The organism is Capnocytophaga sp. oral taxon 864 (assembly GCF_002998835.1).
In the GTDB taxonomy this organism is placed as follows: domain Bacteria; phylum Bacteroidota; class Bacteroidia; order Flavobacteriales; family Flavobacteriaceae; genus Capnocytophaga; species Capnocytophaga ochracea.
In genome coordinates this window covers 173,015-612,500 of sequence record NZ_CP027232.1, presented here as the reverse complement: position 1 = coordinate 612,500, position 439,486 = coordinate 173,015, and the positions used below count along the sequence as shown (strand labels likewise).

Genomic DNA, 439,486 nt, shown 5'->3' with positions numbered 1-439,486 from the left:
AAGAGTTAAGAGATAAGAGATAAGAAAGTGTAATACTACTTATGTTTTATCAATTATCAATCTCTTAAGAAGTTGTTAGTTAAAAATATGTTTTTTATCCCTATATGTTAAAAATATAATTAGGAATAGGTATTTAAGTTAAGATACAAAAAGTAGTTTAAAAAAAGCTCTTATCTTTTACCTCTTACCTCTTACCTAAAACGATTTAAGGTGGTTATAGTCAAAGGTCTCACCTCTTACCATTCCGAACAGAGCAGTTAAACCTTTTAGCGCAGATGGTACTACACTTGTTGTGGGAGAGTATGTCGCCGCCTTCTTATAAAGAGCAATTCTTTATCAGAATTGCTCTTTTTTTGTTGTTTGAAGTTGTGGGACTGTTTGGAAGGGGGAAGGACGAGTTGGAGAAAGTAGGAGAATTAACAAGCTGTATATTGCAAAAAAGCTTAGCTTATATGAACCTTATATGAATTTTGAACAATTGTTATACAAAGAATATGTAAAAAGTTAAGAGTGAAAAGTTTTTGATTGAGTAGGGAAAGAAAGCTTGTGAGGTAGGTAATATACTTGAAAATCAGGGTCTATTCGAAGGAAGAGCGAAGCTAAGACGAAGGAAAGACGAACAATGAACGAAGGAAAGACGAACTTAAGACGAAGAATGAGTGAGTATTTAATAAAGATAAAATATACTAAAAAGATTCCTTTATTTTATATGTTATGTTTTTGTAATATATATACATTAGCTATTTTCAAATTAATAGTGAAAGAGGTGTGTAAGAAATAATCAAAAAAAACTTGTTTTGTATAAAATAATGTTTTATCTTTGCCATCGAATATAATATAAAACTGACTACTTCATTACATTATTATTAACTTTTAATTCGCTGACATATGAATATAATATTCAACTCAAAAGTATTAAAAAAACTGAATAAACTTTTCTTTAAAGTTTTGTTTGTATACTTGCTATTTTTATTTGGTATGAGTTATGCTCAACGAGAAGATTTTAAGACTTTGATAGAGAAGGCCACAAAGGGTGATATGGAAGCTCAAGTGCGTTTGGCAACTAATTATGAAAAAGGTATTGGAGTACCTCAGTCTTTTCCTAAAGCTGTTGCTTGGTATGAAAAAGCAGCAGAACAGGGTGATGTAAAATCACAGACGAAATTAGGACTTTGTTATTACTATCGGAAAGGAGTTGTACAGTCTTATGAAAAAGCAGCTTATTGGTTTCAAAAAGCAGCTGAACAGGGGTATGCTGAGGCTCAATCGAAATTAGGTGTGTGCTATCACAAAGGGCAAGGAGTAAAGCAATCGGATGAGCAAGCTGTATTGTGGTTTCAGAAAGCAGCTGATCAAGATTTTGCAGAGGCACAGAGTTTTTTAGGATATTGTTACTACAAAGGTTTAGGAGTGGCACAATCAGATAGTGATGCGGTACTTTGGTATGAGAAAGCTGCTAATCAAGGTGATGTTGAGGCACAACGCAATTTAGGTTCTTATTATTTCAAGGGGCAGGGAATACCTCAGTCGTATACTAAGGCTATCTTTTGGTTTGAAAAAGCAGCTAACCAAGGAGACAAGGAAGCTCAAACTATTTTAGGATTTTGCTATTATGCCGGTACTGGTGTGGATAAATCACAAAAAAGGGCTATTTACTGGTTTGAGAAGGGGTGTAGGAATAATAGTCCTAAAGCTTGTGAGTATTTAAATGCTATTCAGCAATAATAACTATAAAGTTAGGAATAAGAAAGATAAGGTAATTATAAAATTAGTGATATATGTTTAAGAATATCTTTCTTTTTGAAGGACGTATTAGGCGTACAGAGTTTGGACTATCTATTATTATAGGTTATTTTGCTCTTATATTTTTGGGTGTAATAGATGCCGTAGTAACTTTAGGAATAGTAATAAAGTTTTTATTCTTTACATTATTGTTTTGGTTTATTTTAACTCAATCAGTGAAACGTTCACACGACTTGGGGCAAAGCGGCTGGTATGTGCTTTTACCTTTCTATAATCCTTTCTTTTTACTTTTTTCAGAAGGTGTATTGGGAAAAAATGAATACGGAGAAGATCCTAAAAAGAGAGTAAATTTTTTCAATGCATCAACCTTTTCTTCATCTATTTTACAACCGCCTTTAGTTAGAGCATATCAACCCATAGCTGAACATACTTCTGAGGATAGCACTTCTCATAGGTATGATTTTGTAGTTACAAAAGATGATACTATTCTGAAGAAATGGCTTGATACTGAGGTAGAGTCTATCAATATGTCTGCTGACCCAATACTTAATAAAGTGAGTTCTATAGGAAGAGATGTATTTTATGGTTGCAATAAGCTCATTTATATTATTTTTCCAGAACATCTTAACTTTTTTATTAGTGATTTTGCTCTTGACGATTGTGAGCATTTGCGTTCAGTGACTTTTCCCAGTAAATGTTTACATATATTGGAAGTTATTTGGCATATAATGATGAGAAATTGAGAGCTATTTATGTGCCTATTGAATTTGTAGAAAAATATAGGATAGCTAGAGCTTGGAATAAATATGCAGATATTATTCAAGGACATTAATCAAACAACAATAAAGATTATGAAACGAGTTTTATTATATTTATGTATATTTTACTTTTGGGAAGTAGACGCACAAAAGACAAGAGAGATTTATAAGGACTTAGATTCATTATATTTGTTAATTCAAACAGAGTACGATTTAATTACCAAAGATTATGAAGAACACATTGCTGAGTTCGACTTCAATAGAGTGATGAGAATAAGAGAACAAATAGCTTATTATCTCTCTCATATTGATAAAAGGGCGGCAGATTTAAGTGGGATAAAATTATTGAGTGATTCATTGAAATCATATCCTGATACTCAAGAAATATTTTTAAGTATCCGCTCTCAAAAAGCAAAACAACATCAGTTAACTACTTTGAAGCAGGCTTTTGACGGATTACAATTTGAAAAGGTATTAAACTTAGTAGCAATATATAGTGAAAATGGTTATATACCTTCTTATGAATTGGCGTATTATAAGGTTATGTCAGAATATAGATTGTTTTTAAAATCTTCTAATAATAAACAAGAGAAAGAAGCACTAATACAACATTTAACTACTTATCAAAAGGAATATTTAGGTAAGAGTAAAATCTATGACAGAGTGATAGATGATACTATAAAAAATGTGAAAAGAAGAAGATAATCTTCTACTCTTAAATTTTACATTCCTAAATAACGAGTTACTTTGTTACTGCGACGAGTAAAGAATTTGATTTGTTTTATGTATGTAAGTTTAAAATTCGCAGTATTAATGCCCAGTAAATCAACATCTTTAAAGTACAAATTCTTGTTGTTGTAAAGAATTGAAAAGGCAAGTGACCAGTCTTTTTGTGTATAAGATAATGAAGTATTAAGCCTAAAGTTTACGTACTGATTAAACTTCATTTTGCTTAGTGGATTAACTTCACCTCCAAAATAGAATCCCATACCCGCTAAAGCTGTAAAGGTAAGGCGAGGCAATATTTCGATACCTCCCGAAACGCCTCCACTGAAGCCTCCTTGTATATGTCTAAAAGTATCCTCATCAAGTGAAATAGCAGGAATTGCTACTTTGTGATAATAGATTCCAGCTCCTGCGTACCAACTGAAAGTAGGTCGCAAAGGGTCTCCATCGGGGTTGAAAATATTCTTTACTGAAAAGTTTTTCAAGTTGAAGAAATATAACATTTCAGAACCTATTTGTTGTATACGAGTATCTGCCAATATCTGAATATTATTCTTGCCTTCTTCATAGTAAAAACCCTTATAACTTTGATAATAGAAATCAAGTAAAATCTTTTGACTTACAAATGAATGTAACTGAAAATCAAAATATCTTGTTTTCCCGTATTTACTCTCATTGCGCAAAGGGGCAACGCTCTGAGCATAATCAAGGTTAATATAAGTATTGTGGATACCAAATCCTAACCCAACCGTAAGTGGGTAGTTGGGCAATAACGACTTATTTTTCAAAGTAGGATTTAATGGTTCATCTTCTATATCTATTGATAGATAATTGATACTTAAAGAAGGTTTTATCCACATTTTATAGTAATGCTTCTTAGTGGAAGTGGTATCTTGTGCCCATAAAGTAGTGATTGATAAGAAAAATAATATTATGTATTTCATTTTGTTAGATATTAGATTTTAAGAATTAGGAATTAAATGTTTAGGTATTATTAGAAATACTTTGTCAAAGTCGTAAGACTTTGCAAAGTATATGCTGCATTTAGTATCCTAAAATCTTTAGCATTTCGTCAGCTTTTTGTTGTTCCATAAAGAGACGAGAGGTAAGGTTACCATTTTTATCTTTATCAATAAGTACAATTTTAGGTTGTGGAATCAAACAGTGTTGTAAGCCTCCTACTCCTCCAATACTATCCTGATAAGCCCCTGTGTTGAAGAAACCTATATACAGTGGCTTATTTTTGTTGTATTTTGGTAAATAGATAGCGTTCATATTCTGTTCGCTGTTGTAATAATCGTCACCATCACAAGTGAGTCCACCGAGCAATACGCGTTCGTATTCATCGTTCCAACGGTTAATAGGCAATAGTACAAAACGCTTGTTGATAGCCCAAGAGTCAGGTAAGGTAGTAATGAAAGAGGAGTTTATCATATCCCATTTTTCACGATCGTTTTGTTGCTTTTGATACATTATCTCATAAATAGCCCCCCCAGCTTCACCTACTGTAAAACTACCAAATTCAGTAAAGATATTCGGTACAGGCACTTTTTCTTGGTCACAAGTGATTTTTATCTGACGTATGATCTCGTCTACCATATAAGCATAATCGAATTCAAAAGCCAACGAGCTCTTGATAGGAAAACCACCGCCTATATTAAGGCTGTCGAGTTCAGGCGCAACCTTTTTGAGTTGGATATACACACGCAAACACTTGAGGAGCTCATTCCAATAGTAGGCATTGTCTTTAATCCCCGTATTGATAAAAAAGTGCAACATTTTGAGTTGTACTTTAGGGTTGTCCTTAATCTCACGGTTGTAGAAAGGAACAATGTTTTTATAACCAATTCCTAAACGACTGGTATAAAATTCTGAACGAGGGTCTTCTTCAGAAGCAATACGAATACCTATACTGTATGAACCTTTTATTTTTTCTTCAAATAAATTAATTTCCTCATAGTTATCAATGATAGGAATACAGTTGTGGTAGCCACGATTGATAAGGTCAGCTATGCCATCGATATAAGCATCGCGCTTGAAACCGTTGCATAGAATGTGAGTCTCTTTACTAATAAGTCCGTCATTGATAAGATTATTGATGATATTGATATCAAAAGCTGAAGAGGTTTCCATATGAATATCGTTCTTCAATGCTTCTACCATTACGTGTTTGAAATGCGAACTTTTAGTGCAATAACAATAGTTGTATGCTCCTTTGTACTTGTGCTTCTTGATAGCCTTTTCAAACCATCTTTTGGCGCGCTGAATATTCTCGGATATTTTCGGAAGATACATAAATTTAAGCGGTGCTCCATACTTGCGTACGAGCTCCATTAAATCGATATTGTGAAAGCGAAGTTCATCGCCATCTAAGGTAAATTCGTCTTGTGGGAAGTAATAGGTTTGGTCAATTAGGTCGATATATTTATTTTTCATTTGTACAGTGTAACTTAAATAATGAGTAATTTTTTAGTAAAAAAATATTCAGATAACATCTTGGCTATCTATCCATATTACCTAATTACACCTGATTCAAATACGAAGCGGTGAAAGGCTCTTTGCCTTAAACTTAATTTGCAAGGAATGAGTACGTGCAGAGTGAAAATAACTTAAAAATAAGATGTTCATTTTCAGCAACCAAAGGTTTTTAGTAATTAAATTATTTTATAGTTCAGTGATAGTGTATCATTACTTATCAGAATGCAAAAGTAATTATTATTTTTAAATTACAAATACATTCGATGGAAAAAAGTATTGCTATAACTTCTTCCTCAAAAACCAATTCCTATTTTTCTACCTTATGTTATATATTCTTCATTAGTATAAAAAACATATTTTGGCATAATTTGAGTTTCTATATAATTGATTTTATACTCCAAACTGTCTCAAGTGGTGGTCGAAGTGTTTCCATTGAAGAATACCCCATTCGTCAGGAGAGAGTTTCCCAAAAAAAGAATGTGGGTGAGTGCTACATTTTTCTTTTCCGTTGGTGTAGAAAAGGGTGATGAGCTCTTTAGTTTTTTGCTTTTCCTTGTCAAAATCATCAATAGAAATATTGGTAACAACATACATTTTATCGGTTGGAGCGTTTTTTGCCATTGGTTGGTCGTTTAGAAACTTTTTCTTCATCAATTTTCCTATGATTCTACCAATGAACATTCTCTTCGGAAAGTTCTTACCTAAGGGTGTTTCTATAGAGGCGTTCAAATGAGCTAACATCTGTACAATGTTCATTTTTCCCCATTGACGCTCAGCATCTACTTTTAAATTTTCTAAACGATGTAGTATTTCGTTTTTATCGACTTCGTTATATAAGTTTTTCATTACTGAAAGTTGTTTTAAAAAACTTTGCCAAAGATACGAATTGCCTATGCGACTCGTTCCTTTGGCAAAGTGTATAGTCTAATAATTTGTTATTTTACCAAATCTACTATCTCATTTACTATTTGCAATTCTTCATTAGTAGGGATGATAAGTATCTTCACGCGGCTATCAGCAGCTTGAATCTCTACGGGTTTAGTAGGATGATTGAGCTCTTCGTTTTTCTTCTCATCGAGCTTGATACCAAAGAAATCTAAGTGCTTACAAGCAAATGAACGTGTAAGAGCATCGTTTTCGCCCAAACCTGCGGTAAATACAATGCTATCCAAACCATTAAGTGCTGCTGTATAAGCTCCTATAAACTTCTGAATGCGGTAGCCGTACATCTCGTAGCAAAGGGCTGCGTTGGCATCACCTGAACGATATAGAGCTGCCACATCGCGAGCGTCAGAGTGTCCTGTGAGCCCAAGCATACCACTCTTCTTGTTAAAGAGTGTTTTCACTTCTTCATAACTCATACCCAGTTCTTGCCCCAAAAAGAAAACTACTGAGGCATCTATCTGCCCGGTGCGCGTTCCCATAATAAGTCCATCGAGTGGTGTAAGTCCCATTGAAGTGTCTACACATTGTCCTTTTTCGTTTACAGCAGCCATACTCGCCCCATTGCCCAAGTGAATGGTAATGTTCTTGATATGTTGATTATTAAGGTGTTTACGAGCCTGTGCATCTACATACTTATGACTAGTGCCGTGGAATCCATAAGCGCGCAATCCGTATTTTTCATAGTATTCATTAGGAATGGCATAGCGGAAGGCTTTAGCAGGCATTGTTTGGTGGAAAGCAGTGTCAAAAACGGCTACGTGAGTAGCTTTATTAAAGAGTTTTTGTGCTACGCGTATCCCTTCTAAATGTCCTGGGTTGTGCAAAGGTGATAGCGGAATGAGGCGTTTGATTTCGGCTACTACCTCATCAGTAATTACAGTAGGTTGTACAAACTTCTCACCTCCGTGTACTACGCGGTGTCCTACCCCTTTAATATCGCTAGGGTTGTGGATAACGCCCACTTCAGGGTCTGTGAGAAGTTCAGCTACCAAATTCATACCCACTTCGTGAGTAGGAATAGGTTGTTCTTTCTTCACTTCTATCTCTTTGCCGTTTTTTACAGCCACATATTTCACGTAGCTACCGTCAATATTGATGCGGTCTACAATTCCTTTTACTTTCGATTCTCCTGTTTTAGAGTCGATAAGCTGATATTTGAGAGATGAACTCCCTGAATTAATGATTAATATTTCCATTTTAGTCTTTTGTTATTAGTCGTTAGTTTTCCCCTTCTTTGGAGAGGGGGTAGGGAGGATACTAAAACTCTGATTGTATCGCAGTGATAAGTACAGTGTTGTAAATATCAGGGATAAGAGCCCCACGACTGAGGTCGTTTACGGGTTTCTTTAATCCTTGTAGCATAGGCCCTATGGCTAAACCTCCTGTTTCACGTTGCACCGCCTTATAGGTGTTGTTACCGGTGTTAAGGTCAGGGAAAATAAGCACATTGGCTTGTCCTGCCACAGGTGAATTTGGCATCTTTTGTTTCCCTACTTTTGGGTCTACCGCAGCGTCATATTGTATAGGCCCTTCTACGAGTAACTCTGGGCGACGCTCTTTTACAAGTGCTGTTGCTTCACGCACTTTGTCTACGTCGGCACCACTACCTGAGTCTCCAGAAGAGTAGGAGAGGAGTGCTACCTTAGGTTCAATACCAAAAGCAATAGCTGAATCGGCAGAGCTAATAGCTATATCGGCTAATTGTTCAGCAGTAGGGTTAGGCACTACGGCGCAGTCACCATATACTAGTACGCGGTCGTGCAAAAGCATAAAGAATACAGAGGAAACGGTGTTTACCCCTGGTTTGGTTTTTACAAATTGCAAAGACGGACGGATAGTGTGGGCAGTAGTATTTACAGCCCCTGATACCATACCATCAGCATCGCCTAAGAATACCATCATTGTACCGAAATAAGACGAATCGAGCATTAAGTCTTTGGCTTGCGAAAGCTCCAATCCTTTGCTCTTGCGCAATTCGTATAGTTTTTCAGCATAAGCTTCATATTTATCACTTTCAGCGGGATTGATAATACTGATACGTTCTTCATTCCATTTCAAGCCCAAAATGTTCTTAGCTCGTGTTTTAATCGCTTCGGGCTCTCCCAAGATAGTGAGGTAAACGAGTTCGTCCTCTGCCAATTGAGAAGCCGCAGTAAGAATACGGTCGTCAGTACCTTCTGGTAACACAATGCGTTTTTGTCCTGCACGTGCTTTTTGTACCATATTGTATTGAAACATACGAGGGGTAATAGTTTCCGATTTGAAAGAGGCTATACTGCTGTTGAGTTTCGCAGCATCTACATTTTCATCAAATAGTTGAAGAAGCATTTTTACCTTTTCAGTATTTTCAGGATAGATGCTTGATTTTGTATTCCCAATGATATTAGCAGTTTCAAAAGTATCTGTTTTAGCTATCATTATAGGAATGTTCTTTTGGATACCATCTAAAATCTTACTCATTGAAGGGTCAGGGGTTAAGTCGCCGTATAGTACTACCCCTTTGATATTAGAGAAATTAGAATAGTTAGCCATCAAAGAACCTGCTATGAGGTCAATACGGTCGGTAGGGAGTACAGCCAAAGTATCTTCGTTTAGTTTGGCTAAATAGTTAGAAAGTTGCATAGCTCCCACAATGGTACGTTTGGTGGTAACGTCTATATTGTCGCCTTTGTAAAGAAATTCAACGTTGAGTGCATTGGCTATCTCGCGGATAGTAGGGCGTGAAAGCTCTTCTTTACGCGGAATCAAAGTGAAGGTTATATCTTTAAAACGTTGTTCTAATTTGCTGAGCGTATCAGCAGTGGCATTAGTAGCCTTGTTTACAAATACGCTAAGTACGCGCAAATCTTTTTCCAAGAAGTTGTTAAGATCTGCCTGTACTTGGTTCACCAATTCATCTTCTGATGAAAAGTTGTCTTTAAGCACTATCAAAGCAGGAATGTTGAGACTTTGTGCTACCGAAGCGTTGAAGTTTGTGTCGAAATAGCTATCGTCTATAGTACTTGAACTATCCACTAAAACAAAGTCGAATTTGCTTTCTAAGGCTTTGTATTTTTTGATGATAGTGTCGTATACTTCTCCTATATTACCTTCGTTTTTAAGAGCGATAACCTCCTGACGTGTGTAAGCATAGGCTTCATCGTAATTCATATCGAGCTGAAAGTGCTCCAAGACGGTCTCGATGAAAGTGTCTTTTTTAGATTTACTTTCTACAATAGGTCTAAAATAACCTACCTTAGCAGTGTTGCGCATAATCATTTGCAACACACCCAAACTCACCACCGACTTACCGCTGTGTGCATTGGTAGCGATGATATAAACAGATTTATTCATTTTTTTATTTACTTTTTAGTGTTTATATATTAAGTTGCAAAGGTAACAATATAATTTAAGAAAGCAACATAAAAAAGATATTTTTATTTTTAATACCTCAATAATCAATATCTATTCTTCTTTATACTCCTTGCCGTTATATTTCAAGAATACAGTTTTAGTGCTTTTTTCCACTACTTTATCATCGCAATTTTTATCTGTAGCCTTTTTAATAAAAGTCTGTTTATCCTTAATGTTGAAATAGCCATTTGTTTTTTTACTATCCATTATAAACATAGAATTACTCTCATCTGACCAACTTCCTTCACAGTTATAGTTCCATTCCCCGTTATATGTACTTAATTGATATTGATGCAGTATTTTTTTAAGAGAAGTGTTTTCTGGTAAAAACAAACTAAATGTTTCTTCAGAATAAGGATTTACTTTGCTACCATTTTTATAGAAAGCCCGAATGCCAAAAGCACGTATTCCTTCGGTAAGTATAAACTTAGCCGTATCAATAGAAAGCTCTTGTAATTCAACAGCATCCGAATAATACTCATCAACTCCCTTATACGACTGTGTTATTCGTTGTTGTAAGAAGTCATACACCACCACATAAAGGTCAAATATTGCCTCGTTTTCATCGTTCCCTTTTCTTATAGGAAATACCATTACCAATTTATGAGTGTCGTAAGGCAATACCTTTTCGGTATACAAGTCTTTATCAATCTTGTTTTTAGGAATTCCCAAAGTCTTGATAACTTGATTGTAAGCTTGTGCGTTCTCTTGAGCTTTCACCACATAAGAGCAAAATAATAAAGTAAAGATAAAAAGTAGTCGTTTCATCGTTCTTATAAGAATATCAGTTGAAAGCACAAAGATAAGGAATTTTTTAATAATTAATCAAACAAGAAAGTTTCTGTACCTCACATCTCTTTATTTGGCTCCTTCTTGTCCGTGTATCTTAGCTCGTTACTCCTTTGTTTTTCTTTCGTTTTATTGCCCTCAAAATTACCTTTTTTCTTCACTCTTAACCTCTTATTATCAACTATTTACATACCCTTTCTATACCAATCGTCCAAGATTCGTATAAGCTTCCTATAAGCTCCCTATAAGCTAAGTATAAGATTTTTTCTTCCAAAAGAACATTTCCTTGTTATTTATAATTTCGTTTTCTTTTCTTATTTCTTATGCCTGATTTTGCCCTATACTATTAAGCTCGTTTTCATCATTATAATATTTTTGTGCGTGATAATTTGTCAGTAAATTTAAATGTATTATCTTTGCACCAACAATTTAGATTTTAAAGTAAAGAAATGAGTAAAGGACCTATTTCTCAATTTATCGAGAAAAACTTTTTACACTTTAATGCAGCAGCTTTAGTTGATGCTGCCAAAGGATATGAAACCCATATCACTGAAGGCGGAAAAATGCTCGTAGCACTTGCTGGAGCAATGAGTACGGCAGAATTAGGCATTTCGCTTGCCGAGATGATTCGCGCAGGAAAAATAGATATTATCTCTTGTACAGGGGCGAACCTCGAAGAAGATGTGATGAATCTTGTAGCGCACTCTCATTACAAGCGTGTTCCTCATTACCGCGACCTCACTCCTGAGCAAGAAAGAGAACTCCTCGACGGTCATTACAACCGTGTAACCGACACTTGTATTCCTGAGGAAGAAGCTTTCCGTCGTTTACAAAAACACTTAGAAGATGTATGGCACGCAGCCGAAAGTAAAGGTGAACGCTATTTCCCTCACGAATATCTATATCAAGTAGTGAAATCGGGGGTATTGGAGCAATATTATGAAATCGACCCTAAAAACTCTTGGATATTGGCAGCAGCCGAAAAGAACTTGCCTATCGTATGTCCAGGTTGGGAAGATTCAACCACTGGTAATATTTTTGCAGCCAATGTAATCAAAGGGAATTTAAAAGCCTCTACTGTGAAAACAGGTATCGAGTATATGATTTATCTCACCGAATGGTATCGTGCCAATTCAGCGGGTAAAGGCGTAGGTTTCTTCCAAATAGGAGGCGGTATTGCGGGTGATTTCCCTATCTGCGTGGTACCTATGATGTATCAAGATTTGGAATGGGAAGGCGTACCTTTCTGGTCGTATTTCTGTCAGATTTCCGATTCTACCACCAGCTACGGTTCTTATTCAGGAGCAGTGCCTAATGAGAAGATTACTTGGGGTAAATTAGATATTGACACCCCTAAATTTATAGTAGAATCCGATGCTACCATTGTAGCACCTCTTATTTTTGCTTATCTTTTAGGTAAGTAATTTCAACTAAAAGGTAAAAGGGAACAAGTATAGTGGCACTTGTTCCCTTTTACCTTTTACTCACATATCCAGTTGTGAGCCCTCGCTGGCTTTACCTTATTATCTTTTACCTTATATAGAACCCTTCTTTTCCTTGTTCTTTTCTTATAAAAATATAGCCTTGGGAGTAAACGTCTATATACACCGTAACCCTTTCATTAGCAGTAAGAGCTTGCCATAGAGAGGCTTTTTCTTTTTGGTAAATATTGTTGATGATAAGAATACTATCGTTGTGCATATAATTTAAATAAATACTTAAATCTTCTTTTGGGTAATTGATAAAAAGCAAGTCGTATGTAACAGAAGGTTGCAACTGAAGGCTAATGTTACAGGTTTCTTTTAAAGCAGTTATAGTATTTAGCATATCTTCATCAGTGAAAATGGTTTTTACCTCTAAATAACGAATAATCTTCAATAATAACACCAATTGTCTTTTGGATAGGGTAGGAGGAAAACCCCTGATTTCTTGACGATTTACTAATTGTTTATTGTACAAGCAACGAGTTACAAAGTTGTAGACAAAAGGTGAGTGCACCCCGTGCTCATTGGTAGATTTTAAAAGGAATTTTAAATAACTCTTAAATTGCATCTTTTCTTTTCTTCAAACAAACACGGCAAAGGTAGAGAAAATTAGTAAATTGGCAAATTTTATTTGTGGGTATAAAATATTATTTGTACATTTGCAGGCTATGAGAGAAATTCTTGTTAAATATTTACCTGATAACGCAGTAACACCTTGTTTCGAACTGATAAAAGTAAACAACATCTATTTGAGAATTGTAAACGAACGAAAAACAAGGCACGGCGACTATCGGCAACTTCCTAACGGGCAACATCTCATCACAATGAATGCTACTGCTAATAAGTATCGTTTCTTGATAACTTTTATTCACGAAGTGGCTCATCTGGTAGCTTTTGAACGCTTTGGACGGCTTATCAAACCTCACGGTAACGAATGGAAATACACTTTCCAACAACTGATGAAACCTTTTATCATTCCTGAGATATTTCCTCAGCAATTATTAGGGGTATTACAACGGCACTTTCTCAACCCTATGTCTACTAGTGATGTAGACCCCGCATTGACAATCGCCCTAAAACAGTTTGATATCAATGAAAATATGAGCTTTATTTATGAGATTCCTTTAGGTAGTACGTTTCGTATCAAAGACGGACGCGTATTTCGCAAAGGACAACGCCGTGTGAAATGTTATGATTGTGTGGAACTCGGCTCAGGCAAGAAGTATATCTTTCAACCTCACGCCGAAGTAGAGCTCATAAAGGCTTAAAAACTTGAATTAAAATATTACAAATATTATGGTGAACAATTATTATGCAGTGATTATGGCAGGAGGCATAGGTTCGCGCTTTTGGCCTGTAAGTACAACTGAATATCCTAAACAATTTCACGATATGCTCGGTACAGGGCAAACGCTTTTACAGCGCACTTATTCTCGCTTGCAGAAGTTTATTCCGCAAGAGAACATTCTTATTCTTACTAACGAACGTTACAAAGAGATTGTAGAGGAACAAATTCCTAATATATTGCCTAAAAACTTGGTATTAGAGCCCTGTATGCGCAATACAGCTCCGTGTATACTCTATGCCGCAATGAAAGTGAACAAACGCAACCCCAATGGCGTAATGATAGTAGCCCCCAGCGATGCGTGGATTGAAGATGAAAAAGCTTTTATGCACAATGTGATTACTTGTTTTAATGCTGCACAGAAAGCCGACAATATCCTCACTTTGGGTATAGTACCTACTTTCCCTAACACTGGTTATGGTTACATTCAGTATGACAAAGACGATAATACTAATATCAAAAAAGTAAATCAGTTCCGTGAAAAACCTGATTACGATACCGCCAAAGAGTTTTTAAAACAAGGTAATTTTTTGTGGAATGCAGGTATCTTTATATGGAGTACACAAACGGTACTTACTGCCTATAAAACCTATCAACCGGTGATGTATGAACTCTTTGAGAAAGGTAAAGCTACTTATAATACTGAAAACGAAGTCGATTTTATAGCCAAAGCCTATCCGAAAGCTGAAAATATATCGGTAGATTACGCTATTTTAGAGCCGTCTACTAACATTTATGTACTGCCCGCTAATTTCGATTGGAACGACTTAGGTTCTTGGGGCTCTCTACACGACAAGACCCCTAAGGATAGTGCCCAAAATGCCGTAATTAATGCAAGAGTATTACTCAAAGATGCCGAAAATAATATTATCCGCACCGAAGGTGATAAATGTGTGGTAATAGATGGGCTCAAGAACTACATAGTGGTAGATAGAGACGATGTATTGTTGATTTATCCCAAAGCAAAAGAGCAAAACATTAAAGAGATAGTAAACGAAGTAAAGAATAAATGGGGATTACATTAAAGAAGTTACTCACCGAGAAGGGATACACCTCTGTTCCTCTTGAATTTACGCTTACCAAACACTTTGTTCTACAAGCTAAAATCAATGGAGTAGAAGGACGTTTTATTTTGGATACGGGGGCTTCTAACACCTGTGTAGGAGTAGAGTGGATAACTTATTTTAATCTGCAAGCCGAAGCCTCCGAAATAAAAGCAGCAGGAGCAGGAGCAAGTGGTATGGAAACACAAGTTGCTGCAAAAAATCACTTAGAGATAGGAGGAATGAGTATGCACAAACTTCCTTTAGTGCTTTTTGATTTAACTCACGTAAACGAAGCATTAGCAGAGTTTCAAACACCTCCTGTTCACGGTATTATAGGAGCTGAAGTACTCCAAAAGAGAAAAGCTGTGATAGATTATGCAAAGAAAAGGTTGTATCTCTATTGGGCTCCTAAATAGCAAAATGTATTACCTCTTGTTGTAGGTTCATATTTTTTTCGTACATTTGCAAAAACATTTATACTTGATGAGTAAAAAGACACTTTATTTTGCCTTTGTGATAGGGCTATTTGCAATAGCTTGCAATGATGGTAATTTGGAAGTAGATACCATTTCATTTGAAAATTCTGATGTGCTATCTTGTACGACCAATGATACTACGGCTACTTTTTTATTCAAATATAGTCAAAAGCAAGCACTTATTCTTAATTTACCTGCTAATATTTTAGAAAATAAAGAAAAGACTGTTTCAGGCACTATACCCACTAATTTTAAACTTTATTACCGTACTTTCAGCGATGCGGTAACTACCAATTATTTTTGTAATGCTTATCCTCCTGCTACCCCCAATGTTACTTCGCAAATTGAAGCGACAGGAGGAACTGTTACAATTGTCTCACGTCCCATTTATAATGAAACAACAGGTGCTTTGTTGCGTTATGACCATCAAATAAGCATCACTGATTTGGTACTCGTAAATCAAGAAGGCAATAAAATAGTAGATTCTAATTTTGTTTTTGGGACTTATAAAACTAACAAACAGTAGAAATGAACCACTTTGTAGTATCAGCACGCAAATATCGCCCACAATCATTTCGTGATGTAGTAGGACAGCAAGCTATTACTAATACCCTACTCAATGCCATTGAAAATAATCACTTGGCACAGGCACTTCTCTTCACAGGTCCTCGTGGAGTAGGAAAAACTACTTGTGCCCGTATTTTAGCGAAAAAGATAAATGAACAAACTTCTGGGGTAGAAGATGAAAACGATTTTGCTTTTAACGTCTTTGAGTTAGATGCTGCCTCTAATAACAGTGTAGATGATATTCGCAAACTGATTGAACAAGTGCGTATTCCGCCTCAAGTAGGCAAATATAAAGTGTATATCATCGATGAGGTGCATATGCTGTCTACTGCGGCTTTTAATGCCTTTCTCAAAACATTAGAAGAACCTCCTAAACACGCTATCTTTATCTTAGCAACTACTGAAAAGCATAAGATTATTCCTACCATATTGTCACGTTGCCAGATATTTGATTTCAAGCGTATTACTATCAATGACATTCGAGAATACCTAAAATATATTGCAGAACAACAAGGGATTGAAGCAGAAGATGAAGCTTTGCAAATCATAGCACAAAAAGCCGATGGTGCGATGCGTGATGCCCTTTCTATCTTCGACCGTGTGGTGAGCTTTTCAGGAGAAAAAATAACACGACAAGCTACTTCCGAAATACTGAATGTGTTAGACTATGAGGTCTATTTTAAAGTAACTGATCTTATTTTAGACAATAAACTCCCTGAACTATTGATCGCATTTAATGATAGTATTGCACAAGGTTTTGACGGTAATCATTTTATTGCAGGCTTGGCAAGTCATTTTCGTGATTTAATGGTATGCAAGAATCCTACAACCATTTCCTTAATGGAAGTAGGGGAGGAGACCCAGAAGAAATATGCTGAGCAGAGCGTTCGTGCTACTGTACCTTTTTTAATGGAAGCTATTGCTATTGCCAATGACTGCGACCTAAAATATCGCACCAGCAAAAATCAGCGTTTGTTAGTGGAGGTTGCCCTAATGCAACTCGCCTCTCTGACCTATGAGGGGGATAAAAAAAAAATGATGGACGCTTCATAATTCCTGCTTATGTGTTTAATGGGCAAAGTCATACAACAGAAGTACAGCTCAACTCACAAACACCTATCGTTGTCCCTCCTATAAATTATGCAAATACTACGACAGCTACATTTAATCCTAATATACCTATTATTAGTAAAACGGAACGTACAGAGGCTGTTTCTAATTTTTCAATTAAAAGTGTACATCTAAAAACAGAACATCAAAGGAATTTCAAAGAGGTGGTAATAGATCCTAATACGCTACCTCGTGAGAGTTTTTCAGAAGAGACTTTTAATCAGTTTTGGGAACGTTATATAGATGAATTACTTGTTAAAGGTGAACGTATACAAGCTTCTATTCTTAAAATTGCAATATTAAGATTAGAAGGAACTACTATTCATTTGGAAGTATCAAGTAATACAGCTAAAAATGATATTGTTCAGATGGAGCATAAACTCTTAAATTATTTGCACAAATCTTTGCAGAATTATGATCTTACTATTGAGATAAGTGTAAATGAAGAAATAGCTAAAAGAATAGTAGTAACTCCCGAAGATAAATACGAGAAATTATTAGAAGAAAATCCTATCTTACAAGAGTTTAGAAGAGCTTTTGAACTAAATTTAAAAGGATAGAAAAACAGTATTTTTAAAACTCAGTGCTACATAATTTATAGTTAGTAGTGTTTTTTATTTTCTAATTCTTTTGTTTTTTTCAATATAATGCCTAATTTTGCCGAAAATAATCTTAATAAGATGTTTTGTCTATGGTTAGATAAGTATAGACAAGAGGTACATTAAACAGTTGAATATTAATAAAATTAATAAAATATGAAAGTACTTAATGAACGACAATCAAAGATTTTAGAGAGCTTAGAAACTAAAAAGTACGTCAGTGTAAATGAATTGAGTGATAAGCTTAAAGTTTCGGTAGTTACTATACGTAAAGACCTTAATCTCTTGGAACAGGAAGGCTATTTGCATCGTACTCACGGTGGAGCTAGTAAACAAATGCGTTATGTGTTTGAGCAAACAATAACTGAGAAAGAAACTCAAAACGTAGAAGAGAAAACGCGTATTATTACTAAAGCGTTGGACTTTATTAAAGAAAATGAGTTTATCATACTTTCATCAGGAACTACAGCTAATCTTTTAGCTCAAAAAATTTATGGCATACGCAACCTTACAGTACTCACTCCTTCCCTTAGAGTAGCTTTAGAGGTCTGCAAAAATCCTAGTGTAAATACCATTCACTTAGGAGGAGAAGTTCGTAAAAACTCTACCTCCACTATTGGCGTACTTGCTGAAGAAACTCTTAGTAACTTCTCTTGTACTACTTTATTCTTAGGAGTTGAGGGTATTGACCTTGATTATGGATTGAGTTCTACCAATGTAGGAGAAGCTCATCTAAATCGGAAGATGATGGAACGTGTAGACAAAACTATTGTTTTAGCCGACTCCTCTAAGATTCACAAACGAGGCTTTGGTTTTATCTGTTATGTAGAGAAAATAGATATGCTTATCACTGATGCAGGTGCTGACCCTGAGTTTGTAGAAGAACTTGAAAAACGCGGTGTAGAAGTAATTATTTGTTAATTATCAAAATGATTGACACATATAAGAATGATAACTATATATCACAATCCTAAATGCTCCAAATCACGTTGTGGTTTGGAGCTTTTAAAAGATTCGGGGAAAGAATATCAGATAGTAGATTATCTTAAAAAAGGTATTTCTAAAGAAGAACTAAAAAATCTCCTCACTAAGTTACAGATGTCTCCTATTGAATTAGTGCGTACTAAAGAAAATATTTGGAAAGAGCAGTTCAAAGGAAAAATGCTTACTGATGATGAGGTCATAGAGGCAATGATACAATATCCTCAGCTCATTGAGCGACCTATCGTAATAGTCGGTGACAAAGCTGTGATAGGGAGACCTACTGAAAGAATAAAAGAAATTATATAATTCGAAGTAAGATAATAATGTGGCTTACGCTATAGAAATCTTCTAAAAGGAGTTAGTAGGTTATTAGAAACTTTTCTAAAGAAAATAAGACGAAACATATTATAGTGTTTATATGTTTATCATTTCTGAATGTATGTAAGAATCTTCTACTTTATCAACAAGAATAGTGTACTTTTCAAATAGAGATGTTGTAAACTTTAAAAGTATTATACTTCTATCGAAGAGTTCTTTTATATCAAGAAGATTGATAGTTTCTTTATAATCAAAAGAATTGTTGTTATTTCTATCAACAGAGTATCTAAAACTATCTGAGCTTTTATCCAATGAATGAAAAATATTAGTTAGTTTTTCAACATCTTTACAATACATTTCAAAATCCTTTATATCTTCTTTATCAATTTCTATCCCATAATTTTCTTTGATTAATACCTCAAAAGCATTTGAGTAAGATTCTAAATACCCTCTAAAACTTAAATATGTTCCAATATAAGCATTGAATTGTGCTCGAGTTCGATTGTTATCTGGTATACTATTATTCATATTTTTGTTTTTAACAAGAAAAAGTACAATATTTTTCATTTACCGAAAAACACCTTACTTAATTTCTCTTTCTTCATTACTCTTACTCATCTCTATAAGATAGAACAAGTATAGGATAAGTGTATGATGATAAAACAATTGTCTGTTGAGCCTCCCAACTACTTACTCAAATACATCTTCCTCCTTGTATAAATCTCATAGAAAGCATCATCTTTAAGGCTATCTATAAACAGGATACTTTCGCCAGTAGATTTCATTTCAGGTCCTAGCTTCTTATCTACGTTCGGGAATTTGTTAAACGAGAACACGGGTTGCTTAATAGCAAAGCCCTCTAAGTGCGGATTGAAATGGAAATCAGTGAGCTTTTTCTCTCCAAGCATTACCTTGGTAGCATAGTTTACATACGGCTCTTGATAAGCTTTAGAGATAAACGGTACCGTACGTGAAGCTCGTGGGTTTGCCTCAATGATATACACTACATCGTCTTTTACGGCAAACTGCACATTGATAAGCCCTACCGTATTGAGTGCTAAGGCTATTTTATGAGTATGGTCTTTTATTTGTTGCAATACAAACTCACCCAAATTGAACGGTGGTAAGGTAGCGTTACTATCGCCTGAGTGAATACCACAAGGCTCTATATGCTCCATAATACCAATGATATACACATTCTCGCCATCGCATATCGCATCGGCTTCAGCTTCTATAGCACCATCAAGATAATGGTCGAGTAGGAGTTTGTTATTAGGTATCTTGCGCAAGAGGTCTACCACGTGGGCTTCCAATTCTTCTTTGTTAATCACAATCTTCATACCTTGCCCTCCTAATACATACGAAGGACGCACGAGTAGCGGGAAGTCCAATTCATCAGAGAGTTTTAGTGCCTCATCAGCCGTTTCGGCTACTCCAAAGCGTGGATAAGGAATATTATTCTCTTTCAGTAGAGTTGAAAAACTACCTCTATCTTCTGCCAAATCCAACGACTGGAAGCTAGTACCTATAATTTTGATGCCATATTTATCTAATTTCTCTGCCAACTTTAATGCTGTTTGTCCGCCGAGCTGTACGATGACCCCTTCGGGCTTTTCGTGCTGAATGATATCATAGATATATTCCCAGAACACAGGCTCAAAATAGAGTTTATTAGCCGTATCAAAGTCGGTGGAAACGGTCTCAGGGTTGCAGTTAATCATTATGGTTTCATAACCGCACTCTTCGGCAGCCAATACCCCGTGCACACAGCAGTAGTCGAACTCGATACCCTGTCCTATGCGATTAGGACCTGAACCGAGTACCACCACCTTTTTGCGGTCGGTTACTACGCTGTCGTTGGCTACGTATTCCTTGCCGTCAGCGGTGCGAATAGGTGCCTCGAAAGTAGAATAATAGTAAGGGGTTTGCGCCTTAAACTCAGCAGCACAAGTATCTACCAATTTAAACACGCGGCGTATGTTTAGTTCCTCGCGTTTCTTGTGCACCTCACTCTCCCAACAGCCCACCATATAAGCAATTTGTCGGTCGGCAAACCCTTTTTGTTTAGCTTCAAAAAGGAGTTCTTTAGGTAGCGTGTCTATTTTGTAGCGTGATATTTCTTTTTCGAGCGCACATAGTTCTTCGTATTGCTTGAGGAACCACATATCTATCTTGGTGATTTCGTGTATACGGCTCAGCGGAATACCCATCTGTACCGCATCGTATATCACGAATACCCTATCCCAGCTGGGATAGGTGAGTTTCTCAATAATCTGTTCGTAATTTTTATAGCCTTTGCCATCTGCCCCCAAACCATTGCGTTTGATTTCGAGTGATTGGGTAGCTTTTTGCAATGCCTCTTGAAAAGAACGCCCTATACCCATTACCTCACCTACTGACTTCATTTGCAAGCCTATAGTGCGGTCAGATCCTTCAAACTTATCGAAGTTCCAACGCGGTATTTTCACAATTACATAATCTAATGTAGGCTCAAAGAAAGCAGAAGTGGATTTGGTGATTTGGTTTTGTAATTCGTCTAAATGGTAGCCAATAGTGAGTTTAGTGGCTATCTTAGCAATAGGATAACCCGTAGCCTTAGAAGCCAAAGCCGAAGAACGTGATACACGTGGGTTGATTTCAATAGCAATGATATCCTCTTTTTCATCAGGCGACACCGCAAACTGCACGTTACAACCGCCGGCAAAATCGCCTATACTGTGCATCATCTTAATAGCCATATCGCGCATACGTTGGAAAATGCGGTCAGATAGAGTCATCGCAGGGGCTACCGTAATAGAATCCCCTGTGTGGATACCCATAGGATCCATATTTTCAATGGTACAGATAATTGCCACATTGTCGTTCTTATCGCGCAAGAGTTCGAGTTCGTATTCCTTCCAGCCTAAAAGTGCTTTATCAATAAGCACCTCGTGGATAGGCGAGGCTTCCAAACCGCGATTGAGGAGCATATCGAAATCCTCTTTTTTATAGACGATAGAAGCCCCTGTGCCGCCCAAAGTAAAGGACGGACGTATAACTAATGGAAAATCAAAACGTTGTGCAATTTCTTTTCCTTTGAGGAAAGAAGTAGCTGTTTCAGACGGTGCCATAGGGATACCGATTTCATCAAGCAATATGCGGAATTTCTCGCGGTCTTCAGTGATTTGTATCGCATCAATATCTACCCCGATGATTTCCACCCCAAAGTCTTTCCAGATACCTTTTTCGTCAGCCTCAATACAGAGGTTAAGCGCTGTTTGTCCGCCCATTGTAGGGAGTACGGCATTTATTTCGGGGTGTGCTTTTAGAATTTCCACTAATGATTTAGTGGTGAGAGGTTTTAGATAGACCACATCCGCCATAGAGGGGTCTGTCATAATGGTAGCAGGGTTAGAATTGATAAGGATGGTTTTAATACCGTCTTCGCGCAAAGAGCGCAATGATTGCGAGCCTGAGTAGTCAAACTCGCAGGCTTGTCCGATGATAATAGGTCCTGATCCTATGATCAGAACACAATGTAGGTCGTTTCTTTTTGGCATTTTATATAGATATTGCTGTGTTTTTAGTATTTACAGGTGTTGAATTTTGTTGTATGGTTGGTATTATTTCGGTCTTACGGATAATACTCTATTTCTCGTTTTTCTTCTATTTGGATATCATTTCCTTTAAAATTCTTGACTTTCCCAGACAATTCTTCTGCTATCAAGGCTTTTAGGATTAGATTCCCCATCTTATCATAAGTAAGCTGATAAACTTTTGTAGAAGAAGGTTTTGCACCAGTTTTATCCTCGTAATACTCTTCTTTTATTTGATGTGTAGTATTGTTGTAAATGTATTTCGTTCTCTCCCTAAAATTCCTCGACAGATACTTTTGTTCATCTACAAGCACACCGTTTTTATAGTTTTCTATCAACTCTATTTCCCCGTAAGAATCATATTGAGTATGTTTTATCAGTTGCCCATTAGTATCGTATTGATACACCTCCATATTGTCTTTCTCATTGTAATTCCCTCCAAAAGAGTCTTTTCTATTTTTCATATAGGCAAGGTCATATTTCTTTACCAAAAGCCTGCCTGCACTATCGTATTCGTAGAGTTCTTTATAGTTGATACCATCATAACTTCCTTTTGCTTTCCTCTCTTTAGAAAGTAAGTTTCCTTTGTTATCATACGTATATAGGTAAGTCTTACTCGCCTTGATACCACTTATATTTATAGTTACTGCCTCTTGCACCACATTATTAGGCAACTGAGTAAATACCGACAACGACTCATCGCTTTTTCTCTTTTTCAGTTTACCATCATTGGCATATTCAAACATAATTTCCTTTATCTTTTTCCCTTTATTATTGTAAGATTGGCAACTAACAAGTTGTCCTTTTTTATTGAAATAATACCTTGTTGAAAGTCCGTATTCATCATATTCAATAAGTTTTTTAACCTTTCCCTTGAGACCGTATTGGGAGAAGAAAGGCTTATATCCGCCCGATGTATGCTGCCCGTACACAGCAGTAAGAGATAAAAACATAAGTAATAAGAGTAGTTGCTTCATAACGATAAAAAAATAGCTACATCTTTCAAAAGAAAAATATAGCTACTATAATAATAAAGAATATTGTTGCCCTGCGTATCTCTTTCGAGTACTGCATATCAAAGCACTAAAGAGTGCTAACCGACTCATATTCTTAAAAGTGTTCATTTAACAATTAATAATTGAAAATTAAAAAGAGCGAAAAACGGGTCTCGAACCCGCGACCTCAACCTTGGGAAGGTTGCGCTCTACCAGCTGAGCTATTTTCGCTTATCTTGTTTTAGTAAATTTGCAACTGATTTGTTTTTCATTTACGGGGGCAAAGGTACAAATTATTTTAAGAAAAGCAAAAAATAGGTGAGAAGAGGATGACAAAGAGGAAGGCCTGCTTAAGGTATGATGGAATTGAAACCAGGTGAAGTTATTATGCTTCTCATATATTTCATTTGTTAGATGCAGAAAGAATTTAGTATAATAAAGTTATTTCTTTAAGAGAAAAAGTCTTTATAGTACCTTGTTCCGTTTCTACAATTAATTTTCCAGAAGGTTCCATACCTCTTATAATGCCTGAAAAGTTCTTTTCTTGGCAAGAACGGAAAACGGATACTCTATTTAGTTGGAATAGATATTTCTGGTAAATAGTATAAACGCTTTCGAAAGACTGTTGAGGAAGTGTGGAAAGGTTTGATTCTAATTCAGAAAGGATTAGTTTCATCACTTGTTCTATTTCAAAATCTTTACCAGTTAAATTTTTTAAAGAAGAGGCTTTAGGTAAGCCATCGAAATTTGTTTGGTTAAGATTGAGCCCAATACCGATTACACATTTCTCAATTTTAGTTTTTTGAATGGTATTTTCTATTAATATTCCGCCTATTTTGTAACGTTGAGAAAGGATATCATTAGGCCATTTAATATTTATATTAGGAATGTTTAATTTCTCTAATACTTTCATTATTGCAATAGGTACAAGCATATTGAGCAAAAAAGCATCTTTTAAATCTAAATGCTCAGGAAGAAATAAAACACTAAAGGTAAGATTCTGATAGGGTTCACTTGTCCATTTTGTTCCATATTGTCCTATACCTGCAGTTTGCTGAGGTGTCCAGACCACTAAAAAATTAGGAAGAGAATCCTGAATATGTATTAAATTTTTTAAGTACTGATTAGTAGAATCAATGCTTTTTAAGGTAATGATGTTCATAAAAAGTAAAAAATAGTTATAAAAATTTGGTAGTATAAAAAAATGTAGTACATTTGCACCCGCAAAGTCAAAATAAGGCATAACAAAATAGATGGCGAGGTAGCTCAGGTGGTTAGAGCGTTGGATTCATAACCCAAAGGTCACGGGTTCAAATCCCGTCTTCGCTACTAAGATTAAACAAAAGAAAATGAGTGGTTTATATTCATAAATCACTCGTTTTTTTATGTATGAATAATTTAGTGAAAATTAAGAAACGAAAATGCTCTGAAAAACAAAAGTCTCTACACTAAGCCCTGAATTTACAATGCTAATAATGATGTTACCACTCGATAGGGAGCGGGCTCAAAAATCGTGCCATTCAAGTAGTTACGAAAGAGTATGATGATTAACTTTCTTAATGATATTCTGCTTAATAGAACTTCCAATGGATTAGAAAGAAATAATACTACCTCAGTTTTTGGAAATGATACAAATTAGATTGCTGCTAACAGCGAATAAATTGGCTTGATAAATCTTAATAAAATAATATGAATACAAGAGTTGATAGAAATAAGCGATATGAGAATTTTATACTGTTTTTTGAGTTAGACGGGAATAGTGTTATGAAACTATCCTCTTCAGCTGCTATTGATGTTTGTAAAGAATGTACTCGTAGAGAGATGTATGTTTGGAGAATAGAAGGAGGCATTTGGCATAATCCTGGTTTTGAGGCTCGAATTGATTGTATTTGGGACAGCTGTTTTAACCCTAAAAGTAATTCCAATCCTTCCTTAGAATATAATAATAGATTAGCAGAAGAGTTTGTAAAAGAGGAAATGGATAGTTACGATGTTTTTATAGTAACTATTTATAAAGAAAATTTGTCCTAACACAAACTATTAGAATAAGATGAAAAAATATATATTTTTATACTTTTTTTGGCGAGTTAAAAATAATTCATTACCTTTGTGGCATAAATATGGCTATGTCTATAAGTAGTTTTTTGCTAAAAATAGAGGTAAAGACTTGTCTAAAGAAGCATAAAGTAGTTGTTTTCTTTTTTACTCTCCATCGGAACTGCTATAAAACAACTCCGATGGAGTTTTTTAGTAGTACGAACTTCTTTTTTAGCCCTTTGTAGGTGTTTTTTAGTCCTCCATAGGATAATTTTACACCAAATTATCACTTCAGAAGCCCTCCGTTGCAGTCCTGTAATGCTCCGTTGTGGTGCATTTGAAGTTCGGAAGGTAACCTTGACACTGAAACGACACTGGTGTATAACTACAAGCGGTATTATAGTCAGGAGAAGGAATTAAGTACAATAAAGGAGACTATTTTTATTTGGGTAATTTTCACAAAGACTATTATGAGGAGTTTAATAGTAGTAATAAATCAAAAGCAGTAATAAATCTTGATGGGGATTTAAGTGAAAAAAACAAAAAAGCAAAAAAATGGAACAGAATATCAAGGACAATAATCTGATTATAAAGAATAAAAATGATGATATAGAAGATACTTTTTGTTATAAATTGTTTGAAGAGCAGTATTTTGATACTGATAAATTAAAGGAACTTATCAATTATGCTTTATTCAATAAATTAGATGTCAAGGAAATTGAGATTTTAAAATGGATAATTAACTGTGTCGATAATTGCTTTATTTACCATAAAGACGTTGATGATTATTATCGTATAAAGAATTACTCAAAAGCAATTGAAAATGAATGGAACACGGATTGGAAGTTAAAATTAATAGATGTATTAGAAAAGAAATAATATCCTCTATTACTGCAGCTACGAATGGAACGACAACGGAAGTTTAAAGAGTGTAATCGCCCCGACGGCCAAAAAGATAGAGTTCAAATATAAAATATTTGTTTTCTTTTAGCCCTTCGTAGGTGTTTTTTAGTCCTCCATAGGATAATTTTACACCAAATTATCACTTCAGAAGCCCTCCGTTGCAGTCTTGTAGTGCTCCGTTGCAGTCTTGTAGTACTCTGTTGCGGTCTTGCAATGCTCCGTTGTGGTGTATTTGAGGTTCGGAGGAGTAAAATTGAAGTCCGAAGGAGTAAAATTGAGGTTCGGAGGAGTAAAATTGAGGTTCGGAGGAGTAAAATTGAAGTCCGGAGAAGCAAAATTGAAGTCTGGAGGGGTAGAATTGAAGTTCGGAGGGTAACCTTGATACTGAAGAGGAAATTAAAAGCGTTATTATTAGATAAATATGGATTAATAGCACTATTAAACAGCTAATCATTATAGCTAAAAAATGTATAAAGATATAATACTAAATAAAATAAAATTTATACAAATTATGTTGGAGAAATATTTTGATAAATTAAATAATAGACCTGTTCGACAACGGAGTTATCGAACGTTGACGAGTTTTAAATCGTGCAAATAGCACGATTTAGAACATCGCATTTCAAGGTAACCTGTTCTGAAACTGAAGTTTCAGAACAAGTTTAATGTATCAGAGAAAAATTAAGGAAAATTTTTATGAAATTTAAAGAGGCGGTACAAATACTTGGCTATAAACTGGAAGAAAAATATAGGACTTTAGGTTTTAAATATAAAAAGTCTGACAGAACATTGACAATGCACAGCAAAAAATTCACCTATATGATTGCCTTTTTTTCATTTAGTGGGAACACAAATGAAAAAATTGATGTAGATGTATGCTACATTATCAATCGTCGTCCCTATGATCCAAGCCCCGATGCCGATAGCCAAGTTTTATATCATTCATTATGGAACAAGGGAGTGTATCTTGATATAGCGAATGAAGAAAAAATAGATACTGCTTATACCATTATCTGTAAATGGATGGATAAAATATTGATCGCAAAGCTGGATGAGCTTTGCGCTGCCGAATAAACAACCTCGAGACAGGTAACGATTATAATACAGGTAGAAAACATCATAAAAACATTGAAAGGAGGCACTATGGATACAAGGTTAAATAAAAATAAAAAAGAACAAGTGCACGTAACAACATTTAGTAATTTAGGAAGAGGATAAATGGGAGTAGATAAATATATTGAGCTAATTACAAAGTTTACTGACAATACTATTGACGCAAAAGAATTTGAACAGTCTTTTCTTGAGATGTTTAAAACAGAACAAGAAAAAATATCAGAATACTTTTTATGAATTAAAAAAATTATTTGATATCCACCTACGAGCAAGAAAATTAAATTTTAAATGAAGGAAATAAACTATGGACGAGAGAGTACTAAGAAATGGGTGAAAAATAATCCTACTATTTTCGGAAAAATAGTAGCAGTTGTTATTTTTGTTTTCGGCGTTTGCCTCATTGTAGGCGCCGTGAGAGATTGGGATTGGCTGTATGCTGCCGATAAGCATTATCAAAACAATTGGGGAATGGGACAGATAAGTCGTTATTTAGGTCGTGGTAATGCTCGCATAATAGGCTTTATTGGCGGTATTTTCTTTACCGTTATCGGCGGTATTCTTATTTACGGTGCGTTTTTCAAATAAATTTATACCGAGCCGTGGTAAAAGAGACAGCGGAAGAAATATTGTCGAGTATCATTATTGTCATTCAGGATTTACTGCAAAGAAAGTTTGGGTTACAAGAGTGTATCAATAAGGGAATTATCAAAGGTGACCCCATAAAAGCAAAGGTAAAAATAATTAAAACACTTAATTTGGGATAAAAGTATTTAAAGCCGATATCAATTACTGTTTCTAATATTTTTTTAACATTTTATTTCTTCATTACAATTATCTTTCGTACTTTTACGCCCTAATTTAAACTAATTACTAATATTTGTATGGATAAAATGATGTTATATTTACCGTTAGCCCTTGCAATTTTTGGGCTTATCTTTATGATTACAAAAGCGCTGTGGGTGAACAAACAAACCACAGGCAACGACCGAATGCAAAGTATTTCTAAAAGCATCAAAGAGGGTGCTATGGCATTCCTCAATGCTGAGTACCGTATTTTGGCACTCTTTGTGATTATTGCTTCTATTGCTTTATTTATCGTTTCTCGTATGGTAGAAACTTCTCACTGGCTTATTGTAGTAGCTTTTGTGTGTGGAGCTTTCTTCTCTGCCTTAGCGGGAAATATAGGAATGCGTATTGCTACCAATGCTAACGTACGCACTACCGAAGCGGCTCGTACCAGCTTGCCAAAAGCTTTGAAAGTGTCGTTTGGAGGAGGTACTGTGATGGGATTAGGAGTGGCAGGTTTGGCAGTATTAGGCTTGAGTTTATTCTTCATCCTCTTTGTAAACACTTTTGTAGTAGGAGGCAAATCGTTTTATGACGAAATGACTCTCGTACTTGAAGCCTTAGCAGGTTTCTCACTCGGTGCTGAGTCTATTGCACTCTTTGCTCGTGTGGGTGGTGGTATTTACACCAAAGCTGCTGACGTAGGGGCTGACCTCGTAGGAAAAGTAGAAGCTGGTATCCCAGAAGATGACCCTCGTAACCCTGCTACTATTGCTGACAATGTAGGTGATAACGTAGGTGACGTAGCTGGTATGGGTGCTGACTTGTTTGGTTCGTATGTGGCTACTGTACTCGCTTCAATGGTATTGGGTAACTACGTGATTAAAGATATGGCAATCGCAAATGGTGGTACATTTACTGATGCCTTTGGTGGTTTAGGTCCTATCTTATTGCCGTTAGTAATTGCCGGTGTAGGTATCATTGCTTCTATCATCGGTACTTTCTGTGTAGGCATTAAAAACAACGACGCTAAAGAAAAACAGGTACAAAGTTCACTAAATACAGGTAACTATGTAGCTTTAGGTCTTACTTTAGTAGCTTGCTTCTTCCTTATTAAATATATGTTACCAGAAACTATCCAAATGAGTTTCTTTGGTGAAGGAATGAAAGAGATTGCAAGTATCAATGTATTTTATGCAACTATCGTAGGTTTGGCAGTAGGCTTGCTCATTTCAGCTATTACTGAACACTTTACCGCTTTGGGTAAAAAACCGGTATTGAATATCGTACGCAATTCATCTACTGGAGCTGCTACTAACATTATTGCAGGTTTGGCTACAGGTATGAAATCAACTTTTGGTTCTGTACTGCTTTTTGCCGTAGCTATCTGGGGTTCTTATGTCTTAGCAGGTTTCTATGGTGTGGCGATTGCAGCATCAGCAATGATGGCAACTACAGCTATGCAATTGGCTATTGATGCTTTTGGTCCTATTGCCGATAACGCTGGTGGTGTAGCTGAAATGAGTGAATTACCAAAAGAAGTGCGCCAACGTACTGATATTTTAGACTCTGTAGGGAATACTACTGCTGCGGTAGGTAAAGGATTTGCAATTGCTTCGGCAGCACTTACCGCTTTAGCATTATTTGCTGCATATGTTACCTTTACAGGTATTGATGGTATCAATATCTTCAAAGCCGATGTATTAGCTGCTTTATTTATTGGAGGTATGATTCCTGTAATTTTCTCAGCTTTAGCAATGCAATCAGTAGGAAAAGCTGCTATGGATATGGTGAATGAAGTACGTCGCCAATTCCGCGAAATCCCTGGTATTATGGAAGGTAAAGGTACTCCAGAGTACGGCAGATGTGTAGATATTTCTACCAAAGCTGCTTTGCGCGAAATGATGTTACCTGGTGCAATTACTATCATCACTCCTATTATTATCGGTTTTGTGATGGGTGCTGAAGCTCTTGGTGCTTATATGGCTGGTGTAGCTGTATCAGGAGTTGTATGGGCAATATTCCAAAACAACGCTGGTGGTGCTTGGGATAACGCTAAGAAATCATTTGAAGCAGGAGTTGAAATCAACGGACAAATGACTTACAAAGGTTCTGACGCTCACAAAGCAGCCGTTACTGGTGATACTGTGGGTGACCCATTTAAAGATACTTCAGGTCCTTCAATGAATATTCTTATCAAACTCACTTGCTTAGTAGGTTTGGTAATTGCTCCTATCTTGGGCGGACATACCGCTGATGCTACGGGAGCTCCTGTAGAAGCTCAAATCCGTCAAGGAGAAGGTGAGGGAGTGATGCCTATGGAAGAAGTAGTTGTTATTGAAGAAGGTAAGCTTAACGCCGATGGTGACTTTGAGTACAATGTAGGTGATTTATTCCAATTGAGCCTTTTTGACAATACAATGTTAGAAGTAGGAAAGAACTCATCTGAAGCACATCTTGTAAAATTGATAGAAGATAAAAACCTTACTACTCCAGAACAGTTCAAAGATAACTGGATTACTTTGGATAGAACTTACTTCAAAACAGGTAGCGATGAACTTACTGAAGGTTCAGAACAACAATTAAAGAACATTGTAGCTATTTTGAAAGCTTATCCTAAAGCTGCTATTCGTTTAGGTGGTTACACTGATAATACGGGTAGTGTCGAAGGTAATTTGAAACTTTCAGAAAGACGTGCTAATTCAGTGTTAAACAAATTGGTAGCATTGGGTGCTAACAAAGCACAATTGAGCGCTCAAGGTTATGGTGCAGAACACCCTCTTTGTCCTGCTAACGATACTCCTGAGTGCAAAGCTAAAAACAGACGTATCGACATACGTTTAACTGCTAAATAACAGTATTTTAGTTACTATATAACCTCAAAAGGGGTGTTTGAGGAAAACCGTTCCTCGAACACCCCTTTTATAATCACCTAAAAACTATGAAATTACCTTTATTTTCAGCAGCTATATTGCTCACTGCTTTTGTAGGCTGCAACGACTCAAAGACTTCAAAAATGACAGAGAATACAGATAACAATCCGCTATTGGTAGAAAGCATTTTACCTTATGGTGCTCCCGACTTCTCAAAAATTAAAGACGAGCATTACCGCCCCGCCCTGCTCAAAGGAATGGCTTTGCAAAACGAACGTATTGCCGCTATTGCTAATAGCAACGAAGCGCCTACTTTTGAGAATACGATTATCGCTTTAGAAAAAAGTGGGGTAGAGTTAGAGCGCGCTTCAGCGGTATTCAATGCCTTAACTGAGGCAAATACTAATGATACCTTAAAAGTATTGCAAAAAGAACTATCACCTAAGTTTGCTGAGCACGCCGATGGCATTCATCTGAACGAAAAACTCTTTGCACGCATCAAAGCCTTATACGATAAACGTGAGAGCTTGAAATTAGATGCTGAATCGCTTAAATTGTTAGAAAATTACTATGAAGATTTTGTAGTAGCAGGCGCTAACCTATCGGCTACAGATAAAGAAACCCTAAAGAAATATAACAGCGAGTTAGCTTCTTTAGAAACTGATTTTAACCAAACGCTTTTAGAAGGCTCGTTGGCAGCGGTTCAAACTATTAATGGTCAGAAAGTAGCGATTGTGAACACTACTCAGCAACCGCTCCTTAGTGAATTAGCCGACCGTAACGCTCGTAAACAATTGTTTGAGGCAAGCTGGAATCGCACCGATGGGGGAGCCCATAATACCAATGATATCCTAAAACGCATTGCCTTACTACGCGCTAAAAAAGCTGAACTCTTGGGCTTTAAAAACTATGCCGAATGGAGCTTGCAACGTACTATGGCTAAAACACCTGCCGCTATTGCTCAATTCTTTAAAGATTTAGTGCCTGCTTCAGTAGGTAAAGCCAAAACAGAAGCTAAAGAAATACAAGCACAAATCACTAAAACGGGAGGTAATTTTACTTTAGAACCTTACGATTGGAACTTTTATGCCGAACAAGTGCGCAAAGCTAAATACGACCTCGATGAGAACGAAATCAAACCTTATTTCGAACTGAAAAATGCTCTTGAAAATGGTGTATTCTATGCAGCTACCAAACTTTATGGCATTACCTTTAAAGAACGCAAAGATATACCCGTATATCACCCCGATGTATTGGTGTATGAGCTTTTTGAAGAAGATGGTACGCCATTAGGACTCTTCTATGGTGATTTCTTTGCTCGTGAGAGCAAACGCGGTGGTGCGTGGATGAGCAACTTTGTAAACCAATCGAAGTTATTAGGCACTAAACCTGTTATTTACAATGTGTGCAATTATGTGAAACCTGCCGAAGGTAAACCTGCTTTACTTACTTACGATGAACTTACTACGCTCTTCCACGAGTTTGGTCACGCATTGCACGGTTTCTTTGCTAACCAACAGTATGCAAGTTTATCAGGAACAGCAGTAGCACGCGATTTTGTAGAGTTTCCTTCGCAATTCAATGAGCATTGGGCTTTGTATCCTGAGGTACTTAAAAACTATGCAATACATTACGAGACTAAACAACCTATTCCACAAGCACTTATTGATAAGATAAAAAAAGCGAGTACCTTCAATGAGGGCTATGCCTTTACTGAAGTTTTGGCTGCTGCCAATTTAGACTTGCAATGGCATACTATTTCTTCGGATACTATCATCAATAATGTAAGTGATTTTGAGAAGAAAGCCCTTGAAAGAACAGGCTTATGGGTGAAAGAAGTACCTCCAAGATACCGTTCATCTTACTTTGCTCATATTTTTGGCGGAGGCTATGGAGCAGGCTATTACTCTTACCAATGGACAGAAATGCTTTGCCACGATGCCTACCAATGGTTTGAAGAAAACGGCGGACTCACACGTGCTAATGGACAACGTTTCAGAGATTTGATACTCTCCAAAGGCAATACAATGGACTACGAAAAGATGTATTTAGCCTTCAGAGGGAAAGCTCCTGCTATTGAACCACTACTCAAAGCACGTGGTTTGAAGTAATAAAAAAGCAGGTTATTGTAACCTGCTTTTTTGTTTTTTATAATATCTACTTTTATCCTCCAAACCAACCTTCACGGTCTAAACTGCGATATTGAATAGCTTCGCCTATATGATGAGGTTGTACTTCTTCTGACTTTTCTAAATCGGCTATTGTACGCGCTACTTTTAAAATACGGTCGTAGGCACGTGCAGAAAGGTTGAGACGCGTCATAGCATCTTTTAGTAGAGTTAAAGAATCTGTATTTACTTTACAGAATTTCTGAATTTGTTTAGTATTCATTTGAGCGTTATAGTGAATATGTTCATATTCTTTGAAACGTTCTGTTTGGATATTTCGAGCATCTATCACCCGTTTACGGATATCACGACTACTTTCACCTTTTCTATCATCTGAAAGTTTTTCAAAGGGTACAGGATTTACTTCTATATGAATATCTATTCTATCTAATAGAGGTCCTGAAATTTTACTTAAATAGCGTTGCATTTCAGCAGGTGTAGAAGTAACAGGAGCATCGGGGTCGTTAAAATACCCGCTTGGACTTGGATTCATACTTGCTACTAACATAAATGAAGCGGGGTAAGTAACTGAAAACTTTGCTCTAGAAATAGTAACTTCTCTATCTTCTAAAGGTTGTCGCATTACCTCGAGAACAGCTCTTTTGAACTCTGGTAACTCATCAAGAAAAAGTACTCCATTATGTGCGAGAGATATTTCACCTGGTTGAGGGTAAGTACCTCCTCCTACGAGAGCTACGTCAGAAATAGTGTGATGAGGACTACGGAAAGGACGATGGCTCATTAAGCCTGTGTCCCTAATACGTCCTACTACACTGTGTATTTTAGTAGTTTCAAGAGCTTCGTGAAGTGTCATCGGAGGAAGAATGCTGGGTAAACGCTTAGCGAGCATTGTTTTTCCTGAACCAGGAGGGCCTATTAAAATAACATTATGCCCACCAGCAGCAGCTATTTCCATACAACGTTTTACAGTTTCTTGACCTTTTACATCAGCAAAGTCAAATTCAGGAGATTCTAAATCTCTGTAAAACTCTTTGCGTGTATCTATTTCGATAGGTTGTAATTCTTTTTCTCCATTAAAAAAATCTATGACTTCTTTTATATTTTCTACACCATAAACGTCCAAATTATCTACTATAGCAGCTTCTCTAGCATTTTGCTTAGGAAGAATAAATCCTTTGAATCCTTCTTTGCGTGCTTGAATAGCAATAGGTAGCGCCCCTTTAATGGGTTGCAAACCGCCATCTAAGGACAGTTCGCCCATAATGATATATTTTTCTAATTCTTCACTTTGTATTTGCCCGTTAGCTGCTAAAATACCAATTGCAAAACTTAAATCATAGGCAGAACCTTCCTTACGCATATCAGCAGGAGCCATATTGATGGTTATCTTTTTACCTGGAATTTTATATCCATTGTTTTGCAGAGCAGCTGCTATACGATAATTACTTTCTTTAATAGCTATATCGGGTAATCCAACCAAATGATAGCCAATACCTTTATCGATATTTACTTCAATAGTAATTGTGCTGGCTTCTACGCCAAATACAGCACTTCCGTAAATCTTTACTAACATTTCTGTGGCTAATTTTTGCACAAAGGTAAAACATTCTTTGTAAATGAGCAATTTTATTTCAAAAAATAATCTGAAATATAGTTAACAAAAGTTCAAGATAAGAGAATATAGCTCTTGCACTACAGGAAGCCGTAGCACGGCAAGGAATTACAAGGTAGATTAGAACTTTTACCGAAGATAAGAAAACGAAATTATAAAAAACAAAGAAAGATGTTTTTTTGGTTGAGGGGATCTTATGGTTAGCTTATACAAAGCTTATAGGAACCTTGGACGAATCTTGGAAGATTGGTATATAAAGACTATGTAAGTGACTAAAAATGAATAGTTAAGAGTGAAGAATTAGGGGTGATTTTAGAGTAATAAAACGAAATAAAAACAAAGAAGAGATGAAGGAAGATTTCTTAGATGAAAATTGTAGCAACGCAAAGGAGATTGAAAAATAGTATTTTGTTGTTTCGAGCTGACGTTAAGTAAGTATATAAACAAAATAACGCAGGAGGTAAATCCTGCGTTATTCCGAACATAAATTTTAATACAAAATGAAACAAATTCTCGTGATCACGACAGGATTCGAACCTGTGACCGTCTGCTTAGAAGGCAGATGCTCTATCCAGCTGAGCTACGTGACCTCTATTCCAAAAAAAATATTTCAAAAATGCCACACAAAAGGAAACATTTATGAAATATCTTATTTTGTCGGGGCGGCAGGATTCGAACCTGCGACCTCCTGGTCCCAAACCAGGCGCGATGACCGGACTACGCTACGCCCCGAATTTATATCTAACAATTTGTATTAGATGCGGAGAGACTGGGACTCGAACCCAGGCGACGGTTACCCGCCGACAGATTAGCAATCTGCTCCGTTACCACTCCGGCACCTCTCCAATTTTGAAAGCTCCTTTGCTTTTGCGGTTGCAAATGTATAACAACTTTTTATTCTGCACAAATATTTTAGAAACTTTTTTGTACATTTTTTATCAATCTAATAATTATCAAATACTTAAAAATAGTAAAATCTTCTTTATATCCGTTCATCTAGGAGGAAAAACAATACCATAACCTGTACCGTTATTAAAAGTTGCTCCTGAGGGAAGTTCCATTGAGGTGTCTGTGGGAGACCAATCCCATAGTTTTGTTTCATCATCTGTAATGGTATTAGAAGTTTTATTATATTTCTTACCATTGAGAGGATAATAAAGCAGTAAATCATTTGTAGGTTTAAGAGTACTCCACAACTGTAATTGTATTTCTTTTTGGGTTAGGGCTCGTTTCCACAAACGCACCTCTCTGAGAAGCTCATTAGCTCCCGCAAACCATAAATCTTTTACATAAATTCTACTATTAGTATTTGCTGTTTTAGATCCTACTTCTTTTCCTTCAACATATACACGCACGGTATTGCCGTCACAGGTTACTGCAATAGGATACCATTTATCAGTTTGTGCCTTAAATACCTCAGTAGGTATTAATATTGAAATATCCGAAGCTTTTACGTCTAATTGATTGTTTGTAAAGCCTATCTCAACTTGATGAGTATTAGATGTCACTCCTACTATTGGGTTGCTTCCTATGAGATTTGAGCAATTAATTGTAGCTTCAAAAGTCCATTGAGGGAGCTCGTTATTAGATAGAGCTTCTCCCGTAGTAGCTTTTGTAGTTACCATACTCAATACCTTTGTTCTTGTTTCTTTATGGACTACTAAAAGCAAACGGTCTTGTCCTGCAATAGCTTCAATATTATTTCTACCTCTTATTTGTATGGGTAGCGCATACACTTCGTTGTTAGGAAACGTTAGTTCACTAATGGTAATATCAATAGGAGTTTCTGTTTCATAAGTATTGAAGATAGCATTTTCATCAATACTATATTTATCAGTAGGTAAGAGTTTGTAATCTGTACCATATTGTGCATTATAGTCAGTTAAGGTTTGAGCATCACCTGTGATAAGCTGAGCTGATACTATCCTACCTGCAGCTCTTATCAGTTTCACCTTTAAGTTTTGAATCTTGTTATCTTGGTATTCTTGTACGTACACTTCAACAACATTATTACCATCGAGAAATACTCCCTGATATACATTGGGAGCTTGAGGCGTTTTGTCGGTAGTTTCGTCTTGACAAGCTATTACACTTAGTAAGCCAAGTATTAAAAATATCTTTTTCATCTTTGTAGAATTTTAGAATTGCATTTTCACATTAAGTCCATAGCTTCTTATGGAAGGCAACATAAATTTGTCGTATCCACTGCCATAAGTACCTACAGAAGGTACTATTTCGGGGTCAAAAGGTGCTTTGTTATAGAGCATTAGCAGGTTATGACCTACTAATGACACACTGAGGTCTTTTAAGCCTTTTACAATGAATCCTTCTCTAAAATGATAGGTAAGAGCGACATCTTGTAAACGAATATTGGTAGCCGAATATTGATAATCAGAAGCCGTTCTATTAGCTATGAAAGTAGCATAGTTAGCTCGGTTATCGGCAGAGGCTTTAGACACCCCATAGCGATCGAAATAACGTTCTGTTTCTGAAAAAACTATTCCTCCCAAACGCGCTTTAAACAAGAAATTCAAATCGAAATTCTTATAGATCATCTTCCCTTGCCAGCCTAGTAGCCAATCGGGATTGGTAGAGCCTAATTTGTTGCCATTTGCATCGTATATATCACCTATTTCACCACCTTTACGTAAGGTATACATACCGTTGGCTATCTCGTTAGGTAAACTCACAATCTTGTTCTTATTAGTAGAAGCAACAAGCTGAGTTTCCCAATTTACCCCTTTAGAAGTATTAGGATAAGTATACCTTAAAGCAACTTCTACTCCTTGATTTTGCACTTCACCTGCTTGTTGCCATACAATAGGTACTAATTGATTATTAGTACGAGTATGATAGAAAGTAGCGTTAAAAGAAAGATTGTTAAACCATTGGGTATCTAAGCCTACTTCATAAGAAGTGGTACGCTCTAACTGTAAATCAGTAGGATAGTTAGGCAAACTATAAGTATTACCAATCCAAGCGCGAGACGTTTCAGCTACCCCTAAGCCCGCATAACTCATAGGAGCTGCTACTTGACTATAGCCTCCACGCAATTTTGCATAACTTAATATATCTTTATCTATACCTATAAATTGATGTAACAAAGCTGAAACACCTACTGATGGACTGAAGACCATATTTTTATTTGTAGAAGGATAATCGGACGGTTTATCAGCACGACCTGTGAGAGTGAGATAAATCTTAGATTGCCAACCTACTTCAGCCATTGCAAAGAAGGCCGTGTTACTCCGTTTTCCCCATAATGGGTGGGTTATAGCTGTAGGAGCTGTGATATTGCTTTGAGTAAAATTATTTACGTTATGCAGATTACCTTTGTAACCTTCTACTTGAGTATTGTACCCTTCATACGAAGCTCCTAAATGAGCATCTAAACTGAAGTCATTCGATAGATTTTTATTGTAATGTAAGAGTACATCGGCATATTGTTGTTTGAAAGTCTCTTTCCAATGAGCATAATAACCATTAATGCCTGCATAAGCAGGAAGCGTAGAAGCATAACGCTTATCGTCCATTGTAGAGGCTGTATTATCTATACGGAAGCGTGCTACTACGTCTAAATCTCCTATAATTTTATAGCTTACTTTACCTGAAAACATATAACGGTCTTTAGTAGTAGGACGTAAATTTCTGTACGCTATCCAATAAGGATTTTGGACATTTTCACCTAAGTTAGCCGGTGTATCGGGCGTACCTGAACCTGCAATCCAATATTGCTTAGCATAACCTGCGATAGCATCATAACGTTCAAAATAACGTTCTTGACCAAATTGTTCCCCTCTTGGGTATAAGTACAAGCCCACTATAGGATTGAAAGCGATACCAGAGGCTACCTGGTTGCGTTCATACTGACGGATATAATTCCCCGAAAGGTCTATTTGTAAAGCATCATTTAACAGAGAAGTAGTATTGTGCAAATAAGCATTATAACGGTTATATACGCTGTTGTGCACTATACCACCTGATTGTAAAGAAGCTAATGAAGTGTAGGTTTTATTTTTACCTCCTTTAAAATCTATACCTCCTGAAATGCTTACTGCATTCTGGTACACGTGTCCAGTTTTATAAAAATCATTTATATTAAAAGAAGTACCCTTAGGTAAAGCACGAGTGGACAGTGAAGTGTATTGTCCTAACTCATTGCCATATGTTTCTTGAAACTCAGGCTTTGTGAGTTTATTTACAAACTCTATTGAAGAAGAAAGGTTAATTTTAAATTGGTTACTTTCAGCTTTTTTAGTGCGAATGAGTACCACACCATTGGCAGCTGAAGCTCCATAGAGTGCCGTTGCTTGCGCTCCTTGTAATACAACTACTTCTTCAATATCCTCAGGATTGAGGTCAGAAATACCTTCGCTGGTATCTCTACCATCGCCTCCAATACCTCTTTCAGCTTGGTTAGCGATGGGCATTCCATCTATCACGTACAGTACATTATTATCACCAAAGAGTGAGCGAACTCCACGCATAGTAGCTTTTGTAGCCCCACCAATACCCGTAGCACTTCGCTGGATATGCAAACCTGCAACTCTACCATCAAGGCTATTCACAAAATTTGCTTGCTTGACTTGAGTGAGGTCCTTGTCTGAAACTTTTTGTTGTTGATAGGGTAAAACTTCCCCTTCTTGATAAATTCCTAGAGCAGTAGAATATTTTGGCTTACCTATTAGAATATGATCAATATGCTCTATTATTTGGGGTCTTAAGACTATCTTAAAGTTAATATTCTTATTTTTACCCTCTACTTTTCTTTGCTGGGGTTCATATCCTAAAAAACTAAACTCAAGTACATCACCTACTTTGGCTTTGAGTTCAAACTTACCATCAGTATTCGTTGAAACACCTTTAGTAGCTTTTGTTGAACGTGTGTTTTTAATAATTATTGCAACCGATGGCATAGGTTGATTGTTCTCATCGAGAACTTCCCCAGTAATGTTTTTCATCTGTGCTTGAACCACTCCTGCAAATAAGAATAGCAAGACTAACACAAGTTGTATTTTCTGTTTCATAGCGTTTACATATAAATATACCCCGCAAAGGTACAACTTTTATTCACTTATACAAAATTTTTACACATTTTTTTAAATATAAGTTCTATTACTAAATACGATTTTCAGAGATAGAATAAAGAAAGTAAGAGAGTAAGAAAACTAATCAGATACTCAGCAGTGAAACTCTTCTTGTTTTTAGCTACCTCTTCAGGAGTACCAAAGGCTATTACTTCGCCACCTGCCTTTCCTCCATCGTGCCCTATATCTATGATATAGTCTACTTTTCTGATAACATCGAGGTTGTGCTCTATCACTAAAACAGTATTGCCCTTATCTACCAAACGGTCGAGTACTTCGAGGAGTACCTTTACATCGTCAAAATGGAGTCCTGTGGTGGGTTCATCTAATATATAAAAAGTATTGCCCGTGTCTATTTTAGAAAGTTCTGTAGCTAACTTCACCCGTTGGGCTTCTCCTCCTGAAAGTGTAGTAGATTGTTGTCCTAAAGTGATGTAGCCTAAACCTACCTCTTCAATAGTTTTTAGTTTGCGGTATATTTTAGGGATAGGTTCAAAGAATTTTACTGCCTCACTTATAGTCATATCCAGCACATCGGCAATAGATTTCCCTTTGTATCGCACTTCAAGGGTCTCGCGGTTGAAGCGTTTTCCTTTACAAGTTTCGCAGGGCACATAGACATCGGGGAGGAAGTTCATTTCAATCACCTTTAAGCCTGAGCCTTCACAGGTTTCACATCTACCGCCTTTCACGTTGAAACTAAATCTACCTGGTTTATAGCCACGTATTTGCGCTTCGGGTACTTGGGTGAAAAGGTTGCGTATTTCACTGAAAACACCTGTGTAGGTAGCAGGATTTGAACGAGGTGTACGCCCAATAGGTGATTGATCGATATCGATTACCTTATCAATATGTTCTAAGCCCTCAATGCTTTTATAAGGCATCGGTTTTTTTACGCCATTAAAGAAGTGAGCGTTTAAGATAGGATACAGTGTCTCGTTAATAAGTGTTGATTTGCCACTTCCCGATACACCTGTTACCCCTATCATTACCCCTAAAGGGAATTTTACGGTTATGTTCTTCAAGTTGTTGCCCGTACAGCCTTTTAAGATAATTTCTTTGCCATTGCCTTTGCGCCTTTGGGTAGGTATTTCAATCTTCTTTCTCCCACTCATATAGTCGGCGGTGATGGTATTTGCTTTTAGCAACTCTTTAGGCGTTCCTTGAAAGATGATATCCCCTCCATTTACGCCCGCTTTAGGTCCTATATCCACTACATAATCGGCTTCTTGTATCATTTCTTCATCGTGTTCTACCACAATTACTGAGTTGCCAATATCTCTGAGCGATTTCAGCGAGTTGATAAGCCTTTTGTTATCTCGCTGATGCAAACCAATGCTAGGTTCATCAAGTATATAGAGTACCCCTGTGAGTTGAGAACCTATCTGCGTTGCCAGTCTGATACGCTGAGCTTCTCCTCCAGATAACGATTTAGAACTTCGGTTAAGGGCTAAATAAGTAAGCCCTACATCTATGAGGAATTGGAGTCGGGTGGTAATTTCTTTGATAATTTCTTCTGCTATTTTGCGCTGTTTGGTAGAGAGATGCTCAGGTAGAGATTTGAACCACGCCAATAAATCTGTAATATCTAAGGCAGATAGTTCAGCTATATTTTTATCAGCTATTTTAAAGTAAAGCGCCTCTTTGCGCAAGCGAGTGCCGTGACATTCCTCACAAGGAATAGTATCCATAAACTCTTCAGCCCAGCGCTTGATAGCTGCCATATCGGCATTTTCGTGCTGGCTTTTGATGAAGTTGATGATACCTTCGAAATCAATTTCAAAATTGCGCGTAATGCCTAATACATCCGATTTGATAGCGTATTTATCTTTACCACCATAGAGAATAATATCCATCGCTTCTTTAGGAAGTGCCTCAATAGGGTCGGAGAGTTTATGACCGAACTTTTGTACAATGAGCTCTAATTGTTTGAATATCCAAGTGTTCTTTTGCTCTCCTACTGCTGTAATCCCTCCGTTCTTGATAGAGATAGAAGGGTCGGGGATAATCTTGGAGAGGTTGATTTCTTGTACTTCACCCAACCCATTGCAGTGCGGACACATTCCTTTGGGAGAGTTAAACGAGAAAGTATTAGGTTCAGGAAGAGGATATGAAATGCCCGAAGAAGGACACATCAAGTGTCTGCTGAAATAGTGAGCTTTTTTTTGGTCGTGTTCTAAAACCATTAGCACATCGTCGCCGTAGTTCATTGCAATTTTGATACTTTCTTGTAGGCGTTTTTGGGTATCGTCAGTATCATCAATTAGCATACGGTCGATCACGATTTCAATATCGTGTGTTTTGTAACGGTCAAGCTTCATACCTTTTTCGATATCACGAATTTCGCCATCGGTACGTACCTTTACAAAGCCTTGTTTAGCAATCTGCTCAAAAAGCTCGCGGTAATGTCCTTTTCTCGATTGTACCACAGGAGCTAATAGGTTAATGCGTTTGCCTTTGTATTCCTTGGTAATGAGTTCCTGAATTTGGCTATCGGTATAACTTACCATCTTTTCGCCCGTTACGTAGCTATAAGCATCGGAAGCACGGGCAAATAGCAGGCGCAAGAAGTCGTAGATTTCGGTGATTGTACCCACTGTAGAGCGCGGTGATTTGGAGGTAGTTTTCTGTTCGATAGCGATTACAGGCGAGAGTCCGTCGATTTTATCTACATCGGGGCGCTCTAATCCCCCGAGAAATTGGCGAGCATAAGCCGAGAAAGTCTCGATATAACGGCGTTGTCCTTCGGCATAGATAGTATCGAATGCCAATGAGGACTTGCCACTACCAGAAAGCCCTGTGAAGACTACAAGCTTTTCGCGAGGTATGGAAAGGTCTATATTTTTGAGGTTATGCACCCTTGCGCCTTGAACTTCAAGTACATCAGTGGGAGCTACATTATTCGTTTTCTTTTTCATTTAGTGACTATTATAGAGGCTACCATAAGTAGCCTATGATTAAATAATTAGGTGATACTAATCTTTCTATGCATCTAATAACTGCATTACTTTTAAGGCTTGATACACAGTATTGATTCCTTCAAAAATAAGGAGCAAACGCAACCCGTTACGGGTTTCTTTCTCTTGCATACGACACTTGTTAGGGTAACGTTGTACAAAGAGTAGCACCTTTTGAAAACGCTCACTTTGGTAAAATGGACTGTTTTGGTCGGAGATAAAATAGCCTGTCATCTTACCGTTTTTCATCACGAGCTTTTCAATTCCCATACGAGTAGCTATCCATTTCACTCGCACGCTGTTGAGCAAGTCGATAGCTTGGGGAGGAAGTTTGCCAAAACGGTCGGTAAGATTGCGTTGGTACTGCTGTAAAGCTTCCTCATTGGGTAAATTACTCAGTTCGTTATAAAGATTGAGCCGTTCTGCCACTCTATTGACATAGGTATCAGGAAAAAGCAATTCAAAATCGGTGTCTATTTGAGTATCGGTGAGGTAAGTTTTATCTTCTTCGGCAGTGTGATATAGTTCTGAGAACTCATTTTCTTTGAGCTCTACTATAGCTTCTTGCAATATTTTCTGATAAGTTTCGAAGCCTAACTCATTGATAAATCCACTTTGTTCCCCGCCTAAGAGGTCTCCAGCTCCACGAATTTCTAAATCCTTCATAGCAATATTTAACCCGCTTCCTAAATCAGAGAACTGAGCTATAGCTTCAATACGCTTGCGGGCATCATCACTCATCGCTACCAACGGAGGGGTGATGAAGTAACAAAATGCTTTTTTATTACTTCTACCTACACGTCCACGCATTTGGTGTAAATCGGATAAGCCGAAATTATGTGCATTATTGATAAAGATGGTATTAGCATTGGGTACATCTAAACCATTTTCAATGATAGTAGTAGCTACTAATATATCGTAAGCACCATTCATAAAGGCTAACATTGTTTCTTCTAATTTTTTTCCGTCCATTTGTCCGTGACCAATGGCTATACGCGCATCGGGTAATAGGCGTTGAATCATACCTGCTACTTCCTGAATATTCTCTACACGGTTGTGCATAAAGAACACTTGTCCGCCTCGCTGAATTTCATAACGAATACCATCGCGTATTATCTCTTCGCTGAAAGGTACTACCTGAGAATCGATAGGGTAGCGGTTAGGGGGTGGTGTATTGATTACTGATAGGTCGCGGGCTGCCATTAAGCTGAATTGTAAGGTTCGGGGGATAGGTGTAGCAGTGAGGGTGAGCACATCGAGGTTTTCTTTGAGAGTTTTGAGCTTATCCTTCACGCCTACACCAAACTTTTGCTCTTCGTCTACTATCAGTAGACCTAAATCTTTATAAGCAACCTTTTCGCCTACTATCTGATGAGTTCCGATGATGATATCTAATTGACCATTTGCCAGTTCTTCTAAGATGATTTTCTTTTCCTTAGCTGTGCGGAATCGGTTGAGATAATCGATGCGTACAGGGAAGTCTTTCATACGCTGGCTAAAGGTTTGAAAGTGCTGAAAAGCGAGTACCGTAGTAGGTACCAATACCGCTACCTGCTTGCCGTTGTCTACCGCTTTGAAAGCAGCGCGAATAGCTACTTCGGTTTTTCCAAATCCAACATCGCCACAGACCAACCTGTCCATAGGTTTTGGGCTCTCCATATCAGCTTTTACATCGGCAGTAGCTTTGCTTTGGTCGGGTGTATCTTCATATAGGAAAGAGGCTTCTAGTTCGTTCTGCATATAGCTGTCGTGAGAGTATGCATACCCTTTAGATTCCTTGCGTTTAGCATACAACTGAATTAAGTTGAAGGCTATTTCCTTCACTCTTGTTTTTGTCTTCTGCTTGAGCGCCTTCCAGGCTCCAGAACCTAATTTGTATATCTTGGGTGGCTTGCCGTCCTTACCGTTGTATTTAGTGATTTTATGTAGGGCGTGAATGCTTACGAATAGGACATCGCGGTCGCCGTAAATCAGTTTGATTGCCTCTTGTTGCTTGCCTTCAACCTCTATCTTCTGTAATCCAGCAAACTTACCAATACCGTGGTCGATATGGGTTACATAGTCGCCTACTTCTAATTGCATTAACTCTTTGAGCGTAATTGCTTGCTTTTTAGCATATCCGTTCTTCAGCTGGAATTTGTAGTAACGCTCAAATATTTGATGGTCAGTAAAGACATTCAGCTTGTGCTCATTATCTATAAAGCCTGCGTGTAGAGAAATTAGTAGTGTTTGGTAATGCACTTTTTGTTCCATCTCCTCAAAGATGTCGTGGAAGCGTTTGGCTTGTTGCTCACTGCCACAGAGGATATAGTTTTGGTATCCCTCAGTGTGTTTATCGTTTAAATAACTGATAAGTAGCTCGAATTGCTTGTTGAATGAGGGCTGTGGTGTAGTGCGGAAAACAATCTCTTTTTCACCTTTGGAGAAAGATGAGGGAAGATTTATATTTATTTGCTGAAATCTCCCCATTTGGTTTAATAAATCTTCTGATTGACAATATAGCACATCGGGTGTACTGCGTTTTACTTCATTAGAGAGTTTTTCGTAAATGTCAGTAGCTTTAGTGAAGAGCTTGTCGATTTTTGCTCCAAAAGTAGATGTTTCCTTAGATATTAAAAGAGTCTGTTCGCTGATATACTCTAAAAATGATTGACGTACCTCATTACCTTCTTTGTTTTCGACGTTAGGGATAATGGTAATCTTAGAAAGCTGTGTTGTTGAGAGCTGTGTTTCGACATCGAAGGTGCGAATACTCTCTACTTCATTGCCAAAGAATTCAATGCGGTAAGGTTCGTTATTTGAGAAAGAAAAAACATCAACAATCCCCCCGCGTACTGAAAACTCGCCAGGTTCGGTTACAAAGTCAGTACGATTGAAATTATAGGAGAAAAGCACTTCGTTCAAGAGTTCAATGGTTAGTTGGTCTCCTTTGCTAATCTTTAAGGTATTTTGCTCTAATTGCTTACGAGTGATAACTTTCTCGAAGAGCGCTTCGGGGTAGGAGACTACTATCAGTGGTTGCCCACTATTGCTCAGCTGATTGAGTACTTCAGCACGTAGTAACACGTTGGCATTATCGGTATCTTCAATTTGATACGGGCGACGATAGCTATCAGGAAAGAAAAGTACTTGTTCGCCTACTAAGGTTTCTAAGTCATTTAACAAATAGGCACTTTCTTCTTTGTCGGGCAATAGCACCAATAGCGGACGTTTGGTATTAGTATAAACATTAGCTATGAGTAAGGACAGAGAAGCCCCTGCCAAACCATTGGCAACGATACTATGATGTGCTTTAATTTCAGTTAATAAACTTTTATAAGTACTATTTTCTGCGAATAATTGTAATAACTCTTTCACAAATAGGGATTATGATTACAAAGTGCAAAGGTACGCATAAATTAGGAATTAACAACTAATTCATTACAGTTGTTATAAGCTATTTTTTGCATATACAAAAGTTCTTCCAAAACCTTATTGATATCTTTTGCAGGGAAAGGCAATGCGATAAGGAGCTCATTGGGAGTTATAGGTTTGGACTTCAATAAATTCCAAACTGCTTCTTTAACCTCTTTTTTATCAACTTTTGGAGGAGGTAGTTTGGCAATACAATTTGAACATACTCCACAAGGCTTTTCGGATTTTTCACCGAAGTATTCTAAGAGCTGAATGTTGCGACAAATATCCTCATTTTGAAGATAGCGGAATACTGCTTCTTGCAAACTTAGCTTGGTGTGATTGTACTCTTTTAAGTTTTTAGAAATACTATTGATAGTGCGGTCATCATCACGAGGCACATTAAAGATAATTTGAATATCAGAAGCTTCGTTTTTTAAGATAGCCATTCCATCGTTGTGTAAATGTTCTAAATTCTTGATGATATCACGATAGTCGAGTTCTGTGAGTTCAGTGATTTTTTCCATCTCCAAAGTTATAGGCTGACTGTAGATAAGAGGGTAAGACCTTATGAGATAGATAACAAGATTTTTTAGATAACGATGCGTTTGTAAATAAGTAATAAGCTGAGGGGCAGGTGCTGTAATATGCAAAGTAACCTTTTTGTAAAATTGCTGGCTGAGCGAAATAATAGACATTCGGTCTAACACCTGCAAACCATTATAGGACTTTATGGGCGATAGCTGATAACGCTTCCAGAAGTCGGGGAAGAAGAAACTGAATACCCCTTCTTGTCCTTCACCTATTGCTATTTGAAAATAAGCATTAAGTTTCGCATAAAGTAGCTTGAGAAAAGGAATGTCTACCAAGTAATCTTTTAGCAGTTTATTAGCATTTTCAACGTCGATTTTACCATAGAATAGGATAGCTTCGGCTGGATTACCATCGCGACCTGCGCGTCCAGCCTCTTGAAAATAGTCCTCTAAGGTTTGAGGTATATCCCAATGAATTACGAAGCGCACATCAGGTTTGTCTATCCCCATTCCGAAAGCATTGGTAGCTGCCATTACACGCACATCGTTGAGCAACCACATACTGAGCTTTTTATTCTTTTCTTCGGCAGGAAGACCTCCGTGAAAATAGGCTGCTGAGATACCGTGATTCTGCAATAGTTCAGCCAATTGTATGCAACCATTTCTGCTACGCAAGTATACGATAGCACTCCCTTCGGTCTTTTTTAACAGTTGTAGTAACTTGTGCCATTTATCGGAAACCTTATACACTTTGTAAGCGATATTAGGGCGTGCTAAAGAAGTACTGATAATAGTAGCATTTTCTATACCTAAATGATGTAAGATATCTTGCTGTACTTGATGCGTTGCCGAAGCTGTGAGTGCCAATAATGAGACGTTAGGAAATTCTTCTTTCAGCCATTTACACTGTAAATAAGCAGGACGAAAATCTTTACCCCAATGTGATACACAATGTGCTTCGTCTATCACTATTAAGTTAATAGACATTGCTTTGAGATAAGAGCGCACCAATTCCTGTTGCAGACGTTCAGGGGACAGGTATAAGAATTTATATTGCCCATAGAGAGCATTGTTTAGCAAGCGTTCCAACTCAGAGTAGGGGAGACCTCCCGATAACGATAGTGCACGTATTTCTCTATTTTTAAGTGCCTCTACTTGGTCTGTCATTAGGGCTACTAAGGGAGAAACAACTATGCAGATGCCTTCTTTCATCATAGCAGGCACTTGAAAAGTAATAGACTTTCCTCCACCCGTAGGTAATAAGGCTAAGGTATCTTTTCCGGATAATACCGAGTTGATAACAGCTTCTTGAGAGTTGCGAAAACCGTCGTACCCCCAATACTTTTTGAGTATGTACAGAGGTTCATTCTCCATAAATACTACTGCTTATAACCTTTGTATGCTGGACGCACCAATTGAGGAAAATCAATAAACGGATTACGGTTACCTTGTGCCTTTTCAATCACATTGTTACGCTGACGTTCAAGGTCAGAAACGGGATCTTCGTCATTCCATTTTAGGAGCATTTCAACACCTCCGGTACTAATTTCATTATTTAAAGGTTCGTGATAGCGTAAGTTTAAATACAATACCATTCGCGCTACATCGCCTTTCCATTCATCACCAGGATACCACGTTTTATTACTAAGTTTAGCATTGCCCTTTCCTTCAGTAAATGGATAGTTTCCTCTGCGAGAATTGACACTCTTATCACATACTCTTAGGTGATGTAAGTCTCCTTTGGCATTATTTTCTATTTTAGACTGAGGGTAGATATGCTCTGTATTAAAAGTAGTGGGACTATATCCTTTATTACCTTCGTATTCCTTCCAGAAACGTTCTTCTCCTGTATAAACCAGTACAACATTTTGGGGATTTTTAAGGCTTGCATCGGCTTTATAAAGATATTTATGGCGCTCACCATAACCTAATTGATTTTTATGCTTACTAATAGTAAGAACTGCTAAATCATCATACAAAGCTGTCCCCGTTTTAGTGAAATCAAACCCTTTATAGTAAGTTTTTAACTCCTCGGGTACTGTAATCTTTACAGGAGGGATGGGCTCCTCAGTAGTGGGAGTAGTGGTGGTAGGAGGGTTAGGAGCAGGAGGTACAGCAGGGAGAGGTTGTGCTTGGTCATCATTCTTGCAAGCTAACAAGAGCATTACGAATAATAAAACATAAATTCTTTTCATATGTATTTAATTTTTAGTTATTTGTTTACACGAAAAAGCTAACTTTAGCATTAGTAGCGTTTTTCAATAGTACATTCTCATCTTGATGTGTAATATCAGTACAGAAAACAGACTGTTGCATTATACTTCTTTATTTCTTATTTTCATTAAATGATAGTGCAAAGGTACGAAGTAATTATTAAATAAGCAAATATTGATTAATGGTTAATGGTTAATGGTTAATGGTGAAATTAAGAAGGCTTATAGGATTAACGAACAATGAGTGGGTCTACAGTAGGTCTACAGTGGGTCTACAGTGGCTCTACAGTGGGTCTACAGTGGGTCTACAGTGGCTCTACAATGACTGAAAAGGGAATAAAAGACAGTGCAAGTTGCACGAACAGATAGGGAAAAGACGAATGAGAAGCCCCCGAACCCCCGAAGGGGGACAAGCCTTAAAGAGAAATAGGTAAAGGCTATCAGTCTGAAAAACAAGACTTATTCGAAGATAGAGGGAAGTTAAAGCAAGCTTAAGAAAAACAAAAGACGGTGTGAGTCGCACGAACAGATGAAGAATGAACGAAGAAAGAGCAATACTAAATCAAAGATAAGGTAAATCTAAGAGAGAGATAAAAAGAAGGTTATTAGTGGATTTCAACTTTTCCAAAGATTTGAAACTTTAGCAAAGTTTATACAAATGACAGTACGAGCCACACGGATAGATAGGGGAAAGACAAAGAAAAATTAAGAATAAGAGGGGGACAAAGTGGAAATGAAAGAAAAAAAGAACGCATTTTGCGAATTTAATTCTCAATGGTATGTTGTTAATTGTTAATTAATCATTATCTTTGCCCCCAAAATAAGTACGTATATACGATTTGTTATAAAACAGACTCTTTAGATAAAATACATTTTTCATATATGAAATACAAACGAATTTTACTAAAACTCAGCGGGGAAGCCCTTATGGGAAGTCGCCAGTACGGTATTGACCCCGCGCGTTTAAAAGAATACGCTGCCGAAATTAAGGAGGTAGTGAACCAAGGCGTGCAAGTGGCCATAGTAATTGGCGGGGGAAATATCTTCCGCGGGGTAGCTGGTGCCAGCAATGGTATGGATAGAGTGCAAGGCGACTATATGGGTATGCTAGCTACCGTTATCAACTCGCTTGCCCTACAAAGTGCCTTAGAAGACGAAGGACTTTTTAGCCGTTTGCAAACAGCTATCAAGATGGAAGCTATAGCTGAGCCTTTTATCAAACGGCGTGCAGTACGCCACTTAGAAAAAGGACGCGTAGTGATTTTTGGAGCGGGAACGGGTAATCCTTACTTTACGACCGATTCGGCAGCGGTACTTCGCGCTATCGAAATTAATGCTGATGTAATCCTTAAAGGTACTCGTGTAGATGGTATCTACAATGCCGACCCTGAAAAAGACCCTAATGCGGTGAAGTTCGACCATATCTCTTTTAATGAGTGTATTGATAAAAACCTTAAAGTGATGGATATGACGGCTTTTACCCTTAGCCAAGAAAACCATTTGCCTATCATCGTATTCGATATGAACAAAAAGGGCAACCTCGCTAAAGTAGTAGCAGGCGAAAACGTAGGAACGACGGTTAATGATTAATGGTTAATGATTAATGGTTATATTGCGATGCTTTTTTAACAATTGAAGACTAACAACTAACAAATAATTAAAAACAATATACAATGAACGAAGAAATTAATATTATCTTAGAAACTACAAGCGAAGCGATGCAAGAGGCATTGCAACACTTAGATAAGGCTTTAGCCAATATCCGCGCTGGCAAGGCGAGTCCGCAAATGGTAAGTAGTGTAATGGTGGACTACTACGGTGCGCAAACACCTCTTAGTCAGGTAGCCAATGTATCAGCTCCCGACTCGCGTACTATCTCTATTCAACCTTGGGAAAAGAAAATGATTCAGCCTATTGAGAAAGCTATCCAAATAGCTAATTTGGGCTTTAACCCAATGAACAATGGCGAAATGGTGATTATTACCGTACCACCACTTACCGAAGAACGCCGTAGAGAGCTCGTGAAACAAGCCAAAGGTGAAGGTGAAGACGCTAAAATAAGTGTGCGTAACGCCCGCCAAGACGCTAATAAAGAGATTAAAAAGGTAGAAGCTTCGGATGATGTGAAGAAAGAAGCTGAAGAACGTGTGCAAAAGCTCACCGACAAATACATCAAGAAAGTAGAAGAAGTATTAGCTGTAAAAGAAGCTGAGATCCTAAAAGTATGACAAACAACGAACAAGTAAAGGATTTAGTGAATCGCCTGGGTGCGTTAAGGAGGTATCTTTGACGTAGATGCCAAACGCATTGAAATAAGCAACGAAGAAGAAAAGACTTTTGCACCTGATTTTTGGGATAATGCCAAAGAAGCTGAGAAAGTGATGCGCGAGCTTCGCACTAAAAAGAAATGGGTGGAAGACTATGAGGAAGCCGAAAATCTTACCTCGGATATAGAAGTACTACTTGACTTTTTTAAAGAAGGCGAAGCTACGGCGGAGGATGTAGACCACCAATACACCCAAGCCTTACACGCTATTGAAGCATTGGAGTTCCGCAATATGCTTTCGGACGAGGGCGATACGATGAGTGCGGTATTGCAAATTACGGCAGGTGCAGGTGGTACTGAAAGCTGTGACTGGGCATCGATGCTACTACGTATGTACACGATGTGGTGCAATAACCAAAAATATAAGGTAAAAACACTCAACTTCCAAGAAGGCGATGTGGCAGGAGTAAAAACGGTTACTATAGAGATTGAAGGCGAATACGCTTTTGGTTACCTAAAAGGTGAAAATGGCGTACACCGCTTGGTACGCATCTCACCTTTTGATAGTAATGCTAAACGCCATACTTCTTTTGCCTCGGTATACGTGTACCCTTTGGTAGATGATACTATTGAAATAGACATTAATCCCGCTGATATTACCTTTGAGACGATGCGCTCCAGTGGTGCTGGCGGGCAGAATGTAAACAAAGTAGAGACAGCTGTGCGTTTGCGTCACCACCCTACGGGTATCATTATTGAGAATTCCGAAACCCGCAGTCAGTTGGATAATAAGAACAAGGCGTTGCAACTACTCAAATCGCAGTTGTATGAGATAGAGCTCAAAAAACGTCAAGCCAAGCGCGATGAGATAGAAGCAGGAAAGATGAAGATAGAATGGGGCTCACAAATACGCAACTATGTAATGCACCCCTACAAACTTGTGAAAGACGTACGCACCAATTACGAATCTACTGATGTAGATAGCGTAATGAACGGTGAATTAGATGAGTTTCTCAAAGCCTACCTAATGCTTATGGGTACGAGCCGTACGGGCGATTTGTAATGGTTAATAATTAATGGTTAGTGGTTAATACTTTTGGAATATGGGGGTAATGAATGATAATAAAATAGTAGTTTATCAGGTGCTTACAAGGCTTTTTGGCAATACTAATACCACTAATAAACCTTGGGGGACGATAGAAGAGAACGGTGTAGGTAAGTTTGCTGATTTTACTACAAAAGCTCTTGAAGAACTCAAAGCATTAGGTGTAACACATATTTGGTTTACGGGGGTGTTACACCACGCCCTTACTACCGACTATACGGCTTATGGTATCAGCAACGACTTTCCCGCAGTGGTAAAAGGTCGTGCGGGTTCGCCTTATGCTATTAAGGATTACTACACTGTAAACCCCGACCTTGCCGATGACCCTACACAACGCTTGGAGGAATGGGAAGCCCTTATCGCCCGTACCCACCAATGCGGATTGAAAGTAATAATGGACATAGTGCCTAACCACGTGGCGCGTCGGTATGAGAGTATAGCCAAGCCGGAAGGCACACGCGGTTTTGGCGAAGACGATGATACCACCGTACAATATGCGGTAAATAACAATTTCTATTACAATCCTAATGAAGCTTTTCAGTTGCCTGAGGGTATTTATGGTGAGTATCACGAGTTTCCTGCCAAATGGACGGGTAATGGCGCACGCGCTTCTAAACCCGACCGCAATGACTGGTATGAAACGGTAAAACTCAACTACGGGGTACGCCCCGACGGCACTAAGGATTTTGCTGAACTACCTGCAAGCTTTGAGAATGAAGATACTGAAGCGCATTACCACTTTTGGGCTGATAAAACAGTACCCGACACTTGGAGAAAATTTAAAGATATAGCCTTGTATTGGCTCGGGAAAGGAGTAGACGGCTTCCGTTATGATATGGCTGAAATGGTGCCGGTAGAGTTCTGGAGTTATCTCAATTCGGCTATCAAGCACCAAAATCCAAAGGCATTTTTATTGGCTGAAGTGTACAATCCTAATGAATATCGTCCTTATCTGCATTTAGGCAAGATGGACTATCTATACGACAAAGTGCAACTTTACGACACTTTGCGCAATATTGTGACTCACGGACACAGCACTGATGCTATTGTGGCTATACAAAGCAATCTTGCTGATATTGCACATCGTATGTTACACTTCTTGGAAAACCACGACGAACAGCGCATAGCCTCGCCTGAGTTTGCGGGATATGCTGAAAAAGCTAAACCAGCGATGACAGTCTCTACGTTTATTAACGAGTCGCCGGTGATGCTGTATTTTGGTCAAGAAGTAGGGGAGAAAGCAGCGGAAGTAGCAGGATTTGGTAGTCCGTCGCGTACGTCTATTTTTGATTATATAGGTGTTCCTGCACACCAACGCTGGGTGAATAATAAGCGCTTTGACGGCGGTCAGTTATCAGAGGCAGAACGTTCTTTACGCAATTTCTACCAGCGATTGCTCAACTTAAAAGTGAATGGGGCTTATATTGATTTGCACCAATACAATCGGCAGCATACTGAGTATTACAACGATAGGGTGTACAGTTTTGCAAGAGGCAATGAGGACGAACAGTGGGTGATTGTGAGCAACTTTAGTGAGCACGACTACTTTGGTTTTGACTTGCAGTTGCCAGCTTACTTGTTGGGTAGTTGGTTCTTAAACGATGGTACTTATACGCTTATCGATGCTCTTTACAATGAAAAACACACTACCTTACAGATTGCAAATGGCAAAGGAAGATTGCGAGTAGATATAGCGCCTTTGGAGTCTTTAATATTCAAAATTAGCAAATTAGTAGATTCGTAAATTATGAACATTCATTTTATAGTAGCTCCCAGTACGCATTTGCGTCCGTTAATGGCTGAGCTACACAAAAGACATCATATCACTACACTCCCCGAAGAGATGACGGCTACAATTGATTACGTGGTGGTAGACCCACATCTTTCTCATACACACCCAGACTTATTACAAGCGCAACACTTAGGACTTAATATTCTATCGCCTACCTCTTTTCTATACGAATACTTTAAACACAAAACTCGTGTAGTGATTACAGGTAACAAGGGAAGAAAAGAAGTATTGGCAAAGGTGCTTCACACTATGAGTTTTTGTAATCAACCAGTGAGCTACTACTTTGAAAGTCCTATCGAAGGGAAGCAAGTGCATTTTGCTGATACCGAATTTGTGCTTATAGAAAGCAATGAAGAGGAGGCTATGTTGCACCCCACAGTAGCTCTTATCAGTGATATAATAGAAGAAAATAAAGATATTTATAAACAATTTATAGAGGGGATAACCAAAGGAGGAATACTCATTTACAATGAAGAAGACCTGCTATTAAATGAGTTAGTAGGGAATAATGAGAGTCCTATTCGCAAGATGGAGTATGGTACCCCTGCGTTTGAAACTCATAATGGTGAGACTTACCTCATTACCCCCGAAGGCGAATTGCCCTTAGGTGAAACAAATGCTGAACAGTTGGGCTATATAGAAGCAGCCAAATGGGTATGCCAGAATATGGGCATAGACGAAGCCGACTTTTATGAGGCAATGGCAAGTATTTAATAAGATAATAATTAAAAATTTAGATATATGAAGTTTTATTTTTCACTCATAGTTTTAGCTTTAAGCTTTTTTACAGCTTGTAATTCGAGTAATCAAATAAGTAAAGATGAGGTATCTAACCTTATTGCTGATTATTTAGAAGAGAACCCTTTATATGAGACAGGGAAATTTAATACCAATAAGCAGAAGTTAGACAGTACTAAAGACAAAGATTTGTTAATTACTATACAGGAATTAGCAGATGAAGGGCTTATTGATATTAATAATGAGAAAAGTAGGAAGAGATGGTTTTCAAAAGATAGCGTATATATAATCTCTCCTACTCTTACTAAAGAAGCACTTCCTTACCTTGTGAAACAGAACAAGAACAGTGCTAATGTTAAAACAATCATTTATAAATTAAATGATAAAGGGATTACTATTGAAAAGAACTCAGAAAAGGTGGTTATTTGTAATGTAGTATTAGATAAAGAGAAAACACCTTTTTACAATTTTGGTAAAGACCCGTATCCTAATACAACCTTTATTACTCAGAAGTTTAAGTTGAAATACAATGAGAAAAATGGCTGGAAGATTATAAAGAAATAAACTTATGAAAAACGTAACTATACTTGGTCTGGCACAAGCATTATTAAGCCTTATATCTGGGGTTTTAATATCCAAAATGTCGTTTATAGGGAAAATAGGTATAAGTACAATGTACCGTGAGTATACCATTTTCAAAACTTGGTGGAAAACGGCTCTTTTATTATTGGTAATACAGTTAGTACTTATTGCTGTATTACAACTGTTTAAAGCAAAAGTAAGCGTATCGTTTAGTAGATTATTAGCCTTTTTACTTATTGTTTTAGGGGGAATAGGAGCTTACTTTACTTATATTGACTTCACAACTACTTCACATAAAATGATGAAGTTAAGCTTTCATTTAGGGTTTTATCTGTTTTGGGTAGGGTGGTTTATCACTTGTTTTTATTATTTGTTGTTCAAGAAGAAGAAAAAAGAGGATAATATTCAGCAAGATATCTTATTTGCCGATACAGAAGCGGGAAAAGATATTTCCTAAGACCTCATCATTGCTTACAGCTCCTGTAATAGTACCTAAATGATAAAGAGCTTCGCGGATATCGATAGCTAATAGGTCACCTGAAAGTTGTAATTGTAATCCTTGTTCTATTCTTTCAATACTTTGTAAGGTATTGTGTAGAGCTTCGTAGTGGCGAATATTAGTAATAATAGTTGCTTTACCTGTATTATTAAGACTTTGAGCATAGTGAGAGAGAAAATCTTTAAGGGCTAAAATATTGTTTCCTTCTTTAGCTGATATTCTCAGTAGTGTATCGGTATAACCTTTCAAAGATTGTAAAATCTCATTATCAAAAGGAGTTATATTACTTTCTGTAGATAAGTCAGTTTTGTTGTGTAATAGTACAAATTTAGTTCCTTCGCGGTAATTTTCTTTTACAAAAGAGATAATCTCTTGGGCAGAACTATCTTTTACATCGAATAAGTAGAGCACAATAGAGGCTTTTTCTATCTTTTCTTTAGCTTTTTGTACACCTATAGCTTCGATTTGGTCTTGAGTATCACGAATTCCTGCGGTATCAATAAAACGAAAAGCAATGCCTCCTATATGAAGCGTTTCTTCAATAGTATCGCGGGTAGTACCTGCAATATCCGATACAATAGCGCGTTCTTCGTTCAGAAGGGCATTTAATAAAGTAGATTTGCCTGCATTAGGCTTGCCTACAATAGCCACAGGAATACCATTTTTTAGTACATTACCTACGGAAAATGATTGTAAGAGAGATAAAACAGTGGTTTTAATAGTGCTTAAAAGCGCTTTAAACTGAGTTCTATCGGCGAACTCTACATCTTCTTCCGAAAAGTCTAATTCAAGTTCTATTAATGAGGTAAAGTTTAATAATTCTTGTCGTAATCCTTCTATCTCAGAAGTAAAACCACCTCGCATTTGCTGTAATGCTACCTGATGAGAAGCCTTACTATCGGAGGCAATCAAATCGGCAACGGCTTCCGCTTGATTGAGCGCTAATTTACCATTGAGAAAAGCACGTTTGGTAAACTCCCCAGCATCGGCTAAACGAGCTCCTTTTGCCAAGCACAGCTTGATAACTTCTTCTACGATATAATTACTTCCGTGACACGAAAACTCAACTACGGGCTCACCTGTATAAGATTTAGTTCCTTTGAAAATAGTAGCCAAACACTCGTCGATTACTTGGTCTTTACTTTCGAGAGTTCCTAAATGAACTGTATGTGACGGAGCTTCAAGTAAAGATTTTCCAGTATAAGGTTTGAATACCGAGTCGGCAATGGCTATGGCTTCTTTTCCCGATAGGCGAATTACAGCAATAGCACCGACCCCTGAAGCAGTTGCCAAAGCTACAATCGTATCATTTATATATAACGAATTATCTCTCTTCATTCTATGTTATTGAAAATTGGTGCAAATGTAGTGATTTTTTCATTACTATCAATCTACTAATTTTCAAAAACCTCAAAGCGATTATCTTCATAAAAGAAAATAATTCGTTTAATACGCTTATCAGTGGGTAATGGTAAAGCTTTTGTCTCTACTTGCTTTTCTTTTATTGCAGCAGAAGGTGGAGCAGGAGTAGGGGCTTGCATTTCTATTTCGGGAATATCACTGAAAAGGTCAGGTTGTTGCGTTTTTTTAGCACTGGCAAGCTCTTTATCTTCTTTACGAGGGAAACTTCCTTTTCCTTGTGTAATCCAATACATATCTACTTCAGGAAATTTTTCGATGAGCTTTAGGATAAAATCCAAGCTCGGTTTGTTGCGTTCTGATAAGAGATGAGAAACCCCTGAACGCTGAATCTCTAAGCTATCAGCAAAGGCTGCAGCATTTAAGCCGTAATAATCCATCACTTGTTGTAAGCGAATGGCAAAGTCTGATGTGTTTAACATTGTAACGTTTACTTATTTTTCTAAGAATGCACAAATGTAAATCAATATTTTGAGATATACAAGTATAAACAAAGATATTTTTCAGCATATTAAAGTATTTATTTACAATTACAATGTAAATTATTCGTTAATAGTATTATACAAAACTACTATAAAAATAATCTATAGGTATAATCATTATGAAAATGGTATTTCAGAATAGAAAGAAAAGCCTTTTTATAAAGCATAATAATCGTTGATTAGTATATTTAGTATTGTTTATAGTTTTACAATTGTAAATGCTAAGTGATACAAATGTAACGCTTAAATATAAGAAAACTTTTACTTTATTAGAGGTTGTACTTTAATGAATATTTATTACTTTTGCTTTTAAATATTAATATACAGATGAAAAAACAGCTTTCTGGGCGTTATATCACTTATCCGATGATAGCCCCACTTTTAAATAAATACCCTTTTGAGGAGGTAATATCCTTAGGTACTTCAGTTAAAGGGACACCTATTGACCTGTACAGAGTAGGAAAAGGTCGTAAAAAGATACTTATGTGGTCGCAAATGCACGGTAATGAATCAACTACTACCAAAGCGCTTTTTGATGTTTTAAACGAGCTTAAAACAGCTGATTTCTTATCGGAATTAAGTGTTTATTGCATTCCTATGCTTAATCCCGACGGTGCTGAGATGTTCACACGTGTAAATCACAACGGCGTAGACCTTAACCGTGATGCCGATGAACTTACACAACCTGAGAGTAAGTGTTTACGAAAAGCCTATGAACTTGTACAGCCCGATTATTGCTTTAATCTGCACGACCAACGCACTATTTTCAGTGTAGGACAGACACCTTTGCCAGCTACAGTTTCTTTCTTAGCACCTGCTTATAATGAAGAGCGCAGTATTAATGAAGTACGCCAGAAGGCAATGGAAGTGATTGTAGTAATGAATAACACTTTACAGCACCATATACCTAATCAGGTAGCGCGTTTTGACGATAGTTTTAATATCAATTGTACGGGAGATAAGTATACACAATTAGGTACGCCCACTATTCTTTTTGAAGCAGGGCACTTTTCTGATGATTACAATCGTGAACAAACGAGAGTATATATTGCTATGGCTATATTTAGAGCTCTACAATATATAGCCACTTGTGATGTTACAAATGTGAATTACAAGGATTACTTCAGTATACCTGAAAACGATAAATGTTTTTACGATATTATTTTAAGAGACGGCACTCACTGTGGTAATGATGTAGGTGTTCTTTATAAGGAAGTTTTGGAGAATGAACAAATCTCGTTTGTGCCTTATATTGCTGAGATAGGTGATTTATCTAAAAAATACGGACATAAAGAAGATGTTTTATCGAAGTTTATAAGTTCAGCTATTGATAAAGATTATATTAAAAATCACTTGGATTTATCGACATTGAAAATAGATTAATGGTGAATGGTTAATGATTAAAGGTTAATTAGATGGGGCTTATAAGAAACTTATAGGATAGACGAACAATGAGTGGGTCTACAGTGGGTCTACAGTGGGTCTACAACGAACAAAAGACGAACGATGAACGAAGGAACAACGAACCTAAGTAGAAGGAAAGTTGAAGCTAAGGCAGAGATAAAAAAAAGGTTATAGGTAGACTTCAACTTAAAAAGTACGTTGCAATTTGGAATATACAAAAAAACATTGTTACTTTGCGCTTTTAAAAAAAAGAACTCATAAACTTAATGTAGATGGCAAAATATAGATTAGATGAAATGGATCTTAAGATATTGGATATTCTTATAGAAGATGCACGAAAACCCTATATAGATGTTGCTAAGGCACTTGATATATCGTCGGGGACAGTGAATGTACGGATAAGAAAAATGGAAGAATTGGGGATTATAAAAAGTTCTGCCATTTCATTAGATTACGAGAGAATGGGATATACTTTTATTGCTTATGTGGGTATCTTTTTGGAGCGCAATCATCAAGCTGAGTATGTTTTGGAACAATTAGAGGCTATCCCGTTTGTAACAGAGGCACACATTACTTCGGGGAAATATAATCTGTTTTGTAAAATTAGGACAAAGGGGGTGAAACACGCTAAGGAAGTTATTTATATGATAGACGACATTCAAGGTGTGTCGCGCTCAGAGACAATGATATCGATGGAAGAGGCTTTTAACGATAAGAGTCGTTTGCTTCATAAGGCTTTCCGAGAATTAGATTTATATGATTTTTTAACTACTAAATAAGAACTTTTTAAAAGGGCTATCTGAATGAAAAATCGGGTAGCTCTTTTTGTTTATACAGAAAATTGAGTAATTTTGTTGCGCAAAAACTGAAATACTATGAATGAGAAAATACAAGCACTCATAAGCAATTACATTCGTTTCTTACAAGAAAAACCTTCTAATCCTGATGAAGTGTACAAATGGCAGGCAATAGAACATTTTGAGCAGCATTGGGATATTAATGCCCCTGATTTTTACGAAATGTTTAAAGAGGCTTTTCGGAAAAAGGATAATTTAGTAGATTACCGTCCTTTTGGTATATTGGAAGCGTTAGGAGAAAACTATGCAACGAAATTAAAGGAATTGTTGGGTATTGTTTATGGGGCTGATGATTTCTATACCAAATTGGGAAAATGCAGGACTTTCACTGAAAATGTTATTGATGACTTAAAAGAGAAAAGCAATATAAATTTTAGTACAAAAATTGATGAGCGTACTCTTTCTTTTTTACTGACGCTGAAATTCCCTAATGAGTATACTTTTTATAAAAGGGATATTTATACTAAGTTATGTGAGTATTTAGGAGAAGTTTCCCGAAAAGAGCGCAAATACGAGCATTTTATTGAGTTGCTTACCGAAATTACAACTTATTTTAACAATCCTGAGTTAAGACAACTCACGAGCAACTTTATTCCACAAGGTTTTGATGAACCTTTGCTATTGGCTCAGGATATTGTGTACCAGAATATGACAATTTCTTCAGAAAAAGCATTTAGAAACGTATTGGATAAGATTCCTAAGCATTGGGCTTCTGTTTTCTTTTACAAATTAGGAAATATTATAGAGGATTTAGCATTAGAAGATACCGAAAATCAAGTGTTCAGTGTTAGATTAGATGAAAAATCACTTCGTTATCACATAGGGAAGAGGATTTGTTTAAGTGTAAGTCCCAAAGAATTTCTTTTTATTACAGGAAGGGAAGTAGATATCCCAAAACTGAGAAGGGAAGAGTTTGAAAGACCTAACAATGCTTTTCTTTATTATCAGGGAACCCCACAACATATTGAAACATATTACCCTGATATCAAAAATGCTGTCAAAGAAGAGATAGCACTTGATAAGGAAACCTATCCTAAAAATTATGACAATAGTTATTTCAGGGAATATGTTTTTGAAAAGAGATACAAAGAAGAATTTGAAACAATAGAAAGTAATATGACAAATCAAGCGATTAAGCCTACGATTATTGACCTACTACGTTACAAGCACCAAATCATCTTACAAGGTCCTCCAGGTACAGGTAAAACCCGTGAAGCCAAGCGTATTGCCAAACAGCTATTAGGTTTGAATGACAATGATAGCTTAGAGGGTAATGAGCAGTTTAAACTGATTCAGTTTCACCCCAGTTACTCTTACGAAGATTTTGTAAGGGGTATTGTCGCCAAGCCTAATGAAGAGGGAGACGGGATTGTCTATACAGCTGAAAATAAAGTGTTAGCTAAGTTTGCAGAGAAAGCATTGGAAGTTTACAATACAGAAAGTATTGAAGAGGAGGAAGAAATAGTAGTAAACGAGGTCTATGATATTACAGAAGAATTTAAAAAATTTCTAAATAAAAAAAGAGAGAATAAAGAAGAGTTCTTTTTTGATCCTATAGAAAGAACAGTTGTGTTTGATAAAATAGAAAATGGTAGATTATTTTATAAAGCAAAGGGAAAAATAAGTAGTATATCAATTTTTGATTTTTCTCAAGAAAATCTAAATGATAATTTTAAAAGTTTTTATGAGAATATAAAACGTAACAAAGGTGGATATTGGGAAATAATGACTGATTATTTTATACAATGGGCTGATATTGTAAAAACTTATACATCTTGTAAGAGCATTGTAAAGAAAAAGAAAGGTACTAAACCCTTCGTCCTCATAATCGACGAAATCAACCGTGCGAACCTTTCAACAGTATTGGGAGAACTCATCTATGCCTTGGAATATCGCGGGGAATCCGTGGAGAGTATGTATGCCATCGATGATGACAATAGTTTCACACTACCACCTAACCTCTACATCATCGGTACAATGAATACGGCTGACCGCTCGGTAGGGCATATAGATTATGCCATTCGTCGGCGCTTTGCCTTTGTGAATGTGTTGCCTAAGGAGTTAGAAGGGAATTTTGATAAAAATTTGTTTAAAGCAGTAAGTAAGCTCTTTATTGAGAACTATGATGAATATATTAACAATACAGATACTGAATTAAAACGTGCCAAAACCTTATCACCTGAATTTAAACCAGAAGATGTGTGGCTTGGACAGTCGTATTTTATTCAGAAAAAATATAGCGATGGAAAAGATGTGCCTATGTCTATTCGTTGGGAATACGAAATCAAGCCCATTCTATTGGAATACATAAAAGATGGGATACTCATAGATAATATAAAGATTGAAGAACAAATGCAAGAAATTAAAACATTAGTCTATGAAAATAACCCTTCTTGAACATCAACCCTATAGCATTAAAAAAGAAGAGGGGAGCATTTACTTTGAAGCAATACCTAAGATTTGTCCGTATGTATTGAAGAAAGATAAATGGGGAAATCCTATATATCCTTTTGAAATTAGTCGTACAAATGAGGAAGAAGTGTGTTTGCAGGCAGGCTATTACGTGGGAGCTTTGTGGTTGGTAAAACATCACAAATTCGTATATATAGAGCCTAAAATGAACAAAAAACAGATTGTTGAAGGCTTTCCTACCCAAGAGGAAGAATGGGCAGAAATCGACTATCTAAAAATGCTTCTCAGCATTACGGCGCTCGACCCTAAACATACACAAAATCTTATCAAAATCTATTGGGAGGAACCGCTAATTGCCATCGAACAGCAAAAAGACACGCTCACGCCTTTCCTAATAGTACAATTCCTATTGCTACTGAAGCGTATTGTGCGCAAAGGACTTAAAAAATCGTACTACACGGTGGAGGAGAATCTTAATAACCGCATCAAAGGCAAGATACAGTTAGGTAAACACCTCAAACAAAATGTTTTTAAGAACAAACTCACAGCTCACGTATGTAGGTATCAAGAGTTTGGAATGGATAGCCTCGAAAATCGCTTTTTGAAGAAAGTTTTGCAGTTTATCATCAGCTTTAAGAATACACACTCTAATTACTTTGCAGGCAATGACGAGTCTATTCGAGAACTGATTACGTATTGTAGTCCGCATTTTGAGTTGATTTCAGAAGAACTTGACGTAGAAAACCTCAAAAAACTCACTACCAATCCTTTTTTTAAAGAATATGAGGAAGCTATTCGCATCGGGAAGCAGATTTTGAAGCGTTTTTCGTATAATATCACCGAAACAACCCAACAAAAAGTAGCTATTCCGCCTTTTTGGATAGATATGCCTAAACTTTTTGAGTTATATGTCTATAAAAAGCTACAAGAACAGTTCGGCAGTAGGGGAGAGGTACACTATCATTTTACGGGTGATTACACTGAGTTAGATTTCTTGCTCAACACTCCAGAATACCAAATGGTCATTGATGCCAAGTATAAACCTATTTATGAAGATAGTAGAGTGATAGACGACATCCGGCAAGTAAGTGGTTATGCGCGTTTGGAAAGGGTTTATAAAGCTCTAAAAATAGATGATGATAGGTTGATAGATTGCCTTATCGTCTATCCCTCATTTGAACAAAATACCGATTTAAACATCGCAAATAAAAAGGAGATACATCAGTACAGAAATATTTATAAATTAAGTGTTTCTGTTCCATTAATCATTAACAATTAATCATTTATCATTAAAAAATATGTCACAATTCTACAATAGTATCGCTGAGAAATACGATGCTATCTTTCCACTATCGCCTGCACATAAAGTCTTTTTCGATGCCGAAGTGCACGGCAAGACAGTTCTTGATGTAGGAGCGGGTACGGGCAACCTTACCGCCTATCTGCGCGCACAGGGCTATGATGTTACGGCTATCGACCTCAGTAAGGCACTTATTGCTCAGGCTACTGCCAAGGGTATTGAAGTGCAAGAGCTTAATATGCTTGCTATCGATACTTTACCTATGTTCGATACTATTATCAACATTGGGAACACGCTTCCACATTTGGATAATAAAGACGAAGTGCAAACTTTTCTTAAAAAGGCTTATAACCAACTCACGCAAGGAGGCAAACTTATCTTGCAAATGGTAAACTTTGAGAAGTATTTTGCCCAGAAAGAAGGTAATTTTCTCGGTAACCTACCTCTAATAGAGAACGAAAAAGTAAAGTTTGAGCGTTCTTATCACTTAAACCACGAAGGGAAGATAGTTTTTAAGACAGTTTTGGACGAAACTATCGCTAATGAAGAGCTTTTACAGCCTATTTTTTCCCAAGAACTCACCCAATGGCTCTCTCAAATAGGTTTTAAAGACCTTAAACTATACGGCAACTTCAAAAAAGAGTCTTTTAATCCTAAAACTTCAATGGCGCTTATTGTAATAGCTCAGAAATAACTTCTCTATACAATTGCTATTATTTTCATATCTCACAAATATTCCGTACTTTTGCACTTTAAAACAATACATTATGGCACGATTAGGAATATTATGTGCCTTAAACAAGTAACTCAACGTTATATTTATAGTAGATATTTAATTTAATCATTTATCATTAAACATTAATCATTAACAATGTTATCAGTATCCAATTTATCCGTACAATTCGGCAAGCGCGTCCTCTTCGATGAGGTAAACGTAACCTTTACACAAGGCAACTGCTACGGCATCATCGGTGCCAATGGAGCAGGCAAATCTACTTTCCTTAAAATTCTTTCAGGCAAGCAAGAACCTACTTCGGGGCGTGTGATCCTCGAACCGGGCAAGCGTATGTCGGTGCTCGAACAAGACCACTACGCTTACGACGACTATACTGTGCTCGACACCGTGATTATGGGTAATAAAGTCCTCTCCAAAGTCAAAAAAGAGATGGACGACCTCTATGCCGACTATTCCGATGAACACGCCGAACGCATCGGTGAGCTACAAATACAGTTCGATGAGATGAACGGCTGGAATGCCGAGAGTGATGCGGCTGCACTACTTTCCAATTTGGGCATTTCTGAGGATATGCACTATATCCTAATGTCCGAAATGGACGGCAAACTCAAAGTGCGGGTACTTCTTGCACAAGCACTCTTTGGCAACCCCGATGTACTCATAATGGACGAGCCTACGAACGACCTCGACTTCGAGACTATCAGCTGGTTGGAGAACTTTTTGGCAAACTATGACAATACGGTGATTGTAGTCTCTCACGACCGACACTTCCTCGATGCTGTTTGTACCCATATCTCCGATATTGACTTTGGGAAAATCAATCATTATTCGGGTAACTATACTTTCTGGTACGAAAGTAGTCAGTTGGCAGCCCGTCAGCGTGCGCAACAGAACAAAAAGGCGGAAGAGAAAGCCAAAGAATTGCAGGAATTTATTGCGCGCTTTAGTGCCAACGTGGCAAAATCGAAGCAGGCGACCTCTCGTAAGAAGATGTTGGAAAAACTCAATATCGAGGAAATCAAACCGTCTTCTCGTCGTTACCCTGCCATCATTTTCGAGCGTGACCGCGAGGCTGGCGACCAAATCCTACACGTGGAAAACCTCGCCGCGTCTATCGACGGACAGGTATTGTTCCAAAATGTGGATATCAATCTTGCCAAAGACGACAAAGTAGCCGTGATTTCTAAAGATTCGCGTGCCACCACTGCCTTTTATGAGATTCTCAACGGCAATCTCAAGCCCGATACGGGCACTTTTGCGTGGGGTATCACCACCTCGCAGTCCTATCTGCCGGTGGATAACTCCGATTTCTTCACTCAAGACCTTTCTTTGGTGGATTGGTTGCGCCAATGGGCAAAAACAGAGGAAGAGCGCGAGGAAGTATATGTGCGTGGGTTCTTGGGCAAGATGCTTTTCAGTGGCGAGGAAGCCCTCAAAAACTGTAAAGTGCTCTCAGGAGGCGAGAAAGTGCGCTGTATGCTCAGCCGTATGATGATGTTGCGCGCCAATGTGCTTATGCTCAACGAACCTACCAACCATTTGGATTTGGAGAGCATCACCGCCTTCAATAACTCGCTAAAAAACTTCAAAGGCACCGTGCTTTTCACCACCCACGACCACGAATTTTCGCAAACCGTTGCCAATCGTATCATTGAGCTTACCCCTAGTGGTATTATTGACCGCTATATGACCTTTGATGAGTATATGGACAACAAAAATATACAGGAACTCCGCGAAAAAATGTATAAACAATGATTAATTATTAATGATTAATGGTTAATCACAGCACTTTGGCAAAGGTATTTGCATAAAAAGGTGATTAGAATAAGCTTTGCCAGAGTTTTTTTTTGTAAAAATCTAAAAAAGTAAATAGTTTTGGTTAGATAAAAGAAGAAAAAAAGTATAATAATCAATAAAACCAAGTATAAGATGAATTTAAATCAGTGTGTCTCAATAACTAATTCGATAGAAGAATTATTATCTCTGGATATTGATAGAACAATAGCTAATTTCTACGAAAATGAGCAAAATATAAGTAAAAAACAGATTGATCAATTGAATATTGGAGATTTTATTTCTTTAACAAAAAGAGTTTTAAAGCAAATAAGTAAGGAGATTAACTCACCTGATGGATTTATTTTGCCATATAATTATAATGTACCTGATGTAGGACAATCTAATTTACATCAAGTTATAAATGATTTAAAATCATATATAGTCAATAATCAATTATCAAGTGCTGAAAAATTTTTATTTTGGCTTATTCAATATGCTTTACAAAACGGTTTTTATGATAAATCAAAATACAAATCTTACCCTCTTGAAGAAATAGATTTTTCAGAAAGAAATGATAAACTATCTCTATTAGAAACTAATTTGAATAACCTAAAAAAATATTATGATGAATTATTAGAAAATATTAAATCTACCACCGAGGAAATTAATAGTTATTATTCTCAAAAACAAACAGAATTAAGAGGAATAGAAGCTAATCTTACTAGCTCAAGAAATGATGCTAAAGAAATAGCAGATTTACTTAGTGATTCGAATGTAAATAAAGCCAAAATAGATAGTATATTAGAACAAGTTGAAAAGGAAAAAGAGAGAATAGAAAACCTTAACAAAGAATCAAAAACTACATTTACTGGTCTTAAAGATAGTTATACAGAATTATTAGAACAACTTGAAGAAAAAAATAAACTTTATAAGTCTCAAAATGATGAATTTGAAAGGCGTCTTTCTTTTGTAGTTAGTAAGGAAGAATATTTTAGGGAAAGAAATGAATATTTAGATGCTCTTATAGGAAGAGAGGTAGGTGCATCATTATTTGAAACATTCAAACAACGAAAAACAGAACTAAATCGACCTCTTAACTTTTGGAAATGGGCAGTAGCTATTATGGGGGGATTAACTTTTGGTGTTGTGTTAGCTATTTTTACTAATTTTTTTGGTTGCTTAGGTGAAATACCTAAAACATATTCTTGGGAAATAATAGTTGTAAATTTTATAAAAACTATTCCTTTCTTTTTCCTATTATATTATGTAATTGCTCAATATAATAAAGAAAGAAACTACCAAGAAGAGTATGCTTTCAAATCTGCTACTGCTTTAACAATAAAGGCTTATGCTGATATTTTAAAAACAGAACAGAATAAAGATCAATTAATTCTTCGATCAGTATATAATGTCTATAGAAATCCTATTTCAGGAAACAAAAATATGTCTCATAAAGATGTAAATGGTATAAATGATTTATTTGGAGATTTAGTTGATAAAGCTGCTGACACTTTCGTAAGGAAAAAATAGTGTCTTTATTTTAAATTATCTAACATCAATCCCAAACAATACAATATAAAGCACAAACAATAGAATATTAACTCCAAACATAGCAACATCAAGTACAAACAACCCAATATTAAGTCCAAACAATAGAAAATTAACTTCAAACATTACAATATTAAGTAGAAAAAATATAATTTTAATTGTTTAATATATAAAAATAGAATAAAAATGGCATTTTACAGAATTACAACCGAAAAATTCAAGAATTATTCCTTCATTTTTGAGGATATTTCCAAAAATGATGTTCTATATAACAATTAATCATATAAGAAAATGAAAATCATAGGAATCAGCGTGCGCACTACCAATCAGAACGGACAGGCGATCCAGGACATCGGAAACCTTTGGCAACGCTTTTTTAGCGAGCGACTTTTGGCAAAAATACCCAATAAGGTAAGCGATGCCATTTACAGCATCTACACCGATTACCAAAAGGACTATACCGAGCCTTACACTTGTATAATAGGAGTAGAAGTTACCACACTCAGCACGATTCCCGACGGTTTAGAAGGTAGGGAATTTCCTGAGCAAACCTTTCAAAAGTTTGTAGCCAAAGGTGCCATGCCTCAAGCAGTAGGGGCGATGTGGCAACATATCTGGGACAACGACACCACACTCAATCGCACTTATGTATATGACTATGAGCGCTACTCCGAGAAGTCTCAGCAAGGAGATGCCTCCGAAGTAGATATTTTTATAGGCGTAAAAGAGAACAAATAGCGAACTTAAAATAGAGGATTGCCAAAAAACCTCTTAACTAAAATGATGTTACCAGAAGAAGAAAACTACGCGGTTACCAAATTCGAATTGATGCTCAAAGAGAATAACATTCTCTTTTTCGACGTTGATGAATTTGAAGAAATCGTAGAATATTACTTAGAATACGGACGCATTAGCAAAGCGAAACGTGCCTTGGAAATCGGTTTGTCACAACACCCCGATGCTTCATCACTTAAATTGCTAAATGCAGAACAATTGGTGTTTGAAGACCGCTTAGAGGAGGCTTCGGAACTCCTCAATGAACTGTTGCTCATAGAACCTATGAATGCTGAAGTGCACGTGCAACAGGCTAATCTGTACTCTAAAATGAACAAACATCATCGCGCTATTGAATTGCTACAATACGCCATCACACTTACCGATGACGTTTCGAATATCTATGCCCTAATGGCAATGGAATACCTCTATACGGAGGATTATACCAATGCCAAAAAGTATTTTACCAAATGTTTGAAAGAAGACCCTCAGGATTATACCGCGTTCCAACAATTGGTGTTCTGCTATGAGGTGTTGGGAGAAGTGCAAGAGGCAACCGACTTTCTAAACACTTACTTAGACCAAAATCCTTATTGTGAAGTTGCTTGGTATTACCTCGGTAAGCTCTATCTATCCATTACCGACCATAAAAATGCCCTGCGTTGTTTTGATTTTGCTATCATCAGCGACGATACTTTCACGGGGGCTTATTTCGAGAAAGCTCGTGTGCTCGAAATGATGGAAGATTACGAAAAAGCTATCGAAAACTATAAGATTACTCTTACCTTAGACGACCCTTCCGCTTTAGCTTATCTGCACATTGGGCGTTGTTATGAGAAAATGCGTAACGATGCCAAGGCAGAAGAGTATTATTTCAGGGCTACACACGAAGACCCTCAGCTCGATAAGGCTTGGATTACCTTAGCCGACTTCCATTACTTGCGTCATAATCACGCTAAGGCTCTAAAATATATTAAAAAGGTACTTACTTTTGAATCTAATGAGCCTTATTATTGGCGCCGTTATGCCGAGCTGAATTATTATCACTTTCAGAACCTAAAAGAAGCAGAATACGGCTATCGGAAAGCGGTACAAAACGGCGATTATTCCTATACTACCCTCATCGAATGGATTGACCTACTGTTGCTCTCTCAAAAATACCGAGAAGCCTTATCTATCATTGCCGATATAGTGCAAATCTACCCGCACGAGCTAGAGAATTACTATCGTATTGCTTTGGCTTATTACGGATTAGACGATTTAGAGGAGGCTACTCATTATTACCACTTAGGCTTACAACACGCACCCGAGTGGCAGTCGTTTTTTGAACACAAATTCAACTTTAAAATACAATAGTTTATGGGGATAGTGCTCCGTCAATCGTTTAAGAATGTGTTGGCTACCTATTTAGGGTTTGCCATAGGGGCACAGAACACCCTTTTCTTGTTTACTTACTTCCTCTCCAAAGCTCAGTACGGATTAGTGAGTTATGTTACTTCCACTGCCACCATTCTGTCCCCTCTTATCGCCTTCGGGGTGAACAATACCTTGGTGCGTTATTATACCGCTTATCGAGATAAAAAAGAGCAAGCGCAATTCAACCTAATGCTTTGCTTTTTGCCTTTGCTCATCATTGTGCCTGCCACCTTTGTCGGGGTAATTGGGTACGAACAGATTGTGCAATGGCTTTCGACTAAAAACGAAGAAGTACGCGATTACGTTTTCCTCATCTTCCTCACTTCCGTAGCGATGGCTTACTTTGAAATTGCTTATGCGTGGACGCGTGTACAGCTAAAAACCGTTTTTGGCAATTTCCTAAAAGAGGTATTCCATAGGGTAGGGGTGATGCTCCTGCTATTAGCCATTTATTTGCAGCTCATCGACTTTCGCCAACTAATGTGGGGTGTATTTTGGGTGTATGCTTTACGAATGCTCCTAATGTTTATTTTCGCTTTCTATGTACGCCGACCGCAATTTGCTTGGGGGTTGCCTAAGAACAAGAAAGAAGTTTTTTTATATAGTCTTTTTGTGATTTTATCGGGGTCAGTAGCTTCCGTATTGATGGATATTGATAAGTTTATGCTAAATCAATACCTACCCATTGGCGAAATAGCGGTTTACAATGTAGCCATTTTTACAGCTACGGTGATTGCCATTCCGTATAGGAGTATGTACCAGATTGTGAGTCCGCTGACGGCACAATTTATGAATCAAAGCAAGCCAAAAGAGCTATCCGACCTGTATAAGCGCAGTACCGTGAATACTTACTTTGTGAGTATGGTGATTTGTGTGCTTATCATCGTCAACGCCCAGCAGTGTTATGCCCTCTTGCCCGATAAGGATTACAGCACAGGACTCACGGTGCTTGTCATAATATCAGTAGTAAAGCTATCGGACGCCTTAGTGGGCTTCAACAATGCGGTATTGCTCAATTCACCTTACTATCGTACTGTACTGTTTTTGGGTGTTTTTTTGGTCATAGGCACTGTTTTAATGAATATGTGGCTCATACCGCTTTACGGCATCAATGGGGCGGGATTAGCAACCCTAATCGCTTTTAGTTCATATAACCTACTCAAGTCAGTTTTTGTGTATCGCAAATACAACTTGCAGCCTTTTTATAAAGAAACGTTACAGACCACCCTCTTTGGTATCGTAGCCATAGGAGGTTTCTTCTTTTGGGACTTTCCGTTTCACCCTCTTGTAAATATCAGCTTAAAATCATTACTCGTATGGGGAGTCAGTGTATTTTTTCTTCTTAAATTGGGAATTTCGGAGGAGTTAATAAGGCTTATTCGCCGATTTAGTAATTAGTAAATTAGTCCTTGTATTTGCTTTTCGTATAGAGTAGAGCCACTGTAGAGCTACTGTAGACCCACTGTAGACCCACTGTAGGTTCGTTCTTCTTTCATTTATTATTCGGTGAAACTCTATGCTAAGTATGTTTGTATAATTGTTATGAATTTGTTCATCATAAAAGATAGCCCAAAATATCTTTGTATATGATACTTTTTTCTGTATCTTTGTCGTTGGATTTTAGTAACCATAAAATGTACTAAAAAAATAAATGTAATATGCATCCACGTATCAAAAACATTCTTGAAAATTACACTTATCCTATTATCAAATCTATTACTTACCCTAATGGTGATATGCTTGTTTTGGAGGGACAATGGATTAAAGAGAAGTATCACCTAAGAATTTTGTGTAAATCGTCCTTAGATAGTTATTTTAGGTATAATGAAGCTGATTATGTTTCTGATCTCTATCCGCAAATGGTAGCAGAAAATGCTCAATATAAAGTGTATGGAGGTGAATGTAGTTGGGAAGGAGATGGTTTTATTTACATTATCAATAAAGAAAATGGGGAACTTTTATGGTTTTTGTTTTTGGATAATAGCGAGTATTTTAAGGAAGCCTATTTTGAGGATACAAACCATATAATCGCTCGTTCTGAACTTGGCTTACGACTAAGAATTCCTATTAATGAACCTGAAAAACTAAGTGTAATAAAATGACTTTAGAAGAGATAAAAGCAATTGTCTATTACATTCAAGGCTTACAAGCCCTTTGGAAAGAAGGCTATAATGCTAAAAAAGTAGGGGATTATACTTCCAATTTTATATGCAAAGACTTCAGAGACTATAATACCACAAATGAGCTGTGGGAGGTTATCAATGAGTTACGGCTTATGGGAGAAGGAGAAGAATGGGAAAAAACTAAAGAAGAAGTAGAAGCTCTCATTCAAGAGAAATTAGGAATTAGTATTTGCGAACCTATCAGTATACTTTCTTACACAACTAACTTGTTTATAAAGCAACTTACCAACGATTTCTCAACCGATTCACTAGTTTTATCATTTATTGAACAGACAAAAGAGCTTATTACTTATCAAGAATATACTTTGGCATTGGAAAACTTACTGAAAAGCCTTTTGGAAAAATGTATTTTTATTCCAAGAGATACTTTAGCTATTTTGGATAACATAGAAGATACTCAAATTCAGCGATTACAACAAGCTTTATGGGGAATATAATCCATCAATAAAAAACTATCGTTTTTCTTTGGTGGATTATTCTTTTTTTGTACCTTTGTCATTCGTTTGTTAAATAGCAAATAACTTTTTAAACTTACCAAAATATTATGTCTAAAGAATTAGAAAATGTAATGACCAATCACTTTGAAAAAAAACACCTTATCGCTTTGATATGTATAGTGATTGTAACCGCTGTAGTGTGGAATTTGCCTACTGAGGTGTTTCATATTAGCGGACTAACGGTGGTACATCAGCGAATTATCGCTATTTTTGTATTTGCCACTCTTATGTGGATTAGTGAGGCTATCCCTTCGTGGGCTACTTCGCTGGGTATCATCACCCTAATGTGTTTAACGGTTTCTAACCACAGTCTGTTTTTCTTTAAAGGAGAAGAGAATGAGATTTTCGGAAAACTACTCAGCAGTAAAGAGATTATGGCTACCTTTGCCAACCCTGTGATTATACTCTTTTTAGGTGGTTTTTTCTTGGCTATTGCCGCTACCAAATCGGGGTTAGACGTCTTGCTTGCCAAAAATTTGATACGTCCGTTCGGAAATAAAAGCGAGAATGTGCTATTGGGTTTCTTGCTCATTACGGGTATTTTCTCAATGTTTGTAAGTAATACCGCTACGGCAGCTATGATGCTCACTTTCCTTACTCCTGTTTTTGCAGCATTGCCTGCAAGTGGTAAAGGACGTACCGCGCTCACAATGAGTATCCCGATTGCCGCTAACTTAGGCGGTATGGCTACCCCTATCGGCACACCTCCTAACGCTATTGCTCTGCAAGCTCTTAACGACCCTAAAGGACTGAATATGGGCGTTGATTTCGGTGAATGGATGTCGTTTATGTTCCCATTGGTACTTTTGTTGCTATTCATCTCGTGGCGACTCATACTGAAATTCTTCCCTTTTACTCAAAAAACAATTAACTTACATATTCTAGGAAAAGTACACCAAGGTTGGCGTATGTGGGTAGTTAGTGGCACTTTTATCATTACTATTCTTTTATGGCTACTCCCCAGTGAACTAACTGGTATTGATGCCAATACCGTTGCCTTAGTGCCTATGGGTATTTTTGCAGCAACAGGTGTGATTACTGCCAAAGACCTACAGTCCATCAATTGGAGCGTTATTTGGATGGTAGCGGGAGGATTCGCTTTAGGTTTAGGTATCAATGAATCGGGCTTAGCCAAACTTGCTATTGATACCATTCCATTTGGGTCGTGGTCGCCTATAATAGTATTGATTGCATCGGGACTTATTTGTTATCTTCTCAGCAACTTTATTTCCAATACTGCTGCGGCAGCCTTGTTAATTCCTATTTTGGTAACTATTTGTCAAGGAATGGGAGAAAACCTAAGTGCGATAGGTGGTACCTCTACAGTGCTTATTGGGATAGCTCTAGCAGCATCATCAGCGATGTGCTTACCTATTTCTACGCCTCCGAATGCCATTGCGTACTCTACAGGCTTAGTAAAACAAAACGATATGCTAAAAATGGGGCTTATCGTAGGGCTTATCAGTATGGTGATAGGATACCTTGTTTTGTATGTTGTAGGAGAGACACATCTCTTAGGATAATATGAAAAACATCATTATCTTACTTGTATATATGTTAGATAAAAAAATGAATTATGAATTACGACAATTTTTTTCTTCCTGCGGAAAATTTTGAAGAAAGTAAACAATTTTTTGCAGAAGTTTTAAATCTGAAAATCAAGTTTGATTTTTCAGAGATAGGAATGATAGCTTTCAATGTGGGAGATGAAGAACCTGCCATTATTTTGAAAGATAAGACGAAATTTCCCAATACCAAACCAACAATTTGGCTGGAAGTGAGCGACGTAAAGCAAATATATGATGAGTTGCAAGGAAAGGGTATATCATTTTTAAGTCCGCCGTTTCCTATCAGAACGGGTTGGGCGATTGAGTTTTTAGATCCATCGGGAAATGTATTAGGTTTTACGGATTACAAAACAGAAAAATAAAACCTCATTCAAGTATTTTTCTAGTTCGCAAAAGTAGAAAATATGAAGAACATCATCATAACAGGAACCAGCAGAGGTATAGGCTTTGCGCTAGTACAACAGTTGGCTGCGGAAGGGCATAACATTTTAGCCCTTTCGCGGCATACTGCTACTATAGAGGCACTCAATTTGCCTAATGTACATTGTTTCTCTTTTGATATTACAAAAACAGAAAGCCTACAAACGGTAGTCACTTATTTGCAACAATGGCAGCGCGTGGATATACTCATTCACAACGCAGGAAAACTCATCAATAAACCCTTTGAACAACTTACTGAAACTGACTTTTTAGAAGTGTACAAGGTAAATGTATTCGGAGTGGCACAACTCACTCAGAAAGTATTGCCTTTTATGAGGAATGGCTCGCACGTGGTAAGTATCAGCAGTATGGGAGGCATACAAGGAAGTTTGAAGTTTAGCGGTTTGGCAGCGTATAGTTCCTCTAAAGGTGCTCTTATTACCCTATCGGAGCTCTTAGCCGAAGAATACAAAGAGCGCGGTATCATCTTCAACACTTTAGCTTTAGGTGCGGTACAGACCGAAATGCTCACTGAAGCCTTCCCTGATTATAAAGCTAATATCACCCCAAAGCAAATGGCACGCTACATTGCCGATTTTGCCGTTAATGGTAGTAAGGTATTCAATGGAAAAGTAGTACAAGTAGCCAATACAACTCCATAAAACAATTAAAAACTAACGACTAATAAACTAAAATATGTACATCATTATTTTAACGTATCAAAAAGACCTTTCAGAGGTTGAAAAACATTTAGAAGCACATCGCGCTTATTTAGATAAGCATTATGCTTCAAGACATTTTATCGCTTCAGGAGCACAAGTACCTCGCATAGGTGGTATAATTTTGTGCAAGGCAGGTAGTAGGGGAGAGGTAGAAGCTGTTATTGCCCAAGACCCTTTTTATCAGCACCAAATAGCAACCTACCAGGTCATTGAGTTTACTCCTACCAAATTCTCTGAGGAGTTCAGTAAGGTACTCTCTTAAAACCACAATTAACAAGTGAAAATTATTTTTCTAACAGCCCTTACTTTCTCAATCTTAATACTCCTGCTTTATTACCTAATTCAGCAGTCTAAAAAGCCTTCGGGTTTTGTAGGTGTAATAATGATGAAACTTTTTAATCGTGTTTATATACCAATGGTACAATGGGCATTAGGATTTTATAAACCGTCAGAAGCTCCACGAAAAATATTAGATATAGGAGTAGGAAATGGCAAATCAACTGTCCTGCTCACTGAATATTTCCCTCATAGTGAAGTTTGGGGAATTGAAATATCCGAAATCGCTATTAAGGAAGCAAAGAAGCTTCATACAAGGGCTATCTTTCAGTTAGAGGACATTCAGCATAGCTCATTTGGCGATAAAACTTTTGATTTGATAACTGCTTTTCAAACACACTTCCATTGGCAAGAACTCAAAGAGGCTTTTTTGGAAGTCAAACGCATACTCTCAGACAAAGGTATTTTTCTCATTGCTTGTGAATATGCAAAGATTAGTTATTACCTTCCTAAGCTAAAAAGGACAGAAGATTTTAGTCAATTTTTAAACTCAGTAGGACTATCCTTAATACAAGAAGAAAGAATGCAAGGTTGGGTGCTTTATGAATTAATAGCTACTGAATATAAGTAACTTATAATAAAAATATAAACTTTTTATTTAATATGTATTTTATAAAGTATCTACTTACTATGTATATAAATGTGAAAATAATCTAATAATCAGTATATTAACCACTAATTTAAACAAAAGCAACAAGTATTTATTACGCTTACTAACGCTTTCGTTTTTGTTATGATACTTATACTTTAGCTTTAAAATGTTTTAATAAAATATTAATAACCAATATTTTAATATAATAATTATATATGAGTAAAAATATAGTCTCTACTACCAGAAGGAAACGCAAGACAAATCGCTCCAAAAAGGTAGGTTTGCCTGCCGGTAGTCTGGTGTATTTCGGTAATAAAGAGAAGCCTCTCAATATAGAAGTCTTTGCCTATAACGAGCATTCTTGTGAGGTAAAGAAAGTCTCTTCGGCTGAGGAAGCCCTTAAATTTATAATCGATAGCCATATCACGTGGGTGAATGTAAACGGCTTAAACAATATTGAGGAAGTAAAAAAGTTAGGTGCTTATACTCATTTAGATAACCTATTTTTGGAAGACGTACTCGATACCGAACACCGTCCGAAAGTAGAAATCCTCGATGAACATATTCTTGTGATCATTAAAATGCTGTACTACGGCAAAGATAAGCAACTCATTTCAGAGCACTTAGCATTATTATTGGGTAAAAACTACCTCATCACTTTTCAAGAAAGTGAAGACGAAGACGTGTTTGCCCCTGTGCGCAAGCGTTTACAAAACGCCGATAGCAGTCTGCGCAAACGCCCCGCTGACTATTTGCTATTCGGACTCTTAGATGCTATTGTAGACAACTATTTTGTGATTTTGGATAAAGTAAGCGATAAGATTGAGACCATTGAAGATGATATTATTATTCACCCTCGTGAAGATATGATTTCCGAAATCCAGTTGCTGAGAAAGAGTGCTATCTTTTTACAGAAATCAATTACGCCCTCGCGTGAGGTAGTAAACAAGATAGAGAAAACCCCTCATCATCTTATCGACACCGATACTAAGCATTATTTCCGTGACCTCCACGACCACACGGTGCAAATTGTCGAAACACTCAGCACTTACCGCGATATCCTTTGGGGACTTACAGATACTTATATGGGGGCAATGAGTAACAAGATGAACAACATTATGCGCTTGCTCACCCTTATTTCTACTATCTTTATTCCGCTCACTTTTATTGTGGGGGTATACGGTATGAATTTCAAGTATATGCCTGAATTAGAAGTATGGTGGGCATATCCGTTAGTATGGTTGGTGATGATAGGTATTTCAGTAACAATGATTTTCTACTTCAAACGCAAAAAATGGCTTTGACTTTCATAAAAATGCACTATCTTTGCGCACTATGAATTTGTTAGACGAGAATGTACAACGCTTTATCAGGGAATACGAGGGGACAACTACAACATTGCTCCTCAAGAAACCTGTGTTCAATGGTATTTCTAACAAAGAGTTAGCACAACAGATTGAAGGTAGGCGCACAGCAGCTAAAAAACTTCCTTTTTTGCTTACTACGGAAAGTATATTGTTCCCTCCAACACTTAATTTAGAGCAAACCTCCTCCGAGGCAACCGCTCAATACAAGGCTCAAGGCTTGCACGGAGAACGTTTTTTAGATCTTACTTGTGGGTTTGGTATTGATGCATTTTTTCTTTCAGAGAAGTTTAAAGAAGTTACGTTGGTAGAACAAAATAAGGAACTTCTCAGCAAAGTAGAACATAATTGGCAGGTTCTAGGACGCAAGGCCACATTTATAAATGGAAGCACAGAAGCTTTTTTGAAAGCTACAACAGCACATTACAACCTTATTTTTCTCGATCCTGCTCGTAGAGACGCTCTCAAACAAAAGAAGTTTCTCTTAGAAGACCTCTCACCTAATATCTTAGAGTTACAGTCTGTACTATTGCAAAAAGCAGATAAAGTGTTTACCAAACTATCACCTATGATAGATATTAGTTATCTGTTGCATACGCTACCCAAGATAACACATATTCATTTGGTAGCCTTACGCAATGAAGTAAAGGAGGTATTGGTAGTACAAGAACCTAAAAAAGAAACGCAAGTACAAATACATTGTGTGAATTTGGAGACTGAAGAGCCTATTTTGCAATTTGCAGAAGAAGTGTTGCATAGTTGTCAAGTGGTGTATAGTGCGCCTAAAAAGTACTTGTATATTCCTAATAGTGCTTTGTTGAAATCAGGAGCTTTTAATTATATAACGCAACGTTTTGAGGTAGAGAAGTTGGACGTAAATACTCATCTATACACTTCCGAGCAGCTAAAAAAGCCCTTTGCCGGACGTGTTTTGCAGGTAACTCCTATCAATCTTAAAGAGTTAAAAAAAGGTAGTAAATATTGTATTCTCTCTAAAAACTATCCGTTATCGGTAGCAGAAATTAAAAAGAAATACCGTATCGTGGAAGGTGGTAATGAATATCTTATCTTTACCCGTTCCGTTGAGGGGTTGGTCGTACTTTTAGGGAAGGTAATCGAGTGAGAAAGTTTTTTCTTTTGAGGTAAAAATGCTTAGTAAACGATAGTTGTACACTGGGAGTAATCAAGCGAATAGGTTTGCTATCCGTAGGATAAACTGACTTGTTATTAAAAATTCCCGATAAGGCTACAGTCCAATCATCTTTCAGATATACAAACGAAAAGCGCGTCACAGAAGTAGGATAAACCTTAATATTCAGCTGTTGCAGTATGTCCATTTGGTTACCAAAATTCAATCCACCAATAAACGCCCCTGTAAGTAACCAGTGTTTGCCAGCTACCCAGGAATAGCCATAGCCCACGTGAAAACCTATTTGGAAATTCTCAAAAGCCTCGCTACTCACATTCTCTGTTTTAGCATCAGGCTCTATGCGATGCCAATAGAAACCACTGCCAAAAAGCAAACTTCCTGCTGATTTCACTTGGAGTTCGCTTTGCTCAAAGGCTGCTCGCGCCGAGAACTTGTCTGCACGCCATACGTAAGTGCTTTCTACACCTATTTGCTGGGTAGAAAGGGTAGGGAAGAGGGTATAATTCCCTTTACCTCTATCGATATAAAATCCTGTATAGTCTTGATAATAAGCATCTATAAGTATGCGTTTACCGTATTTATGTGCTTGTATATCAATACTGCGAGTTTTTAGATTTGTTTCATTTTTTAGTCGGAATAAGTTCTGTGCATAAAGTACGTTAAGCCCTAATATCTTGCGCAAACCTATTCCAACTCCTAAACTAAATGGGTAGTTGGGTGAATAAGCCTCTTTCCCTTGCGTAAGTATGAGCATTTTGGTAGGAGTATATGCTCTGAGCCATATTTCTTGCGGATAAGGTTGAATGTAGGTAGTATCCCGCTCTTGTGCAAAGAACGAAAGGCAACCTCCCCACAAAAAAATCAATAATAAGGCTCGTAAATTCATTATAATATATAAAAACGGGTGCAAAAGTAATACATTTTTAGCAACTATGAAAATCATACTCAAATACTTTTCCTCACTTAGTGAGTTGCAACAACAACAATTTGCAGAGCTCAAACCGCTGTACGAAAAGTGGAATGCTCAAATAAACGTCATCTCGCGCAAAGATATAGACGATTTCTACGAGCGACACGTGTTGCATAGCTTGGCAATAGCTAAGCGCATTCAGTTCGTTGATGGCACGGTACTATTAGATGTCGGTACTGGTGGAGGCTTTCCTGGCATACCTTTGGCTATAATGTTTCCTAACTGTCAGTTTACATTGGTCGATTCTATCGGAAAGAAAATAAAAGTAGTACAAGAAGTAGTAAAAGCTTTAAGGCTCACCAATGTAACGGCTATGCAGATAAGAGCCGAAGAACTAAAAGATACTTACGACTTTGTAGTAAGTCGTGCCGTTACTCAAATGAAGGACTTTGTGCCTTGGGTAAAAGGAAAGTTCAAGAAGACTTCTAAAAACGACCTCCCTAATGGTATTCTTTACTTAAAAGGCGGTGACCTTACTGAGGAGTTAGCACCTTTCCCTAAGGCAGAACTGACTGATATCAGTAGTTATTACGATGAACCTTTCTTCGAGACTAAGAAAATAGTGTATTTAAAGGGGTAAAATATTAGACACAAAGCATAAAAAAGGCTGTCTAAAACGACAGCCTTTTTTATGCTTTAAATTTTCTTGAGTTGTTGTTGCATCATCTTTATTTGGTCGCTCATCAAGTTTTGCTTATCTAGCTTTTTAGCCTCAGTGAGGAGCTCCTGTGCTTCGCGTTTTTTCCGCTTTTGCATCATAATACCTGCCAAACTCAATTTTGCCATCGCTACGTCATAACTCATCGTAAGTCCCAATTGTAGAGCTTTACGAAAGTATTTTTCTGCTTGAGTAAGGTTCTTTTGCGAGTAAATAATACCGTACATATAGTTGTAATAGCCTTGTTGTTTGCGGAGTAAAGCTGTCTGAGGGTCTGCTATTTTACCGAGCCATTTTTCCATTCCTGCAAAGTCTTGCTTGCGCAAACGTAAGAATGTGAGAAGTATAAATTCGTTGCGAAAATAGAGTAAAATAGGAATAAGAGAAAGCAAAATAAGCGCTATACCATTTCCTATATTCCCCTGTGTGAACTGATATACCGCCCACGCTATGATAAGCACGGCTATAACTATCTTTAAATATTTGTTCTGTAAATATTTCATTTCTGTTTTTGTTTTAAAAGTTTGCAAAGGTAGTAATTCTTCTTGAATAATGCTAATATTTAATCCTTTTTTTCAACAAAGAGACTTTCGGGGTATTCTATATGAGTGAGATATAACCCACAAGCGGGAACCGATGCTCCTGCTTTACTGCGTTTCTTACTGATGATAATATCTTCAAAATCTGTAAGCGAAAGTTTCTGTAAGCCTACATCTATAAGTGTTCCTACAATCGCTCGTACCATATTGCGCAAGAAACGGTCGGCAGTAATAGTAAAAATAAGTTGGTTCTCCACCTTATCCCAATGCGCTTCGTATATTTTGCAATTATATGTCTTTACATCGGTATGTGTTTTAGAGAAGCACTGAAAATCAGTATAATCAAAAAGTATTTGAGCCGCTTCATTCATAAGCGCTACATTTAACGGAAGAGTAAATGCCATCGCATAATCGTAAGCAAAAGCATCTTTTTGAGTGCTAATATGGTACTGATAAGTGCGTTTCAAAGCGTCAAAACGGGCGTGGGCATTAGGCTGTACTTCATATATATGATGAACAGCTATATCTTTTGGAAGAAAAGCATTTAACTTGTGAACCAGAGTAGCGGGCAACGCTTCTGTCACATCAAAGTGAGCATACATCTGCGAAGCGTGCACACCACTATCAGTGCGACCTGCTCCCACAACTTCTATAGGCGTTCGCAAAAGAGTAGAAAGAGCCTTCTGTAAAACTTCTTGCACTGAAATAGCTTTGGGCTGGGATTGCCAACCGTAATAGTTTTTACCAAAGAAAGAAAGTTCTATAAAATAACGCATTTTTATCTTTATAAAAAGTAAAAGGTAACAGAGCATAACTCTGTTACCTTTTAACGAACATCTTATACTAAATTATTATTCACCCAATAGTTTTTTAACACGTTGGAAGTTAGCACTGTCGCTCAAAGCTCCATAAATGCTCTTTAGTTGTTCCAAGATATTTTTATCGTTGCCATTAGCTTTCACGTAGCTTTCTAATACTTCAGCAGCTTTTTTAAACAAAGCTTCTTTTTGGTCTCTAAGTTCATTGAATTTCTTAGTATCAGCAGCCGAATTGCCTAATGAATTCATTTGCTCAACCAAAGCATTACCTTCATTAATGTAAGTAGTCGAAAGGTTCAAAGTAGCATCAGCATATTTAGGCTTAATTTTAAGGGCTTGTTCAAAAGCTTTACGAGCCTCTATATTGTTACCTTGTTGCATATTGATAACCCCAATATTGTAGTGAAGGTCAGCATTATTAGGGTCAAGCTGTGCAGCTTCTTGCATTAGTTGTTTAAATTTTTCTTTATTGTCTAATTGCAAGTAAACATTCGCTTCAGCAAGAATGATGTTAGCATCTTTAGGATAAGCTTTTCTTGCTTCAGCAAAAGCTTTTAGCGCCTCATCAGTCTTGTTTTGCTCTACGTAAATAAAGGCAATATTTTTCACGATATCAGCACGTTTTGAAGGCGTTTTTTCATTTCTAGCTTTTTCGTGAGTACCTGCTTTTACCATCAAATCACGCTGGTTTTTATCAGGGAAAGTTTCCTCTTTTTTAGTTTGCTTATTAGTAGCCAAATAAAGTGTTTCAGCACCGTCATAACCTAAGTCTTTCAACTCTTTATAAAGTTTCACAGCGTTGTCATAATCTTTATTTTCAACCGATACTACTGCCGCATTGTACAAAAATACAGTATCACGCGGACTGAGGCGGTATACTTGTTCAAAAGCAACCGAAGCATTCTTGTAGTTTTTACGCTCGTAATTGTCTTGTGCTTGCTTAGCTGCAATATTAATAGCCTCATCAGCCAAAGTTTGCAACTGGTTTGTGTATTTGCCTTTACCTCCTTCTAATTGTCTTACTTTGGCAAAAGCTGAAGAAGCCGCTTGCAACGAAGGCAATACATTTTCATTTTTCTTGGCAGCCTCCACATTCACTTGTGCTTCCAAGAAATAGAACTGAGGTGCAAATTCAGTACCCTCAATAGAACCTTTAATGGAGCTTAATCCGCTTTTGGCAGTTGCTAAATCTCCTTTACGGATTTGTTTTTCAATCTCTTTGAGTTCTTTTTTTTGTCCGAATGCCACTGCCGAAATCAGTAAGGCAGCAGCCATTAATAATGGTTTTCTCATATTGTTTTGCAATTTTAACGCAGTTTTTTGTTTTATATACTAATTTGAAGTCGCAAATGTAGCACTTTATTTTTAAAGCACCAAATATTATCAACTTTTTATTTAGCAACAAAACTTGTGCCAACCGCATACTTCTGACAATTAGTCCGTTGAAGTTCCTCGAAAGTTATATCTCTCTATTTTCAATTCTCATAAACGTTCCTCAAAAGTTACTCACACTAAAAATTGCATTTTTTTCGCCAAAATCACGTTTTTATGATTTTTTTCTCAATAACGTAAATACCTCTTTCTACTAATTGAGATTCAACTTAGTAACCTCCTTCCTTCGTCTTAGGTTCGTCTTACCTTCGCTCTTCCTTCGGTTAAGATACATCTAAAAGGTAAGATAGGTATATTTTATATCTAACTGATATATAAACAATTATTATTTTTGATTCACTAAAAGATGAAAAAGAATTTTATTGTCTTATTTTAAAAAAATATGCTCTATTTTAGAAATTTTAGCATTTTTTTCTCAGCTTCTCCAAAGTCATATAGTGCTTGCATTAATCAACCTTCATTCTCTTTTAATTTTAAAACGAATTTATTTAATTTCTAGCACGTAGTCTCACTGTAAAAAGAATACTTTTCACCTATTGATATTAATGTGAGTCCTATATATTTACAATACTGATTATTAGTCTCCTTTGCGGTATACACTTTGCCAAAGTTTAAACTTTGGCAAAGTTGAAGTCTTAAAATAATCATTTCACAAGGCATATTCTTAATTCTCTTTTAATTTTAAAACGAATTTGTTTAATTTCTGGCACGTAGTCTCACTGTAAAAAGAATACTTTTCACCTATTATATTATTGTTTTTTATTAACAATAAAATTTATAAAGTATTACTATTGTATTTCCAATTATTATTTGTATCTTTGCCCTCAAATAAAATCTTATGAAGAAATTAACTTTAATCGCATTCCTTTTAATTGTCTTTTCTTGTAAGACAAACCCTTTTACAGGAAAGAGTACCCTTAACTTTATGCCTAATAGTCAGGTATTCCCGATGGCTTTTAGTGAGTATTCCACCTTTTTAAAATCTAATAAGGTAGTGAAAAATACAAACGATGCCGCTATGGTGAAACGCGTAGGCGAACGCATAGCCAAAGCTGCCAAACTATGGCTCGATACCAATGGTTATAAAGGCTATTTAGATGATTATCGTTGGGAATATAACTTGGTAGATAGTCCCGAGGTAAATGCTTGGTGTATGCCAGGGGGGAAGATTGTGGTTTATACGGGAATCTTACCTATTACACAATCCGAAACAGGTTTGGCAGTAGTAATGGGGCACGAGGTGGCTCACGCTTTAGCCGACCACGGGGCACAACGTATGAGTGCTGCCACCTTACAACAAATAGGTGCTATTGCAGGTTCAGTAGCCTTGCAAACTAGCAAATACGCTGCTTATACCGACCAGTTTATGCTCGCTTACGGCTTAGGGTCTAACTTAGGGGTAATGTTGCCCTTTAGTCGTTCCAACGAAACAGAAGCCGATGCCATAGGTATCCAGATTATGGCAATTGCTGGTTATGACCCAGCTGAGGCTCCTGAGCTATGGAAACGTATGAGTGCCAAGAATAATGGTAAATCTACACCTACTATTTTAAGCACCCACCCTTCTGATGCCTCTCGTATCAAAAACCTCACTGCCTTAGTACCCAAAGCACGTGCTGAAGCTGCTAAGTTTGGAGTCACCCATTTTCAATAGTTAAAAGATATGATAAGCATCGCTACAATTCCTCTTTTGAAAGAGTATAGGGGGAGTATAGGGGGAGGTTGTCAACATTTTAGTATTATTCACACCAATATAGGTAACAAATAAAACATTATAAAGATATGCAACAAGTTTACGATAAAATTAATGAAACGGCTCGCATCATACAGTCGTACATCACAGAGCACACTCCTGAATTTGCTATTATTTTAGGTTCTGGACTGAATAAGTTAGAAGATGAAGTAGAAGTAATTTCTGAGATTAAATACAACAATATCCCTAACTTCCCTAAATCTACTGTAGAAGGACACAAAGGTAAACTGATTTACGGCAAAATAGAAAACCGCTATGTGCTAATGATGGCAGGGCGTGTGCATTATTACGAAGGATATACAATGCAAGAAGTAACCTTCCCAATACGCGTTTTTGCACAATTAGGTATTAAACGTCTGATTGTTTCTAACGCTTCAGGAGGGGTAAACCCTAACTTCTCAATAGGTGATGTAATGGTTATTCGCGATCATATCAATTTATTTCCTGAGCACCCTTTACGCGGTAAGAACTTAGACCTATTTGGTGCACGCTTCCCCGATATGAGCAAGCCTTATAACCAAGCTATGATAACCGAGCTCGAAAAGATAGCTAAGAAACATAAAATCAAGCTCCAAAAAGGAGTGTATGTAGGTTTGCAAGGTCCTTCTTTTGAAACTCCAGCCGAATATGGTATGGTGCGCATTTTAGGAGGTGATGCCGTAGGTATGAGCACCGTACCCGAAGTAATTGTAGCACGTCATCAGAATATGGAAGTGTGTGCTCTTTCAGTCATCACCGACTTAGGTGGTCCCGACATCTCCCCCGATGTATCACACGAAGAAGTACTCAACGCCGCTAATATCGCAATGCCAAACGTGATATTATTGGTGAAGAATTTGATTAAAAGCTATCAATAGTTTTTAGTTGTGGTATAAACTTTGCCAAAGTTTCAATAGCTTGTTGTGCTACAACCTTTGGCAAAGTTAAATTACCAAATTATTCACTTTTCACTCCTTACTCTTCACTTTTTACTTTTATAAGCTTTAGCACCTTCTCAGGGCAACGCACCGGTCTGAAAGTCTTCGCATCTACAAACACCAATACAGTATTAGCCGTAGAGAGTAATTCTCCTTTTTCATTGAGAATTTCATAGTTAAACTCTATTTTTGTAGAGGGTAATTCTTTTAATTTGGTACGAATAGTAATGAGCTCGTCATACAAAGCAGGCTTTTTATACTGAATTTGCAGGGATACCACAGGCATCATTATTCCTTCTTCTTCCATCGCCTTATAGGTAAAGCCAATAGACCTTAGCCACTCCACTCTTCCCAATTCAAGATACTGAGGATAATTCCCATAGTACACTACCCCCATTTGGTCAGTTTCTGCATAGCGTGTACGCAATACATAATCAAAATATAATTCTTTCATATTTAGATAGATATAAATATTAACAAAACATTAACAGTGCTCCCATATAAAATAAAAGTACAAAAACAAATGTTAAATATTTTTTTTATTCAAAAATTATTCACAACTTTGCTCACTGAAAAAACAACAGTTTTATCACCGGCAAAATTAGTAAAAAAATCTAATAATCAAATTTTTAGCTAAAAAGTAGCACTAAAAAAGATGAAAGAAGCAGCTGAAAAAGTCTGGAGTAGGTGTCTTGAATTCATAAAAGACAATATCACTGAACAACCATTTAACACTTGGTTCGCTCCTATCGTACCTGTGGAATTAGAGGGCAATACCCTAAAAATCAAAGTGCCCAGTAAATTCTTTTGCGAGTGGTTAGAAGAAAATTATATTTCTCTTCTCAAATCAGCTATGACTTTTACCTTAGGTGTAAACTCTCGCCTCGTATATATTGTCGATACTCCTCTTACTAAAGAACAACTTCCTAGTACTAATCGGCCAGAATTAGCAAAACAGACTTTGACTTTAGCTACTGAAACCAAAGACCCTGGACTTAAAAATCCTTTCGTAATACCTGGTATTCGCGAAATAACTGTTGATCCTCAGCTGAACTTACATCAGAACTTCGACAACTTTGTGGAGGGGGCTTCCAATCGTTTAGCCCGCTCTGCAGGTATGGCAGTTGCCAACAAACCTGGGGGCACGGCTTTCAATCCGCTGTTTATCTTCGGAGGAGTAGGTTTAGGTAAAACCCACTTGGCACACGCAATAGGGGTAGATATCAAAGAAAAATACCCTAAAAAGAAGGTGCTATACGTTTCTGCCGAAAAGTTCACCCAACAGTTTATCAGTGCTTCCACAGCCAAAGACAAAGATAAGAATACACTTAACGACTTTATTCACTTCTATCAGCTCATCGATGTGCTGATAGTTGATGATATTCAGTTCCTATCGGGGAAGGTAAAAACCCAAGATGCTTTCTTTCACATCTTCAATCACCTGCACCAAAATGGCAAACAGGTAATCCTCACTTCCGATAAAGCACCAGTTGATTTATTCGATATCGAACAGCGCTTGCTCTCTCGTTTTAAATGGGGACTTTCAGCCGAACTGCAAACGCCCGACTATGAAACGCGCTATAAGATATTAGAAAATAAATTCTATAATGATGGTGCTGAAATAGGTGACGATATCATCGCTTATTTAGCTGAAAATATTCGTACCAATGTGCGCGAACTCGAAGGGGTGAGTAATTCACTGATTGCACAAGCAGCTTTCAACCGCAAAGAGTACTCTATAGAACTCGCACAAAGCATTATTGATAAATCGGTAAAGAATAACCGAAACGATTTGACGATTGACCATATTCAGCAAATCATTGCCGATTACTTTAGTTTAGATATAGAATCTTTGCATTCCAAAACCAGAAAGCGCAATGTGGTACAAGCGCGACAGTTGGCGATGTTTTTCTCGAAGAAATACACCAAAAATTCACTTTCTACTATTGGAAGCCAGATAGGACAACGCGACCACGCTACGGTGTTACACGCTTGTAAAACGGTGGAAAACCTAATAGAAACCGACCGTGCATTCAAGAAATATGTAAGTGATTTGGAAACTAAATTCTCTGACTGATGCAATCCTTATCTCAACTATTACCACAAGAAGAACGATTAGCGGTAAGCAATGAGCAAAAATCTTTGAAAATAGGGCTTCCAAAAGAGCACTCCTTTCAAGAGTATCGCATTTGCTTAACTCCTGATGAAGTAGCGGTATTAGTAGCTAACGGACATCAAATACTAATAGAGGCAGGGGCAGGGGAGGAGGCTCATTTTTCCGATACCGACTATAGTGAGGCAGGTGCCGAACTCGTATACGATACCCAAGAAGTATTCGCGTGCCCTATTGTGCTAAAAGTTCAACCGCCCACTACTGATGAACTCGCTTACTTTAATGCCCAATCCGTATTGTTGTCGGCTTTACAACTTAACACGCAAGATAAAGCTTACTTCGAGACGCTTGCACAAAAGCAAATCACTGCCTTAGCTTTTGAATATATAAAGGACGAAGCAGAAAATCACCCTATACAGCAGTCGGTTGATGAGCTCACAGGTATCGCAGCTGTGCTCACCGCCTCTGAACTACTTGCAAAAGAAAACCAACTCTTACTCGGCAATATCACCGGAATACCGCCTACTGAGGTAGTACTTTTGGGAGCAAATGAACTGACCAAAGCCGCTGCCAAAACTGTCTTAGGATTGGGTGCCAATGTAAAGATATTTGCTTCTTCTCTCAACGATTTGAGAAAACTGCGCACACATTTGCCCTCCTCAGTATATACCGCTACTTTGCAACCTCAGTTGCTCCGAGAAGCCTTAACACATTGCCACGTGCTTATAGGGGCTATGAGTGGAGAATGTCGCTCGCCCATAGTAGTAACCGAAGAGATGGTACAACAAATGAAGCGTGGTGCTGTGATAGTAGATGCTAGTATTGGCATAGGGGGCTGTATAGAAACCAGTAAGCTTACCACTTTAGAACAACTTACCTTTACAAAATACGAAGTAGTACATTGTGGAGTGCCTAATTTACCTTCCCGTTATGCTCATACAGCTTCAACTTTGCTCAGCAATACCCTATTACCTTACTTACTAAAAATAGGAGAGGAGGGAGGTGTAGAAAACCTATTACAAATAGACAAAGGTTTTAGAAATGGACTCTATTCTTATCACGGAATCCTTACTCATCACAACATCTCCGAGTGGTTCGGATTGCCTTACAAACCTTTACATTTATTGTTTTTATAGACACAGAATAAGTTTTCTTAATACTTTGATAATAAAATGTCCGAGAAGTTACCTCTATAACTTCTCGGACATTTTGCTATTGTATTGTTTCTAACTTCAATTTTCTGTTTTGTTAAGACCTTCTAATACTGAATCAAAGAACAACAACATTTCGCGAGCGTGGTATTTGCCGTATTTGTTGAAAGTTGCTTGTGTTTTAGTATCGGGTTTCCAATCGAAGAAAGCGTGATTGGCACCTCCTACTTGTATATACTCCACCCTCTGACCGGCTTTGGAAAGGGCTCGTTCGTAAGCTTTAACCTCTTCATCTTTTATAAGTCCATCTTCTGAACCTCTAAACAACAATTGGGGTACTGTTCTTTTAGAAGCCTCTGGAATACTGTTGATAGGTGCAATTTCATTTAAATAAGGATAGTTTTTAAAGCGATTGGTGAGCATTTCAGGGCGAAATACCCCATAGCTGGGTACAGCAGCTTTGATAGCTTTAGCCAACTCATTGCGCACTTGTGCCACAGTTTTCCCTTTAGGCATATAGGTAGGCATAAATTCGTAAACACCTTGCGTTTTACCAAAACCTCTATCGCCTATGCGTTCTACAAAATTCGCTGCTGAAGCCGATAAATGTCCTCCCGCACTATCGCCCGTAAGAAGTAATTTACTGCTATCGCCTCCGTATTTAGCAGCGTTTTCAGCAATGTGTAACAAAGCCCCATACACATCTTCTATAATTTGATGCAATTGAGTAGGAGTACTATCTCCGTCAAGTTTGTCTATCCAGCGATAATCAATGTTGAAAACCACATATCTGCCACTGTTTGCTAGTTCGCGTGCCAAACCTCTCATCACCGATTCGGTATTGGAGCTCCATCCACCTCCGTGAATAATTACGATACAAGGTAGGTTTTGCTTACCTTTAGGACTATATACATCGTATTTCAGCGGTTTTACTCCCGGTTTAGCATAAACAATATCTTGCACTACTTTCAGATTAGCTTCCGCTTTTCTAGGTATAAAACAAGCTCCTACATTCATATCTTTGTCTACTTTCACTTTGAACTCAGGTGTAGATTGTTCATAAAACATAGCTCCCCACTGTTCTGGTAAAGAGTAATAGCCACTATCAAAAATATAGCCAGTGGCAGGAGTTGCTTTGAGTGTAAGAACCGTGCCTGCTTTTACCATTCCGTCTTTAGGCAAAGTAGGACTAATAGTATACGAACCATTACGTGCCTCATCAGGCGTTACTTTGAATTTGTTTTGTGCTTGTAGCCCTACAACAAATAGGGTTATAGCACTGAATAGTATGCATTTTTTCATATATAGATAAATTAGTAATTTTACTTTTTATGACTTTTGTACTTAACGTTGCGAGCATCTTTGATTACACCTTTCCAATTGTCAGGTATTTGGGTAGACAACAAAGCTAAAGGTTCTACTTTATCTAAAATAATCTATAATAAGGCTTGTCCGGAAGTACCAAAGTTGGGCAAAAAACATCGACCTTGTATTAATGACTAAAATAATATTCTAATACTTTTAGCTTAAAAATATATTGATATTTAGCTTTAACAAAATCGTTTTGAGCATTCTCATACTGATATTTAGCTTGACTAAAATCAAAAGTATTCATTAAACCTACATTATGACGCTCTTGCGCATAACTAAACGCCTGTTGTTTTGCTTGTACCGTCTTTTCACTTGCTTCATATAGCTTTTTAGCATTCGAAGCATCGTTATAGGCTTGATAAATGTTCTTCTCAGAAGTAAGTTCTGCTTGTTCTTTAGCAAATTGACTTTTTAAAAAATTTAATCGCTGACGTTTTACAGTTCCTAAAGTTGAAAATCCGTTAAAAATAGGAATATTAAGCGATAACCCTGCATACATACCTTTATTCGCATCAAGCTGTTGCCAAAAATCTTGCGCTTGCTTCTTACTCCATCGTGAACTATAACCCCATTGAGCAGAAAGACGCGGTGAATAAGCCGATTGTGATAAGCGCAAATTATTTTGAGCTACTTGCATATTTGCTTCGGCTAATTTTACATCGCTCATTACTTCTTTGGCACGCTCATAAATCTCTTCAGGAGTTTTATTGAGAATATCAGCAGAAGGTTGCTCAAAAGCACTATCTGCAATATCAAAATCTCGATAGTTTTTTAACAAAAGTAATTGTGCCAAACCCATTTTGGCAATAAAGAGAGCGTTTTCGGTAGCTATTATTTGTTGTTCTTGTGTGAGCAGTTGTGCTTCGGCTTCATAAATATCTCCTTTGGGTAAAGAACCTGCACCAATAAGTTCACGGGTGCGCGTTAAACTTTCCTTTGAAATTTCTAACTGTGCTTTCAAATTCTTGATTTGTTCTTTATTGCTCAACACTTCAGCATAGGCATTGATAATCATCAGTACTATATCGTCTTTCATTTTATCTAACTGATATTGAGAAGCTATACGATTAAGTTCCGCCTGATGTAACTTGCGCCAATTTTGTAGTCCTGCAAAAAGAGTAAGGTCTACGCTTACTCCTCCTGATGCCGATTGAAAGAAAGCATTTTCAAACTGATTGGTTACAGGATTGATATTTTTTCCCTCATTTAAGTTATAAGATGCATTGCCATTCACCGAGGGCAAGAAACCTGCTTTGGCTTGCATTTTATCAATATCTGTGGCTTTTAAATCTATTTCCGATTGTTTAATAGATAGGTTATTTTCTTTGGCATACTGAATACAGTCGCTTAATGTCCACAGTTTTTGTGCTACTACTGAAAAAGGCAGTAAACAAAATAAAATAAATAACTTTTTCATCATTTTGTTCTATTCAATAAGTTGATTTTATGTATAGTTTCCGAATTATTATATATACAAAGTAATTCGTTCTTAACTATTTATCATTACAAAAAATACCTTGTTGGGACGCACTGCCTAACAAGGTATTTCTTTTTACCGTTTGTCCTCAATACCGAATTCTTTCCATTGTGTTTGAGGAATATCAATTTTTATGAGTTTTTTAATGAAAGATACTTTACTTTCTATTTCGGTAATAGTTTTACTAAGCTCTTGAGTCTTAGTTTTGAGGTCGGCTTTGAGCTTTTCTTGTTCGCTGTTGAGTGTTTCCATCTTCTTTCGGAGTTCTTCGAGCTTGGTAATGTCTTCGGCTTTCACACCCAAAGGCAATTTGTCATTACGACCTTTTAATCCGTCAATCATCACTTGCGATTCGACTAAATTGGTTGAATAAGTTTTCTTTGCCATAAGATTGTCAATTAAATTTTATGAAATAATTACTTGTTTTATTTGTTTCCCAGATAGGAAATCGTTTTACTAAGATAGTTTTTTCAGTTCCCAACATAGGAAATCATTTTCCCGAGATAGTTTTTTTGGTTTTCTATATGAAAAATCGTTTTATTAAGATATATTTTTTAATTCTCCATATAAAAAATTGTTTTCCTCAGATAGTTTTCTCTTCTTTTATATAAGAAGCAGAAAAAACGTATCTTCTGAGATTTCTTTGCAAAGATATGTATTATTTTTTAATAAACAAAGGAAAAAGATTATTTATCGCAGAAAATCTTTCATTAATAGAAAAAATGTGATTAATAAGAAAACTTTTTATATCAGTTGAGCCAACCGCTGAGTAAGGGCTTTTCGGCTGTATTGTTCTACTTTTTTGGGGTTAGTTTTAAGTGTTTTATGTTGGAATTGATGATAGAACTCTACTATTTTGGCTTTCATCTGAGAGGCATCGGTATATCCCACAAAAGTACCTGTTTGTGTTTCAGTGAGAATAGGTGTAACATCCCAGTTATGAGGTCCTATGGCGAGAATAGGTCGCCCCGAAATCATATATTCAAACAGTTTACCCGGAATAATACCTTGTGTTTCTTCGGAATCTATTTCGATGAGCAACAATACTTGCGATTGCTTTTGCAAACCAATAGCTTCTTGATGGTTAATATAACCTTTATTAATATAATAAGGTGTAAGTCCGTTATGGTGAATATCTTCTTCGATTTCTTCACTTACTTTGCCTGCAAAACAAAGTGTGAAATCTTCGGCAAAATGAGGTTCTTTGCGTATTAATTCGGCTAATATTTTCCACAGCATTTTGGGGTTTCTATCTGATAATAAGGAACCTATGTGCGAAATAAGGAATTTATTGGATAGGGGAGGGGTGGTTGTTTTTTCCTCATCATAACCATTGGTAATTACCTCAATAGGAGTATTGGTAAGCTGCCGAAAGTCTTTTTGCGTCTTGAAACTTGTTGTAATCACCAAGTCTGATTGTTGTAACACTTCTTTTTCCCAATAATGCTGACGTTTATCTGCCCATTTAGTAAGGCGTAAATCTTTGTAATAACCAATAGTTGTCCACGGGTCGCGGAAATCGCTAATCCATTTGAGGTGAGGAATTTGTTTCTTTAACTCATAACCTATAAGGTGTACGCTGTGAGGAGGCGAAGTGGTGATAATAGTTTCTATCTGGTTTTCTTTTATAAACTTATTCAGATACTTTACAGAAGGTTTTATCCAGAATTTACGAGCATCGGGAATGAAGCAATTACCACGTATCCAAAGTAATACTTTATCTAAAATAGAAACTTTTTTACGCGGAATGATACCTGAACTAATTTTTTGGGTTTTCTTTTTAGAGAATAACGAAGCCCAAGCATAAGGTTCCCATATAGGACGTTTAATAATTTGTATATCAGTAGGCAAATCGTTTCCTATTTCATTGTCGATGATAGGATAAGTTGGGTTTTCAGGAATATATACAATAGGTTCTATATTAAAATCTCGTAAATATTTTACGAATTTTAACCAACGCTGTACACCAGGTCCGCCAGCAGGCGCCCAATAATAAGTGATGATAAGTACCTTTCTCATATCTTTTTCCCTATCTTTTATTTGACATAATATACATTATAACCATTTTACAATAGGTGTTTTTTTTCTATGAAATAACACCGCTACCCACTAATTCATCTCCGCTGTACCAGGCAGCAAATTGTCCCTCAGTAATAGCACTTTGAGGTTCTGAAAAATGAATATACAAACCGTTTTCGACTTTATATAAAACCGCTTTCTGTAATGGCTGACGATAGCGTATACGTACCATAAACTCTTTCGATTCATATACTTTTAATGCCAAATCTTCTCGAATCCAATGTTCATCAGGGGCTGCGATAAACAAAGCACTGCGGAACAATCCGCGATGTGTGTGTCCTTGTCCTGTATAGATGATATTCTTCTCGATATCAGTTTCTATGATAAATAAAGGTTCTTTGGTTCCTCCTACATTTAAGCCTTTGCGTTGCCCTTTGGTAAAATAATGAGCCCCTTGATGGATACCTACTTTTTTACCGTCTTCTGGTTGATAAACAAAACGTTGTGACAAATATTTTAATTCGTCTTCATAAGTTTCAAAAAGGCGTAGCATATCAAAGTCAGTATATCCTTTCCAATCATTGGGGATTTCAATAATATCGCCTTGTTGGGGTTGTAGTTTTTGTTGTAGAAACTCAGGTAAACGCACTTTTCCTACAAAGCAAAGTCCCTGAGAATCTTTTTTATCAGCGGTTATCAAATCTTGAGCTTTGGCAATGGCTCTTACTTCTGATTTCTGTAATTCCCCGATAGGGAAAAGTGCTTTACTAAGTTGGTCCTGTGAAAGCTGACATAGGAAATATGATTGATCTTTATTTTCATCTTTCCCCGATAGTAACCGGTAGATTTTTTCACCGTTTATCTCTATTTCTTCTTTGCGACAATAGTGTCCCGTTGCTACGTAATCGGCACCTAAACTAAGGGCGAGCTTCATAAAGACATCAAACTTGATTTCTCGATTACACAACACATCGGGATTGGGCGTTCTGCCGTGTTCGTATTCATTGAACATATAATCGACAATACGGGCTTTGTAGGGTTCACTCATATCCACTGTTTGGAATGGAATACCGAGCTTTTCGGCTACTAAAAGTGCATCATTACTATCTTCTAACCAAGGACATTCATCTGAAATAGTAACCGAATCATCGTGCCAATTCTTCATAAAAAGGCCTATCACTTCATACCCTTGTTCTTTTAACAAATAGGCAGCTACGCTACTATCTACTCCCCCACTAAGTCCTACTACTACTCTTTTCATTTTATTCTCTTCTTATGTTCTTCTTCCTATAAAAATATAATACTGATAGCATTACCAATATCAAAAGCAATAATGGATACACAAATACTTTTACTTGCCAACTGCTGGCACTTTCGGCTACTTTTTCCTTATCTAAGAAAGCCAATTGTACTTTCTTATTCCGCAAACTCAAAAACTCAGTATCGTCTAAGAGGTAATTTAAAGCATTCTGCAAGAAAGCTTTATTGTCATAATATTTGCTTGTCCATTTATCAAAACCGAGTTCTAAGGGAATATTATTTTTGCTATCTATATCGTTTTTGATAATATCACCATCAGCCACTACAAGCATTTTAGTAGGTTTGCTTCTATCAGCTTTTTCTTTGAGGTTTATGGGACGAATACGGTCTTTATAAACTGAGTTAAACTCACCTTCCAAAAGCACTGCTAAGGGAATATTTCCGTGTTTGTAGGCTTCTTTATTCTGGTTATTGGGGTCGAAGCGCAAGTTGATTTCGCGTGGGGTGCCATCTGCTTTTGAGAAAGATGAACTGGCGAGAAGCACTGTTTTCTTCACTCCGTTTTTCAGCGTATCGATGCTATTGGCAAACTGAAACCTCACTGTATCTAAATGATTGTTGATAAGGTGATTATTACCTGAAATCACCAGCGGATTATATACCCAAGGAATAGGTATATAACGGGTTTGAGAGCCATCGCCTGTGGCTACTATGATTTCAGAAAAGTACAAATCGTTTACCAAAGTGTAATTGATACGGAAACCATATTGGAAAAACATATCGGTAAGGTTTAGATTGACGGGCATTGCCATTGTCATTCCGCCTGTTTTGTACATATCTTCTAAAGAAACCGCAACATTGTCAATCAGCCATAGAGCACGACCGCCATTCATTATATACTGGTCTACGACCTGCTTTTGAGCATCGGTGAAAGGCTCAGTAGGCTTAGGCACGAGCAGTAAATCGAATTTTTCGAGGTCGTGTAGAGTCTTCTCGGGGTTGGTAGCCACCGAATCGAGGGTGAAAGGTGCTATAAAGTAGTATTCGCGCGCTGTTTTAAGGAAGTCGGCCATATAGATATCTTTCAATGCACCATTACTTCTGAGCACTGCGATTTTCTTCTTTTTATCTAAGGCAAACTTATAAAGCGCATCGGTAAAATTGTATTCCAATTTCTGTACTGAATTCTGTACCTGCTCTTGGTCGGTAGAGCCGAGTTTGTTCACAAAGAGACGAACGCGCTCACTCTTCTTACCATCACTAATGACTGCCCAAGGGAAAATATACTCAATAGAAGATTTTCCTGCTTCATTTTGAGTGATTTGCAAGGGCTGATAGCCATTATTTATCAGTTCTTGAATCACACTTTCGGGGTGCTCCTCCCCTTCTAATGGGTTTACAAAATTGACGATAATGTTGTTATTGGCAGCAGCATACTCATCTAATAACTGAATTGTTTCAGTCTGTAATTTCTTAAATTCGGTAGGGATATTGCCTTTCAGTAATACATCAATCACAATAGGATTCTGTATTTTAGCAAGTGTTTTCTTGCTCACCTCAGAGAGCGTATAACGTTTGTCTTGGGTGAGGTCTATCCGCGTGTGCCATTGTTTGGCGATATAATTGATTGCAAGGAGGCACACTAAGGCTATAACTACCTTGCTAATAGAGTTTTGAAAGAGTTTTTTCATTGTTTGTAGGCTTTGAGTGATAAGGTAGTGAGATATATGAAGAATGAGATAACAGAGAGGAAATACACGATATTTCGGGTGTCGAGCACTCCCCTACTGATAGCATCGAAATGCGTTTGGAAGCCTACCCCACCAAAATCTTCGGGGGCTACAAAGGCAATAAGCTGGTCGATACCAAAGAAGAAAAAGAAGCACAGAAAGGCCGCTAACACAAAGGAAATGATTTGGTTACTACTTATAGACGACGCCCATAAGCCTACTGAGGCAAAGGTGGCTACCAGCAAAAACAAGGCAATATAAGAACCCACGGTGCCTGCTATATCTAAGTTGCCTACGGGGTTGCCGAATACCCATACCATATAGACGTACAGGGCTGATGGCAAAAGGATTACAAAGAGTAAGAAGAGAATACCCAAGTACTTGCCGAGCACCATTTGCAGGGTGCTGACCGGTTTGGTGAACAAAAGGGCTAACATACCGCTTTTTTTCTCTTCGGAGATGCTTCTCATCGTAAGGGCGGGTACTAAAAAGACAAAAAACCAAGACGAAAGCCTAAAAAAAGGCAACAAATCGGCGAAACCAGCATTGAAAATGTTGTAATCTGTTTTAAAGACCCATAGGAACAAGCCGTTAAGCACGATAAAGAGCCCAATGATAGTAAAACCAATGGGCGAAGTGAAGAAATAACGGATTTCTTTTTTGAATAGTGCGTACATTTTTATAGTTAAGAGTAAGAGTTTGAGATTTAAAAAGTCTTTAACAATAATCTTTATTCTTAATGATTTTTCAGCGTGCAAAAATACAAAAATAATATGATATTACCACTATAGGGGCTATAAAAGTTAGTAACAATTATCATATTTTCAAGAGTATTGGTTTCTTATTGTGAAAAATGTAATGCTTATTTTGTTTTCTTTTACCTTGCTTTCTTTCCTTTTCCACTTAATAAAATAATAAAAGTGAAAAGTTGAAAAAACATTGAAAAAAATACATTATAGCAGTTATCTTTTTCTACAAAACTATTATTTTATAGTTTTCTCAGTAACAGATATAGGTCATTGTCACGTTCTAAAAAAGGTTGTTATAATTAATTATTGTTTTATTAGTAATATTTTTTATTTTTGGAATCCCCCTCCCCTACCCTTTTTGGATATTGCATTATTTTCAATAAAAAAAACGATTTATTGCAAATCTTTCAAAGAAGTCAAAAACCAGTCTTAGAGTGCTGGCAAAAAAAGCGGTATTTTGTTAGGCTGTTTGGGGTTTTTGTGGTATATTTGCGCCTGATTTCAGAAAATGTAATAAATTGATGTAAAAATCATATTATATGAGTTCAAAGTTTTTTACTAATACAGGAGGAAATACCTTATTTAAGAAGTTTGAAGGGATTATTAAAGCAATGAAACCAGCAGCTTTTAAAGCTGTTTCAGCTTATTTTCGTTCTTCAGGCTACTTCAAAATGCGCGAAATGCTAAAAGAAGTAGAAGAAGTTAAGATATTAGTTGGTATCAATGTAGATACTCTTATAGCTGATGCTCAAAAAAGAGGAATTCTCTACTTTAAAAATTCGGACAAAACTAAACAAGAGTTTGAAAAGTGGTTTATCGAGGATGTAAAAGAAGCTCAATACTCTAAAGAAGTAGAAGAAAGTATTTTGCAGTTTATTCAAGATATTGTAGATAAGCGCATTGAAGTAAGGGTACACAATAGTCAATCTATTCACGCTAAATTCTATATTATTTTACCAAAAGAACATAGTGAATATACTGATGGTTGGGTAGTAATGGGCTCTTCTAACCTTACTGAGGCAGGTATTGGTAGTAAAAAAGCTCCTAACTATGAATTGAATATAGCTTTAAAGGATTTTGATGATGTAGAATTTGCAAAAAAAGAGTTTGATAAACTATGGGAAGACTCTGATGTATTACTTCCTGCTGATGTAGACGGACTAATTAAGAAAACTTATATTGGGCAAGCGTTTACTCCTTTTGAAATATTTATAAAACTACTTATAGAGTATTTTGGGAAAAATATAGATTACGACCCTAATACAGTGGGCGACTTACCCTCAACCTACAAAAAGTTAAGTTATCAAATAGATGCTGTAAACCAAGGATTTGAAATGCTACAAAAACACAATGGTTTTTTCTTAGCTGATGTAGTTGGGTTAGGGAAAACAGTTATAGCCTCGATGATAGCCAAACGTTTTTGTATAGCTAATGGTTTTGCACAAACTAAAATATTAGTAGTTACTCCTCCAGCAGTAGAAAAGAACTGGAAGCAAACTTTTAAACTTTTTAGGTTAGATAAGAATACTAAGTTTATTACCAATGGTAGTCTTAATAAAATAGTAGATGAAAAGGATTTGGATAACTATTGGGAAATAGATGAATATGATTTAATTTTAGTAGATGAAGCACATAAATATCGCAATCATAGATCGCAAGGTTTTGATTACTTACAACGAATTTGTAAAACCCCACGAAAAGCTGAAGGACTTATAGAGGGAGATAAGAAAAAAGTAATACTTATTTCAGCAACACCTCTTAATAACCGTCCAGAAGATCTTTATTATCAAGTACAACTATTCCAAGATATTCGTACAAGTACTTTGGAAAAAGTAAATAATTTGCAAAACTTCTTTGCTCCATTAATTCGTGAATACAAAGATATTATGAATACTACCACTCCTGATATGGGAAAAGTAAGGAATATCTATAAGCAAATTCGTGAAAAAGTAATTGCTGAGATTACAGTGCGCAGAACACGGAAAGACCTTAAGAAATATCCTAAATATTTAGATGATTTAAAAGATCAAGGTATTATTTTCCCTGAAATTGCACCTTTACAAACTGTCGAATACCAATTTAATATTCCTCTTGGTAGATTGTTTTATGATACAATATTTAACTTAACAGATGATAATAAAATAGGTTATTATCGTTATCAGGCTATTCGCTTTTTGAACAAAGAGATACAAGAAGAATACTATGAAAAAGCTGAATTAGTATCTCAATCGTTAGCGGGTATTATGAAAACTTTAATGGTGAAGCGTTTGGAAAGTAGTTTCGTAGCTTTTAAGAAAACATTAGAGAACTTATTAAAATCAACCCAGCGGATGATTGAAATGTTTGAAAATGACAGAGTTTATATTGCGCCTGACTTAAATATCAACACTTTATATGAAAAAGGTTTTTCGGAAGAGGAAATAGAAGAAATAATCCTTCAGAAAAATACAAAAAATGCAAGAAATAATATTTTTTCGACAGATGATTTTGATCCTGTACTCTTAGAAGGATTAAAAAAAGATGCAAATTCACTGAAAACGCTTTTTGAAAAATGGCAAAAGATAAAGAATGACCCTAAAATAGATAAGTTATTTAGCATTTTAAATAGTACTTTACTTGATAAAGAAAAGAATCCTTCACAACAGTTAATTATTTTTACTGAAAGTAATGATACAGCTGATTATTTAACAGAAAAACTTTCAACTAAAATATCTCCTAACAAAATATTGAAAGTTTCTTCAGAAAATAGAAGTAAAATATTTGATGATATTCAAGCTAACTTTGATGCTAACTATACAAAAGAGCGAAAAAATGATTTGCAAATACTCATTACTACCGATGTGCTTGCTGAGGGTATCAACTTGCATCGTGCCAATGTATTGTTAAATTATGATACCCCTTGGAATGCTACTAAGCTAATGCAACGACTTGGACGTATCAACCGAATAGGAAGTGAAGCAGGGATTGTGTATAACTTTATTTTTTACCCTTCAGCACAAGGTGATGAAGAAATAAAATTATACAAAAAAGCCTATATCAAACTGCAAGGTTTCCATTCTGCTTTTGGAGAAGATGCACAAGTATTCTCTAAAGAAGAATTAGTAGAACAATTTGAACTTTTCAAAGAAGGAGGTGAAGGAGAAGAAGACAAACGTTTGCACTATCTACGCTTTATCCGTGAATTTAAGGATAATAACCCTAAGGAATTTAAACGTATTTCTAACATTCCTTTCAAAGCTCGTACAGCTCGTAAAAACGAAAACACTTCATTTGATGATGTAAAAAATGGTTCTATCATTTTTATGAAATCACCTTATAAAAGTGAATTTTATAGAGTGAATGGAAAAGAAGAAATAGAAAGTATTGACTTTTTAGAAGCAGCCGAACGCTTTGAAGCTACTGTTTCGGAGAAAGGTTTTGAGGTGCCAGCATCTCATTATAAAGATGTAAATTTGGCACAAAGTAAGTTTGAAAATGATACCATACAAGCTAATATTGAAACTGTAACTCCGACTGATAAAGCAGATGGAAATACAATGCAAGCTAAAAAATTCTTACGTGATATAAAAGGGACTTTAAATAACGAAGAACTAAAAATAGCTTGCGATCAGCTTATCAAACTTATTGACAAAGGTACTTTTACAAATATACCTACTGATGTAAAGAAGATACGTCAGCAGTTAGATAAACAAAAAATAACATTTGGAAATGCACAACAACTTATTCTGAATTTAGCTAATAAATACGCAGTATCATCTTTTGATAGTATAAAAAATAATAAGGAAAAAGCATTGGATATATTACCCGAAATAGTAATCACTGAAACATTTATTAAATAGTATGAAAAATTTAAGACAAATACTCTCATCTCCTTATCATCAGGAAGATTGGATTAGCTTCTTGAAAGAGCTTTTTGCTCATAATTCAGGTACAGGAGTTATATTGCAAAAACCTCAAAGAATAGAGCTTCCTAAAAGTGAAAAAGTGAGAGAAGCTTATGAATTAGGAAGTTATGAAACTACCGAAGGGAGGCTTATTGGTATTTACCAAGTAAATATTAGTGAAGATATGTTGCTATATCGCAACAAAGTAGGTCTTCGCCAATTGATGAAGAATATCTACAAATATAATGTAGATGGCGTGTTGGTAGTTTTTGTACAAGAAAAGAAATGGCGATTGTCATATATTTCTGAAATCATAAAAGAAGTAGATGAGAAAGGTAAGATTATTAAGGAAATTACTAATGAAAAACGTTTCACCTACTTGTTAGGAGAAGGAGAAAAAATAAAAACAGCCACAGATAGACTTCAACTTTTAGTAGGAAAAGAGCTTTCGTTAGAAGATTTTAAAAATGCCTTTGCAGTAGAGGCACTTAATAATGATTTCTTTGATAGATATAAAGATATCTATGAGGATTTTGTACAACATATTACAGGAGTTCGCTACGAGAAAAAGGGAAATAAGTATATCGAAAATAAAAAACATCAACCACACCCTAATTTTGATGGTTATAAGGACTATAAAGATTATCCTATGCCACATCCTGATAGTGAAACTAAGCTATTTAAAAATAGAGAGTTTCAAAATCTTTTTAGAGGAAATGAAAAAGCAGTCCGTGATTTTGTAAAACGGATGATGGGGCGTATTGTCTTTTTGTACTTTATACAAAAGAAAGGCTGGTTAGCAGTACCTAAGGGTAAAAATTGGGGAGAAGGTAATTATAATTATTTATACCAATTGTATAAAGAAACACCTAGAGAAGACCAACCCTATTTTTATGAAAAATATTTAGTGCCATTATTTTTTGAATGTTTTACAGATAAAAAGTCAGAGAGTGAAATAAATGAGTTCCGTTTTCCTTATCTTAATGGTGGTCTATTTGATAAAACACAAGACCAGCATTTTGATAAGGTAAATTTACCTTACTCTATTTTTACTGAACTTTTTGATACTTTTAAGTCCTACAACTTCACTGTTTATGAAGATGCTCCTAATGAGCATACCGTAGCCGTAGACCCTGAAATGTTAGGACATATCTTTGAAAATCTTTTGGAAGACAATAAGGATAAAGGGGCTTTCTATACCCCTAAAGAAATTGTACATTATATGTGCAAAGAAAGCCTAAAAATTTCTTTACTTTCTAAAATAGTTCCAGATAATAATCAATCAGAAAAAGCAAAAGATGTTATTACAAAAATAATAGAGCATCAACCACTTAATGAAGATGAAAAAAGTTATGTAAAAGAAAAAGGGAATATTATTACTACCTCTTTAGAAAATGTAAAAATATGTGATCCTGCTATTGGGTCTGGAGCCTTCCCTATGGGACTTTTGCAAGAAATATACTATATCAAAATTACCTTGCAACAATTAGGAATAACAACAGAACAGACCGATGCTCAGATTAAAAAACATATCATTGAGCAAAATATCTATGGAGTTGATATTGATGCAGGTGCAGTAGACATAGCCCGCTTGCGATTTTGGTTAAGTTTAGTAGTAGATGAACAACTTCCACAGCCACTTCCAAACTTAGACTTTAAGATTATGCAAGGGAATAGCTTATTAGAAAGCTATCAGGGAGTAGATTTGAGCCATATAGGTGAGGACGATGAGGTACTTATGGATGAGCAAATGAGTTTTGACTTTGGAGATAGCTATAAAACAGCTAAACAACTTGCTGTTTTTAGCAAAATCAATAAAGAACAGATTCAGAAATTAATGAATGAGTATTTTGCTACCACAGAAAATAAAAAAGTAAAGCTAAAAGAAATAAATAATATTATTGAGGGAAAAATACATACCCAAATTTATTTGGAAAAAGAAAAAGTTTCTTCTCTGACTAAAGAATTCTTTAAAAAATTTGGTCTTAAATCTGAACAAGATTTAAAAGGAAAAATTGATTTAGGTAGTATATCTGAAAAAGGGAAAGAGTACAAAAAATATTTAGCAAATAAAAAACGCCTTGCAGAACTTGATATAATTGAGGGGGAATTACTAAGTTTTCAAACAAAGATAGAACGTCCTTATTTTCTTTGGCATTTATACTTTAAAGAAGTTTTTGACAAAGGAGGTTTCGATATTGTAATTGGAAATCCACCGTATGTTTCAACAAAAGGAATCTCTGAGGAAGATAAACCTCTATTAGAATATGAATTTAATTTTTCTGATGACTTGTATAATCATTTCTTTTTTAAAGGATATCAAATATTAAGTAATAAAGGAGTACTTTCTTTTATTACTTCTAAAACCTTTTGGACTACACAAACTAAAAGAAACTTACGAGATTTATTGCTTTCTCAGCGATTAGAATATATTTTTGATACTGGCAATCCGTTTGAGTCGGCTATGGTGGATACTTGTATTACCTCTTTTTCTAAAATAAAACCTGAAAATAATACGCTTTTGTTTTTAGATGGAAGTAAGGACTTGGAAAAGCCTTTGCGTTATGAAGTAACCCAAAATGTATTTATTGACACCCAAAACTCAGTGATATTCAAACCTACCGAATACAATATGAAAATTCATAGTTTATATGGTAAAAAAGTAAAGGAACTTTATGAGCGGTGGTGGGATAAAATATCTGCCAGTAAGAACATTACTAAGTACAGCAAAGAATTAGAGGCTTATAGACAAAGTTTGCAACCGGGTGATATTGCTCTGTTAGGTTGTTTGACTGAAGGAGGACAAGGATTGGCTACTGCTAATAATGGTAAATATATAGCAGTAAGAAAATCTACCAAATGGGCTAAAAATATATTAGAATCGCGTCCTAAAAAACTTTTAGAGGTAGTAAAACGGTATAAAACATCTGTTAAGGTTGCTAATGAGGAAGAAGCAAAAGACTATTTAGCTACTCTTTCAGAAGAACGGATAGCCACACTTTTTGATGAACTAAAAGAGACATTTGGTAGAGATATTTTTGGGCAAGGCTATATTTACCGACTTATAGAAGATGACGAAATGGCTGATGTAGAAACTCTTACCCAAGATGAAAAAGACAATGGTATAGAGCCTACTAAGAAGTTCTATGTACCTTATGATAAGGGTGATAAAGACGGAAATCGCTGGTATTTAGAAACACCTTTTGCCATAGCTTGGAGCAAAGAAAATGTCGGCTTTTTAAAATCCAACTCAGGTAAAAAAGGGGAAGGTATGCCTGTGGTCAGAAATCCTCAGTATTACTTTAAGGAGGGCTTTTGTTGGACTAATGTTCTAAATCCACAAGCAAGATTATTGAAAACAAATTAAAATTAAAATCTGTAAATGATGTAGGTTCAATGTCTTTAAGTTCTATTATTGACAAAATTCCAGATTTTTATTTTGTGATTCTTCTTAACTCAGATATACTATTTAATTATTACAGAGATTTTTAAATATTACTGTAAATATACAAATTAATGATATTAGACAATTGCCTATTATAATTCCCACACAAGAACAATTACAAATTTATAAGAAATTATTTGATGAAATAATTGTAGTCAAAAAACAAGAATTTAATAGTATAATTGATGATATCACCTTTGAAATAGAATAAAAAGAAAAGAATTTCAATTAAATAAATTAGTAAATGAGCTATATAGCATATAACTCATTTACCAAAATATCTATTTTTTGTTGAATAGTATCAAGTTCTATCTCATTTAAGCGATTTTTTTTTATTTGAACTGCTTGTTTAAAAAGTTTTTCAAATTTATCTAAGGTGTCTTTATTAGGTATAATAATAGGTAATTGTCGAGCATCATTGATTTGAAAAGTCTGAGTATTGTTAACGAACTCATCTACATAGAAGCTTATAAAATTGGAGTTTATTAAACATACAAAATAAAATGCAGGTATTCTATTAGCGAGAGAATATAAACTCATACTCTTTACATCATTAATAGTCTTTAATTTTATACGACATTTTAAAAACGTTGTATTAATATCGGAATAACAAAAGCCCTCTCTAAAATAGAACTGATACCCTTGATATCTTGCTTTTGGGTCAGTTTTAAGATATCCGACACTATAATTGGTACAATTTTATTATATTAAAAGAAAAACTAATTTTTATGGTGTACGGATATATTAGGGTCAGCACTGACCGACAGACAGTAGAAAACCAACGTTTTGAGATAAAAAACTTTTGTAAGAAAGAAGCTCTAAAAGTAGATACTTGGATAGAAGAAACTATTAGTGGCACTAAAGATGTAGATAAGCGAAAATTGGGGGCTTTACTTGCTAAAATGCAGAAAGGAGATATTCTTATTTGTTCAGAGCTCTCCCGTTTAGGACGTAATTTACTTATGATAATGGCAATCCTAAATGAATGTATGAAAAACGACATTCAAGTATGGACAATCAAAGATAATTACCGCTTAGGGAGTGACATTAGTAGTAAAGTATTAGCTTTTGCTTTTGGACTATCGGCTGAAATTGAGCGTAACCTTATCAGTCAGCGCACCAAAGAAGCCTTAGCTCGCAAAAAGGCTGAAGGGGTTTTTATTGGTCGCCCCAAAGGAAGTCTTTCAAAAAAAGTTAAGCTAACGGGAAACGAGGATAAAATACGAAAGTATATAAAAAAAGGATTATCTCAGCGTGAAATTAGCTTAAAACTAAAAGTTTCTAAGGGCACTGTAAATCGTTTTATCAAACGTGAAAAACTACATATTTACAAGAAAAGTTAGCTTTATCAAAGATTTTATTTTCAGTAAATTCACTGTCAGGTGAAATTTCGTGTAAATTCGTGTAATTCGTGGGAGATAAAAACTATATCTCCTCCCCATAGTTCCCAAACCTCCCATTATCGCCCGTGCGACTCGCACCTGCCTTATATTAAATTACAAGTTATCTCCTTTACAGATTGTCTCCCTTCAATAAAATTGGCGGGCAACACTTTTTTTATTAAAAATTTTTGTGGTTTAGAAAAATGTCGTATATTTGTAAACTGAATGTAATAACAGAAAAACTCAACACTAAAACAGAAGAATTTTTAATATGGAAATGACAAAAGATGATTTACACAATGCCCTGAAACACTACTTTGGGTTTGAAGCGTTTAAAGGGCATCAAGAAGAAATTATTACCAGCGTAATTAACAAAGAGAACACCTTTGTTATTATGCCTACAGGTGGTGGTAAATCATTGTGTTACCAATTACCTGCCTTAGTCTTGGAGGGAACTGCTATTGTTATCTCTCCGCTTATCGCTTTGATGAAAAACCAAGTAGATGCTATGCGTGGTATTTCGTCAACCGATAGTATTGCCCACGTGCTGAACTCTTCGCTTACTAAAAATGAAATTCGCGAGGTAATGGAAGACATCAGTGCAGGCAAGACTAAGTTGCTATACGTCGCCCCCGAGTCGCTTATCAAAGAGGAATATGCTAACTTTCTCAAAACAGTACCTATCTCCTTTGTAGCGGTAGATGAGGCGCACTGTATCTCGGAATGGGGACACGATTTCCGTCCTGAGTACCGCAATATTAGAACCATTATCGAGCGTTTGGGCAGTAATATACCTATTGTAGCGCTTACTGCTACGGCTACTCCTAAGGTACAAGAAGATATTTTGAAGAACTTAGGAATGCAGGAGGCTAACGTGTTTAAGTCGTCGTTCAACCGTCCAAACTTGTATTACGAGGTACGCCCTAAAACTAAAAATGTAGATGCCGATATCATTCGTTTTGTGAAACAGAACAGTAAAAAATCTGGGATTATATACTGTCTCAGCCGTAAAAAGGTGGAAGACCTCGCGCAAACCTTGCAAGTAAACGGCATTTCGGCAGTGCCTTATCACGCAGGATTAGATGCCAAAACACGCGCCAAACACCAAGATATGTTCTTGATGGAAGAAGTAGATGTGGTAGTTGCAACTATTGCTTTTGGTATGGGTATTGACAAACCCGATGTGCGCTTTGTAATTCACCACGATATTCCTAAAAGTATAGAGAGTTACTATCAAGAAACCGGACGTGCCGGTCGCGATGGTGGTGAAGGGCATTGCTTAGCTTTCTATTCTTATAAAGATGTAGAGAAGCTGGAAAAATTTATGATAGGCAAACCTATAGCTGAGCAAGAAATAGGACAAGCGCTCTTGCAAGATATTGTAGCCTATGCCGAAACGTCTAGTTCGCGCCGTAAATTTATCTTACATTACTTTGGTGAAGAGTTTGACGAGGTGAATGGCGAAGGTGCTAATATGGACGATAATGTGCGTTTTCCTAAAGAAAAGAAAGAAGCTAAAGACGATGTGGTGAAATTACTAAACGTAATTATTGCTACCAAACAGAAATTTAAAGCTAAAGAGATTGTAAATACGCTTATTGGAAAAGTAAGTGCTATCATCAAAGCACACCGTATTGACGAACAAGAGTTCTTTGGTATTGGGAAGGAAAAAGACGATGCTTACTGGATGGCCCTCCTCCGTCAGGTAATGGTAAACGGACTCATACGTAAAGATATAGAAACTTATGGGGTGATGTTTATCACCGACAAAGGAAAAGAGTTTTTAAAAGATGTACCTTCATTTATGATGACCGAAGACCACAGTTATGAAGAAGAACCCGAAGATATCAACAGTACTAATGCCGTAGCAGCCGACCCTGTACTTCTTGAAATGCTCAAAGATTTGCGTAAGAAAGTAGCCAAACAAAAAGGAGTACCTCCGTTTGTGGTATTCCAAGACCCTTCGCTAGAAGATATGGCTCTCAAATACCCTATTACTATTCAAGAGCTTACTAATGTACACGGTATAGGGGAAGGCAAGGCTAAGAAATATGGTAGTGAGTTTGTAAAGCTCATTGAGCGTTACGTAGAAGAGAATGATATTGTGCGCGCTGAGGATTTAATAGTAAAAACTACTGGGTCTAACTCAGCTTTGAAATTGTTTATTATTCAGAATATAGACCGCAAATTGCCTTTGCCTGACATCGCACAAGCTAAAGGATTGGAAATGGATGAGTTCCTCAAAGAAATGGAACAAATAGTATACAGTGGTACCAAGCTGAATATCGATTATTGGGTGAATGAAATCTTTGATGAAGAGCAACAAGAAGAACTTCACGAATACTTTATGGAAGCTGAAAGTGATAAAATATCGTTAGCTTCTAAAGAGTTTGCCGGTGATTACGAAGATGATGAACTAAGAATCTACCGATTGAAATTTATTAGTGAGGTAGCGAATTAATATGAGAAGTTTTACATTTAACCTATAATAAAATAAGTAAGTTAGATTAAATAAAGTGTCTGAGAGTTAGCTATAATTTCTCAGACACTTTTTTTAGTGAAAACGGTGTGAGCCACACGGGCAGGTGCGAGCCGCACAGGCAGATAAACAAAAGACGAACAAATGACGAACAAAAGACGAACAAATGACGAACAAAAGACGAACAAAAGACGAACAAATGACGGTGCGATCCGCACGGGCAGATAGAGAAATGACGAAGAAAATCTCCCCCTTACACATACCCAGCTTTCGCTGGCTTCCTCCAAAAGGAGAACTAAAGCGACGTAAAGACGAATAGATGACAAATAAAGAACGAATAAATGACAAATAAAGAACGAATAAATGACGGTGCGAGCAGCAGGGGCAAATAAAGAATGAACGAAGGATAAATGGAAATAAAGTAAAGATAAGATGATTTAGAGCATTATTATAAAACCTAAAAATCTTTTATTAGAGCTTGAAAATACAGGTAAATAAGGAGTATATAGAGTGTTATAAATACTCGTAAAAATAACTTCAAAAAACATTAAAAAATATTTTTCAGTATCAAAATTAATTTGTACATTTGCACCGGTTTTTGAAAGACCTCTCAAAAATTGAGGCAATTTTATATTGCTATTAGATAAAAAAGAATTGTTAAATTAATATCAAATTTAAGACATTATGAGTAAACCAAAAACACTTTCCGTTGATAAATACGGAATTAAGAACGCTAATGTTCGTTATCAGTTAACTGCTGACGAATTACACCAAGAAACTTTGGATAAAAAATTAGGCGTTGAAGCTTCTTCAGGAGCTATTGCTATCAACACAGGTAAATTTACAGGGCGTTCTCCTAAAGACCGTTTCATCGTAAAAGATGATATCACCAAAGATCGCGTATGGTGGGGAAGTATTAACATTCCTTTTGAACCTGCAAAATTTGACAAACTATATGAAAAAGTAGTAGCTTACTTATCTAACAAAGAAATCTACGTTCACGATGGTTATGTTTGTGCAGATCCTAAATACCGTACTAACATTCGTACCATTACTGAGCTTCCTTGGAGCAACCTTTTCGCTTACAATATGTTCTTGCGTATAGATGATAGCGAACTCCCTTCTTTCAAAGAAGATTGGTTAGTTGTAAACGCCCCTGGTTTTGAAGCTGACCCTGCTGTAGATGGTACTCGCCAAGCTAACTTCGCTATCTTGAACTTCACCAAAAAAATTGCTTTGATTGGTGGTACAGGTTATACCGGAGAAATTAAAAAAGGTATCTTCTCAGCTATGAACTTTGAATTGCCTGTGTTCCGCAACACTATGCCAATGCACTGTTCAGCTAACGTAGGTAAAGGTGGTGATACTGCTATCTTCTTCGGCTTATCAGGTACTGGTAAAACTACTCTTTCAGCTGACCCTAACCGTCATTTAATTGGTGACGACGAACACGGTTGGACTCCTGAAAATACTGTATTTAACTTTGAAGGTGGTTGCTATGCTAAAGTAGTAGACCTTACTGCTGAAAAAGAACCTGAAATCTTTGGAGCTATTAAGAAAGGTGCTATCCTTGAAAACGTAATTATGGACGATAAAGGTGTAGTTGATTTCTCTCGCACTGATATCACTGAAAACACTCGTGTTTCTTATCCTATTTACCACATCGCAAATATCCAGCCAGGTTCTATAGGACACAATCCTAAAAACATCTTCTTCCTTACTTTCGATGCTTATGGTGTATTGCCTCCAATCTCTAAATTGACTCCTGAACAAGCTGCTTATCAATTTGTATCTGGTTATACTTCAAAAGTAGCCGGTACTGAGGTAGGTATCACTACCCCTCAAAAAACTTTCTCTGCTTGTTTTGGTGCTGCCTTTATGCCACTTCACCCAGCTGAATACGGAAAACGTTTGGCTGAGAAAATCAAAGAAACTGGCGTAAACGTATGGTTGGTAAACACTGGTTACAACGGAAAAATGAAAAGATGTAGCTTAAAAGATACTCGTGCTCTTATCACCGCTGCCCTCAACGGCAAACTTAACAACGTTGAGTACAAAGAATTGCCTATCTTTGGCTTCAAAGTACCTCAATCTTGTGAAGGTGTATCAGACCAAAGCATCTTGAACCCAGAAAATACTTGGAGTGACAAAGCACAATTCAGTGCTAAACTCAAAGAATTGGCTGAATCATTTGTACAAAACTTCAAAGACAAAAAATTTGCTGAAGGTGCAAGTGCTGACGTCCTTGCTGGAGCTCCTAAATTGTAATTATTTAGATTACCATATTCAAAAGGCTGTTCATTTAAGAACAGCCTTTTATTTTTGTTTTTTACTAATATTATTACTATTTTTGCACCCCAAATAGAATTTAAAGATAAAAAATGCTTGACAAATTAAATATCGTAAAACAACGTTTCGACGAAGTTTCGGACTTAATCATTCAACCTGATATTATTGCAGACCAAAAGCGCTATATCCAGCTCAACAAGGAATATAAAGACCTTAAAGAACTGATGGATAAGCGCGATGAGTATATAAACGTAACTGGAAACTTACAAGAAGCTGAGGAAATTATTGCTGATGGCAGTGATGCCGAAATGGTGGAAATGGCAAAGTTACAATTAGAGGAAAGCAAAGAGCGTTTGCCTCAGTTAGAAGAAGAAATCAAGTATATGCTTATCCCCAAAGACCCCGAAGATGCTAAGAATGCTGTAATGGAAATTCGTGCAGGAACAGGTGGTGACGAGGCTTCAATCTTTGCAGGCGACCTATACCGTATGTACACCAAATACTGCCAAAGTAAAGGCTGGAGTACCTCAGTAATGGACTTTAATGAAGGAACTGCTGGCGGGTATAAAGAAATTATCTTTGAAGTAACGGGTGACAATGTATATGGTACCTTAAAATTTGAAGCAGGAGTACATCGTGTACAACGAGTGCCTCAAACAGAGACACAAGGGCGTGTACATACTTCGGCAGCAACTGTAATTGTATTGCCAGAAGCAGAAGAATTTGATGTGGAACTTGATATGGCTGATGTGAAAATCATTCGTACTACTTCTACGGGACCCGGAGGACAGTCGGTGAATACAACCTATTCGGCTATTCAGTTGCAACATATTCCTACAGGCATTGAGGTGCGTTGCCAAGATGAGAAATCGCAACACAAGAATCTTGAAAAGGCACTTAAAGTATTGCGTTCACGTTTGTACGAAATGGAGCTGGCAAAGAAGATGGAAGCTGATTCTGCTCGTAGAAAATCAATGGTTTCCAGCGGTGACCGCTCAGCTAAAATACGCACTTATAACTATCCGCAAGGGCGTGTAACCGACCACCGTATAGGTCTTACCCTTTATGATTTGCAAAATGTTATCAATGGTGATGTACAACGTCTTATTGATGAACTTCAATTGGCTGAAAATGCTGAGAAGCTAAAAGAAGGAGATGTTTTTTAAACTATTATTAAAAAAGAAAATAGCAATATTGTTATTGTAGCGATAGTAGCTGTTATATTCTTTTTGGCAATCCTATTTATTTGTGAGATGGCAAAGAAGTATTATGTAGTATGGGAGGGACACCAAACGGGGGTCTTTACCTCGTGGGCTGAATGTAAGAAGGCTGTTAATAATTTTCCGAACGCTAAATACAAAAGTTTCTCTACGGAAGAAATGGCACAAAAAGCCTATGCAGGGAATTATGAAACGTACAAAGGTAAAAAGATAGAAGAGTCTGCACTTTCATCAGAAGCATTAAAACTTATTGGGAAGCCTATTTTGCCTTCTATTGCGGTAGATGCTGCTTGTAGCGGTAACCCTGGTATAATGGAATATCGGGGGGTAGATACTGAAACACAAGCCGAGATTTTTAGGCTTTCACCTATGAAAGATGGCACCAATAACATAGGGGAGTTTTTGGCTATAGTACACGCTTTGGCTTTCTTAAAACAACGCAATCTTACAATGCCTATCTATTCGGATAGTGAAATAGCAATGCGCTGGGTACAACAAAAAGTATGTAAAACTAAGCTTGGAAAGACATCTGATAATGCAAAAATATTTGAACTAATAACTCGTGCTGAAAAATGGCTACAAGAAAATACTTATCCTAATCGTATTCTCAAATGGGAAACCAAAGCGTGGGGCGAAAATCCTGCGGACTTTGGTAGAAAAGACTCTTAACTTTTCTTCTTAAATCTAAAAAATAAATGACTGATATTACTCTATCTGTACAGCCTACTTCGAGTCCTGATATTATTAAATTGGAGGCGAATAAAGCCTTAGTAAAAGGTAGTTACGAGTATAAAAATATTGATGAAGCTAAAAACTCACCCTTAGCAAAAGAGCTGTTTTACCTTCCTTTTGTAAAGACAGTATATATATCGAGTAATTTTATTGCGTTGAAACGATTTCCAATTATAGAATGGAAAGACGTACAAGAAGAAGTGGCACAACAAGTATTGCTTTATTTACAGTCAGGGAGAGAAATTGTAAGCACTGAGGGTGAACAAAAGAAGGTTATTTCTATATATACTGAAACCACTCCTAACCCTTCGGTAATGAAGTTTGTAGCCAATAAACGTCTTGTTCCTACTATTATAGAATATAAGCATATAGGGGAGACTGATGAGGCTCCTATGGCTAAAGCTCTTTTCACTCAGTTTCCTTTTATTGAGGAGGTATTTTTTGATGATAACTATATTTCAGTTACTAAAAAAGATAACAAAGAATGGGCAATGGTTACTCCTAATATACGAGAATTCATTAAGAATTATCTTTCAGAAGGGCATACGCTTATTTCTTCTTCTGAAATTAAACGACATCAGCAAGCAACACAAGAACGACTACTCTCTATGGTTACTACTGATGAGGTATCAAAACAAATTGTAGCTATTATAGATGAGTTTGTAAAACCTGCTGTAGCCTCTGATGGAGGAAATATTCAGTTTATTTCGTACAATCCAGAAACGCATTACGTAGAGGTAATACTGCAAGGAGCTTGTAGTGGTTGCCCCTCCTCTACCTTAACCTTAAAAAAGGGAATTGAAGTCATCTTGAAAGATAAGCTACAAAACCCTTATATTAATGTAAACGCTCTTAACGGATAAGAACATTTTCTGAAATAAAATAACCACGCCTTGTAGAGCGTGGTTTAGTTAAACAATTCTTGAAATGTGTAGTGTTGCGGTTACACGAAATTCTTCTTATTTATTTTTCAATAAATCTCTAATCTCAGTAAGTAACTCTTCTTGAGTAGGACCAGCTGGTGCAGCGGGAGCCTCTTCTTCTTTTTTCTGTTTGTTTAGCTTGTTGATACCTTTTAGAAGTATAAACAATACAAGTGCAATACAGAAAAAGTTAATTACAGCGGCAAGAAACTTACCATAAGCTACTCCATTCCATACCAAACCTTCTAAGTGTTCAGCACCCGTAGCTTTCAAAGCAGGTGTTAATAACAAAGGAGTAATAACATCAGACACTAATGATGATACGATAGCACCAAAAGCAGCCCCAATGATAACCCCGATGGCTAAATCGACTACGTTACCTTTTACGGCAAATTCTTTAAATTCTTTTAAAAATCCCATAATGATTCATTTTAAGTTTATAAAAATAATTTGTTACTTAATTCGGGGCAAAAATAATACTTTTTTCGAAAATACAAAAAGAAAAGGGACGAATTTCACAACTGTCCCTTTTCATCACTAACTAAAAAACTCAATCACTATGATGGTTAAGTATAACTTTACACAGTCATACTAAATATTTTGGTATTAGGCATTTTGCGTTGTAAGTGCAAATCGAAAGCCATACAGATATTTCTAATAAAAGGTTTTCCCTCATCGGGGACTTCTATATGATTACCTGCTATATGCAGTAAACCATCGTTTTGCATCTCTTGGAGATGTGCTATTACTTCTGTTATTTCAGGAAACTGAAGAAATTCGTCGTTCCAAGAAGTAGTAAACTGACACATCAAGTTGAGAATATGACGCCTAATAATTAAATCTTCTTTATTGAGAATATGCCCTTTACACACGGGTATTTCATTCTTCTCAAGACGTGCATAATAAGCATCTAAATCTTTCTCGTTTTGAGCAAAACCGTACCAACTATCGCTGATAGAAGACATTCCTAAGCCTATCATCACTTGCGTTTTGGAAGCTGTATAGCCCATAAAGTTACGATGCAATTGATGATTTTTGAAAGCCTTATACATACTATCAGTAGGTAAAGCAAAGTGATCCATTCCTATTTCGGCATATCCTGCTTTCAATAAGTATTGTTTTCCTACTTCATACAGCTCTCGTTTTACTTCGCCTGTGGGCACATCTTCATCTTTAAAACCGCGTTGCCCACTGCCTTTTATCCAAGGTACGTGCGCATAGCTATAAAAAGCAATACGGTCGGGACGAAGAGTGTTACTCCTATCAATGGTGAAGAGTACATCGTCTAAAGTTTGAAACGGCAAACCAAAGACCAAATCGTGGCTTACAGAGGTATAGCCGATAGCTCTGGCTTGCTGGGTAACACGCTGTACATTCTCAAAAGGTTGAATGCGGTGAATGGCTTTTTGTACCTTAGGCGAATAATCTTGTACGCCATAACTCACGCGCCTAAAACCTAAGTCGTAAAGCGTTTGTAGGTGATTTTCAGTGGTATTATTAGGATGACCTTCAAAACTAAATTCGTGAGCATCAGCTTTATCAGCACGTTCAAAAATACCTTCTATCAAACGGCGCAACTGCAAAGGTTCAAAAAAGGTAGGTGTACCTCCCCCTAAGTGTATTTCCTTAATACGAGGGCGTTCTTCCAAAAAATCAGTGTATAACTGCCATTCTTTAAGTATTGCCTCTATATAAGGGGCTTCCATTTCGTGGCGCTTAGTAATGCGTTTATGACAACCACAGAAAGTACAAAGACTCTCACAGAAAGGCAAATGAATGTATAGGCTAATCCCTTCAGTACTATTGCTCTCAGCATAGGATTTTCGTAAGCTCTCCAACCATTTTTCAGTAGAAAAAGTACTACTATCCCAATAGGGAACAGTAGGATAGCTAGTATAGCGAGGTCCAGCTACATTGTATTTTTGAATGAGAGATATTGCCATTTTCTGTAAAAACGGGGCAAAGGTATAAAAAAAAGTGGAAAGTGAAAAGAGAAAAGAAAAAAATATAGATTCGCTAATACCGTAATGCCAATAATATCAAACTAATGACGAGGGACGAATGACGGGACAAGCTATACAGATAAATAATTATAAGACGAACAACAAGAGGTTCTACAGTTGCTCTACAGTTGCTCTACAGTGGCTCTACAGTGGCTCTACAGTGGCTCTACAGTGGCTCTACAGTGGCTCTACAGTGGCTCTACAGTGGCTCTACAACGAACAAAAGACGAACGATGAACGAACCTAAGGCAAAGGAAAGTTATTTGAATATTGAATATTAGACATCTATGTTTAGATTCGTTTGCAGAAAAAATAGCAAGACTCTTTTAATCTTGTACTTTTCTAATTTGACTGCAATATATTTAAAAGGTTTTCATTGAACCATTTATACCGATTGATAATCATAATATGAGTACCATTTTTTACTACAATAGCATTTTTTATGTACTGAATAGGAAAAACAGGATCTTTATCTCCGTGAATGTGAACTGTGTGGGGTAAAGGTTCTTTTTGTTGCCAATTCACTATGCGGTCTATTGACCAATCGAGATAGGCAGGGGAGCGCATTCCTATATATTTCTCATATAGAGCTATTCGTTTGGTCATCAGTTCAGAAAAAGAAAATCTTTTCCAAAACTCCAAATCGCTGATAGTACGAGTGGGCAATAACTTATGCAGGTTTGTATAACGTGCCAAGAGCATTTTTTTAGGCAGTTCGTACTGCGTTTTTACGCTGGAAATGAGGACTATTTTTCGATAATCGTTCAGTTGTTTAGCTATCTCTTGTACAATAATTCCTCCAAACGACACCCCTAAGAGCACAGGAGAAGGCTCGGTAATTGCTACTGCAATACGTCCTGCATAGTGTGCTAGACTTTCTTCTTTTTCGGGAGTAATCCAGTCGAGTAAGTGCACACGGAAATTGTTGGGGAATTGCAAACGCTCGAAAATCTTAGGGCTGGCAGCCATTCCAGGCATTAAATAAATAGAAAGATTATCTTTTATATTCATTTGATATTGCTTTTTTACGAAAAATAAGTAACTTTGCACCAAATTTTAAATGAGTAACAGGTTATAGGTAAAAAGTAAAAACTAACGATAGTTAGGTATGTGAATGAGGTATAATGCTCATTTCTTACTTCTTATCTCTTATCTAGACAGAAGCAAAAGTACAACATTTTTGTCAAATAACGAATATTACTAATTAAAAACATAGTACAATGGAAGTAATAGACAGCGAATTTTCACGTCAATACCAAGCCAAAATCAACGGTGAACTTGCCTTTGTAGAATACGCTATTCAGGAGCGTAAGATATTCTTTACCAAAACATTGCTACCTGAAACGACGGACGAAGCGCTCATTGATGAATTCTTTAAAGGGGTAATAGCCTTAGTAGCTGAGAAAAAATATAGAGTGGTGCCCGTTTGCCCTGTGGCTATTGCTTTTTTTAAGCGTAATAAGGAGTGTAAAGACATACTTCCTGCTGGTATCAGGATTTAATAGTTAATGATTAACGGTTAATTAAAAAACTTCGTTTTACATTGATTATATACAGTAAAGTATGCGAGGGCAGAGTATGTAAGGTATACGCTCTAACAAAAAGAGCAGGGCTCTCCCCTACTCTCTTAACTATGTAGATAAAAAAGAATTAATAATATATTATATGAAAGCCGTATTTTTAGACCGCAACACGCTCTCTGAGCGCATAGATGTGGATATCCCGAAAGGGATAGCCCAATGGGTAGCCTTCCAAAAAACAGCTCCCGATGAAATTGTTCAACGTCTCAAACCTGCTGATATAGCAATTGTGAACAAGGTGAAACTCGATGAGAGTATCCTTAGGCAGTTGCCTAACCTTAAGCTCATTCACCTTACTGCTACGGGTATGGATAATATTGATAAAGAGGCTGCGAAAGCCTTGGGTATAGAAGTGAAAAACGTAGCGGGTTACTCTACTGAAAGTGTAACTGAACACTTCTTCTTGTTGTTACTATCGGCTATGCGTGCCCTAAAAACCTATCACACAAGTGTAGAAGATGGTACTTGGGAAAAAGATGGTCGTTTTTGCCTTACTGAACCACCGGTGTTTGAATTGCATACCAAAACCTTAGGTATTATAGGGGTAGGCAACATAGGGAAAGCTATTAGTAAAGTAGCTGAAGCCTTTGGTATGAAAGTGCTATGGGCTGAACGCCAAGGTAAAGCGCCACGTAGTAAAGAATATACTGAATTCGATAAGGTATTGGCACAGAGTGATATCATCTCGCTTAACTGTCCGCTTACTCCTGAGACTAAGCATTTAGTAGATGAAGATTTCATCTCTAAATTGCGTAAAAAACCATTAATTATCAATATGGCTCGTGGGGCTATAGTAGACCCTCAGGCGGTATATGAAGCTATAGAAAGCAATCGTATAATGGGCTTTGCTACCGATGTGTTTGAAGAAGAACCGCCAATGGCTAATGACCCTCTACTAAAAATAGCCAACCACCCTCGTGTGATTTACACTCCTCACGTGGCTTGGGCGAGCGAATACGCACAAGATAAGTTGTGGCGTATCTTGAAACGCCAAGTAGAAGATTTTATCGTAAAATATAAAACAGAGCATAAGGAAAATGAAAAAGCATAATTTTAGCGCAGGCCCCTCTATCTTAGCACCTGAGGTATTCCAAAAAGCCTCTAAAGCCTTATTAGATTTTGAGGGGACTGGCTTATCGGTAATAGAAATATCACACCGCAGTCCAGAGTTTGTACGCGTGATAGAACGCGCTCGTGCATTGGCATTGGAAATCGCTGGATTGGACGATTCGTACACTACACTCTTCTTGCAAGGAGGAGCTAGTATGCAATTCCTGATGGTGCCTTACAACCTCCTCGAAACCAAAGCTGCTTATATAGATACAGGTACTTGGGCTAACAAAGCACAAAAGGAAGCTGCTCTCTTTGGCAATACCGAAGTGATAGCCTCTTCTAAAGCCGATGGGTATAAGTATATTCCAAAAAATGTGACTGTCCCTACTGATATCGATTATCTGCACATCACTACCAATAATACGATTTACGGTACCGAGTACCACAGTTTACCTCAAACGAGCGTCCCTTTGGTAGCCGATATGAGTTCTGATATTTTCTCACGTCCGTTAGATTACAAGCAGTTTAGTTTGATTTATGCGGGTTCACAGAAGAATTTAGGAGCTTCAGGCTCTACCTTAGTGATTGTGAAAAAGGATTTATTGGGCAAGGTAAGTCGGAAACTGCCTTCGATGATGGACTATCAGTTGCATATTAAAAACGATAGTATGTTCAACACGCCTTCTACTTTTGCAGTATATGTAAACCTTTTAGTACTCGAATGGATACAAGCACAAGGTGGATTGCAAGCTTTAGGCAAACGCAACCGAGCTAAAGCCGATTTGCTTTACGGAGAAATCGACCGCAATCCGTTAGTAGTAGGGTATGCTAATAAAGAAGACCGCTCCCTAATGAATGTAGTGTTCAACCTCACCGATGAAAGCACCAAAGAACGCTTTGACGCTTTGTGTAAAGAAGCCAATATCAGTGGAATAAAAGGACACCGCAGTGTGGGAGGTTATCGTGCTTCTATCTACAACGCTTTGCCTTTAGAAAGTGTACAAGTATTAGTAGATGTACTTAAAGAATTTGAACGCACCGCGTAAAGAAGAATAATATGGAAAACAAAATAAGTCCGATACAAATATCGGACTTATTTTATATTATACAATATGTTATTTAATCTCTAAGACTTTATAATCAAATGTATTAAGCTTCGCAACTACTACAGTTTACAAAATTCATCATCATTTCTTTTGCTACTGATTGACTGCGCTGATAGTACAAACTTTTAACTCCTAATTTCCAAGCCTCAATAAGCACTTTATTCACATCGCGAATAGGCATTGCTGAAGGAATATTTAAGTTCAAACTCTGCGTTTGATCAATGTATGCTTGACGCTGTGCCGCTTGTGATATAATTTCCATCGGTGAAATCTCTTTAAAAGTTTTAAACACATTCTTCTCTAATTGAGATAACTCTTGCAAGTGTTGTACAGAGCCATTATTCAAACGAATAGAACGCCATACCTCTTCATTATTAAGACCTTTTTCCTCCAAAAGTTGGGTGAGATACTTATTTTTGCGCATAAAGTTCCCTTTAGAAAGCCCTACTTTATAGTAATTGCTCGAATAAGGCTCGATACCTGGTGATACCTGTCCTAAAATAGCCGAGCTGGAAGTGGTAGGAGCGATTGCCATAGTGGTAGTATTTCGTCTACCATATCCTTTTAAAATTTCTGGTTCTCCATAAATATGAGCTAACTCTTTAGTTGCCTTATCAGCTTCTTCACGAATGTATCTAAAAGCGCGGGCATTGAACTGAGTCGCCTCAAAGCTCTCAAAAGGTATCATATTACGTTGTAAGTAAGAATGATATCCTAACACACCCAAACCTAAAGCACGGTGACGAATAGCAAAATTGCGAGCTGCCTGTAAATAGTAATTACCTTTTGTTTTTTCTATAAACTCTGAAAGTACCGCATCTAAAAAGAATACCGCTAACTTTACTGCTTTGGTATCTTTCCACTCATCAAAGAGCTCTAAGTTCATAGAAGAAAGACAGCAAATAAACGATTCATCTTCACTAGAAGGTAACATAATCTCACTGCACAAGTTACTTGAACGGATGAGCATATCCTTATCTTTATACACTTGAGGACGATTACGATTGGCATTATCCGTAAAGATAATGTAAGGTAAACCTTTTTGTTGGCGAGACTCCAAGACACGAGCCCATAGGCGACGTTTTTCTACATCACCATCTATCATTTCTTGCATCCAATAATCAGGTACACAAATACCAAAGAAAAGATTCTGAATAGGAAATTCCACATCTTTAATTTGTAGAAACTCTTCGGCATCGGGGTGGTCTATATCTAAATAAGCAGCAAAAGCACCGCGCCTTACTCCCCCTTGTGATACAACGTCCATAGCTGAATCGAACAACTTCATAAAACTAACTGCCCCACTTGATTTACCATTATCGGTAACTGCAGAACCGCGACTGCGCAATTCGCCAAAATAACCAGAAGTACCTCCCCCTATTTTGGTTTGCATAATCACCTCTCCAAGTTTATGAGTAATCCCCTCGATGCTATCAGGTACGTGCACATTGAAACAAGAAATAGGCAAACCTCTTTCAGTACCCATATTTGCCCAAATAGGAGATGAGAAACTAATCCACCCTTTAGTAATCATTTCTTTGAAAGCGGGCTGTAATTCGGGTTTATAAAGCCTATGTGCAGCAGCACTTGTAATGCGGTCTATCGCACCTTCTACGCTTTCTCCTTTTAGTAAATAGCCTCTATTGAGGATTTGTTCAGACTCTTCATTGAGCCACCAAATGTCTTTTTCTTCGTTCATAACTTTTTATTTTCGGGGTGCAAAGTAACAGCTTTATATTCTAATTTCACCCTCTATCCAAAATAAGTTATTAACAAAGTTTTTAACAATATAGCAAAATCAGCCTCTTAGGATAATTTTTTAACATACAGTTATACTTTTATATTACTTGAATAGCTAAAATAATAAAAATTAAATGTATGGGAAAGCAAAAACTATTAAAAATAAGAAGATATAGAAGAGTAGAAATATAGCTGTTAATTACTACAAATCAACGTGTTAAAAAGAATTGTTATATTTAAAACAAAATAGTAATACGATTTTATCTAAAATATTTTGTTCTTTCAGATAACTTTTGTACTTTTGTAGCGTTAAGTATAAAAGGAAATCTTATGTCAGAACTAATTACTAGACCTATACCTATTGATGAAGAAGTAGTGTGGGATAAAACAAAAACTATTATCAGTACTACTGATAAGTTGGGTGCTATTACTGACGTAAATCAAACATTTATAGACGTTTGTGGTTATCCTGCGGTTGAATTATTAGGAAAACCACATAGCATCATTCGTCACCCCGATATGCCTAAAATCATATTTAAGATTACTTGGGATAATATTTTGGCGGGGAGGAACTTTCACGCTATTATTAAAAACTTAGCTAAATCGGGTAAGTATTATTGGGTAATTACCGATTTTGAAGTAGGCAGGAATATTATTGGGGATGTTGTTACTATTATGGCGCGTCAGCATTCAGTACCTAAGTATGTAATTACAGAGCATATTGAGCCTTTATATCAAACGCTCCTTAAACTTGAAAAAATAGGAGATATGGAGCTCAGTAATCGTTATTTTAAGGGCTTTTTAGAAAAACAAGGCAAATCATATATTGAATATATTATGGATATTATGGACGAAAGCAAGCGAGAAATTCACTTTGATCCTATCCCTAATATGCCTCACACTGATACTAACATTGGAGACTATGAAATTTCTGATGATATATTTAGTGAAGAACATCACGAAGAAGAAACTATGATGCAACGCAAGAGTTTCTTTGCAAAATTATTTTCTACGAATTAGAATTTTGCAAATATCACAATAAGAGGAGAGCGTATCTATTGCAATAGATACGCTCTCCTCTTTGGTTCTTTCTATGACTACGATTCTTTCTTGTCTTGAATTTCTTTCTTATCGTCTTTTAATTTAGCTGACAGTTCCATAGAAATAGCAGAACGTTCAAATTTGATTTTTCCTGAAAGTGTTTCTAAGACACAAGTATCATCAGTAAGTTCTACAATGCGTCCGTGCATACCACTTTTAGTAATTACTTTATCGCCTCTTTTCATTCCTTCAATAAAGTTTTTTTCTTGTTTTTGTCGTCTTACTTGCGGACGAATCATAAAAAAGTAGAATACTAGGATTATCAATATAAGAGGTAGTAAACCACTGTTCATCAATTGTTGCATATTTATTAATTTAATTATTAGTTTTTAGTTATTTTAGAAAATTGTAATTAGGAACTTTTAGCTTTGGGCTTTCAATTATAAAAGTCCTCTTCCTATCTTTTTTATTTGTTGTTTTTCTTCGAGTTCTTTATGTACATTTTTCATTACACCATTAATAAACGCACTACTTTTAGTAGTAGAATATTCCTTGGCAAGTTCTAAATATTCATTAAGTGTTACTTTCACTGGAATACTAGGAAAACTAAGCATTTCACAAACAGCCATTTTTAACAATATACTATCTATTACAGCTACACGATCTTTCTCCCAACCCGTCATTCTACTAATAATTTCATTCTCCCATTTACTATCATTGAGCACTGCTTTTTTTAGTAAACCTGTAAGAAAATCTTTTTCTTCTTCATCTTTATAAAGTGAAGGAACAAAATATTTATCAGGTGAGGTGGGGTGCACTTCTCTAAATAACCTACTTATATAGGTATTTACAATGGGATAATCATCTACCCAAGTGAGATTATAATCTTCAATATATTCATATATTGTCTCATCGGGAGCTATAATTTCTTCAAAAATAGTCATTAAAAAAGATTTATCAGCTTCAAAACTGCTCTTTTGTTTGCTGTATTTCTTATAAAACTCACTTTCTATAATGCTTTTATATATAGTACGCACATACTCTTCGTGTATTTCCCAATGATTTATACGTGCATCAGCAATGGCTTCTTGTAATAATGTATTATGAACGATGGCTAAGAGCAAAAGGTTTTCAGAGAATTTTTGATGTACTGTTCTTTCTTCAGTAGTAGCCAAATATTTTTTCTGAGCTACTTTGTGTTGATGAGTTGCCAAAGAATGCAGTTCAATGAAAAGTGATAATATTAATAAATATAGGTGTCGCATTTCATCAGCACTGTTTTGCAAGAACTTCAATTCTTTGTCTAAATCCTGACTTTGGCTCTGACGCATTGCATAAATTGATTGCATTACTTTTGCCCTAATATGTCGTCTTGTAAGCATAATTTGTAAGAACTTTCTTAACTTTATTTTGAGAGTGCAAAAGTAGAAAAAAAGGTTTAACGAGCCAAAAAAAAGCGCTAAAAAAGCACCTAAAATGTTAATTTTTTACTAAAAATCGCATTTTTTCTTGTTTTATACTTGCTATGATGAAATATATTACTACCTTTGTCCTTATTAACTGTATTTATAAGTTATCATATGAACAAATCAGAATTAATTGATGCAATTGCAGCAGGGTCTGGACTTACAAAAACCGACTCTAAAAAAGCTGTTGAAGCGTTCTTTTCAAGTGTTGAAAAGGCTCTAAAAAAAGGTGACAAAGTAGCTGTCGTAGGATTCGGTTCTTGGTCAGTTGCTAAAAAAGAAGCCAGAGAGGCTCGCAACCCTCGTACTGGTGCAGTAATTAAAGTACCTGCTAAGAAAGTTGTAAAATTCAAAGCAGGGGCTGAATTATCTGAAGCAGTAAACAAAAAGTAATTGCAGTAAAAAAGTCCCTTTCAGTTGAAAGGGACTTTTTTTATTTATTAGTAGATGAGTTAATTAGCATAGAAACCTTATTTAATGATTAATGGTTAACGATTAATGGTTAATTTGGGAGAAGCTTATAGAAAGCTTATAGGAAAGACGAACAAAAGACGAACAAAAGACGAACAATGAACGAAGGAAAAGTGAAGTTAAGTTGATGCTAAAGTAGAGATAAAAAGAAGGGAATTGGTAGACTTCTACTTTGCTAAAAGTCGTAGCACAACAGGCAAGTCGTAGCACGACGGGCTATTAGAAACTTTAGCAAGGTGCAAAGCGCACGAAAGCGCAAATTAATTTTCTGACAAGACTATAACTAACATTACCAATATGAAAAAGAAGAAAATAGTAGTCCTCACAGGGGCAGGGATTAGCGCTGAAAGTGGTGTGAAAACTTTCCGAGATGCCGATGGCTTATGGGAAGGTCACGATATAGAACAAGTGGCAACACCTTATGGTTTTGAGAAAGACCCTGAACTTGTATTGAACTTCTACAACGGCTTGCGCAAACAGGTGAAAAATGTGCAACCTAACCTCGCTCACTTATTATTAGCCGAGTTGGAAAAAGAGTACGACGTGGTAATCATCACTCAAAATGTAGATGACTTGCACGAACGTGCGGGTAGCCATCACATTATTCACTTACACGGCGAACTGCTAAAAATGAGAGGAGTAGATGACCCCTATACGCTCTACGACTGTACTGACGACATTAAAGTGGGCGACCTGAGCCCCAGTGGAGCACAATTACGACCTCACATCGTGTGGTTTGGCGAAGATGTACCAATGATTGTAAAGGCTGCCGAAGAGGTAGAAACTGCCGATATAGTGATTATTGTAGGTACTTCATTACAAGTGTATCCCGCTGCTGGATTGATGAACTGTGCCAAGAAAGATACACCTATATATTATATAGACCCACGTCCAAGCATCAGTAGTAAAGATAAAATCACTGTAATTAAAGACGTTGCTTCAACAGGGGTAGCTAAAGCTATTGAACTAATAAAAGAATTGAAATGAGTAACTTCCCAAAATTTATTTTAGGTGACAACACCGATATGCCCGACGCTATGTTCGTGGTGCATTTAGAGTATCCGCGCTTCGTGCTGAACTTAGACAACGATGAAGTAGAATGGCTCGAAGAGTTCGACGAAGAAGACACCAAAGAGTTAGAGGCTGAAAGCGAGAACCTTATAGAAGAAGCTATCGCTTTCTACGAACGAGAAATCGCCCGTATAGAAGAAAATGACTACTAAGCAACTCATACAGCAAATCGAAGCTAAACAATCGCTGTTATGTGTGGGCTTGGATACCGATATGACTAAAATTCCTCCTCACTTGCTTGAAGAGGAAGACCCGCTGTTCGCGTTCAACAAGGCGATTATAGAGGCTACCCACGCTTTTGCGGTAGCCTACAAACCCAATACAGCTTTCTACGAAGCACACGGCGAAAAAGGTTGGCGCGCCTTAAAAAAGACGATTGACTACCTAAACCGTCACCACCCTGAGATTTTCACTATTGCCGATGCCAAACGCGGGGATATAGGCAACACTTCAAGTATGTATGCCAAAGCTTTTTTTGAAGATATGCAATTCGATAGCGTGACAGTAGTCCCCTATATGGGAAGGGATTCGGTAGAGCCTTTTTTAGCTTTTGAGAACAAACACACCATTCTCTTAGCACTAACTTCTAATGAAGGAGCTTTCGACTTCCAAACGCAAAAACTCAACGATGAAGAGCTGTACAAAAAGGTATTACGTACCTCGCTCACTTGGCAAAACAGCCAAAACCTGATGTACGTAGTAGGCGCGACCAAGGCGGAATACCTAAAGGAAATACGCAAAATTATACCTGAACATTTCCTGTTAGTACCAGGAATAGGTGCTCAGGGAGGTAGCTTGGAAGAGGTATGTAAGTATGGTTTGAACGACCACTACGGACTGCTTATCAACTCGTCAAGAGGCATTATTTACGCTTCTAAGGGTGAAGACTTTGCCAAAGTAGCAGGTGAAAAAGCTGAGGAATTACAACAGAAGATGAAATTAATGCTTAATGATTAATGGTTAATGATAAGTGGTAAATGAGTAGTAATGAAAAGGAGCAAGAGAAATGACAAGTGTGAGAAGTAATAGGTATATCAACTTTGTATAAGTTTAAAACTTTGACAGAATATGGTGATTAAGAACTAGTAAACTAATGACTAACAACTAAATAATATGATTACATTTTTAAATAAAAGCAACATTACACCAACCATTGAAGATGACGCTCACAGACTTTTTTCACTGTTGAGCAGGCGCTACCAACAACGACTATCTGACCTTTTTCAAGACAAAACTAAAGCACCTTATGTAGTAGGTTATATAGAAGACGGTCGCCTACACGGAATGGCTTCTATGGCTATCTACAGAGTGATTTCGGGCTATAAAGGTTGGATAGAAGATGTGGTGGTAGACGAGATGGCACGTGGTAAAAAAATAGGCACTCAGCTCATTCAACTTCTTATCGACAAAGGCAAAGAATTGGGCTTGGGAGAAATATTGCTCTTTACCTCGCCTACTAATGAAGCTGCTATTAAGCTCTATGAAAATGAAGGCTTTAAACGTAAAGGTGCAGAGGTATATGTGAACGCTCTCAAACAAATGTACCCACCAGAGTCTTGATATATTACTATTTCTTTGTATTTTTGCCCTCTGATAAGGAAACAATAAAAATACTATGGAATTAGTCCACAAGAATCTCGTATTGCCCAATAATGGCAAAAAGCTCTTGTTACACACTTGTTGTGCGCCTTGCTCGGGCTCTATTATACTATCTATTCAGGCATCGGGGATAGAGTTTACTATATTTTTTTACAACCCTAATATTCACCCTCAAAAAGAATACGAAATTCGCAAAGAGGAAAATATACGCTTTGCCGAAAAGTGTGGCGTACCTATTGTAGATGCCGAATACGACACCGATAACTGGTATACGCGTGCTAAAGGTATGGAATTTGAACCCGAACGCGGTAGCCGTTGTGCAATGTGCTTTGATATGCGTATGGAGCGTACGGCTTTATATGCTTACGAAAACGGTTTCGATACCATTGCAACCTCACTGGGCATCTCGCGTTGGAAAGACCTCAACCAAGTGAATGAGGCAGGCAAAAATGCTGCCAATAAGTACGAGGGACTTACCTATTGGGACTACAATTGGCGCAAAAACGGAGGTGCTGCCTGCAATATGGAAATCTGTAAAAACGAGAAGTTCTACCAACAAGAGTACTGCGGTTGTGCTTTTTCGTTGCGCGATGCTAACAAATGGCGAGTAGCCAACGGAAGAGAGAAAATACGAATAGGGGAAAAATACTACGGAAGAGAAAAGTGAATAGTATGATAACTCCAGAAGAACTTAGAGAAGGTCGTATCTTGCTTATCGATAAGCCCCTGCATTGGTCGTCGTTTCAAGCGGTGAACAAAATCAAATGGGCAATACTCAAACACTATAAGCTCAAGAAGATAAAGATAGGGCACGCAGGAACATTAGACCCGCTTGCCTCTGGTTTATTGGTGATTTGTACGGGCAAATTTACTAAGAAGATTACCGAAATACAAGACGCTGTAAAAACTTATACAGGTACTATCACCGTAGGGGCTACGACTCCTTCCTACGATAAGGAAACCGAAATTAATGCCCACTACCCTACTGACCATATCACTCCTGAACTGATAGAACAAGTGCGAATGCAGTTTATAGGGGAGCTCACGCAAACGCCTCCTGTATTTTCGGCTATCAAGAAAGAAGGCAAACGGCTCTACGAATTTGCCCGCGACGGGAAAGAAATAGAAGTTCCTCAGCGCACTATCTATATTCACAGTTTCAATATAGATGCAAGTCAGTTTCCTAAATTGCACTTTGAGGTGGTATGTAGCAAAGGCACCTACATACGCTCCTTGGCAAACGACTTTGGTAAAGCCTTAGGGTCTGGTGGCTATCTATCTGCATTGCGACGTACTAAGATAGGTGATTTCTCGGTGAATGATGCCTTAACGCCTGATGAATTTATAAACATACATATTCCAAAAATGCAAACAAAACCTATTATTCTCACTACTGTATTCGAGCGATTTATCGATAAGAATAAAACAACTCTTAATGACCATTTCGCTCGAAAAGAATCTACTTTGAACACACAAAACAATAGGAAAAAGTCTATTAATGATGTGTATGAAGAGCGAGAGCGAGAACGCCTTAATAAACAACAAAAACAACAACACTCTTCCGACCTTAATATAGAAGCCATTTTTCCTCGAAAAAAGAAAAAAAAGACCTCAGGAATCAAATATGAGTTTCGCTACTTTCTATCGATGTTTTCAAATACTGATAAGGCAATTATGCTTACTTTACTGATACTTTTCGGTACGATAGTAACCCTTATGGTGATACAACTTAGCAGTAGAGAGAAAGAAATAATGATTGAAATGGCACTCACTCCAGATGATTTACCTTATGAACCTCCAAAATTAGAGAAACAAACTGAAGCGCCTGATCTTTCTCAAGCTATGAATGCGAAACTGACTACTAATGCTTATAATCAAGCCGATGCTGACTTACGTCATACTGAGAATTTTAAAACTTTAGACGAAATAATGGCAGAGCGTGCTTCTAAAGAGATGGAAAGTGCTAAAGAAGAATTGGTGAGTAATAATAAAATGTCGTCTAACTTAGTAATATCGGACGATAATACTCTTCAAAAAACAACTAAAATTTCATCTGATAATAAAGTAAATAAGAATACTTTAGTAAAATATGCCTTATCTGGCAGGACAGGAAATATACCTAACCCTGTATTTACTTGTGAAAAAGAAGGGCAAGTAGTGATTATTATTACAGTTGATGAAGCAGGAAGAGTTATTAGAACAGCTCTTGACAAAATGAATTCAACTACCAATGATGATTGCCTTATAGAAAACTCATTACTATATGCTAGCAGAGCCAGATTTAACGCTGTAACAGGCAAAAAAGAGCAAACAGGAACTATTACTTATATTTTTCAAAGTAAACGATAGAATGAAATTACAACAGTTAATTTGCATATTAAGCTTTTTATTAATAGGAGCTTGCAAAAATGTAAATCCACCTAAGCAAGACGCTTTCAATATAGAACTGTATCCTAAAAAGAAGGAATACCACATAGGAGAAACTTTACAGATAAAAGTTGTGAATCCTAAGTTTGAAGGTAAAATAGTAAAGATTAGCTATCAGTTTCATCACCAAGAGCTTGTTGTTACTAATGAGAACATAGTACTTGAAAACCTAATGTTAGGTAAACAGCCTTTAGAAGTAACTGTATATACTGATAAAGGAGAAGTTTATAAAGTACGAAAAGAAATTTTACTTTTGGCAGGACAAGCTCCTAAATTGTATACTTATAAAATACTAAATGAATATCCCCACGACAAACAGGCTTATACCCAAGGTTTAGAATTTATAGGTGATACTTTAGTAGAAAGCACAGGGCAATACCGAGAATCTTCCATACGCAAATGGAATCCTTTTACGGGCGAAATGTACAAAAATGTACCTCTACAAGCAATGTATTTTGGTGAAGGAGCTACCGTTTTTAGAGATAAAATTATCCAACTCACTTGGAGAGAAAATATAGGATTCGTATATGATACTCAGCTAAAACTGTTAAAAACATTCTCTTACAATAAAAGCAAAGAAGGTTGGGGGCTCTGTCATAACGGTAGTGATAAACTTTACAAAAGTGATGGTTCAGAAAAGATTTGGATACTCAATCCTAACACTTTTGAAGAAGTAGACAGTTTACAGCTATGTACTAATAAATCTATTTTTACCAATGCTAACGAATTAGAATTTGTAGACGGGAAAATATATGCTAATACTTATCTAAAAGATGGTATTATGATTATCAACCCCAATAATGGTGCTATAGAAGGCGTTGTAGATGTACGAGGATTAAAAGAAAAAGTAGAACAAACTCCTGATTTAGATGTTCTTAATGGCATTGCTTATCACGCTAGGCGTAGTACGTTCTTCATCACGGGTAAGAATTGGAGTAAGATATTTGAGGTAGTTTTTATAGAAGCAAATAATAAGTAACATAAATTATTCATATATTCAACTATAAGGAGAGACCATTTTATGAGTAAGAAACCGAGAGAAATATTTTTAAAGGGATGTAACGAGATAGCAGAGGTATTAATCCTGCACGGATTTAAGGTAGCACAAAAAGGGCAAACCGTTTCAAAAAGACCGAATAAGGAGTTTGTCGGAGCGGGAGAAATGAAGATGGCATATTTGCAGGGACTGAGATTGAGGTAATACTGATAAAAAGCTCGAAACGGAGATTACTAAAAACAAATGTAAAAGAATAAAAAATAGCAACTATGAAGAATGATTATCACGATAAGGAAATTACAGGAGTTTTTTATGATAAGGAAAAGAAAAAATTAACTTTTTACTTTGCTGATAAGGGAGATTTGAGCTTCAATAATATCATTCAATTTGAACTAAACTTCTTTTCTGACCAAAATGTATTATTCGATATAGAAATATACACAATGAATAATGTTCCAAAAATATTGCTTAAAGATTATCCCTTTTTATCAAACTATCATAATAATCGTAACAACCATCTGATTATTTATTATTTAAATCCTTCTGTTGGTATATCGGGTATCATTATAACTGATGATAAAACATTATAAAAACAGAGAAAATGAAAGATATAATAACAATAAATACTTACAAAGATGTTTTAATCATATCCATAAATGAAGAAGATATAGAGGCTTTTTACAAATTATTTACATCAAAAAATAGTAGCTTTATCTCTCGTAATGGAACAAGTTTGCAAATTGTACAGTCCGAAGAATCAAAAATAGTTATAAAAGATAGTACTATTATTGTTTTTATGTCTCTAACTCAATTTGATATTATAGTAAGTTTATTGCAGAATTATATTAAAAGCAATAGAAAATTTCCTTTAGATATTTCTTTAGAACAATTAGATTTTCTTATTGAATCAAATGAAATTAAAGATGTTGTTCTTGAATGTGGGCGGTTTAATGATGATTAATTTTAAACCTATAAATAAATGAAGAAGGTACTCCAACTTTAATTATAAACAATAGAACTAAGCGTTTAGAAATTGATAAAGGAAGAAATCCCCCGAAATATTTAATATATGAATTTGGAAGAGATAGGTAAGTATATAGAATGGAAAAACAGATGGTCTCAGAAAGATAATATTGACATATATCAATATATAAGTTTTAATATTCATCCTGATGATATTTTGATTATAGGTAAATTGCTATTTCCTGAGATTATAGAAATTGAGAACTGTATTTTATTAAAGGATAATTATGATTATTTTCTCTATGAGAATCTCAAAAAGAAATATAACAATAGTAGTGAAATAGAATTTGAGATAAATAAATTATATTTATATGATTTATTTGCTCATTGTACTGATATTACAGATGATAAATTATTTAAAAACATTGGTGAGTTCTTACAATTTTCTTGGAGTATTTATTTTGAACATAAATTCCCTAATAAAAATATAATTATAGAATGCATCAGTAACACACATAACTATGGTGATATATTATCCTTTTACACAAAAAGTTAGTAACAGCATAATATATCATATCTTTTGTTCCAACACAAATTATAAAATATGAAAGATACAGTATTATTAAATGTTAGCAGTATGATTAATGCTTATCCAATGAAAGACGATAAGATAGCAATGTTTACTATATGTTTTCATTTGCTCCGTTTTTCTTGTGAAAAAGAGCTCTTACAGAAAAATCCCTTCGATGAACAAGGTGATTTGAATATTGATACAATCATCAAGGAAAGCGATTTAACAGACTTAGGAAAACAACTATTTGATGATTTAGCAGAAAAATGGTTTATTTATACGGATAAAACGGATGGTAAAATTGATAGAAAAAACAATGTAAAAATGCTGGAAAAATATTTTAATAAATTAAAAAATAGTATATAATTAAAGTGAAATAACGACGTAGGTTTTCCAAAATTTGTTTCTGTCGCTAAAACACAAGGCAATAAACATTATTCGATAATCTCCGACCACTACCGCAGTTTTAGAAAGGCTAAACATAGGGGTTTACAATGCTAAGCTAATGCACAATAACGACAATTATCAGGCAACCCCACCGATTATTCGTACGTAAAGTATGTATTTTCTTTCTTACTCTCCATCGGAACCGCTATAAAACAACTCCGATGGAGTTTTTTAGTAGTACGAACCTCATTTTTAGCCCTCCGTAGGTGTTTTTTAGTCTTCCATAGGATAATTTTACACCAAATTACCACTTCAGAAGCCCTCCGTCGCAGTCCTGTAATGCTCCGTTGCAGTCCTGTAATGCTCCGTTGTGGTGCATTTGAGGTTCGGAGAGGTAGAATTGAAGTCCGAAGGAGTAAAATTGAGGTTCGGAGGAGTAAAATTGAAGTCTGGAGGGGTAAAATTGAAGTCCGGAGGGGTAAAATTGAAGTCCGGAGGGGTAGAATTGAAGTCCGGAGGGGTAAAATTGAGGTTCGGAGGGTAACCTTGATACTGAAGAGGAAATTAAAAACGTTATTATAGATAAATATGGATTAATAGCACTATTAAACAGCTAATCATTATAGCTAAAAAATGTATAAAGATATAATGCTAAATAAAATAAAATTTATATGGAAACAAAAAAGGATGTAATTAAGTATCTAAACGAAAAAATAAAGGATTTAATACCTTTGAAGATACAAAAAATTAAATCAAAAGGTGATATTACCTTTTATGAGTTAGAAAACAACTGTGGTATAGAGTTTTATTTTGAGAGTTTGTTAGGAGGAAAAAAAGGAAAGAATAGCTTTTGTCTCAAAGTAAGTATGAGTCTATATAATCCTTTTTTAGCCAGACTAATTTCTGTAGGTAGAAAACAAAAATACGATGATAGCCTTTTGTCTCAATTAGTTTTCCATATAGATTGGGATAAAATTCCTGAAGAAAAATATTATGATAGATACTTTTTCTGGGATGGAGAGGATAAAAAAAATATTGCAGACAGACTAATTGGAGATATTGAGAAATATTATATCCAATTTATAGTACCAAACCTTAGTAACTATAATTTGCTTATAGAAAACTTTAAAAATCCTATTTATATGGAGTGTTTAAAGGGGTATGGTGATTTTATTAAGGCTATAGTAGTGGCAATTTTAACACATCAAGAGGATAAAATAGAGAACTATATCGTACCTTTTGTGAAAAATAACTTGAAAGAGAGGAAGTTTATGGAGTTTCAAGATTCAGAAAATTACCAAGAAGATATTATAAAGCCTTTGAAAAAATACATAGAATTCAATGATATAACCTTGTAATAGATGATATATCAGGGTAATGTATCAGATTAGTTGTTCAAATAACTAATCCTTAGAAATCCAACGCCAGCTTACAAGCGATGTAACCAACAAAACCAGTAGAGTACAACATAATAACCGACCATATAGGTAGACCTATACGTTCGATAGATGACAATGGCGAACTTGTATGGAGTGCCGATTATGACATTTACGACAAAAGAAAAAAGAGTTTGTGGAGGATAATTATATGATTGACAATATAAAAGAATATATAAAGTTAGCAGATAGTGATGATTTGGAAGATAATAATAGAACCAAAATAGAGCAATTATCTTCCGAAGTAATCTCTGAGATAATACAAAACTATCCTGAAAGGAAAGCGTGGCTCGTTCATAATAAATATATACCCATTGATGTATTAAAATTGCTTTGTAAAGATAAAAATTCGGATGTTCGATTTACTGTTGCAATGAAAAATAAAAATGATAGATATATTTTTGAGATTTTGATGAATGACCCTGACTTTTCAATCCGAATGGCTGTTGTTAGAAATAAGAGAATCCCAATTGATTTATTAAAAAAAATGGTAAATGATAAGGATGATGAAATATCTAAAGAGGCGATGAGGATTTTAAAATTAAGAGATAGTGCATTGTAATATTATATAATGATGTTTTATCAAGGTCAATATACTGTCATTCGTATTTTTTTATTACTTTTGCTCTTATGATTCCAGAGAATATCCTACATACTCCCATCAACTACCTGCGTGGTGTAGGCAATCAGCGGGCTGAACTCCTGAAAACAGAGCTCAGTATCTATGAGTATCAAGATTTGCTGAACTTGTTCCCCAACAGGTATATCGACCGTACCAAGTTTTACAAAATCAACGAATTGCAGAACAATAATACCGAGGTGCAACTCGTAGGCAAGATAGTAAACTTACGCACAGTAGAGTCGGCTCACCAAAAAGGTACTCGTCTTGTTGCTACCTTTGTAGACGATACGGGCGCTATGGAGCTCGTGTGGTTCAAAGGACTCAAATGGTTGCGTGAATCCCTAAAAATCAACGAACCTTATGTGATTTTTGGCAAACTGAATTTCTTTGGAGGCACTTTCTCTATGCCTCACCCCGAAATGGACTTGCTCAGCGAATTCAAGAAGGCAGGACACAGCAGTATTCAGCCCGTATATCCTTCTACCGAAAAATTAGCTAAACGCAACATTACCAATAGAGTGATGCGCCAATTAGTACAAACAGTTTTTGAAGAAATAGGCAATAGCTTTGCCGAGAATTTACCGGATAACATACTCGCTTCTATGAACCTCATCTCCAAGCAGGAGGCAATGCGCAATATCCACTTCCCTACAAATCAAACTTTGCTTACTAAAGCCTCTGTACGACTCAAATTTGAAGAGCTTTTCTACATACAAGTACAGTTGGTACGCAAGAATCTTCTGCACAAACAGAAGTTCCAAGGACAACCTTTCAAGAATGTAGGCGATGCTTTTATGAACTTCTATAATCATCATTTGCCTTTTCCGCTTACCGATGCCCAAAAACGAGTATTGAAAGAAATACGCGCCGATGTGGGCTCAAATGCCCAAATGAACCGCTTGTTGCAAGGCGATGTAGGCTCTGGTAAAACCATCGTAGCCCTAATGACGATGCTTTTAGCAGTAGATAATGGTTGTCAAGCCTGCTTGATGGCACCTACCGAAATTCTCGCCAATCAGCATTACCAAAACATTAGTGAACTACTAAAAGAAACAGGAGTAACTGTAGCACTACTCACAGGTTCGTCTAAAACTAAAGAACGCAAAATGTTAGACGAACAATTACAGTCTGGAGAGCTTTCTATCCTTATAGGCACTCACGCTCTTTTGGAAAACAAAGTACAGTTCAGAAACTTAGGACTCGCCATTATCGATGAGCAACACCGATTTGGGGTAGAACAGCGCTCGAAGTTATGGCATAAAAATACTATTCCGCCTCATATCTTAGTAATGACCGCCACCCCTATCCCACGCACTTTAGCGATGAGTGTATATGGTGATTTAGATGTTTCGATAATAGATGAACTCCCCCCTGGACGTAAGCCTATTAAAACTCTACATCAGTTTGAAAACCACCGTGCAGAGACTTATGAATTTATTAAAAAAGAGATAGATAAAGGACGACAAGCTTATGTAGTATATCCACTTATAGAAGAATCGGAAGCGTTAGATTTTAAGAACCTTACGGAAGGCTATGATTATATCACGGCAAGCTTCCCTTTGCCAAAATATAAGGTTTCTATGGTACACGGTAGACTTAAACCAGCTGAAAAAGATGTTGAAATGGAGCGCTTCCTACGTAATGAAACACAAATAATGGTGGCTACCACCGTGATAGAAGTGGGGGTAAATGTACCCAATGCCTCCGTAATGGTAATTGAGAGTGCCGAGCGCTTTGGACTCTCACAACTTCACCAGTTGAGAGGACGTGTAGGTCGTGGCAGTGAACAGAGTTATTGTATATTACTTACGGGCAACAAAATGAGTAACGATACTCGTACACGTATGGAAACGATGGTGCGCACCAACGACGGTTTTGAAATTGCTGAAGTAGACCTAAAATTGCGTGGCCCTGGTGACCTAATGGGTACGCAACAAAGTGGAGTGCTCGCTCTAAAAATAGCCGACCTTGTAAAAGACCAAGATATACTAAAAGCAGCCCGCTTTCAAGCTATCGATCTACTGAAAGCCGACCCCAATTTAGAGTTGCCCCAAAACCAACGTATAGCCCACACGCTCTATCAGTTACAACGCTATAAGAACCTCTGGACATACATTTCATAAAGGAGCTGAAGAGGTGATACTTACTACATTGTAATCTTTTTCTACTTTTTTTCACCAAAAAATTTGGAGAGTTAAAAAAAAGTAGTACCTTTGCACCCGAATTAAACGTAAGGGTTCTTAGCTCAGCTGGTTCAGAGCATCTGCCTTACAAGCAGAGGGTCACTGGTTCGAATCCAGTAGGACCCACTTAGGTTAAAATTAAAAAAATTTTTATCATTGTAATTTTGGGGTTCTTAGCTCAGCTGGTTCAGAGCATCTGCCTTACAAGCAGAGGGTCACTGGTTCGAATCCAGTAGGACCCACCAAAACTCGGATTTTTATTGTTGTTTTCATAATTAAAAAGGATTCTTAGCTCAGCTGGTTCAGAGCATCTGCCTTACAAGCAGAGGGTCACTGGTTCGAATCCAGTAGAGTCCACAAAAGCTACTCAATACTGAGTAGCTTTTTTTGTTAATTATTCATTTTAATAACAAATGATTATCAAGTATTTATAATTTTCTAAATTGTTAATTATTAATTAATAATTGTCTATTGATAATTATTTCTTACTTTTGCGATATTTTTAAACAGAAAAACAAAAATAATATGTTAGGATTACAAACTTCTGTAGACGTTGCAACCACTGCAACCGACACTGCTCCCGTCGCAGTACAAGAGAAAACCCTTTCTATAATGGAACTGATTCTAGATGGTGGTATGGGGAGTATCATTATTATTAGTATTTTATTTGTGATGCTTGCTGTTGCTCTTTTCCTCTATTTTGAACGCCTTTTTGCTATTAAGGCAGCTTCTAAGATGGATAAAACTTTTATGTATAAAATACGTGATTGTATCTCAGCTGGGCGCTTAGATGCTGCTAAAATGCTTTGTGTACAATCCAATACTCCTGTAGCACGTCTTATTGAAAAAGGGGTCTCTCGTATAGGTAAACCTCTTGAAGATATTAATAAAGCTATTGAAAATGCAGGCACTTTAGAGGTCTACAATCTTGAAAAGAATACGGCTATTCTCGCTACTATTGCAGGAGCAGGACCTATGATTGGATTTTTAGGCACAGTTGTTGGTATGATTATGTCATTCCACGAAATGGCTTCAGCAGGCGGTCAGGCAGAGATGGGGTCATTAGCAAGTGGTATTTACACCGCGATGGCAACTACCGTAGCGGGGCTTATAGTAGGAATTATTGCTTATGTAGGCTACAACCACTTAGTAGTAAAAACTGATAAGGTGGTACACCTAATGGAAGCGAATGCTGTTGAATTCTTAGACTTGTTAAACGAACCTCTATAGGTCTTAAAAAACTACTCTGATCTAATTATGAAATTAAAAGGTAGAAATAAAGTAAGTCCTGAGTTCAGTATGTCGTCTATGACGGACATTGTGTTTCTGTTGTTAATATTCTTTATGATTACTGCCAACAGCCCCAATGCACTCGATTTGTTATTGCCTAAAGCTAAAGGTAAAAGTACTAATACACAAAACGTTTCAGTAAGCATTGATAAAGATTTAAACTATTTTCTTGACAAGAAACCTATTTCAGTAGATAATCTCGATACAGAGCTCAAATCAGCGCTCAAGGGAGTGGAAAATCCTACTATCATTTTGCGTGTAGAGGAAAGTGTACCTATTGAAAATGCGGTAACAGTGATGGATGTGGCAAACCAAAACCAATTTAAGGTGATTTTGGCTGTCCGTCCAAAATAGAAAGGTATATGAATTTATTCGATACAGAACATAAACGTAAATCATTAGCACTCACTACGGCTGTGATGTGTTTAGTAATCTTCATACTGTTTTTTGCAGGAATGAAGTACTTAGACCCACCGCCCGAAAAAGGTATAGAGGTCATCTATGGAGTAGATTTGGTAGGAATGGGCGAACGCACTCCTCCGCCAAGTGCTGCTAAGCAGGAAGAAACTAAAACGCCTCCTCAAACACAACCAGAACAGAGTACTTCACAGGAAGTGAAGGAAAACCTTTTGGCTCAAGATAACAACGAAGAAGTTTCTGTACCCGAAGTACCTAAAAAGAAAGAAAAGAAGAAAGAAACACCTAAAAAAGAGCCTCCGAAAGAGAGTCCCAAACCCGCTCCTAAGCCTTCTAGAGAAACATCGAATGCGTTATCAAATATATTGGGAGCTGCCAATGCAGGTGGTAGTAGTACCTCAGGACAAGGAGATGGCAACCAACCTGGTTATCAAGGACAGATAGATGGTAGCCAGTACGCTAATTCTTATTATGGTTCAGGAGGTGGTAATGGCACTGGCAAAGGTTGGGGATTGAAAGGTCGCTCTATCGCTTCACAAGGTAAAGTACCTCAAAATTGTAATGAAGAAGGACGCGTGGTAGTGCAAATAGAAGTAGACCGTAGTGGTAAAGTAGTAAAAGCTACTGCTGGTGTGAAAGGAACTACTAACTCTGCTCAGTGTTTGCTGGAAGCTGCTCGAAAAACAGCTGCTATGCACCGCTGGAACGCCGATGATAATGCTCCTGCACGTCAAGTAGGTTTTATTGTTATCAACTTTAAACTCGGAGAATAAGAAATAAATTAATAATTGGTAATTAATAATTAACAAGGATGAGATAATGGTTATAGTATAACTGATTATCTCATTTTTGATTGTACAACAACTAAAAACTATCTTTAACATTGAATTATCAAGAAACACTTTCGTGGATGTTCAACCGCTTACCAATGTTTCAAACACAAGGTAAAACCGCTTTGAACAACAAATTAGATAATATCCTCGCCTTTACTTCGGTGTTAGGAAATCCTCAAACAAAATTCAAAAGTTTGCATATCGCAGGCACTAATGGAAAAGGTTCTTCCAGCAGTATGCTCGCTTCTATCCTACAAGAGGCAGGATATAAGGTAGGATTGTACACCTCTCCACACCTCAAAGACTTCCGCGAACGTATCAAAATTAATGGGAAGGAAATACCAGAAGACTATGTGGTAAGTTTTATAGCTAAAAACAGACCCTTTTTGGAAGAATATCACCTCTCATTCTTTGAAATGACAGTAGGAATGGCGTTCAGCTATTTCGAGAATGAAAAAGTAGATATCGCTGTGATAGAAGTAGGCTTAGGAGGACGTTTTGACTCCACTAATATTATCACTCCCGAAGTTTCTCTTATTACCAATATCTCCAAAGACCATACTGATATTTTAGGAGATACTTTACCTAAAATAGCTTTTGAAAAAGCTGGTATTATCAAACGAAATGTGCCTGTAGTAATCAGTGAATATCAAGAGGAGACAGCTCCCGTCTTCACAGCAAAAGCTAAAGAAATGAAAGCTCCTATTATTTTTGCCAATCACATAGAAACTTCTCTTACAACCGACCTTCAAGGTGCTTATCAAGAGAAAAACATCAAAGGAGTAATAGCCGTTACCGAATTGCTTATCCACCAGGGATGGGATATTACTCCGGAGAATATTGCACAAGGACTTTTACACGTGGTGCACAATACAAACCTGAAAGGTCGTTGGCAAACCCTTGGCTCCTACCCTACTATCGTATGTGATACAGGACATAATGTGGGCGGACTTACTTATGTGATGGAACAACTCAAAAAGCAAACCTATACACACCTTCATATTGTAGTAGGTTTTGTAAAAGAAAAAGATGTAAATAGTGTTTTAGAGCTTTTCCCAAAAGAAGCTACCTATTATTTTTGCAGTCCTGCTATTGCAAGAGGACTTAATGTAGATACATTAAAGGAAATTGCCACTACAAAAGGACTCCAAGGGGAGAGATATTCTTCAGTAGCAGAAGCCTTAAATGCCGCTAAGGCACAAGCGCTTCCCACTGACTTTATCTTTGTTGGAGGAAGCACGTTTGTAGTTGCGGAAGTGGTGTGAGAAGTATTAGGAACGAGTTAGAAGTTCTCATCAACGAGTGAAACTAAGGAAGATAATATAAACTATCTACTTTTCCATTATCAAAACACAAAACAGCGTCTCCTATAGTGATATTATGGTATTCATTAGGTTCTTTTTTATAGGTTGCCACTATTTCAGATAATGTTTTATCAAAAATAGACATATCATCTATAAACATACAGTAAGGAGATAAATATTTTTCTTTTCCAACAAATTTTTCTACCATTAAATAATGAATAGAAGTATTTTCATTAAAAGAAAATTCTATTTTGTAATTCAATGCATAAATGACATATAGCCGATGATCACTTGAATAATCATCTGCTATATTTTTTACAACTTCTATAGCTGTTAAAGCTGTATTAATTCCACCTTTTTTGAAGAAATCACTTGACTTTATAGTATACATTAGTTTACATATTTATTTTCAATAATGTCATTAAAACCCTAATATCATTTTGGCAATAAAAAAGTAAATCAAGATACCTAAAACATCGTTGCTGGTAGTGATAAACGGACCCGTAGCAACCGCTGGGTCAATACCGCGCTTGTGCAGAAGTATCGGGATAAAAGTACCTATCACAGCAGCATTTACAATCACTGTAATGAGTGCTATGGCTACTGTAATGCTTACCAAATACTCAGCTTGAAAAGCAAAATGGCTTACTAATATCACTATTCCTGCAATAGTTCCTCCGTTGATGAGTCCTAATAGAAATTCTTTGAACAACCGCTTGATAAGTTCGCCGTCGATAGAATTATTTGCCAACCCTTGTACTATTATCGCCGATGATTGTACTCCCACATTTCCCGCAGTAGCTTGAATAAGCGGAATAAATATCAATAATATAGGGTAAATCATCATCGTATCTTGAAAACCATTGATAATACTCGCTGCACCTAATCCTCCGAACATTCCAATAAGTAACCAAGGCAAACGCGCTTTGGTAAGTTTCCATACACTATCGCTTGCCTCCACATCATTGGTAATACCTGCTGCCAACTGATAGTCTTTTTCAGCTTCTTCTTTTATCACGTCCACCACATCATCAATAGTGATGCGTCCCACAAGGCGTTTCATCTCATCAACTACGGGAATTGCCTCTAAGTCATACTTACTCATTATGTGAGCTACCTCTTCGGCAGTATCAGTAACGTATACATAGTCTACTTTTGGAATATAAATGTCTTTCACTTCTGAACGTGTGGAAGTAGTAAGCAAGTCTTTAAGTGAAAGTCGTCCTTTAAGCACATCATTATCATCTACTACATAAATAGAATGCACACGAGTAACGTGAGCCGCCTGTTCTCGCATTTCTTTTACGCATTTTAGCACATTCCAATTCTCATTTACCTTTACAAGTTCCTTCGCCATTAGTCCTCCCGCAGTATCTTCGCCATAACGAAGTAATTCTACGATATCTTTGGCGTGTTCTACGTCCGTAATATGCGAAATAACCTCTGTTTTTCTATCTTCGGGCAATTCAGAGATGATATCCACCGCATCATCGGTGTCTAACTCGATGATTTCATCGGCAATTTCTTTTGCAGAAAGGTTTTTTAAGATATTCTCACGATAATCATCGTCTAATTCTGTGAGTACATCTGATGTTTTCTCAGCATCAATTAAACGAATGATGTATACCCCCTCTTCAATATCCAATTCGTGAATGATTTCAGCTATATCGGCATAGTGCAAATCATTTAAGAGGGTTGTAAGTTCTTTATTTTGTTTTTCCTCAATGAGTTTATGGATTTTCTCAATGAGTTCATCTGTTATTTTAAAAGTTGTCATAGTTTTAAGACGTCAAATCGTTAGCTATCAAACTTGATTACTGATTTTTTTAGTAATAAAAACAAACTCTTGCCAAGGCAATTGCTCAGGACGCTTATCAAATATAGGGTCTTGTTTTAAATTCTCATCTGTAAGTAGTGATTTTAGGCTATTGCGAAGGGTTTTTCGCCGTTGATTGAAAGCCGTTTTCACTACGGTAAAGAATAATCCTTCATCACAATCTAAATGGAAGTCAGTTTTGCGTACTAATCGTATTACACCACTCTTTACTTTGGGCGGAGGATTAAAAACACTCTCCGAAACTGTGAATAAATAGCTCGCTTCATAAAAAGTCTGTACTAAAACTGACAAAATTCCATACGTTTTACTGCCTTCGTGCTCGCATATACGTTCGGCAACCTCTTTCTGAAACATTCCGCTAAACTCAGGAACGTATTCTCGCAGTTTAAGTAGTTTAAAAACGATTTGAGTAGATATATTATAAGGAAAATTACCTATAATGGCAAATGGTTCGGCTAAATAACCCGCTACATCATATTTCAAAAAGTCATCGGCAATTATTTTTCCTCTTAATGCAGGGTAATTTGCCTCCAAATAATCTACCGATTCCTTATCGATTTCCACTATGTGCACATCAACATCTTTTTTGAGCAAAAACTGAGTAAGTACGCCCATTCCAGCTCCTATCTCTACTACTTTTTTATAGTTTTTTAGCGATAATGTATCAGCTATCTTCTGCGCAATGTTCAAATCTTTTAAGAAATGTTGTCCTAAATGCTTTTTTGCTTTTACTAATTCCATTTATATACCTTTCAGCGAGACTTTTAGTTGTTCTTTTGCAGAAGTATCGACCTTATTTCATCATAATGGTCAGTTCCTACCAAAAACACTTTCTTTCTGTCCTTAGACAATATCCTGATTGCCTTATTATGTTTCGTATTATAGATGATACCTGCCGAAGTATACCGTATCCCAATGCCATAATACCAAGGAATATCAATGAGTTGAATAGTAGAGACGTCCATTTCTTGAAAATTCATTCGCCTATTCAAAAAACCGATACCAAATGAAGCTACAATACCATAATCATCAATTACAGTAGTAAGTTTATAGAATACAGCTACTAAAATAACCACTAATAATATAATTATTGCCCAACCTCCTTTGCTTTGATAGCCCGAAAAAGCTATAATCCCTATAAAAAGGGCTAAAAAAGACAGTAATATATAAGAAAATTGTGTTTCTTTAAATTCTATAGCTGTTTTCATAATATTATTCTTTTGTGCAACTTAAAAATACACAGAAGCCACACCCTAAAATCTAATAAAAATTTATAAACAAGAAAAAGAACAAATTCTTAACTTTGGTGGCGGGTGGGCTTCTGTGCTAAAATGTTTATATTATTGCATTACAACTAACTCTTTACGAGTTTACCAATGCTTTCAAGTAGTTGCGGACGGTCGGAAAGAGCTATCTTGGCTACTTCGTAAAATTCCTTCACCCATTTGTTCATTGCCTCGAAGGCTTTGTTCTTATCCTGAGTGGCTTGTTGGTCGATACCGCGCAATTTCACGTATTGCGCACGGAGTTCTTCCACTTTCGCAATGGCTGAAAGCTGTTCATCGGCGACGGCTTCGGTAAGTTTGAACCTGTCGAGCGCTGCTCGCTGGGTAGTAGTAGTTTTAATGCCTTCGTAAAGCTTTTTCGTGGTGGCTAAACCTTCCAGATAATCGCGTGACATCGTTCCTTTTAACCCAAATGATACCAGCGCTTCGGGAGATGCTTTTAACGCTACTTTTGCGACCTTGCGATGTTCTTTATATTTGTCGCTCATCGCTTTATAAGCCTTTTCAAACAAGGTTCTTTTCTCTACCGTTTGGCTTGTTTTTGCCAAATTATCGTTATAAGCGGCTTGTGCTTTGTCATAAAGCGCTTTACCTACTTTCATAGCCTCTTCATTGTATTGATATTCCTCTAACTGAGCTTTCAATTCGGCTATTTCACTGTAATTGGTAAATAACAAACGTCTGTTTTCAAGTGTTTTTAATTCTGTGCTCTTTTCCTTCATAATATTACATATTTTAAAAGGTCTATAAATTAGTTGAAAAATGTTAAATCATTATGATTTACATTCATTTTTATACCGCAAAAATCCTGCCAAATAACACTGTGCAAATTATTGTTTTTGTTTGTAGAAAAGCATTCTTTGTAAACTTCTCATATCAATTTAAAATAAGACGATAAGCTGTTACATTACTTACGTTTGTAGTTACAGTGGGTTATTTTGGCATTACAATACGCTTTTTACTTATTACTTAGTTTTGTTATCTTATTACTTCATTACCTTTTAAATTTACTTTCTTTTGTTTTACAGCTGCAGCACTTTCTTTTGGTGTTACAAATGGATAAAATGCTCTATCAATTTCTTACTTTACGGAGTAACAAGATAGCTAAAGTAAGGAAAATAAGGTTAGGCAAGAGGACAGCCATCAATGGGGATAAGCCTCCTGAACTTTGGGCAAGGGTTCCAAACACACGGTCGAAGAACACAAAGCTAAAACCTACGACTACTCCCACCATTAAGTTGATTCCCATTCCTCCTCGCTTTTTCACCGATGAAACAGCCACGCCGATAAGCGTAAGGATAAAGGCAGTACTTATTGCACCCCAACGGCGGTATTTTACCAATAGATACATATTTAAATTGGGTGAACCTTTCATCTTTTCGCGTTCAATAAACTTGTTTAGCTCAAACAAGTTCTTATTTTCCGCTGTATATTCCATCGGCATTAGGTCATCAGGTTTGAAATTGAATATCGTGTCTAACTGGTCGCGTTTCACTATCACATCGTCGCCCTCCCCTATCTTTCTTTTGGAGTAATTAGTAAGCCGATAGGTTTTCGTGCTGTCTATCCACTGAATCGTTTCGGCATTTATCTTTTCCGTCATCTTAATACCATTAAAATGTTCTACTGAAAAGTTATACCCGCGTTTGTCTTGGTAGTTAAACGAGCTTACATAAAGGTAATCGTTGTCAGAAAACTGATTGTAGAGGTCTGAAACGCTTTCCACCTTCGAAGAACGTATATACTTATTCCAAAAATCATTATACACAGTGCTGGCAGCGGGTACAATAAACATTCCCATAAAAAACACTATTACCGAAATGATACTCGCACCCACTATATACGGACGCAAAAAACGCATATACGATACACCTGAGCTCTGGATAGCGATTATCTCGGTATTATTGGCTAACTTTGATGTAAACCAGATGATAGAGAGGAATAGCAAGATGGGAAACAATATATTGGCAAAATAAACGATAAAACTGAGGTAATACCACAGTATTTCGTTCATCGGAGCGCCCTTTTGTATCATCTTGTCTACTTTTTCAGATAAATCTACGATAATTCCGATAGGAATAAAGAGAATTATCATCATAAAGAAGGTAAGAAGATAGCGTTTTAAGATGTACCAGTCGAGTATTTTCATTTTTTTGTTTTTTAAACCTCCCCCTATCCCCCTCCAAAGGGGAATTAGCGACGCAAAAGCGTTTTTATCAGAAGTATATTAATTAATTTAATTTGTTTAAAGACGATTTGACATATCAGCAACCATTTTTGTCTTCCACGTAAGAAAAGTACCCGCTACAATTTGTCGGCGAGCTTCTCTCACAAGCCATAAATAGAAACCAAGATTGTGAATTGAAGCGATTTGTTTGCCCAAAAACTCGTTAGCAGCGAATAAATGACGTAAATAGGCTTTCGTGTAATAGGTATCTACGTAAGTATGCCCATCAGGGTCTATGGGCGAGAAATCATCTTCCCATTTTTTGTTTTTAATATTGATAATTCCTTTTGCAGTAAAGAGCATTCCGTTGCGAGCATTGCGCGTGGGCATTACACAATCCATCATATCCACTCCCAAAGCAATATTTTCCAATATATTAACAGGTGTACCTACTCCCATAAGGTATCGGGGCTTGTTTTTGGGGAGAATATCGCATACAAGTTCGGTTATTTCATACATTTGTTCTACGGGTTCACCTACTGATAGCCCCCCGATAGCGTTTCCGTCGGCATTTTTGCTTGCAATATATTCGGCAGACTGTGTACGAAGGTCTTTATAGACTGACCCTTGTACTATCGGGAATAAACTTTGATGATAACCGTATTTAGGAGGTACTTTTTCGAGGTGAGCAATGCATCTATCGAGCCACCTATGCGTGAGATGCATTGAACGTTTTGCATAACCGTATTCACAAGGATAAGGCGTGCATTCATCAAAAGCCATCATAATATCAGCACCTATACTGCGCTCTATTTCCATTACTTTTTCGGGTGAAAAAACGTGAAAAGAGCCATCGATATGACTTTTGAACTTTACACCTTCTTCTTTTATCTTTCGGTTGGCAGCCAATGAATATACTTGATAACCACCGCTATCGGTAAGTATGTTTCTATCCCAATTAATAAACTTATGTAAGCCTCCTGCTTTTTCCAAAATGGGTGTTTGAGGTCGCAAATAGAGGTGATAGGTGTTTCCCAAGATGATATCGGCATTAATATCGTCTTTCAGTTCGCGTTGGTGCACTCCTTTTACGCTTCCCACCGTTCCCACAGGCATAAAAATGGGGGTTTCAATCACGCCGTGGCTGGTAGTAATCTTCCCAGCACGTGCTTTAGTATGTTCGTCTGTTTTTAGTATTTCAAAATCCATAGTTGAAACATTTTCGGGCGCAAAGGTAGGGAAGAATTAGCAAATTAGCAAATTAGAAAAGCTAGCAAATAGGCTAATATCTCTTTCAGAATAACTGAGTAAAGGCGTAAATAGCCAAACCGACTAATCCGCCTACCAAAGTGCCATTGATACGGATAAATTGGAGGTCTTTACCTACTTCCAATTCAAGTTTTTCGCTCAATTCGCGTCCCTCCCAGTTCTCCACCGTATGACTGATGAGTTTCCCCACTTCTTCTTTGTTTTTTAGCACAAACTGATAGGCAGTTTTCTGTACCCAAGCGTCTATTTGATGTTGCAGCTGGGCATTTTGGCGGAGTTCATCGGTGAGGCGCTCCGTAGCGGTGCGCAATAGCTTTGCAAGATGTTGTTCCCACTCAGGAGTATTGAGTTTTTCAGCAAATTCATATAATTGCGCTGTAATTTCAGCCCTGATAGGGTGTGTTTCATCTTCCGATGCTTTTACAACTAACTGATAGAGCCCATTGCTTACCTTCCGAGTAATTGTATCTTTAATAAACGATGGAACAAGAGGAGGAAATTGGCCGTCAATTTCGTGTTGCATCAGCTCTTGATGTTCGGCGAGGTAAGTAGCTACCTTTTCAAAAGCTTTCCGAAGGAATTTCTGATGTTTATTCTCATCTAAAAAAGTAGTGAATACTTCGCTTGCTTTTGCATTGAGAGGTATTTTTCTTACAAAAGTTTCTATCTGGTGAGGAGTACTTTCTTTCGAGAGCCACTCAACTATAAATGATGATACTTTAATATCGGTGATGTAAGGACGTATCTGTTTAGGTTTCAAAAAGTTCTCCACTACAAAATTACCTAAATTCTCCCCGATGTCATTCTTTTTTTCCTCAATGAGATTGGTATGTGGAATGTTTAATCCTAATGGTTTGTGAAAGAGCGCTGTTACTGCAAACCAATCGGCAAGCGCTCCTACCATAGCGGCTTCGGAAAAAGCCTTTATATAACCTATAAAAGTGAGTTCGGGAGCTTTTTTATGCCATACCACCATTGCTATATAAATGATGAGCATCAAAACAAAGAGCCCCGTAGCTATATTCTTGTGGTGTTGTAGTTTTTGGCGCTTGGAACTGTTCATAAATTATCAGCTTTTCAGGTGCAAAGATACGAAGAAAAGTGTGAAAAATAAAAAAGTTGAGTAATATAAATTGTCAGATAGTAATTATTGCCTATCTTTGCATCAGTTTATTCTAAATAGTAGTATTTTAAAACTTGTAATAAAGATGATAAAAAAGCACTTTTTAATAACATTAGCCGTAGGAATAATTGCTTTACTTACTCTTTCATTTGTACAGCAAGCAACTGTTAAAAAATACAAATGCCTCATACAACTCACCAATTACAAGGGTGAAGGAGCCTACATAGTAGTTTCACTCATCAATCCCGAAGGTAAATATGAGCAAACACTACAAATTCTTGGAGATGATCCTGAATGGTACGACGATCTTACTCAATGGTGGAAGTTTTATGGCAAACGCCAGACAATTGATGGGATTACGGGAGCTACCATTAGCGGAGGAGAACGCACTGTAAAGATACTTACAATTGATGATAGTAAACTGAACAAAGGCTACAAAATACGTTTTGAGACTGCCGTTGAAGATGAATATTACTACGCTAAAGATGCTGAAGTGGAATTTAAAACCGAGAATCTTAACACTAAAGTTGAAGGTAAAGGATATATCCGTTATGTGAGATTAATGCCTAACGATTGACAATCTTCTTAAAGAAATTATGAGTAAAGAAATTATTTTAGACCGGTTATGGGCATTAGAAGACTCTCCTTATAGAGATTTTACAGCGAATTTGATTCCCACTGTGGAGAAATCTCGTATTATAGGGGTTAGAACACCTGCAATGCGAGCGTTGGCTAAAGAATTAGTAAAGCATTACCCTACTGAGGCAATGTCTTTTTTAGAAGAGCTACCTCATTATTATTATGAGGAGAATAATCTACACGGTTTTATCATTGAACAGCTAAAAAATTTTGATAAAGCGATGCAATATACAGAGCGGTTCCTCCCTTATATTGATAATTGGGCTACGTGTGATACTTTTGCTCCTAAAATCTTCTTGAAATACCCCGAAGAGACATTAAAACACATCAAACAATGGATTACAAGCAAAGAAACCTATATAGTACGTTACGGAATTGGCTTGTTATTGTCTAATTATTTAGATGCTCTTTTTAAGGAAGAATACTTAACCTGGGTAGCAAAAATTACCTCAGATGAATATTACATAAATATGATGATAGCGTGGTACTTTGCTACTGCTTTAACAAAACAATATGAAGCAACAATCCCTTACATAGAATCAAAAACACTTTCTCCTTTTGTTCAAAATAAGAGTATACAAAAAGCAAGAGAAAGCCGTCGTATTTCTGAAGATACTAAAAAATATTTGTTGCAGTTTAAACTCTAATCTTGTTCTTCTCTTTCAAAAAAACTAAATACGCTCCCTCCATATTTCTTCGCTTGTGAGAAAAATGGCTGTTCTGATAAATCTGTTTTAGAAGAATGTTCAATAATGAGCATTCCATTTTTAGTAAGTAAGTTTTGATTGAAGACAATATCGGCAATAGTAACAAACTTTCCAATTGGGAAATCATACGGAGGGTCAGCAAAGATAACATCAAACTGCTGAGTAGTACGTTTTAAATATTCATATACATCGGCTTTAAGTGCTGTAATAGGGTAGACTAATTCACATGCTATTTTATTGATAAATTGCACACAACCGTTATGGTTATCAACTGATAATACTGAGGGGCAACCTCTACTGGCAAACTCATAGCTAATATTTCCTGTTCCTGCAAAAAGGTCGAGTACAGAAAGTTCTTCAAAATAATAATAGTTATTGAGTATATTAAAAAGAGCTTCCTTCGCAAAATCGGTAGTAGGGCGAACTGGCAATTTATTAGGTGCTATAAGCTGTTTCCCTTTATTCTTCCCTGATATTATTCTCATAAAGATTAACCTTTTTATTGAACAGTTTTCCTCACTGTTAAACTCTGCATTACCTCGTTCATAGCTTCTTGGATAAAGAATAAACTCATTAATTATTCTTCCGCTTCTTTCATCGTGTGGTACACCTGTTGCACGTCCTCATCTTCCTCTATCTTCTCGAGAAGTTTCTCCACATCGGCTTGTTCTTCAGGGGTAAGTTCTTTCGTTACTTGTGGAATACGCTCGAAGCCTGATGATAAGATTTCTATGTTACGGCTTTCTAACTCTTTTTGGATAGCTCCAAAGCTCTCAAAAGGCGCATAGATGAGGATACCGTCTTCGTCTACAAACACTTCTTCTGCCCCGAAGTCTATCATTTCGAGTTCCAACTCTTCGGGGTCTATCCCATTGCCATTAATACGGAAGTTACAAGTGTGGTCGAACATAAACTCCACTGACCCCGATGTACCTAAAGTACCATTACACTTGTTAAAATAACTGCGAATATTAGCTACGGTACGGTTGTTATTGTCGGTTGCCGTTTCTATGAGTACAGCAATACCGTGAGGAGCATAACCTTCAAAAAGAACTTCTTTATAGTTTGCAGTATCTTTTTCAGTTGCTTTTTTGATGGCACGCTCAATATTTTCTTTAGGCATATTGGCGGCTTTGGCATTCTGTATCACGGCACGCAAACGCGAGTTACTCTCAGGGTGAGGACCTCCCTCTTTCACTGCCATTACGATGTCTTTCCCTAAACGGGTAAATGTTTTTGCCATTGCTGCCCAACGCTTAAATTTACGGGCTTTTCTAAATTCAAATGCTCTTCCCATTTTTATTTTAGTTATTAGTTATTAGTTTGTTATCTGTCTGTTCTGTTGTCTTAATCAAAATTTGGTTATTCACAAAGTGTAAAGGTGTCTCAGGAAAGTCAAGATGAGTAAGGCGTTTCATTTCATTAAACACCTTACAATCATTATCGAGTTTTAATCCTTTCACTTTCGTCTGTTTCACTGAAATCACATTGGCATAAAGAAAATTGCCTTTGCGGTCAATCTTAATATCAAGCAAAGGAGCAATACCATTAACTCCTTGCAGATTAAAATGCCCATAAGTATTGAAATTTCCCATACTATAAGCGATAAACTTCCTATTGTACACTTCCACCGCACGGGTAACGTGAGGTCCGTGCCCCAATACAATATCGGCACCTGCGTCTATTACCGAGTGCGCAAACTTATACACATTCCCCCTATTTTCACCGAAGAAAAACTCATCAGCTCTCGGCACGCGTGTATTTTTAGAGCCTTCAGCACCTCCGTGGAAAGAAACAATGAGGATATCCGCCTGTGGGCGCAATTCTTTTACCAAATCGGTAGCTTGTTCTATGTTATTTATCGATAGCATATTGCTATTGGGCGAAAAAGCACAAAATCCGTACTTTATGCCTTCTTTCTCAAATACAACCGACTTTTTTTCTATTGGCCCTGCGTGGTATATACCCACCTTATCGAGTATTTTAGCCGTATTGCGCCGTCCTTTTTCACCAAAGTCATTGGCGTGATTATTAGCGGTACTCATCAGGTTAAAACCTGCTTCCTTAATGATTTTCCCATAGCGGTTGGGCATACGAAAAACATAGCAAGGGCTCTCTTCTGTATCCTTGCACTTCTCGAAATCGCCACTCTTGCACTTCTCCGAATCGCCACTATCGAGTATCGTTCCTTCTAAATTTCCAAACACAATATCACCTTTCAGATAGGGTTTTACGTATTTAAAACTGTTCACCGCATCGTCCTTAGGCAAATAACCAGCAGGAAAACCCGAGCCTATCATCACATCGCCAACGGCTATTATGGTAAGCGTATCTTTGGTACGAACGAGTAAGGTATCAACAGTAGTATGCACCAAACTATCTATTTGGGCTGTAGCATATCCACTAAAACTCAATGCTATTAACAGTAAGATTCTCTGCATCTTATCCTTTATTTTTCGGCAATCACATCAATTCCTCCTTTTACGGTCTGATTGAGTTGTACATTTATTTTCGTCCCCAAAGGCAAATACACGTCTACACGCGACCCGAATTTGATAAATCCAGCATCTTCGCCTTGTACCACTGTTTCTCCCACTTTGGCATAATTCACAATGCGTTTAGCCAATGCTCCCGCTATTTGTCGGTATAAAACTTCACCGAACACAGGGTTATCTACCACTATGGTAGTACGTTCATTCTCTTCCGAAGCCTTAGGGTGCCACGCTACCAAATACTTTCCCGGGTGATACTCGCTATAAGTAACCTTTCCGCCTAAAGCATAACGAGTTACGTGCACATTCACAGGCGACATAAAAATCGATACCTGCAAACGTTTATCTTTAAAATATTCTTTCTCAAACACTTCTTCTATCACCACCACCTTACCGTCTACGGGAGCGATAATATGCTGGTCATTTTTAGGCGTAATGCGTTTAGGATTTCTAAAGAACTGCAATATAGCTATCAAAAATAAAAAAGCTACTATCTGTATAAGCTTCTTAAGCCACGGTATATCAACAAAATAATGCGCTATAAGCGATATACCTATCACGGCGAATAGCGTAATGAGAATAATCTTAAAACCTTCCTTGTGAAACATTGTATGCAATTATTTTAGGGTGCAAAGATACGAAAGAATTAACAAATTGCAACGCACAATAAATATTTTTCAACCATAATTCTTGGTCTTCCCTATTTTTTTACTACTTTTGCCCTCTGACATTAAAACTTTAATAACTATTGCATTTTTTTTGGCATATCGGCAATTTTAACATTTTTTCCTCAATGTCGAAAATTGAAGTTTTTACCAATTGAAATACAGCTTAATAAGACGTTAGCTTCGGCTTACCTTCGTCTTAGGTTCGTCTTTCCTTCGTCTTAGCTTCGCTCTAACACCATCTAAACAGCAGAGTAGCTGTAACTCTTATTTAACTGATTAATAAATATTTAATATTTTTCATAGTAATAAAGATAAAGAAGTGTTTTAATCATTTTTTTTGAAGAAAATGCACGGTTTTTATATATTTTAACATTTTTTTCTCAGTTTTCTAATCAGTACTCCACTTTAATAGATAATACTGATAATCAATTATATTTAATGAATTACATAGAATACACTTTTACCATTGCCCCTATGGGGGTTGCTTCTGAAATATTAGTTGCCGAACTTGCCGAAGTAGGCTTCGAGAGCTTTGTAGATACCGAAACCGGTTTGCAGGCTTATATACAAGAACTCTTTTGGAATGCTAATATACTCTCTGACATACAGATACTTCACAGCGAGGAGTTCCAAATTACCTACACACATCAAACTATTGAACAGGTGAATTGGAATGAGGAATGGGAAAAACACTTCGAGCCTATCACCGTAGACGATGAGTGTACCGTACGTGCTACCTTCCACCCCGAAGCACATACCCCTTATGAAATTGTTATCGACCCTAAGATGAGTTTCGGTACTGGTCATCACGAAACTACTTATATGATGTTGCAATTCCTTTTAAAGGAAGAACTCAAAGGCAAAAAAGTGCTCGATATGGGTTGTGGTACAAGCGTACTCGCTATTATGGCAGCCAAACGCGGGGCGAGTGAGGTACTCGCCATTGATGTAGACGAATGGTGCGTAGAGAACTCCATTGAAAACGTAGAACGCAATGGTTGCGATCACATCAAAGTACAGCTGGGAGATGCTTCCTCACTGGCTAATGAAAAAGACTTCGACCTTATTATTGCGAATATCAACCGTAATATTCTCTTAAACGATATACCGCAGTATGTACCAGCTCTCAAAACAGGAGGCGCTCTCTTGCTCAGTGGTTTTTACAAGGAAGATATACCTCTTATCCGCGAAAAAGCGGAAGCATACGGTTTGCAATACATCGAGAACTTAGAACGCAACAACTGGGTAGCAGTAAAATTCAAAAAACAAGCCTAATGAATACTTTTGCCGATAGAATTATCAACTTCAACACACATTTAGAGTACAACCAATCCTTGCCTAAGGATTTTGATGTGCTGAATCCTTATATGGATAACCCTGAAACTATGGAGGTAATGCGTGCTTTTTATCACAAATTCTACAACGATAACCGTCAGCGGAAATTCATTATAGGCATCAATCCCAGCCGACACGGGGCAGGAGTTACAGGCGTTCCTTTTACTGATACCAAGCGATTAGAAAGCGAGTGTGGTATTGCAATGAAGTCGGCACATACCCACGAAGTATCATCGGTTTTTATGTATGATATGATAAAAGCATACGGTGGAGTCACTAAGTTCTACAATGATTTTTATATCAATTCTCCTTTCCCTTTGGCTATTGTGCGAAAAGCCTCGGACGGCAAATGGCTCAATGCTAATTATTACGATGAAGAAGCACTCTTCAAATCATTAAAGGATTATATGATAGAAACTTTAAAAAAGCATATCGCCTTAGGAGTAGATACTCAAAAGGTGTTCGTATTAGGCAAAAAGAACGCTACTTTCTTACAAAAATTGAATAAAGAAGCTACTTTATTTGGTGAAATGATAGTATTGGAGCATCCTCGCTTTATCCAACAGTATAAATCAAAAGAAAAACAGCTGTATATCGATAAGTTTTTGACGAGTTTTGGAGTATAGACAATGAAGCAATACGATGTTTTGGTGATAGGTAGCGGACTTTCGGGGCTCTTTTCGGCTTTGCTCTTGGCTAAAGCAGGAAAGAAAGTGTGTATATTGGAGAAAAATGAGCAGTATGGGGGTAACCTGCAAACTTTTGTGCGCAATAATACGCTGTTTGATACAGGAGTGCATTACATAGGAAGTCTCGCAGAAGGTCAGGTGTTATACGAATATTTTAAAGATGTAGGTATTGCCACTCATCTTTCGGTAGAACGCCTTGATATAAACGGCTACGACCGTATTTGTTTTGGCGATACACCTAACGTAATGTATCCTCACGCTCAAGGTTATGAGAACTTCGTACAACAACTCCTCTCCTACTTCCCTAATGAGAAGAAAGCCTTAGAAGCGTACGCCCACACAATGCAATCTATTTGCGATAAGTTTCCACTCTACCGCCATAAACAAGCAGTAGCCGATTACGATGTGCATACGCTTTTCTTAAAACTCTTAGACTTCCTCAATGGTATTACTACCAACGACCGACTCAAAGCTGTGCTCTTGGGCTCTAACTTTCTCTATGGAGGCGCTGATGAGCAGACACCTTTATACGTGCACGCGCTATCGGTCAATTCATATATAGAAAGCGCTTGGCGACTCACACAAGGTGGTAGCCAAATCACCAACTTGCTCATTGAAAAATTGCGCCAATACGGTGCTGACCTTTTCAACCAAAGGGAGGTCATAGGCTTTGAATACAGTGAAGGGAATACTATCAACACAGTACTCACCAAACAAGGAGAGCAGTTTGTTGCAAAACAAATCATCTCGGCTATAGATGTAAAGCAACTACTCAACATCACAGGCAAAACACCTTTTAAGCCTTCTTTTTGCAAACGCGTGCAGGGCTTACAACCTACGGTTGCTGCCTTTTCATTGCATTTGGTACTCAAACCAAATGCTTTTCGTTACTTGCCATATAATGTGTATTGGTTTAAGGATAATAACAGTGTTTACCACGCTACTAATTACCCTAATAACGACTTTCCGATTTCGTATATGCTCTCTATGAATCCTCCAAAGGACAGCAGGGAGTATACTAATAATGTTACTATCCTCACCTATATGAACACTGATGAACTGCAACGCTGGCAAAATAGTTTTACGACCAACACCGAGGGCAACCCAAGAGGCAACCAGTATGAAGTTTTCAAGCAACAACGTGCTATGGATTTATTAGATGTAGTTGCTCAACAATTTCCCACACTCAAAAGTGCTATTGCTCATTACTACACCTCTACCCCACTCACTTACCGCGATTATATAGGCAACCCCACGGGAGCATTGTACGGCTACAAAAAAAACGCTAACCATATAATGGAAAGCGTTTTTATGCCACAAACTCACATCAAAAATTTGTATGTTACAGGGCAGAGTGTTGCAATGCACGGATTAGTAGGAGTTACTATCAGTGCGGTACTCACCTACCAAATTTTGATGCGGTCTTTAGGTTTTTTATAGAGTTTATCACCTTCTTTTACATCAAAGGCTTTATACCAAGCGTCTACATTCACAAGCGGACCGAATGAACGGAAATATCCTGGGCTATGAGGGTCGGTTTTTACTTGGTTTGTAAGGTATTTATCAGTCGAAAGCGTACGCCATACGGTACCCCAAGAGATAAAGAAACGTTGTTCTTGAGTGAAGTTGCTTATTTTACCTACATTGCCTTTGTCTTTTAAGTACATTTGCAAAGCATCAAAAGCGATGTTCACCCCACCGAGGTCAGCTATGTTCTCACCACTGGTGAAAGTACCATTTACAAATACACCTTTTACAGGTTCGTATTGGTCGTATTGTTTAGCAAGGGCTTTGGTTGCGTTCTCAAAGTTCTTTTTATCTTCAGGAGTCCACCAATTTTTTAGATTACCATCGCCGTCAAATTCAGCGCCACTATCGTCAAATCCGTGTGTCATTTCGTGACCTATTACAGCACCAATACCACCGAAGTTAACCGCAGGGTCGGCTTCAAAATTGAAGAAAGGAGGTTGTAAGATAGCCGCAGGGAACACAATTTCATTATACAATGGATTGTAATATGCATTCACTGTTTGAGGCGACATACCCCATTTAGTTTTATCTACAGGCTTGCCTACTTTTTCCAAACTCTTTTGGTAAGCCCATTCACTCACGCGTTGCAAGTTAGCAAAATACACCGTTTTAGCAGCCGGTTCAATGGTTAGTTTAGAGTAGTCTTCCCACTTATCGGGGTAACCTACTTTCACAGTAAATTTATTGAGTTTAGCCAAAGCCTTTTCCTTAGTAGCATCTGACATCCAAGTTACATCTTTGATATGTTGCGCAAAGCTCTTTTTCAGATAATCTACCAAAGTAACCATTTCTTCTTTAGCTTTAGGTGGAAAATACTTTTCTACATACAATTTACCAAAGGCTTCACCCAAAATACCATTGATCACACTTAGAGCGCGTTTGTTCATTGGACGTTGTTCTTGTTGTCCTTGCAACTCCTTGTTGTAGAAGTTAAAAGAAAGCTCATCGAGTTCTTTGGTAAGGTTGCTCGCATTATCAGCTACTAATTGATATTTGAGGTAATCTTTGATAAGAGGCAAGTTCTTTTCGTTGATAAACTTATCGTATTGTTTGTACAAACGAATTTCAGAAACAACTACTTTATCAGTGTTCACCCCTACGTTTTTAAGAAACTGAGGTAGATTGAGGTTCTTCACTAATTTGCTGAGCTCAGCCATTGTTTGAGGGTTGTAGCTAAGGTTAGGGTTGCGGTCTTCCTCATTGGTGAGCATTAGTTTGGCTACCGAGCGTTCAAAATCTACCATTTGTTTAGCTTTCTCAGCGGCTTTGTCGTCTTTAAGCACTTTGAAGATAGCCTTTACATAATCTTGATACTTTTGTAAAGCCTCAGTATTCTCCTTGTTGTCTTTTTGATAGTAATCGCGCCCCATACCGATGCTAAAATTGCCAAGATACACAGTATTCATATTAGAATCCTTCATATCGGCATATACCCCCCAAGCACAGATAGGGTTTTCGCCCTCGCGAGTTACCTCTTCCAAATACTTTTGAAGGTCTGTGAGGTTTTTAATAGCCTCAATCTTATTCAAATAACCTTCAATAGGTTTAAGCCCTTCGGCATCACGCTTTTTCCAATCGATAAACGATTCGTAGAGGTCTTTTATTTTCTGACCTTCAGTACCTTTAGCGAAGTTTTCCTTAAGGAGATTATCCAAGATGAGCGAGCAATTCTCATCGGTTTTCTCGCGTAGGATATGGAAAGAGCCCCACGTAGGTTTATCAGCTGGTATTTTGGCAGTTTTAGCCCAAGTGCCGTTCACATAATTGTAGAAATCATCTTGCGGACGTACCGTAGTGTCCATTTCAGCAAGAGCAATCCCCTTGTCTGCATTTTTGTCTGTCATTGCATTTTCTGATTTTTTGTTATTTCCGCCACAAGCAACGATGAGTGCTGCCGACGAAAACAACAGTGCGGTTTTTACTGTTTTTCTCATCATCTTGTATAATGTTTTTGTTTAATGAAGCAAAGGTAAAAAATAATTAGCGATTAGCAAAGAAAGATGAAGAATTTTAATATAAAAAACTTTGCTAAGCCTTTTCGTAAGGTTTAGCAAAGAATGGGATAAAGAAAGGTTTATAGTTTGTTTATTTCCTTCCTCAGTTCATTTATTTTTTGTCTCTTTTCATCCATTTTCTGTTTCCGTTCATCCATTTTCTGTTTCCGTTCATTTAATCTCTGCTGGTAAAGGTCGGCGCGTTGTTTGTGAAGATAAAAAAAATTTTCTTGGAAGCGGTTCATTGCTTTTTTTTCCAAATCATAAACCCGTTTTATTTGTTTTTGGGTGAGAAACTTACTATACTTGGCGTAGTAATCTTTCCTGAGGTCAAGTATTCTTTGGCTGTGTTCAAACTGTTCTTGTATGGCCTTCTTTGCCTGATCTTCAGTTATCATATCTGCTGGGGTATCAGTCCTTTTTTCAGAACGAAGTGCCCATAATTCTTTTTGATACTGACAAAAAGTTTCAATGAACTGTTTAGATGCGACATCGCTCAAAGCAAGTTCATTAGCAATTTGTTTGGCTTGTGCAATAGCCAATTCTTCACGTGATAAATGCTGTTTATCAGTACTTTGAGCTGACAGAGCTCCTCTAAAAGCTATTATTACAATAGCTAACAGAAATAGTTTTAAAAAATTGTTTTTCATACGTTTGTTTTTTTTACTCGTTAATAAATACGTCATCTTCAAAGACTGTGATGATATAATTTTGGTCTTCTTCACTGAGCTTACTAAAAGCTTGTTCAACCGAAATAGTAGTGCGCTGTTCAAAAAACACATTTTTTACGATAAAAAACAAAGCAATAGTTGCTGCTATAGCGAGAGTAACCTTGAAGGTTATCAACCTAAAATTTTTCTTAGGTTTGGAGGATATAGGTTGATGATTTTTTACTTTTTCCAAAATAGTATCTTCTATTTGTTCAAAAAAATCATCAGGCACTGTATAAGGCATTTTTTTACCTATTTTGCTAAAATCAAAATCTGTTTTCATAGTTGTTAATCGTGGGTTTTCATATATTCTACAATTTTATTTTTGGCATTATGATAATTAGCCTTTACGTTTGCTGTGGTTGAGTTGGTTATTTGGGCTATTTCATTATAATTTAACTCGTCGTAATAACGAAGATTGAATGCCAATTGCTGTTTTGTAGGCAATGATAAGATGGCTTTCTGCAATTTCACGCTTTCTAAATCAGTGTAATCAACATAGTTAGCACTCATTATACTATTGGCATACATTTCCGAGCTATCTAACGAGAGTTGTCCCTCTTTTCTTCGGCTTAAAAGACGTGAGGCTTCATTAGTAGCAATCTTATAAATCCAAGCTCTAAAAGAATCTTTACTTTTGAATGTATGAAATGACCGGAACACTCGTATAAAGGTTTCTTGTACGGCATCTTGTGCATCTTCGTGCTCAACTACAATTCGCCGAATATACCAATATATTACTTTTTTGTATTTATTCATCAGCAATCGGAATCCGTTTTCAGGGTGCTCGCTCATCGCAACTATTATGGTTTTATCATCTATTATCATTGCGATAACTGTTTTTTTGTTTGTTTTTTCAATTGATTTATTTAAACAAACGTTCTGTAATAAAGACCTACCAAATGAGTAAAAGTAAAATTGATAGGTGATTTTTTTTCTGTAAATCAAAAAAAGCTTTGCTAAACCTTGTAAGATTTTTAGCAAAGCCTTCTGTAGAAAAGATTTTATCTTATATAATATTTGATAGTCCTATCGTACTAATTTCTTATACTTAATACGAGTAGGTGTTACTTCTTTGCCAAGTCGTTTTTTCTTATTCTCTTCATACTCTGAAAAGCTACCTTCAAAGAAATACACCTGTGAGTCACCTTCAAAAGCTAAGATATGAGTACAAATACGGTCTAAAAACCAACGGTCGTGTGAAATCACTACTGCACAACCTGCAAAGTTCTCTAAACCTTCTTCTAAGGCGCGAAGAGTATTTACGTCTAAATCATTGGTAGGCTCGTCTAACAGTAATACGTTACCCTCTTCTTTAAGAGTCATTGCCAAGTGTAAACGGTTGCGTTCTCCTCCTGAAAGAGTAGCTACTTTTTTATTTTGTTCGCTACCACCAAAGTTAAATCTACTGAGATAAGCGCGAGAGTTCACTTGTCTACCCCCCATCATAATGAGGTCTTGCCCACCAGAGAAGTTCTCCCATATAGACTTCTCAGGATCTATTTGTTTGTGAGTTTGGTCTACATAAGCTATCTTCACGGTGTCGCCTACCAGAAACTCACCGCTATCGGGCTGTTCTTCACCCATTATCATACGGAAGATAGTAGATTTACCTGCTCCATTAGGTCCTATCACTCCCACTATTCCTGCTTGAGGAAGCACAAAGTTTAAATCATCATAGAGCAGCTTATCACCAAAAGCTTTGGCTACGTGACGTGCTTCTATTACATTAGTTCCTAAACGAGGTCCGTTGGGGATATATATTTCCAACTTTTCTTCTAATTGTTTTTGGTCTTCATTGAGCAGACGGTCATAGTTCTGCAAACGTGCTTTTTGTTTGGCTTGACGTCCTTTAGCTCCTTGACGTACCCATTCGAGCTCACGCTCCAATACTTTCTGACGTTTGTTTTCAGTTTTCTGTTCTTGAGCCAAACGTTTAGCTTTTTGGTCGAGCCAAGAAGAGTAATTGCCTTTCCAAGGAATACCTTCTCCACGATCGAGCTCTAATATCCAACCCGCTACATTGTCTAAAAAATAACGGTCGTGGGTAACGGCTATGACTGTACCTGCATACTGTTGCAGATGCTGTTCTAACCACAATACCGATTCTGCATCGAGATGGTTAGTTGGCTCGTCGAGTAACAAAACATCAGGTTGTTGCAAGAGCAGACGGCAGAGAGCTACCCTACGGCGTTCTCCTCCCGAAAGCACTTTGATAGGCGTATCGGGCTCAGGGGTACGGAGGGCTTCCATCGCTACTTCTAACTGATTGTCGAGTTCCCAAGCATTTAAGGCATCTATCTTATCTTGTAACTCGGCTTGCTTATCCATCAGCTTTTGCATCTTATCGGGGTCAGAATAGTTTTCCTCGAGTCCAAAAAGGTTGTTGATATGATTGAATTCCTCTAAGAGCTTTACAGTTTCGGCTACTCCTTCGCGTACTACTTCAATAACAGTTTTATCATCATCAAGATGAGGTTCTTGTTCGAGATAGCCTACGGTATAATTAGGAGCAAATACTACTTCTCCTTGATAGTTTTTATCTATTCCTGCAATAATTTTTAGCAGAGAGGATTTACCAGAGCCATTAAGCCCTAAAATACCGATTTTGGCTCCATAGAAGAAACTTAGGTAAATATCTTTAAGTACCTGTTTATTAGTAGATGAATAGGTTTTGCTTACCTTATTCATTGAAAAGATTATCTTTTTATCGTCTGCCATAGTTTAGTGAAAAGTAAAAAATGAATGGTAAATGAAATCATTAAAGATTCTTATTATTACAAGTGCAAAAATATAAAAACAATACCAAGTAAACAAATTTTGGCTCGCACGCACTTGTAAACTGTAAAATCAAACTTTTATAATTAATTGAATTACAAGTTTATATAAAAAAACATACCTTATACTATAAAAATAATTACTAAAAATTTGGTTTATATTATAAACTAACTTATATTTGCAGCGAATTTATAACATTAAACATTTTAACATTATGGACTTACAAGTATCCGACAGCTTGAAAATCATTCAGTCTGTCATCAATCAACGAAAACAAAAGTACGAAGAGAACGGTTTCTTCCTTATCTTTTGGAGTGTGCTTATTATGCTTGCAGGCGTACTGCAGTTTGCGATGCTTATCACCAACTATTATCCCAAACAATCAGGATTTGTATGGTTGATATTAATGCCTCTTGGCTTTATGGTGAACTTCATTATCAAATACAAAGAAAAGAAAGTTGCTACACAGAAAAACTACGTCGATTGGTTAGATTGGATATGGGCAGTTGCAGGCATTAATGCAATTTTTGCTTTTTTAGTACCTTTGAGCCCTTTTGGAAAATTTCAAATAGCCATTTTGGTCATTTATCTGCCTTTTGCTTTTGTAGCTTTAGCAATGGCATTACAAATGAAAATGAAACTCTGGATAGCAACATCGTTAGTAGCTTTGTTGTTAATTTATGCAGGTATATTTGTGCCTTTTAGTTATGAAATCTATTTGCCTTTGCTATGCGTAGTATTAGCAACCTTATTGTTCTTAGTGCCTGGTATTCAATTCCATTTAGACTATAAAAAGAGAAGTAATGTTCGCTGATTTAGACCCTATTTTGCACTCACAGCTTCGTTTGGCTATCGTCTCACTATTGGTTTCAGAAGAAAAGGCTGATTTTGCTCGTATTAAGGAAATAACCAAAGCTACCTCTGGTAATATTTCTGTGCAAATCCAGAAGTTAGAGACTGCTGGGTATATCACTGTCAAAAAATCTTTTAAAGACAACTACCCCAATACCAAAGTTCAGCTCACCAAAGAAGGTCTTTTAGCTTTTGAGCGATATGTAGAGGCACTAAAAAGCTATATTAGCCGTTAGTCGTTAGTTTCTAACCACTAACGGCTAATATTAAATAATCGATATGTCTCCTTTGCCTTCACGCAATACTTTAGGAGCATCTCCTGAAAGGTCTATAACTGTGGAAGCTACATTATCGCCATAACCGCCGTCAATCACCAAATCTACTTTGTTTTGCCATTTCTCGAAAATAAGTTCTGGATCGGTGGTATATTCTATCACATCATCTTCATCATAAATAGAGGTAGATACAATAGGGTTCCCTAATTTCTCTACAATTGTACGAGCTATTAAATTATCGGGGACACGAATACCCACTGTTTTTTTCTTCTTAAAATCTTTAGGCAAATTATTATTACCTTGCATAATGAAAGTATAAGGACCAGGTAACGTACGTTTCAACAACTTAAAAGTACTTGTATCTATTTGTTTTACGTAATCTGATAGGTTCTTTAAATCAGAACACACAAAAGAGAAGTTTGCTTTTTCGAGCTTTACCCCTTTGATACGTGCAATCTTTTCAAGAGCTTTAGTGTTAGTAATATCACAGCCCAATCCGTAAACTGTGTCGGTAGGATAAATAATCAATCCTCCACGGCGAAGGACTTCTACTACCCTATTTATATCTTTTTCATTAGGATTTTCGTTATATAGTTTTATAAACTCAGCCATTTTTCAATGATTAACAGTTAGTAATTAATTCTTATAGTGGTAAATTTGCAGTAAGAGATAAGCTTTTCGTCTTGATTTGTTACTTTTATTTCCCATAACTGGAGCGTTCTACCTGCATTCACACATATTGCCTTAGCATAGAGTGTATCTCCTACCCTACCTGCTCGCACGTGATTAGCACTTAGTTCTATACCTCGTATCTGCTCTCCTTCTTCTCGATAGAGCAAATAAGCTCCTAAACTCCCTGCTGTTTCTGCCAGCGCAAGTGTAGCCCCCCCGTGAAGAACCCCATCTATCTGAGTAACGCGTTCGGTAACTGGCATACTAAGAGTAATAGTACTTTCAGTAATTTCAGCAATTTCCATTTGCCAATCACGCATTAAATTATTAGGAGGTAGTGTTTCCCACAGTTGTCGCAAGGTTTCTTTATTCATATGATTTGGTAAAAACTTTAAGAGTTTACAAAAGTATAAGCGGTGATTTCCTAAGGGTTCATTTCTTTTGCTTTAATTTTATCCAATAAAGTGCGATATTCATCAGCTAAATAAAACTGAGTGCCAATAGCATCAAAAATAGCATCTTGTGTGAGTACCCATTGCGGTACTTCTTCAGGTATTTTACCATCGTTGCTATCAAAATAGTCTTGGCGCCACTGTTTACTATCGTAATAAGCTACCAACTGGTCATACTCAGGTTGAATCGCTTTCCATTCTTCCAATACTTCTTGAGCTTTGGTAAGAGTATTTTCTAATTTAGCAAGAATGTCGTTCATCTTGCTAATATTCTCATATCGTTTGTTCATAGCTAATTCAAAAAAAAGTTAGTTTATTGTTTTAATTAATGCTATCGTATTCGATGATAAACACTTCTTCGTCGTCGTGTTTGAGATAGTATATTTCACGTCCTAACTTCTCTTTACCTTCTTCGGTGTAAAGAGATTGAAGTTCTTTTTTATCTTTTTCAATCTCCCTTTTAAGGAACTGTTTTTGCTTATTGAGTTTTTCTCTTTCTTTATTGAGCTCGTGATGAGTTAATATAGAATTAGCATCAAAGAAAGTCATCCATATTATAAAAAAGAATAATATGGCAAGATATAGTTTATAACCCTTCAATAAAGATAGATATTCAAGTAACTTTTTCATTATTTTTGAAATATACGGTTATGCACTATTGTTTTAATGATATCAATAGCTACTTTATTGCGCTTATTATTAGGAATAATGATATCGGCGAATTCTTTAGCAGGTTCAATAAACTCTAAATGCATAGGTTTTAAGGTGGTTTGATAGCGATTGAGTACTTCATTCACATCACGACCTCTCTCGGTTGTATCGCGTTTGATACGACGTATAAGTCGTTCATCAGAATCGGCGTGTACAAATATTTTAATATCAAAAAGCTCACGGATATCGGGGTGTACAAAGATAAGAATACCTTCTACAATTACCACTTTGGTAGGTTTAACTAAAATGGTTTCGTTAGTACGATTGTGTTCTACGAATGAATAAGTAGGACTTTGAATATCTTTTCCTTCTCTTAATGCTAATAAATGTTCTTTAAGTAAATCAAAATCGATAGAGTTGGGATGGTCGAAATTGATTTTGGTGCGGTCAGAAAAGCTAAGATAACTCAAATCTTTATAGTAAGAATCTTGTGAAATAACGGTAACTTCCTCGCCTGAGAGTTCTTTAATAATTTGATTAACAACAGTTGTTTTACCACAACCTGTTCCTCCTGTAATTCCTATGATAAGCATCTTTGATGTATTTTGGGGCAAAAGTATAAAATACTACTCAATTGACAAAGTAAAACTTAAAAATCGTCAATGAGAAGTTCTTTTAGTGATTGGTCTTTACATACTATAGCAACAAGTGTGCGTTCTTATAAAGTTTGCGCAGTTCATCTCGTACTTCCATTAGGGCAAACCCCAAGAGATTCTTACCACGCCACGAAGCGATGTTGAATGCTTTTTCGTTATCTCTACCTAAACCAATGCCCCAAATGGTGTCTAACGGACTGGCTTCTACTAATATCTTATCACCCGTAGATAAAAGAAAATCCATCATTGCTTGGTTTTGGGTAAATTTATAGTAATTGCCATTAAGTACAATACTGTATTTCACCTTATCCCATACGACAGGGTCGAAATTGCGTACCTTTCTGCCTAAAGCCTTTATCAGCTTAGGATCAGTAGTATTCATTATTTCCTTTTCTACTTCTTCATCGTCAAACAAACGAGCTTTTTCAGCCATCATATACTGTTCAGCACATAAATATTTATTAGCATTTACCCTAAAAGACGAAGGTTGCCATTGCGAAAAACAGGATTCATCTATGGCATCGGCATTAGGTTTCCAAAAGAAGAGAAACTTGAGTTTTTTAGGAGAGTTAAGAAAGGTTTCTTTGGAATATTTACACATTCCCTTAGGTTGCCAAAAGGAAATACTTCCAAAGTAATAATCCTCTTCATTATCAACAATATCTTGAGATAATTTACCGTCATTATTAATCATTTTCCAATTGTTGTGATGCCAAAAAACAGGATAAGGAAAAAGCTTTTGATACTCTTGTTGCTGTTTAGATGTAAGCGTGTCGTACCAATCCCAAAAATGGTAACGGTACTCTTCGCCATAGCCCATACGCCAGCCCATCGTAAATTCAGAAAGTTCAGGATATTTAATCCACTGCGGAGTCATATAATCCATAATTGAATAATTAATCATTAACAATGGGACAAAGATAGTAAATAATTAGATAATTAGCAAATGCACTGTTAATATCATAGTGCGAGCTACACAGACAGTCGTAGCACGAGAGGCAATCATAGCACTATGTACGGGTAATAAAAAGACGGTGCGAGCCACACGGGTAGACGAACAAAAGACGAACAAAAGACGGTGCGAGCCGCACGGGCAGATAAAGAAAAGACGAACAAAAGACGAACAAAAGACGAACAAAAGACGAACAAAAGACGAACAAAAGACGAACAAAAGACGAACAAAAGACGAACAAAAGACGAAGAAAGAACGAACAAAAGACGAACAATGAACGAACAATGAACGAACAAAAGACGAAGAAAGAACGAACAAAAGACGAACAAATGACGGTGCGAGTCGCACGGGCAGATAAAGAAAAGACGAAGAAAAGACGGTGCGAGTCGCACGGGCAGATGAACGAATGACGAACAATGAATGAAGATAAGGTAAAAGAAACCTCTGCCTATTCACATACTGAACTGTTGCGAACTTCCTCTTTGAGGAATGTAGCGACGGAAAGAGCATAATGAGATGAAAATGATTAAAAATTTAGGGTGAAGAAAAAGTAAAATTGATGCTTTTAAAATATAAGAATTAGCATAAAGTTTTGCTATATAAAAAAAATGTACTACTTTTGCAAACTGAAAAATTTGGATTAATATTTTTTAAAAAATGAATATAAACAGAGAGCAAGTAGATGCTTTGAATGCTGTCATTAAGATAGCTATTGAAAAAAACGACTACGCCGATAAAGTAGAGAAAGTACTAAACGATTACAGAAAAACTGCTTCTATTCCTGGATTTAGAAAGGGTCACGTACCTGCTGGTATGATTAAAAGACAGTATGGCAAAGCTGTGAAGTTTGACGAAATAAACCGAGTGTTACAAGACTCGTTGTACAAATACATAGGCGATGAAAAACTCAATATTTTAGGTAACCCACTCCCCAAAGAGAAAAAAGACATCGACTTAGATGCCGATGACTTTACTTTTGAGTTTGAAATAGGCTTAGCTCCTGCTATCGAAGTAAACTTGCAACCTAAAAAAGGAATCGTTCGCTACGAAATTACCGTTACTGATGACCAAATCGACAAACAAGTAGAACGCATTCAGAAACAATTTGGTAAACTCGTTGCCAAAGGCGAAGTTATAGATGATGACAGTCTTGAAGTAACTGGTACTTTCTTTAACGAGGAAAAAGGTATTGACTCACAAGCTACTTTCACCTTAGAAGAACTCAGCAATGCTGTTCGCAAAGAGTTTGTAGGCAAAAAGATAGGTGACCAATTCCAATTGCAAACCAAAGGATTGTTTAAAGATGCACACAGCTTAATGCACTACCTAAAAGTATCGCACGACGAAGCTCATCACTTAGATGTAGAAGTTACTTTTACGCTGGAAGAAGTGAATGAACGCGAAAAAGCTGCTTTAAACCAAGAATTGTTTAATAAACTTTTCCCTGATGGTTCTGTTACCACCGAAGAGCAATTGCGCAACAAGATAAGAGAAGGTGCTCAACAACAATACAATGAGCAAGCCGACCAGCATTTTTTAAACACCGTTACCGATTATTTGGTAGACAATACTCAGTTTGACCTCCCTGTTGCTTTCCTTAAAAAATGGTTGCGCACCGCTGGTGAAAAAGAACTTACTGAGCAAGAAGCGGAAAAAGAATACGAGCATTCAGAAAAAGGATTGCGTTATCAGCTTATCGAAGGCAAGGTAATGGAAGATAATAACTTGCACCCTAAATTTGAAGAGTTAAAAGACTTTGCGCGCACTTATATCAAAGCACAGTTATCTCAATACGGTATGCCTACCGATGACGATAGTTATGTAGACGGCATTGTAGACCGTGTATTACAAAACCGAGAAGAAGTACAACGCATTCAGCAACAATTGGTATTTAAGAAACTCATTGAGTTTTACAAAGAAAATGTAAATACTGATGTAAAGAAAGTTACTTTCGATGAATTTGTAAAGTTAGCTTTCCCTGAATAGAACTTCACAAAAAACATAAAAAACCAGTCCAAAATTGCTAATGATAAATACCATTTCTGTATCTTACTTTGGCAATTTTGGACTACCCTTTTTAGGTAAAAGGTAAGAGATAAAAGGTAAAAACAGCTATACTTAGACAAAGTTTGATATTTTGTAGAAGTCTGTTAATCATTATCTAACCATACTTCCTAAAAAGATAACCTTTAATTATTAACAATTAATCATTAAAAAAGTGAATTTATCAGACGAATTTAGAAAATATGCTACTAAAGAGCACGGTGTAAATAGTCTTTACTACGATAAGATTATCGGCAGTATGACTCCTTACATTATGGAAGAACGCCAGCTGAATGTAGCCCAAATGGACGTGTTTTCGCGCTTGATGATGGATAGAATCATCTTCTTGGGCACTGATGTAAATGACCAAGTAGCGAATATTGTTACTGCGCAATTGCTTTTCTTGGAAAGTGTGGATAGCGCTAAAGATATTCAAATCTATATCAATTCGCCAGGGGGTAGCGTGTATGCCGGCTTAGGTATTTACGATACGATGCAGTTTATAAAACCTGATGTGGCTACTATCTGCACTGGCATTGCTGCTTCGATGGCTGCCGTATTGCTATGTGCTGGGACTGAGGGCAAACGCTCGGCATTGCCACACTCTCGTGTGATGATTCACCAACCTTCGGGAGGTGCACAAGGGGTAGCCAGCGATATGGAAATAAATCTAAAAGAAATGTTGAAACTCAAAAACGAACTCTACGAAATCATTGCCAAACACTCTAAGCAACCTTTTGCAAAAGTGTATAAAGACTCAGAACGCGACTACTGGATGATAGCACGCGAAGCTAAAGAGTATGGTATGATAGACGAAGTGTTAGAAAGGAAATAATGGCTAAAAAAGAAGTAGAATATTGTTCATTCTGCGGTCGTGCAGAACCCGAAACCGAGATGCTAATTCGCGGTATGGCTGGTAATATATGCAACTATTGCGTTGAACAAGCTAATATCATTATAGAAGAGGCATTCGGCACTAAAGCTCAAAAAGGGAAGCCTGTAGTATCGGGTGATATGACCCTGAAAACCCCACAAGAGATTAAAAAATTCCTCGACCAGTATGTAATAGGTCAGGACTTTACTAAAAAAATACTCTCGGTGGCAGTATACAATCACTACAAGCGTTTGCAACAACCTGATGCTGACGATGAAGTGGAAATACAAAAGAGTAACGTGATAATGGTAGGCGAAACGGGTACAGGTAAAACCTTAGTAGCACGCACCATTGCTAAGATGCTAAACGTGCCTATTGCCATTGTAGACGCTACAGTACTCACTGAAGCAGGCTATGTAGGTGAAGATGTAGAGAGTATTCTCTCACGCCTGTTACAAGCTGCTGACTACGATGTGGAAAAAGCTGAAAGAGGTATCGTGTTCATAGACGAAATCGACAAGATTGCTCGCAAGAGCGACAATCCCTCTATCACTCGTGACGTATCGGGCGAAGGGGTACAACAAGCACTGCTAAAACTCCTCGAAGGCTCTGTGGTGAACGTACCTCCCAAGGGCGGACGCAAGCACCCCGATCAGAAGTATATAGAAGTAAACACCGAACACATCTTGTTTATTGCCGGAGGAGCTTTCGACGGCATTGAGCGTGTTATTTCTAAACGCCTGAATATGCAAGCGGTGGGTTACAACTCGTCTAAAAATACACAAGTAGATAGGAAAAACTTGGTGCAATACATCATACCCAAAGACCTAAAAGACTTCGGTTTGATACCCGAGATTATAGGTCGTTTGCCGGTGCTTACCTATATGAATCCATTAGATAAACACACTTTGCGTATGATTCTTACCGAACCTAAGAACGCTATCATCAAACAGTATAAAAAACTCTTTGAGATGGATGGCATTAAATTTGATATAACAGAAGAAGCACTCGACTTTATCGTTGAGAAAGCCTTAGAGTATAAACTCGGCGCACGTGGTTTGCGTTCGCTATGCGAGAATATACTCACTGATGCGATGTTTGAGCTTCCTAATTCAGGCGTAAAAGAACTGACAATAACCAAAGAATACGCTGAGGAAAAACTGAACAAATCAGCTTTGCAAATAGCTTCTTAAATTATAAAAGCAGGTGCGAGCTTGTAGCTCGTGCCTTACCTTTTAATTGTTAATTAATTGAATATGGATACAACACAAATCATTCGCAATAGCCTCCTAAAAGCTGTTTCTTACGAGACCTATCGCAACCTGATAGACAAGTATGCAACAGAAGGGAAATCGAGCGGAGAAGAACAAACTGAAGAACGCATATATTACACTGCTTTAAACCAAAAACGCTACAAACGCTTAGATAAGACCATAGAAATACCTGAAGATAAGGCTCAATTCTTTGCAAACTACCCTAAGAGTGTTTGTTTATTAGTGATTACCGAAAGTTGGTGTGCTGATGCGGCTCAAATTGTACCCGTAGTACATAAAATAGCGACCCTCAACCCTAAAATCACTATGAAACTTGTTTTTAGAGATGAGAATGAAGAGCTGATGAATCTTTTTCTTACCAATGGAGGTAAAGCCATTCCTGTAGTAGTGTTTTTAGACTTAGAAGATAAGGTGTTAGCACATTGGGGCTCTCGTCCGTCAGTAGCTACTAAAATGGTAGAAGAAGAAAAGGCTAAGAATGGTAAACTAACCCCTGAATTCAAAGAAGAACTACAAAAATGGTACAACCAGGACAAAGGAGCCACCATTGTAGACGATTTTACGAAGATAATGAAAACATTGTAACCTCAATTATTAATTTAAAATATAAGTTATATGAAAAAACTAATAATAATGATGGCACTTAGTGCCTTTCCTGCTGTATCAATTAAAGCACAAGATGCGACAACAACTTCATTTAATTCGCAGAAAACTGCTTCAACTACTGTAGAAGTACAACCTGAAGAACCAAAGCCCACAAGCCTACCCGAACAGTTCCAACGTATGATAGACAGAGCAGGGTCTTGGCAAAACTACAAAATGTTTGACAAAGTTAAGCTTGCCAGCTTTCAACGCAGTATGGCAGACAGTGTGAATAATATAAAATCACGTCTTGCTGCTGAAAAGGAAACAGTAAAAACTCACGAAGAAACTATTAAGACACTAAATGATAATATAGCCTCTTTACAAACTACCTTAGACCAGACCCGCAATGAAAAAGATAGTATGAATCTGTTTGGAGCTTTACTATCCAAAGGCTTATACAATACCATTATGTGGGGAATTATTATTGCTTTAGGAGTTCTATTAGTGCTATATATTTACAAATACTCTAACGGAAATATTGTTACAAGAAAGTCTCTTCATCAATTATCAGAATTACAAGAGGAATACGAGAGCTATCGCAAAGCAGCTATTGAACGCGAACAGAAAGTGCGTCGCCAGTTGCAAGACGAAATAAACAAACATCGTTAGACTGATGCGTATTGATATTATATCAGTTGTTCCTGAACTAATGGAGAGTCCTTTTGGCTACTCCATTATAAAGCGTGCGATTGATAAACAATTAGTAGAAGTACATTTCCACAATCTACACGACTATGCCAATAATGCCTACCGACAAGTAGATGACTATCAGTTTGGTGGAGGGGCAGGTATGGTGCTGATGATAGAGCCTATCGATAAGTGTATTTCAGCTCTCAAAGCTGAAAGAGATTATGACGAGGTAATATTCCTCACCCCTGATGGTGATACACTGCAACAAAAGATGGCTAACCAACTGTCATTGGCTAGAAATCTTATCATCTTGTGTGGGCACTTCAAAGGGGTAGACCAACGCGTACGCGACCACTTTATCACCAAAGAAATATCCATAGGTGACTATGTGCTTTCAGGTGGAGAATTAGGCGCAGCGGTACTTTGTGATGCAATTATTCGCCTCATCCCTGGTGTCCTCTCCGATGAAACCTCAGCCCTTACCGATTCGTTTCAGGATAATTTGTTGGCTCCACCAGTCTATACACGTCCTGCTAACTACAAGGGTTGGGAAGTACCCGAAATTCTTACCAGTGGCAATACCCCTAAAATAGAACAATGGCGGGAAAATATGGCTTATGAACATACCAAAGCCAAACGACCTGACTTACTGAAATAACAAAAGAATAACTTAAAATAATCCTTATGAATAAAAACTTAGCTTACACCTACGGAGCTTCCGATATCTCTCTTATAGGGAAAACTATCGACCAGAACCTTCGTAAAACAGTGGAAAAATACCCTAATAAAGAGGCTCTTATCTCCGTACATCAAAACTACAGAGTTTCTTACGCCGAGTTTTATGCACAAGTAACGGCAGTAGCCAAAGGGCTTATCGCCTTAGGTGTTAAACAAGGCGATAGGGTAGGTATTTGGTCTCCTAATTGCTATGAGTGGACGCTCTTGCAGTATGCTACCGCCAAAATAGGAGCGATAATGGTGAATATCAATCCTGCTTATCGTACCAGTGAGTTGATTTATGTAATCAATCAATCAGGCATATCATACATCTTTGCTGCCCCTCAGTTTAAAAGTAGTAATTATAAAAAAATGATAGACGATGCGCGTGAGTTCACTGAAACTTTGCGTAAAGAAGTATATTGGGGAGAGAGCTGGCAACATTTCTTAGTACGCGGTGAAAAAATCACTGACGAGAAACTACTTTCTTTTGAAGAGAGAGTGCAGTTTGATGACCCCGTAAATATACAATATACTTCAGGAACTACGGGCAACCCCAAAGGCGTTACACTTTCTCACCACAATATCCTCAATAACGGTTATTTTATAGGTATCCGAATGAATTATACCGAAAAAGACAGAGTGTGTATTCCTGTACCTTTTTACCATTGTTTCGGAATGGTTATTGGAAATCTCGCTTGTACAGTTCACGGGGCTACAATGGTAATCCCCAACGATAGTTTCGACGCTACTAAAACACTCGAAGCTGTAGAGAAAGAAAAATGTACTTCGCTTTATGGTGTGCCTACGATGTTCATCTCAGAACTGTATGTATTAGACAAACAACCTTATGATTTATCAAGTCTGCGTACAGGGGTAATGGCAGGAGCTTTGTGTCCTCCTGAAATTATGAAACGCGTGAAAGAGCAAATGAATATGCACGAAATAACTATTTGTTACGGTATGACAGAAACTTCACCTGTCTCTACACAAACTAAAATAGGAGCACCTTTCGAGAAACAAATTTACTCGGTAGGAACTATTCACGATCACTTAGAGATTAAGATTATCAATCCTGAGACCAAAGCTATCGTCAAACGGGGTGAGAACGGTGAGCTATGCACCCGTGGCTATTCAGTAATGTTGAAGTATTGGAACAGTCCGGAGGCTACACAGCAGGTGATAGACGAACAACACTGGATGCACTCTGGCGATTTGGCTATGATGGACGAGGATGGCTATATTCATATCTCAGGTCGCATTAAAGATTTGATTATTCGCGGAGGTGAGAATATCTCTCCTAAAGAAATAGAAGACTTCCTTTATACCTATAAAGGAGTAATGGACGCGCAAGTAATTGGTGTCCCTAGCAAAAAATATGGCGAAGAAGTTATGGCTTGGATTAAACCTAAAGAAGGGGTTACCCTCACTGAAGAAGAACTCCATGACTTCTGCAAAGGGCGTATTGCTCATTACAAAGTGCCTCGTTATTGGAAGTTTGTAGAAGAGTTTCCGATGACCATCTCGGGTAAAATACGCAAGGTAGAAATGCGTGAAATATCAGCGAGAGAACTCGGTTTAGAGGACGAAGATTAAGGTAAGGGAACTATTTTCCCTGTCTCTTTATTCATAGGCATCTGCGCCTTTACTTCTTTGAGGTAATGGCGCAATTTTTTTGTGAGTTGCTTTGTCTTATGAGGGTACTGCTTAATTAAGTTATGAGCTTCGCTTATATCTTCTTTAATATTGAACAACTGTTTTTCACCTGTTTTGTGCATATATACTAATTTCCAATCACCTTGCCTTATAGCACTCGAAGCTCCATAACCATAGCCTTCTACTGTATACCAATTGTTAGGACAATGCCAATAAAAGCAACGGTGCTCCTCTCCTACTTTTTTACCTTTTAAGGTTGTCAAAAAACTTTTCCCTTCTACCTTTTGAGGTACTTTATAGTCTTTTATCTTTGCCACTTCCAAAAGTGTCGGAAATACATCTTCTATAATTACAGGTTGCTCCGTGCGCTTATTTGTGGGTAGTTGCCCTTGCCAACAGGCTATCATAGGAATACGCACACCTCCTTCATAAGCCGAGCCTTTACCTGCTTGTAGCGGATAATTATGTGTATTAGGCTTTCCACCACGACCTACGGCACTCAGCCCTCCGTTGTCCGATAAAAACAAAATAAAAGTATCATTTTCTAACTGATGTGCTTTGAGGTAATCCAACACATCGCCCAAACTCTTGTCCATAGCTTCTATCATCGAGGCATAACGGGCTTCAATAGGATTTAAATGCTGATATTTAGCACTGAAACGCTTATCTTCCTCAATAGGAATATGCACTGCGTAATGTGAGAGATAGAGAAAAAACGGACGGTCTTTAGGTCGGTTATCTAATGTTTCAAGCGCTTCTAACGTAAGTGCTTCAGTTACAGAAATATCTTTACCCCAATATTTTTCGAGGTCAGGAATCGCAAAAGCCGACGAAGGTTGTCCATCGGTACGATTGCCAAAATTAGTAAGCCCTGAATAGCTTGCAGGTCCTCCTCCCGCGTGCCCTGCAATATTCTTCTCAAATCCTAAATTCAACGGATTAGCCCCTAAGGTTTGAGTTGCCCCAAAGTGTGCTTTTCCTATGCAAATAGTGTAATAGCCAGCTTCTTTTAATAACTGAGGAAGCGCTTTAGCATAATAAGTGTGAGGTACATTAGGTATGGGTGAAATACCATTCACATTCCAATCGGGTGGTGTGAGTACGGCATCTTCCACATCGGTAGGGGTATTGTAGTGCAACGTCCAGTTAGTAACACGGTGGCGTGCCGCATTGCTACCGGTAAGTAAACTCACTCTGCTGGGCGAACAAATTGACGCCGCATAACCTTGCGTAAGCTGCACCCCTCGCGAAGCCAATCGCTCCATATTAGGCGTGTGATAAATATCGTTATTAGGAACACGTTCACTCCAAAAAGGCAAAGAAGTGTCTTCCCATCCCATATCATCTACTATAAAAACTACTATATTAGGGCGTTGTGCTTCAACTGTGAGAAAAAAGAGTGTTGAAGCAAGTAAAAAGAGTGTTCTCATTTTATTTAAAGTTTCAGCAAAAATACAACTTTTCAATTAAAGAAAATTATATATAACTAAAATAATAACTAAATTTCATCTTAGATAGAGTCTAAGTTGATCTTAGATATATTTATTGTTCGTCATTTGTTCGTCTGCCCGTGCGGCTCGCACCGTCATTTGTTCGTCTTTTGTTCGTCTTTTGTTCGTCTTTTCATTATCTGCCTGTCGTGCTACGACTGACCGTGTAATTCGCACCGTCTATCCTATAAGCTTTGCATAAAAATCTTTATTCTAATTCACTACTAATCACTAACCATTAATCATTAACCATTCATTTGTGCTTTCATATCACACCCTTTTTGTTATCCTCTTTCTATCTCTTCTGCTATTTCTTTAAATATCTTTAACTTATTCTTCTCAGCCAAAAGTCTGAACTTCTGTGCGTATTCCTTAGGAAACTGCTTCCAAAAATCTGTGTCAGAAAGGTTATACAGAAAATAATAAGCATTTCCAGCCTTCATTTTTTCTAATGAGTGATAAACAAGCTCATACTTATTGGGTAAGTTTCGTTTTAAAATAAGGCGGTACAACCATATAGTGTCTTCTGAAAAAGTTTCTGAGAGTGCTTTCAAAAGCCATTCATCTAATGATTTTCCATCTTTTTCTAAGGCATCAAGTATAATAAAAGTATTTAATGCATAATTGTTATGGAGCTTTTTAAGACTACGGAGGAATGAATAAAACACAGGTATCCAACGAGGGTCTATTCTATCTACTCTCACCTCTGAACATTTACGAATTGTATAAGTATAATAACCATTAGTTCCACTAAATGCTTCTAACATACTTCCTGTTGCAAGTGATTTTCCAAGTGTAGTGCTAAATGTTTCAAATAGTTGTTCCTTACTAAAATTATCATTATTAAAAGCTCTCCAAAAAAAGTTTATCCACAAATCATTATAACCACTGTTAAAAGTGAGATATTGCTTATGCTTATCATAGAATGCCACTACCTTATCAGTTTCAAAGCTATTGAGAATACCCACTATTTTCATAGGTATGGGGTCATAAGTGTTCTTAAATAAACTTCTGCGAAGAGTGTTGAATTTCTGAGATTGTAGTAATTCAGATAAGAACTCATATACTTCATTACAATCCTTATTCTCCAAAATATCCAAATCAATAGCAAAGCGTTCAAAAGCATTGGTTACTGTTGCATTGTTATCTGTTTTTTCTATTGAAAGTAGTATGTTAAATTGCTCGTATACCTTTTTAAGAAAAGGTTGATAATATGAAGGTGTTGCTAATAAAGAAATAGCTTCAGCCAGAGCTTTTGCATTTCCTTTTGCTTTATTAGTTTCATAAAGTGCAAGTAACTTATCGATGCTACGTTGTGTCCCCAATATTGCTAATGCCTTATAGGAAGCCTCCCGTACCAACTTATTCTTGTCACCTGTAAGGCTCATAATAAAGTCTTCTGTTTGCGTATCTTTCTTCTCAGCTATTATGCTAATGGCTTCAGCTTGTAGGTTAGGTAAACTCTCACTGAATATCTTATCCGTTAGGCTATCCATCTCGGCATACTTTAACTGGTACAATAATCGCAAACGGCGTATGTTTTCAGTCCTATCCTCTAAACGAAAATCCGATAGCAGGAAAGGGAGCATTGCTTGACCACAAGTGGGAATAATAGTTTGGAGTACATAATCGGCGAGTTCAGTATACTTATCAGCCAAGGCATAACTCAAATAACCAAAGGTACGAGAATCTTTAAATATACCACGTTCAAAAGCGTCTTTAAGTACTTCTAAACGTCCTGAGTTACTCTGGGTAAGAGCTTGCAATACAGGTTTCAGTTGTAAATACGAATAGGTTGTATTCACATCGGCTATAGATACATTGGGTTCTTGTAGGGCTTTGGTAGCTTCTGCTTGTATAGTAACGCCTTGTGTATAGAGTACCGAATAGAGCAAAGTGGAAACATTTAATAGCTTTTCGGCAGATTGCTGGCTTTCAACTTGTAGCAATGCTTCTACTTCTTGGGCTAATTTATTAAATACCGGAGCCTTTTCTCCCAATTTCTTCAGTATAGGAATGTACTTCTGTAAGCGAGGGTCATTTTTAGCAAACTTACTTCCTGCTATAAACAGGCGGTTAAGTTCTTGTTGTAAATCGTATAAAGGTTTCATTTCTAATATGCTAATATAATAAACGGATAATTTTATCAGGGGTAATAAGCGACATTGGCTGAGCAGACAAAAGTCCACTGGCTACATCATTATGCATCATTGCTGTAAGGGTAAGTCCTTCGGCATTGGAGGGCAAAAAAGCTTTCAGATTGCCCGTTGGCGATACAGCCCCTTCTCCTATATCTTTCAAGGTGATAGCAAAACCATTGGCATCTTCTACAACCAAATCCTCCCCTACTCTATAAGCTTTATGCAGTGCCAAAAGTACTACCGGATGCTTGTCCATCAGTGGATTTTTTATAGTGTTCTTTACACTCTTGATAGTATCAGCAAACTGAGTCGATGCCCATTGCTTAATGGTAGTAAGGTCTGTTTTTTGTAGAGGACGTTCCGTTATACTGTCAGCTTCCCAACGAATACGAGGATTGGTATCACCAGGGTAAATATATAGGTCTTTCAGTTGTAAAACACCAAACATAGTGTTCTCTTCCTTGATGTACTTTGCTGCCTTATAAGGACGATAATTCATCGTCTTGAATATCTTGCCTGTAGTTAGGTTAAGCCATAATCCTTCATCTACATATTCTTTGCGCGCTTCATTGTCATAACTATTAAACGAAAGCTGTACAAGGCTTACATTTTCCTCATAAAGTCCATATTGCATTAGCTCTACTAACTTCCATACATAGCCTATTTGCTCTTCAATAGCTGAGGATAGTTCAGGCAATCCTTCTGGATCTTCTTTGCGGGCTTTTAGATATTCAGAGGCTTTTTTCAGTAAAGCTGAAAGATAATTTAAGTTATTTACTACCTCTGTATATTCTTCCTCTTCTACTTCTCCAAGTGACAAAAGTAGGTTATTGAAAGCCGTTTGTATACCGCCTATATAGTAGTTGCCCAATTCTTTTATTTGAGTTCTAAGGGTAGCGCGTAATTTAGCATCTATTGAAGAAAGTCCTGTACTGACTATATCGCGCAAAAGTTTCTGAGCTGTATCAATACCTATAAGCTGAGTGTCTACTTTCTTAAAAAAAGCCGTTTTATTTACCTTCTTAGGTTTATCAGCTTTCTCTTTGATAGACTCTTTTTCTTGAGTTTTCTTTTCCTGTCTTTTCTCTATCTTTTCACGCTTAGTAGTAATATCTTCTGGCACCTCACCTTCACTAAATTGACTCTTATCTGCCTCAAAGCAATACAATAAACCAATAGCGTGTTTGCAAGGAAACTGACGGCTAGGGCAATTGCAACGAAACACTGGGTTATGGCTATCTATATAGTCAGCTGAGCAATAATAAGGATTTTTACCACTTCCTGCACATTCACCCCATATAAGGTTCTTTTCAGCATTGATTTTTAGATTAGTAAATTTTCCCTTCTTTTGTAAATCTCGCCCTTTTTTAGCTGCTTCGGCATTAGGAGCGAGTTCTTCAATCTTTTGTTGTGTTACTTCTATCATATTGTATTGTGAATTATATGGTTTTATCGGAACATAAGCTACTTATTATCCTTTTATAAAAGTGAAAGCTACAAAACGGAACGCAGTCGATGGCAATGTTTAAGTTCAAGACCTCTATACCCACAAAGGCAAAGACTATAGCAAAGTTTTAATTATGATGTGATAAACATCAGCGGGGGTAACACACATTCCCCTTATTAAAAACTGTTTGGGTATAGAGCGAAATATCAATGAGTGTGTTTGCTATCTAATGAAAAATCCGTTTTGTAGCTTTCTAAATTGGTATGATGTAAATCTGTTATAGGTCAACTATTTTACACCGCACCAAACCCTATTTCTTTAAAAGGTGTTCAATAGTACTTTTATAACTGTTAGGCACTACGATTCTAAAACCTGCAACCGTTTCCTTTATTTTCATCAATTCGGATGTTTTTTCTACTACTAGAGCAGTTACCTTTTTCTGACGTTCTTGTTGCAACTTTTGAAGTTCTTGTTCATATTGCAATTGAGCGTTATTCTGGAACGTACGGAACTGAGCCTTATAAAAGTTTACTTCACTTTCAACCTCGCGATGCTGAGCTAATAGCTGTTCTTGCAATTCTTGTAGCTCAGCGAGGTCATACAGAGGTACATTCTTTACTTTAAATACCTGCTCACCTACTTGTTTTAAGGTAATAAGTTCTTTCTTAGTGAGATTTGCTCGTACTTCATCAAAATTATGAATATACTTCCCGATGTGAGCAGCTTTAGCTTCAGCTTCCTTATATCGTACTACTTCTTCAAGTGATAAAGTTTTGAGGTAATCTTCTATGGTAACCTCTCTAAGCCGATTGAGGTGTTCATAGTCAATTGGTTTTACTTCAGCTTCTGCTTCAAGTTGTACATTGGTTAGCTTTTTTGTTAGTACATCTAATCGGGCTTCCTTCTCCTTAATTGCCGTACGCAAATAAGCTGAGATTGCATATAGCGAGCCTATTTCAGTGAGCTTACCTCCGATATCATCTACCTTCTTAAAGTTATCCAAAGGTTCCCCATCAATACTTGAAGTATGAGTTTCAATAGTATTAACAAGGTCTTGAATAGGTTTGAGTCGTTCTTTAATACGCTCACATACGTAGTTAGCCTCTGATGAGGTAAGTCCAGAGGTATTAAAATAAGGATTCTTGGTTTGTAAATAATCTATCATAAACAATTTGCTTTTTATTTATTTTACCAAATAAATTAGTAGTTTTTTATCTTCTCTTAATGGGTTATTTTTCTTTTGAGTACCTTCTCAACAGCTTTCAAAATACCTTCTTTGTCTAAACCGTACTTTTGCATTAGCTGAGCGGGAGTTCCACTTTCACCAAAGGTGTCGTTTACAGCCACAAATTCCTGTTGAACAGGATAACGCTGTGTAAGCACACGAGCTATGCTCTCACCTAATCCACCATAGTAATTATGCTCTTCACAAGTTACTACTGCTTTAGTTTTCTTTACTGAAGTAAGAATAAGCTCTTCGTCTAAAGGTTTAATAGTGTGGATATCAATAACTTCTGCTGAAATACCTTTTTGCTCTAATTCCTCACAAGCCAAAAGAGCTTCCCATACCAAATGCCCTGTAGCGATAATAGTAACGTCCTTTCCTTCGTTTAGCAAAATACCTTTTCCTATTTCAAAGGTTTGGTCTTCAGGAGTAAAGTTTGCTACCGTAGGACGACCGAAACGTAGGTAAACAGGACCTACATAATCAGCAATGGCAAGAGTAGCAGCTTTTGTTTGATTGTAATCACAGGGATTGATAACTACCATATTAGGAAGCATTTTCATCAAACCAATATCTTCTAATATTTGATGGGTAGCTCCATCTTCTCCGAGAGTAAGCCCAGCGTGAGAGGCACAAATTTTTACGTTTTTATTTGAATAAGCTATCGACTGGCGTATTTGGTCATACACACGCCCTGTAGAGAAAGCTGCAAAGGTGCCTGTAAAAGGTATTTTACCTCCAATAGCAAGACCAGCAGCAATACCCATCATATTTGCCTCAGCAATACCTATTTGAAAGAAGCGCGTAGGGTTCTCCTCGATAAATTTTTCCATCTTCAATGAGCCAATCAAATCGGCACAAAGAGCAACTACATTAGGGTTCTTACGCCCTAACACAGCAAGTCCTGCCCCGAAACCACTTCGGGTGTCTTTTTTTCCTGTATCAATATATTTTTTCATCGGTAAATGAGTGTTATTCTTTCTGAGCGACAAAAGTAATACTTTTTATCTTTTTTTCCTAACAAAACTTTCTATTTCTGCATAAACAAAATAAATGAATAGCAGAAACGCCTCTATAAGCATAAGAAGAAAACTAATTAGTTCTATCACAAGCTATCGTTTTAAATTAAGAGTAAAGATAGTAAACATTCATTACTTACAGTTTTTTTTGTTTATTTATTTCTTCAGTAAAATAATCTTTTGTACTTTTAGCCCCTCATTAAATCTATATCTCGCTTATTATGGATATGAAAACCATTATCATCGACCCTTATTACACCCTGATTGTCGCTACGATAGTGTTACTCGTAGGGCGACTATTAGTGCATAAAATTAAATTTTTAAGAAACTTCAATATACCCGAACCTGTAGCGGGCGGATTGTTAGCAGCAGTATTTATCTATCTGCTGTATACTGCCACAGGCATTTCCTTAGAGTTCAATACCAGCTTGCAAGATGCTTTTATGCTATTTTTCTTTTCGTCCATAGGTTTGAGTGCCGATTTCTCTCGACTAAAAGCTGGTGGTAGAGGGCTGATTATTTTCCTAGGGGTGGTCGCCCTCTTTATTGTAATACAGAACTCTGTGGGGGTGGGCTTAGCAAGTGCTTTGGGGCAAAACCCTGTTATGGGACTTATCACGGGCTCTATCACACTTACTGGCGGACACGGAACGGCAGGTGCTTGGGGTAAAATATTAGAAACCGACTACGGTATAAAGGGAGCTACTGACCTGGGAATGGCTTCGGCTACCTTCGGGTTGGTACTCGGCGGACTTATTGGTGGTCCCATAGCACGCAAGTTAGTGAACAATATAGGAAAAAAGCCTATTACTGAAAAAAAAAGTACTGACACCGTAGCCGATAACGTAGTAGAAGTTTTTGAAAATGCAATTAAACAACGCCTCATCACTTCTAAATCAGCGATAGAAACAATGGCACTATTTGCTGCTTGCCTATCGTTTTCAGCTATAATGGTATCACCCACAGTAACTGCCTTCTTCCCGGAGAGATTCACTATTCCTCAGTTTGTATGGGCATTATTCTTTGGGGTACTCTTGCGCAATGTGCTCACCAGAGGCTTTAGTGTAAATATGTTCGACCGCGCTATCGATGTGTTTGGTAACGCTTCTCTGAGTTTGTTTTTAGGCATTGCACTCTTAAACCTCAAACTGTGGCAATTGCTTGATTTAGCCCTCCCGATGCTCATTATTTTGGCTGTGCAAACCTTTGTGATGTGCTCTTATGCCTATTTTGTTACCTTCCGCCTGATGGGTAGCAACTACGATGCTGCTGTACTCTCAGCAGGACACTGCGGTTTTGGTATGGGTGCCACCCCTACGGCAGTCGCCAATATGCAGTCGGTAACCGAGCGTTTTGGACCTTCACACAAAGCCTTCTTGATAGTGCCAATGGTAGGGGCTTTCTTTATCGACTTCATCAATGCTTTTATTTTAACTACCTTTATTAGTATACTAACTTAACAAAATTCTTTTTCTCAAAGAATAAATATTTTTATACTTTTTTTGGCGAGCTAAAAATAATTCTCTATCTTTGTCGCATAAATTTTTAAAATTATATAACTATGTCTGTTACTAATTATAATAATCAGCACCTCACTGATGAGGAGTACACAAAAATTCAAGAGGCTCTCACTTCTATGAAGCAAATCTGTGAAAAATACTTGAAGAATCTTTCTCCTGAAGAAAGAAAAAAGTATGGCAGGGTAAACGAGCAAAACAAGCTACTTGTGAATAAAACATACGATTATCACAAGAATCAGCCCGAACTGCAAGCCCCCGAAGTGAACTGGGAAGAGTTCGAAAAGGACTATGTTTCACGCCAGCGGTTGGAATCTATTGTTGCCGTTTTAGAAAGGCTAAACATCGGGCTTTATAACGCCAAGATAATGCACGACAACGACAATTATCAGGCAGCCCTCACCGATTATTCGTTCGCTTCTTACAAAGCAGGTACTCTCGACCCTAATTTTGAAAAGAAGTACAAAGACCTCAAGCAGTTTTTTATCAAAAATAGAGATAAAGACTCCTCTAAAGAAGTATAAAGTATTTGTTTTCTTTTTTTGCTCTCCATCGGAACCGCTGTAAAACAACTCCGATGGAGTTTTTTAGTAGTACGAACCTCTTTTTTAGCCCTCCATAGGTGTTTTTTAGTCCTCCATAGGATAATTTTACACCAAATTACCACTTCAGAAGCCCTCCGTCGCAGTCTTGTAATACTCCGTTGCGGTCTTGTAATGCTCCGTTGCAGTCTTGTAATGCTCCGTTGTGGTGCATTTGAGGTTCGGAGAGGTAGAATTGAAGTCTGGAGAGGTAAAATTGAAGTCCGAAGGAGTAAAATTGAGGTTCGGAGGAGTAAAATTGAAGTCCAAAGGAGTAAAATTGAGGTTTGGAGGGGTAGAATTGAAGTCCAGAGGGTATCAAGAAGAACTTATAATAGAAAAATTATATTATAATAGGTACAGATGGTATAATTCAGAGACAGGCTGCTACATAAGTCAAGACCCGATAGGGTTGGCGGGAAATAATCCTACATTATACGCTTTCGTAAAAAATTTGAATACGGAAGTTGATGTATTTGGGCTAGATGAAGTTAAACTTACAGAAGGGACAGTTTATAGGACAGGTTCACTTACTGGAAATAATCTCACACCTCGTCCTAAAAAAGATACATCGTCAGGACTATCAGCTTCTTTAGAAGTACCAGTAGATACTAAATATTTATCTATTGATGTAAGTAAGTTAGAGGGAACAGGTTTAGAAGCTGTAAATGATTATGGTAAACATGTTTCTATAAGGCCTGAAAATGATACAGACTATACAAAACTAACCGAATGGGCAGAAACAAGAGGTTCTGAAAAAGAACACGAATATACTAAGACTCTTAAGAAAGTAGCAAAATCATGTATTAAAAGGAAATAATCAATGATTATAAATAAATTAGACCTATTATTAGAAGAATTTTTTAGAAAAGGTATAGAGAAATTCAAATTTAATAAGGAAATTAAAAATATTGAAATTATAAATAGGGAAGAGATAGATGAAAAAGGACGAACAATACAGGTTAAATATCTAGAATTTCTTCTATACAATACTTATCTCAATGAAAAAGATGTTGACTTAATAGATATTGAATTAATGTATACCGTTAATAAAGAGATAATAAATATAGAAGGATGGCTATATCCCTCTGATGGTAAAGTCTTCCGAGAATTTGCTTTGATTGGAACTATTAAAGAGGTAACCTCAAAAATTGAAGAATTTATAAACTCTTGTTATGATATCTATCCTGAAGTAGCTAAATTGTATACCATAGAATCTTTATGGAAGCAAGAGGAGTAAGGCAGACGTATCTGTAAGAGCTACGGCAGTCGGGAATTTTTGTACATTTGGGATAAAAACGTACCTTTGCACGAAATAAAAAGGGAGGGAAAAAGAGAAGATGAATTAACGACGTGGATATTTGAAGGCTTTACCCCGACGGCGAAAATAGTTAAGGGCAAAATCTACAGTATTATAAGTGACTATTTGGGAACGCCGTTGCAAGCCATAGATACGGAAGGAAAATTAATTTGGGAGCGGACGTTAGATATTTACGGAAGAATACGCAAGGAAACCAAAGAAAGAGCTAACTTTGTACCGTTTTTGTATCAGGGGCAATATCTTGATAGCGAGACGGAATTAGTATATAGTATGAGTAGTATAATAGATTGGTTACAAGACTGGACAAAAACTCAAATTGACGGCGACTGGGAACACGAGCAGGGTATTTCTATTGGTATGTTAGATAATCCTGGCTGGATTTTAAGGGCTGATATAAGTAATTATGGCGATTTTTTAAAAGCAAGCGAGCCTTTGGGCAGAGATAATGATGAGGATTGGATAGATTTTGAAATAAAAATAATTGCTAAAACTTATGTCTACATTGAAATTTTTGGGGATATTAACAAGCTGAATCAAATACTTCACTCTTTTAAAGCAATTATCGAAGAATTAGAAGAAATAGAGAAAAGAGGTATTGGAATACTTTCATCTCAAAGAATAAAAGAAATAATAGATTCTGTATCAAAATCATTAGAAAATAAAAGTTGATGGGATTTTCCAATTTCAATTTTATCCATTATATCAAGATTTGTGATAAAACACCGAATAAAATGAGGCTATCTAATAATAGATAGCCTCATTATTTTTTAGATTGATAACAATCTTTTAAAACTTTTTAGAAAAGTTACTTCTATAAAAACCTATCAAATTCTTAGAAGAAGTAACGTTTGAAAGCCTCGATAGCGGCATAGTCAGCGAAGCCTAAATTGCGGTAGCGACGAGCGGTTTCGCTGTTACGAGCTTCGGCGCGTTGCCAGAACTCACGCAAGTCATCTCCTTGGAACATAGCACCATCTTTTTGAGATTGGTGGAAGAAGATAGCTTGACGTTTTTTGAGTACTTGTGCTGGGCTCATAGGTACAGCCATTTCTATTTCGTGGATATCCCATTCGTGCCAAGCTCCGCGGTACAACCATACCCAGCAGTCTTTCATATAATCTTTGTGTTTCAAATTCTTCAAAGCAGCAAAGATAGCGTCAAGACATACTTTGTGAGTTCCGTGAGGGTCGGCGAGGTCACCTGCAGCATAGATTTGGTGAGGTTTTACTTCTTCAATCAAATCCATAATGATTTTGATATCGGCTTCGCCTATAGGGTTCTTTTTCACGCCACCTGTTTCGTAGAAAGGCAAGTTGAGGAAGTGTACGTGTTTATCAGGAACTCCTTCGTAGCGTGTAGCAGCCAATGATTCGTGGCGACGGATGTTGCCTTTGAGTTGGCGTACGAGGAGGCTATCGATTTCGTTGGATTTTTTGTTGGTGATGTTGCTAATAATCTCGTTGATTACAGCTACTTCAGTTTTGTTTTCTTTGGCTATATCTTTGAATACTTCGGCGAATTTAAGCGCTTCGTGGTCGGATACGGCAAAGTTACCGGAAGTTTGGTAAGCTACGTGTACTTCGTGACCTTGAGAAACTAGGCGGTCGAAAGTACCTCCCATAGAAATTACATCGTCATCGGGGTGAGGGCTGAAGATAATTACGCGTTTTTTGTGAGGATGTTCGCGTTCAGGGCGGTTGGTATCATCGGCATTAGGTTTACCACCTGGCCATCCTGTGATGGTGTGTTGCAAGCGGTTGAACATAGCGATGTTCAAATCGTAAGCAGGACCTGATTCTGCCAAGAGTTTGGACATACCATACTCGTTGTAATCGGAATCTGTGAGTTTGAGGATTGTTTTACCCAAGTGTTCGCAAAGCCAAACAATAGCTTTTGCTTTGAGGTCTTCATTCCATTGTACATCGGTAACGAGCCAAGGGGTTTTGATACGAGTAAGATCGGCAGCAGCCTCTTCGTCTAATACAAAAGTAGTGTTTTCGTGAAGTTGAAGATAGCTTGAAGGTACTTCGGCAGTGATATCGCCTTCTACGGCTTTGGCTACGATAGAGGCTTTACTGCTACCCCAAGCGAGCAATACGATGCGGTGTGCTTTTAACACGGTGCGAATACCCATTGTAATGGCTTGACGAGGCACATTGTCGATACCGTGGAAGGTTTCAGCAGCATCAGAACGAGTGATGTGGTCTAGAGTGATGATACGGGTACCAGAATTGCGGTTAGAACCAGGTTCGTTGAAGCCGATGTGACCGGTACGACCGATACCGAGGAGTTGGAAATCGAGTCCGCCACATTCTTCGATTTTTTTGTCGTAATTAGCACAATAAGCTTCTAATTCGTCGTGAGGTACAGTCCCGTTAGGAATATTGATATTTTCTTTAGGGATATCAATATGATTGAAGAGGTGCTCGTGCATAAAGTACCAATAACTTTGTATATCCTGTTTTTCCATTGGATAATACTCGTCTAAGTTGAAGGTAATTACGTTTTTAAAGCTAAGACCTTCTTCTTTGTGCATACGCACGAGTTCGTCGTAAACTTTTACTGGAGAGGAGCCAGTAGCTAAGCCTAATATGCATTTTTTGCCTTCGGCTTGTTTCTTTTTGATAAGGTCGGCGATTTCGTGTGCGACACTAATTGAAGCGGTTACTGAGTTCGAGAAAACAACGTTGTAGATTTTCTCGAAACGAGTTTCCTCAACGGAGCCAGCAGGCTGATGAGCAATTGATGAAACTTCTTTTCTGATATGTGTTCTCATTTTTGTTAATGAATAATTATTATAATTTCAGTTTTGACCCTGCAAAAGTATTTCTTTTTTACAAATTACACAAATAAATTTAACATTTCTTTATAGTATCTTTTTATAGAGCATTCTAAGAACTTAAAGCATAGATAATTTGGTTCATAAATCAAATTATTAAACACCTAATAATCACCATAAAGACGAATTTCTACATTCTCTGAATTAAGTACTACTGAGCTCTTTGTTTGAACCGCAACAGTTGTTTTAATTTACACTATAACTTGTTCCCTCCTTACCGTCTTTGAGTTGAATACCCAATGCAAGGAGTTCATCACGAATTTTATCAGAAAGCGCCCAGTCTTTATTGGCACGAGCTTCCATTCGCATATTGATAAGCAACTGGAGCACGCCGTCGAGTTTGTCGTTATTATTAACCGTTTGTTGCTCACTTTGTAACCCCAATACATCAAAAACAAAAGCATTCATCAGTTCTTTCAAGTCCTTGAGCTCTATTACCGAAATTCTCTCTTCATCATTTTTTACTTGAAATATCCACTTTACAGCTTCAAAGAGATGGGCTATGAGTATAGGTGAATTGAAATCGTCTAACAGTGCATCGTAGCATTTTTGTTTCCATTCGGCTATAGGGAGCGAAGTTGAGAGCTCTGCATCCGTAGTAAGTTCATTCAATATCTTCATCGCTTCCATAAGTCTATTAAAGCCTTTTTCGGCAGCAAGCATAGCTTCGTTAGAAATGTCAAGTACACTACGGTAGTGTGCTTGCATAAAGCAAAAGCGAATAACAGCAGGAGCAAAAGGTTTCTCAAAAAAAGTATTCTCTCCGCTGATGAGTTCCATAGGTAATATATAGTTACCAGTAGATTTACTCATACGTTGCCCGTTCATTGTGAGCATATTAGCGTGCATCCAGTATCGTACGGGACTTTCTCCGTGCCCCGCTTTTCCTTGTGCAATTTCGCATTCGTGGTGTGGGAACTTTAAGTCCATACCGCCTCCGTGAATATCAAATTGGTTACCAAGGTATTTGGTACTCATCACCGTACATTCTAAGTGCCAACCTGGAAAGCCGTCGCCCCAAGGTGATGCCCAACGCATAATGTGGGCAGGAGAAGCTTTCTTCCAGAGCGCAAAGTCCTGAGGATTGCGTTTTTCGCCTTGCCCATCTAAATCACGAGTATTGGCAAAGAGTTCTTCTATATTGCGTCGAGAGAGCTCCCCATAATTGAGTCCGCGTTTGTTGTATTCAAGTACATCGAAGTACACAGAACCATTGCTTTCATAAGCAAATCCGTCTTTTAAGAGTTTTTCGGTAAGCTGTATTTGCTCCAATATATGCCCTGTAGCGGTAGGCTCAATAGTAGGAGGCAGTAAGTTAAATATCTCTAATACTTTGTGGAAATCTACAGTGTATTTCTGTACAATTTCCATAGGTTCGAGTTTTTCGAGACGTGATTGTTTTACAAAGCGGTCGTTGTTCACATCACCGTCATCGGTAAGGTGACCTGCATCGGTAATATTGCGTACATAGCGCACTTTGTAACCTAAGAATTTAAGCGCACGATACACAAAATCAAACGACATAAAGGTGCGCACATTGCCTAAATGCACATTGCTGTATACAGTAGGACCACATACGTACATTCCTACATTGTTTTCGTGTAAGGGTACAAACACTTCTTTTTCTCCTGTTAAGGAATTAAATATTTTTAATTGATGTTCCATTACTGTTATATTATCTACTAATTTGCTAATTTACTAATTTGTCAATTCCCTAATTTTGTATCTCTCTTCGTTACTTTTAGTCTTTAAAATGATTTCTCCCAAAAAGCCTGCAATAAATAGTTGTGTGCCAATGATCATAGTGGTAAGCGCAAGGTAAAACTGAGGTCTATCAGCAATAAGGCGACCGTGTGGATTGATAAATAATTTATCAATACCAAGGTAAGCCGAAAACAAAAAACCTATAAAGAACATCAGTACTCCCAATGCTCCAAAGAAGTGCATCGGGCGTTTACCGAAATGGGATAGAAAACTAATGGTGATAAGGTCTAAAAAACCATTGATAAACCTATTCATACCAAATTTGGTCACACCGTATTTGCGGGCTTGGTGTTGTACAACTTTCTCGGTAATGCGGTTGAAACCAGCGTTCTTTGCCAATACAGGAATATAGCGATGCATCTCACCTGATACTTCAACATTCTTTACAACCTCTTGTTTGTAAGCTTTAAGTCCGCAATTGAAATCGTGGAGAGTGAGACCTGAGGTTTTGCGTGCTGCCCAGTTGAAGAGTTTAGAAGGCAGATTTTTTGCCAATACCGAATCATAACGTTTTTTCTTCCAACCCGATACAAGGTCATACCCCTCTTGGGTAATCATATTATAAAGAGCAGGAATCTCATCTGGACTGTCTTGCAGGTCGGCGTCCATAGTAATCACCACTTCACCTTGTGCTTGTCTGAATCCTGCGTGCAGTGCTTGTGATTTGCCATAATTACGCAAAAAACGAATACCCTGTACATTAGTATCTTTACCCGATAACTCTTTGATTACCTGCCAAGAATTATCAGTACTACCATCGTCTACAAAGATAATTTCATAAGAATAACAATGTTCAGTGAGTACTTTGTGTAGCCACTGATAAAGTTCAGGTAGCGATTCTTGTTCGTTGAGAAGCGGTATAACGATTGATATTTGCATCTTATAACAATTTGAAGTGCAAAAGTAATAAATTAATAATGAATACCAATAAATGTAGCAAATAAATTCATTTTTATCACCATATAACTTGTTTATATGAATGATATAAGGTTAATCACTTTAAAATACGATTTCATAGATAATAACACTGCATTTTCACCTATCAGAGGCTCTTTTACTTAATCTATAGCACTATTTTTCTTCTTTTCTATTAATTTTTTATAAGTTATTTTTACACTTACTATCAAACACTTACAGTTTAATGATGAAAAAACAAACATTTTTTTATTGCCAATATAAAAAAAGGTTGTATCTTAGCACGCTAATTTATATAACAGATACCTATTAATATATTATGACAGAAGGAGAAAAACTGATTCCTGTAGACATCAGCGATGAAATGAAATCTGCCTATATCGATTATTCGATGTCGGTAATCGTTTCACGTGCATTGCCCGATGTTCGTGATGGTTTAAAACCTGTACACCGCCGTGTACTTTACGGTATGTACGATATGGGAGTGCTCAGCAATCGCCCTTATAAAAAGTCGGCTGCTATTGTGGGTGAGGTTCTCGGTAAATACCACCCTCACGGCGATACAGCTGTTTACGATACTATGGTGCGTATGGCACAATATTGGAGTTTACGCTATATGCTTGTAGACGGACAAGGTAACTTCGGTTCAATGGGTGGTGACCCCCCTGCCGCAATGCGTTATACCGAAGCCCGTATGCGTAAATTCTCCGAAGAAATGCTCTCAGATATCGACAAGGAGACAGTTGACCACCAACTTACTTATGACGACTCTCGTGAAGAGCCTATCGTACTCCCTACACGCATCCCTAACCTATTGGTGAACGGTTCAGCAGGTATCGCAGTAGGTATGGCTACCAATATGGCTCCTCATAACCTTAATGAAGTTATCGATGGAACTATTGCTTATATCGACAATAACGATATTGAAATTGATGAACTCATTAAATACATCAAAGCTCCTGATTTTCCTACGGGAGGTATTATCTATGGCTATGAAGGCGTAAAAGAAGCCTTCAAAACAGGACGCGGACGAGTAATCATTCGTGCCAAAGCTGAGTTTCAAGAAATAAAAGGTAAAGATTGTATTGTAGTAACCGAAGTCCCTTATCAAGTCGATACATCTGTGCTTTTGAAAAAAACATCTGACCTCGTAAAAGAAGGTAGGTTAGAGGGTATCACCGATGTACGCGATGAATCAGCTCGTGGTAAAATACGTATCGTTTATATTCTCAAACGCGATGCAGTCCCTAATGTAGTGCTCAACAATCTCTTTAAGCATACCGAGCTACAAACCTCATTTAGTGTTAATAACATCGCCTTAGTAAAAGGGCGCCCTCAGTTGTTAAACCTTAAAGACCTTATCTTTCACTTCGTAGAACACCGTTATGACGTAGTGTATAGACGTACCGACTATGAACTTCGCAAAGCCAAAGAGCGTATTCATATTTTAGAAGGGTATATGAAGGTGATGGCAACCGAGGACACTATGGGTAAAGCTATTGAGATTATCCGTTTCCACGACAAACCTAAAGAAGATTTAATTGCCGAATTCGACCTTACCGATGTACAAGCCGAAGCTATCTTGGCGTTAGCACTACGTCGTATCAATAAGGTTCTTATCCAACAAACAAAAGAAGAATACGAAGAAAAGCTGGCTGAAATACGCGATTTAGAAGATATCTTAGCCCGCAAAGAACGTCGTACCGAAATTATTAAGGAAGAACTACTAGAAATAAAAGAGAAGTATGGCGATGAGCGTCGTTCTACCATTGAATACGCAGGGGGCGAATTCAGTGTAGAAGATATGATTCCTGATGATAAAATGGTAATTACCATTTCACACGCAGGCTATATCAAACGCACTCAGCTTAGTGAATATAAGACCCAAAGCCGTGGCGGTGTAGGACAAAAAGCCTCTACCACACGCGACCAAGATTTCTTAGAACACCTCTTTGTAAGTTCTAATCACCAATATTTATTATTCTTTACTCAAAAAGGTAAGTGTTTCTGGATGCGTGTATACGAAATACCAGAAGGTAGCAAAACTGCCAAAGGTCGTGCTATACAAAACCTTATCAATATCGAATCCGATGATAAGATTAAGGCTTTCGTAAGTGTACAAAACCTCAAAGATGAAGACTACATCAGCAACAATTACCTCATTATGGCTACTAAAAAGGGTATTGTTAAGAAAACGCTTCTCAAAGAATACTCTCGTCCACGCCAGAATGGTATCAATGCCATCACTATTAAAGAAGGTGACGAACTTATCGAAGCAAAACTTACCTCAGGCAGTAGCCAGTTGATGTTAGCCGTGAAATCAGGTCGTGCGATTCGTTTTGCCGAAGAGAAAGTGCGTGCCGTAGGGCGTAATTCGCAAGGGGTTCGTGGTATCGACTTAGATACTGAAAACGATGAGGTAGTAGGTATGATTGCTATTGAAAACCCACGCGAAGAGACTGTATTGGTAGTATCAGAAAACGGTTATGGTAAACGTTCCTATATTGATGACCCCGAAACACACGAAGCCGTATATCGTATTACTAACCGTGGTGGTAAAGGGGTAAAAACCATTTCTATTACCGAGAAAACAGGTCAGTTAGTAGCTATTAAAAGCGTTTTAGAAGGCGAAGATTTGATGATTATCAATAAATCGGGCATTGCTATTCGTTTATCAATCGATACCCTTCGTATTTTAGGACGTGCTACTCAAGGCGTAAAACTCATCAATATCAAAGGTAAAGACTCTATTGCCGCCGTTACTAAGGTAATGAAAGAAGATGACGATGAGAGCACTGAAGAAGCTCCTACTAATGATAATGAACCTTTAAATACTCAGGAATAAAATTTGTGTTCATAATTAATTAAATTAAAAAAGCCCGTAATACTGCGTATTACGGGCTTTTTTCTACCCTAATTTACCCACATTACCTCCGCTATTCCTTTAACCACCGTTCGTCTTTTCTTTATCTGCCCGCGTGGCTCACACCGTTCTTTGTTCGTTCTTTGTTCGTTCTTTGTTCGTTCTTTGTTCGTTCTTTGTTCGTTCTTTGTTCGTTCTTTGTTCGTTCTTTGTTCGTCTTTGTTCGTCTTTTGTTCGTCTTTGTTCGTCTTTTGTTCGTCTTTTGTTCGTCTTTTGTTCGTCTTTTGTTCGTCTTTTGTTCGTCTTTTGTTCGTCTTTTGTTCGTCTTTTGTTCGTCTTTTGTTCGTCTTTTGTTCGTCTTTTGTTCGTCTTTTGTTCGTCTTTTGTTCGTCTTTTGTTCGTCTTTTGTTCGTCTCACTTTTCCGTTACTACACTCCCTCTCCTTGGGAGAGGGTTGGGGAGAGGATATTTTGTTCGTCTTTTGTTTATCTGCCCGTGCGGCTCGCACCGTCTTTTGTTTATCTGCCTGTCGTGCTACGACTGCCTGTGCGGCTCGCACTATCTACCTGTTGTGCTACAACCTCGCATTGTTTTACCTTTTACCTTTTACCTTTTTACCTTTTACCTATAATTAGTATTGTGATATCAAATAGCTTAGTCCCTCTCAACTTATAGAAATGAAAAAAACTAATATTTTTTTGTTACATATATTAAATTTTGTACTTTTGGCGTTAAATTATAAAACCAACGCTTATTATGGCAATGCACAACGATTTAGGAAATGAAGGAGAACAAGATGCCGTAAACTTCCTAATGGAAAAAGGTCATACTATTTTAGAACGCAATTTTAGGTTTGGGCACGCCGAGATTGATATCATTTCGCAAAAAGGTAATATTTTGCATATCACAGAAGTAAAAACACGTAGCTCAAGTGCTTATGGTGAACCCGAGAGCTTTGTAAATCAGCAAAAGATAGAACTATTAGTGAAAGCTACCGATTTTTATATAAAGAAAAAAGACTTAGATGTAGAAATACAATTCGATATTATATCCATCGTAAAAAACAATGCAGAATTTAGCTTAAACTACATAGAAGACGCTTTTTATCCTTTTTAATGATTTATGCCCCCAATCACTTTTAAATAAATTTATAATATCCAATACAAATGAAAACAATAGCATCAGCCGTCGAGCACTATATCAAATCAAAACCTTTCTTGCAAACCGCTCTTTCAGAAGGGATTATTAACCTTACTTCTTTGGCTCGTATCATACGTAAGGATATACAAGCTGAAACTACTCAGCGTGAAGTGCGCAATGGGGCTATTGTTATGGCTCTCAAACGCCTTTCAGTAGATATGGAGTTTCGCTCTACTCATCGTATTGTAAAAGTATTGAAGAATATAGGCGATATTATTGTTCGTTCAAATTTAACCGACTATACTTTCTTAACCTCTGAAACCTTTATGAATGCTCAGGCTCAGCTACTCAATAAAATCAAAAATAATAGAGATATCTTCTACGCTACTACTCGTGGGGTAAATGAAGCAAATATTATTGTCAGTAACTCAATGGAGTCTATTGTTGAGAATATCTTTAAGAAGGAACGCATTTTGCACAAATTCACCGATTTAGGAGCTATCAGTGTAAAACTTCCCGAAGAAAACGTCTCAGTATCGGGCATTTATTATTTTATATTTCAACGTTTGGCTTGGGAGGGAGTGAATATGAACGAGGTGATTTCTACCGCCAACGAATTTACTATCGTAATCCCCGAAAACCACATCGATATAGCTTTCAAAGTAATTAAAGATTTAAAATTATTATAAAAATAAATGGTTAGAGTTAGATTTGCTCCCAGTCCTACGGGAGCATTGCATATCGGAGGCGTACGTACCGCCCTATTTAATTATTTGTTCGCCAAAAAGCACGGCGGTGATTTCTTACTTCGCATAGAAGATACCGACCAAAATCGCTATGTTGAAGGCGCAGAACAGTACATCATAAATTCCCTCAATTGGTTAGGTCTTACTTACGACGAGGGAGTAGGCAAAGAAGGCAAACACGCCCCTTATCGCCAAAGTGAACGCAAACCGTTATACAAACAATATGCCGATACCCTTATCAATAACGGTTGGGCATACTACGCTTTTGATACTGCTGAGGCATTAGATACATCTCGCAAGGAAGCAGAAGCCAAAGGAGAGACCTTTATATACAATTGGGCAACACGTGATGCATTGCAAAACTCACTTTCACTTAGCAAAGAAGAAGTACAACAACGCTTAGAGCGTGGCGATGAGTATGTGATTCGCTTTAAAATGCCACATAACGAACAGCTAAAAATGAACGATATGATTCGTGGTGAAGTAACTATTGATACGAGTACCTTAGACGATAAAGTGCTCTTTAAAAGCGACGGAATGCCTACTTACCACTTGGCAAATATCGTAGACGATCACTTAATGGAAATCACTCACGTGATACGCGGAGAAGAGTGGCTGCCTTCTATGGCATTGCACCTTTTGCTCTATCGTGCTTTTGGTTGGCAAGCCCCTGCTTTTGCACACTTACCTCTTATCCTCAAACCGGTGGGTAATGGTAAGCTCAGCAAGCGTGACGGTATCAAATTAGGCTTCCCTGTCTTCCCAATGGATTGGACAGAGAATGGCGAAACCCTCAAAGGTTTTAGTGGAGAAGGGTATTTCCCCGAAGCACTTATCAATTTTTTAGCACTCTTGGGTTGGAATCCTGGTACCGATAAAGAAATCTTCACTGTCGAGCAACTCGTGCAACTCTTCGATTTGGAAAAAGTACATAAGGCAGGTGCTCGCTTTGACCCTGAGAAGATAAAATGGTTCAACCACCAATACCTACAAATGAAGCCTAATGCAGAATTAGCTACCCTTTTCCAAAAAGACCTTACCCAAAGAGGCATTACAGTTCCGATGGCTACGATAGAGAAAGTAGTTGGTCTCATCAAAGAGCGTGCTACCTTTGTGAGTGATTTTTGGGAACTTAGCAAATTCTTTTTTGAAGCTCCTGCTCAGTACGACAAAAAGGCACTCAAAAAACAATGGAAAGAGCAAACTCCTGAAATCGTAAAAGAAGTAAGTGAGGTACTTAAAAACACATCTAACTTCACCTCAGTAGCTTTAGAAGAAGCAGTAAAACAATATATGGAAACTAAAAGCTTAGGCTTCGGACAAGTGATGCCTCCGTTGCGTTTAGCCTTAGTAGGTGAACTCAAAGGACCTCACGTATTCGATATTATAGAAGTGATTGGCAAAGAGGAAACACTACGCCGTTTAGACGCACTTCTTTCAGCAGAAAAGTAACATATATAGAGCAGATAGCAACTTAAAATAAGCCTGTATGAAAAGTTTTTCATACAGGCTTATTTTATTCTGATAATATGAATCGTGTTTGATGAGGTACTTTATAGCGTTTGTATCTACTGCAAATTGTAAGTGTTTCCATCGTTAATTATTACCACACCATACTTAGTGAAATGCGTTTGCGCACTTCGTCTTTCTCTATAACTTTTACTTGCACTTGTTGGTGGAGTTTAACTACTTCATTTACATCAGAGACATAACCTTCTTTCAGTTGAGAGATGTGTACCAATCCACTTTCTTTAACACCTATATCCACAAAACAACCAAAGGCAGTAATATTATTTACTATACCAGGCAATATCATTCCTATACGCACATCATCAAAGGTTTTTACATTAGGGTCGAAGGCAAAGGCTTTAGCAGTAGTACGAGGGTCGAGCCCTGGTTTTTCTAATTCCTTTAATACGTCCTTCAAATAAAGTTCACCCACCTTATCTGTTTTGTACTTTTGAATATCAATAGTGGCAATAGCTTGCTTGTTACCTATAAGTTGTGCAACTGAGATACCCGTGTCCTTTGCCATTTGTTTGATAATAGGATAGGCTTCAGGGTGTACTGCTGAATTGTCGAGCGGGTTCTCACTATTATGTACGCGTAAGAAAGCTACTGCCTGCTGGTATACTTTATCACCCAAACGAGGTACCTTTTTTAAGTCTTCTCGCTTACTAAAAGCACCATTAGCCGAGCGGTAAGCTACTATGTTTTCAGCCATCTTCTCCCCTATTCCTGATACATAACTGAGTAGTGATTTGCTTGCTGTGTTGAGGTTTACCCCTACCTTATTCACGCAACGCACTACGGTTGCATCGAGCTCCTCTTTCAATAACGACTGGTTTACATCGTGTTGGTATTGACCTACTCCTATGCTCTTAGGGTCTATCTTCACTAATTCAGCTAATGGGTCGGCAAGACGCCTGCCTATGGATACTGCCCCACGTACAGTTACATCGTAATCGGGGAACTCATCGCGAGCTATTTTAGAAGCTGAATAGACCGATGCTCCTGCTTCACTCACCACAAATACTTCTACCTTTTTAGGGAAAGCAATACTTCTTACAAACGACTCTGTTTCACGAGAAGCAGTACCATTGCCTATACTAATGGCTTGGATATTGTATTGAGAAACCATTGTGTTGAGCTTTTTAGTAGCCATAGTGATATCATTTTGGGGAGCGTGAGGGTAGATAACATCGTGATGCAAAAGGTCGCCTTTTTCATCTAAGCACACTACCTTACAACCTGTACGATATCCTGGGTCAATAGCCAAAATGCGCTTTTCACCCAAAGGAGACGCTAATAACAACTGTGAGAGGTTCTCGGCAAACACACTGATAGCTTTCGTATCGGCTTTATCTTTTGCCTCTTGTAGTGTTTCGTTGGAAATAGAAGGCTCTAATAAGCGTTTGTAGCTGTCTTTTACCGTTTTCTTCAAGAAATCGGCTACTTCTCCCCTACTCTTTATGATGTTTTCTTCCATAAAAGGTAAGGTTTCTTCATTATCTACTTGTACTTTTAGTTTTACAAATCCTTCTTTTTCAGCACGCAACATTGCTAATACACGGTGAGAGGGCGCTTTGTTAAGGGCTTCTTCCCAATCGAAATACTGAGCGTATTTCTGAGCTTCTTCCTCTTCGTTTTTACCTTTGACTACTTCGCTACTGATAATTGCTTTGCGCTGGAATATTCGGCGAAGAGTGCGACGTATAAACGTATTCTCGTTAATCCATTCAGCTATAATATCCGAAGCCCCTTGTAAAGCTTCTTCTTCACTAGGTACTTTATCGGAAAGATAACGCCCTGCTAATAGTTCCAAATCGGTTACACGCTGACTCATTATCTGTTTTGCAAGAGGTTCTAAGCCGTTTTCTTTGGCTACATCAGCTTTAGTTTTACGTCGTTTTTTGTAAGGCAGGTATAGGTCTTCTAATTCATTGAGCTCAAAAGAGTTCTCAATATGTTTGCGCAATTCGTCTGTAAGCTTTCCTTGTTCTTCAATAGAAGAGAGAATCGTTTCTTTGCGCTTACAGATATTGTCGTAATCAGCTTGGGATTTGGCTATATGCTCAATGGCTACTTCATCTAAATTCTGAGTGCTATCTTTTCGATAGCGTGCAATGAAGGGAATAGTACAGCCTTCGGTTAATAGTGAAAGTGTGTTTTCAATAGCTTTTTCAGGTAGTTGTGTTTGGGCTTTTATATATTGAATGTTTGTCATACTAATGTGTTATCGATTTAACAGTGTTTTTAAATTGAAGGTGCAAAGATATTGAAGAATTAGCAGATTAGCAAATGTCTTTTAATACCACAATGTCAATAATGCCAATAATACTAAATCAATGACAGTGCGAGGTCGTAGCACGACAGGCAAATAAACAATAAACGAACAAAATATCCTCTCCCCAGTCACATACTCTCCTATTCGGAGACTTCTCCCAAGGAGAGGGAGTGTAGTAACGGAAAAGTGAGATAAACAATAAACGAACAATGAACGAAGGATAACAAGAGTAAAAATATATCTAAACTGTATATAAAGTGATGCTTTGGTAGAGAAAACTTATTTTTTTGAAATAATATTTCGCTCTTTTAAAAAAAAGTAGTACTTTCGCACTCTGTAACAGCACTTATGAAAAAGTATGAAAAGAGTTTTACTATACAGTAGTTTTTTAGTTGTTTTTTTGCTATATTTAGCTTGTACACCTAATGCTAATACCTATTATAACCGTCAGATGCAACCTATTGTTACCAAGTATAATGTACTGTTCAATGGGGAGGAAGCATATGCCAAAGGTCTTAATGAACTACGCGAAAAATATCAAGATAATTTTAGTGAAATTCTACCCGTAGAGCCTATTGGTATGACAGGAAAAGTGCAATTAGATGGTACAGGTAATGCTGATTTTCAACGTGCTGAAGAAAAAGCTATTAAAACCATTCAGAAACACTCTATGGTTTTTAAAGGAGTACAACGCAACTATAAAATTGACGACGCTTATATGTTACTCGGTCAAGCTCGTTATTACGATGAGCGTTTCTTTCCTGCCTTAGAGGCTTTCAATCACCTGCTTACAAACTACGGAACGAGCGAGCGTATTCCTGAGGCAGCGGTTTGGGCACAAAAAGCTAATCTCCGTTTAGGTAAAGATAAAATTGCCATAGAAAAACTCACTGAATTTTTAAAAGAGAATCCTAAATTACGCAAAAATGATAGAGCTGAAGCCTATGCTACCTTAGGACAGGCTTATATCAACCAAGAACAATATCCTGAGGCTGCCGATGCGCTTTACAATGCTGGTAAATACACTCGTAATAAGGCTTTACGCGGTAGATATTACTTTATTGCAGCTCAGCTTTATGAAAAACAGCATCAAAAAGACTCTGCCGAAGTAGCTTTTGAAAAGGTTGTGAAGCAAAACTGGAAGATTCCGCGTAAGCTATGGGTAGAAGCCCAAGCAGGAAAGGCTCGCAACAAAACATTCACCCCTAAAGAAAAGGCTGATTTTTTGGCTTACCTTACCAAACTTGAACGCCGTTATGAGCACAAAAACTATCTCGATGTGCTTTACTACACTCACGGCGAACTTTTAAAAGACGATGATAAGCGTTTGGCTACCGATTTTTATCGCAGTTCTCTTTCCAACAATAAGAATAACAATCCGTTAAAAGCAAAAGCTCATACACGTCTCTCTGAATTATTTTTTGACCAAAAAGACTACACGGGAGCTTATCAACATTTGGATAGTACTCTTACTTATATCCCTGAACATACCTTTGAACATCTTTTTATTCGCAGAAAAAGAGATAACTTGTCCAAGATTGCTGAGTTAGAATACGTCGTTAAGAAAAATGATAGCGTTTTAAAAGTTATGCGCTTGCCAGAGACAGAACGTCGTGCGTATTACCAAAAACATATCGATTCTGTACAGAAAGCAATTGCTCTTCGCACACAAAAGCAACACAATAAAAAGGTTGCCAATACAGGTATAGGGGTAACGATGCCCGATGCTACTACTGAAAAGGGTGGCAAATTCTATTTCTACAATCCGATGAGTGTAGCTTATGGGAAACAACAGTTTCAACAATATTGGGGAGACCGCAAATTGGAGGATAACTGGCGTTGGTCGAGTATGGGAAATGCTACTGTGGCGAACCTCACTGTCTCAGCTACTACACAACAAATAGCTGAAAAAGAAGTAGAAACTCCCGATACTTATCTTTCTCAACTTCCTAAGACCGAAGCCGAAATCGCTCAACTTAACATCGATAGAAATAAAGCTTTGTACCAGTTGGGCGTGCTCTATCGCTCTAAATTCAGTGAAAATGAATTGGCTATACAACGTTTAGAACGTGTTCTTGCCAACAATCCTTCTCCCGAATTAGAAGTAGTTACACTTTATGAGCTCCAAAAGAATTACACTGATACTCATAACCCCAAAGCTGAAACCATCAAAGGGCGACTACTCGCTAACTATCCTAATACCGATTATGCAAAACTATTGCAAGGAAGCGAAACCTCACAACAAGAGCGCAATAAACAGGCACAAGTTTTTGTTGATACCCTTATGGCTCGATACAATCGCGGTGAAATTATCGAGACGGCTCACCAGTTGCAAACAGAAGGGGCGCAGTATCGTGAAACTTCAGTAGCACCTGCTATCGCACTGTTGCAAGCCAAAACAACGGCACGTTTAGAGGGGCTTGCTCCTTACCAAGCGCAGTTACAACAGATAGCGACTAACTATCCTGCCACTGCTGAAAGTGAAGAGGCTAAAAATCTATTAGATGAGCTTAAAGATGTAGAAACCGAAGATTTTGTTACTGACGATAAGGCTACGAAATGGAAAGTAGTCATTACAGGTACGGTTTCCGAGACACGTACAACTATAAAAGAACAACTTACCCAGAAATTAAAGGCAATTTCTGAAGTACTCACCCTTTCAGAAGACCTCTATAATGCCGATGAAACTTGGTTGGTAGTTCATAATATCCGCGATGCTTATTCAGCTCAGAGCATTGTTACTGATTTGAAAGAGTTCTTGGAGAAAAACAAACTATCTGCTTTTGTTATAGCCACTGAAAACTACCGATTGGTACAAATTCGCAAAGACAAAGAAAAATTCTTGGAGAAAGAAAAGAATGAAAACTAAGTCAGCTTATAGTATTTGTTGCTTTATGGCTTGTCATTCATCTTTATTTTAGTATCTTTGCGCCTCATTTAGCAAAAAAACAATATGAAATTAAAACACGCATTCCTTATTATTCTGTTGGTACTTATCATCGACCAATGGAGCAAAATATACATCAAAACACACTTTATCCTCAACGAAGCCGTAACCGTTTTCAGTTGGTTTCAAATATACTTTGTAGAAAACGAAGGTGCAGCTTGGGGTACTAAAATTCCCGGCGAATACGGCAAACTCATTCTTACCCTCTTTCGCATTGTAGCGGTAATAGGTATCGGCTATTGGCTGGTATCGGCAGTGAGAAAGCAACAACCTAAGATACTTATCATTTGCATTTCTTTGATATTGGCAGGAGCACTGGGCAATATCATCGATTCGGTGTTTTACGGCATAATTTTCGACCATAGTTATGGTAACATTGCTACCCTATTTGCCGAAAATCCTTACGGAACCCTCTTGCACGGCAAAGTGGTGGATATGTTCTACTTCCCTATTATCGATACTACACTTCCCAGCTGGGTACCCATTTGGGGAGGCGAACGCTTTCGTTTTTTTGAGCCCGTGTTCAATGTGGCTGACTCTGCAATATGTATAGCAGTGGGGCTGATGATTTTATATCACAAAAAGATATTTCCTAAAAACTAAATGAATACAAAAACACTTGAAGACTTAGAGTTCCCCATTGTACTCTCTCATTTGTCTGACCTTTGCCTTACTGAACTCGGCAAGAAATACGCCTTACGTATCAAGCCTTTCGACAATCAGGAGAGCCTGTTATTGGCACTGAATCAAACCAATGAATACCTATCGTCTTTTGATAATAACAACACAATCCCTTCACACTATTGCGAATCTATCACTTCCGAAATTAAACTTCTATCTATTGAAAACGCCTTGTTAGAAGTGTCGAGCATTAGGAAGATTCATCGTATCAGCGAGGTTGTAAATACCCAAATTCTCTTCTTTAAGAAGTTCAAAACGCTATACCCTACCCTTTTCGAAACGGCTGATAGTATCGAGTATACTACCGAACTGCTGAACGCTATCGATAAAGTGCTGGACAAGTACGGCGAGATAAAAAACGAAGCCTCTCCTACACTTGGCAATATACGTCGCGAGCTGAGTGCCTTGAAAGGAAAACTCAACGAAAGTTTCAATCGTGCTCTCGCCGAGTATAACACTGCCGACTATCTCGATGATATCCGCGAGACCGTAGTAGAAAACCGCCGCGTGCTGGCAGTGAAAGCAATGTACCGCCGAAAAGTACAAGGCACCGTATGGGGGAGCTCAAAAACGGGTAGCATAGTGTATATAGAACCGCGACAAACCGAAATCTACTCTCGCGAACTCTCCAATCTGCTTTATGACGAAAAAGAGGAAATCCAGCGTATATTAAGAGAACTTACCGCCTTTATCAGTCAGTTTGCCGACCTGCTGAAAGACTATCAGCAATACATCACAGCCGTTGATATTATTTGCGCCAAAGCCAAGTACGCTCACCAAATGAATGCACTTTTGCCAGAAATCACTCAGGAGCGCGAACTATTCCTCCGTGAAGCATACCACCCTTTGCTGTATCTAAACAATGCCAAAAAAGGTGTTACTACCTTCCCTCAAACCATAGAACTGAATGATGAAAATCGTATTATCGTCATCTCGGGACCTAATGCGGGCGGAAAGAGTATTACGCTTAAAACCATTGGCTTATTGCAATTGATGTTACAAAGTGGAATGCTCGTTCCGGTACATCATCGTTCTAAAATGTGTTTATTTGAACGTATTCTTACCGATATCGGCGATAACCAATCTATTGAAAACCACCTTAGCACATACAGCTACCGACTCAAAAATATGAATTACTTCCTCAAAAAGTGCAACCACCGCACCTTGTTTTTGATAGATGAGTTCGGGACAGGTAGCGACCCCGAATTAGGAGGTGCTTTGGCTGAAATATTCTTAGAAGAGTTCTACCACCGAAAGGCTTTTGGGGTGATTACCACCCATTACACCAATTTAAAAATGTTGGCAGATGAATTGCCCCACGCGAGCAATGCCAATATGCTTTTCAACGATAAAACCTTAGAGCCCATCTATAAGCTAATAATAGGCGAAGCGGGAAGTTCTTTCACTTTTGAAGTGGCGCAGAAAAACGGCATTCCGTTTAGCCTCATCAATCGGGCTAAGAAAAAAATAGAGAAAGGAAAAGTGCGTTTTGATGCCACTATCGCCAAATTGCAGAAAGAGCGCTCCAAAATGGAAAAAACTGCCGAAACCCTGAAAGATGAGGAAACCAAAGCCCGCGAAGAAGCCAAACGCTTGGAGGAACTCAATGATAAAGTAAAAAGCAAGCTCGTAAATTATCAAGAACTCTATGACCAAAGCCAACGTATGATTACCTTAGGTAGTAAGGTAGACCAGATAGCCGAACGTTATTTCTACGATGGTAAGCGTCGCCCTTTGGTATCCGAATTTCTTAAACTCATTGAAATGGAAAATGCCAAGCGCAAACAAATGAGCAAAGAGGAACGCACCAAGCAAAAAGAGGAGAAAAAAACTACTACCGAAGAAGTTCATAAGCAAATGGAGGCTATCCGCCAGCAACGCAAAGAAGAGAAGAAAGAGCGCATTGCCCAAGAACGCGCCGAAAAGGAAAAGCTACAACGCGCCCTTTCAGTAGGCGACCGTGTGCGCATTAAAGACAGCCGGAGTGTGGGAAGTATCGATAAGATTGAAAAAGGCAAAGCCATAGTAAATTACGGGGCGTTTACTACCTCTGTTTCTTTGGACGAATTGGAGCTCGTACAGAAAATCCGATAAAGTTCAACTTACCGAAAAGGCACCTTATTAATATTTCAAAAAAGTGATTGTTTTTTGAACAATCACTTTTTAAGTTCTTTATCTTTTTAAAGTGGATAGAAAGTCACTTTTTGTGTTGCCGAACTTTATAAAATCAATAGTGAGCCACTTTTTGAATAGTTTAACTTTGTAAAGTTACAAAAAAGTGTATTTTTTTATGTTTTTCTATTCTTAGGAGGTTAAAACAGGGAAGATTTTACAAATTGAATACATTAGTTTAACATAAAAATTAGCTATTTCAGTAGTTTTTGCAGTATTAACTTTGCCAAAGTTTGAAACTTTGGCAAAGTTGAATCAAATATAATACAAACACCATAAGCTAATATTGATTTTTTATATATCAATAAAAAACTTTGAAAATAATTTTGGATATAAAAAAAGGAATTCGTAATTTTGTCGCATAAAAACAAGGAATTATCGTTATTAGGATAATTCCTAATTTATAATATTATATTATTTAACAACCTCAAAAAATATTTTCTACTTATGAAAAAGGAGAAGTTAATCAATTTAGACCTTGCTCGCTTGCATAATGCCGAGTTTAAACAATTTTTAGTGCGATTTTTTGAAGATTTCGGCAAGACTGATTTAAAATTGGAAACAGATGCCGATTTTAAAGAGCTCTTCGAAAAGTTAAAAGGTAAAATTCCTTCTTATGAAAAGGGGTTGGAAAGAATCCGTTCTAGTGAAGAGACCAAAAAACTCGCCGAGCTTGACCACGCAAGAGATACCGATATGCGTGCCTTGCGTTTGAGTATTCGCCCCTATAAATATGCGAAGACGGACGATAAGAAAAAGGCTTTTGAAACGTTAAAAAGGCTTATAGACCCTTATAAAGATGTTTCAAAAGAAACGTATGAGGAAGAAACCAGCAACCTTACAACTCTCATTACTCAGCTCAAAGCTGAACCTTATGTAAATGCAGTGAAAACCTTGCAAATTAAGGAGTTTGTAAGTGAGTTGGAAAAATCTAATAAAGCGTTTGATGAACTTTTTTCGCATAGGTCGTTCCAAACCTTGCAAAAAGAAGCCTATCATATACGTCCGCTACGCAAAGAGCTCTCAGATGATTACCGCAATATGGTAAATTACATTGTAACTCTATCGGGAGTGAAACAAGATGAATTCTACAAAAAGACGTTGGAGGTCATCAATAACAGCAGGAAGTATTACGCCGATGTGATAGCGCGTAGAAAGCCGAATGCCCCTTCTGCTAAAAACAAAGAAAATACAAATGTTATCCCATAAACTATGGAAGTGAACATACATCCCAGCTGGAAGTCGGTATTACAAGAAGAATTTAATAAGCCGTATTTCAGTCAGCTCACCGATTTTGTAAAGAAAGAATATGCCGAAAATATCTGTTATCCCAAAGGAAAGCAAATATTTTCGGCTTTCGACCATTGTCCGCTGGACAGGGTGAAAGTAGTTATCATCGGGCAAGACCCCTATCACGGCGAAGGGCAGGCAAACGGTTTGTGTTTTTCAGTACACGATGGCATTGCCCACCCACCTTCACTTATCAATATTTTTAGGGAAATAGGGCAAGATTTAGGTACCTCCTACCCTATCAGTGGCAATTTGGAGCGCTGGGCATCGCAAGGAGTTTTGCTGCTGAACGCCACTCTCACCGTAAGAGCCAACGAAGCTGGTAGCCACCAAAATAAAGGGTGGGAAACTTTTACTGACGCTGTTATTAAAGCAGTTTCAGCACATTGTAACAATATAGTGTTTATGTTGTGGGGTGGTTATGCCAAAAAGAAAACAAGCCTTATCGACCCGGCAAAACATTGTATTCTTACCTCAGGGCACCCCTCTCCTTTGAGTGCAAACAAAGGCTATTGGTTTGGCAACAAACATTTCAGCAAAGCTAATGCCTATCTTACATCCGTAGGGAAGGAAGCCATAAACTGGTAATTAGATAGTATTAAAAGATAAAATATAATAAGGTGATAATATTGTAGAAAATGATACAATCCATCATTGAAAAGTATAAAGACAGAATAGCTGTAGGAACTAAAGACTATATAAATATAACTTGGATTGAGCAAACGGAAAAGAAATTAGGCTTTCCTTTACCCGATAGTTATAAAGAGATGTTATTAAACTATGAATTTGTCACTGTTTTTGGAATTGAATTTAAAACTATTGCTCCGCCTGAATATCAAGAGGGTGCCGATAGTGATATTTATTATACTTATCAAATAAATTTACAAAATAATCTATTTCAAAAAGATGAATTGGCTTTCTTAGAGATGGACGAAGAAACTTATTTCTTTAAAATTGAAGAAGCTGGTCAAGCTAATGAATATCCTATCTACGTTCGGGATTATATGACAAGTGAAGATAATCTATATGCCAATAACTTTCAAGAATTTTTAGAACATTTTTTTAGTATAATATTGAAATAGTAACTTTGTTTAATATATAAAAAAGTTATGAGCGTTTATTATCTATCATTCAGTATTGAGCAATATTTGGGTTTTCTCCTTTTTGTAGTCATTTTCCTAATTGGTTTTTGGCTATTCTGCCTTTTATGTATGGTTATTCCTTATTGGTTTATCGGAGCGATAAAAGAGCGACTAAAAGAAAGAAAATCAACTAAAAGCAATATGCTTTCCCAAAAAAACTAACTACTGATGACATTAAAAGAGAGAATACATAACCTTCCTATTATCAAGCAATTCGTAAACTTTTTGAAAAGTATTCCTTTAGCTAAGAATGCTTTTTCATTATATGATTTGCTCGAACTGTATATCGCAGGGATTATTAGAGGCGCACTTACCTATCGGGCGAGCGCTATCTCGTATAGTTTTTTCTTGGCAATTTTTCCTTTTTTGTTGTTCATTTTAAACTTAATCCCTTATATTCCTATCGAAAATTTCCAGGGAGACTTTTGGGCTTTTATTGAAGATATGCTTCCCCCAGGTACGCACGATTTCTTTTCGGATATTTTTTTCGATATCGCCGATAAAAAACGTGGTGGCTTGTTGTCTTCGGTGTTTTTTCTCTCTATTTTCTTAATGACCAATGGTATTATGGCAATTTTTGGAGGTTTTGAGTATTCGTATCATCGGCAAATCACACGCACCTATATCAAGCAATATCTTTACGCCCTAATGGTAGCAATTATTTTGGCGCTTCTTGTTCTATTTGCTGTGATTGTATTCATTTATTACGAAGTATACTTAGTGCCTTACCTCGATAAAATCAATTTTATTACCGATTACGAAACGCTACTTAAAATATCGAAAATAGTTTTCGTCGCACTGATTACCTACTTCGGTACAGGACTACTGTTTTACTTCGGCACAGTTGAAGGCAGGGAAAGTAAGTTCTTTTCAGCAGGTTCGCTCTTTACAGTGTTATTGTTCGGCGTGACAACCTATTTGTTCGGTATTTATATTGAGAATTTTTCTCGCTACAACCAGCTGTATGGGTCTATCGGGGCATTACTTATCTTCCTGCTTTATATATGGTTAAATGCCAACATATTGTTATTAGGGTTTGAACTGAATGCTTCGCTTCTGAAACTTAAAAAACACGACTGATGTATTTCGTAGATGTAATCTTGCCGCTTCCGCTTTCTAAACTTTTTACCTATCGTATTAATGAAAACGAAGCACATTTCTTACAAATGGGAATGCGCGTGGCTGTTCCATTCGGTAAATCGAAAGTATACACGGCTATAATACATCATATACATACGGTTGAGCCTTCTTATGACACCAAAGACATTGAATATATCTTAGATGAAATGCCTATTGTTACTCCCCAGCAAATAGAACATTGGCAATGGATAGCCGATTTCTATATGTGCACTTTAGGGGAAGTACTAAAATCAGCCTTGCCATCGGCTTTTTTATTAGAAAGTGAAACAATAATCGAAATTGCAGAAAAAGAATTAAGTTCAGTACTCTTTACCGATGACGAGTGGCAGGTATACGAAGCCTTACATTACAAAACAGCCCTCAAAGGTAGTGAGGTGAGCAAGATAATCCCCAAAAACAAAGCACTGAAAGTGATGAAGAGCTTGGTAGAGAAAGGAGCTGCTCGCATTTCCGAAAGAATATTTGAGAAATATGTACCAAAACTAATCAAATACATTCGTTTATCTTCTGAATATCAAACCGAAGAAGGCTTGCAAAAAGTCTTAGAACTTTTGAAGCGGTCGGAAAAGCAAAAGAAGTTGATAATGGCTTATTTTAATTATATCAACAGAGAAGTATTGCCTTTAAAAGCAGAAAAATTATTAGAAGAAGCCAGTGTATCGACAACAGTACTAAAATCAGTAATAGAAAAAGGTATTTTTGAAGAATATTACTTACAGAAAGACCGCGTTAGCTTCGCTGATAGTGATGTTTTGAAAAAAAAGGTACTCAATGAGGTACAAGAAGAAGCTCTTCATCAAATTCAGGAACAGTTTCAGACTAAAAATACAGTTCTTTTACAAGGGGTTACCGCCTCTGGGAAGACTGAAATTTACATTGAACTTATCGACCAATATTTAAAGGCAGGGAAACAGGTACTCTATCTTCTTCCTGAAATCGGCTTGACGGTTCATCTTATCAACCGATTCAAGAATCACTTTGGCAAGAACCTCTCAGTATATCATTCTAAATACAGTACGAACGAACGGGTGGAAGTTTGGAATAATGTACTAAATAATAATCCCAAAGCGCAATTGGTTGTAGGTGTTCGCTCATCAGTTTACTTGCCTTTCAAGCAATTAGGGCTTGTAATCATTGATGAGGAGCACGATAATTCTTACCGACAGTTTGAACCAGCTCCTCGAATGCAAGCACGGGATACTGCTATTATGTTGGCAAACATTTTCAAAGCTAAAACTTTGCTGGGTTCGGCAACGCCTTCGTTGGAGAGTATGCACAACGTGAAGACTGAAAAGTACGGATTTGTGTACTTATCAAAACGCTACGCAGATTTCCTTCCTCCTATTATCGAGCTTATCGATATTAAGAATAAGCACCATCGCAAACGTATGAACGGGCATTTTTCAGACATTCTGATAAATGAAATTACGAATACTTTATCGCAAGGGAGACAGGTGCTTCTCTTTCAAAACAGAAGAGGTTATGCTCCTATTGTACAGTGTATGCAATGTGGCACGGTGCCCCAATGTCCGCATTGCGATGTAAGTCTCACTTTTCATCAAAGTAGTAATCAGTTGCGATGCCATTATTGCGGTTATGCGATTCCTATGCCCAAAGCCTGTATAGCTTGCGGAAGTGTTGATTTAAGAACAAAAGGTTTCGGAACAGAGCAAATTAGTAAAGAATTAGAAGTGCTTTTCCCAAACATAGCTATAGACAGAATGGATCAGGATACTACGAATGGTAAATATGGATATGAAAAAATATTATCGAAGTTCGAGCAGCAAGAAACGCAAATATTAGTAGGTACCCAAATGATCACGAAGGGATTAGATTTTGAAAATATAGGTCTAGTAGGCGTAATGAATGCCGATGCTCTCATTCATTCTCCTGACTACCGAGCCTACGAAAGAAGTTTCCAACTATTATTGCAAGTATCGGGTCGTGCAGGAAGAAGTGCCCAACAAGGAAAAGTATTGATACAAACCTATACCCCACAGCACCCCGTAATTCAGCAAGTATTACAAAATGATTTCAGAGGAATGTATCAAAGTCAGATAGAGGAACGCCAATCCTTTTTATATCCTCCTTTTGTACAAATGATAAAAATAACTTTCAAACACAGTAATTTTAACCGAGTAAATGAAAGTGCTGAGTGGTTTGCTAATACGCTTCGTGAAGTTTTTGCTTCTCAAAGAGGGATAGACGTCTTAGGTCCTGAATTCCCTCTTATTTCGCGTATTAGAAATGAATATCTGAAAGATGTTTTGGTGAAAGTACACCCCTCCGAAGTCTCTTTACGTCACACTAAAGAGCATATCAGGCGTATTGAAAACAGTTTTCAAGCTATCAGCAACTTTCGTGCTATTCGGGTAAGTTATTTGGTGGAATAATTACTATTTATTTGAGATATGAATGTTCTTTCTAAAAATATCTACATAAAAAATAAGAGGCTATCTGAATTGGATAGCCTCTTGTTCTTTTTAAAAAATCTTTTATTTGTTGTAAACGCTTTCTTTTTTGAAGTGTTTAGCCAACAAATAATAAACAACTGCACGGTGTTTATTTCTGTTTGATTTACCGTATTTTTCTAACACAGCTTCAATAGCTTTGTCTAACTCAGGACCGTCTTTCAAACCTAATTTTTTGATTAGGAAGTTTTGTTTTACACGGTCTAACTCTGCTTGGTCAGAGCCTGATACTTTGGAAGCATCGGCGTTGTAGATAGAAGGACCTAAGCCCACAGTTACTTTTGTTAAGAACGCTACATCTGGGTTCTTTTCACCACATTTTTCTTTCAAATCTTGGGTGTACACAGCAATTAATTCATCACGTTTGCTCATAATTTTTTATATTTAAAATTATTAATGCGGTAAAGGTAGTCATTTTTTCAATACCTCAAAATATTTTAACAAAACTTTATCATTTATTTTTCTTGGTGTATGGATTTCTAACAGCTTAGGTTTCTCTGATACTTCGAAGAAATTGCTTAAATCTTTCTGTAAATCAGATAGATTAGTTGCTAACTGATAGCTAATGCCATACATTTTACAAAAATGTTCTGCTGTAAGCCTATGAGGTGTCTCAAAGAAGTATTCAAAGTTAGGGTCAGCTTTATCACCGGGTAGTATTCTGAAAATTCCTCCACCTTGATTATTGAGGAGAATCACTCTAAAGTCTTGTGGAATATATTTGTTCCAAAGAGCATTGCTGTCGTAAAAGAAACTCAAATCACCTGTAATGAACACTGTGGGCGATGCGCTTCCTACAGCAGCCCCAATAGCAGTGCTCATACTACCGTCGATACCGCTAGTACCTCGGTTGCAAAACACCTTCCAAGAAGGGTGTGCTTTTATCAGCTGGGCATACCTAATTGCAGAACTATTGCTTATCTGTATAATATAATCATTAGGAATATTACTGAATACCTCACTGTACACTTTAAAATCGGAGAAAGGCATTTGGCTGATATACTCTAAATGTATTTGCTGTATCTCGTTTTTCACCTCTAACCACTGCTGTTGATAAGTAGAAGAAACATTAACCAAATTAGGGGTTACTTCCCTCAAAAAAGTATTGATATCCGCTTTAAAATGAGCTGTTAAACAGAAATACGAATCATAACCTTTGTGCAAATCTACATTATAGTGATAAGTAGGTTTATAACTACGTAAGAACTGTTTTATCTTTTTGGAAACTACCAAGCCTCCAAAAGTAAGTAATAAATCAGGTCGTAAGGCTTCTTTTAGAGCTGGGTCTCTTTCAGTATAAGTGAGCAATTTATCGATATAAGGAATAAAATCGGAGTGGTGCAAGTTAGATGTAGTTTCTGTCAGTACCAATACCGAGGGGTCTTTAGCAAGCCATTCTACATATTGTGCTTCTACACTATTAGGAGCCAACACTCCTACTAATACCATTTTTTTAGCTGAATCGTTCCAATGTTTCGCGAAATCAGTAACTCTTCCCTTATTAATAATAGGTTTCTGTGGTTTTGTAGCTATATTCTTAAAAGGATAGTGCTCTTCCGTAGTAAGGTATAAGGGTTCTTCAAAAGGTACATTGATGTGTACCGGCAATTGCTCCTCTATAGCTGTATTCAGTGCCCTGTTTAGCTCGTAAAAATTGCTTTTATCGCTATGTGCTTCATCTGATAGATTGGCATTATAGGCACTGTGGTTTCCCAGTACATTCACCTGACGTATGGTTTGCCCGTCGCCTATATCTATTTTGCTCGACGGACGGTCGGCTGAGATAACCACCAATGGTATATTGCTATAAAAAGCCTCTGAAAAAGCGGGATAGTAATTCAGCAAGGCAGAGCCCGATGTACACACCACTGCCACAGGTTGCTGTATTTGCTGAGCAATGCCCAGGGCAAAAAAAGCAGCACAACGCTCATCTACGATGCTGTAACAGTTAAAATAAGGGTCGTTAGCAAAGCCAATAGTCAGAGGGGCATTGCGCGACCCTGGTGAAATAACAATGTGCTTTACTTGTTTGGCTTTACAGGCTTCTATTACGTATTGTGCTAATTTTATTTGAGGTCTTTTCATCTATTTGGTGCGCTTTTTATGCTGATAATACTCGTATAAGGCTACCTGTGAGCGCAAAGAAGGGGTAGTATGAGGGCGATAGGTATTGTCCTGTGCCTCTTTAATTATACGTGCCTTCACATTGTCTGCCCAACTTATTTCGAAGGTGTCTATCAACTCTTGCTGTATTGCTTTGTCGTAAATAGGGCAACCCACTTCTACTCTGAATGAAATATTGCGCGTCATCCAGTCGGCTGAAGAGATGTACAATTTAGGGTTGCCTCCGTTGGCAAAGATAAACAAACGTGGATGTTCCAAGAACTTATCAACTATACTTATCACCTCTATATTCTCACTCATTCCTTCAATGCCAGGCACTAAACAGCAAATACCACGTACAATCATTTGTATTTTTACTCCTGCACGGCTGGCTTCGTATAGCTTATCTATCATCTTGTAGCTAGTAATGTTATTCATCTTCAGCTTGATATACGCCTCTTTGCCCGCCTTAGCATTCTTGATTTCTTCGTCTATCAAGTGTTTGAGTTGCTTTTTGGTATAGTGTGGAGACACTATCAGATGCTTGAATTTTTGCACATTGTAGTTGGTATCAAAGAAGTTAAAGATTTTGTTCACCTCTTTGAGTATCTCCTGATTGGCAGTAAACAGCGTATAATCAGTATAGATTTTAGCAGTACTTTCATTGAAGTTACCAGTGCTGATAAATCCATAACGTTTTAGTTCTTTACCTTCTTTACGTTCAATCACACATATTTTACTATGTACTTTCAGTCCGCGTACGCCGAAGATGACTTTTACACCTTCTGCTTTTAGCTGTTCAGCATATCGTATATTCGATTCTTCATCAAAACGAGCTTGTAATTCTATCTGTACGGTTACTTGTTTGCCATTTTTCACTGCATTGATAAGTGAATTTACTACTTGTGAGTTCTTTGCCAAACGATAAATAGTTATTTTCACCGATTTTACCTTAGGGTCAAGGGCAGCTTCCCTCAAAAACCATATAATGTTAGAAAAAGTATGGTAAGGCGTGTATTGCAAATAGTCTTTTTCGGCAATTTTCTTTAGCAAACTCTCTTCTGAGGTGAGTCCTTGTACAGGTAGTGGCTGTATAGAGGCATATGTCAAATCCTTACGCCCTAAGCTGGGGAAGTTCATAAAGTCACGGCGGTTATGGTAGCGCCCTCCTGGGATTACGCTGTCGGTTTTCATAATACCCATTTTCTCTAATAAAAATTGCAAGGTGTCCTTGTCTATCATCTTGTCGTACACAAAGCGCACCGGCTCGCCTTTGCGTCTGTCTTCTATACTGGTCGAGAGTTTCTCGATAAAGCTCTTGCTCAAATCATCGTCTATGTCCAACTCGGCATCACGGGTGATTTTAATCATATTTGCCGTAAGCGATTCGTAATTGAAAATATTAAATATCTTGTGCAAGCAAAAGCGTATCACATCATCAAGCATAATAATATAATGCTTATCCCCTATTTGAGGCAACTCTATAAAACGGTCAAGGGTAGCAGGCAACTCAATAAGGGCATACTGTATTTTTTCTTTATAAACACGTGATGAAAAAAACTTTTGTACTCCTAAGGCTTTTTCGTCTTCTTCTTTTAGGGTCATTTTCACTGCCAAATACGCCACATCGTCTTTCAGTTGTGGGAATTTCTCTAAATCGTTAAGGATAATAGTAAAGAGGGCGGGGCGTACTTTGTCGTAGAAATAGGTATTTACAAAGGCTTCGTGCTCAGGTAATAACGTTTTTTCATCTACTATAAATATCTGCTCTTTCTCCAATTCCTTGGTAATAGTGGCAATAATTTTCAAACTCTCTTCTTGTAGTTGTATTACCTCTTTGGTAATTTCTTCCAAGAGCTCTTTGGCGTGTACCCCCAGTTCTTTATCTGAGGTTTCGTTCATCGCCACTCGTTTTACAGTAGCGTAACGCACTTTAAAGAACTCATCTAAATTGTTCGAGAAGATACCCGCAAAACGCAAACGCTCCAATAGGGGCACTCGCTCATCGGCTGCCTCTTGAAGTACGCGTGCATTGAATTTTAGCCAACTCAATTCGCGGTTGATATATTGATTTTTTATCTTCATTTTACTTCATTTTGAGCCATTTCCATACCTCTCTATAGCTAGCTTTTTTGCCGTACATCAAAATACCAATGCGGTATATCTTAGATGCTAATTTAATGACCGCAAAGAAAGTGAGATACAAAATAACGAGAGAAATCAGTACTTCCCACCACGCTACCCCAAACGGTATACGCATCAACATTACTACGGGCGAAGTGAGAGGTATGTATGAAAATACCACCGAAATCGTACCGTGAGGCTCTTCAATTACCGAGAACATACCTACATAAAAGGCTAATATTAGCGGTAATAATATAGGCATTAAGAACTGTTGTGTGTCAGTTTCGTTGTCTACCATTGCGCCAATCATCGCATAAAGCGAACTGTATAACAAATAACCTCCTATGAAGAACAATAGGAACACTACAAAGGTTTCCGCAAAAGGAAAATGGTATAAGGCAGCCACTATATTGTTGATTTCCGATACGTTACCCGATCCTTGTACTGCTTGTGCAGAGGTATTTACTTCAAAGAAGGAGGGTGCTAATGCCAACAGTACACCTCCTATAACTATCCATATCGCAAACTGGGTAAGACCTGCTAATGAAGTACCCAATATCTTGCCTAACATTAGTTCAAAAGGCTTAACTGATGAGATAATGATTTCCACAATGCGATTGGTTTTCTCCTCTATCACACTGCGCATTATCATATTACCATAGATGATGATAAACATAAAAATAAGATACCCCGCTATGCCTCCAATGGTTATTTTCATTACGTTATCTAACTCCGAGGTCTTCTCTCCCGTAAAATTCTCCATTTGTATGCTTATATGCGTTTTAGCAGCATCTATCTCTTTTTTGTCAATCCCTTTTTTAGTAAGGTTATGCTGAAAGAGTGTCCGCTCCATAGCATTAGTAAGCTCACTGGTAAGCGATAACGAAGGCGACTCTTCACTATAAAAAGCAATATTTTGGTCGCCTTTATCAGGAATATACAACAATCCGTATTTGCTTTTTGCCAACACTTCGGCTTTGGCATCTTTGAGTGAAACATTGCTGAGATATTCGTACTGAATAGTCTCGGTATTCTCAAAAGTGTTGGCATAGAGTCCACTCTCGTCTACAATCACAATATCCTTAGCCTTGCTCTTATTGTTTACGTTGGTCAAAAAACCAATCACAAGCGCAAAGATAACAAGTATCAACGGACTTACAAACGTCATTATTACAAACGACCTATTACGTATTTTATTTAAGTACTCTCTTCGAGTAATAATTCCTAAGTATTTCATCTTAATTTGTCAATTTATGCTATCTAAAAGTCTCTTTTGCGTCGCTACAGCTCTTCCTTTTGGAGGTTTGATTACGGACTGTCTCCCTTTGGAGGGGGAACGGAGGAGGTTAAAAATCTATATTCAATAAAGAATCTTCCCTCTCTTTATTCACTTACTCCGTTATAGCGGACAACCTTTCAGACATCTTATACTATTCTTTCAATTTATTAATGGTCGATATAAAAATCTCATCTACTGAGGGGATAGACTCTACAAAGTGCGTTACTTCGGCACGTGTAGTGAGGTATTGCAACAAATCGTTAGCCGTTTGTCCCTCTTTCTTCTGGATATGTAATTTTAACTCGTCATATAGCGTTTTAAAATTTGTTTCACTCACTTCAAATTGGCTTTTAAGTTCAGCTAAGAGGGCTGTTTTCTGCTCTTCAGCGACTTTTAAACCTACTTCATACAAGTTGTTCTTATAAGCCCTCTTAATGTCGATGAGTTTACCATCTAATATCTTACGTGATTTATTGATTAGCGCAATATGGTCGCACAACTCTTCTACCGATTCCATTCGGTGAGTAGAGAAGATAATCGTTGCTCCTTGCTCCCGTAAGTATAGAATTTCGTCCTTGATAATATTCGCATTGATGGGGTCGAAACCGCTAAAAGGCTCGTCGAATATCAGCAGTTTAGGGTTGTGAAGTACAGTTACCAAAAATTGAATTTTCTGTGCCATACCTTTGGAGAGCTCTTGTACTTTTTTGTGCCACCAATCGCCAATATCAAGGCGGTTGAACCAAAATTTAAGTCGCTCCTTAGCTTCTTCCTTGCTCAATCCTTTCAGTTGTGCTAAATACAAAGCCTGCTCACCTACCTTCATCGTTTTGTACAAACCACGCTCTTCGGGTAAATAGCCTATTTGTGCCGTATGCTTAGGTTGTAACAGTTCTCCGTCGAAGAACACCTTACCCGCATCGGGCAATACAATTTGGTTGATAATACGTATCAGTGAGGTTTTTCCCGCCCCATTAGGTCCCAGCAGACCAAAGATACTCCCCTTAGGGATATGTAACGACACATCGTCTAATGCCGTATAGTCGCCGTATTGTTTACTAATATTTTCTATTCTAAGCATTTATTTAATGGTTACTGATAAATGATTAACAGTTAATTCTAAAGTGCAAAGATATAGCAATTCAAACTCAAAAGCAAATATTTATCATTGGTTTGTATTCAGTAACTTTGCTAATGGTTGTTCTTTACTACAAAGTTTTTTTGCGTTTTCCTCGCAATATACCCCATTTTAACACTTTTTTCTCAATAAAAAGAAGAGTGTTTTTTATGAGTTGATATACAGCATACTAAGGGCATATCTTCGCCTTAGCTTCGGTTTAGGTTCGCCTTACCTTCGCTCTTCCTTCGGTTGAGATGGCTCAAAAGTAAAAGATAAAAATTAAACCAATATATTGTTTATCAATATTTTGTATTTTTGATGTTCAAAATAAGACCTTTTGGTATAAATTTAAAAAATCTGCGGTATTTAATATTCTTTAACAGAAAAATCTCAGTACATTTTAGCTCATTACCCCAAGCTCCAATCTGTCCTATTCTATTCACTCAATCATCATTATTAGTATTATTGGCATTTCCAGTATCAACTTTGGTATTATTGGTATTATTGGCATTAACTCGGTATTAATTTTATAAATAACTTGTCGTTTTAAATAAAAATCGTACTTTTGCATCTCAAAAATAAATACTAATGATTGCTTTAAATTTTATATGGAATTCTAATGAGATTCTTGCCTCTTTAAACCTACCTTTTATAGGTACTTTTTCACTTCGCTATTACAGCTTGATGTTTATTGTAGCTTTTAGCTTGGGGTGGTTTCTCACTAAAAAAATATACCTCAACGAAGGCAAAACAGTACAACAGCTGGACACCTTGTTCGTTTATACCGCTATAGCTACCTTAGTAGGCGCACGTTTAGGCGATTGCTTATTTTACAATTGGGATTATTTCAAAGACCACTTGCTCGAAATCTTTTTACCTATTAAAGAGAAACCCGGTGGCGGTTGGGAGCTTACAGGCTTTTCAGGTTTAGCAAGTCACGGAGCTGCCGTAGGTATTATTATCGCAATGATACTGTATGTACGTAAGTATAAAGATATTAGCCTATCGTGGATATTAGACCGTGTGGTGATTCCTATCACTATCGGAGGTATGTTTGTGCGCTTTGGTAACTTTTTCAATTCCGAAATCAACGGCAAAATAGTAAGTAATACTTATCCGTTAGGGGTGAAGTTTGTACAAGGCGGAGCTATCTCTCCCCGTCGAGCAATGGCTATTACTGAACAAACCGACCCTCAAACTGCTTATAAACTCATTGCTCACGACCCCCGTTATGCTGATATTTTAGCTTCTATCCCTTACCAACACCCTGCACAATTGTACGAAGCCTTTGGCTATTTTTGCTTGTTTTGGATATTGTGGTACGTGTATTGGAAAACTGACAAAAAAGACCAACCTTACTTCATCTTTGGACTATTTTTAGTACTCTTGTGGAGTATTCGTTTTGCAGTGGAATTTGTAAAAGAAAGTCAAGGAGGTTTCGAAAGCTCTCTCGGCTTGCTCTCTACTGGTCAGTGGCTCAGTATTCCATTTATCTTAGCAGGTTTCTACTTGTTATTCAGAAATCGCATCGAAACACGTAAGTATTAATATTAATTTTGTGAACATTTTAGAACTTAATTAGAGTTAAAATTTAAATTTTATAATTAGAATGCAATTTTTTAGAAAACACTTTGTAACTGTAGCATTAGTATTGGTAGCCTTAGCAGCTATTGCCCTTATTTTACCTCGTTTCTTCTCTAATGAGAGTAATAGAGTACAAGAAATAGAAATCACTCCTCAGGATATTGATTTTACTCGGGACGGTGAACTCTCTATCTTTAAAAACGACTCTCTTATCCAAACTATTGAAGTTGAATTTGCTAAAAATGATGAGGAACGTGCCTTAGGGCTAATGTACCGCTCTTCAATGGACGAACATCAAGGAATGTGGTTTATTTTTCCAGAAGAAGCTCCTCGTTCTTTCTATATGAGAAATACTGAAATACCTTTGGATATCATCTATTTAGATAAAGATAAAAAGGTGGTAAGTATAGCTAAAAACGCTCGCCCTTACGACGAAACCTCTTTACCTTCAGAGAAACCCGCTATGTATGTATTAGAAATCAATGGAGGATTGTCCGATAAATGGGGAATTGAAAAAGGCGATAGAATGGAAGTAAAATAAGTATCCCTATTTGCAAATATGGAAGAACAAGTAATATTAGTGAACGAACACGATACTCCCATAGGCTTAATGGGGAAGCTTGAAGCACACCAAAAAGCGTTATTACATAGGGCTTTCTCGGTATTTATACTCAACGATAAAGGGGAGATTATGCTACAACAAAGAGCTGCGAGCAAATATCATTCGCCTAACTTGTGGACGAATACTTGTTGCAGTCACCCACGTCAGGGCGAGACAACTATTGAAGCAGGCAAGCGTCGCTTACGAGAAGAAATGGGTTTTGTTACTGAACTTACCGATATATTGAGTTTTATCTACAAAGCCCCTTTTGATAACGGACTTACAGAGCACGAACTCGACCATATTCTCATAGGATACTATAACGCCTCCCCTACTATCAACCCTGAAGAAGTAGCCGATTGGCGTTGGGAACTTCCAGAAAAGATAAAAGAAGATATTGCTAAGCACCCGCATCGGTATACTGAATGGTTTAAGATTATTTTCGATAAATTCTTACATCAAGTACTAAAAGGATAAACAAAATAGGCTATTTGAAAAATCAAATAGCCTATTTTGTTATTTATAATCATTAATTTATCCCTTCTTCGCAAAAAACTCTTCTATACTTTTATTCTCTTTTTTCTTACTTCTATATTTAAAATAATAAGCTAACATCTTGTAATAAAGTTTAGCTGCCAAGAAAGCCGTAGGCTTAGCCTGCGGACTATCCATTAGTTCTACAATGTCAAACGCTACCACATTACATTTTTTAAACACTTTACGTAAGAGTTTAAGAGTAGGGTACCATTGCAATCCTCCTGGTTCAGGAGTGCCTGTTGAAGGTGCAATAGCAGGATCGAAAGCGTCTAAATCTATCGTGATATATACATTCCCCGATACCTTGTCAAGTACATCTTCAACCCACTCCTTGTTTTTAGCTATTTCGTGAGCGAAAAATACACGTCCTTTTGGTAAATACTGCTTCTCTTCTACATCCATCGAGCGAATACCTACTTGTACTAATTTGTGTTTTTGGTTGGCTTCAAATACGGCACAAGCGTGATTAGAGGTCGAACCGTGATATTCAGGGCGCAAATCAGTATGGGCATCAAGTTGCAAAACTGTGAGTTTTTCATACTTTTCACCTACGGCACGTATAGAACCAATAGACACTGAGTGTTCTCCACCAAAAAGAGTAAATAACTTATCTTCGTGCTTCAATAGTTCTTGGGTCTTTTCATAAACCGCTTGCGTCATTGCCTCTGGCGAACTGTTTTCGCTTACTTCACCTGCTAAAAACACTCCGTTGAGATAAGGCTCGGTATCTGTTTCAATATCGTATAGTTCCATATTTTCTGAGGCATCTAAAAACAATTCAGGTCCTTTATCGGCTCCTTTACCCCAAGTAGACGTACCATCATAAGGTACTGTTACCAGCATTACTTTTGAGTTTTCCAGCGTTGCATTTTCTGTTGGAATACCTGCATATGTTCTTTTCATTATCTGATTTATTTAATAAATAGGGCACAAAGATAATAAAAAAATCCTAAGTTTAAACACTTAGGATTTTTTTAACGCACAACACTACTAAGATTATAGGTCTATCGCAATCGGTCTGCTGATTTTACGAGCTTCTCGTCCCGTCTGATAGCCTTGTTGGCTAAAAACAAAAAAACGATAGAAAGCACGGGTACGAAAACCCCAACACCTTTCTCCGAAAGCAAGCCTTCTCCAGATGAGTTTAGCATTCGATATACAAATATTCCTAGTAAAGTAAAATTTATAAGGACGTTCAGCCAGTTAAGCCACTGCTGAACACTTCTTTTCTTATATTTAAATATGGTGTATAAAGCCAATATTGCTGTTATCCCTAATAAGATACTCCTAAGCCAATCTATACTGAAAAGCATCGGGACGGCTACGGTAGCTACAATCACTACCAACAGCATATAAATAGTTTGTATTCTCTGAATCATTCTTTTTTGTTTTGAACGTGCAAATATAGTACTTTTTCTAAAACCTGAAAAATATTTTACTTTAATTTATCAAAACCATTACCATAAACCCCCATTACGTTAGTCTTCGTTACAAAGGCAGCAGGATCTATTGTTCGCACCAAACGGAAGATAGAAGTAGCCTCTGTGCGGCGAGCTATTACAATCACTATTTTTTGTGAGGATTTAGAATACCAACCTATCCCATCGATAATAGTACAACCGCGTTTGAGTTCACTATTGATGTGGTTCGCTATCTCATCATAGTGTTTAGAGAAGATAAACAACTGCACCGACTGTCTTGCTCCATTGATAACAATTTCTACCATCTGCCACATCAGAGGTAAGAGGATAAGTCCATAAATAGTCTTTTCGAGTGAATTGTCTTGACGTTCCAAAATGAAGAAAGACGATAGCACGATACACACGTCTACCACCAAAAGAATACGCGCTATACTGATGCTGTAATACTTGGTAATAACAAAGCCTATTATATCAGTGCCTCCTGTACTTCCGTTAGCTGAATAAACCAATCCTAAACCTGTACCGCATAGCAATCCTCCCATAATTACATTTAAGAAGTCATCTCTCAAAGGAGGGTGTTCTATAAAGTAAGGCATTAAATACTCTTTCCCAGCCCAAATCAATCCCGATAGAATAGTTATAGAGATAAGTGTTCGGTAGGTGAATTGCTTACTCATTGCTTTAAAGCCTATCACCAAGAGTATAAAGTTGATAATCCAATAGGTAATAGCCAGGTCGGCTCCTAACTTATAATTCAAGATAAGACAGATACCTGCCAAACCTCCTGTTACTATCCCATTAGGCATTATAAAGCCTGTAATTCCTATCGCATATGATATAAGCCCTAAGATGATAATAAGATAATCCTTTATGTAAAAAGACTTTAAGTATTTAATAGTTTTGCTATCTGCTATTGCCATAACACTACTTTAATTTTACAATGATTCTTTAGTCGTTTATTTTTTAGGCGCAAAAGTACTATTTTTAATTGAATGTGCAAACCAAAACTGAAAAAGTGTTTTTAATTATTGCAAACTCTCTTTTATACGTCTTATAGCTTCTCGTAGGTCTTTCTCAGAAGCGGCATACGAAAATCGAATACAATTAGCATCACCAAAGGCTTCACCTGTAACAGTAGCTACCATTGCTTCTTCTAACAGATATAAAGAGAAGTCGGTTGCGTTATGGATATTGCGACCTCTTAGGGTTTTGCCAAAGAAAGACGATACATCGGGGAACAGATAAAAGGCACCTTCGGGGACGTTGAGTTTGAACCCTTCAATCTCACTTAGGAGTTGTAATACTAAATCTCTACGCTTTTTAAACTCGTCTACCATATATTGTATTTTGCTTTTAGGTGCTTTCAGAGCAACGATAGAAGCGCGTTGAGCTATGGCATTAGCACCGCTGGTTATTTGTCCTTGTACTTTGGTACAGGCTTTAGCAATCCATTCAGGAGCTCCCATATAGCCTATACGCCAGCCGGTCATTGCAAAGGCTTTGGACATTCCATTTACGGTGATGGTACGTTCATAAAGTCCGTCGATTTCGGCTACACTAGTTACTCTCTCATTGGTGAAGTTGATATACTCATAAATCTCATCAGAGAGAATAAAGATGTTAGGGTGTTTTCTAAGCACTACGGCAAGAGCTTCTAATTCTTCTTTGCTGTATATAGAACCACTGGGGTTACAAGGGGTATTGAACCATACCATTTTAGTTTTAGGAGTAATAGCCACCTCTAACTGAGCAGGAGTTATTTTGAAATCGTTCTCAATGGTTGTGTGAACCTCTATGGGAACGCCTCCTGCCATTTTAGCTATTTCCTTATAACTCACCCAATAAGGAGCAGGAAATATCACCTCGTCACCAGGATTGAGCATCGCCAAGGCTACATTTGCCAAACATTGTTTAGCTCCCGTAGATACTACTATTTGTGAAGGCTTGTAATGAAGGTTATTGTCGCGTCTGAACTTTTCACAAATCGCCTCTCTCAATTCCAAATAACCATCGATAGGAGTATATTTACTGTAGTTCTGTTGTACTGCCTCGATAGCTGCTTCTTTTATAAAATCAGGGATATCGAAATCGGGTTCGCCTAAGCTAAGACCAATGATGTCTTTGCCTTCGGCTTTTAGTTCACGCGTTTTGGCTGCCATTCCTAAGGTAGCCGATACTTCCATAGAATTGATACGGTCAGATAAATACTGTTTCATACTGTTTTAAAAAGTTTATTTCAGTTGTAATTCTACCCATACAGGTAAGTGGTCGGAAGGATAGAGACCATCGATGCGGGTTTCTATAATTTTATATTGTTTTACTTTTATAGACTTCTGAACAAAGATAAAATCTATATGTCCTTTTAAAGGTTCATCGGTTTTAAAAGCATTGAAAGTACCCATATTAGGTGTTTTATTAGTGGGTGATAACTGGGTATCGTACAACTGAGATGCTATTTTTTGTACGGCAGGGTGCTCAGTAGGAAGATTGAAATCACCCATTAAGATGACTTTCCCGCCTTTAGCAATCTCCTTGATTTTTTGCAATACCAAGTCGGCACTTTGTACCTGGGCTACTTTGCCTTCGTGGTCGAAATGGAGATTGAACACCCAAAAGGTCGTCTTTTTATCTTTGAGTTTTACCCAAGAGCAAATGCGGTTACAGCAAGTAGCGTCCCAGCCTAAGGAAGGTACCTCAGGAGTTTGAGAGAGCCAAAAGTTCCCCTTGTCGAGCAAGGTAAAACGTCCTTTTTTGAAGAAAATAGCTGAATGTTCACCCGCTTCTTTGCCGTCGTCCCGCCCTACACCTTCACGCTGATAAGTAGGAAAACGCTCTTCCAAAAATTTAAGTTGGTGTGGTAAGGCTTCTTGTACTCCAAAGATATCGGGGTTTGCCTCTGTAAGCACTGTAAATACCTTTTCTTTCCTATTGCCATCAGTCCAAGCGTTTACACCGTCTTGAGGAACTTCGCAACGAATGTTATAAGTCATTACGGTTAGGTCTTGCGCTATGGAAAAAGCAGGCAAGACACATAAAATAAATAATAATGGTTTCATAAATAATGTTACTTTTAAATCATTCTTTTCGGTAAATAGGGTAAATAGGTGCATTTTTACCTTCTTCTTTCCCTAAAACACTATCAAAAAAGTTCCAATTAAAGAAAGAATCAGGTGCTTGAGGTTCTAAGGTTTCTAACAGATAGTGTTTAGCGGGTTGCGCTACCTCAATAAGATAATCGCCTTTGTAAAGTTGTACTTTTTCTTTCTGAGGACTCACTTGTGTTTGGTGATGCAAATAATGCCCCTCAAACGGATAGGTATAAGTTTTAAAACTCTCAATGCGATAAGATGTTACATTCATCAGCGTATCTTTCTCTATTTCTGTTATTGCTACACCGTTAGCTTTTAGGCGGTCAATTACTCTTTGCCATACTTTAGGAACGATATAACTTTGAGGAATACTAACACTCTGCACGGGTTTAAAATGATTGTAAAGAGGTTTTTCATCTACTTTTGTATATTGAGTAGAATCTATTTCCCATTCCAACGAATATTCTTTTTGTGTATTATCAGCCTCTGTTTGTTTGATTTTTACTTGCTTGATATACTGATTGTCAGCATCGGCTATTTCTACAAGGGTTTTCATCATCTCATAGTTAGCTTCTACGCGTTGTTTGTAGGGTTTCTGCCCATTAGTATTAATGCGGATACTCATACAGTTCCACAAGCTGACATAACCAGTGGCATATCGAGGAATATCGGGGTGTGAGGATAAGGTTAATTGCTTAAAAGGGGTTCTCAAACTATCGCTTTGAAAAGGGAGTTGCCTTTTTTCTAACTGCTGAGAGAGACGTGGCAATAAAGCATCACGTACATAACCTCCTGTAAAAACACCTAACTTCTCAATTTGTGAGGTAGAATAGCTTAACACATAAGGAGCATTAGCTACATCAGTTACGTGGTTATCAATAAAGATATCTGGCTGTACTTCTTGTAAGATTTTAGCAAACGATAAGGTATTTTCTACATCAGCTTTTACAAAATCGCAGTTTAAATTGTAGTTTGCTTCACTGTTTTTCTTACCTGTGAGCATTCCGCCTATATTGTACACTGGGATAGTTACTACTATCACATTTTTGGAAAACTTGATTTCATTCTGTGCCAAATTACGAAAGAGCAACATAGTAGCGTCCACTCCATCAGGTTCGTTGCCGTGAATAGCACTATTGATAAAAACAATGGTTCTATCTTTGTGATACTTGGAGAGATTAAACTCGGCATCGGGACTGTAGATTACCAGGTGCAATGGCTGACCATTATCGGTTTGCCCCATTGTTTTAAAGGAAATAGATGCAAACTCTTTCGATAAATCTTTGTAGTACTCTATTACTTCCTCATACGATGAGCTCTTGGTACCATCAGTTTGCTCAAAGGGTGTTTGGTAGTTTTCTCTTGGAGAGAAGAAAGGTGTATCACAACCCGTGAGAAGCAAGAATAGTACTATGTGGGTAATGTATTTCATTTTTATCATATATTCAGTGTTTACTTTTTTGTGTCAGACACCCAATAGAATCTTCCATATTTCTTATTAGGAAGTACCTTTATAAGCCATTTTACGTGAGTAGATATTCCCGTATGATTTAAAATAGCAATTCCGTCAGCCAGTAAATGGTCTGGATTATCATTTTCATCTAAATCATAATCAAAGACAGATACTTCCATATTTTCTTTTAACTCTATTTCATTTCCTTCTGAATCTTTTATAATATCCAGTCGTGAGAGAAAGTACATATCATCAAAAGGAGTATTAAAGTCTACCCATATTCTTGGTTTATCTAATATCGAAACATCATACAAAATATCCTGTGGTATTGATACGATTGTTCCGTCTTGTTTTTTATAAGAAAACATCTTTGTCATCTATTATATTTTTTTATATAGGACAAATTTCCATTTGCCCTACGCATAGCAAAAAGCAATTGATTATCTTACCAATCAACTTAGCCAAAGTTTGGTGCGAGCCATACAGGGCAATTACAAATTGGCTATTTGATTGACCTTATACCTTTGTCGAACAAACTTACCTTATAGCCTAAGACTTTGGCATCATTGGCACTATAAGCTACACAAAAATCACCTGCTAAGCCACAAAATACGAGTTCTGTAATGCCTTTGTCTTGCAAAAAGCCGTGTAATCCTGTGTTGTTCTGTTTATTATTATCAAAAAAAGCACTGTAGCTATCCACTTCGGGGTTCATTCCTTTGCGAAAGATGGCTGTAATGGGACGAATATCTAAATCTTTATGCAGTTCAGCTCCGAAAGTACCTTGCACACAGTGGTCTGGCCACAGTATTTGGTCGATACCTCCGAGCTGTATTACTTCAAAAGGCTTTTTACCTGCGTGCTGACTTGCAAAACTTTTATGAGTAGCAGGGTGCCAATCTTGTGTTGCAACAATAAGGTCATACCCTTGTGTCATTTCGGCATTGATAAAGGGAATTATTTGGTCGCCTTGGGGTACAGGTAATGTACCGGTAGGCATAAAATCGTTTTGAACATCTACAATTACAAGTGCTTTCATAGTAACTCTTTTCTAAACTAATGATTAATGATTAATGGTTAATGATTAATGGTGAGTTAGGAAGGTTTATACGAAATCTTATGTGATAAACGGTGCGAGCCACACGGGCAGGTGTGAGCCACACGGGCAGTCGTAGCACGACAGGCAGATAATGAAAAGACGAACGATAAACGAACAAATGACGAACAAATGACGAACGATAAACGAACAAATGACGAACAAAAGACGAACAAAAGACGAACAATGAACGAACAATGAACGAACAATGAACGAACAATGAACGAACAATGAACGAACAATGAACGAACAAATGACGAACAAATGACGGTGCGAGCCGCACGGGCAAATGAACAATGAACGAACAAATCACGGTGCGAGCCACACGGGCAAATGAACAATGAACGAAGAAAAGATATAGTAAAGTTATTGTTATATTGGAAATAAAAAGTACTTTACCTCGCTTCTTCTACATTTCTATCAATCTTCTCTACCTTTGGCTTTTGTGGCAAAGGTACAGCTTTTTTGAATATTATTGCTATCTTTGCCAAAAAAATATTTTACCAATGCACTTTTTATCAGAAGATTTAGAAAATTACGCTTGCGAACATACTGACAACGAACCTCCTTTACTGCAAGAACTCAGTAGGCGCACTCACCTTACTGTACTGCAACCGAGAATGATTAGCGGTCATTTACAAGGGCGTTTCCTCAGTTTGCTCTCTAAATTGATACAGCCTAAAACTATTTTAGAAATAGGCACTTACACGGGCTACGCAACCCTCTGTTTGGCAGAAGGGTTGGCAGTTGATGGTGTTTTACATACTATCGACATCAAAGAGGAACTCACTGACCTGCAAAGAGAGTTTTTTGACCGGAGTGGCTATGGGGCGCAAATTGTGCAACACTTAGGCAAGGCAACCGATATTATCCCTACTCTCAGCACTACTTTCGACCTTGTTTTCATAGATGCTGACAAACAGAATTACGCTCATTATTTTGATTTGGTGATAGAGAAAATGAACTCAGGAGGTGTTATCCTCTCTGACAATGTGTTGTGGAGTGGTAAAGTAGTGCAAGAAGTAAAGCCTTCGGATAAACATACCCAAGCCTTAATGGCTTACAACCAAAAACTAAAAGAAGACCCTCGTATAGAGACAGTGCTACTCCCCATACGGGACGGTATTACCATATCGAGAGTAAAATAGAGCGATTGAAAAATTAATCCTCATTTTTATATTGTTATTTGTTAATTATTTTATACCTTTGTACCTGTTTTAAAAAGCAATTCATTGGATGAGAATATTCTTAGCAACCATATTTCTGATACTTAGTAGTCCTCTTCTGCGTGCGCAAGATACTACCCACAAAAAGGATTTAAAAGTGGGATTGGTACTCAGCGGTGGAGGAGCGAAAGGGTTAGCACATATAGGAGTACTAAAAGTGTTGGAAGAAGCAGGGGTGCGCATCGATTACATCGGGGGTACGAGTATGGGGGCTATGGTAGGAGCTTTGTATGCGGCGGGTTATTCAGCTAATGAGTTGGACTCTATCTTCCGTCAGTTAGACTTTGATAAACTCTTGCAAGACAAGACTTCACGCCGTGCTAAATCATTACACGAGCGCTATATATACGACCGTTATGCAGTAGCATTGCCTTTCAATAACTTCAAAGTAGGGTTGCCTCGTGCGGTATCAAAAGGACAAAACATCTACAACGAGTTTGTGAAACTACTCTATCCGGTGAATGAAATCTATGATTTTTCGCAGTTACCCATTCCTTTCTTGTGTGTAGCAACGGATATAGAAACAGGTAAAGGAGTAGTACTCGAAAACGGTTTCTTGCCTCAAGCGATACAAGCAAGCGGTTCGTTTCCTTCGCTATTCGATTTGGTAGAAATAGATGGTAAATGGCTTACCGATGGCGGTATTGCCGATAATTATCCGGTAGACGAAGTTAAGAAAAAAGGAATGGATATTATCATAGGGGTAGATGTACAGAGTCCGCTAGCAAAACGAGAGGAGATTAACTCTTTTTTGAGTATTTTTTCGCAGATTACTACCTTCCCGATGATAGATAATATGCCAAAAAAAATAAAAGAGACCGATGTGTACATCAAACCTAATATAGAGGGATTCAACGTTATTTCGTTTGATAAAGGAGAGACAATCATCAACAATGGCAAAATAGCAGCGGAACATTTTCTACCAAGATTGCGTGAGATTGCAGCTCAACAAAAACATACAGAGGAAAGAGAACGAATACAAAAGATAGATTCCTTTTACTTAAAAGACGTCCATTTTCATAACAACGAACACTTTTCGCGTAGTTATTTGCGCGGTAAACTACACTTGAAATATTTAAACCGTAAGATTTCGTTCGAGCAACTGAACGACGGAATCGACAACTTGATGGCTACTAACAATTTCCATTCTATCAATCACCAGATTAGGCACACATTTGAAGGGGAACATATAGACTTTTATTTAAGAGAGAATCCGCAACGCACCTTTTTGAAATTTGGGATACATTATGACAATCTGCTAAAAACAGGGTTCTTGATGAACTATACTCGGAACTATTTCTTACAAAGCAGTGATTTTCTTTCACTCGACCTTATTGTAGGAGATAACATACGCTATCAGTTTGATTATTTTGTGGATAAGGGATTTTACATCAGTTATGGATTGCGATCTAAGTTTGTGCAATTCGACCGAAAGCTGAACACAAAACGCTTGTCTAACTACCGAATAGAGCAGTCGGAGCTCAACCGAATGGACGTAGAGGCTTACGACTGGGTAAATCAGCTGTATTTGCAAACACTTTCGGGTAATGGTTTTGTATTTGGCTTAGGAGTAGAGCACCGTAAAATACAGTTTGATACTGAGCAAGTGTATTCAATAAGTTCAGCGACTTCGTATTCGGAAAAGAGTCATATAGGCAGTTTGTATTCTTATCTTAAATACGACAGCTTTAACAATAGCTTTTTCCCCAGTAGAGGGGTGTACTTCAATACACAGTTCAATTTTTATGCACTTGCCTCTAACTACTCAGATTTTAACAAATTTACAACGGGTAAAACAGAGTTATCATTTGCTTTTCCTATCTTGCCAAGATTGAGCGCACGAGTAGGATTAGAAGGTGGTGTTACCATAGGAGGCTCTAATGTATACTCATTAGACTTCTTTTTAGGAGGGTATAACAAGAATGTATTTACGAACTATTCACCTTTTTACGGCTATGATTTTTGAGTATTGGTGCTAAAAACTACTTAAAATCAGAATTGGTAATAGATATCCAACCCTTTAAGAAACAACACTTGCTATTATTAGCGAATATTGCTAAAGCAGACAATAATCTTTTTGAGAGCTTTGAGTGGAAGAAATACCCAGACTATTCGGGGTATGGGATAGGATATAGCATTGAGAGCTTTTTAGGTCCTATAGAACTGAAGTGCACTTACTCACCTGAAATACGACAAGCGATATGGCTGTTTAATATAGGGTACTGGTTCTGATTAGGTAAAAGATAAAAGGTAAAAGGTAAAGCCAGCGAGGGCTCACAGCTGGGTATGTGAATAAAAGGTAAAAGCGGTAGCGACTAAATACTAACAACTGATAACTGATGACTAAAAACTAATAATTAATAAATATAATGAAAATAACAGAGTTAGAACCAAAACAGTTATGGGCGAACTTTGCGAGCTTGAATGCCGTGCCTCGTCCATCAAAAAAAGAAGAGAAAGTCATTGCTTTTATGGTGGCTTTTGGCAAAAGTTTAGGACTTGATACCTACCAAGACGAAACGGGCAATGTAATCATTAAAAAGCCCGCTACGGCAGGAATGGAAAACCGCAAAACAGTAGTGTTACAATCGCACCTCGATATGGTACACCAAAAGAACAATGATACGGTGTTCGACTTTAGTACGGAAGGTATCAAAATGCTAGTAGATGGTGACTGGGTACGGGCTGATGGTACAACTTTGGGAGCCGATAATGGTATTGGGGTTGCGAGTATTATGACCATCTTACAAAGTAAGGATATCCCCCACCCTGCTCTTGAAGCACTCTTTACTATTGACGAAGAAACAGGAATGACGGGTGCTAAAGGGCTCAAAGGCGGATTGCTCTCTGGTGATTTTCTTCTCAACTTAGATACTGAGGAAGACGACGAAATTGATATAGGATGTGCCGGTGGTGTAGATGTATCGGCGTTTAGAGAGTACGATGTGGTAGATACGCCTGATAATTCAGTAGGCTATACACTTACCATAAAAGGATTGCACGGCGGACATAGTGGTACGGATATCCATAAGGGTTATGCTAATGCCAACAAACTGATGAACCGTATATTATTCACTTGTACTGAGAAATTTGGTTTGCATATTGCAAGTGTAGATGGAGGCGGTTTGCGCAATGCTATTCCGAGAGAAAGCGTAGCGGTGATAACTATTAATAAAAACGACGAAGTGGCTTTTAAAAAAGAAGTAGCTACACTTACCCAAGCACTCCAACACGAGTATTCAGTAACTGAACCGACTCTTACAGTATTACTTGAACCTACTGCGGTACCTGAGAAAGTAATGGAAGAAGAAGAACAAGAAGATGTATTACGCGCTCTTTACGCAGCTTTCAATGGGGTGTATAAAATGAGTCAGACGATTGCTGACCTTGTAGAAACCAGCAATAACGTAGCAAGAGTACAAATTAAAGACGGCGAAATAAACGTGTACTGCCTCACTCGTTCAGCTTCAGAAACTTCTAAATATGATTTGGCTGATACGATTCGCAGTAGTTTTGAGTTAGCTGGATTTGAAGTAGAATACACCGGTAGTTACCCAGGTTGGGAGCCCAAAGTAGATGCTGAAATCTTGAAGATTGTAAAAGCACAATACAAAACGCTCTTCGGTGAAACACCTAATGTAGTAGCTTGCCACGCAGGCTTAGAATGTGGCATTTTAGGAACCCACTACCCCGAAATGGAAATGGTGAGCTTTGGTCCTACTATCAAAGGGGCACACTCGCCTGCTGAAAAGGTAAATATAGCTTCTGTACAGAAGTTTTGGAAGTTCTTACTAGCGATATTGCAACATATTCCTAACAAATAAGAACAAATATACAGTTACTTACATAAAAAAGGGAAAGCTATCTAATTGATAGCTTTCCCTTTTTTTTAATATTATAAACTTTTTATATTACTTATTTAAGGCTTCCGACCATATCTTCAGGGCGTACCCATTTGTCGAAGTCTTCCGGAGTTACATAACCTAAACGCACAGCTTCTTCTTTAAGAGTAGTGCCATTGCGGTGAGCCGTTTGGGCTATTTCGGCTGCTTTATAATAGCCAATCTTAGTGTTAAGAGCTGTAACAAGCATTAACGAGTTATCTACTAATTCCTTAATACGTTTGTAATTAGGTTCAATACCACTTGCACAGTGTTCTTCAAATGACACGCAAACATCTCCTATCAACTCAGCTGATTTAAGGAAGTTAGATGCCATCAATGGTTTAAATACATTTAATTCATAATGACCTTGTGTACCTCCTATTGAAATGGCTACATCATTACCCATTACTTGAGCTGCGACCATTGTCATAGCTTCACATTGAGTAGGATTTACTTTACCGGGCATAATAGAGCTACCAGGTTCGTTAGCAGGAATGATGATTTCGCCTATACCTGAGCGAGGTCCTGAAGCCATCATACGAATATCGTTTGCAATTTTATTGAGCGATACGGCTAATTGTTTAAGAGCTCCGTGGCTTTCGACAATTGCATCGTGAGAAGCTAAAGCTTCAAACTTATTAGGAGCGGTTACAAAAGGTAGACCGGTGAATTTAGCAATGTATTCAGCTACTTTCACGTCGTAACCCTTAGGGGTATTGAGACCTGTACCTACGGCTGTACCTCCTAAGGCCAATTCTGAAAGGTGAGCTAATGTGTTTTTAAGAGCACGCAAACCGTGGTCGAGTTGAGATACGTAGCCTGAAAGTTCTTGTCCCAAAGTAAGTGGTGTAGCGTCCATAAGGTGCGTACGACCTATTTTTACTACATTTTTAAAAGCTTCGGATTTAGCAGCGAGAGTATCGCGTAGTTTCTGAACACCAGGAATAGTTTTCTCAACTACCATTTTATAGCAAGCGATGTGCATACCGGTAGGAAAAGTATCATTAGACGATTGTGATTTGTTTACATCGTCATTGGCTTTTAATACAGGGTCGCCTTCACCTATTTTTTTACCAGCCAACACTTGAGCACGATTGGCAATCACTTCGTTCACATTCATATTAGATTGTGTGCCTGAACCGGTTTGCCAAATTACTAATGGAAATTGGTCGTTGAGTTTGCCTTCGAGAATTTCATCGCAAACTTGAGCGATAGCATCGCGTTTTTCGGCTGAAAGCACTCCTAAATCGAAGTTTGCATAAGCGGCAGCTTTTTTAAGGTAAGCAAAACCACGTATAATTTCAATCGGCATAGAAGCGGGTGCACCGATTTTAAAGTTGTTGCGTGAACGCTCTGTTTGTGCTCCCCAATATTTATCGGCTGGCACTTTCACTTCACCCAAAGTGTCTTTTTCAATTCTATAACTCATTTTGTTTGTATTAGTTAAAATAATCTTCTTTTAAAAACGCTACAAAGGTACGTTGTATTTTCTAAATATTAAAATTTTTCTGAGATTTTTTGATACCATTACTGTATTCTATTTATTAAAGACAGGTAGTGCGAGCCACACGGGCAGGTGCGAGTCGCACGGACAGTTGTAGCACGACGGGCAATTGTAGCAGAACGAGCAGTCGTAGCACGACGAGCATTTTTGGGGTGAAATGAATTAATGATGAAATTAGGAGAGGAATATACAAAATTTATAGAAAACTTACAGGATAATCGAACAATAAGTGGCTCTACAGTGGGTCTACAGTGGCTCTAGAACGAACAAAAGACGAACGATGGATAAATCTAAGTTAAAGCTAAAAGATAGATAAAAAGAAGGTTATTAGTGGATTTCAACTTTGCCAAAGTTTGAAACTTGGGCAAAGTTCATACAAATGATGGTGCGAGCCGCACGGGCAAATGAACAAATGATGAAGGAAAGATAAGGCTATGATAATTGTAAAAAAGCGTTTTTATCGTATTATGATATAGGTGAAATAAAGCTTTTAGTTATATTGAAATATTGGTAAATCAATTAATTAACAAATTGGGAGATTTTTTTTTCATCGTTCGCAATTATTTTAGTACTTTTGCACAAATTTTTTAGATTATGAATTTCGATGTAAAGGAGATTGTCTCCGCTACTATGGTGCTCTTTGCGGTAGTTGATATTATCGGGAGTGTACCTATCATTATTAATCTGCGCAAAAAAGCAGGACGTATACAATCTGAGAAAACAGCTATTGTAGCCGGTATTTTGCTTATTCTGTTTTTATTTATAGGCAAGCAATTACTCAATTTGTTTGGAGTAACGGTTGAGGCATTTGCTGTAGCTGGGGCATTTATTCTCTTTTTTCTCGCCTTAGAGATGATTTTAGGTATCACCCTCTACAAAGGCACTACGCCTGAGACTGCCTCTATTATCCCTTTGGCTTTCCCTATGGTGGCAGGAGCAGGGGCTCTCACTACTGTACTCTCCCTTAGGGCAAAGTTTTATGTAGAGAATATTATAGTGGCAATCCTCATTAATATGATTATTGTGTATATAGTGCTTAAATCTTCGGAGAAAATAGAGAAGTTTTTAGGCAAACAGGGCATTACCGTAATTCACAACCTTTTTGGAGTTATACTTTTAGCGATTGCAGTAAACTTGTTTACTACTAATATTAGGGCGATGTTATTTGGGCAATGATGAATGACAAATGACAGTACGAACCTCACCGACAAATAAAAAATTACGAAAAAGCTACTAACCTCAAAGAATTATAACTAACAATTAAACAAAATGATAAACAAAGAAGATAATTTCTTTCTCTTAGCGGGACCTTGTGCTATAGAAGGGGAAGATATGGCGATGAAAATTGCTGAACATATAGTGAATATCACCCATAAACTGAATATATCCTACATTTTTAAAGGGAGTTTTAAGAAAGCCAATAGGAGTCGCGTAGATTCGTTTACGGGCATAGGCGATGAAAAAGCACTAAAAATACTCCAAAAAGTAGGGCAAACCTTTAATGTTCCTACTGTTACTGATATTCATCAGGTGAGCGATGCGGCGATGGCTGCCGAATATGTAGATGTACTGCAAATACCAGCTTTCTTGGTGCGCCAGACTGATTTGGTGGTGGCAGCAGCCGAAACGGGCAAGGTAGTGAACCTGAAAAAAGGTCAGTTTATGAGTCCTGAGAGTATGCAATTTGCCGTGCAAAAAGTATTTGATAGTGGCAATGAAAAAGCGTTGATAACTGACCGTGGCACGATGTTCGGTTATCAAGACTTGATAGTAGATTTCCGCGGAATTCCGACGATGCGCAAGTTTGCTCCCGTAGTAATGGACGTTACGCACTCGCTACAACAGCCTAACCAAAGTAGTGGGGTAACAGGCGGTCGCCCAGATATGATTGAAACCATTGCCCGCGCTGCTATTGTGAACAATGCTGATGGACTTTTTATCGAAACCCATTTTGACCCTGCTAACGCCAAAAGTGATGGAGCAAATATGCTACATCTCGATCTCCTTGAAGGTCTTTTAACGCGTTTGGTTGCCATTCGCAAAACAATTAACGAATTTTAATGAACTATACTGAAGCGCTTTCTAATCCTATTTTTAAACTCATAAGCGATATTTCAGCTGAGATATCGGTTGAAAGTTACGTGATTGGGGGCTTTGTACGCGATTATTTATTAGAGAAAAAACTTCCCAAAGACATCGATGTAGTATCAATCGGTAGTGGTATTTCGTTGGCTGAAAAAGTAGCTGAGCGATTGCCTAATGCTCCTAAAGTATCGATATTTAAAAACTTTGGTACAGCAATGATTAAAGCCGATGGCTTAGATATTGAGTTTGTAGGGGCACGCCGTGAAAGCTATGAGGCAAACTCACGCAAGCCTTATGTAGAGAGTGGCACGCTACAAGACGACCAAAATCGTAGGGATTTCACTATCAACGCAATGGCTTTCTCTCTGAACAGAGATACTTTTGGCGAGCTTATCGACCCTTTTGACGGCTTAGGCGACTTAAAACGAAAGCTCATTCGTACCCCCTTAGACCCTGATATTACTTATTCAGACGACCCTTTGCGTATGATGCGTGCTATCAGGTTTGCTACCCAATTGAATTTTAAGATTGAAAAGCAGTCGCTAAAAGCTATTACTGATAATAAGGAACGGCTAAAAATCATCTCGAGCGAGCGTATTGTAGAGGAACTGAACAAGATACTCGCTTCGCCTAAACCTTCTATTGGACTGAAATTGCTGTACGAAACGGGTTTGTTGCACTATATCCTGCCAGAACTCATTGCCTTGCAAGGGGTGGAGGAACACGACGGGCAACGCCATAAAGATAACTTTTGGCATACCTTAGAAGTGGTGGATAATATATCAGAAAACACCGATAACCTTTGGTTACGCTGGGCTGCGCTCTTACACGACATTGGCAAAGCACCTACCAAACGCTTCGACAAGAAGATAGGTTGGACATTTCACGGACACGAGTTTGTGGGGAGCAAGATGGTATATCACCTCTTCAAACGTTTGCGAATGCCTCTGAACGACAAGATGAAATACGTGCAGAAAATCGTAAAGATGAGTTCGCGCCCTATTATCATTGCTGATGATATCGTTACTGATTCGGCTGTACGCCGTTTGGTATTTGATGCTGGAGAGGAGTTTGAAGACCTAATGACCCTCTGCGAAGCTGATATTACTACTAAAAACCCTAAGAAATTCAAAAAATATCACGACAATTTCCAGATAGTACGCCAAAAGGTAGTGGAAGTAGAAGAAAAAGACCACATTCGCAATTTCCAACCTCCGGTAAGCGGTGAAGAGATAATGCGGACGTTCAACTTACCTCCTTCACAACCGGTAGGAATGCTAAAAGAAGCGATAAAAGAAGCGATTTTAGAGGGGAAAATCCCTAATGAATACGAGGCTGCCAAAGCCTTTATGATGGAGAAAGCAAAGAAGATGAAGTTGATTTAGAGGTACGAGATGCGAGCCACACAGGCAGTTTGAGCCACACAAGCAGTGTGAGCCGTACAGGCGATTAATTTAGTAATGAGACTATGGTTTTTCATATTATTGCTGATGAGTCCGCTTTTGATGAGGAGGCAAGAAATGACACGTATCAATTATACAAATGGTTGAATGAAATGCGAGGCACACAGACAAATAATTAGCAATTTTGCTAACTGACATATTTGCTAATTAAAAAATTATTCGTACCTTTGCTAACGAAAAACAACGCTGATAAAATATATAACAAGAGTCAGCCTCTATATAAAATTAATTTTATGAAAAGTATTGAAACAGCAAAAATGTGGCTTTCTGACACTTTTGATGCAGAAACTCGCAACAAGGTTCAAGCCCTCATCGACGGGAATCCCGATGAGCTCAACGAAGCCTTTCACAAGAACTTAGAGTTCGGTACTGGTGGTATGCGTGGTATTATGGGAATTGGTACTAACCGAATCAACAAATACACGTTAGGCAAAAACACCCAAGGATTGAGCAACTACCTCAAAAAATGCTTCCCTAACCAAGAGATTAAAGTGGCTATCGCTCACGACTGTCGCAACAACTCTAAGAAGTTTGCCAAAATAGTAGCCGATGTGTTTGCGGCTAATGGCATAAAAGTATTCCTCTTCTCTGACCTCCGCCCTACCCCAGAGCTTTCGTTTACAGTACGCTACTTAGGCTGCCAAGCGGGTATCGTGCTTACTGCTTCTCACAATCCACCAGAATACAACGGTTATAAAGTGTATTGGGAAGACGGCGGACAAACTGTACCACCCGAAGACGGTGATATTATGAAAGCTATTGAAGCACTTGACTTCAAAGATATCAAATTCAACGCCGATGAGAGTCTTATTCACTATATCGACAAAGAACTTGACAATGCTTTTGCCGAAGCATCTATCAAACACGGAGACTTTAATGCTCCTGAGAAAGACAAGCTAAAAATTGTATTTACTTCTTTGCACGGAACGTCTATCACTATGGTACCCGATGTGCTCAAACGCGCAGGCTTTACTAATGTACACATCGTAGAGGAACAAGCTGTACCTGATGGCAATTTTCCTACGGTAAAATCACCTAACCCCGAAGAGCCCGAAGCTCTTACGTTGGCACTCAAAAAAGCAGACGCAATAGGAGCTGATATCGTAATAGGTACTGACCCCGATTGTGACCGAATAGGTATAGCCGTTCGCGACCTTCACGGCAAAATGGTACTACTTAACGGTAACCAAACAATGGTAATGATGACCGACTTTCTCTTGGCACAACAAAGCAAAAAAGGCTTTAAAGGCAACGAGTTTGTAGCTTCTACTATTGTTTCAACTCCTATGGTTCACACAATTGCTAATGCATACAAAGTGCAATACAAAGAAGGACTCACAGGCTTTAAATGGATTGCCAAGATGATTAAAGATTTCCCTAAGCTCACTTTCATAGGCGGTGGAGAGGAAAGCTTCGGTTATATGGTTGGTGATTTCGTACGCGATAAAGATGCCGTAACTGCGACTTTATTGGCTTGTGAGATTGCTGCATTTGCTAAAGCTAAAGGCAGTTCCTTCTACAAAGAATTGCTACACGCTTATACTAAATACGGATTCTACAAAGAGTACCTTATTTCCTTAGTGAAAAAAGGTATTTCGGGCTCAGAAGAGATTGCTAAGATGATGAAAGACTTGCGCGAAAATCCGTTGAAGGAAATTAACGGAGAAAAAGTAACGCTAATTTGCGATTACCAATCGTCTAAGGCATTCCACCCACTTACTGGTAAAGTAGAAGATATAGACGTTCCTAAATCGAATGTGCTCATCTACCACACCGATAAGGGTACCCGCGTAGCAGCACGCCCCAGCGGTACAGAGCCTAAGATTAAGTTTTATTTCAGTGTAAATACATCTTTGAGCAGTGTAGACGCTTTTGAAGCAACTCAAAAGGTTTTGGATAGCAAAATCCAAAAGATAGTAGAAGAATTGAAGCTAAAATAGTGAACCACTCTATATACTCTAATATAGAGTCTGCAAATAGACAGTACCTCTGCATTCAACAATTGAATGCAGAGGTACTTTTTTTGAGAAAGAAATATATAAAAACAGAAAACAGAGCCCCTCTTACAAGGAACTCCGTTTTCATCTTCAATAAAGCTAAAAATCTTTATCTTTATTTGTAACCAGGTGTTTGAGTAACGAGTGTATCTCTGCTGATAATATCAGAATTGATAGGCCAAAGTAGCTTATGTGCTTCTGTATTTTGGTTCAGTATAGGCTCTACATTGCCCGCCACTGTACCATAACTTGCCTCTTTTGAAAATACAAGAGGTTTACCAGAAGCATCTTGTAGACGGCGAACATCAAACCAGCGTTTAGATTCGGCTACAAACTCTTTATCACGTTCTTTCAAGATAGCTAACTCACCATCAGCAAAGTTAGTATGTGTATACGCATTAGCTGAAGTATAATTTGAACCATAAGCCCTCTGTCTAATTTGGTTGATATAAGTAGAGGGGTCAGAGCCTTGCTTATTAGCTATCTCAGCATACATCAACAGTACATCGGCATAGCGGTATACAGGTATATCATCAGAGAAAACACGAGTGTTCGCTGAGTTTATAAAGCCTATATATTTGATGAGAGCTATCCCTCTCCCTTGTGTTTTAGCTGCATTAGAGTAAAACGATAGGAATGTAGTAGCTCTACGGGTATCAGTAGCATCAAAAGCCTGAAACAATTCAAATTTATACTCATTGAATAAGAACCCTGACTGAATCTTCAAGGGGTCGTTATTAGGAAAAGCTTTCCCAGTTTCATCGTATTTATTGATAAAATTGGGTGGGTAATACATAAATGAGTTGAACGGAGTGCTTGCTTCATTTTCTAAAAAAGCCATTGCAAATATAATCTCATTATTTTGCTTTTTATTGTAAGCAAATACATCAGCATAGTTAGGCAAAAGGCTAAATTTACCTGAACTAGCTACCTTGTCTAATGCTTCTTTTGCAGTATCTAAATCAGAGGCTGAAGGAACTTGGTCACCAGTAGTGACTTTGGCTGACCAAAGATAAATCTCAGCTTTGAGCATCAAGGTAGCATAATATGACCAATGTATTCTATCAAAATTATTCACTCTGTTAGAATCTGTAAAATATTTTTCAGAGTTATTAATATCGGTCTTTATGAAATCTAAAGTAGCTTTTGGAGTACTACGAGGCGTAAATAATTCTTTACCACTACTAGGCGTCTTGTCTAATATTTCAGTTCCAGTTTTAATGGGTACACCCCCATAGGTTCTGTAAAGCCAGAAATAGTACCACGCACGCATTCCGTACATTTGTCCTAAATAATAATTCTTATTGGTTTCACTTAAATAATTGGCTTCTTGAATATTCTTAATAGCATTGTTAATATTAAAAATCTTTCCATAAAAGTCAAACCAAGAACTGTTATTAGGATTTTGAGCAGAAAAGTTCTGCTGTTTTATATCAATATAGTATATATTCTGTTCTAATGATGAGGTACCACTGGGCACCATAGTACCTCCACGTGCTTCACCCATTATCCAATAGTTAAAATCATTGCTTCTAAATTGGTTGTGCACTCCCTCGATAGCCCCTACTACTTGGGCTTCATTTTTCCAGAAGTTACCACTACCATTATAGTCCTTTGGAACAAGGTCTAAATCATTACAAGAGACTGTAAGCAATAGCCCTGCGATAATTGTTATATATTTTAAAACTTTCATATATTGTATTTTTTAAAAGGTTAGATTCAATCCTAAGATAATAGTCCTTGGTAATGGATAGCCTGAGTTTGATTGTCCTAAAGCCTCAGGAGAGTAAGTTTCGGCTTTAGTAAGATAACCTAAGTTTTGACCTATCAAAGATAGTTCTAAATTATCAAGTCCCATTTTACTAACTATGTCTTTTTGGAAATTATAACTAAGAGCTATCTCACGAAAGGCTAAGTAACTTCCTTCATAAATAAACATTGTTGAACTGCGGTAGTAATTACGTTTACCAAGCTGGTCAGCCCAATAATATTTAGGATATTTAGCAGTAGGATTATCGGGTGTCCAAGTATCATTTACCTGTTTAACAGTGTTAAAAGTACCTTGCATATTACCTAAGTACCAAGGTAATGAGTTACCTATTGAGATACGCTGTTTGAAATTAAGCGCATAGTCCATACGGGCAGAGAGTCGGATATTTTTATAACTTAAGGTAGTATTGATACCTCCAGTCCATTTAGGATAGATATTACCAGCTTTCACTAAGTCATAATTATCAATTTTACCATCTCCATTCACATCTCTCCAAATTACATCTCCAGGCTGGATAGGAAGTCCTTTTTCTTTTTCAGCATCACTTAGTCTTGCCCAAGCGGCAGGCCCGTATAGTTTTTTAGGCCCGGTTTCATCAACTAAATTATTAGCCAAGCGTCTTACTTGTTCTTCATTTTGGTATATACCTAACGCTTCGTGAGCATACATATCACCAGGCTCTTGCCCTTCTTGATAACCTCCTACCCATTCTTTTTTACCTGTGGTAGGGTTATATGCCTCAATAGCATTTTGTCTATTATTAGGGTAACCGTTATGAGGCAGTTTTACTACTGTATTTTTGTTATAAGCAGCATTTATTGCTAAACTCCAATGCAAATCATTCTTATCAATAATCCGGAAGTTGGTTTCTATCTCTACTCCTCTGTTTCTGAAAGACCCATTGTTAGTATTGATAGCAGAAGCACCTGATGAGTGTGGAAGTGTCATTGACTGTATCTTATCACTTGTCAAACGGTCATACAATGTAAAATTAGCATTGATACGGTTTTGGATAAAACCTAAATCTAATCCAACTTCAAAGGTACGAGTTTTCTCCCAACGAAGTCCTTTATTAGGAAAAGTACCTATGGCATAGCCTACTGCCCCATTGTACTTATTAGTGCCATAAGAACCTTGTAAGGTATAATCACCTATAAATTTATCTGGCACATTACCATTCAAACCAAAACTGGTTCTGAGTTTTGCAAACGAAAGTACTCGTTTTATATTGTCAGGTATAAACTCTTCACGGGTGATAATCCAACCCAGAGAGGCTGCTGGGAAGTTACCCCAACGGTTATTAATCAATCGAGAATATCCATCACGGCGAATAGTAAATGAAAACAAATACTTATCAGCATAGTCATAGTTTAAACGTCCAAAATATGATTTGATTCTATTGCCATAATGATATGAATCTATTCCACGTTTACCTTCTTTATTAGAAGTCAAACCTAAGTCTTGGAATTCATCAGTAGGTGCTTCTGAGCCTGAAGCACTAAGCCCGCGTGTATAGCTGTCGTAGTACTCATAACCTGCCATAGCATCAAAGTGATGAGATTTTATATCAAACTTGTAGTTTAAGATACTATTATAAGTTTGGCGTATAGTTCTTTTAAAGCTAGCTGAAGTACTTCTAGTTCTACTCCAGTTATTAGCAGCTTTACCTGGTGAGGTTTGGTGGTCTTTATTAAAGCTTTCATAATATTCTTCATCAAACATCACTTGTCCACTCACTGTTAATGAAAGCCCTTTATACAAATCAGCCCTGAGGCTTTGTCCGAAATTAATTTTATTGGTATTATTATCACGAAGAAATATATTTTCATAAAAACGTGGATTACCGTCAGCACCACCACGTCCCATTACTATCTGTCCATTTACTTTTTCTTTTTGAGTGGGAGGAGCTGAAAGCATACGTCCAAAATAGGCATCATCTGCAGAAGTATTCACATTTTTATACCAAGTAGCATAGGCTATTGAGAAGTTGCTGGTGGAAGTAAGCCAAGGTTTTAACTTATACTCAGCGTTCAAAGTACCAGTGAGTCGCTTATACCAACTCTTGATAGGCAAACCTTCTTGGTTATAATAGCCCAAACCAGCATAATATTTTCCTTTGTCATTACCTCCTGTCATTGATAACGAATAGTCTCTAGTAAGAGCAAAAGGACGGAAAGCTGCCTTTTTGAAATCAAAATCATAAAAAATAAGTTCTTTACCCGTAATAGGATCCGTCATCGTTTGCCATCCTTCTGAAAGAAGTTTTTGTTTTTGAGAAGGCGAAAGGCTTTCTGAGAACATAGTAGACCAATATGAATTAGCACTTTCATTAGGATTTAATACCGTATCATCGGTCATACTTTTGAAGTGTTTATTACCTGTACCGTAAGGTTGTGCACCACTTAAGCTTGCTTCGTTAGTAAATCCTTTCCAATCACCTGAAGCATTTTGCCATACACGGGCACTATTACGTACTGCCGTACGTTGCCAATAAAGATAATCACGTGCATTGAGAAACTCCACTTGGTTATTCATATAAGCAAATCCGTGCTTCAATTTTACATTCAGTGACGAAACACCTGCTCTACCTCTTTTAGTAGTTACCAATACTACCCCATTACTGGCTCTTGCTCCATAAATAGCAGTAGCACCAGCATCTTTTAATATATCCATTGATTCAATATCATCGGGGTTGATGTCATTCAATCCCCCTCTGATTTGTCCATCTATGATAACAAGGGGTGAGCCTGAACCATCAAGATTAGTCCCTCCACGAAGTACTAAGGTAGGAGCTGCTCCTGGACTTCCTGAAGTCTGTGCTACCCTGAGTCCGGCCACTGCTCCTGAAAGAGCTTGAGCAGGGTTAGAAAAAGAACCGGTTGATAATACTTCTGTTTTCACTGAAGCAATAGAACTCGTTACTTTTGCTTTCTTTTGTGTACCTCCATAAGCAGTAAGCACTACTTCTTCCAATACATTCGCTTCTTCCTTTAACGACACATTAATAGGGCGACTACCTGTTACTCTTCTCTCTTGAGTAGTATATCCTACAAAGCTAAATACAAGAATATCACCCTCCTTTGCAGTGAGGGTATAGTTTCCTTCAAAGTCGGTCTGGGCACCGTGTGTGGTACCTTTCACAACTACAGCAGCACCTGGCAACGGCATTTCATCAGAAGAAACCGTCCCTTTCACTATTATCTCTTGCGCCCAACCTATTGTGGTAAAAAACAACAAGAAGAATACATTAAATAAATACTTTTGCTTCATTACTTTAAATTTTTACTGATTGATTCTATTAATACAATGGGGTGGTAGGTTAATTACATTTTATATAAACTACATTTGGTTACATTTGTTAAAGAAATCAATGCTTTCCAATTCTTTCTTAATGACTGCTTCCTCTTCATCAGTAATGTTTTGGAAAGGCGTACGATTGATACCTAAGTCTAAACCGAGCAACTTCATTATACGCTTACCGCACACTATGTTGCCACGATATTTAGCAATTACATTTATCACGTCTTGGGCGTAGTTTTGCAACTCAGCAGCTTTGGCAATATTGCCTTTGTGGTATTCATCTATGATACCTACCAATACCTTGCCTATATAGCTACCAGTACCGCTAATACCACCACGAGCACCCCCCATTACAAGAGCATTGAGGATAGTCTCGTCTAAGCCGTAGAGCATATCGTATTTACCATTGTTGTACAACATACATTGGTTGTACTCATAAAGTGGTTCGTAGGTGTATTTGATACCCGCTAAGTTAGGAATACGTCCGTCAGCTGCTTTAAGGAAAGGCAACATAGGAAGGTACACCCCATTGAGCACAGGGATATGGTAAAAATAGAAAGGCAGATTAGGCGCTCCACAAGCTATTTCCTCGCAGTATTTCACCAGCTCCTCTACCCTACCCGCTTTGGGGAAAGGTGAAGCCATTGCCCCAATACCGAAAGCTCTAATTTCTTGGGCGTGTTGTGCCATTTTGTAGCTATCTTTTATGCAGGTAGCCCCACAGTGTACAATCACTTTGAAGCCTTTGGGAGCTACTGATACCCATTTTTCGGCTATCTTCATACGTTCTTCAACCGTCATCATATAGCCTTCACCTGACGAACCGTTGATAAATACGCCTATCAATCCATTTTTTTGCAAGAGTTTTGCATACTGATCAATAGGGTCTAAATTTACTTCTCCTTTCTTGTCAAAAGGTGTAAAGGGCGCTACTATCAGCCCATTAATTTTTTCAAATGTCATTTTATTTAGTTATTTATTCCTCTCCCTCTCCTTTCTTCCCCTCCCTAAAAGGAAGGGGAAGGGGAACCTCAAAAGCAATAATAAGGAGAGTGTTTATTAATAATTCTATTTCAATTAGCTCCTCCTTGGGAGGGGTTGGAGATTATTATTCTCCACACAATTCTCTCTTAGGTTTTAAGAATAGCAACATCAGTACAATGGCTATTAAGATAATCACCGAGAGTTTGCTAAAATCAGCTCCTAAGTTGCCCGCATCGGTAGAAGTACCGAGCATTAAGGTAACAGCATAGCCCGAAAATACGCCTCCCATATTCATAATGCCATAAGCCGTAGCGCGTTGCTGTTGTGGAATAATTTGGCATAAGATAGGCATATTGTTGGTATCAAACATTCCGTAACCAATACCAAAAAGTAAGGTTGCCCCTATCATTGCTACATACGACTCTCCAAAACCTATGAGTATCAAGGCAGGAATGGTAAGCCCTAAACCAATAGTACTAGTATAGATGCGCGCTTTGATATTTGTCTGTACCCAGCGGTCGGACAATGTACCTCCTATGAGCACGCCTAAGAAAGAAGATATAGCGATAGAAATTGTTGCTATAGGTCCTGCGGTAGCCATCGGTACATTTAAGTTGGTTGCAAAGAGCGTAGGCAACCAGTTCTTAGTTCCCCAGCCTGGAAAGCTCGATGCCATAAAGTAGAACAAGAGTATCCAGAAAGAGAAAGTGCCAAACACAAGGGCAAACGACGACAACAATGAGTTTCTCGGTGCTGACGTTGTTTGTGTAGTTGCTTGTGGTTTACGCTCTATATCAAAGAGAGTAAATACCAAGAAGAAAGCATACACTATCCCTACCATACCAAACCAGTGAAAAACAGTATGCCAAGTATAGTTAGAGGCAATAGTAGCTCCAAAGCCTCCTAAGGCTTGTCCTGCATAAAGCCCCGACATATGAATACCTATAGCCAAAGAGCGTGTTTTTGAAGTATGGTAATCGGCTATCATAGAAAGAGCAGTAGCTAAGTAAAGCGCTTCACTGAGTCCCATTAAGGCGCGCAGCCAATACACCTGATTAAAGGTTGTCGCATAACCCATACCATAAGTTACTGCCGACCATACAAACAGGCTTCCTACAATCATCCACTTGCGGTTCACGCGGTCGGCAATAATACCAGCCACAGGGCTCATCAATCCGTAGATAAGAAGGAACACTCCCATCAGCCTACCAAAGTTTTCTCCCACAGCAAGCTCTTTGATGTCCATTTTCATCGACTCCTGCATCGTGGAGAGCATTTGTCGATCTAAATAATTCAATAGTGCCACCACCCATAGCAATGCCACTACTATCCAAGGGTATATTTTACTGTTTTTCATAGTATCAATTGTTTTATTGGTTTGTTAAAGAGCCTCCCTACGGTCAAGAAATCTAACAGATTAACAAAAGTTTGTTTGATTTTGTTTTTTCTGATTGATTTCTGAGACGTAGCCTCTCCCTTAAGTAAGTATATACTATTTTACCACAACTTTAAAAGTTTTATTACTACGTACACCCGGTTTTAGTTCTCCTTGCACGAGGTAGAACTCTTCTGGAGAGCCTACTAAGGTAGCTCCTGCTCGAGCGAAATCAGTTTGTGTATCGAGTACCGACCACTGTTGTGTGTGAGTATCGAACAGATAACACTCTTTATTGAAACCATAGTACTCAATAGGCTGTGTCATATAATGCGACATATAGTCGTAGTTTTTCTGCTTGCGTGTCTCATCAGTGAGGGTAGTATCTCGACCTATATTATAGAGGTCGGTGATGGTTTTTAAGAAAAGTGTTGCATTTACACCTCCAAAACAAGCAATATAGCGGTTATCAATAGCCAAAGCTGTAGCTCCTGTGAGCGAAAATGGCACTTTATCAGGACTTTCTTGTGTAGCTACTTTTTGCCATTGCTGCTGTTGCACACTATACCTCCACACAGCAGTAGAGAGGGTAGGCACGTGGGTAGCATCCCCCCCGAAAAAGCCTCCTAACAAGAATAAGTGTGTATCACCCTCTTGTTCCATCGCTACTAATACAGGTTGTACACTGGGCTCTTCGGGGAAATCAGGCAAGCGATGCCACTCTTTATCAGTAGCAGTATCGATATAATACACTTTGTTAGAGGGTTTTCCCGAAGCACTACCTCCTGCCACAAAAACTTTGCTACCTATGCTCGCACCTGCAAAGTTGTCGAGTGGTTCAGGCAAAGAAGGGAAAGAAGTAAGCGTAATGCCTTTTTCTTTTGAGTACTGCACCTTATAGCAATTGGCTAAAGAGTGTGTAGCCGTCTGTCCTCCTATCCACAGATAGCCAGCAGGAATAGCTACCGATACCCCATAAGCCGCTGCTTCAGGAAGTTTGCCCACTGTTTGCCATTGGTTTTGCGTTTTATTGAAGTGAAGTATTTCATCGTAAAACACTTTCTTTCCGCCTTCAAACCCAAGTTTATCAGGGAAGTTACACCCTCCTGCTACCAATAATTCACCGTTGAGCAGGGCAGCATAAGAAGCCGAAACGCCTTTCTGCAAATCGCCTTCCAAGCCTTGGGTGGTAAGTGTTGTAATATTAATTTTCATAGGTTGTTCTTTTTGGGTTTCTGTACAAGCCGTCAATATTATTAGAGATAAAAGGAATAGTGCAGACTTTGCCAAAGGTGCGAGCCGCACGGGCAGGAAACTTTGGCAAAGTAGCTTAGACTTTGTCAAAGTTTTTCTGTTCATTATTTGTCTTTTATCATTAACCATTAACAATTAACCATTAATCATTGCAATTGTTTTCCACACTTGATATAAGCCACGTGGTACGTGGAAACAGCCCTTCCATTTACCGCCTTTGAGGTCTAAGAGCACTTCGCCTTGGCGGTTGAGGTACCCCCACCATTCGCGATGTTTAGGGTCTTTAAAATGTTCCCAAGTGTAATGATGCACTTTCTCAAACCACTGCAAGCACTCTTTATTACCTGTGAGTTGATATCCTTTTATCAGCGAGATAAGCGTTTCTATATGTACCCACCACAGTTTCTGATCCCATTCTAATTGTTGGGGCGGACAGCCTTTTCTATCCATAAAGTAGTAGATACCGCCATACTCTTTATCCCAACCGTAGTCAATCATTTTTAGAGTAGTTTGCACCGCCTTTTCGATGAGCTCAGGACGATTGAGACGTTTGCCTAAGTCCATTATAAACCACATTGCCTCAATGGCGTGACCGGGGGTAAGCTGACGACCTTCAAAAGTATCAGATAGCGAACCGTCAGCATTTACATTTTCTACTACGATGCCACCCAGTTCAGGGCGTAAAAATACGTCCATTACTTCGTGAATACAAGTATCCATCGTTTTCTCGATAAAAGCCTCGTCCAATAAGGGTTCTATCTCTAATGCCAAATTACAGAGAATCATAGGCAAGGCAAAGTTTTTAAGCGAACGAGTGCCTGGGTAGGCTTTGCTCCATTTCCCCTTAGGATTGTCTTGTTTGGAAAGGATAATATCAAAAGTGCGTTTGGCTATATCGGCATATTCTTGATTGCCTGTGGCAATGCTCAACTGACCGAAAGCCATCGTAGCAAAGGTATAAGAAAAAATATTATAAGGTTCCACAAGAGGGTTACCTTGTCGGTCTAATGAAAAATACCAGTTTAGGTTTCCGTCGTGTCCGTATTTCTTGAGGAACTCTGCCCCTTGTATAGCACAGTCCAACCATTCTTGCCGTTTTTCTACACGGTTATAAAGCATTGCAAAGAGCCATACTTCACGCCCTTGTAGCCAAATAAACTTATCGGTATCAAATACATTTCCTTGGCGGTCAAGACAAGTAAAATAACCACCATATTCTTTGTCTTGCGATTTCTCTAGCCAAAACGGAATCACGTTTTGTAACAATTCATCGCGATATTGTTTTTCTAATTGTTTAAAATCCATTATTAAAATAGTATCTTAGTTTTAATTGTGATTTAGTTTTTATTCTTCTTTAATCGACGGGGCAAAATAACAAATAAAAAATGATATGACCAAATATTTAATAAAGTTTTTTTATATATAAATTTTATGAAATGCTGATTTCAGATATAACATACTGATTTACATACATATTTGAATTAAACAGAAAGTATTACATTTTCGTATTATTTCGAAAAAACAACTATAAACAATCTTTTTATTTTCTATTTCATTCAAAAATCTATCATAAAGAATAATTTAAAATATTTTATTTTACAAATTCTACATAGCATAAAAACTACAATAATAAAACTTTTAATTAATAACAGCCTATTAATTTATTTGAAATAGAAAATAAAGCGTATAATAATAAAATAGAAAGGTTATATTAATATGTATAAAGCAAAGCACATAGCTTGGTACTATAATTTATTTCCAAGAATAAATCCATCATTTTCCTATTGCAAAAGAGTCTCTCCCTTTTTTATTACACATTAGATATCAATCGCTTACAAACCACTCCTTATATTTCAACACTTATATTACTTCGCAAAACCTATTTTCCTTCATTGTTCCATTATCAGCCCGTATCACTCGCACCGTTGTTTGTATGAACTTTGCCAAAATTTCAAACCTTTGGCAATGTTGAAACCCTCTAATAACCTTCTTTTTATCTCTCTCTTAGATTTAGCTTACTTTCTTTTTTCCCTCGTCATTTGTTCGTCTTTACGTCGCTGTAGTTCCCCCTTTGGAGGAAGCCAGCGAAAGCTGGGTATGTGTAAGGCGGAGGTTACCTTTGTCTTTTCTCTATCTGTCCGTGTAACTCACACCGTCTTTTATTCATTATAGACCCACTGTAGACCCACTGTAGACCCACTGTAGACCCACTGTAGACCCACTGTAGACCCACTGTAGACCCACTGTAGACCCACTGTAGACCCACTGTAGACCCACTGTAGACCCACTGTAGACCCACTGTAGACCCACTGTAGACCCACTGTAGACCCACTGTAGACCCACTGTAGACCCACTGTAGACCCACTGTAGACCCACTGTAGACCCACTATAGACCCACTATAGACCTACTGATCATTCGCCTTTCCGTCGCCACACCTCCCTTACTGTCTTTATCAAAGTTGAAATCCCCTCCACATTACATTCATCACTAACCATTAACCATTAATAAAATTTTGCTCATTTGCTAATTATTCTCTACCTTTGCACTCCAAATTAACAAAGACATTATGATTTACGAAATATGTGCCAGCTCATTCGAGTCGGCTAAAAATGCACAAGAAGCAGGTGCTACTCGCATTGAATTATGCAGTGAATTGGGAGTAGGAGGCATCACTCCCAGCTACGGATTGATTAAAAAAGTAATGGACGAGCTGAGCATCGGCAATTGTGTGCTGATACGTCCACGCAGTGGCGATTTCACTTATACCGAAGAAGAATTCGATGTAATGTTGCGCGATATTGTTCTTTGCCGTGAGTTAGGTTGTATGGGCGTAGTAACGGGTGTGTTGCACCGCGATAATACCATCGATGAAGAACGCACCGCACGCCTCATTGAAGCCTCTGGTGATATGGAATTTATCTATCATCGCGCTTTCGACTGTGCTCCTGACCCCATTGTAGCTATTCAAACCTTGAAACGTTTGGGAGTAAAACGCATTCTCACCTCAGGAGGTAAGAAATCGGCTATTGAGGGGCTCGCTCTTCTAAAAGAACTCAATCGCATTGGCGGAGGACAACCTACTATTATGCCCGGTGGTGGCATCAATGCGCAAAGTATCGTGCAGATAAAAGCTGCCGGTTTTACCGAAGTACATTTCTCAGGTACTGTTTTCGAAGATTTAGGTACTACCTTACCTTTCTCGTTCAAAACAGAAAGTTTTTTAGATGAAACCAAAAGACCTATTTCTAACGTTAAAGTTATTCGTGAGATTATTAACAAATTAGCAAATTAACGAATAGGCAAATATTCTATGATTTATATTATACTTATCAGTATCTTTACGCTGTATTTCTTATTGAGTTTTTATGCTAGCAGAAGTTTAAAGACTCTTGTCGCAGCACGATGGATACATTGGACTTTCTGGGGAATAGCAGTAGCGATTGTTCTCAACCTTCTTTATCATTGGTTCAACAGAGGTAAAACGGTGTGGAGTGCTCCTCAGCAATATGCTGTGGCAGGACTGCTTACGTGGCTCATCATCTGCTTGTTTGTCAGTTTGCCTTTGTTTATAGAAGATATTACTCGGCTTATACGCGCTCTTTTCAGCAAAAAAAAGCAAAACGCTCCTCGTTTGCCCTCACGACGCAAGTTTATCAGTATGCTGGGTTGGGGCTTGGCAGCTATTCCTTTTGCCTCTATCCTCTACGCTATTTTTAAAGGAAAGTACAATTACAAGGTATGGAAGTATACCCTTTATTTTCCCGACCTTCCTAAGGCGTTCGATGGCTATCGAATTACTCAAATCTCGGATATTCACTGTGGAAGTTTTGACAATTATGAAAAGATACGTTATGGGGTAGAACTTATCAATGCTCAAAAGAGTGATGTTATTCTTTTCACAGGCGATTTGGTAAATAACTTGGCAGAGGAGGTTCACAATTGGAAAAGCTTGTTTGCTACGTTGCACGCTCCCGATGGTGTCTTTTCTATTATGGGTAACCACGATTATGGCGATTACTCTTCTTGGGAAAGCGTTGAAGCTAAGCACAAGAACTTAGAACACTTGTTTGATTTACAAAAGGAAATGGGTTGGGACTTACTCCTCAATGAGCATCGCTATTTAGAACGCAATGGCGAAAAGATTGCCCTTATAGGCGTTGAAAACTGGGGGCGCGGCAGGTTCTCTAAATACGGCGACCTCAATAAAGCTATAGAGGGGGTAAACGAAGAAGATTTTAAAATACTGATGAGCCACGACCCTACTCATTTTCAAGAAATTGTTTTGCCCGAGAAAAAGAACATAGCGCTCACCCTTAGCGGTCATACACACGGAATGCAGTGTGGGATTGAAATACCCCAATGGCGGTGGAGTCCCTCACAATATATTTATAAATATTGGGGTGGTATGTATAAAGAAGGAGCTCAATATTTAAACGTAAATCGTGGGTTTGGGTATCACGCATTCCCTGGAAGGTTAGGCGTATGGCCTGAAATTACTGTCATAGAACTCAAACGAGGATAATATAACTTTTGCGAAGATTATTATGGATACATTTTTAAAGGAATTAGAAAGTCTAAATGCCCCTCAACGTGCTGCCGTGCTTCAAAAAGATGGACCCATCATCGTGATAGCAGGAGCAGGCTCTGGTAAAACTCGCGTGCTTACTTATCGCATAGCCAACTTGATGAGAGAAGGTGTAGATGCTTTCAATATCCTTGCTCTTACCTTTACTAATAAGGCTGCCAACGAAATGAAAAAGCGTATTGCCAGTCTTGTAGGCAACAACGAAGCAAAGAACCTATGGATGGGTACATTCCACTCTGTTTTTGCCAAAATCTTGCGCATCGAAGCCGATAAATTAGGATATCCTCAAAATTTTACTATATATGATACCCAAGACTCTCAGCGCCTTATTAATGGCATCATTAAGGAGATGGAGTTGGACAAAGATATCTATAAGTATAAACGAATACAATCGCGTATTTCTTCCTTTAAAAACAGTCTTATTACGGTGAGAGCCTATTTTAATAATCCTGAACTGATGGAAGCTGATGCAATGGCAAGACAACCACGTTTAGGAGAAATTTATCAAGAATATGTAGATAGGTGTTTTAAAGCAGGAGCAATGGATTTTGACGATTTATTGCTGAAAACAAATGAACTCCTCAATCTATATCCTGATGTATTGGCAAAATATCAAAATAGGTTTAGGTATATTCTTGTAGATGAGTATCAAGATACCAATCACTCTCAATATCTTATCGTGAAGGCTTTGGCAGACCGTTTTCATAATATTTGTGTAGTAGGAGATGATGCGCAAAGTATTTATGCTTTTAGGGGAGCAAACATCAATAATATTCTCAATTTCAAAAATGATTATCCAGAGGCAAAAGAATATAAGTTAGAGCAAAATTACCGTTCTACAAAAAACATTGTGGAAGCAGCTAATAGTGTGATAGAACACAATAAAATACGATTGGAAAAGGTAGTTTTCACCGAAAATGAATTAGGTGAACCTATTAAAGTGCATAGAAGTCCTACTGATGCTGATGAAGGTCGTTTTGTAGCGAGCTCTATCTTTGAAAACAAGATGCAATACCAGCTTCCTAATGGTAATTTTGCGGTGCTTTATCGCACTAATTCACAATCGCGTGCTATTGAAGATGCCCTTAGAAAACGTGATATTCCATACCGCATCTATGGCGGATTGTCATTCTACCAGCGTAAGGAAATCAAAGATATGCTTGCTTATTTGAGACTCATTATCAATCCAAATGATGAGGAAGCTTTGGTGCGCATTATCAATTTTCCTGCACGAGGCATTGGAGAAACTACAATGGAAAAGCTTACTTTGGCAGCAAATCATTATAAGAAGTCTATCTTCGAGATAATGTATAACATCAATAAACTTCCAGAATTGCACATCAACACTACTACAAAGCAAAAACTTACTGATTTTGTGGTAATGATTCTTAACCTTCAAGCACTCAATCAAGAAGCTAACGTTTTTGAAGTTGCCGAACAAGTCGCAAAGAAAACAGGGCTTTTGCAAGAGTTTAAAAAAGATGGTACCCCCGAGGGTATAGCCAAAATGGAAAACATCGAAGAGATGCTTAATGGTATGAAAGATTTTGTAGAAGGACAAGAAGATGTGGCAGATAGCAGGGCAAGTCTTTCAGAATATTTAGAAGATGTTGCTTTGGCTACTGATATGGATAAAGAGATAGGTGATGATGACCGTGTAGCTTTGATGACCATTCACTTGGCAAAAGGATTGGAGTTTCCGTATGTATACGTGGTAGGGATGGAAGAAGATTTGTTCCCTTCGGCAATGAGCATACAATCGCGTAACGATTTGGAGGAAGAAAGAAGGTTATTTTATGTAGCACTCACCCGTGCTGAGAAACAAGCCTATTTAACTTATGCAGAAAACCGTTATCGTTGGGGGAAACTTTCTGATGCCGAGCCAAGTAGATTTATCGAAGAAATAGATGAACGCTATTTGCAGTATCTTACACCTTCTATTTCTAATCCTAATTATCGATATAAACCACTTATTGATAGGGATATTTTTGGTGAAGTAGATAAAAGTAAACTACGTTTACAGAAACCTATAAGTGGAATACCTCCTCATAAAAACGCTCCAACTGGTGAAGAACAACAAAAACTCAGGAAGTTAAAACCTGTGAATGCTTTGTATAATTCTAATAGTAATAATAAAAATACTTATAACGGACTGGATATAGGAACAGCAGTTTATCACGAACGTTTCGGTCGTGGTAAAGTAATTTCATTGGAGGGAACAGGAAATGATAAAAAGGCGCAAATAAATTTCGAGACAGGAGGTTTAAAAAATATATTATTACGCTTTGCTAAACTAACTATTATTGATAGTTTGAACGAAAATTTATAACCCACATTACCTATTTGTCATTTCAAATTAAAGAGCATTATAGCTTTTAAGCTGAGGTACCAATTCCTCTCACTGAGAGGCTCACTCGATAACAAGAGGTTTTCTATAGTTTTATAGAAAGCCTCTTTTATTTGTTATAATTCACCCAAATAGCCGTACCCCCTCCTTTGCGGTCGTAAATAGATTTAATAGTTCCCCAAGAAAAAGTGCGTTCCTTGCCTATATGTGCTGTAAGCCATTGGTCATAATATTTTTCAGTCTGCAATTCGTATACTTCACTCCAATCGTCCCACGAGGTTTGTTTTTCATTCTTCATTGCAAAACCTAAGAATTTTAGCTGTTCTCCTTCAAAACAAAGCGACACATTAAATAACTTCCCCTCAAAAGAACAATCGCTGAAATACAACCAATAATAGCCTGTCCCTACGTCCCATACTTTGTTATTAGGAAAACGTTCTCTAAGAATTGCAAAAGTAGTATCAGCAGTGATGGTCTCTCCTTTTATAAGAAGAAAATCGCCGTTTTTAATATTTATAAAAGAATCTAAAGTTTTCATATAGAACGCTATTTAGTGAGTACAAAGATATAATTTTTTGTTAATATTTTCAATACCCACAGAAAAATTAGTACCTTTGCCTCTCTAATATATATCAAATATGAATATAGCCATAGTGTGTTACCCTACCTTTGGGGGGAGTGGTGTTGTAGCTACCGAACTCGGGCTTGCCTTAGCTCGCAAAGGTCATCAGGTGCACTTTATCACGTATAGTTATCCCGTGCGTTTAGACTTCTTGGAGATGAACATTCACTTTCACGAAGTGCACGTAGAAGAATACCCCTTGTTTCACTACCAGCCTTACGAACTAGCTTTGTCCAGCAAAATGACTTATGTGATAAAAACCTATCACATAGATATTTTGCACGTGCATTATGCCATTCCGCACGCTTATGCAGGTTATATGGCTAAACAAATGCTCAAACGAGAAGGGATAGAAGTACCTATGGTAACGACCCTTCACGGCACCGATATTACCCTTGTGGGCAACCACCCTACTTACAAAGAAGCAGTCACGTTTAGCATTAACGAATCGGATATTGTAACTTCAGTGTCCGAGAGTTTGAAGCAAGATACTCTAAGACTTTTCCGTATAGATAAAGATATTAAGGTAATTCCTAACTTCACAAATATAAAAAAATCCAAAGAAACTTCTCCTTGCAAACGCACTGTAATGGCAAAGCCTGAGGAACTCATTGTTACACACATTAGTAATTTTAGGAAGGTAAAACGCATAGACGATGTGGTAAGAATTTTTTATGGCATTCAGCAGAAACTTCCTGCTAAGCTCATAATGGTAGGTGACGGACCTGAGCGCGAGATAGCCGACCAGCTCTGCAAGGATTTAGGCATCAAAAGCAAAGTGCTGTTTTTAGGTAATACTTCTGATATAGACCGCATTTTGTGTTTCACCGATTTATTCTTACTCCCTTCTGCCTCTGAGAGCTTTGGACTTTCGGCATTAGAAGCAATGGCAGCTGGCGTTCCGGTAGTATCGAGCAATACGGGAGGACTTCCAGAAGTGAATGAAGAGGGCGTATCGGGCTATCTGTGCCCCATAGGCGATGTAAAAGCAATGGCAGAGAAGGCTATTTACATACTTGAAGACAAAACCCGATTGGCACAATTTAAACAGAATGCCCGCAAAGTAGCCGAACGTTTTGACGAGGATAAAATAGTGCCAATGTATGAAGCACTTTACTACAGTGCTATCGACAATAAATAGGGAAAGTGCTTTTGCGTTTTTTCTGTTAAAAATAGTTAAAACAGCCATTTTTCTTCAAAATAAGACAGTAAAATGTTTTTTAGCTCCAAATTTATAAAGTACTGAAAAACAGTACAACTAAACATTATCGTATCTTATAGGTAACTTATAGGAAACTCGAAGCTAAAGCGAAGGTAAGACGAACAAAAGACGAAGGAAAGACGAAGGAATGAGCTTACTATACTGAATATCAGAGGGAGATAAGACGATTTTAAAATATTGAATAAATTAAGGGTAAAACCTCAATTTTAACACAAAAAATGGAGGAGGAGTTATAGTGACTTAAAGCCAAATAATTAGAGTTTATAGAGCTTCACGATAAAAAATATATTATCTCACGAAAAAGAGGGAGAATATTGTGCACTTATTAGGCTGAAATATATCACGTTTTCAAAGGGGGAAACGAAGATAAGACAAAGAAAAGAGTATAAAAATTTTGTGCTTAAAAATAATTTTAGTAACTTGCGCCCATATTGATACTAAAATAAACTGCTTATGGACTCACTTTTTACCAAACGTCTCCCTATTTTCCATTCAGTACATATTGACGGTAAGGAACAAACTTCACGCTTCAACAGCTTGCACATACAACAATCGTTAAACTCTTGTTGTGATTTTGAGCTGGTAGAAACCATTGCTACAAGCAAAACTCTTTGGCAAGGGCAGTCGCAAGAGCTCTTAAAACAAGTGGGCAAAAATGTGATTATTCGTCTTTCCTTCCCAAGAGGAGAGAACACTTTCCAATTTTCGGGTTTTATTACTGAGGTGGTGATTGACTCGGATACCCCTACGCAAGGAGGAAGCGAAAACAAAATACGCGTTATAGGAAAGGGGAGTCCTGTGGTGTTGGACGATGCACCTGCGATGAATTCGTTTGTAGATTATGATTTGGTAAATATCGTAGAGAAAGTTTTTAAAAACAAATATTTCGACCTGATATGTAATCCTAAGTTTAAAGCGATAATCCCCTATGCAATGCAGTATAAAGAAAGCCGTTGGGAGTTTTTGAATAGGCTTTCGGCTATTTACAACGAACTACTGTATTTTGACGGTAGCAAGCTCGTGTTTGGTGGTGTAACAGATGAACACTCTGAAAACCTGACCATAGACGAAGATATTACCGAACTTAAAGTTTCTTCTAAAACCATTCCTTTTAAATACACTCTTTACAACTACAATGCGGAGGACGATGAATACATTTATTCGGACACCGAAGAGGAGGTAAGACCGCGCAACTTCTACACCGAAGACGTTTTTAAAGACTACGAGAATTTATATCTGGAACGGCATTTGTTGCCCGCAGAAGAGCCTACCCGCTTGGCAGGTGATATTAGAGAACTGCACCAGCACCAATACCAGCAGGCATTGGGAAAAATGCACTGCGTTGAGGGAAAAACCCGTAACAGTTTGGTGCGCTTGGGTAGCCTCATTTATGTAAAATTCCCTTCTATCTTCGAAAAAGAAAATATGGGTGAATACCGAGTGATTTCGGTAGAGCACTGTGTGGAGCGTGATGACTATTACAACCACTTTGTAGCGGTACCTTTGGGAATGGAATACCCTCTTTACGAGCCACGAACCATTGCTTACCCTGAAATAGCGGAAGTAGTAGCCAACGATGACCCTAAAAAACAAGGGCGCGTGCAGGTGTGTTTCTTTTGGCAAAAATTTTTAGGCGAGCAGACGCCTTGGTTACGGGTGCAAACACCCGATGCGGGTGTGCTTGAAAACAAGAGTGGCAACCGAGGTTTCCAATTTATCCCTGAGGTAGGCGACCAAGTAATGGTGAGCTTTGAGCAGGGCAACCCACACCGCCCCTATGTGAGTGGCAGTATGTACCACGGCAAGAACGCCCAACAGGTGAGCCATAACGTGAGGAGTATTACCACCAAGAGCGGTAGCACCATAACTTTTGACGACGAGAAAGGTAGTGTACTGATAAAAGACAAAAGAGGTAGCAGTTATTTGCTTGACGGCAAAGGAAATATAGAACTGAACGCCGTAAAAGATTTTACCCTTTGTGCAGGGCGAAATATCTCGCTTAATGCACAGAACAATTTTGTGTTAGACGTGGGCAATACCGCCCTGATGAACATTTTGCAAAAGACGCTACTTACCACTCCCTTTATGGAACAGCTCATTGCTACTTACTTCCACACCCAAGCGGGCAGTGCCTTGATACACTCGCCTAACCAGATAAAGATAGAGGCGCAGGATACTAATGTAGCGGGCACTAAAAAGCTGTTTATACACTCCGATGAAGAGGCAACTGTAAACAGCAAAGGATTACTTTCGGTAAAAGGGGAACAAGCAAATAATATTACTAATAAGGCGGAAAGCTATGCTACCAGTGCCCAACAAATACACGCCAAATGCTTGGTACACTTCCGACCCAAAAGAGGCTGGAAAGGTGAAGACTACGGTTTTGACTGGATGCGCGTAGGCGATACAGGTGTGTTTGGCGATACCGATTATAAAACTATTGTAGCCAAACAATACGATAGTGCAGGAGCTCTTGTAACAGATGTTAATAGATATGATGGGACTTTTACCCCTAATACCAACTTATACACTGATTTAGAAAGAGAATACACCTATTATACAGTACCTTGGCGTACAGTAGGAGGTAGCCCTGCAAAATACTATTGTTCGTGGCTTTCTATGTTGCCTAAGAAGAAAATAAAGACCGCTACTACTTTCCCCGCAGGAATGACGATGCCTTCGGGCAGTAGTAGCACAGTAGAGACTGAAACAGAAGTAACCAATACTGTGGAGTTATTATTAAAGATAGACATAGAACAAGCCCCTGACGAATTGCGTTTTAAAGAGCCCGAAGGCTTTACAGTAAGCCCCAAAGTGATTCGTACCCAAGAAATGCCCAGAGGAGTTACAGAACAACTACTGCTGATTACTTGTAATACCCCTTGTGAGGAAAACAAGGATTTAGAAGTATTTGCGGTTACCAAACAAGCCGATGGTAGTGAAACGAAACAATTAGCCGGCAAGCTCCATATATGGGCAAATGCTCCTGCTAAACAAAAAAAGGCTAAAATGTTGCTAATAAAAGTTACAACTCCTAATATTTCAGGAAGTGGAGAAAAAAATGGTAAGATTTTGGGACAAAAAGCTTTATTCGAAAAGTATTTACATCAAGCTTTGATAGATACAGAAGTCATTACAGAAGATGTAAACCTAAGTACCGATGCATCCCATTTTTTGAATACTTATGTTGTTGCAGGAGAAATAATAGGCTACTACGAAGATATAACATCCGCTCCTTCAGGGTTTATAAACTTACAAGAGTATATCTACCATAAACTGAAAACCAATTTAAGTGCCAAAGGAGAAGATCCTAACCAGTATGATAACGTTTATAAAGCTATTTATTTAGGAGAGAGTGGAGGATATATGAGTATTGGTGGTTTTGAAGGGCTAAATGGATATAGTTTGGGTAAGTTTATCGTACTATTCCCAAGCAGAAATAACCAAACTGCTGCTCACGAGTTTTTACATAGCTTTAAGCTCCTGCATAGTTTTACTAATAAGGAAGCAGACCCCGCCAATGTAAAATGTACTTATACGGCTTTGAAAACAGAAAACTTGATGGATTATTCGCATTTGCTAACTCCTCCACAAGAACGTTATAGCCTATGGAAATGGCAATGGGAAGTAGCGAATGGTAGTATTTAATAAAACAATTAAAAAATAGTAAAAATGAAAAAAGTAATTTACCCTAACCTCCCTACTGTAACTGATGAGTTTGAGGTATTTGACGAAGCTACTTATCGTATAATGGAAAAAGATGAAATGGGCGATGTAAATCAATATCTTAAAGATGGTAGTTTTTTTGAAATGTTTAAACGTACTACATTTCTTGTTTATAGGTATTATCCTTTTAATTCCTACTTTGGACTATATAAAGGATATTATGCTTCTAATGGTTATATCAGAAATAAAGGGCTTTTTTATGTAGAAAGTTTTGCTAAAGGACTTTGGTATGATTTTGATGAAAAAGGACATCTTATTAAAACCACTGATTACGATGCGCCTTTTACTTTTACTTTTGAAGATATCTTAGCCTATTGTAGGGCACATCGTATTGAAGTAACAAAAGGATACCAAAGTATAGGATTTCACAATAGAATACTCCGTTTTGTAAACGACGATGGGAGTTGTTATTGGGTGATTAAACATTTAAAAAGGTACGACCTTATAGAAGCTATTTATTTAGACGGTAAAACAGGAAAGGAACTCAAAAGACAAGATATAAAGTATCATAACAATTAACAATATGAACCGTTTAGAATTTCTTAAAATATTAGCTACCGCAGGAATAGGGGTACCATTGCTGTCTTCTTTTGGCTCAATGCCTAAAGAAAAAGTAATTTACAACAATTTTCCTATCGTAACCGACGAATTTGAAGTTTTTAATGAGGCTCTTTACCAGATAATGAAAAAGGATAAGTTTGGACACGTTTCTCATTATTATAAAGACGGAAGTTTTCTTGAAATGGGGAAGGATAAAAATGAATTTATACATAGGTTTTATCCCTCTAATTCCTATTTTTGTTCCGCAAAAGAATTTTATCCTTCAAATGGATATATAAAACAAAAAGGTATAGCATATGTAAGAGGTTTTGGCAAAGGACTTTGGTATGATTTTGATGAAAAAGGACATCTTATTAAAACCACTGATTACGATGCGCCTTTTACTTTTAGCTTTGAGGATATCTTAGCCTATTGTAGGGCACATCGTATTGAGGTGACAAAAGGATACCAACGTATAGGATTTCATAATGAGATTCACCGTTTTGTAAATGCCGATGGCAGTTGTTATTGGACAATAGAACATTTGAAGCGTGACGACCTTATAGAAGTTATTTATTTAGACGGCAAAACAGGAAAAGAAATCAAAAGAGAGGATATAGAATACATCAATAATTAAAATTTATATATGCCAAATATAATCACTAGTACAGCGGAACTTATTTGTAATCAAGGTAGTACTAAAAGTAATCTTACTGTTACAAGTCAAACATTTACAACTATCGAGGAGAAACCTATTGCCACAGAAGAAGACAAACAAGCCAATGTAAATATACTTTCCTTTGGACAGTGTAAACTAAAACCTACCACAGGAGGATATTTGCCTTGTGTGCCCTGTCCTATAAAATGGGAGAATACTGCCAAAAATACAACTATAAACGAAATGAAAATTCTTACCGATGAGAGTACTTGTAATTGTGCTATTGGGGGAAAAATATCAGTAACAGATAGAGGACATAACGAAAATCATAAAGTGGAATAACAAAATCTTTCCATACTTCTTCTTTCCATTATTAATTTCCTTGTTACTCACGTACCTAACTACAAGTTTTCAATAGCTTTACCTCTTATCTCTTACCTAATTAAGTTATTGTAAGGGACGCAAGTATCAAAACCTTTGGAGGCAAAATAAGCGGGGGTATCTTCGGTTTCGGAAATGGCTAATACAAAATCACCACCCCAAGCGCCCAAACTCTTCACTGTGCCGTTAAAATCGGAAAAAAGGCGTTCTTTAACGGTGGGCATATTCAAGTAGTTGCTAATGAGGGTTTCGTGTTCGTTTAATATCTGGCAAACATCGGTTACGGTGTGCGCTAAAACAAACTGTTCAGTAAGGCGAGTAATGCTCTCAGCAAGTTTGCGTTTACTTTTAGTTACTGACCGATAACGCGCAATTCCGTCCTTGCTATTTTGTTTCTGATTAAGATAAACGAAGTAGATTTGATGTGTATGAGGAAAAAGAAAGCGCAAAGGGTAACTATGTGGTTTGCCTCCTTCTAACTTATACAACAATGGAGTATTGCTTTTGGCACAAGCGATATCGTAACCACTGCCACCAAAACTCTTAAAAAGCAGTTCGTATGGATTTACGGCTGCCCACTGCGCTATATTGTTGATGAGTGTAGAGGAAGTGCCTAAGCCCCACAAACGAGGGAACTCTAAATGAGTTTGCACTTGAGAGTGTAACCATTTGTCTTTGAAATTGGGGTTGAGGTGAGTAGCCGTAGTGAGAATTTTTTGCAATGTTTGTGCTATTTGTTGGTCGGTTTCAGTAGTGAGTGTCGCACTGTCGAACCACAAATCACCGTTGGCATCAAAGGCTTGCCATCGGTTTTCGTTTGCTCCTTCTGTTACCTTCAATGTCTGTCCTTTCTGGGTGGGTAAAGCAAAAGCGAGCGCTCCGTCGAGCACCGCATATTCGCCCGTAATGAGCAATTTACCATTACTATGAAAAGAATAAGTTTGTGTTACTCCCATATTTTTTATATCTTTGCACTCTGAAAGGACAAAAGTAATAATTATTTACAGATAAAAAATAGAACAATGAAAAAAATAAAACAACTTTTATGCGTGTTTGCCCTCACAATTCCGTTTGTTGCAGGGGCACAATCTATGCAAATAAGAATTGCCACTACCAGCGGAGATGAACAAAGTTTCAGGAGCGCTGAGGAGCTTATGAAGACTAACTTTGCTAAGCTAAAAGAAGTTAGAATTTATAGCAATTCAAATAATGAAGTGCAAGTAAGTGAGGCTTTATTGAGAAGACTTTTCAGTGAAGCACAGCAACTTGAAGTATTGGAAATAAAGGAAGTGGGGATAGCTTCATTTCCTGAGCTAAGTGTTGAAAATAAAACACTAAAAGTATTGGTGTTACGCCTCAATAACCTCAGCAAATTACCTGAGAACATCGGCAGTCTTTCGGCTTTGCAAACTATAGATATCTATAACCCGATTACTGAAGTGCCTGCGTCACTTATGAACTTAAAACAGTTAGAAAATTTGAAGTTTGAAGGAGTTGAATTTACAGATTTCCCAGAGCAAGTGTTTGCTTTACCTAAGTTGAAATCACTTATCATCAGTCAGTTTGACACGAAGAACAAAATAAAAGTACTTCCTGATAACTTCGACAAGTTGCCACTACTTGAAGAACTATCGTTGCGCAATGCTGCGCTTAGCGAAGTGCCTGCCTCAGTAGGACGTTTGCCAAAATTAGAAAACGTATACTTCAATGCGAACAACCTCACTAAATTACCACAAGCATTGGCTGAAAATCCACGATTAACTTACGTGAATATCAACGACAATCCGCTTGATTTCAAACAGTTTATAAAATCGATAGAGAAAATACAGTGGAAGGGTGTTTTGTACATCAACAACCGTAATTTCACTACTCAGCAATACGAAGAAGTAGAAAAACGCTTGCCCAGAATAAGCGTATTCTACACTCAGAGAGAAGAATAAGTACCTTAAAATGTATTTCATTTTATGAAAGAAAAACCCATAAAAGTAGGAATTTCCATTGGTGATATGAACGGTATAGGGCTTGAAATTATCCTAAAAACCTTTGAAGACCACCAAATATTGGAATTGTGTACGCCTATTATTTTTGCTTCGAACAAGTTAGTTTCTTTTCAGAAGAAACATTTCAATACCACTGCCAATTTTCAAGGAATTGAGAGTGTGGAAGCTGCTATTGACGGCAAGCTAAATGTGCTAAACTGCTGGAAAGAAACACCTACGGTTACCTTCGGACAAGAAACCGAAGAAGGTGGCAAATATGCCTTTTTATCATTACAAGCTGCGGTGGAAGCGTTAAAAAACAACAGTATTGATGTGCTAGTAACCGCTCCTATCAATAAGAACAACATACAGTCGGACGCGTTTCACTTCCCTGGTCACACCGACTATTTGGCACAAGAGCTCAACGGCACTAGCCTGATGTTTATGGTGAGCGAAGACCTGAAAGTGGGTTTACTTACTGACCACGTACCTTTGAAAGAGGTTTCTTCTCTTATTACAGAAGCCCTCATTATGGAGAAAGCGCGCCTGATGAACGAATCACTCATTAAGGACTTCCGCTTACAACGCCCTAAAATAGCCGTATTGGGCATTAATCCACATTGCGGAGATAAAGGCGTGATAGGTAACGAAGATGACGAAGTGTTACGCCCAGCCTTGAAAAAGCTGTATTTTGATGAGAATATATTGGTATTTGGACCTTTTGCTGCCGATAGTTTCTTCGGTTCACAAACCTACCGGAACTATGATGCAGTATTAGCACCTTACCACGACCAAGGGCTTATTGCGTTCAAAACCATTGTCTTTGGCAGTGGTGTGAACTATACAGCAGGACTTAGCAAAGTACGCACTTCGCCCGACCACGGTACGGCTTACGAAATAGCAGGCAAGGGCATTGCCGACCCTGAGTCGTTCCGTCACGCTATTTTTACTGCTTTAGATGTGTTTAGAAACCGTGAAGAGTACGCTGAACTGACCAAAAACCCGCTAAAAGTGCGCTCTTTAGAAATGGACAAAGACAAATAATTACGAAATGAATATCAAAAAATTAGGAGCGATAGACATAGGGTCGAACGGGGTGAGATTGCTCATTTCGAACGTATTGGAAGAGCCTAACGAAGCTCCGAAATTTACCAAAGCCAGCTTGGTGCGTGTACCTATCCGTTTGGGAGCTGATGTGTTTTTAGACGGGCTCATCTCAGAAGAAAACACCGATAGATTGGCAGACACGATGCAAGCGTTCAGTTTGCTGATGAAAGTAAACCAAGTGGAAAAGTATCGCGCTTGTGCGACCTCGGCAATGCGAGAATCTACCAATGGGCAACAAGTAGCCGATGAGGTATACAAACGTACAGGAGTGCGCATAGATATTATAGATGGCGCCGAAGAGGCGAGCATTATTGCTTCTACCGATATTTCAAGTTTAATACAAAAAGATAAAGATTACCTATACATAGACGTAGGCGGGGGTAGTACTGAGTTTACGGTCTTCTCGAAGGGGAAGGTAAAGAAGTCACGTTCGTTCCCCATAGGTACAGTGCGTTTATTAGACAACAAAGTAAGCAATAAAACGTGGGAAGAAGTAGAACACTGGATAAAAAAGCATACGAAAGACTGTGAGCATATAGAAGCCATTGGTTCAGGAGGGAACATCAACAAGATACACAAGAACTCCAACAGCAGAGAAGGAGAACCACTGAGCTATCAGTACCTCACCGATTACCATAACTATGTATCGGGATTTACTTACGATGAACGCATCAGGCTCTTAGGCTTTAATCCCGACCGTGCTGACGTAATTTTGTATGCACTTACAGTGTTCATCAATGCGATGAAATGGTCAGGAGCAGAAATTGTACACGTACCCCGCATTGGTCTTGCCGACGGGATTGTAAGGAGCATTTATAATGAAGAATAAGTGGTTTAAATTTTAATAGTTTGTAATAAAAAGTGAAAGAGCTTAATACATCATTCGTATTAAGCTCTTTCTTTTTACAATGAAAGTTAAACTAAACTCGGAAATTATTGCTTGGTAGAGGATAAGTACCCTCTACTAAAATACTACTATCTACATCTTGGAGGTTACGATGACCTGAAAAAGCCATAGTAGTATCCATTTCGTCATATAATATTTGCAAAGCACGAGTTACGCCTTCTTCGCCATAAGCACCGAGCCCATATACAGGAGCACGACCAAGCATAATACCTTTGGCACCCAACGCCCACGCTTTGAGCATATTTTGCCCTGTATAGAAACCAGAGTCTATCCATACTTCGGTTTGGCTACCTACGGCGCTTACAATATCGGGGAGTGCTTTGATAGTGGAAATAGTATCGTCCATTTGGCGACCACCGTGGTTAGAGACAATAATCGCATCGGCACCATATTTCACAGCTTCGATAGCATCTTCAGGAGTCATAATACCCTTTAAGATGATAGGTCCCCCCCACAATTCTTTAATTTCGGCGATATCTTTCCAACTAAGACTTGGGTCGAACTGCTCTTTTGTCCAAGAGGAAAGTGAAGAGAGGTCGGATACGCTTTTTGCGTGACCTGCGATATTGCGGAATGTCCAACGGCGGTTACCAAACACATAGCGCAACCCCCAAGGAATTTTAGTAGAAAGGTTAATCATATTAGGGATAGTGAACTTAGGAGGGGTGGAAAGTCCATTCTTGATATCGCGATGACGATTGCCGAGCACCTGCAAATCTACGGTTATCATTAAAGCAGAGCATTTAGCATCTTTAGCACGACGAATAAGGTCTTTCATAAAATCGCGGTCGCGCATTACATACAACTGAAACCAAAAGGGCTCTACTCCTGCTTCTACCAAATCTTCGATAGAGCAAATAGACATCGTAGAAAGCGTAAAGGGGATTCCAAATTTTTGAGCGGCTTTTGCCATATGGATTTCACCATCAGCCCACATCATTCCCATAAAGCCAACAGGAGCCGTCATAGCGGGAAACTTTACCTTTTGCCCTAAAAGAGTACTTTCGAGGGTACGGTTATCCATATCCACTAATATGCGTTGACGGAATTTAATAGGGTTAAAATCGGAAACATTTTCTCTGTAAGTTGATTCAGTCCAAGAGCCGGTGTCTACATACTCATAGAACATCTTAGGGACGTTGCGTTTACACACCACACGCAAGTCCTCAATGTTTGTCATTTTAGTTAAATCTCTCATTTGGATAAGTTTTTTAAATTGATAATCTTAATACTTTTAAAGAAATAGATATTGTTTTCTTTTTCTAATTTGGTCGCAAATATAAACAATAATTTTGATTTAGCAACTTTTTCTTTTGAAAAAGTAAATTTACAATCAAAAAAATATTGCAAATAATCCGACAGACTACAAATGAGAACCTCTTTGAAGCACGATAGAACTTTCAATTTGTGAATTGACAATTATTTTCTATCTTTGCACCTTAAATTATTAGTTCGTTGTCTCTCTGTATAGACAACTCACAACTCATCACTAAAAACTAAACACTAAGAAACAAATGAAGAACATACGTAATTTCTGCATTATTGCACATATCGACCACGGGAAGAGTACTTTAGCCGACCGTTTGCTCGACTTTACCCAAACCGTAACCGAACGCGAAAAACAAGACCAATTGCTCGACAATATGGACTTGGAGCGTGAGCGCGGTATCACTATCAAGAGCCACGCGATACAAATGGAATATGTGTACAAAGGCGAAACGTATATCCTCAACCTTATCGATACCCCCGGTCACGTAGATTTCTCTTATGAGGTATCGCGCTCCATCGCTGCTTGCGAGGGGGCACTCCTGATCGTAGATGCTGCCCAAAGCATACAAGCACAGACGATTTCTAACCTCTACTTAGCTCTCGAAAATGACCTTGAAATCATTCCCGTACTCAACAAAATAGACCTACCCAGCGCTAATCCCGAAGAGGTGAAAGACGACATTGTAGACCTATTAGGTTGTTCGCCCGATGAGATTATCCCTGCCAGTGGTAAAACAGGTTTGGGTGTAGAGGCTATTTTAGAGGCTATTATAGAGCGTATTCCTGCCCCTACTGGAGACCCTAAGGCACCGTTACAAGCGTTGATATTCGACTCGGTATACAACTCTTTCCGCGGGGTGGAGACTTACTTCCGAGTGATGAACGGTGAAATACGCAAGGGACAGAAAATCAAGTTTATGTCCAACGGCAAAATTTACGATGCCGACGAGGTGGGTACGCTTAAACTCAACCAAGTGCCCAAGCAAGTAATTGGCACTGGCGATGTGGGGTATCTTATCACTGGAATCAAAGATGCACGCGAGGTGAAGGTAGGTGATACGATTACCTCAGCAGTAGACGGTTGTAAAGAAGCTATTGACGGCTTTGAGAACGTGAAACCAATGGTATTTGCAGGAATTTATCCGGTAGATACCGAAGATTACGAAGAGCTACGCGCCTCTATGGAAAAACTCCAACTGAACGACGCTTCCTTAGTGTTTACCCCCGAAAGTTCTGCCGCTTTGGGCTTTGGCTTCCGCTGTGGATTCTTAGGAATGTTGCACTTAGAAATCGTACAAGAACGCTTGGAACGCGAGTTTGGTATGACCGTGATTACCACCGTACCCAACGTAAGTTACCACGCCTTTACCAAGAAAGAACCCGAAAAAGCGATTATCGTAAATAACCCTTCTGACCTACCCGACCCTTCTAAATTAGACCGCGTGGAAGAGCCATATATCAAAGCGAGCATCATTACCAAGTCCGATTTTATAGGACAGGTGATGTCGCTCTGTATTGAGAAACGCGGACAGATAACCAACCAGCACTACCTCACCCCTGAGCGTGTAGAGCTGAACTTTGATATGCCACTTGCCGAAATCGTGTTCGACTTCTACGACCGACTTAAAACAGTGAGCAAGGGCTATGCTTCGTTTGACTATTCGCCTATTGGGATGCGTGCTTCCAACCTCGTGAAGGTCGATATTCTTATCAACTCGCAATCGGTAGATGCACTCTCTGCTCTTATACACGCCGATAATGCTTATAATATAGGCAAGAAGATGTGCGAGAAGTTGCGCGAACTGATCCCGCGTCAGCAGTTCGACATTCCAATACAGGCGGCTATTGGGGCTAAAATCATTTCGCGCGAGACTATCAAAGCCCTCCGTAAAGACGTTACTGCCAAGTGTTACGGGGGTGATATCTCCCGTAAGCGCAAGCTCTTAGAGAAGCAGAAAGCCGGTAAGAAACGTATGCGCCAAGTGGGGAATGTGGAAATACCACAGAGTGCGTTTATGGCAGTACTCAAGCTGAATGATTAATGTCAAAAGTTCAATATAATGGAAAACATAAATAACTTACCACAAGAAATACAAAATACTAATCAAAGTTTAGCTTTACTAGCTAGTTTTGAAACAGGTTTGAAAAGTGCACTAGATTCTTATTCTTTACCTATAGATAATATCTTTGCAGATACTCAAGAAAGGGTAAAAGCTTTTAAGAATTTGAACGATGTATTAAATCAAATTCCTTTAGAAGTCAGGCAACAATCGTTATATCTTTCAAAATTTATAGCTAGTGCAGCTTCAGGACTTTTTGATGCGGCTTTAAATTATCTTTGGGACGAAACTATATTGCAAATAAGAAAAAGAGTATCTCAATATGATATTGACTTTTTTTATGATAATGCTGTTTTGGGTGATGATAGGAAAAAACTGAAAGATGAAAAGGATTTAGATAAAATAGATGATGCATCTCTTATAAGAGGAGCTAAAGAAATAGGATTAATATCTGATTTAGGTTTTAGGCATCTTGAATATATTAAATATATGAGAAATTGGGCTAGTGCAGCGCATCCAAATAATAGTCAGATTAGAGGACTACAATTAATTGAATGGCTAGAAACTTGCGTAAAAGAAGTGATCATATTACCTTTTTCAAATGTAACAATTCATATAAAAAAGCTACTCGAAAGTATTAAAAATACAGCTATATCTGATATAGAAGCGGAAGAAATCACTTTGTTTACAACAAACTTAACTCAAGATTTAATAAATAAGCTTATTTCTGGCTTTTTTGGCATATATGTAAAAATTGAAACAGATAGTCAGACTCGCCAAAACATTAATAAACTTTTACCTAATATATGGAAAAGAGTTGATGAAGAAATTAAAAATAATTTTGGATTAAAATATGCTCATTTTACAGCAAATAACACTCAGGAAGAAAAGAAATTATCAAGACAATTTTTACAAATAGTTAATGCTGAAAGTTATATTCCTGATGACTTAAGAAGTATAGAAATAGATAATGCTATAAATGATCTTCTTTCTGCTCATAGAAGTTTTAATAACTTTTATACCGAACCTGCTCTTGCAAGACAACTTCTTAGACTTGTAGGAAATGAATTGAGAATACCTAAGAATGTAGAAAAAAAGTTTATAACTGCGATAGTTGAAGCTTTTCTTACAAATGGATATGGTATAGCTCACAATGCAAATGATACATATGTACAAATATTAACTAATTTTAATTCTCATCAAGGAAATATAGCTGTTTTATCATTTACAGATATAGATATTAGTAGTAAATTCCGATTTGACCTGTGTAAGAAAAAACATAAAGAGCTTATTAACATTGTAAGATCTAGTATCACCTCTCCTGCTGTAAATGAATTAATAGATTATATAATAAATGAATATAAGGGAGAGTATTCTAACTTAATTAATGACACAACAATAAAAAACCATATTGAAAATTTAAAGATATTATTAAAATAATTAACCATTTAAATTTATATTTTATGCCAGTAAAATTTAATGTAGTAGAGCGTAAGAATCTGTTAGATAAAACAGCAGCTCCCAAGTTTTATGCCAGTGCCAAAGCCGATGGCGAAGTCTCTTTAAAGGCACTTGCCAAAGAAATTGCACAGGGTAGCACCACCGTATCGGATACCGATGTGTTGGCTGTACTTAACGACCTTACCAAAGTGCTCATTAGGCACCTATCGGAAGGCAAAATCGTAAAGTTGGGCGACTTTGGTAACTTCCAAATTACCCTTACCAGCGAGGGCGCTCCCACCGCCGAGAAGTTCACAGCTTCGTTCATCAAGGGCAACAAAATTCAGTTCCGCCCAGGTGCCGACCTCCGCGAGATGCTCAAAACCGTTAAGTACGAAAAATACAAGAAGTAGCACCCCGTATCACACCGATATATATGCGTGAGCCCACGGGTATATACCTATGGGCTCACGGGTATATACTGGTAACGCGACGGGTATATACCTGTGAAGTGATGGGTATATATCTGTGAAGTGATGAGTATATACCAACAACTAATAATATTTAATGAAATGAAAAAATTATATTATATTTTTATCCATAAAGAATCAGTATTTTCAGTATAAGCCACGTGATACTTTAAATGTAGTAAAGTTGAAAAAGGCTAATTCAAAAAAGACTTTTATATAGAGCTTTAAACTTACATAAATACTTTTAGAAATGAGAATTATTAAAAGAAATAAGCATTATACTTCTATAGGTAGCTCTCTATTAGAGAAAAATAGAAATAAAAAAAATATCAATCAACAAAAAAATGATTGGGCTCTAATAAGTCTTATCTCTGTACCTATTTTTATATTTATAGGTTTTATATATTTAACTTCTTTTTTAGGTGAGTTTGGTATTTCTTATGAAATGTATTTTAAGATTAGTGATTGCATAAATTTCCTTTATATAAAATCACTATTATATTATTTTCTAATATCATTTGTAATACTTTTTTGCACTCCATTTTTAGCTTTTCTTATTCAGATGGGCAAGAATAATGTAAGGAATAAAATAAATATTATAAGGGCAGTCTTATTAATACTTATTCTTTTATTTTGCTTGTTTATTTTATACAAGTCTAATTTTCTATCATTGCAAAGTACAGGAATAATAGCCCTAGTTATTGTATTTATTGTTATAATATGGTTCTTTTTAGATAGTACTTTTGCTATTATAATAGGAATAGCTATTTTTTCTGTCTCTTCATATATGATAGGAATAGAAGAGGCAAAAGAGGTTAAAAAAGGACGAAAGACATTTAATATAGTATTAAAAAATAATGATACTATCTTAAGAGATAATGACCCTAATAGATATTTCATCTATAAAACAACAGATTTTATATTTCTCATACAGGAAGATACTATAAAACAAGAAAAGAATGGCGTTGAGAAATATTATTTTAGAAGAAAATATATAACTAAACCAGTTTCTGAAATACAAGAAATATCTTCTGTTACTGATACCACACTATTATTATAATCACTTTTAATAAACATACACTTAACAAAATCATACACTATGGACTTTTTAACAGGAAAACCACTATCCGACACTATTTACGATACCCTTTTTAAGGCGGAAAAGGAGCTTATTATCATTTCGCCTTATATTCAGCTGGGGGATTACCTCAAAGACAATGTTTTTAAACAGCTTTTAAACAACACCAAACTGCATATACTCATTGGGTTTGGCAAAAGTACTTCTAATGGAGAAGAAAATTGTAAGCGTGAAGATATTGAGTACTTCTTGGGCTTCCCGAATATCACAATGGTGTATATTCCACAGTTACACGGACAATATTATGCCAACGAAAAGCAATCGGTGATTACCTCTATGAACCTTTTGGATTACTCGCTGGAAAACAAGGTAGAGTTTGGCGTACTCGCCGAAAAAGCCCTCACCGACCTTGTAAACAAAAACAATTTCTTCGAAACTTCCAAAAACGCCATTATGAGTGTACTCGACAGCGGTTACACTATCTTTGCCAAACGTCCTAACTACAACAAGAAGTTTTTAGGTCTGACGAAAGACTATGTAGGCTCTACTGTGCATTTGGATTTGGTAGACGATGTATTGTCTAACAGAGAGATGAAGCCTATCCGCTACTCCTCTTTTGTACCCGAAAACTACGTAAATGCTGAGAACAGACCACTCGCAGAACGCGAGCCTTCCCCTGAAAGAGCTATAGAAACCGAAACACCTCAGGAAAATGCCGTACAAGAAGAGAAAAAAGGGCACTGTATCCGTTGTAATACCGCTATTCCTTTTGACCCTTCGAAGCCTTTGTGCGACAGCTGTTATGAAGCGTGGGTGAAGTTCGGCAACCGTTTCTACGAAGAGAAGTACTGCCATTGCTGTGGTGAGGAGAAGAAAGTAACGGTAGCGACACCTTTATGTTATAATTGTTTTTCAAAGCAATTGTAAGCAAGGGAGACAGATATTTATTTTTTGGATATGAATAATTTTTAATACTTTTGCACATCTAAAAACGAAAGTAAACTTTATGGAAGAAATTAGATATGATGAGGATAGTATCCGCTCTTTGGACTGGCAAGAACACATTCGCACACGCCCTGGTATGTATATCGGGAAGCTGGGCGATGGCTCTTCAGCCGACGACGGTATTTATATTCTTCTCAAAGAGGTCATCGATAACTGTATAGACGAGTTCGTGATGGGAGCTGGTAAGACCATCGACGTAAAAATCACCGATAATCAAGTAGAAGTACGCGACTATGGGCGCGGTATCCCCTTAGGAAAGGTAGTAGATGTAGTATCGAAAATGAATACGGGGGGTAAGTACGACTCCCGAGCTTTTAAGAAATCTATCGGACTCAATGGGGTGGGTACAAAAGCTGTGAATGCTCTTTCTACCTACTTCAAAGTGGAATCGGTGCGCGATGGTCAGTCTAAATCGGCTATTTTTGAGAGAGGTCTGCTAAAAGAAGAAAGCGCTATCGAGGAAAGCCAGAAAAGGCGCGGTACCAGCGTAACTTTTATTCCAGACGACACTATCTTTAAGAACTTCAAGTTCCGTAATGAGTATGTGGTGCGTATGCTCAAAAACTACGTATACCTGAACCCGGGACTTACTATCAACTACAATGGTGAAAAGTACTATTCTGAAAACGGACTCAAAGACCTCCTCACCGAAAACAACAATGAAGAGGATTTTCTTTACCCTATCATTCACCTTAGAGGTGAAGATATTGAGATCGCCATATCTCACAGCAAAACTCAGTACAGTGAGGAGTATTACTCTTTTGTAAACGGTCAGAACACTACACAAGGGGGTACGCACCTCAACGCTTTCAAAGAGGCTTATGTAAAGACCATTCGCGACTTCTACAAAAAAAACTATGATGCCTCCGATGTGCGTAAGTCTATCATCGCGGGTCTCTCAATCAAAGTGATGGAACCTGTGTTTGAGAGCCAGACGAAAACTAAGCTCGGTTCTACCGAAATGGGAGAAGGAATGCCTTCTGTACGCACCTATATCAATGATTTCATCAGTCGCCATTTAGATGACTTCCTACATAAAAACCCTGAGATATCCGATGCGTTACAACGGAAGATTATGCAGGCACAGCGCGAACGTGAAGACTTGGCAGGTATTCGCAAATTGGCAAAAGAAAGAGCTAAGAAAGCAAGCTTACACAACCGTAAACTACGCGACTGTCGCGTGCACCTCACCAATACCAAAGACGAGCGTGCCCTACAAAGCACCTTATTCATTACTGAGGGAGATTCAGCTTCAGGCTCTATTACCAAATCACGTGATGTAATCACACAAGCCGTTTTCTCACTACGTGGTAAACCTTTGAATACCTACGGAATGAGTAAGAAAATAGTGTATGAAAATGAAGAGTTCAATCTATTACAAGCCGCCCTAAATATTGAAGACTCTATGGACGACCTTCGCTACAATAACATCGTTGTAGCCACCGATGCTGATGTAGACGGTATGCACATTCGTCTTTTGCTTATCACTTTCTTTTTGCAGTTCTTCCCCGAAATCATCAAAGAAGGGCACTTATATATACTGCAAACACCTCTATTCCGTGTGCGCAACAAAACACAAAAAATATATTGTTACAGCGAAGAAGAAAAGGAAGCAGCCATAGACAAGTTAAAGGGCAAACCTGAAATTACTCGTTTTAAAGGATTGGGAGAAATCTCCCCCGATGAGTTTAAAGATTTTATAGGAGAAGATATACGCTTAGACCCTGTAATGATGGACAAAACTATCCATACCGAACAGCTCTTGGAGTTCTATATGGGCAAAAACACTCCTGACCGTCAAGAGTTTATCATCAACAATCTAAAAGTAGAAATTGACAACTTCGAGCAATGAAGATAACAGCTCAAATAAAAGAACCTATCCGTGAAGAAATGGAACTTTTTGAACAGAAGTTCCGTAGCTCGATGTCGTCTAAGGTTGCCTTGCTGAATCGTATTACCTACTATATTGTAAACCGCAAAGGCAAGCAAATGCGACCGATGTTTGTGTTCTTAGTAGCCAAGATGGTATCGGGAGGTAAGGTGAGCGAACGCACCTATCGGGGAGCATCGGTAATAGAGCTCATACACACTGCTACCCTTGTACACGATGATGTAGTGGACGACAGCAACAAGCGCCGAGGGTTCTTCTCAATCAATGCCTTATGGAAAAACAAGATAGCTGTATTGGTGGGTGATTACCTACTTTCTAAAGGCTTACTACTCTCTATAGACAATGGTGATTTCGACTTATTGCGCATTATCTCGGTAGCCGTACGTGAAATGAGTGAAGGCGAACTCTTGCAGATAGAAAAAGCTCGTCGGTTAGATATTGTAGAAGAGGTGTACTACGAGATTATCCGTCAGAAAACCGCGACACTTATAGCCGCTTGTTGTGCGATGGGAGCTTGTTCGGTACAGCCAGAACAAACCGAACTGATAGAGAAAATGCGACTCTTTGGCGAATACATAGGAATGGCTTTCCAAATAAAAGACGACCTATTTGATTATACCGAAGACGCAATTGGCAAACCTACAGGTATAGATATTAAAGAACAAAAAATGACCCTACCACTTATCTATGTACTCAATACTTGTTCCGAAGAAGAAAAACAATGGCTTATCAATTCGGTAAAAAAATACAACAAAGACAAAAAACGCGTAAAGGAAGTAATTGAATTTGTAAAGAATCATAAAGGGCTGGAATATGCTACGACTAGAATGAAAGAGTTCCAACAAAAAGCCCTAGATATATTGGATAAATTCCCAACCTCACCTTATAAAGAAGCCTTAACCCTAATGGTAAATTACGTGATTGATAGGAAAATTTAAGTTAGGTAAGAGGTAACATTCAGTATATAGATAATATGTATAGTTTATCTATTAAAAAAACGTTTTCTTATGACAATTTTTGCTCTTGTGGGGCGCAACATTGACTATTCTTTTTCTCAAAAATATTTCACTGAGAAATTTAAACGAGAAGGTATTAATGATTGTGAATATATCAATTTTGATATACAAAATCTCAATGAATTACCCGCTCTCTTAAAAAGCACTCCCAATTTACGAGGAATGAATGTTACCATTCCGTATAAGCGAGAAATAATGAAGCTACTTACTGCCGTTGATGCTACTGCACAAGCCATTGGAGCTGTAAATACTGTAAAAGTTACTACTGATGGGCTCTTCGGTTATAATACCGACTACTATGGCTTTAGTAAATCATTATCTTTCTTATTGCAACCACAGCATACTCACGCTCTTATCTTAGGTACGGGAGGTGCATCGAGTGCTGTTGCTTATGCCCTCAAGCAACTAAATATTGATTATCGTTTTATATCCCGCACACCACAGATAAATCAGTTTGCTTACGCAGAACTTACCAAAGAGATTATAGAAAATTATCACCTTATTATTAACTGTACTCCTTTAGGTACATTTCCTAATATTAACGCCTGTCCTCCTATTCCTTATCAGTATCTCACTCCTGAGCACTTACTTTATGACCTTATTTATAATCCTTCACAAACTACATTTCTACACAGAGGAGAAAAGCAGGGAGCTATTATTTGTAATGGGCAACTAATGTTAGAACTTCAAGCTGAAAAAGCGTGGGAAATATGGAATAAAGAATAAAAAACAGAGATGTTATTATTTTTCTCCTATCATTATGCAATAAGGACGACGTATTTTCTTGCCACTCTTAGAAACAAGTGTTTCTTCAAAAGTATACTCTTTGATATTCTTAAACCCTATGCGTGAGAGTATTTTTCGCACTTCGGGAACAGTATAAAACTTAAATCCCACTTGTGCAAAAGGAGCTTTCTCACCTACTGACTTATCAATAAAAGTAATCACTACCTTTCCCATAGGCTTGAGCAACTGATAAATATTGCGATAATAGCGAGTAGGGCTTTTGAGAAAGTAAAGTGTATTGACTGAAAAGCAAACATCAAAAAGTATATTAAACTCAAGTCTCTCATCGGGTTGTACTTGCAGAAAAGAAACAGATTGTTGCGCTACCAATTCGGGATTGTTTACAGCAGCCTCAGTTATCATTTCCACAGAAGTTTCTACTCCTGTATAGTGAATGGTTGGTTCTTTTTCAAATAAATAAGGTAAATGGTTGGCATTGCCGAAGCCAATTTCTAAAACATTGCTATTGGGCAAAAGTGATAAACAATCAATAGTATTGAAAATCATAGTGCGATTGGAAAAGAAAGTATATTCACCTACTTCTTTTGCATATATTCCGCTGGGGCAACGCAATAACTGTCCTAAAAGTTGCATATCGGTTACTGGAGGATTCATTATTTCTATTTAGTATTTCAAATAGTTAGACGGCAAAGGTACATTTTTTTCGCATAATAGTTTGCACAGTTATACAAAAGGAAGTACTTTTACCGCTTCAAAAAAACCACCTTTTGGTTATTAATGTATCATTTTAATTATATTATCTATAAGATTATGAAGATATTAGTATGTATCAGTAGCGTCCCCGACACTACTTCGAAAATAAAATTTACTGATGAAAATAAGAAGTTCGACCCTACAGGAGTGCAGTTTATCATCAATCCTAACGATGAATTCTGTCTCACTAAGGCAATCTTACTTAAAGAAAAGTTAGGCGCTACTATCACCCTTGTGAATGTAGGCACCCAAGAAACAGAACCCGTATTGCGCAAGGCTTCCGCCATTGGTGCTGACGATATTATCCGTATTGATGCCACTCCTACTGATGCTTTTTTTGTAGCTACTCAGTTGGCTAAGGTAGCTAAAGAAGGAAATTACGACCTTATCATTACAGGAAAGGAGTCTATTGATTATAACGGCGGAATGGTGGGAGGATTTTTGGCAGGATTACTAAATCTACCCTTTATCAACAAATGCATAGGTTTAGATATCAATGGGACAGAGGTAACTGCTGAACGAGAAATAGACGGCGGTAAGGAAAAACTCTCCGCAACTCTTCCGTTAGTAATTGCGGGACAAAAAGGACTTACCCAAGAGAAAGACCTTCGTATACCAAATATGCGCAACCTAATGGCAGCTCGCACTAAAGTAATCACCGTGTTGCCTGCTGAAAATACAGATACGAGAGTAACAACCATAGGTTTTGAGAAACTTCCTGCCAAAAAACCTGTAAAAATGGTATCGGCTGATGATTTAGATACTCTTATTGATTTATTACACAACGAAGCTAAAGTAATTTAATAAAAAATGTCCATACTCATATATATAGATTCCGAAAACGGAAAAGTAAAGAAAAGTAGTTATGAAGTGGCTACTTATGCCAAAACTCTTGCTCAGAAACAAAATACCAAAATAGTAGCAGTAACTATCAACATTGATAATCCTGAAATGTTAGGCACTTATGGTATTGATAAAGTATTGAACGTAGCCGATGAAAAGCTACAACACTTTTCGGCGAAGGCTGTAGCACAAATATTACAACAGGCAGTGAAGAAAGAAGGGAGTACAACGGTGCTTTTCAGCGCCTCGTCGCAAGCCAAGAATATTGCCCCTTTATTAGCCATTTCTCTACAAGCAGGTTATGTACCTAACGCCATTTCACTCCCTGAAAACGATTTTACTATTAAGAGTAATGCCTTTTCTAACAAAGCCATAAGTTTAAACAAAATCACAACACCTATAAAAATAGTAGGATTAGCTCCTAATGCCTTCGGAGTAAAAGAAAATCCTACTCCGGCAATTGTAGAACCCTTCTCCCCTACCCTTTCAGATAGTGATTTCGATATAAAGACAATCGCTACCGAGAAGGCTACAGGAAAAGTACCGTTAGACGATGCCTCTATTGTGGTATCAGGAGGACGCGGATTAAGAGCCGCCGAGAATTGGTACATAATCGAAGATCTTGCCGAAGTACTCGGCGCTGCCACCGCTTGTTCTAAGCCTGTGGCCGATATGGGTTGGCGTCCACACGCTGAGCACGTAGGACAAACAGGGAAACCCGTTGCGCCTAACTTGTATATTGCCATTGGCATTTCAGGGGCTATACAACACTTGGCGGGGGTTAATGCCTCAAAAGTAAAGCTGGTTATCAACACCGATGCCGAGGCTCCTTTCTTTAAAGCTGCCGATTACGGCGTGGTAGGCGATGCTTTTGAAGTGGTTCCCAAGCTTATAGAAAAACTAAAAGCTAAACTTTAATATTTGTAATAACTTTTCACGGCTGGGAAATGCCCAAGAAACTGTGAAGATTTACAACAAATACAAAGAATACTATGCAGATAGCAAGAGAGACTTTTCAATAAACTAAACTGATGGGTTAATGGGTTAATTTGTTACTATAGTAATTGACTTTTTAGCTCATCACCTAATCAAAAAATTGAACAATGCCTTTATTTAAAAAAGACCCTTTCGGACATACACTTTTCGTAAAACGATGGCTCATCCGCGTTTTTGGTATCCTTACTCACAGCAGGTATGATGGTTTTAACCAACTGAAGATTGAGGGTTCGGACGTTATTCGCGAATTGCCACCACAGAATGTACTGTTCATTTCAAATCACCAGACTTATTTCGCCGACGTAACGGCTATGTTTCACGTGTTCAACGCAAGTCTTAAAGGTCGTAAAGATACCTTGGATAATATGGGCTATCTGTGGAACCCAAAACTCAACATTTATTACGTGGCGGCTTCCGAGACTATGAAATCAGGGATTCTGCCCAAAATATTAGGTTACGCAGGAGCTATACCGGTGAACAGAACTTGGCGCGAAAAAGGGAAAGAAATACACCGCGAAGTCCGCCAAGCCGACGTGGAAAACATAGGTATCGCCCTTGCCGATGGTTGGGTGATTACCTTCCCGCAGGGCACTACCTCGCCGTGGAAACCTATCCGCAAGGGTACTGCACACCTCATCAAGCAATACAAACCTGTGGTGGTGCCCATCGTAATCGATGGATTCCGTCGCTCGTTTGATAAAAAGGGAATAAATATCAAAAAGAAAGGAGTGCAACAATCGATGATTATCAAATCGCCTTTGCAAATAGATTACGAAAATGATACGGTTGAAGAAATTGTAGCTAAAATAGAAATGGCTATCGAACAACACGAATCATTCCTTAAAGTTAAGAAATTAGACGGTGAAGAAGCTCCTAAAACATTAACAACGCCACAACCTTAATTACTGATGATGATAGGGCTCATTACGGAGAATTGTAAAAGCACGGTAGAGTTGTTCTACAAAAAATAGGCGTATCATTTGGTGTGAAAAGGTGAGTTTGGAAAGTGACAACTTGCCATTAGCACGGTCGTATACTTCTTTTGAAAAACCATAAGGTCCCCCAATCACAAAGGTGAGTTGCTTGATGCCGGCATTCATTTTCTTTTGCAATTCATCGGCGAAAGCTACTGAAGTAAACTCTTTGCCACGTTCGTCTAAGAGTATCAGATGATGAGACGAAGCTACATTGCCGAGGATAAGCTCCCCTTCTTTTGCTTTTTGTTGCTCTTCCGATAGTGATTTGCTTTTCTTAATATCGGGCAAAAGTTGCAATTCAAAATTGATGTAATACGAAAGTCGTTTTTCATACATATCAATAAGCTGTTGCAAAGCAGAATTATCGGTCTTGCCCACCGCGAGAAGTTTGATGTTCATTATTTTTCAGGATAAAAGCTAAAAGGTAAAAAATAAAAATAAGGTTATAAATCACAAACAAATACTTCGATGTTTTTCCTTAAAAGTGTTTGCCTTATAAGTTTCTCAATTCTGTCCCAAGAGCCTCCTGCCAATCCGCAACCTATGCGAGGCATTTGCACTTTGGCATTTATTTCATAAGCAAAATCGGCTATTTGTTGCAAACCTTTTTTCACTGCCTCATAACGAATAGGCGGGTCACCGTTTTCATCTTTATATATGTTGTGTTGCCCAATGAGATTTGCAACCCATATCTTCTCTTCTACCGACACAAATTGTACCTCTCCCAAAGCAAAATTTCCCCCTTCTTTATACCATTGTTTGTATTGTTTTTCGGGGTATTTCCAGCGTTTGGAAAGTGCTAACACAAATCCCTTCCCCCAAGCGCCTATATCATTACAAATATGGGCGATAACAATGTTTCCTTCGGCTTGTGGCACCGTAGCATCTGCTTTTAAATAATGTATCATCGCTTAAATTTTTTGTTATTCTTTATCTATAAGTTTTGCCTTTGAAATAATTTTATCAAAACTATCTGCCACTTTATCAGTAGAGTCATCATCAAGCCAATATTCCCATACCGAAAAGTCAGTAAGGTCAAAATACAATCGGGCGTCATCGTGCGAGCTGCCAAAAGTAAAAGTATGTTCAGCATTAGGAGCCGAAAAATACTCAAGCAATTCCCATTGATAATAATCTCTGTTTATATAAGAAAACAAATTAGCAAAGCTCCAAAGCTCTATTTCTCTACCTTCATATTCATATAAACAAAAAAACTCAAATTGCGTAAGAACTTCCTTATAAGAATCAGGAAGATTAAGGTGTTGAATTCTTTTTAATTCAGAAGCTCTACTCATATATTATGGCTTTAACTATAATGGTACAAAGGTAATATTTTTTCTTATATTACAAAAATATCACTTCAAGCCGTCACACGCTGTGAAAACGAAAAGCAAAACTATTTTAACTCATCACATACGGTGAAAACGAAAAGCAAAACTATTTTAATTCATCACATATGTTGAAAACAAAAAGCAAAATGGCTTTACATCGTCGGCATTGGTGAAGAACAAAAGCAAAACTACTTTAAGCCGTCACAATCGATAGCGAAAAAAACAAAATAATTTTGAAATTTTTACATTACAAAATGAAACAGAATGATATTTTTTATTACCTTTGCCAAAAATAGTCGTGTAAAATCAATTCAATATTTATATTAGTAAGATATGAAAACACCCAAATTAGTAGTGTTGCACACCGCAAACCTACACAACGCAGAATTTAGTCAGTTTATTGCCCGCTTTTTTGAAGATTTTGCGGGCTCAGGTATTTCATTGGAGGCAGACGCTACGTTTAAAGAGCTGTACGAAAGTCTCAACACCAAAATACCGGTCTATAACAAGGCGCTTGAACAAGTGCGCGCGAAAGAAGAGTCTAAAAAAATATCAGAACTCGACAAGGTGCGTGATGCCGATGTGCAAGCCCTGAAAGACAGTATCAAGCCTTATCGCAACGCCAAAACAGAGGCTAAACAAAAAGCCTATCACGCTATTAAATTGGTTTTGGACGGTTATAAAGATGTGATAAAGGACACTTACGAAGAGGAAACCAACCGCGTGAAAACGCTTATCAGCACCCTCAAATCGGCACAATATCAGGCACAGGTAGAGACTCTGAAGATAGGCGAGTTTCTGGGTGAGCTGGAAACTTCTAACACGGCATTCAATGAGCTTTTCTCTCATCGTTCGCTTAAAGACCTTCAAAAAGAAGTGTATAGCGTAAAAGGATTGCGAAAAGAGCTCACCGATATTTACCAAAAACTTTCGGCTTACATCAATGCCAATGCACAAGTAAAACCCGATGAGTTTTTCGTAAAAACCCTCGAGGTGCTCAACAACAGCCGTAAATACTACGCCGATGTATTGGCACGCCGTAAGGCAGGAGGAAAGCCTTCTGCTGAAACGGTTAAAGGAACGGAGGCATAAAAAGTTGCCTACAATCTCCTCCGATATCCATATTGTTAGGCTTATAAATTGTTCTCCTTCAGGGGAACAGAAGCAATTTACTAAAATCAATTTTCATTTTTAAATAAAATAAAAACATATGAAAAAACTTATCTTTTCGGCACTTATTGCCACAGTTCTATTTGTTTCCTCTTGTGGGAAAGATAACGAAGAAGAAGATAGTCGTTCCCTTTTAGGTACGTGGTATTTTGTCTCACTCACCGTTAAGGATACCGACCATTACCTCGCTAATAAATGCGCACAAGACAGCGAAGTAGCATTCTCTGAAACCGACTACACACATCTGGCTGTGAGTCTGCTATCCAATGGCAATTGTGATAGGAATATCACTAACCACACCTATACTACCGAAGGCAACGTAATTAATTATGTCAATAAGGAGAATAATCAAAAGGGCAGTATGGAGTTTCATATCAAAAACAACGTACTTTCTCTCTCCTACCCAAGTGCTAACGCTAATGGGAAGAAAGATACCTATGTATATAGGCGAAAAGATACTCACGACCCCGCCGTAGGCAAATGGTTTTTAAAGAAAGTAGAGACACACGGAAAAACTATTGACGCCTCTCGCGACGATTGTTATAAAAAAGGCTTTTTGCGAATAGACCGTTTTAGAATCTCCACTCATTTTGCATTTCCTAATGCACAAACAGGCGGTTGTCGCGAAATTGATGACACTCGCCAGTGGATAAATATCGGTGGAAAATATTATCAGGCAGATGACAACAAAAAAGCCACTACAAACATCGCTTTTGAGCTGATAGACGGAGGGAATACCATAAAAGTAACAAATAATAACGAACGTTATTATTATAAAAAGTAATGGATTAGGGAAAAACTTACTTTCCTTAATTCCTACCAAAGAAGGGAGGGAGCAATATTAATTTTACTTATCAATAATTTATTCGTAACTTTGTAAAAACAATTTGATATGTCAGTAATAACCCTATTAGAAAGGGCGCAACGTATCAACAATGCGATGCCCGCACGTATGGCTCAGCGTCCGCAAGTGAGTGAAACCGTAATCCCCGAAAAGGAATTTATCACTGTAAAGCAAGCGAAGGAAAAATTTAAAATTCCTATCTATCTTAATGACGACGACAAACTATTGCTCCTCAAAGGCGATGTGCTGGTAAAAGGCAACATCACCCGCCAATGGACGGAAGACCTTATGGAAGGCTTACACTGGGAAGGCGATGCTTATGGTATCTTTATCGATGGAAATCTTACCGTTGCAGGTGATATTTTAGACGATAATTACTTGCATCTAAGGGTATCGGGCAACGTAATTTGCGATTATCTCTTTACCTATAACGGTGCTATCTTCATAATGAAAGACCTTTATACTACCTTTGGTCTGTATGGCGAGTATAATGATGGTATGCTCGATGTATTAGGCAATACCAATGCGCCGTATTTCGTAGAAGTTGGACACTATATGCCCGACAAAAGTAAGGTTACTGAGTTTATATTCGTAGAAGCCGAAAACGAAACAGAACAAGAGGATTGCTATCTTCACGACCCTGAAACAGGCTATTTGGAAGAAAGCTGGAAACTCCTTAGACAAGAAGTTTGGGAAGAAAATGAGCTTTTCTCTTATTTCTCTGTCAATCGTTTCTTTCAGTTGGTAAAAAACGGAGAAAATCCACTTATCAGCGTAGATACTTATAAAAAATAATTTGTTATGAACCTCTCTAACCTTCCCTATCGAACTACTTCTTATGACGAGATTGCCGATGAGCTACCTGAGTCGTCTCTCTACAAAGAGCATTATGACACTCATTGGCGAAATCGCGTTATCGTGATTGACGGCGACTGGATTTTGAACGAACCTTTAGATTTAGACGCTGTCGATGAGCTTTCTCCTTACTACAACCCCGATGACTACGATTCTCTGCCCCTTTTTATCCTCGTAAAAGGCAATATGCAGGCTACCAATATCTACAATGGCGAAATCTGCGGCTCTTGCGGATTAGTGGTTTTGGGCAATCTCACTGCCGAAAATATAGTGGTCGGTGGGCAAGAGATTTTCGTAGGCGGTGATTTGCGCGTTTCGGGATTCTATTGGGGCGATTACAATCACGGAAGCCTTACCGTGATGGGGCATATCAGCATTTACGTGTTCTTGGAAACTGATTACAATCACGATAACAAGCGTTTTGAAGAAAGACGCAATGCCGATATTACCGAATACCTCACCGATGATGATTACGAAGGGCTTTTGTTAGGGGAAAAGCTCGTTTCTTACTTAAAACCCGAATTTTCTTTTGCGTTAGACGATATTTTAAAGATAGATTATATCCCTTGGAGCTGGAAATGCTGGATAAACGATGATATATTCCCTGCTTTAGCCAAAGGTGAAACTATATTCGTAAGCCCTGAAGAAACACAAAAACGTCGCGATGAAATTAGCAAAAAACAAGTGCATCTGTTCCCTAATACCGATATTTCGATAGAGAATTTACTTCGTTTTACCTATCCGCCCCTCTTCTCGCTTGTATGTAAACCTGACAAAAATAATAATCCGCGTTTTGAAATGTGGGACGACAATGATGTATTTTACCGCATCCTTTACGACCCTGATTACGATGCTCATTCTGTTTTTATTCAAAACGATGAAGAATATGGTGTGCTTGCCCAAGTATATAAAGGCGAGTTGCACACCTCAATCAATACTTTTACTGATGAGGGAGTGATTGATATGACTGCAACATCACATCCCGCACATTTTGCGTTCTTAGAAAAAGAGTTTGCTTACTTTTGCAGGCGTTATGAAGAGCTCATCAACAGTCGCATCTACTATCTTTCAAAAGTGAACGAAGCAAACTTCAAGTCGCTTTTAGCCAATGGAAGACTTCAAGATTTCTACGCACAAAAAGGAAAGAATGCTGATGGCTACATAACGCTTCAAAAAGATGATTTCATACTAAAAGTAAGTAACGAAGAGACAACTTCTGCGAGAATTAGCCTCGGTGAGCACAGCAAATACAATGAGGACGGCTCTGTTGCTTATCTGTACTTTCATTATGAGTGGAATGCAGAAAGAAATTGCGTGCTACTCATCAACGAAGACGAAAACGGTGAGGAATATGAATTGAATTTTGGCAATACCCCTCGATATTATCGCGCAATGATATATTTCAGGAAGTTGCAACTATTATTCCCACCCGCGGAGGAGCGAAACAACAGGGTGATATCCTTTCCCGACGGGAGATTTTAATAATACCAATAGAGACAAGAGATACAAATAACATTTAAAATTGAACTATTATGAAAACATTTATTTTCGGGCTAATATTTGGGATATTCTCAGTGCACGCACAGCAATATCAATTGGATAGTATAAACCATATAGGTTATAGGGTAGATTCGCTCAGTAGTGCCTATCAAGTTACAGATTGGCAACGTTATAACGCTAAAAAACATTTATTAGTAGTAGGCGATAACCACATTTTCCCCCATCGTTACGCTACCAAAACTGTTATTAAGAATGACAAAGAAGGCAATGAGATTTATAATGTTTTTTACCGCCAAGATTCTTTGAGTAAAAGATGGATAGCAATCCAGAAAGATGAAACTAAGAGAAAGAAAAATAAACTCATCAATATTAGTTACCTCAATGAAAATGGCAAAAAGTTATCCCCTAGTAGCAAACGCATTAGCAAAACAACAGGTCGCATCACCAAAACTGTGTATTACAAATATCTCAATAAGCGTTGGCTTAGAAATACTCGCAATACTTATACCGAGAATGAAAAAGGACGTACAGTGCTTTCTGTTGATGAAATTTGGGATAGTGACATCCAGCAGTGGCAAGGCGACAAGAAAATTGTACGAAAGTTTGAGAATGATACGCTCCTTAAAGAAGAGATTACTTATACTTTTGGGAATAATGAGTGGTATGAAGACGAAAAAACAGAGTATATTCACCCTAATGAGAATGAAAGAACCTCTATACAGTATGTTTATAGAGAGGATGGGTGGCTACCTACGCAAAAAATCACTTATACAGAAGATAAGACAAACAGAATTTTCACTAATATAGCACAAGTTTGGGATAAAGAGCAAAACAAATGGCAGAATCAGAGTAGACTCACTGATATATTGGGCGAAAACAACCAGAGTACCTCTATTACTTCAGAGAATTGGAATAAAAAGACCCAAACATACGAGATATACTATACTAATAAGTACCGCTATAACAAAAACAATGAGCTTATTGAGTATTTATTCATCAAACCAAACGAAGAAGAAGGGAGAAGTATTTTTGAGTATGACAACGAAGGCAATCTGCTGAAAGAAACGAGATATAAACGCACTTCATCAGCGCAAAAATGGCAACCTACTGACCTTATTGAAAATACGCTATCCTCTATTTTATTTAAGGATATTTTAGATAAAGGATTTTTAAGCAATTCGGCGGGAAGAATAGGCAAAAAAGCCCTCAGTGAACAAAAACTCTACCGATATATAGATGGCAAATATTTGCTTTACAGTCATAAAAAGTTTTATTATTCTAAAAGGTAATTGTATATTAAAAAATACCCTACACTTTACATTCCGTAAAGTATAGGGTATTAACATAACCAATTACAGGGTATCAGCATACCCTTTACCATTAACCATATTAGAAAAAGAATCTTTCTTTTTCTCCTCTTTCGTTCAGGAATTCTAACGAGTTGCGATTGCGTGAAGAAAGGGTAGACATTATATTTTTCAATTCATCTACATCTTTAATGGTTTTTCCATTCACTGAAAGCAACACTTTTCCTACTATATTGATATTGTTGTACTCATAAAACTGACCTGCAGCAGTAACCTTCACTCCATTTTTAGTTTTAAATCGCTTGTGGTCGGCTTCTGAAAGGTTTTTCACTTCCAAACCTAAGGATTGTATTACATAAGTAGTGTTTTTCTTGAGGGTAATATTGGCAGTGCGTTCTTTACCTTCGCGTACATAAGTTACTTTTAGCATATCGCCAGGACGTTTAGAAGCGATGTGACCACTAAGGTCAGAGTATTTATGTATCTTCACATTATCGATTTGCTTGATAATGTCACCTTTTTTAAGTCCGGCAGCTCCTGCTCCTGATTCATCATCTACAGAATCCACATAGAATCCTTCAGTTTCTTTGACGTTGAGTTTTTTGGCTACTTCAGAGTCTAATCCTTGTCCGCGTACGCCCATCACCCCACGTTGCACGTTCCCGTACTCTATAAGGTCTTCCACCACTTTCTTAGCAATATTGCTAGGCACTGCAAACGAGTAGCCCATATATACCCCTGTAGTAGATGAGATTGCGGTATTGATACCAATGAGGTCGCCATTGAGGTTTACCAAAGCTCCCCCACTGTTTCCCATATTCACCACGGCATCGGTTTGTATAAACGATTCTATTTTATCGCTACCGCGCTCGCTGATATTACGCGCTTTTGCACTGATGATTCCCGCAGTAACGGTAGAATTTAAGTTAAAAGGATTCCCTACCGCGAGGACCCATTCGCCTACTTGCGTATTATCGGAGTCCGCAAAAGTGAGGAAAGGTAGTTTTTCGTCGGCTTCTATTTTCAGTAGGGCAATATCCGAAGAAGCATCTGTGCCTATAAGTTTAGCAGTATAAGTTTTATTGTTGTTGAGAGTAACCTCCAAAGTAGTAGCATTGGCAATCACGTGGTTATTCGTTACTATATAGCCATCGGGGGTAATGATAACCCCAGAACCTGTACCTACTTGGGTTTGTTCGCCACCTCCATTACCGTAAAAAAGGTCGAAGATAGAGGTAACGCCTCCTTGTGATTTTACAGTGTTCTTCACGTGCACTACACTATTCACCGTTTTGTTAGCCGCTTCCACAAAGTTGGTTTCACCTGCTACCGTTCTTTCAGGAGTAGTGTGATTAGTTTGCACCAAAGCAGGACGTGAGAGCAACTCAAGTGCTTCTTGTTTGGCATCGTGTTTATCTATAAAGAGTTTATACCCTCCTAAGGTCATAGCCCCGCCGAGGAAGGCAGTAGCTATCATTGTTGCATAATTTTTCATCATATTCTTTGTTTTACTAATTTGTTTTATATCGTAAAACGATTAGGCAACAACTGTGCCATTTTAATGACCAACGGTAAAAGATTCTTTAATTTTCTCTACTTCAGCACCTATATCACCTGCTCCTACAGCAAGTAATAATTTTGGTTGTTTTTTAAGCAATAAAGGTATCAATTCTGCTTTGCCTACCAATATTTTCTGTTTAGCTGTCACTTTGTCTAACAATACTTGTGAGCTAATACCTTCAATAGGCAGCTCTCGAGCTGGGTAAATGTCCAATAAAACTACATCGTCAAACTGTGATAGGCTTTTTGCAAAATCGTCTAAAAAGTCACGTGTACGGGTGAACAAATGGGGTTGAAAGACAATAGTTTTAGGAGTGTGTGGGTACATCTCCTCTACCGCTTGGAACAACGCATTAATTTCCGAAGGGTGATGTGCATAATCGTCTATAAAGGCAAAGTTGTCTTCCTTGATAATATATGAGAAACGCCTTTTCACACCTTTGAATGTAGCCAAATGAGGGAGTAACTTTTCAGGGGCAAATCCTGCTTTTACCGCCATCGATACGGCTGCTAAGGCATTGAGTAGATTGTGTCTTCCTGGCTTCAATAAAGTATAGTCTTTATAGACGCCTCCTTTATAATGAAAATCAAAATGGTAAATACCATTCTTTACCGTTATATTTTGGAAAGTATAATCGGCATTATCTTCCAATCCATAGGTCTCACCTTCTATATCTAAACCATTGCGCACTATAAGACTTCCACCTGGTTTTATCTTACCTGCAAACTCTCTAAAACCTTCTATCAAGTGTTCTTTATCGCCATAAATGTCGAGATGGTCGGCATCCATAGAGGTGATACAAGCTATATTGGGCGAGAGTCGCAAGAAGGAACGGTCGAACTCATCGGCTTCTGCCACAGTGTACTCACTGCCTTTCAGTACTAAGTTGCTGTTGAAGTTTTCAGCAATCCCTCCTAAAAACGCACTTACTGAGGCTCCTGCTTCCACTAATAAATGGGCGAGAATACTTGAAGTAGTGGTCTTACCGTGCGTACCTGCCACTGCAAGGCAGAATGTATTTTTGGTGATAAACCCTAATACTTCCGAGCGTTTTACTACTTCGTAGCCATTTTGCTGAAAATAGTTTAATTCCTTATGGTCTTTGGGTACGGCAGGTGTATATACTACCAGCGTAGTGCGCTTGTCTTTAAAAGAGGCGGGAATAGCATTTACATCATCGGTAAAATGTACTTTTATACCTTCTTTTTCGAGCATTTCAGTAATTTCAGTGGGGGTACGGTCATAACCACATACCTTTTTGCCATTGGCATTAAAATAACGAGCAAGGGCAGACATTCCTATGCCCCCTATGCCTATAAAATAAACGTTCTGTATAGGTTGTAAATCCATTTGTATAAAATGTGAAGTAAGAGGTAAGAGTTTTTAATTCTTCACTCAATTACCTCATAATTTTTTAGTTTCTATTAGCTTTTTTGAAGCATCGTATTTGCGAACTTCCTTTTTCTTAGTATCAGTTACAGTATAATTGTCTAATTTTCCATTCTTGTAGATGGAAACAGTAGTCTCTTTTGTACTGCGGTCTTCACAAGTTTTTTGGCTAATTACTCCTTTGTCATAAGTTTCACGACAATTGCCGTTTTCAGTAACATACCATTTTTCAGTAATTTTCCCAATAGGGTCATATTTAGTAGTGATTTTGCTATCCACTTGGTCTAATTTCAGCTTCCCATTTTGGTAAAATTCCTTTGTAGTACTCTTGATTGTATTCACTTCTTTGCTGGGGTTGCCATTCTTGTGGTAAGTAGTAACTACCTGGTCGGCTCCTTCCTTCAAGTCGGTGTGTATTTCTATCTTTTGGGCAAGCTTACCAGCGTGGTCAAACACGTGTCCTTCAATAATGTTCCCTTTGAAGATGTTTTTCTTGCGCAATCTACCTTCGGTATTGAATATGTGTATTTCCGAGAGCTTCCCATTGGCGAAGATATAGGTAGATTTTAGGTTTTTTTCCTTGTTTTCAAACTGCCCTTCACCTACAAACTGTCCGTTGTTGCCTATCTCGAATTCAAAGCGCTGTTCATCGTTGTCAATAACGTAATTCCCTTTCGGCAGAGCTACCTTTCGCGTCATATACGCTTGGCGAATCATATCGCTATTAATACCTGCCGAATTACCCGATTTAAGGTTTCTTTGTAACTGCAAATATGCGTCGTAATTCACGTATTCCTTCACTTCCACGATACCTCTTTTAAATTCATCGCTTTTAGTATCTATAAAAAACTGTTTTCCCAATTGGTTTTGCGCAAAAGTAAATGCGGCACACCCCAGTGCTATAAATGTAAAAAGTCTCTTCATCTGTTTTAATTCTTATTTTCTAAGATAATGTTTACTATTTCTTTAGTAGCATTAGGCAAAGCCAACGTCTTAATGTGTTGCGAAAGGCTCTGCTGTTTTGCCTCATCGTTTATGAGTTCGGTAAAAGTAGTAGCAAAAGTAGTGCCTAAATCAGTTTCGCGTATCAAAATAGCAGCCTGTTTTTGCTCAATAGCTCGTGCATTTTTGGTCTGGTGGTCTTCTGCCACATTGGGCGAAGGAATAAATATCACAGGTTTCCCCACTACACACAATTCGCTCACCGAGCTGGCTCCTGCGCGAGAGATAATTACGTCGGCAACAGCATAAGCCAACTCCATTTTGTCAATAAAAGCTAAAACTTTCACTCGCTCGCTTTCATATTTCTTGTACTCTTCATAATACAGTTTGCCACACTGCCATAACACTTGTACCCCAAGTTTTTCAAATAAAGGCAACTGCTCTTCTACCAGCTGATTGATACGCCTAGCTCCCAAACTACCCCCTAATACCAACAACGTTTTTTGCTCAGGGCTCAGCTGAAAATATGTCAGTCCTTCTGTGCGGTGCTTTGCTATATCCAAGAGCCCACCGCGAATAGGATTACCTGTTTTTACGATTTTCTCTTTGGGAAAGAACTGTTCCATTGCATCGTAAGCCACACATATTTTTTTTGCTTTTTTAGAAAGCATTTTGTTGGTAATACCTGCATACGAATTCTGTTCTTGAATGAAAGTAGGAATACCCATTCCGCCTGCTACTTTCACCACAGCACCGCTAGCAAAACCTCCGGTACCTATTACGGCATCGGGTTTAAAACGCTTGATAATGCTCCGAGATTTCAGCAAGCTACTGATGAATTTTAATGGAAATAGCAAGTTCTGCAAGGTAATTTTACGCTGAATGCCCGAAATCCAAAGCCCTTCAATAGGATAACCCGCCTGTGGTACCTTTTGCATCTCCATACGGTCTTTGGCGCCCACAAACAGAATGTCGGCATCTGGAATACGTCTTTTCAATTCATCGGCAATAGCGATAGCAGGAAAAATATGCCCGCCTGTACCTCCTCCTGATATGATAAACTTTTTCATTTCTCGTTCTAATTTGGTGCAAAGGTACGCAAATCTTCACAAAAAGCAATATTATTTAAGCGTTTGCTTAATACTGCTGTTGATAGCCTTAAAAACTTCACTGTTTTGATGAGGCACACAGTCCTGTACCCAATACCACCAAAAATAACCGCCCACGTAGTTCTTTACATATTTAGGCATCGAATAATAGTGCTTAGCCCTTTCCACTTTACTCTGTACAGGGGGCTCTTTATAATCCTTATTGCCACACTCCCCTATGCCCAATTTAACACTCGGAAAAATAGACTCTAAATTGTTAAATACCTCTTGCCAATTAGGCTGGTAATTGTCGTTATCATCTTCGTAATAGCTTACTAACACGTAATCCAACTGCTTTTTCATATCTTCTGGGATATATCTTTTTAGCCAATCCTCCATCGTCACCTTTTGGTCACCTGGTTTAAAATAGTAGCTCACAAGCACTGTTTTCGCATTTTTACTGCGGATAAACTTATAAGCACCATAGGCTTTATCGGCAATAAATTGAGGGTTGTCACCCATCCAACCTTCTCCGTTAATTTCATTGCCCACTTCCCAAAAATCCGTATATGCCGAGAGTTCTTTATACGAATCCTGAAATCTCTTTACATAACTATCTACGTTAGTGTATTTTTTCATATCTTCTGAATCGGCAGGTGTTGCCATCACATAAGCTACTTGATGAACAGCCGAAAAAAGCGGTTTGTAATTAGCTATCGCTGTACCCTTGGACATCACAATGCGCACCGTAGGCTTTACAGGCATCGCCTTGATAGCACTTACAATCTGCTGAACAGTAACTCCGGTTTCCTCCCAACTGTCGTCTATAGTAATGCCATACAAATAGGCATTCGTAGGGGTATTAGGTTTGGGATTATCAGGCTTGGGTTTGTCTGGAATTGGCTTATCAGGGGTAGGTTTATTAGGGTCTGGTTGGGGAACTTCGTCATTGTTTTTATGGCAAGCTATAAAAACGATTGCCATACATAGGTATAATATTCTTTTCATTTGTTAAACAATTTTATTCTGAAAGTGCAAAGGTACTATTTTTATTGCAAACTGCTTCAAAAAATCATCTGAAAAATCAAAATCTACCCTTTCCCTCTCAGCTTTCGCATTTACCCCATTCTTTCTTCGCTTTAATGTTAAGAGTTTTACCAAAATTTGAAACTTTGGCAAAGTTGAAGCCTTCCACTAACCTTCTTTTTATCTCTATTTCAACTCTAACTTACCTTCGCTGATTGTTCGTTCTTTATTCGTCTTTTGTTCGTCTTTTGTTCGTTATTTGTTTATCTGCCCGTGCGGCTCGCACCGTCTTTTGTTCGTCTTTTGTTCGTCTTTTGTTCGTCTTTTGTTCGTCTTTTGTTCGTCTTTTGTTCGTCTTTTGTTCGTCATTCGTTCGTCTTTTCTTCGTTCATTGTTCGTCTTTCCTATAAGCTCTCCATATCTACATTATTTCATTCTCTCGCCCCCATTTGTTAATTCTCAAATTTGCTAATTTGCTAATTACACCTGCCTGTGCTACTCGCACCGTCTTTTGTTCGTCTTTTCATTATCTGTCTGTCGTGCTACGACTGCCCGTGCGGCTCGCTTTGCCTATCGTGCTACGACCTCGCATCGGTTTTCTTTTAAAGCTTGTCCCCCTTCGGGGGTTCGGGGGCTTTCGCCACACTGTCACTTGTCATTGATTTGGTATTTTTGACAAGGTTGAAAGCTCCCAATAGTCTCTTTCTTATCTCCATTATATCCTTATTTTGAATTTGTTTTTTGTTCATTCTTAAACCAATGTAGACCCACTGTAGACCCACTGTAGACCCACTCTTTATTCATCTATCCTATAAGCTTTGTATAAGCCTCCACCTAATTAACCATTAACCACTAATCATTAATCACTAATAAAAAACCTCCAAAAAGCTATTCGCTTTTTGGAGGTATTCTTATTTTTATCGTACTTTTTACTAATAAAACAGTTTATTTAATAGGCGTTTTAGGCAAGGTAACTTCTCCTGGGTCTTTCCAAAGCCCATCTTTGATAGCTCTTTTTTTAGCCGCTTCAGCACGTTTCTCGCTATCAGGGTGTGAACTCATCATCTTTTGGAATTTACTTTGGGTTGCTCCACCTGAAAGCAAAGCCAATTTCTTAAATGCTGTATAAACAGCCACCACATTATAACCGTGTTTCTTCATAAAATTGTAAGAATATTCATCGGCTTGTGATTCTTGTTTTTTACTGTGTTTAGCATCAAGCATAGCATTAGCCATTTCACCCAATTCAGTGTCGCTTAGTTTTCTTACAACCCCCGAAGCCGAGCTTGCAGCATCTTGTGCAGCAGCACGCATATAAGCAGATTTGATAGCATCTTTAGTGTCCTCATTCTTCACGTGACCTATTTCGTGACCGATAACTGCCAATAATTCATCATCAGTCATCAAATCCATCAACGATGAAAACACACGCACACTCCCATCAGCACAAGCAAACGCATTGATATCGGTTACCAGATACACTTTGTAATTGAGCTTCAAACCGTCCTCATTTTGGTGTTTCCCAAACACACGATTCAAGCGTTTAGTATACGGACTGTTTTTGCCTGCTACCGGATTATGAGCATCCATCCAGTCTACTGATTCCTTTGAAAGCCTTTTAGCATCTTCATTAGTAAATGATAAAGCTTGTGCTCCTTTTGTAACGGCACTTGTGGCTTTCCCTAAATTGATTTTTTGAGCTTGTCCCATAGAAAATACTCCTATAGACATTGCAATTAAGATAAAATTTTTCATTTGAAATTCTTTTAATAATAATGGCGCAAATTTATGCTTTTCTATGGTTAAAACAAAATATTTTTATATTTTTCTTTCGCATTAATATTTTTTTTCGTACCTTTGCCCGCAGTGTAGAAGACTGCCTTTTTTCCTGATAGGGAGAAATGGAATAGCTTTTGTTACTACCCAACTATTTAATACAAAACAAGAGGAGATTTTATGAACGATAACTTTTCACCAAGAGTTAAAAGGATATTCACATATAGCAAAGAAGAAGCCATTCGCTTAGGGCAATCTACGGTAGGCACTGAGCACTTTGTGTTAGCCATATTGCAAGAAGGTGAAGGTAGTGCAATCGATTTAATGCACAGTTTAAATATCGATATGGAAAGACTGCGCCAAAACATCCACACGCTCACTTCTGCACGTGGTCTCAACCCTCCTAACTTCAATGCCGTTCATTTCACCGTACAAGCCGAAAGAGCAATGCAGGCTACTTACTTAGAAGCAAAACGTTCTCAGAATGATATGATTAATACAGCTCATCTATTACTAAGCATTTTGCGTAACGAAAACGACCCTACTACTAAAGTTTTCAACAAGCTAGGCGTAAATTATGAAGTAGCAAGAGATAAATTCCAACCCATACGCGACGATAATTATCAAGTCTCATCTCCCACCGATGAAGTTGATGAATACGACCGAGACTATAGTTTACCTCACGAAAACAAATCGGGTTACAAAGGTCAGCAACCCAATCAAGGGGGGCAATATGGGCAACGAAAACTCACTGTGTTAGATAACTTTGGTAGAGATTTAACTGCTTTAGCCGAACAAGGCAGTTTAGACCCCGTAGTAGGTCGCGAGAAGGAAATAGAACGCGTATCCCAAATATTGAGCCGCCGTAAGAAGAATAACCCAATACTCATCGGTGAACCTGGTGTTGGTAAAAGTGCCATCGCCGAAGGATTAGCTTTGCGCATTATTCAGAAAAAAGTGGCACGAGTATTGTATAACAAACGTGTGGTAACACTCGATTTAGCTTCGTTAGTAGCTGGAACTAAATATCGCGGACAATTTGAAGAACGCCTTAAAGCCATAATGAGTGAACTCGAAAAGAATAAAGATATTATTCTTTTTATTGATGAAATTCACACCTTAGTGGGAGCTGGTGGTGCCTCAGGTAGCTTAGATGCCTCTAATATGTTTAAACCTGCCTTAGCACGTGGTGAAATACAATGTATTGGAGCTACTACCTTAGATGAATATCGCCAATCTATTGAAAAAGATGGCGCCTTAGAACGCCGTTTCCAAAAAGTAATCATCGAACCAACAAGTGTAGATGAAACCATACAAATTCTTCGCAATATAAAAGGAAAATACGAAGAACATCACAACGTAACCTATACCGATGAGGCTATTGAGGCTTGTGTAAAGCTCACTAATCGTTATCTTACCGACCGTTATTTGCCCGATAAAGCTCTTGATGCCTTAGACGAAGCGGGTGCAAGAATACATATTATGCAAGTAAAAGTTCCACAATATATCGTGGAATTGGAAGAACGTTTAGAACAAGCTACTCAAGCCAAAAACAGAGCTGTTTCACGTCAGCAGTTTGAAGAAGCTGCCCGTTTGCGCGATAACGAGAAAATTATCGAAAATTCATTAGTCGAAATGAATAATAAATGGGACGAAGAATCTAAACAACACCGTGATGTAGTAACTGCCGACCATATTGCCGATGTAGTCTCAATGATGAGCGGCGTACCTGTAAACAGAATTGCTCAAACTGAAATGAGCAAACTCTCAGGATTATCCGAGATAATGAAATCCAAAATCATTGGTCAAGATGAAGCGGTAGAAAAGGTAGTAAAATCTATCAAACGCAATCGTACAGGCTTAAAAGACCCGAATAAACCTATAGGTTCTTTCATCTTTTTAGGACAAACAGGAGTTGGGAAAACACAACTCGCTAAAGTGCTTGCCAAAGAACTTTTTGATTCAGAAGAAACAATGGTACGCATTGATATGAGTGAGTATATGGAGAAGTTCTCAGTTTCTCGTCTCATAGGAGCTCCTCCAGGGTATGTAGGTTATGAAGAAGGCGGTCAGCTCACCGAGAAAATACGTCGCAAACCTTATTCTGTGGTACTTTTAGATGAGATAGAAAAGGCACACCCCGATGTTTTCAATATGCTTTTACAAGTGCTTGACGATGGTTTCTTAACTGATAGTTTAGGACGAAAGATTGATTTTAGAAATACTATCATCATTATGACCTCTAATATAGGAGCTCGTCAAGTAAAAGATTTTGGGCAAGGTGTTGGTTTTGGCACTTCAGCAAGAATAGCCCAATCCGAAGCTAATGAGAAATCTATTGTCGAAAATGCTTTGAAAAAGGTATTTGCTCCTGAGTTTCTAAACCGTATTGACGATGTGATTACTTTCAATCCTCTTAGCAAAGAAGATATCTTTAAAATTATCGATATTGAACTTTCTAAACTGTACTCACGTATCAACGATTTAGGCTATGGAGTACAACTCAGCCAGAAAGCAAAGGAATTCATTGCAGATAAAGGCTATGACAAACAATATGGTGCTCGACCTTTGAAACGCGCTATTCAGAAATATGTAGAAGACATATTAGCCGAAGAAATAGTATCTAACCAAGTGCACGAAGGCGATAGCATTCACTTTGATTTAGATGAGAAAGGAGAAAACCTCATAATAACGCAAAAAGAACTTATTTAATAACATCAACCTTTTGAACTTTTAGGTGTTTCCCCAAAGTTCAGAATTTAAACGCTCAAATTACTATGTACGTATTAAGAATTTTAGGTTTATTTACACTACTACTCAGCTTATCTTCCTTTTCAGAGGCAGTAAAGAATACCGAAAAGAGTGTAGTTGTAAATACAGCTACCACAAAGGCTGTGGAAAATAAGAGCAAGCCCAAAAAGAAAACATTTTCTCCTCCTAAGAAAGGGAAAAAAGCTACCGCCAGAGTGGCTTCAACAGCTAAAAAACGTCATAAGTTACCTCCTAAACGCAGTGTAGCTCATCATTCTGCTAAAAAGTCTGTAAAAAAAGCTCCTGTTAAGAGAGCTTTAGCTATAACTGATAAAAAGAAAAAGCCTGTAAAAGCAGATATAGCTGTTGCTAAGAGTAAGAGATATGCTCCTAAAAAACACACCGGTAATAAAGCCCTAAAACAATACGCTGAGAATACTCTCGCAGACACTGAATTGGAAGACGACTTAGAAGACGAAGAACTATTTGAGGAACCTGAAAGCTATGAAACTACCGATATAGCGCTTACTGCACTCTCTAAAAGTAAAGCAGATACCAAACAACAGAAAGTATTATTAGATACAGCTTTCTCATATTTAGGAACTCCTTACAGACACGGAGGTGTTACGCGTAATGGTATGGATTGTTCTGGTTTTGTAAGTACTACTTTCAAATCTATTTCAGTACCATTATCTCGCTCCTCACAAGAAATGGCTACACAAGGAACTAAAATTGACTTAGAAGATGTAAAAGTAGGCGATTTACTTTTCTTCAGAACGACTAGGAAAAGCAGAATATCACACGTAGGTATGGTAGTAGATATAGATGGAGATATTAAATTCATACACTCTTCCTCTAAAAGAGGAGTTGTGATTTCTTCATTAAGTGATGAATATTACAAGAAAACATTTCGTATGGCAAAACGTGTAATGTGAGATTTGTAAATACTCCCATATTAACTATCTTATTAGGACTCATAGGAGGGATTGCTATTACTGATGTAATAGCTCCCTCTTTTTTATTTGCAATAAGTAGTTGTATATGCTTACTGCTCACTTTGGCAATACATCAGTTTTTAGCTACCAAACGATATACTTTTCGTCACGGAATTGTAATACACGTAGGTCTCACTTCTGTAGCAGTGGGTATACTGATAACGATCCTTCATACCCCCACCTATAACCCTAAGCATTACACACAAAAACTAAATGCCAATGAATATTACACTTTAGAAGCTGACATAATAGAGCAAACTTCACAAACAGATTACGGTACTACCTTTAAAGCCGAGCTCTTAACGGCTAACCATACAAGTACAGAAGGAAAAATTCTGTGCTTTTTCCCTTCTAAAACAATTACCGATGATGTGAAAACATTAGCTCCAACAGATAGATTGGTTTTTGTAGGCAAATATACTCCTATATCTCCTCCTAAAAATCCATATCAATTCAACTATAAACGGTATATGGAGCGAAAAGGTGTATATGGGCGAACAGAAGTAGTTGCTTTTTCTGTTGTAAAAAATAATACAACAGGTTTTATGGGGAGTATTGCGAGAACACGCTCTCATTTAGCTATTGTAATAGACAAATATTTTAATCAAGAGTCTTCTGCTCTGTTAAAAACACTACTCTTAGGAAAACGCACTGATTTAGATAACGAAGTCTATCAACATTATGTTGATGCGGGAGCGGTGCATATCTTAGCTATTTCGGGATTACACGTAGGGATTATTACTGCTATACTCCTTTTACTACTGCAAAAGATGCCCAATTTAGGTTTTTATCGTCCATTGCGATACTTTATACTATTAGCAGGCTTATGGGCTTTTGCTTTCATAGCAGGCGCCTCTCCTTCGGTATTGAGGGCTACTGTAATGTTCAGCTTTGTAGGATTGAGCACTCTTATACGCAGGAAACAAGGCAGGTTTGATGCGTTAATGCTCTCAATGTTATTCCTGTTGCTTATCAATCCTTACTATTTGTATGATGTAGGCTTTCAGCTGAGTTATGCAGCGGTATTTTCTATAATGAAATTCTACCCTGTGATGCGCAAATGGTGGCAACCTGAGAATAAATACTTACAATGGATATGGTCACTATTTTTGGTAGGATTATCTGCTCAAATAGTAGTTTTACCTATCAGTTTGTACTATTTTCACCAGTTTCCTATATTGTTTTTCGTTTCTAACTTGGTAGTAGTACCTTTATTACAACCTATACTCATAGGAGGTATCATTGCCCTATGTTTGGGAAGTTTTGGTATTTTGCCTTATGCCATAGTCTTCGTCTTAGAAAAATTAATCGCTTTAATGAACTTTTTGGTAGCATTTATAGCCCATCAAGAAACGTTTATCATACGCAACATACCTTTTACTACTCCCCTACTTCTTTCTTCCTTATTGACGGTGTTCATACTCATTGTTTTTGTACATTATAGGAAATACAAAGTATTGGTAGCACTTCTCTTATCTGTTATTTTATTTCAAGGGGTACTTTTCTATTACAAATATCAATTAGAAACTACTGAAGAAATGCTAGTTTTCAGCAAATATAAACAGAAAGTAATCACTATTAGACAAGGTGATAAACTAAGTATCTATCAAACAGATACAATTTCTCCTGACCCTGTAGTAATCAACTACATAAAAAATAAAGGTATCAGCAATATCGAGCTTAAGAAGATGCCTTATATATTGCGTTTCAAACAAAAAAACTACTTGCTAATGGATAGTTTAGGGGTATACCCAAAATCCAAGCAAGTAGTTATTGATAGTGTTATCTTCTTACAAAAACCTAAAATCAATTTGGATAGAATGAAGCGAGATTTATCGCTTAGGTAGTAAGGAAAGAATAATGTACAATAAAATAATTAGCGGAATAGCGATTATCTTTAAACTTAGAAGTAAAATTACGCAAAGTGCTAAGAATATATATTTCAATGCATTATTCTTAAAAGAATAATCGCTAAACTTCAACGCAAAGAGTGCTATTTCAGCATTCAACAAGTAAACACTCAACAAAGTAATCCCTAACAAGACCCACATATTATGCAATAAACTATCGAATAATTCAGTAGGCTGATATTGTAATATAAGAGGCAAAGAGAGAATAAACATTGTATTAGCTGGGGTAGGAAGCCCTATAAAGCCAGATGTCTGCCGTATGTCTATATTAAAATTTGCCAAGCGATAGGCAGAAGCTAAAGTAATAAGGAAACCAACATAAGGCAACAACATAGCAAAAGTCCCCTCAGTTTGCAATACATAGGTACTATTATTCAACAACTGAAACATCACAATGCCAGGAACTACTCCAGAAGTAACCATATCGGCTAAGGAATCTAACTGTAAGCCCATTTCGGATTTTACGTGTAGCAAACGAGCAAAAAAACCATCAAAAAAATCGAGGAAGATACCTATTGCCACAAACAAAGCAGCCCAATCAATCGTTCCTCTTACGGCAAAGACGATCGCTACTGTTCCGCAAAGGAGATTGGATAAAGTGATAAGATTAGGGACATACTTCTTCATACTTCTTCATTCTACTTACAATCGGCATCTAAATAATCTGGAAGGTATGAAGTATCCTTATTAGCATCACAATCAGGATAAGTTACCACGCCATATTCATTACGCACAATCTCATTTATAGAAGGTTTACCATCGTGATCGTGGTCGGCACGACGTGTAGCAATAAGTCTTACCGTAAAAATTAAAGGTGAATAAGCAGGTATTTTAGCTTGTCTGTTATTGAAATAGCCTAAACCTGAAGGAATAAAGAAAACTCCAACTCCTCCATCTGTAGGAGCATTTAGAGTACCATCACTATTGTTTGTAAGTCCTGTAGCCGATGCTCTTAATTGAGCAACACCCTCCCTAAAACCTCTAATAGTACCTGAAGGCTTGTTGGTAACAATATTACCTATAAGATCTATCCAATTAGAAGTAGATTGTGTTGTTGTTTCATCAAATACACTTAAATCTAATAATTGTCCTTTATAATTCACATATACTGAATCAGCAATAGTAGTGGTAGTTCCTGTCCCCTCTTGCAAAATAAGATAGTAAAGAGTATGACGTACAAGAGTATTATTAGCATCATAGACATCTAATTCCAATCGTTTTAGCTTGCTATCATTGAAGATAGACGCTGTAGTATTAGAGGTTGTTGCAAAGGTAACCGTTTCAGAAATAGTAGTTGTTGCTGAAAAAGTGTATGTATGCGTTTTTAAGAATGTTTCAATATTTTGATTATTCTCATTTCTCACCTCTGTAACATCACGTGGAGGTGTTACATTAGAGTTTTCATTTTTCTTACACGAAATAGCAAATAGCAAACCTATTGTGCTAATAGCAAATATAAATTTATTCATCATATAAAATTTCTTTATTTCTTAGTATAAGATACAATTATTTATTATTTTTGCACTTATTTTTTTCTAAAATCACAAAAAAATGCGAATTGATAAGTACTTATGGTGTGTGCGTTACTTCAAAACACGTAATATAGCTACTGAAGCCTGCAAAAAAGGACACATCAAGGTGAATGGTGAGACTGCAAAACCCTCAAGGGAAATTTACAAAAACGACCAAATAGTAGTGCGTAAGAACCAAATCAACTACCAAATAGAGGTCTTAGATATCCCTGAGAGCCGTGTGGGGGCTAAGTTAGTAGACCTTTATCGCCAAGACAACACGCCTCCTGAGGCTTTTGAACAAGCCGAAATACAAAAACTTGCGCAAGACTATTATCGCGAGAAAGGTGAAGGTCGCCCTACTAAAAAAGATCGCCGTGCTATTGATAATCTCTTGAATGACTTTCAAGAAGATAATGAATTATAACAAGGTTGGATATTTTTCAGGATTAGCTTCGTGCATTATACTGTATATCTTCTCAATAATGCTATCGGCATTAGGTTTAGAGAAATAATCACCATCGGTTGCATATGCAGGGCGGTGATTACCTGCTGCTAAGGTTTGTGGCGCACTATCCAAATACTGATAAGCATTTTGCTCTTCTACAATCTTCTGCAAAATATATGCCGAAGTAGCCCCAGGCATATCTTCATCTACAACCAACAGTCGATTGGTTTTCTGTATACTCTTCACTATATCGTGACGCACATCGAATGGTGCTAAGGATTGTGCATCTATAATCTCTATATCAATACCCATAGAAACTAACTCATCGGCAACTTCACACACGATGCGCAAAGTAGAGCCATAAGATACAACTGTAATATCTTTTCCTTCACGAAGTGTTTCGACTACTCCAATAGGCGTTTTGAACTCAGCGAGATTCGTAGGCATTGGTTCTTTCAGGCGGTAACCATTAAGACATTCCACCACTACCGCAGGTTGATTACCTTCTAAGAGTGTATTGTAGAACCCTGCTGCCTTCACCATATTGCGAGGAGTAAGAATACACACACCACGAAGAGCGTGTAAAAGTATCCCCATAGGTGAACCAGCGTGCCATATTCCTTCTAAACGGTGTCCTCGTGTTCTAACAATCAAAGGGGCTGATTGTCTACCAAAGGTACGATAATGTAAGGTAGCTAAATCATCACTAAGAGTTTGAAGACCGTAGAGAATATAATCTAAGTACTGAATTTCGGCAATAGGACGTAAACCACGCATAGCCAAGCCTATTCCTTGTCCTATAATAGTCGTTTCACGAATACTTGTATCAGCTACTCTTATAGCTCCGTGTTTCTTTTGTAAACCTTCCAAACCTTGGTTTACATCGCCTATATTACCTACATCTTCGCCAAATATCAAAAGGTTAGGGTACTTGGTAAGTAATGCATCAAAGTTCTCACGTAGGATCAGTCTTGCATCAACAAGTTTAGCATCTGGTTCATATATAGGAGCTACTTCTGCTATTTTCATAACATTATGAGTTCCTTCAGTATACAAGTGTTTGCTATACTTAGGTTCATTAGTTGCTATATAGTTAGTTATCCAAGTACGCAAGTTCGATACTTCTTTATTCTCTTTTAAGAACTGTCGCAATGCTTTACGTGCTACATTCATTATTACCTTACGAGAAAGAGTTGGAATTTGAGATAATTCTGTAGCAAAGATACTTTTAGGTTGTATGCTATTGAGTAATTGCAAAAGTTCCTTGCGTTCTGTTTCCATAGGTTTCATATACGCTTCCCAAGCTTTTTTCTTGCCATCACGTACGCGCTTTTTAGCTGCTTCTTCTATTGTCTGCAATTCCTCTTCAGTAGCATATCCTTTCACTAATATCCATTCACGCATTTTGGTAATACAGTCAAAATCCTTTTCCCATTGCAAACGTTCAGCACTTTTATAGCGTTCGTGAGAGCCTGAGGTAGAGTGTCCTTGGGGTTGTGTAAGTTCTTTTACGTGTACCAACACAGGCACGTGCTCTTTACGAGCAATTTTAGCTGCTTTCTGATAAATATCGTACAAAGTGGGATAATCCCAACCTTTAGCAACGAATATTTCAAATCCTTTGTGGTTGGCATCTCGTTGGAAGCCTTTCATCACTTCAGAGATACTCTCTTTGGTAGTGTGGTATTCCTTAGGGACTGAAATGCCATATTCGTCGTCCCAAACCGAAATTACCATTGGCACTTGCATTACGCCCGCAGCATTAAGAGTTTCAAAAAAGTGTCCTTCACTGGTGCTTGCATTACCAATAGTACCCCAAGCTACTTCATTACCATGATTTGAGAAACCTTTACTTTCAGCATTAGGTAACTCACGATATACTTTAGAGGCTTGCGCTAAACCTAATAAACGAGGCATTTGTCCCGCAGTACACGATATGTCGCTACTACTATTCTTTTGTTTTAATAAATCTTTCCAATTTCCCTCTTCATCTAAACTATGAGTAGCAAAGTGTCCACCCATTTGGCGTCCGGCACTGGTGGGGTCTGCTTTTATATCAGCGTGAGCATACAGTCCAGCAAAGAAATTTTCAACTGTATGTACCCCAAGAGCCATCATAAGGGTTTGGTCTCGATAATAACCACTCCGAAAGTCTCCATACTGAAAGGCTCTCGCCATTGCTACTTGGGGGACTTCTTTCCCATCACCAAAAATACCAAATTTTGCTTTACCAGTAAGCACTTCTTTTCTTCCCATCAAACTACATTCTCTACTGAGAACAGCGATGCCATAGTCTTCTAAAATATCTTCTTTTTTCATTGGTTATATCTTATTAAAATAATATTTGTTTTATTTCATAATCATTTTTGTTTTGTTACAAAAAACTCGGGCAAATGTATTACTTTTTTTTTAATTTACAAACATAATACAGTTTTTATTTTTACTTTTGCAATCTATAAGCTGTATTTCAGTAATGGGAAATCATTACATATGAAGCGTATTCTTATCACGATGAACTATTTTTTAAATTGAACAAATAGGTGTTTTGTTACTTTAAAACCTCTCACAGATTTTATAAAATAAAACCTTTCCCAAAGGGAAGAAAACCAAATTATAAATAATAAAGAAAGGCGCTTTTTGCCTCATAGAACTTATTCCTAAGAAGGAATTGTAACAACGTAAAAGCGACTGAAAAATAGTATTTTTATATCAAACTTAGATTTAAATAAAAATGAAAATTATTTGTATAGGTAAAAATTACCGCGAGACTATCGAAACATTTGATAAAACAACGGTTCAGCCCATAGTGGTATTTATGAAGCCCGATACGGCTATTCACAACCTTGAGATTCCTTACTACATTCCTGATTTTACACAGGATTTGCATTACGAAATAGAATTAGTACTGAAAATCAACCAGAATGGAAAGTGCATTTCGGAAAAATTTGCACATAAGTATTACGACGAGATTGCGGTGGGCATTGACTTTACTGCTTGCGACCTGCAAGCGGATTTGAGCCAAAAAGGACTACCGTGGGAGCTGGCGAAGGCTTTTGATGGCTCAGCTATCGTAGGAAAGTTTGTCTCTAAAGAAACTTTTGAGAGTTCTTCCTCTATTCAGTTTCACTTAGACAAAAATGGCTCTACTGTACAAAAGGGCAATACGATACAAATGCTTAGAGGTTTTGACGTTATCATCTCGGAGGTATCTCAGTTCTTTACCCTTCGCAAAGGTGACCTTATCTTTACGGGAACACCTAAAGGTGCAGGGAAAGTTACAACAGGTGATGTGTTAGAAGGATTTTTAATGGGAGAGAAAGGATTTAGTTTGAAAATTAGATAATTTGGAAATTAGCAAATTTAACGATTAGCCCTAGAAGCCCCAAAGCCAGTGAATGCTTGAAGCTCGCTATCTGAAAAAGGTTGTAGCGCGACAAGCAATTAAAAATCGGATTGTACAGCTTTGATGAGTTCATCGTTATTCTTGAACTTTACAAAGGCGCCATTCTTGAAGTAGGAAATGTGTCCGGTTTCTTCAGAAACGACTAAGGCAGTAGCGTCTGTTTTCTCGGTGATAGAAATGGCGGCACGATGACGCAAACCATAGCGTTTAGGCAAATTGATTTCACTTGCAACAGGCAGTATTACCCTTGTAGCTATAATATGATTACCCTTTATCACAATGGCTCCATCGTGTAGCGGACTATTCTTATAAAAGATACTTTCGATAATAGGCTCGGAGAACTCTATATTCACCTTGTCGCCAGTTTGGGTTACAAAGTCGAGAGGCATATTGTGCTCCAAAACAATAAGCGCCCCTGTATTGGTACTGGCTAACTTCTGACATACATTTATCAAACTCTCAATATTAAGCAGAATTTCCTTCTCTTTGAAGAAGTGAAAAGCACGGTGTAGCTTGTTGCGTGCAGTGATATTGGTAGAACCAATGGTGAGCAAGAAGCGACGTATTTCCTGCTGGAATACAACTATCAGTGCGAAGACTCCTACCCCAATGAACTGACCTAATATACTACTGAGCAACTGCATTTGCAAAGCTTCGGTAATCTTCCATATCAAGTAGATAATCACAATACCCATAAAAATATTAATGGCTACCGTGCCTCGAATTAATCGGTAGAGGTAGTACAAGAGGGCTGCAAACAGCACTATGTCAATCGCATCGACGATTGTAAAGTCTAAAATATCGAATAGTTTCATTGTATTTTTTCAAAGAGTGTTACACATTCTTTAGCTTCTTTTACATCGTGTACCCGCAAAATGTGTGCCCCTTTCATCAGGACTATGGTATTGACTACTGTCGTAGCATTCAGCGAACCAGCAGGGTCAGTGTTTAACAATTTGTACAACATCGACTTGCGGGAAAAACCTACCAATAGCGGACAACCAAAGCTATGGAATAGCTCTAAGTGCTTCAACACTTCGTAATTCTGGTCTAAGGTTTTAGAGAAACCAAAGCCTACATCTACTATAAAATCGTTAATCCCCGCTTGCAAGGCTTTAGCTTTGCGCTCAGAAAAATAGTAGCGCATATCACTGATGATATCCTTATAATCAGTGTGCTGTTGCATTGTTTGGGGTGTACCTACGAGGTGCATCGCAATATAAGGCACCTGAAATTGCGCTACTGTAGCCAACATCTGCTCATCTAAGAGTCCGGCAGAAATATCGTTGATAATACAAGCTCCTTCTAAGAGCGATTGGCGTGCTACCTCACTGCGGAAAGTATCTACCGAGATACGTATCTCGGGGAAATGTTGCACCAAAGAGCGCACTACGGGCACTACCCTACTGAGTTCTTCGGTTTGTGAGACTTCGGGTGCATTGGGGCGGGTGCTATAACCACCCACATCAATAAAATCTGCGCCGTGAGCGAGCATTGTTTCTGCGCGTTGTAAGAGCGTTTTTTCGGTTACACGACTTCCTTCGTAGAAAGAGTCGGGGGTATGATTGAGGATTCCCATCACTCGCGGGGTATCCATAGAGAGAAGCTCTCCTTTACAGTTTATTGTCATTAATTGTTAGTTATTAGTCGTTAGATTAGCAGTCAGCCATATTTACAGCTACCGCTAAGCCCCCTTCTGAGGTTTCTTTGTATTTAGAGTTCATATCTTTGGCTGTTTGCCACATAGTATTGATAACCTTGTCTAAGGGTACTTTCGCATTCTTAGGGTCGGTTTCGATAGCCAATTCGGCAGCGTTAATCGCTTTGATTGCGCCCATAGCATTGCGCTCGATACAAGGGATTTGCACCAATCCGCCAATAGGGTCGCAAGTAAGCCCCAAGTGGTGTTCCATTGCTATTTCGGCAGCGATGAGTACCTGCTCAGGAGAACCACCCAAGAGTTCGCAGAGCGCACCTGCCGCCATTGCGGAAGATACACCTATTTCGGCTTGACAACCGCCCATAGCTGCTGAGATGGTTGCCCCTTTTTTGAAGAGACTGCCTATTTCGCCCGCTACCAATAGGAATTGCTGAATTTGCTCCTCGGTAGCTTGTTGGTTTTCGATAGTTATGTAGTAGAGTAACACGGCGGGAATCACCCCTGCACTACCATTGGTAGGTGCCGTAACTACGCGCCCCAACGAAGCATTCACTTCATTAACTGCCAGCGAAAAACAACTCACCCATTTAAGGATTTCGCGAAACTTGATATTCGTTTTCTTGATAGAGTTCAGCCAATTCTCTGGACTATCGTAGGTGACTACCCCTATGAGGTTCTTGTGGATATCATAAGCACGACGGCGCACGTGTAAACCGCCAGGGAGTACACCCTCGGTATGACAACCTATATAAGTACATTCCAACATAGTATGCCATATACGCATCAGTTCGCTATGGATTTGCTCTTCGGTACGCAAGGCTTTTTCGTTTTCATAGACGATTTCGGATATTTTCTTTCCTTCTTGGCAACAATAGCTAATGAGCTGCTCAGCTTTATCAATAGGGAAAGGGAAATTTCGCTGAGTATCTTCCTTGGCTGTTGCTTGTTCTCCTTCTTTTACTATAAAACCACCCCCTACTGAGTAGAAAGTAGAAGCATAACTGAACCCCTCGCCTTCAGCTGTAAAAGTAAGCCCATTGGGGTGAAAAGGCAAAAAATCTCTATTGAAAATAATGTCTTCCTTAGGATTGAAGCTAATGATGCTCTCATTACCTAAATAGAGCTCTTGATTATTAGTAATAGCCGTAATAATCACGTCTAAACTCTCGATAGGCACATACTCAGGGTCGGCACCACTGAGACCTAACATTACTGCCAAATCGGTAGCGTGACCTTTGCCTGTGAGAGAGAGTGAGCCATATAAATCTATGTGCACTTTGGTTGTGCGGGTTAGGAGGTGCTTCTCTCTCAATTCTTTGAGGAAAGCCTCAGCAGCACGCCAAGGACCTAAAGTGTGAGAGCTGGAAGGACCTACCCCTATTTTTAGCATATCGAATACACTTATCTGCTCCATTTTTTCGTTATAAGACTTTATAAGAATGCAAAAATAGAGAGAAATTAGCAAATTAGCAAATTTGAAAATTAGCATATTAGATAAAACACACTAAATTAGTGAAGTAAAAGAAGTATAGCTTGGGTGTAGAATTTGAACAAAAATGATTAATAAAATTTCCTCTAAACCTCTAACGAAGAATCAGCGGACAAAAGACGAAGAAAACCTCCCCCTTACACATACCCAGCTTTCGCTGGCTTCCTCCAAAGGGGGAACTACGACGACGTAAAGACGAACAAAAGACGAACAAAAGACGAACGAATGACGAACAAAAGACGAACGAATGACGAACGAATGACGAAGAAAAGACGAACAAATGACGAACAAAAGACGAACAAAAGACGAACAATGAACGAACAATGAACGAACAAATGACGAACAAATGACGAACAAATGACGAACAATGAACGAACAAAAGACGGTGCGAGCCGCACGGGCAGATAAACAAATAACGAAGAAATGACGAACGAATGACGAACAAAAGACGAACAAAAGACGAACAAAAGACGAACAAAAGACGAACAAATGACGAACAAATGACGAAGGAAAAGCGACGCTAAAGCAAAGGGAAGTTAAAGCTAAGAGAGAGTTAAAAAAGAGGATGTTGGTGGATTTCAACTTTGGTAAAGTGCAAGGTGAAAATTTGCAGACCAATTCTGGTAGACTACAAAAACAAAGAACAAAATAATTATTTCAGAATTTATTGCTAATTGTTAATTATTTCGTATCTTTGCACTCAGAAAACATAATTGCTAAAACACGAATGAAAATAGCTAAAAAAATACTGAAATGGGGAGGTATAACCCTACTGATCCTCATCATCGCAATGATTGCTATTCCTTTTTTCTTTAAAGATACTATCAAGGAAAAGGTTATTGAGATGGCAAATGAAAACTTAAAGGCGAACATCGGATTGCAAGATGTTGATATTAGTCTGTTTAAGAACTTTCCTAAGGCACGCGTTACCCTCAACGATTTTGTTTTGGTAAACAAAGAGCCTTTCGTAGGTGATACACTTTTTGCTGCTAAACACATAGATGTAACGCTTAGCATCAAAGATTTATTAGCGGGCAACTACAATTTGTTAGGAGCTAATGTGAAAGATGCTTCGGTGTATATACACCTTAACAAGGAGGGAGAAGGCAACTATGATATCGCTATTCCTTCGGATAAACCTGAGGAAGAGTCAGCTCCTATCAAGCTAGATATTCAGCGGTACAATGTAGAAAATCTGAAATTTACTTTCAAAATGGACGACGGCAACCTCTTTATGGAAGCAGCCGATATTTACCACAGCGGGAAAGGAAACTTTGCCGAAGAGGTATTGGACTTAGACACTCAGACGAAAGCCAACCTAACTTTTGCAATGGGTAAGAGCACTTTTATGAAGCGAGTGCCTATCACCTTGCAAGCTATTTTGGGCATCGACCTCAAAAATCAGAAATATACTTTCAAGCAAAACAAAGCTACTGTAAATCGTTTGGATTTGGTATTCGATGGTTTTATTCAGTTATTGGAGGAAGGACAACATTACGACCTTACTTTTAGCACCCCTACCAATTCATTTCAAAACTTTTTAGCGCTCATTCCCGAAGAGTACTCTAAAAGCATTGAGAATGTAAAAACCACAGGAAATCTGACTCTGAAAGGTTTTGCCAAAGGTGATATGGTAGGTGATAAAATCCCTACTTTCGGACTTGAAATGTATGCAGACAATGCTTCTTTTAAATATCCGAACCTGCCTAAAACGGTGCGTGACATCACTATCGACCTAAAAGTAAACAACGCTACGGGTATTACCAACGATACCAAAGTGAACCTCAACAAATTTACGATGAGTATCGACCAAGACCATTTTTCGGCTCGTGCCAATGTGAGCAATGTGGTAGTAAACCCGTTTGTGGATATGGCAGTAAAAGGGACTATCAACTTGGCAAACTTATCGCAAGCATACCCTATTTCGTTAAACAAGAAGTTGGCAGGAATCTTACGTGCTGATATAGCGACACAATTGGATATGAAATCGGTAGAGGCTAAGAATTATCAAAAAATTAAAGCACAAGGTAATTTGTCGCTTTCTCAGTTTGTATATGCAGGTGAGGAGTTTGTAAAACCTTTCCATATTGATAACTTAAACGTAGCCTTTAATCCGTCGCACATTGGGCTTTCAAAATTTGATGCTCGCACAGGTGATAGCGACTTACACCTTACTGGAACGATAGATAATCTGTACGGTTTTGCTTTCAGAAAAGAAATCCTCAAAGGAAACTTTAATCTATCTTCGAACAAGTTAGTAGTAAACGATTTTATGCAACCCGCAACAGAAACGTCTGCTCCTGCGAAACAAGAAACCAAAGAAGCACCTAAAGCTAATAAGACCTCTACAAAAGAAGCGGCTATAAAAGTACCTGCTTTCTTAGATTGTGCGCTTACTGCAAAAGCCAATACGGTGTTATACGACAATTTGAAATTGAGTAATGTATCGGGTAAACTGATTATAAAAGACCAAAAAGTAACCTTAGAGAACTTAAAATCGGATATTTTTGGAGGAAATATAGCTCTTGCAGGAGATGTATCGACCAAAGAAAAAGTACCTACCTTTGACGTAGATTTGAACCTCAACCGCCTTAACATATCCGATGCTTTTACGCAAATTACTATGCTCGAAAAGATAGCACCTATTGCTAAAGCTGTACAAGGGAAAGTGAATACGGTTATCAACGTAAAAGGTAATTTGAAAAACGATTTAACTCCTCAAATTAACAGTATCTCGGGCGACCTATTTGCAGCACTTATCGACTCCAAGATTGACAGCCACGGTTCTCCTCTACTCTCAGCTTTAGACAGCCAATTTACAGGATTAAATTTAGCCAATCTCAACCTGAAAGATGTGAAAGCAGCGGTTGATTTTGAAGATGGAAAAGTAAAAATCAAGCCTTTTACTATCAAATATAAAGATGTAGCCATAGAGGTAGCAGGTTCTCACGGATTTGACCAACAGATGAATTACAAGCTCACCTTTAATGTACCGCCTCAAATGTTGGGTAAAGAAGCAGAAGGTTTGTTAGCAAAACTGACTCCTGAAAACCAGAAAAAGATAAACAACTTGCCTGTGGTAGCAACCGTAGGTGGAACTTTCAAAAAACCACAAGTAAGCACCGATGCTAAAGCCGTAGTAAAAAATTTGGCTACCCAAATAGCTAAAAACCAAATTAACAACCTTACCGCTAAAGGCACTGACGCACTACAAAAGGCTTTAGGAGGTAAAACAAGTTCGGGTACAGCAGGCGAAATAACCAAAACGGTGGGAGGACTGATGAAGAACAAAGACAGCACAATGACTAAAGTGAAAGAGAAAGCCAAAGAAGAGGCTAAAAAAGAAGCCAAGAAACAAATAGGCAATTTCCTCAGAGGTTTGGGTAAAAAAGAAGGAGAAGAATAAGAATAAAATTAATTAAATATATATGTATAAAGTAGTACTTTTACGCCACGGGCAAAGTGAATGGAACAAGCTCAACTTATTCACAGGGTGGCAAGATGTAGATTTAACAGAGCAAGGCGTACAAGAAGCACGTGAAGCAGGACGCGTAATGAAAGAAGAAGGCTTCAAATTTGATGTTGCCTATACTTCAGTGCTCAAAAGAGCTATCAAAACCTTGAACAATGCTTTGGAGGCGATGGGCGACCTTTGGGTGCCTACACACAAAAGCTGGAGACTCAATGAAAAGAGTTACGGGGCGCTACAAGGTTTGAACAAAGCTGAAACTGCTGCTAAATACGGTGAAGACCAAGTACTTTTGTGGAGACGCTCTTACGATGTTCGTCCTCCACTTATTGAAGAATCAGACGAACGTCACCCCTCACACGACCGTCGTTACGCTTCACTTACCAAAGAAGAAAAAACAGCAGGCGAAAGTTTGAAAGATTGTTATGACCGTATGTTGCCTATATGGTTTAACGAGATTGCGCCAGACATTAAAGCAGGCAAGAGTGTGATTATAGCAGCACACGGTAACAGCTTGCGTTCTTTGGTACAATATCTCGACGGGCTTTCAAAAGAAGAAATCTTAAAGCTCAATATCCCAACGGGAGTACCTTTGGTATATGAACTCGATGCTAATTTAAAACCTATCAAACATTATTATTTAGGCGACCAAGAAGCTATTGCAGCCGCTATCAACAGCGTGGCAAATCAAGGTAAATCAAAATAAAATTTGCTTGATATATTGATAGAAGAAGGAGGTTATTTATTGCAGATAACCTCCTTTATTCCTTTAAAAATGAAACTTTAACGTCACGCTTTTTGTATATTCGAGTAAAATAATTACCTTTGCACCAATTTTAAGCAGAACATATATTAATGAAATTTATATACATTCTTCTTTTTTCACTATGCAGTAGTACTTTTAGTCTGTTTTATGGACAGAAGAACCCTGTGTTTAAAGTAGTTTTAGATGCGGGTCACGGAGGTAAAGACCCCGGTAAAGTAGTACAGAAAAACATCTTTGAGAAAGATGTGGTGCTGAAAATAGTATTATTAGTAGGCAAAAAGTTAGAGGCTTACCCTGATATAAAGGTGATTTACACTCGCAAAACCGATGTGCTAATTGACCTTTATGAGCGTGGAGCTATTGCCAACAGGAACAAAGCCGATGTATTCGTTTCAGTACACTGCAACGCTCACGAAACACAAGTAGACGGTGCGGAAACATATGTATTAGGGCTACACGCCAACCAGCAGAACTTTGAGGTTGCCAAAGCCGAAAACTCGGTAATCTACTTGGAAGATGATTACAAAAAGAAATACGCCAAGTACAATATCAACTCACCTGAATCGGTAATAGGGCTATCTATTATGCAAGAAGAGTTCTTGGAGCAGAGCATTCAGCTAGCTAAGTTAGTGCAAAACCAACTCACAGGAGTGATGAAACGCACTAACAGAGGCGTACGCCAAGCAGGATTTATCGTCTTGCACCAAACCTATATGCCGAGTATCCTTATAGAAACAGCATTCCTTACTAACAACGAGGAACGCAAATTCCTCACCTCGGCTAAGGGGCAAGAAGAGTTTGCAGAGAACATTGCTGAGGCGATACTCGCTTACAAGAAATGGATAGAAGACAAAAGTTCTTATACTACCCCTGACGACAGTATTTCACAAGTAAGAGAAAAAAGTAATACCCCGAGACAAAGTACAAGTAATAGCACTATCAACAACAGCGATTTGAGCTATAAAGTACAGATATCATCAAGCCTTAAAAATTTAGAAACAAAGGCTTTTAACTTCAAAGGACTCTCGCCTATATCGGTTGAAAAAGACGGGCGTGTATATGTGTATTACTATGGTGATACTTCGAAGCACAGAGAAGCCCTTGAGCTACTGAACAAAGCAAAAAAAAAGGGTATAAAGATGCTTATATCGTAGCTTTTTACCAAAAGAAACGCATTACAGTAGAAAGAGCTAAACAAATAGAAAAGTAAACTTATTCAAATAGAAACTGATGAAACTATCCAGAGAAATAAAAACAGCTATTATAGTTGTGGCGGGTATTGCCGCTTTTTATATAGGCTTTAACTTCTTGAAGTCTAAATCATTATTTAATAAAACGAATACTTATTACGCTTATTTTCCTCATTCAGGAGGATTAAAAACAGGTACACAAATCACTGTAAATGGGGTGAAAGTAGGGAGTGTGGAAGCAGTGGACTTAGAAGAGAAAAGTGCCAAGATAAAAATCACGATGGAGTGTTCAGACGATTTTAAGTTCTCTAAGAATAGTGTAGCTGAGCTTTACAACAGTTTGCTTGGAGGTGCAGGACTGCAAATTATTCCCGCCTTCGATAATGCTCCTATAGCCGTATCGGGAGATGTATTAGAAGCACGCGTACAAGAAGATATGCTCGCCTCTATCTCTTCGTCAATCAAACCTACACAAGACAAACTCAATCGCCTTTTAGGACAAGCCGATACCACTCTTACAGGGGTGAACAGTGTTTTAGATGCTAAAACTACTAACAATTTAAAAATTGCCATTGCCGAACTGAGCGCGACAATGCACAACCTAAATCAGGCATCAGTAAACCTCAATAAGATGTTGGTAGCTAATCAAGCCAATTTGAATGCTACTTTAAGCAATGCTAATAAAATCACTACTGATCTATCAAAAGTATCAGGACAGCTTTCGGAAGCTGAACTTAATAAAGTAATTGCCAATGCACAAACAACTCTTAACAACCTCAATACTCTTTTGGCTGAAGTAGAAGGAGGCAAGGGTACTATTGGAAAATTACTAAAAGACGAAACGCTCTATAAAGATTTAGACAAATCGGCTAAACAGCTCGAATTGCTCTTGCAAGACCTTCGTTTAAATCCTAAGCGTTATCTTCATTTCTCCGTTTTTGGTAAAAAAGCTAAAACATACGAGCCTCAAGACGAAGAAAAAGGAGAATAAACTGTATTGATGAGCTTCTTTCCTAACATAGTATTTATAATACTTCTCTGTATAGGAGGAGGCTTTTTTATTTATAATCTACGGAAACTCATTAGGAATATCCGTTTAGGCAAGCCGGAAGACACTTCTGGCAACCGCAAAGAGCGACTCAAAAATATGTTGTGGCTCGCTTTAGGGCAACGAAAAATGTTGGTACGCCCCATAGTAGGTGTGTTGCATATTATTGTATATGCAGGTTTCTTGATTATCAACATCGAACTTTTAGAGATTATTACTGACGGTATCATAGGAACCCACCGCATATTTGCCTTCTTAGGGGCGTTTTACAACTTCTTGATAGCTTCTTTTGAGGTGTTGGCTCTCTTAGTGATTGTAGCAGTAACCGTATTTTGGATAAGGAGAAACGTACTAAAATTACCACGCTTTCGCAAGGCAGAAATCAGAGGGTGGGCAAAAAAAGATGCAAGCAATATCCTTTATGCCGAAATGGTAATGATGAGTCTTTTCCTACTGATGAACGCTGCCGATGCTCAGCTACAAGCATTACACGTACCCCACTACGTGCAAGCAGGTTCTTTTCCTGTGAGCGAATGGTTACGCCCCTTGTTAGGAAACGCTTCGGTAAGCACTCTTATCGTTGTAGAACGCAGTTGTTGGTGGTTACACATTACCGGGGTTTTATGCTTTTTAAACTACTTGTATTACTCCAAACACCTACACATACTGTTAGCTTTCCCTAATACGTACTACGCACCTATTCGTCCGTTAGGAGCTTCTAAGGTAAATCCAGCGGTAACACAAGAGGTGAAACTAATGTTAGACCCCAATGCCGATCCTTTTGCAACACCACAAGACACAGCCCCTCCTGATAAGTTTGGAGCTTCGGACGTGACCGACCTCACTTGGTTACAGCTGATGAACGCCTATACTTGTACCGAGTGCGGGCGTTGTACCGATGAATGTCCGGCGAATCTCACTGGTAAAAAGCTTTCTCCTCGCGCGATTATGATGAAAACACGTGACCGCTTAGAAGAGGTAGGGCGCAATATCGACAAACACGGTACTTTTGAACCCGATGGTAAACAACTTTTAGGCGACTACATTACTCCTGAAGAACTATGGGCTTGTACCACTTGCAATGCTTGTGTGGAGGTATGCCCTGTGAGTATCAGTCCGTTATCTATTATTATGGATATGAGGCAGTATTTGGTAATGGAAGAATCGGCAGCCCCTACCGAACTCAATGTGATGATGACTAATATAGAGAACAACGGAGCCCCTTGGGCGTATAGCCAAGCAGATAGAAACATCACAAATTAATTTTAATTTATTATCTAAATTAAATGAACTTACTATCCGTAGAAAATATATCAAAAGCCTTTGGCGAACGCATAATCCTTGAAAACATCTCTTTTGGCATCAATAAAGACCAAAAAATAGCCTTTATCGCTAAAAATGGTACAGGGAAGACTACTTTACTCAATATTATTGCAGGCAAAGACCAACCCGATAGCGGACAAGTAGTATTCCGTAAGGGCATACATATAGGTTTTCTCTCACAAAATCCCTCTTTTAACGAAGAACTAACGGTAGAAGAGACTATTTTTGCAACCGACAATCCTATTTTACGATTGATTCAGGAGTACGAACACGCTTTACAGCACCCTGAAAACGAAATGGCTTATCAAAAGGCTTTTGAACAGATGGAACGCCATAATGCCTGGGATTTTGAAACACAATACAAACAAATACTCTTCCGCCTAAAATTAGACAACCTTCAACAGAAAGTAAAAAACCTTTCAGGAGGACAGAAAAAGCGTCTCGCCTTAGCCAATGTACTTATTAGCAAACCTGACTTGCTGATATTGGACGAACCTACGAACCACCTAGACTTAGAAATGATTGAATGGTTAGAACAGTACTTTACCAAAGAAAACCTCACACTCTTCATCGTTACACACGATCGTTATTTCTTGGAACGCGTGTGCAATGAAATCCTGGAATTGGACAATGGCGAACTATTCAGCTACAAAGGGAACTACTCTTATTTCTTAGAGAAAAAAGAACAGCGATTGGCACAAGAGCAGGCATCGGTAGAGAAGGCTAAAAACCTTTATGTAAAGGAACTCGACTGGATGCGTAGGCAACCTAAGGCACGGACTACCAAATCGAAATCGCGTATAGACGATTTTTATAAGATAAAGGAGGCAGCCCACAAGCGTCGGAAGGAGCACTCGGTACAGCTCGAAATCAATATGGAGCGATTGGGAAGCAAGACGGTGGAGTTTCACAATGTGAGCAAGAGCTTCGGAGACTTGCGCGTGCTCAATAAGTTCAATTATAATTTCTTGCGGGGCGAACGAGTGGGAATTATAGGTAAGAACGGCACAGGCAAATCCACCTTTCTCAACTTGCTCACCTCGTCTATCACACCTGATAGTGGTAAAATAGTAGTGGGAGACACTATTAAGTTCGGGTACTATACCCAAGATGGCATTGAGGTACAACAAGGACAAAAGGTAATAGAAGTGATACAAAAGTATGGTGATTACATTCCCCTACTTAAAGGGCGCACTCTCTCAGCAGGACAGCTATTGGAGCGCTTTCTCTTCGACCGTAAAAAGCAATACGACTATGTAGAGAAACTCAGCGGAGGGGAACTCAAACGCTTATACCTATGTACTGTACTCATTCAAAACCCCAATTTTTTGATTTTAGATGAGCCTACGAACGACCTCGATATTGTTACTCTGAACGTCTTAGAAGACTTTTTATTAGACTATCCAGGGTGCTTGGTGGTAGTATCGCACGACCGCTATTTTATGGATAAAATAGTAGACCACCTTTTTGTCTTCAAAGGCAATGGCGAAGTAGAGGATTTCCCTGGTAACTACACCGATTACCGCGTGTACGAAGAGAGCGTTCCTCCGACAGACGATACTCCAAAGAAAGAAGCCACCAAAAACACTTGGCGCAAGGACGGAATGAAAGGTTTATCGTTCAACGAGCAGAAGGAATACAACCGATTGGAAAAAGAAATAGCGCAGTTAGAAGAGAAAAAAACTGCTATAGAAGCTACTTTTGCCGAAGGAAGTCTTAGTAGTAATGAAATACAAGAACAATCAGTAGCCTTGCAAGAGACACTTACTGCCATAGAGGAAAAGACCGAACGCTGGTTTGAACTAATGGAAAAGCTAGAAGAACATTAATATTTTACTTCACTGACAAGTTAGCATATTAAGCATATTTTCGCTATTTACTTAATTTTATACATTACAATTTTCAAATTCTACTTTATTTTCGTATCTTTGCCCCCTCACTCACTATATAATGACTCATTCAGGAAAAATTGAACTAATGGCACCAGCTGGTAATTTTGAGTCCCTACAAGCGGCAATAGACAATGGTGCCGACTCAGTGTACTTTGGGGTAGACCAGCTGAATATGCGCGCAAGGGCAAGTATCAACTTTACGATTGACGACCTTGATGAAATAGCGCGTCGTTGTGCTCCTAAGGGTATTCGCACTTATCTCACCCTTAATACTATTATTTATGACCACGACTTATCTATCATCAAAACACTATTAGACGCTGCTAAAAAAGCAGGTCTTACAGCTGTGATAGCTATGGATCAGGCAGTCATAGCTTATGCTCGACAAATAGGAATGGAGGTGCATATCTCTACCCAAATCAATATCACTAATATTGAAACCGTGCGCTTCTATGCGATGTTTGCTGATACAATGGTAATGAGCCGTGAACTGAGCTTGCGACAAATCAAGAAGATATGTGAGCAGATAGAAAAAGAGCAAATCAAAGGACCTTCGGGCAATTTGGTAGAAATAGAAATATTTGGACACGGGGCGCTTTGTATGGCGGTATCGGGCAAGTGCTACCTGAGTTTGCACTCGCACAATTCATCAGCCAATCGCGGAGCTTGCAAGCAAAACTGCCGCAAGAAATACACTGTAATCGACCAAGAAAGCGGTTTTGAAATAGAATTAGACAACGAGTATATGATGTCGCCTAAAGACCTCTGCACGATTGACTTCCTAGACCAAGTAATCGACACAGGGGCAAAGGTGTTAAAGATTGAAGGACGTGGGCGCGCTCCTGAGTATGTGGCTACCGTTATTCGCACCTACCGAGAAGCAATAGATGCTTATTATGCAAGCACATACAGTAAAGAAAAATTTGAAGGCTGGATAGAAGCCCTCAAAACGGTGTACAATCGCGGTTTCTGGAGTGGATATTATTTAGGGCAAAAGCTCGGTGAATGGAGTGAGAACCCAGGCTCTAATGCTACCCAAAAGAAAGTATACATTGGGCAAGGCAAACACTATTTTCCTAAAACTGGTATAGCAGAGTTTGTTATTGAAGCCTTTGATATAAAGATAGGCGACAAGTTGCTCATCACTGGACCTTCAACAGGCGTTCAAGAAATAGAGCTCACCTCAATGATGGTAAACGATAGTCCTGCTGAAAGAGCTAAGAAAGGTGATTCTTGTACTATCAAAACCAATTTCAGAATAAGGTTATCAGATAAACTGTATAAAATAGTAAAAACAAATATCAATTAGCAGATTTAGTTTAATATGGTAATAGTAACCTTACAGCGTGAAAAATGCATAGGCTGTAACTACTGCGTAGAGATGGCTCCTGAGCAGTTCCAGATGTCGAAAAAAGATGGTAAGAGCGTATTATTACGTTCCACTGAAAAGAAAGGCTTCTTCACCCTAAAAAGTTATGACGATAGTATTTTTGAGGATTGTGAGAAAGCACAAAAAGCCTGCCCCGTGAAGATTATCTCTACCAAAAAATTATAGTATTAACAACAAACGACTAACATCTAAAAATAATAAACAATGAGAAAAATAGTATTATTAGCCATATGTTTGTTTGCTTTTTACAATGTAAAAGCACAATACATAGGAGTGAAAGCAGGGTACAATTATGCTACCTTAAAAGGAGATGTAAGTAGTGAGGCAAGTTTTAAACCATATCACGGTTATTATGCTGGGGTTACTTTAGAGTTTCCCCTATCTAAATTGTTCTCTTTACAGATAGAAGGTATCTACAATCGTCGTGGTGCACAAATAAAATCTGATAGATATGGGAATGCTACTTTGGCTCTTGATTATATTTCGGCTCCTGTAATGGCACGATTCAATGTAGGGAAGGGTATTAATTTGCACGTAGGCCCTCAGATAGAATATCGCATTGACCAGCCTAATTTTTACTTCAATGGTACAGAACCCGTAACTCGTGTAAAATCAGATGCCATAGACATTATAGATGTAGCTATGACCGCAGGGATAGGTTACACTACTGATGCAGGTTGGTTTTTCGAAATACGCTGGGTACAAGGACTCACTAATATCTTTGAGGGCGATGAGGCAAGCCTCATAAGTACGGGTATTGCTAATTCTTACGACTTTAAAAATAGAACGCTCTCAATGGGAGTAGGGTATCAATTTTAAGCTAAATAATAGGTAACAAGATGTATAGACTGATATATGTAATACTTTTGATTGGATTGTTTTCTTGCGAGAAAGAACGGCAAACGCGCAACCCTAACTTAGGAGAAGTACATTTCACCTATACTATCGATATAAGTTTACCTCTCTATAACAGCTTAAAAACACCTATGAATACGGTTTTTATACCTCACAGAGGTATTAAAGGATTTTTTGTGACTTGTTATAGTAATGGAGGATATCGTGCTTGGGAGGCTGCTTGTCCTAATCATAATTTACAAGAGTGTCATAGTCGCCTGTTTGGCATAAGGGCTATAAAAGATGACAATAGCTATGAAGAAACTGGTCACGACTATACTTTTGCCAAATGTTCTTGCGATGGAACTGTTTATGATTTGAGAACAGGCTCCCCTATTGCTATTGGACAAATTGCCAAACCTTATCCTTTACTAAATTATAATGTTTCAGTAGCTGGTAATATTTTAACTATTAGTAACTAATGCTATCAGTACGTTTTGAAAATACAAAGCCCATCACATTTATCATTGTGCTATTAGCACTATTGATAGGTGATGGGCTATTTCAATTTAAAATACTACAACTACCTCTCAGTGACGTGTCTCATCTCACTGTTTTAATGAGTACTTTTGTATTACTCTTTCTTTCTTTATTATTACTTCACCAAATAGACCGGTGGAATGAACTTACTGACACCAAAAACTGCTACTCTATAGCTTTTTTTAGTATTTTTGTAGTGCTCTTCCCTACCCTTTTTGATAAAGTGAAATTAGTAGGTGCTAACTTACTTATCATTGTAGCCTTGTGGCGTGTACTTACTCTTAAAACAGGTGAAGGCATTCCACAAAAACTATTCGACACTTCTCTACTAATCATTTGTGCAGGCTTGTTGCACCCTTGGGCTTTAATTTTTCTGTTAAATGTATGGATTTCTCTGCTCTTTTACGGAGCTGAAAAACGCCGTTATTGGTTTATACCTCTTTTAGCAATCATTACTGTTAGCATCTTATTAGGGGCTATTTTATTAATACTTCAAGAGCCTTTTCCTATTGATGATTTTACAAATCTCATCACTTCAGATATAAATAATCTTCTAAACTTTTCCTCTCATTCCATTGCTACAACAATAGCAGTATGTAGCTTAGCTCTCCTTCTTTTAGTGGCATTAGCAGTATACTATTTCAGAAGTGTTTATCACAGTATCAGCTCATTAGTAGTAATACAATTCCTCTGGATAGGACTTATAGTAGTATTCCTTTCCAAAGAAGTGATATACACCTTTGCCCCTATTGCCATTCTCTTTGCTCTTTATGTAGAGAAAATACGCGTATGGTGGCTAAAAGAAATCGTACTATGGTCACTATTATCTATGCCTGGCATAGGGCTTCTACTCCATTTTATTACCAAAAGCTAAATCACCCGCATCACCTAAACCTGGTACTATATAGCCGTGGTCGTTAAGGTGAGCATCTATGGTAGCAATCCATAAATGAGTAGTCTCAGGAAACTTATCTTCCAAGTATTCTATCCCCTGCTGTGCCCCTATAACAGCAAATAAATGTATCTCTTTAGGTGTTCCTAAAGGTTTCAGCGCGTTAAATACATTAGCAAACGAACGCCCTGTAGCCAGCATTGGGTCAGCTAAGAATAAGATTTTACCTTCTAAGGACGGCGAAGCCAAATACTCCACCATTATATCGAAATCAGTCTCGGAAGTGTGTTTGCGATAAGCCGAGATAAACGCATTATCAGCATTATCAAAGTAGTTCATCAAGCCTTGATGCAATGCCAATCCAGCACGCAAAATAGAGCAAATTACTATCTCGTCTTTTGGAAGTTGTACCTTCTTTTCGCCCAAAGGTGTAGTAATTGTTTCCGTTTTATAGTGTAGAAACTTACTCATCTCGTAACACAACACCTCCCCTATTCGTTCCAAATTTTTACGGAATCGCATACGGTCTGCTTGAATATTTACATCACGCAACTGGGCGATAAATCGGTTTAATACGGAAGGCTCTTCGCCTAAATAATGTATGATCATTGGTCTGTTAGCTTTATATTTTCACGCCACAAAAGTAGTATATAATTTGCTAATTTACAAATTTGCAATTTGGTAAATTATTTTTTTTGGCACACTATTTGGAATAACTATACTGAATCATTAAACAATAATTAAGCGTATGAAAAACAAAATCACTAAATTAACAGCTTTTATTGCGATAATGCTACTCACCACCGCTACCTATGCTCAAGAGTTTCACTTAGGAGCAAAAGCAGGTGCCAACTTAGGTAAAGTAGAAGGTGTAGCCTATGACAAAAACTTTAAATTGGGCTATCAATTAGGTGGTTTCGTCGAATTTGATTTCAATGATAGCTGGGGGCTACAGGGTGAAGTACTTTTTAGTCAAACCAATACAGAGCTCCGCGATAGCTACCAATCTGTTTGGAACGACAAGTTCGAAAAGAAAAAAACACTAAACTACGTAAGTGTACCAGTACTCTTGAAATACAACCCTAGCGGATTGATTTCACTACACGCAGGACCTCAATTTAGTTTCCTTGCCAACCGCGACCAAAGTACTTGGGAAAACGGAGAAAAACTCTTTAAAGATACTGATTTTTCATTAGTAGCAGGAGCCGAAGTAAATTTAGGTCCTCTTTTTGCTTACGGTCGCTATGTATGGGGTTACAGTGATATTAGTAACGCCCTTAAAGAAAAAGCAACTACCCAACAAATACAATTGGGCGTAGGGGTACGTTTTTAGAAAATAAGAATATTAGTTAATTAGAAATAGGGTTTAAGTGATTTATAAATCACTTAAACCCTTTCTTATTTTTTTAACAACCCTAATTATTCTTCACCTTAGGTTCACCTTCCCTTCGTTGTTCCTTTATTTGCCCGTGCGAGTCGCACCGTCTTTTGCTCATTTATATATACAAACTTTGACAAAATTTGAAACTTTGGCAAAGTTGAAATCTACTAATAACATTCTTCTTATTTATATCTTAGTTTTAACTTACCCCCACTTTTCCTCCGTCTTTTGTTCGTTCTTTGTTCGTCTTCTGTTCGTCTTTTGTTCGTTATTTCATTATCTGCTCTTGTGGTTCACACCGTTTTTTGTTCGTTCACATTTTTTTTTGTCTCACTTTTCCGTTACTACACTCCCTCTCCTTTGGAGAGGGCTGGGGAGAGGATATTTTCTTCGTCTTTTCTCTATCTGCCCGTCGTGCTACGACTGTCTGTCGTCCTACGAGCTCACACTTTACCTTCAACAATTGGTATTATTGGCATTATAGTATTAATTACGGATATAGTAAATATTTCTTTCTCATCTCCTTAAACTGCTCTATATCCTTTTGCCACGATTGGCGTATTTCGTCTTCGGTCTTCCCTTCGCTTATTTGCTTCTTTAATATATCATTACCAGCAATCTTATTGAACGATGAAGTAAAGAAAGGTGTTTTCACTCCTTTGCCTTGCTCAAAAGCTTTTTTAAGCCAAGTGAGATTTAGTTTATCCAAACGAGGTGTTTTTCTCAAGTCCTCACCGTAACATAGCTCACCATTAAACTTCGGATTCTTGTCGCCTGCATTAGGGTGTGGCGTAAAGCTAAAAGCCGTCTTATCAAAATAAGGAGAGCCATAAATCTGAAACTGCATATCGGTACCGCGCCCCATACTCACATTTGTCCCCTCAAAAAAACACAAACTTGGGTACAAGTTCACCGATACATCATTAGGTAAGTTAGGCGAAGGTTTTACCGGTAAGCTATAAGACGTTTGATGTGTATAATAGGCAAGAGGTATCACTTTAAGGTCAGCAGTAACGCCTGCTTGCAACCACTTTTCACCATTTATCATCTGAGCATATTCGCCAATAGTCATTCCATAAACCACGGGTACAGGGTGCATCCCAATAAAACTCTTAAAAGCAGGTTGCAATACCGCTCCATCAATGTAATGCGCATTAGGATTCGGACGGTCGAGTACTATTACAGGAATATGCTGTTCAGCACAAGCCTCCATCACATAATGCAAAGTAGAAATATAAGTGTAAAAGCGCACCCCTACATCTTGCAAATCAAAAAGTACAAGGTCTACACCTTTCAGTTGCTCAGCAGTAGGTTTTTTGTTTTTACCATAGAGCGATACAATAGGCAAGCCCGTTTTAGAGTCCTTGCCGTCTTTCACTACTTCACCCGCATCGGCTTCCCCTCTGAATCCGTGTTCAGGAGCAAAAACCTTGCTGATAGATACTTTCTTCTTCAATAACGTATCCACCAAATGCACATAATTCCCTTTTTCGGCTTTCACAATCCCAGTCTGATTGGTAACGATAGCTATATTTTTAGCGCGTAAATCCTTAATGTAAAGATACATTCGGTTAGCGCCCACCACCACTTCTTTCGTCTGTTTTTCAGTATTTTGCACAGAAGCATTACCTTGTGTCTGTCCATTATTTTTGCACGATATAAGCGTACATAAGAAAAAAAGTGTAATTTTGGCACTTCTAAAAGGCATTATTGTTTTGAATGTTGAATATTTCATAGCAAAAAGAGTTATTTTTTCGAAAGGGGACAAAGGTACAATTTCTTCCCCAATTATCAAAATGGCAATAGCTGCCATTGCTGTGGGTATGGTGATGATGCTCATTGCCATTGCTACGGGTATTGGCTTGCAACGCAAGATTAGGGAGAAGTTGGTAGTCTTTCACGGGCACATTCAGATTTTTGATTATAGCAGTAATGCGTCACAAGTTACTACTAAACCTATTGCTATAAAACAAGATTTTTACCCTACTTTTTCAGCAGTACCCGAAGTTACCCATATTCAAGCAGTAGCTACGAAAGGTGGTATCATCCGTACTGAAACCACTTATGAATCAATTCTCGCTAAAGGTGTGGGGAAAGACTACAATTGGTCGCTTATTCGCGACTTTATTACCGAAGGGCGTACCCCTAATGTAGCGAGTGAAGAAGTAACCGATGAGGTGCTAATGTCTACCTATTTAGCCAACAGATTGCACCTAAAACTGGGCGACCGTTGCCAAGCTATCTTTTTAAAAGACGAAGCTGCCCAAGCCCCTAACCAACGTAGTTTTAAAATCGTAGGGCTTTACAATAGTGGCTTTCAAGAATTTGATGCGTCGTACGTCTTCACTGATATACGTCATATTCAGAAAATCAATAAATGGCAACCTGACCAAATAGGCAATTTCGAGCTTTTTATCAAAGATTTTGACCGTATAGAAGAAGTAGGCAAACAAGTGTATGGCAAGGTAGGTTCATTCCTCGATTCGCAAACTATCATTCAGAAGTTTCCTTTTATCTTCGAATGGCTTGGTATGTTCGATTTCAATATTTACCTCATCATCGGGATAATGATAGTTGTTGGTGGATTTAATATGATTACGGCTATTCTCGTGCTCATATTAGAGAAAACACCAATGATAGGTACTTTAAAGAGCTTAGGTGCTTCTGACCGCAGTATCCGCAAGATATTTTTGTATAATGCTACCTATATCATAGGCTTGGGACTCTTATGGGGGAATGTTTTAGGATTCTTATTGCTCTGGTTACAACAGCGTTACAGCCTTATCAAGTTAGACCCTGCCACCTATTACGTAACCGAAGTACCGATTGCTTTCACTCCTCTGTGGGTGTTATTGCTCAATATAGGCGTTTTGCTATTGTGCTTGCTGATGCTACTCATTCCTACCTATGTGATTACCAAAATATCACCTACTAAATCTATGAAGTTTGCGTAAATAATTTGAGATAGCGCAAAAGTAAGTGTATAATTATTTAAAATCTTTGTTTTATTCAAAATAAAGAAGTACATTTGCCACAAATTAAAAAATGTGACTATATGAAAAGAAATATTAGCACTTTGGACAAGAATATCCGTTTGCTCATTATCGTTATCACTGCGATATTGGGGTATTTTAACGAGTTTTCTATTACCATTGCTTCCGTGTTATCAGGCGTTTCTATATTGCTTTTGGTAACCATTCTCATTAATTTCTCACCCATTTACGCACTTTTAGGTATCAGTACCTATAAGCCTAAAGAAAAATAATTATTATGACTTCTTTTTTTAACGAAACTCCCTTTGTCTTTCCTTTTAAGAAAAACGAAGTAAAACGTTGGGTGAAATGCGTAGCCCAATCCGAAGGTAAAGAGGCAGGCAATATCAACTATATTTTTTGCGATGATGAGTATTTGCACAAAATAAATGTAGAATACTTGCAACACGACACCCTTACCGATATCATCACCTTTGATTATTCTGAGGGAAAGGTACTCCATTCGGATATTTATATTTCGGTGGAACGCGTAAAAGAGAATGCTAACATCTTTAAAGTATCGTTCCAAAAAGAACTCTTGCGGGTATTGGCACACGGCTTGTTACATCTTTGCGGTTATAAGGATAAAACACCGGAAGACAGTGCGTTAATGCGCAACAAGGAAGAAGAAAAGATGAACCTTTTTACGGTTGTTTAGGAAGAGTAGATTTGAGCTTTATAGTAAAACTCGCTAAATAACCATAAATAAGCAAAAGTAAGGTACCTATGTAGATACTATTGTCAAAAGCATAGAAATTTACAAACGAGAAAACAACACTCATTCCAAGGAAGATTTTTATCTTCCTTTTTTTATAGGGTATCGGATAGTATTTTTGTCCGTAGTAATACGAAATAAACATCATCGCTCCATAGGTGATGAGTGTTGCTAACGCCGCCCCTTTATAACTGAGCCAAGGAATAAGCGCAAAGTTGAACACTACCGTAATAGCCATTCCTACTAAAGATACGATAGCTCCAAAGCTGGTACGGTCGGTTACTTTGTACCACACCGAAAGACTATGGTAAATACCCAAACAAAGGTTAGCTAACAAGATAATAGGCACTATCCAAAGGGCTTCCCAATAAGCTTTGTTAGGTATCAAAATAAGTTTAAAAACATCGGTGAATACGGTAATAAAGAGCAAAATAAAGCCTCCGCACACAATGAAATATTCAGTGATGCGAGCATAGGTTTTAGGCGCATTCTTATCCTGTGCACTGCTGAAAAAGAAAGGTTCTATACCAAGTTTATAAGCAGTAACAAAGAGGTTCATAAATACCCCCATTTTGTAACAAGCAGAATAAATACCTATAGTTCCATCGGCAGTATCAGCGGGAAGGAGCATACGCAAGAACACTCGGTCAAAACCTTCATTTACCGCAAAAGCAATACCTGCCAATAATACAGGGAAAGCATAAACCATCATCTCTTTCCAAAGTCGATAATCAAAACGGAAATGTATTTTGAAATAGATGGGCAGTAAGACAATGAAAGTCGCTAAACTCGCTATTACGTTGGCTAAAAAGATATAATATACACCACCGTTGGTAGCAAGGGTTTCAGCAGGTAAATAGTTCAGGTAGTAAATGTTAAGAGCTAAATTCACTGCTGTATTCCCTATTTTAACAATAGCATAAAGTTTGGCTTTGCCTTTGTTCCTGAGCCACGCAAACGGAATGACCACTAAGGCATCGAGTACTAATATATAAATGGCAAAGACAATATACTGTACATCGTAGTTCAGCCAGGAAGCAATAAAGTGTCGCAATAAGTAAGCTATCAGCAGGAAAAACAAAGAGCTGACTGTAAGAGAAGTAAGCGCAGTAGATTGTACCTTCTTCTTCCGTTCGCCTTTGTTCATAAAGCGGAAGAAAGCTGTTTCCATACCGTATGATAGCAGTACGTTCCCCAAGATAAGATAGACAAACAACCCTGAATAGATACCAAAATCGGCAGTATCGAGTTTATTCACGTACAACCTTGTGAGCAATAGGGTAAGCACACGAGGGAGTACAGTAGCAATGCCGTAGATAATGGTATCTTTAAAGAGTTTTCTCAACATAAGGCGTTTTTATTATCCAAATAGTTCTTGTATTGCATCTTCTATCTTGGCAACTTTTACAATCCTAATTTTAGTATTTTTAAGGGCTATTTTGTTATATTTTGATACAAAAATAGTGTTGAAGCCTAATTTCTCAGCTTCAGTAATACGTTGCTCTACGCGTTGTACAGGGCGTATTTCACCGCCTAATCCTACTTCGCCGGCAAAACAGACGTCCTTTTCAATCGCTATATCTTCGTTAGAAGATAGGATAGCCATCGCCACTCCTAAGTCAGTGGCGGGGTCGTCGATAGTAATGCCTCCAGTAATATTAAGGAAGACGTCCTTAGCACCTAAGCGAAATCCTGCGCGTTTCTCAAGCACCGCCAAAAGCATATTGAGGCGTTTGGCATTGAAGCCCGTAGTACTGCGTTGTGGTGTACCATATACCGCTGTACTTACGAGTGCTTGTATTTCAATCATCAGCGGACGCATACCTTCCAAAGTGGCAGCTATGGAGGTACCGCTAATCGTCTCATCGGTTTTGGAAATGAGAATCTCCGAAGGATTATTTACCTCACGCAATCCGTTGCTAAGCATCTCATAAATACCCAATTCGGAAGTAGAGCCAAAGCGGTTTTTCAGTGAACGCAAGATACGGTACACGTGATTACGGTCGCCTTCAAACTGTAAAACCGTATCGACCATATGCTCTAATATCTTAGGCCCTGCTATTTGTCCGTCCTTAGTGATATGCCCAATGAGTATTACAGGAGTATGAGTAGTTTTAGCAAACTTAATCAGTTCGGAGGTACATTCTCTAATTTGAGAAATACTCCCTGCTGATGCCTCTATATAATCGGATTGTAGGGTTTGAATAGAGTCGATAATCACGATTTCGGGTAAGAGTTCTTTTATCTGCTGAAAGATATTTTGCGTCTTAGTTTCAGTGAGAATAAAGCAATTATCGAGCTTATGCGGAATGCGGTCAGCGCGCATTTTTATCTGTTTCTCACTTTCCTCCCCCGATACGTAGAGGGTACGATAAGGCAAGTTAAGAGCTATTTGTAACAGTAGCGTACTCTTGCCTATCCCTGGTTCTCCTCCTAAAAGAGTAACCGACCCCGGTACAATTCCCCCACCCAAGACGTTATTCAATTCGTGGTTGTTGCTGTTAAGGCGCGCCTCGTGTTGTGTATCGATTTGCGAAATAGAGATATACTTAGGAGCTTTACTCTTGATAGGTGATTCTTTCTCTTGCCAAGCAGGAGCAGTGTCTTTCTGTACGACTTCTTCCACAATGGTATTCCACTGCTTGCAGACGTAACACTGTCCTTGCCATTTGCTGTATTGTGCTCCGCAATTCTGACAGAAATATGCTGTTTTTAGTTTTGCCATTTTTTAGGAGATTAGATGTTAGGAGGCACAAGCTACAAGCTCGCGCCAGCATAGATTAGGTTTTAGCGTTAGATTATTTGGAAAAGCAAATTATCTATTGTTCATCGTTAATTGCAAAAGGTATTGCCCGTATTGGTTTTTGAGCATTGGTTTTGCTAACTCTTGCAACTTTTCAACGGTAATCCAACCCTTGCGATAGGCTATTTCTTCCAAACAAGAAATTTTGAGTCCTTGACGTTTCTCTAAGGTTTCTACGAAGTTTGATGCCTCGCTAAGCGAATCGTGGGTGCCGGTATCAAGCCACGCAAAACCGCGCCCTAAAAGTTGTACTTTTAATTCGCCGTCGTTTAGAAACTCTTGATTCACCGTAGTAATCTCCAATTCACCTCGTGCTGAGGGTTTGATACTTTTGGCTACTTTCACTACTTTATTGGGGTAAAAATAGAGTCCTACTACCGCATAGTTAGATTTAGGCTGTGTGGGTTTTTCCTCAATGCTAAGCACATTTCCAGCGGTGTCAAACTCAGCTACTCCATAGCGTTCAGGGTCTTTTACGTAATAACCAAAGACAGTAGCTTTGCGTTCTTTCTTTACATTCTCTACCGCTTGAGCGAGCATTTTCGAGAAACTCTGTCCGTAGAAAATATTATCTCCTAATACCAGGCACACATCGTCATCGCCTATAAACTCTTCGCCTATGATAAACGCTTGAGCCAAGCCATCGGGACTGGGTTGCTTGGCATAGCTAAGGCGAATACCGAAGTCGGAACCGTCACCTAAGAGGCGCTCAAAACCTGGTAAGTCCTGAGGAGTAGAAATTACCAATATCTCGCGAATACCCGAAAGCATCAGCACCGATAATGGGTAGTAAATCATTGGTTTATCGTAAATAGGGAGCAATTGTTTAGAAACTCCCTTAGTAATGGGGTAAAGGCGTGTACCTGAACCGCCTGCTAATATAATTCCTTTCATCGGTTGTTAGTTTTTTCAGACGTTAGTAATTACTGTAACTTTCATATTATTTTGAGCATTGCCCAAAGTCGTTATACGACAAGCTATCAAAAAAACTTTGGCAAAGGTACAGTATTTAATTGAAATTAGCAAATGTGCTATTAATACCACAATGCCAATTGTTGAAGGTAAAAGATAAAAGATAAAAGGTAAAAGGTAAAAGGTAAAGTGTGAGCTCGTAGGACGACAGACAGATAAAATTAGTAAATTAGTAAATGAGTCAATTAGCAAATGGGGACGGGAGAATAAAATAATGTAGATATAAAGAGCTTATAGGAAAGACGAACAATGAACGAACAAAAGACGAACAAAAGACGGTGCGAGCCGCACGGGCAGATAATGAAAAGACGAACAAAAGACGAACAAAAGACGAACAAAAGACGAACAAAAGACGAACAAAGAACGAACAAAGAACGAACAAAAGACGAAGAAAAGACGAACAATGAACGAACAATGAACGAACAAATGAAGAAGAAAAAATGAAGGTAAGTTAAAGCTAAGATAGAAATAAAAAGAGGGTTATTAGTAGATTTCAACTTTGGCAAATTTTGAAACTTTGGCAAAGTTCGTACATATAAACGAATAAATGACGGTGCGAGCCACACGGCAGATAGACAATGAACAAAGGAAAAGTAGAGACAAGGTGGTGAAAAAGCGGAGAGCAAACGGAGGAAAATGACTGGAAAAATAAATTAGAAAATAATTTTGGGTAAATGAAAATAAATTCCTATCTTTGCCAAATTAACACATAAATAAGATTAAAGATTATGAAGAAATTACTAGCCTTAATAGCTTTTTTATGGGTAATGACTGCCTGTGAAAAATCAGGGGAAGATACGCCCCAAAATACGCAAACTCAAATACCTTATGATTGGGATTTTTATTTGAAGCCTTCTCGGTTGTATGCAGTAAAAAATGAAAAAAATGCCGAATTGAAAAAACTGTATTACCAAGTGTATGGTACGCCCTGCGGAGATTGGTATGATGGAATTAACCCCAACAGTAAGGATAGCGACCGCTACCTAAAGAATTTTGTTGAAGGTGCTGAACACGCTCGCAAAACGCCTATTGTGGTGATTTACGGTATCCCCAATCGTGATTGTGGCTCGTTTTCAAAAGGTGGACATCCTAATGCTGCTTCTTACAGAGCGTGGATAGATCGCGTAAGTGCCATTATTGGAAAACGCCGTGCAGTAGTAATTATCGAACCCGATGCTATTAACTACTGTGGACATAAAAAGGGCTCGGCTGAGTACGAGGAACGTGCTAAATTATTACGCTATGTTGCTGAGAAACTGAAGAACAACAACCCGAATGTAGCGAGCTATATCCACGCCGGGAATGGGCCTTTGGTGACCAATAATTCTGAAGCAATGGCTACTGCCATTATTGATGCTGGTTTAAAATATATGCGTGGTTTTGCATTGAATGTTTCGGGCTTAGGAGGCACTGCTGAAGAACAAGCAGCAGCTGAAACATTTGTAACTTACTTAGTTTCTAAAGGTTTTAAAGATGTGCATTACGTGATTGACACAGGGCGCAGTGGTATCAATAGACCTAAACACCAAAATGCAAATGCTCCTTATAACTCTTGCAATAACTTTAATGCAGCTTTAGGTCCGCGTAGCACTACCAAAACCACAGGTCCACACGCCGATGCTTATTTATGGATTAACGGAGGAGGTGGCTCTGACGGTGAATGTAATATGGGAGCCCCAAAAGCGGGACAGCCTTACCCTGAATATACGAGACGCTTGGTGCAAAACGCTATGAGAGTAAAAAGTATAGAGATTTTGGAAGTACCTCAAAACTTAAAATAGTCGTAGCACGGCAAGCAATTATAAAATAACTTTTATCATTGCAAAGATAATAAATAATACAAATAAATAAGATTAAAGATTATGAATAAATTAATATCCTTAGTAGCTTTTTTATGGGTAATGACCGCCTGTGAAAAATCAGGGGAAGAGAGCGACCCCTCTACACAGACTCCAACAACGCAAACCTCTACTACACAAACTCCTACTACACAAACTCCTACTACACCTCCTATTACACCTCCGGTTACTCCTCCTATTCCACCTAACCCACCACAAGGTAAAAAGCCGGTAGCTTATGACTGGGATTTTTACTTGGAGCCCTCTCGGTTAGACGTAGTAAAAAAAGAAAAAAATGCCGAGTTGAAAAAACTGTATTACCAAGTGTATGGTACGCCCTGCGGAGGTTGGTATGACGGTGTGAGTCCTAATAGTGAGAAAAATGACCGTTGGCTTAAAAACTTCGTTGAAGGAGCTGAACGCGCCCGCAAAACGCCTATTGTGGTGCTTTACGGTATCCCCAATCGTGATTGTGGCTCGTTTTCAAAAGGTGGACATCCTAATGCCGCTTCTTACAAAGCGTGGATAAACCGCGTAAGTGCCATTATTGGACAACGCCGTGCGGTGGTTATTATTGAACCAGATGCTATTAACTACTGCGGTCACCCAAGAGGCTCAGCTAAATACAATGAACGTGCTGAACTGCTTAGTTATGCCGCTGAAAAACTAAATAAGAACAACCCTAATGTAGCGAGCTATATTCACGCTGGAAATGGACCTTTGGTTACACAACACTCTGAAGCTGTTGCCAATGCTATTATAGATGGAGGTTTAAAATATATGCGTGGTTTTGCACTGAATGTTTCGGGTTTAGGAGGCACTGCTGAAGAACAAGCCGGAGCTGAGGCTTTTGTAAAATACTTAGCTTCCAAAGGTTTTAAAGATGTGCATTACGTGATTGACACAGGGCGCAGTGGTATCAATAGACCTAAACACCAGAATGCACACCCTCCTTATAACTCTTGCAATAACTTTAATGCAGCTTTAGGTCCGCGTAGCACTACCAAAACCACAGGTCCAAACGCCGATGCTTATTTGTGGATTAACGGAGGAGGTGGCTCTGACGGTGAATGTAATATGGGAGCTCCCGCAGCGGGACTTCCTTATCCTGAATATACGAGACACTTGGTGCAAAACGCTATGAGAGTAAAAAGTATAGAGATTTTGGAAGTACCTCAAAACTTAAAATAGTTGTAGCACGGCAAGCAATTAGAAACTTTGGCAAAGTGTGTGAAGAGTCGTAGCACGATAGAAAAGACTTTTTATTTACATTGCCATTGGAAGTCCTCGACTTTAGATTGCATTTCGGGACGGTACTCATAGTGCCACCACTCTGAGAAAATAGATTTAAAGTTATATTTGTTGAGTACATCCTTCAACAACTTGCGATTCTCAAGTACCTTTTTAGGGAGGGTCGTGCAAGTGTGATGTGCTTTTTTACCAAAGAAATCAAAAGGAGTACCCATATCTAATTCCTTGTCTTGTGCATCTACAAGGGTAAGATCGACAGCAGCCCCGCGATTGTGTTTAGAACCTTTCGCGGGGTTTGCTACGTAGTGGGTACCTGGAAGTATCTTCCACATCTTTTTCTGTACCGAAAGCGGTCGGTAGCAGTCGAACAATTTAATGCGGTATCCCAACGATTTAAACTCTTCATTAGCTTTTACCAAAGCCTTTGCAGTACTCTTGCGGAGATAACACTCACCACAATCATATACTGCTTGTTTGAGGAAATTATCGGAGGTGGCGTATTTCATATCGAATACAAAGTCATTAGAAAGGCTTCTGAGGAGCACAAAATCATTCTGCTGTGCTAAAAGTGAAGACACTGATAATAATATAAAAAGTTGTAAGAGGTATTTCATAAGAGTGATTTTCGGCAAAAGTACAAAAAAAACTTAAAAAAGGCTTGCTATATGTGACAAATTTACTACTTTTGTGCTATGATTCAGAAAACAGTACAAATACTCAACAAACGGGCAAAATTTGAATATGAAATCCTCGACAAATACACGGCGGGGATTGTGCTCGTGGGTACCGAGATAAAGTCTATACGAATGGGAAAAGCCTCGATAGCTGAGAGTTTTTGCGAGTTTAACGATAAAGGAGAGCTTTTCGTAATCAACTCTACCATTGAAGCATATGACTTTGGCACCTATTACAACCACCGCCCAAAAAGCGAACGCAAACTGCTTTTGCAGAAAAAAGAACTTCGCAAACTCAATAAAGAAGTGAAAAATAGCGGGCTTACTATTGTACCTCTCAAACTCTTTATTAACGAAAAAGGATTGGCTAAAATGGATATAGCCTTAGTACGCGGTAAGAAATTGTATGATAAACGCGAAACTATTAAAGACCGTGATAACAAGAGAAACTTGGATAGGCTGATGAAGAGGTAAGTCCTCACCCCGTTCTCCTCTTCGAAGGAGAGGGGCAAACTGTGAATTAATTATTAACGATTAATCATTAGATAAGTGTATAGAGATTTTAAAGAACTCCCCGATGATGCGCGTGTGTGGGTATACCAATGCAACCGTAGCTTTACAGAAGATGAGCAAAAGCAACTGCATACACAATTAGAAGAATTTATAAATCACTGGATGGTGCACGGCAAGGATTTGCTATCATCATTTGAATTGCGCTATAACCGATTTATAGTTATAGGAGCATTACCCGATGCCCACGGTGTAGGAGGCTGTTCTCTTGATGCTTTAGCGCACTTTATTCAAGAGCTTGAAGCCCAATACAACGTTACATTGCTTGACCGTATGAATGTGAGTTATCGTCAAGGTGAACACATCGCCTATAAAAACCTTGCCGATTTTAAGAAGATGGTAAAAGAAAAAGCAGTATCGGCACAAACTATAGTGTTCAACAATTTGGTGAATACTAAAATAGAATACGAAGAGAATTGGGAAGTGCCTTTGGAAGACAGCTGGCACAACCGGTTTTTATAGTGCGAGCCACAGTGCGAGCCGCACAGGCAATAGAAGAAGTATGAACTTTGCCAAAATCTGAAACTTTGGCAAAGTGTAGCGACGCAAATGCGATTTTTAAGACTTTTCGGACGGCCTTTTTTATTGTTAATATATCTGTCCTCTTAGTAAGTCTTCGAAGGTTTCTGCCTTTCTGATAAGTTTAGCTTCCCCATTCTGCCACAATACTTCTGCTGGACGCAAGCGTGAATTGTAGTTGCTTGCCATAGTGTAGCAATAGGCACCTGCATTGTGAAAACACAATATATCACCCTCAGTAATCTCAGCTATTTGTCGGTTAGAGGCAAAGGTATCGGTCTCGCATATATACCCGACTACTGAATAGAAACGCTTCTTACCTTCGGGGTTAGAAATGTTTTCGATATAATGATTAGCCCCGTAGAGCATTGGTCGGATAAGATGATTAAAACCAGAGTCGATGCCTGCAAATACCGTAGAAGTGGTTTGCTTTACTACATTCACCTTTACTAAAAAGTAGCCTGCTTCACTTACCAAAAACTTACCAGGTTCGAAAGCTAGTGTAAGGTTGCGACCGTACTCCTTGCAGAAATCAGCAAAGCGACTGCTGAGACGTTCGCCCAACTCTTCTATATTGGTTTGTATATCTCCCTCTTTATAAGGCACTTTAAAGCCACTACCAAAGTCGATAAATTGTAAATCCTTAAAGTGTTTAGCGGTTTCAAAGAGTATTTCGGCAGCATATAGGAACACATCAATATCTAAAATATCACTACCTGTGTGCATATGAATACCGTTGATGTGCATCTTTGTATTCTGGACGATGCGCAAGATATGCGGTATTTGGTGAATGCTAATACCAAACTTACTATCGATATGTCCTACCGAAATATTGCTATTACCGCCTGCCATCACGTGTGGATTGATACGAATACACACGGGTATCTCAGGGTGTTGTGTGCCAAACTGTTCCAAGAACGAAAGATTATCGATGTTGAGCTGTACTCCTAAGCGCATAGCCTCCTCAATTTCGTCCATTGAGACACCATTAGGCGTAAAAATAATTTGCTGAGGATTAAAACCTGCCAGCAATCCCAACTGTACTTCCTGAATAGAAACGGTATCGAGACCAGCTCCCAAGTCCTTCATCAATTTCAAGATAGAGATATTAGAAAGAGCTTTCATTGCATAGTTGATGCGTAACTTGGGTACTGAGGCAAAGGCATTGGTAAGTCGGTTATATTGAGAAGCAATCTTCTGGGCATCATATACATATACAGGGCTACCGTAAGTATTTGCTATGTTTAGTAAATCGTTTATTTTCATTGAATATACTGTTGTTTAAATGATTATAGGGCACAAAAGTACAAATAATTAGCAAAATGGCAAATTTGAGAATTAGCAAATGGGGGCGGAAGAATAAAATAATGTAGATGAAAGCCTTATTTAATGGTTAATGGTTAATGATTAATGATTAATTTGGGAGAAGCTTATAGAGAGCTTATAGAAAAGACGAACAAATGACAAACAATGAACGAACAAATGACGAACAAATGACGAACAATGAACGAAGAAAAGATAAAGCTAAGGTGGAAATAAGAAGAAGGTTATTAGTAGAATTTATACTGCAACGGCGAAAGGTATATGAATATGGGGTTGTTTTATGTGCAAAAAGCAGTAGTTTTCAGATATTTAAATAATAATTTCAAATTAATTAAACGACTGGAATACAGTATATAATAAATTAGTATACACAAAAATAATCTGAAAAAGAGAAAAAAGTTTTGTCGTTTCAAAAAATAGTTATACCTTTGCGCCCTGAATATAAATAACACATTAATAAATAGAGAAAAAAATGGCAAGAGTTTGTGACTTAACAGGCAAAAAGCATTGGTGGGCAATAACGTGTCACACGCAATGAACAAAACAAAACGTAAATTCAATGTAAACCTCCGTACAAAACGTTTCTTCATTCCTGAAGAGAATCGTTGGATTACCCTAAAAGTATCGGCAACTGCAATTAAAACTATCGACAAGAAAGGTATCTATGCAGTGCTTAAAGAAGTAGAACGTAACGGATATATTAACTAATTTAAAAGAATACTAAAATGGCTAAAAAAGGTAATAGAATTCAGGTTATTTTGGAGTGCACTGAGCACAAAGAGTCTGGTTTACCAGGAACTTCACGTTACATCACTACCAAAAACAAAAAAAATACTCCAGATAGATTAGAGCTAAAAAAGTTCAACCCTATCCTAAAGAAAGTAACTGTTCATAAAGAAATTAAATAATTAAAACATTATGGCAAAGAAAACAGTAGCAACCCTACAAGGTAAATCTAAGAAGCATACTAAAGCTATCAAAATGGTGAAATCACCTAAAACAGGTGCTTATACTTTCGTAGAAAGCGTAATGGCTCCTGAGCTCGTTGATGAATTTTTGAAGAAGAAATAATTAAATTTTCTCTATTTTTATCATATTTAAAAAAGCTGTCGTGAGACGGCTTTTTTTGCATATATAAACTTTTTTACTACCTTTGCACTCATATCCTAAAATATACAATAAGCTATGGCATTGCAATTTCTGAAAAATATCTTTTCAAAAGAAAAGAAAGAAACCTTAGATAAAGGCTTGGAGAAATCTAAAAACAGCTTCTTTGACCGCTTAGGAAAAGCTCTCGTTGGGAAATCGAAAGTAGATGAAGAGGTGCTCGATGACCTTGAAGAAGTGCTTATTGCCAGTGACGTAGGGGTGAACACTACTCTTAAAATCATTGACCGTATAGAGGCTCGTGTGGCTAAAGATAAGTACTTAAATACTTCTGAACTGAATACTATCCTTCGTGAAGAAATAGCAGGACTTCTATCAGAAACTCATACAGGAGAAGCAACAGACTTTACTTTACCTACTGACAAAAAACCTTATGTGATGATGGTAGTAGGGGTGAACGGAGCTGGAAAGACCACTACTATCGGCAAGCTAGCAAGTCAGTTTACTAAAAAAGGTTTGAAAGTAGTATTAGGTGCTGCTGATACTTTCCGCGCCGCTGCGATTGACCAGCTACAAGTGTGGGCAGACCGTACCGGAGTGCCAATGATTAAACAGCAGTTAGGTAGCGATCCTGCTTCGGTAGCCTATGATACCCTTAGTTCGGCGGTAAAACAAAATGCTGATGTAGTAATTATTGATACAGCAGGACGCTTGCACAACAAAATCAATCTAATGAACGAGCTTTCTAAAATCAAGCGCGTGATGCAAAAAGTAATTCCTGATGCTCCTCACGAAGTGCTGTTAGTACTCGATGGTTCTACTGGACAAAATGCCTTTGAGCAAGCTAAAGAATTTACCAAAGCTACTGAAGTAACCGCTTTGGCTGTTACTAAATTAGACGGTACCGCCAAGGGGGGTGTGGTAATAGGCATCTCTGACCAATTTCAGATTCCTGTAAAATACATAGGAGTAGGAGAAGGTATAGACGACTTACAAATTTTTAACAAATATGAGTTCGTAGATTCTTTCTTTAAAGAATAACAACTTCAAAACTAAAATGAGTAATTAATTAACATTGTACTAAAAGCGAACCTTTATTGTATCGGTCATCGCATAAGCTTGGCAAGTGAGAATATAGCCTTGCGATACTTCTTCTTCGCTGAGGGTTTCATTCTTCGCCATTTTGGCTTCTCCCTCCTCTACCCTACCGATACAGCTACTACACACGCCGTTCAAGCAAGAGTAAGGTGCATCGTAGCCACGTAAGAGTGCCGAACTGAGAAGGGTTTGGTTGCGCGCACTCTCAAAGCAGTGCGTCTGTCCGTTAAGTTCAAGAGTAATGGCAACATTGCCTTGTAGGGTGCTGTAATCTATCTCAGCTGGCGATGCCTCAAAAAGCTCTGTAAAAATGCGGTCTTTATCTATCCCTCTTAACAAGAGTATCTCACGGAGGTTTTTCACCAATTCCGTAGGACCACAAGCATAGTAACGCCCCCAGTTAAGATCTTTGTATTTGGCAAAAATCTCGCTTACTATCCTATCGTTGATGCGCCCCGTATAGTGGTCGCCCCAAGGCTGCTGACTGAAAGCGTAGTGGACAAAAAAGCGTTCGGGATACTGAATGCAGAGGGCTTCTATTTCATCAAAAAACAAAGCTTCCTCTTTAGATTTATTACCATAGACGAATACTACCTTGATATTCGTTTTTGACAAGGCTGTTTTAGCAATGCTCATCATAGGGGTTACGCCACTTCCTGCCGAGAAGAGCATAATATCGCGATTGCCAAAGATGTCGTAGAAGAATACGAAAGAACCCTTAGGCGGCATCACTTCTAATACATCACCTGCTTTGAGTTGGGTCGTCGCATAGGTAGAGAACACACCATTAGGCACGCGCTTTACGGCTACGCTTAGTTCACTTTCGTTCACTCCAGAGCAAATAGAATAAGCACGACGCACCTTTTCTCCACCAATCGTTTGTTGGAGAGTAAGGTATTCGCCAGCTTCAAAGTGAAATACTTTCTTCAATAACTCAGGTACTTCAAAGGTAATCATTACCGATGAAGTAGTAAGTTGTGTGATTTTAGATATGGTTAGTTCGTAAAATCGATTCATTTGTACATTTCATTCAAGCCAAAATAGCCAGAGGTAGAAGTACCGAGCTTCTCAAAGTAAAAAGTTTCTTTCGACGCTGATCGCGAAGCTCTTCCGGCAACATTCCCTGTAATTTCTTGTAAAGTGCGAGCCAAAAGAGGTTCAGTTTCGTCGCCTAATACCCCTAAATCATTTACAATCTCACTAATCTGGATATTAGGTTCTAAGCCATTTACGTAATCGCCTATGCCTTTGGCGTTTTCTATCTTCATTACCAAGGGTTGCATCGCCCATTTGTGCTTAGGGTTTTTAACTTTTCGTTGCTTATCGGTAAAGTCGTAAACAGTCACCGAGCCTTGGTTCTTACCCATTGTGGTTTCACCTATCTGCACTACATCTATGTAGGCTTTAAGACCATTGATAACCAATTCACTGGCTGAAGCTGTCCCGTCCGAAGTAATTACATACACTTTGTTAAGTCGCAGACTATTGATAGCCACCTGCCGACTGCCTTTTACCATATTAGACGTAAAATACTCTCTTTCATTCCCTCTAAAAGGTTGCAACTTGCTATTCCATTTTTCTACCGCAAACACCTGACCGTTAAACTGACCTGTAATCATCGATGCTAAGTAAGTAGCCGAATCGACACTTCCTCCTCCATTGTAGCGCAAATCGAGTATTAAGTCAGTAACCCCCTCTGCTTTAAACTCCGCAAAGGCATCGTTCAGTGTCTCATCAAAATCAGATACAAAAGCATTGTAGATCAGGTAAGCTATTTTTTTACCTCCCTTGTTGAATACTTTATGAATAAGTACAGGGTTTTCAGGGGTTTGGTTTTGATTTAAAGTATAGGTTTTCCCTGTAGAAGTTGCTTTGCCATTCACAATTCTAAAGGTTGAAAACGAAATAACAGCCGTATTTTGCAACAGTTGTTTAGCATTAGAACGCGTAAGTTGTTGCCCATTGATACTCAATATCACATCTCCACGTTGTAAACCTTGTTGTTCTGCCTCCGATTTAGGCACTACATAACGCACTACAGCATAAACTCTAGTTTTTGTTTCGTCTACAAAACTAAAAGCGTAGTTTATACCCACACTGGCAGTAATACCCTTGAATTGGTTTTCGAGATCGGTGTAATTATCGGTGATATAGCTAAAGCGGTCTATTTCTTCATATCTATTAAGTAACCCTTTATAGAAAAGGACTTTAGGATTGCTAAAACTCTTTAAGAATTGAGTATAACTCTTATTTTTATCAGCTTTGGTATCAGCCAAACTACCAAAACGGTTATTTTGCAAATTAGGTACATCGGCTTGCCACAAATAATACGTGTTAAGTCCCTTCCAAATAAAATCGCGTACGCGCAAATCGGTATCGTTACCGGTATAGTCAGAGCCCGTAAAAGACACCTCATTGCCATTAGTAACAGGTTCTTTAGCACAAGATAACAAGCTGATAGCTATGAATATAGAGATAAACAAGTGTTTCATATTGAAAATAATTTTCCACAAAAGTAATACTTTTTTTATATTTGCACAAATTTTGTACCAGATAAGAAGTAAAACTAAATACCGATGCGTGAAGTGTGAAAAACAAAATTTTCTGTTTTACAGCATAAAAAGTAGCTCTTTTTTTCAACTAAAATAGAAGATTCCTTCGGTTTTCATACGCTTATTGTTCGTTCATCGTTCGTCATTCGTTCATTTGCCCGTGCGGCTCGCACCGTCTTTTGTTCGTCTTTTGTTCGTCTTTTGTTCGTCTTTTGTTCGTCTTTTGTTCGTCTTTTGTTCGTCTTTTGTTCGTCTTTTGTTCGTCTTTTGTTCGTTCATTGTTCGTTCATTGTTCGTCTTTTGTTCGTCTTTTGTTCGTTCATTGTTCGTTCATTGTTCGTCTTTTGTTCGTCTTTTGTTCGTTCATTGTTCGTTCATTGTTCGTCTTTTGTTCGTTCATTGTTCGTCTTTTCATTATCTGCCTGTCGTGCTACGACTGTCCGCGTGGCTCGCACCTGCCTGTGTGGCTCACACTGCCCGTCGTGCTACGACCTCGCACTTTTTACCTTTTATCTTTTACCTTTTACCTAAATAGATAGAATGTCAGATATTATAAAATTACTCCCCGATCACGTAGCCAACCAGATAGCCGCTGGCGAAGTGATTCAGCGTCCCGCCTCAGCAGTCAAAGAGCTGATGGAGAATGCTATTGATGCCGGTGCTACCGAAATAAAACTGCTCATCAAAGACGCAGGCAAGACCCTCGTGCAGGTGATTGACAACGGTGTGGGAATGAGTACTACCGATGCGCGTATGGCTTTCGAGCGTCACGCCACCTCCAAAATACAAAAAGCAGAAGATCTTTTCCATTTGCAAACTAAAGGTTTCCGCGGGGAAGCCCTTGCCTCCATAGTGGCAATTGCGCACGTAGAGATGCAAACCAAGCGCCCAGAGGACGAGTTGGGTACCGAAATACACATCGAAGGCAGTAAGATTACGCGCCAAGAGCCCTGCGTATGCCCTACTGGTACGAGTATTGCGATGAAGAACCTCTTTTTCAACATTCCAGCGCGTCGCAACTTTCTAAAATCAGACACGGTGGAATTCCGTCATATACTCGATGAGTTTCACCGTGTTGCCTTGGCACACCCTGCAATTCATTTCTTTTTGTACAACAATGGCAACGAGCTGTTCAACCTACCAGCTACCAATTTCCGCCAACGCATTGTACATCTTTTTGGAAGCAAAACCAATGAAAAGTTAGTGCCTATCATCGCCGAAGACACACCTTTGGTGCAAATCAGCGGATTTATCGTAAAACCTGAATATTTAGCAAAGACTAAAAACTTGCAGTTTTTGATGGTCAATCATAGGTTTGTAAAAAATCAATACCTCAACCACGCAATTGCTTCGGCTTACGAAGGTCTTATCCACACCGACCAGAAGGCGGAGTATTTCATCAGTTTGGAAGTAGACCCCACAACTATCGACATCAATATTCACCCTACGAAAACCGAAATTAAGTTTGAAGAAGAGCATAGTATTTATGCCTTACTGAAGTCGGCAGTAAAACACAGTTTAGGTCAGTTTAATATTGCTCCTACGCTCGATTTTAGTAAAGACCCTACTTTCGATATTCCTTATAACTACAAGGATAAAACCCCAGAGTTTCCTAAGATAGAAGTAGACCCCAATTTCAACCCATTTAAAGAAGAATATGTAAGCCGAAGCAGTGGAAGTGATAGCCATAGTAATTTTGGCTCTTACAGCAAAAAAGCACCTACGTGGGAGAGTTTGTACACGGGCATTGAATCTTCTATTAATACTTCAAACCCTGAAACTATCGTGAGTTCTCTCTTTGAAACCGAACCTACACGAAGCCAAGGTAAGAAAATTATTGCTTTGGCAAAGAAATACCTCATAACTACTTTGGAAGGAGGGCTTATCATCATCAATATCAACAGGGCGCACCAACGCATCTTGTACGAAGATTTTATGAAGCATCTGCAATCCACACATAGTGCAAGTCAGCAACTGATGTTCCCCTACGAACTACCTTTTGCACCACACGAATTGGAAGTGATTGCACAACTGCGCGAGCTCTTTGAGTGCAGTGGCTTTATGTTTACCATAGAAACCGACAAGATTGTAGTAAGTGGGATTCCTCTGCACCTTACCGATAGTGAGATTCCTAATATTTTCAATGAACTCTTGCAACAGCATATCGAGGCATTACCCTCTACCGAAAACACTCAGAAAGAAGCCTTTGCTAAAGCTTTATGCAAGAGCTTAGCTGTAAAAACCGGACAAGTACTCAGTGAGGAAGAACAAGAAACTTTGATAAATAATTTGTTTAGTTGTCAAGAAGTATTAATTTCGCCTTTTGGAAAGCGAATTTATTACAACCTTTCAGTAAATGAAATAGAAAACCTATTTTAAATGCGAGTTGGATAGGCAATATAAGCATTATGAACATTGCTAATTAACCAATCTCTAACAACTAATAACTAAAGACTAAAATGGACAGAATATCTAAAACAGTACTACATCTGATTATTATCAATACGATAGTATTAATACTTACCGCATTGAATGAAAAAGGACTATTTTTACCTCAAATAAATATAGTCGGCACTTTTGCCTTACACCATTTTGAAACTCCTTCTTTTCACTGGTGGCAATATATCAGCTATATGTTTATGCACGCTGATTTTACACACCTGCTCTTTAATATGTACGCCTTATGGGCATTCGGCACACCTTTAGAAAATATATGGGGGCGCAATAAGTTTCTATTCTTCTATTTCTCTTGTGGCGTAGGAGCGGCTTTGCTTCATACGGGAGTAAATTACTACTATGTACATCAAGCTGTCAATGCTTTAGCGGAAGCTGGTGTGCCTGCTAATGAAGTTTTAGAAATTATTGCAGAAGGAAAATACAATCCTAATTGGGGCAATATCATCAATCACAGCACCTTCCAAAGTATGTATGATGTACTTAGATCTACTACCGTAGGCGCTTCAGGTGCTATTTATGGTATATTAGTAGCTTTTGGAATGTTCTTCCCCGATGCCAAACTGATGTTGTTCTTTATCCCCTACCCTATAGCGGCTCGTTATTTTATCCCTTTACTTGTAGCCTTAGACTTAATAATGGGATTTGTAGGAGGAATTACTATTTTCGGTGGTAATATCGCCCACTTTGCACACGTAGGAGGGGCTCTCATAGGCTTCCTAATTATGTTGTACTGGAAAAAGCACAACTTTGATAAGAATAGATGGGACAGAAGATTGTAAAGAGCCTTTAAATCCTATTTTTTAATAACAAATGATATGCAAAATATTCAAATTCCAGAAAACTGGACTGTCTATATCGGCAGCATAGAAGATAACCCCGCTGTATTCCGCCTCAATTTAGGATTAGAGGAAATTGCTCCTATCACCCAATACCCTCAAAGCGTACGCCTTACTTTTGAGCTAAAAGAACCTGATGAAAACGGTTTTTCAAATAACCGAGAACGTGACTTCCTCTATACGATAGAAGATGAAGAAGTAATGCCTTTACTTAATGAAAGTGATATCTTAGCGGGTATCGTCACTTATCAAGGCACTATCACGTGGTATTTTTATACCGAAAATACTTCTGATTTAGAAAAACGCTTGCAATCAGTAGTAACCAAACACCCTGATTATAGCACTCAAATCAAAACTACTGACGATACTGATTGGAAGATTTACTTTGAATTTCTTTTTCCTAATATCTACGAAATGCAAAGCATTCACAATAGTAATTTGCAAGAACATTGTGAAGAGGCAGGCGACCACACCGACCAAGAGCGCCCTATTGAACACTGGTTGTATTTCCAAACTGAAAAGGATATGAATAGCGCTATTGCAAAAGCTGAAACCTTAGGTTTTTCAGTATATAACAGAGGTAAAATAGAGCCCGAAGAGGGTGAAGACCCTAATGAAGATTTAGGTTACCGCCTTATCCTCAGTAAAGTAAATAGTGTAGACAACATCGACCCCGATACGTGGGATTTGATAGACCTCGCTCTCGATACTCACGGCGAATACGACGGCTGGGAAACAGTCTTAGTTAAGTAAAAATAATTAACCATTTATCATTAAACATTAATCATTATTTTGAACTTAGAAAGTAAAAAAACAATTGTAGAGAAAAGTGCTAAAGACCTCTTTGCACTTTTAGAAAATGTAGCTAATTTTGAACGACTGATGCCTGATAATATTAGTAAGTTCCAAATGCTCAGCGAGCAGTCCTTTGTGTTTGCTCTAAAAGGAATGCCTGAAATTTCTTTAGAAAAGAAAAGTAGTACCCCCAGCAGTCAGTTGGTATTAGGTGAAGCAAAAGGTAAGATTCCTTTTCAGCTTACTGCCAATATTACCGAAGTATCGAACAATGAGAGTGAGGTACAACTTCTCTTCGAGGGTAACTTCAACCCCGTAATGGCAATGATGGTAAAGACACCTATCAGCAAGTTTATGGAGACCTTAGTAACCAAAATGAAAGAATTATAATGGCTGGGAATAGTATAGGTACACTCTTTAGGCTCACCACCTTTGGCGAATCGCACGGCGAAGCCTTAGGAGGAATTATAGACGGCTGTCCACCTAATATAACCTTAGACTTTAGAGCCATACAGCACGAACTTGACCGTCGAAAACCAGGGCAATCAGCGATTGTTACGCAACGCAAAGAGGGCGACAAGGTACGCTTTCTTTCGGGTATTTTAAACGACAAAACCACTGGTACACCTATTGGTTTTATCATTGAGAACGAAAACCAGCATTCGGCTGACTATACCCATATAGCCGAGGTATACCGCCCCAGCCACGCCGATTATGTATATCAACAGAAATACGGTATACGTGACTATCGTGGAGGCGGTCGCTCGTCAGCGCGTGAAACTGCTTGTCGGGTAGTAGCAGGAGCTATTGCAAAACAGGTACTGAAAGGTGTACAAATTACCGCTTATGTATCAAGTGTAGGTGAGCTTACCCTTACTAAACCCTATACCGAACTCAATTTGGCAATAGCCGAAACTAATGCTGTACGCTGTCCCGACCCTACCTTAGCGGAACAAATGGAAGCCTACATCAAAGTCATTCGTAAGGAGGGTGACACCATAGGCGGGGTAGTAAGTTGTGTAGTAAAAGGAGTACCCGTAGGTTTAGGTGAACCTGTATTCGATAAGCTCCACGCACAGCTTGGCAAAGCGATGCTCTCTATCAATGCTGTAAAAGGGTTTGAATACGGCAGTGGTTTTGCAGGTACTGCAATGCGCGGTAGCCAGCACAACGACCTTTTTAACCCTGATGGCACTACCCAAACCAACTATTCAGGTGGGATACAAGGCGGTATCAGCAACGGTATGGATATTTATTTTAGAATAGCTTTTAAGCCCGTAGCTACCCTTATGCAAGAGCAACCCGCACTCGACACACACGGCAACATCGTAACAATGCAAGGTAAAGGCAGACATGACCCTTGTGTAGTACCTCGTGCAGTACCTATCGTCGAGGCTATGACCGCAATCGTATTATTAGATTTTTGGTTGATTAGTCGTCAAAAAAACTAATGACTAAATATATTAGGAATGAGAGAAAATATAAATTATATTGCCAAGCCTTTTTTGAAATGGGCAGGAGGCAAAACACAACTCATAGAACAGATTAAAAACAACTTACCCAAAATTGTTTTTAAAGAGAAATTCACCTACATAGAACCTTTTGTAGGGAGTGGTGCTGTGTTATTTTGGTTGCTCAGTGAGTTTCCTAATATGAAAAAAGCAGTTATCAATGATATTAACAAAGAATTGATAGATACTTATAGAACCATTGCTGAAAATCCTGAACAGCTAATTGCTATTCTTAATAGTCTGCAAATAGAATATCACGCTCTAGAAGAGCAACAAGAGGCTAAAAAGGCATACTATTACCAAAAAAGAGCCCTATTCAATAGCCGAAGTGAGGAAAAAGTAATGCAATCAGCATTATTTATATTCTTAAATCGTACTTGTTTTAATGGTTTATATCGTGTGAATAACAAAAATGAGTTCAATGTACCCATTGGTAGTTATAAGCGTCCTATGATTTGTGATAAAGAGAATATTTTAGCAGTAAGCAAGGCTTTGCAAAAGGTAGAAATTATTTGTGGGGACTTTGAGCAGACTATTCATTATACCAAAGGCAATACTTTATTTTATTTCGACCCTCCCTATAAACCTTTGAGCGGAACCTCAAACTTCAATGCTTATGTAAAAGATAGTTTTGACGATAACGAACAAATTCGCTTAAGAGATTTTTGCCATAAACTCAATAACTTGAATCACTATTGGATACTGAGCAATTCAGATGTAAAGGGAAAAGACGAAAACAACCATTTCTTTGATGATCTATATGTAGACTTTACAATAAAGCGCGTATTAGCCAAAAGAAATATCAATGCCAATCCTAAAAAACGAGGGATACTAAATGAATTATTAATTAACAACTATACTAATAATTTTTTAAATATATGATTTACGGAGGAAAAGGAGGAGGAAATACAAAAACAGGTTTAGTTTTTGAAGGTAAAACTGATTTAGCAGAATTTTTAAACTCCCAAAATGACTATGAAGTAAAAGAAAATAATGTTTTTTACAAAGGAGAACTTGTTGGAAGAATTTTTAAAAAATACGGTTTTTATAAATTTCTTGAAGAGTTAGATATTGATTGGAAACAATTAATATCTAAGAGGTTGTTACCTGATGATAGTATATTTGTAATCATAGCAAATACATTATTCATAATTGAATGCAAATTTCAACAAGTAGCAGGGTCAGTAGATGAAAAATTGCAAACTTGTGATTTTAAAAGAAAACAATACCAAAAACTTTTATCAAAAGCAAATATAGAAGTAGAATATATTTATCTATTAAGTGATTGGTTTAGAAAGTCTGAATACAAAGATGTTTTAGATTATATTCATAGTGTACATTGTTATTATTTCTTTGAGTATATTCCATTAATAAAATTAGGCTTACCTGTTCCTGAATAATGCTTAACCCCTATTTCAAATCTCAAGACAAATCCTTCTACCTCCTTCACGGAGATACGATGGAGCTGTTACCACAGTTTCATCGTAAGTTTGATATGGTCTTTGCTGACCCTCCTTACTTTTTATCAAACGGAGGGCTTACTGTAAATAATGGTGAGATTGTAAGTGTTAATAAAGGAGATTGGGATAAACCAAAAGGAATAGCTTTTATAAATGATTTTAATAGACAATGGCTTACTTTAGTACGCGAAGTGATGAAAGAAGATGCTACTATTTGGATTAGTGGTACAATGCATAACATCTTTTCAATAGGACAAATACTTACTGAATTAGGCTTTAAAATACTTAATATTATTACTTGGGAGAAAACTAATCCTCCTCCTAACTTCTCTTGTAGATACTTTACTCATTCTACAGAGCAAATCATTTGGGCAAGAAAAGAAGAAAAAACGCCTCATTACTTCAATTACGAACTAATGAAAGAACTGAATGGCAACAAGCAAATGAAAGATGTATGGCGTTTCCCCGCTATTGCTCCTTGGGAAAAGTCGTGTGGCAAACACCCTACTCAAAAACCCTTGTCAGTACTTACAAGGCTTATTTTAGCTTCTACCAAACCTGACGCTTGGATATTAGATCCTTTTACAGGTAGCTCAACCACAGGTATTGCAGCTAATTTACAAGGACGAAAGTTCGTAGGTATTGATAGAGAAAAAGACTTTTTAGAACTGAGTAGACTTAGAAAATTAGAAATAGAAAAGAAAGAGATATTTGTAAAATATAAAAACCGTTTATGAACTCAAAAGAAATAGCAAATGGTATATTGCGTGCCGTAGGGATTATTGTATTGGTAGCCTTAGGGCTCTACACCCTTTACTTACTGCAATCTATTATCATTTACCTCATTGTATCGCTGGTACTGACATTGATGGGCAAACCTCTTATACAGTTTTTTTACAAAAAGCTGAAGATAAAAAACCGAACCTTATGTGTGGTTCTTACAATGTTATTGTTCGTGGTATTGAGCCTTGGGGTATTCAGTTTGTTTATCCCTTTGCTTATTTCGCAAGGCAAGAACCTCTCAAGCCTTAATATAGACTTGCTGAAGGACAACCTCGACGCTCTCCTCCACCAAACTCTTAGCAAGGTCGGACTTCAGAGAGAAGATTACTCTTTTGGAGTACAAGAGATGTTGAACTTTATCGATATTCCTAACTTCCTAAACTCTTTTATCTCGTTTATCAGTAGTTTTGGAGTAGGATTCTTCTCAGTGCTTTTTATTACCTTCTTCTTTATGAAAGACGGTGACAGAATACTTATCGCATTACTTTCTATTTTCTCTCCCAAACGTAAACGCAAACTTAAAACCTCTATTTTCAAAATAAACAACCTATTGTCGCGTTATTTTGTAGGATTAATGCTACAGCTTACTATTCTTTTTATAATTTACACCATAGTATTGCTTATTTTCGGAGTAGAAAATGCCTTTATCATAGCCCTTTTATGTGCTTTACTGAACCTTATTCCTTATATAGGTCCGATGATAGGTTTTATACTAATGGCTTTGCTTACAATGAGTAGCAACCTACAAAACGATTTTATGACGGTAAGTCTGCCTACTACTATCTATGTGTTGATAGGGTTTATAATAGGTCAGTTTATTGATAATTTCTTTTCTCAACCGCTTATTTTCTCTAATTCAGTAAAATCTACTGCCTTAGAGATTTTCCTCATTACCCTTATCAGTGGTACGCTTTTCGGGATAACAGGAATGGTCGTGGCTATTCCCGCCTATACGGTACTGAAAGTAGTATTAAAAGAGTTTTTCCCGAACAACAAGATTGTAGAACTTCTCACTAAAAACATATAGCTATGAACCCTCTTGCTCTCTTCGTTTTGAATTAGACAAATGGTGAAAAACTCCAATTTTTAGGAAAAGAATGAACAAACAAATGACGGTGTGAGTCACACAGGCAGTCGTAGCACGACAGGCAGATAATCAAAAGACAAATAATGAATGAACGAACAAAAGACGGTGCGAGCCGCACGGGCAGTCGTAGCACGACAGGCAGATAATGAAAAGACAAATAATGAATGAATGAACGAACAATGAACGAACAAAAGACGAACAATGAACGAAGCTAAACTGAAGCTAAGACAAAGCTATAATCTTAGAAAACTGAATATTAATTGCTTTTTTAAGGTAATAAAACTTTGAAAAAAACGCAATGATTTTAGAGTTTTTATGATTTTTAGACTTCAATAAAGTAAATGAGATTTACTTCGGACAATCAGGATTTAAATAGCTATTATTCAAACATATAAAATTACATATAAATAAAAAAGTAATTAAAATAGTTTTTATTCAAAATATTATTCGTAACTTTGTAGCCTAATATCAAACTTGATAAATTTTAAAAGAAATGAGTAAATACGACGTTATTGTATTAGGAAGTGGTCCTGGTGGGTATGTTACTGCCATTCGCGCTTCTCAATTAGGGTTTAAAACCGCTGTTATTGAAAAAGAAAACCTCGGAGGTATTTGTTTGAACTGGGGTTGTATTCCTACGAAAGCTTTGTTAAAATCAGCGCAAGTGTTTGAATACCTAAAGCACGCTGAGAACTATGGTATCACCGTAAAAAAAGAGTCTTTTGACAAAGATTTTTATGCGGTTATCAAACGTAGTCGCGAGGTAGCTGCTACAATGAGCAAAGGGGTGCAGTTCTTGATGAAAAAGAACAAAATAGATGTGATAATGGGCTATGGTACCCTAAAAGCTGGCAAGAAAGTAGACGTAAAAGATAAAGATGGCAAAGTAACTGAATACAGTGCTGACCACATTATTATTGCTACTGGAGCACGTTCACGCGAGTTGCCTGCTTTACCTCAAGATGGCAAGAAAATTATCGGTTACCGCCAAGCACTTACGCTCCCTGAGCAACCTAAGAAAATGATTGTGGTAGGTAGTGGGGCTATCGGTATTGAGTTTGCTTACTTCTATAACGCTATGGGTACTGAAGTAACCATCGTAGAGTTTATGCCTAACATTGTTCCTGTGGAAGATGAGGATATCTCTAAACAATTAGAAAAGAGCCTTACAAAATCAGGTATCAATATTATGACTTCGGCTGAGGTAACCAAAGTAGATACTTCTGGAAAAGGTGTAAAAGCATTTGTGAAAACAGCCAAAGGCGAAGAAGTTTTAGAATCTGATATCTTGCTTTCAGCCGTAGGTATCAAAACAAATATTGAAAATATCGGTTTGGAAGCGGTAGGTATCAAAACTGAACGCGATAAAATTCAAGTAAACGAGTTCTACCAAACTAATGTTCCTGGTTATTACGCTATTGGTGACGTAGTTCCTGGTCAAGCCTTAGCACACGTAGCTTCAGCAGAAGGTATTATTTGCGTTGAAAAGATTAAAGGAATGCACGTAGAACCACTTAACTATGGTAATATTCCTGGTTGTACTTACTGCACTCCTGAAATTGCTTCAGTAGGTCTGACCGAAAAACAAGCTAAAGAAAAAGGCTATGAAATAAAAGTAGGTAAGTTCCCATTCACTGCCTCAGGAAAAGCAAATGCAGCGGGTACTACTGAAGGCTTCATAAAAGTAATCTTTGATGCTAAATATGGCGAATGGTTAGGTTGCCATATGATTGGCGCCGGCGTTACTGATATGATTGCTGAAGCGGTAGTAGCTCGTAAATTGGAAACTACAGGACACGAAATCATCAAAGCGGTACACCCACACCCTACAATGAGCGAAGGTGTAAAAGAAGCAGTAGCAGCTGCTTATGGTGAAGCTATCGACATTTAATATTTTTGTTCCAATAAATTCATAAACGCAAGAAACTCCAAGTAAAAAAGATTTTACTTGGAGTTTTTTTATTAGTGTAAGTTTGAGATAAGAAACCTAACAGACTGTTAGTTACAATTAACTTTGGCTAAGTTTAAAACTTTAGCTAAGTGTGGAAGCAAAAAACAGTATTGTATTATGTTAAAATAGTGCTAAAAGAGCGTTTGTAGCACCTCTAATGATTTTATTTGTCTAAAATTAGGGAAGTGCCATTCGTAGTATTTAAGCAGTTGAAAAAGCAATGCATTGCGCTCGTTCTTATTGCTTTTAACGGTTGATAACTGAGGATAATCGGTGTGTAGGAGGTTTTTGAATAGCAACAAGGTAGCGCCTGTAATGGTGTATTTGCTTTCATCGGTAGTACTGAAAATGCCGTCTTCCAACGAAAAGGAGGGCAAATGCTCGTGAGTGGTATCGGGGTAAAAGCCGAGATAGCGAGTGATATCAAGTAGAAACTTTAAGTGAAAATTGGCAGAGAAGTCGTTTCTATCAAAAAAAAGGAGCTTCTGTTCTAAAAACAAAAACATTTCTTCATCGGGAGCTTCAGATGTGCAAACAAAAGCACATACTTCGGAAAGAAACATACTTACAGCACTCTTGTACATATCAGTATGTAACGAGTAATAAGGGACGGCTATCTTAGCTTCCTTTACACGTCCTAACGTACCGTTATTTTTATGAGTAGCCACCAGTTCTAACAGCATAAAAGGCTGAAAAAGGGCTGTTTTTAAGTTCCCTTTCTTCTGTGCTAAAACGCCTTGTAACAAATAACTACGAGTACCCATCGTTTGAGTGAAGCACTTCACTATAAGACTGTTATCGCTGTATTTGAGACTTGAAATAACTATGGCTCGGACTTTATCGTACATATTTCTTCTATAAATAGCGTTGCAAAAATACAAAAAAGACTTCAATAGGACGTAATTGATGATATAAATGAAAGATAACGCCAATAATACCAGATAATGCCAATAATACCAATGAGAAAATGAGAAAATGAGAAAATGAGAAAATTAGAGAATTAGTAAATGGGGTACGAGCTTGAGTTAGAAGAATGAGGCTGTGCCTTGTGAAGTAACTTTTTGGAACATTAACTTTGGCAAAGGTCGTAGCAGGACGGGCAATAGAAAATTAGAGAATTAGGAAATTGGCAAATGGGTAGTGATAAAAAAGGTTTTTTGACGGGTCTGACTTGTCGGACAAATTGGACTGGTCTGAGTTATCGGAGGAAAACGAAAAATATAAAAAGTGAGTTGGAAGGATTTTTGGTGAAAAAAGGGTGTAAGGAGGGTGGGGTTAGCTTATAGAGAGCTTATAGGAAGCTTATACGAATCTTGGACGATTGGTATAGAAAGGGTATATAAGTGATTGATTCACATCATAATACAACAACATCAAAAATGCCAAAAACGGGGTTTCGAGGCGAAAGAAAGAGAAAAGGCACTAGGCCTTAGGCCATAGGCAATAGGGGGAAATATGACGGAAAGAAGAAGGAATCATTAGGAAATTAGTAGGTTAGTGGGAATATTGGAGAATCTTGGAGGGAGTTTGAATATAATGAGAGCATTTGTAATTCGCAATTATTTTGTACCTTTGCACCCATAATGAGCAAAAATAAGCATATAACCATTGAAAATGTAACCGTGATTGATGCAGGAGCCAAAGGCAAAAGCATTGCTAAAGCCCCTGACGGACGTGTGATATTTATAAGTAACGCTATTCCTGGTGATGTAGTAGATGTGCAGACCACCAAGAAGAAATCGGCTTATTATGAAGGTTTTGTAACTAAATATCACCAACTATCAGAGCAACGAGTAACGCCCGTATGTTCTCACTTTGGCTATTGTGGTGGTTGCAAATGGCAAGATATGAACTACCAAAGTCAGCTATTTTACAAGCAGAAAGAAGTAGAAAACAACTTAGTACGATTGGGTAGGATAGAAATTCCTGCTGTAATGCCTATCATAGGCTCTGACGAGACTTATTACTACCGCAACAAAATGGAGTTTTCTTTTTCGGATATGCGCTGGCTTACTCCCGATGAAATTAAGAAAGCCGACGAAATAGACAATCGGAATGCCTTAGGTTTTCACATAGCAGGAGCTTGGGACAAGATTTTGGACATAGACAAATGTTACTTGCAAGCCGACCCTTCTAACACGATACGCTTGGAGATAAAGCGTTTTGCCTTGGCGAACGAAATGCCTTTTTACAGTCCGAGGCAACAAACAGGCTTATTGCGTACTATGATGATACGCATTAGCTCCATTGGGCAAATAATGGTAGTGATACAGTTCTTCCGCAACGACCCTAAAATTACACTGCTCCTCGACCATATTGCAGAGACATTCCCGATGATTACCTCTTTGCAATACTGTATCAATAGCAAAGGCAACGATGCTATTTATGACCAAGAACTTATTTGCTATAAAGGTACTGACTGTATTTATGAGGAAATGGAAGGGTTGCGATTTAAAATCAATGCCAAGTCGTTTTACCAAACTAACTCGGCACAAGCGTACAAGCTGTACCAAGTAGCTCGTAACTTTGCCGATTTAAAGGGCGATGAATTAGTGTACGACCTTTATACGGGAACGGGCACTATTGCGCAATTTGTAGCCAAAAAAGCGAAAAAAGTGATAGGGGTAGAAGCTGTACCAGAAGCTATAGCAGATGCCAAAGACAATGCTTTTGCGAATGGTATTGAGAATGTTACTTTTTACGTGGGAGATATGAAAAACATTTTCAACGACACTTTTATAGAAGAAAACGGCACCCCTGATGTGATTATCACCGACCCTCCTCGCGACGGTATGCACAAAGATGTAGTAGCTAAAATTCTTCAAATAGCCCCCAAAAAGATAGTATATGTAAGTTGCAATAGTGCAACGCAAGCGCGAGACCTTTCCTTGCTTGATGTAACTTATAAAGTAACCAAAGTTCAGCCTGTGGATATGTTTCCACAAACCTACCACGTAGAGAATGTTGTTTTATTAGAAAAGAGAAATGAAAAAAGCTGAAAAAGTAAACTTTATCATCGATACACTAGAAAGTATCTATCCTGAAATTACTATACCCCTGCAACACAAAGACCCTTATACGCTACTGATAGCTGTACTCTTATCGGCACAAACTACCGATGCACGGGTGAACCAAATCACGCCTATTCTATTTAGCAAAGCGGACAATCCGTATGATATGGTACTACTTTCGGTAGACGAAATACAGGAGATTATCAAACCCTTAGGGCTTGCCCCTATGAAATCTAAAGGTATTCACGGGCTTTCCCAAATACTCATAGACAAATACAACGGCGAAGTTCCTCAAACCTTTGAGGCTTTAGAGGCTCTCCCCTCAGTAGGACATAAAACTGCCAGCGTTGTTCTTGCACAAGCCTTTGGCATTCCGACCTTCCCCGTTGATACCCATATACACCGACTGATGCACCGCTGGAAGCTTTCCGACGGTAGTTCGGTAGTGCAAACGGAGAAAGATGCCAAACGACTCTTCCCCAAAGAAAAATGGAACAAACTGCACGTGCAAATCATCTTGTACGGGCGCGAATACAGTCCGGCGAGAGGCTGGAATATGGAAAAAGATATTATAACCAAAACCATTATACAATCGAAAAAATGAATTTACAACAGCGAGACGAAAAACATTTGTGGCACCCGTATACCCAACATCAAACGGCTGCCAAACCTATCGGAATTGTGAAAGGAAAAGATGCTCTCCTTTGGGACGAGGACGGCAAAGAATACATAGATGCCATTGCCAGTTGGTGGGTGAACCCCTATGGGCATAGCAACGAGCGATTAGCCCAAGCTGCCTACAAACAACTCACCCAATTGGAGCACGTACTCTTTGGTGGCTTTACACACCGACCTGCCGTAGAGCTTGCCGAAAAGCTCATCAGTATTCTGCCTAAAAACCAACAGAAAGTATTCTTCTCGGACAACGGTTCGACGGCAGTGGAAGTAGGTATCAAAATGGCGTTACAGTACTTTTTCAATAAAGGAGAGAAACGCTTTACGGTAGTTGCTTTTGAAGATGCATTTCACGGAGATACCTTTGCCGCTATGGCAGCTTCGGGTATTTCATTCTTTACTGATGCTTTTAAAGAACATTTGTTGAAAGTAGTGCGCATACCGTTACCCAAAAAAGGAAGCGATGCAGCTGCTAAAAAACTAAAAGAAGTGATTGCTGAACATCACCCTGCCGCCTTTATATTTGAAGCCTTAGTACAAGGAGCCTCAGGAATGCAAATCTATGAACCAGAAGCCTTAGACAAGCTGATTCATATCGCACAAGAAAATGGTGTGATTACCATTGCTGACGAGGTAATGACAGGCTTCGGGCGTACTGGGCGCACTTTTGCTTCGGACTATCTCACTCATAAACCCGATATTATGTGCTTATCGAAAGCTCTTACAGGAGGAACAATTCCGCTTGCAGTAACTACTGCTACCCAAGAGATATTCGACGGTTTTTACAGTGAAGACGTGAACAAAGCTCTTTTCCACGGACATACCTTTACGGCAAACCCCACGGGCTGTGCGATTGCCTTAGAAGCTATTCGCATATTGGAAAGTGACGAAATGCAAGCCAATTTAAAACGCATTGCACGCCGTCATCAGGAGTTTTTAGCCCGTATTGCAAAATATCCATCGGTAGAGAATGCACGTACCTTAGGTGTTATTTTGGCATTCGACCTCAAAACCTCTCAAAATACTGACTACTACGGCTCATTCAGGGATAAACTGTACAACTTCTTTATCTCAGAAGGCGTAATACTGCGTCCGGTGGGAAATATTATCTACATTTTGCCCCCTTACATCATCACAGATGCTCAATTAGACCGAGTGTACGATGTTTTAGAAGAAGCGATACAGAAGTTCTCTAATCAGTAAGAGGAAAGAAAAACACATTTAAGAGACTATTTTCATAAGAGAATAGTCTCTTTTTTATTTAGTAACACAAGAGAAAAGTTAAAATAATTTTATTGAGATATTAGTACGAGATGCAATCTTTAGAATTTTATTTTGATAGTAAAAAAATATTCTATATCTTTGCACCACTTATGAAAACTTTATAACAAAGAAGTTTAAATACTGTATACAATGAAAAAATTAGTCTTATTAGCCACCGCTTTATGTATGGTGGCTTGCAAAAGTATTGAAGCACCCAAGTCAGTGGGAGCTATTCCTTCCGCACGTCAGTTGCCGTGGCACGAGATGGAATATTATGCTTTTATCCACTTTAATATGAACACCTTTACCGATATGGAATGGGGCACAGGTGGTGAAGACCCTGTTTTATTCAACCCTACTGAATTAGATGTAAATCAGTGGGTGAAAGTGATTAAAGACGCTGGTATGAAAGGCGTTATCATCACGGCTAAGCACCACGATGGTTTCTGCTTATGGCCATCAGAGTACACTGAGCACTCTGTAAAAAACTCACCTTGGAAAAACGGTAAAGGCGATGTTATAAAAGAGCTTTCAGAAGCCTGCCACAAAGCAGGACTTAAATTTGGAGTATATTTATCACCTTGGGATAGAAACCACGCTGAGTATGGCAGAGAAGCCTACGTTACCTATTTCCATAACCAACTACGAGAATTGCTTACCAATTACGGTGAAATATTTGAAGTATGGTTTGACGGTGCCAACGGTGGTTCAGGTTATTACGGTGGAGCTAACGAAACTCGTACTATTGATGCTCATACTTATTATCAGTGGGATAAAACATTCGCCATAGTACGCGAATTGCAGCCTAATGCTACTATCTTTGGTGATGAAGGCCCGGATATTCGCTGGATAGGTAATGAAAAAGGCTTCGGTACTCCTACTAACTGGAATCCTTTTACCTCTAACCCTTCTTTACAAGGAAAAGACCACTTACATCATTTGGGTGAAGGCGATGAAAATGGCGTAAATTGGATTCCTGCCGAAGCTGATGTATCTATTCGCCCAGGTTGGTATTACCACGCACGAGAAGACCACCAAGTGCGTCCATTAGAAAAAATGGTAAATATATACTACGCTTCAGTAGGTCGCGGTTACAACTTATTACTAAATCTTCCCGTAGATAGACGTGGCTTAGTACACGAAAATGACATCAAGAGACTTATGGAACTCAAAAAAGTTATAGAAGCAGATTTTGCACGTAACCTCGTAACTGAAGCCTCTGTAACGGCTTCTAATATTCGTAAAAATAACAAGCAATTTAAACCTGAAAAAACTACCGATAGTGATAAAAACACCTATTGGACAACCGACGAAGGAGTAACAGAAGCTTCTATAGAACTGAACTTTACTAAGCCTACTACCTTCAACCGCTTTATGGCACAAGAGTATATCCCATTGGGGCAACGTGTAAAGAAGTTTAAATTAGAATACCAAAAAGATGGCAAATGGGAAACTATAGATGAACAAACAACTATTGGCTACAAACGATTACTACGCTTCCCATCAGTAACAGCTACTAAGGTTCGTTTCACAGTTTTAGAAGCTAAAGGTTCGCCATTGATTAGCAATATAGGGTTATACAATGCACCTGTTTTATTGGTAACTCCTCAGCTTTCTCGTGATAAGAATGGTCAAGTAACCCTCACTCCCGCTGATACTGAAACTGAAATTTATTATACCTTAGACGGCAGTCAGCCTACTAAACAGTCGTTGCGCTATACAACTCCTTTCCCTGTTACTCAGCCTACTTCTTTAAAATTTGTAGCCTATGACGGCAAGCAGCAATTGTACAGTGAAGTAGCTTCTTACGCATTGGATATCCCCAAAGCAAAGTGGAAAGTGTTATCTTCTGCTTCCTCTGATATCCAGAAAGTAATTGATGAAAAACCTAATACGTGGTTTGCTCAAGAAAAGGGCAATACACCCACTGCCATTACTATTGATTTGGGAGAGCTGTTAAACCTAAAAGGATTTACCTATTTACCTTCACAGGACCGCTGGGTTGAAGGAACTATCAGTCATTACATTTTTGAAGTGAGCGCTGATAATGTTCATTGGAAGAAGCTAAGTGAGGGAGAATTTGGCAATATCAAGAACAATCCTATTGAACAACGCATTACCTTCCCTGTCGAGAAAGCCCGTTATATCAAGCTTACCGCTACCAAAACTGTAGATGATACCAATAGAGTATCATATGCCGAAATAGGAATCATTACACAATAAAGCTATGTATCTTAAAAACGGAAGATTGTCACAGAGCCCTAAGTGGCTTTATGTTATAGTTCCAACCCTGTTCTTTGCCTTTACAGGGTTGAACTTTTTAGTAGCACAATTTTTTGATACTACTACACTTATACAGTCGGAAATTGCCCAAAAAGGAGAATTACAATTCTTATTTGAGAACTTAGTTGTCTTTGCTATCTTCTTAGGGTTATTGTTACTATGGGTGAAGTTCATACATCGCCAGCCTTTGGTAGCACTTATTACGGCGCGACCCCGTATCAGTTGGAAGCGTTTTTGGTTTGCTTTTTGGCTGTGGGGAAGCGTAACCATAGCAATGACTTGTATCGACTACTTATTTTTTAACCCCGATGATTATATTTGGAATTTTCAGTGGATACCTTTCTTAAAACTACTCGTAATAGTAGTGCTGTTCATTCCTCTGCAAACCGCTTTTGAAGAAATATTCTTTCGTGGCTACCTAATGCAAGGCTTAGGACTCGTAATGCGTAATGCGTGGTTTCCTTTGCTTTTTACCTCTATCACCTTCGGACTAATGCACATTGCCAACCCCGAGGTAGAAAAATTAGGATACAGCTTGCTTATCTATTACATAGGTACAGGCTTGTTCTTAGGTATCACTACCTTAATGGACGATGGCTTAGAATTAGCCTTAGGGTTTCACACCGCCAACAACCTTTTTACAGCTCTTTTAGTAACTTCCGACTGGACAGTTTTCCAAGTTCCTTCCGTCTTGCGTGATGTCTCAGAACCCTCTTTAGGCTTCAGTGTATGGGCTCCTCTATTGTTCTGCTTTCCTCTTTTATTGTATATCTACGCCAAGAAATACCATTGGAAAGAGTGGAAAAAACACTTGTTATAAAAGAAAACTTAATTTTTTGTTAAAATAATTTCCTTCATATCATAATATTTCATATCTTTGCAACCGATTTTAAATAGCAAAAGGCGACACCCCGAAAAGCCTTTAACAGAGTAGGGAGTAATTTTAATTTTCAGTTTTTTATGGAAGAAAATACAACTTCAACACAAGAGCAATCTGTTTCTCAAGAACAGCAAACTGCTAAAGAAAACAACCCAACCATCATTATCCAAAACTCCTCTAAGAGCAACGGAATAGGCACCGCTGGTTTCGTATTAGCTTTAATAGCTGTATTCTTAGGTTGGGTTCCCGTTTTAGGGTGGATTATCTGGCTTTTAGGACTTGTCCTTTCAGGTATAGGTGTTACTAAAACTCCTAAAGGATTAGCCATTGCAGGGCTTGTGCTCTCTTTAATTGGGCTTGTTATCCTTATTCTTTTAGCTACTGTTTTTGCAACAGCGGCAGCTGTTTCTTCAATGCCAGTACAATAAGAATTTACAAAAAAGGCTATCTGAGAAGAATCTCAGATAGCCTTTTTCTATAAAGTTACATATCATTTTAGCTCCCTATAATAAAAATAGTAGGTCTCTTCTGCACATCAATATTCGTTTTCTTCCAACGATGCACAGGGAGTGTCTTAATTTCTTCTGTAGCAAGCGTAATATCGCAAGCCACGCACAAAAGAGTATTAGCTTGTAATGTCTCTATCAAGTCAGTAAGCATCTGCTTATTGCGGTAAGGCGTTTCTATAAATAGTTGCGACTGTCCTTCTCGTGCTTTGCGCTCTAAGGTTTTAAGTGCCTTCTTTCGCTCTTGTTTATCAATAGGGAGATATCCGTTAAAAGCAAAATTCTGCCCATTAAGTCCACTCGCCATCATTGCCAATAACAGCGAAGAAGGTCCTACCAGCGGAATCACGTTCAGTCCTTTTTGGTGAGCCACCCGCACAATATCAGCTCCTGGGTCGGCTATCCCTGGACAACCTGCCTCCGAGATAATCCCTATTGAGTGTCCTTCCATACAAGGGCTTAGGAAACTCTGATAGTCAGTATCCTGATGGTGCTTATCTATCACAACTATTTTTAAATCTGCTTGCACCTTGTCCGGAGTAACGAGCTTGATAAACTTCCTTGCCGACTTTTCGTTTTCTACTACAAAATAAGTAAGTGATTGCACTACATTTGTCACCTGTGCTGGCAATACATCAAGAGCTACACCCCCTAATAAGTTCGGTATTAAATAAATATTTCCCATCGTTGTTTGTATCAACATTACTAACAGATTGCAAAGGTATATTTTTTTCATCATACTTATAGTATTAAATGATTAATTATTTGTACCTTTGTCGCGTATATCTCAACAATCTATAATCACAACAAATGAAAAACATTCTCTCTTATAGTATCATTTTCTCGGTTATTACACTGATAAGCTGTAATAAAGACAGCAACAGCAATAACCTTTCTGAGCATTCCCAACAAATGCTACAACAAGCTATGCGCAATACCGAAGCAGGGCACGACACAAATTTTAGTGACAACACTCCCTTCATTTTCAATGGTTATAGTAATACTTCCAACAGATTGTTCGAAAAAGGAGGTAACATATCCATCGGGGCTGCCTTAAATTTTGCGTCTATTAATCACGACAAAATCATTTATAAAAGTTGTTATTGGGGGCTTTATGGCAAAGAAGGCTACTGCAAGTACCCCAACGAAAACCGATATTTTGAATTGTACAACCTTTGGGGGGTGCTATTTTCTGAAAAAAACAATCAGAACCCTAACGCTTTGATAAATGTAAAAAACTTCCGCTTCTACGTGCTTTACAAAGGTGAAAACGTATGGCGGAGAGTTCATTTTCCTGAAACTGATATTACCGACCAAGCCCCTATCACGTGGGCGGCTACATATTATAAAGATATCGTAACAGAAGCAGGCAATGGGAAGATTAAAGTAATACAAGAAAAAAACTATTCCACTATCCCTATTGCCAAATCAGGAAAATACGACGGCAAATGGTATGATGCCAAAATATTAGTAAACCACTTTGGTTCTAAACTTATGAAACCTGTGGGAGAGTTCACCCCTAGCAAAGTCGAAGGCGTGTATATGCAAGTAGAGGTACGTCTCGACCCAAGTACCCCCAACGCCAAAGTAGGCATACAAGCTGGTATGGACGTCCGCCACGAAGGCATTAAAACTACTTACTATATGGCTTTTGGCTCTACCCGCATCGTTACAGTTGCCCCTCATTGGAAAACCGTTAATTGGGTAAACTACGCAGGCGGACAAGGAGCTGACGAAGGAGGCGTCGTACTGAGTAAAGAACGATTACTAAACACCTCTTTTCCAAGAGAATAACCTCCTATTAAACAGCTCTAAAAAGCACTTTATCTCTCAAAACGAAATATATCTTATATAAAACGAAATTAGAATAGGGATTACCACCTTATATCATTCGTATAGCTTTTCTATATCTATCGTCCAAGATTCGTATAAGCTTCCTATAAGCTTTCTATATCTATCTCTTAACTATCAAGCTCTTACAACAACAGCAAAACAAACCCAAAAAAGCACCTAACAAACTAATTATCACAATGAAACAGTCTTTTTATCAAAAAGAAGGAAAAAGAAAGAATAAGACAGTTGTCTTCCTTCACGGCTTTTTAGAAGACCATACTATATGGCAACCTATTACTAAAGCTCTCTCTACCGAATATTTCACACTATCCATCGACCTTTTAGGGCACGGGCAGAGCCCCACTATCGCCCCAGTACACACAATGGAAATGATGGCAAACCAAGTAAACGATATCTTACTAAAAGAAGAAATAGAACATTGCACCATCGTGGGGCACTCAATGGGTGGGTATGTAGCCTTAGCTTTTGCCGAATTATTCCCCAAAAAAGTAGAAGGAATAGTATTGTTAAACTCCACTACCCTACCCGATTCGCCAGAGAAAAAAGTGAATAGAGACCGAGTGCTGAAAGTAATCGATAAAGAGAAAGAACTCTTCGTGCGCACTGCCGTTACAAACCTATTTAGCGATGAAAACAAAACGCTGATGAAACCGGCGCTCAACAAACTAATCGATATAGCAATGCACACCCCTAACGAAGGTATCAAAGCAGCTTCCTTAGGAATGAAACAACGCCCCGACCGCACTGAACTATTCGAACATCTAACCGCTAAAAAGCATATCATTATGGGTAAAAAAGACGCTCTTATCCCTTCCGATAGTTTGATAGCATTAGCCCAAAAAGCAGGTGCAAGCTATACCTTGCTTTCAGGCGGACATTTAGTATATATTGAGAACGAAGCTGAAACCATAGAAGCCTTGCGCAATTTTATGGCACAACCCTAATCTAACCCTTTTTCTCAAATTCCAAGATATGTATAAGCTATTCATTCGCCCATTCCTTTTCAGTCTCGACCCCGAGAAAGCTCATCACTTTACATTTAAATACTTAAAGTTTATTCACAAAATCCCCTTAGTGCCTTTGCTCATTCGCAAAATATACAATGTGGAACACCCTTCTCTACATCGCGAAGTCTTTGGGCTACACTTCAAAAATCCCATAGGGTTAGCCGCAGGTTTAGATAAAGATGCTAAATTGTACAAAGAGTTAGCCAATTTAGGTTTTGGTTTTATCGAAATCGGAACCATTACCCCTAAACCACAACTGGGGAACCCCAAAAAGCGATTGTTCAGACTCATAGAAGACCAAGGAATTATAAACCGTATGGGCTTTAACAACGAAGGAGTTGAAGCTGCTGTAAAGCGCCTTAAAAAGAATACCAATGTACTGATAGGAGGAAATATTGGTAAAAATAAAACCACCCCAAATGAAGAAGCGGTAAACGACTACCTGATTTGTTTTGAACAACTCTTTAATTATGTCGATTATTTTGTAGTAAATGTAAGTTCACCCAATACTCCAAATTTGCGTACATTACAAGAAAAAGAACCTCTAAAACAGCTTTTAAGCACTTTGCAAAATACAAACCTAACCCATAAAAAACCTAAGCCTATCCTCTTAAAAATCGCCCCTGACCTTACCGACGAACAACTGTTAGATATTATTGAAATCGTACAAGAAACTCATATTGCAGGCGTAATAGCTACCAACACCACGATTGGTAGAGAAGGGTTAGTATCCGATAATCAAAAAGAAACCGGCGGACTTAGTGGGAAACCTCTTAAAAATCGCTCCACTGAGGTAATACGTTTTCTAAGTGAAAAGAGCAACCACGCATTTCCCATCATTGGCGTTGGAGGAATATTTAGTGAAACCGATGCCCTCGAAAAGTTAGAAGCAGGAGCCTCACTTATCCAGCTCTATACAGGTTTCATTTACGAAGGAGCAGGTCTTATAAAACGCATTAATAAACAGCTAATTGCTAATTCTAACCAACATTAGCATTATTTCCGTTATTTGTTATTTGCAATTCTTAATTCACCGATACAAACCAAACGTATTGATGAAATAAAAGTCTTGATGAAAATTTATAAACATACTCACCTCACAAATATTGTCAATTACTAATTATTTTATACCTTTGCACTTATTTTCAAAAACGATATTATGATACAGTCAATGACAGGCTTTGGCAAGAGTGTACTATCTCTCACCGATAAACATATTAGTATAGAAATCAAATCCCTAAACAGTAAGAGTATTGATATCAATACACGTATTCCACAAGCGTATCGCGAAAAAGAACTCGATTTCCGTAAACTCATTGCCGAGCAACTCTTACGCGGGAAAGTAGATTTTAGTATCTTTGTAGAAAATACAGGCACACAAACACCCTCTAAAATCAATCCTAATATCGTAAAATCCTATATCGAGCAAATGCGTACTATTGTTGATGGTGACCTTACCGAACTGCTAAAAATGGCAGTACGTATGCCCGATGCCTTACAAACCACTACCGAAAGCGTTTCCGAAGAAGAACTTTCAGCTATTTTCGAACATATCAGCCTTGCCATTACCGATTTGCAAACCTTCCGCATTCAAGAAGGTAAAGTCTTAGAAAAAGACTTCGTTTTGCGTATTAGTAACATCAATAGCTTACTGCAAGAGGTACAAGCTCTTGATAGTGAACGCTTAGCGCTCATTCGCGAACGCTTGGAAAAAGCGGTAGCTGATATCCAGAGTGTAGACGCCAACCGCTTTGAGCAAGAACTCATTTTCTACTTAGAAAAATTGGACATCACAGAAGAAAAAATCCGACTCAAAAAACACTTAGACTATTTTCTCGAAACCCTTCACAGCGAAGATTCTAACGGACGTAAATTAAGTTTTATTGCACAAGAAATAGGCAGGGAAATCAATACCTTAGGTTCAAAAGCTAACTTCGCCCCTATGCAACAGTTAGTAGTCCAAATGAAAGACGAACTCGAAAAGATTAAAGAACAAGTATTAAATGTATTATAATCTGCTAATTTACCAATTTGATAATTAAAAAATGAACAAACTAATTATTTTCTCAGCTCCTTCTGGGAGTGGCAAAACTACCATAGTGAGGCATTTACTCTCGCTCAAAAAACTAAACTTAGCCTTTTCTATTTCGGCTACTTCTCGTGCCCCTCGTGGAGAAGAACAACACGGCAAAGAATACTATTTCCTTTCTGCTGATGAATTCAAAAAACGTGTTCAGCACAATGAATTTATGGAATGGGAAGAGGTATACACAGGTTGTTATTACGGCACATTAAAATCAGAAGTAGAACGCCTATGGGCAATGGGGAAGAATGTGATATTCGATATTGATGTCGCAGGAGGTCTCCGTCTCAAACAACAATATCCAGAACAAACCTTAGCAGTATTTGTTGAACCGCCAAGCCTTATTGCCTTAGAAGAACGCTTGCGCAACCGTAAGACTGAAACAGAGGAGAAAATACAAATGCGTCTCAACAAAGCCGAACAAGAAATGGCAACTGCTCACCAGTTTGATGTGATTATCAAAAACGATAATCTACAACAAGCCCTACAAGAGGCTGAGCGCATAGTAACCGATTTTATCAACCGATGAAAAAACAAATAGGCTTATTCTTTGGCTCGTTTAACCCTATTCATATAGGGCATCTCATTATCGCCAATCATTTGGTAGAGCACAGTGCAATGAACGAACTGTGGTTTGTGGTAACACCTCAAAATCCGTTTAAAGAAAAACAATCCTTATTAGACAACCACTTGCGATTGGAAATGGTCAATTTGGCAATAGAGAGCTATCCCAAGTTACGCGCCTCAAACATCGAGTTTCACTTGCCACAACCTAATTACACAGTTAATACCTTAGCCTATTTAGAGGAAAAACACCCTAATACTAACTTTGCCCTAATTATGGGGGAAGACAACCTAAAAAGCTTTCACAAATGGAAGAACTACGAGCATATTTTAGCAAATTACCCTATTTATGTCTATCCTCGTATTTCAGAAGGTACAGTGCCCGAATCTTTAACTGAGCACCCGCATATCACCCGTGTACCCGCCCCTATCATCGAACTCTCAGCCACCTTTATCCGTGAAGAAATCAAAGCTGGACGCAATATACGCCCACTCCTCCCCGAAAAAGTATGGCAATATATTGATAAATTAGGACTCTATTTTAATTAACAATTGACAAGTAACAAGTAACATTTTTGCGTCACACACTTAGCCAAAGTTTCACACTTTGGCTAAGTTAAAACCAATAATCTCTTTGTTTAATTTCTAAGGCGTAAGCCTTATCTCTTTTTTAATATATGAAAAAAACGAAAATACTAATGGTTTGCTTAGGCAATATTTGCCGTTCTCCTTTAGCCGAAGGCGTGATGAGGAGCAAACTCCCTTCCGATAACTTTGAAGTAGATTCAGCTGGGACCGCCAACTATCACGTAGGCGATGCTCCTGACACTCGTTCTATCGCCTCTGGCAAAAAACACGGAGTAGATATCTCTATGCTTAGAGGTCGTCAGTTCTCAGCCAAAGATTTTGCCCATTTCGATTATATTTTCGTAATGGATAAAAGCAATTACCAAAACGTTATCCGGCTTGCTAAGAACGAAAAAGAGCGTGCTAAAGTACATTTCTTAGCTGATGCTTTGGGTGGAATGACACAACACGAAATCCCCGACCCTTATTACGGCACAGAAGCTGATTTCGAAAACGTCTATCAGCTCATTGACCAGGCTTGCACCAAAGTTGCTCACAAACTATCTCCTAATCCCTAACTACTATTATCTCCTAAAATGGACTTCTCATCTAAACTCTTAGAAAACGCCGTCTACGAAATAGCACAATTGCCTAGTATAGGCAAACGTACGGCTTTGCGTTTAGCCTTGCACCTGCTCAAACAACCCGAAGAGCAATCACTACAATTGGCACAAGCTATTGTGGCTTTACGCACCCATATACAGTATTGTAAAAACTGCCACAACATCTCCGATGTAGATTTATGTGAGATATGTGCTAACCCTATGCGTGATACGGGAGTCGTTTGTGTTGTAGAAGATTTTAGAGATGTAATGGCAATAGAAAACACAGGACAATTCTTTGGTCAGTATCACGTTTTAGGAGGCAAAATATCCCCTATCGATGGTATCGCTCCTTCCAATCTACATATTGCCTCACTGATAGAAAAAGTAAAGACAGGTAAAGTAACTGAGTTAATTCTCGCTCTGAGCAATACAATGGAGGGCGATACTACCAATTTCTATATTTACAAACAAGTAGAGCCCTACCATATCACCATTTCTACCATTGCCCGAGGCATAGCCGTAGGAGGCGAACTCGAATACACTGATGAGGTAACTTTGGGCAGAAGTATTACTCAGCGCATTCCTTTTGAAAAAGCTATTAAAGCCGTTTAAAATATGATACAAGTAGCCAATACCATTATTTCGGAAGATATTATAGATTGCGATTTTGTTTGCAACCTTAATGCTTGTAAAGGTGCTTGCTGTATAGAAGGTGATGCAGGAGCACCCGTAGAAGAAAGCGAACTAAAAGTGATGAAGCACATTTATCCCGAAGTAGCTCCTTACCTTACCGAGGAAGGTCGTACAGCTATCGAGGAGCAAGGAGTATACATCAAAGGAGAAGACGGCGAATGGGAAACTCCTCTCATCAATGGAGGCGAATGTGCTTATGTAGTACGCAATGAAAAAGGTTGGGCTCTTTGTGCTATCGAACAAGCATATAACGATAAAAAAATAGACTGGAAGAAACCTATATCGTGTCACCTATATCCTATACGATTACAAGAGTACAGCTCCTTCACAGCAGTCAATTACCATCGTTGGAGTCCTATATGCGATGATGCTTGTGTCTTGGGTAAAAAGTTACAAGTGCCTATCTACAAATTCGTAAAAGAGGCTCTTATTAGAAAGTTTGGAGAAGAGTGGTACCAAGAATTAGAGCTTATAGCTGAGCACTTGAAAAAGTAACATACAAATAACAAAATAAAAGAGACAGTACTTTTAATATTGTACTGTCTCTTTCTTATATAGATATTATGGGATTTCTTACTTCATTGTCTCTAACTTCCCTTGTGATTTTAGCAACTGTATTTCTGCTAATTTGTAGTCCAACAAAGCACTGGTATAATTGTTCTTAGCATCCGATAAAGAGCGTTCTGCTTCCAATAAATCTGTAAGGGAAGCCAAACCTTGTTGGTAGTTGTTTTGGGTATTTAGCAATACTTCTTCTGCAAGCTTTACATTCTCCTTTTGCGAATCTATAGTAAGAAGGTTATTAGTAAGCTGACTATGGGCATTCTCATAAGCCAAATCCATTGCCAAACGAGTGTCTTTAAGGGTCGCTTCAAGTGCCTGACTTTCTATCTGTGCTTGGTATATCTTAGCACGTGTACCGAAACCCGAAAATATAGGTATATTCACTCCCAATGTAATAGCCGAATAGTCAGCTCCGTACACTTTATCTTTCTTGCCGTAAATAATCGGTGTTTTAGGTCCCATACTCAAATAACCATAAGTAGCCTGCAACGCTAATGATGGATAAAGTGCTGCACGTTGTACTTTGGTATTGAGGTCAAGGAGTTGCTTTTGCTTTTCGAGTACTTGTAACTCTATACGAGTATTGCTATTACCTTTCTCAAAAGCCAAATCGTAATTAGCTTCAAATCCCTCTTTAGGCAAAGTAATTCCTTCACTCATCGGCATACCTATCATATATTTAAGCGCGTTCTCCGAGAGTTGTACTCCATTAAGGGCTTGTTGGCGTGCCGATTTGAGATTATTTACAGCCACAGTAGTGCGGTCAACGTCTATTTTCTTTGATAACCCCGATTGGTTTAACCCTTTTACAACATTAGCCGTTTTCTCGGTAAGAGCCAAATTGCTTTCTATATTTTCTAATGTTTGTCGGGTTTGGTATACTTGATAGTAGGCTTGTGCTACTTTCTCAATGATTTCATTCTCGGTAAGCTGTTGGTTAAGCATATAAAACTCACGTGTCGTACGAGCCGCTTTCAAGCCCATAAACACGGTTTGATTAAACAACACTTGGGTAAGTTTTGCTTCAGCATTAGCCGACCATTTTTGCCCCATTTCCATCTTTATAGGCTCATTACTTGCGGGCATACCCGGGAAAGCAAATGTGCTACCATCAATATAAGTAGCTTGTAACTTAGGATTGTACACCATACCGCCCGAAGCCGAAATACTAGGCAGTGCGTTAGCGCGTACTTCTTGTATTTTGTATTCGCTTTTGGTTACTTCCAATCGCGCTTTCTCAGCGTCCGCTTTATTCTCTAAAGCATAACGAATAGCGTCTTTTAAAGTCAATTCTTTTTGTTGTGCAAAGCTCATAAAACTAAGGCACAACAAAGCACTCGTAATGATTTTTTTCATAATAATTCTATTGCCTATTAATAGGCTTATTTATATTGTTCTTTTAATTCTGTTATAACTTCTTTTTACTTTATTTATTCAGATACCCTTCTCTCGCTGACTTTACTTTTTCACCTCTGATGATTGGTATTATTGGCATTTTTAGTATTATAGTATTAAATTAACCTTTTACCTTTTATCTTTTACCTCCTTAAGCACTCGTTCTAATTCTTTAAGTCCTTTTTCATTGACAAGTATTCTAAAAAAGTACTCTAAAATAGTATAGATAGTTTCCCAGAAGGGAAATTCTCTTTCAGGGAAAGTATGAGTTATAGAACGGAGACGTTGTACACTAGTATAGAAAACCTTATAGAAGTTCACATTGATATCTTTTCTAAAAAGACCTTCTTGCCAACCTTTTTCTAAGAGTTTATCTATAAAAAGTGCATCAGTTTTAGCAAACTCACTTTCCATACGTTCGTATGTTTTAGGATAGTATTTTTGTAACTCCCAAATAGGACGGTCGCTGTTGATATTAAAAACTTCTTGAACTTTTTTCTGGTTGCGGTATACATTTTCTATCACAGATCCTTCTCCTTGTACAAAAGTAGTTACATTTGTACAACTCATTTCTAAGGCATAATCTAAACAAGCATCTACTAAATCTTGTTTAGAGGGAAAATACTCATAAAGCGTCTTTTTAGACATCCCCATTTTGTTAGCCAAATCATCCATAGTAAAGGTTTTAAACCCATACTGCATAAAGTCGTTTAAGGCACGTTTTACAATATCTTCTTTCATCTCTCTTATCTTTAAATTCGGGGGCAAAGGTATAACAAAAAAACTTAATAAACAAAAAAAGTTTCCATTATTACCTCTTACCTCTTACTTCTTATCTGTTTAAAGACTCAAGAAAGTAAAGCCTACTCCCACAATAGTTTGTTTGTAATTGTAATCGATAAGAGAATCACCATAACCGTGAGAGGCTTGCAACAAAATACGCAGGTCGCGACTCAGCGGATATACCCAATTCAGCTCCACGTGTCCGCGATTATGATTAAAATTTAAATTATTCCTCACTCGCAAATTAAAAACATTTTTACGGAAGAGGTAAGCAATGCCCAATTCACAACGTCCTATATAATTCTCAATATCGGGATTGTCATCTTCTTTTGCCTTTTCTGAGAAACGCCACCAGAAACGGCTATTAACCATTAAGTCATTCCATTGAAAAATACCTGATAAAATAATTCTGTTCCAACTGCGGGAATGTGCCGCTTCTTTACCATTAGATTGGTGGTTTACGGATAGTCCTGCCATTTTCATTTTAAAATTCCCCACCGAGAGGTTCAGCGGATAAGTAAATATCAATTCAGGTTCGTAATTTAGTTCCCTAAACGGACGTGAAAGCTCACCGTTGTACATCTGCCAATACGATTGCTGAGTGAAAGCTACCCACACATCACCCTTCCCAAAAGCATCTTGCATAATCTTAGCTTTTAAGCTCACTTGAAATTTTACCTCCACGTGCTGGTAGTCGCGCCATTCAGGTATAGGGCGGTCGGGGTTCAAACTTATAGGTTGTTCGGTAGGTTTATCCGTAAAACGGAAAGGCATTACGTACATAGGTAAGTAATCCACAAATTTAAAAGTACCTCTCTGGTCTTCTCGGTCAAGCTCCCATAGCTTAGAAATAGCCCTCTCTAACTGAGCTCTTCTATCGGCTTTTATTCCTGTCTTAGGAAGTTCCTGCAATGTGTCATTCTCCACCTCCTGAGGAAAAATAGGTGTTGCAATAGCCAAGAGCATTATAAATAAAGTGTATTTCATCATTTTGTTTTTTGCGGGTGCAAAAGTACAGCAAATAAACTTTATAAACAAAAAAAGTTTCCTACATTTTAATATGAGGAAACTTTTTCTTTTCTGATACTTTATGTATATCAATACTTCTTCTTACTCAAACTCCGATGTAAAGTGCAACTTTAAGTTCGGATATTTTTGTTTTACCATCTCAATAGAGAAAGCTGAGTCGGCTAAGAAGACTAATTGATTCTGCTTATCGCGTGCTAAGAACTTCTGTTTTACACGTAAGAAATCAAGATACTCAGCATCTTTGGGGTTTTCAGGCGTCTCTACCCAACAAGCTTTATAAATAGGGAAGTTTTCATAACTACACTTTGCCCCATACTCGTGTTCTAATCGATACTGAATTACCTCGTATTGGAGTGCTCCTACCGTCCCAATTACTTTGCGACCGTTGAAGTCTAACTTAAAGAGCTGTGCCACCCCTTCGTCCATTAGCTGGTCGATACCTTTTTCTAATTGTTTAGATTTCAGTGGGTCAGCATTGTTAATGTAGCGGAAGTGCTCAGGAGAGAAGCTCGGTATCCCCTTAAAATGTAATACTTCACCTTCGGTGAGTGTATCGCCTATCTTAAAGTTCCCCGTATCGTGCAATCCTACAATATCCCCCGCATACGAGATATCCACTACTTCTTTCTTTTCGGCAAAGAAAGCATTCGGACTGGAGAACTTCAACTTCTTACCCAAACGCGTATGTAAATAAGGTTTGTTACGCTCGAAAGTGCCCGAAACAATTTTCACAAACGCCAAACGGTCGCGGTGGTTAGGGTCCATATTTGCGTGAATCTTGAAAACGAAGCCCGTAAAAGTAGGTTCTTCAGGGTTTACGATGCGCTCTTCACTGGCTTTCGGGCGTGGCGAAGGAGCAATTTCCACAAAACAATCCAAGAGTTCTCTTACCCCAAAATTGTTCAATGCCGAGCCAAAAAATACAGGTTGTTGATCTCCTTTGAGGTAGGCTTCTCTATCGAATTTAGGATATACTTCATACACTAACTCCAAATCGGAACGGAGGTTCTCGGCAGATTGTTCGGATATAATCTTCTCTAATTCAGGACTGTTAATATCGTTGAAGGCAATAGTCTCCTCTATATTCTTACGGCTGTCGCCTGAAAAAAGGTTGATATTCTTCTCCCAGATGTTGTAAATCCCTTTGAAATCATACCCCATCCCTATGGGGAAACTCAGCGGAGTAACCTTTAAGCCCAACTTCTGTTCTACTTCGTCCAACAGGTCGAAGGCGTCTTTCCCCTCACGGTCTAACTTATTAATGAACACAATCATAGGAATATTACGCATACGGCACACCTCAACGAGTTTTTCGGTTTGCTCTTCCACCCCTTTGGCAACGTCAATAACCACGATTACACTGTCCACAGCCGTGAGAGTGCGGAAGGTATCCTCGGCGAAATCCTTGTGCCCGGGGGTATCTAAGATGTTTATTTTATGCTCTTTGTAGTTAAAAGCCAGCACCGAAGTAGCTACGGAAATCCCGCGTTGGCGTTCAATCTCCATAAAGTCGGAGGTAGCTCCTTTCTTTATTTTATTCGATTTCACCGCACCAGCTTCTTGGATAGCCCCCCCGAAGAGTAAAAGTTTTTCGGTAAGGGTTGTCTTTCCCGCGTCGGGGTGAGAGATGATGCCGAAGGTACGGCGTTTTTGTATTTCTTGTTGTAAAGACATAAAGTTAATTTGCTAATCTGCTAATTTTCCAATCTGTTAATTTGCTAATTCGTTAATTAGCTTTTTTGAGAGTATAATCAGCGGTAAGTTCAGTGTTAGTGATGTCGTTGCCTTCTTGATCAAGCATTATAAGGCTGTTGTCTTTCACGCGATAGAAAGATTTACTGTCCTTGTAAGTACTGCTGATAAGTGTGAGTACTTGATTTTCAGCATTGTAATCCACCGTACCTTTGTCCTCAAAGCTACCCTTTTCCGAGCTTTCTTTAGAAGTATAGCTATCTTTATCAATAACTAAAGTGATGTGGTTACCACTACAATCAGCGCAAGGAAGCACACCTTCATAAGTACCTATATACGAACGATTACAAGCCGTAAGAAACAGTGCTATCACACTGAATATTAATAACATTTTTTTCATTCTTACTAATGTTTTGTTTTAAAATCGGGTGCAAAAGTAGTGAATAAACTCCAAAAAGAGACATAAATAAGTAAAAAATTCACTTTACCTTAATTTAATCCTCCTCTTAACCTCAACGTACCCCCACCCTTCCTTCGTTTATTCATTATCTGCCCGTGCAGTTCGCACCGTCATTTGTTCGTTCTTTCTCCATCTGCCCGTGCGGCTCGCACCGTCTTTTGTTCGTTCTTTGTTCGTTCTTTGTTCGTTCTTTGTTCGTTCTTTGTTCGTTCTTTGTTCGTTCTTTGTTCGTTCTTTGTTCGTTCTTTGTTCGTTCTTTGTTCGTCTTTTGTTCGTCTTTTGTTCGTCTTTTGTTCGTCTTTTGTTCGTCTTTTGTTCGTCTTTTGTTCGTCTTTTGTTCGTCTTTTGTTCGTCTTTTGTTCGTCTTTCCTATAAGCTTCTCCCAAATTAACCATTAATCATTAAACATTAATCATTAAACAATCGGTATTATTAGCATTTTTGGCATTGTGGTATTAAACTCATTTATCCATTTGATAATCAATAAATATATAAGAATATTCACCCCTTATACCAGCCTTTCAAATATAAATAAAATATAATTTTTTAGGACTTTATTTTTCTATGTTCAGTAAAATATATATCTTTGCCGTTTGAAGAGATAAAATAAGTAAATTATTTAATTAAAAAAATGCAAAACAAAGGACTTGTGAAACTATTTGCCATATTGTTTGGGCTAATATGTATTTATCAGCTTTCATTCACCTACGTGGCAGGTAGAGTAGAAGATGAAGCCAAAGCATTCGCTGAGGCAAAAGTGCCTAATACTCAAGCTGACTATATCGCTAAACGCGAAGCTATAGAAGCTAAGTATTTGGACGATAAAATGGGGCAAGATGTCTATAACCTCGGTTTTACAAAATTCACTTATGGTGAAGTAAAAGCTAAAGAATTGAACCGCGGTCTTGACCTTAAAGGCGGTATCAACGTGATTCTGCAAATTTCCGTAAAAGACATCTTGAGAGGTCTTGCCGACAACTCCAAAGACCCTATCTTTAACAAATCATTAGCCGAAGCCGATGAACAGCTCCGCAAAACCGACAAAACCTACTTGGATTTGTTCTTCGAGGCTTACGCTAAGAACGGAGGTAAATTAGCCTCCCCCGATGTGTTCGCTAATAAAACCCTCAGCGATCAAATCAACTTCCAAATGAGTGATAGCGAGGTGCGCCCTATCATCAGAAAGCGCGTAGACGAGTCTATCGTATCTGCTTTCGAGGTATTGCGCAAACGTATCGATAAATTTGGCGTTTCTCAACCTAATATCCAGCGTCTTGGTAACTCAGGTCGTATCCTTGTAGAACTTCCAGGTGCTAAAGATATCACTCGTGTGCAATCTCTCTTGCAAAGTACCGCTCAGCTTGAGTTCTGGGAAACTTATAAAAATACTGATGTTTTCCCTTATTTACAAGCCCTCAACGAGCAACTTAAATCTACTGCTAAAACTACAGATAAAGTAAAAGATACGCTCACAGCCGCTACTCAATCAGGTAGTAGTGCTATCGACTCTCTACTTACTGATGTAAAGAAGGATTCTGTTCCTACTCAACAAGGAAAAGGCAATCCTTTGTTTGACCTTATCAAAGCTAATTCTTATGAAGGTTCTCCTGTACTTTTTACAGTAAGGTTAAAAGATACTGCTCAAGTAAATAGCTATATCAATTCTCCTGAAGCAAAACATTTGATTCCTGCTTCATTGCAGTATGTAAAATTCGCTTGGGGTAAACCTGATAAAAAGACCTCCCTTATCGAACTTTATGCCCTAAAAGGTAACCGCGATAACACCCCTCCTCTTACAGGTAACGTAGTAACCCAAGCCGAACAAACCTATGATGTTCGCAACCAGCCTGCCGTATCTATGCAAATGGACGGTAAAGGAGCACGCATTTGGGAAGCGCTTACAGGTAAAGCTTTTACTCAAAACACCAATATTGCTATCGTACTCGATAACATCGTATATTCAGCACCAGGAGTAACTACAGGTGCTATTTCAGGGGGTCGCTCTGAAATTACAGGGCATTTTACTTTAAATGAAGCTGTCGACCTTGCTAACGTGCTCCGTGCTGGTAAATTACCTGCAAGCGCTGATATTGTACAATCTGAAATCGTAGGACCTTCTTTGGGACAAGAAGCTATTGATAGCGGTATGAACTCTTTCCTTATCGCTACTATCTTCATCTTTGCGTGGATGATATTCTACTACGGTCGTGCGGGTATTTATGCCGACCTCGCTTTGGTATTCAATATACTCCTTATATTTGGAGTGTTAGCAAGTATAGAAGCTGTACTTACGCTCCCTGGTATTGCGGGTATCGTGCTTACCATTGGTATGGCAGTCGACTCGAATGTGCTGATATTCGAGCGGTCGAAAGAAGAACTGCGCAAAGGTAAAAACATCAATCAAGCAGTGGTTGATGGTTTCAAACACGCCCTATCATCTATCTTAGACTCTAACATTACTACAGCACTTACTGCTCTTATCTTGTTGTTCTTTGGTAGTGGTCCTATCCAAGGTTTTGCAACTACCTTGCTCATTGGTATTGCAACTACTTTGTTCTCCGCTATCTTTATCACTCGCTTGTTTATCGACTATAGCGTTGAGAAAAAACACACGCTTACTTTCACCACTCCTATTACTAAGAACTGGTTCAAAAATGTAAATCTCAACTTTATCGGCAAGCGCAAAATAGGATATGCTTTTTCTATTATCCTATCAATAATAGGTATCATTTCTCTCTCTACTCGTGGTCTCGACCAAGGTATCGATTTCGTAGGTGGTAGAACTTACCAAATTCGTTTTGAAAAAGAAGTAAACCCTACCCAAGTAGCCGACGCACTCAAACTTACTTTAGGAAATGTGGAAGTGAAGACTTTTGGTGCTCCTAACCAAGTTAAAATTTCTACCAAATACAAAGTACAAGAAGAAAGTACTGAAGTAGATAATGAATTACAAGAGCTCTTGTACAAAGGCTTACAGAAATTCTTACCTGAAGGTACTTCATTCGATAGTTTTGCTAAAGCTACTTCTACTGATAAGATTGGTATTATGCAATCTATGAAAGTAGGACCTACTATCGCTGAAGATATTAAAAGCAGTGCGTTCTGGTCTGTTATCGGTTCGCTTATTGTAATCGGTCTATATATCTTATTCCGTTTCCGAAGATGGCAGTTCTCTATGGGTGCAATTGTATCTTCAGCACACGACGTGCTAATGGTACTTGGTATCTACTCGCTCACTTATAGCATTATGCCTTTCAATATGGAAATCGACCAAGCTTTTATCGCGGCTATCCTTACAGTAGTAGGTTACTCACTAAACGACACGGTGATTATCTACGACCGTATCAGGGAAGTAATGCGCGAGCCTCATTGGTCAAGGGAGAAAATTAATCACGCACTCAACGCTACCCTTAGCCGTACCTTGAACACCTCATTCACTACTTTGGCAGTACTCGTTACTATCTTTATCTTTGGTGGTGAAACCTTGCGTGGCTTTATGTTTGCAATGATTATCGGGGTTTTCATCGGTACTTACTCTTCTGTCTTCGTGGCAGCTCCTCTCATTTACGACACTGTAAAGGACGAAGCTGACCATACTAAAGAACAATCTAAGAAGTAATATCTAATTACTGAATATATAAAAGGGACTGTCCTAAAAAGGATAGTCCCTTTTTCTATACGGGTAGAAAAAAGTGAAAAACTACTTGCAAATATCAATTATAAACCCTAACTTTGCCTTTCAAAAAACTAAGTAATATGAAAACATACGACATTGTTATCATCGGTTCAGGTCCTGGCGGTTATGTAGCCGCTATTCGTGCAGGTCAATTGGGCTTTAGAACTGCCCTTATTGAAAAATATAATACCTTAGGAGGCACTTGCCTTAATGTAGGTTGTATCCCTTCTAAAGCCTTACTCGACTCTTCTCACCACTACGAAAACGCCTCCAAACACCTCGAAGCCCACGGTATTGAAATCACAGGCAAAGTAAAGTTTAGCTTAGAGAAAATGATTGCTCGTAAAGCATCTGTGGTAGAGCAAACTTGCGCAGGGGTAAAATTCCTAATGGAGAAAAACAAAGTAGACGTTTTTACCGGGGTAGGGAGCTTTGTATCACCCACACAAATTAAGATTACTCCTAATAAAGGCAAAGCAGAGACCATAGAAGCCAAGCACACCATTATTGCTACCGGCTCTAAACCTGCCTCCTTACCTTTTATTACAGTCGATAAAGAACGTATTATTACTTCTACTGAAGCCCTCCAGCTAAAAGAAGTACCAGAACACCTCATCGTGATTGGTGGGGGCGTAATAGGCTTAGAATTGGGGCAAGTATACAGTCGCTTAGGAGCTAAAGTGTCGGTAGTAGAATACACCGATAGCATTATCCCTACGATGGATAGAGGCTTAGGGCGCGAACTCACCAAAGTACTCAAAAAACAAGGCTTTGCTTTCTATACAGGTCATCAGGTGAAAGAAGTAACTCGCAAGGGCAAAACGGTAACTGTAAAAGCTACTACCTCCAAAGGCGAAGAGCTTATCCTTAAAGGTGATTACTGCTTAGTAGCCGTAGGTCGTCGCCCTTATACCGAGGGTCTTAACCTCGAAGTAGCAGGTGTACAGAAAGACGAGCGCGGTAGGGTAATAGTAAACGACCACCTGCAAACCAATGTGCCTAACATCTATGCCATAGGTGATGTAGTACGCGGAGCTATGCTCGCCCATAAAGCCGAAGAAGAAGGCGTATTGGTAGTAGAACAACTCGCTGGACAAAAACCACATATCGACTATAATCTTATCCCTGGTGTTGTTTACACCTGGCCTGAAGTAGCTTCAGTAGGCAAAAGTGAAGAGCAACTAAAAGCTGACGGCATAGCCTATAAAGTAGGGCAATTTGCTTTTCGTGCCTTAGGGCGCGCCCGTGCCAGTATGGATACCGACGGCTTTGTAAAGATTTTAGCTGACACCCAAACCGATGAAGTACTTGGCGTACACATCATTGGAGCTCGTGCTGCCGATATGATAGCAGAAGCCGTTACAGCAATGGAGTTCCGTGCCAGTGCTGAAGATATCGCTCGCATCTGCCACGCTCACCCTACCTTTACCGAAGCAATAAAGGAAGCCGCCCTTGCTACCACCGAAAACCGCGCTATCCATAGTTAATGATTAATAATTAATGCTATATGAAATCAACCATCTTATTTTGCCTATTCTGCCTCCCTTTGTGCGCTTTTTCGCAATATAGCATTACAGGAAAACTAATCAGTAAAGAACAACCTGTGAACAACTGTGTCGTTAAACTCCTCTCGCAGGGCAAAGTTGTGCATACTACCGCTTCAAATGAAAAGGGCACTTTTTCTTTTGAAAACCTTTCAGCAGGGCAATACCAGCTAAATGTGGTTTCTATTTTCTATGAGCCTTTTCAGCAAGAGCTAATGGTAGATAAGAATATCGCATTAGGCAATATTGTGATTACCGAGAAAGTAGAAAACCTTAAAGAAGTAACCGTTACTGGTCGGAAAAATCCTGTCATCCCTACTGAAACGGGCTCACTTATTGAAGTAACAGGGACACGGCTCGCCTATCGTTCTTCGGTGACCGATATTTTAGAGTATGCTCCCAGCATCTCCACTACTAATGGCTTGAAAATCTATGGCAATGACGATATATTAATTATGCTCGACGGTAAAGAATTACACCTCGATAAAGACAAAATAGCGTTTTTCTTAAATAAGATACCCGTCAAGAGTATCAAAAGTATTGAAGTGGTTGATAAGATTGATGCCAGTGTCGATAGCTCAAAAGCAGGCGTCATAAAAATAACGACTATTGCAAAATACGGCTGGGTAGGCTCGTTAAGTCACAATTTTATTTACGACCCAAAATTAGGTTATACAGACGATGCAACACTGTTTTATTCTACTGATAAATATCGTCTTTTTACTAACCTATACCACAGCCGACATCACTCTTTTAGCGATGATAAGGAACAATCTCTTTTGAGAAATAACAATACTCTTTATCAAAATACCTCAGAACTACAGTTAAAGCGAAAAGAAAACGGAATAACACTAGGATCAGATTACTATTTCAATAAAAAATCTACTCTTAGCTTTCTGTATATCTATAATTATGATGCTGATGCCGACAAAGAATACAATGCTTTAACTAATGTGTATAACAACAATGTGCTCAACCATCATTTTACTACGAACAGAAAATGGGACGCCATATCTAATGACCACTCTTTCTCACTGAACTTCGACCGCACTACTGACTCCTTAGGTTCAAATATCAAAATAGCCTTAGACTTGGTTAAGAAAAAGTATGAAAGTCCTCTTACTGAAAAAGATATTTATTACCGCACAGTAACTACCGAAGAAAATAGCGAGCGAGACTCATATTCTTACAGCGATGTTTACGCCTTCAAAACTACTTGGAGTAAGTTTTTTACCTCTAAATACCCTTCAGAAAAGCAGAACTTAGTGCTTGGATTGCGTTATTCATTGGTAGACAATCAAGATGAGTTTGCTTATTTTGATATTTTGCCTACCCAGAAGTTAAAAAACACTAACTTTTCTAAGGATTTCTACTTCAAAGAACACATCTTCGCCACTTTTGCCAATTACGTCTTTCCTCTTACTCAAAAATCAAAGTTCTCAGTGGGCTTACGTTCTGAATATAATTACAATACGTTTAGCAATCACTTAGATAATTTCCATAACGACAACACACAATGGTCACTCTATGCTCTATATACTACCAAGCTCGGCAAAGAAACCTTCTTCTTTTCTGCTCGCCGATGGTTCAGCAGGGTGAATTACAGTCTGTTCAACCCTACCTATATCAAAAGTTCTCCTACCGATGCCTATACAGGTAATAAAGATTTAAGTCCGATAGAAGGATATACGTTGCAATCGGGTTATAGGTGTAAAAAAGTAGATATGGCTGTGGCTTACCGTTATTCCGAAAAAAATGTGCTTAACATTCCTACCGCTATTGCTGGCGTAATAACTACTCGCCCCGAGAATGTAGGTTATAAAAACGATGTATTTTTGTTCCTATCCCGTTTTACTAAGTTTACCGATTGGTGGGAATGCAATGCAAAATTCACAGGGGGATATTTTAACTTCAAGTATTTAGGGAATGCTTTCAACTCCTTATATGCCGAGTTTTACACCTCACAGCGATTTTACCTTCCCAAAGATATCGAAGCCTCTCTCACTTACCAATATACCTCAACCAATAAGAGTTTGTATATCAAAAACTATTACAATCATCAGCTCAACTTTAACCTAATGATTCCTCTTTCTGATTCTTTCCAGTTAAACGCTTCATTAGATGATATATTTAACACCTCTCGTTCTAAAAGCGAATACGATTTTAACGGCGTTTATAATACATCTTATTATAAATTTAACACCCGTAGTTTTTATATTGGTATCAATTATGATTTTGCCAAAGGTAAAAAAGTGAATGACAATATAAGAAACACAGGAGCAGAAGACGAGAAAAACAGACTTAAACGATAATGATTTGTGGCTAATGATTAATGGTTAATGATTAGTGGTAAATACAGTGATAAAAATAATTAAGAAAAAGTTTGTTTCTTTCAAAATAAATAGTAACTTTGCCTCAACTAACCTTTAATCATTAAAATATTATGAGTAGATTTTCCGATACCCAAACCGCTTTTGCCCTCAAAAGCCAATCCGAACTCAACTGGGCTTACCGCCTTTTTAAACTTATTGGCAGTAATACCCTTACTCGTGTGGGCACTGCCCTTACCAACTTCTCCTTAAAACTACGCCTGCCCGTCGAAGGACTCATCAAGCGCACCGTCTTTAAGCAGTTCTGCGGAGGTATCTCCGAACAAGACTGCCTTCCCGTAATCCAAAAGATGCATCAAAAAGGAGTAGGCTCTGTGCTCGACTATTCCGTAGAAGGTAAAGAAGACGAATCCTCTATCGAAGCTACTTTCGAAAAAACAATGGAAACCATCGATTTTGGTAATCTCCATCGCGACGAAGGTATTCCTATTGTGGTATTTAAACCTACGGGATTTGGGCGTTTTGCCATCTTCCAAAAACTCACCGAGAAAAAAGCCCTTACCCCCGAAGAAGAAAAAGAATGGGAGCGCATCAAATCTCGTTTCGACGCAGCCTGCAAGCGCGCCTACGAGTATAAAATTCCTATTTTGGTAGACGCCGAAGAAAGCTGGATGCAAACTGCTGCCGATGACCTCGTAGAAGAGATGATGCAGAAGTACAACAAAGAAGAACCTATCGTATACAATACCTTGCAAATGTACCGCCACGACCGTTTGCCTTACCTAAAAGAACTTTATGAACGTGCCGTAGATAAAGGCTTCTACATAGGCGTAAAAATCGTACGAGGTGCCTATATGGAAAAAGAAAACGAACGCGCTGCCGAGCTAGGCTATCCCACTCCCATTTGCCCCAGCAAGCAAGCAACCGACGATAATTATAATGCTGTTGTGCGCTATATTATTGACCATATCGATAGGATTGCGCTCTTTGCAGGTACTCACAACGAAGAAAGTGCTGCCCTGGTAATGGATTTGATGCACAAAAAAGGCTTGCAACCTAATGACAAACGCGTGTGGATAGCACAACTCTACGGTATGAGCGACCATATCAGCTTCAATGCCTCTAAGGAAGGCTATAACGTAGCCAAGTATTTGCCTTTTGGTCCCGTGCGCGAAGTGATGCCTTACCTTATCCGCCGAGCCGAAGAAAATACCTCAGTAGCAGGGCAAACAGGACGTGAACTCACTTTGCTAAAAGCAGAGAAAAAGCGCCGAAAAGAAACTGCTAACCAGTAAAAATAAGTTTTTATTATTCGTTGTAACTCTCGTTTTTGCACTTCTCGCAAAAACGAGAGTTATTTTTATTCCCAATTACTACCCTCTTACCTTCCCTCATTGTTCGTTTTTTGTTCGTCATTTCTTTATCTGCCTGTGCGGCTCGCACCGTCTTTTGTTCGTTCTTTCTTCGTTCATTGTTCGTCTTTTCTTCGTTCATTGTTCGTCTTTTGTTCGTCTTTTGTTCGTCTTTTGTTCGTCATTTCTTTATCTGCCTGTCGTGCTACGACTGCCCGTGTGGTTCGCACCTGCCCGTGTGGCTCGCACTGCCTATCGTGCTACGACCTCGCATCGGTTTCCTTTTAAAGCTTGTCCCCCTTCGGGGGTTCGGGGGCTTTCGTCACACCGTCACTTATCACTCGTCATTGATTTGGTATTTTTGGCATTATTGGCATTATTGGTATTAAATTAGTTGCTAATTCAAAAAAAAGTTGTACTTTTGCGTGATTTTCTATCTTAAAACAAAAAATATAAGAATGGCACGTTCCATCGATTCATTTAACAAACGAAGATTAATTACCTCCTATTTTTCGGTAATAGTGAGCATTACCTTAGTGCTCTTTCTTATGGGCTTTTTTAGTTTTTTAGTATTAAGTGCTAATAAATTAGCCAATTACTTCAAAGAGCAAGTAACCGTTACCGTCTTGATAAAGGACGACGCTAAAAATGCCGACATCGAACAGTTACAGAAAACTCTTTCGGTAGCGAGTTTTGTAAAGTCAGTGCGTTTTGTATCAAAAGAAGTTGCTGCCGAAAAGTTCAGTAAGGATATCGGCGAAGATTTTGTTACCTTCATCGGTACTAACCCTCTGCAAAACACCATCGATTTAAGCCTAAAAGCCGAATATGCCGAGCCCGATAAGATGCGCGAAATCAAACGTGAGTTAGAGCAAAACTCTTTTGTTACCGAAGTAGTATACGACCAATCTTTGGTAGCTCTTATCCACGAAAATGTAAACAGAATAGGTATTGTTACATTAATTTTCAGCGCCCTATTCACTTTTGTATCTATCTTGCTTATCAATGCCTCTATTCGCCTCTCCATTTATTCCAAACGTTTTATCATCAAAACAATGCAATTAGTAGGGGCTACGCGCAGTTTCATACGCCGTCCGTTTTTATGGACAAATGTACGCTTGGGCATTCTCAGCGCTCTAATAGCCATAGTGCTTTTTTATCTATCGTTATTAGCTATTGTAAAGTCATATCCTGAGTTTAATATCTTAATGGATACAGGTACTTTAAGCATTGTTTTTATAAGCATTATAACCATTGGGATACTCATCAGTTGGCTAAGCACCTATTTTGCTACACAACGTTTCCTAAACCTCAATACCAACGACCTTTATTATTAACCATTAATCATTAATAATTAATCACTGATGAAACATCATTCAACTTTCATTTTTGAAAAGAAAAACTATCTTATTATGGCTATTGGCTTAATAGTAATAGCCCTTGGTTTTATAACAATGAGCGGTGGTGGTAGCGATAATCCCGCTGTGTTCGACCCCTCTATTTTCAATTTCCGACGTATTCACTTAGCTCCTGCTTTGGTACTTTTAGGTTTTGCCATTGAAATTTACGCCATTCTAGTAAATCCTAAAACTGATAAAAAACAAGAAGAAAAATAAGAATGAGTACACTGCAAGCTATTATTATTGCTATTATCGAAGGACTTACCGAGTACCTTCCTATCTCATCAACCGCACATATGGGTTTTACCGCTGCCCTTATGGGAATGCCCGACGATGAGTATTTGAAAATGTTTCAAGTCTCCATACAGTTTGGTGCTATCCTCTCGATAGTAGTACTATATTGGCGCAAGTTCTTCGACTTTTCTAATTGGAACTTTTATTTCAAATTAGCGTGTGCCGTTATCCCTGCTCTTATATTAGGTAAGCTTTTCGATGATAAGATTGAAGCAGTTTTGGGCAACCAAAAAGCGATTGCTATTACCCTGATTGTAGGCGGTATTATCCTTATTTTTGTAGACAATTGGTTCAAACATCCTACGATTCACAACGAGAAAGACATCACAATAAAGAAAGCCGTTACTATTGGTTTTTGGCAGTGTTTAGCAATGATGCCAGGCACTTCGCGCTCTGCTGCTTCTATTATTGGTGGAATGACGCAAGGGCTCACTCGCAAAGCTGCCGCTGAGTTCTCTTTCTTCTTAGCCGTTCCTACAATGCTGGCTGTAACCGTGTATTCTATTTTCTTGAAGAAATGGGGTACTGCCCAGGAGAAAGGCTACGAGCTGATAATGAAAACTGATGAGAGTTTTTGGTTGTTTATCATAGGCAATGTAATAGCTTTTGTGGTAGCAATGATAGCCGTGAAATTCTTTATACATATTCTCACCAAATTTGGTTTTAAAGTATGGGGCATTTACCGAATTGTTATTGGAGCAGTATTACTAATTTATTTCTCAATTAACAATTAATTATCTTTCCCTCCTACCCTTACCTTTTACTTTTTACCTTTTTTTCCAAAATGAAAATATTACTTTTAATTGTAGCTTTCTGTTTTATTCTCATTCAATCTATAAAAGCTCAAACCGATAGCTTATCAGTACTCTACGAGTCGGTACTCACAGCCGATACTTTGCAAGTAGCTACTGAAAAACCTAAACTCAAACAGGTATTACTTCCTGCTTCTCTGATTACCTTAGGAGTTATCTCCAACGCTACTTATATCAATCGTTATGTACAACGACACGCTTATAGATATTCCGGCGGACAGAAGTTGCGTTTCGATGATTATTTGCAGTATCTACCTATTGCCAGCGTCTTTGCTTATAGCAATTTAGGCTTAAACGCCAAGCATAGTGTAAAGGAACGACTCATAGTAGGTGCTACGGCTTATGCCATTATGGGGGCTTTAGTAAACGGAATAAAATATAGTGTCAGAATACGTCGCCCCGATGAAAGCGCTTACAATTCTTTCCCTTCAGGACATACCGCTACTGCTTTCACAGGAATGGAAATCCTTTGGCAAGAGTACAAAGATGAGAATATATGGTTAGGTATCAGTAGCTATGCTATAGCTACCACCGTAGGTGCAATGCGTTTGTACAATAATCGCCATTGGATAGGCGATGTGCTTGTAGGGGCAGGTATAGGTATCCTTAGTGCCAAAACAGCTTATTGGCTCTTGCCATATACTTCCAAATGGCTTACACGCAAAGAAAAATCTTCAGTACAAATAGCTGTTTACCCCGTTTATTCCGAAGAAATGAAAGGAGTAGGGCTCACCTTATTTCGCTAAAAACACCTTCTAATGGCTATTATTACCACTATATTAAACAAAGTTCCACGCCCTTGGCTTATAAAGATGAGCTATTGGGTGCGTCCATTTTTAGCTTTCTACTTGCGAGGAAAGAAGTACCAAGACCCTATTGATGGCAAGACTTTTAGGAAATTCTTACCATATGGCTACGGCAAAGCTCGCCCCAATGTACTCTCGCCCTCTACCTTATCACTTGAACGCCACCGATTGCTTTGGCTCTATCTTACTCGTGAAACCGATTTCTTTACACGTGAGCTAAAAGTGTTACACGTTGCTCCTGAACAAGCCTTCTATAAACGCTTTAAAAAACAACCTAATCTCAATTACCTCACCACCGACCTATATTCTCCTTTGGCAGATGTAAAAGCCGATTTGTGTGCTTTGCCTTTTGAAGACGAATGTTTTGATGTGATATTTTGCAACCACGTATTGGAGCATATCCAAGATGATACCCAAGCTATGAAAGAGCTTTATCGTGTGATGAAAAAGGGTGGTTGGGGTATTTTTCAAGTACCACAGGACTACCACAGAGCCATTACGTTTGAAGATAACACCATTACTGACCCGAAAGAACGCACTCGTATTTTTGGTCAGTATGACCACGTAAGAGTCTACGGTTTAGATTATTTTGATAAATTGCGCAGTATAGGCTTTGAAGTAGAGGAACTGCAATACGCTTCCCATTTCACAGCTGAAGAAATAGAACGGTATCGTATTGTTGCTGAAGAAATCATTCCTTTATGCAAGAAGAAGTAAAATTTTAATAATTAAATAATGAAATATTTATTTTTAAGTATCGCAATAGGTTTAGTAGCTTGCCAGCCTTCTGTAAAAGATGAAATTCATCTTATAAGTGGAGAAGCACAAGGTAGTACTTATCACATTAAGTACATTAGCAAAACTAAAGAAGACTTAAAACCTGCCATAGACTCTATTTTACAAGTGATAGATAAGTCTATGTCTACCTATAAACCAGATTCTGACATTTCTAAAATCAATGCAGGAGATAAAAATGTAGTGGTAGACGAACATTTTAGGAAGGTTTTTGAAGCCTCTCAGCAAATATGGCAAGAAAGTGAAGGTTTATTTGACCCTACGGTAGGTGTATTAGTAAATGCTTGGGGGTTCGGTAAACAAAAGATAACTGAGGATAAACTCCCCACAGATGAAAAAATAGCAGAACTGAAGAAATATGTAGGCTTTAATAAAGTACATCTCACAGCCGATAACCATATTGAAAAAGAGTCTCCTGAAATACTGTTTGACTTTAATGCCATAGCACAAGGCTATACCTCCGATGTAGTTGCGGCTTTCCTCAGCTCAAAAGGTATTAAGAATTATATAGTAGAGATAGCAGGTGAGATGTATCTGAAAGGAAGGAACATCATAGAGAACAAAGCGTGGACGATAGGCGTAGAAAACCCTATCAAACCTTTGGACGACCGCGAATTGGTAGCTACTATACAATTTACCAATCAAGGATTGGCAACATCTGGTAACTATCGCAAAGTATGGACAGATAGTAATGGGCGCAAATACGTACATTCTATTAACCCTATTACCGGACGCGCTACCCAAAGCGATGTTCTCAGTGCTACAGTAGTTGCTCCTTCCACTATGTTTGCTGATGGATATGCTACTATGTTTATGGTAATGGGATTGGAAAAGAGCAAAGCTTTCTTAGAAAAACACCCCAATATGGCTGTACTTTTAGTGTATAGCAACAAACGAAACGAAGAACTTACCTTTAAGACGAAGGCTTTTGAAAAATTAATAATTCAGTAAAGATTTTTTATCTATGAAAATAGGAATTATAGGTGCAATGGAGCTTGAGATAGATAGTTTAAGAACTTCTATTCAGTCTTGCAAAGAAACTAAAATAGGGCGTTTTGTTTTTTATGAGGGTTCTCTTAATGGGATAGAAGTAGTATTATTACTTTCAGGTATAGGTAAAGTAAGCGCTTCGGTTGCGACCACTTTACTTATAGAAAGATACAATCCATCGCTTATTATTAATACAGGTACTGCCGGAGGCTTAGGTGATACTTCGGTACACGATATAATCTTAGCTACTGAAGTACGCCACCACGATGTAGACGTTACGGCTTTTGGGTATGAAATAGGTCAGCAAGCACAAATGCCTCCTGCCTTTATTGCTAACACACAATGGACAGAGAAACTAAAACAAGTAGCCGAACGATACAGCCATACACTTCACTACGGACAAGTAGTAAGTGGAGACTCTTTTATTTCCTCGCCCACCCGACTACAAGAAATTGCTAATACCTTCCCTAAAGCAAAAGCCGTAGAGATGGAAGCAGCAGCTATTGCTCAAACCTGCTACTTATTAAACATTCCATTTGTAATGCTTCGCGCTATTTCTGATAAGGCAGGCGAAGGGAATGCGGTATCATATGAGACTTTTGTAGTAGAGGCAGGCAAACTGTCTGCAACTATTATAAAAGCATTCTTAGCCTCTATCTCTGAAACATAGGAAAAGTACACATATAACAAATAGGGGATTGAATTACATAATTCAATCCCCTATTTTTTTATACTTATAGAAATATTCCTATTTTAAAAATTGACGTACTTCTTCTTTCAAATGGCTTAGTGCATTAGCCGAAGGAGTGGCTTTCTCTACAAACTCTTTAAATATAGCTTCTACCATAGCTTGTGAGTCTTTTACGTCTTCGGTTAGGGCTACTTTACGGATTATTTGGATAGTAGCCATTTTAGCAGTACGAATAATATTCCATAGCTTTTCACTGAGGTATATTTGCTGTGCTAAGTTATGTTCAAATTCTTCATCAATAGAGTTTACAAGCAATGTTTCATACTCTTTCTTAGAAAAGTTATGAGGAGGAATGCGCAGAAATAGTTGTTGAGGAGACATTCGCTCTAAGAAAAGTGTCATTCGCTCGTATGCTTGTAAGCGGATAGGCATTGTGTATTTTTGATTTTCTTTATGAAGAAGAAACAATCGCTTTTTATCTTCATTTTCAATATGTATTCTAAAAAAATAAAAGGCTACCGCTCCTACAATAAGAGCCGGAACGCAATACATAATAAAGGTAATAATCTGGTCAGACATAAATAATTAAGATTCTTTTGATAATAATATTTTTTCTAAGTTAGGACTGAAAATATCTTCAAAAGCCGATATGATACGTCCGTTTTTATCTATAATTACTGATTTGTTGATATTATTGATTAAAAACTTTTGCGACAAATCTATGAAATTGATAGAGTGATATTGGTCAGTCCAATCGGTATTTGAGATTTGTTTGCGCCATTGAGTTTTATCCTGCCCTATATCAATACCTACAAACTTTACATTGGGGAATAGCTTCTTTAACTGACTCACTCTTCCGAAGATAAGTTTAGAAAGCTCTTTCTGATTGACCGACCAAAAGTAATAAATAGTTACCTCCGGTTGTTGTATTTCCGAAAACTTAGTAGGTTCACCGTTTGCATTAATCAAATCAAAATCGGGAGGAATTCTTCCCGCTTGTAGTGCTATTACGTTTCTAAATACCTTATCTAATTCGGCTTTATACTTGTTATCTTTGTTATACTTAGCAAATTTATCGAAGTAATCTTTATACTCGGTGTGCTCTTGGATATTAAAAATATAGGCATAAGCTGCATTTCGGTATAGGTTATCTCTCAAACTTCCCTTGGTAAAAAGACTATCGATGATTTTAATCTTTTGCAAATGGAAACCTAATTCCCTACTTACATCTACCAAAGTGTGAGTATCATAGGTGTATTGAGTAAAAGCCAGATTATTGACATACATTACCATATACCTATAATAGGGTCGGAAATACTCTAAAAAGCTATCGTTATAATTAATTTGTTTACGATAGTCATAAAAGTTATAGGGTAGTAAATCTACGATTGAAATGTTGTTCTTATTTTGATAAACAAAAGGATATATCTCCATTTCCTTATAGATAGGAAAAGTAGCGCTTACTAAGGCTAAATCTTTTGCTTTCTCGGTAAGCTGAGGATTTAGTTTGAGAAAATCATCATACTCCCGTTTTCTTTCTTGATATAAGGAATCACTTTTGTTTTTGTACTGCATAGGTGGCAAAGAATGAAACTTTCTAAAAACTTCTTCTTGCGCATCTGACATCTTAGATTGTGAGAGTAAGAAGTTATTAATAGCAGAACCTTTACCCGAAAATGAGATACTTTCTTCAAAACTTAGTGCATTGGCATACACTACCACACTGTCCTTAGGTTCTACATACACATATTGATACTTACCATCTGTTTCAAAGTTAAACAACTCTCCTTCGGTTATATTTAGGTTAAACAGGAAAGTTTTATTCTTATCTAAATAAGCAGTATCTATAGGAGTATCATTGCTGTATAGAACAACAAAAGAGTCCTTTGCATTAGGGAAAAAGCCACTTATTATAGTAGGCTCATTACGCTTACCCTTGCAAGCGATTAAAGTGCTTAAAAGCACCCATAATATTAGCCGATTCATCTTCATCACCAATAAGCATTCAACTATTTGGGGGCAAAAATATAACATTATCTAAATACGGTGAGTTAAGAATATGTTAAAAATATACCCACTACTAAATATTAACATTTATTAGTAATTCGCTGTTTGAATTAGCCTCTCATTGATAGCAAATTAGCTTTCTTTCTCCTTGCTCACTTCAAAGAGGAATTTCTTTTCTTGGTCGGTTAAACTTGCATAACCACTGGCACTGATTTTCTCTAACAGTTGATTGACCTGATGTGCTCGTATCTGTTGTTCTTCTGAAACGACTTTCTTCTCTTTTTTAGGAGACTCTTCTTGGGGCGTTTTTGCTCTTTTAGGAATACGAAAACTGTACTTTGAAGTAAGTCCTGCGAATATCCCTCCTAAAATACCTCCGAAGTGGGCTATCTTACCTCCTGTGTTTACTGATATATTCAGTATATCGAAAAGTATAAAAGCCAATATAACGTACAGCAATTTTATTTTAAAAGTAAAAATATACACATTATAAGAGGGGAACAGGGTTACCACAAAGGCTAAGGCTCCCATAACAGCAGCTGAAGCTCCTAAGAGCATCGTATTATCAGTGAAGGAGGGGAAGAAGTAACCTATGGTTAGAAAAGTGATTCCGCCACCTATAATCCCAAAGCTATACGCTTTTACAAATTGTTTTCCGTTAAAGAGATTGAAGAAAATATGCCCTGTGAAAAATAATAGGAGCATATTCCAAAATAGGTGTTGAATGCTTACGTGATAGAAAGCATAAGAAATGAGCGTCCAAGGTTGTTTTAAAAACAGAGGTAACGATTGAGGCATACATAGCCACTGATTAAGCTGCTCTTGTGTTACTTTGTTAGTATACACTACAAGTTTGCTTATACCCAATAGCAATGTACAAACCACAATTACGCTATTAGCTGTGTTTAATTTTCCTGACATTGACGTAATATTAATGAGGCTGTTTTTTCGCTTGCACCTTCTCCGCCTAACCTTTCTCTCAACAAAACATAATCTTTAAACACTTCGTAACGGTGCCTATAAGTAGTGAGCTTGTTAAGCTCAGCTTCTAAATTCTTTTTAGTAAGGTCACCTTGAATAAGCTCAGTAACCACAGGCTTATCCATAATGAGGTTTACTAATGAAATGTACTTGAGCTTGATAATGCGTTTGGCTATATGATAGGAAATCCAATTGCCTTTGTAGCACACCACTTCGGGGACGTTGAGCAAGGCAGTTTCTAAGGTTGCCGTACCACTGGTTACAAGTGCTGCATAAGACACCGAGAGCAAATCATAAGTTTTACCGCTTACAAAATGCACGTTTTCTTCTTTGATAAAACGTTTATAGAAGTGATAATCAATTGAGGGGGCTCCTGCTATTACGAACTGATACTGATGAAAATCATCGACTATAGAGAGCATTATTTTTAGCATCTTGGCTATTTCCTGCTTTCTACTACCTGGTAAGAGTGCTATAATAGGGCGCACATCTAAGTTATTTTCCTTTTTAAAAGTCTGCTCATCTACTTCTTTACGCTGTGCAATAGCATCGAGCAAAGGATGACCAACAAAGTGCACGCGGTATTGGTGTTCTCTTTCGTAGAAATCTTTTTCAAACGGGAGTATGACGTACATAAAATCTACATCGCGTTTGATTGCTTTTATACGGTTCTCTTTCCAAGCCCATATTTGTGGTGAGATGTAGTAATGAGTAGGAATATGTTGTTGTTTAGCCCATTGGGCAATGCGCATATTAAAACCGGGATAGTCTATAAAAATAAGAACATCGGGGTTGAACTGGGTGATATCTTTCTTACAGAAATCGATATTGCGCAAGATAGTGCGCAGGTTCGTAATCACTTCCCAGAAGCCCATAAAAGCCAGGTCTCGGTAATGCTTTACTTGTGTACCTGCCACCTGTTGCATTTGGTCGCCCCCCCAAAAGCGGAATTCGGCTTTTGGGTCTTTTTCTAATAGGGCTTTCATTAGGTTAGCACCGTGCAAATCACCAGAAGCCTCGCCTGCTATAATATAATACTTCATTTTTCTGCAGTTTGAAAGTTTAATACATTATTAGTTTTTAATAGCGGTATTGTTTAGATACGCTGTGATAGCAGCGTGGTAAACTGATGAGGTGCCTTTTTTGACCTTAGGTAATACTTCATAGGAAGCCCTGAGCTGTGGGTCTTTAAGGACGAGCTGGGCATAACGCACGGCTTCTTGGAACTTAGTGCGACAGCCTAATTGAGCTTCGGAAGCTGGTACGCGGGACTTAGAAGGGGCTTTACAGACTACTGTTTGTCCTTTAACTTTTCGGAAAACGAACGTTTTACCAATCATACCAGAGAGTCCGTTTAAAATAACATTTCGACTTCTTGCCATAATACAAATTGTTTTTTGGAATTAATAGTGCAAAGGTATGGCAAATTTTTGGTATATCAAAATTGGTGTGAGTCGCACAAACGGGTATAATTAGTAAATTAGCAAATTTGAGAATTAGCAAATGGGGACGGAAGAATAAAATAGTGAGTATAATTAGTAAATTAACAAATTTGAAAATTAGCAAATGGGGACGGAAGAATAAAATAATGTAGATATAGAGAGCTTATAGGAAAGACGGTGCGAGCCGCACGGGCAGGTGTGAGCCACACGGGCAGTCGTAGCACGACAGGCAGATAGTGTGAGCCACACGGGCGGATAAATAATTAACGAACAAAGAACGAACAATGAACGAAGAAAAGACGAACAATGAACGAACAATGAACGAAGAAAAGACGAACAAAGAACGAACAAAAGACGAACAAAAGACGAACAAAGAACGAAGGAAAAGTGCGGGTAAGTTAAAGCTAAGATAGAGATAAAAAGAGGGTGATTAGTAGATTTCAACTTTGGCAAAATTTGAAACTTTGGCAGAGTTCGTTTTGGAAAGAGGGGCTAAACCGTACGGGCAAATAAAGAATGAAGGTAGGAAAGTTGGTTTTGAAAGAATAAAGAAAGGGTGATTAGAGAATTGTAAAAAAGGATATATATTACTGAAAATCAATAGATATTATATATGAGTAAAAAAGATTTTCGATATTAGTGAATTTATACATTATTTTTTCTTATTTTTGCCGTTCTAAACAAACTCATCATTATGATAGACGCACACAAATTATCTATTGGTTTACTACTACCTATTGAAGCATACGAAGGGGCTATCCCTAAGATGGAAAACCAAGTACAACTCATTCAGCGAGCTGAAATGTTAGGCTTTAATGCTGTGTGGGTGCGTGACATTCCTCTATACACTCCTGATTTTAACGAAGTAGGACAAATGTTTGACCCGTGGATATATTTGGCACACATTGCTACTCTTACCCAAAGTATTAAGTTTGGCTTTGCGAGTGTAATACTACCACTGCGTCACCCTTTACACGTAGCGAAGGCTTCGGCGAGTCTTGACGTGCTATTTCCGAAGCGTTTTATGATGGGAGTTGCTTCTGGTGACCGACCTGTAGAATATCCTGCTTTTAATGAACTTTATGAATCACGGAGTACTCGTGTATTGGAGCATATGGCTATGTTACGCGACTTGTGGAGCAAAGAGTTCCCTACCTACAACAATGAGTATGGTACCCTAATGGAAAAAATGGGTGATGTAGTGCCTAAGCCTTTGAATAAAAATATACCAATGTATGCTACAGGGCACATAGGAGGAGTGAATTTGGAATGGATTGCGAAAAATTCGGACGGGTGGATTTACTACCCCAGAGATTTTGCTTTCACAAAGAAGGTAATACAAGACTGGCACAAAGCTCTTAAACAAGAAGGAGAACCCTCTAAACCTTATATTCAACCTGTGTATATTGACCTAAAAGATGACCCTGATTTTGAACCAGAGAAAATGGACTTAGGTTTCCGTTTAGGACGTAACTATTTATTGGATATGTTCTTAGAACTCGGAAAAATAGGGGTTAACCATATTATGCTCGTACTAAAATACTGCTCTCGCCCTGCAAGTGAAGTGCTTGAAGAAATAGGAAAAGAAGTATTGCCACACTTGAAATAAAATAGTACCTTATGAAAACCCTTAATGAAAACGACATAAAAAATGTATTAGAAATACATAATTTGCTTTCTTTTGACACTTATTATACTTTGCTCAACGGAAATACTGACGATGAGCAGAAATATGAGCTAGCTAAAAGAGAGTTCGTACGCAAGCAAAGCCAACTACTAGTGACCGATGGAGCTCAGTTTATGTGTGGAGCTCACAAGGGTACCTTTCGTACCAACTATAAATGGCAAACTATTAATGATAAAGGCGTAGCGAGACAAAGTGATGTATTGCCGGAAAACTTTGAGTTTACCGATGGCTTTCAGATACTTTCGATAGGCAGTTGGCAACGCATTGCCTCTACTACTACCTTTAATGATGAATACCCTCTCTTGTTCCGCTCTACTATACAGATTACGGGTAAGATGCCGGGCAATAATCCTCCTGAAACTTATAATTTGCAATTTCTTAACGCAGGGCAAAACTTCAGCTATGAAGATACTATTGACCAAGCATATGAGCAAAGTGTTTTGAGTGAAGAAGAAGGAAACAACAAGCAAGAGGAAGCACAACCTTCTGCTGATTGCACCGTTACTTTTAAGTTGGGTAAAAACGAAAACAACAACTTTGGATTTGACTCTTATGAAGTTTCTAAGAAAGGGTGTAAGGATAAAGAAAAACTAAAAAGTGCCTATAAGAAGTTAGAGCCTTTTAGAGAGGAATACCTAATGCCGTGGGTGAGCCTTGCCCAATACCGATATGCTATATTAAAAGTAGCGGTTAAGGGGAAATTTAAAGAAATTACATTTAAAGAACCTAAGAGCTATTTTACCTTTGAACCTGCTACCATTACGCCCGAAACCAAACAAGTGAAAATAACGTGTAATGCTACATTTACAGAAAAAGAGTATAAGGTAGAAGTATTAGCCGATGGCAAAGTAGCGGGCGGACTAATGTTTGTGGAAAACAGTGTAAAGAAGCTGAAATTGCCTATAAACTGGTATAACGTAGTTGTTAATCCAACTGATTTAGGTATCATTAGTAAACTTGTTAGTAAGCAAAAAATAGAAGCATATTGTAAAAAGGCTTTTACACCTGCTTTGATTGAGGTAGATATTAATGAAATTACAACTGAAATAGATCTCTCGAATGTAATATCTACCTTTGTGAATAAGGCAGAGAACAAGGTACAAAACAGTTATTTATTTGGTTCTTTGTTGTGTTATGCTGTGCCGAGAACTCCATACCAAATTAGCCTTTTTACTACTTTCCTTAAAAAGGAAAAAGAAGCAGGCGATTTGATAAACTATAACAATGGGATTACCCTGCACAGCACAGTTATACAAAAGGAAGATAGGAATGCTCTTAATAATTTTATTGACGTGTCTGTTGCTCGTTCATTGTCTAAATCGCCAAATAATATAGACCATAGCTACCCGCAGGACGAGGAATTTTGTATGATGTTCTTGGCGAATGACCCCTCTAAGATACAACCCCGTGTTGAAATCCCCCACGAACTAATGCACGCCTTAGGGTTAGAACATACTTTTGAAGAGAAAGAACACCCTAATAAGGAACATATTTTTAGGAAGGGAAGTACTCAAAACTATATGGACTATGATAATACTAAGGAAACAACCTTTAAATGGCAATGGGATATTTTAAGGAAATCACCTTATGTTAAATTATTAATACTTGCTTTCACTCTTTTATTTACGTCTTGTAGGACAATCAGTCATAAAGAATTACAAGCTATTTCTTGTGTTTGTAATGATAGTATAACTCAAGAAGATAAAAAACTTCCTATCCCCCCCCCGAGAGAATTTTAAACGACAGTTTGGATATTTATGTAGAGAGGAAACCAAGAAATATGTACTTAAAATATATTGAATACTTAAAAACAAACGAGCAGAAGATGATTTATTATGACCTTGAAGGGAATATTAAGCAATCTCTTTTTAGTGTTCCTAATGAGTTTATAGGCAGAGAATTTATTTTTGATGAACAAGGGAATATAAAAGAGGTTATCAATCACGATGAGGGGTGGAAAATATGTGCTTTTCAGGTATTTGCTATTGCTAAAAAGTATGCAGGGAATAATTATTATAAAAAAGACCCTATTTTTCAATTATGTAAAGATAAGTATAAAGGAAAAGAAGTATGGAAAATTAGCTATAAAAATAAGCGTTATAAATGGCGCTCATTATATATAGACAAAAATAATGGTAGAATTTTAAAAGTAGAAAGGGGGTAATTTATGGAAATACCCCACGAACTGATGTACGCATTAGGATTAGAACATACTTTTGAAGAGAAAGAGCACCCTAATAAGGAACATATTTTTAGGAAGGAAAGTACTGAAAACTATATGGATTATGATAATACTAAGAAAACAACCTTTAAATGGCAATGGGATAGATAAAGAAATTTGCTAACCAAGAGAATATTTACAGAAAATTAAACCCATAATACCATAATTATGACCATTACTCAATACCAATATGTGTTGGCTGTAGCGAAGTACAAGAACTTTACTACCGCTGCTGAACACAGTTTTGTTACCCAGCCTACCTTGAGTATGCAAGTGCAGAAATTGGAGGAAGAGTTGGGGGTTACTATTTTTGACAGGAGCAAAAAGCCTTTACAGGTTACTGAAATAGGAGAACAAATCGTTAAGCAAGCCCAAGTAATCGTAAATGAAGCAGGGAGAATGAACGATATAGTAGCGCAACAAAAGGGGTATATAGGAGGTGAGTTTCGCGTGGGGATTATCCCTACCGTCTCCCCTACTCTACTACCTATGTTTCTCGCTAATTTCATCAATAAATACCCTAAGGTATGCCTAAAAATTGAGGAGCAAACTACTGAAAACATCTTGAAAAAGATAGAGGACGGGAGTTATGATGCAGGGATTTTGGCAACCCCTCTACACAATCCGTCGATAGTAGAAAGACCATTATACTATGAGCCTTTTGTGGCTTATATTCCACAAAATCACCGTTTGCAAAACTCTAAGACTATTTATTCTGAAGATTTGGATATCAACGATATATTGATGCTTGAAGACGGGCATTGTTTTAAGGACAGTGTACTGAATATCTGCAACCAAGATGTGATAGACTCAAAAGAGCACTTCCAACTAAAAAGCGGTAGTTTTGAAACTTTGGTACGCTTGGCTAACGAAGGCTTAGGAATGACTTTGTTACCATATTTACACTCTTTGGAACTGAAAGAGGAAGAAAAGAAACGCATTCACTATTTCGCTGAGCCTTACCCTGCACGCGAAATCAGCTTGGTATATCACAAAAACGAACTAAAAATGCAAATCATCAAAGCTTTACACGACACTATTGCAGGGGTTATACGAGGGGCTATTGTTTTCCAAAATGTAAAAATTATCAGCCCAACAAGAGAAAGGCACAGAATTTGATAAAGCTAAGAGCTAAGAATTGAAAGTTAGCTAAATTATTAAAAAACAATTTTAGAATGAAAAATATTTCAGCAGTATTATTTTTATTATTTATTTCATTTGCGTCTTGTAGTTTTACAAGTAAGAAATTTGACAATCCAGATAAAGACAAGGATAGAGTACTTTTGGACATTGTACAACACGTACTGGAAAACGCGCATTTTAGTCCGATAAAAATGGACGATGCTTTCTCTAAGAAAGTATTTGACAGTTATTTGAATAATATTGATGGGCAGAAGCGTTATTTTCTACAATCGGATATCAACGAGTTTAAAAAGTACGAAAACCGTTTGGACGACGATTTGAAAAACGGAGAAATTGCATTCTTCAACCTTTCTTACGAACGCCTCAAACAACGTATGAAAGAAGCAGAAGCAATTACCAAAGCTATCTTTGCTAAACCTATCAACCTAAATACCAATGAAACAATTAATACCGACTATGAGAAGTTGCCTTTTGTAAAGAACAAAGCTGAGTTACAAAACCGCTGGAAACAAGTGATTATTTTCACTACGCTTTCCACTTATATCACTAAACAAAAGGAAGAAGCGAGCAAGAAAGAAAAGGACGCTAAATATCAGCCTAAAACCAATGAGGTGCTCAAAAAAGAATCGATAGAAGCTACTCAAAAGACATTGGCTGATATGTTCAGTATGTACAACGACATCACTCGTGAAGAGTGGTTCAGTATGTTTGTGAACGCTATTACTGAGACTTTCGACCCCCACTCCAACTATATGGCACCAGACATCAAAGAAGGTTTCGACCGAGATATGTCGGGTAAGTTTGAAGGTATAGGGGCACAATTACAAAAGAAGACTGATGGAATTGCTATTACCAATGTGATTTTGGGAGGGCCAGTATGGAAAGGTAAACTCCTTGAAGTAGGCGACCAAATCTTAAAAGTAGCACAAGGAGCTGGTGAGCCCGTAGATGTAGTAGGAATGCGTTTAGACGATGCGGTAAAACTTATTAAAGGGCCTAAGGGCACTGAAGTACGCCTTACCGTAAAACGCGTAGACGGCACAATAGAAGTAGTGTCTATCATTCGCGATGTGGTAGAGATTGAAGAAACTTATGCCAAATCGGCAGTGATAACTGCTAATGGTAAACGCTATGGACTTATCAACTTACCTAAATTCTATATCGATTTTGAAGATGTAAACCAACGCAATGCTGCAACCGACGTGGCTCTTGAAATAGAAAAGCTCAAAAAAGAAAATATAGACGGGCTTATTGTAGATTTACGTACCAATGGAGGAGGCTCCTTAAAAACAGTAGTGGATATAGGAGGTTTATTTATTCCTAAGGGGCCTATTGTACAGGTAAAATCGTCACGCGGAAGTCGTGATGTACTCTCTGACAACGACCCTAAAACACAATGGGACGGTTCGCTGGTAATCCTTACCAATGAGCTTTCGGCATCAGCCTCAGAGATTTTGGCAGCGGCTATGCAAGACTACAAACGCGCTATCATCATAGGCGGTAAACAAACCTTTGGTAAAGGTACTGTACAAAGTTTTGTAGACCTTAATAGTTTCTTGCGCCAAAACAATTACGGCGACCTTGGTGCTATAAAAATTACTATTCAGAAGTTCTATCGTATCAACGGAGGGTCTACCCAGCTAAAAGGTGTAGAAAGCGATATCGTAGTGCCTGATAAATACAAATATATTGACATAGGCGAACGCGATATGCCCAACGCTATGCCTTGGGATAAAATAGAGCCTGCTAAGTACACTCCTTGGACTAACAATGCTAACTTTGATAAGGCAATAGAAAACAGCAAAAAACGCATCAGTGAAAATCAATACTTAAAGCTGATTGACGAAAACGCTCGATGGATAAAACAGCAACAGAAAGACAATGTTTTCCCTCTCAACTACGAGGCTTACAAAAAAGTAATTGAGAAAAACGAAGAGCAATCTAAAAAGTTTAAAGCAATTAACGATTACAAATCTAACTTGAAATTCACTTCAGTATCTTCTGATGAGGCTAAAATAAAAAACAGTGAAGACTTGAAATTACGTCGTGATCGTTGGCACGAAAGTCTTGAAAAAGATGTGTATATAGATGAAGCTGTGAAAGTATTGGAAGATTTGAACAAATAAGACAATAAGTAATACATTATAAAAACATTGGCAGAGCGAGGAGCTTTGCCAATGTTTTTATTTTGGGTATATGGGAAATTTGTTATACCTTTGCACTACATTTTGTCTGTTACCTAAATAGAAATGCGTTTTAAGATACTTAGTATTATATATAGAAATAAGAACCATTACCACTACAAGAAAAAAAATAGACCTTAGATAATATAATGAAGCAACGACTGATATTTATCGATGTAATACGTGCTTATGCCATCTGTATGATGTTACAAGGGCATTTTATCACCGCTTTACTTGCTGAACCATACTGTGACGAAAGTAACCCTTACTATCATATTTGGCATTATTTCACAGGTATTACCGCACCTGTATTCCTTACCATTTCAGGCTTTATCTTTACCTATTTGCTCATTCGAGAAGGCGAGCGCAGTGGTGTAGGACTCAAAAACCCACGCGTGAAGAAAGGAGCAAAACGCGGATTAATGCTTATAGCTGTGGCGTGTATTTTGCGGAAAAGCATCTATTTCGTAGATATTTTGCATTGTATAGGGTTAGCCCTCATCATAATGGTGGGACTCTACTTATTAGCTAGAAATCACGTGAGGCATTTCCTTCCTACAATGCTCATCGGCATTACTTTACTACTTTTCACCTTCAACGAGACCTATAACCAATATGAATACTCTTGGTTACCTCAAGTAGTAGCCAATTACTTTACTCCGAAATACGGTACTTTCTTTACCATTTTTCCGTGGTTAGGCTTTGTAACCTTAGGAGGCTTTATGGGATCGCTATTTTACTATTACAGAAACGCCAAACACTTATATACAGTATATACACTACTACTTATTGGCATCGGAGCCATTTTTCACTTCCAATATCACACATTTCACTTCTTATATAACATTACAGGGTGGGGACACTTTGAAAGTTCAGCACACAATGGCTTTCTTTTTCTGAGAATGGGTGATACTCTTTGGACATTTGCTGTGTTTGTAATCTTACGAAATGTACTTACTGCCCATTTTTTACAACGTATAGGGCAAAACACCCTTTCTATTTACATCATTCACAGCATTGCACTCTATCACTTTATTCCATATTTCAACTTAGATTATTATCTTCATAAAAGCTTAAACCCTACCCAAGCTGTGATAGGTGCTATTGCCTTTGTGATAGGTATTTTAATTCTTTCATTCTATTATCACAAAGTCAGCAAATATATAAAAGAAAAATATTTAAACAAGAAAACCATTGAGAAATAAAATGGCAGCCATAGAAATCTTTACCAGCAAAAAGAAAAACATTTTTCTACTATTCTTAACCATTATTTTCTTAGCAATAGGCTTATTCTGTTTTCTAAATGCCAATGGATTATCTAAAGACGGCAAAAGAAACATTGTTTTTATAGAGGCTATAGGTATTATCGTTGTAGTTTTTGCTTTAACAGCTCTATTTTTTATCATAAAAAACTTGCTAAACAATCAATGGGTACTTGCCATAGATGAAAAAGCCCTATACATAAGAATACAAAAGTATTATCTTATTCCTTGGGAAGAAATAATAGGCTTTCAAGAATTAGAAATCAAAGGGAACAAGAGTATTTTGATACAAGTGAGAAATCCTGAAACTCTTATTGCTAATGAAAAAAACTTTTTTGTAAAAAAGATGATGCAACGGAGTCAGAAAATGTATGGAGCTCCTATCAGTATTACAAGTTCCACAATGAAAATCAGTCATAAAGAACTTGTTTCGCTACTTTTAGAAAGTTTAGCTACTTATAAATAAAGATAAAAATCAGTATAAATATACATTTAAAAACCTTACGTAAAATTTTATCTTCATTCGTTTGTCTTTATCTTTATCAGAAGAAAAGTAATGAGAAAAATAATCACTGATTTATAAGTCTTTACTTTTTTATTTACAGAAAATACAATAAAAAAGTTTTAAAAAATTTGGAATATAATAGCAAATGCCCGTATATTTGCACTCGAAAAATCATTTATATCATTGTAATTGCGGGAGTAGCTCAGTTGGTAGAGCGTCAGCCTTCCAAGCTGAATGTCGCGAGTTCGAACCTCGTCTCCCGCTCTACAAAAAAAGCCTGATAACAATATGTTATCAGGCTTTTTGTTTATCATTTCTATTTTTATAACATTGTATGCTTCCTGAGCTTCATTGCTAACTCCCAAATAGCAATTCCTGCACTTACCGAAATATTCAGAGAATGTTTAGTACCATACTGTGGAATTTCTATCACCTCATCAGAAGCTGAAACCACTTCTTGTTCCACTCCTTTTACCTCGTTGCCAAAGATAATAGCATATTTTTGCTTTCCGTTAGGCTGAAAATCATTCAGCATTGTGGAATTTTCAGCTTGCTCAATGCTAATAATATAAACACCTTGCTCTTTTAGCTTTTCTACTGCCGAAAGTGTGTTTTCTACATATTCCCACGCTACACTATCAGTCGCACCCAAAGCTGTTTTGTGAATCTCCTTGTTTGGGGGAGTGGCGGTAATCCCACAGAGGTATATCTTTTCAATTAAAAAAGCATCGCAAGTGCGAAAAACAGAACCTATATTGTTCAAACTTCTCACATTATCCAAAATTACTATTAAAGGTGTCTTTTCTGCCTTCTTAAATTGCTCAATATCCAACCTATTGAGCTCACTATTTGCTAATTTTCGCATATTAGAGTCTGTTTACTTTATCTACTCCTTTAATGTTCTTAATATCTTGCATCAATTTCTTTAAAGTAGCATTATTGTTGATAGAAATAGAGACTTTCCCGCTGAATACATTGCCTTCGGTATCAATATTAATGTTGGTAAGCTTTACAAATTTGCTGTCCAAAATCACTTTTGAGATATCGCTGATGAGTCCATCGCGGTCAATACCACTAATTTTAAGACTCACTTTGAAATCTCTTTCATCAGATTTTACCCATTTGGCTTGAATGATACGATAAGCGTAATTCGATTGCATCGAAATAGCATTCGGACAAGTTTTTTTGTGTACCTTCACCCCTTCGTTGATAGTAACGAATCCAAAAATGGGATCACCAGGGATAGGATTGCAACATTTTGAAAAAGTATAGTCTAACGATTCTTCTTCTTTGCCAAACACAATGCTATCATAGTGAACGTTGGGCGAATAAATGGGTTCGTCAGTAGGTTTTTTTACTGCTTTATTTTTGAATAAGCCAAAGAAAGATGTGCGATGCGATACAAAGTCTTTCAGCATTTGGTTGCTGATTTCTCCCGTGCCTGCTTGATAGTAAATATCTAAGCTCGTTTTTGTTTTGAAGTAACTCACCATCTCATTCATCACTTCTTCGTTGAGAGTAATCTTCAATTGTTTTAATTTTCGTACTAAAATCTCTTTCCCTTCGGCGGCAACGGTTTTTGTCTCTTCTTTTAAAGCATTTTTTATCTTACTACGAGCTTTCGCTGTGGTGGCATAGTTGAGCCAGTTTTTAGTAGGTTTTACATTTTCGGCAGTGATGATTTCCACCGTTTCGCCACTCTTTAACACATAGTTTAAGGGCACTAATTTATTGTTTACTTTAGCTCCCCGCGTTTTTAAGCCCACTCCTGTATGGATATAAAAAGCAAAATCTAAGGGTGTTGCGCCTTTCGGGAGGGATTTTATCTCGCCATTAGGGGTAAAGACAAAAATCTCTTTGGAATACAAGTTGAGTTTAAAGTCTTCTACAAAGTCCACCGCATTTGCCTCGCTGTTTTCAAAGATTTCTTGCAACCTATTAAGCCACATTTCGATGCCTTCTTCTTTTTGGTCACCGTGTTTATACTTAAAATGGGCTGCATAACCTTTTTCAGCGATTTCGTGCATACGTTCGCTGCGTATTTGCACCTCTACCCATTTGCCTTTTGGACCCATTACGGTAATGTGTAAGGCTTCGTAACCTGTAGATTTGGGTGAGGAAATCCAATCGCGCAATCGGGTGGGATTGGGACGGAAGTGGTCGGTAACAATAGAGTATATTTTCCAAGCCAAAAACTTTTCTTCGGCTGGTTCACTTTTATAGATGATGCGAATCGCAAATTTATCGTAAACTTCTTCAAAACTCACACCTTGCGATTCCATTTTTCTGTAAATAGAATAGATTGATTTGGGTCGCCCTTTGATGGAATAATCAATTTTTTGTTGTGTCAAAGAGGTTTCAACGATTTTGGTAAACGCCTCAATGTATTCCTGTTGTTCTTCTTTGGATTCCTCCATTTTGTTTAGGATACTATTGTAGCGCTCGGGGTCAGTGTATTTAAGGGCAAGGTCTTCTAATTCTGTTTTGATGTTATACAAGCCAATGCGGTGAGCAATAGGTGCATAAATATAGAGTGTTTCCGAAGCTATTTTGGCTTGTTTGTATTCTGCCATCGAATCCATCGTTTGCATATTGTGGAGTCTGTCAGCAATTTTGATGAGAATCACACGCACATCGTCGTTCATCGTGAGGAGGAGCTTTCGGAAGTTCTCGGCTTGTAAAGAGATATCATTTTCACGGCTCATACTCGAAATTTTGGTAAGTCCTTCCACAATATGTGCTACAGTGTTACCAAAAAGCCGTTCCATATCTTCAATCGTATAGTCAGTATCTTCTACTACATCGTGTAGCAAAGCCGACGCAATGGCTACGGCGTCTAATCCTATTTGTGAAGCGACAATTTTAGCTACGGCAATAGGGTGAAAAATGTAAGGTTCCCCACTTTTTCGGCGTTGGTTTTTGTGCGCATCAACAGCGGTGTCAAACGCCAAGCGAATGAGCTTTTTATCTTCATCACTCAGGGTTTGATAGCTGATACGCAAGAGTTCTTTATACTCGCGCGCAATGGCTTTGTTTTCTTCTTCTAAGTCGATGTTTGTTTCCATAGCAAAGAACAAAAGAGGATTTTCAAAAATCTATTTAATAGTAGCCGATAATTTGCGGAGTTTGATAGCCGTAAGGATTTTTTTGGTATACAACGGGAAGTCGGCACCGAGAAGCCAACCAAAATATCCTGGTTCTTCGTCAAAAATATCTTCTACACGTTTACCTTTGTGTTTCCCAAAGGTAAAGATTTCTTCGTCTTTGTCATTATAACCAATAAAACCAGCAAAGTCGGCTATTTGTTTGCGATAAGTAAACTCGCTGAGCTTTTTGATGTTGTTCTCTAAGTTGTCATAACGGTCGAGCTGGGCTTTGAGGATTTCATAAGTGGCATTGGTATCTGCCGAAGCCGTATGCGCATCAATAAGGTCTTTACCACAATAGAATTTATAGGCTGCCGAGAGGGTGCGCTGTTCCATTTTGTGAAAAATAGTTTGTACATCTACCGATACGCGGTTTCCCAAATCAAAATCTACTTCGGCACGCAACATTTCTTCGGCAAGCAAAGGAATATCAAAGCGGTCGGAATTGTAGCCAGCAAGGTCGGAATCTTTTATCATATTATGAATTTGCTTGGCAAGCTCTTTAAAAGTAGGCTCACCCGCAACGCGCTCATCGGTAATGCCGTGCACATCTGAGGCAGCTTTGGGGATAGGAATAGTAGGGTTTACCAACCACGTTTTGCTTTCCTTATTGCCATTGGGGTAGACTTTCAAGATAGATATTTCAACAATTCGGTCTTTGGTAATATCGATGCCCGTAGTTTCAAGGTCAAAAAAACAAATAGGTTTTGATAATTTTAGTTCCACGATTTTAATGAATAGTTAAAAGTTAAGAACAAATAGTTTAAGATAAAAAAATTATACTTCTTCTATTTCGGCTGAGAGTCCCGCATTAAGAAGCGCGGTGCAGAGCGGTTTAAGGAAGCTATAACTTCCTGATTTTACATCGCATTTTCCTTTGAAATGCACAATAATAGCGCATTGCTCGGCTTGTTCAAAGGTGTGATGACAAACCTTTACTAAGGTATCAATAACGTGGTCGAAGGTATTGACATTATCATTGTATAAAATGAGATGACATTCGCCTTCCAAAAATTCCGTTATATCACCTTCGTCAAAAGTTTCTTCTTGATAATTATTTCGTAGCATAAATTGTTTTTATGATGATACAAAAGTATGGTAAATAAATGAATTGTGCAAATGCTTAACCGAATATAATGGGATTTTAGCAAAGGTTATAAGCACAAAAACGCCAAAAGAAAGTGCCTTCTTTTGGCGTTTTGTCCTTTTTTTACCATAGCATTACTTATCGGTAAGTCCGTTTTTAGCTTTTTTCTTGCCGTAACGTTTTCCCATTTCGTCTACCAATGCTTTTACCGAAGCGTCTTTCTTAGCTGATGTTTTCAAATAGGTATATACCTCGTTAGCTGTTTGCATAGCATCGGAAGAAGCAGCATAAATGGTATCGTCGAGCTTTTCGAGCAAGGAAGCTACCAATACGCGGATATCCCACAACTGGTCTATTAAATGCACATCGTTTTCAAACTCAGCTTTGTTAAACGATTGCAACAAATATTGCGGAAAATGATTGGCGCCACGCAAAGCGAGGTTTACAAATTCCACACTTTTTTGTCCCATAGAGGCACCGCCTCTTTTTTGATCTGCTGGCAACGCTATTAAAAAGTTCAAGAGCTGTTGCACTTCTGAAAGTTTTGTTTTTACACTTTCTTTATCAGTTTCTGATAAGGTTGCATTTATCAAATTTCCCATAGCAAAAATATTTAATGGGTTAATAACGCCACAAAGGAACGAATTTTTGTTTGGAAAAACAAATGTTTTAACAAAAGTTTAACATATTTAAGTATTTCCATTATTTTGAATATCTTGATAGATATAACAATGTCATTATTTTGAATATTTATTTTCTAAAATCTTACACGCCTTTCTAAAAGCAAGCTCTTCAGAATCGTCCACCTTATTTATTTCTTCTATCAATTCAAGATTATTTTCTTGAAAACTTTTACCATTTAATAAACATAACTTATTAATTTCATTAAAAACATAATTCTTTGAAACATAATCCTTATGTAGTTTTAGAAAAACATTAAAACATTTATTATCAACAATAATTTTAATTTCATTCTCACTAATTATACTATTTTCAACTTTATCAAATAAAAATTTTCCTTTTTTATCAACGTCATTATTTAACAACATCAATATAACTTCATTAAAAAGAAATAAATATGGCTTATTATTTTCTATTTTTTCACCAACAAAATTATCATTTCGTATTTCTTCATTAAATAAAATTACTAAACCAAATTCTTCAATATATTTATTTGCTATTTCAGAATCTCCATATATATATTCTTTTAAATATGATTTTATTTTCTCTAATTCATCATTTTTTATACAATAATCGTTTTCATAAATACCCGAATCCATACAATATCTATATATAACAGAGTATAAAAAAGCATATATTTTATTTTTATCAATTCTTTTAGGGGTAAATACTTTGATATTATCATCATATACTTCTATTTTAAAGTTTTGTCTATATTTTCATCTCTAAATTTATTCAAAAATTCCTGTGAAAAATCACTTTCTAATTTAGAAAGTTCTTTTTCACATTTTTGACATAAAATATAATCTCTTACATAAGGATTTCTTTTTATTTCAGTAGACGTGTTTTTAGGGTTTTCTCTTCCAAAATATGATTCAACTGTTGCTTTAGTTGCATTAATCTCATAAGATTCTTCTCTATATCTTTCTCCTATACTACTTTTTAATAAGTTAGCAGGTACAATATGAGACCCTTTAGCATCTGCTTTTTTATCACATATGATACATTTATTGTTATTTGAATTCATATATTTTAATTTAAATTATAAATCATTTAATTATCTTCTATAATCATAAATATTGCTTATATAATCAAAAATATTGTTTCTGTAAGCAATATAGATTGCTTCTGCAATCTAAAATATTGTCAACAGGAGCAAAAATATTGCTTCCATAATCTAAAATATTGATTATGGAAGCATTCAGTTTGATTATGGAAGCTATCGAGATAGCAACAGAAGCTAAAATATTGCTTCTGTAAGCTATTTTTTAGCATAAAAAAGCATTTTTTTACACAATTCTATCAATTACATTGGTATTGGAGAGTATTACCAAAAGGTCGTCTTTGCTAAGTTTGGCATTTGGGTCGGGCGTTACGTTCATTTTGCCATCAGAATGCTTTATTGCCAAAATATTTATCTCATACTTGTGTCGCAAATTGAGTTCCATCAACGATTTTCCTATATAACTCTTGGGTACTTTTACTTCATAGATAAAATAATCTTCGGCAAACTTAAAATATTCTATAATAGTGGGTCGCAAAACGGAATAGGCTACTTTTTCGCCCATTAATTCCTCTGGAAATACTACTTGTGTAGCGCCTATTTTGTATAAAACCTTTTCTTGTGTGTGGTTTACGGCTTTGCAAATGATATTTTTCAACCCCAATTCCTTTAACTGCAAAGTAATAAGGATACTCGCCTGAATATTATCGCCTACGCTCACAAAAGCAGTGTCGAAATCGTCTTTCACTACGTTTTTGAGGGCAATTTCATCGGTAGCGTCCAAAATCACTGCCTCTTCGATGATATTTTCATTGAGAGCTTGCTTGATAACGCCCTCACGCGAATCTATTGCTAGCACAGTGGCTTTGTTCTTATAGAGTGTTTTGGCTACCGATTTGCCAAATTCTCCTAATCCTATGACTAAAAAATTCTTCATAATCTATCCTATTAAAATATTTTCTTTTGGGTATTTGTAATTTCCTTCGGCACGTGGTCTCGACAAGGCAAGCGCAATGGTAAGCGGTCCTACCCTACCTAAAAACATTGTAAATATCAAAATAAATTTCGAACAAACGCCTAATTGTGGAGTAATTCCGGTTGAAAGTCCGCAAGTGCTGAATGCCGAAATGAGTTCAAAAGCTATTTTGGTAAATTCAAAATCGGGTTCTAAGGCTGTGAGGATTACAATCATTATAATCACATACATCATCGCAATAAACACGAGTGCCGAGGCTTTATTAAAGAGTTTCCAAGAGATGCGCCTCTTAGAAAATTCGATGTAGTTCTTATTGAGTAATGCTGTTTTAATACCGAGAAATAAGATGCCAATAGTAGTAGTTTTTACGCCAGAACCTGTGGAGTTTGGCGATGCCCCTATAAACATAAACGTTACGCAAAAAAGAATGGTAGCACTGCTTAAATGCTCCAACGGAATCGTATCGAAACCTGCTGTACGCAAACTTACAGAGTGAAAAAAGCTAATAAGCATCTGACCAAAGAAAGTTTTTCCGTAAAGCGTGTGATAGTTTTTATATTCTAAGGTAAAAAACAGAAACGTACCCGCAACGAGCAATATTATTGTCATCAAAATTGAAAATTGTGAGTTAATATCGAGTCTTTGTCTCTTTTTTCGCAAGTATTCATAGGCTTGAATAATGGTTGTAAATCCCAAACCACCAAAAATAATCAAAAAAGCGATGATAATATTCACAAAAACATTGTAAGTATAGCCTTCGAAGCTATGAGGAAACAAAGAAACACCTGCATTACAAAAAGCGGATACTGAGTGAAACACCGAAAAAAATATCGATTGGCCCAAAGGGTAATCTTGAACGAAAGAAACAAACAAACATATTGCTCCCGTAGCTTCAAAAATCAAAGTAATATACACCACACGCTTTGCTACGGCATAAATATCGTAACTTTTGTTGTGATTAAGCCCTTCGGCAACCAATCGTTTAGTATAAAAACCAATGCGTTTAGAAATGAGCAATACCAAAACAGAGGAAATAGTAAGCACTCCCAATCCGCCAAACTGGATAAGCACTAGTAAAATAAGTTTGCCGTAAATAGTAAAGGTCGCTCCTATATCTACCACCGAAAGCCCCGTAACGGTAACCGCCGAAGTAGCTGTAAAAAGTGCTTCGAGGAAAGAAATATCTTTCTGAGGCGTATGTGCAAAAGGCATCATCAAAAGCAAAGCACCTACGACTATTAAGCCAATAAACGAAAGCATTATAAGGTTATAAGGGGATATTCTTTTTAACATTGGGGTCAATTTTTATTGTTTATCCATCTGAAAAGTTTGTTATATCAGATTGCAAAAGTATAAAATATATTATTGATAGGCACTTTTTTGTTATTTATTACATAAATGAGGCTGTCTAATCTTTGCAGACAGCCTCATTTATGGAAGTTATATTCGTTTATTAACGTGAATAATTAGGAGCTTCTTTGGTGATGGTAATATTATGGGGGTGGCTTTCGGTAATTCCGCTTGCAGTGATGCGCACAAAGCGACTCACGGCTTGCAACGTTTCGATATCCTTGGCACCACAGTATCCCATACCTGCGCGCAAGCCTCCGATGAATTGATGCATACTTTCTTGTAGTTCGCCTTTGTATGCCACGCGCCCTACAATACCTTCGGGTACAAGTTTTTTGATATCGTCTTCAACATCTTGGAAATAGCGGTCTTTACTACCTTGGTTCATCGCTTCTACCGAGCCCATACCACGATAAGATTTGTATTTTCTGCCTTCAAAAATGATAGTTTCCCCCGGTGATTCCTTAGTGCCAGCAAGCAGAGAGCCAAGCATCACACTATTGGCACCTGCGGCAATAGCTTTTACAATATCTCCGGTGTAGCGAATGCCTCCGTCGGCAATCACAGGGATTCCTTTGCCTTTAAGAGCGTTTGCAACGTTCATCACCGCTGATAATTGAGGATAACCCACGCCTGCCACCACTCTGGTAGTACATATAGAGCCTGGACCTATGCCTACTTTCACTGCATCAGCGCCATTTTCGGCTAAATAAAGGGCAGCCTCGGCAGTGGCAATGTTTCCTACCACTATTTCTAAGTCGGTAAACTTGCTTTTTACGGCATTAAGAGCATTCACTACGCCTTTCGTATGTCCGTGAGCTGTATCGATAACTACGGCATCAACTCCTGCTTGTACAAGGGCTTCGGCGCGGTCTACCACATCGGCAGTAACACCTAAGGCTGCTGCTACGCGCAAGCGCCCTAAGTTATCTTTGTTAGAAATAGATTTTTCTTGCAAGTTGGCAATGTCTCGGAAAGTAATAAGACCTACTAATTTGTAGTTTTTATCTACTACGGGAAGTTTTTCTACCTTACTGCGTTGTAAAATACCCTCAGCTTCCTTCATAGAAGTGCCTTCGTTGGCAATCACGAGGTTTTTAGAGGTCATTACTTCAGTTATCGGGCGATTATTATCGTGTTCAAAGCGTAAATCGCGGTTAGTTACAATGCCTTTTAAGATTCCGCCGGCATCAACAATGGGGATACCGCCAATATTGTTTTCTTTCATACAACGTTTTGCATCACTCACTTTGCTGTTTAAAGGAAGCGTAACAGGGTCGATAATCATACCGCTTTCGGCACGTTTTACTTTGCGTATTTGTTTGGCTTGCTCCTCAATAGTCATATTTTTATGGAGCACTCCTATGCCTCCTTCACGTGCCATAGCTATAGCCATAGCAGCTTCGGTTACAGTGTCCATAGCCGCTGAGATAATGGGTACATTCAGGGTGATGTTACGGGTAAAACGTGAGGTTATCGATACTTCACGAGGTAATATCTCAGAATAATTAGGGATAAGAAGGACATCATCATAGGTAAATCCTTCATTAATAATTTTATCTTGGAAATTCATTTTAAAAAAGAGAATTTAGTTGCGTGCAAATGTACTTCTTTTTTATATACGAAGCAAATTTTTCGAGTATTTTAAATCAAACAAATAGAGACGATATAAAGAGTATCGTCTCTATTAAGGTTATAAATTCTTTTGCTTTACTTGATAAACTCTCTGATAGGCACTTTTTGAAAATACAAATCTCCATCACCTTCGTAAAGAATACCTATGTATTTATTATCTATTACCGTAAGACAAGAATAGCCCATAGCTGCTTGTTCATACAACAATATTGAAGGTAGTTTATCCCAAGTATTACCTTCGTCGTTACTTGTTTTGATAGTCATATTTACTCTATTCTTTGCATCATTAGGATTAGAGAAGAATAAATACTGTTTTCCCTTTTTGTCCTTATATGAGATAATACTTGCCATACAATTGGGCTCGGTGAGGGCAGTGCGGGAAGTGTTGTGCTCTATCCACGTTTTGCCCATATCGGCAGTAACAGCCACTGAACGCCCGTGATAATTATCAGAAAGTTCATAATTAGAGCGATTGCGGTCGTCACGCATATTGAGCATTAGTGAACCATCGGAGAGTTCTACCACTTGCGACTCGGTAGTGTGTGATTTGGCTCCTGTTCCTACGTGCCACGTCTTGCCGTGGTCTTTGCTGTAAATAATGGTAGAATGAGGCACTTGGTCTTTATCTTTAAACTGCCCTGCAAACACCAAGGTACCATTACTCATTGAGATACCTCTTCCAGGTCCTTGGAAAAAGAGCCTCCATTCAGGATTTTTGATTTGAGAGGTGATATTGATAGGTTCACTCCACGTTTTGCCATCGTCTTCACTTTTTACTACTACTATTTGTCCTGTTTCCTCAGGAGTCATTCCACTTTTAGAGCCCCACCAACTCATTGTTTGAGGATCTAAGCCGTGCTGCCACAAGCCCATCACCCAAATAGTATTAGTTTGCTCATCTACCAAAACTGCGGGATCTCCTACTCCATTAAGACGGTTAGGTTTTCCTCCCCATTCGCCCATATCAATCACTTTTTTCATTGGCTCCCACGTCTGTCCGCCATCAGTACTGCGACTCATTCCTACATCGATATCTTCTTGCAAATCCTTGCAGTTGTTGTAACGATTGTCGTAAACGGCTATCAGTGTACCTTTATTAGTGGTTACAAGCCCTGGTATACGGTAGCATTCTATGCCGTCTTGCTTACGCTGACGAAGGGCAATAGCAAAGCGCTGTCCTTCTTTTTTAGCATTGTTGAGCGTGATTTTTGCGTCATTAGTGATGAGTTTTATCTTTGATAAGTACAGTTTTTGTAAGAGGTCTGGTTTTTGAGTAGTACGGGCAGAAAACCAAACAAAAAGGGTATCATTAGTAGCTTTGAAATTTCCTTGTAGTTTGGTATTACAACCGAGATTTGAAGTTTTAGCAAAAAGTGTTGCTTGTTCTCTTTTAGCGTTAGCACCTACATAAACAGAGAGTTCAGATAGATTGAGCTTTTTACTTTTAAACTGCAAAGAAATTTCTTTTATCTCTGTCCCTTGCTTTACAGGCAGTACAAATGAGGTAATAGGATTATCTTTATCAGTAGCCAAAGGCATTTGTGTTTGGGAAAAAGTCATTCCTTTTTGGGCATAACCAAAGCTAAGGAAGCATAATGCAATAATGGTAAATAGTTGTTTCATTTGTTAATTTGTTGATTTAGAGATTGATTATTAATATTATAGACTTTGACAAAGTTGTGATGTAAACTCATACAATATTATGCCTTTTTCACGTATTGAGTGAGGATAACGATTTGTTGTCCATCAACTTTGCCTTCTATATATTCAGCATTTTCGGGGTCGAGAGTGATTTTGCGCACAACAGTACCTTGTTTAGCTGTCATACTAGTGCCTTTTACTTTCAGGTCTTTGATAAGCACAACGTTATCACCATTAGCGAGTACTGCCCCATTGCTATCTTTGTGAATTACCTTTTCGCTCTCTTCCAAATGGTCGTCGGAGGCTTGGGCAAAAGCCAATTCTTCCTCATCTAAATACATCATATTTAGAAGGTCGAGCGACCAGCCTTCGTTTTTGAGTCGGTTGAGAAGACGCCACGCCATTATCTTTACAGGGCGGTGTTCGCTCCACATACTATCGTTGAGGCAACGCCAATGGTTGCTATCCATCGTTTCGGGATTTTGTATTTGACTAAGGCAAGTACCACATACTAAAAGGCTATCATCTGTACTTTCGTTTCTAGCAGGAGGCACTGTATATACACTTAGGTTTTCAGTAGCTCCACAGAGATCACAACAATTACCACTACGAGATTTTAGTTCTTGTAACATCTTAATTTAATTTGTAGATTTTCGATTAATTAATGTGCAAATATAGGGAGTTTTCTCTGAACTACAAAAAAAAGAGGCACGAGCTTGTAGCTCGTGCCGGCGTGTGATGATTTTTATTATAAAAACTCTACTTTTAAATAATTGATTTTACCTTCTGAATTTAGTTTTGCTGTATCTTTACCTTTAAAGGCAAAGAAAGTACCATCTTTTCGTTTTCCTGAGACAGCCCAATGAGTCTCAAGAGTATTTTCAGTAACTTTAATGGTTTCCCAAAGGTGTTTTGTAGTTTTATTCCTTTCAAAGAATTGTTTAAAAAAAGAGATTACTGCAGTTTTCCCTTTCATTTGTGAACCATCGGCACTTAACATTGTAATATCTTCAGAAAACAAAGCTATTAACTTATCAAAGTCTGTTACACTATTTCCTGCATAATCTGACAAATAGAAATACTCATCGAGAACTGTCCAACTCTTAGCTTCAAAAGGTAATTTATCAAATATTTTTTTCTCAGTACCGAGCCACATTACGGAGTTTGCCATATCTACAAATTTGAGTTCATCGGCACGGAGGTCGGCTAAGGCTTTTTGCCCCTCAGGAGTGTTGCGGGCTCTGAGAAAATCGTCTTTACTTTCATACCACAACTCACCCATAGCATCAAAGGTAAAAGGGAGGGTTTCTCGCTGTGTAGACGATTTTTCATCAGTAGGTTGAAAAGGAAATGTTTTAGCATAATCCTTTATCAATAGGGCTTCTTTATAGTTTATTACTTTTTGAGAATGTGCTTCCCATAGTTTTATAAATTCTTCTGTGCTAAGATGCTGTTTCTTGCGCACAAACATTATAATCTTAAACATATCAATATAAGTTATCAGAATAATTAAAAGATTGTCTAAAAAATTGTAAGGAATTTTACAAAACGTTTCTATAAAATATATTGTAAAAATACCTAACTATCATTATATTCAACTTTGCCAAAGTCTAAAACTTTAGCAAAGTGTAGCGACAAAAAACTTTGCCAAAAGTCGTAGCACGACAAGCTACTAAAACCTTTGGCAAAGTGTAATGGTGTTCATTTACTAATTTGCTAATTTGTTAATTTCCCAATTTCTCTTTACAAAGTCGGCAAGTTCTTTACCTTTGAGGAGACCTTGTGAAAGTCGTGCTAAATCAAAGGCTTGCTTGATAAGGCTTTCTTTTTGAACTTCATCTTTAGAGTGGAGGATAGCATCGGCTAAAGGAGAATTGCTATTTACTACTACGTGATACACTTCGGGGAAACCTCCCATAGCGAACATACCACCTCCTCCGGTAGCACTCATTTCCTTCATACGGCGCATAAACTCGGGTTGATTGATAACGAATGGCGTATCATCGCTGTCTAAGTCTTCTAACTGCACCATATAGCCTTCTTTAGGAATTACCTTCTCGATTTCAGCTTTCAGCGTGTTTTTCTCTTCGTCGGAAAGTTTAGCAATGATAGGTTCTTCTTTTTGTATCAGCTTAGCTACAGGAGCAGCATCTACACGGGTGAAAGTAAGTTTCTCATTATCACTTTCTAACTTCTGTATCAAGTGCGATACGATAGGACTATCCAACAACAACACTTCGTAGCCTTTTTCTTTGGCTTGCTCAATAGCTGTGTATTGTTGTTCTTTATTTTGAGCGTATAACACTACCAAAGTACCATTTTTGTCGGTTTGTTCAGCTTTTATTGCTTCTTTTAGTTCTGCCAAAGTGTAATACTTGCCATCGGTAGTGGGGTACAACATAAAATCGGCTGCTTTTTCGTAGAATTTATCATCGGTAAGCATTCCATATTCGAGCACTATCTTAATGTCATTCCACTTGTTTTGGAAGTCGTCGCGATTATTAGTAAAGAGTGATTTCAGCTTATCAGCTACCTTACGAGTGATGTAATTGGCAATCTTCTTTACATTACCATCGGATTGGAGGTAAGAACGCGATACGTTTAGCGGAATATCTGGCGAATCTATCACCCCTTTGAGCATTGTTAAGAACTCGGGCACTATACCTTCGACGTTATCGGTAACAAATACTTGGTTTTGATACAACTGTATGCGGTCTTTCTGTAACTGCATATCGTTAGTGAGCTTAGGAAAATAGAGAATACCGGTAAGATGGAACGGATAATCTACGTTCAGATGAATGTAGAAAAGAGGTTCATCGAACTGCATTGGATAGAGTTCGTGATAGAACGCCTTATAATCCTCATCTTTCAAATCGGCTGGCTGTTTCGTCCAAGCAGGATTAGGGTTATTGATGATATTATCAACCGTTACATATTCCGTTTTATAGTCGTCAGAGGCATTTTCAGGACGAGGTAACGGCTCTTGTTTTGTGCCAAATTTAATTGGGATAGGCATAAAGCGGTTGTACTTGCGCAATAACTCTTCGATACGGAAGTCTTCCAAAAACTCAGTAGAGTCATCGGCGATGTGCAAGATAATTTCAGTACCGCGTTCGGTGCGCAGGTCGGTTTCCTCTAAGGTAAATTCAGGACTACCGTCGCATACCCAACGCACGGCTGGAGCATCGGTATAGGATTTGGTGATGATTTCCACTTGTTTGGCTACCATAAAAGCAGAGTAGAAGCCCAATCCAAAATGACCTATCACTCCGGCGTCTTTGGCAGTATCTTTATATTTTTCCAAAAACTCCTCAGCTCCTGAAAAGGCAATTTGGTTGATGTACTTTTCGACCTCTTCAGCGGTCATACCGATACCTTGATCGATTATATGGAGGGTTTTATTGTCCTTATCGACCTTCACTTCGATGATAGGGTTCCCATATTCCACTTTTGCCTCGCCTATAGTAGTGAGGTGTTTCAGTTTAAGGGTTGCATCGGTAGCGTTGGAGATGAGTTCGCGTAAGAATATCTCGTGATCGCTGTACAAGAATTTTTTAATAAGTGGAAAGATGTTTTCCACAGAGACGTTTATATTTCCTTTCATTTTTATTTAGTTAAGAAGTAAGAGATAAGAGGTAGGACTCGTTTCTCTTAATTTGTTATTTACTAGGGGGAATATAGCGAAAAGAGTACCAAAGTAGGGGAAGGTGACAAAATGGCAGGTGCGAGCCGCACGGGCAGATAGAGAAAAGACGAAGAAAACCTCCCCCTACCCCCCTCCAAAAGGGGAATTACAGCGACGTAAAGACGAACAATGAACGAACAATGAACGAACAAAAGACGAACAATGAACGAAGAATAAATGGTGATAAAATAAAGGTAAGGTGAAGATATAATATATCAAGTTTTAACTTTGCCAAAGTTTGAAATTTTCGCAAAGTGAGGACAAATATCTTGCAAAGTATTGTTCAATAAAGGTTTTTTCCTATCGATGTTGATAAAAAGAGGGCTCTTAGTTTTTTTATTCCTGTAAAAATACTGTACCTTTGTCCGCTGAATACAAAACCTTACAGCAGTTACATTATTGAGTTATGTTTTTATTTTTTGATTTTAGCTTTCACCCTACCATAGAACTAGCTTTGCCTAATGCTTATTTAGCCGAAAAACAAAACGGATACGCCTCGTTTTACAAGAAAGCTACCACAGAAGTATTACATAGTTTGACTAACTTTGAACTATCAGAAAGTGAAGAAAGAGCTTTAAGTATCGTAAATAGTCTACAACCTAATATTCTACATCAAAAATACATCAAAAAAGGGGATAGTTTTGAGGAAATATACAAAAATGCCCTAATAAAAAAGCATATTCAGCAACAAATAGAAGAAAAAACGGCTGAATTACTTTCTATTATTGTAGAAAATAGTTTGTTTATCACTACTAACCACAATCACAAAGACGATATCAGCAAGAAAATACTACCCATAAGCACGAATATAATTGAACCTTTATTGGAATTTACAAAAATTGAAAAAGGTATTAGTTACCGGTTGTTGTTACAGAAAGACGATGAAAAATTATTGCCTTGTGAAAGCCGTATCGAACTGCTGAACAACTCATATGCTTGGATTGTACTCAAAGGGCAAGTAGTGCGAGTAGCACATATTAAAGCTTCGCACCTTAAACCTTTTTTGAATAAAGAAAGTACCTTTATTCCCGAAAAAACTTTCCCCGAATACTTTGAGAAATTCCTTAAAAAAGTACTTAGAGATGCACAGGTAGAAGCAAAAGGCTTTAAAATTATTACTCAGAATGAATTAAAAGGTAGTGAATTGGATATTTTATACGATTTCTTTGCCAATCATTACAAAATATACATACACTTTGATTACAATGGTTATACTTTTAACAGTAATCAAGCGAAAAACAATCAGTCGAACTTAGAAATAAGCCCCAATAACGATATAAAAATATATAATTACCAACGAAATAAAGAAGAAGAAACAAGAAAGTATCGCCTTTTGGAACAGTTAGGTTTTGTGAACGACGGAGGTACTTTTTCAGTTGAAAGTAAAGACCCTTTTGCTTCGTATTTTCATCTGTTGCACTGCAAAAAAGATTTGGAAGAAGCAGGTTTTGGCTTTCATACTTTTAGCATAGAAAGTGGAAAAGAGATCAGTGAACATCTGCCTGAGCTCATTTTTGCAGAAACAAGTACCGAAAACGATTGGTTTGACCTCAATATAAGAGTTAAACAAGGAGAAAATAGCTTTCATTTTAAAGATTTAATCAAGAATTTAAAAGAAAATAACCCTATTTACTTACTTCCTGATGGGAAAGCCTTCATTATTCCTCAAGAATGGTTTAGTAAGTTTGGTAGTATTGCCAAATATGCACAAATTAGGCAGGAAAAACTGCAAATTAGCAAGAGTAACTATGCACTCTTGGAAGCTGTACCCGAGATAAAACCTCAGAACTTAGTAGAAAAAGTGAGTTATACCCCCTCGCCTAACCTACGAGCTACCTTACGTCCGTATCAAATAGAGGGTGTGGAGTGGCTTTTACAACACTATTACAATGGTGTTGGGGCGTGCCTTGCTGATGATATGGGACTTGGGAAAACACTACAAACCATTGCCTTATTGGTGGCTATACACGATGCTTTACCCGAAAAAGCGACTGAAACTGCCGACCTTTTTTCAGGGATAGAAAAGAGTAAAGAGGCTCTAAAAGTATTGGTTATTCTGCCTTCATCGCTTATTTTTAATTGGTATGACGAGACTAAAAGGTTTGCCCCACATTTTAAATGCACACAATACGTGGGGACTGACCGAAAAGTAAAAGCCAAACGCTTAGGCAATTACGATGTGGTTTTTACCAGTTATCCGATAGTAGAACGCGATGTGGAACTCTTCCAAAAGTACGAATTTAGGTATATCATTTTAGATGAAAGCCAGCGTATTAAAAACAAGAACTCAAAGACATTCAAAGCAATACACACCTTAAAAGCGACTCATCGCATTGCGCTGAGTGGGACACCTATTGAGAACTCACTCAGTGACTTATGGTCGCAGATGCAATTTATCAATCCGAATATACTGAAAAGTTATGCTTCGTTTTACAAGAACTATGAAGTGGAAATCAGCAGAAAGAAAAACACACAAGCCTTAGAGGAGTTAAAGACTATTATCAGTCCGTTTTTACTAAGGCGGACAAAGGAGCAAGTGCTTGACGATTTGCCAGAAATGGAAGAGCAAATTATCTACTGTCCTATGAGTGAAGCCCAACACAAATGGTATGAAACAGAAAAATCGAAAGTGCGTAACCAGCTTTTACAAATTAATGAGCCAATCTCTGAATTTAATACTCTAAATATGCTAATGAGGCTTAGAAAAATAAGCTTACACCCTAAATTAGTAGACAAAGAGAGTAAAATTGCATCAGGAAAGTACGAAGAAGTGATAAATTATATGGAGGAATTGCTACAATCATCTCGAAAAGCACTTATTTTTAGCAGTTTTGTGAGTCATTTAGCACTTTATGAAGAATGGTGTAACAAAAAAGGGATAAAATATGCTAAACTAACAGGCGAAACACCTTCGTTTGAGCGCAAGAACCAAGTAGAGATGTTTCAGAACAATCCTACTATATCGTTCTTTTTCATTTCGCTTAAAGCAGGTGAGGTAGGGTTAAATCTCACGCAGGCATCTTATGTTTTGTTATTAGACCCGTGGTGGAATCCGTTTTCTGAAAAGCAAGCTATTGGGAGGGCTCACCGTATAGGGCAACAAAATAAAGTGAACGTAATACGCTTTGTGAGCAAGGATACCATTGAGGAAAAAATCATCAAATTACAGAAAAGTAAAACAGAACTTTCCGAAAACATTATCGATGAAAATCACATCATTAAGGAAGTAATGGAACAAATTGATAGCTTATTGGAATAATTTTTGTGCAATATTTTATTGTTAATTATCAATTATTTTTTACCTTTGCATTATTATGAAGATTAGATTATTTAAATTACCAAAGAACAAGCGCTTTAACTATACTCCTCGTTACTACGAAGGGAAGGAAGAAGGCAACCCTTTTGAGATAGGCTCACGCATTCGCAAAGACCGCGAAACTGTGACGAACCACTTCACGGAAGAATGGCGTTCTATCCGCAGTGAGAGTCGCAACCGAAAAAACGCAGGGGTAAACAAAACTTTTTGGATAGTGTTATTAGTATTAATATTGATAACTCTTTACTTCCTTGACTTTGATTTATCAATATTCAGAAGACATTAACAAAGTTACAAGAAAATATGAAAAAAACTATTGCAATTTGTGTACTCATAGCGGTGGCGATAGGATTAGGCTCTTTTTATTGGGTGAAACAGCAACGCGAATACAAAGAAGCAGAGTACAACTACCAAGTAATAAGAAAAGGGCTTTTAATACTCTCAGAGGAATATAATAAAGGCGCTGAGAAAGTGCAATACCTCAAAGAATATGAAGAAACTAAAAACAAAATTGTTAAAGAACATTAACAACATATTGTTACTATGAAAATAAAGAAAATATTAATGCTATCTGCTTTTTGGGTGACTATAGCTGTTAACGGACAAACAGCCTTTGAAAAGTTAGAAACCAGTAAAGATATTAGCACTGTGGTAGTATCGCAGAAGATGTTTCAGATGCTATCAAAAATTGACAGTAAAGATGCGGAAGCTAAAGAGTTTATGGAAGTTGCTAATAAGCTCAAAGGAATGAAGATATTCACGACTGAAAATAAAACGGCTGCTGGGCTAATGAAAACAGAAGCACAACAGTACCTTAAAACAGCAGGGCTATCAGAATTAATGCGAGTAAAAGACAAAGCTCAAAATGTGAAATTCTACACCAAAGAAGGGAAAGATGCTACCCACGTATCGGAACTGCTAATGCTTGTAGAACCGACCGAGACTTCAAAACAAACTATAGTATTATCGCTCACAGGCGATATAGACCTTAATAAAATAAGCGTATTAACCAAAAATATGAACCTCCCACAAGAGGTTAAAGAAATAAAGTAGCAGGAAAATGGCAAGATATGAATTAATTTTCCCTTCATTAGGAGAAAGTGTAACAGAGGCTGTTGTTACCAACTGGCTAAAAAAAGTAGGCGATCCTGTAGAAGCCGAAGAAAGTATTGTGGAAGTATCCACAGATAAAGTAGATACTGAAGTACCTACTGATGTGTCGGGTATATTGGCTGAAATCAAGTTTCAAGTGAATGACGTCGTGAAAGTAGGTGAAGTAATAGCTATTATTGAGACACAAGAAGAGATTAGCACTTCTGGAGAGGCGCTTGATGTTGTACAACAATCGGTTGCAAGTTTAGAAAAGAACATTGCTAACATACAACAAAGTACCTCAGCTCAGCCACAAATAGACTTCAGCAAAACAGAGCGTTTCTATTCACCTTTGGTAAAGAATATCGCTAAGAAAGAAGGTATCAGTTTAAGTGAGTTAGACAGCATCAAAGGAACGGGGTTAAACGACCGCGTAACCAAGAGTGATATTCTTGACTATCTATCGCATAGGACACAAGGAAAAGCAAAGCCTTCAGCTACTTTCGATGCTACTCCTGCCGATAAGAGAGTTTATACCAAACGCGGTGAAGAACGAATTGAGATGAGCCGTATGGGTAAACTCATTGCAGAACATATGCTAAAAAGCAAACTTACTTCAGCACACGTACAAAGTTTTATTGAGGTAGATGTAACCCGTATATGGAAATGGCGCAATAAAGTAAAAAATGCATTTGAAGAGCGCGAAGGTGAGAAATTCACTTTTACACCTATCTTTATGGAAGTGGTTGCCAAAGCACTTGTTGATTTTCCTATGATGAATGTCTCAGTAGAAGGAGATAGCATTATCAAGAAGAGAAATATTAATATAGGTATGGCTACTGCGCTATCAGACGGTAACCTAATTGTTCCCGTTATAAAAAACGCTGATGAGCTCAGTTTAAGAGGTATGGCAAAAGTAGTAAATGACCTTGCTAATAGAGCTCGTGCTAATGCACTCAAGCCCGATGAAGTGAAAGATGGTACATATACAGTAACCAATATAGGTTCATTTGGCACTTTGTTTGGCACTCCTATTATTAATCAGCCACAAGTAGGTATCTTAGCAATAGGAGCTATCCAAAAAGTTCCTGCTGTAATTGAAACTCCAGAAGGAGACACAATAGGGATTCGTTATAAACTAATACTTTCTCACAGTTATGACCATCGTGTTGTAAATGGAGCCTTAGGAGGAATGTTTGTACAGCGTGTAGCTAAATATCTTGAAGAGTGGGATATGAATAGAGTACTATAAAATAATTTTAATAATGTGATTATATAGAAAAACGGGAAGTTTAATTAAAACTTCCCGTTTTTATTAGAATATGGTTTTTCTCATAGATGAGTCCTTTAAAACTAATCTACATTGTCGTGTAAATAAGAATTGTTTTTTCTTATTTGCATCTCTCCTGCGCTATCTTTCCCCATAGAGGTACGTGATTGATTATTACTTCCAAACTTGTAGTTATAATCTTGCAAACGATTGGAACGAGAGCGTTTCATTACATCAGAGATTCTACTGTCAATAGGGTTCAAAGAAGACTCTATATCCTCTTCTTCTGCAAACATATCTAATTGACCTGAAGAAGGAGAAGTTTTGGACTTAGAATCCTCTTCTTTCTTATAAAGAATAAACTCGTTTGAGTTTTTATCTTCTGTAAAAGAGGTTGGCTTTGCTTCTATAAAAGTTCTTTCAAGCTCTGTATAGTCTTCTAAAGTATAACGAATTTCTCCCTCTTGATTTACAACAGGAGGATTCTTCCGGCGTTCTACTTGAGGAGCTTCTTTATGAATATCCTCACTCAATTGGTGAATAATTGGAGCTTCTTTTTGGGGCTCTTCGTGTTTTACTGATGTTGATTGCTGGATTTGCACTTCAGCTTTTTTTTCAACAGTCTGAAAACTATTCTTTTTAGGAATGGACTTATCTACTATTACAAACTCATCATTTACAGCAGTAACTATTTCATAATCCACCCAAATATTAAATAAATCTGATAGCGAAGACTCTTTTTTTATTTCAGAAATTGAGGAAATAGGATAACTGCTACTTATAGCATTAACCACAGTTCCTTTGGGCTCTGTTAAATCACGAGTAGCTGTTTGATTTTCCTCAAGAATATGAATTACCTTTTTGGTTTCAGCGTTCACTATTTCTTGTTGTTGGTCAGCATCAAAGCCTGTGGCAATCACTATCACAGAAATAGCTTCTCCTAATGATTCATCTTCACCTATCCCATAGATAAGGTCAGCCATATTATCACCTGCTTGCTCTTGAATAAAACTACTTATTTCAGTAACTTCACGTTGAGTTGCTTCTTTTTTACCATAAGTAATCAAAAGAAGAGCATTTTTAGCACCTGCTATCTTATTATCATTTAGTAAAGGAGAGTTTAAAGCAGCTGCTACGGCTTCATAAGCTCTATTATCACCTTCAGCTGAGGCTGAGCCCATAATAGCCGTACCCCCGTTTTCAAGTACAGTACGTGCATCACGTAAGTCGATATTTACAAGGTAATGCTTACTGATTACCTCAGCCATACCTTTAGCTCCTTTTAATAATATCTCATTCGCCTTTCCATAACTCTCTTTAATACTCAAATCACCGTATATTTCGTTGATTTTATTATTATTAATAACAATAAGAGAATCTACACATTCACGTAGTTTCTTAATACCCGCTTGTGCTTGTCGACTACGTTTTAAGCCTTCATAATTAAATGGAGTAGTTACAATAGCAACAGTAAGAATACCCATATCCTTAGCTTGCTTAGCTATTACGGGCACTGCTCCAGTTCCTGTTCCACCACCCATACCAGCTGTGATAAACACCATTTGGGTATTCCCTTCCAAAGTACGTTGGATATCCTCAATACTTTCAAGAGCCGCTTTTTCACCAATATCAGGATTGGCTCCTGCTCCTAATCCTTCAGTAAGGGTAACTCCTAATTGAATTTTATTAGGGATAGGGCTGTTTTCCAAAGCTTGTGCATCTGTATTACAGACCACATAATCTACCCCTTTAATACCTTCGTTGTGCATGAAATTCACGGCGTTGCACCCTCCGCCTCCTACGCCAATAACTTTGATATAGTTACTAATATTCTTTGGCAAATCAAATTGAATGTCCGAATTCATATCAAAAAAATCATAATTATTTGTTTCTACTTAATCTTCACTATCTAAGAAGTCCTTTAGTTTTTCATTTAATTTACTCCACCAACCTCTACTAGTTTTATGTATCTCTAATTCATCATCTTCATCTTTATCTTGAAAAACATTTATTTTTGGTGAATCTACTATTGTGATAGGTTGTTTTTCAAGTGATGAATCCTGCAAATCTGCTGATAAAGGCTCTACTGCCATTCCCTTTCCGTTCTCTATTGTTTCTTGAGCTTTTACTTCCTGGAAGCGTTTTTTAAATTGCTCTTCTGCTTCATTTTCAATAGCACTCATTACAAGACCTATAGCCGTAGAGTAAATAGGCGAAGTAAGTTTAGGGTCAGAGTTACCTGCTAAGTGCTCATTAGGATAACCTATGCGAGCATCCATTCCCGTAATATATTCTACTAACTGAACAATATGCTTCAGTTGGCTTCCACCTCCTGTGAGTACTACTCCCGCAAACAGTTTCTTTTTAGTTTCTTCGTGACCGTAATTTTTAATCACGTTAAATACTAAATTGATAATCTCACTTACTCTTGCGTGAATAATTTTAGAAAGGTTTTTAAGTGTTATTTCTTTAGGTTCCTTCCCTTTAATACCAGGAATAGATACTATCTCATTATCTCGGTTCTCTCCTGGCCAAGCTGACCCAAATTCTACTTTCAGCATCTCGGCTTGACGGGTGAGTATTCCACAACCTTCTTTTATATCATCAGTAATAATATTACCTCCTAAAGGCACTACGGCTGTATGGCGAATAATACCATCTTTAAAGATAGCTACATCGGTGGTACCACCTCCTATATCCACTAACACCACTCCTGCATCTTTTTCCTCTTCACTTAATACAGCTTTAGCAGAAGCAATAGGTTCCAAAGTAAGACCTATGGGCTTTAGATGTGCCATTTCCACACAACGAGTAATCCCTTTGATAGCGCTTACTTGCCCGATAACTAAGTGAAAGGTAGCATCTAAACGCGTCCCCATCATACCGATAGGTTCTTTAATATCTCCCACATTATCTACTTTATAGTCCTGAGGGAGTGCGTGAATTATCTTTTGTCCTGGTGAAAGTGCTATAGAGAACACCTGTTCTTTCAGGCGTTCCAAATCGTCAAAGTCTATAAGTTGTTCAGGGTCTGTACGGGTAATATAATCGCTATGTGAACGACTTATGATATTTTGTCCTGCGATACCTGCTTCTACGTTCTCAATTTCTAAGCCTGTCTTTTCTTTGGCATCTTGAATAGCATCCATAATAGATTGAGTAGTTTTAGCAATGTTAGTTACTACTCCTTTATTGATGCCTTCACTTTTAGATTGCCCATAACCTAAAATCTGAATCTTCCCGTATTCGTTCTTTGCCCCTACCATAGTTACAATCTTGGTAGTCCCGATATCTAACCCTACGTAATACTTGTTATATTTCATTTTTCACTTAAACAACTATATCTAGATGTATAGCCGATAATTTTTTGTTTAATTCGTTATTAATTAGGTCGCTCTATTCGTGTCTTTACACTTCTTTAGACGTAGCAAAGATATAGAAAAAAAGAAACTTTACAGCATTTTTTTATTAATAAGTTATCAACATTTTTATAAACAGCTGATAATCAATGTTAATAATTTGCTAAATTTCTGCTTTATTTCCCTCAATTTTAGTCTTTTTATCTCTATTTTTATCACTTTTGTGTAATCAATCGCTTACGTGCCCTCTCCAAATCTTCGGGGGTATCAATCCCTATAGTAGGAATATCGGTTAGCGCTAAACGTATTTTAAACCCATTTTCTAAGTAGCGAAGTTGTTCTAATTTTTCCGTTTCTTCTAATAAGGAAGGAGGTAACTCGGTGAACTGTTGTAATGCTTCTTTGCGATAGGCGTAAATACCTATGTGCTTGTAATAAGACACCTTGGTGTTAGGGTCGCGAGGAAAGGGAATGATATTCCTCGAAAAATAGAGCGCCTCTCCAAATTTGTTCACTACTACCTTCACATTGTTCGGGTTTGCAATATCATCTGGGTCGGTAATACGCTCCATTAGGCTTGCTACTGCTATGCTTTTAGTAAGGTCTTTAGCAAAAATATCAATTACTTTTTGTAAGTTCTCTTTATCTGTAAAAGGCTCATCTCCTTGTACATTTACAATAATATCTACGTCTAAATCTCTTGAAGCTTCTGCCAAACGGTCACTGCCACTATTGTGTTCTTTTTTACTGCGAATTACTTTGCCTCCTACCTCTCGTATCGCCTCTTCTATACGGTCGTCATCAGTTACCACATACACTTCGTCAAACAAGCGGGTATCAGCTACACGTTCATAAGTATGTACAATTACAGGCTTGCCACAAAGGTCTTGCATCAGCTTTGCAGGGAAGCGTGTCGCTCCGTAGCGGGCAGGTATCATTGCTATGAGTTTCATCTCTAATTCAGTATAAACAATATTAATAACGTCAAGGGCATTAGCAAATCAGGAAGTATAATCCATACGTTCCCTTTGTTGAAATTGTGTTTTCGCTTCATCTCAGCGATGTGTAACAAGGCTGCTCCTATCAAGAATACACTAAACGGAATAGCCGTTGCCAACCAGAATCCATCGCGAAACCAATGGCACAATATACCACAAATACCAATCCCCAACGACACAAACCCCAATTCTTTTTGAAAACCATTAGATACCCATCCTATGGTTTTAGCTACTTTCTCACTGAGTACCGAGTGCCCTACAAAGTTAAACAACCCAAAAAAGCCTACCCCATAAACCAAATGAGTGTATAATGCGGTATATACAAAGCTTTCATCGAAAGAAAAAGCATACAGTACAACAGCTAATATCCAACAAATAAAATATACAATAAGATATATCATAGTATTGTAACGATATAAAAGGGACTATCTTTCTCTTGAGTTAGACAGTCCCTTTCTTTATATAATCATTTCTACTTCATTATTCTGCCACTTGGGGTTTCATCTGGAAATCCTCCATAAACTTAGTAGTGTAATTGCCTGCTAAGTAATCGGGGTCGTCCATTAGTTGCAAGTGGAACGGAATCGTGGTTTTCACTCCTTCTACTACAAACTCGTCTAAGGCGCGTTTCATCTTGGCAATTGCTTCCTCACGGGTTTGCGCTGTAGTGATGAGTTTCGCAATCATCGAGTCGTAGTTAGGCGGAATTACATAACCACTGTACACGTGAGTATCGAGGCGCACTCCGTGACCTCCTGGGGCGTGCAAGGTGGTAATCTTACCTGGCGACGGACGGAAGTCGTTATAGGGGTCTTCCGCATTGATACGACACTCTATGGCGTGCAGTTTAGGTGTGTAGTTCTTACCTGAGATAGGCACTCCGGCAGCTACCAATATCTGCTCGCGAATAAGGTCATAGTCTATCACTTGTTCAGTGATAGGGTGCTCTACTTGTATACGAGTATTCATCTCCATAAAGTAGAAATTGCGGTCTTTGTCTACCAAGAACTCTACCGTTCCTGCCCCTTCATATTTAATAAACTCAGCAGCTTTCACTGCAGCTTCTCCCATACGCTTGCGAAGGTCGTCCGTCATAAAAGGCGACGGCGTTTCTTCGGTAAGTTTCTGGTGGCGACGCTGTATCGAGCAATCGCGTTCTGAAAGGTGACAAGCCTTGCCGTATTGGTCGCCTACGATTTGTATCTCAATGTGACGAGGGTCTACAATCAGCTTTTCCATATACATCGCATCGTTACCAAAGGCAGCTCCTGCTTCCTGCATCGCGCTGTTGAGGGCTTTCTCGAGGTCTTCCTCTTTCCATACATCGCGCATACCGCGACCTCCCCCACCGGCAGTAGCTTTCAGCATCACAGGGTAGCCTATTTCAGCAGCTATCTTTTTAGCGTGCTCCAACGATTCTACGAGCCCGTCAGAACCTGGTACGGTAGGCACTCCTGCGGCTTTCATAGTGGCTTTAGCTGATGCCTTATCACCCATTTTTTCAATCATTTCAGGCGATGCGCCTATAAACTTAATGCCGTGTTCTGCACAAATCTTCGAGAATTTCGCATTTTCCGAAAGAAATCCGTAGCCTGGGTGTATGGCATCGGCATTGGTAATTTCGGCAGCGGCTATAATATTAGGTATTTTTAAGTATGAATCTTTGCTGGGTGGAGGACCTATACACACAGCTTCATCGGCAAAGCGCACGTGCAAGCTGTCAGCATCGGCAGTAGAATATACGGCTACCGATTTGATACCCATTTCGCGACACGTACGTATCACGCGTAAGGCAATTTCTCCACGGTTGGCTATCAATATTTTTTTAAACATAATTGTTTGGTTTATGAAGGATCCACTAAATACAATGGCTGGTCAAATTCTACAGGTGAAGAATCATCAACCAATATTTTAACTATCTTACCAGAAACTTCTGATTCTATTTCGTTGAAGAGTTTCATCGCCTCAATAATGCAAATCACACTACCTTTGGCTATGGTAGAACCTACTTCCACAAATAGCGGTTTGTCTGGACCAGGACGACGATAAAAAGTACCAATCATCGGCGATTTAATAGTAATGTATTTGCTATCATCATCGGCAGGTGTTGCTGGTTTGCTGTCAGCAGGTTCAGCTGTAGGAAGTTGTTGTACAGGCACTTGCTGTTGCAAAGGCAATTGCGGTAGCTGTTGTGCTACGGGCAATTGTTGTACAAACACTTGCTCTTTGCCACTTTCATCAGGGTTCGTTTTAATGGTGATTTTTACATCTTCCATTTCCAATTTCACTTCGCTTGCCCCCGACTTGGCAACAAACTTAATTAAATTTTGAATGTCTCTTAAATCCATACGTGTATTGTATTTTTCTCAATGGTTGTTCCTTATTTGTGATAAAGGGCTCCGTCGTATGCCCATTTTAAGTAAATAGCTCCCCAAGTGAAACCTCCCCCAAAGGCTGCCAATACTATATTGTCCCCTTTTTTGAGTTGGTTTTCATAGTCGTTAAGAGCTAAGATGATGGTTGCCGAAGTTGTATTGCCGTACTTGTGAATGTTGAGCATCACTTTTTCAGCAGGTAATCCCATACGCTCGGCAGTAGCATCAATAATACGTTTATTAGCTTGGTGAGGCGTAAGCCATTGCACTTCGTTTGAGGTCAAACCGTTGCGTTTGATAAGCTCCTCTGCTATGTCTGCCATTCCTGTAACCGCATATTTAAACACCGTTTTACCGTCTTGGAATACAAAATGGTCTTTGTTAGCCACTGTTTCAGCCGTAGTCGGACAGAGAGAACCTCCTGCTTTGATGTACAAATAGTTACGTCCTATACCATCACTTCTTAAGAGTTCGTCCTGTACACCTAAACCTTCATAGTTAGGTTCAAAGAGTGCAGCCCCTCCCCCATCGCCGAAGATAATGCAAGTAGCTCTATCGGTATAGTCTATGATAGACGACATCTTATCTGCCCCCACCAAGAGTACTTTTTTATAACGCCCTGATTCTATGTATTTAGCAGCTACCGAAACCCCAAATAGGAAGCTCGAACACGCAGCTTGCAAATCGAATGAAAAAGCATTCACAGCGCCTATTTGCGACGCTACATAAGGACCTGTAAGGGCTACAGGCATATCAGGGGTAGCCGTAGCCAAAATAACTAAGTCTATTTCTTTGGGGTCGAGACCTGTTTTGCGAATAAGGTCTTTAGCGGCTTCAATTCCTAAAAATGATGAACCTTTATTAGGGTCTTTAAGTATGCGTCTTTCTTTGATACCTGTACGGGTGTAAATCCACTCATCGTTAGTATCTACCATTTTTTCTAACATTTCATTGGTTAGAACATCTTCAGGTACATAGCCTCCGATAGCCGTAATGGCAGCGGTTATTTTCTCCATCGTAATTCTCTAAATTAATTTTTATATAACTCACATAGTGATTATTAACTCCAATAAGTAGTTTTTTCACAAAGCCCACTATGTAAATTTGGGGCAAAAGTACATAATATTTTTGATTTAGCACCAATATGCAAAGAGTTTTTTTATTGAATATCCTTTTAAAAGCTTATTTTTAATGATGCAAAATTTTTACAAATAAATAAATCCCTAATAAAATCAGCTTTTAAACTATTATAAAACACCCTATCTCCACCCTGCTACTCAGGTTTCATTTGTTCATCATTCGTTTATGTATAAACTTTGCAGAAGTTTGAAACTCTATCAAAGTTAAAAACCTTCAATAACCATCTTTTTATCTTTACCTCAACTTCAACTTACCTTCGCTTTAGCAACGCTCTTCCTTCGTCTTTTTCTCATCTGCCCATTCGAATCGCACCGTCTTTTATTCGTCTTTTCTCTATCTGCCCTTGTGGCTCGCACTGTTCATTGTTCGTTCTTTGTTCGTTCTTTGTTCGTTCTTTGTTCGTTCTTTGTTCGTTCTTTGTTCGTTCTTTGTTCGTCTTTTGTTCGTCTTTTCTCTATCTGCCCGTGCGGCTCGCACCGTCTTTTGTTTATCTGCCCGTGCGGCTCACACCGTCTTTCCTATAAGCTTTCTATAAGCTTCTCCCAAATTAACCATTAATCATTAACCATTAATCATTAAATAAGGCTTCCTATAAGCTCTCTAAATCTACATTATTTTATTTCCCCTCCCCCATTTGCTAATTTGCTAATTAACCCATTTACTAATTTTATCCGCTTGTGTGGCTTGCACCTGCCCGTGCGGCTCGCACCTCACACCGTCATTGATTGGGTATTATTGGTATTTCTGGCATTTTTGATATTAATCAGTATTATTAACATTTTTGGTATTATGGTATTAATTCAGTTTCAATTCGTATCTTTGCAAAGTAATTATAAACTTTTGTACCAATGAAAATATTCTATGCGTTTGCTATTATTGGAATTATGCTATTGGGCATAGCCCATTCAGCACTTAGTTTCAAGAAATACGACCAACTTTCGGCAGAAGCCTTTTGGTTTTTCAGTGCAGGGTTAGCCCTTATCTTTGCCGGTTTAGCCAATGGCTTACACTATCAGTTACAACTGCCTATTACTTTTCGTTATGTACTTGCTATAAACGTGCTATTAGTACTTTTTACAGTATTTTTAGCAATAAAAGTACCTGCTTCCACTACCCTTTTAGTAGCGATATTCTCAGCACTACTTTGCATAGCAATTTTACTAAACAAATAAATAGGCAAGTTATTGTATTCATAACTCAATTACGATGAGTTTAATAAAAAAGAGCTGTTCAACAATGAACAGCTCTTTTTATCCGCTCTGTGTGAGACTTTAAAAAAAATGAAGCTCTATTTTCTTTTAATTTGTAACTAATTTTTATTTCAAATCTGTCGTTTGCGACACTTCTTTTAGAACAAAATTTCATTAAACCTTATACTTACTTACCTTAAGGCTTATAAATAACTTTACCATTAGAAATAGACCCAAACTCATAAATGATAATATAGAATCCTTTTGCGTATCTCGACATATTAAAATCTAAGCTTTTGCCGAAATCTAAATCTCCTTGTAAAATTCTCTTACCCGAAAAGTCAAATACTTTAACTCCAATTTTATCTAAATTATCGCGATTATTTAAGTAGTATAATACTTTTTGGAGCTCTTTATCGTTTAACTCTTTTCCTGAATATTTAGCGTCCAACCATTGCTGTAAATCCTCTGTTTGAACACGCAAAGTCGAAGTCCTATTCGTGAAAAATTCATATACAGGAATATCTTCATTTGTGCTTTTAACGGGACTATTATAAGCAGAAGCCGACCTAAATGAAGTTTGGTGTATTGCTCCGTAATAGCGGGCTATAGTATTAGACCATTTTGTAGGGGTACCACAGTCTGATATATATCTCATTTTCGTTTCCACAACAAGAGGATCAGCAGTATATCGTTTAGCTACAAATTCCTCTTCCCTATTTGTACCTCTAAATTCAAAATTGTCCTTGGGGTCTTTGTAAACAATAGTATTTTTCCACTCTACTTTTATTGACGCTCCTCCCATATAATCATCCAATATTACGTGTTTTATTATTTTTGGGGAACCATCACAACACGGAGTACCATAAGGTGATTGTGGGTGATTTTTGATAGTATATTGAGCGTTAGCCCAATTTCCTTGGTATCTCACGTAAACCTCTTTTTCAAAAGATTTTACAGTGCCATCTTTATAAGTTACAACAGCTTTAATAGTTCTATTTCCATCCCAATAGGTACCTCTAAACACACAACTTTTAGTACCTTGTCCTGAAACAATTTCCAATCTATATTCAGGATCTTCCCATTTAATAGTAGCATCATTAGGGATAGGAGCTATTAACTCAAAAGTAGCATCTGTTCTCAAGCAAAATTCATCAGGGCCTGCAATAGTGGCTTTCTGCAAAGCCTTATAAGCATCTACCAACCCATAACCCATCTCATTGTTCCAAGTGCCATTAGGACGAGTATAAGTGTTTTGGTAGTTATAACCTCCTACTTTTTGTGCGGTTTGTTCTATGATATCAGCTACTTGTTTAACTGTTAAATCAGGATTTACTGAGAGTATTAAGGCAGCTACTCCTGCTACGTGAGGACAAGCTGAAGAGGTACCATTAAAGCAATTAGTATAATCTTTATCTGAAAAATCTGAAGTTAGTTTAGTACCTCCTGCCTCTCTATGTATAAATACTTTAGGATTATATCCATTATCTCCTTGCAAATCTGTAGTAGCAATAAGAACTCCTGGTGCCATCACATCTAATTCTTTTCCATAACAACTCCCCCATTGTTCTGTATCACAAGAAGAAGGATTCTTTCTTTCCCCACAAGGACTCATAGCTCCTACTGCTATAATATCAGGATTACTATTGGCTGGATATTGCACTTCATTATTACTATTCCCTGTTGCGAAAACTACTACACAACCTTTCCCATTACGCCCTTTTGTTAAAGCATTTGTGATAGCATTATCAACATAACTATTAGGGAGACCTCCCCAAGAATTACTAATAATATCAGCTCCATTTTGCCAAGCCCAATTAATCCCTTCTGATATTTTCATATTTCCGTTAATTATTCCATAAACACCTAAAGGATAACTAATAGACATTAATGTAGATTCAGGAGCAACTCCTGTTATTCCAACTTCATTATCTACAGCCCCTATAATTCCAGCACAAGCAGTTCCGTGGGGTCCCCAAACAGTACTTGGAGAACTTCCTTTTTCCGTATCATAACTTAGAGAGAAGATATTATCTTTTAAATCGGGGTGATTCAATTCTATACCGTGATCAACTACAGCTACTTTTACACCTTTCCCTTTTGAAATTCTCCAAGCTTGTAATGCCTTAATATCGATCTCTTTTCTCCCTCCATACTGTCCTGTATTATTCAACCCCCATTGTTTATCTGTAAATTTATTGGTATCTAAAAGTCTATTGCCTCCAATGAAATCAGGTTCAGCAGTTTCAAAATATTTAGATTCGTAAAATATATTTGCTAATTCTAAGGTATTGTAGATATTTTCTTTTGTTCTCGATAAAGTATACCAAAGAGGCATATATTTATCTTGCATTACCACTCTACATTTATACTTTTCGGCATACTCATAAAGTATTGAAATATCAGATGCCCTTCTGAGTTTTACATAAAAGTAGTTTGAAAGACCTATTTTGTCGTTACCTTTTGTTTTAAAGAGAGGAGAAACAGATAAAATATCAGGATTTGATTTTAATACATTTACTCTATCCTGATAGGTTTGCATTGAAACATCATCACCTATTTTGACTTCTCCTAAATATATTCCTTCACTAAGGGCAGGCCTTCCTTGTATAGAAACATTATTAGGTAATTTAGACACACTCATTTCTTTTGACGAAATAAGAAGGTAGTCCTTATTTAACTCAAGAGCTATTTTTTTACCTTTATAGTAATAAAAATACTCATTAACAGTTTGCCCAATTAAAAATATCGGCAAAAAGAAACTTAATAGTAATATATATCTTTTCATCTTTATTATTTTTCTGGAAAATTAACCTTTATATTGGCATTGTTAGGTAGTTTCTTCACTATAATACCATAATAAAGTACTCTTGGTTGAGTAAAAAATGTATCCGAAAGACCAACTTCGAGAGTATACTCATTATTCCCTTTTTTTCTAAAATCGTAAGATTTCACCCCATAAGTATGAACAAAAAACTTACTTCCTAATAAAACAGTCTGTGTAGAAAAATCTATTTCTTTAAAAATAGTTCTTTCTCCTAGATTCTGATTAGGAAACAAATCTTGTAATTCTTTCCTACTCTGGATTACTTTTAGAGTATCTTTCTCAAGATTAATTCCCAAGAGTTGCTCTTGAGGAATTTCTCTTACAATCACAGCCTCAGGAGAAGTATCCTTGTCTGCTTTTGAGCAACCGCACCCCACTATCACCAATAGCAGTAGTGCTAAAAATGTTTTGATTTTCATAGTTATATTGCTTTTAAAGTTTTATGCTACAAAGTTACGAAAAAATTTGTTATAATATATTGTATTTTACAGAAATCTTTGTTGGGTTATCTATTTTATGATTTACAGCTGTATTTTTATTGTTCTTAAAATCCAGTGACAAAGCTGAGCAATCCACAAAACACTTGTCTGCTGTTCTCCAATACTCTCCATCCCTCTCAAAGGTCACCAAGTAATCAAGCCTTTTTAATCAATTTGTCTTAAAAAGCTAAGCCTCTACTTGTTTGATTTTTTTTAAGGCTTTAGCCTTACTCTTTTTATGTTGAACTCCCATAATAAATTAAAAAAAGAGCTGTTCATTGCTGAACAGCTCTTTTTAGTTATGAAAACTATTAACGATTATCGATATAATGTAAAGTTGCCATAGAACTCACGTTTGTCGTATAATTCATCGTTCACCTCAATGATATACCAGTAGTCACCAGCTGGTAAGCTACGACCGTCGTAATTACCATCCCAACCCTCTCCTGATCTGAGTAGTGCTACACGTCTACCATAGCGGTCGAAGATGTAGAAGCGAGCATTCACGTTGTTGTCTAAGTTTTTAGGTTTCCAAACATCGTTAATTCCATCGCCATCTGGGGTGAAGAAGTTCGGTACTTCAATGTCAAGATATTCTTTTTCTATCGTCATTGTACGTACACAACCTTGTGCATCTTCCACCTTCACTTCTATGATTTTAATGCGTCTGCCATTATCTATTCGTTCAGGGTCATTATGCTTGATTTTGTATACACGGTTATCGCCACTATCTACTCCGTTGAAGTAGTAAGTATAGCCCTTCACTGTGCTAGTTACCCCTCCTGTAGCTATCACTTCTATCGTATTGAGGGTAGTGTTGGTTACCTGACTCAATACAAGCGGAGTGATTTGGTCTACCGTAAAGGTCTTGCTTGTTGTACAATATCCTGTGATAGGAGCTACCGCAGTGTAATGTATATGAATAGTTTGAGTGCGGGTTGTTCTATCAAAGTTATCAATATAAGCTATATTACCTACCGTACGAGTAAAGGCTGTACGACTTGCCGTACCGTTAAGACTATAAGTTATCTTAGAGTAATCTACTTCTGTATTTCTGAAACGTACTATCAAATGGTCTACATAGTTATTCGTATTCATTTCACAAGTACCTTCTTGTTCTACATAGCTTATAGCTATATCAGGGAACTCTTCTACAGTAAAGCTAAGTGTCTTAGTCATCGTACACTTATTAGTATCTTGTATCACTACTTGATAATAAGTGTTCTTAGGTGATGGAGCTAATCCTGAGAACGTTTCTGATGAACCTGCTGTTACTCCTGAGCGTCCGTCTATCTTTTGGTTATTATCAGCTCTCACGATATTCACTGTATAAGAACCTGTACCGCCTGCGATATTGTGAACTGTTACACTTCCTCCATTCTCACCATAGCAAGTAAAGAAGGTTGAGTTAGTCACATCAATATCAGCAGTAATAGGTTGCGGATTCGTAAAGGTATAGCTTCCTGCTATGGTTACTGAACAGTTCTTAGCATCTACTATATCCACACGGTAAGTACCTGGTTTAATACCTGTAAAGGTTGCTTCACCTTCATTAGTAGCTATTTCAGGTAAATCACTGCCCGTTGCCGATGTTCTCACTAAAATATAGTGATAAGGACGTGCTCCTCCTGTTACACCTGTTACTTTAAGAGTACCGTCATCAGCATCAATACAAGTGATTGGGGTTGTGGTCACTGAAATAGTAGAGGTATTGATACCACTATATGGGTCAATAGTCACACTCAAAGTACCTGTAGCGGTCGCACAGCCTAAGGCATCGGTTACTGATATAATATAGCTACCTGCGTCTAAGCCACCAAACTCAATTCCTGGAGCACCTGCTCTCACATTAGTTTGTACGTGTGGAGTACCACCTCCTACAGGAGTAAGTGTTACAGTAAAGGTTTCTTGACCTCCTACTACTGTTAAGGCTGCTACCCCGTTCTTATTAGCACAATCGACAGATACTTTTTGTCGAGCATCTCTCACTTCTATCTCAGCAGGGTTAGAAGGAATAGTAAAGCGTGTTTTCGGTACTTTACATCCTACTCCATTCACTGTTACTTCAATATCATATGAACCACCTTTCAAGTTCACAGTAAAGCTACGTGTACCTGCTGGTATCGTTGCCGAAGTAGAAGTAGCTACTGTAGCTCCCACTGAGGTAATGGTATAAGTATATCCATTTGTTGATTGATCGCCGTTAGAAAGGTCTGTATCCACTAATCCGAGTGTGATAGAACCATTATCGTTATGGCAAACCGCTCTCACTGGATTAGTTGATTCTATCGCAAAAGTATTAGGCTGTCTGATACTGTGTACGCCTGTAATGCTACAACCAGTACGTTCATTAATTACTTCTATTGTAT

Annotated in this window: 395 protein-coding genes, 9 tRNA genes, 1 rRNA gene and 3 pseudogenes (1 of these 408 only partly in view); 242 read left to right on the top strand and 166 right to left on the bottom strand. The window is 37.8% G+C overall.

Annotated elements, in window-relative coordinates:
• The first annotated feature begins 206 nt into the window (after nucleotides 1–206).
• The 4 genes from rrf to C3V44_RS02840 all read left to right on the top strand — a co-directional run bounded on the left by rrf (nucleotide 207) and on the right by C3V44_RS02840 (nucleotide 3,206).
• Nucleotides 207–317: ribosomal RNA gene (gene rrf / locus C3V44_RS02855) — 5S ribosomal RNA — on the top strand.
• 571 nt (nucleotides 318–888) lie between these two features.
• On the top strand, nucleotides 889–1,725 hold the full coding sequence (locus C3V44_RS02850) for a tetratricopeptide repeat protein (protein WP_106095455.1): 837 nt from the start codon (nucleotides 889–891) through the stop codon (nucleotides 1,723–1,725).
• A gap of 53 nt (nucleotides 1,726–1,778) precedes the next feature.
• Entirely contained in the window at nucleotides 1,779–2,486 is a 708-nt protein-coding gene (locus C3V44_RS02845; protein WP_254425456.1) for a DUF805 domain-containing protein, read from the top strand.
• 63 nt (nucleotides 2,487–2,549) lie between these two features.
• Nucleotides 2,550–3,206 (top strand): hypothetical protein, encoded by a 657-nt coding sequence (locus C3V44_RS02840; RefSeq protein WP_106095454.1) that lies wholly within the window; start codon nucleotides 2,550–2,552, stop codon nucleotides 3,204–3,206.
• Nucleotides 3,207–3,223: 17 nt separating this feature from the next.
• On the opposite strand, the gene C3V44_RS02835 is transcribed toward C3V44_RS02840, so the two are convergent.
• The 6 genes from C3V44_RS02835 to C3V44_RS02810 all read right to left on the bottom strand — a co-directional run bounded on the left by C3V44_RS02835 (nucleotide 3,224) and on the right by C3V44_RS02810 (nucleotide 10,811).
• Nucleotides 3,224–4,171: a DUF4421 family protein gene (locus C3V44_RS02835; RefSeq protein WP_106095453.1), complete on the bottom strand. Its 948-nt coding sequence runs from the start codon at nucleotides 4,169–4,171 to the stop codon at nucleotides 3,224–3,226.
• 100 nt (nucleotides 4,172–4,271) lie between these two features.
• Entirely contained in the window at nucleotides 4,272–5,663 is a 1,392-nt protein-coding gene (locus tag C3V44_RS02830) for a decarboxylase (protein WP_009422080.1), read from the bottom strand.
• Nucleotides 5,664–6,095: 432 nt separating this feature from the next.
• Entirely contained in the window at nucleotides 6,096–6,551 is a 456-nt protein-coding gene (locus tag C3V44_RS02825; protein WP_106095452.1) for a DUF1569 domain-containing protein, read from the bottom strand.
• Nucleotides 6,552–6,640: 89 nt separating this feature from the next.
• The gene (locus tag C3V44_RS02820) at nucleotides 6,641–7,846 is read right to left on the bottom strand and encodes an acetate/propionate family kinase (RefSeq protein WP_009420288.1); all 1,206 of its coding nucleotides are present in this window, start codon (nucleotides 7,844–7,846) and stop codon (nucleotides 6,641–6,643) included.
• A gap of 61 nt (nucleotides 7,847–7,907) precedes the next feature.
• On the bottom strand, nucleotides 7,908–9,983 hold the full coding sequence (pta, locus tag C3V44_RS02815; RefSeq protein ID WP_106095451.1) for a phosphate acetyltransferase: 2,076 nt from the start codon (nucleotides 9,981–9,983) through the stop codon (nucleotides 7,908–7,910).
• A gap of 111 nt (nucleotides 9,984–10,094) precedes the next feature.
• Nucleotides 10,095–10,811, bottom strand: coding sequence for a hypothetical protein (locus C3V44_RS02810; RefSeq protein WP_106095450.1), 717 nt, complete (start codon nucleotides 10,809–10,811; stop codon nucleotides 10,095–10,097).
• A gap of 470 nt (nucleotides 10,812–11,281) precedes the next feature.
• Between C3V44_RS02810 and C3V44_RS02805 the strand changes: the two genes are divergently transcribed.
• Nucleotides 11,282–12,256 carry a deoxyhypusine synthase family protein gene (locus tag C3V44_RS02805; protein WP_002671829.1) on the top strand — a complete coding sequence of 325 codons (975 nt, stop codon included), beginning with the start codon at nucleotides 11,282–11,284 and terminating at the stop codon, nucleotides 12,254–12,256.
• A 106-nt stretch (nucleotides 12,257–12,362) separates the two neighbouring features.
• Here C3V44_RS02805 and C3V44_RS02800 read toward each other — a convergent pair whose 3' ends face one another.
• Nucleotides 12,363–12,884 carry a hypothetical protein gene (locus C3V44_RS02800; protein ID WP_106095449.1) on the bottom strand — a complete coding sequence of 174 codons (522 nt, stop codon included), beginning with the start codon at nucleotides 12,882–12,884 and terminating at the stop codon, nucleotides 12,363–12,365.
• A 100-nt stretch (nucleotides 12,885–12,984) separates the two neighbouring features.
• Between C3V44_RS02800 and C3V44_RS02795 the strand changes: the two genes are divergently transcribed.
• The 8 genes from C3V44_RS02795 (at nucleotide 12,985) to arsC (ending at nucleotide 18,749) form a co-directional block, all read left to right on the top strand.
• The gene (locus C3V44_RS02795; protein ID WP_002676771.1) at nucleotides 12,985–13,584 is read left to right on the top strand and encodes a SprT-like domain-containing protein; all 600 of its coding nucleotides are present in this window, start codon (nucleotides 12,985–12,987) and stop codon (nucleotides 13,582–13,584) included.
• Between the two features lie 28 nt (nucleotides 13,585–13,612).
• Nucleotides 13,613–14,686 (top strand): mannose-1-phosphate guanylyltransferase, encoded by a 1,074-nt coding sequence (locus C3V44_RS02790; protein WP_002671844.1) that lies wholly within the window; start codon nucleotides 13,613–13,615, stop codon nucleotides 14,684–14,686.
• Nucleotides 14,671–15,123 (top strand): retropepsin-like aspartic protease, encoded by a 453-nt coding sequence (locus C3V44_RS02785; RefSeq protein ID WP_009418247.1) that lies wholly within the window; start codon nucleotides 14,671–14,673, stop codon nucleotides 15,121–15,123. Before C3V44_RS02790 ends, C3V44_RS02785 begins: the two co-directional genes overlap by 16 nt.
• A 67-nt stretch (nucleotides 15,124–15,190) precedes the next feature.
• Complete coding sequence (locus C3V44_RS02780; RefSeq protein ID WP_106095448.1) at nucleotides 15,191–15,709, top strand: hypothetical protein; 519 nt, start codon at nucleotides 15,191–15,193, stop codon at nucleotides 15,707–15,709.
• A gap of 2 nt (nucleotides 15,710–15,711) precedes the next feature.
• Entirely contained in the window at nucleotides 15,712–16,803 is a 1,092-nt protein-coding gene (gene dnaX / locus C3V44_RS02775) for a DNA polymerase III subunit gamma/tau (protein WP_009418257.1), read from the top strand.
• 11 nt (nucleotides 16,804–16,814) lie between these two features.
• Complete coding sequence (locus C3V44_RS02770) at nucleotides 16,815–17,420, top strand: DNA polymerase III subunit gamma/tau (protein WP_174683107.1); 606 nt, start codon at nucleotides 16,815–16,817, stop codon at nucleotides 17,418–17,420.
• Between the two features lie 195 nt (nucleotides 17,421–17,615).
• On the top strand, nucleotides 17,616–18,380 hold the full coding sequence (locus C3V44_RS02765; RefSeq protein WP_002671857.1) for a DeoR/GlpR family DNA-binding transcription regulator: 765 nt from the start codon (nucleotides 17,616–17,618) through the stop codon (nucleotides 18,378–18,380).
• Between the two features lie 27 nt (nucleotides 18,381–18,407).
• The gene (gene arsC, locus C3V44_RS02760; protein WP_106095447.1) at nucleotides 18,408–18,749 is read left to right on the top strand and encodes an arsenate reductase (glutaredoxin); all 342 of its coding nucleotides are present in this window, start codon (nucleotides 18,408–18,410) and stop codon (nucleotides 18,747–18,749) included.
• Between the two features lie 108 nt (nucleotides 18,750–18,857).
• Here the strand turns inward: arsC and C3V44_RS02755 are convergent, their stop codons facing one another.
• From C3V44_RS02755 to C3V44_RS02735, 5 genes are all read right to left on the bottom strand, one after another.
• Complete coding sequence (locus C3V44_RS02755) at nucleotides 18,858–19,289, bottom strand: hypothetical protein (RefSeq protein WP_254425454.1); 432 nt, start codon at nucleotides 19,287–19,289, stop codon at nucleotides 18,858–18,860.
• A 158-nt stretch (nucleotides 19,290–19,447) separates the two neighbouring features.
• On the bottom strand, nucleotides 19,448–22,300 hold the full coding sequence (gene carB / locus C3V44_RS02750) for a carbamoyl-phosphate synthase large subunit (protein WP_106095445.1): 2,853 nt from the start codon (nucleotides 22,298–22,300) through the stop codon (nucleotides 19,448–19,450).
• A 74-nt stretch (nucleotides 22,301–22,374) separates the two neighbouring features.
• Nucleotides 22,375–23,313: a hypothetical protein gene (locus C3V44_RS02745; RefSeq protein WP_106095444.1), complete on the bottom strand. Its 939-nt coding sequence runs from the start codon at nucleotides 23,311–23,313 to the stop codon at nucleotides 22,375–22,377.
• A 176-nt stretch (nucleotides 23,314–23,489) separates the two neighbouring features.
• Nucleotides 23,490–23,562: transfer RNA gene (locus tag C3V44_RS02740), tRNA-Gly, on the bottom strand.
• A gap of 196 nt (nucleotides 23,563–23,758) precedes the next feature.
• Nucleotides 23,759–24,493, bottom strand: coding sequence for a biotin--[acetyl-CoA-carboxylase] ligase (locus tag C3V44_RS02735; protein WP_164996603.1), 735 nt, complete (start codon nucleotides 24,491–24,493; stop codon nucleotides 23,759–23,761).
• Nucleotides 24,494–24,586: 93 nt separating this feature from the next.
• Between C3V44_RS02735 and C3V44_RS02730 the strand changes: the two genes are divergently transcribed.
• From C3V44_RS02730 to C3V44_RS02690, 8 genes are all read left to right on the top strand, one after another.
• Nucleotides 24,587–24,660 (top strand) — tRNA-Met (locus tag C3V44_RS02730).
• A 360-nt stretch (nucleotides 24,661–25,020) separates the two neighbouring features.
• Nucleotides 25,021–25,362, top strand: a complete 342-nt coding sequence (locus tag C3V44_RS02725; RefSeq protein WP_002671873.1) for a colicin transporter — start codon at nucleotides 25,021–25,023, stop codon at nucleotides 25,360–25,362.
• Between the two features lie 561 nt (nucleotides 25,363–25,923).
• On the top strand, nucleotides 25,924–26,247 hold the full coding sequence (locus tag C3V44_RS02720) for a hypothetical protein (protein ID WP_106095442.1): 324 nt from the start codon (nucleotides 25,924–25,926) through the stop codon (nucleotides 26,245–26,247).
• 720 nt (nucleotides 26,248–26,967) lie between these two features.
• Complete coding sequence (locus C3V44_RS02710) at nucleotides 26,968–27,345, top strand: hypothetical protein (RefSeq protein ID WP_009750455.1); 378 nt, start codon at nucleotides 26,968–26,970, stop codon at nucleotides 27,343–27,345.
• A gap of 144 nt (nucleotides 27,346–27,489) precedes the next feature.
• Nucleotides 27,490–27,621, top strand: coding sequence for a colicin immunity domain-containing protein (locus C3V44_RS12555; protein ID WP_106095440.1), 132 nt, complete (start codon nucleotides 27,490–27,492; stop codon nucleotides 27,619–27,621).
• Nucleotides 27,622–27,672: 51 nt separating this feature from the next.
• On the top strand, nucleotides 27,673–27,969 hold the full coding sequence (locus tag C3V44_RS11955; protein ID WP_164996602.1) for a hypothetical protein: 297 nt from the start codon (nucleotides 27,673–27,675) through the stop codon (nucleotides 27,967–27,969).
• Nucleotides 27,970–28,265: 296 nt separating this feature from the next.
• Nucleotides 28,266–31,025, top strand: a complete 2,760-nt coding sequence (locus tag C3V44_RS02695; RefSeq protein ID WP_106095439.1) for a sodium-translocating pyrophosphatase — start codon at nucleotides 28,266–28,268, stop codon at nucleotides 31,023–31,025.
• 86 nt (nucleotides 31,026–31,111) lie between these two features.
• Nucleotides 31,112–33,154, top strand: a complete 2,043-nt coding sequence (locus C3V44_RS02690) for a M3 family metallopeptidase (RefSeq protein WP_106095438.1) — start codon at nucleotides 31,112–31,114, stop codon at nucleotides 33,152–33,154.
• Nucleotides 33,155–33,206: 52 nt separating this feature from the next.
• On the opposite strand, the gene C3V44_RS02685 is transcribed toward C3V44_RS02690, so the two are convergent.
• The 10 genes from C3V44_RS02685 to C3V44_RS02640 form a co-directional block, all read right to left on the bottom strand.
• Nucleotides 33,207–34,745, bottom strand: coding sequence for a YifB family Mg chelatase-like AAA ATPase (locus C3V44_RS02685; RefSeq protein ID WP_034543339.1), 1,539 nt, complete (start codon nucleotides 34,743–34,745; stop codon nucleotides 33,207–33,209).
• A 555-nt stretch (nucleotides 34,746–35,300) separates the two neighbouring features.
• Nucleotides 35,301–35,374 (bottom strand) — tRNA-Arg (locus tag C3V44_RS02680).
• Between the two features lie 67 nt (nucleotides 35,375–35,441).
• A tRNA-Pro gene (locus C3V44_RS02675) sits at nucleotides 35,442–35,516 on the bottom strand.
• Between the two features lie 29 nt (nucleotides 35,517–35,545).
• Nucleotides 35,546–35,629 (bottom strand) — tRNA-Ser (locus C3V44_RS02670).
• A 147-nt stretch (nucleotides 35,630–35,776) separates the two neighbouring features.
• The gene (locus C3V44_RS02665) at nucleotides 35,777–36,910 is read right to left on the bottom strand and encodes a DUF1735 and LamG domain-containing protein (protein WP_106095437.1); all 1,134 of its coding nucleotides are present in this window, start codon (nucleotides 36,908–36,910) and stop codon (nucleotides 35,777–35,779) included.
• A 12-nt stretch (nucleotides 36,911–36,922) separates the two neighbouring features.
• Nucleotides 36,923–39,811: a SusC/RagA family TonB-linked outer membrane protein gene (locus C3V44_RS02660; protein WP_106095436.1), complete on the bottom strand. Its 2,889-nt coding sequence runs from the start codon at nucleotides 39,809–39,811 to the stop codon at nucleotides 36,923–36,925.
• A gap of 104 nt (nucleotides 39,812–39,915) precedes the next feature.
• Nucleotides 39,916–42,789 (bottom strand): excinuclease ABC subunit UvrA, encoded by a 2,874-nt coding sequence (gene uvrA / locus C3V44_RS02655; protein WP_106095435.1) that lies wholly within the window; start codon nucleotides 42,787–42,789, stop codon nucleotides 39,916–39,918.
• A 66-nt stretch (nucleotides 42,790–42,855) separates the two neighbouring features.
• Nucleotides 42,856–46,185, bottom strand: a complete 3,330-nt coding sequence (gene mfd, locus C3V44_RS02650; RefSeq protein ID WP_106095434.1) for a transcription-repair coupling factor — start codon at nucleotides 46,183–46,185, stop codon at nucleotides 42,856–42,858.
• Nucleotides 46,186–46,226: 41 nt separating this feature from the next.
• Nucleotides 46,227–48,128 carry an ATP-dependent DNA helicase RecQ gene (locus C3V44_RS02645; RefSeq protein ID WP_106095433.1) on the bottom strand — a complete coding sequence of 634 codons (1,902 nt, stop codon included), beginning with the start codon at nucleotides 48,126–48,128 and terminating at the stop codon, nucleotides 46,227–46,229.
• Between the two features lie 5 nt (nucleotides 48,129–48,133).
• Nucleotides 48,134–48,949: an endonuclease I family protein gene (locus tag C3V44_RS02640; protein ID WP_106095432.1), complete on the bottom strand. Its 816-nt coding sequence runs from the start codon at nucleotides 48,947–48,949 to the stop codon at nucleotides 48,134–48,136.
• 900 nt (nucleotides 48,950–49,849) lie between these two features.
• Between C3V44_RS02640 and pyrH the strand changes: the two genes are divergently transcribed.
• From pyrH to C3V44_RS02605, 7 genes are all read left to right on the top strand, one after another.
• Nucleotides 49,850–50,557 carry a UMP kinase gene (gene pyrH / locus C3V44_RS02635; RefSeq protein WP_002671891.1) on the top strand — a complete coding sequence of 236 codons (708 nt, stop codon included), beginning with the start codon at nucleotides 49,850–49,852 and terminating at the stop codon, nucleotides 50,555–50,557.
• Nucleotides 50,558–50,640: 83 nt separating this feature from the next.
• Nucleotides 50,641–51,195: a ribosome recycling factor gene (frr, locus tag C3V44_RS02630; protein WP_009750469.1), complete on the top strand. Its 555-nt coding sequence runs from the start codon at nucleotides 50,641–50,643 to the stop codon at nucleotides 51,193–51,195.
• A protein-coding gene (prfB, locus tag C3V44_RS02625) for a peptide chain release factor 2 (RefSeq protein WP_015782918.1) occupies nucleotides 51,192–52,296 on the top strand; the annotation gives its coding sequence in 2 pieces (ribosomal slippage) (nucleotides 51,192–51,251 and nucleotides 51,253–52,296; 1,104 coding nt in all). Before frr ends, prfB begins: the two co-directional genes overlap by 4 nt.
• 40 nt (nucleotides 52,297–52,336) lie before the next feature.
• The gene (locus C3V44_RS02620; RefSeq protein ID WP_106095430.1) at nucleotides 52,337–54,082 is read left to right on the top strand and encodes an alpha-amylase family glycosyl hydrolase; all 1,746 of its coding nucleotides are present in this window, start codon (nucleotides 52,337–52,339) and stop codon (nucleotides 54,080–54,082) included.
• 3 nt (nucleotides 54,083–54,085) lie between these two features.
• The gene (locus C3V44_RS02615; RefSeq protein WP_106095429.1) at nucleotides 54,086–54,844 is read left to right on the top strand and encodes a Mur ligase; all 759 of its coding nucleotides are present in this window, start codon (nucleotides 54,086–54,088) and stop codon (nucleotides 54,842–54,844) included.
• Between the two features lie 27 nt (nucleotides 54,845–54,871).
• The gene (locus C3V44_RS02610) at nucleotides 54,872–55,432 is read left to right on the top strand and encodes a hypothetical protein (RefSeq protein WP_106095428.1); all 561 of its coding nucleotides are present in this window, start codon (nucleotides 54,872–54,874) and stop codon (nucleotides 55,430–55,432) included.
• A gap of 4 nt (nucleotides 55,433–55,436) precedes the next feature.
• On the top strand, nucleotides 55,437–55,907 hold the full coding sequence (locus C3V44_RS02605) for a hypothetical protein (protein WP_106095427.1): 471 nt from the start codon (nucleotides 55,437–55,439) through the stop codon (nucleotides 55,905–55,907).
• On the opposite strand, the gene mnmE is transcribed toward C3V44_RS02605, so the two are convergent.
• Together mnmE and C3V44_RS02595 are read right to left on the bottom strand one after the other, a co-directional pair.
• A complete protein-coding gene (gene mnmE / locus C3V44_RS02600; RefSeq protein ID WP_106095426.1) occupies nucleotides 55,869–57,287 on the bottom strand; it encodes a tRNA uridine-5-carboxymethylaminomethyl(34) synthesis GTPase MnmE in 1,419 nt (472 codons plus the stop codon). The genes C3V44_RS02605 and mnmE overlap by 39 nt on opposite strands.
• A gap of 56 nt (nucleotides 57,288–57,343) precedes the next feature.
• On the bottom strand, nucleotides 57,344–57,790 hold the full coding sequence (locus C3V44_RS02595; RefSeq protein WP_106095425.1) for a helix-turn-helix transcriptional regulator: 447 nt from the start codon (nucleotides 57,788–57,790) through the stop codon (nucleotides 57,344–57,346).
• A gap of 387 nt (nucleotides 57,791–58,177) precedes the next feature.
• Here C3V44_RS02595 and C3V44_RS02590 point away from each other — a divergent pair, with 387 nt between their 5' ends.
• The 19 genes from C3V44_RS02590 to C3V44_RS02500 all read left to right on the top strand — a co-directional run bounded on the left by C3V44_RS02590 (nucleotide 58,178) and on the right by C3V44_RS02500 (nucleotide 78,878).
• The gene (locus C3V44_RS02590; protein ID WP_106095424.1) at nucleotides 58,178–59,233 is read left to right on the top strand and encodes a M14 metallopeptidase family protein; all 1,056 of its coding nucleotides are present in this window, start codon (nucleotides 58,178–58,180) and stop codon (nucleotides 59,231–59,233) included.
• A gap of 293 nt (nucleotides 59,234–59,526) precedes the next feature.
• Nucleotides 59,527–60,033 carry an Lrp/AsnC family transcriptional regulator gene (locus C3V44_RS02585; protein ID WP_009420604.1) on the top strand — a complete coding sequence of 169 codons (507 nt, stop codon included), beginning with the start codon at nucleotides 59,527–59,529 and terminating at the stop codon, nucleotides 60,031–60,033.
• A gap of 96 nt (nucleotides 60,034–60,129) precedes the next feature.
• Nucleotides 60,130–62,508 (top strand): McrB family protein, encoded by a 2,379-nt coding sequence (locus C3V44_RS02580; protein WP_106095423.1) that lies wholly within the window; start codon nucleotides 60,130–60,132, stop codon nucleotides 62,506–62,508.
• Nucleotides 62,489–63,802: a restriction endonuclease gene (locus C3V44_RS02575; RefSeq protein ID WP_106095422.1), complete on the top strand. Its 1,314-nt coding sequence runs from the start codon at nucleotides 62,489–62,491 to the stop codon at nucleotides 63,800–63,802. Before C3V44_RS02580 ends, C3V44_RS02575 begins: the two co-directional genes overlap by 20 nt.
• 19 nt (nucleotides 63,803–63,821) lie before the next feature.
• A complete protein-coding gene (locus C3V44_RS02570; RefSeq protein ID WP_106095421.1) occupies nucleotides 63,822–64,517 on the top strand; it encodes a bifunctional 2-polyprenyl-6-hydroxyphenol methylase/3-demethylubiquinol 3-O-methyltransferase UbiG in 696 nt (231 codons plus the stop codon).
• 177 nt (nucleotides 64,518–64,694) lie between these two features.
• Nucleotides 64,695–66,314, top strand: coding sequence for an ABC-F family ATP-binding cassette domain-containing protein (locus tag C3V44_RS02565; RefSeq protein WP_106095420.1), 1,620 nt, complete (start codon nucleotides 64,695–64,697; stop codon nucleotides 66,312–66,314).
• A 174-nt stretch (nucleotides 66,315–66,488) separates the two neighbouring features.
• Nucleotides 66,489–67,865 (top strand): hypothetical protein, encoded by a 1,377-nt coding sequence (locus tag C3V44_RS02560; RefSeq protein ID WP_106095419.1) that lies wholly within the window; start codon nucleotides 66,489–66,491, stop codon nucleotides 67,863–67,865.
• Between the two features lie 309 nt (nucleotides 67,866–68,174).
• On the top strand, nucleotides 68,175–68,621 hold the full coding sequence (locus C3V44_RS02555) for a GyrI-like domain-containing protein (protein WP_106095418.1): 447 nt from the start codon (nucleotides 68,175–68,177) through the stop codon (nucleotides 68,619–68,621).
• A 42-nt stretch (nucleotides 68,622–68,663) separates the two neighbouring features.
• On the top strand, nucleotides 68,664–70,013 hold the full coding sequence (locus C3V44_RS02550; protein WP_106095417.1) for a lipopolysaccharide assembly protein LapB: 1,350 nt from the start codon (nucleotides 68,664–68,666) through the stop codon (nucleotides 70,011–70,013).
• 3 nt (nucleotides 70,014–70,016) lie between these two features.
• Nucleotides 70,017–71,471: a lipopolysaccharide biosynthesis protein gene (locus tag C3V44_RS02545; protein ID WP_106095416.1), complete on the top strand. Its 1,455-nt coding sequence runs from the start codon at nucleotides 70,017–70,019 to the stop codon at nucleotides 71,469–71,471.
• A 260-nt stretch (nucleotides 71,472–71,731) separates the two neighbouring features.
• Nucleotides 71,732–72,175: a hypothetical protein gene (locus C3V44_RS02540; RefSeq protein ID WP_106095415.1), complete on the top strand. Its 444-nt coding sequence runs from the start codon at nucleotides 71,732–71,734 to the stop codon at nucleotides 72,173–72,175.
• Nucleotides 72,172–72,693 carry a hypothetical protein gene (locus tag C3V44_RS02535; protein WP_106095414.1) on the top strand — a complete coding sequence of 174 codons (522 nt, stop codon included), beginning with the start codon at nucleotides 72,172–72,174 and terminating at the stop codon, nucleotides 72,691–72,693. Before C3V44_RS02540 ends, C3V44_RS02535 begins: the two co-directional genes overlap by 4 nt.
• Nucleotides 72,694–72,800: 107 nt before the next feature.
• Nucleotides 72,801–74,276: a DASS family sodium-coupled anion symporter gene (locus tag C3V44_RS02530; protein ID WP_009419747.1), complete on the top strand. Its 1,476-nt coding sequence runs from the start codon at nucleotides 72,801–72,803 to the stop codon at nucleotides 74,274–74,276.
• A gap of 53 nt (nucleotides 74,277–74,329) precedes the next feature.
• Nucleotides 74,330–74,683 (top strand): VOC family protein, encoded by a 354-nt coding sequence (locus C3V44_RS02525; RefSeq protein WP_106095413.1) that lies wholly within the window; start codon nucleotides 74,330–74,332, stop codon nucleotides 74,681–74,683.
• A 42-nt stretch (nucleotides 74,684–74,725) separates the two neighbouring features.
• Nucleotides 74,726–75,403, top strand: coding sequence for an SDR family oxidoreductase (locus C3V44_RS02520; protein ID WP_106095412.1), 678 nt, complete (start codon nucleotides 74,726–74,728; stop codon nucleotides 75,401–75,403).
• Between the two features lie 34 nt (nucleotides 75,404–75,437).
• Nucleotides 75,438–75,725, top strand: coding sequence for a YciI family protein (locus tag C3V44_RS02515; RefSeq protein ID WP_106095411.1), 288 nt, complete (start codon nucleotides 75,438–75,440; stop codon nucleotides 75,723–75,725).
• A gap of 15 nt (nucleotides 75,726–75,740) precedes the next feature.
• Nucleotides 75,741–76,370, top strand: coding sequence for a class I SAM-dependent methyltransferase (locus C3V44_RS02510; protein ID WP_106095410.1), 630 nt, complete (start codon nucleotides 75,741–75,743; stop codon nucleotides 76,368–76,370).
• A gap of 236 nt (nucleotides 76,371–76,606) precedes the next feature.
• Complete coding sequence (gene corA, locus C3V44_RS02505) at nucleotides 76,607–77,695, top strand: magnesium/cobalt transporter CorA (RefSeq protein WP_106095409.1); 1,089 nt, start codon at nucleotides 76,607–76,609, stop codon at nucleotides 77,693–77,695.
• 31 nt (nucleotides 77,696–77,726) lie between these two features.
• The gene (locus C3V44_RS02500) at nucleotides 77,727–78,878 is read left to right on the top strand and encodes a class I SAM-dependent methyltransferase (RefSeq protein ID WP_106095408.1); all 1,152 of its coding nucleotides are present in this window, start codon (nucleotides 77,727–77,729) and stop codon (nucleotides 78,876–78,878) included.
• Here C3V44_RS02500 and C3V44_RS02495 read toward each other — a convergent pair.
• Nucleotides 78,826–79,791 (bottom strand): DUF4421 family protein, encoded by a 966-nt coding sequence (locus C3V44_RS02495; RefSeq protein ID WP_254425453.1) that lies wholly within the window; start codon nucleotides 79,789–79,791, stop codon nucleotides 78,826–78,828. The genes C3V44_RS02500 and C3V44_RS02495 overlap by 53 nt on opposite strands.
• Nucleotides 79,792–79,837: 46 nt before the next feature.
• Between C3V44_RS02495 and rsmG the strand changes: the two genes are divergently transcribed.
• Nucleotides 79,838–80,455 carry a 16S rRNA (guanine(527)-N(7))-methyltransferase RsmG gene (gene rsmG / locus C3V44_RS02490; RefSeq protein WP_009750501.1) on the top strand — a complete coding sequence of 206 codons (618 nt, stop codon included), beginning with the start codon at nucleotides 79,838–79,840 and terminating at the stop codon, nucleotides 80,453–80,455.
• 56 nt (nucleotides 80,456–80,511) lie between these two features.
• On the opposite strand, the gene C3V44_RS02485 is transcribed toward rsmG, so the two are convergent.
• Genes C3V44_RS02485 through C3V44_RS02475 form a run of 3 tightly spaced genes read right to left on the bottom strand, consistent with a single transcriptional unit; the run spans nucleotide 80,512 to nucleotide 83,183 of the window.
• Entirely contained in the window at nucleotides 80,512–81,036 is a 525-nt protein-coding gene (locus tag C3V44_RS02485; protein WP_009421613.1) for a membrane protein, read from the bottom strand.
• Between the two features lie 59 nt (nucleotides 81,037–81,095).
• The gene (gene truA / locus C3V44_RS02480) at nucleotides 81,096–81,884 is read right to left on the bottom strand and encodes a tRNA pseudouridine(38-40) synthase TruA (protein WP_106095406.1); all 789 of its coding nucleotides are present in this window, start codon (nucleotides 81,882–81,884) and stop codon (nucleotides 81,096–81,098) included.
• A 39-nt stretch (nucleotides 81,885–81,923) separates the two neighbouring features.
• Nucleotides 81,924–83,183: a tetratricopeptide repeat protein gene (locus C3V44_RS02475; RefSeq protein WP_106095405.1), complete on the bottom strand. Its 1,260-nt coding sequence runs from the start codon at nucleotides 83,181–83,183 to the stop codon at nucleotides 81,924–81,926.
• Nucleotides 83,184–84,120: 937 nt separating this feature from the next.
• Here C3V44_RS02475 and C3V44_RS02470 point away from each other — a divergent pair.
• Together C3V44_RS02470 and C3V44_RS02465 are read left to right on the top strand one after the other, a co-directional pair.
• Nucleotides 84,121–84,936, top strand: coding sequence for a M48 family metallopeptidase (locus tag C3V44_RS02470; protein ID WP_015782949.1), 816 nt, complete (start codon nucleotides 84,121–84,123; stop codon nucleotides 84,934–84,936).
• A gap of 128 nt (nucleotides 84,937–85,064) precedes the next feature.
• The gene (locus C3V44_RS02465) at nucleotides 85,065–85,892 is read left to right on the top strand and encodes a purine-nucleoside phosphorylase (protein ID WP_106095404.1); all 828 of its coding nucleotides are present in this window, start codon (nucleotides 85,065–85,067) and stop codon (nucleotides 85,890–85,892) included.
• 97 nt (nucleotides 85,893–85,989) lie between these two features.
• Here the strand turns inward: C3V44_RS02465 and C3V44_RS02460 are convergent, their stop codons facing one another.
• Nucleotides 85,990–86,406: a thioesterase family protein gene (locus tag C3V44_RS02460; protein ID WP_106095403.1), complete on the bottom strand. Its 417-nt coding sequence runs from the start codon at nucleotides 86,404–86,406 to the stop codon at nucleotides 85,990–85,992.
• 201 nt (nucleotides 86,407–86,607) lie between these two features.
• Here C3V44_RS02460 and dnaA point away from each other — a divergent pair, with 201 nt between their 5' ends.
• Nucleotides 86,608–88,029 (top strand): chromosomal replication initiator protein DnaA, encoded by a 1,422-nt coding sequence (gene dnaA, locus C3V44_RS02455; protein ID WP_106095402.1) that lies wholly within the window; start codon nucleotides 86,608–86,610, stop codon nucleotides 88,027–88,029.
• Complete coding sequence (locus C3V44_RS02450; RefSeq protein WP_106095401.1) at nucleotides 88,029–89,201, top strand: alanine dehydrogenase; 1,173 nt, start codon at nucleotides 88,029–88,031, stop codon at nucleotides 89,199–89,201. Before dnaA ends, C3V44_RS02450 begins: the two co-directional genes overlap by 1 nt.
• Before the next feature lie 96 nt (nucleotides 89,202–89,297).
• Here the strand turns inward: C3V44_RS02450 and C3V44_RS02445 are convergent, their stop codons facing one another.
• The 7 genes from C3V44_RS02445 to C3V44_RS02415 all read right to left on the bottom strand — a co-directional run bounded on the left by C3V44_RS02445 (nucleotide 89,298) and on the right by C3V44_RS02415 (nucleotide 97,750).
• On the bottom strand, nucleotides 89,298–90,518 hold the full coding sequence (locus C3V44_RS02445; RefSeq protein ID WP_106095400.1) for an alpha/beta hydrolase: 1,221 nt from the start codon (nucleotides 90,516–90,518) through the stop codon (nucleotides 89,298–89,300).
• 190 nt (nucleotides 90,519–90,708) lie between these two features.
• Nucleotides 90,709–92,007: a TolC family protein gene (locus C3V44_RS02440; protein WP_106095399.1), complete on the bottom strand. Its 1,299-nt coding sequence runs from the start codon at nucleotides 92,005–92,007 to the stop codon at nucleotides 90,709–90,711.
• A 132-nt stretch (nucleotides 92,008–92,139) separates the two neighbouring features.
• Nucleotides 92,140–92,451 (bottom strand): hypothetical protein, encoded by a 312-nt coding sequence (locus C3V44_RS02435; protein WP_002672015.1) that lies wholly within the window; start codon nucleotides 92,449–92,451, stop codon nucleotides 92,140–92,142.
• Between the two features lie 357 nt (nucleotides 92,452–92,808).
• Nucleotides 92,809–94,083 carry a glycosyltransferase gene (locus C3V44_RS02430; RefSeq protein ID WP_106095398.1) on the bottom strand — a complete coding sequence of 425 codons (1,275 nt, stop codon included), beginning with the start codon at nucleotides 94,081–94,083 and terminating at the stop codon, nucleotides 92,809–92,811.
• Between the two features lie 67 nt (nucleotides 94,084–94,150).
• Nucleotides 94,151–95,344: a tRNA 2-thiouridine(34) synthase MnmA gene (gene mnmA / locus C3V44_RS02425; protein WP_106095397.1), complete on the bottom strand. Its 1,194-nt coding sequence runs from the start codon at nucleotides 95,342–95,344 to the stop codon at nucleotides 94,151–94,153.
• Nucleotide 95,345: 1 nt separating this feature from the next.
• On the bottom strand, nucleotides 95,346–97,034 hold the full coding sequence (gene gldG, locus C3V44_RS02420) for a gliding motility-associated ABC transporter substrate-binding protein GldG (RefSeq protein ID WP_106095396.1): 1,689 nt from the start codon (nucleotides 97,032–97,034) through the stop codon (nucleotides 95,346–95,348).
• Nucleotides 97,031–97,750, bottom strand: coding sequence for an ABC transporter permease subunit (locus C3V44_RS02415; RefSeq protein ID WP_106095395.1), 720 nt, complete (start codon nucleotides 97,748–97,750; stop codon nucleotides 97,031–97,033). Before C3V44_RS02415 ends, gldG begins: the two co-directional genes overlap by 4 nt.
• A 752-nt stretch (nucleotides 97,751–98,502) precedes the next feature.
• On the opposite strand from C3V44_RS02415, the gene C3V44_RS02410 reads away from it, so the two are divergent.
• Nucleotides 98,503–101,661 carry a helicase-related protein gene (locus tag C3V44_RS02410; protein ID WP_254425452.1) on the top strand — a complete coding sequence of 1,053 codons (3,159 nt, stop codon included), beginning with the start codon at nucleotides 98,503–98,505 and terminating at the stop codon, nucleotides 101,659–101,661.
• 1 nt (nucleotide 101,662) lies between these two features.
• Nucleotides 101,663–105,073 carry an Eco57I restriction-modification methylase domain-containing protein gene (locus C3V44_RS12175; protein WP_106095393.1) on the top strand — a complete coding sequence of 1,137 codons (3,411 nt, stop codon included), beginning with the start codon at nucleotides 101,663–101,665 and terminating at the stop codon, nucleotides 105,071–105,073.
• A 327-nt stretch (nucleotides 105,074–105,400) separates the two neighbouring features.
• Here the strand turns inward: C3V44_RS12175 and C3V44_RS12105 are convergent, their stop codons facing one another.
• Nucleotides 105,401–105,691, bottom strand: coding sequence for a DNA modification methylase (locus C3V44_RS12105; RefSeq protein WP_254425451.1), 291 nt, complete (start codon nucleotides 105,689–105,691; stop codon nucleotides 105,401–105,403).
• 188 nt (nucleotides 105,692–105,879) lie between these two features.
• On the opposite strand from C3V44_RS12105, the gene C3V44_RS02395 reads away from it, so the two are divergent.
• From C3V44_RS02395 to C3V44_RS02365, 7 genes are all read left to right on the top strand, one after another.
• Nucleotides 105,880–106,494, top strand: a complete 615-nt coding sequence (locus C3V44_RS02395) for a master DNA invertase Mpi family serine-type recombinase (RefSeq protein WP_106095392.1) — start codon at nucleotides 105,880–105,882, stop codon at nucleotides 106,492–106,494.
• Nucleotides 106,495–106,804: 310 nt separating this feature from the next.
• Nucleotides 106,805–108,994, top strand: a complete 2,190-nt coding sequence (gene recQ / locus C3V44_RS02390; RefSeq protein ID WP_106095391.1) for a DNA helicase RecQ — start codon at nucleotides 106,805–106,807, stop codon at nucleotides 108,992–108,994.
• A gap of 184 nt (nucleotides 108,995–109,178) precedes the next feature.
• Nucleotides 109,179–109,331, top strand: a complete 153-nt coding sequence (locus C3V44_RS12025; RefSeq protein ID WP_164996600.1) for a hypothetical protein — start codon at nucleotides 109,179–109,181, stop codon at nucleotides 109,329–109,331.
• A 365-nt stretch (nucleotides 109,332–109,696) separates the two neighbouring features.
• Nucleotides 109,697–111,280, top strand: coding sequence for a phosphoenolpyruvate carboxykinase (ATP) (gene pckA, locus C3V44_RS02380; protein ID WP_002672023.1), 1,584 nt, complete (start codon nucleotides 109,697–109,699; stop codon nucleotides 111,278–111,280).
• A gap of 113 nt (nucleotides 111,281–111,393) precedes the next feature.
• Nucleotides 111,394–112,467: a peptide chain release factor 1 gene (gene prfA, locus C3V44_RS02375; protein WP_002672024.1), complete on the top strand. Its 1,074-nt coding sequence runs from the start codon at nucleotides 111,394–111,396 to the stop codon at nucleotides 112,465–112,467.
• 87 nt (nucleotides 112,468–112,554) lie between these two features.
• The gene (locus C3V44_RS02370) at nucleotides 112,555–113,190 is read left to right on the top strand and encodes a viroplasmin family protein (protein ID WP_106095389.1); all 636 of its coding nucleotides are present in this window, start codon (nucleotides 112,555–112,557) and stop codon (nucleotides 113,188–113,190) included.
• Between the two features lie 26 nt (nucleotides 113,191–113,216).
• The gene (locus C3V44_RS02365) at nucleotides 113,217–114,116 is read left to right on the top strand and encodes a NifU family protein (RefSeq protein ID WP_106095388.1); all 900 of its coding nucleotides are present in this window, start codon (nucleotides 113,217–113,219) and stop codon (nucleotides 114,114–114,116) included.
• Nucleotides 114,117–114,212: 96 nt separating this feature from the next.
• On the opposite strand, the gene mscL is transcribed toward C3V44_RS02365, so the two are convergent.
• The gene (gene mscL, locus C3V44_RS02360; RefSeq protein ID WP_002672032.1) at nucleotides 114,213–114,596 is read right to left on the bottom strand and encodes a large conductance mechanosensitive channel protein MscL; all 384 of its coding nucleotides are present in this window, start codon (nucleotides 114,594–114,596) and stop codon (nucleotides 114,213–114,215) included.
• A 158-nt stretch (nucleotides 114,597–114,754) separates the two neighbouring features.
• Nucleotides 114,755–116,119, bottom strand: coding sequence for an oxygen-independent coproporphyrinogen III oxidase (gene hemN, locus C3V44_RS02355; protein ID WP_106095387.1), 1,365 nt, complete (start codon nucleotides 116,117–116,119; stop codon nucleotides 114,755–114,757).
• A 118-nt stretch (nucleotides 116,120–116,237) separates the two neighbouring features.
• On the opposite strand from hemN, the gene C3V44_RS02350 reads away from it, so the two are divergent.
• Nucleotides 116,238–116,426: a hypothetical protein gene (locus C3V44_RS02350; RefSeq protein WP_106095386.1), complete on the top strand. Its 189-nt coding sequence runs from the start codon at nucleotides 116,238–116,240 to the stop codon at nucleotides 116,424–116,426.
• A 95-nt stretch (nucleotides 116,427–116,521) separates the two neighbouring features.
• Here C3V44_RS02350 and C3V44_RS02345 read toward each other — a convergent pair whose 3' ends face one another.
• Nucleotides 116,522–117,190 carry an alpha/beta fold hydrolase gene (locus C3V44_RS02345; RefSeq protein ID WP_009417152.1) on the bottom strand — a complete coding sequence of 223 codons (669 nt, stop codon included), beginning with the start codon at nucleotides 117,188–117,190 and terminating at the stop codon, nucleotides 116,522–116,524.
• 209 nt (nucleotides 117,191–117,399) lie between these two features.
• On the opposite strand from C3V44_RS02345, the gene C3V44_RS02340 reads away from it, so the two are divergent.
• The 3 genes from C3V44_RS02340 to serC all read left to right on the top strand — a co-directional run bounded on the left by C3V44_RS02340 (nucleotide 117,400) and on the right by serC (nucleotide 119,858).
• Nucleotides 117,400–117,681: a GNAT family N-acetyltransferase gene (locus C3V44_RS02340; protein WP_002672042.1), complete on the top strand. Its 282-nt coding sequence runs from the start codon at nucleotides 117,400–117,402 to the stop codon at nucleotides 117,679–117,681.
• Between the two features lie 163 nt (nucleotides 117,682–117,844).
• Nucleotides 117,845–118,810: a D-2-hydroxyacid dehydrogenase gene (locus tag C3V44_RS02335; protein WP_009419717.1), complete on the top strand. Its 966-nt coding sequence runs from the start codon at nucleotides 117,845–117,847 to the stop codon at nucleotides 118,808–118,810.
• A complete protein-coding gene (gene serC, locus C3V44_RS02330) occupies nucleotides 118,797–119,858 on the top strand; it encodes a 3-phosphoserine/phosphohydroxythreonine transaminase (RefSeq protein ID WP_106095385.1) in 1,062 nt (353 codons plus the stop codon). The genes C3V44_RS02335 and serC overlap by 14 nt, the downstream gene beginning before the upstream one ends.
• A 103-nt stretch (nucleotides 119,859–119,961) precedes the next feature.
• Here serC and C3V44_RS02325 read toward each other — a convergent pair whose 3' ends face one another.
• Nucleotides 119,962–121,617, bottom strand: a complete 1,656-nt coding sequence (locus C3V44_RS02325; protein ID WP_002672050.1) for a ribonucleoside-diphosphate reductase subunit alpha — start codon at nucleotides 121,615–121,617, stop codon at nucleotides 119,962–119,964.
• A gap of 371 nt (nucleotides 121,618–121,988) precedes the next feature.
• On the opposite strand from C3V44_RS02325, the gene C3V44_RS02320 reads away from it, so the two are divergent.
• Entirely contained in the window at nucleotides 121,989–122,678 is a 690-nt protein-coding gene (locus tag C3V44_RS02320; RefSeq protein ID WP_009419714.1) for a PAS domain-containing protein, read from the top strand.
• Nucleotides 122,679–122,755: 77 nt separating this feature from the next.
• Here C3V44_RS02320 and yajC read toward each other — a convergent pair whose 3' ends face one another.
• Both yajC and C3V44_RS02310 read right to left on the bottom strand, forming a co-directional pair.
• Entirely contained in the window at nucleotides 122,756–123,064 is a 309-nt protein-coding gene (gene yajC / locus C3V44_RS02315; protein ID WP_002672058.1) for a preprotein translocase subunit YajC, read from the bottom strand.
• Between the two features lie 75 nt (nucleotides 123,065–123,139).
• Entirely contained in the window at nucleotides 123,140–124,081 is a 942-nt protein-coding gene (locus C3V44_RS02310) for a transcription antitermination protein NusB (protein ID WP_106095384.1), read from the bottom strand.
• A 198-nt stretch (nucleotides 124,082–124,279) separates the two neighbouring features.
• On the opposite strand from C3V44_RS02310, the gene C3V44_RS02305 reads away from it, so the two are divergent.
• The 23 genes from C3V44_RS02305 to C3V44_RS02185 all read left to right on the top strand — a co-directional run bounded on the left by C3V44_RS02305 (nucleotide 124,280) and on the right by C3V44_RS02185 (nucleotide 140,697).
• Nucleotides 124,280–124,558 (top strand): HU family DNA-binding protein, encoded by a 279-nt coding sequence (locus C3V44_RS02305; protein ID WP_002672062.1) that lies wholly within the window; start codon nucleotides 124,280–124,282, stop codon nucleotides 124,556–124,558.
• 375 nt (nucleotides 124,559–124,933) lie between these two features.
• Nucleotides 124,934–125,623: a Sir2 family NAD-dependent protein deacetylase gene (locus C3V44_RS02295; protein WP_106095382.1), complete on the top strand. Its 690-nt coding sequence runs from the start codon at nucleotides 124,934–124,936 to the stop codon at nucleotides 125,621–125,623.
• The gene (locus tag C3V44_RS02290) at nucleotides 125,620–125,859 is read left to right on the top strand and encodes a hypothetical protein (RefSeq protein WP_002672069.1); all 240 of its coding nucleotides are present in this window, start codon (nucleotides 125,620–125,622) and stop codon (nucleotides 125,857–125,859) included. The genes C3V44_RS02295 and C3V44_RS02290 overlap by 4 nt, the downstream gene beginning before the upstream one ends.
• Nucleotides 125,849–126,664 carry an orotidine-5'-phosphate decarboxylase gene (gene pyrF, locus C3V44_RS02285; protein ID WP_106095381.1) on the top strand — a complete coding sequence of 272 codons (816 nt, stop codon included), beginning with the start codon at nucleotides 125,849–125,851 and terminating at the stop codon, nucleotides 126,662–126,664. The genes C3V44_RS02290 and pyrF overlap by 11 nt, the downstream gene beginning before the upstream one ends.
• 156 nt (nucleotides 126,665–126,820) lie before the next feature.
• Complete coding sequence (locus C3V44_RS02280; protein WP_106095380.1) at nucleotides 126,821–127,267, top strand: GNAT family N-acetyltransferase; 447 nt, start codon at nucleotides 126,821–126,823, stop codon at nucleotides 127,265–127,267.
• 55 nt (nucleotides 127,268–127,322) lie between these two features.
• Entirely contained in the window at nucleotides 127,323–127,973 is a 651-nt protein-coding gene (locus C3V44_RS02275; RefSeq protein WP_015782970.1) for an epoxyqueuosine reductase QueH, read from the top strand.
• 5 nt (nucleotides 127,974–127,978) lie between these two features.
• Entirely contained in the window at nucleotides 127,979–129,655 is a 1,677-nt protein-coding gene (gene truB, locus C3V44_RS02270) for a tRNA pseudouridine(55) synthase TruB (RefSeq protein WP_106095379.1), read from the top strand.
• 1 nt (nucleotide 129,656) lies between these two features.
• Nucleotides 129,657–130,712 carry a glutaminyl-peptide cyclotransferase gene (locus C3V44_RS02265; RefSeq protein WP_106095378.1) on the top strand — a complete coding sequence of 352 codons (1,056 nt, stop codon included), beginning with the start codon at nucleotides 129,657–129,659 and terminating at the stop codon, nucleotides 130,710–130,712.
• A 287-nt stretch (nucleotides 130,713–130,999) separates the two neighbouring features.
• Entirely contained in the window at nucleotides 131,000–131,320 is a 321-nt protein-coding gene (locus C3V44_RS02255) for a hypothetical protein (RefSeq protein ID WP_106095376.1), read from the top strand.
• 11 nt (nucleotides 131,321–131,331) lie between these two features.
• Entirely contained in the window at nucleotides 131,332–131,691 is a 360-nt protein-coding gene (locus tag C3V44_RS02250) for a hypothetical protein (RefSeq protein WP_002672079.1), read from the top strand.
• Between the two features lie 108 nt (nucleotides 131,692–131,799).
• Complete coding sequence (locus C3V44_RS02245; protein WP_106095375.1) at nucleotides 131,800–132,249, top strand: hypothetical protein; 450 nt, start codon at nucleotides 131,800–131,802, stop codon at nucleotides 132,247–132,249.
• Between the two features lie 48 nt (nucleotides 132,250–132,297).
• Complete coding sequence (locus tag C3V44_RS02240; RefSeq protein WP_106095374.1) at nucleotides 132,298–132,630, top strand: hypothetical protein; 333 nt, start codon at nucleotides 132,298–132,300, stop codon at nucleotides 132,628–132,630.
• Nucleotides 132,631–133,322: 692 nt separating this feature from the next.
• Nucleotides 133,323–134,009 carry a hypothetical protein gene (locus C3V44_RS02235; protein WP_106095373.1) on the top strand — a complete coding sequence of 229 codons (687 nt, stop codon included), beginning with the start codon at nucleotides 133,323–133,325 and terminating at the stop codon, nucleotides 134,007–134,009.
• 110 nt (nucleotides 134,010–134,119) lie between these two features.
• Entirely contained in the window at nucleotides 134,120–134,242 is a 123-nt protein-coding gene (locus C3V44_RS02230; protein ID WP_371411832.1) for an RHS domain-containing protein, read from the top strand.
• On the top strand, nucleotides 134,239–134,649 hold the full coding sequence (locus tag C3V44_RS02225) for a HEAT repeat domain-containing protein (RefSeq protein ID WP_106096612.1): 411 nt from the start codon (nucleotides 134,239–134,241) through the stop codon (nucleotides 134,647–134,649). The genes C3V44_RS02230 and C3V44_RS02225 overlap by 4 nt, the downstream gene beginning before the upstream one ends.
• Before the next feature lie 68 nt (nucleotides 134,650–134,717).
• Nucleotides 134,718–136,832 (top strand): ATP-dependent DNA helicase RecG, encoded by a 2,115-nt coding sequence (gene recG / locus C3V44_RS02220; RefSeq protein ID WP_106095372.1) that lies wholly within the window; start codon nucleotides 134,718–134,720, stop codon nucleotides 136,830–136,832.
• 111 nt (nucleotides 136,833–136,943) lie between these two features.
• A tRNA-Val gene (locus C3V44_RS02215) sits at nucleotides 136,944–137,018 on the top strand.
• Nucleotides 137,019–137,059: 41 nt separating this feature from the next.
• Nucleotides 137,060–137,137, top strand: a tRNA-Val gene (locus tag C3V44_RS02210).
• Nucleotides 137,138–137,174: 37 nt separating this feature from the next.
• Nucleotides 137,175–137,249: transfer RNA gene (locus C3V44_RS02205), tRNA-Val, on the top strand.
• Nucleotides 137,250–137,417: 168 nt separating this feature from the next.
• The gene (locus tag C3V44_RS02200; protein ID WP_002672085.1) at nucleotides 137,418–138,122 is read left to right on the top strand and encodes a MotA/TolQ/ExbB proton channel family protein; all 705 of its coding nucleotides are present in this window, start codon (nucleotides 137,418–137,420) and stop codon (nucleotides 138,120–138,122) included.
• A gap of 27 nt (nucleotides 138,123–138,149) precedes the next feature.
• The gene (locus tag C3V44_RS02195; RefSeq protein ID WP_002672086.1) at nucleotides 138,150–138,536 is read left to right on the top strand and encodes a biopolymer transporter ExbD; all 387 of its coding nucleotides are present in this window, start codon (nucleotides 138,150–138,152) and stop codon (nucleotides 138,534–138,536) included.
• Between the two features lie 8 nt (nucleotides 138,537–138,544).
• Nucleotides 138,545–139,372 (top strand): energy transducer TonB, encoded by an 828-nt coding sequence (locus C3V44_RS02190; RefSeq protein ID WP_106095371.1) that lies wholly within the window; start codon nucleotides 138,545–138,547, stop codon nucleotides 139,370–139,372.
• 110 nt (nucleotides 139,373–139,482) lie between these two features.
• A complete protein-coding gene (locus tag C3V44_RS02185; protein ID WP_106095370.1) occupies nucleotides 139,483–140,697 on the top strand; it encodes a folylpolyglutamate synthase/dihydrofolate synthase family protein in 1,215 nt (404 codons plus the stop codon).
• Nucleotides 140,698–140,740: 43 nt separating this feature from the next.
• Here the strand turns inward: C3V44_RS02185 and C3V44_RS02180 are convergent, their stop codons facing one another.
• The 8 genes from C3V44_RS02180 to C3V44_RS02145 all read right to left on the bottom strand — a co-directional run bounded on the left by C3V44_RS02180 (nucleotide 140,741) and on the right by C3V44_RS02145 (nucleotide 148,358).
• Nucleotides 140,741–141,127 carry a hypothetical protein gene (locus tag C3V44_RS02180; protein ID WP_002672089.1) on the bottom strand — a complete coding sequence of 129 codons (387 nt, stop codon included), beginning with the start codon at nucleotides 141,125–141,127 and terminating at the stop codon, nucleotides 140,741–140,743.
• Nucleotides 141,128–141,157: 30 nt separating this feature from the next.
• Nucleotides 141,158–142,513, bottom strand: coding sequence for a magnesium transporter (mgtE, locus tag C3V44_RS02175; RefSeq protein ID WP_016479534.1), 1,356 nt, complete (start codon nucleotides 142,511–142,513; stop codon nucleotides 141,158–141,160).
• A gap of 27 nt (nucleotides 142,514–142,540) precedes the next feature.
• Entirely contained in the window at nucleotides 142,541–143,314 is a 774-nt protein-coding gene (rsmA, locus tag C3V44_RS02170) for a 16S rRNA (adenine(1518)-N(6)/adenine(1519)-N(6))-dimethyltransferase RsmA (protein ID WP_106095369.1), read from the bottom strand.
• A 23-nt stretch (nucleotides 143,315–143,337) separates the two neighbouring features.
• Nucleotides 143,338–143,781 (bottom strand): hypothetical protein, encoded by a 444-nt coding sequence (locus C3V44_RS02165; RefSeq protein ID WP_106095368.1) that lies wholly within the window; start codon nucleotides 143,779–143,781, stop codon nucleotides 143,338–143,340.
• Nucleotides 143,782–143,927: 146 nt separating this feature from the next.
• A complete protein-coding gene (locus tag C3V44_RS02160; RefSeq protein ID WP_106095367.1) occupies nucleotides 143,928–144,581 on the bottom strand; it encodes a hypothetical protein in 654 nt (217 codons plus the stop codon).
• Between the two features lie 350 nt (nucleotides 144,582–144,931).
• A complete protein-coding gene (locus C3V44_RS02155) occupies nucleotides 144,932–146,008 on the bottom strand; it encodes an LptF/LptG family permease (protein WP_106095366.1) in 1,077 nt (358 codons plus the stop codon).
• 96 nt (nucleotides 146,009–146,104) lie between these two features.
• The gene (gene tgt / locus C3V44_RS02150; RefSeq protein WP_106095365.1) at nucleotides 146,105–147,235 is read right to left on the bottom strand and encodes a tRNA guanosine(34) transglycosylase Tgt; all 1,131 of its coding nucleotides are present in this window, start codon (nucleotides 147,233–147,235) and stop codon (nucleotides 146,105–146,107) included.
• Between the two features lie 85 nt (nucleotides 147,236–147,320).
• Nucleotides 147,321–148,358: a DUF445 domain-containing protein gene (locus C3V44_RS02145; RefSeq protein ID WP_106095364.1), complete on the bottom strand. Its 1,038-nt coding sequence runs from the start codon at nucleotides 148,356–148,358 to the stop codon at nucleotides 147,321–147,323.
• Between the two features lie 145 nt (nucleotides 148,359–148,503).
• Between C3V44_RS02145 and C3V44_RS02140 the strand changes: the two genes are divergently transcribed.
• Entirely contained in the window at nucleotides 148,504–148,995 is a 492-nt protein-coding gene (locus C3V44_RS02140) for a DUF2271 domain-containing protein (protein ID WP_106095363.1), read from the top strand.
• A 19-nt stretch (nucleotides 148,996–149,014) separates the two neighbouring features.
• Nucleotides 149,015–149,704 (top strand): DNA alkylation repair protein, encoded by a 690-nt coding sequence (locus tag C3V44_RS02135; protein WP_106095362.1) that lies wholly within the window; start codon nucleotides 149,015–149,017, stop codon nucleotides 149,702–149,704.
• Here the strand turns inward: C3V44_RS02135 and C3V44_RS02130 are convergent.
• The 4 genes from C3V44_RS02130 to C3V44_RS02115 form a co-directional block, all read right to left on the bottom strand.
• Nucleotides 149,701–150,249 carry an RsmD family RNA methyltransferase gene (locus C3V44_RS02130; RefSeq protein ID WP_106095361.1) on the bottom strand — a complete coding sequence of 183 codons (549 nt, stop codon included), beginning with the start codon at nucleotides 150,247–150,249 and terminating at the stop codon, nucleotides 149,701–149,703. The genes C3V44_RS02135 and C3V44_RS02130 overlap by 4 nt on opposite strands.
• A gap of 92 nt (nucleotides 150,250–150,341) precedes the next feature.
• On the bottom strand, nucleotides 150,342–151,061 hold the full coding sequence (locus tag C3V44_RS02125) for a YebC/PmpR family DNA-binding transcriptional regulator (RefSeq protein ID WP_002672129.1): 720 nt from the start codon (nucleotides 151,059–151,061) through the stop codon (nucleotides 150,342–150,344).
• 7 nt (nucleotides 151,062–151,068) lie between these two features.
• Nucleotides 151,069–152,205 (bottom strand): CapA family protein, encoded by a 1,137-nt coding sequence (locus tag C3V44_RS02120; protein WP_106095360.1) that lies wholly within the window; start codon nucleotides 152,203–152,205, stop codon nucleotides 151,069–151,071.
• Between the two features lie 8 nt (nucleotides 152,206–152,213).
• Nucleotides 152,214–152,864 (bottom strand): phosphatidylserine decarboxylase family protein, encoded by a 651-nt coding sequence (locus C3V44_RS02115; RefSeq protein ID WP_009422183.1) that lies wholly within the window; start codon nucleotides 152,862–152,864, stop codon nucleotides 152,214–152,216.
• Nucleotides 152,865–153,362: 498 nt separating this feature from the next.
• On the opposite strand from C3V44_RS02115, the gene prmA reads away from it, so the two are divergent.
• From prmA to C3V44_RS02100, 3 genes are read left to right on the top strand one after another with little or no spacing between them, the layout of a single operon-like run.
• A complete protein-coding gene (prmA, locus tag C3V44_RS02110; RefSeq protein WP_106095359.1) occupies nucleotides 153,363–154,199 on the top strand; it encodes a 50S ribosomal protein L11 methyltransferase in 837 nt (278 codons plus the stop codon).
• A complete protein-coding gene (locus C3V44_RS02105; RefSeq protein ID WP_106095358.1) occupies nucleotides 154,199–154,885 on the top strand; it encodes an SMUG2 DNA glycosylase family protein in 687 nt (228 codons plus the stop codon). Before prmA ends, C3V44_RS02105 begins: the two co-directional genes overlap by 1 nt.
• Before the next feature lie 3 nt (nucleotides 154,886–154,888).
• On the top strand, nucleotides 154,889–156,388 hold the full coding sequence (locus C3V44_RS02100) for an NAD(P)/FAD-dependent oxidoreductase (RefSeq protein ID WP_106095357.1): 1,500 nt from the start codon (nucleotides 154,889–154,891) through the stop codon (nucleotides 156,386–156,388).
• Here C3V44_RS02100 and C3V44_RS02095 read toward each other — a convergent pair.
• The 5 genes from C3V44_RS02095 to ettA all read right to left on the bottom strand — a co-directional run bounded on the left by C3V44_RS02095 (nucleotide 156,352) and on the right by ettA (nucleotide 161,903).
• Complete coding sequence (locus tag C3V44_RS02095; RefSeq protein WP_106095356.1) at nucleotides 156,352–158,415, bottom strand: M13 family metallopeptidase; 2,064 nt, start codon at nucleotides 158,413–158,415, stop codon at nucleotides 156,352–156,354. The two genes, C3V44_RS02100 and C3V44_RS02095, sit on opposite strands and share 37 nt — an antisense overlap.
• A 137-nt stretch (nucleotides 158,416–158,552) precedes the next feature.
• The gene (locus C3V44_RS02090) at nucleotides 158,553–159,122 is read right to left on the bottom strand and encodes a hypothetical protein (protein WP_106096611.1); all 570 of its coding nucleotides are present in this window, start codon (nucleotides 159,120–159,122) and stop codon (nucleotides 158,553–158,555) included.
• 13 nt (nucleotides 159,123–159,135) lie between these two features.
• Complete coding sequence (locus C3V44_RS02085) at nucleotides 159,136–159,465, bottom strand: hypothetical protein (protein ID WP_106095355.1); 330 nt, start codon at nucleotides 159,463–159,465, stop codon at nucleotides 159,136–159,138.
• 5 nt (nucleotides 159,466–159,470) lie between these two features.
• Nucleotides 159,471–160,010, bottom strand: coding sequence for an RNA polymerase sigma factor (locus C3V44_RS02080; RefSeq protein ID WP_106096610.1), 540 nt, complete (start codon nucleotides 160,008–160,010; stop codon nucleotides 159,471–159,473).
• 201 nt (nucleotides 160,011–160,211) lie between these two features.
• Complete coding sequence (gene ettA, locus C3V44_RS02075) at nucleotides 160,212–161,903, bottom strand: energy-dependent translational throttle protein EttA (RefSeq protein WP_106095354.1); 1,692 nt, start codon at nucleotides 161,901–161,903, stop codon at nucleotides 160,212–160,214.
• A gap of 271 nt (nucleotides 161,904–162,174) precedes the next feature.
• On the opposite strand from ettA, the gene C3V44_RS02070 reads away from it, so the two are divergent.
• Both C3V44_RS02070 and C3V44_RS02065 read left to right on the top strand, forming a co-directional pair.
• On the top strand, nucleotides 162,175–162,774 hold the full coding sequence (locus C3V44_RS02070) for a hypothetical protein (protein WP_106095353.1): 600 nt from the start codon (nucleotides 162,175–162,177) through the stop codon (nucleotides 162,772–162,774).
• Entirely contained in the window at nucleotides 162,764–163,048 is a 285-nt protein-coding gene (locus tag C3V44_RS02065) for a transcriptional regulator (protein ID WP_106095352.1), read from the top strand. Before C3V44_RS02070 ends, C3V44_RS02065 begins: the two co-directional genes overlap by 11 nt.
• A gap of 30 nt (nucleotides 163,049–163,078) precedes the next feature.
• Here C3V44_RS02065 and C3V44_RS02060 read toward each other — a convergent pair whose 3' ends face one another.
• From C3V44_RS02060 to C3V44_RS02035, 6 genes are all read right to left on the bottom strand, one after another.
• Nucleotides 163,079–163,699, bottom strand: a complete 621-nt coding sequence (locus C3V44_RS02060) for an L-threonylcarbamoyladenylate synthase (protein WP_015782995.1) — start codon at nucleotides 163,697–163,699, stop codon at nucleotides 163,079–163,081.
• A 17-nt stretch (nucleotides 163,700–163,716) separates the two neighbouring features.
• Entirely contained in the window at nucleotides 163,717–164,133 is a 417-nt protein-coding gene (locus C3V44_RS02055) for a PaaI family thioesterase (RefSeq protein ID WP_009750555.1), read from the bottom strand.
• Between the two features lie 50 nt (nucleotides 164,134–164,183).
• Nucleotides 164,184–164,501, bottom strand: a complete 318-nt coding sequence (locus C3V44_RS02050) for a DUF4298 domain-containing protein (RefSeq protein WP_106095351.1) — start codon at nucleotides 164,499–164,501, stop codon at nucleotides 164,184–164,186.
• A gap of 31 nt (nucleotides 164,502–164,532) precedes the next feature.
• Nucleotides 164,533–164,841: a septum formation initiator family protein gene (locus C3V44_RS02045; RefSeq protein ID WP_002672207.1), complete on the bottom strand. Its 309-nt coding sequence runs from the start codon at nucleotides 164,839–164,841 to the stop codon at nucleotides 164,533–164,535.
• Entirely contained in the window at nucleotides 164,841–165,455 is a 615-nt protein-coding gene (udk, locus tag C3V44_RS02040) for a uridine kinase (RefSeq protein WP_106095350.1), read from the bottom strand. The genes C3V44_RS02045 and udk overlap by 1 nt, the downstream gene beginning before the upstream one ends.
• Before the next feature lie 103 nt (nucleotides 165,456–165,558).
• Nucleotides 165,559–166,404: an NADAR family protein gene (locus C3V44_RS02035; protein WP_174683106.1), complete on the bottom strand. Its 846-nt coding sequence runs from the start codon at nucleotides 166,402–166,404 to the stop codon at nucleotides 165,559–165,561.
• A gap of 79 nt (nucleotides 166,405–166,483) precedes the next feature.
• Between C3V44_RS02035 and C3V44_RS12020 the strand changes: the two genes are divergently transcribed.
• The 9 genes from C3V44_RS12020 to C3V44_RS01995 all read left to right on the top strand — a co-directional run bounded on the left by C3V44_RS12020 (nucleotide 166,484) and on the right by C3V44_RS01995 (nucleotide 174,249).
• Complete coding sequence (locus C3V44_RS12020; protein WP_164996599.1) at nucleotides 166,484–166,747, top strand: hypothetical protein; 264 nt, start codon at nucleotides 166,484–166,486, stop codon at nucleotides 166,745–166,747.
• Nucleotides 166,748–166,754: 7 nt separating this feature from the next.
• Nucleotides 166,755–166,880: a hypothetical protein gene (locus C3V44_RS12485; RefSeq protein ID WP_256387420.1), complete on the top strand. Its 126-nt coding sequence runs from the start codon at nucleotides 166,755–166,757 to the stop codon at nucleotides 166,878–166,880.
• 247 nt (nucleotides 166,881–167,127) lie between these two features.
• Nucleotides 167,128–168,456 carry a trigger factor gene (tig, locus tag C3V44_RS02025; protein ID WP_106095347.1) on the top strand — a complete coding sequence of 443 codons (1,329 nt, stop codon included), beginning with the start codon at nucleotides 167,128–167,130 and terminating at the stop codon, nucleotides 168,454–168,456.
• A 232-nt stretch (nucleotides 168,457–168,688) separates the two neighbouring features.
• Nucleotides 168,689–169,348: an ATP-dependent Clp endopeptidase proteolytic subunit ClpP gene (gene clpP, locus C3V44_RS02020; RefSeq protein WP_106095346.1), complete on the top strand. Its 660-nt coding sequence runs from the start codon at nucleotides 168,689–168,691 to the stop codon at nucleotides 169,346–169,348.
• Nucleotides 169,348–170,580, top strand: a complete 1,233-nt coding sequence (gene clpX, locus C3V44_RS02015) for an ATP-dependent Clp protease ATP-binding subunit ClpX (protein WP_002672217.1) — start codon at nucleotides 169,348–169,350, stop codon at nucleotides 170,578–170,580. The genes clpP and clpX overlap by 1 nt, the downstream gene beginning before the upstream one ends.
• 63 nt (nucleotides 170,581–170,643) lie before the next feature.
• Complete coding sequence (locus C3V44_RS02010) at nucleotides 170,644–171,246, top strand: thioredoxin family protein (protein WP_106095345.1); 603 nt, start codon at nucleotides 170,644–170,646, stop codon at nucleotides 171,244–171,246.
• A 30-nt stretch (nucleotides 171,247–171,276) separates the two neighbouring features.
• Entirely contained in the window at nucleotides 171,277–171,915 is a 639-nt protein-coding gene (locus tag C3V44_RS02005) for a hypothetical protein (RefSeq protein ID WP_016479512.1), read from the top strand.
• A gap of 4 nt (nucleotides 171,916–171,919) precedes the next feature.
• The gene (gene trmD / locus C3V44_RS02000; RefSeq protein ID WP_016479511.1) at nucleotides 171,920–172,594 is read left to right on the top strand and encodes a tRNA (guanosine(37)-N1)-methyltransferase TrmD; all 675 of its coding nucleotides are present in this window, start codon (nucleotides 171,920–171,922) and stop codon (nucleotides 172,592–172,594) included.
• Nucleotides 172,595–172,620: 26 nt separating this feature from the next.
• Nucleotides 172,621–174,249 (top strand): AMP-binding protein, encoded by a 1,629-nt coding sequence (locus tag C3V44_RS01995; RefSeq protein ID WP_106095344.1) that lies wholly within the window; start codon nucleotides 172,621–172,623, stop codon nucleotides 174,247–174,249.
• On the opposite strand, the gene C3V44_RS01990 is transcribed toward C3V44_RS01995, so the two are convergent.
• The 6 genes from C3V44_RS01990 to C3V44_RS01970 form a co-directional block, all read right to left on the bottom strand.
• Nucleotides 174,246–175,739 carry a sulfatase gene (locus C3V44_RS01990; protein ID WP_106095343.1) on the bottom strand — a complete coding sequence of 498 codons (1,494 nt, stop codon included), beginning with the start codon at nucleotides 175,737–175,739 and terminating at the stop codon, nucleotides 174,246–174,248. The genes C3V44_RS01995 and C3V44_RS01990 overlap by 4 nt on opposite strands.
• Before the next feature lie 102 nt (nucleotides 175,740–175,841).
• Nucleotides 175,842–175,976, bottom strand: a complete 135-nt coding sequence (locus tag C3V44_RS12480) for a hypothetical protein (RefSeq protein ID WP_256387419.1) — start codon at nucleotides 175,974–175,976, stop codon at nucleotides 175,842–175,844.
• A 107-nt stretch (nucleotides 175,977–176,083) separates the two neighbouring features.
• Nucleotides 176,084–177,910 carry a HEAT repeat domain-containing protein gene (locus tag C3V44_RS01985; RefSeq protein WP_106095342.1) on the bottom strand — a complete coding sequence of 609 codons (1,827 nt, stop codon included), beginning with the start codon at nucleotides 177,908–177,910 and terminating at the stop codon, nucleotides 176,084–176,086.
• Nucleotides 177,911–177,920: 10 nt separating this feature from the next.
• Complete coding sequence (locus C3V44_RS01980; RefSeq protein WP_106095341.1) at nucleotides 177,921–179,366, bottom strand: SWIM zinc finger family protein; 1,446 nt, start codon at nucleotides 179,364–179,366, stop codon at nucleotides 177,921–177,923.
• Nucleotides 179,367–179,697: 331 nt separating this feature from the next.
• On the bottom strand, nucleotides 179,698–180,552 hold the full coding sequence (locus tag C3V44_RS01975; RefSeq protein WP_106095340.1) for a hypothetical protein: 855 nt from the start codon (nucleotides 180,550–180,552) through the stop codon (nucleotides 179,698–179,700).
• Between the two features lie 56 nt (nucleotides 180,553–180,608).
• The gene (locus C3V44_RS01970) at nucleotides 180,609–181,571 is read right to left on the bottom strand and encodes a transketolase family protein (RefSeq protein WP_106095339.1); all 963 of its coding nucleotides are present in this window, start codon (nucleotides 181,569–181,571) and stop codon (nucleotides 180,609–180,611) included.
• Between the two features lie 281 nt (nucleotides 181,572–181,852).
• Here C3V44_RS01970 and gltS point away from each other — a divergent pair, with 281 nt between their 5' ends.
• The 5 genes from gltS (at nucleotide 181,853) to C3V44_RS12170 (ending at nucleotide 185,719) form a co-directional block, all read left to right on the top strand.
• On the top strand, nucleotides 181,853–183,091 hold the full coding sequence (gene gltS / locus C3V44_RS01965; RefSeq protein WP_106095338.1) for a sodium/glutamate symporter: 1,239 nt from the start codon (nucleotides 181,853–181,855) through the stop codon (nucleotides 183,089–183,091).
• Nucleotides 183,092–183,192: 101 nt separating this feature from the next.
• Nucleotides 183,193–183,672 (top strand): hypothetical protein, encoded by a 480-nt coding sequence (locus tag C3V44_RS01960; RefSeq protein WP_106095337.1) that lies wholly within the window; start codon nucleotides 183,193–183,195, stop codon nucleotides 183,670–183,672.
• Between the two features lie 274 nt (nucleotides 183,673–183,946).
• Nucleotides 183,947–184,549, top strand: coding sequence for an RHS repeat-associated core domain-containing protein (locus C3V44_RS01955; protein WP_254425450.1), 603 nt, complete (start codon nucleotides 183,947–183,949; stop codon nucleotides 184,547–184,549).
• 3 nt (nucleotides 184,550–184,552) lie between these two features.
• Nucleotides 184,553–184,969, top strand: coding sequence for a hypothetical protein (locus C3V44_RS01950; RefSeq protein WP_016479501.1), 417 nt, complete (start codon nucleotides 184,553–184,555; stop codon nucleotides 184,967–184,969).
• A gap of 66 nt (nucleotides 184,970–185,035) precedes the next feature.
• Entirely contained in the window at nucleotides 185,036–185,719 is a 684-nt protein-coding gene (locus C3V44_RS12170; protein ID WP_254425449.1) for an Imm53 family immunity protein, read from the top strand.
• A gap of 163 nt (nucleotides 185,720–185,882) precedes the next feature.
• Here C3V44_RS12170 and nagB read toward each other — a convergent pair whose 3' ends face one another.
• The 3 genes from nagB to C3V44_RS01930 all read right to left on the bottom strand — a co-directional run bounded on the left by nagB (nucleotide 185,883) and on the right by C3V44_RS01930 (nucleotide 190,532).
• Entirely contained in the window at nucleotides 185,883–187,826 is a 1,944-nt protein-coding gene (gene nagB, locus C3V44_RS01940; protein ID WP_106095335.1) for a glucosamine-6-phosphate deaminase, read from the bottom strand.
• A gap of 249 nt (nucleotides 187,827–188,075) precedes the next feature.
• Complete coding sequence (gene cysS / locus C3V44_RS01935; protein ID WP_106095334.1) at nucleotides 188,076–189,554, bottom strand: cysteine--tRNA ligase; 1,479 nt, start codon at nucleotides 189,552–189,554, stop codon at nucleotides 188,076–188,078.
• Nucleotides 189,555–189,587: 33 nt separating this feature from the next.
• Complete coding sequence (locus tag C3V44_RS01930) at nucleotides 189,588–190,532, bottom strand: glycosyltransferase family 2 protein (protein ID WP_106095333.1); 945 nt, start codon at nucleotides 190,530–190,532, stop codon at nucleotides 189,588–189,590.
• A 355-nt stretch (nucleotides 190,533–190,887) separates the two neighbouring features.
• On the opposite strand from C3V44_RS01930, the gene gyrA reads away from it, so the two are divergent.
• Complete coding sequence (gene gyrA, locus C3V44_RS01925; RefSeq protein ID WP_009419938.1) at nucleotides 190,888–193,413, top strand: DNA gyrase subunit A; 2,526 nt, start codon at nucleotides 190,888–190,890, stop codon at nucleotides 193,411–193,413.
• A 121-nt stretch (nucleotides 193,414–193,534) separates the two neighbouring features.
• On the opposite strand, the gene C3V44_RS12015 is transcribed toward gyrA, so the two are convergent.
• Nucleotides 193,535–193,990, bottom strand: coding sequence for a hypothetical protein (locus C3V44_RS12015; protein ID WP_164996598.1), 456 nt, complete (start codon nucleotides 193,988–193,990; stop codon nucleotides 193,535–193,537).
• Between the two features lie 197 nt (nucleotides 193,991–194,187).
• On the opposite strand from C3V44_RS12015, the gene C3V44_RS01910 reads away from it, so the two are divergent.
• From C3V44_RS01910 to gltX, 3 genes are read left to right on the top strand one after another with little or no spacing between them, the layout of a single operon-like run.
• Nucleotides 194,188–194,547, top strand: coding sequence for a YraN family protein (locus tag C3V44_RS01910; protein WP_106095332.1), 360 nt, complete (start codon nucleotides 194,188–194,190; stop codon nucleotides 194,545–194,547).
• Between the two features lie 50 nt (nucleotides 194,548–194,597).
• Nucleotides 194,598–195,260 (top strand): hypothetical protein, encoded by a 663-nt coding sequence (locus C3V44_RS01905; RefSeq protein WP_009411092.1) that lies wholly within the window; start codon nucleotides 194,598–194,600, stop codon nucleotides 195,258–195,260.
• A 6-nt stretch (nucleotides 195,261–195,266) separates the two neighbouring features.
• Nucleotides 195,267–196,769 (top strand): glutamate--tRNA ligase, encoded by a 1,503-nt coding sequence (gltX, locus tag C3V44_RS01900; protein WP_106095331.1) that lies wholly within the window; start codon nucleotides 195,267–195,269, stop codon nucleotides 196,767–196,769.
• A gap of 151 nt (nucleotides 196,770–196,920) precedes the next feature.
• On the opposite strand, the gene C3V44_RS01895 is transcribed toward gltX, so the two are convergent.
• On the bottom strand, nucleotides 196,921–199,044 hold the full coding sequence (locus C3V44_RS01895) for a Tex family protein (RefSeq protein ID WP_106095330.1): 2,124 nt from the start codon (nucleotides 199,042–199,044) through the stop codon (nucleotides 196,921–196,923).
• A 418-nt stretch (nucleotides 199,045–199,462) separates the two neighbouring features.
• On the opposite strand from C3V44_RS01895, the gene C3V44_RS01890 reads away from it, so the two are divergent.
• The 8 genes from C3V44_RS01890 to priA all read left to right on the top strand — a co-directional run bounded on the left by C3V44_RS01890 (nucleotide 199,463) and on the right by priA (nucleotide 210,869).
• On the top strand, nucleotides 199,463–201,973 hold the full coding sequence (locus C3V44_RS01890) for a hypothetical protein (RefSeq protein ID WP_106095329.1): 2,511 nt from the start codon (nucleotides 199,463–199,465) through the stop codon (nucleotides 201,971–201,973).
• An 84-nt stretch (nucleotides 201,974–202,057) separates the two neighbouring features.
• Complete coding sequence (locus tag C3V44_RS01885; RefSeq protein WP_009411097.1) at nucleotides 202,058–202,654, top strand: lipoprotein signal peptidase; 597 nt, start codon at nucleotides 202,058–202,060, stop codon at nucleotides 202,652–202,654.
• The gene (locus C3V44_RS01880; RefSeq protein WP_106095328.1) at nucleotides 202,655–204,826 is read left to right on the top strand and encodes a DNA mismatch repair protein MutS; all 2,172 of its coding nucleotides are present in this window, start codon (nucleotides 202,655–202,657) and stop codon (nucleotides 204,824–204,826) included.
• 525 nt (nucleotides 204,827–205,351) lie between these two features.
• Nucleotides 205,352–206,113 (top strand): DUF6261 family protein, encoded by a 762-nt coding sequence (locus tag C3V44_RS01875; protein WP_106095327.1) that lies wholly within the window; start codon nucleotides 205,352–205,354, stop codon nucleotides 206,111–206,113.
• A 3-nt stretch (nucleotides 206,114–206,116) separates the two neighbouring features.
• Nucleotides 206,117–206,782 carry a uracil-DNA glycosylase gene (ung, locus tag C3V44_RS01870; protein ID WP_009417200.1) on the top strand — a complete coding sequence of 222 codons (666 nt, stop codon included), beginning with the start codon at nucleotides 206,117–206,119 and terminating at the stop codon, nucleotides 206,780–206,782.
• 50 nt (nucleotides 206,783–206,832) lie between these two features.
• Nucleotides 206,833–207,276 carry an SMI1/KNR4 family protein gene (locus tag C3V44_RS01865; RefSeq protein WP_106095326.1) on the top strand — a complete coding sequence of 148 codons (444 nt, stop codon included), beginning with the start codon at nucleotides 206,833–206,835 and terminating at the stop codon, nucleotides 207,274–207,276.
• Nucleotides 207,277–207,504: 228 nt separating this feature from the next.
• A complete protein-coding gene (locus C3V44_RS01855) occupies nucleotides 207,505–208,416 on the top strand; it encodes a YihY/virulence factor BrkB family protein (RefSeq protein ID WP_106095324.1) in 912 nt (303 codons plus the stop codon).
• Nucleotides 208,416–210,869: a primosomal protein N' gene (gene priA, locus C3V44_RS01850; RefSeq protein WP_106095323.1), complete on the top strand. Its 2,454-nt coding sequence runs from the start codon at nucleotides 208,416–208,418 to the stop codon at nucleotides 210,867–210,869. Before C3V44_RS01855 ends, priA begins: the two co-directional genes overlap by 1 nt.
• A 102-nt stretch (nucleotides 210,870–210,971) precedes the next feature.
• Here the strand turns inward: priA and C3V44_RS01845 are convergent, their stop codons facing one another.
• The 5 genes from C3V44_RS01845 to C3V44_RS01825 all read right to left on the bottom strand — a co-directional run bounded on the left by C3V44_RS01845 (nucleotide 210,972) and on the right by C3V44_RS01825 (nucleotide 217,534).
• Nucleotides 210,972–211,319, bottom strand: a complete 348-nt coding sequence (locus C3V44_RS01845; protein ID WP_009419954.1) for a DUF2853 family protein — start codon at nucleotides 211,317–211,319, stop codon at nucleotides 210,972–210,974.
• Between the two features lie 39 nt (nucleotides 211,320–211,358).
• Complete coding sequence (menD, locus tag C3V44_RS01840) at nucleotides 211,359–213,032, bottom strand: 2-succinyl-5-enolpyruvyl-6-hydroxy-3-cyclohexene-1-carboxylic-acid synthase (RefSeq protein ID WP_106095322.1); 1,674 nt, start codon at nucleotides 213,030–213,032, stop codon at nucleotides 211,359–211,361.
• Entirely contained in the window at nucleotides 213,033–215,135 is a 2,103-nt protein-coding gene (gene ppk1, locus C3V44_RS01835; protein ID WP_106095321.1) for a polyphosphate kinase 1, read from the bottom strand.
• A gap of 1 nt (nucleotide 215,136) precedes the next feature.
• Complete coding sequence (locus C3V44_RS01830; protein WP_106095320.1) at nucleotides 215,137–216,411, bottom strand: ABC transporter permease; 1,275 nt, start codon at nucleotides 216,409–216,411, stop codon at nucleotides 215,137–215,139.
• Nucleotides 216,412–216,604: 193 nt separating this feature from the next.
• The gene (locus C3V44_RS01825; protein WP_002672307.1) at nucleotides 216,605–217,534 is read right to left on the bottom strand and encodes an ABC transporter ATP-binding protein; all 930 of its coding nucleotides are present in this window, start codon (nucleotides 217,532–217,534) and stop codon (nucleotides 216,605–216,607) included.
• Nucleotides 217,535–218,161: 627 nt separating this feature from the next.
• Between C3V44_RS01825 and lgt the strand changes: the two genes are divergently transcribed.
• The 3 genes from lgt to idi all read left to right on the top strand — a co-directional run bounded on the left by lgt (nucleotide 218,162) and on the right by idi (nucleotide 220,235).
• A complete protein-coding gene (gene lgt, locus C3V44_RS01820; protein WP_106095319.1) occupies nucleotides 218,162–219,121 on the top strand; it encodes a prolipoprotein diacylglyceryl transferase in 960 nt (319 codons plus the stop codon).
• Nucleotides 219,122–219,182: 61 nt separating this feature from the next.
• Nucleotides 219,183–219,698 carry a DUF192 domain-containing protein gene (locus tag C3V44_RS01815; protein WP_016479480.1) on the top strand — a complete coding sequence of 172 codons (516 nt, stop codon included), beginning with the start codon at nucleotides 219,183–219,185 and terminating at the stop codon, nucleotides 219,696–219,698.
• Nucleotides 219,699–219,716: 18 nt separating this feature from the next.
• Nucleotides 219,717–220,235: an isopentenyl-diphosphate Delta-isomerase gene (gene idi / locus C3V44_RS01810; RefSeq protein ID WP_009751480.1), complete on the top strand. Its 519-nt coding sequence runs from the start codon at nucleotides 219,717–219,719 to the stop codon at nucleotides 220,233–220,235.
• 57 nt (nucleotides 220,236–220,292) lie between these two features.
• Here the strand turns inward: idi and speB are convergent, their stop codons facing one another.
• The 8 genes from speB to pncA form a co-directional block, all read right to left on the bottom strand.
• Entirely contained in the window at nucleotides 220,293–221,198 is a 906-nt protein-coding gene (gene speB, locus C3V44_RS01805; RefSeq protein ID WP_106095318.1) for an agmatinase, read from the bottom strand.
• Between the two features lie 101 nt (nucleotides 221,199–221,299).
• Nucleotides 221,300–221,674: a DUF4293 domain-containing protein gene (locus C3V44_RS01800; RefSeq protein ID WP_002672326.1), complete on the bottom strand. Its 375-nt coding sequence runs from the start codon at nucleotides 221,672–221,674 to the stop codon at nucleotides 221,300–221,302.
• A gap of 56 nt (nucleotides 221,675–221,730) precedes the next feature.
• Nucleotides 221,731–222,636 (bottom strand): YitT family protein, encoded by a 906-nt coding sequence (locus C3V44_RS01795; RefSeq protein WP_009411114.1) that lies wholly within the window; start codon nucleotides 222,634–222,636, stop codon nucleotides 221,731–221,733.
• A gap of 105 nt (nucleotides 222,637–222,741) precedes the next feature.
• On the bottom strand, nucleotides 222,742–223,932 hold the full coding sequence (locus tag C3V44_RS01790; RefSeq protein ID WP_106095317.1) for a pyridoxal phosphate-dependent aminotransferase: 1,191 nt from the start codon (nucleotides 223,930–223,932) through the stop codon (nucleotides 222,742–222,744).
• 15 nt (nucleotides 223,933–223,947) lie between these two features.
• Nucleotides 223,948–224,772 (bottom strand): endonuclease/exonuclease/phosphatase family protein, encoded by an 825-nt coding sequence (locus C3V44_RS01785; protein ID WP_106096608.1) that lies wholly within the window; start codon nucleotides 224,770–224,772, stop codon nucleotides 223,948–223,950.
• A gap of 19 nt (nucleotides 224,773–224,791) precedes the next feature.
• Complete coding sequence (locus C3V44_RS01780; RefSeq protein ID WP_106095316.1) at nucleotides 224,792–226,246, bottom strand: M14 family zinc carboxypeptidase; 1,455 nt, start codon at nucleotides 226,244–226,246, stop codon at nucleotides 224,792–224,794.
• An 11-nt stretch (nucleotides 226,247–226,257) separates the two neighbouring features.
• Complete coding sequence (locus C3V44_RS01775; RefSeq protein WP_002672337.1) at nucleotides 226,258–226,635, bottom strand: hypothetical protein; 378 nt, start codon at nucleotides 226,633–226,635, stop codon at nucleotides 226,258–226,260.
• Between the two features lie 125 nt (nucleotides 226,636–226,760).
• Nucleotides 226,761–227,297, bottom strand: a complete 537-nt coding sequence (gene pncA / locus C3V44_RS01770; protein WP_106095315.1) for a bifunctional nicotinamidase/pyrazinamidase — start codon at nucleotides 227,295–227,297, stop codon at nucleotides 226,761–226,763.
• 563 nt (nucleotides 227,298–227,860) lie between these two features.
• Between pncA and C3V44_RS01760 the strand changes: the two genes are divergently transcribed.
• The 3 genes and pseudogenes from C3V44_RS01760 to C3V44_RS01750 all read left to right on the top strand — a co-directional run bounded on the left by C3V44_RS01760 (nucleotide 227,861) and on the right by C3V44_RS01750 (nucleotide 232,404).
• Complete coding sequence (locus tag C3V44_RS01760; protein ID WP_034556260.1) at nucleotides 227,861–228,502, top strand: O-methyltransferase; 642 nt, start codon at nucleotides 227,861–227,863, stop codon at nucleotides 228,500–228,502.
• A gap of 88 nt (nucleotides 228,503–228,590) precedes the next feature.
• A pseudogene (locus tag C3V44_RS01755) lies at nucleotides 228,591–230,812 on the top strand (patatin-like phospholipase family protein).
• A gap of 137 nt (nucleotides 230,813–230,949) precedes the next feature.
• Nucleotides 230,950–232,404: an aminoacyl-histidine dipeptidase gene (locus C3V44_RS01750; RefSeq protein WP_106095313.1), complete on the top strand. Its 1,455-nt coding sequence runs from the start codon at nucleotides 230,950–230,952 to the stop codon at nucleotides 232,402–232,404.
• 91 nt (nucleotides 232,405–232,495) lie between these two features.
• On the opposite strand, the gene fumC is transcribed toward C3V44_RS01750, so the two are convergent.
• Nucleotides 232,496–233,893, bottom strand: a complete 1,398-nt coding sequence (gene fumC / locus C3V44_RS01745) for a class II fumarate hydratase (protein WP_015783032.1) — start codon at nucleotides 233,891–233,893, stop codon at nucleotides 232,496–232,498.
• Between the two features lie 669 nt (nucleotides 233,894–234,562).
• Between fumC and C3V44_RS01735 the strand changes: the two genes are divergently transcribed.
• The 3 genes from C3V44_RS01735 (at nucleotide 234,563) to C3V44_RS01725 (ending at nucleotide 237,438) form a co-directional block, all read left to right on the top strand.
• Complete coding sequence (locus tag C3V44_RS01735) at nucleotides 234,563–235,144, top strand: MarC family protein (RefSeq protein ID WP_106095312.1); 582 nt, start codon at nucleotides 234,563–234,565, stop codon at nucleotides 235,142–235,144.
• A gap of 93 nt (nucleotides 235,145–235,237) precedes the next feature.
• The gene (kdsA, locus tag C3V44_RS01730; RefSeq protein ID WP_002672353.1) at nucleotides 235,238–236,029 is read left to right on the top strand and encodes a 3-deoxy-8-phosphooctulonate synthase; all 792 of its coding nucleotides are present in this window, start codon (nucleotides 235,238–235,240) and stop codon (nucleotides 236,027–236,029) included.
• Complete coding sequence (locus C3V44_RS01725; protein ID WP_106095311.1) at nucleotides 236,029–237,438, top strand: CCA tRNA nucleotidyltransferase; 1,410 nt, start codon at nucleotides 236,029–236,031, stop codon at nucleotides 237,436–237,438. Before kdsA ends, C3V44_RS01725 begins: the two co-directional genes overlap by 1 nt.
• Here the strand turns inward: C3V44_RS01725 and C3V44_RS12010 are convergent.
• Nucleotides 237,435–237,587: a hypothetical protein gene (locus C3V44_RS12010; RefSeq protein ID WP_164996597.1), complete on the bottom strand. Its 153-nt coding sequence runs from the start codon at nucleotides 237,585–237,587 to the stop codon at nucleotides 237,435–237,437. The genes C3V44_RS01725 and C3V44_RS12010 overlap by 4 nt on opposite strands.
• Nucleotides 237,588–237,749: 162 nt before the next feature.
• Between C3V44_RS12010 and C3V44_RS01720 the strand changes: the two genes are divergently transcribed.
• On the top strand, nucleotides 237,750–239,456 hold the full coding sequence (locus tag C3V44_RS01720; protein WP_106096607.1) for a phospho-sugar mutase: 1,707 nt from the start codon (nucleotides 237,750–237,752) through the stop codon (nucleotides 239,454–239,456).
• Nucleotides 239,457–239,628: 172 nt separating this feature from the next.
• On the opposite strand, the gene C3V44_RS01715 is transcribed toward C3V44_RS01720, so the two are convergent.
• The 6 genes from C3V44_RS01715 to C3V44_RS01690 form a co-directional block, all read right to left on the bottom strand.
• Nucleotides 239,629–241,206 (bottom strand): RagB/SusD family nutrient uptake outer membrane protein, encoded by a 1,578-nt coding sequence (locus C3V44_RS01715; protein WP_009411129.1) that lies wholly within the window; start codon nucleotides 241,204–241,206, stop codon nucleotides 239,629–239,631.
• Between the two features lie 12 nt (nucleotides 241,207–241,218).
• Nucleotides 241,219–244,554 carry a TonB-dependent receptor gene (locus C3V44_RS01710; protein ID WP_106095310.1) on the bottom strand — a complete coding sequence of 1,112 codons (3,336 nt, stop codon included), beginning with the start codon at nucleotides 244,552–244,554 and terminating at the stop codon, nucleotides 241,219–241,221.
• Nucleotides 244,555–244,623: 69 nt separating this feature from the next.
• The gene (locus C3V44_RS01705) at nucleotides 244,624–245,547 is read right to left on the bottom strand and encodes a dihydrodipicolinate synthase family protein (protein ID WP_106095309.1); all 924 of its coding nucleotides are present in this window, start codon (nucleotides 245,545–245,547) and stop codon (nucleotides 244,624–244,626) included.
• Between the two features lie 145 nt (nucleotides 245,548–245,692).
• Nucleotides 245,693–246,925: an MFS transporter gene (locus C3V44_RS01700; protein WP_009411132.1), complete on the bottom strand. Its 1,233-nt coding sequence runs from the start codon at nucleotides 246,923–246,925 to the stop codon at nucleotides 245,693–245,695.
• A gap of 135 nt (nucleotides 246,926–247,060) precedes the next feature.
• Nucleotides 247,061–248,326, bottom strand: a complete 1,266-nt coding sequence (locus C3V44_RS01695; RefSeq protein WP_106095308.1) for a cyclically-permuted mutarotase family protein — start codon at nucleotides 248,324–248,326, stop codon at nucleotides 247,061–247,063.
• A 6-nt stretch (nucleotides 248,327–248,332) separates the two neighbouring features.
• The gene (locus tag C3V44_RS01690) at nucleotides 248,333–249,502 is read right to left on the bottom strand and encodes an AGE family epimerase/isomerase (protein ID WP_009420570.1); all 1,170 of its coding nucleotides are present in this window, start codon (nucleotides 249,500–249,502) and stop codon (nucleotides 248,333–248,335) included.
• Between the two features lie 1,262 nt (nucleotides 249,503–250,764).
• Here C3V44_RS01690 and C3V44_RS01680 point away from each other — a divergent pair.
• Genes C3V44_RS01680 through C3V44_RS01670 form a run of 3 tightly spaced genes read left to right on the top strand, consistent with a single transcriptional unit; the run spans nucleotide 250,765 to nucleotide 255,112 of the window.
• Entirely contained in the window at nucleotides 250,765–251,490 is a 726-nt protein-coding gene (locus C3V44_RS01680; protein ID WP_106095306.1) for a copper homeostasis protein CutC, read from the top strand.
• Nucleotides 251,491–251,508: 18 nt separating this feature from the next.
• Complete coding sequence (locus C3V44_RS01675) at nucleotides 251,509–252,720, top strand: metallophosphoesterase (RefSeq protein WP_106095305.1); 1,212 nt, start codon at nucleotides 251,509–251,511, stop codon at nucleotides 252,718–252,720.
• Between the two features lie 22 nt (nucleotides 252,721–252,742).
• Entirely contained in the window at nucleotides 252,743–255,112 is a 2,370-nt protein-coding gene (locus tag C3V44_RS01670) for an ATP-dependent helicase (protein ID WP_106095304.1), read from the top strand.
• Between the two features lie 127 nt (nucleotides 255,113–255,239).
• Here C3V44_RS01670 and C3V44_RS01665 read toward each other — a convergent pair whose 3' ends face one another.
• Nucleotides 255,240–255,668, bottom strand: coding sequence for a hypothetical protein (locus C3V44_RS01665; protein WP_106095303.1), 429 nt, complete (start codon nucleotides 255,666–255,668; stop codon nucleotides 255,240–255,242).
• Nucleotides 255,669–255,768: 100 nt separating this feature from the next.
• Between C3V44_RS01665 and bshA the strand changes: the two genes are divergently transcribed.
• From bshA to C3V44_RS01640, 5 genes are all read left to right on the top strand, one after another.
• Nucleotides 255,769–256,893 carry an N-acetyl-alpha-D-glucosaminyl L-malate synthase BshA gene (bshA, locus tag C3V44_RS01660; protein WP_106095302.1) on the top strand — a complete coding sequence of 375 codons (1,125 nt, stop codon included), beginning with the start codon at nucleotides 255,769–255,771 and terminating at the stop codon, nucleotides 256,891–256,893.
• A 534-nt stretch (nucleotides 256,894–257,427) separates the two neighbouring features.
• Entirely contained in the window at nucleotides 257,428–260,622 is a 3,195-nt protein-coding gene (locus tag C3V44_RS12160) for a type VI secretion system Vgr family protein (RefSeq protein WP_254425448.1), read from the top strand.
• A 24-nt stretch (nucleotides 260,623–260,646) separates the two neighbouring features.
• Nucleotides 260,647–261,219 (top strand): hypothetical protein, encoded by a 573-nt coding sequence (locus C3V44_RS01650; protein ID WP_106095301.1) that lies wholly within the window; start codon nucleotides 260,647–260,649, stop codon nucleotides 261,217–261,219.
• A gap of 4 nt (nucleotides 261,220–261,223) precedes the next feature.
• A complete protein-coding gene (locus C3V44_RS01645) occupies nucleotides 261,224–261,877 on the top strand; it encodes an amine dehydrogenase large subunit (RefSeq protein ID WP_106095300.1) in 654 nt (217 codons plus the stop codon).
• A 9-nt stretch (nucleotides 261,878–261,886) separates the two neighbouring features.
• Complete coding sequence (locus tag C3V44_RS01640; RefSeq protein ID WP_106095299.1) at nucleotides 261,887–262,240, top strand: DUF4280 domain-containing protein; 354 nt, start codon at nucleotides 261,887–261,889, stop codon at nucleotides 262,238–262,240.
• A gap of 92 nt (nucleotides 262,241–262,332) precedes the next feature.
• Here C3V44_RS01640 and C3V44_RS01635 read toward each other — a convergent pair whose 3' ends face one another.
• A complete protein-coding gene (locus C3V44_RS01635; protein ID WP_106095298.1) occupies nucleotides 262,333–263,235 on the bottom strand; it encodes a GYDIA family GHMP kinase in 903 nt (300 codons plus the stop codon).
• Between the two features lie 66 nt (nucleotides 263,236–263,301).
• Between C3V44_RS01635 and C3V44_RS01630 the strand changes: the two genes are divergently transcribed.
• From C3V44_RS01630 to C3V44_RS01620, 3 genes are read left to right on the top strand one after another with little or no spacing between them, the layout of a single operon-like run.
• Nucleotides 263,302–264,219: a leucine-rich repeat domain-containing protein gene (locus C3V44_RS01630; RefSeq protein WP_106095297.1), complete on the top strand. Its 918-nt coding sequence runs from the start codon at nucleotides 263,302–263,304 to the stop codon at nucleotides 264,217–264,219.
• A 24-nt stretch (nucleotides 264,220–264,243) separates the two neighbouring features.
• Nucleotides 264,244–265,302 (top strand): 4-hydroxythreonine-4-phosphate dehydrogenase PdxA, encoded by a 1,059-nt coding sequence (pdxA, locus tag C3V44_RS01625; protein ID WP_106095296.1) that lies wholly within the window; start codon nucleotides 264,244–264,246, stop codon nucleotides 265,300–265,302.
• 7 nt (nucleotides 265,303–265,309) lie between these two features.
• Nucleotides 265,310–266,194 carry a Ppx/GppA phosphatase family protein gene (locus C3V44_RS01620; protein ID WP_048748042.1) on the top strand — a complete coding sequence of 295 codons (885 nt, stop codon included), beginning with the start codon at nucleotides 265,310–265,312 and terminating at the stop codon, nucleotides 266,192–266,194.
• Between the two features lie 91 nt (nucleotides 266,195–266,285).
• Here the strand turns inward: C3V44_RS01620 and C3V44_RS01615 are convergent, their stop codons facing one another.
• A complete protein-coding gene (locus C3V44_RS01615) occupies nucleotides 266,286–267,470 on the bottom strand; it encodes an alpha-hydroxy acid oxidase (RefSeq protein ID WP_009417310.1) in 1,185 nt (394 codons plus the stop codon).
• Between the two features lie 316 nt (nucleotides 267,471–267,786).
• Between C3V44_RS01615 and lepA the strand changes: the two genes are divergently transcribed.
• The 8 genes from lepA to C3V44_RS01575 all read left to right on the top strand — a co-directional run bounded on the left by lepA (nucleotide 267,787) and on the right by C3V44_RS01575 (nucleotide 277,227).
• Complete coding sequence (lepA, locus tag C3V44_RS01610; RefSeq protein ID WP_009745702.1) at nucleotides 267,787–269,583, top strand: translation elongation factor 4; 1,797 nt, start codon at nucleotides 267,787–267,789, stop codon at nucleotides 269,581–269,583.
• Between the two features lie 18 nt (nucleotides 269,584–269,601).
• On the top strand, nucleotides 269,602–271,041 hold the full coding sequence (locus C3V44_RS01605; protein WP_106095295.1) for a hypothetical protein: 1,440 nt from the start codon (nucleotides 269,602–269,604) through the stop codon (nucleotides 271,039–271,041).
• Nucleotides 271,042–271,064: 23 nt separating this feature from the next.
• Nucleotides 271,065–271,454, top strand: a complete 390-nt coding sequence (locus tag C3V44_RS01600) for an HU family DNA-binding protein (RefSeq protein ID WP_106095294.1) — start codon at nucleotides 271,065–271,067, stop codon at nucleotides 271,452–271,454.
• A 307-nt stretch (nucleotides 271,455–271,761) separates the two neighbouring features.
• Nucleotides 271,762–272,571, top strand: a complete 810-nt coding sequence (locus C3V44_RS01595) for a hypothetical protein (RefSeq protein ID WP_106095293.1) — start codon at nucleotides 271,762–271,764, stop codon at nucleotides 272,569–272,571.
• A gap of 39 nt (nucleotides 272,572–272,610) precedes the next feature.
• Nucleotides 272,611–273,516, top strand: a complete 906-nt coding sequence (locus C3V44_RS01590) for a hypothetical protein (RefSeq protein WP_106095292.1) — start codon at nucleotides 272,611–272,613, stop codon at nucleotides 273,514–273,516.
• Between the two features lie 79 nt (nucleotides 273,517–273,595).
• A complete protein-coding gene (locus C3V44_RS01585; protein ID WP_106095291.1) occupies nucleotides 273,596–275,446 on the top strand; it encodes a DNA topoisomerase IV subunit B in 1,851 nt (616 codons plus the stop codon).
• Nucleotides 275,443–276,423, top strand: a complete 981-nt coding sequence (locus C3V44_RS01580) for a polyprenyl synthetase family protein (protein ID WP_106095290.1) — start codon at nucleotides 275,443–275,445, stop codon at nucleotides 276,421–276,423. The genes C3V44_RS01585 and C3V44_RS01580 overlap by 4 nt, the downstream gene beginning before the upstream one ends.
• A 69-nt stretch (nucleotides 276,424–276,492) precedes the next feature.
• On the top strand, nucleotides 276,493–277,227 hold the full coding sequence (locus C3V44_RS01575; RefSeq protein WP_106095289.1) for a shikimate dehydrogenase: 735 nt from the start codon (nucleotides 276,493–276,495) through the stop codon (nucleotides 277,225–277,227).
• A 15-nt stretch (nucleotides 277,228–277,242) separates the two neighbouring features.
• Here C3V44_RS01575 and C3V44_RS01570 read toward each other — a convergent pair whose 3' ends face one another.
• Nucleotides 277,243–277,902 (bottom strand): trans-aconitate 2-methyltransferase, encoded by a 660-nt coding sequence (locus C3V44_RS01570; RefSeq protein ID WP_106095288.1) that lies wholly within the window; start codon nucleotides 277,900–277,902, stop codon nucleotides 277,243–277,245.
• Between the two features lie 156 nt (nucleotides 277,903–278,058).
• Here C3V44_RS01570 and C3V44_RS01565 point away from each other — a divergent pair, with 156 nt between their 5' ends.
• The 3 genes from C3V44_RS01565 (at nucleotide 278,059) to C3V44_RS01555 (ending at nucleotide 280,742) form a co-directional block, all read left to right on the top strand.
• Nucleotides 278,059–278,805 carry an electron transfer flavoprotein subunit beta/FixA family protein gene (locus C3V44_RS01565; protein WP_016479445.1) on the top strand — a complete coding sequence of 249 codons (747 nt, stop codon included), beginning with the start codon at nucleotides 278,059–278,061 and terminating at the stop codon, nucleotides 278,803–278,805.
• 6 nt (nucleotides 278,806–278,811) lie between these two features.
• On the top strand, nucleotides 278,812–279,762 hold the full coding sequence (locus C3V44_RS01560) for an electron transfer flavoprotein subunit alpha/FixB family protein (RefSeq protein WP_106095287.1): 951 nt from the start codon (nucleotides 278,812–278,814) through the stop codon (nucleotides 279,760–279,762).
• A gap of 185 nt (nucleotides 279,763–279,947) precedes the next feature.
• Nucleotides 279,948–280,742 (top strand): 1-acyl-sn-glycerol-3-phosphate acyltransferase, encoded by a 795-nt coding sequence (locus tag C3V44_RS01555; RefSeq protein WP_106095286.1) that lies wholly within the window; start codon nucleotides 279,948–279,950, stop codon nucleotides 280,740–280,742.
• On the opposite strand, the gene rlmH is transcribed toward C3V44_RS01555, so the two are convergent.
• The 3 genes from rlmH to C3V44_RS01540 are packed head-to-tail and all read right to left on the bottom strand — an operon-like array spanning nucleotide 280,743 to nucleotide 282,112.
• Complete coding sequence (gene rlmH / locus C3V44_RS01550) at nucleotides 280,743–281,216, bottom strand: 23S rRNA (pseudouridine(1915)-N(3))-methyltransferase RlmH (RefSeq protein ID WP_106095285.1); 474 nt, start codon at nucleotides 281,214–281,216, stop codon at nucleotides 280,743–280,745.
• A gap of 44 nt (nucleotides 281,217–281,260) precedes the next feature.
• Nucleotides 281,261–281,725 (bottom strand): macro domain-containing protein, encoded by a 465-nt coding sequence (locus C3V44_RS01545; protein WP_106095284.1) that lies wholly within the window; start codon nucleotides 281,723–281,725, stop codon nucleotides 281,261–281,263.
• Between the two features lie 15 nt (nucleotides 281,726–281,740).
• Nucleotides 281,741–282,112, bottom strand: coding sequence for an SMI1/KNR4 family protein (locus tag C3V44_RS01540; RefSeq protein WP_106095283.1), 372 nt, complete (start codon nucleotides 282,110–282,112; stop codon nucleotides 281,741–281,743).
• Between the two features lie 369 nt (nucleotides 282,113–282,481).
• Here C3V44_RS01540 and C3V44_RS01535 point away from each other — a divergent pair, with 369 nt between their 5' ends.
• The 5 genes from C3V44_RS01535 (at nucleotide 282,482) to C3V44_RS01515 (ending at nucleotide 287,806) form a co-directional block, all read left to right on the top strand.
• The gene (locus C3V44_RS01535; RefSeq protein ID WP_106095282.1) at nucleotides 282,482–283,240 is read left to right on the top strand and encodes a DUF6261 family protein; all 759 of its coding nucleotides are present in this window, start codon (nucleotides 282,482–282,484) and stop codon (nucleotides 283,238–283,240) included.
• 118 nt (nucleotides 283,241–283,358) lie between these two features.
• On the top strand, nucleotides 283,359–284,102 hold the full coding sequence (locus C3V44_RS01530) for a lipocalin family protein (protein WP_106095281.1): 744 nt from the start codon (nucleotides 283,359–283,361) through the stop codon (nucleotides 284,100–284,102).
• A gap of 108 nt (nucleotides 284,103–284,210) precedes the next feature.
• The gene (locus C3V44_RS01525; RefSeq protein ID WP_106095280.1) at nucleotides 284,211–284,957 is read left to right on the top strand and encodes a hypothetical protein; all 747 of its coding nucleotides are present in this window, start codon (nucleotides 284,211–284,213) and stop codon (nucleotides 284,955–284,957) included.
• Between the two features lie 6 nt (nucleotides 284,958–284,963).
• Complete coding sequence (locus C3V44_RS01520; protein WP_106095279.1) at nucleotides 284,964–286,499, top strand: hypothetical protein; 1,536 nt, start codon at nucleotides 284,964–284,966, stop codon at nucleotides 286,497–286,499.
• A 50-nt stretch (nucleotides 286,500–286,549) separates the two neighbouring features.
• Nucleotides 286,550–287,806, top strand: coding sequence for a hypothetical protein (locus tag C3V44_RS01515; protein ID WP_106095278.1), 1,257 nt, complete (start codon nucleotides 286,550–286,552; stop codon nucleotides 287,804–287,806).
• A gap of 100 nt (nucleotides 287,807–287,906) precedes the next feature.
• Here C3V44_RS01515 and C3V44_RS01510 read toward each other — a convergent pair whose 3' ends face one another.
• The 6 genes from C3V44_RS01510 to C3V44_RS01485 all read right to left on the bottom strand — a co-directional run bounded on the left by C3V44_RS01510 (nucleotide 287,907) and on the right by C3V44_RS01485 (nucleotide 295,585).
• Entirely contained in the window at nucleotides 287,907–289,322 is a 1,416-nt protein-coding gene (locus tag C3V44_RS01510) for a S1C family serine protease (RefSeq protein WP_106095277.1), read from the bottom strand.
• A gap of 60 nt (nucleotides 289,323–289,382) precedes the next feature.
• The gene (gene murC / locus C3V44_RS01505; protein ID WP_106095276.1) at nucleotides 289,383–290,735 is read right to left on the bottom strand and encodes a UDP-N-acetylmuramate--L-alanine ligase; all 1,353 of its coding nucleotides are present in this window, start codon (nucleotides 290,733–290,735) and stop codon (nucleotides 289,383–289,385) included.
• 54 nt (nucleotides 290,736–290,789) lie between these two features.
• Complete coding sequence (locus tag C3V44_RS01500) at nucleotides 290,790–291,698, bottom strand: hypothetical protein (RefSeq protein ID WP_106095275.1); 909 nt, start codon at nucleotides 291,696–291,698, stop codon at nucleotides 290,790–290,792.
• A 5-nt stretch (nucleotides 291,699–291,703) separates the two neighbouring features.
• Nucleotides 291,704–292,786 carry an undecaprenyldiphospho-muramoylpentapeptide beta-N-acetylglucosaminyltransferase gene (murG, locus tag C3V44_RS01495; RefSeq protein ID WP_106095274.1) on the bottom strand — a complete coding sequence of 361 codons (1,083 nt, stop codon included), beginning with the start codon at nucleotides 292,784–292,786 and terminating at the stop codon, nucleotides 291,704–291,706.
• Between the two features lie 51 nt (nucleotides 292,787–292,837).
• Complete coding sequence (locus C3V44_RS01490; RefSeq protein ID WP_106096606.1) at nucleotides 292,838–293,788, bottom strand: hypothetical protein; 951 nt, start codon at nucleotides 293,786–293,788, stop codon at nucleotides 292,838–292,840.
• Nucleotides 293,789–294,775: 987 nt separating this feature from the next.
• Complete coding sequence (locus C3V44_RS01485; RefSeq protein ID WP_106095273.1) at nucleotides 294,776–295,585, bottom strand: M48 family metallopeptidase; 810 nt, start codon at nucleotides 295,583–295,585, stop codon at nucleotides 294,776–294,778.
• 201 nt (nucleotides 295,586–295,786) lie between these two features.
• On the opposite strand from C3V44_RS01485, the gene C3V44_RS01480 reads away from it, so the two are divergent.
• The 3 genes from C3V44_RS01480 to C3V44_RS01470 all read left to right on the top strand — a co-directional run bounded on the left by C3V44_RS01480 (nucleotide 295,787) and on the right by C3V44_RS01470 (nucleotide 301,199).
• Entirely contained in the window at nucleotides 295,787–298,318 is a 2,532-nt protein-coding gene (locus tag C3V44_RS01480) for an ATP-dependent Clp protease ATP-binding subunit (RefSeq protein WP_106095272.1), read from the top strand.
• Nucleotides 298,319–298,383: 65 nt separating this feature from the next.
• Nucleotides 298,384–299,292, top strand: coding sequence for a C40 family peptidase (locus C3V44_RS01475; protein WP_106095271.1), 909 nt, complete (start codon nucleotides 298,384–298,386; stop codon nucleotides 299,290–299,292).
• Nucleotides 299,289–301,199 carry a ComEC/Rec2 family competence protein gene (locus C3V44_RS01470; RefSeq protein WP_106095270.1) on the top strand — a complete coding sequence of 637 codons (1,911 nt, stop codon included), beginning with the start codon at nucleotides 299,289–299,291 and terminating at the stop codon, nucleotides 301,197–301,199. The genes C3V44_RS01475 and C3V44_RS01470 overlap by 4 nt, the downstream gene beginning before the upstream one ends.
• Here the strand turns inward: C3V44_RS01470 and C3V44_RS01465 are convergent.
• Both C3V44_RS01465 and C3V44_RS01460 read right to left on the bottom strand, forming a co-directional pair.
• A complete protein-coding gene (locus C3V44_RS01465) occupies nucleotides 301,185–301,889 on the bottom strand; it encodes a phosphatidylcholine/phosphatidylserine synthase (protein ID WP_106095269.1) in 705 nt (234 codons plus the stop codon). The genes C3V44_RS01470 and C3V44_RS01465 overlap by 15 nt on opposite strands.
• A gap of 11 nt (nucleotides 301,890–301,900) precedes the next feature.
• Nucleotides 301,901–302,734 (bottom strand): FKBP-type peptidyl-prolyl cis-trans isomerase, encoded by an 834-nt coding sequence (locus C3V44_RS01460; protein WP_106095268.1) that lies wholly within the window; start codon nucleotides 302,732–302,734, stop codon nucleotides 301,901–301,903.
• 79 nt (nucleotides 302,735–302,813) lie between these two features.
• On the opposite strand from C3V44_RS01460, the gene C3V44_RS01455 reads away from it, so the two are divergent.
• Entirely contained in the window at nucleotides 302,814–303,200 is a 387-nt protein-coding gene (locus C3V44_RS01455; RefSeq protein ID WP_002672472.1) for an RNA-binding S4 domain-containing protein, read from the top strand.
• Here the strand turns inward: C3V44_RS01455 and C3V44_RS01450 are convergent.
• Nucleotides 303,195–305,540, bottom strand: coding sequence for a thiamine pyrophosphate-dependent enzyme (locus tag C3V44_RS01450; RefSeq protein ID WP_106095267.1), 2,346 nt, complete (start codon nucleotides 305,538–305,540; stop codon nucleotides 303,195–303,197). The two genes, C3V44_RS01455 and C3V44_RS01450, sit on opposite strands and share 6 nt — an antisense overlap.
• A gap of 412 nt (nucleotides 305,541–305,952) precedes the next feature.
• Between C3V44_RS01450 and C3V44_RS01445 the strand changes: the two genes are divergently transcribed.
• The gene (locus C3V44_RS01445) at nucleotides 305,953–306,564 is read left to right on the top strand and encodes a fumarylacetoacetate hydrolase family protein (protein ID WP_106095266.1); all 612 of its coding nucleotides are present in this window, start codon (nucleotides 305,953–305,955) and stop codon (nucleotides 306,562–306,564) included.
• A 98-nt stretch (nucleotides 306,565–306,662) separates the two neighbouring features.
• On the opposite strand, the gene C3V44_RS01440 is transcribed toward C3V44_RS01445, so the two are convergent.
• From C3V44_RS01440 to C3V44_RS01430, 3 genes are read right to left on the bottom strand one after another with little or no spacing between them, the layout of a single operon-like run.
• Nucleotides 306,663–307,439 (bottom strand): diadenylate cyclase, encoded by a 777-nt coding sequence (locus tag C3V44_RS01440; RefSeq protein WP_002672484.1) that lies wholly within the window; start codon nucleotides 307,437–307,439, stop codon nucleotides 306,663–306,665.
• The gene (gene folP / locus C3V44_RS01435) at nucleotides 307,436–308,254 is read right to left on the bottom strand and encodes a dihydropteroate synthase (protein WP_106095265.1); all 819 of its coding nucleotides are present in this window, start codon (nucleotides 308,252–308,254) and stop codon (nucleotides 307,436–307,438) included. The genes C3V44_RS01440 and folP overlap by 4 nt, the downstream gene beginning before the upstream one ends.
• A gap of 25 nt (nucleotides 308,255–308,279) precedes the next feature.
• Nucleotides 308,280–309,698 (bottom strand): L-serine ammonia-lyase, encoded by a 1,419-nt coding sequence (locus C3V44_RS01430; protein ID WP_106095264.1) that lies wholly within the window; start codon nucleotides 309,696–309,698, stop codon nucleotides 308,280–308,282.
• Nucleotides 309,699–310,500: 802 nt separating this feature from the next.
• Here C3V44_RS01430 and C3V44_RS01415 point away from each other — a divergent pair.
• The 11 genes and pseudogenes from C3V44_RS01415 to C3V44_RS01365 all read left to right on the top strand — a co-directional run bounded on the left by C3V44_RS01415 (nucleotide 310,501) and on the right by C3V44_RS01365 (nucleotide 323,099).
• Nucleotides 310,501–313,179 carry an AsmA-like C-terminal region-containing protein gene (locus tag C3V44_RS01415; protein WP_106095263.1) on the top strand — a complete coding sequence of 893 codons (2,679 nt, stop codon included), beginning with the start codon at nucleotides 310,501–310,503 and terminating at the stop codon, nucleotides 313,177–313,179.
• 22 nt (nucleotides 313,180–313,201) lie between these two features.
• Nucleotides 313,202–313,948 carry a 2,3-diphosphoglycerate-dependent phosphoglycerate mutase gene (gene gpmA / locus C3V44_RS01410; protein ID WP_002672496.1) on the top strand — a complete coding sequence of 249 codons (747 nt, stop codon included), beginning with the start codon at nucleotides 313,202–313,204 and terminating at the stop codon, nucleotides 313,946–313,948.
• Between the two features lie 149 nt (nucleotides 313,949–314,097).
• Nucleotides 314,098–315,218: pseudogene (locus C3V44_RS01405) on the top strand (N-acetylmuramoyl-L-alanine amidase).
• Nucleotides 315,219–315,238: 20 nt separating this feature from the next.
• A complete protein-coding gene (locus tag C3V44_RS01400; protein WP_009411846.1) occupies nucleotides 315,239–316,189 on the top strand; it encodes an MlaD family protein in 951 nt (316 codons plus the stop codon).
• A gap of 9 nt (nucleotides 316,190–316,198) precedes the next feature.
• Nucleotides 316,199–317,509, top strand: coding sequence for a (Fe-S)-binding protein (locus C3V44_RS01395; RefSeq protein WP_016479419.1), 1,311 nt, complete (start codon nucleotides 316,199–316,201; stop codon nucleotides 317,507–317,509).
• A 23-nt stretch (nucleotides 317,510–317,532) separates the two neighbouring features.
• Nucleotides 317,533–319,398, top strand: a complete 1,866-nt coding sequence (locus tag C3V44_RS01390) for an ABC-F family ATP-binding cassette domain-containing protein (RefSeq protein ID WP_016479418.1) — start codon at nucleotides 317,533–317,535, stop codon at nucleotides 319,396–319,398.
• 121 nt (nucleotides 319,399–319,519) lie between these two features.
• On the top strand, nucleotides 319,520–320,770 hold the full coding sequence (locus C3V44_RS01385; protein ID WP_106095261.1) for a peptidase U32 family protein: 1,251 nt from the start codon (nucleotides 319,520–319,522) through the stop codon (nucleotides 320,768–320,770).
• A gap of 15 nt (nucleotides 320,771–320,785) precedes the next feature.
• Nucleotides 320,786–321,016: a ferredoxin gene (locus C3V44_RS01380; protein WP_002672503.1), complete on the top strand. Its 231-nt coding sequence runs from the start codon at nucleotides 320,786–320,788 to the stop codon at nucleotides 321,014–321,016.
• A 39-nt stretch (nucleotides 321,017–321,055) separates the two neighbouring features.
• Nucleotides 321,056–321,670: a porin family protein gene (locus tag C3V44_RS01375; RefSeq protein ID WP_048748066.1), complete on the top strand. Its 615-nt coding sequence runs from the start codon at nucleotides 321,056–321,058 to the stop codon at nucleotides 321,668–321,670.
• A 20-nt stretch (nucleotides 321,671–321,690) separates the two neighbouring features.
• Nucleotides 321,691–322,167, top strand: a complete 477-nt coding sequence (locus C3V44_RS01370) for a hypothetical protein (RefSeq protein WP_106095260.1) — start codon at nucleotides 321,691–321,693, stop codon at nucleotides 322,165–322,167.
• The gene (locus tag C3V44_RS01365; RefSeq protein ID WP_009417347.1) at nucleotides 322,167–323,099 is read left to right on the top strand and encodes a hypothetical protein; all 933 of its coding nucleotides are present in this window, start codon (nucleotides 322,167–322,169) and stop codon (nucleotides 323,097–323,099) included. The genes C3V44_RS01370 and C3V44_RS01365 overlap by 1 nt, the downstream gene beginning before the upstream one ends.
• Here C3V44_RS01365 and upp read toward each other — a convergent pair.
• Nucleotides 323,073–323,726 carry a uracil phosphoribosyltransferase gene (upp, locus tag C3V44_RS01360; RefSeq protein WP_106095259.1) on the bottom strand — a complete coding sequence of 218 codons (654 nt, stop codon included), beginning with the start codon at nucleotides 323,724–323,726 and terminating at the stop codon, nucleotides 323,073–323,075. The two genes, C3V44_RS01365 and upp, sit on opposite strands and share 27 nt — an antisense overlap.
• Before the next feature lie 139 nt (nucleotides 323,727–323,865).
• Between upp and C3V44_RS01355 the strand changes: the two genes are divergently transcribed.
• Nucleotides 323,866–324,450, top strand: coding sequence for a porin family protein (locus C3V44_RS01355; protein WP_009419504.1), 585 nt, complete (start codon nucleotides 323,866–323,868; stop codon nucleotides 324,448–324,450).
• A 538-nt stretch (nucleotides 324,451–324,988) separates the two neighbouring features.
• Here C3V44_RS01355 and C3V44_RS01345 read toward each other — a convergent pair.
• Nucleotides 324,989–326,311: an exo-beta-N-acetylmuramidase NamZ domain-containing protein gene (locus C3V44_RS01345; protein ID WP_106096604.1), complete on the bottom strand. Its 1,323-nt coding sequence runs from the start codon at nucleotides 326,309–326,311 to the stop codon at nucleotides 324,989–324,991.
• Between C3V44_RS01345 and C3V44_RS01340 the strand changes: the two genes are divergently transcribed.
• The 3 genes from C3V44_RS01340 to ybeY all read left to right on the top strand — a co-directional run bounded on the left by C3V44_RS01340 (nucleotide 326,295) and on the right by ybeY (nucleotide 328,188).
• Nucleotides 326,295–327,452, top strand: a complete 1,158-nt coding sequence (locus C3V44_RS01340; RefSeq protein WP_106095258.1) for an FtsX-like permease family protein — start codon at nucleotides 326,295–326,297, stop codon at nucleotides 327,450–327,452. The two genes, C3V44_RS01345 and C3V44_RS01340, sit on opposite strands and share 17 nt — an antisense overlap.
• 101 nt (nucleotides 327,453–327,553) lie before the next feature.
• Nucleotides 327,554–327,763 (top strand): DUF2892 domain-containing protein, encoded by a 210-nt coding sequence (locus tag C3V44_RS01335; protein WP_002672528.1) that lies wholly within the window; start codon nucleotides 327,554–327,556, stop codon nucleotides 327,761–327,763.
• A 5-nt stretch (nucleotides 327,764–327,768) separates the two neighbouring features.
• On the top strand, nucleotides 327,769–328,188 hold the full coding sequence (gene ybeY, locus C3V44_RS01330; RefSeq protein WP_106095257.1) for an rRNA maturation RNase YbeY: 420 nt from the start codon (nucleotides 327,769–327,771) through the stop codon (nucleotides 328,186–328,188).
• On the opposite strand, the gene C3V44_RS01325 is transcribed toward ybeY, so the two are convergent.
• From C3V44_RS01325 to rfbA, 3 genes are all read right to left on the bottom strand, one after another.
• Complete coding sequence (locus tag C3V44_RS01325) at nucleotides 328,175–329,593, bottom strand: lipopolysaccharide biosynthesis protein (RefSeq protein WP_106095256.1); 1,419 nt, start codon at nucleotides 329,591–329,593, stop codon at nucleotides 328,175–328,177. The genes ybeY and C3V44_RS01325 overlap by 14 nt on opposite strands.
• A gap of 12 nt (nucleotides 329,594–329,605) precedes the next feature.
• Nucleotides 329,606–330,970 carry a DNA repair protein RadA gene (gene radA, locus C3V44_RS01320; RefSeq protein WP_009417316.1) on the bottom strand — a complete coding sequence of 455 codons (1,365 nt, stop codon included), beginning with the start codon at nucleotides 330,968–330,970 and terminating at the stop codon, nucleotides 329,606–329,608.
• A 90-nt stretch (nucleotides 330,971–331,060) separates the two neighbouring features.
• Entirely contained in the window at nucleotides 331,061–331,942 is an 882-nt protein-coding gene (gene rfbA / locus C3V44_RS01315; protein ID WP_009411860.1) for a glucose-1-phosphate thymidylyltransferase RfbA, read from the bottom strand.
• A gap of 327 nt (nucleotides 331,943–332,269) precedes the next feature.
• On the opposite strand from rfbA, the gene C3V44_RS12005 reads away from it, so the two are divergent.
• The 3 genes from C3V44_RS12005 (at nucleotide 332,270) to C3V44_RS01300 (ending at nucleotide 335,049) form a co-directional block, all read left to right on the top strand.
• Nucleotides 332,270–332,464 (top strand): hypothetical protein, encoded by a 195-nt coding sequence (locus C3V44_RS12005; protein WP_164996596.1) that lies wholly within the window; start codon nucleotides 332,270–332,272, stop codon nucleotides 332,462–332,464.
• 284 nt (nucleotides 332,465–332,748) lie between these two features.
• Nucleotides 332,749–333,801, top strand: a complete 1,053-nt coding sequence (locus C3V44_RS01305) for a glycoside hydrolase family 6 protein (RefSeq protein WP_016479407.1) — start codon at nucleotides 332,749–332,751, stop codon at nucleotides 333,799–333,801.
• Between the two features lie 81 nt (nucleotides 333,802–333,882).
• Nucleotides 333,883–335,049 carry a glycoside hydrolase family 6 protein gene (locus C3V44_RS01300; RefSeq protein ID WP_106095254.1) on the top strand — a complete coding sequence of 389 codons (1,167 nt, stop codon included), beginning with the start codon at nucleotides 333,883–333,885 and terminating at the stop codon, nucleotides 335,047–335,049.
• A gap of 71 nt (nucleotides 335,050–335,120) precedes the next feature.
• On the opposite strand, the gene C3V44_RS01295 is transcribed toward C3V44_RS01300, so the two are convergent.
• Nucleotides 335,121–335,723: a M15 family metallopeptidase gene (locus C3V44_RS01295; protein WP_106095253.1), complete on the bottom strand. Its 603-nt coding sequence runs from the start codon at nucleotides 335,721–335,723 to the stop codon at nucleotides 335,121–335,123.
• 78 nt (nucleotides 335,724–335,801) lie between these two features.
• Here C3V44_RS01295 and smpB point away from each other — a divergent pair, with 78 nt between their 5' ends.
• Entirely contained in the window at nucleotides 335,802–336,257 is a 456-nt protein-coding gene (smpB, locus tag C3V44_RS01290) for an SsrA-binding protein SmpB (RefSeq protein WP_106095252.1), read from the top strand.
• A gap of 75 nt (nucleotides 336,258–336,332) precedes the next feature.
• Nucleotides 336,333–336,815: a hypothetical protein gene (locus C3V44_RS01285; protein ID WP_009421343.1), complete on the top strand. Its 483-nt coding sequence runs from the start codon at nucleotides 336,333–336,335 to the stop codon at nucleotides 336,813–336,815.
• Nucleotides 336,816–336,941: 126 nt separating this feature from the next.
• Here C3V44_RS01285 and lysA read toward each other — a convergent pair whose 3' ends face one another.
• The gene (lysA, locus tag C3V44_RS01280) at nucleotides 336,942–338,138 is read right to left on the bottom strand and encodes a diaminopimelate decarboxylase (RefSeq protein WP_106095251.1); all 1,197 of its coding nucleotides are present in this window, start codon (nucleotides 338,136–338,138) and stop codon (nucleotides 336,942–336,944) included.
• Between the two features lie 194 nt (nucleotides 338,139–338,332).
• Here lysA and C3V44_RS11940 point away from each other — a divergent pair, with 194 nt between their 5' ends.
• From C3V44_RS11940 to ftsY, 5 genes and pseudogenes are all read left to right on the top strand, one after another.
• Nucleotides 338,333–338,512 (top strand): hypothetical protein, encoded by a 180-nt coding sequence (locus C3V44_RS11940; RefSeq protein ID WP_129588179.1) that lies wholly within the window; start codon nucleotides 338,333–338,335, stop codon nucleotides 338,510–338,512.
• Nucleotides 338,513–338,667: 155 nt separating this feature from the next.
• Nucleotides 338,668–338,903: pseudogene (rpmB, locus tag C3V44_RS01275) on the top strand (50S ribosomal protein L28).
• A 17-nt stretch (nucleotides 338,904–338,920) separates the two neighbouring features.
• Nucleotides 338,921–339,103 (top strand): 50S ribosomal protein L33, encoded by a 183-nt coding sequence (gene rpmG / locus C3V44_RS01270; protein ID WP_002672545.1) that lies wholly within the window; start codon nucleotides 338,921–338,923, stop codon nucleotides 339,101–339,103.
• 10 nt (nucleotides 339,104–339,113) lie between these two features.
• Nucleotides 339,114–339,266, top strand: a complete 153-nt coding sequence (locus C3V44_RS01265) for a DUF4295 domain-containing protein (RefSeq protein ID WP_002672546.1) — start codon at nucleotides 339,114–339,116, stop codon at nucleotides 339,264–339,266.
• 114 nt (nucleotides 339,267–339,380) lie between these two features.
• On the top strand, nucleotides 339,381–340,343 hold the full coding sequence (ftsY, locus tag C3V44_RS01260; protein WP_009417856.1) for a signal recognition particle-docking protein FtsY: 963 nt from the start codon (nucleotides 339,381–339,383) through the stop codon (nucleotides 340,341–340,343).
• A gap of 39 nt (nucleotides 340,344–340,382) precedes the next feature.
• Here ftsY and C3V44_RS01255 read toward each other — a convergent pair whose 3' ends face one another.
• The 3 genes from C3V44_RS01255 to C3V44_RS12475 all read right to left on the bottom strand — a co-directional run bounded on the left by C3V44_RS01255 (nucleotide 340,383) and on the right by C3V44_RS12475 (nucleotide 343,231).
• Entirely contained in the window at nucleotides 340,383–341,417 is a 1,035-nt protein-coding gene (locus C3V44_RS01255; RefSeq protein ID WP_106095250.1) for a ferredoxin--NADP reductase, read from the bottom strand.
• On the bottom strand, nucleotides 341,414–342,892 hold the full coding sequence (locus C3V44_RS01250; protein ID WP_106095249.1) for a S41 family peptidase: 1,479 nt from the start codon (nucleotides 342,890–342,892) through the stop codon (nucleotides 341,414–341,416). The genes C3V44_RS01255 and C3V44_RS01250 overlap by 4 nt, the downstream gene beginning before the upstream one ends.
• A 210-nt stretch (nucleotides 342,893–343,102) precedes the next feature.
• Nucleotides 343,103–343,231: a hypothetical protein gene (locus C3V44_RS12475; protein ID WP_256387418.1), complete on the bottom strand. Its 129-nt coding sequence runs from the start codon at nucleotides 343,229–343,231 to the stop codon at nucleotides 343,103–343,105.
• Between the two features lie 261 nt (nucleotides 343,232–343,492).
• Here C3V44_RS12475 and mutL point away from each other — a divergent pair, with 261 nt between their 5' ends.
• From mutL to lpdA (C3V44_RS01190), 10 genes are all read left to right on the top strand, one after another.
• Entirely contained in the window at nucleotides 343,493–345,331 is a 1,839-nt protein-coding gene (mutL, locus tag C3V44_RS01235) for a DNA mismatch repair endonuclease MutL (RefSeq protein WP_106095247.1), read from the top strand.
• An 80-nt stretch (nucleotides 345,332–345,411) separates the two neighbouring features.
• Nucleotides 345,412–346,188, top strand: a complete 777-nt coding sequence (locus C3V44_RS01230) for a rhomboid family intramembrane serine protease (RefSeq protein ID WP_015783103.1) — start codon at nucleotides 345,412–345,414, stop codon at nucleotides 346,186–346,188.
• Between the two features lie 36 nt (nucleotides 346,189–346,224).
• Nucleotides 346,225–346,998, top strand: coding sequence for a DUF695 domain-containing protein (locus C3V44_RS01225; protein ID WP_106095246.1), 774 nt, complete (start codon nucleotides 346,225–346,227; stop codon nucleotides 346,996–346,998).
• Nucleotides 346,999–347,037: 39 nt separating this feature from the next.
• Nucleotides 347,038–347,430 (top strand): hypothetical protein, encoded by a 393-nt coding sequence (locus tag C3V44_RS01220; RefSeq protein ID WP_002672562.1) that lies wholly within the window; start codon nucleotides 347,038–347,040, stop codon nucleotides 347,428–347,430.
• On the top strand, nucleotides 347,430–348,491 hold the full coding sequence (aroC, locus tag C3V44_RS01215) for a chorismate synthase (protein WP_106095245.1): 1,062 nt from the start codon (nucleotides 347,430–347,432) through the stop codon (nucleotides 348,489–348,491). The genes C3V44_RS01220 and aroC overlap by 1 nt, the downstream gene beginning before the upstream one ends.
• Before the next feature lie 18 nt (nucleotides 348,492–348,509).
• On the top strand, nucleotides 348,510–349,433 hold the full coding sequence (locus tag C3V44_RS01210; protein ID WP_106095244.1) for a DNA adenine methylase: 924 nt from the start codon (nucleotides 348,510–348,512) through the stop codon (nucleotides 349,431–349,433).
• A complete protein-coding gene (locus C3V44_RS01205; RefSeq protein ID WP_106095243.1) occupies nucleotides 349,430–349,951 on the top strand; it encodes a PD-(D/E)XK nuclease superfamily protein in 522 nt (173 codons plus the stop codon). The genes C3V44_RS01210 and C3V44_RS01205 overlap by 4 nt, the downstream gene beginning before the upstream one ends.
• The gene (locus C3V44_RS01200) at nucleotides 349,951–350,748 is read left to right on the top strand and encodes a site-specific DNA-methyltransferase (RefSeq protein WP_106095242.1); all 798 of its coding nucleotides are present in this window, start codon (nucleotides 349,951–349,953) and stop codon (nucleotides 350,746–350,748) included. Before C3V44_RS01205 ends, C3V44_RS01200 begins: the two co-directional genes overlap by 1 nt.
• Nucleotides 350,745–351,821, top strand: coding sequence for an AI-2E family transporter (locus C3V44_RS01195; RefSeq protein ID WP_009417865.1), 1,077 nt, complete (start codon nucleotides 350,745–350,747; stop codon nucleotides 351,819–351,821). The genes C3V44_RS01200 and C3V44_RS01195 overlap by 4 nt, the downstream gene beginning before the upstream one ends.
• A 553-nt stretch (nucleotides 351,822–352,374) precedes the next feature.
• Nucleotides 352,375–353,772 (top strand): dihydrolipoyl dehydrogenase, encoded by a 1,398-nt coding sequence (lpdA, locus tag C3V44_RS01190; protein WP_106095241.1) that lies wholly within the window; start codon nucleotides 352,375–352,377, stop codon nucleotides 353,770–353,772.
• Nucleotides 353,773–353,963: 191 nt separating this feature from the next.
• On the opposite strand, the gene recO is transcribed toward lpdA (C3V44_RS01190), so the two are convergent.
• Nucleotides 353,964–354,680, bottom strand: coding sequence for a DNA repair protein RecO (gene recO / locus C3V44_RS01185; protein ID WP_106095240.1), 717 nt, complete (start codon nucleotides 354,678–354,680; stop codon nucleotides 353,964–353,966).
• Between the two features lie 285 nt (nucleotides 354,681–354,965).
• Between recO and C3V44_RS12155 the strand changes: the two genes are divergently transcribed.
• From C3V44_RS12155 to C3V44_RS01150, 7 genes are all read left to right on the top strand, one after another.
• Nucleotides 354,966–355,118 carry a hypothetical protein gene (locus tag C3V44_RS12155; RefSeq protein WP_034575599.1) on the top strand — a complete coding sequence of 51 codons (153 nt, stop codon included), beginning with the start codon at nucleotides 354,966–354,968 and terminating at the stop codon, nucleotides 355,116–355,118.
• Nucleotides 355,119–355,415: 297 nt separating this feature from the next.
• A complete protein-coding gene (gene rlmD / locus C3V44_RS01175) occupies nucleotides 355,416–356,831 on the top strand; it encodes a 23S rRNA (uracil(1939)-C(5))-methyltransferase RlmD (RefSeq protein WP_106095239.1) in 1,416 nt (471 codons plus the stop codon).
• Nucleotides 356,818–357,447 carry an endonuclease III gene (gene nth / locus C3V44_RS01170; protein ID WP_009421392.1) on the top strand — a complete coding sequence of 210 codons (630 nt, stop codon included), beginning with the start codon at nucleotides 356,818–356,820 and terminating at the stop codon, nucleotides 357,445–357,447. Before rlmD ends, nth begins: the two co-directional genes overlap by 14 nt.
• Entirely contained in the window at nucleotides 357,444–358,721 is a 1,278-nt protein-coding gene (gene bioA / locus C3V44_RS01165; RefSeq protein WP_002672582.1) for an adenosylmethionine--8-amino-7-oxononanoate transaminase, read from the top strand. Before nth ends, bioA begins: the two co-directional genes overlap by 4 nt.
• A 210-nt stretch (nucleotides 358,722–358,931) precedes the next feature.
• Nucleotides 358,932–361,004: an alpha-L-fucosidase gene (locus tag C3V44_RS01160; RefSeq protein WP_106095238.1), complete on the top strand. Its 2,073-nt coding sequence runs from the start codon at nucleotides 358,932–358,934 to the stop codon at nucleotides 361,002–361,004.
• A gap of 4 nt (nucleotides 361,005–361,008) precedes the next feature.
• Nucleotides 361,009–361,884: a CPBP family intramembrane glutamic endopeptidase gene (locus C3V44_RS01155; RefSeq protein ID WP_106095237.1), complete on the top strand. Its 876-nt coding sequence runs from the start codon at nucleotides 361,009–361,011 to the stop codon at nucleotides 361,882–361,884.
• A gap of 140 nt (nucleotides 361,885–362,024) precedes the next feature.
• Nucleotides 362,025–362,372: a hypothetical protein gene (locus C3V44_RS01150; RefSeq protein ID WP_009410361.1), complete on the top strand. Its 348-nt coding sequence runs from the start codon at nucleotides 362,025–362,027 to the stop codon at nucleotides 362,370–362,372.
• A gap of 67 nt (nucleotides 362,373–362,439) precedes the next feature.
• Here the strand turns inward: C3V44_RS01150 and C3V44_RS01145 are convergent, their stop codons facing one another.
• Nucleotides 362,440–363,189, bottom strand: a complete 750-nt coding sequence (locus tag C3V44_RS01145; protein WP_106095236.1) for an SAM-dependent methyltransferase — start codon at nucleotides 363,187–363,189, stop codon at nucleotides 362,440–362,442.
• A gap of 71 nt (nucleotides 363,190–363,260) precedes the next feature.
• On the opposite strand from C3V44_RS01145, the gene C3V44_RS01140 reads away from it, so the two are divergent.
• The 9 genes from C3V44_RS01140 to C3V44_RS01100 all read left to right on the top strand — a co-directional run bounded on the left by C3V44_RS01140 (nucleotide 363,261) and on the right by C3V44_RS01100 (nucleotide 370,318).
• On the top strand, nucleotides 363,261–364,244 hold the full coding sequence (locus C3V44_RS01140) for a hypothetical protein (RefSeq protein ID WP_106095235.1): 984 nt from the start codon (nucleotides 363,261–363,263) through the stop codon (nucleotides 364,242–364,244).
• Between the two features lie 236 nt (nucleotides 364,245–364,480).
• Nucleotides 364,481–365,248 carry an alpha/beta fold hydrolase gene (locus tag C3V44_RS01135; protein WP_016479386.1) on the top strand — a complete coding sequence of 256 codons (768 nt, stop codon included), beginning with the start codon at nucleotides 364,481–364,483 and terminating at the stop codon, nucleotides 365,246–365,248.
• Between the two features lie 28 nt (nucleotides 365,249–365,276).
• On the top strand, nucleotides 365,277–366,305 hold the full coding sequence (locus C3V44_RS01130; RefSeq protein WP_016479385.1) for a quinone-dependent dihydroorotate dehydrogenase: 1,029 nt from the start codon (nucleotides 365,277–365,279) through the stop codon (nucleotides 366,303–366,305).
• A 165-nt stretch (nucleotides 366,306–366,470) separates the two neighbouring features.
• The gene (locus C3V44_RS01125) at nucleotides 366,471–367,325 is read left to right on the top strand and encodes a YicC/YloC family endoribonuclease (protein WP_016479384.1); all 855 of its coding nucleotides are present in this window, start codon (nucleotides 366,471–366,473) and stop codon (nucleotides 367,323–367,325) included.
• A 31-nt stretch (nucleotides 367,326–367,356) separates the two neighbouring features.
• On the top strand, nucleotides 367,357–367,923 hold the full coding sequence (gene gmk, locus C3V44_RS01120; RefSeq protein ID WP_016479383.1) for a guanylate kinase: 567 nt from the start codon (nucleotides 367,357–367,359) through the stop codon (nucleotides 367,921–367,923).
• Nucleotides 367,920–368,507: a nicotinate (nicotinamide) nucleotide adenylyltransferase gene (nadD, locus tag C3V44_RS01115; RefSeq protein WP_016479382.1), complete on the top strand. Its 588-nt coding sequence runs from the start codon at nucleotides 367,920–367,922 to the stop codon at nucleotides 368,505–368,507. Before gmk ends, nadD begins: the two co-directional genes overlap by 4 nt.
• 128 nt (nucleotides 368,508–368,635) lie before the next feature.
• Nucleotides 368,636–369,103 (top strand): low molecular weight protein-tyrosine-phosphatase, encoded by a 468-nt coding sequence (locus C3V44_RS01110; protein ID WP_106095234.1) that lies wholly within the window; start codon nucleotides 368,636–368,638, stop codon nucleotides 369,101–369,103.
• Nucleotides 369,104–369,121: 18 nt separating this feature from the next.
• On the top strand, nucleotides 369,122–369,742 hold the full coding sequence (gene recR, locus C3V44_RS01105; protein WP_009419002.1) for a recombination mediator RecR: 621 nt from the start codon (nucleotides 369,122–369,124) through the stop codon (nucleotides 369,740–369,742).
• A 3-nt stretch (nucleotides 369,743–369,745) separates the two neighbouring features.
• A complete protein-coding gene (locus C3V44_RS01100; RefSeq protein ID WP_106095233.1) occupies nucleotides 369,746–370,318 on the top strand; it encodes a DUF3109 family protein in 573 nt (190 codons plus the stop codon).
• Between the two features lie 78 nt (nucleotides 370,319–370,396).
• Here the strand turns inward: C3V44_RS01100 and C3V44_RS01095 are convergent, their stop codons facing one another.
• The 6 genes from C3V44_RS01095 to C3V44_RS12000 form a co-directional block, all read right to left on the bottom strand.
• The gene (locus C3V44_RS01095; RefSeq protein ID WP_106095232.1) at nucleotides 370,397–371,743 is read right to left on the bottom strand and encodes a TolC family protein; all 1,347 of its coding nucleotides are present in this window, start codon (nucleotides 371,741–371,743) and stop codon (nucleotides 370,397–370,399) included.
• 168 nt (nucleotides 371,744–371,911) lie between these two features.
• Nucleotides 371,912–372,523 carry a TetR/AcrR family transcriptional regulator gene (locus tag C3V44_RS01090; RefSeq protein ID WP_106095231.1) on the bottom strand — a complete coding sequence of 204 codons (612 nt, stop codon included), beginning with the start codon at nucleotides 372,521–372,523 and terminating at the stop codon, nucleotides 371,912–371,914.
• Between the two features lie 99 nt (nucleotides 372,524–372,622).
• Nucleotides 372,623–373,555, bottom strand: coding sequence for a phospholipase A (locus tag C3V44_RS01085; protein WP_106095230.1), 933 nt, complete (start codon nucleotides 373,553–373,555; stop codon nucleotides 372,623–372,625).
• A 120-nt stretch (nucleotides 373,556–373,675) separates the two neighbouring features.
• Nucleotides 373,676–375,268 carry a peptide chain release factor 3 gene (locus C3V44_RS01080; protein WP_009410348.1) on the bottom strand — a complete coding sequence of 531 codons (1,593 nt, stop codon included), beginning with the start codon at nucleotides 375,266–375,268 and terminating at the stop codon, nucleotides 373,676–373,678.
• Between the two features lie 52 nt (nucleotides 375,269–375,320).
• Nucleotides 375,321–375,686 carry a copper resistance protein NlpE gene (locus C3V44_RS01075; protein ID WP_106095229.1) on the bottom strand — a complete coding sequence of 122 codons (366 nt, stop codon included), beginning with the start codon at nucleotides 375,684–375,686 and terminating at the stop codon, nucleotides 375,321–375,323.
• 170 nt (nucleotides 375,687–375,856) lie between these two features.
• Nucleotides 375,857–376,141 (bottom strand): hypothetical protein, encoded by a 285-nt coding sequence (locus C3V44_RS12000; RefSeq protein ID WP_164996595.1) that lies wholly within the window; start codon nucleotides 376,139–376,141, stop codon nucleotides 375,857–375,859.
• 236 nt (nucleotides 376,142–376,377) lie between these two features.
• Between C3V44_RS12000 and secDF the strand changes: the two genes are divergently transcribed.
• The 4 genes from secDF to C3V44_RS01050 all read left to right on the top strand — a co-directional run bounded on the left by secDF (nucleotide 376,378) and on the right by C3V44_RS01050 (nucleotide 384,591).
• On the top strand, nucleotides 376,378–379,365 hold the full coding sequence (gene secDF, locus C3V44_RS01065; protein ID WP_106095227.1) for a protein translocase subunit SecDF: 2,988 nt from the start codon (nucleotides 376,378–376,380) through the stop codon (nucleotides 379,363–379,365).
• Between the two features lie 137 nt (nucleotides 379,366–379,502).
• The gene (gene lpdA / locus C3V44_RS01060; RefSeq protein WP_106095226.1) at nucleotides 379,503–380,909 is read left to right on the top strand and encodes a dihydrolipoyl dehydrogenase; all 1,407 of its coding nucleotides are present in this window, start codon (nucleotides 379,503–379,505) and stop codon (nucleotides 380,907–380,909) included.
• A 20-nt stretch (nucleotides 380,910–380,929) separates the two neighbouring features.
• Nucleotides 380,930–383,278, top strand: a complete 2,349-nt coding sequence (locus tag C3V44_RS01055) for an outer membrane beta-barrel family protein (RefSeq protein ID WP_106095225.1) — start codon at nucleotides 380,930–380,932, stop codon at nucleotides 383,276–383,278.
• A 131-nt stretch (nucleotides 383,279–383,409) separates the two neighbouring features.
• Entirely contained in the window at nucleotides 383,410–384,591 is a 1,182-nt protein-coding gene (locus C3V44_RS01050) for a proline dehydrogenase family protein (protein ID WP_106095224.1), read from the top strand.
• Nucleotides 384,592–384,604: 13 nt separating this feature from the next.
• On the opposite strand, the gene C3V44_RS11995 is transcribed toward C3V44_RS01050, so the two are convergent.
• Nucleotides 384,605–384,790, bottom strand: a complete 186-nt coding sequence (locus C3V44_RS11995) for a hypothetical protein (RefSeq protein ID WP_164996594.1) — start codon at nucleotides 384,788–384,790, stop codon at nucleotides 384,605–384,607.
• A 316-nt stretch (nucleotides 384,791–385,106) separates the two neighbouring features.
• On the opposite strand from C3V44_RS11995, the gene C3V44_RS01040 reads away from it, so the two are divergent.
• The 7 genes from C3V44_RS01040 to C3V44_RS01010 are packed head-to-tail and all read left to right on the top strand — an operon-like array spanning nucleotide 385,107 to nucleotide 390,415.
• Entirely contained in the window at nucleotides 385,107–385,985 is an 879-nt protein-coding gene (locus C3V44_RS01040; protein WP_002672636.1) for an ABC transporter permease, read from the top strand.
• Nucleotides 385,986–386,012: 27 nt separating this feature from the next.
• Complete coding sequence (locus C3V44_RS01035) at nucleotides 386,013–386,264, top strand: DUF3098 domain-containing protein (protein WP_002672637.1); 252 nt, start codon at nucleotides 386,013–386,015, stop codon at nucleotides 386,262–386,264.
• Nucleotides 386,265–386,266: 2 nt separating this feature from the next.
• Entirely contained in the window at nucleotides 386,267–387,076 is an 810-nt protein-coding gene (locus C3V44_RS01030) for an undecaprenyl-diphosphate phosphatase (protein ID WP_002672638.1), read from the top strand.
• Nucleotides 387,077–387,126: 50 nt separating this feature from the next.
• On the top strand, nucleotides 387,127–387,900 hold the full coding sequence (locus C3V44_RS01025; protein WP_106095222.1) for a phosphatase PAP2 family protein: 774 nt from the start codon (nucleotides 387,127–387,129) through the stop codon (nucleotides 387,898–387,900).
• A gap of 12 nt (nucleotides 387,901–387,912) precedes the next feature.
• Nucleotides 387,913–388,677 carry a class I SAM-dependent methyltransferase gene (locus C3V44_RS01020; RefSeq protein WP_015783133.1) on the top strand — a complete coding sequence of 255 codons (765 nt, stop codon included), beginning with the start codon at nucleotides 387,913–387,915 and terminating at the stop codon, nucleotides 388,675–388,677.
• Between the two features lie 18 nt (nucleotides 388,678–388,695).
• Entirely contained in the window at nucleotides 388,696–389,706 is a 1,011-nt protein-coding gene (locus tag C3V44_RS01015) for an FAD:protein FMN transferase (RefSeq protein ID WP_106095221.1), read from the top strand.
• A 13-nt stretch (nucleotides 389,707–389,719) separates the two neighbouring features.
• Entirely contained in the window at nucleotides 389,720–390,415 is a 696-nt protein-coding gene (locus tag C3V44_RS01010; protein WP_106095220.1) for a 5'-methylthioadenosine/adenosylhomocysteine nucleosidase, read from the top strand.
• A gap of 78 nt (nucleotides 390,416–390,493) precedes the next feature.
• Here the strand turns inward: C3V44_RS01010 and C3V44_RS01005 are convergent, their stop codons facing one another.
• The 5 genes from C3V44_RS01005 to C3V44_RS00985 form a co-directional block, all read right to left on the bottom strand.
• Nucleotides 390,494–391,015 carry a hypothetical protein gene (locus C3V44_RS01005; RefSeq protein ID WP_016479302.1) on the bottom strand — a complete coding sequence of 174 codons (522 nt, stop codon included), beginning with the start codon at nucleotides 391,013–391,015 and terminating at the stop codon, nucleotides 390,494–390,496.
• A gap of 6 nt (nucleotides 391,016–391,021) precedes the next feature.
• Nucleotides 391,022–392,428 (bottom strand): thioredoxin family protein, encoded by a 1,407-nt coding sequence (locus tag C3V44_RS01000; protein WP_106095219.1) that lies wholly within the window; start codon nucleotides 392,426–392,428, stop codon nucleotides 391,022–391,024.
• A 147-nt stretch (nucleotides 392,429–392,575) separates the two neighbouring features.
• Nucleotides 392,576–393,364 (bottom strand): rhomboid family intramembrane serine protease, encoded by a 789-nt coding sequence (locus C3V44_RS00995; protein WP_106095218.1) that lies wholly within the window; start codon nucleotides 393,362–393,364, stop codon nucleotides 392,576–392,578.
• Nucleotides 393,349–394,467, bottom strand: coding sequence for a lipid-A-disaccharide synthase (gene lpxB / locus C3V44_RS00990; RefSeq protein ID WP_009419110.1), 1,119 nt, complete (start codon nucleotides 394,465–394,467; stop codon nucleotides 393,349–393,351). Before lpxB ends, C3V44_RS00995 begins: the two co-directional genes overlap by 16 nt.
• Before the next feature lie 30 nt (nucleotides 394,468–394,497).
• Entirely contained in the window at nucleotides 394,498–394,806 is a 309-nt protein-coding gene (locus C3V44_RS00985; protein WP_002672653.1) for a hypothetical protein, read from the bottom strand.
• Nucleotides 394,807–395,150: 344 nt separating this feature from the next.
• Between C3V44_RS00985 and C3V44_RS12470 the strand changes: the two genes are divergently transcribed.
• The 10 genes from C3V44_RS12470 to C3V44_RS00945 all read left to right on the top strand — a co-directional run bounded on the left by C3V44_RS12470 (nucleotide 395,151) and on the right by C3V44_RS00945 (nucleotide 404,131).
• A complete protein-coding gene (locus tag C3V44_RS12470) occupies nucleotides 395,151–395,279 on the top strand; it encodes a hypothetical protein (RefSeq protein WP_256387417.1) in 129 nt (42 codons plus the stop codon).
• A gap of 281 nt (nucleotides 395,280–395,560) precedes the next feature.
• Entirely contained in the window at nucleotides 395,561–396,475 is a 915-nt protein-coding gene (locus C3V44_RS00980; protein WP_009410252.1) for an LLM class oxidoreductase, read from the top strand.
• An 11-nt stretch (nucleotides 396,476–396,486) separates the two neighbouring features.
• Nucleotides 396,487–398,292 carry a peptidase gene (locus C3V44_RS00975; protein ID WP_254425447.1) on the top strand — a complete coding sequence of 602 codons (1,806 nt, stop codon included), beginning with the start codon at nucleotides 396,487–396,489 and terminating at the stop codon, nucleotides 398,290–398,292.
• An 86-nt stretch (nucleotides 398,293–398,378) separates the two neighbouring features.
• Nucleotides 398,379–398,717 (top strand): hypothetical protein, encoded by a 339-nt coding sequence (locus C3V44_RS12150; protein ID WP_254425446.1) that lies wholly within the window; start codon nucleotides 398,379–398,381, stop codon nucleotides 398,715–398,717.
• Nucleotides 398,718–398,720: 3 nt separating this feature from the next.
• Nucleotides 398,721–398,885, top strand: coding sequence for a metallopeptidase (locus tag C3V44_RS00970; RefSeq protein ID WP_106095217.1), 165 nt, complete (start codon nucleotides 398,721–398,723; stop codon nucleotides 398,883–398,885).
• A gap of 57 nt (nucleotides 398,886–398,942) precedes the next feature.
• Complete coding sequence (locus C3V44_RS00965) at nucleotides 398,943–399,893, top strand: hydrogen peroxide-inducible genes activator (protein ID WP_002672662.1); 951 nt, start codon at nucleotides 398,943–398,945, stop codon at nucleotides 399,891–399,893.
• Nucleotides 399,894–399,949: 56 nt separating this feature from the next.
• A complete protein-coding gene (locus tag C3V44_RS00960) occupies nucleotides 399,950–402,043 on the top strand; it encodes a carboxy terminal-processing peptidase (RefSeq protein WP_106095216.1) in 2,094 nt (697 codons plus the stop codon).
• A 206-nt stretch (nucleotides 402,044–402,249) separates the two neighbouring features.
• The gene (locus tag C3V44_RS00955; protein WP_106095215.1) at nucleotides 402,250–403,305 is read left to right on the top strand and encodes a heparan-alpha-glucosaminide N-acetyltransferase domain-containing protein; all 1,056 of its coding nucleotides are present in this window, start codon (nucleotides 402,250–402,252) and stop codon (nucleotides 403,303–403,305) included.
• A gap of 1 nt (nucleotide 403,306) precedes the next feature.
• Complete coding sequence (locus tag C3V44_RS00950) at nucleotides 403,307–403,828, top strand: STM3941 family protein (protein ID WP_106095214.1); 522 nt, start codon at nucleotides 403,307–403,309, stop codon at nucleotides 403,826–403,828.
• Nucleotides 403,829–404,058: 230 nt separating this feature from the next.
• Nucleotides 404,059–404,131: transfer RNA gene (locus C3V44_RS00945), tRNA-Gly, on the top strand.
• A 58-nt stretch (nucleotides 404,132–404,189) separates the two neighbouring features.
• Here C3V44_RS00945 and C3V44_RS00940 read toward each other — a convergent pair.
• The 14 genes from C3V44_RS00940 to htpG form a co-directional block, all read right to left on the bottom strand.
• The gene (locus C3V44_RS00940; protein ID WP_048746307.1) at nucleotides 404,190–404,732 is read right to left on the bottom strand and encodes an RNA methyltransferase; all 543 of its coding nucleotides are present in this window, start codon (nucleotides 404,730–404,732) and stop codon (nucleotides 404,190–404,192) included.
• 1 nt (nucleotide 404,733) lies between these two features.
• Entirely contained in the window at nucleotides 404,734–406,932 is a 2,199-nt protein-coding gene (locus tag C3V44_RS00935; protein ID WP_009419105.1) for a bifunctional (p)ppGpp synthetase/guanosine-3',5'-bis(diphosphate) 3'-pyrophosphohydrolase, read from the bottom strand.
• 30 nt (nucleotides 406,933–406,962) lie between these two features.
• The gene (locus C3V44_RS00930; RefSeq protein WP_106095213.1) at nucleotides 406,963–407,739 is read right to left on the bottom strand and encodes a 3'-5' exonuclease; all 777 of its coding nucleotides are present in this window, start codon (nucleotides 407,737–407,739) and stop codon (nucleotides 406,963–406,965) included.
• A gap of 51 nt (nucleotides 407,740–407,790) precedes the next feature.
• The gene (locus tag C3V44_RS00925; protein WP_106095212.1) at nucleotides 407,791–408,081 is read right to left on the bottom strand and encodes an ATP-dependent Clp protease adaptor ClpS; all 291 of its coding nucleotides are present in this window, start codon (nucleotides 408,079–408,081) and stop codon (nucleotides 407,791–407,793) included.
• 153 nt (nucleotides 408,082–408,234) lie between these two features.
• Nucleotides 408,235–408,702: a hypothetical protein gene (locus tag C3V44_RS00920; RefSeq protein ID WP_002672685.1), complete on the bottom strand. Its 468-nt coding sequence runs from the start codon at nucleotides 408,700–408,702 to the stop codon at nucleotides 408,235–408,237.
• A 135-nt stretch (nucleotides 408,703–408,837) separates the two neighbouring features.
• On the bottom strand, nucleotides 408,838–409,380 hold the full coding sequence (locus C3V44_RS00915; RefSeq protein WP_106095211.1) for a hypothetical protein: 543 nt from the start codon (nucleotides 409,378–409,380) through the stop codon (nucleotides 408,838–408,840).
• Between the two features lie 95 nt (nucleotides 409,381–409,475).
• The gene (locus C3V44_RS00910) at nucleotides 409,476–409,808 is read right to left on the bottom strand and encodes a hypothetical protein (protein ID WP_106095210.1); all 333 of its coding nucleotides are present in this window, start codon (nucleotides 409,806–409,808) and stop codon (nucleotides 409,476–409,478) included.
• A 262-nt stretch (nucleotides 409,809–410,070) separates the two neighbouring features.
• Nucleotides 410,071–410,721 carry a TrkA family potassium uptake protein gene (locus C3V44_RS00905; RefSeq protein ID WP_002672690.1) on the bottom strand — a complete coding sequence of 217 codons (651 nt, stop codon included), beginning with the start codon at nucleotides 410,719–410,721 and terminating at the stop codon, nucleotides 410,071–410,073.
• Nucleotides 410,722–410,724: 3 nt separating this feature from the next.
• The gene (locus C3V44_RS00900) at nucleotides 410,725–412,053 is read right to left on the bottom strand and encodes a TrkH family potassium uptake protein (protein ID WP_106095209.1); all 1,329 of its coding nucleotides are present in this window, start codon (nucleotides 412,051–412,053) and stop codon (nucleotides 410,725–410,727) included.
• A 160-nt stretch (nucleotides 412,054–412,213) separates the two neighbouring features.
• The gene (gene guaB / locus C3V44_RS00895) at nucleotides 412,214–413,683 is read right to left on the bottom strand and encodes an IMP dehydrogenase (RefSeq protein WP_106095208.1); all 1,470 of its coding nucleotides are present in this window, start codon (nucleotides 413,681–413,683) and stop codon (nucleotides 412,214–412,216) included.
• A 137-nt stretch (nucleotides 413,684–413,820) separates the two neighbouring features.
• Nucleotides 413,821–415,368 (bottom strand): exo-alpha-sialidase, encoded by a 1,548-nt coding sequence (locus C3V44_RS00890; RefSeq protein ID WP_106095207.1) that lies wholly within the window; start codon nucleotides 415,366–415,368, stop codon nucleotides 413,821–413,823.
• A gap of 77 nt (nucleotides 415,369–415,445) precedes the next feature.
• Entirely contained in the window at nucleotides 415,446–416,018 is a 573-nt protein-coding gene (locus tag C3V44_RS00885; protein ID WP_106095206.1) for an alkylphosphonate utilization protein, read from the bottom strand.
• 116 nt (nucleotides 416,019–416,134) lie between these two features.
• Entirely contained in the window at nucleotides 416,135–416,872 is a 738-nt protein-coding gene (locus C3V44_RS00880; protein WP_106095205.1) for an EthD domain-containing protein, read from the bottom strand.
• A gap of 222 nt (nucleotides 416,873–417,094) precedes the next feature.
• On the bottom strand, nucleotides 417,095–418,990 hold the full coding sequence (gene htpG, locus C3V44_RS00875) for a molecular chaperone HtpG (RefSeq protein WP_106095204.1): 1,896 nt from the start codon (nucleotides 418,988–418,990) through the stop codon (nucleotides 417,095–417,097).
• A gap of 487 nt (nucleotides 418,991–419,477) precedes the next feature.
• On the opposite strand from htpG, the gene C3V44_RS00865 reads away from it, so the two are divergent.
• The 5 genes from C3V44_RS00865 to C3V44_RS00845 are packed head-to-tail and all read left to right on the top strand — an operon-like array spanning nucleotide 419,478 to nucleotide 424,731.
• Entirely contained in the window at nucleotides 419,478–422,330 is a 2,853-nt protein-coding gene (locus tag C3V44_RS00865; RefSeq protein WP_106095203.1) for a DEAD/DEAH box helicase, read from the top strand.
• 55 nt (nucleotides 422,331–422,385) lie between these two features.
• Complete coding sequence (locus tag C3V44_RS00860; RefSeq protein WP_106095202.1) at nucleotides 422,386–422,673, top strand: hypothetical protein; 288 nt, start codon at nucleotides 422,386–422,388, stop codon at nucleotides 422,671–422,673.
• 17 nt (nucleotides 422,674–422,690) lie between these two features.
• Nucleotides 422,691–422,915 (top strand): hypothetical protein, encoded by a 225-nt coding sequence (locus C3V44_RS00855; protein ID WP_009419794.1) that lies wholly within the window; start codon nucleotides 422,691–422,693, stop codon nucleotides 422,913–422,915.
• A 15-nt stretch (nucleotides 422,916–422,930) separates the two neighbouring features.
• Nucleotides 422,931–423,440, top strand: a complete 510-nt coding sequence (locus tag C3V44_RS00850; protein ID WP_106095201.1) for a DUF4252 domain-containing protein — start codon at nucleotides 422,931–422,933, stop codon at nucleotides 423,438–423,440.
• 7 nt (nucleotides 423,441–423,447) lie between these two features.
• On the top strand, nucleotides 423,448–424,731 hold the full coding sequence (locus C3V44_RS00845) for a dihydrolipoamide acetyltransferase family protein (protein ID WP_106095200.1): 1,284 nt from the start codon (nucleotides 423,448–423,450) through the stop codon (nucleotides 424,729–424,731).
• 101 nt (nucleotides 424,732–424,832) lie between these two features.
• Here C3V44_RS00845 and ftsZ read toward each other — a convergent pair whose 3' ends face one another.
• From ftsZ to C3V44_RS11990, 8 genes are all read right to left on the bottom strand, one after another.
• On the bottom strand, nucleotides 424,833–426,614 hold the full coding sequence (gene ftsZ / locus C3V44_RS00840) for a cell division protein FtsZ (protein WP_106095199.1): 1,782 nt from the start codon (nucleotides 426,612–426,614) through the stop codon (nucleotides 424,833–424,835).
• A gap of 30 nt (nucleotides 426,615–426,644) precedes the next feature.
• Entirely contained in the window at nucleotides 426,645–428,072 is a 1,428-nt protein-coding gene (gene ftsA, locus C3V44_RS00835) for a cell division protein FtsA (RefSeq protein WP_106095198.1), read from the bottom strand.
• A gap of 251 nt (nucleotides 428,073–428,323) precedes the next feature.
• A complete protein-coding gene (gene kdsB / locus C3V44_RS00830) occupies nucleotides 428,324–429,061 on the bottom strand; it encodes a 3-deoxy-manno-octulosonate cytidylyltransferase (RefSeq protein WP_106095197.1) in 738 nt (245 codons plus the stop codon).
• Between the two features lie 2 nt (nucleotides 429,062–429,063).
• Nucleotides 429,064–429,507, bottom strand: a complete 444-nt coding sequence (locus tag C3V44_RS00825; RefSeq protein ID WP_106095196.1) for a DUF6790 family protein — start codon at nucleotides 429,505–429,507, stop codon at nucleotides 429,064–429,066.
• Nucleotides 429,508–429,586: 79 nt separating this feature from the next.
• Nucleotides 429,587–430,939: an acetyl-CoA carboxylase biotin carboxylase subunit gene (accC, locus tag C3V44_RS00820; RefSeq protein WP_009419788.1), complete on the bottom strand. Its 1,353-nt coding sequence runs from the start codon at nucleotides 430,937–430,939 to the stop codon at nucleotides 429,587–429,589.
• A gap of 11 nt (nucleotides 430,940–430,950) precedes the next feature.
• On the bottom strand, nucleotides 430,951–431,454 hold the full coding sequence (gene accB / locus C3V44_RS00815) for an acetyl-CoA carboxylase biotin carboxyl carrier protein (protein WP_002672720.1): 504 nt from the start codon (nucleotides 431,452–431,454) through the stop codon (nucleotides 430,951–430,953).
• Between the two features lie 32 nt (nucleotides 431,455–431,486).
• On the bottom strand, nucleotides 431,487–432,497 hold the full coding sequence (locus C3V44_RS00810) for a beta-ketoacyl-ACP synthase III (RefSeq protein WP_002672722.1): 1,011 nt from the start codon (nucleotides 432,495–432,497) through the stop codon (nucleotides 431,487–431,489).
• 457 nt (nucleotides 432,498–432,954) lie between these two features.
• Nucleotides 432,955–433,098 (bottom strand): hypothetical protein, encoded by a 144-nt coding sequence (locus C3V44_RS11990; RefSeq protein ID WP_164996593.1) that lies wholly within the window; start codon nucleotides 433,096–433,098, stop codon nucleotides 432,955–432,957.
• Between the two features lie 371 nt (nucleotides 433,099–433,469).
• Here C3V44_RS11990 and C3V44_RS00800 point away from each other — a divergent pair, with 371 nt between their 5' ends.
• Complete coding sequence (locus tag C3V44_RS00800) at nucleotides 433,470–433,793, top strand: hypothetical protein (RefSeq protein WP_106095195.1); 324 nt, start codon at nucleotides 433,470–433,472, stop codon at nucleotides 433,791–433,793.
• A gap of 214 nt (nucleotides 433,794–434,007) precedes the next feature.
• On the opposite strand, the gene C3V44_RS00795 is transcribed toward C3V44_RS00800, so the two are convergent.
• From C3V44_RS00795 to C3V44_RS00785, 3 genes are all read right to left on the bottom strand, one after another.
• Nucleotides 434,008–436,599: a S8 family serine peptidase gene (locus C3V44_RS00795; protein ID WP_106095194.1), complete on the bottom strand. Its 2,592-nt coding sequence runs from the start codon at nucleotides 436,597–436,599 to the stop codon at nucleotides 434,008–434,010.
• 5 nt (nucleotides 436,600–436,604) lie between these two features.
• On the bottom strand, nucleotides 436,605–437,057 hold the full coding sequence (locus C3V44_RS00790) for a hypothetical protein (protein WP_106095193.1): 453 nt from the start codon (nucleotides 437,055–437,057) through the stop codon (nucleotides 436,605–436,607).
• A gap of 378 nt (nucleotides 437,058–437,435) precedes the next feature.
• Nucleotides 437,436–439,486 carry the final stretch of a T9SS type B sorting domain-containing protein gene (locus C3V44_RS00785; protein ID WP_106095192.1) on the bottom strand. 9,805 nt of this gene lie beyond the right edge of the window, so the window shows 2,051 of its 11,856 coding nt (coding positions 9,806–11,856); its start codon lies off the right edge, out of view; it ends in the stop codon at nucleotides 437,436–437,438.

Bases quoted from the DNA above. Each gene is read 5' to 3' on its own strand.
- C3V44_RS02820 (WP_009420288.1), bottom strand. From the start codon at position 7,846: ATGGAAATATTAATCATTAATTCAGGGAGTTCATCTCTCAAATATCAG.
- C3V44_RS02440 (WP_106095399.1), bottom strand. From the start codon at position 92,007: ATGATGAAAAAGTTATTTATTTTATTTTGTTTACTGCCTTTTTCAGTA.
- C3V44_RS00900 (WP_106095209.1), bottom strand. From the start codon at position 412,053: ATGTTAAAAAGAATATCCCCTTATAACCTTATAATGCTTTCGTTTATT.
- C3V44_RS02550 (WP_106095417.1), top strand. From the start codon at position 68,664: ATGATGTTACCAGAAGAAGAAAACTACGCGGTTACCAAATTCGAATTG.
- C3V44_RS01015 (WP_106095221.1), top strand. From the start codon at position 388,696: ATGAAATATTTATTTTTAAGTATCGCAATAGGTTTAGTAGCTTGCCAG.
- C3V44_RS01200 (WP_106095242.1), top strand. From the start codon at position 349,951: ATGCTTAACCCCTATTTCAAATCTCAAGACAAATCCTTCTACCTCCTT.
- C3V44_RS01905 (WP_009411092.1), top strand. From the start codon at position 194,598: ATGAAAACAATAGCATCAGCCGTCGAGCACTATATCAAATCAAAACCT.
- C3V44_RS01895 (WP_106095330.1), bottom strand. From the start codon at position 199,044: ATGACAAACATTCAATATATAAAAGCCCAAACACAACTACCTGAAAAA.
- ybeY (WP_106095257.1), top strand. From the start codon at position 327,769: ATGACTTCTTTTTTTAACGAAACTCCCTTTGTCTTTCCTTTTAAGAAA.
- C3V44_RS01705 (WP_106095309.1), bottom strand. From the start codon at position 245,547: ATGACATTTGAAAAAATTAATGGGCTGATAGTAGCGCCCTTTACACCT.
- secDF (WP_106095227.1), top strand. From the start codon at position 376,378: ATGCAAAACAAAGGACTTGTGAAACTATTTGCCATATTGTTTGGGCTA.
- C3V44_RS01255 (WP_106095250.1), bottom strand. From the start codon at position 341,417: ATGAATCGATTTTACGAACTAACCATATCTAAAATCACACAACTTACT.
- C3V44_RS01480 (WP_106095272.1), top strand. From the start codon at position 295,787: ATGAACGATAACTTTTCACCAAGAGTTAAAAGGATATTCACATATAGC.
- mscL (WP_002672032.1), bottom strand. From the start codon at position 114,596: ATGGGATTTTTAAAAGAATTTAAAGAATTTGCCGTAAAAGGTAACGTA.
- C3V44_RS02805 (WP_002671829.1), top strand. From the start codon at position 11,282: ATGAGTAAAGGACCTATTTCTCAATTTATCGAGAAAAACTTTTTACAC.
- C3V44_RS01975 (WP_106095340.1), bottom strand. From the start codon at position 180,552: ATGATAGATTATTTACAAACCAAGAATCCTTATTTTAATACCTCTGGA.
- udk (WP_106095350.1), bottom strand. From the start codon at position 165,455: ATGCTTATCATAGGAATTACAGGAGGAACAGGTTGTGGTAAAACAACT.
- C3V44_RS02135 (WP_106095362.1), top strand. From the start codon at position 149,015: ATGAGTAAAGAAATTATTTTAGACCGGTTATGGGCATTAGAAGACTCT.
- tgt (WP_106095365.1), bottom strand. From the start codon at position 147,235: ATGGATTTTGAAATACTAAAAACAGACGAACATACTAAAGCACGTGCT.
- C3V44_RS00925 (WP_106095212.1), bottom strand. From the start codon at position 408,081: ATGCTACGAAATAATTATCAAGAAGAAACTTTTGACGAAGGTGATATA.
- truA (WP_106095406.1), bottom strand. From the start codon at position 81,884: ATGCTCTGTTACCTTTTACTTTTTATAAAGATAAAAATGCGTTATTTT.
- C3V44_RS01880 (WP_106095328.1), top strand. From the start codon at position 202,655: ATGAATACAAAAACACTTGAAGACTTAGAGTTCCCCATTGTACTCTCT.
- C3V44_RS01430 (WP_106095264.1), bottom strand. From the start codon at position 309,698: ATGGAGCAGATAAGTGTATTCGATATGCTAAAAATAGGGGTAGGTCCT.
- C3V44_RS01150 (WP_009410361.1), top strand. From the start codon at position 362,025: ATGGAAGAAAATACAACTTCAACACAAGAGCAATCTGTTTCTCAAGAA.
- gpmA (WP_002672496.1), top strand. From the start codon at position 313,202: ATGTATAAAGTAGTACTTTTACGCCACGGGCAAAGTGAATGGAACAAG.
- C3V44_RS02395 (WP_106095392.1), top strand. From the start codon at position 105,880: ATGGTGTACGGATATATTAGGGTCAGCACTGACCGACAGACAGTAGAA.
- C3V44_RS12000 (WP_164996595.1), bottom strand. From the start codon at position 376,141: ATGGTTAATTTGGGAGAAGCTTATAGGAAAGACGAACAAAAGACGAAC.
- C3V44_RS12150 (WP_254425446.1), top strand. From the start codon at position 398,379: ATGATTTATTATGACCTTGAAGGGAATATTAAGCAATCTCTTTTTAGT.
- C3V44_RS02610 (WP_106095428.1), top strand. From the start codon at position 54,872: ATGAAGTTTTATTTTTCACTCATAGTTTTAGCTTTAAGCTTTTTTACA.
- C3V44_RS01140 (WP_106095235.1), top strand. From the start codon at position 363,261: ATGAAAAACATTCTCTCTTATAGTATCATTTTCTCGGTTATTACACTG.
- mnmA (WP_106095397.1), bottom strand. From the start codon at position 95,344: ATGAAAAGAGTAGTAGTAGGACTTAGTGGGGGAGTAGATAGTAGCGTA.
- pyrH (WP_002671891.1), top strand. From the start codon at position 49,850: ATGAAATACAAACGAATTTTACTAAAACTCAGCGGGGAAGCCCTTATG.
- recQ (WP_106095391.1), top strand. From the start codon at position 106,805: ATGGAAATGACAAAAGATGATTTACACAATGCCCTGAAACACTACTTT.
- C3V44_RS02530 (WP_009419747.1), top strand. From the start codon at position 72,801: ATGTCTAAAGAATTAGAAAATGTAATGACCAATCACTTTGAAAAAAAA.
- C3V44_RS01775 (WP_002672337.1), bottom strand. From the start codon at position 226,635: ATGACAAAGATGTTTTCTTATAAAAAACAAGACGGAACAATCGTATCA.
- C3V44_RS02515 (WP_106095411.1), top strand. From the start codon at position 75,438: ATGTACATCATTATTTTAACGTATCAAAAAGACCTTTCAGAGGTTGAA.
- C3V44_RS01455 (WP_002672472.1), top strand. From the start codon at position 302,814: ATGCGAATTGATAAGTACTTATGGTGTGTGCGTTACTTCAAAACACGT.
- lpxB (WP_009419110.1), bottom strand. From the start codon at position 394,467: ATGAAGTATTATATTATAGCAGGCGAGGCTTCTGGTGATTTGCACGGT.
- C3V44_RS02065 (WP_106095352.1), top strand. From the start codon at position 162,764: ATGTTCGCTGATTTAGACCCTATTTTGCACTCACAGCTTCGTTTGGCT.
- C3V44_RS02665 (WP_106095437.1), bottom strand. From the start codon at position 36,910: ATGAAAAAGATATTTTTAATACTTGGCTTACTAAGTGTAATAGCTTGT.
- C3V44_RS00810 (WP_002672722.1), bottom strand. From the start codon at position 432,497: ATGGAGAAAATAACCGCTGCCATTACGGCTATCGGAGGCTATGTACCT.
- C3V44_RS01845 (WP_009419954.1), bottom strand. From the start codon at position 211,319: ATGAGCAAACGTGATGAATTAATTGCTGTGTACACCCAAGATTTGAAA.
- C3V44_RS02050 (WP_106095351.1), bottom strand. From the start codon at position 164,501: ATGAACAAACGATATGAGAATATTAGCAAGATGAACGACATTCTTGCT.
- C3V44_RS00790 (WP_106095193.1), bottom strand. From the start codon at position 437,057: ATGAAAATCAAAACATTTTTAGCACTACTGCTATTGGTGATAGTGGGG.
- C3V44_RS02090 (WP_106096611.1), bottom strand. From the start codon at position 159,122: ATGAAAAACAATTTTTTAAAACTATTTCTGTTAGCTATTGTAATAATA.
- C3V44_RS01085 (WP_106095230.1), bottom strand. From the start codon at position 373,555: ATGATGAAATACACTTTATTTATAATGCTCTTGGCTATTGCAACACCT.
- C3V44_RS02560 (WP_106095419.1), top strand. From the start codon at position 66,489: ATGAATTTAAATCAGTGTGTCTCAATAACTAATTCGATAGAAGAATTA.
- C3V44_RS00970 (WP_106095217.1), top strand. From the start codon at position 398,721: ATGGAAATACCCCACGAACTGATGTACGCATTAGGATTAGAACATACT.
- C3V44_RS01365 (WP_009417347.1), top strand. From the start codon at position 322,167: ATGCTATCAGTACGTTTTGAAAATACAAAGCCCATCACATTTATCATT.
- C3V44_RS01690 (WP_009420570.1), bottom strand. From the start codon at position 249,502: ATGGATTTTAAACAATTAGAAAAACAATATCGCGATGAATTGTTACAA.
- C3V44_RS02005 (WP_016479512.1), top strand. From the start codon at position 171,277: ATGAAAAAACTAATAATAATGATGGCACTTAGTGCCTTTCCTGCTGTA.
- C3V44_RS02450 (WP_106095401.1), top strand. From the start codon at position 88,029: ATGCAATCCTTATCTCAACTATTACCACAAGAAGAACGATTAGCGGTA.
- C3V44_RS02555 (WP_106095418.1), top strand. From the start codon at position 68,175: ATGAAAATCATAGGAATCAGCGTGCGCACTACCAATCAGAACGGACAG.
- C3V44_RS02785 (WP_009418247.1), top strand. From the start codon at position 14,671: ATGGGGATTACATTAAAGAAGTTACTCACCGAGAAGGGATACACCTCT.
- C3V44_RS01050 (WP_106095224.1), top strand. From the start codon at position 383,410: ATGAGTAGATTTTCCGATACCCAAACCGCTTTTGCCCTCAAAAGCCAA.
- guaB (WP_106095208.1), bottom strand. From the start codon at position 413,683: ATGAATTTCCAAGATAAAATTATTAATGAAGGATTTACCTATGATGAT.
- dnaX (WP_009418257.1), top strand. From the start codon at position 15,712: ATGAACCACTTTGTAGTATCAGCACGCAAATATCGCCCACAATCATTT.
- C3V44_RS02690 (WP_106095438.1), top strand. From the start codon at position 31,112: ATGAAATTACCTTTATTTTCAGCAGCTATATTGCTCACTGCTTTTGTA.
- C3V44_RS01675 (WP_106095305.1), top strand. From the start codon at position 251,509: ATGATTTATATTATACTTATCAGTATCTTTACGCTGTATTTCTTATTG.
- C3V44_RS02095 (WP_106095356.1), bottom strand. From the start codon at position 158,415: ATGATGAGAAAAACAGTAAAAACCGCACTGTTGTTTTCGTCGGCAGCA.
- C3V44_RS02055 (WP_009750555.1), bottom strand. From the start codon at position 164,133: ATGAATAAAGAAACCTTGCGACAACTGTGGGAAACACTACCTCCTAAT.
- C3V44_RS01790 (WP_106095317.1), bottom strand. From the start codon at position 223,932: ATGAAACAGTATTTATCTGACCGTATCAATTCTATGGAAGTATCGGCT.
- C3V44_RS01055 (WP_106095225.1), top strand. From the start codon at position 380,930: ATGAAATCAACCATCTTATTTTGCCTATTCTGCCTCCCTTTGTGCGCT.
- tig (WP_106095347.1), top strand. From the start codon at position 167,128: ATGAATATAAACAGAGAGCAAGTAGATGCTTTGAATGCTGTCATTAAG.
- C3V44_RS02195 (WP_002672086.1), top strand. From the start codon at position 138,150: ATGAAATTAAAAGGTAGAAATAAAGTAAGTCCTGAGTTCAGTATGTCG.
- idi (WP_009751480.1), top strand. From the start codon at position 219,717: ATGGAAGAACAAGTAATATTAGTGAACGAACACGATACTCCCATAGGC.
- nth (WP_009421392.1), top strand. From the start codon at position 356,818: ATGAAAAAAGCTGAAAAAGTAAACTTTATCATCGATACACTAGAAAGT.
- C3V44_RS01160 (WP_106095238.1), top strand. From the start codon at position 358,932: ATGAAAAAATTAGTCTTATTAGCCACCGCTTTATGTATGGTGGCTTGC.
- C3V44_RS01525 (WP_106095280.1), top strand. From the start codon at position 284,211: ATGTCAGTAATAACCCTATTAGAAAGGGCGCAACGTATCAACAATGCG.
- ftsZ (WP_106095199.1), bottom strand. From the start codon at position 426,614: ATGAATTCGGACATTCAATTTGATTTGCCAAAGAATATTAGTAACTAT.
- C3V44_RS00885 (WP_106095206.1), bottom strand. From the start codon at position 416,018: ATGTTACAAGAACTAAAATCTCGTAGTGGTAATTGTTGTGATCTCTGT.
- C3V44_RS01710 (WP_106095310.1), bottom strand. From the start codon at position 244,554: ATGAAGCAAAAGTATTTATTTAATGTATTCTTCTTGTTGTTTTTTACC.
- C3V44_RS02545 (WP_106095416.1), top strand. From the start codon at position 70,017: ATGGGGATAGTGCTCCGTCAATCGTTTAAGAATGTGTTGGCTACCTAT.
- C3V44_RS01890 (WP_106095329.1), top strand. From the start codon at position 199,463: ATGAAAAGAGTTTTACTATACAGTAGTTTTTTAGTTGTTTTTTTGCTA.
- C3V44_RS00980 (WP_009410252.1), top strand. From the start codon at position 395,561: ATGATAGACGCACACAAATTATCTATTGGTTTACTACTACCTATTGAA.
- C3V44_RS01130 (WP_016479385.1), top strand. From the start codon at position 365,277: ATGTATAAGCTATTCATTCGCCCATTCCTTTTCAGTCTCGACCCCGAG.
- htpG (WP_106095204.1), bottom strand. From the start codon at position 418,990: ATGAAAGGAAATATAAACGTCTCTGTGGAAAACATCTTTCCACTTATT.
- C3V44_RS12105 (WP_254425451.1), bottom strand. From the start codon at position 105,691: ATGAGTTTATATTCTCTCGCTAATAGAATACCTGCATTTTATTTTGTA.
- C3V44_RS01720 (WP_106096607.1), top strand. From the start codon at position 237,750: ATGAAAAGTATTGAAACAGCAAAAATGTGGCTTTCTGACACTTTTGAT.
- C3V44_RS01500 (WP_106095275.1), bottom strand. From the start codon at position 291,698: ATGAAGAGACTTTTTACATTTATAGCACTGGGGTGTGCCGCATTTACT.
- C3V44_RS01485 (WP_106095273.1), bottom strand. From the start codon at position 295,585: ATGAAAAATTTTATCTTAATTGCAATGTCTATAGGAGTATTTTCTATG.
- C3V44_RS02045 (WP_002672207.1), bottom strand. From the start codon at position 164,841: ATGAAAAAGTTACTTGAATATCTATCTTTATTGAAGGGTTATAAACTA.
- C3V44_RS02830 (WP_009422080.1), bottom strand. From the start codon at position 5,663: ATGAAAAATAAATATATCGACCTAATTGACCAAACCTATTACTTCCCA.
- ettA (WP_106095354.1), bottom strand. From the start codon at position 161,903: ATGGCAGACGATAAAAAGATAATCTTTTCAATGAATAAGGTAAGCAAA.
- C3V44_RS01585 (WP_106095291.1), top strand. From the start codon at position 273,596: ATGGAAGAAATTAGATATGATGAGGATAGTATCCGCTCTTTGGACTGG.
- C3V44_RS11940 (WP_129588179.1), top strand. From the start codon at position 338,333: ATGACAAACAATGAACGAACAAATGACGAACAAATGACGAACAATGAA.
- C3V44_RS01090 (WP_106095231.1), bottom strand. From the start codon at position 372,523: ATGAAAGAAGATATTGTAAAACGTGCCTTAAACGACTTTATGCAGTAT.
- C3V44_RS02810 (WP_106095450.1), bottom strand. From the start codon at position 10,811: ATGAAACGACTACTTTTTATCTTTACTTTATTATTTTGCTCTTATGTG.
- C3V44_RS01640 (WP_106095299.1), top strand. From the start codon at position 261,887: ATGCCAAATATAATCACTAGTACAGCGGAACTTATTTGTAATCAAGGT.
- C3V44_RS02410 (WP_254425452.1), top strand. From the start codon at position 98,503: ATGCTAAAAGAAGTAGAAGAAGTTAAGATATTAGTTGGTATCAATGTA.
- C3V44_RS01520 (WP_106095279.1), top strand. From the start codon at position 284,964: ATGAACCTCTCTAACCTTCCCTATCGAACTACTTCTTATGACGAGATT.
- murC (WP_106095276.1), bottom strand. From the start codon at position 290,735: ATGGATTTACAACCTATACAGAACGTTTATTTTATAGGCATAGGGGGC.
- C3V44_RS01825 (WP_002672307.1), bottom strand. From the start codon at position 217,534: ATGCTTAGAATAGAAAATATTAGTAAACAATACGGCGACTATACGGCA.
- C3V44_RS01110 (WP_106095234.1), top strand. From the start codon at position 368,636: ATGAAAAAAACGAAAATACTAATGGTTTGCTTAGGCAATATTTGCCGT.
- C3V44_RS01145 (WP_106095236.1), bottom strand. From the start codon at position 363,189: ATGATGAAAAAAATATACCTTTGCAATCTGTTAGTAATGTTGATACAA.
- pncA (WP_106095315.1), bottom strand. From the start codon at position 227,297: ATGAAAGCACTTGTAATTGTAGATGTTCAAAACGATTTTATGCCTACC.
- C3V44_RS00795 (WP_106095194.1), bottom strand. From the start codon at position 436,599: ATGAAAAGATATATATTACTATTAAGTTTCTTTTTGCCGATATTTTTA.
- C3V44_RS02525 (WP_106095413.1), top strand. From the start codon at position 74,330: ATGAATTACGACAATTTTTTTCTTCCTGCGGAAAATTTTGAAGAAAGT.
- C3V44_RS02325 (WP_002672050.1), bottom strand. From the start codon at position 121,617: ATGAACGAAGAAAAAGACATTTGGTGGCTCAATGAAGAGTCTGAACAA.
- gmk (WP_016479383.1), top strand. From the start codon at position 367,357: ATGAACAAACTAATTATTTTCTCAGCTCCTTCTGGGAGTGGCAAAACT.
- C3V44_RS00890 (WP_106095207.1), bottom strand. From the start codon at position 415,368: ATGAAACAACTATTTACCATTATTGCATTATGCTTCCTTAGCTTTGGT.
- C3V44_RS01375 (WP_048748066.1), top strand. From the start codon at position 321,056: ATGAGAAAAATAGTATTATTAGCCATATGTTTGTTTGCTTTTTACAAT.
- C3V44_RS01230 (WP_015783103.1), top strand. From the start codon at position 345,412: ATGGACAGAATATCTAAAACAGTACTACATCTGATTATTATCAATACG.
- C3V44_RS00995 (WP_106095218.1), bottom strand. From the start codon at position 393,364: ATGTCAGGAAAATTAAACACAGCTAATAGCGTAATTGTGGTTTGTACA.
- C3V44_RS01595 (WP_106095293.1), top strand. From the start codon at position 271,762: ATGAGAATTATTAAAAGAAATAAGCATTATACTTCTATAGGTAGCTCT.
- rsmA (WP_106095369.1), bottom strand. From the start codon at position 143,314: ATGGAATTAGTAAAAGCAAAAAAGCATTTAGGACAACATTTCTTAAAA.
- C3V44_RS02275 (WP_015782970.1), top strand. From the start codon at position 127,323: ATGGAATTAGTCCACAAGAATCTCGTATTGCCCAATAATGGCAAAAAG.
- C3V44_RS01815 (WP_016479480.1), top strand. From the start codon at position 219,183: ATGCAATTTTTTAGAAAACACTTTGTAACTGTAGCATTAGTATTGGTA.
- C3V44_RS01265 (WP_002672546.1), top strand. From the start codon at position 339,114: ATGGCAAAGAAAACAGTAGCAACCCTACAAGGTAAATCTAAGAAGCAT.
- rpmG (WP_002672545.1), top strand. From the start codon at position 338,921: ATGGCTAAAAAAGGTAATAGAATTCAGGTTATTTTGGAGTGCACTGAG.
- C3V44_RS01390 (WP_016479418.1), top strand. From the start codon at position 317,533: ATGAACTTACTATCCGTAGAAAATATATCAAAAGCCTTTGGCGAACGC.
- C3V44_RS01535 (WP_106095282.1), top strand. From the start codon at position 282,482: ATGAAAACACCCAAATTAGTAGTGTTGCACACCGCAAACCTACACAAC.
- C3V44_RS02790 (WP_002671844.1), top strand. From the start codon at position 13,613: ATGGTGAACAATTATTATGCAGTGATTATGGCAGGAGGCATAGGTTCG.
- C3V44_RS02035 (WP_174683106.1), bottom strand. From the start codon at position 166,404: ATGGATTATATGACTCCGCAGTGGATTAAATATCCTGAACTTTCTGAA.
- nagB (WP_106095335.1), bottom strand. From the start codon at position 187,826: ATGAGAACACATATCAGAAAAGAAGTTTCATCAATTGCTCATCAGCCT.
- C3V44_RS02310 (WP_106095384.1), bottom strand. From the start codon at position 124,081: ATGCTTACAAGACGACATATTAGGGCAAAAGTAATGCAATCAATTTAT.
- C3V44_RS00910 (WP_106095210.1), bottom strand. From the start codon at position 409,808: ATGAATTCAAATAACAATAAATGTATCATATGTGATAAAAAAGCAGAT.
- C3V44_RS02140 (WP_106095363.1), top strand. From the start codon at position 148,504: ATGATAAAAAAGCACTTTTTAATAACATTAGCCGTAGGAATAATTGCT.
- C3V44_RS01670 (WP_106095304.1), top strand. From the start codon at position 252,743: ATGGATACATTTTTAAAGGAATTAGAAAGTCTAAATGCCCCTCAACGT.
- C3V44_RS12475 (WP_256387418.1), bottom strand. From the start codon at position 343,231: ATGAACGAACAAAAGACGAACAAAAGACGAACAAAAGACGAACAAAAG.
- ppk1 (WP_106095321.1), bottom strand. From the start codon at position 215,135: ATGAAGATAAAAAATCAATATATCAACCGCGAATTGAGTTGGCTAAAA.
- C3V44_RS01445 (WP_106095266.1), top strand. From the start codon at position 305,953: ATGAAAATTATTTGTATAGGTAAAAATTACCGCGAGACTATCGAAACA.
- C3V44_RS02580 (WP_106095423.1), top strand. From the start codon at position 60,130: ATGAATGAGAAAATACAAGCACTCATAAGCAATTACATTCGTTTCTTA.
- C3V44_RS01875 (WP_106095327.1), top strand. From the start codon at position 205,352: ATGAAAAAGGAGAAGTTAATCAATTTAGACCTTGCTCGCTTGCATAAT.
- gltS (WP_106095338.1), top strand. From the start codon at position 181,853: ATGGATATGAAAACCATTATCATCGACCCTTATTACACCCTGATTGTC.
- C3V44_RS01630 (WP_106095297.1), top strand. From the start codon at position 263,302: ATGAAAAAAATAAAACAACTTTTATGCGTGTTTGCCCTCACAATTCCG.
- C3V44_RS01000 (WP_106095219.1), bottom strand. From the start codon at position 392,428: ATGAAGATGAATCGGCTAATATTATGGGTGCTTTTAAGCACTTTAATC.
- pdxA (WP_106095296.1), top strand. From the start codon at position 264,244: ATGAAAGAAAAACCCATAAAAGTAGGAATTTCCATTGGTGATATGAAC.
- smpB (WP_106095252.1), top strand. From the start codon at position 335,802: ATGATTCAGAAAACAGTACAAATACTCAACAAACGGGCAAAATTTGAA.
- prfA (WP_002672024.1), top strand. From the start codon at position 111,394: ATGCTTGACAAATTAAATATCGTAAAACAACGTTTCGACGAAGTTTCG.
- C3V44_RS01715 (WP_009411129.1), bottom strand. From the start codon at position 241,206: ATGAAAGTTTTAAAATATATAACAATTATCGCAGGGCTATTGCTTACA.
- C3V44_RS01615 (WP_009417310.1), bottom strand. From the start codon at position 267,470: ATGAGAGATTTAACTAAAATGACAAACATTGAGGACTTGCGTGTGGTG.
- rlmD (WP_106095239.1), top strand. From the start codon at position 355,416: ATGAGCAAAAATAAGCATATAACCATTGAAAATGTAACCGTGATTGAT.
- C3V44_RS01540 (WP_106095283.1), bottom strand. From the start codon at position 282,112: ATGAGTAGAGCTTCTGAATTAAAAAGAATTCAACACCTTAATCTTCCT.
- C3V44_RS01590 (WP_106095292.1), top strand. From the start codon at position 272,611: ATGGACTTTTTAACAGGAAAACCACTATCCGACACTATTTACGATACC.
- gyrA (WP_009419938.1), top strand. From the start codon at position 190,888: ATGACAGAAGGAGAAAAACTGATTCCTGTAGACATCAGCGATGAAATG.
- C3V44_RS02080 (WP_106096610.1), bottom strand. From the start codon at position 160,010: ATGATAATAGATGATAAAACCATAATAGTTGCGATGAGCGAGCACCCT.
- C3V44_RS02620 (WP_106095430.1), top strand. From the start codon at position 52,337: ATGGGGGTAATGAATGATAATAAAATAGTAGTTTATCAGGTGCTTACA.
- C3V44_RS00860 (WP_106095202.1), top strand. From the start codon at position 422,386: ATGAAGATTAGATTATTTAAATTACCAAAGAACAAGCGCTTTAACTAT.
- C3V44_RS01580 (WP_106095290.1), top strand. From the start codon at position 275,443: ATGAAGATAACAGCTCAAATAAAAGAACCTATCCGTGAAGAAATGGAA.
- C3V44_RS01695 (WP_106095308.1), bottom strand. From the start codon at position 248,326: ATGGTTAATGATAAAAGACAAATAATGAACAGAAAAACTTTGACAAAG.
- C3V44_RS01700 (WP_009411132.1), bottom strand. From the start codon at position 246,925: ATGAAAAACAGTAAAATATACCCTTGGATAGTAGTGGCATTGCTATGG.
- C3V44_RS01450 (WP_106095267.1), bottom strand. From the start codon at position 305,540: ATGAAAAAAGAAGATATTTTAGAAGACTATGGCATCGCTGTTCTCAGT.
- C3V44_RS00880 (WP_106095205.1), bottom strand. From the start codon at position 416,872: ATGTTTAAGATTATAATGTTTGTGCGCAAGAAACAGCATCTTAGCACA.
- murG (WP_106095274.1), bottom strand. From the start codon at position 292,786: ATGAAAAAGTTTATCATATCAGGAGGAGGTACAGGCGGGCATATTTTT.
- C3V44_RS01960 (WP_106095337.1), top strand. From the start codon at position 183,193: ATGTCTGTTACTAATTATAATAATCAGCACCTCACTGATGAGGAGTAC.
- C3V44_RS01490 (WP_106096606.1), bottom strand. From the start codon at position 293,788: ATGGCAATCGTTTTTATAGCTTGCCATAAAAACAATGACGAAGTTCCC.
- C3V44_RS01985 (WP_106095342.1), bottom strand. From the start codon at position 177,910: ATGAAACCTTTATACGATTTACAACAAGAACTTAACCGCCTGTTTATA.
- C3V44_RS02130 (WP_106095361.1), bottom strand. From the start codon at position 150,249: ATGAGAATAATATCAGGGAAGAATAAAGGGAAACAGCTTATAGCACCT.
- C3V44_RS01785 (WP_106096608.1), bottom strand. From the start codon at position 224,772: ATGAAACCATTATTATTTATTTTATGTGTCTTGCCTGCTTTTTCCATA.
- C3V44_RS00935 (WP_009419105.1), bottom strand. From the start codon at position 406,932: ATGGAAACAAACATCGACTTAGAAGAAGAAAACAAAGCCATTGCGCGC.
- C3V44_RS01250 (WP_106095249.1), bottom strand. From the start codon at position 342,892: ATGAAACACTTGTTTATCTCTATATTCATAGCTATCAGCTTGTTATCT.
- C3V44_RS01040 (WP_002672636.1), top strand. From the start codon at position 385,107: ATGGCACGTTCCATCGATTCATTTAACAAACGAAGATTAATTACCTCC.
- C3V44_RS12485 (WP_256387420.1), top strand. From the start codon at position 166,755: ATGAACGAACAAAAGACGAAGAAAGAACGAACAAAAGACGAACAAATG.
- C3V44_RS02295 (WP_106095382.1), top strand. From the start codon at position 124,934: ATGAAAAAGAAGAAAATAGTAGTCCTCACAGGGGCAGGGATTAGCGCT.
- C3V44_RS01440 (WP_002672484.1), bottom strand. From the start codon at position 307,439: ATGAAACTATTCGATATTTTAGACTTTACAATCGTCGATGCGATTGAC.
- mgtE (WP_016479534.1), bottom strand. From the start codon at position 142,513: ATGACAACTTTTAAAATAACAGATGAACTCATTGAGAAAATCCATAAA.
- kdsB (WP_106095197.1), bottom strand. From the start codon at position 429,061: ATGAAACTCATAGCAATGATACCTGCCCGCTACGGAGCGACACGCTTC.
- C3V44_RS02475 (WP_106095405.1), bottom strand. From the start codon at position 83,183: ATGAGAAAACCATTATTAATGGCTGCTGCCTTACTGATTTCGGCAGTG.
- C3V44_RS01530 (WP_106095281.1), top strand. From the start codon at position 283,359: ATGAAAAAACTTATCTTTTCGGCACTTATTGCCACAGTTCTATTTGTT.
- hemN (WP_106095387.1), bottom strand. From the start codon at position 116,119: ATGGCAATATCTCTCATTCAAAAATACAATGTAGCTGGACCTCGCTAT.
- C3V44_RS00865 (WP_106095203.1), top strand. From the start codon at position 419,478: ATGTTTTTATTTTTTGATTTTAGCTTTCACCCTACCATAGAACTAGCT.
- C3V44_RS01980 (WP_106095341.1), bottom strand. From the start codon at position 179,366: ATGATAGAAGTAACACAACAAAAGATTGAAGAACTCGCTCCTAATGCC.
- C3V44_RS02495 (WP_254425453.1), bottom strand. From the start codon at position 79,791: ATGAATTTACGAGCCTTATTATTGATTTTTTTGTGGGGAGGTTGCCTT.
- C3V44_RS01645 (WP_106095300.1), top strand. From the start codon at position 261,224: ATGAACCGTTTAGAATTTCTTAAAATATTAGCTACCGCAGGAATAGGG.
- C3V44_RS02605 (WP_106095427.1), top strand. From the start codon at position 55,437: ATGAAAAACGTAACTATACTTGGTCTGGCACAAGCATTATTAAGCCTT.
- pckA (WP_002672023.1), top strand. From the start codon at position 109,697: ATGAGTAAACCAAAAACACTTTCCGTTGATAAATACGGAATTAAGAAC.
- C3V44_RS02445 (WP_106095400.1), bottom strand. From the start codon at position 90,518: ATGAAAAAATGCATACTATTCAGTGCTATAACCCTATTTGTTGTAGGG.
- C3V44_RS02845 (WP_254425456.1), top strand. From the start codon at position 1,779: ATGTTTAAGAATATCTTTCTTTTTGAAGGACGTATTAGGCGTACAGAG.
- C3V44_RS12160 (WP_254425448.1), top strand. From the start codon at position 257,428: ATGGACTCACTTTTTACCAAACGTCTCCCTATTTTCCATTCAGTACAT.
- C3V44_RS02460 (WP_106095403.1), bottom strand. From the start codon at position 86,406: ATGAAAGAATTATATTTTGATTATGTATTGCGTACACGCTATGCAGAA.
- C3V44_RS01415 (WP_106095263.1), top strand. From the start codon at position 310,501: ATGAAAATAGCTAAAAAAATACTGAAATGGGGAGGTATAACCCTACTG.
- C3V44_RS02795 (WP_002676771.1), top strand. From the start codon at position 12,985: ATGAGAGAAATTCTTGTTAAATATTTACCTGATAACGCAGTAACACCT.
- C3V44_RS02825 (WP_106095452.1), bottom strand. From the start codon at position 6,551: ATGAAAAACTTATATAACGAAGTCGATAAAAACGAAATACTACATCGT.
- C3V44_RS02120 (WP_106095360.1), bottom strand. From the start codon at position 152,205: ATGCAGAGAATCTTACTGTTAATAGCATTGAGTTTTAGTGGATATGCT.
- accB (WP_002672720.1), bottom strand. From the start codon at position 431,454: ATGGATTTAAGAGACATTCAAAATTTAATTAAGTTTGTTGCCAAGTCG.
- C3V44_RS02180 (WP_002672089.1), bottom strand. From the start codon at position 141,127: ATGTATACTATAAAGTCAAGTGATTTCTTCAAAAAAGGTGGAATTAAT.
- truB (WP_106095379.1), top strand. From the start codon at position 127,979: ATGATAACTCCAGAAGAACTTAGAGAAGGTCGTATCTTGCTTATCGAT.
- C3V44_RS02250 (WP_002672079.1), top strand. From the start codon at position 131,332: ATGAAAGATATAATAACAATAAATACTTACAAAGATGTTTTAATCATA.
- C3V44_RS01600 (WP_106095294.1), top strand. From the start codon at position 271,065: ATGCCAGTAAAATTTAATGTAGTAGAGCGTAAGAATCTGTTAGATAAA.
- C3V44_RS02645 (WP_106095433.1), bottom strand. From the start codon at position 48,128: ATGGAGAATGAACCTCTGTACATACTCAAAAAGTATTGGGGGTACGAC.
- C3V44_RS00855 (WP_009419794.1), top strand. From the start codon at position 422,691: ATGAAAAAAACTATTGCAATTTGTGTACTCATAGCGGTGGCGATAGGA.
- C3V44_RS02370 (WP_106095389.1), top strand. From the start codon at position 112,555: ATGGCAAAGAAGTATTATGTAGTATGGGAGGGACACCAAACGGGGGTC.
- C3V44_RS02595 (WP_106095425.1), bottom strand. From the start codon at position 57,790: ATGTTAAACACATCAGACTTTGCCATTCGCTTACAACAAGTGATGGAT.
- pta (WP_106095451.1), bottom strand. From the start codon at position 9,983: ATGAATAAATCTGTTTATATCATCGCTACCAATGCACACAGCGGTAAG.
- C3V44_RS01080 (WP_009410348.1), bottom strand. From the start codon at position 375,268: ATGTCTTTACAACAAGAAATACAAAAACGCCGTACCTTCGGCATCATC.
- C3V44_RS02240 (WP_106095374.1), top strand. From the start codon at position 132,298: ATGAAAGATACAGTATTATTAAATGTTAGCAGTATGATTAATGCTTAT.
- C3V44_RS02435 (WP_002672015.1), bottom strand. From the start codon at position 92,451: ATGGCAAAGAAAACTTATTCAACCAATTTAGTCGAATCGCAAGTGATG.
- C3V44_RS01760 (WP_034556260.1), top strand. From the start codon at position 227,861: ATGCACTTTTTATCAGAAGATTTAGAAAATTACGCTTGCGAACATACT.
- dnaA (WP_106095402.1), top strand. From the start codon at position 86,608: ATGAAAGAAGCAGCTGAAAAAGTCTGGAGTAGGTGTCTTGAATTCATA.
- C3V44_RS01075 (WP_106095229.1), bottom strand. From the start codon at position 375,686: ATGAAAAAAATGTTATTAATATTCAGTGTGATAGCACTGTTTCTTACG.
- C3V44_RS02200 (WP_002672085.1), top strand. From the start codon at position 137,418: ATGTTAGGATTACAAACTTCTGTAGACGTTGCAACCACTGCAACCGAC.
- C3V44_RS01135 (WP_016479386.1), top strand. From the start codon at position 364,481: ATGAAACAGTCTTTTTATCAAAAAGAAGGAAAAAGAAAGAATAAGACA.
- C3V44_RS01460 (WP_106095268.1), bottom strand. From the start codon at position 302,734: ATGATGAATAAATTTATATTTGCTATTAGCACAATAGGTTTGCTATTT.
- C3V44_RS02105 (WP_106095358.1), top strand. From the start codon at position 154,199: ATGAATACTTTTGCCGATAGAATTATCAACTTCAACACACATTTAGAG.
- mutL (WP_106095247.1), top strand. From the start codon at position 343,493: ATGTCAGATATTATAAAATTACTCCCCGATCACGTAGCCAACCAGATA.
- C3V44_RS01195 (WP_009417865.1), top strand. From the start codon at position 350,745: ATGAACTCAAAAGAAATAGCAAATGGTATATTGCGTGCCGTAGGGATT.
- C3V44_RS01930 (WP_106095333.1), bottom strand. From the start codon at position 190,532: ATGCAAATATCAATCGTTATACCGCTTCTCAACGAACAAGAATCGCTA.
- C3V44_RS00850 (WP_106095201.1), top strand. From the start codon at position 422,931: ATGAAAATAAAGAAAATATTAATGCTATCTGCTTTTTGGGTGACTATA.
- C3V44_RS02280 (WP_106095380.1), top strand. From the start codon at position 126,821: ATGATTACATTTTTAAATAAAAGCAACATTACACCAACCATTGAAGAT.
- C3V44_RS02755 (WP_254425454.1), bottom strand. From the start codon at position 19,289: ATGAATAATAGTATACCAGATAACAATCGAACTCGAGCACAATTCAAT.
- C3V44_RS02265 (WP_106095378.1), top strand. From the start codon at position 129,657: ATGAAATTACAACAGTTAATTTGCATATTAAGCTTTTTATTAATAGGA.
- C3V44_RS00915 (WP_106095211.1), bottom strand. From the start codon at position 409,380: ATGGATTCGGGTATTTATGAAAACGATTATTGTATAAAAAATGATGAA.
- C3V44_RS02320 (WP_009419714.1), top strand. From the start codon at position 121,989: ATGTCAGAACTAATTACTAGACCTATACCTATTGATGAAGAAGTAGTG.
- C3V44_RS02835 (WP_106095453.1), bottom strand. From the start codon at position 4,171: ATGAAATACATAATATTATTTTTCTTATCAATCACTACTTTATGGGCA.
- C3V44_RS01680 (WP_106095306.1), top strand. From the start codon at position 250,765: ATGATTTACGAAATATGTGCCAGCTCATTCGAGTCGGCTAAAAATGCA.
- C3V44_RS11995 (WP_164996594.1), bottom strand. From the start codon at position 384,790: ATGAACGAAGAAAAGACGAACAATGAACGAAGAAAGAACGAACAAAAG.
- C3V44_RS12155 (WP_034575599.1), top strand. From the start codon at position 354,966: ATGGGTAGTGATAAAAAAGGTTTTTTGACGGGTCTGACTTGTCGGACA.
- C3V44_RS02745 (WP_106095444.1), bottom strand. From the start codon at position 23,313: ATGAAGCAACTACTCTTATTACTTATGTTTTTATCTCTTACTGCTGTG.
- C3V44_RS01345 (WP_106096604.1), bottom strand. From the start codon at position 326,311: ATGGCAGCTATTGCCATTTTGATAATTGGGGAAGAAATTGTACCTTTG.
- trmD (WP_016479511.1), top strand. From the start codon at position 171,920: ATGCGTATTGATATTATATCAGTTGTTCCTGAACTAATGGAGAGTCCT.
- C3V44_RS01575 (WP_106095289.1), top strand. From the start codon at position 276,493: ATGACAATTTTTGCTCTTGTGGGGCGCAACATTGACTATTCTTTTTCT.
- C3V44_RS02160 (WP_106095367.1), bottom strand. From the start codon at position 144,581: ATGAAGGAAAAGAGCACAGAATTAAAAACACTTGAAAACAGACGTTTG.
- C3V44_RS01665 (WP_106095303.1), bottom strand. From the start codon at position 255,668: ATGAAAACTTTAGATTCTTTTATAAATATTAAAAACGGCGATTTTCTT.
- C3V44_RS02500 (WP_106095408.1), top strand. From the start codon at position 77,727: ATGAATTTGTTAGACGAGAATGTACAACGCTTTATCAGGGAATACGAG.
- C3V44_RS01025 (WP_106095222.1), top strand. From the start codon at position 387,127: ATGAAAATATTACTTTTAATTGTAGCTTTCTGTTTTATTCTCATTCAA.
- C3V44_RS01650 (WP_106095301.1), top strand. From the start codon at position 260,647: ATGAAAAAAGTAATTTACCCTAACCTCCCTACTGTAACTGATGAGTTT.
- C3V44_RS02590 (WP_106095424.1), top strand. From the start codon at position 58,178: ATGAAAAAACAGCTTTCTGGGCGTTATATCACTTATCCGATGATAGCC.
- C3V44_RS00985 (WP_002672653.1), bottom strand. From the start codon at position 394,806: ATGGCAAGAAGTCGAAATGTTATTTTAAACGGACTCTCTGGTATGATT.
- C3V44_RS01095 (WP_106095232.1), bottom strand. From the start codon at position 371,743: ATGAAAAAAATCATTACGAGTGCTTTGTTGTGCCTTAGTTTTATGAGC.
- fumC (WP_015783032.1), bottom strand. From the start codon at position 233,893: ATGAGTTATAGAATTGAAAAAGACACTTTGGGTGAAGTGAAAGTGCCA.
- C3V44_RS00940 (WP_048746307.1), bottom strand. From the start codon at position 404,732: ATGCGAAAATTAGCAAATAGTGAGCTCAATAGGTTGGATATTGAGCAA.
- C3V44_RS01735 (WP_106095312.1), top strand. From the start codon at position 234,563: ATGAATTTCGATGTAAAGGAGATTGTCTCCGCTACTATGGTGCTCTTT.
- C3V44_RS01565 (WP_016479445.1), top strand. From the start codon at position 278,059: ATGAAGATATTAGTATGTATCAGTAGCGTCCCCGACACTACTTCGAAA.
- carB (WP_106095445.1), bottom strand. From the start codon at position 22,300: ATGCCAAAAAGAAACGACCTACATTGTGTTCTGATCATAGGATCAGGA.
- C3V44_RS02070 (WP_106095353.1), top strand. From the start codon at position 162,175: ATGGACTTACAAGTATCCGACAGCTTGAAAATCATTCAGTCTGTCATC.
- C3V44_RS02850 (WP_106095455.1), top strand. From the start codon at position 889: ATGAATATAATATTCAACTCAAAAGTATTAAAAAAACTGAATAAACTT.
- C3V44_RS02155 (WP_106095366.1), bottom strand. From the start codon at position 146,008: ATGAAAATACTCGACTGGTACATCTTAAAACGCTATCTTCTTACCTTC.
- C3V44_RS02520 (WP_106095412.1), top strand. From the start codon at position 74,726: ATGAAGAACATCATCATAACAGGAACCAGCAGAGGTATAGGCTTTGCG.
- C3V44_RS02720 (WP_106095442.1), top strand. From the start codon at position 25,924: ATGGAACAGAATATCAAGGACAATAATCTGATTATAAAGAATAAAAAT.
- C3V44_RS01855 (WP_106095324.1), top strand. From the start codon at position 207,505: ATGACATTAAAAGAGAGAATACATAACCTTCCTATTATCAAGCAATTC.
- C3V44_RS02430 (WP_106095398.1), bottom strand. From the start codon at position 94,083: ATGAGAAAGGTACTTATCATCACTTATTATTGGGCGCCTGCTGGCGGA.
- C3V44_RS02145 (WP_106095364.1), bottom strand. From the start codon at position 148,358: ATGAACAGTTCCAAGCGCCAAAAACTACAACACCACAAGAATATAGCT.
- C3V44_RS01515 (WP_106095278.1), top strand. From the start codon at position 286,550: ATGAAAACATTTATTTTCGGGCTAATATTTGGGATATTCTCAGTGCAC.
- menD (WP_106095322.1), bottom strand. From the start codon at position 213,032: ATGAAAAGACCTCAAATAAAATTAGCACAATACGTAATAGAAGCCTGT.
- C3V44_RS01380 (WP_002672503.1), top strand. From the start codon at position 320,786: ATGGTAATAGTAACCTTACAGCGTGAAAAATGCATAGGCTGTAACTAC.
- C3V44_RS12555 (WP_106095440.1), top strand. From the start codon at position 27,490: ATGGGAGTAGATAAATATATTGAGCTAATTACAAAGTTTACTGACAAT.
- C3V44_RS02735 (WP_164996603.1), bottom strand. From the start codon at position 24,493: ATGAACATCATTACCTTAAAAAGCATTGATTCTACTAATCAGTACTTA.
- cysS (WP_106095334.1), bottom strand. From the start codon at position 189,554: ATGGAACATCAATTAAAAATATTTAATTCCTTAACAGGAGAAAAAGAA.
- frr (WP_009750469.1), top strand. From the start codon at position 50,641: ATGAACGAAGAAATTAATATTATCTTAGAAACTACAAGCGAAGCGATG.
- C3V44_RS01995 (WP_106095344.1), top strand. From the start codon at position 172,621: ATGAATAAAAACTTAGCTTACACCTACGGAGCTTCCGATATCTCTCTT.
- C3V44_RS02010 (WP_106095345.1), top strand. From the start codon at position 170,644: ATGGATACAACACAAATCATTCGCAATAGCCTCCTAAAAGCTGTTTCT.
- C3V44_RS02335 (WP_009419717.1), top strand. From the start codon at position 117,845: ATGAAAGCCGTATTTTTAGACCGCAACACGCTCTCTGAGCGCATAGAT.
- C3V44_RS01545 (WP_106095284.1), bottom strand. From the start codon at position 281,725: ATGATACATTATTTAAAAGCAGATGCTACGGTGCCACAAGCCGAAGGA.
- C3V44_RS00950 (WP_106095214.1), top strand. From the start codon at position 403,307: ATGGCAGCCATAGAAATCTTTACCAGCAAAAAGAAAAACATTTTTCTA.
- uvrA (WP_106095435.1), bottom strand. From the start codon at position 42,789: ATGAAAAAGAAAACGAATAATGTAGCTCCCACTGATGTACTTGAAGTT.
- C3V44_RS01395 (WP_016479419.1), top strand. From the start codon at position 316,199: ATGAGCTTCTTTCCTAACATAGTATTTATAATACTTCTCTGTATAGGA.
- C3V44_RS01560 (WP_106095287.1), top strand. From the start codon at position 278,812: ATGTCCATACTCATATATATAGATTCCGAAAACGGAAAAGTAAAGAAA.
- C3V44_RS02535 (WP_106095414.1), top strand. From the start codon at position 72,172: ATGACTTTAGAAGAGATAAAAGCAATTGTCTATTACATTCAAGGCTTA.
- C3V44_RS01400 (WP_009411846.1), top strand. From the start codon at position 315,239: ATGAAACTATCCAGAGAAATAAAAACAGCTATTATAGTTGTGGCGGGT.
- C3V44_RS01030 (WP_002672638.1), top strand. From the start codon at position 386,267: ATGAGTACACTGCAAGCTATTATTATTGCTATTATCGAAGGACTTACC.
- C3V44_RS02350 (WP_106095386.1), top strand. From the start codon at position 116,238: ATGACGGGACAAGCTATACAGATAAATAATTATAAGACGAACAACAAG.
- C3V44_RS02290 (WP_002672069.1), top strand. From the start codon at position 125,620: ATGAGTAACTTCCCAAAATTTATTTTAGGTGACAACACCGATATGCCC.
- C3V44_RS02125 (WP_002672129.1), bottom strand. From the start codon at position 151,061: ATGGGAAGAGCATTTGAATTTAGAAAAGCCCGTAAATTTAAGCGTTGG.
- C3V44_RS01950 (WP_016479501.1), top strand. From the start codon at position 184,553: ATGATTATAAATAAATTAGACCTATTATTAGAAGAATTTTTTAGAAAA.
- C3V44_RS02570 (WP_106095421.1), top strand. From the start codon at position 63,822: ATGTCACAATTCTACAATAGTATCGCTGAGAAATACGATGCTATCTTT.
- C3V44_RS02415 (WP_106095395.1), bottom strand. From the start codon at position 97,750: ATGTACGCACTATTCAAAAAAGAAATCCGTTATTTCTTCACTTCGCCC.
- C3V44_RS02695 (WP_106095439.1), top strand. From the start codon at position 28,266: ATGGATAAAATGATGTTATATTTACCGTTAGCCCTTGCAATTTTTGGG.
- bshA (WP_106095302.1), top strand. From the start codon at position 255,769: ATGAATATAGCCATAGTGTGTTACCCTACCTTTGGGGGGAGTGGTGTT.
- C3V44_RS01885 (WP_009411097.1), top strand. From the start codon at position 202,058: ATGAAATTAAAACACGCATTCCTTATTATTCTGTTGGTACTTATCATC.
- ftsY (WP_009417856.1), top strand. From the start codon at position 339,381: ATGGCATTGCAATTTCTGAAAAATATCTTTTCAAAAGAAAAGAAAGAA.
- lepA (WP_009745702.1), top strand. From the start codon at position 267,787: ATGAAGAACATACGTAATTTCTGCATTATTGCACATATCGACCACGGG.
- C3V44_RS02725 (WP_002671873.1), top strand. From the start codon at position 25,021: ATGAATACAAGAGTTGATAGAAATAAGCGATATGAGAATTTTATACTG.
- C3V44_RS02615 (WP_106095429.1), top strand. From the start codon at position 54,086: ATGAACATTCATTTTATAGTAGCTCCCAGTACGCATTTGCGTCCGTTA.
- C3V44_RS00825 (WP_106095196.1), bottom strand. From the start codon at position 429,507: ATGATATATCTTATTGTATATTTTATTTGTTGGATATTAGCTGTTGTA.
- C3V44_RS00960 (WP_106095216.1), top strand. From the start codon at position 399,950: ATGAAAAATATTTCAGCAGTATTATTTTTATTATTTATTTCATTTGCG.
- gldG (WP_106095396.1), bottom strand. From the start codon at position 97,034: ATGAAAAAACTCTTTCAAAACTCTATTAGCAAGGTAGTTATAGCCTTA.
- C3V44_RS01225 (WP_106095246.1), top strand. From the start codon at position 346,225: ATGCAAAATATTCAAATTCCAGAAAACTGGACTGTCTATATCGGCAGC.
- C3V44_RS01970 (WP_106095339.1), bottom strand. From the start codon at position 181,571: ATGAAAAAATATATTGATACAGGAAAAAAAGACACCCGAAGTGGTTTC.
- C3V44_RS01555 (WP_106095286.1), top strand. From the start codon at position 279,948: ATGCCTTTATTTAAAAAAGACCCTTTCGGACATACACTTTTCGTAAAA.
- C3V44_RS12025 (WP_164996600.1), top strand. From the start codon at position 109,179: ATGACGAACAAAAGACGAACAAAAGACGAACAAATGACGGTGCGATCC.
- bioA (WP_002672582.1), top strand. From the start codon at position 357,444: ATGAATTTACAACAGCGAGACGAAAAACATTTGTGGCACCCGTATACC.
- serC (WP_106095385.1), top strand. From the start codon at position 118,797: ATGAAAAAGCATAATTTTAGCGCAGGCCCCTCTATCTTAGCACCTGAG.
- C3V44_RS02165 (WP_106095368.1), bottom strand. From the start codon at position 143,781: ATGAAAACAGCTATAGAATTTAAAGAAACACAATTTTCTTATATATTA.
- C3V44_RS02840 (WP_106095454.1), top strand. From the start codon at position 2,550: ATGCAGATATTATTCAAGGACATTAATCAAACAACAATAAAGATTATG.
- corA (WP_106095409.1), top strand. From the start codon at position 76,607: ATGAGTAAAAATATAGTCTCTACTACCAGAAGGAAACGCAAGACAAAT.
- C3V44_RS01300 (WP_106095254.1), top strand. From the start codon at position 333,883: ATGAATAAATTAATATCCTTAGTAGCTTTTTTATGGGTAATGACCGCC.
- ftsA (WP_106095198.1), bottom strand. From the start codon at position 428,072: ATGAAATATAACAAGTATTACGTAGGGTTAGATATCGGGACTACCAAG.
- gltX (WP_106095331.1), top strand. From the start codon at position 195,267: ATGGTTAGAGTTAGATTTGCTCCCAGTCCTACGGGAGCATTGCATATC.
- C3V44_RS02540 (WP_106095415.1), top strand. From the start codon at position 71,732: ATGCATCCACGTATCAAAAACATTCTTGAAAATTACACTTATCCTATT.
- rsmG (WP_009750501.1), top strand. From the start codon at position 79,838: ATGAAAATCATACTCAAATACTTTTCCTCACTTAGTGAGTTGCAACAA.
- folP (WP_106095265.1), bottom strand. From the start codon at position 308,254: ATGACAATAAACTGTAAAGGAGAGCTTCTCTCTATGGATACCCCGCGA.
- recR (WP_009419002.1), top strand. From the start codon at position 369,122: ATGGACTTCTCATCTAAACTCTTAGAAAACGCCGTCTACGAAATAGCA.
- C3V44_RS01210 (WP_106095244.1), top strand. From the start codon at position 348,510: ATGAGAGAAAATATAAATTATATTGCCAAGCCTTTTTTGAAATGGGCA.
- C3V44_RS02365 (WP_106095388.1), top strand. From the start codon at position 113,217: ATGACTGATATTACTCTATCTGTACAGCCTACTTCGAGTCCTGATATT.
- C3V44_RS02765 (WP_002671857.1), top strand. From the start codon at position 17,616: ATGAAAGTACTTAATGAACGACAATCAAAGATTTTAGAGAGCTTAGAA.
- C3V44_RS01725 (WP_106095311.1), top strand. From the start codon at position 236,029: ATGAACTATACTGAAGCGCTTTCTAATCCTATTTTTAAACTCATAAGC.
- radA (WP_009417316.1), bottom strand. From the start codon at position 330,970: ATGGCAAAACTAAAAACAGCATATTTCTGTCAGAATTGCGGAGCACAA.
- C3V44_RS00955 (WP_106095215.1), top strand. From the start codon at position 402,250: ATGAAGCAACGACTGATATTTATCGATGTAATACGTGCTTATGCCATC.
- C3V44_RS01795 (WP_009411114.1), bottom strand. From the start codon at position 222,636: ATGGCAATAGCAGATAGCAAAACTATTAAATACTTAAAGTCTTTTTAC.
- rfbA (WP_009411860.1), bottom strand. From the start codon at position 331,942: ATGAAAGGAATTATATTAGCAGGCGGTTCAGGTACACGCCTTTACCCC.
- accC (WP_009419788.1), bottom strand. From the start codon at position 430,939: ATGTTTAAAAAAATATTGATAGCCAACCGTGGAGAAATTGCCTTACGC.
- C3V44_RS02470 (WP_015782949.1), top strand. From the start codon at position 84,121: ATGAAGAAATTAACTTTAATCGCATTCCTTTTAATTGTCTTTTCTTGT.
- C3V44_RS00920 (WP_002672685.1), bottom strand. From the start codon at position 408,702: ATGGGAAATTTGATAAATGCAACCTTATCAGAAACTGATAAAGAAAGT.
- C3V44_RS12470 (WP_256387417.1), top strand. From the start codon at position 395,151: ATGAACGAAGAAAAGACGAACAATGAACGAACAATGAACGAAGAAAAG.
- lpdA (WP_106095226.1), top strand. From the start codon at position 379,503: ATGAAAACATACGACATTGTTATCATCGGTTCAGGTCCTGGCGGTTAT.
- C3V44_RS01340 (WP_106095258.1), top strand. From the start codon at position 326,295: ATGGCAATAGCTGCCATTGCTGTGGGTATGGTGATGATGCTCATTGCC.
- C3V44_RS02225 (WP_106096612.1), top strand. From the start codon at position 134,239: ATGATTGACAATATAAAAGAATATATAAAGTTAGCAGATAGTGATGAT.
- C3V44_RS01750 (WP_106095313.1), top strand. From the start codon at position 230,950: ATGAAAATAACAGAGTTAGAACCAAAACAGTTATGGGCGAACTTTGCG.
- C3V44_RS01990 (WP_106095343.1), bottom strand. From the start codon at position 175,739: ATGAGAACACTCTTTTTACTTGCTTCAACACTCTTTTTTCTCACAGTT.
- C3V44_RS02565 (WP_106095420.1), top strand. From the start codon at position 64,695: ATGTTATCAGTATCCAATTTATCCGTACAATTCGGCAAGCGCGTCCTC.
- C3V44_RS01830 (WP_106095320.1), bottom strand. From the start codon at position 216,411: ATGAAATACTTAGGAATTATTACTCGAAGAGAGTACTTAAATAAAATA.
- C3V44_RS01305 (WP_016479407.1), top strand. From the start codon at position 332,749: ATGAAGAAATTACTAGCCTTAATAGCTTTTTTATGGGTAATGACTGCC.
- C3V44_RS01355 (WP_009419504.1), top strand. From the start codon at position 323,866: ATGAAAAACAAAATCACTAAATTAACAGCTTTTATTGCGATAATGCTA.
- C3V44_RS02115 (WP_009422183.1), bottom strand. From the start codon at position 152,864: ATGTTTCACAAGGAAGGTTTTAAGATTATTCTCATTACGCTATTCGCC.
- kdsA (WP_002672353.1), top strand. From the start codon at position 235,238: ATGATAAACAAAGAAGATAATTTCTTTCTCTTAGCGGGACCTTGTGCT.
- C3V44_RS01155 (WP_106095237.1), top strand. From the start codon at position 361,009: ATGTATCTTAAAAACGGAAGATTGTCACAGAGCCCTAAGTGGCTTTAT.
- C3V44_RS01325 (WP_106095256.1), bottom strand. From the start codon at position 329,593: ATGTTGAGAAAACTCTTTAAAGATACCATTATCTACGGCATTGCTACT.
- yajC (WP_002672058.1), bottom strand. From the start codon at position 123,064: ATGCAACAATTGATGAACAGTGGTTTACTACCTCTTATATTGATAATC.
- C3V44_RS02575 (WP_106095422.1), top strand. From the start codon at position 62,489: ATGAAAATAACCCTTCTTGAACATCAACCCTATAGCATTAAAAAAGAA.
- upp (WP_106095259.1), bottom strand. From the start codon at position 323,726: ATGATCATACATTATTTAGGCGAAGAGCCTTCCGTATTAAACCGATTT.
- C3V44_RS00800 (WP_106095195.1), top strand. From the start codon at position 433,470: ATGAAAATATTCTATGCGTTTGCTATTATTGGAATTATGCTATTGGGC.
- C3V44_RS01510 (WP_106095277.1), bottom strand. From the start codon at position 289,322: ATGATGAAAAATTATGCAACAATGATAGCTACTGCCTTCCTCGGCGGG.
- lysA (WP_106095251.1), bottom strand. From the start codon at position 338,138: ATGAAAATAAACGATTTACTAAACATAGCAAATACTTACGGTAGCCCT.
- C3V44_RS01005 (WP_016479302.1), bottom strand. From the start codon at position 391,015: ATGTCTGACCAGATTATTACCTTTATTATGTATTGCGTTCCGGCTCTT.
- C3V44_RS02800 (WP_106095449.1), bottom strand. From the start codon at position 12,884: ATGCAATTTAAGAGTTATTTAAAATTCCTTTTAAAATCTACCAATGAG.
- C3V44_RS01385 (WP_106095261.1), top strand. From the start codon at position 319,520: ATGACTCATTCAGGAAAAATTGAACTAATGGCACCAGCTGGTAATTTT.
- C3V44_RS02060 (WP_015782995.1), bottom strand. From the start codon at position 163,699: ATGGCTGAGTTTATAAAACTATATAACGAAAATCCTAATGAAAAAGAT.
- C3V44_RS02640 (WP_106095432.1), bottom strand. From the start codon at position 48,949: ATGAAAAGAATTTATGTTTTATTATTCGTAATGCTCTTGTTAGCTTGC.
- C3V44_RS01335 (WP_002672528.1), top strand. From the start codon at position 327,554: ATGAAAAGAAATATTAGCACTTTGGACAAGAATATCCGTTTGCTCATT.
- C3V44_RS00905 (WP_002672690.1), bottom strand. From the start codon at position 410,721: ATGAAGAATTTTTTAGTCATAGGATTAGGAGAATTTGGCAAATCGGTA.
- C3V44_RS01800 (WP_002672326.1), bottom strand. From the start codon at position 221,674: ATGATTCAGAGAATACAAACTATTTATATGCTGTTGGTAGTGATTGTA.
- lpdA (WP_106095241.1), top strand. From the start codon at position 352,375: ATGAGTAAATACGACGTTATTGTATTAGGAAGTGGTCCTGGTGGGTAT.
- nadD (WP_016479382.1), top strand. From the start codon at position 367,920: ATGAAAAAACAAATAGGCTTATTCTTTGGCTCGTTTAACCCTATTCAT.
- C3V44_RS01605 (WP_106095295.1), top strand. From the start codon at position 269,602: ATGGAAAACATAAATAACTTACCACAAGAAATACAAAATACTAATCAA.
- C3V44_RS02465 (WP_106095404.1), top strand. From the start codon at position 85,065: ATGCAACAAGTTTACGATAAAATTAATGAAACGGCTCGCATCATACAG.
- C3V44_RS02235 (WP_106095373.1), top strand. From the start codon at position 133,323: ATGGAAACAAAAAAGGATGTAATTAAGTATCTAAACGAAAAAATAAAG.
- C3V44_RS01020 (WP_015783133.1), top strand. From the start codon at position 387,913: ATGGCTATTATTACCACTATATTAAACAAAGTTCCACGCCCTTGGCTT.
- C3V44_RS00965 (WP_002672662.1), top strand. From the start codon at position 398,943: ATGACCATTACTCAATACCAATATGTGTTGGCTGTAGCGAAGTACAAG.
- C3V44_RS02100 (WP_106095357.1), top strand. From the start codon at position 154,889: ATGAAGCAATACGATGTTTTGGTGATAGGTAGCGGACTTTCGGGGCTC.
- arsC (WP_106095447.1), top strand. From the start codon at position 18,408: ATGATAACTATATATCACAATCCTAAATGCTCCAAATCACGTTGTGGT.
- C3V44_RS01620 (WP_048748042.1), top strand. From the start codon at position 265,310: ATGAATATCAAAAAATTAGGAGCGATAGACATAGGGTCGAACGGGGTG.
- pyrF (WP_106095381.1), top strand. From the start codon at position 125,849: ATGACTACTAAGCAACTCATACAGCAAATCGAAGCTAAACAATCGCTG.
- lgt (WP_106095319.1), top strand. From the start codon at position 218,162: ATGATTGCTTTAAATTTTATATGGAATTCTAATGAGATTCTTGCCTCT.
- recO (WP_106095240.1), bottom strand. From the start codon at position 354,680: ATGTACGATAAAGTCCGAGCCATAGTTATTTCAAGTCTCAAATACAGC.
- C3V44_RS01635 (WP_106095298.1), bottom strand. From the start codon at position 263,235: ATGGGAGTAACACAAACTTATTCTTTTCATAGTAATGGTAAATTGCTC.
- C3V44_RS02585 (WP_009420604.1), top strand. From the start codon at position 59,527: ATGGCAAAATATAGATTAGATGAAATGGATCTTAAGATATTGGATATT.
- C3V44_RS00975 (WP_254425447.1), top strand. From the start codon at position 396,487: ATGAAAACCCTTAATGAAAACGACATAAAAAATGTATTAGAAATACAT.
- C3V44_RS01035 (WP_002672637.1), top strand. From the start codon at position 386,013: ATGAAACATCATTCAACTTTCATTTTTGAAAAGAAAAACTATCTTATT.
- C3V44_RS02255 (WP_106095376.1), top strand. From the start codon at position 131,000: ATGAAGAATGATTATCACGATAAGGAAATTACAGGAGTTTTTTATGAT.
- C3V44_RS01780 (WP_106095316.1), bottom strand. From the start codon at position 226,246: ATGATAAAAATGAAATACATTACCCACATAGTACTATTCTTGCTTCTC.
- C3V44_RS02780 (WP_106095448.1), top strand. From the start codon at position 15,191: ATGAGTAAAAAGACACTTTATTTTGCCTTTGTGATAGGGCTATTTGCA.
- C3V44_RS02305 (WP_002672062.1), top strand. From the start codon at position 124,280: ATGAACAAATCAGAATTAATTGATGCAATTGCAGCAGGGTCTGGACTT.
- C3V44_RS02685 (WP_034543339.1), bottom strand. From the start codon at position 34,745: ATGTTAGTAAAGATTTACGGAAGTGCTGTATTTGGCGTAGAAGCCAGC.
- C3V44_RS01125 (WP_016479384.1), top strand. From the start codon at position 366,471: ATGATACAGTCAATGACAGGCTTTGGCAAGAGTGTACTATCTCTCACC.
- recG (WP_106095372.1), top strand. From the start codon at position 134,718: ATGATTCCAGAGAATATCCTACATACTCCCATCAACTACCTGCGTGGT.
- C3V44_RS02660 (WP_106095436.1), bottom strand. From the start codon at position 39,811: ATGAAACAGAAAATACAACTTGTGTTAGTCTTGCTATTCTTATTTGCA.
- C3V44_RS01475 (WP_106095271.1), top strand. From the start codon at position 298,384: ATGTACGTATTAAGAATTTTAGGTTTATTTACACTACTACTCAGCTTA.
- C3V44_RS01010 (WP_106095220.1), top strand. From the start codon at position 389,720: ATGAAAATAGGAATTATAGGTGCAATGGAGCTTGAGATAGATAGTTTA.
- prmA (WP_106095359.1), top strand. From the start codon at position 153,363: ATGAATTACATAGAATACACTTTTACCATTGCCCCTATGGGGGTTGCT.
- ung (WP_009417200.1), top strand. From the start codon at position 206,117: ATGGAAGTGAACATACATCCCAGCTGGAAGTCGGTATTACAAGAAGAA.
- C3V44_RS01865 (WP_106095326.1), top strand. From the start codon at position 206,833: ATGATACAATCCATCATTGAAAAGTATAAAGACAGAATAGCTGTAGGA.
- C3V44_RS01100 (WP_106095233.1), top strand. From the start codon at position 369,746: ATGATACAAGTAGCCAATACCATTATTTCGGAAGATATTATAGATTGC.
- C3V44_RS02345 (WP_009417152.1), bottom strand. From the start codon at position 117,190: ATGAATATAAAAGATAATCTTTCTATTTATTTAATGCCTGGAATGGCT.
- C3V44_RS01910 (WP_106095332.1), top strand. From the start codon at position 194,188: ATGGCAATGCACAACGATTTAGGAAATGAAGGAGAACAAGATGCCGTA.
- C3V44_RS00845 (WP_106095200.1), top strand. From the start codon at position 423,448: ATGGCAAGATATGAATTAATTTTCCCTTCATTAGGAGAAAGTGTAACA.
- C3V44_RS01465 (WP_106095269.1), bottom strand. From the start codon at position 301,889: ATGAAGAAGTATGTCCCTAATCTTATCACTTTATCCAATCTCCTTTGC.
- C3V44_RS01370 (WP_106095260.1), top strand. From the start codon at position 321,691: ATGTATAGACTGATATATGTAATACTTTTGATTGGATTGTTTTCTTGC.
- C3V44_RS02485 (WP_009421613.1), bottom strand. From the start codon at position 81,036: ATGAAATATTTACAGAACAAATATTTAAAGATAGTTATAGCCGTGCTT.
- mnmE (WP_106095426.1), bottom strand. From the start codon at position 57,287: ATGAAGAGAGATAATTCGTTATATATAAATGATACGATTGTAGCTTTG.
- C3V44_RS12175 (WP_106095393.1), top strand. From the start codon at position 101,663: ATGAAAAATTTAAGACAAATACTCTCATCTCCTTATCATCAGGAAGAT.
- rlmH (WP_106095285.1), bottom strand. From the start codon at position 281,216: ATGAACATCAAACTTCTCGCGGTGGGCAAGACCGATAATTCTGCTTTG.
- C3V44_RS02710 (WP_009750455.1), top strand. From the start codon at position 26,968: ATGAAATTTAAAGAGGCGGTACAAATACTTGGCTATAAACTGGAAGAA.
- C3V44_RS01295 (WP_106095253.1), bottom strand. From the start codon at position 335,723: ATGAAATACCTCTTACAACTTTTTATATTATTATCAGTGTCTTCACTT.
- clpX (WP_002672217.1), top strand. From the start codon at position 169,348: ATGGCTAAAAAAGAAGTAGAATATTGTTCATTCTGCGGTCGTGCAGAA.
- C3V44_RS02085 (WP_106095355.1), bottom strand. From the start codon at position 159,465: ATGAAAACAGATTTTGATTTTAGCAAAATAGGTAAAAAAATGCCTTAT.
- C3V44_RS12005 (WP_164996596.1), top strand. From the start codon at position 332,270: ATGAACGAACAAAAGACGAACAAAAGACGGTGCGAGCCGCACGGGCAG.
- C3V44_RS02245 (WP_106095375.1), top strand. From the start codon at position 131,800: ATGAATTTGGAAGAGATAGGTAAGTATATAGAATGGAAAAACAGATGG.
- C3V44_RS02190 (WP_106095371.1), top strand. From the start codon at position 138,545: ATGAATTTATTCGATACAGAACATAAACGTAAATCATTAGCACTCACT.
- C3V44_RS02340 (WP_002672042.1), top strand. From the start codon at position 117,400: ATGGAAGTAATAGACAGCGAATTTTCACGTCAATACCAAGCCAAAATC.
- C3V44_RS01205 (WP_106095243.1), top strand. From the start codon at position 349,430: ATGATTTACGGAGGAAAAGGAGGAGGAAATACAAAAACAGGTTTAGTT.
- C3V44_RS01570 (WP_106095288.1), bottom strand. From the start codon at position 277,902: ATGAATCCTCCAGTAACCGATATGCAACTTTTAGGACAGTTATTGCGT.
- speB (WP_106095318.1), bottom strand. From the start codon at position 221,198: ATGAAAAGAACATATGCAGGTATTCCAACAGAAAATGCAACGCTGGAA.
- aroC (WP_106095245.1), top strand. From the start codon at position 347,430: ATGGCTGGGAATAGTATAGGTACACTCTTTAGGCTCACCACCTTTGGC.
- C3V44_RS11955 (WP_164996602.1), top strand. From the start codon at position 27,673: ATGAAGGAAATAAACTATGGACGAGAGAGTACTAAGAAATGGGTGAAA.
- priA (WP_106095323.1), top strand. From the start codon at position 208,416: ATGTATTTCGTAGATGTAATCTTGCCGCTTCCGCTTTCTAAACTTTTT.